The organism is Nocardia sp. Tas62D01 (assembly GCF_055232035.1).
Genome location: NZ_JBUYUZ010000001.1, coordinates 2,898,290 through 3,359,662, shown reverse-complemented (window position 1 = coordinate 3,359,662; position 461,373 = coordinate 2,898,290). Strand labels below are relative to the sequence as shown.

General features: G+C 66.2%; 400 protein-coding genes, 2 tRNA genes, 13 pseudogenes and 2 riboswitches (2 of these 417 only partly in view). Of the genes and pseudogenes, 201 read left to right on the top strand and 214 right to left on the bottom strand.

Annotated features, from left to right (window positions below; translation table 11 throughout):
* From ACV7NQ_RS16350 to dnaA, 7 genes are all read right to left on the bottom strand, one after another.
* Nucleotides 1-896: the 5' portion of a DUF3566 domain-containing protein gene (locus tag ACV7NQ_RS16350; protein WP_463360451.1), read on the bottom strand. The gene continues 169 nt to the left of window position 1, outside the view; the window shows 896 of its 1,065 coding nt (coding positions 1-896); the start codon lies at nucleotides 894-896; its stop codon lies beyond the left edge, outside the window.
* A 45-nt stretch (nucleotides 897-941) separates the two neighbouring features.
* Entirely contained in the window at nucleotides 942-3,452 is a 2,511-nt protein-coding gene (gene gyrA, locus ACV7NQ_RS16345) for a DNA gyrase subunit A (RefSeq protein WP_463360450.1), read from the bottom strand.
* Nucleotides 3,453-3,540: 88 nt separating this feature from the next.
* Nucleotides 3,541-5,586, bottom strand: coding sequence for a DNA topoisomerase (ATP-hydrolyzing) subunit B (gene gyrB, locus ACV7NQ_RS16340; protein WP_463360449.1), 2,046 nt, complete (start codon nucleotides 5,584-5,586; stop codon nucleotides 3,541-3,543).
* Between the two features lie 672 nt (nucleotides 5,587-6,258).
* Complete coding sequence (locus ACV7NQ_RS16335; protein ID WP_463360448.1) at nucleotides 6,259-6,828, bottom strand: DUF721 family protein; 570 nt, start codon at nucleotides 6,826-6,828, stop codon at nucleotides 6,259-6,261.
* Nucleotides 6,829-7,212: 384 nt separating this feature from the next.
* Complete coding sequence (gene recF, locus ACV7NQ_RS16330) at nucleotides 7,213-8,499, bottom strand: DNA replication/repair protein RecF (RefSeq protein ID WP_463360447.1); 1,287 nt, start codon at nucleotides 8,497-8,499, stop codon at nucleotides 7,213-7,215.
* A 235-nt stretch (nucleotides 8,500-8,734) separates the two neighbouring features.
* Nucleotides 8,735-9,916 (bottom strand): DNA polymerase III subunit beta, encoded by a 1,182-nt coding sequence (dnaN, locus tag ACV7NQ_RS16325; protein WP_463360446.1) that lies wholly within the window; start codon nucleotides 9,914-9,916, stop codon nucleotides 8,735-8,737.
* 871 nt (nucleotides 9,917-10,787) lie between these two features.
* A complete protein-coding gene (gene dnaA / locus ACV7NQ_RS16320) occupies nucleotides 10,788-12,863 on the bottom strand; it encodes a chromosomal replication initiator protein DnaA (RefSeq protein WP_463360445.1) in 2,076 nt (691 codons plus the stop codon).
* 624 nt (nucleotides 12,864-13,487) lie between these two features.
* On the opposite strand from dnaA, the gene rpmH reads away from it, so the two are divergent.
* The 9 genes from rpmH to ACV7NQ_RS16275 all read left to right on the top strand — a co-directional run bounded on the left by rpmH (nucleotide 13,488) and on the right by ACV7NQ_RS16275 (nucleotide 22,481).
* The gene (gene rpmH, locus ACV7NQ_RS16315) at nucleotides 13,488-13,631 is read left to right on the top strand and encodes a 50S ribosomal protein L34 (RefSeq protein WP_209885332.1); all 144 of its coding nucleotides are present in this window, start codon (nucleotides 13,488-13,490) and stop codon (nucleotides 13,629-13,631) included.
* 21 nt (nucleotides 13,632-13,652) lie between these two features.
* On the top strand, nucleotides 13,653-14,099 hold the full coding sequence (gene rnpA / locus ACV7NQ_RS16310; protein ID WP_463360444.1) for a ribonuclease P protein component: 447 nt from the start codon (nucleotides 13,653-13,655) through the stop codon (nucleotides 14,097-14,099).
* On the top strand, nucleotides 14,096-14,419 hold the full coding sequence (gene yidD / locus ACV7NQ_RS16305; RefSeq protein ID WP_463360443.1) for a membrane protein insertion efficiency factor YidD: 324 nt from the start codon (nucleotides 14,096-14,098) through the stop codon (nucleotides 14,417-14,419). The genes rnpA and yidD overlap by 4 nt, the downstream gene beginning before the upstream one ends.
* A gap of 33 nt (nucleotides 14,420-14,452) precedes the next feature.
* Nucleotides 14,453-15,562 carry a membrane protein insertase YidC gene (yidC, locus tag ACV7NQ_RS16300; RefSeq protein WP_463360442.1) on the top strand — a complete coding sequence of 370 codons (1,110 nt, stop codon included), beginning with the start codon at nucleotides 14,453-14,455 and terminating at the stop codon, nucleotides 15,560-15,562.
* A gap of 98 nt (nucleotides 15,563-15,660) precedes the next feature.
* Nucleotides 15,661-16,236 carry a Jag family protein gene (locus ACV7NQ_RS16295; RefSeq protein ID WP_463360441.1) on the top strand — a complete coding sequence of 192 codons (576 nt, stop codon included), beginning with the start codon at nucleotides 15,661-15,663 and terminating at the stop codon, nucleotides 16,234-16,236.
* 134 nt (nucleotides 16,237-16,370) lie between these two features.
* A complete protein-coding gene (gene rsmG, locus ACV7NQ_RS16290) occupies nucleotides 16,371-17,102 on the top strand; it encodes a 16S rRNA (guanine(527)-N(7))-methyltransferase RsmG (RefSeq protein ID WP_463360440.1) in 732 nt (243 codons plus the stop codon).
* Between the two features lie 2,363 nt (nucleotides 17,103-19,465).
* Nucleotides 19,466-20,419 carry a ParA family protein gene (locus ACV7NQ_RS16285; RefSeq protein ID WP_463365697.1) on the top strand — a complete coding sequence of 318 codons (954 nt, stop codon included), beginning with the start codon at nucleotides 19,466-19,468 and terminating at the stop codon, nucleotides 20,417-20,419.
* A 69-nt stretch (nucleotides 20,420-20,488) separates the two neighbouring features.
* The gene (locus ACV7NQ_RS16280; RefSeq protein ID WP_463360439.1) at nucleotides 20,489-21,517 is read left to right on the top strand and encodes a ParB/RepB/Spo0J family partition protein; all 1,029 of its coding nucleotides are present in this window, start codon (nucleotides 20,489-20,491) and stop codon (nucleotides 21,515-21,517) included.
* Between the two features lie 232 nt (nucleotides 21,518-21,749).
* Nucleotides 21,750-22,481 carry a GNAT family N-acetyltransferase gene (locus ACV7NQ_RS16275; protein ID WP_463360438.1) on the top strand — a complete coding sequence of 244 codons (732 nt, stop codon included), beginning with the start codon at nucleotides 21,750-21,752 and terminating at the stop codon, nucleotides 22,479-22,481.
* Between the two features lie 82 nt (nucleotides 22,482-22,563).
* On the opposite strand, the gene ACV7NQ_RS16270 is transcribed toward ACV7NQ_RS16275, so the two are convergent.
* The 8 genes from ACV7NQ_RS16270 to ACV7NQ_RS16235 all read right to left on the bottom strand — a co-directional run bounded on the left by ACV7NQ_RS16270 (nucleotide 22,564) and on the right by ACV7NQ_RS16235 (nucleotide 34,896).
* The gene (locus ACV7NQ_RS16270; RefSeq protein ID WP_463360437.1) at nucleotides 22,564-23,751 is read right to left on the bottom strand and encodes an N-acetylmuramoyl-L-alanine amidase; all 1,188 of its coding nucleotides are present in this window, start codon (nucleotides 23,749-23,751) and stop codon (nucleotides 22,564-22,566) included.
* Between the two features lie 183 nt (nucleotides 23,752-23,934).
* Nucleotides 23,935-24,267: a thioredoxin gene (trxA, locus tag ACV7NQ_RS16265; protein WP_463360436.1), complete on the bottom strand. Its 333-nt coding sequence runs from the start codon at nucleotides 24,265-24,267 to the stop codon at nucleotides 23,935-23,937.
* A gap of 32 nt (nucleotides 24,268-24,299) precedes the next feature.
* Nucleotides 24,300-25,286 carry a thioredoxin-disulfide reductase gene (gene trxB / locus ACV7NQ_RS16260; RefSeq protein ID WP_463360435.1) on the bottom strand — a complete coding sequence of 329 codons (987 nt, stop codon included), beginning with the start codon at nucleotides 25,284-25,286 and terminating at the stop codon, nucleotides 24,300-24,302.
* A gap of 98 nt (nucleotides 25,287-25,384) precedes the next feature.
* The gene (locus ACV7NQ_RS16255) at nucleotides 25,385-26,200 is read right to left on the bottom strand and encodes a hypothetical protein (protein WP_463360434.1); all 816 of its coding nucleotides are present in this window, start codon (nucleotides 26,198-26,200) and stop codon (nucleotides 25,385-25,387) included.
* A 102-nt stretch (nucleotides 26,201-26,302) separates the two neighbouring features.
* On the bottom strand, nucleotides 26,303-26,863 hold the full coding sequence (gene sigM, locus ACV7NQ_RS16250) for an RNA polymerase sigma factor SigM (RefSeq protein WP_463365696.1): 561 nt from the start codon (nucleotides 26,861-26,863) through the stop codon (nucleotides 26,303-26,305).
* Nucleotides 26,864-27,219: 356 nt separating this feature from the next.
* Nucleotides 27,220-30,933 carry a murein biosynthesis integral membrane protein MurJ gene (locus tag ACV7NQ_RS16245; RefSeq protein WP_463365695.1) on the bottom strand — a complete coding sequence of 1,238 codons (3,714 nt, stop codon included), beginning with the start codon at nucleotides 30,931-30,933 and terminating at the stop codon, nucleotides 27,220-27,222.
* 763 nt (nucleotides 30,934-31,696) lie between these two features.
* Nucleotides 31,697-34,363, bottom strand: a complete 2,667-nt coding sequence (locus ACV7NQ_RS16240; RefSeq protein WP_463360433.1) for a hypothetical protein — start codon at nucleotides 34,361-34,363, stop codon at nucleotides 31,697-31,699.
* Nucleotides 34,360-34,896 carry an NUDIX hydrolase gene (locus tag ACV7NQ_RS16235; RefSeq protein WP_463360432.1) on the bottom strand — a complete coding sequence of 179 codons (537 nt, stop codon included), beginning with the start codon at nucleotides 34,894-34,896 and terminating at the stop codon, nucleotides 34,360-34,362. The genes ACV7NQ_RS16240 and ACV7NQ_RS16235 overlap by 4 nt, the downstream gene beginning before the upstream one ends.
* A gap of 338 nt (nucleotides 34,897-35,234) precedes the next feature.
* On the opposite strand from ACV7NQ_RS16235, the gene ACV7NQ_RS16230 reads away from it, so the two are divergent.
* Nucleotides 35,235-36,695: a CCA tRNA nucleotidyltransferase gene (locus ACV7NQ_RS16230; RefSeq protein ID WP_463360431.1), complete on the top strand. Its 1,461-nt coding sequence runs from the start codon at nucleotides 35,235-35,237 to the stop codon at nucleotides 36,693-36,695.
* A 6-nt stretch (nucleotides 36,696-36,701) separates the two neighbouring features.
* Here the strand turns inward: ACV7NQ_RS16230 and ACV7NQ_RS16225 are convergent, their stop codons facing one another.
* A complete protein-coding gene (locus ACV7NQ_RS16225) occupies nucleotides 36,702-37,517 on the bottom strand; it encodes a hypothetical protein (RefSeq protein ID WP_463360430.1) in 816 nt (271 codons plus the stop codon).
* A 169-nt stretch (nucleotides 37,518-37,686) separates the two neighbouring features.
* On the opposite strand from ACV7NQ_RS16225, the gene ACV7NQ_RS16220 reads away from it, so the two are divergent.
* From ACV7NQ_RS16220 to ACV7NQ_RS16205, 4 genes are all read left to right on the top strand, one after another.
* Nucleotides 37,687-38,085 carry a TOBE domain-containing protein gene (locus tag ACV7NQ_RS16220; protein WP_463360429.1) on the top strand — a complete coding sequence of 133 codons (399 nt, stop codon included), beginning with the start codon at nucleotides 37,687-37,689 and terminating at the stop codon, nucleotides 38,083-38,085.
* Nucleotides 38,082-38,855, top strand: coding sequence for a molybdate ABC transporter substrate-binding protein (gene modA / locus ACV7NQ_RS16215; RefSeq protein ID WP_463360428.1), 774 nt, complete (start codon nucleotides 38,082-38,084; stop codon nucleotides 38,853-38,855). Before ACV7NQ_RS16220 ends, modA begins: the two co-directional genes overlap by 4 nt.
* Nucleotides 38,856-38,868: 13 nt before the next feature.
* Nucleotides 38,869-39,741, top strand: a complete 873-nt coding sequence (locus ACV7NQ_RS16210) for an ABC transporter permease (RefSeq protein WP_463360427.1) — start codon at nucleotides 38,869-38,871, stop codon at nucleotides 39,739-39,741.
* A gap of 454 nt (nucleotides 39,742-40,195) precedes the next feature.
* The gene (locus tag ACV7NQ_RS16205) at nucleotides 40,196-41,332 is read left to right on the top strand and encodes a sulfate/molybdate ABC transporter ATP-binding protein (protein WP_463365694.1); all 1,137 of its coding nucleotides are present in this window, start codon (nucleotides 40,196-40,198) and stop codon (nucleotides 41,330-41,332) included.
* Here ACV7NQ_RS16205 and ACV7NQ_RS16200 read toward each other — a convergent pair.
* The 3 genes from ACV7NQ_RS16200 to ACV7NQ_RS16190 form a co-directional block, all read right to left on the bottom strand.
* Nucleotides 41,216-41,863 (bottom strand): NAD-dependent epimerase/dehydratase family protein, encoded by a 648-nt coding sequence (locus tag ACV7NQ_RS16200; protein WP_463360426.1) that lies wholly within the window; start codon nucleotides 41,861-41,863, stop codon nucleotides 41,216-41,218. The two genes, ACV7NQ_RS16205 and ACV7NQ_RS16200, sit on opposite strands and share 117 nt — an antisense overlap.
* A 43-nt stretch (nucleotides 41,864-41,906) precedes the next feature.
* Nucleotides 41,907-45,599 (bottom strand): hydantoinase B/oxoprolinase family protein, encoded by a 3,693-nt coding sequence (locus ACV7NQ_RS16195; protein WP_463360425.1) that lies wholly within the window; start codon nucleotides 45,597-45,599, stop codon nucleotides 41,907-41,909.
* Between the two features lie 84 nt (nucleotides 45,600-45,683).
* Nucleotides 45,684-47,429, bottom strand: a complete 1,746-nt coding sequence (locus tag ACV7NQ_RS16190) for a DUF4185 domain-containing protein (RefSeq protein WP_463360424.1) — start codon at nucleotides 47,427-47,429, stop codon at nucleotides 45,684-45,686.
* Between the two features lie 213 nt (nucleotides 47,430-47,642).
* Here ACV7NQ_RS16190 and ACV7NQ_RS16185 point away from each other — a divergent pair, with 213 nt between their 5' ends.
* A complete protein-coding gene (locus ACV7NQ_RS16185; protein WP_463360423.1) occupies nucleotides 47,643-48,215 on the top strand; it encodes a hypothetical protein in 573 nt (190 codons plus the stop codon).
* Here the strand turns inward: ACV7NQ_RS16185 and ACV7NQ_RS16180 are convergent.
* Entirely contained in the window at nucleotides 48,205-49,530 is a 1,326-nt protein-coding gene (locus ACV7NQ_RS16180) for an MFS transporter (RefSeq protein ID WP_463365693.1), read from the bottom strand. The genes ACV7NQ_RS16185 and ACV7NQ_RS16180 overlap by 11 nt on opposite strands.
* A 90-nt stretch (nucleotides 49,531-49,620) precedes the next feature.
* Nucleotides 49,621-49,992 carry an NUDIX hydrolase gene (locus ACV7NQ_RS16175; RefSeq protein WP_463360422.1) on the bottom strand — a complete coding sequence of 124 codons (372 nt, stop codon included), beginning with the start codon at nucleotides 49,990-49,992 and terminating at the stop codon, nucleotides 49,621-49,623.
* Between the two features lie 345 nt (nucleotides 49,993-50,337).
* Here ACV7NQ_RS16175 and ACV7NQ_RS16170 point away from each other — a divergent pair, with 345 nt between their 5' ends.
* Nucleotides 50,338-51,129 (top strand): pirin family protein, encoded by a 792-nt coding sequence (locus ACV7NQ_RS16170; protein WP_463360421.1) that lies wholly within the window; start codon nucleotides 50,338-50,340, stop codon nucleotides 51,127-51,129.
* Nucleotides 51,130-51,215: 86 nt separating this feature from the next.
* Nucleotides 51,216-51,770, top strand: a complete 555-nt coding sequence (locus tag ACV7NQ_RS16165; protein WP_463360420.1) for a DUF4190 domain-containing protein — start codon at nucleotides 51,216-51,218, stop codon at nucleotides 51,768-51,770.
* Nucleotides 51,771-51,788: 18 nt separating this feature from the next.
* On the opposite strand, the gene ACV7NQ_RS16160 is transcribed toward ACV7NQ_RS16165, so the two are convergent.
* Entirely contained in the window at nucleotides 51,789-52,304 is a 516-nt protein-coding gene (locus tag ACV7NQ_RS16160) for a hypothetical protein (protein ID WP_463360419.1), read from the bottom strand.
* A gap of 131 nt (nucleotides 52,305-52,435) precedes the next feature.
* Here ACV7NQ_RS16160 and ACV7NQ_RS16155 point away from each other — a divergent pair, with 131 nt between their 5' ends.
* Genes ACV7NQ_RS16155 through ACV7NQ_RS16145 form a run of 3 tightly spaced genes read left to right on the top strand, consistent with a single transcriptional unit; the run spans nucleotide 52,436 to nucleotide 55,737 of the window.
* Nucleotides 52,436-53,287: a Scr1 family TA system antitoxin-like transcriptional regulator gene (locus ACV7NQ_RS16155; RefSeq protein ID WP_463360418.1), complete on the top strand. Its 852-nt coding sequence runs from the start codon at nucleotides 52,436-52,438 to the stop codon at nucleotides 53,285-53,287.
* Between the two features lie 10 nt (nucleotides 53,288-53,297).
* Nucleotides 53,298-53,675: a DUF397 domain-containing protein gene (locus ACV7NQ_RS16150; protein WP_463360417.1), complete on the top strand. Its 378-nt coding sequence runs from the start codon at nucleotides 53,298-53,300 to the stop codon at nucleotides 53,673-53,675.
* A gap of 34 nt (nucleotides 53,676-53,709) precedes the next feature.
* Nucleotides 53,710-55,737 carry a M13 family metallopeptidase gene (locus ACV7NQ_RS16145; RefSeq protein WP_463365692.1) on the top strand — a complete coding sequence of 676 codons (2,028 nt, stop codon included), beginning with the start codon at nucleotides 53,710-53,712 and terminating at the stop codon, nucleotides 55,735-55,737.
* 46 nt (nucleotides 55,738-55,783) lie between these two features.
* On the opposite strand, the gene ACV7NQ_RS16140 is transcribed toward ACV7NQ_RS16145, so the two are convergent.
* The 8 genes from ACV7NQ_RS16140 to ACV7NQ_RS16105 form a co-directional block, all read right to left on the bottom strand.
* Nucleotides 55,784-56,860, bottom strand: coding sequence for an ABC transporter ATP-binding protein (locus tag ACV7NQ_RS16140; RefSeq protein WP_463360416.1), 1,077 nt, complete (start codon nucleotides 56,858-56,860; stop codon nucleotides 55,784-55,786).
* 29 nt (nucleotides 56,861-56,889) lie between these two features.
* Entirely contained in the window at nucleotides 56,890-58,218 is a 1,329-nt protein-coding gene (locus tag ACV7NQ_RS16135; protein ID WP_463360415.1) for an ABC transporter substrate-binding protein, read from the bottom strand.
* 19 nt (nucleotides 58,219-58,237) lie between these two features.
* Nucleotides 58,238-59,029 (bottom strand): carbohydrate ABC transporter permease, encoded by a 792-nt coding sequence (locus tag ACV7NQ_RS16130; RefSeq protein WP_463365691.1) that lies wholly within the window; start codon nucleotides 59,027-59,029, stop codon nucleotides 58,238-58,240.
* A gap of 71 nt (nucleotides 59,030-59,100) precedes the next feature.
* Nucleotides 59,101-60,030, bottom strand: coding sequence for a carbohydrate ABC transporter permease (locus ACV7NQ_RS16125; protein WP_463360414.1), 930 nt, complete (start codon nucleotides 60,028-60,030; stop codon nucleotides 59,101-59,103).
* A 206-nt stretch (nucleotides 60,031-60,236) separates the two neighbouring features.
* Nucleotides 60,237-61,145, bottom strand: a complete 909-nt coding sequence (locus ACV7NQ_RS16120) for a L,D-transpeptidase (protein WP_463365690.1) — start codon at nucleotides 61,143-61,145, stop codon at nucleotides 60,237-60,239.
* A 477-nt stretch (nucleotides 61,146-61,622) separates the two neighbouring features.
* Complete coding sequence (locus ACV7NQ_RS16115; RefSeq protein WP_463360413.1) at nucleotides 61,623-63,017, bottom strand: cytochrome P450; 1,395 nt, start codon at nucleotides 63,015-63,017, stop codon at nucleotides 61,623-61,625.
* 22 nt (nucleotides 63,018-63,039) lie between these two features.
* Entirely contained in the window at nucleotides 63,040-64,278 is a 1,239-nt protein-coding gene (locus tag ACV7NQ_RS16110; RefSeq protein ID WP_463365689.1) for a serine hydrolase domain-containing protein, read from the bottom strand.
* 111 nt (nucleotides 64,279-64,389) lie between these two features.
* Nucleotides 64,390-64,926, bottom strand: a complete 537-nt coding sequence (locus ACV7NQ_RS16105) for a DUF6764 family protein (RefSeq protein WP_463360412.1) — start codon at nucleotides 64,924-64,926, stop codon at nucleotides 64,390-64,392.
* Nucleotides 64,927-65,207: 281 nt separating this feature from the next.
* On the opposite strand from ACV7NQ_RS16105, the gene lppU reads away from it, so the two are divergent.
* Nucleotides 65,208-65,861 carry an LppU family putative lipoprotein gene (lppU, locus tag ACV7NQ_RS16100; RefSeq protein ID WP_463360411.1) on the top strand — a complete coding sequence of 218 codons (654 nt, stop codon included), beginning with the start codon at nucleotides 65,208-65,210 and terminating at the stop codon, nucleotides 65,859-65,861.
* A gap of 36 nt (nucleotides 65,862-65,897) precedes the next feature.
* Entirely contained in the window at nucleotides 65,898-67,352 is a 1,455-nt protein-coding gene (locus tag ACV7NQ_RS16095; RefSeq protein WP_463360410.1) for an MFS transporter, read from the top strand.
* 40 nt (nucleotides 67,353-67,392) lie between these two features.
* Here the strand turns inward: ACV7NQ_RS16095 and ACV7NQ_RS16090 are convergent, their stop codons facing one another.
* A complete protein-coding gene (locus ACV7NQ_RS16090; RefSeq protein WP_463360409.1) occupies nucleotides 67,393-68,067 on the bottom strand; it encodes a S1 family peptidase in 675 nt (224 codons plus the stop codon).
* Between the two features lie 522 nt (nucleotides 68,068-68,589).
* Here ACV7NQ_RS16090 and ACV7NQ_RS16085 point away from each other — a divergent pair.
* The 9 genes from ACV7NQ_RS16085 (at nucleotide 68,590) to ACV7NQ_RS16045 (ending at nucleotide 78,122) form a co-directional block, all read left to right on the top strand.
* Nucleotides 68,590-69,444 carry an MlaE family ABC transporter permease gene (locus tag ACV7NQ_RS16085; protein WP_463360408.1) on the top strand — a complete coding sequence of 285 codons (855 nt, stop codon included), beginning with the start codon at nucleotides 68,590-68,592 and terminating at the stop codon, nucleotides 69,442-69,444.
* Nucleotides 69,445-69,448: 4 nt separating this feature from the next.
* Nucleotides 69,449-70,312, top strand: a complete 864-nt coding sequence (locus tag ACV7NQ_RS16080) for an MlaE family ABC transporter permease (protein WP_463360407.1) — start codon at nucleotides 69,449-69,451, stop codon at nucleotides 70,310-70,312.
* A 40-nt stretch (nucleotides 70,313-70,352) separates the two neighbouring features.
* A complete protein-coding gene (locus tag ACV7NQ_RS16075) occupies nucleotides 70,353-71,846 on the top strand; it encodes an MCE family protein (protein WP_463360406.1) in 1,494 nt (497 codons plus the stop codon).
* A complete protein-coding gene (locus tag ACV7NQ_RS16070) occupies nucleotides 71,843-72,871 on the top strand; it encodes an MCE family protein (RefSeq protein WP_463360405.1) in 1,029 nt (342 codons plus the stop codon). Before ACV7NQ_RS16075 ends, ACV7NQ_RS16070 begins: the two co-directional genes overlap by 4 nt.
* A complete protein-coding gene (locus ACV7NQ_RS16065; RefSeq protein ID WP_463360404.1) occupies nucleotides 72,868-73,863 on the top strand; it encodes an MCE family protein in 996 nt (331 codons plus the stop codon). Before ACV7NQ_RS16070 ends, ACV7NQ_RS16065 begins: the two co-directional genes overlap by 4 nt.
* Nucleotides 73,860-74,951: an MlaD family protein gene (locus ACV7NQ_RS16060; RefSeq protein ID WP_463360403.1), complete on the top strand. Its 1,092-nt coding sequence runs from the start codon at nucleotides 73,860-73,862 to the stop codon at nucleotides 74,949-74,951. Before ACV7NQ_RS16065 ends, ACV7NQ_RS16060 begins: the two co-directional genes overlap by 4 nt.
* A complete protein-coding gene (locus ACV7NQ_RS16055; RefSeq protein ID WP_463360402.1) occupies nucleotides 74,948-76,051 on the top strand; it encodes an MCE family protein in 1,104 nt (367 codons plus the stop codon). Before ACV7NQ_RS16060 ends, ACV7NQ_RS16055 begins: the two co-directional genes overlap by 4 nt.
* Entirely contained in the window at nucleotides 76,048-77,226 is a 1,179-nt protein-coding gene (locus ACV7NQ_RS16050) for an MlaD family protein (protein WP_463360401.1), read from the top strand. The genes ACV7NQ_RS16055 and ACV7NQ_RS16050 overlap by 4 nt, the downstream gene beginning before the upstream one ends.
* 134 nt (nucleotides 77,227-77,360) lie before the next feature.
* Nucleotides 77,361-78,122 carry a hypothetical protein gene (locus ACV7NQ_RS16045; protein WP_463360400.1) on the top strand — a complete coding sequence of 254 codons (762 nt, stop codon included), beginning with the start codon at nucleotides 77,361-77,363 and terminating at the stop codon, nucleotides 78,120-78,122.
* A gap of 99 nt (nucleotides 78,123-78,221) precedes the next feature.
* Here the strand turns inward: ACV7NQ_RS16045 and ACV7NQ_RS16040 are convergent, their stop codons facing one another.
* From ACV7NQ_RS16040 to ACV7NQ_RS16010, 7 genes are all read right to left on the bottom strand, one after another.
* Nucleotides 78,222-78,821 (bottom strand): ribonuclease H family protein, encoded by a 600-nt coding sequence (locus ACV7NQ_RS16040; protein ID WP_463360399.1) that lies wholly within the window; start codon nucleotides 78,819-78,821, stop codon nucleotides 78,222-78,224.
* Nucleotides 78,822-78,831: 10 nt separating this feature from the next.
* Complete coding sequence (locus tag ACV7NQ_RS16035) at nucleotides 78,832-79,302, bottom strand: SRPBCC family protein (RefSeq protein WP_463360398.1); 471 nt, start codon at nucleotides 79,300-79,302, stop codon at nucleotides 78,832-78,834.
* A gap of 130 nt (nucleotides 79,303-79,432) precedes the next feature.
* A complete protein-coding gene (lhgO, locus tag ACV7NQ_RS16030; RefSeq protein WP_463360397.1) occupies nucleotides 79,433-80,623 on the bottom strand; it encodes an L-2-hydroxyglutarate oxidase in 1,191 nt (396 codons plus the stop codon).
* Between the two features lie 25 nt (nucleotides 80,624-80,648).
* Nucleotides 80,649-81,422: a hypothetical protein gene (locus tag ACV7NQ_RS16025; RefSeq protein ID WP_463360396.1), complete on the bottom strand. Its 774-nt coding sequence runs from the start codon at nucleotides 81,420-81,422 to the stop codon at nucleotides 80,649-80,651.
* Between the two features lie 347 nt (nucleotides 81,423-81,769).
* A complete protein-coding gene (locus tag ACV7NQ_RS16020) occupies nucleotides 81,770-82,561 on the bottom strand; it encodes a TIGR03084 family metal-binding protein (protein ID WP_463360395.1) in 792 nt (263 codons plus the stop codon).
* 143 nt (nucleotides 82,562-82,704) lie between these two features.
* Nucleotides 82,705-84,060, bottom strand: coding sequence for a hypothetical protein (locus ACV7NQ_RS16015; protein ID WP_463360394.1), 1,356 nt, complete (start codon nucleotides 84,058-84,060; stop codon nucleotides 82,705-82,707).
* A gap of 184 nt (nucleotides 84,061-84,244) precedes the next feature.
* Nucleotides 84,245-84,562, bottom strand: a complete 318-nt coding sequence (locus tag ACV7NQ_RS16010) for a hypothetical protein (protein ID WP_463360393.1) — start codon at nucleotides 84,560-84,562, stop codon at nucleotides 84,245-84,247.
* 124 nt (nucleotides 84,563-84,686) lie between these two features.
* Here ACV7NQ_RS16010 and lon point away from each other — a divergent pair, with 124 nt between their 5' ends.
* A complete protein-coding gene (lon, locus tag ACV7NQ_RS16005; protein WP_463360392.1) occupies nucleotides 84,687-87,164 on the top strand; it encodes an endopeptidase La in 2,478 nt (825 codons plus the stop codon).
* Nucleotides 87,165-87,228: 64 nt separating this feature from the next.
* On the opposite strand, the gene ACV7NQ_RS16000 is transcribed toward lon, so the two are convergent.
* Together ACV7NQ_RS16000 and ACV7NQ_RS15995 are read right to left on the bottom strand one after the other, a co-directional pair.
* Nucleotides 87,229-88,011 carry an alpha/beta fold hydrolase gene (locus ACV7NQ_RS16000; protein WP_463360391.1) on the bottom strand — a complete coding sequence of 261 codons (783 nt, stop codon included), beginning with the start codon at nucleotides 88,009-88,011 and terminating at the stop codon, nucleotides 87,229-87,231.
* A 14-nt stretch (nucleotides 88,012-88,025) separates the two neighbouring features.
* The gene (locus tag ACV7NQ_RS15995) at nucleotides 88,026-88,322 is read right to left on the bottom strand and encodes a DUF1707 domain-containing protein (protein ID WP_463360390.1); all 297 of its coding nucleotides are present in this window, start codon (nucleotides 88,320-88,322) and stop codon (nucleotides 88,026-88,028) included.
* Between the two features lie 104 nt (nucleotides 88,323-88,426).
* Here ACV7NQ_RS15995 and ACV7NQ_RS15990 point away from each other — a divergent pair, with 104 nt between their 5' ends.
* Nucleotides 88,427-89,500, top strand: coding sequence for a DNA polymerase IV (locus ACV7NQ_RS15990; protein ID WP_463360389.1), 1,074 nt, complete (start codon nucleotides 88,427-88,429; stop codon nucleotides 89,498-89,500).
* A 75-nt stretch (nucleotides 89,501-89,575) separates the two neighbouring features.
* Nucleotides 89,576-90,571: an oxidoreductase gene (locus ACV7NQ_RS15985; protein WP_463365688.1), complete on the top strand. Its 996-nt coding sequence runs from the start codon at nucleotides 89,576-89,578 to the stop codon at nucleotides 90,569-90,571.
* Between the two features lie 95 nt (nucleotides 90,572-90,666).
* Here the strand turns inward: ACV7NQ_RS15985 and ACV7NQ_RS15980 are convergent, their stop codons facing one another.
* The gene (locus tag ACV7NQ_RS15980; protein WP_463360388.1) at nucleotides 90,667-90,843 is read right to left on the bottom strand and encodes a hypothetical protein; all 177 of its coding nucleotides are present in this window, start codon (nucleotides 90,841-90,843) and stop codon (nucleotides 90,667-90,669) included.
* 123 nt (nucleotides 90,844-90,966) lie between these two features.
* On the opposite strand from ACV7NQ_RS15980, the gene ACV7NQ_RS15975 reads away from it, so the two are divergent.
* Nucleotides 90,967-91,698, top strand: a complete 732-nt coding sequence (locus ACV7NQ_RS15975) for a TetR/AcrR family transcriptional regulator (RefSeq protein WP_463360387.1) — start codon at nucleotides 90,967-90,969, stop codon at nucleotides 91,696-91,698.
* Between the two features lie 140 nt (nucleotides 91,699-91,838).
* Here the strand turns inward: ACV7NQ_RS15975 and ACV7NQ_RS15970 are convergent, their stop codons facing one another.
* Nucleotides 91,839-93,719, bottom strand: a complete 1,881-nt coding sequence (locus ACV7NQ_RS15970) for an ABC transporter ATP-binding protein (protein WP_463360386.1) — start codon at nucleotides 93,717-93,719, stop codon at nucleotides 91,839-91,841.
* Between the two features lie 362 nt (nucleotides 93,720-94,081).
* On the opposite strand from ACV7NQ_RS15970, the gene ACV7NQ_RS15965 reads away from it, so the two are divergent.
* Both ACV7NQ_RS15965 and ACV7NQ_RS15960 read left to right on the top strand, forming a co-directional pair.
* Nucleotides 94,082-97,036 carry an FAD-binding and (Fe-S)-binding domain-containing protein gene (locus tag ACV7NQ_RS15965; protein WP_463365687.1) on the top strand — a complete coding sequence of 985 codons (2,955 nt, stop codon included), beginning with the start codon at nucleotides 94,082-94,084 and terminating at the stop codon, nucleotides 97,034-97,036.
* Nucleotides 97,037-97,401: 365 nt separating this feature from the next.
* Nucleotides 97,402-98,349, top strand: a complete 948-nt coding sequence (locus tag ACV7NQ_RS15960) for a DNA-3-methyladenine glycosylase family protein (RefSeq protein ID WP_463360385.1) — start codon at nucleotides 97,402-97,404, stop codon at nucleotides 98,347-98,349.
* A gap of 196 nt (nucleotides 98,350-98,545) precedes the next feature.
* On the opposite strand, the gene ACV7NQ_RS15955 is transcribed toward ACV7NQ_RS15960, so the two are convergent.
* The gene (locus ACV7NQ_RS15955) at nucleotides 98,546-98,752 is read right to left on the bottom strand and encodes a hypothetical protein (protein ID WP_463360384.1); all 207 of its coding nucleotides are present in this window, start codon (nucleotides 98,750-98,752) and stop codon (nucleotides 98,546-98,548) included.
* The gene (locus tag ACV7NQ_RS15950; protein WP_463360383.1) at nucleotides 98,752-99,063 is read right to left on the bottom strand and encodes a hypothetical protein; all 312 of its coding nucleotides are present in this window, start codon (nucleotides 99,061-99,063) and stop codon (nucleotides 98,752-98,754) included. The genes ACV7NQ_RS15955 and ACV7NQ_RS15950 overlap by 1 nt, the downstream gene beginning before the upstream one ends.
* 302 nt (nucleotides 99,064-99,365) lie before the next feature.
* Between ACV7NQ_RS15950 and ACV7NQ_RS15945 the strand changes: the two genes are divergently transcribed.
* From ACV7NQ_RS15945 to ACV7NQ_RS15930, 4 genes are all read left to right on the top strand, one after another.
* Nucleotides 99,366-100,289: a helix-turn-helix domain-containing protein gene (locus tag ACV7NQ_RS15945; protein ID WP_463360382.1), complete on the top strand. Its 924-nt coding sequence runs from the start codon at nucleotides 99,366-99,368 to the stop codon at nucleotides 100,287-100,289.
* Nucleotides 100,290-100,345: 56 nt separating this feature from the next.
* Nucleotides 100,346-100,546 (top strand): DUF397 domain-containing protein, encoded by a 201-nt coding sequence (locus ACV7NQ_RS15940; protein ID WP_463360381.1) that lies wholly within the window; start codon nucleotides 100,346-100,348, stop codon nucleotides 100,544-100,546.
* On the top strand, nucleotides 100,485-100,709 hold the full coding sequence (locus ACV7NQ_RS15935; RefSeq protein ID WP_463360380.1) for a DUF397 domain-containing protein: 225 nt from the start codon (nucleotides 100,485-100,487) through the stop codon (nucleotides 100,707-100,709). Before ACV7NQ_RS15940 ends, ACV7NQ_RS15935 begins: the two co-directional genes overlap by 62 nt.
* A gap of 122 nt (nucleotides 100,710-100,831) precedes the next feature.
* A complete protein-coding gene (locus ACV7NQ_RS15930) occupies nucleotides 100,832-101,029 on the top strand; it encodes a hypothetical protein (RefSeq protein ID WP_463360379.1) in 198 nt (65 codons plus the stop codon).
* Nucleotides 101,030-101,077: 48 nt separating this feature from the next.
* On the opposite strand, the gene ACV7NQ_RS15925 is transcribed toward ACV7NQ_RS15930, so the two are convergent.
* The 3 genes from ACV7NQ_RS15925 to ACV7NQ_RS15915 are packed head-to-tail and all read right to left on the bottom strand — an operon-like array spanning nucleotide 101,078 to nucleotide 104,614.
* Nucleotides 101,078-101,824 (bottom strand): succinate dehydrogenase/fumarate reductase iron-sulfur subunit, encoded by a 747-nt coding sequence (locus ACV7NQ_RS15925; RefSeq protein ID WP_463360378.1) that lies wholly within the window; start codon nucleotides 101,822-101,824, stop codon nucleotides 101,078-101,080.
* 2 nt (nucleotides 101,825-101,826) lie between these two features.
* Nucleotides 101,827-103,767, bottom strand: coding sequence for a fumarate reductase/succinate dehydrogenase flavoprotein subunit (locus tag ACV7NQ_RS15920; RefSeq protein WP_463360377.1), 1,941 nt, complete (start codon nucleotides 103,765-103,767; stop codon nucleotides 101,827-101,829).
* Nucleotides 103,768-103,783: 16 nt separating this feature from the next.
* Nucleotides 103,784-104,614 carry a hypothetical protein gene (locus tag ACV7NQ_RS15915; protein WP_463360376.1) on the bottom strand — a complete coding sequence of 277 codons (831 nt, stop codon included), beginning with the start codon at nucleotides 104,612-104,614 and terminating at the stop codon, nucleotides 103,784-103,786.
* A gap of 363 nt (nucleotides 104,615-104,977) precedes the next feature.
* Between ACV7NQ_RS15915 and ACV7NQ_RS15910 the strand changes: the two are divergent.
* A pseudogene (locus ACV7NQ_RS15910) lies at nucleotides 104,978-105,160 on the top strand (acetyl-CoA C-acyltransferase); the annotation flags it as partial.
* Nucleotides 105,161-105,263: 103 nt separating this feature from the next.
* Nucleotides 105,264-105,566 carry a hypothetical protein gene (locus ACV7NQ_RS15905; RefSeq protein ID WP_463360375.1) on the top strand — a complete coding sequence of 101 codons (303 nt, stop codon included), beginning with the start codon at nucleotides 105,264-105,266 and terminating at the stop codon, nucleotides 105,564-105,566.
* A gap of 3 nt (nucleotides 105,567-105,569) precedes the next feature.
* On the opposite strand, the gene ACV7NQ_RS15900 is transcribed toward ACV7NQ_RS15905, so the two are convergent.
* From ACV7NQ_RS15900 to ACV7NQ_RS15885, 4 genes and pseudogenes are all read right to left on the bottom strand, one after another.
* Nucleotides 105,570-105,857: a hypothetical protein gene (locus ACV7NQ_RS15900; protein ID WP_463360374.1), complete on the bottom strand. Its 288-nt coding sequence runs from the start codon at nucleotides 105,855-105,857 to the stop codon at nucleotides 105,570-105,572.
* A 191-nt stretch (nucleotides 105,858-106,048) separates the two neighbouring features.
* Nucleotides 106,049-107,003 (bottom strand): annotated as a pseudogene (locus ACV7NQ_RS15895) (alpha/beta fold hydrolase).
* Nucleotides 107,004-107,422: 419 nt separating this feature from the next.
* Nucleotides 107,423-109,378 (bottom strand): acyl-CoA dehydrogenase family protein, encoded by a 1,956-nt coding sequence (locus ACV7NQ_RS15890; protein ID WP_463360373.1) that lies wholly within the window; start codon nucleotides 109,376-109,378, stop codon nucleotides 107,423-107,425.
* A 127-nt stretch (nucleotides 109,379-109,505) separates the two neighbouring features.
* Nucleotides 109,506-110,687: an AAA family ATPase gene (locus ACV7NQ_RS15885; RefSeq protein ID WP_463360372.1), complete on the bottom strand. Its 1,182-nt coding sequence runs from the start codon at nucleotides 110,685-110,687 to the stop codon at nucleotides 109,506-109,508.
* A 170-nt stretch (nucleotides 110,688-110,857) separates the two neighbouring features.
* Between ACV7NQ_RS15885 and ACV7NQ_RS15880 the strand changes: the two genes are divergently transcribed.
* From ACV7NQ_RS15880 to ACV7NQ_RS15870, 3 genes are all read left to right on the top strand, one after another.
* The gene (locus ACV7NQ_RS15880) at nucleotides 110,858-111,130 is read left to right on the top strand and encodes a hypothetical protein (protein ID WP_463360371.1); all 273 of its coding nucleotides are present in this window, start codon (nucleotides 110,858-110,860) and stop codon (nucleotides 111,128-111,130) included.
* Between the two features lie 223 nt (nucleotides 111,131-111,353).
* Nucleotides 111,354-111,524, top strand: a riboswitch (cyclic di-AMP (ydaO/yuaA leader).
* A 25-nt stretch (nucleotides 111,525-111,549) separates the two neighbouring features.
* Complete coding sequence (locus ACV7NQ_RS15875; RefSeq protein ID WP_463360370.1) at nucleotides 111,550-112,209, top strand: C40 family peptidase; 660 nt, start codon at nucleotides 111,550-111,552, stop codon at nucleotides 112,207-112,209.
* A gap of 21 nt (nucleotides 112,210-112,230) precedes the next feature.
* Nucleotides 112,231-112,635 carry an RNA-binding S4 domain-containing protein gene (locus ACV7NQ_RS15870; RefSeq protein WP_463360369.1) on the top strand — a complete coding sequence of 135 codons (405 nt, stop codon included), beginning with the start codon at nucleotides 112,231-112,233 and terminating at the stop codon, nucleotides 112,633-112,635.
* 94 nt (nucleotides 112,636-112,729) lie between these two features.
* Here ACV7NQ_RS15870 and ACV7NQ_RS15865 read toward each other — a convergent pair whose 3' ends face one another.
* The 5 genes from ACV7NQ_RS15865 to ACV7NQ_RS15845 are packed head-to-tail and all read right to left on the bottom strand — an operon-like array spanning nucleotide 112,730 to nucleotide 122,101.
* Entirely contained in the window at nucleotides 112,730-113,875 is a 1,146-nt protein-coding gene (locus ACV7NQ_RS15865) for a cation:proton antiporter (RefSeq protein ID WP_463360368.1), read from the bottom strand.
* Nucleotides 113,872-114,249: a hypothetical protein gene (locus ACV7NQ_RS15860; protein ID WP_463365686.1), complete on the bottom strand. Its 378-nt coding sequence runs from the start codon at nucleotides 114,247-114,249 to the stop codon at nucleotides 113,872-113,874. The genes ACV7NQ_RS15865 and ACV7NQ_RS15860 overlap by 4 nt, the downstream gene beginning before the upstream one ends.
* Before the next feature lie 42 nt (nucleotides 114,250-114,291).
* Entirely contained in the window at nucleotides 114,292-116,067 is a 1,776-nt protein-coding gene (locus ACV7NQ_RS15855) for a fatty acyl-AMP ligase (protein ID WP_463360367.1), read from the bottom strand.
* Nucleotides 116,064-121,862: an SDR family NAD(P)-dependent oxidoreductase gene (locus tag ACV7NQ_RS15850; protein WP_463360366.1), complete on the bottom strand. Its 5,799-nt coding sequence runs from the start codon at nucleotides 121,860-121,862 to the stop codon at nucleotides 116,064-116,066. The genes ACV7NQ_RS15855 and ACV7NQ_RS15850 overlap by 4 nt, the downstream gene beginning before the upstream one ends.
* Nucleotides 121,859-122,101, bottom strand: a complete 243-nt coding sequence (locus ACV7NQ_RS15845; protein ID WP_463360365.1) for an acyl carrier protein — start codon at nucleotides 122,099-122,101, stop codon at nucleotides 121,859-121,861. The genes ACV7NQ_RS15850 and ACV7NQ_RS15845 overlap by 4 nt, the downstream gene beginning before the upstream one ends.
* A 162-nt stretch (nucleotides 122,102-122,263) precedes the next feature.
* Here ACV7NQ_RS15845 and ACV7NQ_RS15840 point away from each other — a divergent pair, with 162 nt between their 5' ends.
* Nucleotides 122,264-123,214, top strand: a complete 951-nt coding sequence (locus ACV7NQ_RS15840) for an MBL fold metallo-hydrolase (protein ID WP_463360364.1) — start codon at nucleotides 122,264-122,266, stop codon at nucleotides 123,212-123,214.
* A gap of 199 nt (nucleotides 123,215-123,413) precedes the next feature.
* On the opposite strand, the pseudogene ACV7NQ_RS15835 reads toward ACV7NQ_RS15840, so the two are convergent.
* Nucleotides 123,414-123,716 (bottom strand): annotated as a pseudogene (locus tag ACV7NQ_RS15835) (NAD(P)H-dependent flavin oxidoreductase); the annotation flags it as partial.
* A 295-nt stretch (nucleotides 123,717-124,011) separates the two neighbouring features.
* On the opposite strand from ACV7NQ_RS15835, the gene fadD5 reads away from it, so the two are divergent.
* Together fadD5 and ACV7NQ_RS15825 are read left to right on the top strand one after the other, a co-directional pair.
* On the top strand, nucleotides 124,012-125,583 hold the full coding sequence (fadD5, locus tag ACV7NQ_RS15830) for a fatty-acid--CoA ligase FadD5 (RefSeq protein WP_463360363.1): 1,572 nt from the start codon (nucleotides 124,012-124,014) through the stop codon (nucleotides 125,581-125,583).
* A 65-nt stretch (nucleotides 125,584-125,648) separates the two neighbouring features.
* Nucleotides 125,649-126,263 carry a cysteine hydrolase family protein gene (locus ACV7NQ_RS15825; protein ID WP_463360362.1) on the top strand — a complete coding sequence of 205 codons (615 nt, stop codon included), beginning with the start codon at nucleotides 125,649-125,651 and terminating at the stop codon, nucleotides 126,261-126,263.
* Between the two features lie 40 nt (nucleotides 126,264-126,303).
* Here ACV7NQ_RS15825 and ACV7NQ_RS15820 read toward each other — a convergent pair whose 3' ends face one another.
* Entirely contained in the window at nucleotides 126,304-127,716 is a 1,413-nt protein-coding gene (locus tag ACV7NQ_RS15820) for an aminotransferase-like domain-containing protein (protein WP_463360361.1), read from the bottom strand.
* Between the two features lie 76 nt (nucleotides 127,717-127,792).
* Between ACV7NQ_RS15820 and ACV7NQ_RS15815 the strand changes: the two genes are divergently transcribed.
* Complete coding sequence (locus ACV7NQ_RS15815; RefSeq protein WP_463360360.1) at nucleotides 127,793-128,131, top strand: cupin domain-containing protein; 339 nt, start codon at nucleotides 127,793-127,795, stop codon at nucleotides 128,129-128,131.
* Nucleotides 128,132-128,166: 35 nt separating this feature from the next.
* Here ACV7NQ_RS15815 and ACV7NQ_RS15810 read toward each other — a convergent pair whose 3' ends face one another.
* The gene (locus ACV7NQ_RS15810) at nucleotides 128,167-128,736 is read right to left on the bottom strand and encodes a TetR/AcrR family transcriptional regulator (RefSeq protein WP_463360359.1); all 570 of its coding nucleotides are present in this window, start codon (nucleotides 128,734-128,736) and stop codon (nucleotides 128,167-128,169) included.
* A gap of 133 nt (nucleotides 128,737-128,869) precedes the next feature.
* Between ACV7NQ_RS15810 and ACV7NQ_RS15805 the strand changes: the two genes are divergently transcribed.
* Complete coding sequence (locus tag ACV7NQ_RS15805) at nucleotides 128,870-129,589, top strand: class I SAM-dependent methyltransferase (protein WP_463360358.1); 720 nt, start codon at nucleotides 128,870-128,872, stop codon at nucleotides 129,587-129,589.
* 6 nt (nucleotides 129,590-129,595) lie between these two features.
* Here ACV7NQ_RS15805 and ACV7NQ_RS15800 read toward each other — a convergent pair whose 3' ends face one another.
* Complete coding sequence (locus tag ACV7NQ_RS15800; protein WP_463360357.1) at nucleotides 129,596-131,971, bottom strand: flippase-like domain-containing protein; 2,376 nt, start codon at nucleotides 131,969-131,971, stop codon at nucleotides 129,596-129,598.
* A 247-nt stretch (nucleotides 131,972-132,218) separates the two neighbouring features.
* Here ACV7NQ_RS15800 and ACV7NQ_RS15795 point away from each other — a divergent pair.
* Nucleotides 132,219-132,925, top strand: a pseudogene (locus ACV7NQ_RS15795) (polysaccharide deacetylase family protein).
* 51 nt (nucleotides 132,926-132,976) lie between these two features.
* Nucleotides 132,977-133,846, top strand: coding sequence for an SDR family NAD(P)-dependent oxidoreductase (locus ACV7NQ_RS15790; protein ID WP_463360356.1), 870 nt, complete (start codon nucleotides 132,977-132,979; stop codon nucleotides 133,844-133,846).
* A gap of 10 nt (nucleotides 133,847-133,856) precedes the next feature.
* On the opposite strand, the gene ACV7NQ_RS15785 is transcribed toward ACV7NQ_RS15790, so the two are convergent.
* Nucleotides 133,857-134,207 carry an SDR family oxidoreductase gene (locus ACV7NQ_RS15785; RefSeq protein ID WP_463360355.1) on the bottom strand — a complete coding sequence of 117 codons (351 nt, stop codon included), beginning with the start codon at nucleotides 134,205-134,207 and terminating at the stop codon, nucleotides 133,857-133,859.
* A gap of 1,174 nt (nucleotides 134,208-135,381) precedes the next feature.
* Between ACV7NQ_RS15785 and ACV7NQ_RS15780 the strand changes: the two genes are divergently transcribed.
* Nucleotides 135,382-136,167, top strand: a complete 786-nt coding sequence (locus ACV7NQ_RS15780; RefSeq protein ID WP_463360354.1) for a GntR family transcriptional regulator — start codon at nucleotides 135,382-135,384, stop codon at nucleotides 136,165-136,167.
* Between the two features lie 82 nt (nucleotides 136,168-136,249).
* Here ACV7NQ_RS15780 and ACV7NQ_RS15775 read toward each other — a convergent pair whose 3' ends face one another.
* Nucleotides 136,250-137,530, bottom strand: a complete 1,281-nt coding sequence (locus ACV7NQ_RS15775) for an MFS transporter (protein ID WP_463360353.1) — start codon at nucleotides 137,528-137,530, stop codon at nucleotides 136,250-136,252.
* A gap of 132 nt (nucleotides 137,531-137,662) precedes the next feature.
* On the opposite strand from ACV7NQ_RS15775, the gene ACV7NQ_RS15770 reads away from it, so the two are divergent.
* Nucleotides 137,663-138,622: a LysR family transcriptional regulator gene (locus tag ACV7NQ_RS15770; RefSeq protein WP_463360352.1), complete on the top strand. Its 960-nt coding sequence runs from the start codon at nucleotides 137,663-137,665 to the stop codon at nucleotides 138,620-138,622.
* A gap of 505 nt (nucleotides 138,623-139,127) precedes the next feature.
* Nucleotides 139,128-140,099 carry a DUF5996 family protein gene (locus ACV7NQ_RS15765; RefSeq protein WP_463360351.1) on the top strand — a complete coding sequence of 324 codons (972 nt, stop codon included), beginning with the start codon at nucleotides 139,128-139,130 and terminating at the stop codon, nucleotides 140,097-140,099.
* 3 nt (nucleotides 140,100-140,102) lie between these two features.
* Here ACV7NQ_RS15765 and ACV7NQ_RS15760 read toward each other — a convergent pair whose 3' ends face one another.
* Together ACV7NQ_RS15760 and ACV7NQ_RS15755 are read right to left on the bottom strand one after the other, a co-directional pair.
* The gene (locus ACV7NQ_RS15760) at nucleotides 140,103-141,227 is read right to left on the bottom strand and encodes an NAD(P)H-dependent flavin oxidoreductase (protein WP_463360350.1); all 1,125 of its coding nucleotides are present in this window, start codon (nucleotides 141,225-141,227) and stop codon (nucleotides 140,103-140,105) included.
* Nucleotides 141,228-141,262: 35 nt separating this feature from the next.
* Entirely contained in the window at nucleotides 141,263-141,964 is a 702-nt protein-coding gene (locus ACV7NQ_RS15755) for a wax ester/triacylglycerol synthase domain-containing protein (protein WP_463360349.1), read from the bottom strand.
* A 200-nt stretch (nucleotides 141,965-142,164) separates the two neighbouring features.
* On the opposite strand from ACV7NQ_RS15755, the gene ACV7NQ_RS15750 reads away from it, so the two are divergent.
* Nucleotides 142,165-143,205: an alpha/beta hydrolase gene (locus ACV7NQ_RS15750; RefSeq protein WP_463360348.1), complete on the top strand. Its 1,041-nt coding sequence runs from the start codon at nucleotides 142,165-142,167 to the stop codon at nucleotides 143,203-143,205.
* Between the two features lie 38 nt (nucleotides 143,206-143,243).
* Complete coding sequence (locus ACV7NQ_RS15745; protein WP_463360347.1) at nucleotides 143,244-144,386, top strand: N(5)-(carboxyethyl)ornithine synthase; 1,143 nt, start codon at nucleotides 143,244-143,246, stop codon at nucleotides 144,384-144,386.
* 330 nt (nucleotides 144,387-144,716) lie between these two features.
* Here ACV7NQ_RS15745 and ACV7NQ_RS15740 read toward each other — a convergent pair whose 3' ends face one another.
* From ACV7NQ_RS15740 to rpsF, 12 genes are all read right to left on the bottom strand, one after another.
* On the bottom strand, nucleotides 144,717-146,438 hold the full coding sequence (locus tag ACV7NQ_RS15740) for a cutinase family protein (protein ID WP_463360346.1): 1,722 nt from the start codon (nucleotides 146,436-146,438) through the stop codon (nucleotides 144,717-144,719).
* Between the two features lie 438 nt (nucleotides 146,439-146,876).
* Nucleotides 146,877-147,797 carry an aldo/keto reductase gene (locus ACV7NQ_RS15735; protein WP_463360345.1) on the bottom strand — a complete coding sequence of 307 codons (921 nt, stop codon included), beginning with the start codon at nucleotides 147,795-147,797 and terminating at the stop codon, nucleotides 146,877-146,879.
* 611 nt (nucleotides 147,798-148,408) lie between these two features.
* Nucleotides 148,409-148,588 carry a hypothetical protein gene (locus ACV7NQ_RS15730; protein ID WP_463360344.1) on the bottom strand — a complete coding sequence of 60 codons (180 nt, stop codon included), beginning with the start codon at nucleotides 148,586-148,588 and terminating at the stop codon, nucleotides 148,409-148,411.
* 1,082 nt (nucleotides 148,589-149,670) lie between these two features.
* Entirely contained in the window at nucleotides 149,671-150,522 is an 852-nt protein-coding gene (locus tag ACV7NQ_RS15725) for a DUF6301 family protein (protein ID WP_463360343.1), read from the bottom strand.
* A gap of 238 nt (nucleotides 150,523-150,760) precedes the next feature.
* The gene (locus tag ACV7NQ_RS15720) at nucleotides 150,761-150,997 is read right to left on the bottom strand and encodes a hypothetical protein (RefSeq protein WP_463360342.1); all 237 of its coding nucleotides are present in this window, start codon (nucleotides 150,995-150,997) and stop codon (nucleotides 150,761-150,763) included.
* A 35-nt stretch (nucleotides 150,998-151,032) separates the two neighbouring features.
* Nucleotides 151,033-151,482: a TY-Chap domain-containing protein gene (locus tag ACV7NQ_RS15715; protein ID WP_463360341.1), complete on the bottom strand. Its 450-nt coding sequence runs from the start codon at nucleotides 151,480-151,482 to the stop codon at nucleotides 151,033-151,035.
* Nucleotides 151,483-151,594: 112 nt separating this feature from the next.
* A complete protein-coding gene (locus ACV7NQ_RS15710; protein ID WP_463357858.1) occupies nucleotides 151,595-152,446 on the bottom strand; it encodes a transposase family protein in 852 nt (283 codons plus the stop codon).
* Between the two features lie 192 nt (nucleotides 152,447-152,638).
* A complete protein-coding gene (dnaB, locus tag ACV7NQ_RS15705; protein ID WP_463360340.1) occupies nucleotides 152,639-154,018 on the bottom strand; it encodes a replicative DNA helicase in 1,380 nt (459 codons plus the stop codon).
* Nucleotides 154,019-154,674: 656 nt separating this feature from the next.
* Nucleotides 154,675-155,127 (bottom strand): 50S ribosomal protein L9, encoded by a 453-nt coding sequence (gene rplI / locus ACV7NQ_RS15700; protein ID WP_463360339.1) that lies wholly within the window; start codon nucleotides 155,125-155,127, stop codon nucleotides 154,675-154,677.
* A gap of 17 nt (nucleotides 155,128-155,144) precedes the next feature.
* Complete coding sequence (rpsR, locus tag ACV7NQ_RS15695; RefSeq protein ID WP_463360338.1) at nucleotides 155,145-155,396, bottom strand: 30S ribosomal protein S18; 252 nt, start codon at nucleotides 155,394-155,396, stop codon at nucleotides 155,145-155,147.
* A gap of 57 nt (nucleotides 155,397-155,453) precedes the next feature.
* Complete coding sequence (locus ACV7NQ_RS15690; RefSeq protein ID WP_463360337.1) at nucleotides 155,454-155,999, bottom strand: single-stranded DNA-binding protein; 546 nt, start codon at nucleotides 155,997-155,999, stop codon at nucleotides 155,454-155,456.
* Nucleotides 156,000-156,082: 83 nt separating this feature from the next.
* Nucleotides 156,083-156,370 (bottom strand): 30S ribosomal protein S6, encoded by a 288-nt coding sequence (gene rpsF, locus ACV7NQ_RS15685; RefSeq protein WP_227997674.1) that lies wholly within the window; start codon nucleotides 156,368-156,370, stop codon nucleotides 156,083-156,085.
* A 202-nt stretch (nucleotides 156,371-156,572) separates the two neighbouring features.
* Between rpsF and ACV7NQ_RS15680 the strand changes: the two genes are divergently transcribed.
* Nucleotides 156,573-157,967 carry a glycosyltransferase family 87 protein gene (locus tag ACV7NQ_RS15680; protein WP_463360336.1) on the top strand — a complete coding sequence of 465 codons (1,395 nt, stop codon included), beginning with the start codon at nucleotides 156,573-156,575 and terminating at the stop codon, nucleotides 157,965-157,967.
* 172 nt (nucleotides 157,968-158,139) lie between these two features.
* On the opposite strand, the gene ACV7NQ_RS15675 is transcribed toward ACV7NQ_RS15680, so the two are convergent.
* The 3 genes from ACV7NQ_RS15675 to ACV7NQ_RS15665 form a co-directional block, all read right to left on the bottom strand.
* Nucleotides 158,140-158,763, bottom strand: coding sequence for a TerD family protein (locus tag ACV7NQ_RS15675; protein WP_463360335.1), 624 nt, complete (start codon nucleotides 158,761-158,763; stop codon nucleotides 158,140-158,142).
* Nucleotides 158,764-158,859: 96 nt separating this feature from the next.
* Nucleotides 158,860-159,966 (bottom strand): DUF475 domain-containing protein, encoded by a 1,107-nt coding sequence (locus tag ACV7NQ_RS15670; protein WP_463360334.1) that lies wholly within the window; start codon nucleotides 159,964-159,966, stop codon nucleotides 158,860-158,862.
* A 180-nt stretch (nucleotides 159,967-160,146) separates the two neighbouring features.
* The gene (locus ACV7NQ_RS15665) at nucleotides 160,147-160,722 is read right to left on the bottom strand and encodes a TerD family protein (protein ID WP_463360333.1); all 576 of its coding nucleotides are present in this window, start codon (nucleotides 160,720-160,722) and stop codon (nucleotides 160,147-160,149) included.
* 349 nt (nucleotides 160,723-161,071) lie between these two features.
* Between ACV7NQ_RS15665 and ACV7NQ_RS15660 the strand changes: the two genes are divergently transcribed.
* From ACV7NQ_RS15660 to ACV7NQ_RS15645, 4 genes are read left to right on the top strand one after another with little or no spacing between them, the layout of a single operon-like run.
* Complete coding sequence (locus ACV7NQ_RS15660) at nucleotides 161,072-162,289, top strand: hypothetical protein (protein ID WP_463360332.1); 1,218 nt, start codon at nucleotides 161,072-161,074, stop codon at nucleotides 162,287-162,289.
* A 13-nt stretch (nucleotides 162,290-162,302) separates the two neighbouring features.
* Entirely contained in the window at nucleotides 162,303-163,514 is a 1,212-nt protein-coding gene (locus tag ACV7NQ_RS15655; protein ID WP_463360331.1) for an HpcH/HpaI aldolase/citrate lyase family protein, read from the top strand.
* Nucleotides 163,511-166,243 carry a phosphoribosyltransferase domain-containing protein gene (locus tag ACV7NQ_RS15650; RefSeq protein ID WP_463360330.1) on the top strand — a complete coding sequence of 911 codons (2,733 nt, stop codon included), beginning with the start codon at nucleotides 163,511-163,513 and terminating at the stop codon, nucleotides 166,241-166,243. Before ACV7NQ_RS15655 ends, ACV7NQ_RS15650 begins: the two co-directional genes overlap by 4 nt.
* Nucleotides 166,243-167,079 carry an HAD family hydrolase gene (locus ACV7NQ_RS15645; protein ID WP_463365685.1) on the top strand — a complete coding sequence of 279 codons (837 nt, stop codon included), beginning with the start codon at nucleotides 166,243-166,245 and terminating at the stop codon, nucleotides 167,077-167,079. Before ACV7NQ_RS15650 ends, ACV7NQ_RS15645 begins: the two co-directional genes overlap by 1 nt.
* A 257-nt stretch (nucleotides 167,080-167,336) precedes the next feature.
* Here ACV7NQ_RS15645 and ACV7NQ_RS15640 read toward each other — a convergent pair whose 3' ends face one another.
* Nucleotides 167,337-167,777: a MerR family transcriptional regulator gene (locus ACV7NQ_RS15640; protein WP_463360329.1), complete on the bottom strand. Its 441-nt coding sequence runs from the start codon at nucleotides 167,775-167,777 to the stop codon at nucleotides 167,337-167,339.
* Between the two features lie 47 nt (nucleotides 167,778-167,824).
* On the opposite strand from ACV7NQ_RS15640, the gene ACV7NQ_RS15635 reads away from it, so the two are divergent.
* A complete protein-coding gene (locus ACV7NQ_RS15635; protein ID WP_463360328.1) occupies nucleotides 167,825-168,622 on the top strand; it encodes an MBL fold metallo-hydrolase in 798 nt (265 codons plus the stop codon).
* Between the two features lie 496 nt (nucleotides 168,623-169,118).
* On the opposite strand, the gene ACV7NQ_RS15630 is transcribed toward ACV7NQ_RS15635, so the two are convergent.
* From ACV7NQ_RS15630 to ACV7NQ_RS15620, 3 genes are read right to left on the bottom strand one after another with little or no spacing between them, the layout of a single operon-like run.
* Nucleotides 169,119-169,880 carry an AIM24 family protein gene (locus ACV7NQ_RS15630; RefSeq protein ID WP_463365684.1) on the bottom strand — a complete coding sequence of 254 codons (762 nt, stop codon included), beginning with the start codon at nucleotides 169,878-169,880 and terminating at the stop codon, nucleotides 169,119-169,121.
* Nucleotides 169,881-169,882: 2 nt separating this feature from the next.
* A complete protein-coding gene (locus ACV7NQ_RS15625; RefSeq protein ID WP_463360327.1) occupies nucleotides 169,883-170,581 on the bottom strand; it encodes an AIM24 family protein in 699 nt (232 codons plus the stop codon).
* Between the two features lie 9 nt (nucleotides 170,582-170,590).
* Nucleotides 170,591-171,214 carry an AIM24 family protein gene (locus ACV7NQ_RS15620; protein WP_463360326.1) on the bottom strand — a complete coding sequence of 208 codons (624 nt, stop codon included), beginning with the start codon at nucleotides 171,212-171,214 and terminating at the stop codon, nucleotides 170,591-170,593.
* Nucleotides 171,215-171,443: 229 nt separating this feature from the next.
* Here ACV7NQ_RS15620 and ACV7NQ_RS15615 point away from each other — a divergent pair, with 229 nt between their 5' ends.
* Both ACV7NQ_RS15615 and ACV7NQ_RS15610 read left to right on the top strand, forming a co-directional pair.
* On the top strand, nucleotides 171,444-172,784 hold the full coding sequence (locus tag ACV7NQ_RS15615) for a TerD family protein (protein WP_463360325.1): 1,341 nt from the start codon (nucleotides 171,444-171,446) through the stop codon (nucleotides 172,782-172,784).
* Between the two features lie 31 nt (nucleotides 172,785-172,815).
* A complete protein-coding gene (locus tag ACV7NQ_RS15610) occupies nucleotides 172,816-174,441 on the top strand; it encodes a TerD family protein (protein WP_463360324.1) in 1,626 nt (541 codons plus the stop codon).
* Nucleotides 174,442-174,445: 4 nt separating this feature from the next.
* Here ACV7NQ_RS15610 and ACV7NQ_RS15605 read toward each other — a convergent pair whose 3' ends face one another.
* The 3 genes from ACV7NQ_RS15605 to ACV7NQ_RS15595 all read right to left on the bottom strand — a co-directional run bounded on the left by ACV7NQ_RS15605 (nucleotide 174,446) and on the right by ACV7NQ_RS15595 (nucleotide 179,591).
* Nucleotides 174,446-176,095, bottom strand: a complete 1,650-nt coding sequence (locus ACV7NQ_RS15605; protein ID WP_463365683.1) for a glycosyltransferase family 87 protein — start codon at nucleotides 176,093-176,095, stop codon at nucleotides 174,446-174,448.
* A gap of 264 nt (nucleotides 176,096-176,359) precedes the next feature.
* Nucleotides 176,360-178,744, bottom strand: a complete 2,385-nt coding sequence (locus ACV7NQ_RS15600; protein ID WP_463360323.1) for a transglycosylase domain-containing protein — start codon at nucleotides 178,742-178,744, stop codon at nucleotides 176,360-176,362.
* Nucleotides 178,745-179,174: 430 nt separating this feature from the next.
* Nucleotides 179,175-179,591, bottom strand: coding sequence for a DUF5318 domain-containing protein (locus tag ACV7NQ_RS15595; protein ID WP_463360322.1), 417 nt, complete (start codon nucleotides 179,589-179,591; stop codon nucleotides 179,175-179,177).
* Nucleotides 179,592-179,703: 112 nt separating this feature from the next.
* Between ACV7NQ_RS15595 and ACV7NQ_RS15590 the strand changes: the two genes are divergently transcribed.
* The 4 genes from ACV7NQ_RS15590 (at nucleotide 179,704) to ACV7NQ_RS15575 (ending at nucleotide 183,411) form a co-directional block, all read left to right on the top strand.
* The gene (locus tag ACV7NQ_RS15590; protein ID WP_463360321.1) at nucleotides 179,704-180,825 is read left to right on the top strand and encodes a DUF1707 SHOCT-like domain-containing protein; all 1,122 of its coding nucleotides are present in this window, start codon (nucleotides 179,704-179,706) and stop codon (nucleotides 180,823-180,825) included.
* Between the two features lie 7 nt (nucleotides 180,826-180,832).
* Complete coding sequence (locus ACV7NQ_RS15585; RefSeq protein WP_463360320.1) at nucleotides 180,833-181,645, top strand: DUF1707 SHOCT-like domain-containing protein; 813 nt, start codon at nucleotides 180,833-180,835, stop codon at nucleotides 181,643-181,645.
* Between the two features lie 124 nt (nucleotides 181,646-181,769).
* A complete protein-coding gene (locus tag ACV7NQ_RS15580; RefSeq protein WP_463360319.1) occupies nucleotides 181,770-182,327 on the top strand; it encodes a PadR family transcriptional regulator in 558 nt (185 codons plus the stop codon).
* Nucleotides 182,320-183,411, top strand: a complete 1,092-nt coding sequence (locus ACV7NQ_RS15575) for an inositol-3-phosphate synthase (RefSeq protein WP_463360318.1) — start codon at nucleotides 182,320-182,322, stop codon at nucleotides 183,409-183,411. Before ACV7NQ_RS15580 ends, ACV7NQ_RS15575 begins: the two co-directional genes overlap by 8 nt.
* A 226-nt stretch (nucleotides 183,412-183,637) precedes the next feature.
* Here the strand turns inward: ACV7NQ_RS15575 and ACV7NQ_RS15570 are convergent, their stop codons facing one another.
* The 6 genes from ACV7NQ_RS15570 to ACV7NQ_RS15545 all read right to left on the bottom strand — a co-directional run bounded on the left by ACV7NQ_RS15570 (nucleotide 183,638) and on the right by ACV7NQ_RS15545 (nucleotide 190,520).
* Complete coding sequence (locus ACV7NQ_RS15570; RefSeq protein ID WP_463360317.1) at nucleotides 183,638-184,063, bottom strand: GyrI-like domain-containing protein; 426 nt, start codon at nucleotides 184,061-184,063, stop codon at nucleotides 183,638-183,640.
* 9 nt (nucleotides 184,064-184,072) lie between these two features.
* A complete protein-coding gene (locus ACV7NQ_RS15565; protein WP_463360316.1) occupies nucleotides 184,073-184,531 on the bottom strand; it encodes a GyrI-like domain-containing protein in 459 nt (152 codons plus the stop codon).
* A 162-nt stretch (nucleotides 184,532-184,693) separates the two neighbouring features.
* Entirely contained in the window at nucleotides 184,694-186,973 is a 2,280-nt protein-coding gene (locus ACV7NQ_RS15560; RefSeq protein WP_463360315.1) for a transglycosylase domain-containing protein, read from the bottom strand.
* A gap of 260 nt (nucleotides 186,974-187,233) precedes the next feature.
* Nucleotides 187,234-188,112 carry a carbohydrate ABC transporter permease gene (locus ACV7NQ_RS15555; protein WP_463360314.1) on the bottom strand — a complete coding sequence of 293 codons (879 nt, stop codon included), beginning with the start codon at nucleotides 188,110-188,112 and terminating at the stop codon, nucleotides 187,234-187,236.
* A complete protein-coding gene (locus ACV7NQ_RS15550) occupies nucleotides 188,112-189,134 on the bottom strand; it encodes a carbohydrate ABC transporter permease (RefSeq protein WP_463360313.1) in 1,023 nt (340 codons plus the stop codon). The genes ACV7NQ_RS15555 and ACV7NQ_RS15550 overlap by 1 nt, the downstream gene beginning before the upstream one ends.
* Nucleotides 189,135-189,218: 84 nt before the next feature.
* Entirely contained in the window at nucleotides 189,219-190,520 is a 1,302-nt protein-coding gene (locus ACV7NQ_RS15545; protein WP_463360312.1) for an ABC transporter substrate-binding protein, read from the bottom strand.
* Nucleotides 190,521-190,711: 191 nt separating this feature from the next.
* On the opposite strand from ACV7NQ_RS15545, the gene ACV7NQ_RS15540 reads away from it, so the two are divergent.
* Both ACV7NQ_RS15540 and ACV7NQ_RS15535 read left to right on the top strand, forming a co-directional pair.
* The gene (locus ACV7NQ_RS15540) at nucleotides 190,712-191,566 is read left to right on the top strand and encodes a DUF2786 domain-containing protein (protein ID WP_463360311.1); all 855 of its coding nucleotides are present in this window, start codon (nucleotides 190,712-190,714) and stop codon (nucleotides 191,564-191,566) included.
* 76 nt (nucleotides 191,567-191,642) lie between these two features.
* Nucleotides 191,643-192,161 carry a TIGR04338 family metallohydrolase gene (locus tag ACV7NQ_RS15535; RefSeq protein WP_463360310.1) on the top strand — a complete coding sequence of 173 codons (519 nt, stop codon included), beginning with the start codon at nucleotides 191,643-191,645 and terminating at the stop codon, nucleotides 192,159-192,161.
* A gap of 58 nt (nucleotides 192,162-192,219) precedes the next feature.
* Here ACV7NQ_RS15535 and ACV7NQ_RS15530 read toward each other — a convergent pair whose 3' ends face one another.
* The 3 genes from ACV7NQ_RS15530 to ACV7NQ_RS15520 form a co-directional block, all read right to left on the bottom strand.
* Entirely contained in the window at nucleotides 192,220-193,206 is a 987-nt protein-coding gene (locus ACV7NQ_RS15530) for an o-succinylbenzoate synthase (protein ID WP_463360309.1), read from the bottom strand.
* A 115-nt stretch (nucleotides 193,207-193,321) separates the two neighbouring features.
* Nucleotides 193,322-194,125, bottom strand: a complete 804-nt coding sequence (locus tag ACV7NQ_RS15525) for an SDR family oxidoreductase (RefSeq protein WP_463360308.1) — start codon at nucleotides 194,123-194,125, stop codon at nucleotides 193,322-193,324.
* The gene (locus tag ACV7NQ_RS15520) at nucleotides 194,122-194,745 is read right to left on the bottom strand and encodes a TetR/AcrR family transcriptional regulator (protein ID WP_463360307.1); all 624 of its coding nucleotides are present in this window, start codon (nucleotides 194,743-194,745) and stop codon (nucleotides 194,122-194,124) included. The genes ACV7NQ_RS15525 and ACV7NQ_RS15520 overlap by 4 nt, the downstream gene beginning before the upstream one ends.
* Nucleotides 194,746-194,774: 29 nt before the next feature.
* Here ACV7NQ_RS15520 and ACV7NQ_RS15515 point away from each other — a divergent pair, with 29 nt between their 5' ends.
* Nucleotides 194,775-195,158: a hypothetical protein gene (locus tag ACV7NQ_RS15515; RefSeq protein ID WP_463360306.1), complete on the top strand. Its 384-nt coding sequence runs from the start codon at nucleotides 194,775-194,777 to the stop codon at nucleotides 195,156-195,158.
* Between the two features lie 94 nt (nucleotides 195,159-195,252).
* On the opposite strand, the gene ACV7NQ_RS15510 is transcribed toward ACV7NQ_RS15515, so the two are convergent.
* Nucleotides 195,253-196,422: a thiolase family protein gene (locus ACV7NQ_RS15510; RefSeq protein WP_463360305.1), complete on the bottom strand. Its 1,170-nt coding sequence runs from the start codon at nucleotides 196,420-196,422 to the stop codon at nucleotides 195,253-195,255.
* A 100-nt stretch (nucleotides 196,423-196,522) separates the two neighbouring features.
* On the opposite strand from ACV7NQ_RS15510, the gene ACV7NQ_RS15505 reads away from it, so the two are divergent.
* On the top strand, nucleotides 196,523-197,044 hold the full coding sequence (locus ACV7NQ_RS15505; protein WP_463360304.1) for a winged helix-turn-helix transcriptional regulator: 522 nt from the start codon (nucleotides 196,523-196,525) through the stop codon (nucleotides 197,042-197,044).
* Between the two features lie 60 nt (nucleotides 197,045-197,104).
* Here the strand turns inward: ACV7NQ_RS15505 and ACV7NQ_RS15500 are convergent, their stop codons facing one another.
* From ACV7NQ_RS15500 to ACV7NQ_RS15490, 3 genes are all read right to left on the bottom strand, one after another.
* Entirely contained in the window at nucleotides 197,105-198,178 is a 1,074-nt protein-coding gene (locus ACV7NQ_RS15500) for an ABC transporter ATP-binding protein (RefSeq protein WP_463360303.1), read from the bottom strand.
* A gap of 527 nt (nucleotides 198,179-198,705) precedes the next feature.
* Nucleotides 198,706-199,230, bottom strand: coding sequence for a phosphotransferase (locus tag ACV7NQ_RS15495; protein WP_463365682.1), 525 nt, complete (start codon nucleotides 199,228-199,230; stop codon nucleotides 198,706-198,708).
* Nucleotides 199,231-199,619: 389 nt separating this feature from the next.
* Nucleotides 199,620-199,892: a YciI family protein gene (locus tag ACV7NQ_RS15490; RefSeq protein ID WP_463360302.1), complete on the bottom strand. Its 273-nt coding sequence runs from the start codon at nucleotides 199,890-199,892 to the stop codon at nucleotides 199,620-199,622.
* A 530-nt stretch (nucleotides 199,893-200,422) separates the two neighbouring features.
* On the opposite strand from ACV7NQ_RS15490, the gene mdlC reads away from it, so the two are divergent.
* From mdlC to ACV7NQ_RS15475, 3 genes and pseudogenes are all read left to right on the top strand, one after another.
* Nucleotides 200,423-202,033, top strand: coding sequence for a benzoylformate decarboxylase (mdlC, locus tag ACV7NQ_RS15485; protein ID WP_463360301.1), 1,611 nt, complete (start codon nucleotides 200,423-200,425; stop codon nucleotides 202,031-202,033).
* A gap of 363 nt (nucleotides 202,034-202,396) precedes the next feature.
* Nucleotides 202,397-202,820 (top strand): annotated as a pseudogene (locus ACV7NQ_RS15480) (Tn3 family transposase); the annotation flags it as partial.
* 362 nt (nucleotides 202,821-203,182) lie between these two features.
* Nucleotides 203,183-203,695, top strand: coding sequence for a pyridoxamine 5'-phosphate oxidase family protein (locus ACV7NQ_RS15475; RefSeq protein WP_463360300.1), 513 nt, complete (start codon nucleotides 203,183-203,185; stop codon nucleotides 203,693-203,695).
* A gap of 187 nt (nucleotides 203,696-203,882) precedes the next feature.
* On the opposite strand, the gene ACV7NQ_RS15470 is transcribed toward ACV7NQ_RS15475, so the two are convergent.
* Nucleotides 203,883-204,488, bottom strand: coding sequence for a TetR/AcrR family transcriptional regulator (locus ACV7NQ_RS15470; protein WP_463360299.1), 606 nt, complete (start codon nucleotides 204,486-204,488; stop codon nucleotides 203,883-203,885).
* A gap of 146 nt (nucleotides 204,489-204,634) precedes the next feature.
* Here ACV7NQ_RS15470 and ACV7NQ_RS15465 point away from each other — a divergent pair.
* Nucleotides 204,635-205,686: pseudogene (locus ACV7NQ_RS15465) on the top strand (aldo/keto reductase).
* A gap of 348 nt (nucleotides 205,687-206,034) precedes the next feature.
* Here the strand turns inward: ACV7NQ_RS15465 and ACV7NQ_RS15460 are convergent.
* The gene (locus ACV7NQ_RS15460) at nucleotides 206,035-206,361 is read right to left on the bottom strand and encodes a MarR family transcriptional regulator (protein WP_463360298.1); all 327 of its coding nucleotides are present in this window, start codon (nucleotides 206,359-206,361) and stop codon (nucleotides 206,035-206,037) included.
* Nucleotides 206,362-206,615: 254 nt separating this feature from the next.
* Between ACV7NQ_RS15460 and ACV7NQ_RS15455 the strand changes: the two genes are divergently transcribed.
* From ACV7NQ_RS15455 to ACV7NQ_RS15435, 5 genes are all read left to right on the top strand, one after another.
* On the top strand, nucleotides 206,616-207,083 hold the full coding sequence (locus tag ACV7NQ_RS15455; RefSeq protein WP_463360297.1) for an SPW repeat protein: 468 nt from the start codon (nucleotides 206,616-206,618) through the stop codon (nucleotides 207,081-207,083).
* 225 nt (nucleotides 207,084-207,308) lie between these two features.
* On the top strand, nucleotides 207,309-207,533 hold the full coding sequence (locus tag ACV7NQ_RS15450) for a hypothetical protein (RefSeq protein WP_463360296.1): 225 nt from the start codon (nucleotides 207,309-207,311) through the stop codon (nucleotides 207,531-207,533).
* 82 nt (nucleotides 207,534-207,615) lie between these two features.
* On the top strand, nucleotides 207,616-208,410 hold the full coding sequence (locus tag ACV7NQ_RS15445; RefSeq protein ID WP_463360295.1) for an LLM class F420-dependent oxidoreductase: 795 nt from the start codon (nucleotides 207,616-207,618) through the stop codon (nucleotides 208,408-208,410).
* 258 nt (nucleotides 208,411-208,668) lie between these two features.
* Nucleotides 208,669-209,508, top strand: a complete 840-nt coding sequence (locus ACV7NQ_RS15440; protein WP_463360294.1) for an alpha/beta fold hydrolase — start codon at nucleotides 208,669-208,671, stop codon at nucleotides 209,506-209,508.
* Nucleotides 209,509-209,586: 78 nt separating this feature from the next.
* Complete coding sequence (locus ACV7NQ_RS15435; protein ID WP_463360293.1) at nucleotides 209,587-209,853, top strand: nitroreductase/quinone reductase family protein; 267 nt, start codon at nucleotides 209,587-209,589, stop codon at nucleotides 209,851-209,853.
* A gap of 113 nt (nucleotides 209,854-209,966) precedes the next feature.
* Here the strand turns inward: ACV7NQ_RS15435 and ACV7NQ_RS15430 are convergent, their stop codons facing one another.
* From ACV7NQ_RS15430 to ACV7NQ_RS15415, 4 genes are read right to left on the bottom strand one after another with little or no spacing between them, the layout of a single operon-like run.
* The gene (locus ACV7NQ_RS15430; RefSeq protein WP_463360292.1) at nucleotides 209,967-211,244 is read right to left on the bottom strand and encodes a CHAT domain-containing protein; all 1,278 of its coding nucleotides are present in this window, start codon (nucleotides 211,242-211,244) and stop codon (nucleotides 209,967-209,969) included.
* Complete coding sequence (locus tag ACV7NQ_RS15425; RefSeq protein WP_463360291.1) at nucleotides 211,241-212,764, bottom strand: tetratricopeptide repeat protein; 1,524 nt, start codon at nucleotides 212,762-212,764, stop codon at nucleotides 211,241-211,243. The genes ACV7NQ_RS15430 and ACV7NQ_RS15425 overlap by 4 nt, the downstream gene beginning before the upstream one ends.
* Nucleotide 212,765: 1 nt before the next feature.
* Nucleotides 212,766-213,794, bottom strand: coding sequence for a hypothetical protein (locus tag ACV7NQ_RS15420; protein ID WP_463360290.1), 1,029 nt, complete (start codon nucleotides 213,792-213,794; stop codon nucleotides 212,766-212,768).
* Entirely contained in the window at nucleotides 213,794-215,101 is a 1,308-nt protein-coding gene (locus ACV7NQ_RS15415) for a hypothetical protein (protein ID WP_463365681.1), read from the bottom strand. Before ACV7NQ_RS15415 ends, ACV7NQ_RS15420 begins: the two co-directional genes overlap by 1 nt.
* Before the next feature lie 147 nt (nucleotides 215,102-215,248).
* Between ACV7NQ_RS15415 and ACV7NQ_RS15410 the strand changes: the two genes are divergently transcribed.
* The 3 genes from ACV7NQ_RS15410 to ACV7NQ_RS15400 all read left to right on the top strand — a co-directional run bounded on the left by ACV7NQ_RS15410 (nucleotide 215,249) and on the right by ACV7NQ_RS15400 (nucleotide 218,974).
* Nucleotides 215,249-215,797, top strand: coding sequence for a lipoprotein LpqH (locus ACV7NQ_RS15410; RefSeq protein WP_463360289.1), 549 nt, complete (start codon nucleotides 215,249-215,251; stop codon nucleotides 215,795-215,797).
* An 87-nt stretch (nucleotides 215,798-215,884) separates the two neighbouring features.
* Nucleotides 215,885-216,715: a hypothetical protein gene (locus ACV7NQ_RS15405; protein WP_463360288.1), complete on the top strand. Its 831-nt coding sequence runs from the start codon at nucleotides 215,885-215,887 to the stop codon at nucleotides 216,713-216,715.
* Nucleotides 216,716-216,907: 192 nt separating this feature from the next.
* Nucleotides 216,908-218,974, top strand: coding sequence for a PhoX family protein (locus ACV7NQ_RS15400; RefSeq protein WP_463360287.1), 2,067 nt, complete (start codon nucleotides 216,908-216,910; stop codon nucleotides 218,972-218,974).
* 72 nt (nucleotides 218,975-219,046) lie between these two features.
* Here the strand turns inward: ACV7NQ_RS15400 and ACV7NQ_RS15395 are convergent, their stop codons facing one another.
* Complete coding sequence (locus ACV7NQ_RS15395) at nucleotides 219,047-219,793, bottom strand: glycoside hydrolase family 25 protein (RefSeq protein ID WP_463360286.1); 747 nt, start codon at nucleotides 219,791-219,793, stop codon at nucleotides 219,047-219,049.
* A gap of 160 nt (nucleotides 219,794-219,953) precedes the next feature.
* The gene (gene ggh / locus ACV7NQ_RS15390) at nucleotides 219,954-221,291 is read right to left on the bottom strand and encodes a glucosylglycerate hydrolase (protein WP_463360285.1); all 1,338 of its coding nucleotides are present in this window, start codon (nucleotides 221,289-221,291) and stop codon (nucleotides 219,954-219,956) included.
* 223 nt (nucleotides 221,292-221,514) lie between these two features.
* On the opposite strand from ggh, the gene ACV7NQ_RS15385 reads away from it, so the two are divergent.
* Together ACV7NQ_RS15385 and ACV7NQ_RS15380 are read left to right on the top strand one after the other, a co-directional pair.
* Entirely contained in the window at nucleotides 221,515-222,210 is a 696-nt protein-coding gene (locus ACV7NQ_RS15385; protein WP_463360284.1) for an SDR family oxidoreductase, read from the top strand.
* Nucleotides 222,211-222,394: 184 nt separating this feature from the next.
* Nucleotides 222,395-223,186, top strand: coding sequence for a polysaccharide deacetylase family protein (locus ACV7NQ_RS15380; RefSeq protein ID WP_463360283.1), 792 nt, complete (start codon nucleotides 222,395-222,397; stop codon nucleotides 223,184-223,186).
* A 158-nt stretch (nucleotides 223,187-223,344) separates the two neighbouring features.
* Here the strand turns inward: ACV7NQ_RS15380 and leuS are convergent, their stop codons facing one another.
* On the bottom strand, nucleotides 223,345-226,191 hold the full coding sequence (leuS, locus tag ACV7NQ_RS15375) for a leucine--tRNA ligase (RefSeq protein ID WP_463360282.1): 2,847 nt from the start codon (nucleotides 226,189-226,191) through the stop codon (nucleotides 223,345-223,347).
* 387 nt (nucleotides 226,192-226,578) lie between these two features.
* Between leuS and ACV7NQ_RS15370 the strand changes: the two genes are divergently transcribed.
* Nucleotides 226,579-226,986, top strand: a complete 408-nt coding sequence (locus ACV7NQ_RS15370) for an SdpI family protein (RefSeq protein WP_463360281.1) — start codon at nucleotides 226,579-226,581, stop codon at nucleotides 226,984-226,986.
* A gap of 24 nt (nucleotides 226,987-227,010) precedes the next feature.
* Here ACV7NQ_RS15370 and ACV7NQ_RS15365 read toward each other — a convergent pair whose 3' ends face one another.
* The 5 genes from ACV7NQ_RS15365 to ACV7NQ_RS15345 form a co-directional block, all read right to left on the bottom strand.
* Nucleotides 227,011-227,331, bottom strand: a complete 321-nt coding sequence (locus ACV7NQ_RS15365) for a cupin domain-containing protein (RefSeq protein ID WP_463360280.1) — start codon at nucleotides 227,329-227,331, stop codon at nucleotides 227,011-227,013.
* A gap of 183 nt (nucleotides 227,332-227,514) precedes the next feature.
* A complete protein-coding gene (locus tag ACV7NQ_RS15360; protein ID WP_463360279.1) occupies nucleotides 227,515-228,576 on the bottom strand; it encodes a pyridoxal phosphate-dependent aminotransferase in 1,062 nt (353 codons plus the stop codon).
* On the bottom strand, nucleotides 228,573-229,634 hold the full coding sequence (locus tag ACV7NQ_RS15355; protein WP_463360278.1) for a 3-oxoacyl-ACP synthase III family protein: 1,062 nt from the start codon (nucleotides 229,632-229,634) through the stop codon (nucleotides 228,573-228,575). Before ACV7NQ_RS15355 ends, ACV7NQ_RS15360 begins: the two co-directional genes overlap by 4 nt.
* A 10-nt stretch (nucleotides 229,635-229,644) precedes the next feature.
* Nucleotides 229,645-230,304 carry an SRPBCC family protein gene (locus ACV7NQ_RS15350; protein WP_463360277.1) on the bottom strand — a complete coding sequence of 220 codons (660 nt, stop codon included), beginning with the start codon at nucleotides 230,302-230,304 and terminating at the stop codon, nucleotides 229,645-229,647.
* Entirely contained in the window at nucleotides 230,301-231,992 is a 1,692-nt protein-coding gene (locus tag ACV7NQ_RS15345; RefSeq protein WP_463360276.1) for a thiamine pyrophosphate-binding protein, read from the bottom strand. Before ACV7NQ_RS15345 ends, ACV7NQ_RS15350 begins: the two co-directional genes overlap by 4 nt.
* 200 nt (nucleotides 231,993-232,192) lie before the next feature.
* On the opposite strand from ACV7NQ_RS15345, the gene ACV7NQ_RS15340 reads away from it, so the two are divergent.
* The 3 genes and pseudogenes from ACV7NQ_RS15340 to ACV7NQ_RS15330 all read left to right on the top strand — a co-directional run bounded on the left by ACV7NQ_RS15340 (nucleotide 232,193) and on the right by ACV7NQ_RS15330 (nucleotide 234,579).
* A complete protein-coding gene (locus ACV7NQ_RS15340; protein WP_463360275.1) occupies nucleotides 232,193-232,708 on the top strand; it encodes an EXLDI protein in 516 nt (171 codons plus the stop codon).
* Nucleotides 232,709-232,838: 130 nt separating this feature from the next.
* Nucleotides 232,839-233,815: pseudogene (locus ACV7NQ_RS15335) on the top strand (ATP-binding cassette domain-containing protein).
* On the top strand, nucleotides 233,812-234,579 hold the full coding sequence (locus tag ACV7NQ_RS15330) for an ABC transporter permease (RefSeq protein WP_463360274.1): 768 nt from the start codon (nucleotides 233,812-233,814) through the stop codon (nucleotides 234,577-234,579). The pseudogene ACV7NQ_RS15335 and the gene ACV7NQ_RS15330 overlap by 4 nt, the downstream one beginning before the upstream one ends.
* 51 nt (nucleotides 234,580-234,630) lie before the next feature.
* Here ACV7NQ_RS15330 and ACV7NQ_RS15325 read toward each other — a convergent pair whose 3' ends face one another.
* From ACV7NQ_RS15325 to ACV7NQ_RS15315, 3 genes are all read right to left on the bottom strand, one after another.
* A complete protein-coding gene (locus tag ACV7NQ_RS15325) occupies nucleotides 234,631-235,344 on the bottom strand; it encodes an anti-sigma factor family protein (RefSeq protein ID WP_463360273.1) in 714 nt (237 codons plus the stop codon).
* Nucleotides 235,341-235,850 carry a sigma-70 family RNA polymerase sigma factor gene (locus ACV7NQ_RS15320; RefSeq protein ID WP_463360272.1) on the bottom strand — a complete coding sequence of 170 codons (510 nt, stop codon included), beginning with the start codon at nucleotides 235,848-235,850 and terminating at the stop codon, nucleotides 235,341-235,343. Before ACV7NQ_RS15320 ends, ACV7NQ_RS15325 begins: the two co-directional genes overlap by 4 nt.
* Nucleotides 235,851-236,035: 185 nt before the next feature.
* Entirely contained in the window at nucleotides 236,036-236,680 is a 645-nt protein-coding gene (locus ACV7NQ_RS15315) for a YqgE/AlgH family protein (protein ID WP_463360271.1), read from the bottom strand.
* 82 nt (nucleotides 236,681-236,762) lie between these two features.
* Here ACV7NQ_RS15315 and ACV7NQ_RS15310 point away from each other — a divergent pair, with 82 nt between their 5' ends.
* Nucleotides 236,763-237,524 (top strand): lysophospholipid acyltransferase family protein, encoded by a 762-nt coding sequence (locus tag ACV7NQ_RS15310; protein WP_463360270.1) that lies wholly within the window; start codon nucleotides 236,763-236,765, stop codon nucleotides 237,522-237,524.
* A 25-nt stretch (nucleotides 237,525-237,549) separates the two neighbouring features.
* Here the strand turns inward: ACV7NQ_RS15310 and ACV7NQ_RS15305 are convergent, their stop codons facing one another.
* Complete coding sequence (locus ACV7NQ_RS15305) at nucleotides 237,550-237,861, bottom strand: GNAT family N-acetyltransferase (RefSeq protein ID WP_463360269.1); 312 nt, start codon at nucleotides 237,859-237,861, stop codon at nucleotides 237,550-237,552.
* 158 nt (nucleotides 237,862-238,019) lie between these two features.
* Here ACV7NQ_RS15305 and ACV7NQ_RS15300 point away from each other — a divergent pair, with 158 nt between their 5' ends.
* Entirely contained in the window at nucleotides 238,020-239,609 is a 1,590-nt protein-coding gene (locus ACV7NQ_RS15300; RefSeq protein ID WP_463360268.1) for an alpha/beta hydrolase, read from the top strand.
* 36 nt (nucleotides 239,610-239,645) lie between these two features.
* Nucleotides 239,646-240,788 (top strand): glycerate kinase, encoded by a 1,143-nt coding sequence (locus tag ACV7NQ_RS15295; protein WP_463360267.1) that lies wholly within the window; start codon nucleotides 239,646-239,648, stop codon nucleotides 240,786-240,788.
* A gap of 44 nt (nucleotides 240,789-240,832) precedes the next feature.
* Here ACV7NQ_RS15295 and ACV7NQ_RS15290 read toward each other — a convergent pair whose 3' ends face one another.
* Nucleotides 240,833-241,180 carry a winged helix-turn-helix transcriptional regulator gene (locus ACV7NQ_RS15290; RefSeq protein ID WP_463360266.1) on the bottom strand — a complete coding sequence of 116 codons (348 nt, stop codon included), beginning with the start codon at nucleotides 241,178-241,180 and terminating at the stop codon, nucleotides 240,833-240,835.
* A gap of 155 nt (nucleotides 241,181-241,335) precedes the next feature.
* On the opposite strand from ACV7NQ_RS15290, the gene ACV7NQ_RS15285 reads away from it, so the two are divergent.
* The 3 genes from ACV7NQ_RS15285 to ACV7NQ_RS15275 all read left to right on the top strand — a co-directional run bounded on the left by ACV7NQ_RS15285 (nucleotide 241,336) and on the right by ACV7NQ_RS15275 (nucleotide 243,130).
* On the top strand, nucleotides 241,336-242,217 hold the full coding sequence (locus ACV7NQ_RS15285; protein WP_463360265.1) for an NAD(P)-dependent oxidoreductase: 882 nt from the start codon (nucleotides 241,336-241,338) through the stop codon (nucleotides 242,215-242,217).
* Nucleotides 242,150-242,602, top strand: coding sequence for an SRPBCC family protein (locus ACV7NQ_RS15280; RefSeq protein ID WP_463360264.1), 453 nt, complete (start codon nucleotides 242,150-242,152; stop codon nucleotides 242,600-242,602). The genes ACV7NQ_RS15285 and ACV7NQ_RS15280 overlap by 68 nt, the downstream gene beginning before the upstream one ends.
* 81 nt (nucleotides 242,603-242,683) lie before the next feature.
* On the top strand, nucleotides 242,684-243,130 hold the full coding sequence (locus ACV7NQ_RS15275) for a nitroreductase family deazaflavin-dependent oxidoreductase (protein ID WP_463360263.1): 447 nt from the start codon (nucleotides 242,684-242,686) through the stop codon (nucleotides 243,128-243,130).
* Between the two features lie 36 nt (nucleotides 243,131-243,166).
* Here the strand turns inward: ACV7NQ_RS15275 and aroQ are convergent, their stop codons facing one another.
* Both aroQ and ACV7NQ_RS15265 read right to left on the bottom strand, forming a co-directional pair.
* Entirely contained in the window at nucleotides 243,167-243,610 is a 444-nt protein-coding gene (gene aroQ / locus ACV7NQ_RS15270; RefSeq protein WP_463360262.1) for a type II 3-dehydroquinate dehydratase, read from the bottom strand.
* 24 nt (nucleotides 243,611-243,634) lie between these two features.
* A pseudogene (locus tag ACV7NQ_RS15265) lies at nucleotides 243,635-244,249 on the bottom strand (hypothetical protein).
* A gap of 387 nt (nucleotides 244,250-244,636) precedes the next feature.
* On the opposite strand from ACV7NQ_RS15265, the gene ACV7NQ_RS15260 reads away from it, so the two are divergent.
* Nucleotides 244,637-246,316, top strand: a complete 1,680-nt coding sequence (locus ACV7NQ_RS15260) for an NTF2-like N-terminal transpeptidase domain-containing protein (RefSeq protein WP_463360261.1) — start codon at nucleotides 244,637-244,639, stop codon at nucleotides 246,314-246,316.
* A 186-nt stretch (nucleotides 246,317-246,502) separates the two neighbouring features.
* Here the strand turns inward: ACV7NQ_RS15260 and ACV7NQ_RS15255 are convergent, their stop codons facing one another.
* The 3 genes from ACV7NQ_RS15255 to ACV7NQ_RS15245 form a co-directional block, all read right to left on the bottom strand.
* Complete coding sequence (locus tag ACV7NQ_RS15255) at nucleotides 246,503-246,883, bottom strand: DUF3054 domain-containing protein (RefSeq protein WP_463365680.1); 381 nt, start codon at nucleotides 246,881-246,883, stop codon at nucleotides 246,503-246,505.
* 128 nt (nucleotides 246,884-247,011) lie between these two features.
* Nucleotides 247,012-248,091, bottom strand: a complete 1,080-nt coding sequence (locus ACV7NQ_RS15250) for a lysylphosphatidylglycerol synthase transmembrane domain-containing protein (protein WP_463360260.1) — start codon at nucleotides 248,089-248,091, stop codon at nucleotides 247,012-247,014.
* Nucleotides 248,092-248,095: 4 nt separating this feature from the next.
* Entirely contained in the window at nucleotides 248,096-249,616 is a 1,521-nt protein-coding gene (locus ACV7NQ_RS15245; RefSeq protein WP_463365679.1) for an adenylate/guanylate cyclase domain-containing protein, read from the bottom strand.
* A gap of 251 nt (nucleotides 249,617-249,867) precedes the next feature.
* Between ACV7NQ_RS15245 and ACV7NQ_RS15240 the strand changes: the two genes are divergently transcribed.
* The 4 genes from ACV7NQ_RS15240 to ACV7NQ_RS15225 all read left to right on the top strand — a co-directional run bounded on the left by ACV7NQ_RS15240 (nucleotide 249,868) and on the right by ACV7NQ_RS15225 (nucleotide 253,901).
* Entirely contained in the window at nucleotides 249,868-251,049 is a 1,182-nt protein-coding gene (locus ACV7NQ_RS15240; protein ID WP_463365678.1) for an AI-2E family transporter, read from the top strand.
* A complete protein-coding gene (gene macS, locus ACV7NQ_RS15235; RefSeq protein WP_463360259.1) occupies nucleotides 251,027-252,205 on the top strand; it encodes a MacS family sensor histidine kinase in 1,179 nt (392 codons plus the stop codon). The genes ACV7NQ_RS15240 and macS overlap by 23 nt, the downstream gene beginning before the upstream one ends.
* A 164-nt stretch (nucleotides 252,206-252,369) precedes the next feature.
* A complete protein-coding gene (locus ACV7NQ_RS15230; RefSeq protein WP_463365677.1) occupies nucleotides 252,370-253,002 on the top strand; it encodes a response regulator in 633 nt (210 codons plus the stop codon).
* A gap of 233 nt (nucleotides 253,003-253,235) precedes the next feature.
* Nucleotides 253,236-253,901: a DUF1707 SHOCT-like domain-containing protein gene (locus ACV7NQ_RS15225; RefSeq protein ID WP_463365676.1), complete on the top strand. Its 666-nt coding sequence runs from the start codon at nucleotides 253,236-253,238 to the stop codon at nucleotides 253,899-253,901.
* Between the two features lie 28 nt (nucleotides 253,902-253,929).
* Here ACV7NQ_RS15225 and ACV7NQ_RS15220 read toward each other — a convergent pair whose 3' ends face one another.
* Nucleotides 253,930-255,120 (bottom strand): helix-turn-helix domain-containing protein, encoded by a 1,191-nt coding sequence (locus tag ACV7NQ_RS15220; RefSeq protein WP_463360258.1) that lies wholly within the window; start codon nucleotides 255,118-255,120, stop codon nucleotides 253,930-253,932.
* Between the two features lie 325 nt (nucleotides 255,121-255,445).
* On the opposite strand from ACV7NQ_RS15220, the gene ACV7NQ_RS15215 reads away from it, so the two are divergent.
* Nucleotides 255,446-255,904 (top strand): hypothetical protein, encoded by a 459-nt coding sequence (locus ACV7NQ_RS15215; protein WP_463360257.1) that lies wholly within the window; start codon nucleotides 255,446-255,448, stop codon nucleotides 255,902-255,904.
* A gap of 60 nt (nucleotides 255,905-255,964) precedes the next feature.
* On the opposite strand, the gene ACV7NQ_RS15210 is transcribed toward ACV7NQ_RS15215, so the two are convergent.
* Nucleotides 255,965-257,029, bottom strand: a complete 1,065-nt coding sequence (locus ACV7NQ_RS15210; protein ID WP_463365542.1) for an IS110 family RNA-guided transposase — start codon at nucleotides 257,027-257,029, stop codon at nucleotides 255,965-255,967.
* A 439-nt stretch (nucleotides 257,030-257,468) separates the two neighbouring features.
* Between ACV7NQ_RS15210 and ACV7NQ_RS15205 the strand changes: the two genes are divergently transcribed.
* Nucleotides 257,469-259,373 (top strand): DUF2339 domain-containing protein, encoded by a 1,905-nt coding sequence (locus ACV7NQ_RS15205; RefSeq protein WP_463360256.1) that lies wholly within the window; start codon nucleotides 257,469-257,471, stop codon nucleotides 259,371-259,373.
* 66 nt (nucleotides 259,374-259,439) lie between these two features.
* Here the strand turns inward: ACV7NQ_RS15205 and ACV7NQ_RS15200 are convergent, their stop codons facing one another.
* The 5 genes from ACV7NQ_RS15200 to ACV7NQ_RS15180 are packed head-to-tail and all read right to left on the bottom strand — an operon-like array spanning nucleotide 259,440 to nucleotide 265,624.
* Nucleotides 259,440-259,754: a putative quinol monooxygenase gene (locus ACV7NQ_RS15200; protein ID WP_463360255.1), complete on the bottom strand. Its 315-nt coding sequence runs from the start codon at nucleotides 259,752-259,754 to the stop codon at nucleotides 259,440-259,442.
* A 27-nt stretch (nucleotides 259,755-259,781) separates the two neighbouring features.
* The gene (locus tag ACV7NQ_RS15195; RefSeq protein WP_463360254.1) at nucleotides 259,782-262,682 is read right to left on the bottom strand and encodes an MMPL family transporter; all 2,901 of its coding nucleotides are present in this window, start codon (nucleotides 262,680-262,682) and stop codon (nucleotides 259,782-259,784) included.
* A complete protein-coding gene (locus ACV7NQ_RS15190; RefSeq protein ID WP_463360253.1) occupies nucleotides 262,682-263,410 on the bottom strand; it encodes an NYN domain-containing protein in 729 nt (242 codons plus the stop codon). The genes ACV7NQ_RS15195 and ACV7NQ_RS15190 overlap by 1 nt, the downstream gene beginning before the upstream one ends.
* Nucleotides 263,410-264,219, bottom strand: coding sequence for a tRNA (guanosine(46)-N7)-methyltransferase TrmB (gene trmB, locus ACV7NQ_RS15185; protein ID WP_463360252.1), 810 nt, complete (start codon nucleotides 264,217-264,219; stop codon nucleotides 263,410-263,412). Before trmB ends, ACV7NQ_RS15190 begins: the two co-directional genes overlap by 1 nt.
* A 58-nt stretch (nucleotides 264,220-264,277) precedes the next feature.
* Nucleotides 264,278-265,624, bottom strand: a complete 1,347-nt coding sequence (locus tag ACV7NQ_RS15180) for a lipase family protein (RefSeq protein WP_463360251.1) — start codon at nucleotides 265,622-265,624, stop codon at nucleotides 264,278-264,280.
* A gap of 180 nt (nucleotides 265,625-265,804) precedes the next feature.
* Here ACV7NQ_RS15180 and ACV7NQ_RS15175 point away from each other — a divergent pair, with 180 nt between their 5' ends.
* The 5 genes from ACV7NQ_RS15175 (at nucleotide 265,805) to ACV7NQ_RS15155 (ending at nucleotide 272,319) form a co-directional block, all read left to right on the top strand.
* On the top strand, nucleotides 265,805-266,587 hold the full coding sequence (locus ACV7NQ_RS15175) for an SDR family oxidoreductase (protein ID WP_463360250.1): 783 nt from the start codon (nucleotides 265,805-265,807) through the stop codon (nucleotides 266,585-266,587).
* 119 nt (nucleotides 266,588-266,706) lie between these two features.
* Nucleotides 266,707-267,870, top strand: coding sequence for a hypothetical protein (locus tag ACV7NQ_RS15170; RefSeq protein ID WP_463360249.1), 1,164 nt, complete (start codon nucleotides 266,707-266,709; stop codon nucleotides 267,868-267,870).
* Nucleotides 267,857-269,548: a hypothetical protein gene (locus ACV7NQ_RS15165; RefSeq protein ID WP_463360248.1), complete on the top strand. Its 1,692-nt coding sequence runs from the start codon at nucleotides 267,857-267,859 to the stop codon at nucleotides 269,546-269,548. Before ACV7NQ_RS15170 ends, ACV7NQ_RS15165 begins: the two co-directional genes overlap by 14 nt.
* Nucleotides 269,549-269,792: 244 nt before the next feature.
* Nucleotides 269,793-271,631 (top strand): phosphoenolpyruvate carboxykinase (GTP), encoded by a 1,839-nt coding sequence (locus ACV7NQ_RS15160; RefSeq protein ID WP_463360247.1) that lies wholly within the window; start codon nucleotides 269,793-269,795, stop codon nucleotides 271,629-271,631.
* A gap of 496 nt (nucleotides 271,632-272,127) precedes the next feature.
* Nucleotides 272,128-272,319, top strand: a complete 192-nt coding sequence (locus ACV7NQ_RS15155; RefSeq protein WP_463360246.1) for a hypothetical protein — start codon at nucleotides 272,128-272,130, stop codon at nucleotides 272,317-272,319.
* On the opposite strand, the gene ACV7NQ_RS15150 is transcribed toward ACV7NQ_RS15155, so the two are convergent.
* On the bottom strand, nucleotides 272,320-273,765 hold the full coding sequence (locus ACV7NQ_RS15150) for an aldehyde dehydrogenase (RefSeq protein WP_463360245.1): 1,446 nt from the start codon (nucleotides 273,763-273,765) through the stop codon (nucleotides 272,320-272,322).
* A 210-nt stretch (nucleotides 273,766-273,975) separates the two neighbouring features.
* On the opposite strand from ACV7NQ_RS15150, the gene ACV7NQ_RS15145 reads away from it, so the two are divergent.
* The gene (locus ACV7NQ_RS15145; protein WP_463360244.1) at nucleotides 273,976-274,284 is read left to right on the top strand and encodes a hypothetical protein; all 309 of its coding nucleotides are present in this window, start codon (nucleotides 273,976-273,978) and stop codon (nucleotides 274,282-274,284) included.
* Here ACV7NQ_RS15145 and ACV7NQ_RS15140 read toward each other — a convergent pair.
* On the bottom strand, nucleotides 274,281-274,994 hold the full coding sequence (locus ACV7NQ_RS15140; RefSeq protein ID WP_463365675.1) for a class I SAM-dependent methyltransferase: 714 nt from the start codon (nucleotides 274,992-274,994) through the stop codon (nucleotides 274,281-274,283). The genes ACV7NQ_RS15145 and ACV7NQ_RS15140 overlap by 4 nt on opposite strands.
* Before the next feature lie 576 nt (nucleotides 274,995-275,570).
* Between ACV7NQ_RS15140 and ACV7NQ_RS15135 the strand changes: the two genes are divergently transcribed.
* Nucleotides 275,571-276,737 carry a glycosyltransferase family 4 protein gene (locus ACV7NQ_RS15135; protein ID WP_463360243.1) on the top strand — a complete coding sequence of 389 codons (1,167 nt, stop codon included), beginning with the start codon at nucleotides 275,571-275,573 and terminating at the stop codon, nucleotides 276,735-276,737.
* A gap of 62 nt (nucleotides 276,738-276,799) precedes the next feature.
* Here ACV7NQ_RS15135 and ACV7NQ_RS15130 read toward each other — a convergent pair whose 3' ends face one another.
* Nucleotides 276,800-278,794: a hypothetical protein gene (locus tag ACV7NQ_RS15130; RefSeq protein WP_463360242.1), complete on the bottom strand. Its 1,995-nt coding sequence runs from the start codon at nucleotides 278,792-278,794 to the stop codon at nucleotides 276,800-276,802.
* 366 nt (nucleotides 278,795-279,160) lie between these two features.
* On the opposite strand from ACV7NQ_RS15130, the gene ACV7NQ_RS15125 reads away from it, so the two are divergent.
* Entirely contained in the window at nucleotides 279,161-280,756 is a 1,596-nt protein-coding gene (locus ACV7NQ_RS15125) for a polysaccharide biosynthesis protein (RefSeq protein ID WP_463360241.1), read from the top strand.
* A 60-nt stretch (nucleotides 280,757-280,816) separates the two neighbouring features.
* A complete protein-coding gene (locus ACV7NQ_RS15120; protein ID WP_463360240.1) occupies nucleotides 280,817-281,182 on the top strand; it encodes a VOC family protein in 366 nt (121 codons plus the stop codon).
* An 89-nt stretch (nucleotides 281,183-281,271) separates the two neighbouring features.
* Here the strand turns inward: ACV7NQ_RS15120 and ACV7NQ_RS15115 are convergent, their stop codons facing one another.
* Complete coding sequence (locus ACV7NQ_RS15115) at nucleotides 281,272-282,420, bottom strand: PorA family protein (RefSeq protein WP_463360239.1); 1,149 nt, start codon at nucleotides 282,418-282,420, stop codon at nucleotides 281,272-281,274.
* A 202-nt stretch (nucleotides 282,421-282,622) separates the two neighbouring features.
* Here ACV7NQ_RS15115 and ACV7NQ_RS15110 point away from each other — a divergent pair, with 202 nt between their 5' ends.
* Entirely contained in the window at nucleotides 282,623-283,885 is a 1,263-nt protein-coding gene (locus ACV7NQ_RS15110; RefSeq protein WP_463360238.1) for an acyltransferase family protein, read from the top strand.
* Nucleotides 283,886-284,044: 159 nt separating this feature from the next.
* Here the strand turns inward: ACV7NQ_RS15110 and ACV7NQ_RS15105 are convergent, their stop codons facing one another.
* The 5 genes from ACV7NQ_RS15105 to ACV7NQ_RS15085 all read right to left on the bottom strand — a co-directional run bounded on the left by ACV7NQ_RS15105 (nucleotide 284,045) and on the right by ACV7NQ_RS15085 (nucleotide 291,245).
* Nucleotides 284,045-288,706 (bottom strand): alpha-(1->3)-arabinofuranosyltransferase, encoded by a 4,662-nt coding sequence (locus ACV7NQ_RS15105; protein WP_463365674.1) that lies wholly within the window; start codon nucleotides 288,704-288,706, stop codon nucleotides 284,045-284,047.
* A gap of 44 nt (nucleotides 288,707-288,750) precedes the next feature.
* A complete protein-coding gene (locus ACV7NQ_RS15100; protein ID WP_463360237.1) occupies nucleotides 288,751-288,921 on the bottom strand; it encodes a DUF2613 domain-containing protein in 171 nt (56 codons plus the stop codon).
* A gap of 72 nt (nucleotides 288,922-288,993) precedes the next feature.
* Nucleotides 288,994-290,115 (bottom strand): isochorismate synthase, encoded by a 1,122-nt coding sequence (locus ACV7NQ_RS15095; protein WP_463360236.1) that lies wholly within the window; start codon nucleotides 290,113-290,115, stop codon nucleotides 288,994-288,996.
* A 129-nt stretch (nucleotides 290,116-290,244) separates the two neighbouring features.
* Entirely contained in the window at nucleotides 290,245-290,724 is a 480-nt protein-coding gene (locus ACV7NQ_RS15090) for a universal stress protein (protein ID WP_463360235.1), read from the bottom strand.
* Nucleotides 290,725-291,065: 341 nt separating this feature from the next.
* Nucleotides 291,066-291,245, bottom strand: coding sequence for a YegP family protein (locus ACV7NQ_RS15085; RefSeq protein WP_463360234.1), 180 nt, complete (start codon nucleotides 291,243-291,245; stop codon nucleotides 291,066-291,068).
* A 186-nt stretch (nucleotides 291,246-291,431) separates the two neighbouring features.
* On the opposite strand from ACV7NQ_RS15085, the gene ACV7NQ_RS15080 reads away from it, so the two are divergent.
* The 3 genes from ACV7NQ_RS15080 (at nucleotide 291,432) to ACV7NQ_RS15070 (ending at nucleotide 295,162) form a co-directional block, all read left to right on the top strand.
* Nucleotides 291,432-292,598 carry a glycoside hydrolase family 3 N-terminal domain-containing protein gene (locus ACV7NQ_RS15080; protein WP_463360233.1) on the top strand — a complete coding sequence of 389 codons (1,167 nt, stop codon included), beginning with the start codon at nucleotides 291,432-291,434 and terminating at the stop codon, nucleotides 292,596-292,598.
* A gap of 352 nt (nucleotides 292,599-292,950) precedes the next feature.
* Complete coding sequence (locus ACV7NQ_RS15075; RefSeq protein WP_463360232.1) at nucleotides 292,951-293,550, top strand: TetR/AcrR family transcriptional regulator; 600 nt, start codon at nucleotides 292,951-292,953, stop codon at nucleotides 293,548-293,550.
* A gap of 298 nt (nucleotides 293,551-293,848) precedes the next feature.
* Nucleotides 293,849-295,162 carry a DUF5685 family protein gene (locus ACV7NQ_RS15070; RefSeq protein ID WP_463365673.1) on the top strand — a complete coding sequence of 438 codons (1,314 nt, stop codon included), beginning with the start codon at nucleotides 293,849-293,851 and terminating at the stop codon, nucleotides 295,160-295,162.
* 370 nt (nucleotides 295,163-295,532) lie between these two features.
* Here the strand turns inward: ACV7NQ_RS15070 and ACV7NQ_RS15065 are convergent, their stop codons facing one another.
* Complete coding sequence (locus tag ACV7NQ_RS15065) at nucleotides 295,533-296,399, bottom strand: MaoC/PaaZ C-terminal domain-containing protein (protein ID WP_463365672.1); 867 nt, start codon at nucleotides 296,397-296,399, stop codon at nucleotides 295,533-295,535.
* Nucleotides 296,399-297,757 carry a 3-oxoacyl-ACP reductase gene (locus ACV7NQ_RS15060; RefSeq protein WP_463360231.1) on the bottom strand — a complete coding sequence of 453 codons (1,359 nt, stop codon included), beginning with the start codon at nucleotides 297,755-297,757 and terminating at the stop codon, nucleotides 296,399-296,401. The genes ACV7NQ_RS15065 and ACV7NQ_RS15060 overlap by 1 nt, the downstream gene beginning before the upstream one ends.
* A 242-nt stretch (nucleotides 297,758-297,999) precedes the next feature.
* Here ACV7NQ_RS15060 and ACV7NQ_RS15055 point away from each other — a divergent pair, with 242 nt between their 5' ends.
* Nucleotides 298,000-299,316 (top strand): acetyl-CoA C-acetyltransferase, encoded by a 1,317-nt coding sequence (locus tag ACV7NQ_RS15055; RefSeq protein WP_463360230.1) that lies wholly within the window; start codon nucleotides 298,000-298,002, stop codon nucleotides 299,314-299,316.
* 198 nt (nucleotides 299,317-299,514) lie between these two features.
* Here the strand turns inward: ACV7NQ_RS15055 and ACV7NQ_RS15050 are convergent.
* From ACV7NQ_RS15050 to gnd, 3 genes and pseudogenes are all read right to left on the bottom strand, one after another.
* Nucleotides 299,515-301,268, bottom strand: a pseudogene (locus ACV7NQ_RS15050) (SDR family oxidoreductase).
* A gap of 188 nt (nucleotides 301,269-301,456) precedes the next feature.
* Complete coding sequence (locus ACV7NQ_RS15045; RefSeq protein ID WP_463360229.1) at nucleotides 301,457-301,717, bottom strand: hypothetical protein; 261 nt, start codon at nucleotides 301,715-301,717, stop codon at nucleotides 301,457-301,459.
* Between the two features lie 52 nt (nucleotides 301,718-301,769).
* Nucleotides 301,770-302,801, bottom strand: a complete 1,032-nt coding sequence (gnd, locus tag ACV7NQ_RS15040) for a phosphogluconate dehydrogenase (NAD(+)-dependent, decarboxylating) (protein WP_463365671.1) — start codon at nucleotides 302,799-302,801, stop codon at nucleotides 301,770-301,772.
* 337 nt (nucleotides 302,802-303,138) lie between these two features.
* On the opposite strand from gnd, the gene ACV7NQ_RS15035 reads away from it, so the two are divergent.
* The gene (locus ACV7NQ_RS15035) at nucleotides 303,139-305,067 is read left to right on the top strand and encodes a VanW family protein (protein ID WP_463360228.1); all 1,929 of its coding nucleotides are present in this window, start codon (nucleotides 303,139-303,141) and stop codon (nucleotides 305,065-305,067) included.
* Between the two features lie 20 nt (nucleotides 305,068-305,087).
* Here ACV7NQ_RS15035 and ACV7NQ_RS15030 read toward each other — a convergent pair whose 3' ends face one another.
* Together ACV7NQ_RS15030 and ACV7NQ_RS15025 are read right to left on the bottom strand one after the other, a co-directional pair.
* Entirely contained in the window at nucleotides 305,088-306,176 is a 1,089-nt protein-coding gene (locus tag ACV7NQ_RS15030) for a DUF4185 domain-containing protein (protein WP_463360227.1), read from the bottom strand.
* A 242-nt stretch (nucleotides 306,177-306,418) separates the two neighbouring features.
* Entirely contained in the window at nucleotides 306,419-308,254 is a 1,836-nt protein-coding gene (locus ACV7NQ_RS15025; RefSeq protein WP_463360226.1) for an acyl-CoA dehydrogenase, read from the bottom strand.
* A gap of 302 nt (nucleotides 308,255-308,556) precedes the next feature.
* On the opposite strand from ACV7NQ_RS15025, the gene ACV7NQ_RS15020 reads away from it, so the two are divergent.
* Entirely contained in the window at nucleotides 308,557-309,162 is a 606-nt protein-coding gene (locus ACV7NQ_RS15020; protein ID WP_463360225.1) for an alpha/beta hydrolase family protein, read from the top strand.
* A 229-nt stretch (nucleotides 309,163-309,391) separates the two neighbouring features.
* On the opposite strand, the gene ACV7NQ_RS15015 is transcribed toward ACV7NQ_RS15020, so the two are convergent.
* From ACV7NQ_RS15015 to ACV7NQ_RS14995, 5 genes are all read right to left on the bottom strand, one after another.
* Nucleotides 309,392-310,087: a class I SAM-dependent methyltransferase gene (locus tag ACV7NQ_RS15015; protein ID WP_463360224.1), complete on the bottom strand. Its 696-nt coding sequence runs from the start codon at nucleotides 310,085-310,087 to the stop codon at nucleotides 309,392-309,394.
* Between the two features lie 175 nt (nucleotides 310,088-310,262).
* Entirely contained in the window at nucleotides 310,263-311,525 is a 1,263-nt protein-coding gene (locus tag ACV7NQ_RS15010) for an erythromycin esterase family protein (RefSeq protein ID WP_463360223.1), read from the bottom strand.
* A 180-nt stretch (nucleotides 311,526-311,705) separates the two neighbouring features.
* On the bottom strand, nucleotides 311,706-312,812 hold the full coding sequence (locus ACV7NQ_RS15005; RefSeq protein WP_463360222.1) for a DUF4185 domain-containing protein: 1,107 nt from the start codon (nucleotides 312,810-312,812) through the stop codon (nucleotides 311,706-311,708).
* A 102-nt stretch (nucleotides 312,813-312,914) separates the two neighbouring features.
* Complete coding sequence (locus ACV7NQ_RS15000; RefSeq protein WP_463360221.1) at nucleotides 312,915-313,214, bottom strand: hypothetical protein; 300 nt, start codon at nucleotides 313,212-313,214, stop codon at nucleotides 312,915-312,917.
* Nucleotides 313,215-313,563: 349 nt separating this feature from the next.
* Nucleotides 313,564-314,352: an alpha/beta fold hydrolase gene (locus ACV7NQ_RS14995; protein WP_463360220.1), complete on the bottom strand. Its 789-nt coding sequence runs from the start codon at nucleotides 314,350-314,352 to the stop codon at nucleotides 313,564-313,566.
* Nucleotides 314,353-314,666: 314 nt separating this feature from the next.
* Between ACV7NQ_RS14995 and ACV7NQ_RS14990 the strand changes: the two genes are divergently transcribed.
* Both ACV7NQ_RS14990 and ACV7NQ_RS14985 read left to right on the top strand, forming a co-directional pair.
* Nucleotides 314,667-314,963, top strand: a complete 297-nt coding sequence (locus tag ACV7NQ_RS14990; RefSeq protein WP_463360219.1) for a hypothetical protein — start codon at nucleotides 314,667-314,669, stop codon at nucleotides 314,961-314,963.
* A 120-nt stretch (nucleotides 314,964-315,083) separates the two neighbouring features.
* Complete coding sequence (locus tag ACV7NQ_RS14985; RefSeq protein WP_463360218.1) at nucleotides 315,084-315,416, top strand: hypothetical protein; 333 nt, start codon at nucleotides 315,084-315,086, stop codon at nucleotides 315,414-315,416.
* 23 nt (nucleotides 315,417-315,439) lie between these two features.
* On the opposite strand, the gene ACV7NQ_RS14980 is transcribed toward ACV7NQ_RS14985, so the two are convergent.
* From ACV7NQ_RS14980 to ACV7NQ_RS14965, 4 genes are all read right to left on the bottom strand, one after another.
* Nucleotides 315,440-315,742, bottom strand: a complete 303-nt coding sequence (locus ACV7NQ_RS14980; protein ID WP_463360217.1) for a DUF1905 domain-containing protein — start codon at nucleotides 315,740-315,742, stop codon at nucleotides 315,440-315,442.
* 226 nt (nucleotides 315,743-315,968) lie between these two features.
* The gene (locus tag ACV7NQ_RS14975) at nucleotides 315,969-317,294 is read right to left on the bottom strand and encodes an alpha/beta fold hydrolase (RefSeq protein WP_463360216.1); all 1,326 of its coding nucleotides are present in this window, start codon (nucleotides 317,292-317,294) and stop codon (nucleotides 315,969-315,971) included.
* Nucleotides 317,295-317,522: 228 nt separating this feature from the next.
* A tRNA-OTHER gene (locus ACV7NQ_RS14970) sits at nucleotides 317,523-317,640 on the bottom strand.
* Between the two features lie 1,453 nt (nucleotides 317,641-319,093).
* A complete protein-coding gene (locus ACV7NQ_RS14965) occupies nucleotides 319,094-319,654 on the bottom strand; it encodes a hypothetical protein (RefSeq protein WP_463360215.1) in 561 nt (186 codons plus the stop codon).
* Nucleotides 319,655-320,057: 403 nt separating this feature from the next.
* Here ACV7NQ_RS14965 and ACV7NQ_RS14960 point away from each other — a divergent pair, with 403 nt between their 5' ends.
* Nucleotides 320,058-320,513, top strand: coding sequence for an Ig-like domain repeat protein (locus ACV7NQ_RS14960; protein WP_463359538.1), 456 nt, complete (start codon nucleotides 320,058-320,060; stop codon nucleotides 320,511-320,513).
* Between the two features lie 63 nt (nucleotides 320,514-320,576).
* Here ACV7NQ_RS14960 and ACV7NQ_RS14955 read toward each other — a convergent pair whose 3' ends face one another.
* Both ACV7NQ_RS14955 and ACV7NQ_RS14950 read right to left on the bottom strand, forming a co-directional pair.
* Entirely contained in the window at nucleotides 320,577-320,813 is a 237-nt protein-coding gene (locus ACV7NQ_RS14955) for a cobalamin biosynthesis protein (protein WP_463360214.1), read from the bottom strand.
* 585 nt (nucleotides 320,814-321,398) lie between these two features.
* Nucleotides 321,399-321,617 carry an aromatic-ring hydroxylase C-terminal domain-containing protein gene (locus ACV7NQ_RS14950; protein WP_463365670.1) on the bottom strand — a complete coding sequence of 73 codons (219 nt, stop codon included), beginning with the start codon at nucleotides 321,615-321,617 and terminating at the stop codon, nucleotides 321,399-321,401.
* A gap of 30 nt (nucleotides 321,618-321,647) precedes the next feature.
* Here ACV7NQ_RS14950 and ACV7NQ_RS14945 point away from each other — a divergent pair.
* The 4 genes and pseudogenes from ACV7NQ_RS14945 to ACV7NQ_RS14930 all read left to right on the top strand — a co-directional run.
* Nucleotides 321,648-321,911 (top strand): annotated as a pseudogene (locus tag ACV7NQ_RS14945) (replication initiator); the annotation flags it as partial.
* A 46-nt stretch (nucleotides 321,912-321,957) separates the two neighbouring features.
* A complete protein-coding gene (locus ACV7NQ_RS14940) occupies nucleotides 321,958-322,374 on the top strand; it encodes a replication initiator (protein WP_463360213.1) in 417 nt (138 codons plus the stop codon).
* 15 nt (nucleotides 322,375-322,389) lie between these two features.
* Complete coding sequence (locus tag ACV7NQ_RS14935; protein WP_463360212.1) at nucleotides 322,390-322,563, top strand: helix-turn-helix domain-containing protein; 174 nt, start codon at nucleotides 322,390-322,392, stop codon at nucleotides 322,561-322,563.
* Entirely contained in the window at nucleotides 322,560-323,759 is a 1,200-nt protein-coding gene (locus tag ACV7NQ_RS14930) for a tyrosine-type recombinase/integrase (protein ID WP_463360211.1), read from the top strand. Before ACV7NQ_RS14935 ends, ACV7NQ_RS14930 begins: the two co-directional genes overlap by 4 nt.
* A gap of 59 nt (nucleotides 323,760-323,818) precedes the next feature.
* On the opposite strand, the gene ACV7NQ_RS14925 is transcribed toward ACV7NQ_RS14930, so the two are convergent.
* Nucleotides 323,819-323,892, bottom strand: a tRNA-Gly gene (locus ACV7NQ_RS14925).
* An 87-nt stretch (nucleotides 323,893-323,979) separates the two neighbouring features.
* Between ACV7NQ_RS14925 and ACV7NQ_RS14920 the strand changes: the two genes are divergently transcribed.
* Nucleotides 323,980-324,240 (top strand): alpha/beta fold hydrolase, encoded by a 261-nt coding sequence (locus ACV7NQ_RS14920; protein WP_463360210.1) that lies wholly within the window; start codon nucleotides 323,980-323,982, stop codon nucleotides 324,238-324,240.
* 99 nt (nucleotides 324,241-324,339) lie between these two features.
* Complete coding sequence (gene dcd / locus ACV7NQ_RS14915; RefSeq protein WP_463360209.1) at nucleotides 324,340-324,912, top strand: dCTP deaminase; 573 nt, start codon at nucleotides 324,340-324,342, stop codon at nucleotides 324,910-324,912.
* Between the two features lie 178 nt (nucleotides 324,913-325,090).
* Here dcd and ACV7NQ_RS14910 read toward each other — a convergent pair whose 3' ends face one another.
* On the bottom strand, nucleotides 325,091-325,540 hold the full coding sequence (locus ACV7NQ_RS14910) for a hypothetical protein (protein ID WP_463360208.1): 450 nt from the start codon (nucleotides 325,538-325,540) through the stop codon (nucleotides 325,091-325,093).
* 230 nt (nucleotides 325,541-325,770) lie between these two features.
* Here ACV7NQ_RS14910 and ACV7NQ_RS14905 point away from each other — a divergent pair, with 230 nt between their 5' ends.
* The 3 genes from ACV7NQ_RS14905 to ACV7NQ_RS14895 all read left to right on the top strand — a co-directional run bounded on the left by ACV7NQ_RS14905 (nucleotide 325,771) and on the right by ACV7NQ_RS14895 (nucleotide 330,301).
* Nucleotides 325,771-327,111, top strand: coding sequence for a helix-turn-helix domain-containing protein (locus ACV7NQ_RS14905; RefSeq protein WP_463360207.1), 1,341 nt, complete (start codon nucleotides 325,771-325,773; stop codon nucleotides 327,109-327,111).
* A 40-nt stretch (nucleotides 327,112-327,151) separates the two neighbouring features.
* Complete coding sequence (locus ACV7NQ_RS14900; RefSeq protein ID WP_463365669.1) at nucleotides 327,152-328,408, top strand: pyridoxal phosphate-dependent aminotransferase; 1,257 nt, start codon at nucleotides 327,152-327,154, stop codon at nucleotides 328,406-328,408.
* A gap of 606 nt (nucleotides 328,409-329,014) precedes the next feature.
* Nucleotides 329,015-330,301, top strand: a complete 1,287-nt coding sequence (locus ACV7NQ_RS14895; RefSeq protein ID WP_463360206.1) for a YibE/F family protein — start codon at nucleotides 329,015-329,017, stop codon at nucleotides 330,299-330,301.
* A 4-nt stretch (nucleotides 330,302-330,305) separates the two neighbouring features.
* Here the strand turns inward: ACV7NQ_RS14895 and ACV7NQ_RS14890 are convergent, their stop codons facing one another.
* Both ACV7NQ_RS14890 and ACV7NQ_RS14885 read right to left on the bottom strand, forming a co-directional pair.
* Entirely contained in the window at nucleotides 330,306-331,613 is a 1,308-nt protein-coding gene (locus ACV7NQ_RS14890) for an Hsp70 family protein (protein WP_463360205.1), read from the bottom strand.
* Between the two features lie 149 nt (nucleotides 331,614-331,762).
* Complete coding sequence (locus ACV7NQ_RS14885) at nucleotides 331,763-333,085, bottom strand: UDP-glucose dehydrogenase family protein (protein WP_463360204.1); 1,323 nt, start codon at nucleotides 333,083-333,085, stop codon at nucleotides 331,763-331,765.
* Nucleotides 333,086-333,235: 150 nt separating this feature from the next.
* Here ACV7NQ_RS14885 and ACV7NQ_RS14880 point away from each other — a divergent pair, with 150 nt between their 5' ends.
* Both ACV7NQ_RS14880 and ACV7NQ_RS14875 read left to right on the top strand, forming a co-directional pair.
* On the top strand, nucleotides 333,236-333,772 hold the full coding sequence (locus tag ACV7NQ_RS14880; protein WP_463360203.1) for a YdcF family protein: 537 nt from the start codon (nucleotides 333,236-333,238) through the stop codon (nucleotides 333,770-333,772).
* A gap of 235 nt (nucleotides 333,773-334,007) precedes the next feature.
* Nucleotides 334,008-334,454 (top strand): PASTA domain-containing protein, encoded by a 447-nt coding sequence (locus ACV7NQ_RS14875; RefSeq protein ID WP_463360202.1) that lies wholly within the window; start codon nucleotides 334,008-334,010, stop codon nucleotides 334,452-334,454.
* Between the two features lie 267 nt (nucleotides 334,455-334,721).
* Here ACV7NQ_RS14875 and ACV7NQ_RS14870 read toward each other — a convergent pair whose 3' ends face one another.
* Nucleotides 334,722-335,696, bottom strand: coding sequence for a CE1 family esterase (locus ACV7NQ_RS14870; protein ID WP_463360201.1), 975 nt, complete (start codon nucleotides 335,694-335,696; stop codon nucleotides 334,722-334,724).
* Between the two features lie 146 nt (nucleotides 335,697-335,842).
* Here ACV7NQ_RS14870 and ACV7NQ_RS14865 point away from each other — a divergent pair.
* A pseudogene (locus tag ACV7NQ_RS14865) lies at nucleotides 335,843-336,091 on the top strand (acyl-CoA dehydrogenase family protein); the annotation flags it as partial.
* Between the two features lie 136 nt (nucleotides 336,092-336,227).
* Here ACV7NQ_RS14865 and ACV7NQ_RS14860 read toward each other — a convergent pair.
* Complete coding sequence (locus tag ACV7NQ_RS14860; protein ID WP_463360200.1) at nucleotides 336,228-339,239, bottom strand: (Fe-S)-binding protein; 3,012 nt, start codon at nucleotides 339,237-339,239, stop codon at nucleotides 336,228-336,230.
* A 457-nt stretch (nucleotides 339,240-339,696) separates the two neighbouring features.
* Between ACV7NQ_RS14860 and ACV7NQ_RS14855 the strand changes: the two genes are divergently transcribed.
* Nucleotides 339,697-340,437 (top strand): hypothetical protein, encoded by a 741-nt coding sequence (locus ACV7NQ_RS14855; protein ID WP_463360199.1) that lies wholly within the window; start codon nucleotides 339,697-339,699, stop codon nucleotides 340,435-340,437.
* A gap of 64 nt (nucleotides 340,438-340,501) precedes the next feature.
* Here ACV7NQ_RS14855 and ACV7NQ_RS14850 read toward each other — a convergent pair whose 3' ends face one another.
* From ACV7NQ_RS14850 to ACV7NQ_RS14825, 6 genes are all read right to left on the bottom strand, one after another.
* Entirely contained in the window at nucleotides 340,502-341,389 is an 888-nt protein-coding gene (locus ACV7NQ_RS14850) for an NRDE family protein (protein ID WP_463360198.1), read from the bottom strand.
* Nucleotides 341,390-341,519: 130 nt separating this feature from the next.
* Nucleotides 341,520-342,851 carry a S1 family peptidase gene (locus ACV7NQ_RS14845; protein WP_463360197.1) on the bottom strand — a complete coding sequence of 444 codons (1,332 nt, stop codon included), beginning with the start codon at nucleotides 342,849-342,851 and terminating at the stop codon, nucleotides 341,520-341,522.
* Between the two features lie 110 nt (nucleotides 342,852-342,961).
* The gene (locus ACV7NQ_RS14840) at nucleotides 342,962-344,326 is read right to left on the bottom strand and encodes a S1 family peptidase (protein ID WP_463360196.1); all 1,365 of its coding nucleotides are present in this window, start codon (nucleotides 344,324-344,326) and stop codon (nucleotides 342,962-342,964) included.
* A gap of 165 nt (nucleotides 344,327-344,491) precedes the next feature.
* Nucleotides 344,492-345,646, bottom strand: coding sequence for a hypothetical protein (locus ACV7NQ_RS14835; protein WP_463360195.1), 1,155 nt, complete (start codon nucleotides 345,644-345,646; stop codon nucleotides 344,492-344,494).
* 36 nt (nucleotides 345,647-345,682) lie between these two features.
* Complete coding sequence (locus ACV7NQ_RS14830) at nucleotides 345,683-348,313, bottom strand: LuxR C-terminal-related transcriptional regulator (protein WP_463360194.1); 2,631 nt, start codon at nucleotides 348,311-348,313, stop codon at nucleotides 345,683-345,685.
* A complete protein-coding gene (locus ACV7NQ_RS14825; RefSeq protein WP_463360193.1) occupies nucleotides 348,306-349,934 on the bottom strand; it encodes an Hsp70 family protein in 1,629 nt (542 codons plus the stop codon). The genes ACV7NQ_RS14830 and ACV7NQ_RS14825 overlap by 8 nt, the downstream gene beginning before the upstream one ends.
* Nucleotides 349,935-350,202: 268 nt before the next feature.
* Between ACV7NQ_RS14825 and ACV7NQ_RS14820 the strand changes: the two genes are divergently transcribed.
* From ACV7NQ_RS14820 to ACV7NQ_RS14810, 3 genes are all read left to right on the top strand, one after another.
* A complete protein-coding gene (locus tag ACV7NQ_RS14820; protein WP_463360192.1) occupies nucleotides 350,203-350,949 on the top strand; it encodes an IniB N-terminal domain-containing protein in 747 nt (248 codons plus the stop codon).
* 437 nt (nucleotides 350,950-351,386) lie between these two features.
* Entirely contained in the window at nucleotides 351,387-352,001 is a 615-nt protein-coding gene (locus tag ACV7NQ_RS14815; protein WP_463365668.1) for an HhH-GDP family DNA glycosylase, read from the top strand.
* Between the two features lie 273 nt (nucleotides 352,002-352,274).
* Complete coding sequence (locus tag ACV7NQ_RS14810) at nucleotides 352,275-352,808, top strand: NUDIX domain-containing protein (protein ID WP_463360191.1); 534 nt, start codon at nucleotides 352,275-352,277, stop codon at nucleotides 352,806-352,808.
* A 409-nt stretch (nucleotides 352,809-353,217) separates the two neighbouring features.
* On the opposite strand, the gene ACV7NQ_RS14805 is transcribed toward ACV7NQ_RS14810, so the two are convergent.
* Nucleotides 353,218-353,511 carry a hypothetical protein gene (locus tag ACV7NQ_RS14805; RefSeq protein WP_463360190.1) on the bottom strand — a complete coding sequence of 98 codons (294 nt, stop codon included), beginning with the start codon at nucleotides 353,509-353,511 and terminating at the stop codon, nucleotides 353,218-353,220.
* 1 nt (nucleotide 353,512) lies between these two features.
* Complete coding sequence (locus ACV7NQ_RS14800; RefSeq protein ID WP_463360189.1) at nucleotides 353,513-355,228, bottom strand: MFS transporter; 1,716 nt, start codon at nucleotides 355,226-355,228, stop codon at nucleotides 353,513-353,515.
* 105 nt (nucleotides 355,229-355,333) lie between these two features.
* Here ACV7NQ_RS14800 and ACV7NQ_RS14795 point away from each other — a divergent pair, with 105 nt between their 5' ends.
* The gene (locus tag ACV7NQ_RS14795; protein ID WP_463360188.1) at nucleotides 355,334-355,822 is read left to right on the top strand and encodes a MarR family winged helix-turn-helix transcriptional regulator; all 489 of its coding nucleotides are present in this window, start codon (nucleotides 355,334-355,336) and stop codon (nucleotides 355,820-355,822) included.
* Between the two features lie 517 nt (nucleotides 355,823-356,339).
* On the top strand, nucleotides 356,340-357,323 hold the full coding sequence (locus ACV7NQ_RS14790; RefSeq protein ID WP_463360187.1) for a hypothetical protein: 984 nt from the start codon (nucleotides 356,340-356,342) through the stop codon (nucleotides 357,321-357,323).
* Nucleotides 357,324-357,424: 101 nt separating this feature from the next.
* Here ACV7NQ_RS14790 and ACV7NQ_RS14785 read toward each other — a convergent pair whose 3' ends face one another.
* Nucleotides 357,425-358,642 (bottom strand): MFS transporter, encoded by a 1,218-nt coding sequence (locus tag ACV7NQ_RS14785; RefSeq protein ID WP_463360186.1) that lies wholly within the window; start codon nucleotides 358,640-358,642, stop codon nucleotides 357,425-357,427.
* A gap of 654 nt (nucleotides 358,643-359,296) precedes the next feature.
* On the opposite strand from ACV7NQ_RS14785, the gene ACV7NQ_RS14780 reads away from it, so the two are divergent.
* Nucleotides 359,297-360,043 carry a class I SAM-dependent methyltransferase gene (locus ACV7NQ_RS14780; protein WP_463360185.1) on the top strand — a complete coding sequence of 249 codons (747 nt, stop codon included), beginning with the start codon at nucleotides 359,297-359,299 and terminating at the stop codon, nucleotides 360,041-360,043.
* Between the two features lie 555 nt (nucleotides 360,044-360,598).
* Here ACV7NQ_RS14780 and ACV7NQ_RS14775 read toward each other — a convergent pair.
* Nucleotides 360,599-361,435, bottom strand: a complete 837-nt coding sequence (locus tag ACV7NQ_RS14775; protein WP_463358528.1) for a transposase family protein — start codon at nucleotides 361,433-361,435, stop codon at nucleotides 360,599-360,601.
* A 173-nt stretch (nucleotides 361,436-361,608) separates the two neighbouring features.
* Between ACV7NQ_RS14775 and ACV7NQ_RS14770 the strand changes: the two genes are divergently transcribed.
* From ACV7NQ_RS14770 to ACV7NQ_RS14740, 7 genes are all read left to right on the top strand, one after another.
* Nucleotides 361,609-361,764 (top strand): hypothetical protein, encoded by a 156-nt coding sequence (locus ACV7NQ_RS14770; RefSeq protein ID WP_463360184.1) that lies wholly within the window; start codon nucleotides 361,609-361,611, stop codon nucleotides 361,762-361,764.
* Nucleotides 361,761-362,192, top strand: coding sequence for a chromate resistance protein ChrB domain-containing protein (locus tag ACV7NQ_RS14765; RefSeq protein WP_463360183.1), 432 nt, complete (start codon nucleotides 361,761-361,763; stop codon nucleotides 362,190-362,192). The genes ACV7NQ_RS14770 and ACV7NQ_RS14765 overlap by 4 nt, the downstream gene beginning before the upstream one ends.
* Nucleotides 362,193-362,792: 600 nt before the next feature.
* Complete coding sequence (gene dnaK / locus ACV7NQ_RS14760) at nucleotides 362,793-364,643, top strand: molecular chaperone DnaK (protein WP_463360182.1); 1,851 nt, start codon at nucleotides 362,793-362,795, stop codon at nucleotides 364,641-364,643.
* The gene (gene grpE, locus ACV7NQ_RS14755) at nucleotides 364,640-365,299 is read left to right on the top strand and encodes a nucleotide exchange factor GrpE (protein ID WP_463360181.1); all 660 of its coding nucleotides are present in this window, start codon (nucleotides 364,640-364,642) and stop codon (nucleotides 365,297-365,299) included. Before dnaK ends, grpE begins: the two co-directional genes overlap by 4 nt.
* 24 nt (nucleotides 365,300-365,323) lie before the next feature.
* Nucleotides 365,324-366,490 carry a molecular chaperone DnaJ gene (dnaJ, locus tag ACV7NQ_RS14750; protein WP_463360180.1) on the top strand — a complete coding sequence of 389 codons (1,167 nt, stop codon included), beginning with the start codon at nucleotides 365,324-365,326 and terminating at the stop codon, nucleotides 366,488-366,490.
* Between the two features lie 44 nt (nucleotides 366,491-366,534).
* Nucleotides 366,535-366,918, top strand: coding sequence for a heat shock protein transcriptional repressor HspR (locus ACV7NQ_RS14745; protein ID WP_463360179.1), 384 nt, complete (start codon nucleotides 366,535-366,537; stop codon nucleotides 366,916-366,918).
* A 531-nt stretch (nucleotides 366,919-367,449) separates the two neighbouring features.
* Nucleotides 367,450-368,619: an FAD-binding oxidoreductase gene (locus ACV7NQ_RS14740; RefSeq protein ID WP_463360178.1), complete on the top strand. Its 1,170-nt coding sequence runs from the start codon at nucleotides 367,450-367,452 to the stop codon at nucleotides 368,617-368,619.
* A gap of 92 nt (nucleotides 368,620-368,711) precedes the next feature.
* Here ACV7NQ_RS14740 and ACV7NQ_RS14735 read toward each other — a convergent pair whose 3' ends face one another.
* The 4 genes from ACV7NQ_RS14735 to ACV7NQ_RS14720 form a co-directional block, all read right to left on the bottom strand.
* Complete coding sequence (locus ACV7NQ_RS14735) at nucleotides 368,712-369,485, bottom strand: FAD-binding oxidoreductase (protein WP_463360177.1); 774 nt, start codon at nucleotides 369,483-369,485, stop codon at nucleotides 368,712-368,714.
* Nucleotides 369,486-369,498: 13 nt separating this feature from the next.
* Entirely contained in the window at nucleotides 369,499-370,656 is a 1,158-nt protein-coding gene (locus ACV7NQ_RS14730) for an FAD-binding oxidoreductase (RefSeq protein ID WP_463360176.1), read from the bottom strand.
* 189 nt (nucleotides 370,657-370,845) lie between these two features.
* Nucleotides 370,846-371,730 (bottom strand): LLM class flavin-dependent oxidoreductase, encoded by an 885-nt coding sequence (locus tag ACV7NQ_RS14725; protein WP_463360175.1) that lies wholly within the window; start codon nucleotides 371,728-371,730, stop codon nucleotides 370,846-370,848.
* A gap of 49 nt (nucleotides 371,731-371,779) precedes the next feature.
* Nucleotides 371,780-372,715: an NADP-dependent oxidoreductase gene (locus ACV7NQ_RS14720; protein ID WP_463360174.1), complete on the bottom strand. Its 936-nt coding sequence runs from the start codon at nucleotides 372,713-372,715 to the stop codon at nucleotides 371,780-371,782.
* Between the two features lie 343 nt (nucleotides 372,716-373,058).
* On the opposite strand from ACV7NQ_RS14720, the gene clpB reads away from it, so the two are divergent.
* The 6 genes from clpB (at nucleotide 373,059) to ACV7NQ_RS14690 (ending at nucleotide 380,345) form a co-directional block, all read left to right on the top strand.
* Nucleotides 373,059-375,614: an ATP-dependent chaperone ClpB gene (clpB, locus tag ACV7NQ_RS14715; protein WP_463360173.1), complete on the top strand. Its 2,556-nt coding sequence runs from the start codon at nucleotides 373,059-373,061 to the stop codon at nucleotides 375,612-375,614.
* A gap of 71 nt (nucleotides 375,615-375,685) precedes the next feature.
* Complete coding sequence (locus ACV7NQ_RS14710) at nucleotides 375,686-376,534, top strand: DUF5666 domain-containing protein (RefSeq protein WP_463360172.1); 849 nt, start codon at nucleotides 375,686-375,688, stop codon at nucleotides 376,532-376,534.
* Between the two features lie 68 nt (nucleotides 376,535-376,602).
* On the top strand, nucleotides 376,603-377,730 hold the full coding sequence (locus ACV7NQ_RS14705) for a hypothetical protein (RefSeq protein ID WP_463360171.1): 1,128 nt from the start codon (nucleotides 376,603-376,605) through the stop codon (nucleotides 377,728-377,730).
* 55 nt (nucleotides 377,731-377,785) lie between these two features.
* Entirely contained in the window at nucleotides 377,786-378,598 is an 813-nt protein-coding gene (locus ACV7NQ_RS14700) for an SDR family NAD(P)-dependent oxidoreductase (protein ID WP_463360170.1), read from the top strand.
* A gap of 2 nt (nucleotides 378,599-378,600) precedes the next feature.
* Nucleotides 378,601-379,152: an orotate phosphoribosyltransferase gene (pyrE, locus tag ACV7NQ_RS14695; RefSeq protein ID WP_463360169.1), complete on the top strand. Its 552-nt coding sequence runs from the start codon at nucleotides 378,601-378,603 to the stop codon at nucleotides 379,150-379,152.
* Nucleotides 379,153-379,286: 134 nt separating this feature from the next.
* Nucleotides 379,287-380,345 carry a beta-ketoacyl-ACP synthase 3 gene (locus ACV7NQ_RS14690; protein ID WP_463360168.1) on the top strand — a complete coding sequence of 353 codons (1,059 nt, stop codon included), beginning with the start codon at nucleotides 379,287-379,289 and terminating at the stop codon, nucleotides 380,343-380,345.
* Nucleotides 380,346-380,438: 93 nt separating this feature from the next.
* Here the strand turns inward: ACV7NQ_RS14690 and ACV7NQ_RS14685 are convergent, their stop codons facing one another.
* Together ACV7NQ_RS14685 and ACV7NQ_RS14680 are read right to left on the bottom strand one after the other, a co-directional pair.
* Entirely contained in the window at nucleotides 380,439-380,885 is a 447-nt protein-coding gene (locus ACV7NQ_RS14685) for a hypothetical protein (RefSeq protein WP_463360167.1), read from the bottom strand.
* 100 nt (nucleotides 380,886-380,985) lie between these two features.
* Nucleotides 380,986-381,111, bottom strand: a complete 126-nt coding sequence (locus tag ACV7NQ_RS14680; RefSeq protein WP_463360166.1) for a hypothetical protein — start codon at nucleotides 381,109-381,111, stop codon at nucleotides 380,986-380,988.
* Between the two features lie 142 nt (nucleotides 381,112-381,253).
* On the opposite strand from ACV7NQ_RS14680, the gene ACV7NQ_RS14675 reads away from it, so the two are divergent.
* Entirely contained in the window at nucleotides 381,254-381,928 is a 675-nt protein-coding gene (locus ACV7NQ_RS14675; RefSeq protein WP_463360165.1) for a TrmH family RNA methyltransferase, read from the top strand.
* 143 nt (nucleotides 381,929-382,071) lie between these two features.
* Nucleotides 382,072-383,160 carry a glycoside hydrolase family 76 protein gene (locus tag ACV7NQ_RS14670; protein WP_463360164.1) on the top strand — a complete coding sequence of 363 codons (1,089 nt, stop codon included), beginning with the start codon at nucleotides 382,072-382,074 and terminating at the stop codon, nucleotides 383,158-383,160.
* A gap of 12 nt (nucleotides 383,161-383,172) precedes the next feature.
* Here ACV7NQ_RS14670 and ACV7NQ_RS14665 read toward each other — a convergent pair whose 3' ends face one another.
* Nucleotides 383,173-383,856 (bottom strand): DedA family protein, encoded by a 684-nt coding sequence (locus tag ACV7NQ_RS14665; RefSeq protein WP_463360163.1) that lies wholly within the window; start codon nucleotides 383,854-383,856, stop codon nucleotides 383,173-383,175.
* Between the two features lie 19 nt (nucleotides 383,857-383,875).
* Nucleotides 383,876-384,526: a DedA family protein gene (locus ACV7NQ_RS14660; RefSeq protein ID WP_463365667.1), complete on the bottom strand. Its 651-nt coding sequence runs from the start codon at nucleotides 384,524-384,526 to the stop codon at nucleotides 383,876-383,878.
* Between the two features lie 326 nt (nucleotides 384,527-384,852).
* Between ACV7NQ_RS14660 and fbaA the strand changes: the two genes are divergently transcribed.
* Nucleotides 384,853-385,887, top strand: a complete 1,035-nt coding sequence (gene fbaA / locus ACV7NQ_RS14655; RefSeq protein ID WP_463360162.1) for a class II fructose-bisphosphate aldolase — start codon at nucleotides 384,853-384,855, stop codon at nucleotides 385,885-385,887.
* 30 nt (nucleotides 385,888-385,917) lie between these two features.
* On the top strand, nucleotides 385,918-387,036 hold the full coding sequence (locus ACV7NQ_RS14650) for a BTAD domain-containing putative transcriptional regulator (protein ID WP_463360161.1): 1,119 nt from the start codon (nucleotides 385,918-385,920) through the stop codon (nucleotides 387,034-387,036).
* Here the strand turns inward: ACV7NQ_RS14650 and ACV7NQ_RS14645 are convergent.
* On the bottom strand, nucleotides 387,030-387,371 hold the full coding sequence (locus tag ACV7NQ_RS14645) for an excalibur calcium-binding domain-containing protein (RefSeq protein ID WP_463360160.1): 342 nt from the start codon (nucleotides 387,369-387,371) through the stop codon (nucleotides 387,030-387,032). The two genes, ACV7NQ_RS14650 and ACV7NQ_RS14645, sit on opposite strands and share 7 nt — an antisense overlap.
* 142 nt (nucleotides 387,372-387,513) lie before the next feature.
* Between ACV7NQ_RS14645 and ACV7NQ_RS14640 the strand changes: the two genes are divergently transcribed.
* Nucleotides 387,514-388,992 (top strand): DUF4185 domain-containing protein, encoded by a 1,479-nt coding sequence (locus ACV7NQ_RS14640; RefSeq protein ID WP_463360159.1) that lies wholly within the window; start codon nucleotides 387,514-387,516, stop codon nucleotides 388,990-388,992.
* A 68-nt stretch (nucleotides 388,993-389,060) separates the two neighbouring features.
* Here the strand turns inward: ACV7NQ_RS14640 and ACV7NQ_RS14635 are convergent, their stop codons facing one another.
* Together ACV7NQ_RS14635 and ACV7NQ_RS14630 are read right to left on the bottom strand one after the other, a co-directional pair.
* Nucleotides 389,061-390,122 (bottom strand): fused (3R)-hydroxyacyl-ACP dehydratase subunits HadA/HadB, encoded by a 1,062-nt coding sequence (locus tag ACV7NQ_RS14635; RefSeq protein ID WP_463360158.1) that lies wholly within the window; start codon nucleotides 390,120-390,122, stop codon nucleotides 389,061-389,063.
* A 77-nt stretch (nucleotides 390,123-390,199) separates the two neighbouring features.
* A complete protein-coding gene (locus tag ACV7NQ_RS14630; protein WP_463360157.1) occupies nucleotides 390,200-392,218 on the bottom strand; it encodes an Rv0361 family membrane protein in 2,019 nt (672 codons plus the stop codon).
* Nucleotides 392,219-392,438: 220 nt separating this feature from the next.
* Here ACV7NQ_RS14630 and ACV7NQ_RS14625 point away from each other — a divergent pair, with 220 nt between their 5' ends.
* Nucleotides 392,439-392,888, top strand: a complete 450-nt coding sequence (locus ACV7NQ_RS14625) for a DUF3151 domain-containing protein (protein WP_463360156.1) — start codon at nucleotides 392,439-392,441, stop codon at nucleotides 392,886-392,888.
* Between the two features lie 7 nt (nucleotides 392,889-392,895).
* Nucleotides 392,896-394,044: an FUSC family protein gene (locus ACV7NQ_RS14620; RefSeq protein ID WP_463360155.1), complete on the top strand. Its 1,149-nt coding sequence runs from the start codon at nucleotides 392,896-392,898 to the stop codon at nucleotides 394,042-394,044.
* A 510-nt stretch (nucleotides 394,045-394,554) separates the two neighbouring features.
* Here the strand turns inward: ACV7NQ_RS14620 and ACV7NQ_RS14615 are convergent.
* Together ACV7NQ_RS14615 and ACV7NQ_RS14610 are read right to left on the bottom strand one after the other, a co-directional pair.
* Nucleotides 394,555-395,343: a site-2 protease family protein gene (locus ACV7NQ_RS14615; protein ID WP_463360154.1), complete on the bottom strand. Its 789-nt coding sequence runs from the start codon at nucleotides 395,341-395,343 to the stop codon at nucleotides 394,555-394,557.
* Nucleotides 395,340-396,011: a hypothetical protein gene (locus tag ACV7NQ_RS14610; RefSeq protein ID WP_463360153.1), complete on the bottom strand. Its 672-nt coding sequence runs from the start codon at nucleotides 396,009-396,011 to the stop codon at nucleotides 395,340-395,342. The genes ACV7NQ_RS14615 and ACV7NQ_RS14610 overlap by 4 nt, the downstream gene beginning before the upstream one ends.
* A gap of 242 nt (nucleotides 396,012-396,253) precedes the next feature.
* Here ACV7NQ_RS14610 and ACV7NQ_RS14605 point away from each other — a divergent pair, with 242 nt between their 5' ends.
* Together ACV7NQ_RS14605 and ACV7NQ_RS14600 are read left to right on the top strand one after the other, a co-directional pair.
* Entirely contained in the window at nucleotides 396,254-397,543 is a 1,290-nt protein-coding gene (locus tag ACV7NQ_RS14605) for an adenylosuccinate synthase (RefSeq protein ID WP_463360152.1), read from the top strand.
* A gap of 78 nt (nucleotides 397,544-397,621) precedes the next feature.
* On the top strand, nucleotides 397,622-400,225 hold the full coding sequence (locus tag ACV7NQ_RS14600; RefSeq protein ID WP_463360151.1) for a helix-turn-helix transcriptional regulator: 2,604 nt from the start codon (nucleotides 397,622-397,624) through the stop codon (nucleotides 400,223-400,225).
* Between the two features lie 181 nt (nucleotides 400,226-400,406).
* Here ACV7NQ_RS14600 and ACV7NQ_RS14595 read toward each other — a convergent pair whose 3' ends face one another.
* Nucleotides 400,407-400,979 (bottom strand): methylated-DNA--[protein]-cysteine S-methyltransferase, encoded by a 573-nt coding sequence (locus tag ACV7NQ_RS14595; RefSeq protein WP_463360150.1) that lies wholly within the window; start codon nucleotides 400,977-400,979, stop codon nucleotides 400,407-400,409.
* Nucleotides 400,976-401,326, bottom strand: a complete 351-nt coding sequence (locus ACV7NQ_RS14590; protein ID WP_463360149.1) for a hypothetical protein — start codon at nucleotides 401,324-401,326, stop codon at nucleotides 400,976-400,978. The genes ACV7NQ_RS14595 and ACV7NQ_RS14590 overlap by 4 nt, the downstream gene beginning before the upstream one ends.
* A gap of 62 nt (nucleotides 401,327-401,388) precedes the next feature.
* Here ACV7NQ_RS14590 and yczR point away from each other — a divergent pair, with 62 nt between their 5' ends.
* Nucleotides 401,389-402,888, top strand: coding sequence for a MocR-like transcription factor YczR (yczR, locus tag ACV7NQ_RS14585; protein ID WP_463360148.1), 1,500 nt, complete (start codon nucleotides 401,389-401,391; stop codon nucleotides 402,886-402,888).
* Between the two features lie 236 nt (nucleotides 402,889-403,124).
* Here the strand turns inward: yczR and ACV7NQ_RS14580 are convergent, their stop codons facing one another.
* Together ACV7NQ_RS14580 and ACV7NQ_RS14575 are read right to left on the bottom strand one after the other, a co-directional pair.
* The gene (locus ACV7NQ_RS14580; RefSeq protein WP_463360147.1) at nucleotides 403,125-404,225 is read right to left on the bottom strand and encodes a CaiB/BaiF CoA transferase family protein; all 1,101 of its coding nucleotides are present in this window, start codon (nucleotides 404,223-404,225) and stop codon (nucleotides 403,125-403,127) included.
* Nucleotides 404,226-404,783: 558 nt separating this feature from the next.
* Complete coding sequence (locus ACV7NQ_RS14575) at nucleotides 404,784-404,933, bottom strand: hypothetical protein (protein WP_463360146.1); 150 nt, start codon at nucleotides 404,931-404,933, stop codon at nucleotides 404,784-404,786.
* A gap of 99 nt (nucleotides 404,934-405,032) precedes the next feature.
* On the opposite strand from ACV7NQ_RS14575, the gene ACV7NQ_RS14570 reads away from it, so the two are divergent.
* A complete protein-coding gene (locus ACV7NQ_RS14570) occupies nucleotides 405,033-405,266 on the top strand; it encodes a hypothetical protein (protein ID WP_463360145.1) in 234 nt (77 codons plus the stop codon).
* Nucleotides 405,267-405,384: 118 nt separating this feature from the next.
* On the top strand, nucleotides 405,385-406,212 hold the full coding sequence (locus ACV7NQ_RS14565; protein WP_463360144.1) for a mycofactocin-coupled SDR family oxidoreductase: 828 nt from the start codon (nucleotides 405,385-405,387) through the stop codon (nucleotides 406,210-406,212).
* 246 nt (nucleotides 406,213-406,458) lie between these two features.
* Here ACV7NQ_RS14565 and ACV7NQ_RS14560 read toward each other — a convergent pair whose 3' ends face one another.
* Entirely contained in the window at nucleotides 406,459-406,641 is a 183-nt protein-coding gene (locus ACV7NQ_RS14560; RefSeq protein WP_463360143.1) for a hypothetical protein, read from the bottom strand.
* A gap of 335 nt (nucleotides 406,642-406,976) precedes the next feature.
* Between ACV7NQ_RS14560 and ACV7NQ_RS14555 the strand changes: the two genes are divergently transcribed.
* Nucleotides 406,977-407,333, top strand: coding sequence for a VOC family protein (locus ACV7NQ_RS14555; protein ID WP_463360142.1), 357 nt, complete (start codon nucleotides 406,977-406,979; stop codon nucleotides 407,331-407,333).
* Nucleotides 407,334-408,447: 1,114 nt separating this feature from the next.
* Here the strand turns inward: ACV7NQ_RS14555 and ACV7NQ_RS14550 are convergent.
* Nucleotides 408,448-408,792 carry a TetR-like C-terminal domain-containing protein gene (locus tag ACV7NQ_RS14550; RefSeq protein WP_463360141.1) on the bottom strand — a complete coding sequence of 115 codons (345 nt, stop codon included), beginning with the start codon at nucleotides 408,790-408,792 and terminating at the stop codon, nucleotides 408,448-408,450.
* On the opposite strand from ACV7NQ_RS14550, the gene ACV7NQ_RS14545 reads away from it, so the two are divergent.
* From ACV7NQ_RS14545 to ACV7NQ_RS14525, 5 genes are all read left to right on the top strand, one after another.
* Nucleotides 408,766-409,404, top strand: a complete 639-nt coding sequence (locus tag ACV7NQ_RS14545; RefSeq protein WP_463360140.1) for an NAD(P)-dependent oxidoreductase — start codon at nucleotides 408,766-408,768, stop codon at nucleotides 409,402-409,404. The genes ACV7NQ_RS14550 and ACV7NQ_RS14545 overlap by 27 nt on opposite strands.
* Before the next feature lie 100 nt (nucleotides 409,405-409,504).
* A complete protein-coding gene (locus ACV7NQ_RS14540) occupies nucleotides 409,505-409,741 on the top strand; it encodes an SDR family oxidoreductase (protein WP_463360139.1) in 237 nt (78 codons plus the stop codon).
* 331 nt (nucleotides 409,742-410,072) lie between these two features.
* Complete coding sequence (locus ACV7NQ_RS14535) at nucleotides 410,073-410,315, top strand: hypothetical protein (RefSeq protein ID WP_463360138.1); 243 nt, start codon at nucleotides 410,073-410,075, stop codon at nucleotides 410,313-410,315.
* Nucleotides 410,316-410,854: 539 nt separating this feature from the next.
* Entirely contained in the window at nucleotides 410,855-411,214 is a 360-nt protein-coding gene (locus tag ACV7NQ_RS14530; protein ID WP_463360137.1) for a hypothetical protein, read from the top strand.
* A 258-nt stretch (nucleotides 411,215-411,472) separates the two neighbouring features.
* Nucleotides 411,473-411,970 (top strand): DUF456 domain-containing protein, encoded by a 498-nt coding sequence (locus ACV7NQ_RS14525; RefSeq protein WP_463360136.1) that lies wholly within the window; start codon nucleotides 411,473-411,475, stop codon nucleotides 411,968-411,970.
* Between the two features lie 37 nt (nucleotides 411,971-412,007).
* Here ACV7NQ_RS14525 and ACV7NQ_RS14520 read toward each other — a convergent pair whose 3' ends face one another.
* Nucleotides 412,008-412,880: an amidohydrolase family protein gene (locus ACV7NQ_RS14520; protein WP_463360135.1), complete on the bottom strand. Its 873-nt coding sequence runs from the start codon at nucleotides 412,878-412,880 to the stop codon at nucleotides 412,008-412,010.
* 61 nt (nucleotides 412,881-412,941) lie between these two features.
* The gene (locus ACV7NQ_RS14515) at nucleotides 412,942-414,405 is read right to left on the bottom strand and encodes an FAD-dependent oxidoreductase (RefSeq protein ID WP_463360134.1); all 1,464 of its coding nucleotides are present in this window, start codon (nucleotides 414,403-414,405) and stop codon (nucleotides 412,942-412,944) included.
* Between the two features lie 352 nt (nucleotides 414,406-414,757).
* Here ACV7NQ_RS14515 and ACV7NQ_RS14510 point away from each other — a divergent pair, with 352 nt between their 5' ends.
* The 5 genes from ACV7NQ_RS14510 (at nucleotide 414,758) to ACV7NQ_RS14490 (ending at nucleotide 418,163) form a co-directional block, all read left to right on the top strand.
* A complete protein-coding gene (locus ACV7NQ_RS14510; protein WP_463360133.1) occupies nucleotides 414,758-415,216 on the top strand; it encodes an Rv0361 family membrane protein in 459 nt (152 codons plus the stop codon).
* 61 nt (nucleotides 415,217-415,277) lie between these two features.
* A riboswitch (SAM riboswitch) is annotated at nucleotides 415,278-415,394 on the top strand.
* A gap of 14 nt (nucleotides 415,395-415,408) precedes the next feature.
* Entirely contained in the window at nucleotides 415,409-415,825 is a 417-nt protein-coding gene (locus ACV7NQ_RS14505; protein WP_463360132.1) for a rhodanese-like domain-containing protein, read from the top strand.
* Nucleotides 415,826-415,886: 61 nt separating this feature from the next.
* Nucleotides 415,887-417,101 (top strand): O-succinylhomoserine sulfhydrylase, encoded by a 1,215-nt coding sequence (locus tag ACV7NQ_RS14500; protein WP_463360131.1) that lies wholly within the window; start codon nucleotides 415,887-415,889, stop codon nucleotides 417,099-417,101.
* A 256-nt stretch (nucleotides 417,102-417,357) separates the two neighbouring features.
* Nucleotides 417,358-417,804 carry an RpiB/LacA/LacB family sugar-phosphate isomerase gene (locus ACV7NQ_RS14495; protein WP_463360130.1) on the top strand — a complete coding sequence of 149 codons (447 nt, stop codon included), beginning with the start codon at nucleotides 417,358-417,360 and terminating at the stop codon, nucleotides 417,802-417,804.
* Nucleotides 417,805-417,911: 107 nt separating this feature from the next.
* Complete coding sequence (locus ACV7NQ_RS14490; RefSeq protein WP_463360129.1) at nucleotides 417,912-418,163, top strand: MarR family winged helix-turn-helix transcriptional regulator; 252 nt, start codon at nucleotides 417,912-417,914, stop codon at nucleotides 418,161-418,163.
* Nucleotides 418,164-418,191: 28 nt separating this feature from the next.
* Here the strand turns inward: ACV7NQ_RS14490 and ACV7NQ_RS14485 are convergent, their stop codons facing one another.
* Nucleotides 418,192-418,947 (bottom strand): HAD-IIA family hydrolase, encoded by a 756-nt coding sequence (locus ACV7NQ_RS14485; RefSeq protein WP_463365666.1) that lies wholly within the window; start codon nucleotides 418,945-418,947, stop codon nucleotides 418,192-418,194.
* Between the two features lie 247 nt (nucleotides 418,948-419,194).
* On the opposite strand from ACV7NQ_RS14485, the gene fgd reads away from it, so the two are divergent.
* On the top strand, nucleotides 419,195-420,205 hold the full coding sequence (gene fgd / locus ACV7NQ_RS14480; RefSeq protein WP_463360128.1) for a glucose-6-phosphate dehydrogenase (coenzyme-F420): 1,011 nt from the start codon (nucleotides 419,195-419,197) through the stop codon (nucleotides 420,203-420,205).
* A gap of 16 nt (nucleotides 420,206-420,221) precedes the next feature.
* On the opposite strand, the gene ACV7NQ_RS14475 is transcribed toward fgd, so the two are convergent.
* Both ACV7NQ_RS14475 and ACV7NQ_RS14470 read right to left on the bottom strand, forming a co-directional pair.
* Entirely contained in the window at nucleotides 420,222-420,458 is a 237-nt protein-coding gene (locus ACV7NQ_RS14475; protein ID WP_463360127.1) for a hypothetical protein, read from the bottom strand.
* A 221-nt stretch (nucleotides 420,459-420,679) separates the two neighbouring features.
* Nucleotides 420,680-421,189 carry a nitroreductase/quinone reductase family protein gene (locus ACV7NQ_RS14470; RefSeq protein ID WP_463365665.1) on the bottom strand — a complete coding sequence of 170 codons (510 nt, stop codon included), beginning with the start codon at nucleotides 421,187-421,189 and terminating at the stop codon, nucleotides 420,680-420,682.
* 121 nt (nucleotides 421,190-421,310) lie between these two features.
* Here ACV7NQ_RS14470 and pta point away from each other — a divergent pair, with 121 nt between their 5' ends.
* On the top strand, nucleotides 421,311-423,383 hold the full coding sequence (pta, locus tag ACV7NQ_RS14465; protein ID WP_463360126.1) for a phosphate acetyltransferase: 2,073 nt from the start codon (nucleotides 421,311-421,313) through the stop codon (nucleotides 423,381-423,383).
* A 136-nt stretch (nucleotides 423,384-423,519) separates the two neighbouring features.
* The gene (locus ACV7NQ_RS14460; protein WP_463360125.1) at nucleotides 423,520-424,731 is read left to right on the top strand and encodes an acetate kinase; all 1,212 of its coding nucleotides are present in this window, start codon (nucleotides 423,520-423,522) and stop codon (nucleotides 424,729-424,731) included.
* Nucleotides 424,732-424,794: 63 nt separating this feature from the next.
* Here the strand turns inward: ACV7NQ_RS14460 and ACV7NQ_RS14455 are convergent, their stop codons facing one another.
* Genes ACV7NQ_RS14455 through ACV7NQ_RS14445 form a run of 3 tightly spaced genes read right to left on the bottom strand, consistent with a single transcriptional unit; the run spans nucleotide 424,795 to nucleotide 429,566 of the window.
* Nucleotides 424,795-427,224: a serine/threonine-protein kinase gene (locus tag ACV7NQ_RS14455; RefSeq protein ID WP_463360124.1), complete on the bottom strand. Its 2,430-nt coding sequence runs from the start codon at nucleotides 427,222-427,224 to the stop codon at nucleotides 424,795-424,797.
* Between the two features lie 6 nt (nucleotides 427,225-427,230).
* Nucleotides 427,231-428,199, bottom strand: coding sequence for a glutamate ABC transporter substrate-binding protein (locus ACV7NQ_RS14450; protein WP_463360123.1), 969 nt, complete (start codon nucleotides 428,197-428,199; stop codon nucleotides 427,231-427,233).
* A complete protein-coding gene (locus ACV7NQ_RS14445) occupies nucleotides 428,196-429,566 on the bottom strand; it encodes a hypothetical protein (RefSeq protein ID WP_463360122.1) in 1,371 nt (456 codons plus the stop codon). Before ACV7NQ_RS14445 ends, ACV7NQ_RS14450 begins: the two co-directional genes overlap by 4 nt.
* A 115-nt stretch (nucleotides 429,567-429,681) precedes the next feature.
* Here ACV7NQ_RS14445 and ACV7NQ_RS14440 point away from each other — a divergent pair, with 115 nt between their 5' ends.
* Entirely contained in the window at nucleotides 429,682-430,398 is a 717-nt protein-coding gene (locus ACV7NQ_RS14440) for an NUDIX hydrolase (protein WP_463360121.1), read from the top strand.
* A 99-nt stretch (nucleotides 430,399-430,497) separates the two neighbouring features.
* Here ACV7NQ_RS14440 and thiE read toward each other — a convergent pair whose 3' ends face one another.
* Nucleotides 430,498-431,223, bottom strand: a complete 726-nt coding sequence (gene thiE / locus ACV7NQ_RS14435; RefSeq protein ID WP_463360120.1) for a thiamine phosphate synthase — start codon at nucleotides 431,221-431,223, stop codon at nucleotides 430,498-430,500.
* A gap of 56 nt (nucleotides 431,224-431,279) precedes the next feature.
* On the opposite strand from thiE, the gene thiO reads away from it, so the two are divergent.
* The 6 genes from thiO to ACV7NQ_RS14405 all read left to right on the top strand — a co-directional run bounded on the left by thiO (nucleotide 431,280) and on the right by ACV7NQ_RS14405 (nucleotide 436,486).
* On the top strand, nucleotides 431,280-432,377 hold the full coding sequence (gene thiO, locus ACV7NQ_RS14430; protein ID WP_463360119.1) for a glycine oxidase ThiO: 1,098 nt from the start codon (nucleotides 431,280-431,282) through the stop codon (nucleotides 432,375-432,377).
* The gene (gene thiS, locus ACV7NQ_RS14425; protein ID WP_463360118.1) at nucleotides 432,374-432,592 is read left to right on the top strand and encodes a sulfur carrier protein ThiS; all 219 of its coding nucleotides are present in this window, start codon (nucleotides 432,374-432,376) and stop codon (nucleotides 432,590-432,592) included. Before thiO ends, thiS begins: the two co-directional genes overlap by 4 nt.
* Nucleotides 432,585-433,340: a thiazole synthase gene (thiG, locus tag ACV7NQ_RS14420; RefSeq protein WP_463360117.1), complete on the top strand. Its 756-nt coding sequence runs from the start codon at nucleotides 432,585-432,587 to the stop codon at nucleotides 433,338-433,340. Before thiS ends, thiG begins: the two co-directional genes overlap by 8 nt.
* 135 nt (nucleotides 433,341-433,475) lie before the next feature.
* The gene (locus tag ACV7NQ_RS14415) at nucleotides 433,476-434,420 is read left to right on the top strand and encodes an ABC transporter ATP-binding protein (RefSeq protein WP_463360116.1); all 945 of its coding nucleotides are present in this window, start codon (nucleotides 433,476-433,478) and stop codon (nucleotides 434,418-434,420) included.
* On the top strand, nucleotides 434,420-435,187 hold the full coding sequence (locus tag ACV7NQ_RS14410) for an ABC transporter permease (protein WP_463360115.1): 768 nt from the start codon (nucleotides 434,420-434,422) through the stop codon (nucleotides 435,185-435,187). The genes ACV7NQ_RS14415 and ACV7NQ_RS14410 overlap by 1 nt, the downstream gene beginning before the upstream one ends.
* A 534-nt stretch (nucleotides 435,188-435,721) precedes the next feature.
* Nucleotides 435,722-436,486, top strand: a complete 765-nt coding sequence (locus ACV7NQ_RS14405) for an adenylate/guanylate cyclase domain-containing protein (protein WP_463365664.1) — start codon at nucleotides 435,722-435,724, stop codon at nucleotides 436,484-436,486.
* 5 nt (nucleotides 436,487-436,491) lie between these two features.
* Here the strand turns inward: ACV7NQ_RS14405 and ACV7NQ_RS14400 are convergent, their stop codons facing one another.
* The 4 genes from ACV7NQ_RS14400 to ACV7NQ_RS14385 are packed head-to-tail and all read right to left on the bottom strand — an operon-like array spanning nucleotide 436,492 to nucleotide 438,600.
* A complete protein-coding gene (locus ACV7NQ_RS14400; RefSeq protein ID WP_463360114.1) occupies nucleotides 436,492-436,647 on the bottom strand; it encodes a hypothetical protein in 156 nt (51 codons plus the stop codon).
* Complete coding sequence (locus ACV7NQ_RS14395) at nucleotides 436,626-436,970, bottom strand: hypothetical protein (protein WP_463360113.1); 345 nt, start codon at nucleotides 436,968-436,970, stop codon at nucleotides 436,626-436,628. Before ACV7NQ_RS14395 ends, ACV7NQ_RS14400 begins: the two co-directional genes overlap by 22 nt.
* Nucleotides 436,971-437,012: 42 nt before the next feature.
* A complete protein-coding gene (locus ACV7NQ_RS14390) occupies nucleotides 437,013-438,062 on the bottom strand; it encodes a fused (3R)-hydroxyacyl-ACP dehydratase subunits HadA/HadB (RefSeq protein ID WP_463360112.1) in 1,050 nt (349 codons plus the stop codon).
* A 25-nt stretch (nucleotides 438,063-438,087) separates the two neighbouring features.
* A complete protein-coding gene (locus ACV7NQ_RS14385; RefSeq protein ID WP_463360111.1) occupies nucleotides 438,088-438,600 on the bottom strand; it encodes a hypothetical protein in 513 nt (170 codons plus the stop codon).
* A 428-nt stretch (nucleotides 438,601-439,028) separates the two neighbouring features.
* On the opposite strand from ACV7NQ_RS14385, the pseudogene ACV7NQ_RS14380 reads away from it, so the two are divergent.
* Nucleotides 439,029-439,130: pseudogene (locus ACV7NQ_RS14380) on the top strand (IS3 family transposase); the annotation flags it as partial.
* A gap of 58 nt (nucleotides 439,131-439,188) precedes the next feature.
* A complete protein-coding gene (locus tag ACV7NQ_RS14375; RefSeq protein ID WP_463360110.1) occupies nucleotides 439,189-439,782 on the top strand; it encodes a transposase in 594 nt (197 codons plus the stop codon).
* A gap of 650 nt (nucleotides 439,783-440,432) precedes the next feature.
* Here the strand turns inward: ACV7NQ_RS14375 and ACV7NQ_RS14370 are convergent.
* Complete coding sequence (locus ACV7NQ_RS14370) at nucleotides 440,433-441,659, bottom strand: IS110 family RNA-guided transposase (RefSeq protein ID WP_463359367.1); 1,227 nt, start codon at nucleotides 441,657-441,659, stop codon at nucleotides 440,433-440,435.
* Between the two features lie 378 nt (nucleotides 441,660-442,037).
* Between ACV7NQ_RS14370 and ACV7NQ_RS14365 the strand changes: the two genes are divergently transcribed.
* Nucleotides 442,038-442,241: a hypothetical protein gene (locus tag ACV7NQ_RS14365; RefSeq protein ID WP_463360109.1), complete on the top strand. Its 204-nt coding sequence runs from the start codon at nucleotides 442,038-442,040 to the stop codon at nucleotides 442,239-442,241.
* 125 nt (nucleotides 442,242-442,366) lie between these two features.
* Here ACV7NQ_RS14365 and ACV7NQ_RS14360 read toward each other — a convergent pair whose 3' ends face one another.
* Nucleotides 442,367-443,089, bottom strand: coding sequence for an IS3 family transposase (locus ACV7NQ_RS14360; RefSeq protein WP_463360108.1), 723 nt, complete (start codon nucleotides 443,087-443,089; stop codon nucleotides 442,367-442,369).
* A gap of 96 nt (nucleotides 443,090-443,185) precedes the next feature.
* Between ACV7NQ_RS14360 and ACV7NQ_RS14355 the strand changes: the two genes are divergently transcribed.
* Nucleotides 443,186-443,755: an SMI1/KNR4 family protein gene (locus ACV7NQ_RS14355; RefSeq protein WP_463360107.1), complete on the top strand. Its 570-nt coding sequence runs from the start codon at nucleotides 443,186-443,188 to the stop codon at nucleotides 443,753-443,755.
* A 73-nt stretch (nucleotides 443,756-443,828) separates the two neighbouring features.
* On the opposite strand, the gene ACV7NQ_RS14350 is transcribed toward ACV7NQ_RS14355, so the two are convergent.
* From ACV7NQ_RS14350 to ACV7NQ_RS14340, 3 genes and pseudogenes are all read right to left on the bottom strand, one after another.
* The gene (locus ACV7NQ_RS14350; RefSeq protein WP_463360106.1) at nucleotides 443,829-444,041 is read right to left on the bottom strand and encodes a hypothetical protein; all 213 of its coding nucleotides are present in this window, start codon (nucleotides 444,039-444,041) and stop codon (nucleotides 443,829-443,831) included.
* A 209-nt stretch (nucleotides 444,042-444,250) separates the two neighbouring features.
* Nucleotides 444,251-444,904, bottom strand: coding sequence for a helix-turn-helix transcriptional regulator (locus tag ACV7NQ_RS14345; RefSeq protein WP_463360105.1), 654 nt, complete (start codon nucleotides 444,902-444,904; stop codon nucleotides 444,251-444,253).
* Nucleotides 444,905-445,136: 232 nt separating this feature from the next.
* Nucleotides 445,137-445,259 (bottom strand): annotated as a pseudogene (locus tag ACV7NQ_RS14340) (HTH domain-containing protein); the annotation flags it as partial.
* A 99-nt stretch (nucleotides 445,260-445,358) separates the two neighbouring features.
* Between ACV7NQ_RS14340 and ACV7NQ_RS14335 the strand changes: the two are divergent.
* The 8 genes from ACV7NQ_RS14335 to ACV7NQ_RS14300 all read left to right on the top strand — a co-directional run bounded on the left by ACV7NQ_RS14335 (nucleotide 445,359) and on the right by ACV7NQ_RS14300 (nucleotide 456,430).
* A complete protein-coding gene (locus ACV7NQ_RS14335) occupies nucleotides 445,359-446,603 on the top strand; it encodes an FAD-dependent oxidoreductase (protein WP_463360104.1) in 1,245 nt (414 codons plus the stop codon).
* A 545-nt stretch (nucleotides 446,604-447,148) separates the two neighbouring features.
* Nucleotides 447,149-448,864: an acyclic terpene utilization AtuA family protein gene (locus ACV7NQ_RS14330; protein ID WP_463360103.1), complete on the top strand. Its 1,716-nt coding sequence runs from the start codon at nucleotides 447,149-447,151 to the stop codon at nucleotides 448,862-448,864.
* Between the two features lie 8 nt (nucleotides 448,865-448,872).
* Nucleotides 448,873-450,021: an acyl-CoA dehydrogenase family protein gene (locus ACV7NQ_RS14325; RefSeq protein WP_463365663.1), complete on the top strand. Its 1,149-nt coding sequence runs from the start codon at nucleotides 448,873-448,875 to the stop codon at nucleotides 450,019-450,021.
* On the top strand, nucleotides 450,018-451,616 hold the full coding sequence (locus ACV7NQ_RS14320; RefSeq protein WP_463360102.1) for an acyl-CoA carboxylase subunit beta: 1,599 nt from the start codon (nucleotides 450,018-450,020) through the stop codon (nucleotides 451,614-451,616). The genes ACV7NQ_RS14325 and ACV7NQ_RS14320 overlap by 4 nt, the downstream gene beginning before the upstream one ends.
* A gap of 8 nt (nucleotides 451,617-451,624) precedes the next feature.
* Complete coding sequence (locus tag ACV7NQ_RS14315; RefSeq protein ID WP_463360101.1) at nucleotides 451,625-453,625, top strand: acetyl/propionyl/methylcrotonyl-CoA carboxylase subunit alpha; 2,001 nt, start codon at nucleotides 451,625-451,627, stop codon at nucleotides 453,623-453,625.
* Complete coding sequence (locus ACV7NQ_RS14310; protein ID WP_463360100.1) at nucleotides 453,625-454,785, top strand: acyl-CoA dehydrogenase family protein; 1,161 nt, start codon at nucleotides 453,625-453,627, stop codon at nucleotides 454,783-454,785. The genes ACV7NQ_RS14315 and ACV7NQ_RS14310 overlap by 1 nt, the downstream gene beginning before the upstream one ends.
* A gap of 91 nt (nucleotides 454,786-454,876) precedes the next feature.
* Complete coding sequence (locus tag ACV7NQ_RS14305) at nucleotides 454,877-455,659, top strand: enoyl-CoA hydratase family protein (RefSeq protein ID WP_463360099.1); 783 nt, start codon at nucleotides 454,877-454,879, stop codon at nucleotides 455,657-455,659.
* A gap of 156 nt (nucleotides 455,660-455,815) precedes the next feature.
* On the top strand, nucleotides 455,816-456,430 hold the full coding sequence (locus ACV7NQ_RS14300; protein WP_463360098.1) for a TetR/AcrR family transcriptional regulator: 615 nt from the start codon (nucleotides 455,816-455,818) through the stop codon (nucleotides 456,428-456,430).
* A 35-nt stretch (nucleotides 456,431-456,465) separates the two neighbouring features.
* On the opposite strand, the gene ACV7NQ_RS14295 is transcribed toward ACV7NQ_RS14300, so the two are convergent.
* The 4 genes from ACV7NQ_RS14295 to ACV7NQ_RS14280 all read right to left on the bottom strand — a co-directional run.
* On the bottom strand, nucleotides 456,466-456,837 hold the full coding sequence (locus ACV7NQ_RS14295; RefSeq protein WP_463360097.1) for a hypothetical protein: 372 nt from the start codon (nucleotides 456,835-456,837) through the stop codon (nucleotides 456,466-456,468).
* 471 nt (nucleotides 456,838-457,308) lie between these two features.
* Entirely contained in the window at nucleotides 457,309-459,417 is a 2,109-nt protein-coding gene (locus ACV7NQ_RS14290) for a glycosyltransferase family 39 protein (RefSeq protein WP_463360096.1), read from the bottom strand.
* An 8-nt stretch (nucleotides 459,418-459,425) separates the two neighbouring features.
* Nucleotides 459,426-460,688 (bottom strand): bifunctional glycosyltransferase family 2/GtrA family protein, encoded by a 1,263-nt coding sequence (locus ACV7NQ_RS14285; protein ID WP_463360095.1) that lies wholly within the window; start codon nucleotides 460,686-460,688, stop codon nucleotides 459,426-459,428.
* 81 nt (nucleotides 460,689-460,769) lie between these two features.
* Nucleotides 460,770-461,373, bottom strand: partial view of a class I SAM-dependent methyltransferase gene (locus ACV7NQ_RS14280; protein WP_463360094.1) — the 3' portion only. The gene runs 41 nt beyond the window's last position; only the last 604 of its 645 coding nucleotides appear in the window; its start codon lies beyond the right edge, outside the window — the gene reads right to left on this strand; the stop codon is at nucleotides 460,770-460,772.

The window sequence follows — 461,373 nt, the reverse complement described above, 5'->3', positions numbered from 1 at the left end:
CTGTCCTGCGACACCATGTCGGTGAAGGTGTTGTTCAGCCGCTCCCACACGCCCATGCCCTCGAGCACGATGTAGAGCAGACCGACCGCGAGCATCCACACGAAGAACATGGCCACGCTGATCACCAGCGAGATCTTCAAGGTGGACCACGGATCGATACGACGGATCTGCACCGTCGCCCGCAGCGGCTCACCGCTGGCGACGGCCGCGGCCACCGCTACCGGAACCGCGGGCGAGATGGGCGGTTGCTGGCCGGTGGACTCCATCGGCGGCAACGGGTGCCGGATCTCCGAGAGGTCAGGCATGTCCTTGATCAGCTCGGGCCGGGCAATGCTGCGCGTCGGCCCGTCGATGCCGACCGACTTCACCATCGCCGCTTCCTTGCGGGCCGCCTTGGCCGCGAGGTCGGCGGTGGTGCGCGCGTTGGTCGCGCTACCGCCCAGACCACCGCCGCCACCGCCGAGACCGGCTGTCCCGGTCGGGCGACCGGTCACCGGCGACTGGCCGGGGCGGTACAGGTTGGACTGCGGCTCCCGCTGCGGAAGCTGCGCCCAGCTGTCCTGGTACTGCGACTGGCCACCGGCTTTGGATTGCTCGCCGGACTCGGACGACCCTGATTCGGAGTTCTTCCTCCGCGCCGTCGACTGGTCGAACGATCCGGGCCCCTCGGTGCCGGAGCCCTGCTCCGACGCCGACTGCTGCTTGGCCGCGAATTCGCCTTGCTTGTTGCGTGTTTCGTGCGACTGGGCACCACCCGGCGGGCCACCCTGCTGCCCGTTCTCGGCCGAAGCGACCGGCCGTGGGATCGGCCGCGGCGGAATCGGTGACGGTGCGATCCGTTCGGTCACACCGTTCGTCTGGTGCCGCTCGTCATTCGGCTGATTCGGAGTGGTCAATGGGAATCCTTAGATCCGTTCGTTGCCGCCGCTGTGGGTTTACTGCTAGGAAGAACCGTTGGTGCCGTCGTCGCCGTCGACCAATTCGGGCTCGTCGGCATTACGCGCGATAGCAAGCAACGTATCGCCATGAGCGAGGTTCATCAATCGCACGCCCTTGGTCTGTCGTCCAGCCTTACGAACCTGCTTCGCCGCCGTCCGGATGACGCCACCGCCGGAGGTGATCGCATACAACTCATCCTCGTCGTCGACGATGAGCGCACCGACCAGGGTGCCACGCTTGATGTCATATTGGATAGTCAATACACCTTTACCACCGCGGCCCTGCGCCGTGTACTCCTCGATCGCAGTCCGCTTGGCGTAGCCGCCGGACGTTGCGACCAGCAGATAGGTGCCCTCACGAACCACGTTGAGCGACAACAACTCATCGTCGGTATTGAACCGCATGCCCTGCACACCGGAGGTGGCACGGCCCATCGGACGCAACGCCTCGTCGGTGGCCGAGAACCGAATCGACTGCCCGTGCGCCGAGACCAGCAGCAGATCGTCGTCCGCCGAGCACAGTACAGCACCGACCAGCTCATCCTCGTCGCGCAGGTTTACAGCGACGATGCCGCCGCTACGGTTGGAATCGAAGTCCGACAGCTTCGACTTCTTGACCAGACCATTCCTGGTGGCCAGCACCAGATATGGCGCGTCTTCGTAGCCCTTGATCTGAATTATCTGGGCAATCTTCTCGTCCGGCTGGAAGGCGAGCAGGTTCGCCACGTGCTGACCACGGGCGGTCCGGCTGGCCTCCGGCAGTTCGTAGGCCTTGGCGCGGTAGACCCGGCCCTTGTTGGTGAAGAACAGCAGCCAGTCGTGCGTCGAGCTGATGAAGAAGTGCTTGACGATGTCGTCCTGCTTGAGACCCGCGCCCTGCACGCCCTTGCCGCCGCGCTTCTGGCTGCGGTACAGGTCGGTCTTGGTGCGCTTGGCGTAGCCGGTCTCGGTGACGGTGACGACCACGTCCTCGCGGGCGATCAGGTCCTCGTCGGCCATGTCGCCGTCGTTGGCCACGATCTTGGTGCGCCGCTCGTCGCCGTACTTATCGACGATCTCGGCCAGCTCGTCGCGCACGATCGCGCGCTGGCGGTCCGGCTTTTCGAGAATGTCCTTGAGATCGGCGATTTCGGCCTCGATCTTGACCAACTCGTCGATGATTTTCTGCCGTTCCAGGGCAGACAGCCTGCGCAGCTGCATGTCGAGGATGGCGGTGGCCTGGATCTCGTCGATGTCGAGCAACTGCATCAGCCCGGTGCGCGCGGTGTCGGTGTTGGCCGACCGCCGGATCAGTGCGATGACCTCGTCGAGCGCGTCGAGGGCCTTGACCAGGCCGCGCAGGATGTGGGCCCGCTCCTCGGCCTTGCGCAGCAAGTAGCGGGTCCGCCGGACGATGACGTCCAACTGGTGATCGACGTAGAGCCGGATCATCTGGTCCAGCCGCAGCGTGCGCGGTACGCCGTCGACGATCGACAGCATGTTCGCGCCGAAGCTGGTCTGCAGCTGGGTGTGCTTGTAGAGGTTGTTCAACACCACCTTGGCGACGGCGTCGCGCTTGATCGTGACCACGATCCGCATGCCGGCGCGGTCGGACGACTCGTCGTGGATATCGGCGATGCCGGCGATCTTGCCGTCCTTCACCTGCTCCGCGATCGAGTTGATGAAGTTGTCGGTGTTGACCTGGTACGGCAGCTCGGTGATGACGATCGTGGTGCGGCCACGGTTGTCTTCCTCGATCTCGACCACACCGCGCATGCGGATCGAGCCGCGGCCGGTGGTGTAGGCGTCGTGGATGCCCTGACCACCGACGATGAGCCCGTAGGTCGGAAAGTCCGGACCCTTGACCCGCTCCATACAGGCAGCCAGGGTGGCTTCCTCGTCGGCGTCGAAGTTGTCCAGCGCCCAGTAGATCGCCGCGGCCAGCTCGGTGAGGTTGTGCGGCGGGATGTTGGTCGCCATACCGACCGCGATGCCGTTGCTGCCGTTCATCAGCAGGTTCGGCACCCGGCTCGGCAGCACCGTCGGTTCCTGCGAGCGGCCGTCGTAGTTCGCCACGAAATCGACCGTCTCGTGGTCGATTTCGCGTAGCAGCTCCATCGCCAGCGGGGTCAGCCGGCATTCGGTGTAACGCATGGCGGCCGCGCCGTCGTTGCCGCGGGAACCGAAGTTGCCCTGGCCGTCGACCAGCGGGTAGCGCAGCGACCAGGGCTGCGCCATCCGGACGAGGGTGTCGTAGATCGAGGCGTCACCGTGTGGGTGGTAGTTACCCATCGTCTCGGCGACCGGGCGCGCGGACTTCACGTAACCGCGGTCGGGCCGGTAGCCGTTGTCGTACATCGCGTACAGCACGCGCCGGTGCACCGGCTTGAGGCCGTCGCGCACCTCGGGCAGCGCACGGCCGACGATCACGCTCATCGCGTAATCGATGTAGCTGTTCTGCATCTCCTGCTGGATGTCGACCGGGTCGATGCGGTCGCCTGCCCCGCCAACCGGCGGCAATGTGGTGTCAGTCATGAAGGCTCCTTATGGAGTTCGCGGCCCGGTCCCGAGGCAATTCGCCATCGAAGGAAGCCGAGCCCGAGGACTCTCTGCGTCAGGGCTGTTAAACGTCGAGGAAGCGAACGTCTTTGGCGTTACGGGTGATGAAACTGCGCCGGGCTTCCACGTCCTCGCCCATCAGTACGCTGAACAGTTCATCGGCCGCCGCCGCATCGTCCAAGGTCACCAGCTTCAGCACACGCACCGACGGATCCATGGTGGTTTCCCAGAGCTCTTTGGCGTTCATCTCGCCTAGACCTTTGTAGCGCTGCACGCCGTCTTCCTTGTTGATCTTCTTGCCGGCCGCGAGACCCGCTTCCATAAGACCGTCGCGCTCCTTGTTGGAGTATGCGAACTCCGGATCCGACCGTTGCCACTTCAGCTTGTACAGCGGCGGCTGGGCGAGATACACGTGACCGTGCTCCACCAGAGGGCGCATGAACCGGAACAGCAGCGTCAGCAGCAGCGTCGAGATGTGCTGGCCGTCCACGTCGGCGTCGGCCATCAGCACAATCTTGTGATACCGCAGCTTGGCGATATCGAACTCGTCGTGGATGCCGGTGCCGAACGCGGTGATGATCGACTGGACTTCGTTGTTCTTCAGCACGCGGTCGATGCGCGCCTTCTCGACGTTGATGATCTTTCCGCGCAGCGGCAGGATCGCCTGGTACATCGAGTCGCGACCGGACTTGGCCGAGCCACCGGCGGAGTCGCCCTCCACGATGTAGATCTCGGACTTGCTCGGATCCTTGGACCGGCAGTCGGCCAGCTTGCCCGGCAGGCCGCCGAGGTCGGTGGCGCTCTTGCGGCGCACCAACTCGCGAGCCTTACGCGCGGCGACACGGGCCTGAGCGGAGGAGACCGCCTTGTTCACAATGGTCTTCGCGTCGGCCGGGTTGGCCTCGAACCAGTGCGAGAGGTGCTCGTTGCAGGAGCGCTGCACGAACGACTTCACCTCGGTATTGCCGAGCTTGGTCTTGGTCTGGCCCTCGAACTGCGGCTCGCTGACCTTCACGCTCACGATGGCGGCCAGACCCTCGCGGATGTCGTCACCGGTGAGGTTGCCGTCCTTCTCCTTGAGCAGCTTCTTGTCCTTGGCGTACTTGTTGACCACCGTGGTGAGCGCCGCGCGGAAGCCCTCTTCGTGGGTACCGCCCTCATGGGTGTTGATGGTGTTGGCGAAGGTATGCACCGACTCCGAGTAGCCGGAGTTCCACTGCATGGCGACCTCGAGCTCGTGCCCGGCGCCCTTGCCGGTGAATCCGACGACCGAGTTGTGGATCGGCTGTTTGGTCCGGTTGATGTGCCGGACGAAGTCCTCGAGCCCACCCGGGTAGTGATAGGTGCGGGTCTTCACCTTGTGCTGCGGCGCGGCGACCGGAGCGTTCGGGTCGGTGTGCTTCGGCGCCTCGGCCGTCTCGCTGACCACATCGTCGGTGACGTCGGCGTCGGAGACGCGCTCGTCGGTCAGGGTGATGGTGAGTCCCTTGTTCAGGAACGCCATCTCCTGCAGCCTGCGGGCCACCGTCTCGAAGTTGTAGGTGGTGGTCTCGAAGATCTCCGGATCGGCCCAGAAGCTGATCGTGGTACCGGTGCGCTTGGTCGGATCGCCTTGGACCAGCTTGCCCGGGGTGGAGTCCTTGTAGGTCTGGCTCCAGTGGAAGCCGTCCCGGTCGATCTCGGCTTCCAGCCTGCTCGACAGCGCGTTGACCACGGAGAGACCGACACCGTGCAGACCGCCGGACACCGCGTAGGAATCGGAGTCGAACTTGCCGCCCGCGTGCAGCTGCGTCATGACGACCTCGATGGTCGGAACGCCCTGCGCGTGCATCGCCACCGGGATACCGCGTCCGTCGTCGACCACCTCGACGCCGCCGTCGGCGAGCAGGGTGACTTCGACCTTGCTCGCGTATCCGGCCATCGCCTCGTCGACGGAGTTGTCGACGACTTCCCAAATCAGGTGGTGCAGGCCGCGCTCGCCGGTGGAGCCGATGTACATGCCCGGACGTTTGCGGACCGCCTCGAGTCCCTCGAGGACCGTGATGGAGGAGGCACCGTAGTCCTGCTTGCCCGATGTCGCGTTGGTCGAGCCCGATGCGTTGGAGTCCATGGCAGCCACTGGTCGGTAGCTCTCCTTACTTGCTGATCCCCGGCACAGCGGTCGGGTAGCACACGTGAGGCCCGGGGTCTCATTACTCGAGATTTACGGGTCCACGCGCTGGCTGTGCCGAACGCGCCGAAGGTATCGCCGCTAGTTACGTAACCATCCTACTGGTAGGCCCAAGCCACAATGCACCTACGACACCCCTGGCAGCTCCGTGGATGCGAGAAATCGAACGACGACGGGTCCGTTCTGCCTTCTGAGGATTTCAACGCATCACGGCTGCCCTGAGGGAGGCACGTCCACTCCTCGACTTCCCCGCCGTTTGTCGACAGTCGGACGGCGGCGAAGTTTCGTCGCCCGACGGACACCGCAACCATGGGCAGCGGTCGGGGGCACCCGACGAGTTACCCCAGCGGTGACTCGTGCCGGTCATTGGATGACATGGAGTCTCGTCACCAGTGTGCGGGGCGGGCATAGTGCGGCCGCACCCTGCTACTGAAATCAGTTGGGACATAGTCGGTATTGCTGGCGGTCGGTAGTTTCACGTGGAACGCTCGCAGCCAATGCCGGACCGGCGGGCTACCGCACCGCACTCCGGCAAGGCCATGTGAAAAGTGCTGGATATCAACGAGTTCAACGTATACCGAAAACCACGTTCGGGCCCGGTGTTCGACCCCGCTATCCGTACGTATCCCGAGGCCCACGGCCCTTGATGTGCCGTTCGCCCTTGCGCCAACTCGGGGCCGCCGGTCCCGAAATACGTAACGAGGTGACCACGCCCTGGCCGACCGCGGCATTGATCTTCGCCAGGATCTGTCCCTGCAGCATGCGCAGCTGAGTCGCCCAGGCAGTCGATTCGGCGGCGATATTCAGCACCCCGTCCTTCAACGTCACCGGAGTCGCGTGCGATGCGATATCGTCGCCAACCACGCTGGACCAACGGCCGAAGACCATGCCTTCGGCAACCTTCGTCGACCAGCCGCGGTTCTTCGCGATCGACCCGGTGAGCCGCGAAAGCAGCTGGGGATCACGGTCGTCCGGGCGCGCACCCGACCATCCGGTGCGGCGCCTGCCACCGGCCCGCAGATTTCTGCGCGGCGAAGCCCGTCCCTGCCCGACCGACTTGCCGCTGGCCTTAGCGGCCGCGCGGGCCTCTTCGAGCGCCCGCCGCGCCAGATCTATGCCACGCAACTCCGGCTCCGCACCAGGCTGTGCGGCAGCAGCGCCCTGTTCCGGCTGATCGCTCATCAACCCGCTCCGTTCGCACGCACTTGCTTTGTCCCCAGCTTTGTCCACTCTGTCCCCAGCCGCCGATTGAGTACTGCACGGCAAAAGAATTCGCGACCGGACAGCCGAGGTACGGGTGTCGGTCACCACATTCCACGCCCAGCTCGGGCGTTTTCGCTCTGGTCGGACATTGGCTGACGCCGTCTGGAACCGGGTTCCGCCGGCCCGCGAAGCGGCTGACCGGGCCGAATTATCCACAGGTGTGGGTAGTCCGGCCGAGGTGTCCGTATCGGTGGCAGTGCCCCCGACGCATGGTCACTGTACGGGAGCCCTCCGACAGTCCTAGGGCACACATCAGCGCCCGCGATGCCCACGACGGCCGGCTCCCGAGCCAGCCGACTCGAGTCAATCTGTCGTGGGCTGACGGTCCGCGATGTCGTCGGCGTCGTCGACACCGCTCGCGGTCTCGGCCGACCGCGGCTCAGGCTGTTGCGCCGGTCCCGACCCGGCCGGGGGCTCCGCGATCCGGGAGGTACGTGCGTTCCCGCCGCCCGTAGTCTCGACTCGCAGCGGGACGGCCGCCAGTTCCGCGGGCACGTCCTCCGGCACCGCAGCGGTGATCAGCACCTGCTCGGCGCCCGCGGCAACGGCGGCAAGCGCGGCACGCCTGCGGCGGTCGAGTTCGGCGAAGACATCGTCGAGCAGCAGCACCGGTTCGGCGCCGGTGGCGCGCAACAGCTCGAACGCGGCCAGGCGCAGGGCCAGCGCGTACGACCACGATTCACCGTGGCTGGCGAACCCCTTGGCCGGCGCATCGCCGAGCATCAGCTCCAGCTCGTCGCGGTGCGGGCCGACCAGGCACACGCCGCGCTCCAGTTCCTTCGGACGCGCGGCCGCCAGTTCGCGCAGCATGATCGCCTCCAAAGCCTCGACGTCCTCTGGCAGCGGCTCGCGCGCCGGATCCAGGTACTCCGATGGCAGCGTGCCACTGCGGTAACCAATTGTGGCGGGCCGTGATTCGAGCGCGATCGAGGCGTATGCCTGGGTGAGATACGGGTGCAGGTCGTGCACGAGTCGCAACCGCTGGGCCAGCAGCTGCGCGGCATGCGTCGCAAGGTGCCCATCCCAGACATCCAGCGTGCTGAGCTCGGTGCCGGACTGGTCTCCGCGCGACCGTCCATGTCGCCCAGCGGTTTTCAGCAGTGCCGACCGCTGCCGCAGAACCCGGTCGTAGTCCGAACGGACCGCGGCCAGCCGTGGCAGCCGGGCTGTGCACAACTCGTCCATGAACCGCCGCCGCTCGCTGGGATCGCCACGGATCAGCGCGAGATCCTCCGGCGCGAACAGCACCGTCTGCAGGATGCCGAGGATTTCCCGTGGCCTGCGTACCGGCGAGCGGTTGATCTGTGCTCGATTCGCCGTGCCCTGGTTCAGTTCCAGATCGATCCGCAGTTCCCGACCGGCGTTGACCACGGTCGTGCCGATCCTGGCTCGCTCGGTTCCGAGCCGGATCAGTGGCGCATCGGCGGCGACCCGATGTGAGCCGAGGGTTGCCAGGTAGCCGATCGCCTCCAGCAGATTCGTCTTGCCGTTGCCGTTCGATCCCAGGAAAACCGTTCGGCCTGGGGATAATTCGAGTTCGGCGTGCTCCCAGGACCGAAAATCACGCAGCGACAACGCCCGGATGAACATCCGTCTACCCCACCTCGGTCATTGTTGTCGCTGGTAGGAGCGTCGGGGCCGACCGGGAGGGCGGGAACGCCGAAAACCTCGGCGCCCAATCACACACTGTGGAAAAACTGTGGATAGTAGACGACGGTGCGGGGTGCGTCGAGGCTGAATGCGGCTGTGGCCCTAGGGGGCTCGAAGCGTCCAGCACTTGATCACACCGCGCCGGAGCGCACGGCACCCGATCATGCACAGACGCTCAGCCCGGAAGCCGAACCGGCATCAACAGGTAGATGTACTCGCTGGCCAACGCGGCGAAGGCACCCGAGTCGAGCACCTCCGGCTCCTCGTCGGCGGCGGGCAGCAGCACGGCGGGTCGGCTCGGTGTGGTGAATCCGAACGTGACCCGCTCGGTGTGCAGCGCGGACAGCCCGTCGACGAGATAGCCGGGATTGAATGCGATGGTGAGGGATTCGCCGCGAAAGTCGGCTTCCAGCCACTCCTCCGCGCGCCCGGCGTCGTCGCCTCCGGCCGCGAGCAGCACGCCCTCGCTGGAGAACTCCAGACGCACCTGGGCGCCGCGCTCGGCGACCAGGGCGACGCGCTTGATGGCGTCGGTCAGTGTGGCCACCTGGAGGGTGGCGATGGAGGTGTGTTCCTTGGGTAGCAGCTGACGGAACTTGGGGAATTCGGCATCCAACAGCCTGGTCGTGGTCCGGCGTCCGGCATTCACGATGCCGAGCAGTCCATCGGAGCCAGATCCGGTGCCGGTGCCGAGTGAGAGCTGTACCGGGGCATCCGACGGGCCGAGTGTCTTGGCGGCCTCCGACAAGGTCCGGGCGGGGATGAGCACCGCGGTCTGGAGATCGGCGAGGGCGGGCTGCCATTCGATGTGCCGGACGGCGAGCCGGAACCGGTCGGTGGCCGCGAGCACGACCTTGGAGCCCTCGATCTCGACCCGGATACCGGTGAGCATCGGCAGCGTGTCGTCGCGGCCCGCGGCGACAGCGACCTGACCGACCGCGCCCGCGAATACCTCGACGCTCAATTCACCGGTCTGCTGCGGCACCTCGGGAAGCTGGGGATAGTCCTCCACTGGCATGGTCGGCAGCGAGAACTTCGCACTGCCACACGCGATCAGCACGCGAGTGCCGTCGACGGAGACATCGACCGGCTTGTTGGACAGCGCCTTGGTGATGTCGGCGAGCAGTCGACCCGACACCAGCACCTCGCCAGGACCGGCGACCTCGGCGGCGACCCGCATCTGTGCGGACACCTCGTAGTCGAAGCCGGAGACGGTGAGACCGCTGTCATCGGCGACCAGCAGCACGCCACCCAGTACCGGGACGGGAGGCCGGGACGGGAGGCTGCGAGCCACCCACGAAACGGATTCGGCGAAGTCTTCTCGAGCGACCCGAAACTTCATGCCTGCAAGCTCCATCGCCCGATCTGTCCTCTCCCGGCTTCGTGATCTATCTCGGCTCGTCAGTTCTCGAAAGGGGTGCTGAGTCAGCCGCCTCGAAAGTGTGGCACAGGCGACCGACACCAAACCGTAGCTCATCCGCCTCTCCGCGTACTCAGGCCATACCGGTAAGCGCCGCGAGATTCGCGTTCAGGTCCTACGTCGAGTGCCTGTCCGGCCTTTGGGCGTGCCCGGCGAGTTACCCATGTCCTCACCAGATCAGTTGATCGGTTGTCGACGACCGAGGCGTTGGGTGTCCTCCTCCTTGCCGATGCGGGCGAGTGGCTCCGGACGCACCGCTCCCAACTAACTTTCCACACACCCTGTTTTGAAGAGAGATTTCTAAGAAGAAGAACTGAAGTAGTAGTAGGCACTGTGGAATCTGTGGAGTGCGGCTGTATCCGCAGGTCCGGGGGCATGGTGCCGTGGGGATGGCCATCGGGTGACTCGAGGATGAACGGGAGGCGTCTGTGGAGGCTCCGAAGTTGTTCAGCATCCATCCTCGAGTGCTCCTCGAGTTGTTCCACCAGATTCACCCGGTTGTTCACACGTGTGCACCGATTCGTGGACTACTCGAGGATTCCTCGAGGACTCAACAAGTAATCCTCGAGTACTCAACAGCCATCCGACCGAGTGCGGTGCTGGTCAGTGCCTGTGCACAGGATCGGGTGTGGAGACTGTTGAAATCGCCCTGTTAGTCCCGCCGCCGGAGCCACTCCCCGAGCCTGTGCACCAACCGGTGCACAACTCGGAGATTACTCGAGGACTCCACAAGAATTCCTCGAGGATTCCACAACCCACAAAAAAGCACCGCCCCAGTTCAGGGGCGGTGCGAGGGTGTTAGTGCCGGTTAGCGCGAGCGCTGTTTAATCCGGGCTGTTAGTTCTTGGACCTGGTCGTAGACCCGCCGCCGCTCGGTCATCTCCTTGCGCACTTTTTTGTCCGCGTACATGACCGTGGTGTGGTCGCGGCCGAAGGCCTGCCCGATCTTCGGTAGCGAGAGATCGGTGAGCTCGCGGCACAGGTACATCGCGATCTGCCTGGCCTGAGCCAGTGGCCGCGCCTTGCCCGGCCCGGTGAGCTCCTCGAGCGTGGTGTTGAAGTACTCGGCGGTGACGGCCATGATCGTCGCCGCGTTGATCTCCAGGGCCGCGGTGTCGGGCATCAAGTCACGCAGCACCACCTCGGCCAGCGGCAGGTTCAGCGGCTGACCGTTCAGCGACGCGAATGCCGTCACCCGGATGAGCGCACCCTCCAGCTCGCGGATATTGCGCTCGACCCGGCCCGCTATCAGCTCCAGCACGTCGTGCGGCACGTCGAGACGGTCCATCCTGGCCTTCTTACGCAGGATCGCGATGCGCGTCTCCAGCTCAGGCGGCTGCACGTCGGTGATCAGACCCCACTCGAACCGCGTCCGCAGTCGTTCCTCCAGAGTGGCCAGCTGCTTGGGCGGTCGGTCGGACGAGACGACGATCTGCTTATTGGCGTTGTGCAGGGTGTTGAAGGTATGGAAGAACTCCTCCTGGATACCTTCCTTGCCCTCGATGAACTGGATGTCGTCGACCAGCAGGATGTCGGTCTCGCGGTAGCGGCGCTTGAAGGCGACCTTGCGGTCGTCGCGCAGGCTGTTGATGAAGTCGTTGGTGAACTCTTCGGTCGAGACGTACTTCACCCGCATGCCGGGAAACAGCCGCTGGGCGTAGTGCCCAGCCGCGTGTAGCAGATGGGTTTTACCCAAACCCGAAGCACCCCAAACGAATAGCGGATTGTAGGCGCGGGCGGGCGCCTCGGCGATCGCCACCGCGGCGGCGTGCGCGAAGCGGTTGGACGCGCCGATCACGAACGTCTCGAAGGTGTACTTCGCATTGAGGCTCGCCGAGGAGTTCGACTGGGCGGGGGTCTCCTGGGACTTGGTGAAGTAGGTCGGCCACGAGTTGCGGACATTGACGACGGGCTCGTCGTCGGCATGCTCGGGGCGCGAGTTGTCGGACATCTGCTCTCGCGGCAGCTGCTGACGCGACATGGGCTCGCGGACCGATTCGTGTGCCGCGGCAATCGCCGGATCCTCGCCGGGGCCCGTCTCACGCATCGGCGCTCGGGCCGGACCGCGGACCGGCTCGGGGGTGAACAGCGACTCCTGGCCGGGCGGCACGGAATCGCGGCGCGGCGGCATCCCGGATTCGCGCCGCGGCGCGGGCAGCACCTCTGGTGTCGGCGTGATCGGACCTTCCCCGCGCATGCCGTGGCCCGGGTAGTCGCCGCGGGTCGGATAGGTGTCGGTGGGGTACTCGCCGGTGGGGGTGTACTCGGAAGCGGGCAAGTACTCCTGCGACGGCGCGTATTCGGGTTCGTAGTCCGCGGCTTGGGCGTAGTCGTTCTGCGGCGGGGCGTAGTCGTTGGATGCGGGGGCGTAGTCGTTGGGCGCCTGCCTGTAGTCGTTAGACGCCGGAGCATAGCCGTTGGGCCCTGCCGCGTAATCGTTCTGCGGCGCGTACCGTGGCGCCTGGTAGTCGGCGCGGCCGGGATAGTCGGCTGACGGATATCCGGCAGGACCGCGTCCGCCATCCCTGCTTCGCTCGGGCCTGCTGGTCATCCTGACGTGTCGCGCCGAGTTGCCGGGACGTTCGGTGGGCTGGTTGGTCGGCGCGGCGATCCGGACGCCAAGACCTTCGACCTGGGGACCGAGGCGCCGGGCCAGCGATCGCAGGATGGGTTCGCGCAGATCGCGTTCGATGGCTTCCTGAGCCAGCGATGAGGGCACCGAGAGCAAGGCGAAGCCCTGGGCCACCGTCAGCGGCTTGACCAGTTTCAGCCAGGCCTGCTGTGCTCTGGATACCGCCGGGATGGCACCATCGGGTGAGCCGGTGGTGAGTTCGGCGACCACCTCGGGCCACACCGTGGCCAACACGTTCTGCTCGTCGTCCATGCAGTTTCCTCCCCGGAAGTAGGCGATAGGAGCAGACGGCCGGGGTACGTGGGCAGCTACCGGACAAGGTAGATTTGAGTGAACCCGCGTACGTCCGTTACCGGTTCGGACGCTGCCCGGATCCCCATCCCGGGCGGCGACGTGGCACCGTCGGCCCTACGAATATGCCACTCCAGGGGTCTTTCCACACAATTATCCACAGATGTGGAGAACTCTGGGGAAATGTGAAACGGGCTTGCATTTGCCCGTGACAAGGCCTGGACCTGCAGATGTACAGCAATCTTCTGGCTACATGGGCTGGCTGCCGAGGTTGTCCACGGCTAGGGGTGTGGACGAACTCACGGTGACGGCCCGAATGCGTCACCCGCTGTGCACAACGCGGACGGCCTGGGCTCGGACCGGTGCAGGTGGGCCGAGTTTGACCTGCTCCCGGCCGATCAGTACCCTCGTACAGTCACCCCTTGGTGCGGTGGCGGTCCTGTGCTGACCGTGTTCGGTGGAGCCAGACCTGTGCGCCAGGACCGACGCGCGCCGATGATGACCAGGTTTGCGATTCATCGCGAAATACGTAATACCCAAGCTTCGGGTGTCGACCGGCGCCCACCTACTCGAGGAGTGTTGACCGTGGCCAAGGGCAAGCGGACGTTCCAGCCGAACAACCGTCGTCGGGCGCGAGTTCACGGCTTCCGTCTCCGGATGCGGACCCGTGCGGGTCGCGCCATCGTTTCCGCGCGCCGCGGCAAGGGCCGCAAAACCCTCACCGCCTGATCCTCACTCTCGGACGCCCGGGTGTTGCCTGAGCCGTATCGGTTGCATCATCGTGCCGACTTCTCCCGGACGGTGCGCCGCGGCCAGCGAATCGGGAGGCGAGATCTGGTCGTACACGCGCTTGTGCACGGGTATGACGGAGTCGTGGGCGCGAGTGGACAACTTATCGATCCGGCAGGAGCCGGGTCGATGGTCCGCGTTGGCGGACCGCGCTTCGGATTGATTGTCAGTAAGGCGGTGGGCTCCGCGGTGGTTCGTCACCGGGTGGCCCGCCGCCTGCGTCATATGTGTGCCCGGGTGACCGCCGACCTGCCCGCCGAGACCGATATCGTAATCCGCGCGCTGCCCGGCGCTGCGGACGCCGACTCGGACGAGCTGCTGCGTCAGTTGCGTGGCGCGCTGCGCAAGCTCGGTGTCGCCCGCGAATCGACTGCCGCGAACAGCTCGAAATCGGATGGCTCGTCGTGAGTTTCACCGCGACCGTCACCCGACTGCCCGCCAACACAGTGATCTTTCTGATCGAGCTGTACCGGACCTACGTCTCCCCCACTCGCATGCCGGTGTGCCGTTTCACCCCGACCTGCAGTGAGTACGCCGTCACCGCGCTGCGCACCCGCGGACTGTTTGTCGGCCTCGTATTGACGGTCGTGCGCTTGGCCAAATGTGCACCCTGGCACCCTGGTGGGTGGGACCCCGTTCCGGAGCGCAGCCAGCGCCGACGGGACAAGGCAGCCGCCGACCCTGAGACGCCGGCACCACACGCTTGTAAGGATCACCGCGCGCGGTGATCGGCGACACGAACGACGGGAGTGCATAGAGCCGTGCTCGACTTCATTTATTATCCGGTGTCCTGGATCCTCTGGTTCTGGCATCGGCTCTTCGGGTTCGCGTTCGGCGCGGACAACGGACTCACCTGGGCGCTTGCCGTGGTGTTCCTGGTATTCACGCTCCGCCTGGTGCTCTACGTGCCATTCGTGAAGCAGGTCCGCACGACTCGGCAGATGCAGGAGCTGCAGCCGCAGATCAAGGAGCTGCAGAAAAAATACAAGAACGACCGCCAGAAGATGGCGGTCGAGATGCAGAAGCTGCAGAAGGACCACGGCTTCAACCCGGTGATGGGCTGCCTGCCGATTCTCGTCCAGGTGCCGGTGTTCCTCGGTCTGTTCCACGTGCTGCGTTCGTTCAACCGAACCGGTACCGGTATCGGCCAGCTGAGCATGTCGGCATACAACAATGCGCACACGCCGAGCTATGTATTCAGCGCCACCGACGTCCAGTCGTTCCTGAGCGCCCGAATCTTCGGCGCGCCAATCTCGGCGTACATCACAAGCCCGCCCAGCCAGCTGCAGGCGTTCGCCGACTACGGCGGCATGCCGACCAAGCTGAGCATCGCGCTGGTCTCGATTCCGTTGATGATCATCGCCGGCCTGGCAACGCACTTCAACGCCCGCGCCTCCACATCCCGCCAGACTCCCGAGGCGGCCGCCAACCCGCAGGCCGCGATGATGAACAAGCTTGCGCTATGGGTGTTCCCGCTCGGCGTGCTCGTCGGTGGTCCGTTCCTGCCGATCGCCATCCTGCTCTACTGGGTGTCCAACAATATCTGGACCTACGGGCAGCAGCACCTCGTCTTCGGCCGGATCGCCAAAGAAGAAGAAGAGAAGAAGCAGGCGAAGCTGGAACTGCGGGCGCAGAATGCGCCGAAGCCGGGCGCAAAGCCGGTCAGTACGAAGAAGAAGCAGCCGGTCGACGCCGCACCCGTCGATGCCGAGCCGGTCGACGCGGAGGCGAGCGAAAGCGGGCAGACGGACGCTCCCCCGTCGATGAACGGCACCGCGAAGCCCGCGGGCAGGACATCGGGCCAGCGTCGTTCGGGCGGTCAGAAGCGACCGGGCACACGAGGCCGGGCAAACCAGAAGCGCCGGCGCTGACAGCACCGTGTGCATTGGGAAGTGCTGAGCAACCCTGATCGCGAACCCGTCCGGCGTCGGTCGCCGGGCCCGCGCGATAAGCAGATGAAGGAAATCAAATGACTGTTGAAACCGACGGAGGGGACGCCACTGTGGCGACGACGACGATGGTGAACACCGCGGCGGATGAACCGGACCCTGTAGCGGAACCTGGCGATGCCGAGAGCGATGCCGAAGAAGCCCTGATCGAAGAGGGCGAGATCGCGGGCGACTACCTGGAGCAATTGCTCGATGTGCTCGACTTCGACGGTGACATCGACCTCGACGTCGAGGGTGACCGCGCCATCGTCAGCATCGACGGCGGCCGCGATCTCTCGAAGTTGGTCGGGCGTAACGGTGAGGTGCTCGACGCACTGCAGGAGCTGACCCGCCTGGCCGTGCAGCAGACCACCGGCGTGCGTAGCAGGCTGATGCTGGATGTGGCCGGCTGGCGCGCCCAGCGTCGCTCCGAGTTGAGCGCGCTGGGTACCGCCGCCGCGCAGCGGGTGCTCGAGTCGGGCGCGCCGGAGCCGTTGGCGCCTATGACTCCGTTCGAGCGGAAGATCGTGCACGACGCGGTCGCCGCCGTCGACGGTGTCAGCAGCGAGAGCGAGGGCGTGGAGCCGACCCGGCACGTGGTCGTGGTGCCGTCGTGAACTCTGCTCCGGGACGCCATGTTTGGTGACCGGATGAGCAATGGTTGGATAGGGCCGCTGGTCTTCGGATCAGCGGCCTTTTTCTGTCCGGTCCCTGATCGCCCTGCCGCCCCATCGACTCTCAGCTCGGAAGGATGTTTCACGTGGAACGAGATCTGGGTGGAACCACCGCTCTGCCGCCCGAGCTGGATCCGCCCGCGTCCGCCGCGATGGTGTTCGGCGACAGGCTCGATCTCGCGCGACGCTATTGCGCCGCACTAGCCACCGCTGGCGTGGAGCGCGGCCTGATCGGTCCGCGTGAGGTGCCGCGGTTGTGGGACCGGCACATCCTCAATTGCGCGGTGCTCGGTGAATTGATCGCCGAGGGTGCGACCGTCGTCGATATCGGCAGCGGCGCCGGGCTGCCCGGAATCCCTCTGGCGATCGCGCGCCCCGACCTCCGGATCACTTTGGTCGAACCGCTGCTGCGTCGCACGATCTTCCTCAGCGAGTTCATCGAAGCGGCGGGACTCGAGGTCACCGTGGTGCGCGGGCGGGCCGAGCAGTCGGGCGTGATGAAGGAAGCGGGCGGCGCCGATGTCGTGACCTCTCGCGCGGTCGCTCCGCTCGCGAAGCTGGCCCAGTGGTCACTCCCCCTGTTGCGCGATCACGGCCGAATGCTCGCGCTGAAGGGAGTCAGCGCCGCCGAGGAACTGAAGCGTGACAGTGATGCCTTGGCACGCGCTGGCACGGGCAATGCCAGGGTGCTCGAGTGCGGAGCCGGTGTCGTCTCCACGCCGACATTGGTGATCAGTGCCGAGCGACTGGCCCGGGCCGAGCGCGCACCCCGACGATCCGCCCGGCAGTCCCGGAAGGCCGAGTCGTAGGACCGAATCCACGACGATGTTTCATGTGAAACTTCGTCGGCGGTGTTCGAGCGGGCGGGGCGGTGTCTCGGCGGCTACGTCACAGACGACGGTCTGGCGTTTGACCGCTGCCGAGTCGGCTGCTGCTGCCCGATCGAACTGGCACTCCTGTCGTGCCCCAGTGAGGTTGCGGTCGGAGGTTGAGGAATCTCGACCCCGCGGATCGAGTCAGTGCTTGTGTCAGGTTGGCGAGCCGGTGTCGGCGGATCGAGTCAGCGACCGTGTCGGGCTGATTGACTGCCTGCCCATGGGTATGAGCAAGTGCCTGTCATGTGCTGAGGTGGGCATGTCTGTCCGACGGGTTTGAGTGCGGACTTGTGTCCCGCCGAAGGATTGGGGGTGTCAGTGGATCGAGTCGATGCCAGCGCAGACGGCTTGTGTCCCGCGGATTGAGTGGCTTGCCTTCTGTGGGTCCCGCGGGTCTGTTCTAGCGAAGGATCGCGCAGGCGTCTGCCGGCCGTGCGAGCGCCTAGGACGAGCCGGTCGATCATGTGCTTCTGGGACTGTGTGAACTCAGCGTCGGTCGAGTTGTTCTGCCGACAGGACCGTCGCGTGTCGGTGGACCTGGAAGGTGCGTGGGTCGGACTAGAGCGTCTGCCTCGGTATGGCGTGAGCTTCTTGTGTTGGACTGAGCTCGGGTGTCGCCGGTTGGCGCGAGTACGAGTTGACCAGTCATGTTCGAGGCATCTGCCCTGCCGATGGAGGGAGCGTCCGGATGGGGTGAGTGGTGCGGACCGCGCCGCGCCTGGGTGAGTTCGGGCAACTGTGCTGGGGAGGGCGTAGCCATCTCGTATGGGTGTGATGGGCCAACTGGCGGATCTTCGTGTATCTGCGGACCGAGCGGCGCGTGGTCGAGTGTCGGGTTCGGGAATAGTTGGCGAGTGAGTTGCGAAGTCCGGATGTAGATGGCGGGGTTCGGGTGTTCGTCTCGGTTGTTCGGCGGACGGGAGTTGGTGGGGCACAGTCGCCCTGTCCAGCGCTGCGCGGCGGTCAGGCGTGGTCGTGGGCGCTCCGTCGGCCGTTAACGAAGGCGATGATCTCATCGAGGCCGGGCCGATATCCGGATGAGTGGTGTCGACGTCGATCGACGCTGCGCCGATCGAGACTCGGTCGAACGTCTGAGCAGATGGAACCGGCGTCTTCGATTGTGGGTCCGAATGTGCTCGCCGCAACAGATTGCCGGGGTGGCGCTGGTTGATACTGGCTGCGGCCATCTTTCGGTCGACGATGCAGTGCACGATGCGGATGTCGGCGAGGTCGGCCAGCGGTTCCAGCCCCGGACGCCACAGACGATCTTGGAATGCTGCTTCCGCCACCGTGGTGGCACCGGCTGTCAGCAGCAGTTTCATTGACTCCGAAAATGCTGGCAGTGTCTGGAGATTCAGCTCGTCATTCTCCTCGGGCGTGTATCCAGGTGTCCCGTGCACCATGCCTTCCTTGATCTCGTCGCGGCAGATTGCCGGGCACCCCACCGGGACGGGCGATGACATGCGCCAGCGTGGTCCTACCGGCCCCGGGTGGACCACGGACGACAACGAGGGCACCTGCGCAGTTATAGGTGGTCGGGTAGACAGATGCAGGAATTCCGCGGCGCGATCTGGAACAGCCAGCGCATCGAAAAGCGGTTTGAGACACCACAGCTCGCCACATGAGGCCGGATGGCTCTGCGGCCCACGTCCGGCTGCAAATGTCGAACCGCTGGACAGAGGACACGTCGACGTCATCAAAAGTTGGAACGGACACAGGGCACACGGGCGGCGGCTCCGCGCCAGCGCTGAGCGCCTTGTATCGGACTGGGTCGGTTCAGTCGACGGATCGGACGAGCGCCACTGGACTGAGCAGGTGTCGGCGTCGGGCTGGGTGAGCATGTGCTGGGTGAGCATGTGTTGGACCAGGTGGCACTGGATCTTTTGCTCCGCGGGTCGTCTGGAAGATCGGATTCGATGCGACGTTTCCCGTGAAACATCGTCCGTGGCGTTCGAAATATCGGCTGCGCAACGGAGAATCGCCGCAGATTTGCGTGTCATGTGCGCGTTGCCGCGATTCAGCTTTCTTATCTTGCTCAGTGCTGGCAAGCTAATGATCGTCGGGCGTGAGCGTTGGTGCCACGAAGGGATTGTGGTTGTCACAGCGGCGAGAGCTCCGCTCGGTCGATCGGGCGCCGCGGACCCGAATGAGCATCATGTTCGATCCGACACACCTGTTTGATGACACGGCGCCGACGCTCGTCGGCGGCACGTGATCTGAAGTTCTCGGGTTAGGAGCTGTCTATGTCGAGCGGTCCGACGAATGTTTCACGGGAAACTACGTCGCGTGTGCCGGGGATGCTGGACTCCAGCAACCTCGACGCGGAGGCATTTGGAAGCACACCGTTCGGGCATATCTCCCCCAGTGAGACCCCGATCGCAGCCGAAGCGCAACGCGCCAGCCAGATATTGCATCCAGGAAAGGTGACAGTGCCGAAACCGCACGAGCAACGCATCATCACCATCGCTAATCAGAAGGGCGGCGTCGGTAAGACGACAACAGCGGTCAACCTCGCGGCTGCCCTGGCGCATCAAGGGATGACGGTTCTCGTGATCGACCTGGACCCCCAGGGCAATGCCAGTACCGCCCTTGGGGTCGAGCATCACTCGGGTGTGCCGTCCAGTTACGAAGTCCTCATCGGCGAGATCTCCGTCAAGGACGCGATCCAGCAGAGCCCGCACAGCGAGCGGCTGCTGTGCATTCCGGCCACCATCGATCTGGCTGGCGCCGAGATCGAACTGGTATCGATGGTAGCCAGGGAGGGGCGGCTCAAGGCGGCCATCCAGGAGACGAATATCGCCGGGTACGACATCGACTACGTGATGATCGACTGCCCGCCATCGCTGGGCTTGCTGACCGTCAACGCGCTCGTCGCGGCCAAGGAGGTGCTGATCCCGATCCAGTGCGAGTACTACGCGCTGGAGGGTGTGGGTCAGTTGCTCCGCAATATTGGTCTGGTGCAGGCGCACCTGAATCCCGAACTGCACATCTCGACCGTGGTCCTCACGATGTACGACGGTCGGACCAAGCTGGCCGACCAGGTCGCCGAGGAGGTGCGCGGTCACTTCGGTGATGTGGTGCTGCGCTCGGTGATCCCGCGCAGTGTGAAGGTCTCCGAAGCGCCGGGCTACGGCATGACGGTGCTCGATTATGATCCAGGCTCCCGGGGTGCGATGAGCTATCTCGATGCCGGGCGCGAGATGGCGGCGCGTTCGGTGCCGCGGCGTGCTGTAGCAGAAGGCGCGGAGTGACCCGAAGCGATTGCACTCGGAGCGGTTGGACTTGGCGTGGTGGCGAACAGGGAAGGGGTCGGTAGACCGATGACTCAGGCGAAGAAGGGTGGACTAGGACGCGGTCTTGCCGCGTTGATCCCGACAGGCCCCGTGGCCACACCGGGTCTCGGCAGTGCCGCAGCGAATGTGGTCATCGGCCTCGATCCGATCGGCCCGCAGCCCGCGTCCGCGTTCCTGCACCGGGTTCCCGACCCGAGCTCGGCCACGCAACAGGACGAGGAACTCTCCTCCCCCGGCGGTGCGATCTATCGCGAGATCGACCCGGAGCTGATCGAGCCCAATCCGAAGCAGCCGCGGCAGGTCTTCGAGGAGGAGGCGCTCGCCGAACTGGTGCACTCCATCCGTGAGTTCGGTCTGATGCAGCCCATCGTGGTGCGTAGGGTCGACCCCGAGGTGGACCGGTATCAGATCGTCATGGGTGAGCGGCGCTGGCGGGCCTGCCAGGAGGCGGGCCTGGCCACGATTCCGGCGATCGTTCGGGAGACCGCCGACGAGTCGATGCTGCGCGATGCCCTGCTGGAGAACATCCACCGGGTGCAGCTCAATCCGCTGGAAGAGGCGGCCGCCTATCAGCAGCTGCTTGAAGAATTCGATGTCACCCATGAGGAACTGGCATCGCGGATCGGTCGATCCCGACCAGTCGTGACGAACATGATCCGCCTTTTGAAGCTGCCGATCCCGGTGCAGCGGCGGGTGGCGGCAGGTGTGCTGTCCGCCGGACACGCTCGTGCGCTGCTCGGTCTCGAGGCCGGGGCGGATGCGCAGGAGGTGCTCGCCGCCCGCATCGTCGCCGAGGGACTATCCGTCCGAGCGACCGAAGAGGCCGTCACTCTGGCCAACCGGAATCCGGACGCGGCGGCTCCCCCCACTCCCCGGCGCAAGCCGATTCATATGCCGGGTCTGCAGGATGTGGCCGAGCGGTTGTCGGAATCTTTCGACACTCGGGTCACAGTGAGTCTCGGCAAGCGCAAGGGCAAGATCGTCGTCGAGTTCGGCTCGGTCGAGGATCTCGAACGCATCGTCGGCATGATGGAGCAACAGCAGCTCGGCATGTGACGAAAATCGCAAAAATAGCCCTGGGTTCTCGACAGGTAGGGGCCTGGCGCCGAAACGTCACAGTGACGGTGCCCCATCATAGGACCTCGGCGAACCGGCTCAGGGCACCTGACCAACAGCACAGTGACGTGGAATGAGGCGGGATCTCGTTGATCGCTTATTCTTGCTGGCGAGCAAGTACTGATGCGGCGTGAGCGTGGATGAATCGGACAGCTGGAGGCTGAGTAGAGCGGTGTCGACCAGCGTCACAGCACTTACCCTGGGTGGACTCGACAAACTCCCCACACACGCCAGGCGCTGTGTGTTCTGGGAGATCGATCCAGCCGTCGCCGAGAACTCCCGGGAGTTCAGCGATCCGGTCTTCGAAAAGGAGGCATGGCTCTCGACGGTGATGCTGGAATGGGGTTCGTGCGGACAGGTCGCCAATGTGAACGGCAACGTGGCGGGCTGTGCCCTGTATTCGCCACCGAGCGCCGTTCCGCGGGCTGCCCTCTTCCCCACATCGCCGGTAAGCCCGGACGCGGTCCTGCTGACCACGCTGAGCGCCGAATTCCCCTACCAGGACAATGAGATAGCCCACCGGCTCATATCGGCCGTGGTGGCGGATCTGGTGCGTCGTGGTGTGCGCGCGCTGGAAGCCTTCGGCATCCGCACCGATCCGCCGACCAAGGCGATGTCGGATCGGTTGATGGGGTCGATGACACTGATGGAACGCATCGGCTCACCGGCCCGGGACGCAGCCTCGGCCAGCTCGGCCACACGGTGCTCGCCGGAAACCTGCATGATCGACGCGGACTTCCTGGAGGACGTCGGTTTCGAGGTGGTTGCGCCGCATCACCGGTTCCCGCGGCTACGGCTGGAGCTGAACTCCGACCATGGCTGGAAGGAAGACGTCGAACGGGCGCTCGATCAGTTGCTCGCCGCCGCGTCGCTGACGGTCCCCTTCCGCGTCGGGGCGCCCTGAGAGCCGCTGAGGCACCGAACGAAGTGAGCCCCTGCTGACAACTATCGGCAGGGGCCTCGCTCATTGATTGGTGTAATCGCCACTATACGCGGTCGGCGGCAGCCAGTTCTTCGGCTAGCAGTTCCGCAAAAGTGTATGTGCCCGTGGGCTGGTCGTCCTGTCCGAGCAGGTATAGCCGCTTCACCGAGATCAGGATGGCCTCGGCGATCACATCGCGCATCCTCGGATTGGTGAGCACCGTCGCGTCGTATTCATTGGTGAGATAACCGATGTCGACCTGTACCGTCGGCATCTTGGTCAGCCGCAGCAGATCCCAGGTGCGGGCGTGAGTTCGACAGTCCTGCAACGAAGTTCGCGCGACGACCTCACGCTGGATGAACCCGGCCAGCACCTGACCGATCATCGACGCAGAGCCATGTGAGTTCCCGAAATGGAAGCTCGCAACGCCCTTTGCCGACCGGCTCGGGTTGGTCGCGCAGCGCAGCGAGATCATCAGATCAGCGTCGAACGCGTTGGAGGTGTCGGCCCGTTCGGCGTCGGTCGGGTTGGCGCCCCACGGCCGCGACAGAAAGGTCTCCATGCCGGTGGCCGCCATGCGACCCTCCAGCCGGTTGGCCAGATCCCAGAGGATCTCCGACTCGTAGACGTCGCCATACTCGGTGGGCACCGGATGGCCCTTGTCGGGGCCGCCGAGGCCAGGATCGATGACGATCCGCTTGCCGGTGAGCTGGGGTCCGGCCCGATGCACCACTTCTTCCTCGGCGATCCGGTGCGGATTGCCGCCGGTGACGCGCGCACCGAGCAGTTCCAGCGAACGCAGCGTGTCCGGCCCACAGATACCGTCGGCCGCCAGCCCGATCTCCCGCTGGAACGCGGTCAGACCCTCGTGAGTGTGCGGCCCGAAGTACCCGTCGACCCGGTGCACATAGAAACCGAGGTCCTGCAGCCTGCGCTGCAGCGTCGCCACATCGTCACCGTAGAGGGGCGCGGACAGCTGATAGATCAGCGTGCGCGCACCGAGGCGGTAGGAGGCCTCTTTGAGGGCTCGATAGGTGGCCGGACCGACGACACCATCCACGAGGAGGCCGCGATGCTGTTGGAACGCGCGAACGGCCGAATCCAGCTGACGGTCGAAGGAGGCGTCGGTGTCCTTCCAATACTCGCGCGCATCGGGGCCGACGGCGTGAGTGTGCAGAAACCCGAGACTTGCCAGGGTGCTCCGAACCTCGGCGACGGCTGGACCGGTGTCGCCGTGACGAAGTCGGTGCATGCGTGAGAGCCCTTTCCTTCCGTCAACCCGGGTACCCACTCATGCGTCGGCTACACCCTTCGCACGACCGGAGGTCGGTCGATTGTTTCAGACCCGGACGGGAATTCGGCAATTCCCGAGTCCAGGCATCCTACGGCGCGTCATTGGATCATGGTGTCCTTTGGCACCTTCGGCTTCAGAGCGTTAGATGACGCCTTCGAGTTCGCGCAACAGGGCGGCTTTGCCCTTCGCTCCAACGATCTGCTTGACCGGCTTTCCACCGGAAAACAGCATCATAGTTGGCAGCGAAAGGATCTGATAATCGCGGGCGGTACCCGGGTTGGCGTCCACGTCCAGCTTGGCGACGGTCAGCTTGTCCGCGTGCGTACCGGCGATCTCCTCCAGCACCGGGGCGACCATCTTGCACGGACCGCACCAATCGGCCCAGAAGTCCACGAGCACGGGCTTTTCGCTCAACAGCACGTCATCGGCGAAGGACGCGTCGGTGACGATGACCGTGTTGGCACTCTTGGACATGGTTCTCTCCTCGGGATGGAAAACTGACGAAATCAGCTGGCGGGCACGGTAACCGGGCTGCCGGCGTGGTCCAGGGTGTTGGCGGTGATGTCGCCCTGGTCGGCCAGCCAGCGCTCGGCGTCGATCGCCGCGCGGCAGCCGGTGCCTGCGGCGGTGACCGCCTGCCGGTACGTGTGGTCGACCAGGTCGCCCGCGGCGTACACGCCGGGCACCTCGGTGGCGGTCGAGGGATGCAGCACCTGCACGTAGCCCTCGTCGTCCAATTCCACCTGACCTCGCACCAGCTCGCTGCGCGGATCGTGGCCGATCGCGACGAACAGGCCGGTCGCGGCCAGCTCCGAGGTCTCGCCGGTGCGGGTATCGCGCAGCGTCAGACTGGTCACACTGGTGTCGCCGTTGACCGCGGCGACCTCCGCGTTGAGCACGAACTTGATCTTCTGGTTGGCCTTGGCCCGCTCCAGCATGATGCGCGAGGCACGGAACTTCTCGCGGCGGTGCACGATGGTGACGCTGGCGGCGAACTTGGTCAGGAAGGTGGCTTCCTCCATCGCGGAGTCGCCGCCGCCGACCACGACGATGTCCTGGCCCTTGAAGAAGAAGCCGTCGCAGGTCGCACAGGCGCTGACGCCGCGGCCGAGCAGCTTCTGCTCACCGGGGACGTTGAGGTAGCGCGCGGCCGAACCCATGGCGAGGATCACGGCGTAGGCATGGTGCGTCTCGCCGCCGACGGTGACGGTCTTGACCGGCCCGCTCAAGTCGATCGCGTCCACGTCCTCGGTGCGGATATCGGTGCCGAACCGCTTGGCCTGCTCGCGCATCTCCTCCATCAGGTCCGGGCCCATGATGCCGTCGCGGAAGCCGGGGAAGTTCTCGACCTCGGTGGTCGTCATCAGCGCGCCACCGAACTGAGTTCCCTCGAACAGAAGCGGCTGGAGCTCGGCACGGGCCGCATAGATGGCGGCGGTGTAGCCGGCGGGTCCGGAGCCGACGATGATCAAGTCGCGAACTGGCGTGCTCATGGGGCCCTTTCGAGGGAGAAATCTAGGGACGTGTCGGTCAACAACAGCCTAAACGTTGTTGTTCCCGAGGTGCGGTTGCGGCCGGGCCGCCCGCGCGGTCAGCCGATGTCGGTGAGGGCGAGTTGTTGCGGATCGTCGGTGGTGCAACCGATTCCGACGACCAGCGCGGAGATCTTGTGCGGGCGGGGGCCGGTGAGCAGGATCAAGACCGCGTCCTTGCCCTGGAAGGTGGTGTTGGTCGAGCCGAGCACGGTGCGATCGAGGCCGTTGGCATGCACACAGCGGTTGAGGGCCGTCGGGCTGCCCAACGAGCCGGAGACGTCGTTGCGGCCGAGCGCGCTGAGCGCCACGGTGGCATTCAGTTCATCGCCCAACTCGACATTGCCGGTGGTCGGCTGGGCGGTGGGAGCGACCTCGTGGCTGCGCTGGGTTTCCACCGCGACCGTGGCGCAGGTGACCACCGCGACCGCGGCCGCAGCAGCGGCGAGCCAGCGGAGTCTGCGGCGGCGGCGATCGTCGAGCGAGATCGGCGATGCCGAGGCGGGTGGTTCCTGGTCTGCTGTCGGTTCGGTCGCCGAAAGCATTGGGGTGTCGGAAGATTCGGCGGCGAACGGCAACCGGTGGGCGGTGGCCGCCCGTTCGGTGGGGTCCTCGGTCGGTTCGAATCCGCCGATGAACTGCTCCAGTCGGGCCGCCACGTCATCGGGCATCGAATGGAGGATGCGGTCATCACGGCCCAGAGTGCGCAACTGCGCGCTGACCTCGTCGAGCGAATGCAGAAACCGCAGCGCGTCCGGATCGTGCCGAACCGCGGGCCACAGCTGCTCCCCGACCTCCGGTGCCACATTGTCGGCGTGCAGATCGGCGAGCAATTCGGCCGAGAACGGAGGCTGCGGAACGGACCGGGTCGCCATTGCACCTCCGTCTTCTCGTCTGACATCGCGGGGATCCCACCGCAGTACGGGGGACAGCTGTACATCGTTTAATGGTTCGTCACTGTTAATGACGCATCTCGACTACTTCCGGTTCCCCGGATCTCGCAGAAATTCCAAACGCTCTTGCAGACGCTGCCGGGCACGCGCACACCGGCTCTTGATAGTGCCCTCCGGAACGCCGAGCATCGCGGACGCTTCCGCCACGCTATACCCCTCGAGGTCGATCGCGACGAGCGCCGTCCGCTGATCCGGTGGCAGCGAGAACAGGGCACGGTCTATGACCAGCGACATCTCCAATTCGCCGTACTCGTCCCGGTCATCACGCGGTTCGGGCATCGTCTCGGGCGACAGGGAGATCGCGCGACGGGTCTTGTTGCGCCGGATCCGGTCCAGGCAGGCATTGACCACGATTGCGTGCAGCCAGCTGCGCACCTCGGCCTCGGCGCGGAACGAGGCGGCCGTGCGGTGTGCGGACAGCAACGCGTCCTGCAGGGAGTCGGCCGCGTCCTCGCGCGTGTAGGACGTGCGCAGTGCGGTCTGCCAGAGATGATCGTTATGCCTGCGCAGCAGCTCCGCGAAGGCCTGCCGCTGGCCGCGCACGTGCGCGCGGAGCAATTCGACGTCGGTGAGCTCGTCGGGCATGAACGAGCGCTCGCGGTACGCGACCGGCCGCGATCTCCCCCCACGGGAATCCTCGTTCAGTTCGGACAAAAAGGCCAACCCCTTGGACGGCGCTCACGGCAAACGGACACGGACGACCGTCACCGAAGATTTCGCAGCATCCAGGATTGAAACACCAGAACCCGGGAAGCTCCCCTGCTGAGAACGCGGAGTAGATCATATCGTCAGTAACGATTCGGCAGCAACCAGACCGATCGGGGCGAGGTGCCGAACGTGCGCGCGTGGACAGCGCGGGAAGACGGTTACGCGGGAATGAGAGCGCCGGCCAGCGACGACACGGTGTGGACACGTGCGGCGAGCGGCGGACTGTGCGGCGCCTAGAGGGCGGCGTCGAAACGAAGATCGGCAATCGCGGTTTGGAACTGACCACCGGAGTTCCCCAATCCGGTGATCCAGACGAGCACGTAGCGGGCGGATTGATCGGTGTGCACCGGAATGTCGGTGATCCCGTTCCCCAGTCGCGCCGAGCCGATCAGCTGGGTCTGATCGAGCGTCGGCGACGCGGTCGGCGAGGTGCGGATTTCTACCGACGTGCCAGGGCTCGGCGAGTTGATCGACACGTTCGTCAGCTTCGCCGGGCTCGGTAGCGTCGCTAGTAGCCCGATCCCCTTCTTGAGGGCCGGGAACTGCTGGAAGTACTGGTCGGTGCGCCACGTCGTGGCGGGATCGTGGTCGAGCACCGCCCCGACGGTGCCGACACCGTCGGGCGTGCCCTCCGGGGAGAACACCGAAATATGGGTGACCGGAACCGGGACCCCGCCCGCGGGGGTGCTCGGGGTTCCCCCCGGTGCGGGTGCGGGTGCGGGTGCGGGCGAGTTGTTCGTGGTCAGGCCGATATTGCGCTGCTCGTTGAGCGGTGCGTCCGACGCGCCCGGCGCGAAGACACTCACCATCCACCAGATCACGATGCCGACCACGAGTGCGGCCAGGATGCCGAGCCCGACCATGATCCACATCAAGCGCTGCGAGCGTTCCCGTTCCGCCGCAAGCACTTCGGGATCGGCCAGCGATTCGTCGACACCGCTCGGCGTGCGCTGACCCAGGCGAAGGACCGGGATGAAGTCGGTCTTCTGATCGACCACCGATGCCTGCTCGAGCACGTGCTGGACGGTCGCCGCGGTGCGAACGCCCTTATTCGATTCCAGCGAGCGCACGGCGACCGCGGAGATTTCGAACGGCACTTCCGGCCGGATCTGGCGCGGTTCCACCGGGGTGCCGTCCGGGCCGAAATCGGCCGAGCGCAGCCCGCCGATCGTCGCGGTGCCGGTGACCCCGCCGGTACGGATCGGCCAGCGTGCCGTGATCAGGGCGTAGAGCATGGCGCCGAGACCACGGACGTCGGATTGCGCGTCGGAATCTGCCAGGGTGCCAGGGAAGGCCAGCACCGCGTCTCCGGACGCGCTGATCCGGACCCGGTCCGGGTGATCGATCGAGAGCGATCCACCGCCGCGATGGGCCAATTCAGCGGCCGAGGCCAGCGCACGGACCGCACGGGCCGCGCCGATTGGTGAGGGCACCGTCTCGGCCATTTCGCGCAGTGATCGGCCCGGTGTCCACTCGGCCACCACGATGCCGCCGGAGCTGCCGCGAACCACATCGAGCACGCGGGCCAGACCGGGTGAGTTGATCCGGCCGAGGCGCAGCGTGCGCGACAGAATCGCCTGCGGGCCATCGTGTCCGGAGTTCTCGCCCGCCTTCTGGTCGGCGTCGACGAAGGTCAGTGCGACCTCACGGTCGAGCTTGATGTCCAGCGCCTGCCAGAACTTCAGCCCGCGGGCACCGCCGTGGCCGGCCAGCAGCCGGTAGCGGCCACCGGCCACCGAGGCGCCCGGAATCAGCTTGGGACCGCGCGGGGTTCTTCGACCACCCGGATCGCCACCCATGGGCGGCAATTGGGGCGGGATCGGAATCATCCCGGTGTCGTACATCGGGTCGCGCTCCGGAGCGTGGACCTGGCCCTCGCCCGGTGCCGGTCCCGCGTCACGATCCGGTGGGCTGGTGTCGGCCTCCTGGTTCGCGTACGCGGAATCCAACGCATCCCCCGCAGTCGGCGGGGCGTCGGTGGAGAGCCCGCCTGCCGTGCTCGCAGAAGAATCGGCGGGGACGCCGCCCACCGCCGCGTCATCGCTCACCCTCGGTCCTCCTTCGCCCTGATATGTCGAGGTTCCGGCGAATTCGCCACTTGTGCTTCTCTGCCGAACAGGGTACGGGAACTCACCCCTGCCGGTGATGTCAACGGCATCGGCTCTGATCACGGGCAGCACCATGGTCTGGGCATCCATGTACGGGTCGAACTGTGGGTAAGCGTAGGCGTCCGGCCTGCGGAATACCTGAGTGGCGTAAGCATCCTCGACCGGGCCGTCCAGATCGAGATCCGGGGCGGGCGGCGTGATGCCGAGACGGCGCGAGATGGCGACAGTGATCCCGACGATTTCCGGGATACCGGCCAGGCGCATCAACCCGAACGCGACGCTGAACATCACGATCGCGCACAGCGCGACGCGGATGAGCGAGCCGAACCCGGCGGACAACTGATCCAGCCCGAGCACCTTGTCCACGATCAGCATGACCGCGCCGCCCGCGATCGAGGCCAGCACGACGCGAGTCACCGTGCGACTAACGTTGACCATGCGCAGATCGCCGAGACTGCGGTGGAGCAGGTAGCCGCCGATGACGGCTCCCGCGGTGAAGCCGAGGCCGGTGGCGACACCGAGCACGATCACAACCTGATCGCTGCTACTTGCGACCACCGGCGCCAACGCTGAGAAGAGGATCTTCACGCCAGTGATGCCGAGGATGATCCACGTCGGTGTCCACGCCTGTTCCCTGGCGTAGAAGACACGCAGGTGAATCAGCACGAGTGAATAAGGAATCAGCGCGAAGGCCGACCAGCTCACCGCGTGGCCGAGGCGCGCGGCGTCTTCGGCGAATCGCCCGTAGCCGAACAGTCCCTCGCCCACCTGCGGTCCGGCGAGCGTCAGGAAGATGACCACGGGGATCAAGGCGATCATCGTCAGCCGCGTCGCCACCGAGAGATCGTCGACCACGGCCGGTGTGTCGTTCGCAGCGGCATTGCGGCTCAAGCGCGGCATGATCGCGGTGAGCAGTGTCACGCCGAGGATGCCATAGGGCAGCTGCAGCAGCGCCCATGCCTGCGTGTAGATCGCCGGACCCGCTTCGTCGGCGTGCGACGAGATGTTGTTGGCGAAAATCAGGCCGACCTGGCTGATCAGGACGTACAGGATGATGGCGCCGCCCATGGTGCCGAACTGCTTGAGGCGGGCGTCGATGCCCCAGAGCGGACGCAGGTCGATGCCTTCCCGGCGGATCGCGGGCAGCAGGCTGACCGCCTGGGTGATCACGCCGAGGGTGACGCCGCAGCCGAGAATGAGCAATTTCGGGTCGCTCATCCGTACCGGATGCAAGGTGATCTCGCCCGGCGTCACCGCGTAGAGGCCGAGAACCGTGAGCACGACGATGTTGTTCAGCACCGGTGCCCAAGCACCTGGTTTGAACACCTGACGGGTGTTCAGGATCGCGGTGAACAGCGCCGACATGCCGTAGAAGAGGATCGCGGGCAGCAGCAGGAAGGTCAGCGCCGTGGTGAGCGCGGTGTTGACCTTGCCGTCGGAGGAAACGAAGACATGGGTGGCCAGGATCGGCGCCGCGGCGGTCGCCAACAGCGCGGCAGCGGCGAGCACCGAGAACGCGGCGGTCACCAGGCGGCGGACGAAGGCGGTGCCGCCGTCCGGGTCTTCTTGTTCGGCGCGGACCAGTGTTGGCACCACCATCGCGGTGAGCACGGCGCCGAGCACGAGCTCGGTGATCATGTTCGGGATCAGGCTGGCGGAGGTAAATGAGCTGGCGATTGCCGGACCGAGCACGGTCAGCAGCAACAGCTGCTTGCCGAATCCGGTGATTCGACTGACCAGCGTGGCGAGCGCGATCGAACCGGAGTCCTTGAGTAGCTTGGCGTTCGCGCTCTGCTTCGGCTCTACGGTGGCCGTCGCGGACTTGGTCTGGGCCGACATCTCGCGGGTGGTCGGGCGGTTGTCCTGCGCGACGCGTGGGGCAGGACCGGGCGGTCGCTGCCACTGTCGCGGCGGGTACTGCTGCGGGCCTGCCGGTGGCGGCGCGAAACGTTCGGCTGGCATGCGGCCGGGCTGGGCCGGGCCGGGGCGGCCCTGACTCGGCGGGAGCGGCCGCGGCTGGCCGGGGCCGGGCGGCGGCGGGGGCACCGGGTACTGGCGCTGACCCGGATGCGGGCGCGGCGCCGGACGCGGCGGCGGAGGTGGCTGTCGGGGGATAGGGCCCGACGGCGGCGTGGGTGGCGCCATCCGCTGGCCCGGCCGTGGTGGTGGCGGCGGCGGGGCGGCGGGGTGGCTGACCCGAGGCATCGGTCTGCCCGGGTCACCATAGGGGTCATCGGAACTCATGTCCGATTCCTCGGGCGGATGCTGTAATTGCCGTTCCCATGGCGCCAGCGGAGCGCGGCGGGCCGGTGGCCCGTCGTGCCGATCGCCAGGTCGATGCGGATGAGCGGATAAGTCATCGTCGCTCATCATGCCTCCTGTACCCGCCCGAACAGCTGCATCCCAACGGTGCGATGAGCGACGTCTTGCCCGTAGTGCTCACCTCGACTCCTCGGTTCTACCAATCGCCCCCCACCGATCGGCACCGATGAGAACGCGGTGCAATTGTCCCCCACTGTGCCATCTCATACGGCGAGACACCCAATCGATGCAGGTAAGAGCGGTTTGGGAAGGTACGGCAAGGGCGCTTCGCGATTGTCCCTCACCGTGCCTCCGTCTGCTCCTGCTGTAGTACCCGTTTGCGCGCACGCCGGTACCGGTTGACCCGGCGCCGGGTGCCTGCGTCGAAACCCTCATCGGCCGGATCCGGCTGTCCGCGGAACCGGCGCAACAAGCGGCGCCCGGCCAACAGAAACAACAGTATTCCGGCACATGCCGTAATTATTGCCAAGGCCTGACCGTAGGCGTTTGAACGCACCGAAACCGAGGTGGGATTGCCGAGCGGGATTCCGTCGGGCGTGGTAAGGGAGATAGGAATGGCCAAGTTACGGCTGTCGATCACCTCGGTCGGGATCTGGAACGAACGAGTGCCGGTGGGCGGCAACTGCTGCTCGCCTATGTCGGTGATCTTCGTCTCAGCGGGCGCCTCGATCCGGAACCTGATGCGGATCGCGACCGGCAGTTCGTTGCGGGCGACCAGCAGCAACGGGCTCTGCTCGGAGGCGAGCGTGTACACCCCGCCCGGCGGCAGCACGGTGACCGATCGATAGAGGCTGTCCAGCGTTCCGGTGGTCTGGTCGAGCCGTCGCTGGGCGGCGGTATCGGGTTGCGCGGTATCGCCTGCCCGCCGATCCGACAGGGTCTGCACCCGAAGCAGGTCGTCGCGCAGCGGGGTGAGAAACTGGCGTGGCGTCGGCTCCGACTCCGGCACCTCGACCATCGCGTGCATCAGTTCGGTGATCCGGCGTTCCTGGTCGCGCACAGGCAGTACGAAGCGGCCGGGCACCGCGTCCTGGACGGCCTGCGGCAGATAGTCCAGTTCATAGGGCTGGCTGTCCGCCGGTTCGGCGACCAGTTCTTGCAGCGCACGTGGCGTCGCGAGATTGTTGTGGATCAGCAGATCCACCTGACGCAGCAGCGCGGTCGCCTCGTCCCGGTTGGCCCCCCACTGCTGCGGCGGCACCAGCAGCATCGAGCGCGGGCGGTTCGGCTGCGGGTTCAGCGCGGTCCAGGAGATGGCGCCGAGTGCGTCCTGCAGCCGGGCCATCCGAGAATCGTTGGTGACGTCGTAGCGCACCTTGGCGGGGGTGAACGAGGGCGTCGGCGGATTCGATCCGACGGCGGCGAGCGCTGTCGCGGACCAGATATCGAAGGTTGCGGCATGTAATGCCGGATCCGCCGGCGGGTTCGGGGTGCTCGGGTTCGGGCCGTTGGGGGGTGTCGCGGCGGTGGTCGGCACCGGGCTGGTCGGTACGACGCTGGTGGTTGGTGCGACGCTGGTCGGCGGCTCCGGCGCGGACGCCTCCGGTTCGTTCGCGACGGGCGCCGCGGTGATCTCGGGCACTCGGACCACATCGGGCGTCGCGGGCTCGGGAATCGCCGGGGTCGAGGCGCTCTGATTCGCGTTCGCCTGGTTGCCGGTGGTGGCGCGTCTGTTGTCGCTGGCCGCGGGCGACGAATCACTCGAGCCTGCGGTGCCGACCGGTACCGCGCCGGTGTCGGCGAGCACCGCGGTCCCGAAACCGTGGTTACGCAACAGCATTCCCGCCTCGGCACCGATGCTGCCGGAGTCGGGCACGCTCACACCGCGCACCGACCTGGTGGACAGGATCGAATCGACGATGTCGGCGGGCGCGTCCAGTGCCCTGGCCGACAGGTCGGGATCGTTCACCGCGGCCAGCGCCGTGATGTCGACCTGCGCGAAGGGCAATGCGACCGTGCACAAAGACGAGGCGAGCGCGCGCAGCCGGTCGAGCCAGGTCTTGGCCTGATCGGCGCCGGTGCCCGGCCTGGTCGCGCCATCCGGATCGGACGGACTCGCCAGCACCCGGTAGCCCTTGATCATCGCCTGCACCGTGCCGAGCAGATCCGGATCGACCGCGATGCACACCGCCGTCGCGAGGGTCCGATCGTGACCGACATTGCCGCCGATCGCGGTCTCCAGCGCGCCGAGCAACTGATCGAGACGCCCGCCCTTGCCGAGCGAGGCGGCCAACTCGTCGTCGGTGAGCTCGGCCTTTCCATTGACTATTCCCGGATGACCCGCCACCAGCCGGGGCCGGTCGGCCAGCGGCCACAGCAGGGTCGTCGCGACCGGAGCGTCTGTGGCGGCGGGCACCGTGGGTGTCGCGTCGCCGCTCGCCGCAGGCGGGAGCCCGAGCACGGGAAGCAGGAATCGGGCATCGTCAAGCCGGGCCTGACTGCCATATGCCGGTTCACCGTTCACATTCAGCAACAGCGGATAGACGCCCGGCTTGGTGATGTCCAGCGACGCCGCGATTGCGGCATCGCCGGGACGCAGCGCGATGGTCACGGTGAACTGCCGGCGCTGCCCTGGGCTCAACCGGTCGACGACATCCTTGAATGGACCGGCGACGTCGTAATTGACCTGATCGAGGCGCAACGTGGAACGCAGCACACTCGGCGAGGTGACCGCCTCGGCGCGCTGCACACGGACGCTGATGTCGTCGACGACCCGATCACCGATATTGGTGACGGTGCCCGACACCGTCAGCACCGGATCGCTGAGCGTGGTTACCGCAGTCGGAGTCACCGAATCGAGCGACAGCTTCAGAAACTTCGGCGTCGACGAACCACTCGACCCAGGCGGTTGCGCGGTCGCCTGGTTGGCAAACAACACCGGCGCTGCCGTCACCGAGCCGAGAATGGTCAGGACCGCCACGATGATCCGGAACAGTCCACGTGTCATCGCTTGCCGGTCTCCATCCGGTCGATCATCCGGTTCGCTACTTCGGCCAAACGCCGCTCATCGGCATAGGCAAGCCGAGAATCCAATTCACTCAACGGAACCCACGCGACCTGGGTGACCTCGACGTCGGCGTCGGACAGTTCACCACCGATCGAACGCAGCAGAAAATGATGCACGGTCTTATGTACCCGGCGACCCTCGGTGACGAACCAATAATCGATGCTGCCCAACTCGGCGACCACCACACCATTGATCCCGGTCTCCTCGGCAACCTCACGGATCGCCGTCTGCTCGGATGTCTCGCCATCCTCGATATGACCCTTGGGCAGTGACCACAGCAACCGGCCGCGGCGATCGGTGCGCCCGATCAGCGCCGCGCTGCGCTTTTCCTTGGGACCGTCGAGCCCATCGACGACCAACCCACCGGCCGAGGTTTCCCGGACCGTGCGCATGCGCGGTTTCGCCGCGCTGGCGGCCGAACCGCGGCGCCGAGGCTGGCGGCGTCGACTGTTCGCGCGATCGGCCGGAGACACCCAGCAATCCTACTGTGCACATTGGCCGCGCCTGCGGCGCGGCGCGTTCGCGGCCCCGAAGGCTCGCGTCCGAGCGGTGCGAGACTCGCGACTGCGTCGCATGCGCTTCGGCCACTCGGACGCAAGCCGGCCGCGAACGGCGCTCGTAAGACAGCGCGTTGTGGGTCGCCTTTATGACGAACGGTTTCGACATGGGCGGAGCCGTGATGATGTCGACGACGTCAGCCCGGTTCTGGCCCGGCGCATGCGGGAGGCCTTATATATCTGGAATATATCTGGAGTTGCTGCAAGGGTTGCGCTGGAATGTCGGTTGCGGTGGCTCGGTAAGCTGCTGATTCGTGGTTTCGCCCCAGTCTGAGGATGCAGCGCAGGATCGACGTACCCGATTGCTGGCCGCGGCCGCGGTCACGCTCGGGAGGCTGTCCGATGTGCTGACGCCGTTGGGCGAGTTGTTCGCCGCACGCGGCTATGAGCTGTACCTGGTCGGGGGCAGTGTGCGAGACGCGGTGCTCGGGCGGTTGGGGACGGATCTGGATTTCACCACCGACGCGCGGCCGGAGCAGGTGCAGGAGATGCTGCGCGGCTGGGCCGATCACCTGTGGGATACCGGTGGTCTGGCGTTCGGGACGGTGAGTGCGTCCAAGGCCGATCAGCAGCTGGAGATCACCACCTTCCGCAGCGACAGCTATGACCGCGTCTCCCGCAATCCCGAGGTGACCTTCGGCGACACGCTCGAGGGCGATCTGGTGCGCCGGGATTTTACGGTCAACGCGATGGCCGTGCGGATCGGGGCGGACGGGTCGATGGAGTTCGTCGATCCGCTCGGCGGGATGGATGCCGTGCTCGAGGGCATGCTGGATACCCCTGCGGCGCCGGAGGATTCGTTCAACGACGACCCGCTGCGCATGCTGCGAGGCGCCCGTTTCGTCGCCCAGCTCGGCTTCGAGCTGCATCCGCGGGTACGGACCGCGATCGCCGCGATGGCCCCCGCGATCGACCGGATCACCGCCGAGCGGGTGCGCACTGAACTGGACAAGCTGATCGCCTCCGCGCACCCGATCGACGGCATCAATGTCATGTGCGAAACCGGGCTGGCGCAGCGGGTGCTGCCGGAGGTGCCCGAGATGAAGCTGGAGATCGACGAGCACCACCAGCACAAGGACGTGTACTGGCATTCGCTGACTGTGCTGGATCAGGCCATCGATCAGGAGGAGGGCGATCCCGATCCGGTGCTGCGGTGGGCCGCGCTGCTGCACGACATCGGCAAGCCGGACACCAAGCGCAACGAGCCGGGCGGCGGCGTCAGCTTCCACCATCACGAGGTGGTCGGCGCGAAGATGGTGCGTAAGCGGATGCGCGCGCTGAAGTACCCCAAGCAGTTCACCGAGGACGTGGCCCGACTGGTGTTCCTGCACTTGCGTTTTCACGGTTACGGCAAGGGGCAGTGGACGGATTCGGCGGTGCGCCGGTATGTCACGGACGCGGGCGATCTGCTGCCGCGGCTGCACAAGCTGGTTCGCGCCGACTGCACCACCCGCAACAAGCGCAGGGCCGCCGCGCTGCGCGCCACCTACGACGAGCTCGAGTCGCGGATCGCGAAGCTGCAAGAGCAGGAGGATCTGGACCGGGTCCGCCCGGATCTGGACGGCAACGCCATCATGGAATTGCTCGGCCTGCAAGCAGGTCCGGATGTCGGTAAGGCCTGGCGCTTCTTGAAGGAGCTGCGTCTGGATCGCGGACCGCTCACGCGAGACGAGGCCGAGGCGGCACTGCTGGAGTGGTGGAAGACGCAGGCCTGACGCGGGTCAGAAGATGATCAGCGTGGTGCCGGTGACGATGGCCGAGCGGATCTGCGCCAGATCGAATGATCCGGTGATCTCCGGCAGCTCGATCCGGAATCGGACCAGGTCGCCCTCGCGGGTGGCGTGCACGATGCGCGCATCGTTCGGCAGGCCGGTCAACCCTATGGCGGGTGCGGTCAGCAGCTTGCGTGGAATCCGGATGCCCAGCCAGTTCGCCCGGTGGATTTCGACGGTGAGAAGTTCGTCGCGCACCTGGGCGTCCACCAGGGCGGTGATCAGCCTGCGCCGATGCTTCGCCTTGATCAGCCCGTTGTCCTCGACCCGCAACTCCCAGTCCAGCGCCTGCGTATTCAGCCATCCGACCAGCGTCTCGGTGGTGACGGTGCCGTCGAGGTCCAGCTGTTGGGTGCGCACCTTCGTCGGCACGCCGGGAATCAGTCGGACACCGTGCGCGATCACGGTCACCGACTCGATCGGGTGATCGTCCCAGCGCATCCTGGACAGCACGGTCTTGGTCTGGAAGTGCGCGCCGCGGCGCCGGACCTTCAGCACCTGCAGGGTGGCATTCAAATCGTGGCCGAGCAGGGTCGCGCTGACCCCCTGCCCGCCGAACCGGCTGAGGATGCCCTCGCTGAGCACGGTCATCAGCACGTCCGGCATCAGGGCGGTGACGGCGCCCGCGCTCAAGTCGGCCACCGGATCCACCCAGGCGGTGGTGAAGGAGATCCATTGCTCCAGCAGGGACTGGTCGAAGAGGCGCTTGCCGAGATCGACCGCCCGCAACGGTGACCATGACGTCGGATCGAAATACGTGGCCATGATTGCTCCGAGCGTACTTGGCGCCGGAGAACACGCCCATGCCGTGCGGCGGACCAGGCCGGTCAATTGTTCGTATCTACGACTTGACGCGGGCAAAGCGCCGCTTTCCGTCCGCATATACGGACAGATTCGATTGTTCTGTCCGAGTTTACGGCACTATGCTGACGCGGTGGCGACTCTGCGGATACGGGACGCGGCCGAGCTGCTCGGCGTCAGCGATGACACGGTGCGGCGCTGGATCGATTCCGGCGCCCTCACCGCGGCCAAGGATTCCTCCGGCCGGTTGGTGATCGAGGGCAAAGAGCTGGCGGCGTTGGCCGTCGAGCAGGCGCGGACGCCGCAGACTCGGCTCGGCAGTGCCAGCTCGGCACGCAATAGGTTTCCTGGATTGGTCACCCGCGTGGTGACCGACACGGTGATGGCTCAGGTGGAGATGCAATGCGGACCGTTCACAGTGGTGTCGTTGATGAGCAGCGAGGCGGTGCGCGAGCTCGGGCTGGAGCCGGGCAGTGTGGCGCTGGCCAGCGTGAAGGCGACGACGGTCGTCGTCGAGACCGCCGCCGAATGAGCCGGGCGAAGCGAGCTGGGTGGACAGCCGCCGCAGTGGCATTGCTGGCGGTGGCGGCCTGTGGGTTGAGTGAAACAACCACGGCGGGAACGGATTCCGGGACCGTGACCGTCTTCGCGGCGGCCTCGTTGAATCAGGTCTTCACCGCTCTCGGCAAGGAATTCGAAACCGCACATCCGGGATCGAAGGTCGAGTTCTCCTTCGCGGGCTCGTCGGACCTGGCCGCGCAGCTGACGCAGGGCGCCCCGGCCGATGTATTCGCGGCCGCGGACCCGGTGACCATGGCCGCGGCGGTGACCTCGGGCCGGATCACCGAGCCGACGGAGAACTTCGCGACCAATGTGCTCACCATCATCACCGCCCCGGGGAATCCGAAACACATTGCCGGACTGGGTGATCTGTCGCAGCCCGGGGTGCAGCTGGTCGTTTGTGCGCCGCAGGTGCCCTGCGGGCGTGCCACCAAGAAGATCACCGAGACCGCCGGGGTTTCGCTGACACCGGTGAGTGAGGAAGCGTCGGTGGCCGACGTGCTGACGAAGGTCACCTCGGGCCAGGCCGATGCCGGGGTGGTGTACGTCACCGATGCGGCAGCGGCTGCCGCCAAGGTTGCGGCGGTGAAGATTCCGGAAGCGTCCGCCGCGGTGAACATGTATCCGATTGCGGTGCTGGCGGATTCGAAGAACGCGAAGCTGGCGCACCAGTTCGAAAGCCTGGTCACCGGGCCGAAGGGGCGGGAAGCGCTGGCGGGGGCGGGATTCGGCGCGCCATGAGTCGGGACGACCGGTGAGTACCGGACTGCCGCGCTGGCTGCTCGCGCCCGCCGCGATCGGGTTCGCGCTAGTCGTGGTTCCGCTGGTGGCGTTGGCCTACAGCGTCGAATGGTCGAGGTTTCTCGCCTCGGTGAGCACAGCCGCATCTCAGGACGCGCTGTGGTTGAGCGTGCGCACGGCCACCGCAAGCACCCTGCTGTGTGTGGTGCTCGGCGTGCCGATGGCCGCCGTGCTGGCGAGGACGCGGTGGCGCGGGCTGCCGCTACTACGGGCAATGGTGTTGCTGCCCCTGGTATTACCGCCGGTGGTCGGCGGCATCGCACTGCTCTACACCTTCGGCAGACAGGGCTTGATCGGCAAGCACCTCGAGATGGCAGGTATCCACATCGCCTTCAGCACAACGGCGGTGGTGCTGGCGCAGACCTTCGTCGCACTGCCCTTCCTGGTGCTCACCCTGGAGGCGGCGATGCGCACCGCGGGCAGCCGCTACGAGGACATCGCCGCCACCCTTGGCGCCCGCCCGACGACCGTCTGGCGGCGCGTCACCCTCCCCCTGCTGCGCCGCGCACTGATCTCCGGAGCCGTTCTGTCCTTCGCCCGCGCCCTCGGCGAATTCGGCGCGACCCTCACCTTCGCGGGCAGCCTGCAGGGCCGAACTCGCACACTGCCGCTGGAGATATATCTGGAGCGGGAGGCGGATCCTGATGCGGCCGTGGCGCTCTCGCTGCTGCTGGTCGTGGTGGCAGTGCTGATCGTGCTGGTCGCCTACCGGCGCCCGGGCATGATGCCGGGCCCGGGGACGGCGCTGCGGAGTGGTTGGAAGGTGGGCCGGATCGCAGGGAGGCGTGGTGCTGTTGCGGTCAGCGGAGTCGGGGGTGGTGGATGATGCACTGCCCGAATCCGTTGGTGCACGTGCAGGCGCCGACTCGTCGAATGCCAACGCGTAGTGCCCGTTCTCCGCGACATCCCGCGTGCGACTGTGCGGTGCGTCGATCGGCACTGACACGGGGCGGATCGGCACTGAGACAGGGCGGATCAGCACTGAGACGGGATGCTGCAACGCAATTCGGCTCCGCGCGGCTCTTCGATGTGACTGGGGTTCGCGTGGATACGCGGTGTCCGACCCGAACGACGAGAAGAACCTTGCGCAGGGTAGCGCCGGACTCGCCGACCCGGCGTCCGCGAACGACGCGCGCCCGGACGCGCCCGCGGGACGGACACCCGCGCCGACCGACGCCGCGCGGTCGTCGAGCGGAGGACTCGCGGTGAGGCGATATCTGCAGCGGCACAAGGAAACTCCCAACGACGGGCACGACTGGCCGACAGGATCCGGGGCGGGGCTGGTGGTCGCGGCCCGACTGGCCGACCGAGACTTGGACGTGGAGATCGAGGTGGCGGCGGGCGAAGTCCTTGCCGTGCTGGGGCCCAACGGCGCGGGTAAGTCGACATTATTGGAGATCGTCGCCGGGTTGGTGCGACCGGACTCGGGGCACGTCCGATTGTCCGGACGCACCCTGACCGACACGGCGAAAGACGTGGCCGTACCGCCCTATCGGCGCGGAGTATCGCTGCTGGCGCAGGAGGCGATGCTGTTTCCGCATTTGACCGTCGCGCAAAATGTCGCGTTCGGGCCGCGCAGCGCAGGACTGGCCGCTGGAGCCGCCCGCGAGGTGGCATGGCAGTGGCTGACCGCCGTCGACGCCGTGGATCTGGCATCGCGCAGGCCGGGTGAACTCTCTGGTGGGCAGGCGCAGCGGGTGGCGCTGGCCAGGGCGTTGGCGGTCGATCCTCGGCTGCTGCTGTTGGACGAGCCGATGGCCGCGCTGGATGTGGCGATGGCACCGGTGATGCGGGCCTTGCTGCGGCGAGTGTTGCGCGAGCCGATGGCAGGGGCTTCCGGGGTGGGCGAGCGTGGTGCCGTGCTGGTGACCCACGACATCATCGACGCGCTGACCTTGGCCGATCGGCTGGTGGTGATCGAGTCGGGCCGCGTTGTCGAGTCCGGGCTCGTCGCCGCTGTGCTCGCGCGGCCGCGCAGTGCGTTCGCGGCGCGGGTTGCCGGTGTCAATCTGATCGTCGGTAAGGCCGGAGGGTCCGTGCTCGACGGTTCAGGAACTGGTGGTTCGGAAGCGAACTGGGTCGAGGGCGTGGTGCACACCGACGACGTGGCGGTACACGGTCGAGCCGATCGTGCCTGGGTGCCCGCCGGACGCGCGGCGGCGGTCTTCTCCCCCACCGCGGTCTCCGTGTACCGGGAACTACCGGAAGGCAGCCCCCGAAACACTTTCGGCGTCCAAATCGCCGAGCTCACAGATCGCGGCGGCATCGTCCGGGTACAGGCGGCGGATCGGTCCGACGGCTCAGCGGGCCTGGTCGCCGACGTAACCCCCGCCGCGGTCGCGGAGCTCGACCTGACTCCAGGCCGGTGGGTTCACTTCGCGGTGAAAGCAGCCGAGGTCCAGGTCTATCCCTGCTGAGTTGCTATTCGTGCCGAGCAGGTGAGCGCGCACGGTCTGTCGACGCATGACGCATGACGGATATGCTTGCCGCAAACCTGTGGCGGCTACCGGTGCCGGACGGCGAATGCCGGATGGCGAATGGGGAGACCGGTAGCCGAATATCGGGTCGCGTATGACGCCGGACACCGGGATCGACTTCCCGCGCGAACGTCTCGAAGCTGTACACCGGAGCGAGGTGTCCGCGCGTGCGGCCGCCATCAGGTTGGCGGTGCCGGTGACCCGCAGATCGTTGGTGGCGTACATGTCCTTGTGCCGCATCGGCGCCTTGCGCAGTGCCGTCGCGGCATGCACCACGGTGTCGATCGTGCGGCCCTCGACCGCGCGCAACAGTTGGTCACGATTCATCAGATCGGCTCGGACATCGGCGTCCGCGCCGCGGGGCAGCGAGATCACGGTGTAGCCGGACTGCTTCAGCGCGGCGGCGATATGGCCGCCCAACACGCCGCTCGCTCCAGCCAGCAATACGTTGTTGGTGTCGTTCATGTCCATCGGACAGTTGTCCCCTTTCCGGCGTGACACTCTTGAACGTGAGCTACATCACTCTGCCGTACCCGCCACCGCCGGGCGTCTCGATGACCAGCACATCGCCGGAATCGAGCTGTGCCGAATCCGCGCCGCGCAGCTCCTGCACCGTGCCGTCCGCACGCTCGATGCGGTTGCGGCCCATGCCCCCCGGCGCACCGCCCGCCATACCATAGGGCGGTACCCGACGGTGACTCGACAGCGTCGATACCGTCACCGCCTCGGTGAACCGCAGTCGGCGCACGGCACCGTCACCGCCGTGCCATCGACCCGTGCCACCGCTGCCCGTGCGCACCGAGAATTCCTCGAGCAGCACCGGCAGCCGCCATTCCAGCACCTCCGGGTCGGTGAGCCGGGAGTTGGTCATATGGGTCTGGACCACGGGCGCGCCGTCGAAGCCCTCGCCCGCACCGGAACCGGAGCCGATCGTCTCGTAGTATTGGCTGCGGTCGTTGCCGAAGGTGACGTTGTTCATCGTGCCCGATCCCTCGGCCTGCACCCCGAGCGCCGCGTACAGCGCGCCGGTGATCGCCTGAGAGGTCTCGACATTGCCAGCGACGACCGCGGCGGGCGGTTCGGGCGCGAGCATCGAGCCGGGCGGCACGATGATCCGCAGCGGGCGCAGGCAGCCGTCGTTGAGCGGGATATCGTCTGCGACCAGCGTGCGGAAGACGTACAGGACCGCCGCGTTCGCCACAGCATAGGGCGCGTTGAAATTACCGTCGAGCTGTGCCGAGGTTCCGCTGAAATCTATGGTGGCGCTGCGGTATTCCCGATCAACCGTGACCCGGACGTGAATGACGGCGCCGAGATCGGTCTCGTAGGCGTACTCGCCGCCGTCGAGCGCGTCGATGACGCGGCGCACCGATTCCTCCGCATTGTCCTGCACATGACGCATATACGCCTCGACGACGTCGAGCCCGAAGTGCTCGATCATCTTCCTGACCTCGTCGACACCCTTGGCGTTGGCGGCGATCTGCGCACGCAGATCGGCGAGATTGGTGGCCGGATTGCGGGACGGGTACGGCGCTTCGGTGAGCAACCGGAAGATCTCCGCTTCCCGGAACCGGCCGTTCTCGACGAGCAGCCAGTTGTCGAAGATGACGCCCTCCTCCTCGATGCGACGGCTGTTCGCTGGCATCGAGCCGGGGGCGATGCCGCCGATCTCGGCGTGATGGCCGCGCGAGGCGACATAGAAGAGGATCTGGGTGCCCGCGGTGTCGAATACCGGCGTGATCACCGTGACATCGGGCAGATGGGTGCCGCCGTGGTAGGGATCGTTGACCGCATAGGTGTCGCCAGTGCGCATGGTCTCCCCGGATTGCCTGCGCCGGATGACCTCCTTGACGCTGGTACCCATCGATCCGAGATGTACCGGAATATGTGGCGCGTTGGCGACGAGATTGCCGTCGGGATCGAAGAGCGCGCACGAGAAGTCCAGGCGCTCTTTGATATTGACCGATTGTGCGGTCGACTCCAGCCGCGCGCCCATCTGTTCGGCGATGGACATGAACAGATTGTTGAAGACCTCCAGCAGCACCGGATCCGCTTCGGTGGCGGGAGCGACGGGCCCGGAGGAGGCAGCCTGCGTAACCATGGAGGGCCCCGCGGACGCCCCCATCGGCACAGCACCCGCCTGCGGTCCGGTCGCCACCGCGACCCGTTCCATGATCAGATGCCCGAGATCGTTCACCACCGCCTGCCAGCCGTCGTCGACAACCGTGGTGGAGTTGTCCTCGGTGATGATGGAGGGCCCGCGCACCGCCCTGCCGGGCACCAATTCCGCACGCCGGTAAAGCAATACGTGACGCCAAGTGCCGTCGGTGTGTAGCCGCACGGCCTCCGGCTCGCTGGTGGCCGCGAGTGGCCTGGCCAGATCGGCGAGGTCGGGTGGTTCGGTGAGCCCGGTCGCCTCGACCGAAAGCGCCTCGATGACAATCGGGCGATCGAGCACGAAGGAATAGGTGTTGCGGTGGCGTTCGACGAAATCCGTTGCCATTCTGGCCGGTTCGGTGAGTTCTACGGTCAGCGTGGTGTCGGTGCCGTCATAGCGCAGCTGGGCGCGGCGCACGACGCGGACCCGGTGGACTGGCACATCTTCACCGAGTAGTTCGGCGCGGGCGATGGCCTCCAGATCGTCGGCGATCTCGACGACGCGCGGCATCGACGCATCGCGCAGCGGCAACTCCACCGATCGCTCACGCATGGCGGTGGTATCGGCTAGACCGATGCCGAGCGCGGAGAGCACACCGGCCATCGGCGGCACCACCACGGTGCGGATGCCGAGGGAATCGGCCACCTTGCAGGCGAGTTGGCCGCCCGCACCGCCGAAGGTGGTCAGCGCGTACCGGGTGACATCGTGGCCCTTCTGCACCGAGATCCGCTTGATCGCGGCGGCGATATTGGCGACCGCGATCTCGAGGTAGCCCTCGGCGACCTGTTCCGGGGTGCGGTCGTCACCGGTGCTCTTGGCGATTTCGCTGGCCAGTTCCGCGAATCGGTCGCGCACGAGCGCATCGTCGAGCGATTCATTTCCGCTCGGACCGAAAACCCTTGGAAAGTAGTCGGATTGGATGCGTCCGAGCATCACGTTGGCGTCGGTGACGGTCAGCGGTCCGCCGCCGCGATAACACGCGGGTCCCGGCACCGCACCCGCGGAATCCGGGCCGACGCGGTAGCGGCTGCCGTCGAAGTGCAGGATCGAGCCGCCGCCCGCCGCGACGGTGTGGATATCGAGCATCGGCGCGCGTAGCCGGACCCCGGCGATCTGGGTGGTGAAGACTCGCTCGTATTCGCCAGCGAAATGCGAGACGTCCGTGGAGGTTCCGCCCATATCGAAGCCGATGACGCGGTCGAATCCGGCGAGTTCGGACATTCGCACCATGCCGACGATGCCGCCCGCCGGACCGGACAGGATGGCGTCCTTACCGCGGAACTGTCCTGCCTCGGTGAGTCCGCCATTGGACTGCATGAACATCAGTCGCACGCCCGTGAGCTGGTCGGCGACCTGCTGAACATAACGGCGCAGCACCGGCGAGAGGTAAGCGTCCACCACCGTGGTGTCCCCGCGCGGCACCAGTTTCATCAGTGGGCTGACCTCGCTGGACAGCGAGATCTGCGGAAATCCGATATCGCGGGCGACGCGGCCGATCGCCTGTTCGTGCGCGGGATACAGGTGTGAATGCATGCAGACCACGGCGATGGCACGAATACCGCTGTCGTACAACGGTTTCAGTGCGTCGGCGAGGGCGTCCAGGTTCGGCGGTGTCAGCACCGTGCCATCCGCCGTGACGCGTTCATCCACCTCGATCACCTGCTCGTGCAACAGTTCCGGCAGCACGATCTCCCGCGCGAAGATCTGCGGGCGATTCTGGTAGGCGATGCGCAATGCGTCGCGGAACCCCTGGGTGATCACCAGAACGGTACGCTCGCCCTTGCGTTCGAGCAGGGCGTTGGTAGCGACCGTGGTGCCCATCCGGACGGCTTCGATGTCGGCGTCGCCTTGGCCTGCGTCCGCGAGGATTTCGCGGATGCCCGCCACCGCCGAGTCGTCATAGCGCGCCGGGTTCTCCGAGAGCAGTTTGTGGGTGACGACCCTGCCGTCGGGTCGCCGGGCCACCACGTCGGTAAAGGTGCCGCCACGATCGATCCAGAACTGCCAGCCCGGTCCGTCCGCCGGGCGCGCGGGCGCGCTGCCTGTCACCGGAGCCGCCCGTCCTGAATGGATATGCGCTGGTCGATCACATGTGCACCATACCGAATCGCCGTTGCGCCGACCCGATCGCGATCAGCGCGGCGGATCGAGCTCGGCGTGCATGAGATACACGTTGTAGCTGTCCCACGACGAAATGGTGAAGTACAGGTCCTTATCGGTCGACCACGGATGGATGAAGCCGCCGTAGGACTTCGGGTAATCGTTGGTCGAGACCAGCGGCACCCCTTCGGTCCACGCTCCCTGTGGCGTCGCCGACGTGCGCATTACGATCGCGCCCCGCGCCGAATCGAGATAGACCATCTGCCACTGCCTCGATGCCTGATCGAAGCGCACCGACAGTTCGCTGGCCATTCCGAGAACCAAAGGGGTGGCCTGGTTTTCGGCCGCGGGCGCCCAGGTGCCGCCAACCCAGTACTGATAGGCCGACTTGTTGAGCACCTCGGCCTTCGGCACCCTGGCCAGCCCGATCACGCCGACACGGCCGTTGGGTGTGCCGAACATGTAGACGTAGTCACCCTGCGGCACCATGGCCGCGACCTGGAAGCGGCCGAGGCCGAAGAAGTTGTCCCACTTGGCATGCTGATCTTTGGTCCAGGTGCGGCCGTCGTCGTCGGAGTAGGCCAGGCCGCCGTAGTTGGTCGTCCACATGCCGGGGATTCGGCTCCACCGGTTCACCGACATGTAGCTCAGGTACTGGCGATTGCCGATCGCGAACCCGGAGGTCGGGATGGTGGTCGTCTCCCAGTTCTTGATCTTGCGGCTGCCGAGCAGTTCGGCGGCATGGCAGCGGCTGTCCTGCACCATCGTATCGATGGTCAGCCCGTCGGACAGGTCGCGGTCGGTGCTGTAGCCCAGCACATTGCTGCGCCAATCCTGGTTGTCACCACCGGCGCCGCCGCCACCCCAGCCGGAGCCGAAGGTGTCGCCGAAGACGACCGCGACCTCACCCGGCTTGGTCTCCCACATCAGGCCGAGATCGGTGCCGTCCACCTGCCAGCGCATATCGGTGCGATTCTGCGAACCGTGCCCGGTCAACTGACCGACCAGCCGCACCGAGTCGACATGCGGCGCGGCAACGGCGGCGGCGAGCGGCCCGGGTTCGGCCGGGTGCACCACCTGCGGCGGCGCCGGCTGCGGCGGTTCGCCCTTGCCACCGGGCACCGGAAACGGTATGGGCTCGATCTCGGGCCGGATCTCGATGCGCGGCAACGTGAACGGACCTCCAGACCCTGATCCGGAGCCGGACCCACTGCCGGAGCCGGACCCACTGCCGGAGCCCGAGCCACTGCCGGAGCCCGAGCCACTGCCGGAGCCCGAGCCACTGCCGGAGCCCGAGCCACTGCCGATGCCGGAGCCCGAGCCGGTGCCGATGCCGGAGCCGGTGCCCGAACCCGAGCCGCTCTCTGGTGTCGGAGCGGGTCCGGGGTGCGGTTCGGGGTCGGTGTCGGAAGCCGGTTCCGGCGGCTTCGGCGAATCGCGAATATCGGGGCACGGATTGCGGCACGGGTCCGTAGGCAGCGGCTCCGGATTGATCCGGGTGTTGTCCTGCGGCGGATCGGGAACCGGGATCGGCGTGATCTCGGGAATCGGCACCGGGATATCGATCTGCGGCGGCAGGGGCGGCGGTGGCGGTGCGTTCGGGTCCGGCTCGCGGTTCAACGGGTCGAAGCCGGTCTCGCCGCAGCTGTTCACCGGCGGTGGCGCCCACGGAAACGGCGCCGCCTGAGCGACTGGCGTCGGCACGGCGAGCAGTCCGGCCAGCAGCACGCCGAACAGGGCTGGCGCGCAGGGGGATTCGATTCCGACTCGGGATGTCACGTCTGCGGCGGTTCTGTCGTCACTTCGCGGGGAAGGGGAATGGATGTCCGTGACCCCCTCGGCAGCAATGCCATCCGTCGATGCCTCCCTGTCGATTCGAGTCGCGAGAGATCAACTTACCGGACCACCATCGCCGAATGCGGGACGGCGGGCTGATGGAATTGATCCGCCGCGGGAGGGAACCGCGGCCACGGTCGTTGCGTCCAAGGAGATATGAACGAGATCGAGTACGTGTTCGGGACGGGTGACGGCACGGTGCACGCCTGGTCGTCACAGGCGAATCTGGAGCTGACCACCTCGGGCATTCCCGATGCCGTGCAACTGGATTTCGACGGCGACGGCCTGGCCGACGACGTGATGTGGGAACCGCATGGCACCGGCGTCGCCGACGTGGTCGGGCTGGATCTAGATGACGACGGCGTGCTCGACCACTTCTATACTGACCCTTCCGGCTTCGGCATCTGGGATCACTTGATCACCGGCGCCGAGTCCGATGCGGGCAGCGAGCCGCTCGACTGGATCGTGCGCACCGATCCGGGGCCGGAGTTCGGCGCAGCGCCGGAACATGTTGTCGCCCAAGAGTTCGGCACGCAGATCTCGGATTCCGGTGCGTCGCCGGTCGATGATCCCGGTGCGCCGCTGAATCATCCGGCGTCATGGTCCGATCAGCAGGCAACGCTCGACCAGGTCGGCGCCTTGCACGACCATCGGGCCGCCTCGGCCGAAGACACCACCCGATCGGCGAATCTCGACGACCGCCGGATCGGCGAGTCGTTCATTTCGTGACCGGTGTGCGCCGCGAATTGAACGCGATGGCCACCATTCCGGCGCCGTAGATTCCGGCGCCCGCCAGTACCACCGCCACCGACCGCCCGTCCGCCGGGATCAGCAGCGCGCTGATCGCGATCGCCAGCACGAACGCGATATTGAAGACGGTGTCCTGCAGCGCGAATACCTGACCGCGCCTGGTGTCATCGATATCTATCTGCATAGTCGCATCGCCGGTGAGTTTGATCGTCTGTCCCGCCAATCCGAACAGGAAGGCACCGACGAGCAGCAATTGATGCGCCCGGTGTGCGCCGTCCCCCGGCGCCGCGACAGCGGTCGGCGTGACCAGCGTCAATTGGACGAGCGTCGCGGTCAGCAGACCGGCGATCACCGTCCGAGGCCGCCCGAGGCGCGGTATCAGAAAGGGTGCGGCGATGGCGGCCACCAGCATGCCTGCCGCGGTGGCGCCGATGGCGACCCCGAATCGGGTCAGACCGTTGTTCATGCCGGCTCCATCGGTCGGAGCCTGGCGCAGCACAAGCACCATGATCAGGGTGTTGATGCCGAACACGATCCGATGCGCACCGATGCCGAGCATGGCGGTGGTGACCTGAATCGATCCCCAGACCGCCGTCGCGCCGGTACGCAGCCCAGTGGCGATGGCACGCAGCGTGCTTTCCCTGGTCGAGGACCTGGCTTCCGGGCCGAGTACCTTGGCGCCGAACCCGGTCGCGAGGACCGCGCCGAGCACCGACCAGATGCCGCTGATCGCGACCGCGACCGCGGAGGCGAAATCACCGGCGCCGATCAGGTCGATGATCGATACCGAGGCGGCGGCCCCGATCCCAGCACAGGCGGAGGCCACCGTGGCGAGCACCGAATTCGCGGGCACCAGCCAGTGCTGGTCCAGCACCCTGGGCAGCGCCGCGGACACGCCCGCGAGCACGAACCTGCTGATCCCGACCACGGCGAGGGCCAGCAGCAGTAGCGGTTTCTCGCCAGCGCCCACCAACAGTCCGACGCTCACTGCGCCGATCAGCACCGCCCGCAACACATTGGCGACCAGCAGCACCGCGCGCCGGTCCCAGCGGTCCAGCAACGCCCCGGCGTACGGACCGATCAACGAGTACGGCAGCAGCAACACCGCGAAGGCCGCCGCGATGGCGAGCGGATCTGTCTCCCGCTCGGGGTTGAACAGAATGGCGCCCGACAGCGCCGCCTGAAACATGCCGTCGCCGAATTGCCCGGCGAACCGCACCGATGCCAAGCGCAGCACCCCGGGGCTTTCCCGCAGCGCGGTCCGCAGCGATACCGGCCGCTCGTCCGCGGGCATGGAGCGTTCGGAGCGACCAGTAGACACGCCGTGAGGCTACCGCGCAGCCCGCGGACGGGTGGCTGCCAATTCAGCTATGCCAAATAAAGTTCAGCTGATCAGCGAGCTGACCGCTTCGCGCATGTCTGGAGCCATCGGCAAGTCGTCGAGGGCGGTGGCGTCGATCCACGCGAACGCGTCGTGCTCACCCGGCGCCAACGCCACCTCGCCCGGCTCCACCTGCACCACGAAGCTGTACTTGCGCACCCTGGCCTTGGTTCTGGTGGCGTAGTCGAACCCGCCGAGGAACTCGGTGATCCGGCGCACCCGCAACCCGGTCTCCTCGAACAGTTCCCGCACCACACATTCGGCGAACGTTTCCCCGGCTTCGACGCCGCCGCCGGGCAGTTCGAACATCCCGCCGCGGTAGTCGTCCGGTACCCGCCGCACCACCAGCAGTTTGCGGTCACGGAACACCGCCACACCGACGACGAAATCGGTGATGTCGTCGCGTTGCGCCTAGTCGCGAAGGTGCCGCTCGATGCCTGCGAGCACTTCGGGCCGCATCTTGCCGTCACCTCCGGTTCCGTTGGAGCACATTATGTTACGAAGCCCGACACTCGAATGGGCGGACCGTCTCGACCGATATCGAGACGGACCGCCCACCGATGCGCCGTACCGGTTGGTTCTGCTCGCCTACCGTTCACCTGCTGGTCGCTCGCGTAAAATGCCGAGTGCAGGACAATTTACTAGGAATTCGGAGTACCGCGACTGAAGTGCTCCTACCCTGAAAGGCGATCGGTGCACGGTCCCGAGAGGAGGACCATGATGTCCACACTCACGACACCACACATCGATATCCATCGTGGCGGCGACCGCATGAAAACGCGCGTGTCGTGGCTGGATTCGAAGCACTCGTTCTCCTTCGGAGAGCACTACGACCCCGACAACACCCACCACGGCCTGCTGCTCGTCAATAACGAGGACATTGTTTCCCCTGGTCAAGGCTTCGATACCCATCCTCACCGGGATATGGAGATCGTGACGTGGGTGCTCGACGGCAGCCTGGTGCACCAGGATTCGCTCGGCCACAGCGGTGTCATCTATCCCGGGCTGGCACAGCGGATGAGCGCGGGCACCGGAATCCTGCACTCGGAGAAGAACGACTCCTGGCGTCTCGACAATGCCGGCTCCGAACACGACGAGCCCGTGCATTTCGTGCAGATGTGGGTGGTGCCGGATGAGCCTGGGCTGACCCCGGGCTACGAGCAACTCGAAATCGATGACGAACTCGCGGGCGGTGGCCTGGTGACGGTGGCCTCGGGCCTGCCGCGCTATCGCGACCGGACCGCCATCGCCATCGCCAGCAGTCATTCCGCGCTGCATGTGGCCAGGATGGCGGGTTCGGAGCCCGACGACGCCGAGCAGGTGATCGACCTGCCCGACGCGCCTTACCTGCACCTGTTCGTCGCGCGCGGTGAGGTGGAGATGGAAGGCGTCGGCGCACTGTACGAGGGTGACGCCGTGCGCCTGACCAGGTCCGGTGGCCAACGGGTCATCGCGCACAGGCCCTCGGAAATTCTGGTGTGGGAGATGCACGCGCGGCTGGGCGCCCAATAGCCGGCGCGGCATTAACATCCCTGCGTAGGGAGGGCGATCAGTAGGGGAATGCCGTATGGGCACACCGCCGGACTGAGAGGAAGTCCATGTCGCAGTATCCGCCGCCGGGCGGCCAGTATCCGCCGCCGGGCGGCCAGTATCCGCCGCCGGGCGGCCAATACCCGCCGCCGGGCGGCCAATACCCGCCGCCCGGTCAGTATCCCCCGCCGGGGCAGTACCCGGGACAGCCCGGCTACTGGCAGGAGTCGCCCAAGCGCAAGGGCCTCGCGATCACTGCGCTCGTCCTCGGCATCCTTGCCCTGCTGAGTTGTTGGACCCTGGTCGGCGGCTACCTGTTCGGCGCCCTCGCCATCATCTTCGGCCTCATCGCCTTTGGGAAGGCGCGCTCGGGGAGCTCCGGTGGTACCGGCATGGCCGTTGCCGGTCTGATTCTCGGCGCGCTCGGGTTGGCCGGCGCGATCCTGCTGTCGGTGATCGGCTGGAGCTTGTTCGTCAACTCCGGCACCAAGGACTACGTCGACTGCATGAACAAGGCGGGCAGCGATCAAGCCAAGATCGATCAGTGCACGCGGGAGTGGAATCAGACATTGGAGAACCGCTACAGCGTGACCATCACTCCGCAGCCGACGCCCACCCGCTGACCGTCGCGCCAGCGGCACTCAGCGGGTAGAGCAGGCCCGGGTCGCGGCGACCACCTCGGCGAGTTCGGGGCGAAAGTCGCGCTCGGGCAGAGCGATCCAGGTGCGATAGATGCTGTGTTCGTCGGCGGGCGAGGGCAGCACGATGCGGCTGCCCGGCAGCGCGACCGAGGCGCAGACCCGGAACAGGTCGGAAAACAGGGCCATGTCCAGATATGAGTTGTCGGTGGGACCGGTCAGGAAGGTCCAGCGACCCGAGCGTGGATGCGCGATGATCGGACCGTGGTGCAGCCCGCTGGCCACCAGGGATTCACGCACCCGTTTGCCGAGCACCGCGGGCATGACGACCGCGCCGACCGCGCCGACTTCCAACATGATTCGCCCGAGTGCGGGATCCACCACACCGTAGAGGCCGTGGTCCTTGCGGTAGCGACGGCAGCGGGCGATGGCGTCCTGCACGGCCGTGTAATCCTGGGCGGCCGTCAGTGGCTGGACGTTGGCCCGTCCGAACACCCCATAGCTACCTGACGCGCTCATGACGAACCTCGCCTCGATGCTGAGTGGATCGACGTGATTGATGGATCGGCCGCTCAATTCGAGACTAGACCTGCACAATTAACTTGACAATAGTCACACGCCGGTGAGTTGCGGGGCGTACCATCCCTGTCATGGCACCCGTCTCACCCACCGTTGCCCGCTGGGAGTTGGTGCTGCGCCTGCGGGAATTGCGCGAACAACGGGGCTTCGATTCGGCCACGTTCGCCAAGCGCGTCGGCTTCACCCCGGCCAACTGGTCGCATGTGGAGAAGGGCAGACGAGTGCTCACCACGAACACCATCGGCCCCGTGCTGGCACTGCTCGAGGTGGACGCCGAGGAGAAGGAAGAACTGCTTGCGCTGCTGGAGGCCAGTAAACAGCGTGGCTGGTGGACGAAGTCCTCGGCGCTGATCGGTCCGGAACTGCAGCGCCTCTACGGCATGGAGTCCGGCGCGCAGAGCATCCGAAGCTACGACAGCTCGATCGTGCCCGGCCTGCTGCAGACCGAGGATTACGCTCGCGCGCTGATCAGCGCCGACGTGATGATCCGCCCGGTCCAGGTCGAGCAGCTGGTAGCCATCCGGATGCGGCGTCAGGAGCGATTGCGTGGACGTGACCGAATCGAGCTGACCGCGGCGATCGGCGAGGGCACCCTGCTGCAGCAGACCGGCGGGCCGGAAGTGCTGCGCGGGCAGCTCAACTATCTGGCCCGACTGCTCGACGAACTCGACAGCATCGAGTTGCGGGTGATCCCGTTCGCCGCCACAGCGGGCGCGGTGCTCGGCGGCTCCAGCTTCCATCTGATCGATTTCGCGGGCGAGCAGTTGCCGACCTTCGGCTGGGCGGAGAGCGCGGTGTTCGGGGGCGCCGTCGACGACCCGGAACAGGTGCGCGATCTGAGCTTCGCGTACGTACGCGCACTGGAACAGTCATTGAATCGTGCCGAGTCATTGGCGCTGATCAACCGGTATGCCCGAGTGTAAAATGCTGCCCATGGCCACCATCGCTACCTCCCGGTCGGTTTTCACCGACTGGTTCACATCGACCCGATCGAACAACGGCAACCAATGCGTCGAGGTCCGGTTCGATGGTGATGCGGTCCTCATCCGTGACAGCAAATACCGCCGTAACCCGGCCAACCGTCCTGCTGAAGAGCCGATCATCACCGTCACCGCGAGCGAATGGACCTCGTTCCTCGACACCCTTATCCGCGGGCGATCACACAGCGATTTGACCGCGCTCACCGCCGCCGGCAGCCACACCACGCTCCGCCACGGCAGCATCACTCTCACCTACACCCCCCCAGAGTGGGACGCCTTTCTAGCGGGCGCACGCGCCGGTGAGTTCGACCGCAGCGCTTTGCCCGCTTGAAACCGCTCCGCACCCGATCGCTCGGATCGGCATACTGGAGATCGTGACTTCCGAGCTGACCAGTCCTTCCGGTATTGATCTGTCCTATCTCGACGAGGCCGTGCGGGTGCAGGACGACCTGTTCGCGCATGTCAATGGCGCTTGGCTCGACACCTACGAGATACCGGCCGATCGTGCGGTCGACGGCGCCTTCCGGACGTTGTACGACCAGGCCGAGCTGGACGTGCAGACGATCATCCAGCATGCCGCCGCGTCGGAGCCCGAGCCGGGTAGTGACGCGTGCAAGATCGGCGACCTGTACTCCAGCTTCATGAACACCGAGGACGTTGCGGCCGTCGGGCTGGCGCCGCTCGCGATGGAACTCGCGGCGATCAAGGAGGTCGCCGATCGACGCGCCTTCGCCGCGCTGCTCGGCCGGTTGCAGCGCACCGGCGTCGGCGGCGCAGTCGGTTTCTACGTCGATACCGACGACAAGAACTCTAACCGGTACCTGGTGCATGCCTCCCAGTCCGGGATCGGCCTGCCCGACGAGTCTTATTACCGGCAGGACGAATTCGCCGAGATCCGTACGAAGTACATTGAGCACATCGGCCGCATGTTCGCACTGGCCGCCGCCGATCCGCAGGTCGCGGGCCTGCTGCCGGACGACCTGGACACCGTCGGGCAGCGGGTGTTCGAGCTGGAGCGCAAGCTTGCCGCCGGGCACTGGGACGTGGTACGCCGCCGCGACGCCGAACTGAGCTACAATCTGACCACCTTCGACGCACTGGCCGCCGACCACCCCGAATTCGCTTGGACCGCTTGGACCTCGGCCCTCGCCGAGGGCGTCACCGGCGCCGGTCCAGAGCTCTTCGCGGAAGTGGTTGTGCGCCAACCGGATTATGTGCGCACCTTCGCCCAGACCTGGGCCGCCGAGTCGTTGGCGGACTGGCAGGCCTGGGCCGCCTGGCGAGTGATCCGCTCGCGCGCACCGTATCTCACCGACGCGCTGGTCGAGGCGAGCTTCGACTTCTACGGCCGTACCCTCACCGGCGCCCAGGAGAACCGGGAACGCTGGAAGCGCGGCGTCTCGCTGGTGCAGGACCTGCTCGGTGAGGTGGTCGGCAAACTGTATGTGGCCGAGCACTTTCCGCCGGAGGCCAAGGCGCGGATGGTGGAGCTGGTCGCCAACCTGCAGGAGGCCTACCGGGCCAATATCGCCGACCTGGACTGGATGGGACCCGACACCAGGGCGGCCGCGCTGACCAAACTGGAGAAGTTCACCCCGAAGATCGGCTACCCGGGCAAGTGGCGCGATTACTCGGCCATCGTGATCGATCCCGAAGACCTGGTCGGCAACTACCGCCGCGGCTACGCCGCCGACCACGACTACGACCTGAACAAGCTCGGCGGCCCGGTCGATCGCGACGAATGGTTCATGACCCCGCAGACGGTGAACGCCTACTACAACCCGGGCATGAACGAAATCGTCTTCCCCGCGGCCATTCTGCAGCCGCCGTTCTTCGATATGAAGGCCGACGACGCCGCCAACTACGGCGGTATCGGCGCGGTGATCGGCCACGAGATCGGGCACGGCTTCGACGATCAGGGCGCCAAGTACGACGGCGACGGCAACATGATCGACTGGTGGACCGACGACGACCGCACCGAATTCGGTAAGCGGACAAAGGCTTTGATCGACCAGTACAACGTGCTCTCGCCCAAGGGATTGCCCGACGAGCACACCGTGAACGGCGATTTCACCATCGGCGAGAACATCGGCGATCTCGGCGGCCTCTCCATCGCCCTAGCCGCCTATCGGATTTCACTCGACGGCGCCGAGGCGCCGGTGATCGACGGCCTCACCGGGCTGCAGCGCGTCTTCTTCGGCTGGGCCCAGGTCTGGCGCACCAAGGCCCGCACCGAGGAGGCCGTTCGCCGCCTCGCCATCGACCCGCACTCCCCGCCCGAATTCCGCTGCAACGCCGTGGTCCGCAATATCGACAGCTTCCACGAAGCCTTCGACGTCAAGCCCGGCGACGAGCTGTACCTGGATCCGGCTGAGCGCGTGAAGATCTGGTAGTACCCTTGCGCGCCCATCACCACCGGCGTGGTGATGGGCGGCTCCCTCAGCGCAGGCGCAACTCGGTGGCGCTGTCGAAGAAGAAGATCTCGTCGAGCTTGGGGCGCAGCCGCAGGCGATCGCCGAGGGCGACCTGGAAGCGGCGGTCGACCCGCGCTACGACCTTGCCGGAGCGGCTGTTCCACTGTTCGGTGATGCCGTGGCTATATATAAAGGACTCTGCGCCGAGTTCTTCGAGTAGTTCGGCCGCGACGGCGAGGCTGTCGGGTTCGGTGGTGACTTCCCACGATTCGGGGCGCACACCCACCACCACGCGATCGGTCTGCACGCTGTGCGGTAGGGGAATTCGCAGGTCGCCGAGGACCGCGGCGTTGTCGCGCACCGGTGCGTCCAGCAGGTTCATGCCGGGGGAACCGATGAAGCCCGCGACGAAGGTGTTCACCGGGTTGTCGTAGAGCTCGCGTGGTGCGGCGATCTGCTGAAGTTTGCCGTCGCGCAGCACCGCGACCCGATCGCCCATGGTCATGGCCTCGACCTGATCGTGGGTCACGTAGACGGTGGTGGTGCCGAGCCGCTTCTGCAGCGCGGCGATCTGGGAACGGGTGCTCACCCGCAGTTTCGCGTCCAGGTTGGACAGCGGTTCGTCCATGCAGAACACCTGGGGGCGGCGAACGATGGCGCGGCCCATGGCAACTCGCTGCCGCTGGCCACCGGACAGCTTCGCCGGTTTGCGGCCCAGCAGCGGTTCCAGCTCCAGCATCTTGGCGGCCTCTTGGACCTGAATCAGGGTGTCGGCCTTGTTCATGCCCGCATTGCGCAGGGCGAAGCCCATGTTCTGGGCGACGGTCATGTTCGGGTAGAGCGCGTAGCTCTGGAATACCATCGCCACGTCGCGGGCGCGCGGCGGCAATCTGGTGACGTCCTTGCCGCCGATGAGGATTCGGCCGGCTTCCACCGATTCCAGTCCGGCCAGCATTCGCAGGCTGGTCGACTTGCCACAGCCCGATGGGCCGACGAGGACGATGAATTCCCCGTCGGCGATATCGATGTCCAGGCTGTCGACAGCAGGCGTTGGCGCACCGGGATACAGATGCGTCACCCCGTCGAAGTGCACTGTTGCCATGCTGTCGATCTCCTAGTGTCGTCTCGAAATTACTTCGGCAGCTTCGGCGTAATCTGCCGGTCGATGATCGCCTGCAGCTGGCTGGCGACATTGGCGTAAGCCGTTGCCGGGTCGGCGTTCTGTAGTCCGATCTGCTCCAGCCCGGTGCCGATGATCTGGTCGCCGCCCGGCACGAATACTCGGGCGTAGTCCTGCGACTTGGTCACCGACAGCTGCTCGATGGCGACCTTCGAGTTCGGGTTCTTCGCCAGGAAGTCCTGCTCGCTCGGATCGGTGACGGCCGACTTGCGCACCGGCATGTATCCGGTGCCCTGCGAGAAGTACGCGGTGTTCGCGCCGTTGGTGATGAACTCGATGAACTTGAGCGCGTTCACTTTCCGCTGATCGGCAATCCGCGACGGGATGGCAAGGCCCGCACCGCCGGTGGTGACGCCGGGGCCGTTCGGGTGCGGCAGGAACGCGGTGCCGAATTGCAGCTTGCCCTCGGCGGTCTTCTGGATGCCCGTGAGATCGCCGGTGGAGGCGATGGTGGAGGCGATCACGCCGGTGCCGAAGTCGACCGCGATCTGCGGCTTGATGCCCGCGTACTTCTTGGTGTGGATCATGTCGCGCAGGAACTGGCCCGCGGCAATGGTTTTGGGATCGGTGAACTTCAGCGTCCACTGATCGGAGTAAGCGCCGCCGAAGGTCCAGTTCGGACCCTGGAAGGTCCAGGCCAGGTAGTTCTTCGCGTCACCCCAGCCGTGCGCGAGCTTGTCGTCGCCGACGACCTCCTGCAGCTTCGGGCCCCACTCGTCGAATTCCTGCCAGCTTTGCGGACCGCGATCCGGCAGCCCGGCCTTCGACCAGACGTCCTTATTGTAGTAGAACAGCGGGGTCGAGCGGGCGTAGGGCAGCGCGTAATGCTTGCCGTTGAACAGGTAGTCGGCGACCAGCGAATCGACGTAGTCGTCCAGCTTCACCCCGGCGTCGCCGAAGTGCCCGTCCAGCGGTTCGATGGTGCCGTTGAGGGCGTAGTTGAACCACCAGACATCCGACAGCACAACGACATCCGGCAGGTCACCGCCGGAGAGCGCCGCGTTGAACTTCTGCGACACCTCCTCGTAGTTCTTGCCTGCGTCGACCAGGTTGACCTTGAGGTCGGGGTACTTCGCCTGGAACCGGTTGATCAGCTCGGTCTCGATGTCCTTCGAGGTGCCAGGGTGATTCGACCAGAAGGTGATGGTGTTGGCATTGCCGGACTGCTTGCCGCCACCGCCGCCACCCGCGCACGCAGTCAGTGCCGCGCCGGCGGCGACCGCACCGGCCAACCCGATGAATCCGCGCCGCGACAGCGCGGGGAATTGTGAAGTGGACACGTGATTTCTCCTGTATCGGTTAACCCTTGACCGCACCCGAGGTGAGGCCTTTGATCATGTGGCGTTGAAGCAGCAGGAACACCAGCAGAATCGGCAGCATGGTGAGCAGCGTGCCCGCCATCACCGGCCCCCAGTTGGTGACGCTCGGATTCTCGGTGTTCTGCAGCAGGGTGAGGCCGACCGGCAGGGTGGCGACTGTGGTGTCGTCGGCCATCAAGAACGGCCAGAGGTATTCGTTCCACTCATTCACCAGTGTGACCACGGCGAACGCGACCATGGTCGGCCCGGACATCGGCAGCACCACCCTGGTGAGCAGCCGCCACCAGTTGGCGCCGTCCATCCGCGCCGCCTCGATCACTTCCGCGGGCAGCGAGAGGAAATGGTTGCGCATCAGGAAGGTGCCGAAGGCGACGCCGCAGAGCGGAACGATGATGCCCTGGAAGGTATTTCGCCAACCCAGCTGGGCGATCAGTGCGTAGTTGGAGATCACGGTGATCTGATTGGGCACCATCAGCGCCGCGATGATGATCAGGAACACGATGTTCTTGCCGGGAAAGCGCAGGAACACCAGGCCGTAGGCGCTGAACACGCCGAGCACGAACTTCACCGCGGAGACGATCCCGGTGACAATCAGCGAGTTACGCAGGAACGTCCAGAACGGCAGCGTGGTGGTGGCTTCCCCGTAGTTCTCCGGATGCCAGCTGTGCGGCCAATACACCGCGGGCTGGGTGTAGATGTCCGGACGCGCCTTGAACGAGGTGATGATGATCCAGAACAGCGGAACGCCGACGATGATCAGCACGCACAGCATGGCGCAGTAGCCGAGCAGCTTCACCAGCAATTGCCGCGTCTGGTACGAAGACGTGGTGGTGCCAACGTATTTCACTGCTCGCCTCGATCCATGATCCGTACCTGGATCAGCGTGATGGTCAGCAGCACCAGGAACATGATGGTGGCCACCGTGGCGCCGTATCCGGCGCGGAAGTTGCGGAAGGACTCTTCGTAGACCTGGTAGACCATCGTGGTCGTGCCGGTGCCGAGCGGCCCGCCGCGGGTCATCACATTGATGATGTCGAAGACCTGCAGCGAGTTCAGCAGCACTGTGATGGACAGGAAGAACGTGGTCGGGCGCAGTTGTGGCAGTAGCACTTTGGTGAAGGTGGTCCACCGGCTCGCGCCGTCCATCTCGGCCGCCTCCATCAGATCGGCCCGGGTGCCCTGCAGCGCGGCCAGATAGATGACGAAGGTGTAGCCGAGGTTTTTCCAAATGTAGGTGACCGTCACCATGAACAGCGCCCAGTGCGGATTCTGGTAGAAGTCCGGCACCTTGTCGACGCCGATACGGTGCATCAGGTCCTGGATCAGGCCGAAGCTGGGGTCGAAGATGAACTGGAAGGCCACGCCGATGGCGGCGCCGGAGATGACGTACGGCGCGAAGATCGCCGAGCGGACCACATTGCGCCCGAACAACTTACGGTCGAGCAACAGCGCGAGCGCCAGCCCCAGCACCATGCTGCCGACCACTGCGGCCAGCGTGAAAACCACTGTGTTGGTGACGATCTGCCAGGAATCCGACCGGCCCCACCACTCGCGGTAGTTGTCGAAGCCGATGTAGGTCACGAACGAATCGGAGATGTTCCAGTCGGTGAACGACAGCCGGATATTGTCCAGCAGTGGCCGATAGACGAACAGCGTCAGCAGCGCGAGATTCGGTACGACCAGCACCAGGAACAGTGCGTAATCCTGCCACGGTCGGCCCCGCAGACCGCGACTTCTGGGTTGCGGTAGTACTCGCTCGGGGTTGGTTCGCACAGCGGGCACTTTACGGTTTGGGGCAAACGTCCGGTTAAAATCATCCCTCGACAGGTTGAACTTTCGAAACACCGACCAAGTGAAGCAAAGACCGGACATTCCGGTCGCCAACTTCCAGTTATTCGATCGTATTGTTCGACTGACGCCTGCCCGCGAACGGGCAGGCGTCAACTACGACCTGAAGTTGTGGCGAAGCGTGGGAGAAGTCAGTTCCAGTCGCCCATGCCGTCGCTGGCGCTCAGCGTGCCGCCCGCGGTGTTCCGCACGACGACGGGGTCGCCTTTCCTCGTGTTCTCCATGAACCACTTGGCGTTCTCGGTGCTGACGTTCAGGCAACCGTGGCTCGAGTTCGAAACACCCTGCTGCCTAACCGACCACGGTGCGGCGTGCACGAAGATGCCGCTGTTGGAAATGCGGGTCGCGTACTCGACCTCGAGCTTGTAGCCCTCGGGATCGGTGGTCGGCACACCGTAGGTGGACGAATCCATGATCATTTTGCGCAGCTGCTCGCCGACGTAGTACGTGCCGTTCGGGGTCTCGTGCTTGGTCTTGCCCATCGACGTCGGCATGGTCATCAGCTCTTCACCGTTGCGGGTGATCGTGATGGTGTGCGTGGTGTCGTCGGCGGTGCTGACCAGTGCGTCGCCGATGCGGAAGGCGCTACGGGTATCGCCTGCCTGGACCGTCACGTCGGTGTTGGCGGGCCAGAACGCCTCCGGCCGCCAGCGAACCTGCTTGTCGCCACGCCAGTAGAAGTGGCCGGGCGCGGGATTCGACGAGGTGACCTTGATGGCCTTCTCGGCGGTCGCGTGATCGGTGACCGGGTCCTTGAAGTTGATGATGATCGGCTGTGCCACACCGACGGTCTCGCCGTCGGCGATATTCATCGACGGTGGTGCGAAGTTCGCCTTTGGAGTCGGGTCGGTGGCGGCGGCTGAAGAGGAGCCGGAGCCGAGGCCGCCGGGCAGAACTGGTTCGGCCTGGGCGGGCGCGGCGAGCGCGGCACATGCCGCCGCGATCGCCGCCGACAACAGGACGCCCTGCCGGACCCGGCGGGCTAGCGTTGCTGTCCGTCGAGCAGTCGGCAACGACCTGGTGTGCAAAGCGACATGCATAGGTTTCTCGTCCATTCCATCTCTCGTCCACACGCGCGGACCAGATCTTTCATAGGCGCGGAGCCTGCGTAACGGCGCCACGGATAACGTTGCGGAGCCTGCGCTGCGGCCCCACTATTGGCGCGGAGCCTGCGCAGCACCCCGCTGATGTAGCGCGGAGCCGGTCCAAGCGCTCCGCGTCGATAGGTCGCGGAGCCAATGACGCGGCTCCACGGATATGGCGCGGGACCCATGTAGCAGCCCCGCGGTTTTAACGCACCCGACCCTGACGTCCATTCCTACCTTCGGGGGCGGTTCGAAGCCAGTGGCGGTTCACATTGATTCGACCCAACCATTCAGTGTGCTGTGCATCACATATGTCGTTGGCGGTCACCGACTTTCGCGAAAGATCCCGGTCACACCGGCGAGTCCGGTCGTGGCCGCACAGCGGACCGCGCGGGCGGTTGTAGGTGACACCAAACGCGTTCGTGACGTAAATCACGTCAAGACATCGAAGGGGATCGACCGCTGCGGACCGGTCGCAATGTTGTGCGGCACCGACAGCGGCGCCCGGCCGCGCGCGTATCGCGGCGTCAGTCGCAGCCGGACCCGGCCGAGGATCGTCGCCAGCACGATCCGCAGTTCGTAATCGGCCAGCGACGCCCCGACACAGCGTCGATGTCCACCGCCGAACGGGGCGAACTCGAACGGTCCGTACCGGCGCTCGAGAAACCGGTCCGGCCGGAACCGCTCCGCCTCGGGCCACACCTGCGGATCGGAGTGCAACAGCGGCACGGCGACACCCATCGTGTCGCCCGCCGCGAGCGGAACCCCAAGCAAGGTGAACGGCGCGGTCACCCGGCGCAGCACGATCGGCACCACCGGATGCAGTCGCAACGTTTCCTGGCATACCGCGTCGAGGTAGGGCAGGCCGGTCAACTCGATCGGCGTGGCATCGGGTCCCGCCTCGCGCAGTTCCGCGCGCAGTCGCTCCAGCGTCTCGGGTTCCCGATGCAGATGAAACAGCGCCCACACCAGGGTGGTCGCGGTGGTCTCGTGTCCCGCCACCAGCAGGGTGCGTAACTGTTCGCACAGATCGACATCGGAGATCGCGGTGCCGTCGTCATAACTGGTGGTCAGCAGCATCCCGAGAATGTCCGTCGTGGTGTGGTTCGCCTCGTTTTTCCGGCGCGCGATATCGGCGAGGATCAGTCGGTCCAGCCGGTCGCGCGCCGCGACGAAGCGGTCCCACGGGGCGTGGCCGAACAGCCCGCGGCGCAACATCGGCAGCAGCATCAGCGGTCCGGAGAACGCGTTGAGGAATTCGCCGACCGCGGCGGTGTAGGCGGCCCGCTGCTCGCGGCTGTCCACGCCGAACACCGCCTCCAGGATCACCCGCAGCGTGATCGCCCTGGCCGCCGCTCGCGAATCGATGCGGGAGCCAGGCAGCCAGGCCGGACCGGAATCGTCTGTGCCACCGGATATTTCATCCAGCGCCGAATCGCGGATCAGCTCGCCGTAGGCGCGGATACGCGCGCCGTGGAAGGCCGGAGCCAGCAGTGCCCGATCACGCCGGTGCCGCTCGCCCGCGGTCAGGATGAGCGACGCGGAGCCGACCAGCGGTTCGATCGGATTCGGCCGCGGCGGTTCGAGCAGTTCCATTGGTGCGCGGAACATCTCGCGGGCGCCCTCGGGTGTTCCGGTGAACAGCACCGAACCGAAGCCAGGAAACCGGACATAGAACGGGTCGCCCTCGTGCGCGCGCCGCCATCGGAAATACCGCTCGAAATCGATGCCCGCCGCCAGCGCGTGCGCGACAACCAGCCGTGGCGCCCGCGGCGAATGCGCGACACCCGGCGCTGCTTCGTCCCCGCCGCGGGGAGATAGGCCCACATCCATACCTAAATGTACGAACTCATCGGTCTTCGGGTTCGACTTTCGGTTCCGCTGGCTCAGGACGCTTGTGCACCGTGCTGCTTGCCATGGCGGCCAACCGAGCCAGCCGCGCGTCCCCCAGTGCGGTGAGGGCATTGCCGAGTCGGTTGGTGACGAAGGCGATCGACATGCCGAGCAGCGGATCGGCATACGCGCCCGATCCGCCGATGCCGTAGTGGCCGAAGGCTTTTCGCGGTTGCTGCTTGGTCATCAGCACCGGGCGGTGATAACCGAGGGTGAAGCGCAACGGGAGTCCGAGCACGTAATCGCGGTGCTCCGAGGGCTGCACCTGATTGATCGTCTCGATCGTCTCCGGCTTCAGGAACTGCACGGTTCTGATTCCCTGGGCGCTTTGTTCGCCGGGTTTGTCCGGGCCCACCTCCACGCGCCCCTCATTGGCCAATGCCCCGTACATCCTGGCCAGGGCACGCGCCGAGAACACACCGTTCCAGCCGGGCATCACCGCGTCGTGCACCCGTGGGTCACGCACCAGTTCGTCGAAGCTCTCCGGCATGCCGGCCTCGGCGAGCCCGCGGATCGGGCGCACCCAGGACAGCACCGATGATGCGGTGTTCCAGCGGATTCCGGGTGGGCTCAGGTGCGGGAAGATCTTGGCGATCCGGTATCGCTCGGATTCCGGTACCCGGAACCAGAATTCGTCGATGCCGAGCGGCTCCGCGATCTCGCGGCGCACCACATCGGTGAACTGGTCGCCGGTCACCCGCTGCACGATCTCGGCCACCAGCCAGCCGAATGTGATCGCGTGGTAGCCCGAGCTGCGGATTCGGCGCGGGTCCGCGGGACTGTCGGCCAGCGCCCGCACCACCGCGTCGTAATCGAGGATGCCCTCGCGGCCGGGCACCAGCCCGCGCACCCGATGTAGTCCGGCCCGGTGCGACAGCACATCCCGCACCGTGATCTCGTCCTTGCCGTGCGCGGCGAACTCCGGCCAGTACTGCGCGACCGGCGCGTCGTAATCGATCAGGCCGCGCTCGGCGAGCCGGTGCAGCACCGTGGATGCGACGCCTTTGCCGGTGGAGAACGTGAGCGCCACGTTCTCGCCGTTCCAGCGACGGTCCTTGGTCGCCCACCCCGCCCAGATGTCGACAACGGGTCTGCCGTCCAGATAGATCGCGAGTGCGCCGCCGCCGCGGCTCGGCTGGGTGAACATGCCGAAGAAATGGTCGGCGAACCGGACGAACCTCGGGTCGACGAGCATTTCCCTCGGCGCGGCAAGCCGCCTGCTGGATGGTTGGAAGGCAGAAACCACTGGTCGCACCTCCTGACCGCTCGGCCGGCCGATGCGGACACGAACTCAACGGCCGGTATTTCAGCCTAACGCGGCGGGTGGGGTTTGCCAGCGACCGAACGGCGTAGCCAGACAGGTGGCGCCGGTCAGGGAATTCCAGGCGAAGGCCGCCCAGCCGAGGCACACCACCGAGCTGTCGGCGGTGTCGACCCCGGCCCGCGACCCGTCGAACGCGATCGACACGGCGAGCAGCGGCCAACCGGCGCCGCGCCCGCCCGGATCGGAAATCGAGGTCCGGGCAAGCGCGTCCGGACCTATTCCGATCGCGATCGGAATCCCGCCCGACCCTTCGCTGGCGCCGACGCCACCCGCGGCACCGACGCCGTAGGCGGTCGCACCGGAGGTGGCGTTCGCGTAGCCGACACCGTCGTAACCCGCGCCGTGGGCCCGGCTGAAGGTGTCGCTTGCCGCCCGGCACCCGGTGCGCCCATCGATAACGGTGATGTCCGTCCCTCGCTCCGAGGTGCAGTGCACTGTGGTTGCTGAGGCCACCGCGGGAAGCAACAGGGAGGTGCCCATCGCGGTGGTCGTGCAGGCGATTGCGCTGATCAGCTTCACGGACAACTCCTTTCACATCGGACTTCCCAACCATACCCAGATCGGTTGCTGGGAGCGCGATTCCGCCGGTGGGGCGGGTGCGGTACCGGAAGGAGGGCCGATTTCGCCCGCGGCCGGGCCGTGCGTGCGGCCTTGCGCCCTAGCGGCTCAGCGTGGTCTTCGAGTCGACGCCAACATCGCCCATGGTGTATGCATGGCGTGGTATTTCAAGCTCTGCTATGTCAACTTCGGATTCTGACGAAGGTGGGAGTTCGGAGCGTTACAGCTCGGGAGGACTGTACGTGTCTGGTCAACTACCTTCGGGTCGCCTCGCGTTTGCCGCATTCGCGGCGGTAGCCGCCGTAGCCCTGGTCGCGGTAGCGGGTTGTGGCTCCACCATCAGCGGTACCGCGCAGCCTGCGATGAACGACGGAACCGTCGATGCGATATCGACCACCGGTACACCGAAAACCTCGGCTTCGCTGTCCAGGCCGACCACCGATCGGCCGTCCTCGGCTAAGCCGACGCCCACCTCGACCGATCGCGGTGGCAACACCGACTTCCAAGCCAACATCGGTGACTGCGTGACCCTGGGTGGCACGATCTCCGACGCCACTATCGCCAAGGCGTCCTGCGGCAGCCGGGCCTCGAACTACAAGGTGATCGGCAAGGCGCCGAGCAACTCCCAATGCGTCAGCGACCGCGACAACTACTACGCGGAAACTGTGAACGGGATCGAGCAGGGCGCGCTGTGCCTCGACATCGACTGGGTCGTCGATGGCTGCATGGACGTCGGCGGGGACGACCCCAAGCGCATCGACTGCACCGAGCACGGGACGCAAGCCGTGAAGGTCACCAACATCGCACAGAACGCGGACGATGCCGGCGTCTGCGGCAGCGGCAGCGGTTTCACCTACCCCCAGCGGCATTTCGTGGTCTGCGTCAAAGAGCTCTGAGCACGGACCCCGGCCTTCGGCGGCTAGGTTGATGCGGTGAGCACCGCGCAGCTTCCCCGCTTGCGTTCGGCTACGGGGCGCTGGATTTTGTTGGCCACCATCCTGGGGTCGTCGGTGGCGTCGCTGGACGCCACCGTCGTCAATATCGCACTGCCCAGGATCGGCGAATCGTTGAACACCGACGTGGCGGGTCTGCAGTGGACGCTGAACGGCTACACGCTGACGCTGGCGTCGTTCATCCTGCTCGGCGGGTCGCTCGGCGATCACCTCGGCCGCCGCAAGGTCTTCGTCTGGGGCACAATCGGTTTCGCGCTCGCCTCGGTGCTGTGTGGCGCCGCGGTGAATATCGAGATGCTGATTTTCGCCCGCATCCTGCAGGGTATCGCGGGCGCCATGCTTACGCCGGGCAGCCTCGCGCTGATCTCCTCGTCCATCGATGAACGCGATCAGGGCGCGGCCATCGGTCTGTGGTCGGGCTTAGGTGGCGTCGCGGGCGCACTCGGGCCCTTCCTGGGCGGCTGGCTGATCGACGTGTCGGGCTGGCAATCGATCTTCTTCATCAACGTGCCGCTCGCGCTGGTGGTTGTGCTCGTCACCCTCCGGCACGTGCCGGAAAGTCACGATCCGAATGCCGCCGCGCGCCTGGATATTCCGGGCGTCGTGGTGGTCGCGCTCGCCCTTGGTGCGCTGACCTTCGGTTTGATCGACTCGATGCCGCTGCTGGTGGTCGCCGGTCTGGCGCTGCTTGCGGTCTTCGTGACGATCGAAATGCGCAGCGATCACCCGCTGGTGCCGCCGTCGCTGTTCGCGTCGCGGGTCTTCACCGCGGCGAACCTGGTCACGCTCGCGGTCTATGCCGCGCTCGGTGGGGTGTTCTTCTTGCTGATCCTGCAATTGCAGCTGGTGGCGGGATACTCGCCGCTGATGTCGGGCGCCGCCACTGTCCCGGTCACGCTGATCATGCTGGCGCTCTCGGCGCCCGCGGGCCGCTGGGCGCAGGTGCACGGTCCTGGCATCCCGATGACGCTCGGACCGCTGCTCGCCGCCGGTGGTGTGGTGCTGATGCTGCGCATCGGACCGGACACCACATACGTGACCGATGTGCTGCCCGGCGTGCTGGTGTTCGGTCTGGGATTGTCGGTGCTGGTCGCCCCGCTCACCGGGGCCGTCCTCGGCGCGGTGCCCGCCAGTGCGGCCGGTATCGCCTCCGGTGTCAACAACGCGATCGCCCGGACCGCCCAGCTGCTTGCCGTCGCCGCGCTGCCCGGACTGGCCGGGATCTCCGGATCGCTCGGCGACCGGGCCGAATTCGATCGCGGGTTCGGTGTCGCGATGTGGATCTGCGCCGGACTGCTGGCGGCGGGCGCAGTGCTGGCCGCACTGCTGTTACGGCACCCGCGCCGCGCCCCGGCGCTGGACAACGTCGACTGCATGCCGCAGTGCGCGGCGGTGTCCGGCCCCGCGCTGGCACCGGACCGCAACGAACAATGAGCGGGCCCTCGGGGCCCGCTCATTGTTTCCGACAGCTGGATCAGATCGGTCGGAAGCCCGCGCCGACGCTGCCACGCGCGTTGATGTCGCCCATGATCGAGCTCATATTGGTGCCGACCTCGGGTCCGAAGCAGGCGAGGGCGAGATAGGCGTTCACCATGCCGACGAGCGTGGTGCCGACGACGACCGGTGCCCCGGAATCCCCCTCGACCACGCACATCTGGGACCAAGTCTCCATATTGGTACCGAAGATGTCACCGTAGGCGACGCCACAGGTGTTGCCGGTGGTCCGGCCTTCCTTGCAGACGATCATCGGGAACTGGGCCGGTCCGCCGATTCCGGTGATGGTGACGTTGCCCACCCGGTTCACCGGGACGATCGCGCCCGGATCGAACTGGATGATCGCGTAGTCCAGATCGTGGTTGGAGTAGACGAATCGGCCGATCACGCCCGCGCTGCGGTCGGCCTCGGCGTAGACCTGCGCACCCGGGTCGCCGCAGTGCCCTGCGGTCAGGCCGACCAGCCGCCCGGCACCGTCGTAGCCGACCGTCGTGACCGTGCATTCGAATTGGTTATCGATGATGATTCCGGAACCACCGCCCACGACCGGCGGACCCGGGTCTGCGTCCGCGGCCCCTGCACCCGTAGCGAGCAGCGCCGCTCCCAGGGCTACGGCGAAGGCGGCGTTGGCCACCTTGGCGAGTTTGCTGAACATGTCCCTCCAGACGTCGGAAGCCCGCACAATATCAATCTGTCGCACCCATCGTGTCAGTAATCGGCTCCGGGCGCGTCCTGTACCCGCGGAAGCGCGGGTGGCGTCGCGAGTCTTCATTTTTCGACATTTCACGCCGAAAGTATCTTTTCCGATTGCATAGCAATATTCTATAAGTTAGTTGGTCCGCGTGGTGAGTTTGTGTTTCGGACGCAGTTCGGACGCTTGCGTTAGTGCTCCGAAACGAATGCGATTTTCGATGAATATTATCCGCGCAATTAGAGCGAGATACCGGATCGTGGCGGTGATCGGCGCAGCTGAACTGTAACTTGTTCTAGAAGATGGGCGGTTAACTTTGGGTCCCACACCAAGCCCAGGGCCGCGACTCATAGCCCTTCCCCAACAGTGATGCCGGTCTATGACTGCAATCACATGACGATGGTGTGTTCTGCACTACTCCGTAGTAAGGTGCGTCAAGCAAACAAGTCGTCGGGGTTGGTTACCGGCGTCGAGAGAGGTTAGCCGGTGCAGTCGACCAAGAGTCCACCTTCGGAGTCGCGGACGAGGGACGCGGTTGATTGGGCAAAAGGTTACTGGGAAGACCACCCGAAGCGGTCGCTGGAGACCTTCGGCAGGCAGATCACCATGGGAATCGCCGCCGTTGCCGAGCTGTTCGTCGCGATATTCCGGCGCCGCTTTCCGTTCAACGAGTTCATCCGGCAATGCGCGTTCATGTCCAGCGTCGCCGCCGCCCCGACACTGTTGGTCGCCATCCCGATCGGTGTCATCGTCTCCATTCAGGTCGGCGCGGTCGCCGGTCAGGTCGGAGCGACATCGTTCATCGGTGCGGCCAACGGCCTCGGCATCATTCAGCAGGGCGCGCCCCTGGTCACCTCGCTGATGATCGCGGGCGCCGTTGGTTCGGCCATCTGCGCCGACCTCGGCTCGCGCACCATCCGTGAAGAGATCGACGCGATGCGCGTGATGGGTGTCGATCCGATGCGCCGACTGGTCGCGCCCCGTCTCGGCGCGGCCATGCTGGTCAGTGTGCTGCTCTGCGGTTTCGTCGTCTTCGTCGGATTTCTGACGGGCTACATTTTCAATATTTTCGCGCAGAACGGAACGCCGGGGTCTTATGTCGGCACCTTCTCCTCGTTCGCCGTAACTATCGATCTTCTTGTGGCACTGGTGAAATCGCTGATCTTCGGGTTGCTCGCCGCCATCATCGCCTGCGATACCGGGCTCAATACTCGCGGCGGCCCCGGAGGTGTCGCGAACTCGGTGAACTCGGCGGTGGTCAGCTCCGCGATCATGCTGTTCGGGGTGAACCTGATCATCACCCAGATCTACAACGTTCTCCTCCCCCCACAGGTGGTCTGAGCCGGTGTCATCAACCTATGTACCGCCGCTGCTGCGGCCACTTCGGCAATTGAAGAAGTCCGCGCAGGCGCCGGTAGATCTGCTCGCGCGCCTCGGCCACCAGGTGTTCTTCTTCCTGCGGTCGATCGGCGCGATTCCTTTGGCGCTCAAGCACTATCCGAAGGAAGTGTGGCGGCTGCTCTCCGACGTCACCTGGGGTAACGGCAGCCTGGTCGTCGGCGGCGGCACCATCGGCGTCGTCGTGATCCTCAGTGCGTTCGGCGGTATGACGGTCGGCATCCAGGGCTACACCTCGCTCAACCTGCTCGGACTGAGTCCGATCACCGGCGCCATCTCGGCCTTCGCCACCACCAGGGAGCTGGGACCGCTGTTGGCGGCCCTGGCCTTCGCCGTGCAGGCCGGCTGCCGATTCACCGCGCAGCTGGGCGCGATGCGCATCTCCGAGGAGATCGACGCGCTCGAGTCGGTGGCGATCCGGCCGCTGCCCTATCTGGTGAGCACCCGGATGTTCGCGGCGATGGTCGCCATCGTCCCGCTCTACTGCCTCGGCCTCGCCATGGCCTACATCTCGTGCTCGCTGACGGTGCAGGTGATCGGCGGCACCTCGAGCGGCACCTACGCGCACTACTTCTATCAGTTCCTGATTCCGACGGACGTGCTCTACTCGCTGGCCAAGGCGATGCTGTTCGTCGCGATCACCACGTTCATCCAGTGCTACTACGGGTTCTTCGCCTCGGGCGGCCCGGAGGGTGTCGGCGTGGCGGCCGGCCGGGCGATCAAGATGTGCATCATCGTTGTCGTATTCGCAGACCTGTTCATGACGTTGGCGATCTGGGGCGTCAACCCCGGCATCCGGATCTCGGGGTAGGGCGAGAATGATCATCGATCCGAGTGGGCGCGGACCCACCATGCGGCAGTTGCTCATCGCGGGCGTCTGCGGGCTGGTTGTCTTCGCGTTGATCCTGGGCTTTCTGATGGCCCGCTACCGCGGCTATTTCGTGCCGAAGGTGAACGTGGTCGCCAATCTGACCACCACCGGCGACGGACTGCCGAGCCAGGCGGACGTGAAGTTCCGCGGCGTGCTGGTCGGTGCGGTCAAGAATGTCGACATTGCCGCCAAGGGCGAGCAGCAGAAGGTCAAGATCGAGCTGAAGCCGGAGTTCGCCGGTGACATCCCGTCGAATGTGACCGCCCGCGTGGTGCCGAGCAACCTGTTCGCCGTCACCTCCGTGGAACTGGTCTTCAACGGCCCCGCCGACCAATACCTGCACGAGGGTTCGCAGATCGCCGAGGACCGCAGCCAGGGCACCATCGCGCTGCAGGACACCCTCACCACGGTGCGCACCATCCTCGACAAGATCGACCCGCTGCAGTTCGGCCGCGTGCTCGGTACGCTGTCGCAGGCGCTCGACGGTAGCGGCCGGATGCCCGGATCCACCATCGAGCGGTTGGACCGCTGGCTGCAGGCCGTCGACGACTCGATCCCGGATCTCGGTGTGCTACTGAATGATTTCTCCACCTCCTTCCACGCGCTCAACCAGTCGGCGCCTGAACTGGTCGACGTGCTCGGCAGCTCAGTGAAGACCGCGCAGACCATCGCCGACCGGCGGACCGCGCTGATCGCGCTGATCTCCAACGGGGCAGGCACGGTGGACACCGTGAACGCCCTGTTCGCCCGCAACGGTGACGTGGGCAAGCAGGTGACCGCGGGTACCAGCGACATGTTCGGAGCGCTTGCGGCCGACCCGAATTCGATCCCGGAGGCGATCGCCAGCCTGAACACCTCGCTGCGCAAGCTGAACACGACCTTCCACTGGGGTCCGCAGCGCCAGATGGTGTGGAACGCGGGCATCACCCTCACCCCGTACAAGCCGTACGCCTTGGAAGACTGCCCGCGCTACGGCAGCCTGGCCGGCCCGAGCTGTGTCACCGCGCCGACCATCGCCGATCCCGGTTACCTGCCGGAGTCGATGCGGCCGCGCGCTTTGGATTCGGCGGCGGGTCTGCCGAAGTTGCCGCTGCCCGCCGGGCTGCCGGAGATCCCGGGCGTGACGACGCCGGGTGGGACCGCGAATGCCGCGGCGGGGATTCCGGGACTGACGGGTCCGCGGCCGACGAGTCCGCTCGCGGGCACGCCGTTGGAAGGGCTGTTCCCGCAGCTGTTCCCGCCCGCTCCTGGCGCCGCCCCCGCACCCGCTCCGGCGGCAGGACAGCCCGCGCCGGAAGGCGGGTTGCCAGCCAAACCAGCGAGCGCCTCCGCGGCAGGTCCCATTTCGTACGAAGGAGATGCCGCGATCACCGCGCTGCTCGGCCGCCGTCCGACGACCGCCGAATATCTGTTGCTGAGTTCGGCGCTGCGCGGGGGAACCCTGCAGATCACCGAAAGCGGTGAGGGCAAATGAGCATTCGCAAACCGCTGATCGGGTTCGGTCTGTTCGCGATCGTCTCGATCCTGGTGACCGTGGTCATCTGGAACACCCTGGCGCGGGTGGTGGACGGTGATACCAACACCTACTCCGCCACTTTCAGCGACGTGCTCGGCCTGCGTCCCGGCGACGATGTCCGCATGGCGGGCGTCCGGGTCGGCAAGATCGAGAAGATCGAACTCGACGGCAAGAACGACGCCAAGGTGACGTTCATCGTGCAGCGCAACCAGACGGTGTACGACGACACCAAAGCCCTGGTGCGCTACCAGAACCTGATCGGCCAGCGCTATATCGCGCTGGCCCAGGGCAAGTCGGCCAGCCCGGCCCCGTTGAAGAACAACGCCAGCATTCCGCTGGAGCGCACCGAACCGTCCTTCGACGTGTCGGCGCTGCTCAACGGATTCCAGCCGCTGTTCCAGGTATTGCAGCCCGAGCAGGTGAACAGGCTGTCGGAAACCTTCATCCAGGCATTGCAGGGCGACGGTGTTTCGTTGAGCGCGTTCGTCACTCAGGCCGCGACCCTGGCTACGGATTTCCAGCGCCGGGACGCCATTCTCAGCGATGTGATCACCAACCTCAGCGGCGTCATGCAGGGGTTGGCCAAGCGAGGTGATGAATTGGAGACCCTGGTTACCCAGACCCGGGCACTGATCGGCGGTCTGTACGACCAGGGTCAGTCGCTGCAGCAGTCCACGATGCAGATCGCGGACGCGACCGGCGCGCTGGTCGACATGGTCGGCAAGGTGCAGCCGAAGCTCGAGGCCGCGCAGGACTCCACCACTTCCGCGCTGACGCTGCTGATCGCCAACGGCGCCAAGCTCGACCAGGCCGCGATCGACCTGCCCGGGATCCTGGCGAATATCGGTAAGTTCACCCAGGACGGCGCCTACGCGAACGCCTATATGTGCCGCCTGGATGTGTCTCTGTACGGAATCCTGCTCCCCCGCGGTCTGCTCCCACAGATCGGCGGCAACGGGCAGTCGGCGGTGTGCCGCCCATGACGACGATCAAGTCCAGGTTCAACAACAACCGCAACCTCTGGCTCGGCGTACTCGGTGCGATCCTCATCGTCGGTCTGCTGGTCGGCTCGACCGTCTACAAGCAGCTCGGCGTCGGTGAGAACACGATCAAGGCCGAGTTCGCGCAGACCGCCGGGGTCAAGGTCGGCGACAAGGTTAATGTCGCGGGTGTCCCGATGGGTCACGTGGCGGGCGCGAAGCTCGAGGGCGGGCATGTCCTGCTGTCGCTGAGCGTGAACAACAACGTGAAGTTCGGTCCGGACGCCCACGCGTCGATCAAGATGGCGACGCTGCTCGGCGCCAGGTATGTGGATGTCGAGCCGGGCGACGGTTCGGGCCTCAAGGGCAGCCGGATTCCGTTGTCCAACACCTCGGTTCCGTACAATCTGGCCGACGTCGTCGAGGTCGGCACCCCGAAGTTCGAGGCGCTCGACACCAAGAAGCTGGCCACCTCGCTGGACATGATCAACCAGCAGATGGGCGATTCGCCCGCGCTCATGTCGCAGGCGCTCGACAGCGTCGGCGCTTTGGCCAAGGTGATGGATTCGCGCAAGACCGAAGTGGACGGCCTGCTCAAGGATCTCGACCGGGTCACCCAGATCCTCGGCGACAACCGCAACAGCGCACTGCTGGTGATCACCCAGGGCGAGGCCATCGCCAACCGGGTGATGGAGCGCCAGGGTCTGCTGCGTCAGCTGCTCGACAATGTGTCGAGGCTGAGCAGGCAGCTGCAGGAGATCGGCGCGTCGAACAACAATCAGCTCGGCCCGACTATCGAGCAGCTGAACACCATGGCCGAGGGCCTGCAGAAGAACAAGGACAACCTCGACCGGCTGCTGACGATCATGCCGGTGTCGGTGCGCCAGTTCAACAATGCGTTCGGCAACGGTCCGTACGGTGAGGTCGGCTTGCCGTGGGGCTTCCCCGACAACTGGTTGTGCTTCGCCCACATGATCGAGGGGTGCCAGGGATGAGCTTCCGTACCGTCGCAAAGACGTTGATGATCAGCGCCGCGGCGCTGGCCGTCGGCAGTTGCTCCATCCTGCCGCATTCGGCGAACGACGCGCTGGGCAACACCATGCACATCACCGCGGATTTCGAGAACATCGCGGGCATGTACGAGGGCAACCCGGTCACCGTGCTCGGCCTCGAGGTCGGCAAGGTCGACAAGATCGTGCCGAAGGGCACGCTGGTCGAGGTGCACCTGTCGATCGACTCCGGCGTGAAGATTCCGAAAGACGCGATGGCCGCGATTATTTCGCCGTCCATCGTGACCGACCGGCACATCGAACTCACCCCCGTGTACACCCAGGGCGAGACCATGTCCGACGGTACGCATCTGCCCAAGGCGAAGACCAAGACACCGGTCGAGCTGGACACGATGATCAAGACCATCGATCAGTTCGCCGCCGCGCTGAAACCGGAGCCGGGCACCGAGGGCATCGGCCCGCTGTCGGGCCGGGTGCTCTACCCGATGCTCAACGGCCAGGGCGAGAAGATGCGCGACACCCTCAATGCGCTCTCCGGCGCACTGAAGGTCGGTGTCGACAACAAGGACGCGGTCTCCAACATCATCGTCAAGCTCAACGACTTGACCACCATGCTGGCCGAGAACGACCAGTCGGTCCGCGATTTCAGCAACCGGATGACCCAGATGACGGGGCTGCTCGCGGATCAGGCGCCCGGCCTGCAGGCAACGCTGCAACAGCTCAACGACTTCCTGAACAACACCAGCTCGGTGTTCGCGCAGTACCAGGACCAGCTGTCGAGTTCGCTCACCGGGCTGACCAAGGTGACCGATCAGCTGCGCGCCAATGCCCGCGGCCTCACTGAGGTCGTCGACCTCGCGCCGTTGCTGATGCAGAACCTCGATCGGTCGATGAACCGGGAGCAAGGTTACGTCCGGCTACACGGCAATATCCAGACCTTTCTCAACGGCGAGCTGTTGAGCGTGTTCTGTGAACGGATTCAGATGAAGTCGGACGGGTGCCGGACCGGAAAGCTCGAGGACCTCGGACCCGACCTCGGAATGACGGCCGCACTGCTGGGGATGACCAAATGACCAACCGGCTGACCAAGAAAGTGTGCCGCACCCTTATCGCCGCGGCAGCCGTGGCCGGCGTGGCCGTGACCTCCGGGTGCGGATTCACGGTGGAGAAGCTGCCGCTGCCCAAGCCCGGTGCGAGCGGCGAAACCTACACTCTGCACGCAGTTTTCGCGAATGCGCTGAACCTGCCCGATCAGGCGAAGGTGAAGATCGGCGGTTCCGATGTCGGCGTGGTGTCCAACATCAGGACACAGAACTTCCAGGCCATCGTGGACCTGACGATCAGCAAGGACATCGAGCTGCCCACCGGCAGCACGGCCGAACTCCGGCAGGCCACGCCGCTCGGTGACGTCTTCGTCTCGGTGATCAAGCCCAAGACGGAATCCGGCACCCAGATCCTGCACGACGGCGACACCCTCGGCCTGGACAAGACCTCGGCCGGCGCCACGGTCGAGGAACTGCTGATCTCGGTGTCCATGCTGTTCAACGGCGGCGGAATCGCCGCCCTCAGCAAGCTGACCTCGGAAATGGATTCCATCGTCGGCGGCCGTGGTGACCAAATGGCGCACCTGATCAAAGAGATGACCGGTGTCGTCGGCAGTTTGAACGCCAACACCACCCGCGTCGACAATGTGCTGAACCAATTCAGCGCGCTGGCCACCACCATCGAGACAAGGCGCTCGGAACTCGGCCAGGTCGCTGACACACTGCCGCAGATGATCGGCGCCGTGGCCGAAAACAACAGGGCCATCGGCGATCTGCTGTCCAAGATTTCGGTGACCAGTGCCGCGCTCGACGACTACGCCACCAACTCGGGCGATCAGCTTGGTAGCTTGCTCGACAACGTGCACAAGCTGATGGACGCGCTGTCGAAGACCGAGCAGAACTTCGGACCCGCGCTCGACGCGCTGCACGAAATCAAGCCCGGCATCGACGCGTCGTTCAAGGGCAACAGCCTCGCCGTCTACGCGACCGCGACGAATCTCGATCTCAGCGTGCTCAGCGATCCGGCACACGGCAAGATCCAGGATCTCCGTGACGTGCAAGACCTGGCAGGCAGTCTGATCACCGTCCTGCAGTTGATTCAAGCGCGAGTGACGGGGACCTACAAGTGAGCTGGCTGGGCAATCTGTTTCGGCGCAAGCTGCTGCTGTCGAGTATCGGCCTGGTGCTGGTGTTCATCCTCGGCGCCACGTATCTGCTGGTGAGCGTCATGCGGGTTAATCCGCTGAAATCCAACTATACCGTCACGGTGAACCTGGACCGCTCGGGTGGTCTGCAGCCGGGCAATGATGTGACGCTGCGCGGATACCGGATCGGCAAGGTGACCTCGATCCAGCTGACCGACCGCGGCCAGTCCATCACGGCCAAGGCGCAAATCGATTCGAAGTACACGATTCCCGTCGATACCGCGATCGCGGTGCAGGCCCTGTCCGGCGCCGGTGAGCAGTACATCGACTTCCGGCCGGGCAGCGAGCAGGGTCCGTTCCTGCACGACGGCTCGGTCATCAAGTTCGATCCGGAGAAGATCAAGACGCCGACCCCGGTGTGGTCGGTGCTGGACAACTCCAGCGCGCTCATCGCGCAGATCGATCCGGACAAGTTCGGGACCATCCTCTCCGAACTCGACACCGCACTCAGCGGTGGCCCGGATCAGTTGCGCGGCTTGGTGAATGGGATCAGCCTGGCCATGGCGGGTTTCGATTCGCTGCTGCCGCAGACCACCAACCTGATCACCAATCTGCGCACCATCGCGGACACCACCTCGAACGCGCAGCCTGATCTGGCGACCTTGACCCGAAATTCGGGCGCGTTGTTCGACCAGTTCAACAACGCCAATGCCGAGCTGCAGACGATCCTGGAGCAGGCACCGGGGCAGCTGACCAGCCTTGGCGCGGTGCTGGACAAGACCGCCGATCCGATCACCAGCCTGGCCGCGAACTTCTCGGCGATGACCAAGGCCGCGCAGTTGCGTATTCCGGCGCTGCAGGCTCTGTTCCCATCCTTGAATGTCGGTCTCTCGGCCGCGGGTGTGCCCGCGCACGACAACGAGTTCTTTACCATCGTCGATATCTGGGTTCGGCCGATCTGCCAGTACAAGCACACGCCGATCCGTAACGAGGTCGTGCAGGACGGCTCGCTGCCCAAGTGGAACTACTGCGAGAATCCGCCGCCCGGCCTGCAGATTCGTGGTTCGGCAAATGCGCCGCGACCGGACGTGCCCGACAATGGAGCCCAGATGCCACCGGGCGCGAACCCGAATGACATGACGCCTCCGCCGCTGCGGTGAGTCAACCCCGGTCCGGTGGTGAATTCCCCGGCCGGGGATACTGCGTCCGCAGAGTGCGAACGGTTCGCCGGAAACGGGCTGACAAGGCAAAATCGGCGCGCTCGAGCGCGCCGGGAAAGTGCAGGATTGTATCGATGTCCAACGATGACGCTGGATCCAAGAACCCCGAATCGGATAAGGAAGGCGGGGTCGAGGACACCACTGCCACCGAAACCACCGCCGAGAACAGCCCCGAGACCGACGACAAGACGATCGACCTCGAGAAGTCGTCGGCCGAGCCCGCTACCGACGCGCCCGCCGCGGACAAAGATGCCGCCGCCGCGAAGTCTGCCGAGCCGGCGCAGGACAGCGCGGGCGACGCTCCGAAGGGCCGCCGCTTCGGCCTGGTCCCGGTGATCTCCGCCTTCGTGGCAGGCATCCTGCTGGTGGCGGCGGTAACCGCCGTCGTCGTGTTCTACCTGCAGGCCACCGACCGCGGCGACAAGTTGGCCGCACAGGCCGATGCCACCAAGGCCGCGTGCGAATACGGTCGCCTTATCTCCACCTACGACCCGCAGACCATCGACGACTATCTGAAGAAGGTGGACGCCGCCTCGACCGGCGATTGGAAGGACACCTTCAGCAAGATCGGCCAGGACCTGAAGGGCGTGGTCGTCGATGCCAAGGCCAAGTCGTCCACCTACGACATGCAGTGCGGCTTCCAGTCCGGTGACAAGAACAACGCCACCGTGCTAGTGGTGATCGGCCAGACCACCACCAACGTGAACATCGCCGCGGCGAACAAGCCGCCGAGCCAGGTCGAACTCGTAGTGGTCGCTGGGCTCGAGAAGCAGGGCGACAAATGGCTGGTCAACAAGTTCGACCTGCCGATCCTGAAGCAGCTCGGCAACAACTGACCGGCTAGCTGATCTCCGAAACACCCCCGGCGGTGGGCGAATAGCTCCACCGCCGGAGGTTTTTCGGCGGACCTGCGCTCCGTTCGCGCCGCGGCGGACTCAGAACAGAGTCAATGTCTGAGGCGCCGCCGGTGCGACCGGCTTCCCCGCGGCCCGCGGCCCGGGAGTCTTTTCTTTTTCGGCTTCGGTCACCATCGGAAGGTCAGCGACGGTCGGCAGCTCCGCCACCGTCGGCAGTTCCGCGGTGGCCATTTCGCTGCCCGCGGCTGTCACTGCGGCCTGCCTGGCCGCCTCACCCGCGAGTGCGTCGGCCTGCTCGTTGAAGTAGTTGCCGACATGTCCACGCACCCAGCGGAACCGGACCGGTCCCGGCCGAGTGGCGATGGCCCGGTCGATTTGCTTGATGAGTTCGACGTTCTTCACCGCGCCGCCGGTGGAGGTGCGCCAGCCGTTGACCCGCCAGCCCGAGATCCATTCCGACGCGCACTTGATGGCGTAGAGCGAATCGCTTTCGATGAAGAGGGGCTCCTCACCGGGGTGCGCGAGAATCGCCTCCAGCACTGCGCCAAGCTCCGCGACCTGATTGGTTCCTGATGCGGCTCCCCCGCTGCGCGAGGAGCCCTGATGATTGACCCAAGCCCAGCCGATGGCGCCACCGGGGTTGCGGAGGCAGGATCCGTCGGTGCTCACGATGATCATGTCTGGCACCTTACGCAATCCGACCGACAAGATCGGTACCGTGGAATTCCTCTATCTCCCTTCGCAACTGAGCCTCGGTGCGGCGCAGTGCCGATTTCACGGCGGAGTCCACCAAACCGAGACACAGACGGCCGACGAAGCCGCTCGGTGGAGCGTACTCCGCCTCGGACGTCAGTACCGACTGTCCACAGCCGAGTGGATCGAACCGCAGTGTGAGTGTTCCAGACAACCGGCCGCGCAGCGTGTAGCCGATCACCGCATCGCGCCGGTATTCGGTGATCTCGCAGGACATCGTGTGATGCCACAGCGCAAGCCGTGTGGTGGTCGTGAAGTTGGCGCCGAGGCCCTGGTCGATCTCGCCCGTAGGTTCGAAGCCTGCGACACCGAACATCCAGTTCGGCACGAACAGGTGGTTGTCGGTGTAGGTGAAGGCGACCTCGACGGGCGCTCCGACGTCACTCGCGTACTTGATATGGCCCATAGGCCCTCCCTGTTCCACGGCTGCGCTAAAAGTACTACAGCTCTCCTCTTTATTGGAGGATTGCCCAGGATTCGGTTTGTCGGGTTTCCGCATTGCTACCGGGCGGTTGCTTGGTTGCTCACGGATGGCCTCAGAGCTGATCGACCAGATACTCGGCGATCGGCATGGCCGAGGTCGCCGCCGGGGACGGTGCATTCAGCACATGGATCGACCGCGGCGTGCGCTCGATCAGGAAGTCGTGCACCAGGGTGCCGTCGCGCATCACCGCCTGCGCCCGGATGCCCGCCTCGCGCGGCCGCAGATCCGCGGCCGTCAGCTCGGGACAGTACCGTCGGCATTCGGCCAGATAGCCGCGCTTGAACAGTGAGTTGCGCAACTCGCGTGCCCCGGTGCGCAGATGCGCGCGGGCCGCCCGGTGGAACCCGGCGAAGCCGAGCACCTCACGGGCGTCGCGGGCATTGAAGCTGCCCTTGCGGTAGCCCTCCCTGGCCAGCCCGAGCACCGCGTTGGGGCCGACGGTCAGCTCGCCGTCGATGGTTGGGCTCAGGTGGACGCCGAGAAACGGCAGGCCCGGATCGGGGATCGGGTAGATCAGCGTGCGCACCAGCCCGGCCCGTTCAGGCGGCAGCCGGTAGTACTCGCCGCGGAACGGCACGATGCGGAAATCGGTGCGCAGGCCCGCCAGCCTGGCCATTCGATCGGCCTGCAGTCCCGCGCAGACCACCAGGGTGCGTGCGGTCCACGACCCCGACGGACCGGATACCGTCACCGCGTCGTCGGTCTCGATGATCGAGTCGATCTCGGCGCCGAGCACGATCTGTCCGCCCGCCGCGCGGATCTCCTCGGCAAGCGCCGTGGTGACGCGGGTGTAGTCGACGATGCCGGTGCTCGGCACGAACAGGGCGCCGACGCCGGTAACCCGCGGTTCGCGGCGGGTGAGTTCGGCCGCGTCGAGCAGTTCGACGTCCACGCCATTGGTCACCGACCGCTCGTGCAGTGCGAGCATCCGCTCGTGTTCGGCGGAGTCGGTGGCCACCAGCAACTTTCCGCAGACCTCGAACGGAATATCGTTCGCCGCGGCGAAATCCTTCGTCCACTGCGCGCCCTGCCTGCACAGCCTGGCCTTCAAACTATCCGGAGGATAGTAGATGCCGGAATGGATGACACCGCTGTTGTGTCCGGTCTGATGGGTGGCCAGCGCGGCGGCCTTGTCGACGAGCACGAGGCTTGCGCCGGGATGCCGCCGCAGGATGCGATGTGCGGTCGCCACCCCGACGATCCCGCCCCCGACTACGCAGAAGTGGTGTTCGGCTGTCGTCACACGTTGATGGTGCCACGCGCGATGGTCAGGCTGGACGCGTTGCCGAGTCATCGGGCGCCGCAGGGGTTTCGGGTACCGTGGCCTCGGTCGTCGCCTCGGTGTGCGCAGGCGACGTCGCCTCCACCGCAGGGCTCGGGGTGTTCTCCGGGGCCGGTGCGGAGTAGGTGTTCTCCGGGGCCGGTGCGGAGTAGCGGTTCGCACGCAGCGAGTGGTCACCGAGGGTTGGGTCGGAGAACGTCAGCGTGACCTCGCCGTGGGTGTCGAATTCGGTCCGGACCCGCGTGGTCGCGGCGGGGTCGGTGGTGACGCCGAGACGCTTCCTGATCGGCTCGGACAGCACGAAATTCGTCAGCGTGGCCAGGGCATTGGTGTCCACGGAGAGCGCGACGGTGTCGGCGCGGACCGGAGCCAATTGCGCACCGATATAGGTGGTGCCGAGCCGGAGCTTCCCGCCCAGCGCGCTCGACGCGCTGGGCGCCGGGTCGGCTTGGAGCGCCTCAGTTTCCGCGGCAGCGGCAGCGGTGTCGATATCGGCGGGCGCCCGCATGAATATCGCTGGGAGATCGCGGCTTCCGCCGGTCAGCATGGCCTCCGACGGCCCCGGGCCGGTGGGCGGGATGACGTCCCGGACCGCGGGCGCGGGCGCGGGCGGTGCCGAGAGTTCGCTGCCCGCCCGGTGGGTGTCCGCCATCTGGTTCACGATGTAGGCCCCGGAGGCGACGGTGAGGCTGAGGCTGGCTGCACCGGCGAGCACGATCGCGGCATGCCGAACGACCTGGGCAGGCGTGTGTGCAGTCACGATGCTTTCCTTTCCTCCGCCCCTGGTCCTTGCGGCGCGGCCCGCATCGTTGAAAGCCGTACGCTTGTCCAGGTTACGGTGTAGCCCGCGGGGCCACCGCGTCGGTGAGATCAGCATCACAAAGTCGCGCGAACGACGTCGTCAGCGGCGGGTCCCCGCCCGATTTTTCGCATTGTTCATGTTTCCATCAGCTGTCGGGCGGGTAAACCCAGATAGCTGGCGAGCGTCATTCTCGACTGCCACATTGAGACACCCGGCCAATGGCGTCCGGCCGTCGACACGAACGGCGCACCCAAGTGTGGCGCTCGCCCGCTCCCGAAGCCGGGTGGTCGGGAAAATACAGCGGGTCAGGCGAACTGGCCCGCTGTCCGTCCTTCTCCGGTCTGTCCCGCGAAGGCCTGTGCGATCGTCAGCCAGTCCGCGGCATCCAGGCCAATCGTCTCCAGCGCCAGGTCGTCGCGGTGACGGCGCTGCGTCACCAGCAGGCAGAAGTCGAGGGCGGGTCCGCGCACCTGCTGCGCGGCATCGGCCGGTCCCCAGGACCAGATCGTGCCGTCGGGCGCGGTGAGTTCCACCAGGAATTCCTCGGCGGGCGGGGGCTTGCCGTGTACCGAGTAGGCGAAGTTTCTGGTTCGGACGCCGAGATGGGCGACGGTGCGCAGCCGGGCGGTGGGCGTCCTGGTGAGGCCGAGGGCGTCGGCCACATCCTGTCCGTGTGCCCAGGTCTCCATGATCCGCGCGCTGATCATCGATGCCGCGCTCATCGGCGGGCCGAACCACGGCAGTTTCCTGCCCGCGGGCACCGCGCGCAGGGCATCGGCGAGTGCGGTGCGGCCCCGGCGCCACCGGTCGAGCAGTTCCGGCGCGGGTGTGGCGGCCGCCTCCTGCGCGGCTTCATCGACAAAGGTCAGCGCCTTCGGTGCGGCCTCGGCCAGCAACCGCGTGAAGCCGGACGCGTCGGTCGCCGCCAGGATGGAAACCTCGTCGGTCCAGGTCAGATGGCCGATCTGATGGAAGATATCCCAGCCGGGCGCGGGTGTGGGGGTGGACCAGTCCTCCGGCGCCAGTGGCGCGACCAGGTGTTCCAGATCCGCGCATTCCGCGGCGAAATCACCGAGTAGCGCGTCGAGGTCAGCCATCTGTTTCCTTGCGGTCGCAGGCACACTGCTCTGTGCGCCGTCGCGCTTCAGCATCGCAGCGGGCTCAGAAAAATGCAAGCACGCGTGCTTGTATTTACGACGAGAGTTATCTGCCGAGGTGTGGTCGATCGTGAAGCCGGTGATTACCAACCGAAAAGCAGCAGGTGGGTGGCGCCGACCACGAGGCCGAGGACCGCGCCGTGCAGGTAGAGCAGCCAGGCATCCTGTTCGACCGAGGCGTAGAACATCTCCATGAACTCCCCTGGCGTGAGGTGCTGGAGCTTGCGCGCGGCGAATTCCTCGATCTTCTTGGCCTGCTCGAGGGTGAATTCCTCGTCCTCGACCAGGCTCGGCGCCAGACCGACCGCGGCGCCGGCTGCTCCGACCGTGAGATTGTCGAACTGGCGACGCCCGAAGGCGGCGCGGACCAGCGACTTGGTCGGGCCGAGCTGGCGATGGATCTCCTCGGAGATCAACCGCTCCAGCAACTGTCGCGTTTTGTCGCCGTTGGGGCCCTCGAGCAATTCCTTCGAGAGGTTCGGCAGGGTCAGCACCTGGTAGGCCAGGATGTGGGCGAGGTCGACAGCGGCCTGCGGCTGCCGTTTGGCAAGCAACGCCTGTTGCCACAGGTATTTGTAGCGGGGCTGCGGATCGCCCGGCTCGAACACCATCTTGACCGCGATGACATTGACGATCACACCGATTGCCGCCGCGGCCAACAGCACGATCACCCATCCTGGCACCCAGCCGAGCACCGGAATGCGGGCGTGCACATGCAGATACAGCGCGAGTAGCAGACCGAACGGCGCACCGAGCAGGCCGACTCGGACCATAAACTTCAGTTCCGGTGCGGCGATGGTGGTGGTCAGGTCCTTCAGGATGTAGGGATTTTCCTGCAGGTACCGGATGACGAAACTCTTGACGTCGATGAGTTGATCGACATTGTCGCCGAGTGATTCGAACGAGCGCCGGCACAATGCGGGCAGTTCCCGATCCACCCGTTGATAGACGAGCTGTTTCATGGCGCGCGGCATGGTGCGCCACAGGTCCGGATTCTCCCGGTTCATTAGCTCGTCGACCAGCGGCTGTACCTGTTTGCGGGCGAGTATCGCGATGTAGTCGGCGATGCCGTCCAGATCGAGTTCGTGAATGAAATCCTTCGGGCTGCCGATCCGCATCAGCGCTTTGTCCACACAGATGCTCGCCATTTTTTCCGCGCGTGCCGGTATGAATCCCTGAAATCCGAGTCGGCGGCCGTCGCCGGAAAATGTGGGCAGCACTTGGACCCGGCGCGGGAAATAGGGATACAGCACATGCAGGCCGGGGATCCGAATGCCACGGAACACCATGGGCCAGAAAAGCATCAGGACGCCGGTCCAGTTGGTGAGCCAGCCCGCCAATGCGCTGAAGATAGGGAAAGTGATGAGATCGACGGTGAACTTGGACTGCCCGGTGAGATTCTCCCAGTCGATGAGCACGCCCGAGGCGATAGTCGTCATCGAGGGGTCCCCCTAGTGCTGACCGGGTAGTGACATATCAAGGACACGTTCTCATCGGGTCAGGCGGAGTGTCAACGCGGGTCCGTTTCCACCCCGAGGTCCTGGATCCGGTCGAGGAGCAGCCGCTGCCTGCGCAACTGATGACGGCGGTTGCCGTGCATCGGCCGCCGCAGCAGCGGCCGACTCAGCCAAGCGACGGCGAAGACGCCGACACCTTTGACCGCCTCCTCGACGACCGAAATCGGGGTACCTGCCAGTCGATGGCGAAGCCGTCACCGGCCAGGTTCTGGATCATCCGCATGTTGCGGTCGTTGGCGAACATCGCGATGCCCGTCCCGGCCAGCGCACCCCACACGAAGCCCATGGCCAGCGGTGTTCGGATTCTGCGGTGGACGCGTAATCGGTCCAGGTGCAGGATGATCCAGCCGAAAACTAGCAGCGCGCTGCGCTCAACGATAGGCCACCAGGTAGAGCGGTCTTTCGCCCCAACGCGACCAGGCATTTCGCGGTCCGGCTCGCCGCCGACTATTCGATTCGCCCTGAGCGAACGTCGGGGGCAGCGCGGAACAAACGTGGGAGCCTCGGGGTTGACTGGGCATCGCTCAACTTTTGGAAGGGTCGACCACGTGACTACACCACAGAACCTGCCGGTGCTGTTCCTGACCGATCCGATCGTGCTGCCTGGCATGGTCGTGCCCATCGAACTGGACGAATCGGCGCAGGCCGCCATCGATGCCGCGCGTGCGGCGAAGACCGAGGCTGTGCTGCTCGCACCGCGACTCACCGAGGGCTACGCCTCCTACGGCGTGGTCGCCACCATCGAACAGGTCGGCCGGATGCGCGGTGGCGCGCCCGCCGCGGTACTGAAGGCCGAACGGCGCGCGAAGATCGGACACGGCGTGACCGGGCCCGGCGCGGCGCTGTGGGTCGAGGCCGAGCCGGTTGATACGCCCGCGACCGACGGGCGCACCAAAGAACTTGCCGTCGAATACAAGAAGCTGGTCGTCTCGGTGCTGCAGCGCCGCGAGGCATGGCAGATCATCGACGCGGTCAATCAGCTGATCGATCCGTCGGCGATCGCCGACACCGCGGGCTACGCGCCGTACCTGACCAACGATCAGAAGCGCGAACTGCTCGAAACCCCCGATGCCGCACAGCGGTTGACCACGCTGATCGAGTGGACCAAGGCGCATATCGCCGAGGCCGAGGTCACCGAGAAGATCAGCGACGATGTGCGCGAGGGCCTGGAGAAGGGCCAGCGCGAGTTCCTGCTGCGTCAGCAGCTCAACGCCATCCGCAAGGAACTCGGCGAGGACGAGCCCGACGGCGCCGACGACTACCGCGCTCGGGTCGAGCAGGCCGATCTGCCCGACAACATCCGGGCGGAGGCGCTGCGCGAGGTCGGCAGGCTGGAGCGGGCCAGCGATCAGAGCCCGGAATCCGGCTGGATCCGGACCTGGCTGGACACCGTGCTCGAGCTGCCGTGGACGGTGAAAACCACAGACAACACCGATGTTTCGGCTGCCCGCGCGGTGCTGGACGCCGACCACCACGGCCTGGACGAGGTGAAGGACCGCATGGTCGAGTACCTGGCCGTGCGTTCGCGGCGGGCCTCGCGTGGTCTGGAGGTCGTCGGTGGACGTGGCTCTGGCGCGGTGCTGGCACTGGTCGGTCCGCCCGGTGTCGGTAAGACCTCGCTGGGTGAATCAGTGGCACGGGCCATGGGACGCAAGTTCGTTCGCGTCGCCCTCGGCGGCGTGCGCGACGAGGCCGAGATCCGTGGCCACCGGCGCACCTACGTCGGCGCGCTGCCCGGTCGGATCGTCCGTGCCATCAAGGAGGCGGGATCGATGAATCCCGTTGTCCTGCTGGACGAGATCGACAAGGTCGGCTCCGACTTCCGCGGCGATCCGGCGGCGGCTTTGCTCGAGGTGCTGGATCCGGCGCAGAACCACACATTCCGCGATCACTACCTGGATCTGGATCTCGACCTGTCCGACGTGCTGTTCATCGCCACGGCGAATGTCATGGACACCATCCCCGGCCCGCTGCTGGACCGGATGGAGCTGATCACCATCGACGGTTACACCGAGGACGACAAGGTGGCCATCGCCCGCGACTTCCTCGTGCCACGGCAGCTGGAACGCAATGCGCTGACCGCCGAGGAGGTCACCGTCACCGACGCGGCACTGCGTGAGATCGCGGCCAACTACACCCGGGAAGCCGGAGTGCGGCAGATGGAGCGGTTGATCGCGAAGGCGTTGCGCAAGGCGGCGACTCGGCTGTCCGAGGATGTAATCGGCTCGGCCGCAGGTGAATCCGATGCGGTGGTGTCCGATCTGGGTTACGGCGCCGAACTGGGTTACGACACGCTGGTGAGGTCCGAGAAGTCGTCGGCAGCAGTATCTTCCGAGAGCGCCGGGGCTGTTCCGGAAGAGTCACTGACGATCGACGTCGCTGATCTGAAGGAGTACCTCGGCCGACCGCGGTTCACCCCCGACTCAGTGGAACGCACCGCGGTGCCGGGTGTGGCGACCGGACTGGCGGTCACCGGACTCGGCGGCGATGTCCTCTACATCGAGGCCAATGTCGCCGAGGGTGAGCGTTCGCTGACCCTGACCGGCCAGTTGGGTGACGTCATGAAGGAGTCGGCGCAGATCGCCCTCACCTACGTGCGTTCGCACCTGGAGGAGATCGGCATCGAGCCGTCGGTGCTCGATCGCAATATCCACGTGCACTTCCCGGCGGGCGCGGTGCCGAAGGACGGACCTTCGGCGGGCGTCACCATGGTCACCGCCCTGGTGTCGCTGGCGCTGGGCAGGCAGGTCCGCGCGGACGTCGGCATGACAGGTGAGGTCACGCTGAACGGCCGGGTGCTGCCGATCGGCGGCGTCAAGCAGAAGCTGCTCGCCGCTGCGCGTGCCGGTCTGAAGACGGTGTTCATCCCGGCCCGCAATGAGCCGGACTTGGACGACGTGCCTGCGGAAGTGTTGGCCGCCCTGGATGTTCGCCCCGTCGCCGACGTGGCCGATATCCTGGCCTACGCCATCGAGCCGGTAGCCGAACCGGCGCTGGACGGCCGGTCCTTCGCGGCTACCGCCTGATCTGATCGAAAGGGGTCGTGCACGGAAACGTGCACGACCCTTGCCGTTGTCAGCTGTGCCGTTGTCACGCGAAGAAGGCCGCCACCGGTGGTGCGACGACATCGGCGGGCGCGCCGTGGTCCGCCCCGTCGAGCACGGTGAGGTGTGCGTCGGGCAGCAATTCGGTGAGACGTGTTGCAGCCGAACCGAAGAACTCCGGGCTGGCGCCACCGAGTAACACCAGGGTCGGGATGTCCAGGGTGCGCACGACGTCGGCGGGAATCACGCCACCGCCCTCGAAGCTGTCCATGACCGCGAGGTCGTAGGGCATCGTCGGTGCCGCGGCTTGCATGCCGGGATCTCGACCGGTCGCCTCCGCCATCGCCGGTGGCATACCCGAGTTCGTCATGAAGATCGCGACAGCATCGCCAGGCCGGCCCCCTGTGATCGCCGTTTGAATCCGGTCGGCGACCGCCCGCGCGCTGTCCCTGCTCGTCTCGTTATCGCTGCCGTACGGCGGTTCGTGCAGCACCAGGCGGGTGATCGGCAACCCGGCCGCGGCGGCACGCACCGCGAGTCCGGCGCCCGACGAATGCCCGTAGACCGCTGCCTTACCGCCCACCTCGGTGATCAAAGCGGCCAGGTCCTGCACCTCGCGTTCCGGGGCGTACGGCAGGGTGTCACCGCTTTCGCCACGGCCACGGCGGTCGTAGTTGATCACGGTGAACTGTTCGGCCAGCCGGGTGGCGAGGTCGTGCGTCATGGGTCGCGCGCAGAACATGCCGCTCACCACGATGACCGGTGTGCCGTCGCCGAATCGGTCGTAGGCGATACGGGTGCCGTCGGCGGAAGTCGCGAAGTCTGTCACTGGATTCCTTTCGGTCACCTGTGTAGACAGGCTGCGCGACGCAAACTCATCGGTGTCACGACAGGAACTCCTGTGCCGGGCCGAGCCACAGCGCGTAGACGAGGTCGGGTTCCAGTTCGCGTACCGCGCCGTAGCGAGCATGCGTCCGCCACCAGCGCGCGACAGATCGCGACGAGCCGCCTGTCCAGCTCCATCAGGTCGAGTCGGCCGTCGTCGACGGCGATCTGCAGCTGTCGTGCGGCGAGTTCGCGATCGGTGTCGCCGATCCGAACCGCGGTCAGTGCTGCGGAATTGTCCTGCGCGTCGGTCATCGGAGTGCTCCCCTTGATCGTCCTCAGAAATCCTACGACTCGGGTAGCGGTTCGATCGTGGCGAATTTCCGCTGCATGTCATAGCCGTGCGGTAAGACAGACGTATGGCCAGATGGCTGCTGCACGTCGATCTCGACCAGTTCCAGGCGGCGGTGGAGTTCCGCCGTCATCCGGAACTGCGCGGGTTGCCGGTCATCGTCGGCGGAAACGGCGACCCCAAGGAGCCGCGCAAGGTCGTGACCTGTGCGTCCTATCCGGCGCGCGCCTACGGTGTGCGCGCAGGGATGGCGCTGCGCAGCGCCGAGCGCAAATGTCCCGATGGGGTGTTCCTGCCGCTGGACATGGCCACCTACGAGGAGGCATCGGACGAGGTCATGTCACTGCTGCGGACCTTTCCCGGCCGGGTCGAGGTGTGGGGCTGGGACGAGGCATTCCTCGCCGCCGACACCGACGACCCGGAGCAGCTCGCTCGCGAAATCCGAAGCGCCATTGCCGAATTGGGCCTGACGTGCGCCATCGGCATCGGTGACAACAAGCTCACGGCCAAGCTGGCGACCGGATTCGCGAAGTCCTCGGGCAAATCGTCCGCCGCACCCGCGGATACCGACGGCGCGGCCGCGGGCATCTTCCGGCTCACCGCCGCGAACTGGGTCGAGGTGATGGCGCACCGGCCGACAAATGCCCTGTGGGGCATCGGAAATCGGATCGCCGCCCGCATGGCCGAGCTGGGTATCGAGACAGTCGCTGATCTGATGGCGGCGGACCGCCACCGCCTCGCCGCCGAATTCGGCCCCAACACCGGCCCCTATCTCTGGGTGCTCGGCCACGGCAAAGGCGACACGGACGTCACGACCGAGCCACGGGTTCCGGTGGGCCGCAGCAAATCCGAAACCTTCCCGCACGACCTCACCGACCCCGACGAGATCCGTGCCCAGGTCGCGCGACTGGCCACCGAGGTTGCCGAGGAGATGGCCGCAGCGGGTCGTATCAGCACCCGGGTCTCGGTCACCGTCCGCACCAAAACCTTCTACACCAGCAGCAAACAGGAAAAACTCCCCGAGTCGACCACGGACATCGCGCTGATCGTGGAAACCGCGCTCCGCATCATCGACCGCTTCGAGCTCGACCGCCCCATCCGCCTGCTCGGTGTTCGCCTGGAACTCGTCCCCGCCGGGTAGAGCCCTGGCTACCGCAGGTCCGTTTCGACCGTGAGATTCGCCCGAGCCGACCGGGACGCTCGTATGCTCATCGGCATGGAGTTCTGGGCGATGGTGGCACACGAAACGGATAGCGGGATCGTCCTGGAGCGGCAGCAGGTCACCGAGGATTTCCTCGGCGACGGCATCGTGACGATCAAGGTGCACTACTCGAGCGCGAACTACAAGGATGCGCTGGCGATCACCCCGGGCGCGAACGTGGTCCGGAACTATCCGATCGTGCCGGGCATCGACCTCGCCGGTGAGGTCGTGACCTCCGAGGACGACGACTTCGTCCCCGGTGATCTGGTCGTGGCGCACGGCTATGACATCGGCGTCTCACACCACGGTGGCTTCGCCGAATATGCGCGCGTGCCCGCCGAGTGGGTGGTCAAGCTCGACGGCCTCAACCCCCGCGAAGCCGCCGCCATCGGCACCGCAGGATTCACCGCGGCAGCGAGCGTGCAGGCCCTGCTCGACCGCGGCCTCACCCCCGACGCCGGCCCGATGCTGGTCACCGGCGCCACCGGCGGTGTCGGCAGCGTGGCCATCGACATCCTGTCCGGCCTCGGCTTCGAGGTGATCGCCTCCACCGGCAAGACGGATGCGGGCGACCTGCTCGCCGAACTCGGCGCCAACGAAGTGATCGGCCGCCTCCCCGAAGATCCGAATGCCAAGCTCCGCCCGCTGGCGAAGGCGCAGTGGGCCGGCGCCGTGGACAGCGTCGGCGGTAAGTCTCTCGCCTTCATCCTCAGCTCCATCGGCTATGGCGGTGCGGTCGCGGTCAGCGGCCTGACCGGCGGCTCCGACCTCCCCACCAGCGTCATGCCGTTCATCCTGCGCGGCATAGCCCTGATCGGCATCGACTCCGCCTACGTCCCCATCGACAAGCGCCGCGAGCTGTGGTCCTGGCTCGGCAACGAAATACGCCCCCAACACCTTTCCACCATCGAGCACTACGCCCCCATCACCGACGCCCCCAAGGTCCTGAGCTCGATCAAGAACGGCACCCACTCCGGCCGAACGGTCTTCGGCGTCGCAGGCGAATTCTGACGGACAGAACGCGGCCTCTTTCGAGAGTCACGGCGTGCGCCAGGGATCGACCAGTTCGATTCCGGCGCCGTGGAAGTTCTTGGTGTTGCGGGTGGTCAAGGTGGCACCACCAGGATCCACTGGATGTCCTGGGCGCTCGCGTTCAGATCCGCGGCCAGCGGCGGGACCGCGACGGCTAGGACGAAATTGTCGATGACCAGGACCAGCGTGCTGAGGCACAGCACGATCAGGATCCACCAGCGCCTCGGGTTGCGGGCTGCACTCGCGTCCATCGGAATCTCTCTCAACGGTGTTAAGTACGACGTTCTCGCATTGCGAACACTGTACGCACCATGATCTACTGTTCGCGACAGTGAACGTCGTGCGCTATGCTGGCGGCAACGAAAGGAGTCGACATGCCCGTCGAGAAGCAGCAGGTCGGATCGGTGTGGACGCGCCCGCGTCGTGGGCGGGAGCAGCCCGCGCTGACCAGAGAGCAGATCGTGGCCGAGGCTGTCGCGCTACTGGACGCCGAGGGCATGGACGCGCTAAGCATGCGCCGGCTGGGTGCCCGGCTCAACGCGGGAGCTACCTCGCTGTATCGACATGTCGCCAACCGAGACGAGCTCATCGAACTGGTCGTGGACGAGGTCTACGGCGAGATCCAGGTGCCCAAGATCGATGATCCGGCCAACTGGCGCGCGGCCACCGAGATGTGCGCGGGCAGCCTGCGCGCGATGATCCTGCGCCACCCGTGGATGGCTTCGACCCTCGGCCAGGTCGGGCTGTCCTACCTCGGCCCGAATGTCATGCGGCTCAACGACCGTATGCTGGCGCTCTTCGAGACGGGCGGTTTCCCGGCGGAGGAACGCAGTGACGCCATCGGCGCCGTCATCAGTTACGTCATCGGCATCGGAGTCAGCGAGGCCGCATGGCTGACCATGCTGGCCCGCAGCGGCCAGACCGAAGGGGAGTTCCTGGCCACCCTGCGGCCCGCCGCGGAGCAGGCCGCCCACGATTACCCGAGGTTGCAGCAGACAGACGCGAACGGCTCCTGGGACCAGGACCCCGCGGCCGCCAGGGACCGCCAATTCCAGTACGGACTCGATTGCATCCTGGACGGCCTGGAGAGACGGCGAAACGTCTGAGTTCGCTCGAACCTTCTGCGCGCCAAAATGTTCCGATATGGATCGGGTCGGCATGGGCCGATCACATCGGTCACCGTCGCAACCGATCGTTCGACCCGACACGGCGTGGCGGGCCGAACGACCGGCCGACTGGCTTCCGATCAGGCGGCGACAGTGACGGGATCTTCGGCGAACTGGGTGCGGTACAACTCGGCGTAGCGTCCCTCGGCAGCCAGCAGCTGAGTATGGTTGCCGCGCTCCACGATTCGGCCGTCCTCCAGCACCAGGATCTGGTCGGCGGCGCGGATGGTGGACAGGCGGTGTGCGATCACCAGCGCGGTCCGACCCTCCAATGCCTCCGAAAGGGCCTCCTGGACAGCGGCTTCCGAGGTGGAGTCCAGTGATGCGGTCGCCTCATCGAGGATCACCACGCGGGGCTGCTTCAGCAAAAGCCTGGCGATGGTGAGGCGTTGGCGTTCACCCCCGGACAGGCGGTAGCCGCGTTCACCGACCACGGTGTCCAGTCCGTCTTGCAGCGAGGTCACCAGATCGCGTAACCGGGCCCGCTCCAACGCATCCCACACTTCGGCCTCGGTGGCCTCGGGCCTGGCCAACAGCAAATTCGCGCGGATCGTGTCGTGGAACAGGTGGCCATCCTGGGTGACCAGGCCGACAGTCTCCCGGATCGAGGTGGTGGTCAGGTCGCGCACGTCGGCACCGTTCAGTCGCACCGCGCCGCCGTCCACGTCGTAGAGTCGGGAAACCAGCTGCGCGACAGTGGATTTCCCGGCACCCGAAGAGCCGACCAGGGCGACCAGCTGACCGGGTTCCGCGCGCAGTGACACATTGTGCAGGACCTCGACCCCGCCGCGCGTATCCAGCGTCGCGACGTCCTCCAGCGAGGCCAGCGAAACCTTGTCGGCGGCTGGGTAGCCGAAGGTGACGTTGTCCAACTCCACCGCGACCGGACCCGCGGGCACCGCGACCGCGTCGGGTGCGTCCTCGATCAGCGGCTTCAGATCGAGCACCTCGAAGACCCGCTCGAAGCTCACCAGTGCCGACATGATCTCCATCCGCGCGCTGGCCAGTGCGGTCAGCGGCGTGTAGAGCCTGGTCAGCAGCAGTGAGAGCGACACAACCGCGCCCGCGTCCAGCTGTCCGCGCAACGCGTACCAGCCGCCGAGTCCGTAGACCAGGGCGAGCGCCAGCGCCGAAACCAGGGTGAGCGAGGTGACGAACACGGTCTGCAGCATCGCGGTGCGCACCCCGATATCGCGCACCCGGCGGGCTCGCAGCGCGAACTCGTCGGATTCCTGCCGTGGTCGGCCGAACAGCTTGACCAGGGTCGCGCCGGGCGCGGAGAACCGCTCTGTCATCTGCGTGCTCATGGCCGCATTGAGGCCGGCCGCTTCGCGCTGCAAACTTGCCAGCCGATTTCCCATGCGGCGGGCCGGAATCACGAATACCGGCAGCAGCACCAGCGCAAGCAGTGTGATCTGCCAGGAGATCCGCATCATCACCGCGAGCGTGAGCGCGAGGGTCACCAGATTGGTCACCACGCCGGACAGGGTGTCGCTGAATGCGCGCTGCGCTCCGATCACATCACTGTTCAACCGACTGACCAGCGCGCCGGTGCGGGTCCGCGTAAAGAACGCCACCGGCATTTTCTGCACATGGTCGAACACCGCCGTGCGCAGATCCAGAATCAGGCCCTCACCGATCCGTGAGGACAGCCATCGAACCATCACGCCGAGCGCGGCATCGAAAACGGCAAGTCCGCCGATGACGAGCGCGAGAGTGACCACGATCCGCGGCGCGGCCCCACCGACGATGTCGTTGACCACCCGCCCGGCCAGCACCGGCGTCGCCACCGCCAACAGCGCGGACACCACACTGAACAAGAGGAACAGGCCGATCCGCCGCCGATGCGGCCCGGCGAACCGCAGAATCCGCTTGGCCGTAGCGAGCCGGAACGGCCGCTGCTCATCAGGCGCGTTCATTCGCCGATACATCTGGCTATACGCCACCGATTCGATGCTCACGTTCCAGCTTCCTCTCGCTCCCACCCCATCAAACTCCGGGCCACCGACACTAAGACCTCAACAGAGGTTCAGAGCAAGTCGATTCCTTCGCGGCCACCCGATTCCGCGCACGGCAGAACCGGACCGCGACCATCCAACCGGTCAGGCCGGCAACGCGCCGACATGCGAGCCGAGCCGGGTACGCGCAGAGCAAGACCGGCACCGAGCCCTCGCCCATCGACTCGTGGCGCTGCTCTGCGGCGCGGGCCGGCAGCGGCCGCCTTCCGTTGTGGGGCGTAGCGAACTGCGTGCCGACCGGTGCACGGCAGGTCGATCGGTCCGCCGCAATCGCACCTTAGGCTGGCGGGGTGATCGAGAACCGAATGGTGGAGGCGCTGCGGACCAGGATCCGCGGTGAGGTCGACGTGTCCGCGCGACGGCGTGCGGAGTACTCCTCGGATGCCTCGAACTATCGGGTGCTTCCGACCGCGGTGGTATTTCCTCGCGTCGAGGACGACGTGGTCGCGACCCTCGAATTCGCCAGGGACAACGGGTTGTCGGTGACGGCGCGGGGCGGGGGAACCTCGGTTGCGGGAAATGCGATCGGGCCGGGGGTGGTGCTGGACTTCAGCAGGCATATGAGTGCGATCCTGGAACTGGATCCGCAGCGGCGCCTGGCCAGGGTGCAACCGGGTGTTGTTCTTTCCGGGCTGCAGCGTCGGGCGGGTTCGCACGGAATGCGGTTCGGGCCCGATCCGTCGACCCAGAATCGGTGCACGCTCGGCGGCATGATCGGCAACAACGCGTGTGGGCCGCATGCGGTTGCGTGGGGACGGACCTCGGACAACGTGCGCGAGCTGCGTGTGCTCGATGGCACCGGCGCCGAGCACATCCTCGCGAACGACCTGTCGGTGCTCCCCGGACTGACCGAGTTCACCGGGGCCAATCTCGCGGTACTGCGCACCGACCTCGGCCGCTTCAACCGACAGGCCTCCGGATACGGGCTCGAACATCTACTGCCCGAGCGTGGTTCGGCGGTCGCGAAGTCGTTCGTCGGTACCGAGGGCACGTGTGGTCTGCTGCTGGAAGCGACGGTCGACCTGGTTGCGCTGCCGGGGGCGTCGGTGCTCACCGTGCTGGGATATCCCGATATAGCTACCGCCGCAGACGATGTCGCCGCGGTGATGGCGGGCAGCCCGATCGCGGTGGAGGGCATCGACACCCGACTGGTCGATATCGTTCGCGTGCACCGCGCCCGATCCGGTGGCATACCCGAATTGCCAAGGGGTGGTGCGTGGTTGTTCGTGGAAACCGCGGGCAGCAGCGCCGAAGAGGCGTACGCCGCCGCCGAACTGCTATGCGGATCGGTCGGTGCGCTCGACTCTCGAATCGTAACCGATCCCGTTGTCGCCGCAGCACTCTGGCGCATTCGTGCGGACGGCGCCGGATTGGCAGGCCGCACCCCCGACGGGCGGTCGGCCTGGCCGGGCTGGGAAGACGCCGCGGTACCCCCGCAGCACCTGGGCGCATACCTGCGTGACTTCGCCGCCTTGACCCGCGAGCACCGGGTGGACGGCCTGCTCTACGGCCACATCGGCGACGGTTGCATGCATGTGCGCCTCGACCTGCCGGTTGCCGATGCGCCGCAACGCTTCCGGGCCTTCCTGTTCGAAGCGGCCGAGCTCGTCGTGCGCTACGGCGGCTCACTGTCGGGTGAACACGGCGACGGGCGCGCCCGTTCGGAGCTGCTGTCGATCATGTACTCTTCGGCCGTGCTCGACGTATTCGCTGGATACAAAGCACTTTTCGATCCCAACAACGTGCTGAACCCGGGTGTTCTCGTGCAGCCGCGGCCGATCGACGCCGACCTACGGCTGGCCGGACTCACCCCGATCGTCGCAGCGCCCGGCTTCGCCTACCCGCACGACGACGGCGATATCGGCACGGCCGTGCACCGCTGCGTCGGAATCGGCAAGTGCCGCGCGGACACTCGGGCTTCCGGCGGATTCATGTGCCCGTCCTATCTGGCTACCGCGGACGAGAAGGACAGCACCCGCGGTCGCGCTCGGGTCCTGCAGGAGGTGGTGCGCGGCGCACTCCCTTGGTCGGCACCGGCCGTCGCCGAATCCCTCGATCTGTGCCTGTCTTGCAAGGCATGTCGCTCCGACTGCCCCGCCGGCGTCGACATGGCGACCTATAAGTCGGAGGCGCTCTACCAGCGCTATCGGCACCGTCTGCGTCCGATCGATCACTACGCGCTCGGCTGGTTGCCGCGCTGGCTGGCGGGCGCGACCCGCATGCCGCGAGCGGTCAACAGGATGGCCGACATCCCTTGGCTGCGCCGCATCGGACTGCGCGCCGCCGGAATCGACCCGCGCCGAGACATGCCCCGGCTCGCTGATCGCAGCTTCCGTCGGATCTGGCGCGACCTCGGTGCCGCCGCCGCGGCAAACCATGGATCATCGGACGAGCTCGGAAGCGCAATGCCGCAGGCTGGTCCGGCGGTTCGAGCACAGCCGGAGGCGTCGGTCAGCGGCGCGCCGACCGCAGAGCTACGCGGTCAGGCGCAGCTGACGGGTTCTGCCGAGGGTCGGCCGCTGTCCGGTGCCGATGGAGCGCGGGGGACCATGGATGCGCCACCCGAGGTGATGCTCTGGATCGACACCTTCACCGACGCGTTCGATCCCGAAATAGCCATCGCCGCAGTGCGATTGATCGAGTCGCTGGGCTACCGGGTGGTGATTCCGCGGCGGCGCGTGTGCTGTGGGCTCACCTGGATCAGCACCGGCCAACTCGATGGCGCGCGAGCGAAGCTGCGCGCGACCCTGGCCGAGTTCGATGCGCACGTGCGCGGCGGCGGCATCGTGGTCGGGCTGGAGCCCTCATGCACCGCGGTGCTGCGCTCGGATCTGCCGGAACTACTACCCGACGATCCCAGGTCGGCGACCACAGCCACGGCTGTACGCACGCTGGCGGAGTTCCTCGCCGAACACCCGGACTGGCGTCCACCGATCCGGCCGGGCCTATCGGTTGTGGTGCAACCGCATTGTCACCAACACGCGATTCTCGGATTCGACGCGGATCGCCGAGTAATTGCCGGAACCGGCGCAAATGTGACAGAGGTCACCGGATGCTGTGGACTCGCCGGAAACTTCGGAATGCAATCCGGCCATTACGACATTTCGGTCGCAGTTGCCGAGAATGGTCTATTACCTGCGTTACGGGACGCGACCGACGATTCGATCTTGATCGCAGACGGCTTCTCGTGTCGAACGCAAGCGGCGCAACTGGCCGGTCGCAGGAGCCTGCACCTGGTGCAGTTCGTGTTGGGCGAGTGAGGTTTTTGCGCACCCGCCGCGGCTTTCGCGGCGAGCGCACAATGCCGTCAGCTACCGAAGGGCAGCGTGCCGGGCGGAATATGGTAACCCGAGCTACCTGCGGAGACGCCGCCCCAGGCATTGAGCAACAAGTTGAGCAAATTGGTGATCATTTCTAAATCCTCCATCTTGGACTGCCGATCGTTTGCCAATCGGCACCAATATCGCCATTTTTGTTCGTCACATTACAAAATAGCGTGGACAGCGCTTATGCCGAATCGGCACCGGGCATTTTCGACGCTATTGTGATTCAGCTAACTCGTGGACCGCGGCCGATCGAGCGGTCCGGCGTACGGATGCCCGGCCCCGCCGCGCACAATGAACCGGTGCGCAAACAGACGGTCGAGCCGGAAGTGAGCCGAGCCGGGCTGACTCGAACGGTGACGGCCGATCGGCCCATCGACCTCGCGCACACCGTCGCACCCCTGTCGCGGGGTCGCGGCGACCCGTGTCACCAGGTGACCGCCGACGGCGCGCACTGGCGCGCATCGCGCATGCCGACCGGCCCGGTCACCTACCGGCTGGTGCAGTCGGACCACTGCTCGGTACGGGCGAAGGCGTGGGGACCGGGCGCCGCCGAGTTCCTCGATCGCCTCGACCACATGCTGTGCCTGGAGGAGGATCTCTCCGGGTTCGCTCCCGAACATCCGAAGGTCGCCGAAGCGCATCGTCGATTCCCGGGGCTCAGGATGCTGCGCACCGGCCTCGTCTTCGAGGCACTGGTGCCCGCGGTACTGGAACAGAAGGTGCATACCGCCTCCGCGCGTGCGTCCTGGCGAAAACTGGTGCGCCAGTTCGGCGATCCGGCGCCGGGTCCGGCGCCGGAGGGCATGCGGGTGCCCCCCGCCGCCGACACCTGGCGGTGCATCTCGTCTTGGACCTTCCATCGCGCCAACGTAGGTCCGCAACGTTCGCAAACCATCGTCCGGGCGGCCCGGCTGGCGGATGCGCTGGAAAGGGCGGCCGCGCACGATCCCGTCGAGGCCGCCCAGCGCCTGCGAACGGTGCCGGGCATCGGCGTCTGGACCGCCGCGGAGATCGCTCAACGCGCCTTCGGCGACGCGGATGCGTTGTCGGTCGGCGACTTCCACCTCGCCGCCATCGTCGGCTGGACGCTGCTCGGCCACCCGATCGACGACGACACCATGATCGAATACCTGGAACCCCTTCGCCCGCACCGCTATCGGACCGTCCGTCTGCTGGAGATCAGCGGCCAGGCGCACAAGCCGAAGTTCGGCCCACGCACCCCGCTCACCGACCACACCTGGCACTGACGGCAGCGACCGCCCGATACCCACGCGCGGGATCGTGTCGGCGGACGCGACCCAGCGCGTGGTCCGCGATCGCGCTCGGGTGGCGATCGAGGCACGGGGAAATCGGCGGTGCGAGGCGATCGGCAAGGGCACTGGCCGATCAGGGCGAGTAGTGCGGGAACACGGCGCGTGGATCGGCGCGGCACGCGAGCGGCGATCAGTACGGCAGCGCGCGCTCGTCCAGCACGCACTTGCCCGCTTCGACCAGCGTGGTCCGTGCGCGTCGACGGACCCGGCAGCGGTCGACGGTGCAGTCGATGTGCAATTGCATTGCGGCGTGGGCCTGGTTGGTCGTCATCATGCCCGGGTCGCGTCCGCAGATCAGGAGTCCGGCGACATGCATATTGAGATTGGGCAGTTGCATCAGGCGACCTCTGTCCGACGCCCGGCGGTCCGGAGTCGGCCCGGATGGCGTGCCGGGCGTTCGTCCCACCGCGATTGCCGGGCGGCCATGCCGACGGCCTCAAGGGCGGCGAGACCAACCTCGTCTACGAGCTCACCGACGGCATCGAGCAACGGTGGCACAACTTCAGCAACCCGCAGTGCGGCACCGGCTCGGGCACGGGTGCGTCCGGGCAGATAGCACACCACCCAGCGCTCCTGGCCTACGCTGCGCGCCCTATGCCGGGTCGAATCGCTGGTCATCAAGGACGACGCTATGACATGTACAGCCATGACTCCTCGTTCCTACGTGCGATTCAGTTGGGTGCCCGGAGGTTTCGCAAAAGGAGGGGAACGGCGCCTGCTCGGCTCCGGGCATACTTACAGCACACCATTGGAGCCGGCCCAGAGTGCCGTCCTTTGTGGATATCCAAAAGATTTGGGGCGAATTCCCAGCACGAAATCCAGCCGGGAGGGGAGGATTCTCCATAGTGGACGAAAGAGCCCTCTGCCCAAGCAAAGTCACGGGGAACCGAGCTTGTGGGTCGCCCCAAACCGCCCCTGGGTGAGCATCCGAGCACAGAACGGAGCGTGCTGTGTCAGCGAGTGCGGCAGGAGCGTCAACCAATTCGGCGAGTACCGATAGCGCCTCATCGACCCTACCCCGGCGCCAACTCGGCAGGTACCTACGAGATTGGCGCACCCAAGCAGGTATGACCATCGCCGAGGCCTCCAAGTTGATGGAGTGGGGCGCAAGTACCTTGCAGCGCTTGGAGAAAGGCCAGGCAGACCGCATCCGCACCATCGACATCCAGGAGCTCTGCCGCATCTACGGCATTCCCGACGAACTCGCCGACGGCCTCAAGGGCCTCGCCCAGCAGGCCGTGGTCAAGAGCTGGTGGCACGCCTACGGCGACCTCATCCCCGAAAGCTTCGACGTCTACGTCGGTTTGGAGGCATCCGCCCAACAACTCACCTCCTACCAGTCCGAACTGGTTCTCGGCCTGCTGCAGACCGCCGACTACGCCATGGCGCTCAATCGTCTCGGTTACCCGGAGGATTCGGACGCGGAGCTGGAACGGCGCGTCCAGCTCCGGTTGCAGCGCCAGGCGTTGATCACCAGGAAGGCATCGCCGGCCACCGTCGATGTGGTGCTACACGAGGCGGTCTTGCGCCGGGTGGTCGGTGGCGCCAAAGTGATGGCGGTGCAGCTAAGACATCTTGCCGATTTGAGTACCCGTAACAATGTTTCGCTGCGTATCCTGCCGTTCGCAGCCGGTGTTCCGCTCGGAGTTTCCACCGGTCCGTTCACGGTTCTGGAGTTCGGAACCGATGGCAAGGGCCAGCCGATCGACCCGCCGGTTGTCTACGCAGAGGGTTTCACCGGAGATCTCTACCTCGAAAGAGGTGCTGACGTGCGGCGGTATGATCGGGCCCACGAGTGCCTCCAGCGCAGCGCGCTGGATATTCAACCCAGTAGACATCTGTTGCGACAGGTAGCGAAGGAGTATGTGGCATGAGTATGGATCGCGCGGTGGTGCAAGAGCACGCGCAGCGGTGAAAGGATTGCGTAGAAGTGGCATTCCTCGGCAGCGGCCGGTTCGGCGTGCGCGACAGCAAGAACCCCGGCGGGCCCGCCCTGTTGCCCACCCCGGGAGAATGGGACGGCTTTACCGCATGCGTGGCGAGTGGCGAGTTCCGAAGGAGTCCGAATCATGAGCATCAATCGTGGCGCGAACGTCGATCTGACCGGCGCGGTCTGGCGCAAGGCAGGTAACGGTCCCGGCAACGACAGTGTGGAGGTCGCGCTACTGGAGGACGGGCATGTCGGCCTGCGTGACGGCAAGAATCCGGATGGCGACGTACTGATCTTCACCCCCGGCGAATGGGCCGCCTTCACTGCGGGTGTGCACGACGGCGAGTTCGACCGTCCGGAGTAGCCAGGCGGGCCCGGCGCGTACCTACCGGCCGGGCCGCGTACGACGTTGTTGATTACGAAACAGCAGAGTTTCGGCAACGGAACTGTGTTTACTTCGGTGAATTACCGGGTAGACAACAATTCGTGGACCGTGGGCTCAAGAGTACCCACCCCCGGTACAAGAAATTGCGGCCGGGCGATTGGGTGGAATGGCTGATCGTTGCGCTGCTTTTCGCGGTGTCGGCGGTGGGGGTGTTTGTCCTCACCGGCTCGTTGCTGTCGGCGCTGTTCGTCGGCGTGCTGGTGTGGGTTGTCGCACTCGGCGTAGTGGCAATGTTGTAGAGGTGCGCCGACCGGCTGGGTATCGACCCGGCCGGTCGTCACGGTCTCTCAGCGTCGAAACAGCTTGTTGCCCAACCAGACCAGCGGGTCGTACTTCTTGTCGGCGACCCGTTCCTTCATCGGAATCAGTGCGTTGTCGGTGATCTTGATGTGCTCCGGGCAGACCTCGGTGCAGCACTTGGTGATATTGCAGAGACCGAGGCCCTGCTCGTCCTGAGCGAGGTCACGGCGGTCGGCGACATCGAGCGGATGCATTTCCAGTTCGGCGATCCGCATCAGGAAGCGCGGCCCGGCGAAGGAGGCCTTGTTCTCCTCATGGTCACGCACCACGTGACAGGTGTTCTGGCACAGGAAGCATTCGATGCACTTGCGGAACTCCTGCGAGCGCTCCACATCGACCTGCTTCATCCGGTAGTCACCGGGCTTCAGATCCGCGGGCGGCGTGAAAGAGGGGATCTCCCTTGCCTTCTGATAGTTGAAGGACACATCGGTCACCAGGTCCCGGATCACCGGGAAGGTGCGCATCGGCGTGACGGTGATCAGTTCCTCCGGCTGGAAGGTCGACATCCGGGTCATGCACAGCAGCCCCGGCCGGCCGTTGACCTCGGCCGAGCACGATCCGCACTTGCCCGCCTTGCAGTTCCAGCGCACCGCGAGATCGGGCGCCTGGGTGGCCTGCAACCGGTGGATGATGTCGAGCACCACCTCGCCCTCGTTCACCTCGACGGTGAAGTCCTGCAGCTCGCCGCCGTCGTTGTCACCGCGCCACACGCGGAATTTGGCGTCGTAACCCATAGCTACGCCTCACCTTTCGTAGCCGATGCCGAACTGGCCGGATGGGCGGCGAGGTCGGCCGAGTTGTAATACTTTTCGAGCTCGGCCAGGTCGAAGAGCGCAAGCAGGTCGTTGCGCATCGGCACCTGTTGTTCCGGTGTGACACGCACCGCCGGGACCGCCTCGGCCGCGTCGGCAGGATCGATCGAACAGACCAGCAGCTTGTTTCGCCAGTCGGCATCCATCGCGGGATGGTCGTCGCGGGTATGCCCGCCTCGACTCTCGGTGCGCAGCAGCGCCGCCTGCGCGACACATTCGCTGACCAACAGCATGTTGCGCAGGTCTAGGGCCAGATGCCAGCCCGGATTGAACTGCCGGTGCCCTTCCACCAGTACACCGGCGAAGCGGGTGCGCAGCTCCGCGAGCCGCTCGATGGCCTGCTGCAGTTCATGTTCCTTGCGGATGATGCCGACCAGGTCGTTCATCGCCTGCTGCAGGTCGGTGTGCAGGGTGTACGGGTTCTCCCCCGCGCCGTCGGCGGGCGGATCGAACGGCGCCACCGCGGCTTTCGCCGCCGCGTCCAGATCGGGGTCGGCAACAGTAGGCCGCTCGGCGAGTTGCTCGACATAGTTCGCCGCACCCATTCCGGCCCGGCGACCGAAGACCAGCAGGTCCGACAGCGAGTTGCCGCCGAGCCGGTTCGAGCCGTGCATGCCGCCTGAGCACTCGCCCGCGGCGAACAGACCAGGCACCGTCGCGGCACCGGTGCCCGGATCGACCTCGATGCCGCCCATGACGTAGTGACACGTCGGGCCGACCTCCATCGGCTCCTTCGTAATATCCACGTCGGCAAGCTCTTTGAACTGGTGGTGCATCGAGGGCAGCCGCCGCCGGATCTCCTCGGCGGGCAGCCGGGAGGCGATATCCAGGTACACACCACCGTGTTCGGTGCCGCGACCCGCCTTCACCTCGGAGTTGATCGCGCGGGCGACCTCGTCACGCGGCAGTAGGTCGGGTGTGCGGCGCGCGGAATCGTTGTCGCGCAACCACTGATCGGCCTCGTCCTCGGTTTCGGCGTACTGTCCCTTGAAGACCTGCGGGATGTAGTCGAACATGAACCGCTCGCCCTCGGAGTTCTTGAGCACTCCGCCGTCGCCGCGAACGCCCTCGGTGACCAGGATGCCCTTCACACTCGGCGGCCAGACCATGCCGGTCGGATGGAATTGCAGGAACTCCATATTGATCAGCGTCGCCCCGGCGCGCAGCGCCAGAGCGTGGCCGTCTCCGGTGTACTCCCAGGAATTCGAGGTCACCTTGTAGGACTTGCCGATTCCGCCGGTGGCGAGTACCACGGCGGGCGCCTCGAACAGCACGAACCGCCCGGATTCACGCCAGTAGCCGAATGCTCCGGCGATGCGATCGCCGTCCTTGAGCAACTCAGTGACCGTACACTCGTGAAAGACCCTGATGCGCGACTCGTAGTCGCCGCTCTCCGCGAAATCCTCCTGCTGCAGCGAGACGATCTTCTGCTGCATGGTTCGGATGATCTCCAGCCCGGTGCGGTCGCCGACGTGCGCCAGCCGCGGGTAGGTGTGGCCGCCGAAGTTGCGCTGGCTGATTCGGCCGTCTGCGGTCCGATCGAACAGCGCCCCATAGGTTTCCAGCTCCCACACCCGGTCGGGCGCCTCTTGGGCGTGCAGTTCGGCCATGCGCCAGTTGTTGAGGAACTTGCCACCGCGCATGGTGTCCTTGAAATGGGTTTGCCAGTTGTCCTTTTCGTTGGCATTGCCCATCGAGGCGGCGCAGCCGCCCTCGGCCATCACAGTGTGCGCCTTGCCGAACAACGACTTGCACACCACCGCAACGGAAAGGCCGTGTTCCCTTGCTTCGATTACCGCGCGCAGTCCGGCGCCACCGGCACCGATAACGACGACGTCGTACTTGTGCCGTTCTACTTCTGGCATGGCCGCGAATACTCCTTCAGTTGATGAACCGCAGGTCCGAAATCGTGTCGCTGGCAACCAACATCACGTAGAAGTCGGTCAGCACCAGGGTGCCGAGAGTGGTCCAGGCCAGCGCCATATGGCGGGTGTTCAGCTTGGAGACCTGGGTCCAGAACCAGTACCGCACCGGATGTGCGGAGAAGTGCTTGAGTCGTCCGCCCGCAATGTGCCTGCAGGAGTGGCACGACAGGGTGTACGCCCACAGCAGGATCACGTTGACCAGCAGCACGATATTGCCGAGGCCGAATCCGAAGCCGCCGGTCTTGCCATGGAAGGCCATGACCGCGTCATAGGTATTGATCAGCGAAACGACAATGGCCACATAGAAGAAGTAGCGGTGCACGTTCTGGATGATCAGCGGCAGCCGGGTCTCGCCGGTATACTTGGCGTGCGGCTCGGCGACGGCGCAGGCGGGCGGGGAGAACCAGACCGCGCGGTAGTACGCCTTGCGGTAGTAGTAGCAGGTCAGCCGGAAGCCGAGCAGGAACGGCAGCACGACGAACCCGAGCGGCAGGATCGCGGGCAGGTCGCCGAACGGCGTACCGAAATGGCTCGAACCCTCCACGCACGAGGTGCTCAGGCACGGCGAGTAGAACGGCGTCAGGTAGTGGTAATCCGGGACCCAATATGCCGTTCGCGCGTACGATCTGATGGTCGCGTAGATGATGAACGCGGCCAGGCCGAGCACGGTGACGAGCGGTGGTACCCACCATCGGTCGGTGCGTAGCGTGCGCTCCGAGATCCGGGCCCTGGTCTTGCTGAAGACGCCTGTCCCCGTTTCCGGGGCGACGGTCGGTGCGGCACTCACGGGTGGATGCCTCGCTGATCTGCTGTGCGGGTGGTCATAGTTACCTCCGCAATCGAATGTGATGCTGAGCACCATACGACACCTCCGCTTTCGCGTGAGGAGGGTCCCGGCCATACAGACCCGTCGTATTGCCCGTGATTTGCGCCACATTGCTGGACGTGTCAGTGGGTTGCGGTCGACAGCGAACGGCCCGCAAACCACTGAACTCGGGTCGAACAGCAGGTGATTCGGGTGGTCGGGAAAGGAAACCTCGGGTCGAAATTATTGGGCTGCCGGTCGTGACACAAACTGTGGTGACCTTTCCTCGAGATTTACCCCGCTGACATGCGCTGATGCGTGCGTGGTCGGGGAAGGAGCAACCTCATGAGAAGAGCCGCGACAGTGGCGCCGGTCCGTACTCCGAGCGGAGTCGACGGTGGCGCGTTATCCGGGATGCCGCCGGAATGGCTTGCCTCGACCGTCCTCTCTGCGGTCATCGACCGGTCCGGAATCGACCCGATCCGCATCGAGGATGTCGCCATGGCCCGCGTCGATGGTGGCCGGGCCAGTGCGCAGGAGCTGAGCAGGCCGGCCGCGCGCGGCGTCGGGCTGCCGTTCGCGGTGCCGGGTTTCCTGACCCGATCACCGCTGCGGCAGCGGCCTGCAAGCGGTGATCACCGCGGCGATGATGGTGCGGACCGGTTCGGCCGACGTGGTGGTCGCGGGCGGCGTGGAATGCGCGGCCGACGAACTCGGCCTCTCCCCCATGGCCTGCCTGCGGATCATGACCACGACTCTGCACGAACTGGCACGCACCAAGGGCGCCTACGGATTGGAAGCGATTGCACTCGGCCACGATCACGGCATCGCGGCCCTGTTCGAATCAGCCAGTACGACCCGCTCGCCGTCACACGCCGCGGCGCCGTTTCCACGGCATCCGCCGAACCGTCGCTCGGGCCGACACCGCGCCTGAGAGCTACTTCGTCCGGGGGCGGGAGTGGAAGCCGAGACCCTCGTCCTGCGCGCCCATCCACGCGGCTTCGTCGGACTTGCTGTCCGGGACGTAGATAGTGTCCTCGGGGCGGCGGGTGACCTCCGGCGGCGGCGACTGCTCGAGCTCGTCGGCATCGATGACGAGCCGCTCGAGGTCGTTTTCCAACCGTCGCACCATGTTTGCGTCGCCGTAGTGGGAGCGCAGTACGCCGATGGATTGCCGGAGCTGGCCGACCGCGTAGCGGAGTTCCGCGATATCGCTGCGTGTCATCGTTACCTCCTGTGTTCCTTGGCGGACATACGAACTCGGTGCACATCGGCGATCCATGGTCGGCCTCGGAACATGCAACACCAAGCTGTGTGACTCACCACACAACGTGATCTCCAACACAGTACGTGAGGAATCGTGATTTGGCTCGTCGACCTCGATTGCGGCGGTTCGCCTGAATGTTGCTAGAAGTCTCAGCAGGCCGCGGCGTACTCCGGACCCTGTCCACGCATGCCCGCGAAGACCCGGTCGACGAGTCCGACGATGGACAGCGCCACCTCCTCGGCGCGCTCCAGGATCACGCTGTGACCAGCGCCCTCGACGCGCACCAGCTCCGATCCGGCCAGCTGCGAGGCGAGCACCACCGAATGTGCGAACGGCACGACGATGTCCGCCGAGCCCGCGAGCACGAGTGCCGGGATCGTGCCGAGCCGGTGCAGCGTCGCGGTTTCGTCGAAGCTGATCAGCGACGGGAGGAAGCTCGACATGGTGAGCATGGGCGTGTCGTTGAGCATGGCCGTGGCCCACCGCGACCATCCGCGGATCGACCTTCCTGGTGCCGAAATTCGCCTCACGAATGATTGGCTCGCAGATCCGGCGCGACAGGCGCTTGGATGCCTGCATAACCCGGGGCGCGCGCAACACCGCCACCTGCAGCGAGCTCACCGCACGCCGATGCAGGAAGCGGCCTAGCCCCACCTCGGTGATGCCATTGGCCGCGCCCGCGATCAGACCGACCCCGACCACGCGGGTGCCGACGGCCTGGGGGAACAGTCGGGCGTAAGCCAGGGTGACCATGGCGCCCATCGAATGTCCGACCAGGACGATCGGCCCGGTCGGCACGACCGCGCGCAGTACCGCGTCGAGGTCGTGTCCGAGCTGGTCGATGGTGTAGCTGGACGGATCGGCCACGCCCGATTCGCCGTGGCCGCGATGGTCGTAGAAGACCATCCGGGTATCTGGTCCCCATTGGCGCAACAGTTGGTCGCGCAGGAAGGACCAGGATTCGGTGCGCAGGCAGTGACCGTGCACGAAAACTACGGTCAGGGATGCGTCGTCGGCCCCGACGGTGCGGACCGAAATCGGGATGCCGTCGTCGGCCGACACCGTGACACGGTGGCCGTCGTAATCGGCGGCGAAGCGGGCGATGGTCGTGTTCTCCTGGGGTCTGGCTGCTGGTCACCCTGGACGGAGCGTTCTTGCCCGGTTGTCGATAGTTATTTCCGCGACGTTAACGGCTCATAGCTGCCGTTATGTACACGACGCGTAACTGACGCAGGTCATCGATCTCGGTGCTCGTCCGACCGCCTTGTCCGGAAAATCTAAGAAACAGTAGGTCAAACACTAGATTCGACTAGATAGTCATGATCAACCGCTTCGGTCGCCAACTATTGTCTCATCTATGTAATTTCCTAGAGTCAGTTAGATTTTGTTGGTGGATGGCCGTCACGCGCTTGCCGTCAAATCTGCCGATATCTAGTATTTTCCCGATACGTTTGCAGACACGCCGATCGGCCGCACGCGGTGTCAGCGTGCGGCCGACCAACGGGGGTTCTTCCCGACGACCCCTATGTGCCCGCGTGCGTGCGGGTGGACGGCAGGAAGGGCCGCAGCAGATTGGCCTCGGTCGACGGACCGACCTGCCATTCCGCGATCCACGGGCCGGTGCCCTCGCTCGGATCCAGCACGCCCTCCTCCAGCCAGCTATAACGACCGTCGAGGACGCCGCGGGTGAGCGTGCGGTCGTCATCGTCGGTGTTGTCCCACAGTGCGTCGAACAGCTTGCGCACCCGGACCCGCGACTGCCTGCAGAAGGTGTCGGCGAGCTCCTCGGCCGCCGCTGCCTCGGGTGCGCCCGCGGCGCGCAGCGCCTGGGCCCGCACGCAGGCGGCCGACATCGCGAACAGCTCGGCGCCGACGTCGACGATCCGGCCGAGGAAGTTCTGGCGGTACTCCAGGCCCGCCTGCCAGCGGCCCATCGCGTACATCAGCGACCTGGCCTGCTTGCGCGAGCTGCGCTCGATGAAGCGCAGATGCCGTGCCAGCGACCCGAATTCGGCGTAGGTGGTCGGCACGGTGCCTGCGCCGACCGCGAGCTGCGGGAACCACTTGGCATAGAACCCGGTCGCGCCGACGGCGGCCTTCGCCTTGGCCTTGAACTCGGCATTGCGGTCCACCAGCGCGCCGGCGGCGGACATGTGCGCGTCGGCCATCTCCCTGGCGATCAGCAGCCGCATGATCTCGCTGGAACCCTCGAAGATCCGATTGATCCGCAGATCGCGCAACAGTTGCTCCGCGGCGACCGCGCGTTCGCCGCGGGCTTGCAGCGAGGCGGCCGTCTCGTAGCCGCGGCCGCCGCGGACTTGCACCAGTTCGTCGGCGATCTGGCAGCTCATTTCGCTGGCCCAGAGTTTGGCGAGTGCCGCCTCGATCCGGATGTCGTTGCGGCCCTCATCGCACATGGCCGCCGAAAGGTCCAGTGCCGCTTCGAGTGCGTAGGTGGTGGCCGCGATGAAGGAGATCTTCTCGCCGACCGCCGCATGCTCGCCGACCGGCCTGCCCCACTGCACCCGCTGCGTGCTCCACTCCCGCACGATCTTCAGCGACCACTTCGACGCCGCGGTGCACAGCGCCGGGATGGCGAGCCGACCGGCGTTCAGCGTGGTGAGCGCGATCTTCAGGCCGTCGCCCTCGCGACCGATGAGGTTGCGCTTGGGCACCCTGACGTTGTGCATCCTGGTCACGCCGTTCTCGATGCCGCGCAGACCCATGAACGAGTTGCGCCGCTCCACCGTGATGCCCGGCGAATCGGCCTCGACGACGAACGCTGAGATGCCGCCGCGATGGCCCTCGCGCTTGGGTACCCGCGCCATCACCACTAGCAGTTCGGCGACCACGCCATTGGTGGTCCACAGCTTCACGCCGTTGAGTTCGTAGGCCTCTCCGTCCTCCGTCGGGGTGGCGGAGCTGGCCATCCGGGCAGGGTCGGAGCCGACATCGGGTTCGGTGAGCAGGAAGGCGCTGACCGCACCTGCGGCGCAACGGGGCAGGAATTCGGCCTTCTGCTCGGCGGTGCCCGCCAGCTTCAGCGGCTCGGGTACGCCGATGGACTGATGCGCGGAAAGCAGCACACCGAGGCTGGGGTGTGCCGAGCCGACTAGCATCAGCGCTCGGTTGTAGCCGAATTGGGAAAGGCCCTGGCCACCATAGGATTCCGGAATCTTCAGGCCGAAGCAGCCCAGTTCGGCGAGGCCCTTGACGTACTCGTCCGGAATGCGCGATTCGGTCTCGATCACGGCGCCGTCGATCGTTTCGCAGAACGGACGCAGCTTGGCCAGATATGCCTCGGTGCGTGCGGCGTCGTCCGGGCCGGGCTGCGGGTACGGGTGGATCAGATCCAGCCGGAACCGTCCGAGAAACATCTCCTTGGCAAACGATGGTTTGGCCCAACTGGTTTCGCGGGATTCCTCGACCAGTGCGCGGGCCTGTTCTTCGGTGGCGTCGACTTTCGCGGCAGTCGCCATGATGTCCTCCTCGGGCGTGATCAGGATCACATTCGAGTGTAGGAACTTTAGTTACCCGCCGGTAGGTCTACTGGTCCAGAGATTTCTAGAGTTTTCTAAGGATCTTGTTATAGCAAATATGCAGCAATCAGACGGTTCGCAGATAACGCCCGAAATGCGGCACGGTGAAGCCGATGGTGCCCCGTTCGGCCGAATAGATCAGGCCCTTCTTAATGAGTCCGTCGCGGGCCGGGGACAGCGAGGCGGGCTTGCGGCCGAGTTCGGCGGCGACCGCCGAGGTGGCCACCGGTCCGTCGTCGCCCGCCAAGTCCGCCATTGCGCGCATGTATTCGCGCTCGGCGGGGGTTGCTCGTTCGTAGCGGGAACCGAAGAAGCCGACGGCCAGTTCCTCCTCGGCGGTCGGCGCGGCTACCTCGACGTCCTCGACATTGATCGGGCTCTCCGGGGCCTGGTCCCAGGCCGCCTTGCCGTAGGCCTGCACGAAGTACGGATAGCCGTCGGCCTTGTAGTACAGGGCATCCAGGGCCTCGTCGGTGAACTTCACTTCCTCGCGTTCGGCCGGCGCGATGAGCGCCTGGTCCGCGGAATCGCGATCGAGCCGATCGATGCGGTGATAACTGAACAATCGCTCCGAGTAGCTCTTCGACGCGGATAACACCGCGGGTAGGTGCGGCAGCCCGGCGCCGACCACGATGAGCGGCGCGGCGTCCTGGCTCAATTCGTGACAGGCGCCGCAGATGGCGGAGATATCGGCGGGACCCAGATCCTGCATCTCGTCGATGAAGATCGCGATACCGACACCGATGTCGCTGGCCAGCGCGGCGGCCTCCTTGAGCAGCTCGATCAGATCGATCTCGATATCGCCGGAATCGGCGCGACCGGTCACCGCGGGCACGTCGATGCCGGGTTGCCAACGTTCCCGCATGCCCTTGTCCGCGGTGGAGCGCAGTGCGAAAGCCTTGAGGATACCGAGGAAGTCGTCGACCCGCTCCGGATTGCGGTGTGCCATGGCGATGGCGCGGACCGCCATGTGCAGCGCGGAGGAGAGCGGACGCCGCAGCTCCTGATCCGGCCGCGCCTCGATTTTGCCGGTGCCCCAACCGCGAGAGATGGCGGCGGAGCGAAGTTGGTTGAGCAACACCGTTTTTCCGACGCCGCGCAGTCCGGTTAGCATGACGCTGCGCTCGGGCCGACCGCGCGCGATGCGTTCCAGCACGATATCGAAAGCGGTGAGTTGCTTGTCGCGCCCGGCTAATTCGGGTGGGCGCTGTCCGGCTCCGGGAGCATACGGATTCCGCACGGGGTCCATGCCCACACACCGTAGCGCGTGTTGTCATCCGATTCTGCGCTTATCTACGGTGTGTCCTAGATACGGCTAGCTGAGTCTGGCGCATTCTTGATATTGCACTTTTGCTATCGCTACGGAAATCTCTACGCTGATGGCGGTTCGGCGAACGGTCAGTGCGGGAATGGAGGGGCATGTCCGAGGAATCCACCCCCACGACCACCGCGGAGGTGGTCGAGTCCTGGAACGTTCCGGCCGGGGCGACGGCAGCCGGACGAATCCGCTCCAACATCCTGGTCGCGATCGAGCGCGGCTACGACGATCCGCAGCTGGTGGCGGATCTAGCGGTCGGACCGCTGGTGATGGCGCTCGGTCAGCTGGAGGTCGGCCTTGCCGTCGCGCAGCGCCGCATAGAAGAGCTCGAGCGGGCATTGGCCGCACGCTCCGGTGACGACAACCGTTCCTGACTGCGCTCTAACAGATCCGGGCCCGACTCTCGATTGGGTAACGAAGCCGAAATTACCGATATCGTGTCGTGATCACTCGGGCGTGTCGCCATTTCGGCCGCTCGTCCTGCGGATTTGTCGGCGCTCGAAAACACCCTGGCCCGTGCGCTGGACAACACCGCGCCCGCATCGTAATCTCTTCGTGACTTCATGGAGTCTGTCGCTTCGTAAGAGAAACGGCGCCAAGGAGTCGCCGCCTAATCGGCTGTCGAGGCCAGAAACTCTCGGCTGTCGTGCCGGGGACCCACAGGTTCGTCTGGGGTTAATCTTCACAGGCCGTTTCGGTCGGTGAAGTAGGGCCGATCTCCGTGCCCGAGCCCGTCAGCTAACTCGGTCGGCGGGAGAGCACGAAGATCGGAGACTCGGTGGGTAAACACAGCATGCAACGGGATTCTCGGCTACCGAATTCCGTGAAGGGTGCCCTCGTCATGGGCGCGGTGGCCGCATCGACAGGTGCGATGCCCGCGATCCCAGCGATGGCCGCCACCATCAATATCCCAGGCATCGGCGACTTCGATGTCCCGGTTCCGCAAGGATATGAGCAGCCGGTTCAGCAGCTCAATCAGCAAATCCAGCAGGCCCTCTCGACCGTTCCCGCGGCGCCACAGGCCCCACAGGCCCCGTTGGGCATACCGCAGTTCGGCATGCCGAACTTGCAGGGCATGTTCCAGGCCCCGTTCCAAGCCCCCCAGAACACCCCTGCGGACATCGCGCTGGACGCGGCCAAGACCAAGGTCGGCGCCATGTACTCCTGGGGCGCCGCCGGGCCGTACAACTTCGACTGCTCGGGTCTGGTCCAATGGGCCTACCGTCAGGCCGGAGTCGAGCTGCCGCGCACCAGCTTCGAGCAGTCGCACGTCGGTGCTCCGGTGGCCTTCGAGAACCTGCAGCCCGGTGACATCGTCGTGACGAACGGCGGCGGTCACGTCGGGATGTACGCGGGCGACGGCAAGCTGCTGAACGCAGTCCAGTCAGGCGAGCCGGTGACTTACACCCCGCTGCGCCCCGACATGATTGTGACGGCGCGCCGAATCGCCTAGTACGTCGGTATCGTCGAACGGGTGGCAACCGCCCAATCTGGTACCCAGAACACCGCGACACAGGCCCGCGTCGATTCATGGACATGGGCTGTGCGCTTATTCAAGACGAGAACCGCGGCTGCTGAAGCCTGCCGCGGCGGGCACGTCCGCGTCAATGGCGCCGCGGCCAAACCTGCCCAGCCCGTACGCCCCGGTGACGAGGTTCGTCTCCGCGCCGGGGGCATCGAGCGCATCGTGATCGTCGAGCGGATCGTGACCAAGCGTGTCGGTCCTCCGATTGCCGCACAGTGTCTGATCGACCGCAGCCCTCCGCCGCCGTCGCGCGAGATTCTCGCGACGATGCCGCGCCGCGACCGGGGTTCCGGGCGGCCCACAAAACGTGAGCGCCGGGAAACCGATCGTCTACTCGGTCGCACCGACGACTGAGCCGGTCCTGCTCGCCGAATTCTGATTGCGCCGAGTGTTGCGCAGATCTCCTTTGCTGATTTGGCGTCGCCGATTCTCGACTCGCGCCGAACTTCTAGTACTGCGCAGTCGGTTTCGTTCCGCATGCCGCTATCCGGCTCGCCGCGAGGGCGGCTGCCGCGATGGTGCACAGCGCACCGAGCATCAAGGCCGACGCTTCTCCGGGCACCAGCACCTGCAGTTGGGTGCCAACGGTGACCGTGGCTACCGGAACGCCGATCTGCGCCGCCGCGAGTGCGCCGAAGGCGATCGGTTGGCCGACGGCTCGCGTTGTCAGATGCACGAGGACGGCGCCGGCGCCGAGCAGCAGACCGAGCCCGATGAGCTTCGGGTGGTCACCGAACTCACGCAGGTCGAGTCGCGCTCCGAGCCAGACGAAGAACAGCGGACCCAGAAATCCGTCATTGATCGCGAAGAGTTGGCGGGCGACTCGGCGCGGCTCCCCGATTCCGGCGACCGCGAGCCCGGTGGCGAAGCCCGCCAACATGATCGACACGTGGGTTTGGGTGGCCACCGCGCACAGCGCGAACAGCACTGCGAGGCTGACGCGCAGTTCGAGTGCGAAGGAGCGGTCCTCGGATAGCCGATGTGCGCGGCGGCGCGCACCCGACCGCTCGAGCTGACGCAAGACGAGGAACAACACCGTCGCACCCGCGGCGACCGCGACGGCGCCGAGCGCCGCGCGCGCGGCGTTGCCCGGGTCGATGACCAACGGCAAGGCAATCACACACGCGGTGTCCGCGATAGCGACCTGGGCGGTCAAGGCGAGCACCAGTTTCCCCTGCATTCCGAGTGCGTCGATGATCGGCAGCACCAGCGCCGCGGAGGAGGACGCCATCAGCACCGCGTAGACCGCACCGTGTCCGGTGCCGAACCAGTGGGCCAGGCCGAAACCGGCTGCCGAAGCGAGCAATCCGACGAGCACCGCGCCGAGCGCACCTACCCCGAGCGCGGAGCGCACGGCCGGATCGCGCACCGGGACATGGGTTCCCGCGACGAACATCACCACCGCGAAACCCATATCCGCGAGGAAGGCGAATATCGGATCGGAGGTGTGCAGCATCCCGAAACCGGTGGCGCCGAAGATGATTCCTGCGATCAGTTCGCCCAGGATCACCGGCACATGCCAGGACTTCCGCAGTGCGAGAATCGGTCCGCACAGGCTGAGCGCGATAACCAGGGCGAGGGTGGAGAACGTCACGGCTGGGCGGCGATTTTCGCTGGGATGGCGATGTTCTCGTCGGCCCAATGGATCGCGCACACCCGGTGGTAACCGTCGGCGATCACCAACGGCAGGCCGGTGCGGAAATCACCGCGAACCAGAAGGATCGGCGAGAGCGCCTTGCCGTTATTGATCTTGATCAGATCGCGGCGGACGTGCGGGTTCTCGGCGCTGAGCAGCTCGAGCTGGGCGGCGCGCAGGATATCCTTGGCCTTCTTGTGCACGATCGGTGCGTCGCGCAGGTTCGCGACCACCGCGTCGACGATCTCCGGCTCGGCCAGCAGTTCGAGATAGTCCGCGGCCGCGGGGTAGTCGTGTTCGTCGAGGTGGTCTTTCCAGGTCACAGCAATGATTTCGGTCGCCATGCCGCCCATCATCGCCGCCGGGGTACCCGATCAGGGGGATTCACGTGGTGTTTCGGGCCCCGAGCCGTATCTCCCATACGGCAACCGCAGGCCGACCGCGGCCAGATGAGGTAGGCGACCCGCGCCGTACATGGCCCGGCATTCGCCGCGGCGCAGCTTGCCGCTGGAGGTCTTGGGGATGCGGCCCGGTTCGACCAGAACCACCGCGCCCGGCATCACTTCGTGCGTGGTGGCGATGGCGGTGCGGATTCGGCGGGCGAGCGCGGCCAGTTCCTCGGCCGCGTTGGTGTCCGTGGTTACCAGTTCGGCGACCACCACGAGGTCCTCGCGGCTGCCGTCATCGTGGCCGAAGGCGGTGACGTGTCCGGTGCGTATCTCGGGTGCGCAGGTCGTCACCGTCGTCTCGATATCGGCCGGGTAGTGATTGCGGCCGTCGATGACGATGAGGTCGTCGAGTCGGCCCGCGATGTAGAGCTGTCCCTCGTACCAGAAGCCGAGATCTCCGGTGCGCAACCAGGATTCCGAGCTGCCGGGCAGGGTGGCGCCGAAGCTCGCCGAGGTGGTGACCGGATTCTCGTAGTAGCCCGCACCGACATTGCGTCCCGCAACCCAGATTTCGCCCACCGTTGCCGCCGCGACCTCGATCCGCTCAACCGGATCGACCAGGGCGACCTGCTGCAGGGCGGGTGCACCGCAGCCGACGAGGTGGACCCCTTCCGATGCCACGATCGCACGGCCCTGCGCCAAAACTCCACGATCGAAGCGCCGGGCGACGGGTTCGTTTTCGGGGGCGCAGATGGTCACCGATAAGGTCGCCTCGGCCAGCCCGTATCCCGGTACATGGGCGTGGTGGCGGAAGCCTTGGGCGGCAAAGGTTTCGGTGAACTCCGCCAGCGCCTCGGCGCGGATCGGTTCGGCGCCGTTGAGTATCGCGTCGAGATTCGACAGGTCCAGTCCGGTCCGCTCCTCGGATGTTGTCCCCGAGACTGCCAGGGCCAGACCGAAATTGGGGCCGCCGGTGGTGCCGGCCCGATAGTCGCTGCAGGCGCGCAGCCAGCGAATGGGTCGTTTCACGAACTCCGCCGGGGCTAGCGTCACGCCGTGCACTCCCGAGTACAGCGGCAGCGAGAGGGCGAGCACGAGGCCCATATCGTGGAAGAAGGGCAGCCACGTGACGATCGACTTGTTCCGTACCGAGGGCACCGCGGTCCACAATTGATCCAGTGCTGCGGCGAGATTCGCGTGCGTGACCTCGACTCCCTTGGGCGCCTTGGTGGATCCCGAGGTGTACTGCAGATAGGCGAGGTCTGTTCGGAGGGTGTCGATTACCGGTTCCGCGACGGCCGACGGCCGGCCGGCGACATCCGGCGGGAGCTCGAGCACGCGGCCGAGCGCCGAGCCGAACAGTTCGGCGGTGGTGTGGTCCGCCGCCGAAATGAGGCCGAGCGAGGGCAGGGCGTCGTCCAGTACGCTGTCGAGCCGGGCTCGATTGCGCGTGCCCGTCGCCGGAAAAAGCGGGACGGCAACGCGATTGCTGTAGAGGCAGGCGAGGAAGGCCACCACATAGTCGATGCCGTGGCCGCACAGAATCGCGACCCGGTCACCCGGGTCGGTGGCCGCTCTGAGCTGCTGCGCGAGCGTGCCTGCGGCTCTGTGCAGTTGGGCATAGCTCATCGTGACCGGCACACATTCGCCGGCGCGATACCGCAATTCGGTGTACGCGTCAGCATCGGGCTTGATCCTGGCCCATTCATCGACCCGGGCGGCTAGCACGTTGCGCGGCAGTGTGGTCTTCGGCGGTATCACGGAGTCTCACCGGAGTTCGCCGCCGCGACCCGTTCGGCAAGCGCTGCGCCGAGCGCGGTGATGGTGGGATGTCGGAAGAGCTCGGCGGTAGATAGCCGGATATCGAGCCGGGCTTCGAGGTTGCGGCGCATCTCTATGCCGAGCAACGAGCTGAGGCCCAGTTCGTTGAAATCGGCTGTTGGATCGAGGTGTTCGGGCGCCAGGTCGAGAGTGGCGGCGAGAACCGTGCGGATGGTCGCGGTGAGTGGTTCGGTCTCGCTGACCCCGTCGATTGCCGTCGGGCTCGAAGTTGTCGTGCCCTGATCAGCGCTGCTGGACGGTGCCGCGGCACGGCCATCGGTCGGTACATCATTGTGCGCGAGGAGATTACGGAGCCGCGCGGCGACAGGAGAGGTAGCGGCGGCCGGGGTGTAGTCGAGCGCCAGAAGATAGGGGCCGTCATAGCGCAGCGCCTGTGCCAGCAGTTCGGCGCCGCGGGCGGTGGAGAAGGCGGAGATTCCGGCGCGCCGCAGGTGTGCGGCGCCGCCTGCGACTTCGGCGAGGCCGGATTCCCAGACTCCCCAGCCGATGCTGACTATTCGCCGACCTGGCTGCGCGAGGGCGAGTGCGTCCATCGCGGCGTTAGCGCTGGCATAGGCGGCCTGACCCGGCGCGCCGAGAGCGCCGGTGGCCGAGGAGAACAGCAGCACGAAATCCGCTGGATCGGCGGCGGTGAGTTCGATCAAATTGACTGCGGCACGGTATTTCGCCGCGAACATCCGCGCCAGCTGCCGACTGGTGACGGCATCGAATGCGGCGTCTTCCAGTGTGCCCGCGGCGTGCACGATGCCACGAATGGTGGACCCGCATTCGCGAATATCGTTGAGCGCGTTCGACAGATCGTTGCGGTCGGCGGCGTCGCAGCGGACCACCACGATCCGGTCCTCCCGGCCATCGAGTAACGCGGGCACCGGCCGGGGCGACCGAGTCAGCACCACCACATCGTGGGCGCCCGCATCGAGCAGCCAACGCACGGCGACAGCGCCGAGTGCGCCGAGTCCACCGGTGACGACATAGGTGCCGTTGGCGTCTATAGGTCCAGCTGCTGCGGATCGGGGATACGCGGGGGCGAATCGTCGAATGGCAGTGGTGCCCAATGTAATTCGAAGCTCCTCTAGTGCATTGGTCGCCTGCCCGGCGGCTGACTCCACGATGAGCCCGCGCAGTACCGCAATGCTCGCCGCGGCCGGGTCGGTCCACACCAATCGGACGTCGCGACCTGATTCGAGCTGTAGGGAGCGCACCAAGCCGGCGATCGCCATGGGTATCGAGCTATCGCCATGGGGGTCGATCACTGATGATGTGACCGCGGCACCACCATGCTCAGATGCCGTGTAGCAGTCCGCGATCGGCGCCGTCGTGACCGCGGGCAGGCCATGGTCGGGGAGCACGACGGTCAATGATGCGGTGGCTTCGTCGGATTGGATGCGCTGGATCAGGTCGAGGAGTCGACCGGTGGTGGGCACCGTGCCTGCCCCCGCACCGGTCGGGCTGAAACCGCCTGCCATCAACGTGGCGATTTCGGTCGGCCACACCAGCACCACCGCCGTAGGAGACGTCGCGGTGCGCCCGGCGAGCACAGCGGAGACGATCGGGCCCGCCGCATCGGGTTCACGGGCGACCCGTTCGGTCGGCAGGGCGCGGTCGAGCTCCCTGGTCAGCCGGATGGCGAGCGCCGATTCGCCGATCACGAGTGCACGTTTCGCAGGGGCGGATCCACGCGCCGCGAGGTCCGTCGCCGAATCGGCGCGACCGACAACGCCGCCCGAGACGTCGAAGCTGCTCGGCACGGCATCGGTATTGGGGCCAGTGGCGCCCGCGGACGGGCTCTTGATCGCGGTGCCGGTGGGAGCACCGGGGTCACGCCGCTCGGTGTCCGCGCTACCACCAGCTGCGGACTTGCTGCCATTCCTGCTCGCAGCTGAATTTGCGTTGAAAATCGTGCGGTCTGCCGACGCCTGTGCAACCAAGTGCGCGATATCTCTCGACGTATCGGCAACTGGCCCGAGCCGGATCGGCTGCCATACCTCTCGGCGGAAATGACTCATAGGAGAGTGGGATTCGTCTCTCGACGACGGGAGCGTACCCAACTCCGCGAATCGGATCTGAACACCCGAAAGAGCCAGTACCGGGACGCCGTGCTGGTCGGTGCCGATGATGTCGCCGGTGCAGCCGGTGTCCGTGCGTCGGCGCACGAAGGCGTGCACCTCGAGCACCACCCGGTCCGGTTCCGTGGACAGCCAGGCGGATTCGATGCCGATCGGTAGCGGCACCGAGTTGGACGACAGGTCGTCGTAGCTCGCCGCGGCGAGTAGATGCAGGCAACCGTCGAGCGTTGCCGATCGGTGCAGTGGTGCGAAATCGAAAGTACCCAAGGCGCACTCGTGCCCGGCTTCGATGCTGCGCAGGGTACGGAAGCGTGGCCCGTAGGTGAGCTGTCGCCCACGCAAGTCCGCATAGAACGCATCGGGAGCGATCGCGCGCATGCGGTGGCGGGTAGCTCGATTTGCGTCGACCACCCGCAGCCATGCGACAATATCCGTGGGTGTGGGGTCACCGGCGCGCCGAGCCGAAGCCAGCGTCCCGGTACCCGTGACCTCCGCCCGTACACTTCCGGATCCCGCGTCCCCCCGATAGCTGACCGCGTGCAGTGCGGTGAGATCGGTCTGTTCGTGCACGACGAAGTCGGCAACCATGGTCGCCGACGCCCCTGCTGGCAACATGTGCGCCAGGTCGAGCAACCGACGCAGCCAGAACACGGCAGGGACAGTCGGCACACCCTGCACGACGTGTTCCGCGAGATCGTCAGCGGGGAAAGCGGATTCGGCAACATGCGAGCCGCCGTCGCCACTCGAGCCCGCGGGCGCGCTGACCCGACCGGGCGCTGAGCGGATGCCTACTCCGATGGACGTGCTGTCCTCGATGGAGGCACTTTGTGCGTTCGATGTGGCGGGTGCGCCGGGATCGAGCGCGCTGATCAGTGGGAATCGGCGCTTGGTCCAGCGCCGGGGCGGCGGTGGTGCGATGAATGGGCCATGAGCGGACCAATCGACGGATCGCCCCTCGGTGTAAAGGCGGCCGAGGCAGGCGAGGAAGGCTCCGGCCTCGTCGTCGCGGGTGGTTACCGGGTGGGCCGCGTCTCGGAAGTCGGCGTACTCCCGCACCGCTTGGATTAGCAACGGATGCGGTGCTATCTCCAAGACGGTGGAGAGACCGTCGGCGGCCGCGCGTTCCAGCGCTGCGGCGAGTTCGACTGTGCCGGAGGCATTGTCGGCCCAGTAGCTGGCGTCCATGGTCGCCGTGGTGATCGTTTTGCCAGGATGCGCTGTGGAATAGACCGGGGTGTCCGGTATCAGTGGATCGAGATCGTCGAGTGCGTCGAGGAATTCGGGCAGCACCGCCGCCACCTGCGGGCTGTGCGCGGCGAAGTCGACGGCAATTCGCTGCGCGAACAGTCGGCGACGCTTGGCCCGACGGATGACCGTATCGACATAGCGCGGCGCACCGGAAACCACCACCGAGCGCGGGCCGTTGATCGCCGCGATACCCACCATCGCGCGCAGGGGCTCGACCAGATTCGCCGCCTCGTCCGGCGCCGCCTCTATCACGGCCATCGTGCCGTGTCCATCGAGCAGCGCCAGAATTCTGCTGCGCTGCACGACGACTCGCGCCGCGCCAGCAAGCGACAACGCGCCACTCACCGCGGCCCCGGCCACCTCACCGAGGCTGTGGCCCACCACCGCGTCCGCCCTGATTCCCCAGGAGGCCAGCAGTTCTGCCAACGCCACCTGGAAGGTGAAGATCGCCGGTTGCACGAGTTCGGTAGCGTCCCTGCGATTTCCATTGCCGGCACCGGGCGCGGTGAGTGCGAATCCCTTGCGTGGAGTCCAGACCCGCGGTCCGCCTGCCGCGACAATCGCATCCGCCGTCTCGGTTACCGCCCGAGCGAACACCGGATAGCGAGCCGCCAACGCCCGCCCCATCTTCGGATGTTGGCCGCCCTGGCCGGAGAAGAGGAAGAGCAATCCACCTCGCCGCCGCAGCGAACTTGGAGCGATCACCCCGACACCGCGTTCCCCCTGCGCGAGCGCGCGCAACCGACCCGCGGCCTCGCCCGCGTCGTGTGCGATTACCGCCGCACGGGTGCCCTCCGGAATCAAACGTGCGGCAGCCGAACCGAATTGCCGAACCGACCGTGCGTTGTCACGGTCTGCGACCGCAATCGCGGTGTCGTTCGGTTCGGTCGCGGCATGGGTTGTCCCGTCGGCGTCGGTCGACGCGGAGCGGGTGTCGAGGTCGGCGCTTACGTTGCAATGGGTGTCCGCGCCAACCGGGCCGCTCGCGCCAGTGGAGTCGGGTGTCGCGTCCGAGCCGGGCGTCGCGTCGACCGCGGGATCGAGCAGGTCCGCCCAATACCGTGCTCGCGCGTGGACGTCCGCGACATCGCGTCCACTCACCGGAATCAGCACCGGCGGTTCATCGCCACGGTTATCCAGCGGAGCGGAGATGCCGCGCAGCACGACATGGGCGTTGGTGCCACCGAACCCGAAGGAGCTCACGCCCGCTCGCCGGTCGACCACCGGGGTCGCGGTCCAGTCGATCGGTTCGGTCGGTACCCGAAGGCCGCGGTCGGCGAGTTTCAGCAACGGGTTTTCGGCGCGGAAGTTGATGGTCGGCGCGATCACGCCGTCCCGGATGGACAGTGCCGTCTTGATCAGGCCGGTGACGCCGGCCGCGGCCTCCAGGTGGCCGATATTGGATTTGATCGAGCCGATCCAGGTCGGGTCGCCGCCGGTCAGCACCGCGGCCAGTGCGCCGACCTCCACCGCGTCGCCCAAAGGTGTTCCGGTGCCGTGGCATTCGACGTAGCCGCTGGTGTGCGGATCGAGTCGGGCCTTGGCCCACGCGGTGCGCAGGGTGTCCTGCTGGGCGCGGCCGTTCGGTGCGTACAGGCCGTTGGAGCGCCCATCCGAGCCGACCGCCGAGCCGACGATTTCCGCGTACACCCGGTTGCCGTCACGCAGCGCGTCGGCGGTGCGTTGCAGGATCACCACCGCGCAGCCGTCGCCGCGGGTGTAGCCGTCGGCAGCGGCATCGAACGGCTTGCAGCGGCCGTCGGGTGTGAGGAACCCGCTCTGCGCCATATAGTCCGAGGTGTGCGGCAGCAGCGTGAGATTGACCCCGCCCACGATGGCGAAGGGCACCGCGTCGTCTGCGAGCAGGCGCAGCGCGAGATCGACCGCGGCCAGCGAGGACGAGCAGGCGCTGTCCACCACCAAGCTCGGTCCGTGCAGGTCGAGCACGTAGGAAAGCCGGTTGGCGATGATGCTGAGCGCGGAGCCGGTGACTGCATACGGCGCATCGTGTCCGCCGTGGCCGAGCACGCTGATGCCGTGATCGTAGCCGCACGCGCCGAAGATCACCGCGGCCCCGGAACCCCGTGTGCGATATCCGATTCCGGCATCATCGATGGCCTCGACCGTGACCTCCAGGGCCAGCCGCTGCTGCGGATCCATCATCGCGGCCTCTCGGCCGGACATGGCGAACCAATCGTTGTCGAACGATTCGACATCGTCCAGGTATCCGCCGTGCCGCGAACCGAGCCGTCCGGGCGGTGGTTGCCCGGTGGCGTCCCGACCTTCCAGCAGCATCCGCCAGAATTCGGTGATCCCCGAAGCTCCTGGTACCCGGCAGCCGACACCGACGATGGATACCGGCGGATACGGCCGGACGGGTGCGAGGTCGGCGGTGCTCATCGCATCGTGAGGTACTCGACCAGCTGTTCGATATCCGGGTGATCGTAGAGCGCGGTGAGGGAAATCTCGACTCCCATGGCATCCTCCAGATGCGCGGTGAGGCGGGCGAGTTGGATCGAGCTCAGACCGAGATCGTAGAACGGCGCGCTGGTGGATACGGCGGCGGTGTCGACTCCGAGCAGGTCCGCGACCGCGGTGACGGCCACTGTGGTGAGTTCGGTACGCCGACTCAGCGCCATCCGTCCTCCCCCGCCATCGCCCGGAGGCTGCTACCCCGCCGCAGCCGGTACCCCATGGAATTATGCCGCAGAAATCGCCACGGGCAAGGTCGGAAGTCGCTCGTGATCGCCCCTGGCACCCCGGCCCTTTCGCGGACCACCGTGATCGCTTACCGTGGCACGATGCCCGACAGCAGCGAGCGGACACCGACCCTGCCCACCGTGTTGCGCTGTTGCGCCGCACTGGCGGCGACGCCGGGACGGCTGCTGCGGCCACGTCGCCCCGACGCCGCACTCCTCGCGGGCCTGAACCCGGCTCCGCTGCCGCAGGCCACGGTGACGGTCGGACTCACCGTGCTGATGCAGGGCAAGATGTCGGCGCCGACGACGATCGTCGCGGAGGGCGTGCGCAGCCTGCGCGAACTGCCGATGACGATGTCGGCCTACCTGATCGAGCACCCGAAGGCCCGGTTCCTGGTGGATCCCGCGTTGTGTTCGGGCGTGCACGATCGGGTGCTGCCCGAGCTGCCGTTCCCGATCCCGCTGCTGGTGGCACCGGACAAACCGGTCCTCGGCCTGTCCGACGCCCTCGCGGCCCGCGATATCACCGGGTCCGCCATCGACTTCGTGATACCGACCCACCTGCACTGGGACCACGTGTCGGGCCTGCTGGAGCTGCCCGATTCCGTCGCGATCCGGCTCCCGTCCATCGAGCGTGATTGGGCCCTGCGCGGCGAACATGCGCCGGTCGGTGTGGCCCGTGGCCCGCTGCGTGGCCGCACCTTCGACACCTTCGAGCTCAACGGCCCGCCCGTGCTGACCTTCCCGCGCAGCTTGGACCTGTTCGGCGACGGCTCGGTGCTGCTGGTGGATCTGGCCGGACACACACCGGGCAGCATCGGGGTGCTGCTTGCCGTGGACGACGGCACCCGGGTGCTGCTGGCCGGTGACGCGGTGTGGAACAAACTGCAGGTCGAGTTGATCCGGGAAAAGGCGCCGATGCCCGGCCAATTGTTCGACGCCGACCGCGATGCCGCGTTCGCCACCATTCACCGACTGCACGCGCTGCCCGACGGCATCGACATCGTCGCGGCCCACGATTACGCGGCCGTCGCCGCGCTGGCCGCTAAGTAGTCACACCAGCCCCACGTCCTGATCCCGTTTGCCATTTCCGCAGGCAGCTCAGGTTGACGCTTATCGCCCATTCCCGAGGGATAACCAGTGTGGTGGTGGGAATGAGAAAGAGTCTCAGGCGTAGGCCCAGGGCTCTTGGCTCGACATGGTGGTGTCAGCCGACCAAGACGGTTTCCGCTAGGCGGGCGGTGATGAGTTCCTCGGCTTCGACGACCTTGCGGCTGATCTCGTTGTCGGCTACGTGGGCAATGTTGTGCATGGTGCGGAAGATGAGCTGGGTGTCGCGCTCGGAGTTGGCGACGATCTGCTCCTTGACCTTTTGTGCGATCGAAGATTCCTGGGTGCACAGGAAGCGGGTGCCCATATTGACGCAGTCGGCGCCGAGGGCCAGCGCGGCGACCAGGCCGCGGGCGTCGGCGATGCCGCCGGAGGTGATCATCGGGATTTTCAGTTCGCGGGCCGTGGCGGGGATCAGGACCAGGCCGGGAATGTCGTCCTCACCTGTGACCGGTGACACGAGAATCGTCTTGCATTCAACTCATAAGTGAGCCGAAATTCGCATCTAGACTGCCGGTTATCGCGATCTGCGTCCCGCCTTCGGCGCGGAGTTATCCGGGAAAGATGCAGCTGGATGACGTTTGCTGGCGTCAGGCTCAGCAATGAGGTAATTAACGATGATTCATAATCTTGGTATCTTGATCGGTGAAGAAGTTAATTGCTATTCTGGTCTCAGTTCAGCCCGTCAACGCTGTCGGACGTCCCGGCGGCCACCTTACGGTCCGAGAGGAATTCGTGGCATGACTACTGGTGTACTGCCGCTCGACGAGCCGATCAGGTCGCGGCGCAACCACTGGAACAACCAGATCGCGGCGCACGCGCAGATGCGCCCGGACGCGGTCGCCATCCGGTTCCGCGGCGTGGACACCACCTGGCAGCAGTTCAACGACCGCTCGCTGAAGTTCGCCGACGCGCTTGCCCGCCGCGGCGTCGGCTTCGGTGACCGCGTGCTCATCCTCGCGTTGAACTACCCCGAATACCTCGAGGCGGTCCTCGGTATCAATGCCCTCGGCGCCATCGCGGTGCCGGTGAACTTCCGCCTCACCCCGCCCGAGGTCGCCTACATCGTCAGCGACAGCGGCGCCAAGGCGATCGTCACCGACACCATGCTGCAGCCGCTGGCCGCCGCGGTGCGGGGACAGGCGCCAACGTTGGAGACCTGCATCGCGATCGGAGGCAAAACCGCGGACGGCATGTTCGGCTACGACGAGGTGCTGGCCGAGGCCGGCGAACCGCACACTCCGCTGGACATCCCCGAGGACACCCCGGCGCTGATCATGTACACCTCGGGCACCACCGGCAGCCCCAAGGGTGCGGTGCTTTCGCACACGAACATGAATGCCCAGTCGCTGACCTGCATCCGGGCCTTGGACATCGGCCCCGATTCGGTCGTCTTCTGTACCTCGCCACTATTCCACATCGCTGGAATCGGCAGTCTCGCACCATATTTCATGCTCGGCGGCAAAGTCGTCCTGCATCCGCTCGGCGCGTTCGACGCGACCGATTTCCTCGACGGGATCGAGCGCGAGCAGGCCACCACCGCGTTCTGTGTGCCCGCGCAATGGCAGATGATCTGCGAGGAGCCGACGGTCAAGGACCGCAAGCTCACGCTCACCATGCTCAGCTGGGGCGCGGCCCCGGCCTCCGATTCGGTGCTGAAGGCGATGGCCGAGTGCTTCCCGAACGCCGCCAACGTCGCGGTGTTCGGACAGACCGAGATGTCGCCCATCACCTGCGTGTTGGAGGGCAAGGACGCGATCCGCAAGCTCGGCTCGGTCGGCAAGCCCATACCCACCATCCAGGCCCGCATCGTCGACGACGAGATGAATGATGTCGCACCCGGCGAGATCGGCGAAATCGTCTACCGCGGACCGACTCTCATGCAGGGCTACTGGAACAAGCCGGAGGCGACGGCCGACGCCTTCGCCGGCGGCTGGTTCCACTCGGGTGACTTGGTCCGCGCCGACGAAGAGGGCTTCCTCTACGTCGTGGACCGCAAGAAGGACATGATCATCTCTGGCGGCGAGAACATCTACTGCGCGGAGGTGGAGAACGTGCTCTTCGCGCACCCGAAGATCCGCGAGGCCGCGGTTGTCGGGCGGGCACACGAGAGGTGGGGCGAGGTCCCGGTCGCGATCGTCGCGCTGGTCGACGCGGACGCCGAGCTCACGCTGGCCGAGCTGGAGCCCTTCCTCAATGAGAACCTGGCACGCTACAAGCACCCCAAGGACCTGGTCCTGGTGGCCGAGCTGCCCCGCAATGCGAGCGGCAAGGTTGTGAAAGTACAACTGCGCAAGGACTATTCGTCCTGATAACGCCATGATCAGTTTCACGTGAATCGAATATGACGGCGGCGCGGATGCGTAAGGATTACCCCATGGCGATCAGAAGCATCAGCGCCGCCGTTCTCGCATTGCACTGGCAGGTGAATGTGGTTCGGCCCGAAGGGTTTTTCGGACCGATGCTGGCCGGTCCGGTCGCGGCCAGCGGTGTCGTGCCGCGTGCGACATACTTCCATCGGGCGGCAGCCGAGCGCGGCGTGCCGGTGGTCTTCACCCGTTTCACCATTCCGATCGGCGAGGGCGAACTGGTCCGCAACACCGGATTCATGCGCTCGGTCGGTGCGGCGCAAACCGATTTTCGACCGGATTCCTCTGGCGCACAGCTCATTCCGGAGATGATCGAGCAACCGACCGTGGTGTTCGACAACCAGAAGCTCTCCGGGCTCGCGGGCAGCAAGCTGGCCGATTGGCTTTCTGATCGAGACATCGACACCTTGTTCATCACCGGCGTCGCCACCAATATCACGGTGGAGCAGACCGCCCGCCACGCCACCGATCTCGGCTTCACCGTGTATCCGATGGCGGACTGCGTCGCCGCGACCACCGCCGAGGCCGGAGCGGCGTCGCTGGCGAACCTCGAATTGACCACGGCGGGTAGCCTCACCACGCCCCAGGCACTGGACCTGATGGGCCCTCGAGTGAGGCGTTGATGCCATCCGCGTGCGCCAACGAACGTACGACCCGGCCGCACTACATCGCGAACGGCGGTGGTGCGATGGCAGGTCGTGGTGGCGGGCGGTAGGTGCGCCAGGCCGCGGCGAGGCGATCGACCGCGCTGGTGAGGATGTCCGGCGGATGCAGGAAATGGATTCGGACATAGTCGGCGCTGCCGCCGGTCGGATCCAGTCCGCTGCCCGGCAGGATTGAAACACGGTGGCGCAGTGCGGCTTGCGCGAACGAGGTGCCGTCGCCGTGTGGCAGGCAGACCCAGAGGGTCTGCCCACCGTCGACCGGCGGTACTTCCCACTCGGGCAGCCCGCGGGCCAGTTCGGCACGCAGATGGTCGTGGCGGGACCGTCGCTCGGGAGCCGTTCGGCGTAGCAGGCCGTCGAGGCGCGGCAGCAGTTCGGCGGCTGCCAGCTGTGCGGGCAGGTTGCCGCCGAGATCGTGCACCGCGCGCAGCCGCGACAGTCGGTCGATCACGGGGACGGGCGCACGGACCCAGCCGACGCGCAGCCCACCCCAGACGGACTTGCTCAGCGAGCCGACGGTGATCACGGTGTCCGCGTAGGCGGCCAGCGGCGGCGGTGTCGGGTAACCGGGAAAGCCCAGTTGGGCGAGAACCTCGTCATCGATGAGCGGAATGCCTTCGGCGGCAGCGGTTTCCGCGAGCCGGCGCCGAGCGAACCCGGACAGCACCGAGCCGGTCGGGTTCTGAAAGGTGGGGATCGCGTAGCCGAGGGCCGGGCGATGGGCGCGTGCGCCGTCCGCGAAGCCGTCCAGTCCGGGCGGCAGGCCATGGATGACCGCCGCTTCCTCCCGAAATGCCTCCAGCGCGCCGGGGTAGGTGGGCGCCTCGACCAGCACGCGATCGCCGGGCCGGAGAAAGGCGCGAGCGAGCAACGACAGCGCCTGCTGGCCGCCGGTGGTGACGAGGATCTGTGCGGGTTCGGTCGGCACCCCGCGATTCTCGTAGTACTCGGCGACGGACCGACGGAGGACGGGATGGCCGGACGGGTAGTAGCCGATGTCGTCGGTGGTCGAGGCCAGGGCGGGCAGGATCGCGGCGTACGCCTCCGTCAGCTCCGGCGGCGGGGTATTCGGTGCGGCGCAGGCGAGGGGAATGACATCGGATCGCGGTTCCAGCAGATCCAGGAACATCGGTTCGCTGGTGGTGGCCGGAGTATCGGACGGCGGAGTCCCGGCTACACGGGTGCCGCTGCCCTGGCGCCGGACGATCCGTCCCTCGGCGTGCAGCAGGTCGTAGGCGGCGACCACGGTGCTGCGCCCCACCGCCAATGTCGCGGCCAGCGTGCGGTCCGGCGGCAGCGGCGTGCCGGGTGGCAGCTCGCCATCATCGATCAGTCGGCGCAGCCGTGCGGCCAGCAGCGCGTACAGCGGACCGCGGCCAGTCGACCAGCGGCCGAGTCGTTCAATCACCATTATTGGATCCATAGGCAAACCAATTCTGCCCGATTGGCGCTGGATCGGCGGCACCTGCGGCTCGACGATGATTCCCATGACAACAGCAAGCAGCACCGAGTCCGTGTCGATCAACGACGCCATCGCGAGCCTGCCCGGGCCTTTTCAGCAGCGCGAACTGGCTACCGTCAACGACACCGTGGTCCGCGTGGCCCAGTTGGCGGGCGAGTTCCCCTGGCACCACCACGACGAGGACGAACTGTTCCTGTGCTGGGACGGTTCGTTCCGGATCGAATTGGCGGGACAGGACTCCGTCACCCTGCACGCCGGTGAAATGTTCGTGGTGCCCAAGGGCGTTCGGCACCGCCCCGTCGCCGACGGGGTAGCGCACACGCTGTTGATCGAACGCCCGGAGACGGCGCAGTACGGAAACTGATGTCTCGGCGTTCGTTTTCGCGGTCGGCCGCCGCGTCACTCGCTGCGAATGCGGCCCGCCAGGCCGGGTCCGATCAGACGTTCCAGGCGCGCGTACGCCTCCGTGGCGGGCAGCGGCGGGTCACCGTCGGCGATCGCGCCGAGCAAGCCGACGACGCCCCAGGACAGGAAGGTTAGGGTGTCGGCGAACTCTTCATCGTCCATATCGAGTCGAGCGCGTAGCTGTTCGGTGAGGATCCCGGCGACCATACTGCGGGTCGCGTGCAGCAGCACCGCACTGCTCTTGCGCCCGAGTAGTGCCCGGTACACCTCGGGGTTCTCGCCGGCCAGGCGCAACAGCGTGAACACCGGGGCCAGCGGCGCGGAATCGGCTCCGGTGCGGACCGCGCCAACCACTTCACGCAGGTACTCGGTGCTGCTGACCAGCAGTAGGTCGTCCTTGTCGCGAAAGTGTGCATAGAAGGTGGAACGGCCGACATCCGCGCGGGCCAGGATGTCCCGCACGGTGATTCGCTCATAGCGGTGTTCGAGCATCAGCTCGATCAACGCGCGGTGCAGCAGACTCTTGGTCCGCCGGACCCGGCGATCGCGGTCGCTGTCGGTCATAGCTTCTTTCCGAACACGAGGGCCTCCCTGACGCATGGTCCTCCCGAACAGAATCCGGCAATCCGTCCCGAACGGGACGGATTGCGTCACTTTGTTTCTGGTCGATCAGGCTGTTCCTACAGATCATGAACACATGACCCGAAATGGACATCAGTCTGCCATCCACCATTCCAACGACGACACCGACACCGCCGTCATCGGTATCCTGCTCACCCGGCCGCGCCGGTATCGCGTCTTCAAGACTGCCTTCATGCTCGGCCGGGCGCGGTCGTTGAACGCCCAACTGATCGCGCTCAGCGGTGCCGCCCCCGGCGATCACGTGCTCGACCTCGGCAGCGGACCGGGCGATCTGGCCTGCGCACTGGCCGGGCACGTTGGGCCGGGCGGACGCGTGACCGGCATCGACCCGTCGCCGAATATGGTCGCGTACGCGACCGAACATTCTCGCGCACTGTCGAACTGCCGATTCGAAGTCGGCCCGGCCCAGTCACTGCCACTCCCCGACGCCTCGGTCGACCTGGTGACCTGCACCTTTGTCATGCATCACATCCCGGAGGTGCAGCGCGCCGCCGCGATCGGGCACATGTTCCGGGTGCTGCGGCCCGGCGGGCGACTCCTACTGGCCGATACGCATCCGACCGGTCGGGTGCTGCCCGCCGTGATCCGAGGCATGTCCCGCTATGCCGCGCATCGCACCCACGATGACGCCGCGATCGGACGCCACGCGGATCCATTGGCGGCCATCGATATTCGCCGTTATCGAGAAACCCTGCGCGAAGCCGGTTTCCGAACGGTGGAGTTCACCGCCGTCAAACCTGTCACGGGCGCACTCTTCGCGACCAAGGACGGATAACCCGGATTAGATCATGTTCTTCGCGGTCAGCCAGCGCATCGTCGGCCACCCACAGAACACCGGCAGCCAGCAGGTGAGCACACGGTAGAGCAGCACCGAGGGAACGGCGATGGTCGCGGGCAGCCCGAAGGCCGCGAGACCACCGATCAGTGCGGCCTCCACGGCGCCGACGCCGCCGGGTGTCGGCGCCGCGGCGGCCAGGGTGCCGCCGATCATCGTGACGATGGTGACGGTGACGAACGTGGTGCCGCCACCGAACGCCTCGACACTGGCCCACAGCGCGAGCGCCATGCCGAGCGTGATCGCCGCGCAGCCGAGGATGATCACTGAGAAACGCTTCGGATCGTGGGCGAGATCGGCGAGCTCGCCCAGCACTTCCTGCAACTGCGGTCGGATCGAATTGTTCAGCCAGAGCCGCAGTTTCGGCACGAACATGAAGGCGCCGATGATGCCGACGCCGACACCGGCCAGCAGATACAGCACAGTGGCGTCGGGCACGAAATGCGACAGATCCGCCGAGGTGCCCGCCACGATGCTGAACAGGATCAGCAGCCCGACGTGGGTGATCACCTGCACCGCCTGCTGCAGGGCCACCGCGGCGGTGGCGCGCACTGCGCCGAGTCCGCCCTTCTGCAAGAACCGCACACTCAACGCGAGACCACCGACGCCGGCGGGGGTGGTTGTCGCGGCAAAGGTGTTGGCCACCTGCATGATCACCAGGTTGCGGAAGCTCACCAATCGGGAGGCGCAGGCCCACAGAGCCGCGGCCGCACCGACATACGTCAGCGTGGAGGCGATCAAACCGGCCAGCGCCCACCACCAGTTGGCCTTCGTCAGCTGCGTGAAGAACGCTGGCACGGCACTGATGAACGGGTAGGCGACGTACACGAGCCCGATCAGCAGCACCAGTTGGATGATCTGGTTGCGACTGAACCGGGTGATCTGCTCGGCCTCGATCTTGTCCTGCCCGGTCTGCTTGCGCACCTCCTCGCGTGCCGAGGACACCGCATGCGCCCAATCCGGGATCGACTTCTTGATCCCGGATGGCGTGGCGGACTTGGTCAGTCGGCTCGCCGCGGTGAGCACCTCCTGCTCGCCGAGGGTGTCGATGGCGGCCCGTACCGCGGGTTCCTTGCCGAATATCGCCGTCGTCGACACCAGCAGTTGCGCGACATCGGATTGCCGCTGCCTCTTGGAGGCGCCGAACTCGGCGCTGGTGAAGCCACCGAACAACGTTGTGTCGTTGTCGATTCGGATCTCGGATGGCCGCAGGTCGCCGTGCGAGATCTGGCCGCGATGCAGCCGGTCGAGTGACTGCCAGACTCCGGTGAGCACGTCGCCGGAGAGCTCGTCCATCGGCGTGCCCCGAGGAACCGTGTGCGCGTACAGCATCCAGCCACGGTCGAGTGCCGCCACGGCCACCGGAGTGACGGCGGCCAACCCGAGGTCGCCGGTCGCGATCGCCATCAGCGCGCGATGCTCGACGGCGCGGTGCATGGATCCGTGTAGCGCCGCGGTTTCACTGGCGCGAAAGGTGAACCACCGCCACAGCTCGCGCAGCGCCCCGAAGCTGCGCTGGTTCTTGCCGTACATTTCGACGAGCAGTTCGCGCTCGGGTCCGTCGACGACGGCGGCGGCGAGCACCAGCGGACCACGCCCGGCCGGATGCACCACGGTGAACGCGGTGACCATGTGCCCACGCTTGGCCAACACCCGCACCGCGGCATCGAGCGGAACCTCGAGTGCCGGTGTGCCGACCACGAGCACGATCACCGCGCCGACCAGCCAACCGACGGCAAGCCCGAACATCGCCCTCGCGGGCACGACCGCGCTGACCACCAGATGGATCGGCGCGAAGGCCAACAGCAGGAACCACAACCAGCGCCGCGGCCGGACCGGCAGCCAGGGACTGGACACGGTGAGCACCGCGGCCAGCATGGCGATCCAGCGCGGATCGTCCAGGAACTGGGACAGGAAGGTATCGAGCCGGTCAGGAACCTGCAGATGCCATTTCGGCGCCGACAGCCCCGTCCCGGTGATCGATAGCAGCAGTCCGGCGACCAGACCCGCCGCGGCACAGCCGGCCAGCAGTTTCCACTGCCTGCCGATGATCAATTCGATGAGGATCGCGAACGGCAGCGCCAGGATCGCCATGCCGTAGACCAGGTACACCAGATTCGATTGGCCGGGATTGAGGAACCCGACGATGTTCGACACCGAACGTTCCAACTGCAGCCACTCGGGCCGGGTGATCACCGAGGCCGCGACGACAATGCCGACCCACGCCGCCGCGAGTACGACACGGATGATGTCATTTGTCCGCCGGATCAGCGGTTGTAGCAGGCTGCCCGTTACCGGGATGTCCCGCCCGTCGACTCGCATGTCGTTTCGGCACTTTCGGTCGAGTTGGAGCTACATTGGCCACCCTCGCCCACTCTTCGTGAGTATGCAGGAGGCCGACGCGCACGATACACACCAACACGCCGCAAGCTGCCCTGCCGCTGTGTGCCTTTCGTCGGCTGCCGGGGCCCACCGACAGTATTGCCGCGGGCCGCCGGTCGAGTACATGGCCAGCGGTGTGCTCGAGCTCACTTTGACCTGACATCGATGTGAGGTTCGAGCATGGCCTATGGACAACGAACTCTTCGACTACACCCCGATCGTCGATCGCGCACCGATTCAATGGCCTGGTGGCGCCCGGGTCGCCTTCTATGTCGGGCTCAATGTCGAGCACTACCAGGTCGACCGGCCCTCGACCAGTATCTTCGCCGGAACCGCCGAGCTGTCCCCGGATCCGCTGAACTACGGCTGGCGCGACTACGGCCCGCGGGTCGGCTTCTGGCGGGTGCTCGACCCTCGACCGGCACGGCATCCGCGCCAGTGTGCTGCTCAATTCCGATGTCGCCGAACACAATCCGCAGCTCATCGAGGCAGGCGTTACCCGAGATTACGGTACGTGCTGGACTGGACCAACGACGACCAGCCGTATCGGCTGAACGTGCCGGGGATGTCGAGCGTCCCGTACTCGGTGGAGCTCAACGACATCGGCCTGTTTGTCAGCAAGAGCCTGAGCGGGCCGGATTTCGTGCAGATCGTTCGGGATCAGACCGATCAGCTGTACGCGGACTCGGCCGACAGCGGGCGCGTGATGGCGTTGGCATTGCATCCCTTCGTCATCGGGCAGGCGTTCCGAGCAAGTATCTCGATCAGGCGCTCGAGTACGTGGTGAACCACCCCGGGGTGTGGCTGACCACCAGCGACGAGATCGCCGAGCACTACTCGGGCGCGTCGGGGCTTGCCGAATCCGCTCGACACGAAGACGATCAGGTCGGTTAGGCGGTGCCGGACGGTCGTCCGAGCGCCGTACGCGACGTTCGGAAGGCTGTCATGGCAGTGCAGGACCAGGACCAGGACCTATCAGGCAAGACCGTGATTGTGACCGGGGCAAGCTCCGGCCTCGGCGCCGAGGCGGCGGCCAAGCTCGCGGCGCGCGGCGCCACGGTCGCGGTGGTCGGCCGCTCGCCGGAGCGCACCGCCGAGGTGGCGGACAAGATCGGCGCTGAGTCGTTTCTCGCGGACTTCGCCCGCTTCGACGAGGTACGCAAGCTGGCCGACCAACTGCTGGATCGCTACCCGCGGATCGATGTGCTCGCCAACAACGCGGGCGGCGCGTGGGCCAAGCGCATCGTGACCGACGACGGCAACGAGCTCACCTTCCAGGTCAACCACCTGGCCGGGTTCCTGCTGACCGTGCTGCTGCTGGATCGGCTGGTGCAGTCGAAGGCCAGGGTCATCAACACCTCGAGCATGACCTACCGGATGGCCCGGCTGAACCTCGATACCGTGAACGCGTCGACGGGCTCGTTCAACCAGATGGGCGCCTACGCCACCTCGAAGCTGGCGAACATCGTGTTCACCAGCGAGCTCGCCCGCCGTACCGAGGGCACCGGCCTGGTCACCGCCGCCTTCCATCCCGGTGCCGTCGCCACCCACGTGTACGACAACGCCCCGCTCGGCCTCGGCCGACTGATCCGTTCCCCGCTGTCGCGGCCGTTCTTACTCCGGCCCGAACAGGGTGCAGATCCGTTGGTGCGGTTGGCGACAACCCAGGACGCGGGGTCCATCAACGGCATGTACTTCCATCGGTTCAAGCTGGAGGCGCCGAGCAATAAGCAGGCGGTCGATCCCGGACTCGCGCAACGGCTGTGGACGATGTCGGAGGAAATCACCGGCGTCGCACCGATTTCAGCCGACTAGCGTTTCGGCCTCAGCTCGGCCGTTGGTCCTCCCCATCTCGGGAGTGTCTGCCACCGGTCGAGTTCTCCGGCGGTACGCCGACGCTGAACACACCACTGGTCATGCCACCGGTATCGAGCTCGACGATCAAGCGCACGACCTGTTCGGTAGGGACGTTCGTGGGAAAGCTGGTGGGCGCGATGGCATTTGCGCGGACCCCGAACTCGCCGAACTCGGCGGCGAGGTGGCGGGTCAGATGATTGAGCGCGGCCTTGGACGACGCATAGAGCGCCTGCCCGCCCGGGTACACCTGCGACCCGGCGATGCTGGAGACATTGACGATATTGCGGTTGCGCGCGCGGTTCTCGTCCCCGGCCTGCATCTAGGCCCGCTGCGCCAGCCGCGCCGACAACCGCAGTGGCACATCGACATTGACCGCGAAGTGCGGTTCGAACTCATCCAGCGCGATATCGCCGTCGACAATGCCACGGGGAGAACAGCAGCGCCACCGCCCGTACGCTCTCGCGCGCAGTGACTGCCGCTCCCCTGGCGCCGGTCTTCAGGTCCACCGCCGCATCCGGCGTCCGAACTTCGCCCGGTCTGGTGCGCCGCCGCCGAACCAGGCCGGATTCAGGTTGTTGTGCGGCCACCCCTGTGGGCTGCCCGCCGGGTGACGGTGCAGCGAGCCCGCGGTGGCCGGTCGCGCGTTGCGAGGATCGCGAGGTGAGTCGTGACCTGCGTGTGTGCTTTGTCGGTGACTCGTTCGTCGCCGGTGTCGGGCGATCGGTTGTGCCTGGGCTGGGTCGGTCGCCTGGCCGCCGACGCCTATGCCGACGGCGTCCCGCTCACCGCCTACAACCTGGGCGTTCGGATGCAGACGTCCACCGATATCCGCGGCCGCTTCCTCGCCGAGTGCGGTCTGCGACTCTGTCCTGGGTGCTCCTCGTCCGGTCGGTCTGCGGCACTGCGGTCCAGAGGGATGCAAACTGTCTGGGACAATACGTCCCAATCACGGTCCGGCCGTGCGCCGGGCACAGTACCGATCAGCCGACGGACATCCGGCGCGTTGCCGCGTCGGCCCGCTGCCACCGCTAGATCCACTGGTATGCGCGCGCCGTCGTCGGGCCGGTTGACCAACTCGTGGAGCGGGTGCAGCCAGCGACCGACCTCCTGGCGCAACGGTCCCTCGGTTTCCAGTGACACAGCGCGCCGATCAGGGTGAGCATCGAGCGCGCGAACGGCGTGAAATATGCGGGCATGGTCGTCTGCCGCAGGATGTTCGAGAGTCGGGGGTTCGTCAGCCGCAGTAGCTGCTCGCGCAGCCACGGCGTAGTGATCCGATAGGTCTCGTGAACTGGGGGTTTGCCACTCGAACCGGTCGCGAAAGGGCGTGTGCGCCCACCGTCGGATTCGCGGTCCTATTGACGTTGCCTCGTCGGATGGCCATGAGTCGCCTCACAATTGGGCGCGGATCAGACTTGCCCACGTGCGGTCCTGCATAGCAGGGCTTAGACTGTCTGGGACGTATTTGGCACAGAATTGAAAGGTGGCATCCGATGGGATCCCAGACGGTAGTCGCCGACGTTGCCGATGAGCTGGCACGCCGGGTTGCCGCGGGGGAATATCGGCCGGGGGATTTGATGCCGTCGGTCCGTCAGGTCGCCGAGGAATTCGAGATGAATCGCGCGACCGCACAGCTGACCCTCGGTCGGCTGGAGTCGCACGGATTCGTCGAAGCGCGGCGTGGCAAGGGATTCACCATCCGTGACGTCCGCGAGGCGGGCGGCATCGACGTGTATCGGCACCTATTCCGGTTCTCCGTCCCGATGCCCGATATCGCGATCGACATGTTCCGCGACGTCGTCGAGGTGCAGCGCGGGATCGTGATGGAGGCGCTGCTCGCCTACACCGGCAGCGAACAGGACATCGATCCGGCCGAGTTGAAGGCCGATATCGACGAGCTGGAATCGCTTACCCGGCTGGAGGTTCCGGACTTCCGCCAGATCCTTGCCATCGAGGTCGCGCTGGTCCGCAAGCTGCTGACCGCCCTCGGGCTGAGCATGCAGCGCGCGATCTTGAACTCCATCGGTGAGATGGTGCTCGAGGTGCCCGAGGCGATCGAGGCGTACTTCGCGGGCGCCGCGGATCTGCATGTGCTCGTCTGGCGTGCGCTTGTCGCAGTGTGGGACTCCGGTTCCGGCCCATCCGATGCGCAGCTCGCGCTGTTCGAGGACCTGTTCGGGACGTACCACAAGAAGGTGGTCGCCCGGTTCGAGGAGCTGGTCGACGTGCTCGACGAGGCCGATGATCACGCCGACGACGCGCACGCGGCGACCGCCTGACGGTCCGCTCTTTCACCCCTGCCGCCTCGGCCCTTGCTGTCTGAGCCGGAGTTGATCATTCGTCGTCGAGGTGGCGGCCCCGTTACTTGGCTTCATGCGAACCGCCCGCTGCCTGTGGTTGGGCATGGGCTGTTGCCACCGCAAGGTCGGGTGTAAGCCAGGAATCCTGGCGGCGGGGTAACAGCAGCGGGCTGGCGAGGATCAGCAGTCCTGCGACCGTGATAGCCGTGCGTGGGCTGGTGGCGTCGGCGAGCAGTCCGCCGAGCGCGCTGAGGATGGCGATGGAGGCGCTGCTGCTGATCGACCAGGCCGACAGGGTGCGGGCGACGCGGTCTTTGGGTGTGTGCTCGAGTCGATAGGTGGCGAGTACCGGGTTGTACAGGCTCATGCTGGTGATGATCGCGAGCTCGACAGCGATCACAGTCACGAGGCCGGCGACACCGGGCTGAACGAAGACGAGGCCGATGAGCCAGACGGCGCGCAGCGTGCCGACGGTACGGAGGATCCGGTGTTGGCCGTACCGTGCCACGACACGGCTGGCAAGGCGTGAGCCGATGAGTCCGCCGAGGCAAGGGGCAGCGAAGGCGAGCCCGTACTGCCAGGGTGGGAATCCGAGCTGGCGGAGCAGAAGCACGGCCAACAGCGGCTCGGTGGCCATGATCAGACCACTGACGAGCAGCTGGTTGAGGTAGAGCGCCCGTAGGCCTGGATGAGCCAGGAGGTGCCGCCAGCCGTCGAGCAACTCGCCACCCCGGACTCGGCGCTTGGCGGTTCGCTGCGGGTGTTCTTCTCGGCCGCGAATCGCCGTGACCCCCAGCGCGGAGAGTAGGTAGCTGAGCGCGTCGGCCACCACGGTGGTGACCGGCCCGAACAGGCCGATTGCCGCCCCGCCCAGTGGCGGCCCGACGGCGATGGAACTCCAGTTCGTGGACTCGAACCGCGCGTTGGCCACGAGCAGGTCGTCCGGCCGGACGAGGGCGTTGAGGTAGGCGCCGCTCGCCGCGTTGAAGGCGATCTTGGCCGCGGCGACCACGGCCGAGACGACCATCAACTGGACGAAACTGAGCCGGCCGAAGGCGTAGGCGACCGGGATCGTCATCATGACCGCGAACCGGGCCAGGTCCATCGTGATCATCACCGGTCGTTTGTGGCGAAACTCCACCCACGGCCCGAGCGGCAACGCGATCAGCGCGCCCACTGCCGGCCCCACCGCTGACAGCGCGGACACCTGCACGGGGCTGGCGTGCAACACCAGCACGGCGATCAGCGGTAACGCACCGAACCCCAGCCCGGAGCCGTAGGCGCTGATTGCGTAGGACGTCCACAGCCATCCGAACTGCCGGCCCAGGGATCGTCTGGCCACCAAGCTCCGTACCTCCCGCTTCGAACAACTCGCTGTTGATCGCTGTGATCAAAGCAGGGCCGAGGAGGCGGAATCAAACAACTGAGCTGGCGGCGAGCCACAACCGTATGTTGTGCGAGTAGGGTTTGCTGCGTGGATCTCAACGCCGTGCGCACCTTCGTCGCCGCTGCGGACGCTGGCCAGTTCCAGGAAGCTGCCGCGGCGCTGTCGATCACTCAGCAGGCGGTCTCCAAGCGCATCGCGACTCTGGAGAAATACCTGGATGTGCGCTTGTTCGCCCGCACGGCCCGCGGCGCCCAGCTCACGATCGACGGCCAGGCATTTCTGCCCCATGCCCGTGAACTGCTTCGGGTCGCAGAGCGCGCCGACGCCTCCGTGCGCCCTGGCCGGCGCGTGCTACGCGTCGATGTCGTCGCCCGGCGCATCGTAACGGCAGTGCTCCTCCAGGACTTCCACCGCACGCATCCCGACATCGAGCTGGACGTCGTCACCCTCGACGCCGACGTCGACGTAGCGATCGCCGCTGTCGAAGCTGGAACGATCGATGCCACCTTCCACGCCGTCCCCCCACAGCGGCATCTACCCAAAGCGATCAGCACTGCCCGAGTGATCGACGAGCCGCACCAGCTGCTCGTCGGCCCCCGCCACCCGCTCGCCAACGCCCGCGCCGTCACGCCCCCGCAACTGGCCGGACACCGAATCTGGATGCCCGGCCTTCCTGCCCGTGGCGAGGTGGCCGACTACTACGCCGAACTCGCCACGACCTTTGGGTTCACCATCGACGTGCTCGGCCCTGTCTTCGCAAAAGAGGCCCTGCTGGACGAGATCGCCGACTCATCGGACCTGGCGACCCTGATCGGCGAACGCTCGCGGTATCTGTGGCCAGACAGCTACGACCTGCGACGCATACCCATACGCGACCCAACCCCTGTCTACCCGATGTCGATAATCTGGCGCGAGGACAATCCGCATCCCGCGCTGGTCAAACTTCGCGACTACCTCGACTCCAGACGAGCGGACGCACCCGACACCGAGGTCTGGATACCGAAATGGGCGCAGCGTATCCCGCGCACCACGGCGACGTCCAGCTGATCGGCAGTGACCGCAGTCTGTCCGACACTGCGCGGGCGAACCCCATGGTCGTCTTCCTCTCGAATGGGAGCCAGATGGCGCGGCGGTCCTCGCCGTATCCACCACCGACCAGAACCCCGACGGCCAGCGCGACGCGCTCGCGGCGGCTGGCTGCGAGCAGATCTTCCTCGACAAAGCCTCCGGCAAGCTCGCCCCCGCTCGGAACTGGACAAGGCGCTGCTAGTGGCCAACTGGTGTCATGCCCTCACGCTGGACGGCGGATCCGAGAAACCGAACGCGACACCGCCGCGGTGACCGGCACTGCCGCTCACCTTCGCAACCTTTCGGCAACGGCAGGGCGACGGTCCTGTGGCCGCTGGGCACTGCCCATTCGGATGGATAACCACCGGCGAGTCTATGGCAACACGCGGACTGAGGTGGGTCGGCGGTCGGGCCGTATGGCGACAATTACGGCACTTCCTGCAATCTGCTGGCGCACCACCGCACCAGCTCGTACGGTTTCGGTATGGACTCTGTCGAGCCACTACCCGCCATCCCGTTGGAATCCTGGCGCCCTACCAAGGAGACGCTGCACCGATTCTCCCAGATCGTCGGCAAGGTCGCCCTCGCCAAAGGCATTCGGCGCAATCACTGGTGGCACATGACCTATCGGCTCACCCCGCGCGGCTGGACCACGGTCCCGCTAGGTTCCGCAAGGAGCGGGCCGGTATTCAGCTGTGCGTTCGACTTCTTCGACCACGTGCTGCGGATCGCGACCGATCGCGGCGTCGAGGTCGAGATAGACCTGCAGGAACAGTCCGTCGCCACCTTCTACCGCGACGTAATGGCCGCACTGCGCAACCTCGACGTGGAAGTCGTACTGCCGCACCCACATCCGTTCGATCTGCCGGATGCGGCACGTCTGTTCGAGGACGACACCGAGCATGCCGACTACCATCCGGATAACGTACAGCGGGCTTTTCGGGTACAGAGCCAGGTCGGGCGGATACTCGAGGAGTTCAGCGCTACCTATTCTGGCAAGATCAGCCCGGTCCAATTGTTTTGGCACACTTTCGATATTGCGGTGCAGCGGTTCTCCACTCGACAGATCGACATGCCAGCCACGGTCGATTCGGTGACGCGCGAGGCATACTCGCGGGAGGTCATCAGCTCCGGATTCTGGTTCGGTGACGACAAGGTCGGGGAACCGACGTTCTACTCCTACGTCGCCCCCGAACCTGCCGGGCTCACCGATCGGCCCCTGCCCTCGGGTGCCCGATGGGTTCCGTCCGGATCGGCGCATGCGGCGTATTACGCCTACGACGAGGCGCGCTCGTCCCCGGATCCGGTCGGTGCCGCGCTCGGGTTCTTTCAGTCCGTCTACGCGAGCGGATCCGAGCTGGCCGGATGGGATGCCGCCCAGCTGGCCTGCTGGGGCGGCATCACCGATCCGGTGCTGGAGAAGAAGGAATCACGCTGGCCGGAATGGCCGGAGTGATTGCTACAGCGAGCCGTTGAGCTTGTTCAAGCGATCGCAGGACTCGACGTACTCCTCGATCAGCCGGGCGACCACGTCGGCGGAACGCTCCACCTTGGTCATCATGCCGACCACCTGGCCGACCGGGTTGAAGTTCACGTCCTTGGCGGCCTCCGGGTAGCGGTGGCCGCGCTTGACGCCGTCCAGGGCCACCATCATCTGCAGCGGCATGGGCAGTGGGTCTGGGGTCTCGGCCGACTCCCATGCTTCGGTCCAGTCGTTCTTCAGCATGCGGCACGGCTTGCCGGTCCAGGAGCGCGAACGCACGGTGTCGTGGCTGGAGGCGTCGATGTAGGTCTGCATCTGTGCGGGCGGCACATTCGCCTCCTCGACGGTCAGCCACAGCGAACCCGTCCACGCGCCCGCCGCGCCCATCGCCATGGCCGCGGCGACCTGGCGGCCGTTGCCGATGCCACCCGCGGCCAGCATCGGCATATCGCCGATCGCGTCGACCACCTGCGGCCATAGCACCATCGAGGAAATCTCGCCGCAGTGCCCGCCGCCCTCGGTGCCCTGGCAGACAACGAAATCCAGGCCCGCGTTCTTGTGGTTGAGTGCGTGCTTCACCGAGCCGCACAGCGCGCCGATGAGTCGGCCGGAGTCCTGGATCTGCTTGACCACATCCGGCGGCGGAGTGCCGAGCGCGTTGGCGACCAGCTTTGCCTTGGGGTGGCGCAGGATCACCTCGATCTGCGGCGCGACCGTGGTGGCGGTCCAGCCGAGCAGCTCGCTGTGGTGCTCAGTCTCGGGCAGATGCGGGACGTCGTGGTCGGCGAGGATCTTCTCGGCGAAATCGCGGTGACCCTGCGGAACGAGTTCCGCCAGTTTGGCTTCCAGTTCGTCGGGGGTGAGGCCATCGATGCCCTTGCCCTCGTACTTGGACGGGATGACCAGGTCAACGCCGTACACGCCGTGTACATGCTCGTCGAGCCACGCCAGCTCGACCTCGAGCTGTTCGGGGGTGAAGCCGACCGCACCGAGCACACCGAGGCCGCCGGCGTTGCTGACCGCGGCCGCCACGTCGCGGCAATGAGTGAAGGCGAAGATGGGGAACTCGATCCCCAGCTGGTCGCAGATTTCGGTACGCATGGCGTGCTTGTCTCCCTATGGGGCGATAGAACGGGTTACAAAGTTGCCCCGCCGTATTCCGGCCCGGCGCGGCAGGTAACTCCCTGGACCAGCCGAATGGGACGCATACCGCGAGTATCGCCATGGCGCGGCAGCGGCATCATCGATTGGTGAATGCACCATATTATGACAGTAACACGTTCTAGTTTTGCCGGGATAGCCTTTACCCGGCACGCCTTTTCTCTAGGGCGGACTGCTCCAGGTCGGCGAGTGCGCGTCATCACCTGAATGCTCGACAGCGAGTTGTAGATCTCCTTGCTGCGGCACATCGACTCGCTGACCACCCGGAGTCGTTCGGTCGGATCGGCGACATCGGTGGCGAGATTGCACAGGATCGCGCCGACCTTGTTGCCATTGGCATCCTGGTCGCCGTCCTCCGTCCATAGCGACACCGGGACCATCGCGATCAACGGCTTGTCCGGCAGGGCGTTTCGCTCGAGCAGGTAGGACCGCAGCGCGCCGGCGGACATGGTGAGCGCGACGTCATTGACGGTCGAACCGGTCGCCTTCTTCACCTGCTTGATGCGCTCCAGCGGCCAGGATCGGACCGCACAACGGCGCGCGTCGCCGATGGGGACTTTGAACATCGAGCGCGGCGCTTCGAACGGCATCGTCAACGCCTGCTGAACCAGCGCGGCGCGGGCCACCCGCAGCGCGGCCGGTCTGGAATTAGCCGCCGACAACAGGTTTCGCGCCATCCTGCCGAGACCGGACTCAACGGCGGCATCCTTCGGCGGGCGCTGCGCGGCGGCACCGAGACTGCCGAGGTGATGCGGACCGACTGATTCGCGCGGCTGGGCGGGTTCACGACCGGTGAAAGGTAACGCGGCCCGGCGGGATTTCGATCAGCTTCGCGGGCCGTTGTGGTGCGGCACAAGGAGAATCGAAGGGGAGGGTCTTGAACCGTCGAATCAGCAGGCGAGTGGCGCTGGCGGCGACAGCGGTCGCGGTCGCGCTCGGCATCGGTGCAGCTCCCGCGTCGGCGGAGCCTGCTCAGAGTGTCCCGGCGGTGCCGTCGGTGAAATCGGCGGACGGCTCGTATATCGAGCGGATCGAGCCGCAGGACGCGCGGAATATCCGCCTGCAGGTCCATTCCGCCGCGATGAACGAGACCCTCCTCGTGGATGTGCTCCGACCCAGCGGCACCCCAACGCCGCGGCCGACGCTGTACCTGCTCAACGGCGCAGGTGGTGGCCAGGACGACGCGACGTGGAAGCGCAACACCGATGCGCTGACCTTCCTTGCGGAAAAGGACATCAACGTCGTGCAGATCATCGGCGGGCAATGGAGCTTCTATACCGATTGGCTCTCGCCGGACCCGGTACTCGGTGTCAACAAGTGGAAAACCTATGTCACCGAGGAACTTCCGCCACTGATCGATGCCGCGCTCGGCACCAATAAGGTCAATGCCGTTGCGGGCCTTTCGATGGCGGGCACCTCGGTGCTCAACTTCGCGATCGCCAAGCCGGGCCTGTTCCGCAGCGTCGCCGTGTACAGCGGCATCAGCCAGACCAGTGATCCGGTCGGCCAGCAGATGGTCAAGGCAACCGTGGAACTCTGGGGCGGCGGCAATACCGAGAACATGTGGGGCCCGCTGGACAGCCAACTGTGGACCGCCAACGACCCGACGGTGAACGCCGAAAAGCTGCGCGGCACAAACCTGTTCATCTCTACCGGCAATGGCATCCCCGGCGCCTACGACGCGCCCGGCGGCAAGTTCCGCATGGAACCGCCCGAGCAGAACGCACCGGTCGTGGCGATCGGCTCCGTCATCGAAGCCGGCGTGAACTGGTCGACCCACAACCTCAACGCCCGCCTCGACAAGTTGAAGATCCCCGCCACCTTCGTCTACCGCGACAGCGGCACCCACTCCTGGGGCTACTGGCAGGACGATCTGAAGGCATCGTGGCCGGTGCTCGCCCAAGGCTTGCTTAGCTGACCTGCGGATTTCGCGCTTGTCGCGGGTAGGCTTGTTTGGTGAAGCAACTAACTGTCGGTGTAGTCGCGACCTCGCGCAAAGAGGACGAGCACCGGCTGGCGATCCACCCCGCGCATCTCGACCGGATCGACCCAGGGCTTCGCGGCCGCGTCTTCCTCGAGCGCGGCTATGGCGATCGGTTCGGCTACTCCGACGAGCGCCTGGCGCCGCTGGTCGGCGGCCACCGCATGCGCGAGGAGCTGTTCGCCGAGTGCGACGTGCTGCTGTTGCCGAAGCCGCTGGCCGAGGACCTCGAGAACCTGCGCCCCGGGCAGGTTGTGTGTGGGTGGCCGCACTGCGTGCAGGACGAGCGGATCACCCAGCTGGCCGTAGACCGTGGCCTGACCCTGATCGCCTGGGAGGCAATGAACCACTGGACGAAGGAGGGCAACTTCAGCGTCCACGTCTTCCACAAGAACAACGAGCTGGCCGGCTACTGCTCGGTGCTGCACGCGCTGCAGCTGCGTGGGTCCAGCGGCGATTACGGGCGGCGGATGCGGGCGGCGGTGATCAGCTTCGGTGCCACCGCCCGCGGCGCCGTGCGTGCGCTCTCCGCACTCGGCATCAGTGACGTCACGGTGTTGACGCAGCGCAGCGTCTCAGCGGTCGCCTCGCCATTCGCATCGGTGCGGATGCAGCATTTCGCGCGCGACCCGGCGAACCCGAGCCGGACCCTCGCGCTCGAGGCGCCAGAACCCGGACCGTTGGCGGCGATGCTGGCCCAGTACGACGTGGTCGTCAACTGCATCCTCCAGGACACCGAGGAGCCGTTGACGTTCGTGCTGAACGAGGATCTGGACCTATTCGCGCGCGGGACGCTGTTCGTCGACGTCTCCTGCGACGAGGGCATGGGTTTCGAGTGGGCCCGTCCGACGTCCTTCGCAGACCCGATGTTCACCATCGGTGATGACCTGCACTACTACGGCGTCGACCACAGCCCCTCGTTCCTGTGGAACTCCGCCACCTGGGAGAACTCCGAGGCGCTGCTGGAGTACCTGCCGATCGTGATGGCCGGCCCCGATGCCTGGGACGGCAGCGAGACGATCCGGCGTTCAATCGAGATCCGCGAGGGTCGAGTCCAGAACCTCCGGATCCTCTCGTTCCAGGGCCGCGCCGCCGCCTACCCTTACGCGGTCATCTGACCGGACGCGCGGCTGGAGTCTCATGACCGACTTCATCGCGCGGGTGCCCTGACCAGCTCTTCTCGGTCTCAGTCGGAGACGACGTTGTCCGTGAGATGTAGGTTCTCAATTTCGATGACATATCGCGTTGCAGTGACCAGTGGCTTTCCGTCTTGGTCTCACACCGTGTCATATGCCGGCGGTCTCGAAATGGCGTGTCATTTCCTACGGCCACCGACGTCGTAATCCTTGCCGAACTCCGGAAACATCGGCGATGGCTCGCGCCGACATCGCGCCTCGCGGCTACGCTTGCATGCCGACGGATCCGACGGGTCAGTTAATTTGATGTCGTCACTTCGCACCGGTGGTCGGCGCTGCGGATTCCGTTGTCGTGGTGGTCGGCTTGGTGGTGGTCGGCTTCGTGGTCTCAGTGGGTGTCGCGACCGAAGACGGAGCCGGTGGGGTCGTCACCTTCGGTGTGACTGCCGCACCCGGGGTCTCGGACGGCGGCGCTGAAGTCGTCGTCGCTGAAGTCGTCGGCACCGGGGTCGTCGTCGGGGTCGGGGTCGTGGTCGGCACCGGGGTCGTCGGTTGGCTGCTGACATCGGGCTTGGCGGGGGCAGCACTGGTGGTGGTCGTCGGTGACGCGGCCTTGGTCGGTTCACTCGTCGGCGACGCCGAGGTGGCCGCCGCCTTGTACGCGGCGGCGAGGTCCGCCGGTTGCGGCTGGGTAGTCGTGTCGACCGGCTTACCCGCCTGCGCCTGCTTCGCCAGGGCTGTGAGCCAGGCAGCCGCATACTCGGCGGATGTCAGCGGCTTACCGTCGGCAGGGTTGGAGTCACGCCAGTAGTCGAAGTGGTGACCGGTTCCGTTCGGCCCGAGCGTGAGCTGGTACGGGTCGCTCATGACCACGGGGATCGTGTTCTGGTTCGTCACGATGAGACCGACGACCTCGTTCAGCACCTTCTGCGGCAGGTAGGCCAGCGGCGACATCTCGTTGGTCGAGATCGAGTCCGCCTTCGCCGGGACCTTCGGCGCCTCACCCGGCTTGTATGCCGGATCCGACACCTTCAGCAGTACCTGGAGAAAGGTCTCGTCGCTCTGCATCCAGTTCGGCTGCGACTGAATGTCTGCGAACGCCGCAAACGCGATACGGCTGAGGACAACAGCGACGTCCTGCCCTGTCGCCGGCGTGAGCCCGTCTCGTTGGAGTGCGTCGACGTTCAACTGTCGGCCCACATTGGCCGCCAACTGCAGCAGTGAAATGTTCTTCGGTGCCGCGCAGGTGAGATCACCGTCAGAGCAGAACGACGCGATCTTGCCGTTCAGCGCACCGAAGTCACCGCTGGTGCCCGGCAGCGCTCCCTGACCTGGTGCCGGTTTCGTGCCGTTCTGATATTGCTGGTCGAAGCCGTCGGGATTGCTGAACGGATCCTTCGCGCCGGGGAACGGCCCCTCTCCCGCCGAGCGACCCGCGTCGGCGAGGACGACGACACCGAGAACTTTGGCCGGGTCGACGATCCCGTATCCACCGTTCTGGTCGCGCTCCTGATGTCCGACGTTCGTCGCGACGCGGCGCGCGACGTCGGCGCCCTCGCTATATCCGACGATCGAGAACTTGGTGTCGGGGCATGCCTGTGTGATCTCCCGCATCACCTTTTCCGTATTCGAGACACCGGTGGTGACGGCGTCCTCGTAGGTGGCCATGTCCGCCGGATACGCAATGTAGACAGCAGCGTACGAGCCGGGATCAACGGCACCGGCCGGTGCGTTGACGACCGGATCGACCCAATTGCTGGAATGGTCACCCGACAGCGCGGCGGGCAACTCGTTACCGTTGGCATCGACAAGCATCTTCGTGGTTCCCGCGACAGGGGTGTCGCCGCGGCCGGCCACCGAGATGGTCACCATGTCGTGGCATTCCGTGACGGACGACGTGAGCTGCGTATCCCTGGTTTGCGGCGTCGATGTCAGTGCAAACGAGGCAGCGACTACCGCCGCCACCCCCAACACTGCCGGCGCAGCAACAGCCGAAGCGACGCGATGCTGCGCAAAGAACTCACGAAAAGCCATACCCTGATCCCATTCCAATTACCGACAAGTGGACCGACAGCCTCCCGACGGGCCATGCGTCACCAAGGACGTCGTGGTTGGGAGGCGAGCGTTACTGGGCGGTTTGGTTGTTGATCTTGATTCGGGTAGGCTGCATCGTTTTTTTCCTGCCGATCGCGGCCGTTGAGGTGCACGCTTCACAGATCACGTTCGAGGTCAACGATGTGCTGGTCAGCCACCGATCTCGTCCGTCATGACCTGGGCGTGTGCATCCTGCCGGAATCGCCGGCAGCCCGATTCCCGACCTGGCAGTCGTGAAGTTCGCCACATATGCGCCGACGTGGAAGGTGATGGTGGTGCGCCCCGCGGTGACGTAACGTCAGCGGTCGCCGCGCTCCGCGACACGTCAGGTAGCAAGAGCAGCGTCGATCGGTTGTGGGTGAAGGCGTCCGCTCGGGGTCAGTCTGAACCCTCGTTGTCAGATGAGGTGATCCGGTCGATCTCGGCCCGGTCCTCAGCGGTGGGCTGCCACTGACCCGCCTTGACGTTGGCCGCGACCTGTTCGGCTGAGGTGGCGCCGGCGATGACCGAGCTGACGGCTGGCTGCGCAGCGAGACCGCCGATGGCCACGTCGAGCAGGGTGATCGAACGTTCCGCGGCGAAGGCCTCGAGCTCTTCCAGCACGTCGAAGGTCGCGTCGGTGAGCACCGCTTCGCGGTTCCATGCTTGGATCCGGCTGCCTTTCGGGGCGGCCTCACCACGGCGGTACTTGCCGGTGAGCAGGCCGCTCGCAAGCGGGAAGAAGGGGAGCAGGCCGATCCCGTACCGCTCCAGAGCCGGAACAAGGTCGGCCTCGATCCCGCGCTCGAGCAGGCTGTACTCGTTCTGCGCGCTGACAAAGCGCTCCAGGTTGCGGGTACGGGCGATCCACTCCGCATCCGCGGCCTGCCAGCCGCTGAAGTTCGAATGGCCCAGGTAGCGGACCTTGCCCTCGTGCACGAGATCATCCAGTGCGGACAGGGTTTCCTCGATCGGGGTTGCAGGATCGGGCCGATGGATTTGGTACAGATCGATCCAGTCGGTGCGCAGCCGGCGCAGTGAGTTCTCGACCGCGCGGCGGATGTAACGGCGAGATCCGCGCGCGCCCCAGTCGAGGCCGTTGTCTTGGCCGAGCCGCCGGACATCGCTACCGAACTTGGTCGCGATCATGACGTCGTCCCGCTTGCCCTGAAGGATCTCGCCGAGGCGCTGCTCGGAGTCACCGTAGGAGTCCGACGTGTCGAACAGGTTGATGCCGTGATCGAGAGCGGCGTGCACCACGGTCCTGCTCTGCTCGAGATCGAGCTTCATTCCGAAGTTATTGGTACCGAGGCCGACCACTGAAACAGCGAGACCGGAGCTTCCGACACGACGTAGCGATGACGAATCAATCACGGCTACTCTCCTAACATTTGGCGCGGGGCTGGCCGGCTCGACGTTACTGCGTGCTACGGGAACCGGATCAATAGAGGCGCCGAAACGTGCTGCGACCCACTACCGGCCAACCACGAAGCCATCGTCCACATCGCAACCATCGTGACCATGTCACGACTGCTGGCACAGGCCGATCCTACTTCCGCGCCACAGCGGCCCGGGTATCAGCCTCTCGCAGGTGCGCGGACAGAGCGGCACGGAACTCGGCGGCGTTCGAGGTGAGCGGAGTGCCCGCAGTTCTCATAGACGACCTCGGAAGCGCTCGAGCACGTTCGCGGTAATTCGAAGGGTGACGACTGCCTTTGCGGTGATGCCGTCGATGCTGTCCGATGTCAGCGAATCGTCCTCGAGGTGGCCGCCCTGACCTGGGGTGAGGAATCTTGAGTGGCAAGACCAACTGCTGCTGGTCGGAGCAGAAAACTAGGCTGATCTGCATGGATAAGATTCATTGGCAATGGCCCAGTTTCGCTGGCACCGGACAGATGCCGTCGTCGAGGATGGTCGAGGTCATACGTTCGCTAATGTAGGGTCTCAAAATTCGTGGCGGAATCCATCTTCCTGACGCCGATCTCCCTGGCCAGATCGCGCAGCGCCAACTGGTCCGCGCCGCGTTCCCGCAGGCCGCGCTCGGCCGCGTCGAGCAGTGCGGCGCGGAGGTGTCCGTGATGGTAGGGCCGCTCGTCGGTCGCGTCTGGCACGGGATCAACGGTGGGGCAGGTGCGAGCAATTGGCGGACGGGGCGTGAGGCATTGCCGGTGCGCGCGCCGCGTTCCTGATGACGATACCGGTCTCGAATACTCGCCGCGGCTACGCGGTCGCACTCGATGCGCTGGTGCAAGACTTCGGTCCGGATTCAGACGTGGGCTGGCACACGTACCGAGAGGTCCTACAGCGACTGAAATAGGGTGTCGGCTGCCAGGAAATGATTCTCGCGCGAATGTGTGATTTTACGTTGCCGCGGATCGGGATCGCCACGCACGCTGCCCATACGGGCTGAGCCTGACTCAGCAGCCGGACCGATCTTCAAGCACGAACGCCTCGGGCTCGGCGGAATCACCGTCTTCGCCGGTCCCGCAATCGACGCACGGCCCGCATTCGGGTGTGGCTCCTGATGGATGGACTACTCGGACGGCCGGTACGACCGGAGATCCGATCATCGCCAACCCGATTGATGCCACGGTCATGGCCGCCGAAATCGACCGGCTCGTCACGCTCACGCGAATTTCCGCGAGGACCGCGCGCTGACGAGCACCTACGATGGGAGTGTCCGAATAGTGGCGGATCCGGTTCCGGCGTTGGTGAATTACCGGTCGGGTTGATCTGCCCTTCGAAGGTGATCGCGAACGCGTGCAATGCGGGTTTCCACGCGTGTTCTGTTGCGAGAGAACCGTTTTCGGAGTGCTCGGAGCGAGAATCGGGCCGCGTGAGACCGGCCGGCATCGGCTTCGGTCACCGAATCCGGGCGTGCCCACGGCGGCGGCTCCGATTCCGATACACGCGTCGACGACGTTACCGGGCGGTCGACCGGACCCTGGCGCGGTGTAACCGGCTCCGGTCCTATTCCGTCGTTTCTCCCTGTTCCCGAGCGATGCGCTTCAGTTCCGACGCCCTCCACGCCTGCCTGACCTTCACCTGCTCCTCCGATGCCGGACGAGGCCCCCTGCTGGAATGTGATCATGATTGGCATGCCGTTGACACCATTCACAGGTGAGTTGCTCGATATCGGCAATGGCAAAGCCCGCATGTGGGACGACCAGCGCTCGCTAGTCGACGGGCATTGTCAATTCCCCTGGTCGAGAGCGCTGAGCCAGTCGTTGGTTACCACCTGTAACCGGACCGTGTGTTGGAAATCGATCAGCCGCAGGGTTGTTTGGGGACCGGTCCAGCGGATTTCGGAAACCCTGTCGTCGAGGCGATCGGTTGGTTCGCCGATGGATCCGGTCAATACGTCCGCCATCCGGGCAAAAGCCGCCAATGTGTTATTGCGGCCGTCCGGCGTATCAGCCACCTGGGTGCTGACGGTGACTTCGACGCGCACCGCGTCGCCATCGAAGCCGATGATGTCGACGATGTCCGAGCCGAGACCGGCGTCGAACTGAACCCAGTCCGCCGAGTGGATCTGGGGTTCTCGCCAACCGAATACGATCGCCAAGCGCAGCAGATCGTCCATCCGCCATGACCAGACCAGCGTGCGCAATTTCCCGGCGAGATGGGCGATCTCGTTGTCGGACAATGCCCGCCATCCGATTGGACGCGGCGTGGGCTGCGCGACGGGTATGTGGTCGGCGACGAAGAGGGGTTTCGACGCAGGTCGGACTGCGTCGCCCGTCGACAGCGATTCGGTGGCCGCCGCATAGTCGAACGTCAGGTCGTCTTCGGAAGTGATACGGGCTCGCGGTACTTCGGCTGTCGGTGTGCCGAATGTGAGGGTCCCACCCCACATTCGTGTTCTGGATTCTTCCAGAATTTTGCGTGCGCGTTCCAGTAAGGCAGCGCTGGGCGCTGCGTCGCTGGCCGCTGCGTCCGCTGACAGATGCCGACCGATGACAGTCAGTCCTGCTGCACGGCAGCCGACTTCGACGAGTCCGATCGATGTCGCGATGTCGAAAAAGCGGAGGGCATCAATGGTCATGGACCATTCGTCGGCGCCGGTACGCAGCAGCGTGATAGTGGATGCGCGAATAGATGGGTATCGCGGGTGGTTTAGGGTCCGGCACCCCAATTCGCTGCCGACGGCATCGTCGGCAGCACCCGAGGGGGCGAGCCCGATGATCGCTCGAAGTTCCTCGAGTTGGGCTTGATCGAGCCGACCAGTTGTGACCAGGCGAAACCGCCGCGTCAGTTTCATTCGAGGCCTCCGGGTGTTGCCTTCACGACCGCACTACGAGGCGGTCGGGTGTTGTGCCGCTGTCCAGCCACGCAGTTGCGATCTTTCTCGCAACGGCCCGATAGAGCATATCGTCGGCGCTGTTCTCCGACGCGATTACCTCTGTGGTCTTGTTCAGGACCAATGTGCACTGACTGCCCTGTATATCGGTGTACCGGTAGCGAACTCGTTCCTCGTCCTCGTCGACTTTCTCGACTTCTGCGTATAGTGCCAAGGTCATGTTCTCCTTGTCCCGAAAGCTCGGATGACAACCGATCAACCCTGACGTGCCAGCCCGAGCAGTGGCAGGTGAAGGTCGCGTTCGTCCGCGTTCTTGTTCCATGCGGTGTAGGTCAAGGACCGCGGGTCGGTGATTCGGAATGCGTCACGGAGTCCGGTCACCACCATTGCCGCCAACTGGCGGTATATGGCTGAATTGACCGGCCATGGCAGTTCGATCCACCAGTAGGGGCCGTGGTCGGCATCGGGTTCCTGCCAACCTGCCTCGGTGATCAGGCGGTGACCCGCTTCGTCCGGCCGTGCGGTGGGTTCGAGGAACTCATCGCCCACCAATTCGGCCAGTAGCTCGCTGTCGGTCTGCGCGAACTGCGCGAACCGTTGATGGCCTGGGGGGAGCCCCGATTCTACGATCTTTACGATCGCGCCTGCGGGCAGTACCGCTAACTGCTCGGCCAGTCGCTCGGTGAATTCCGCCCAATCCGTCATGCCAAGCCCTGCCGTTCAAATTCGATGGATCCATCGAGAGCGGCCAGCGAGGCGTTCGTTTGATACGTCAGTTGGACAGTGAGCCTTTCCGAGTAGTGGTATGTCGTTCTCGTCAGACGGTGCGGTGATGTTCGATGCGCAGTAGGACCAGGGCTGCGGCGACGATGGCACCGATTCGCCAGGGGCACAGGGTCACTCGCCGGAGTGCTTTGAATGTGGTTTTGAGCAGGGAGTTTCCGCGTTCACCGATGGCTCGTTTGCTGTTGTGCGCTTTGTTGGCGGTCTTCTGATCGTCGGTGAGCGCGCCGTTCTTGGGTTTCTTGACTGCCACGGTGATCGTGGTGGCTTCGCCCTCGTAGCCGAGGTCGCCGAGTACCGGTCGCTGATCGTTGGTCCATGCGGTGAACGCGGGCAGCATCTGCGGATGGGTACGCAGCGCGGTGGTGTCGTGCTCGCGGCCGGGCCGCACATCGGAGGTCCAGATCGGCCACCCGTCCGGCACGGTGACGACCTGGACGTTGCCACCGTGATGGCGATGTTTCCCGGACCACCACAGGTCCACCGGCCGATGTTTCCCAGTGTTGCCCTTGGTTTTTCGTGTCGACGGGCCGGGCTCGCCGACACAGTCGGTGCCGATCAGGGTGCCGTCGACGCTGACGTGCTCATATCCGGCGGCTTTCGCCGCCAGCAGCGCGTTGTGCAGGCCGGGCGCTTGGGCGGCGAGCACGTCGATCGCCTCGTGCAGGTAGCTGTAGCAGGTCGTCTTGCCGATCTCGTTGTCGATCATCAGCTGCGCGATCCGGGTGCCGTCGAGGAACCAGCGCAACGCCAACACCGCCTGCGCCATGCAGGTCAGAGCCCGCCAGCGAGTCCCGCGGTCGCGTCGCGAGGCCTCGAGCAGCGTGGCCACGTACTCGACGGTGGCCTCTTCGACCGGCAGGACGGCTGTGTATGTCACACTCATGACGCGCAGAACCTCAGTGAAGTTGATCTTTGGTAGGACCACCTTCATACCCGGGGTTCTGCGCTTCTACGTTGTACCCCAACAACTTCCGGCGTGTCGCCAGGTCACGCCAGGGCCGAGCGCACTACTCGGAAAGGCTGATTGAGATTTGGCCATATTCATTGAGACCCTACATTCCACTACTAAGACTGGTCAGCCGCGCGCCATATCCACGAACCGGCTCAGGTGCAGTTGGTGCGCGACGGTGATGGTGGCGGTGGGGCCATTACGGTGCTTGCCGAGAATCAAGTCCGCCTCGCCGCCACGCGGATCATCCCGCTCGATCGCATCGGGGCGATGCAACAGGATGACCATGTCGGCATCTTGCTCGAGCGAGCCCGATTCGCGAAGGTCGGAGACCATGGGGCGCTTGTCGGTTCGCTGTTCGGGACCACGGTTCAGCTGACTGATCGCGACTACCGGGACCTCGAGTTCCTTGGCCAACAGCTTCAGGTTTCGCGAGAATTCCGAGACTTCTTGCTGACGGGATTCGACCTTCTTGCCGGAGGTCATCAGCTGGAGGTAGTCCACCACAACGAGTTTCAAGTCATGGCGTTGCTTGAGCCGCCGCGCCTTGGCACGAATTTCCATCATGGTCAGATTCGGCGAGTCGTCAACGAACAGTGGTGCCTCGCTGATCTCACTCATACGGCGCGCGAGTTTCGTCCAGTCGTCGTCACTCATTCGACCGGAGCGCATATCGCCCAGCTTGATCTTGGCCTCTGCCGAGAGCAGACGCATCACGATCTCGGTGCGGCTCATCTCCAGCGAGAAAATGACGCTCGGCAGCCCGTGCTTGATCGAGCAACTGCGCATGAAGTCCATGCCGAGTGTACTTTTGCCGACACCGGGTCGGGCCGCGACGATGATCATTTGGCCGGGGTGGAGGCCGTTGGTTACTTCGTCCAGTTCGGTGAAGCCGGTGGGGACGCCGAGGGAGATGCCGCCGCGGCTGGCGATGGAGTCGATTTCGTCCATCGTGGGCTGGAGGAGTTCCTCCAGGGGGAGGAAGTCTTCGGTGGTGCGGCGTTCGGTGACCTCGTAGACCTCGGCTTGGGCGCGGTCGACGACCTCGGCGATATCTTGGCCGTCGGCGCCCGCGTAGCCGTATTGGACGATGCGGGTGCCTGCTTCGACGAGGCGGCGCAGGATGGCCTTCTCGGCGACGATCTCGGCGTAGTAGCCGGCGTTGGCGGCGGTGGGAACGGTCTGGGTGAGGGTGACGATGTAGGGGGCGCCGCCGATGCGCTTGAGCTCGCCGCGGCGGTCCAGGCCGGCGGCGACTGTCACCGGGTCGGCGGGCTCGCCGCGGCCGTAGAGGTCGAGGATGGTGTCGAAGATGGCCTGATGGGCCGGACGGTAGAAATCACCGGGCCGCAGTGCCTCTATGACATCGGCGATGGCGTCCTTGCTCAGCAGCATGCCGCCGAGCACCGACTGTTCGGCCGCCATGTCGTGCGGTGGTTGCCTGCCGAAGTCTTCTCCGGGCGGTTCGGAGTATTCCGCGTGTCCGCGGTCGTCGACGACTGCCACCAGACTCGACCGTCCTTTCCCCACCGGGACTCACACTATCGATGACTCGTTGTACTCCCGGGTACCGACACGTTCGGGGCACAGCGGCGGTTGCGGCCGACCCCGTTCGCGGGCGTCACCTGCGGTTCCAGCAACCGCTGTGACAGGTACCGAATCATGATCTTCCGAGCGGTTCGATCATGTCGCTGCGACGAACCTAGGCGACCGGATGGGTGGTCGCCAAACCGTACTGTGTACACACCTGTGGATAAGTTGGGGACTGTTTACCTAACCGTGTGCACCCCCTGTGTACTACTTGGGGAAAACTCAGGCCGCCACCTTCATATGCGCAGATAGATATCGATTTTCGAATCTGTCCACGTGTGGATGAATGAAGTATCGGCGTGTCTGACTAGTTGAACAGCCGGGCGTGTTGGGTAAAACAGTGCGATTTACGAATGTGGCATGGATCACATTGCGTACGGTTGGTTTTCTTGACGATCCGCAAGTGGAATAACCAGAGGTGGAGCCGATACCGCGATTTCGGGAATGATCCAGTTCGCCGTCCGCGCCGAATCGCAAACATTTGGCTATTCGAAGAAATTGATCACGGAATTGGCACAGCACAGGCGAAGGCCACTCTTGTGCCGAACACAAGAGTGGCCTTCGTAGCGAACTCAGTTCGCGGCGACCTGCAGGTCGAACTTGGCGACCACGTCGGGGTGCAGGTGCACCACGACGCCGTGCTTACCGGTGGTCTTGATGTGCGACTTCGGCAGCTCGATGCTGCGCTTGTCGACAACCGGACCGCCGGCCGACTTGATGGCCGCGGCGACGTCCGCCTGGCTCACCGAGCCGAACAGTTTGCCGGTGCCGCCGGTCTTGACCGACAGCGACACGGCATCGAGGCCCTCGATGGCCTGCTTCAGCTCGTTGGCGTGATCGAGGTTGCGAACCTTGCGGGCGTCCTGCGCCCGGCGGATGCCCTCGACTTGCTTCTGAGCGCCACGGCTGGCAACGATCGCTAGGCCGCGCGGCAGCAGGTAGTTGCGGCCGTAGCCGTCCTTGACTTCCACGGCGTCGCCGGGAGCACCGAGGTTGTCCACATCAGCAGTCAGAATCAACTTCATTTGCGTGCCTCCCGTTCTCAGCGAGCCGTGGACACGTAAGGAAGCAACGCAACCTCACGCGAGTTCTTCACGGCAACGGCGACGTCGCGCTGGTGCTGCACGCAGTTGCCGGTCACCCGGCGAGCGCGGATCTTGCCGCGATCACTGACGTACTTCCGCAGCAGGGCGGTGTCTTTGTAATCGATTTTGACGGTGCCGGTCTTGGCTTCCTTGCAGAAGGTGCAAGCCTTCTTCTTCAGCACCTTTTCGCGCGCGGGCGCTTTAGGCATGGTCTTCTACTCCGTAATCATTGATGGCCCAAGCGAATGGGCCGATGAATGCCGTTCTCAGAACGGCGGTTCGTCGTCTACGCGGCTGTTGCCCCCGAAGGAACCTGCCGCAGGCGCGCTGCCCCATGGGTCGTCCTCGGCGCCGCCGGAACGTCCACCGCCACTACCACCGGAGGAGGCGATATTGCCACCGCCGCCGCCACTGCCGCCGGATCCGAACCCGCCACCGCCACCGCCGCGGCTGGCCTTGGCGACCTTCGCGGTGGCGTAGCGCAGCGAGGGACCGACCTCGTCGACCTCGAGCTCGACGACCGTGCGCTTCTCACCCTCGCGGGTTTCGTAGGAGCGCTGCTTGAGCCGTCCGCTCACGATCACGCGGGAGCCACGGGTCAGGCTTTCCGCGACATTTTCCGCAGCTTCGCGCCAGATGTTGCAGCGCAAGAAGAGCGCTTCGCCGTCTTTCCATTCATTCGAATTACGGTCGAACACGCGGGGAGTCGAAGCGACGGTGAAGTTCGCCACCGCTGCGCCCGCGGGCGTGAATCGAAGCTCGGGGTCGGCCGTCAAGTTTCCGATGACGGTGATGACCGTGTCGCCTGCCATGTGGTTCCTCCTGCTCGGTGTGCAGTCCGCAATGACTCGCTGTTGCGCTAGAGCCTAGAGCCAGGCACCGACGCAATCGAGGGTCACTTGCCGTGGCGCAGGACCTTGGTGCGCAGCACCGACTCGTTGAGACCCAGCTGGCGGTCGAGCTCGCTCACAGTGGCGGGCTCGGCGGTCAGATCGACCACCGCATAGATGCCTTCGGCCTGCTTGGCGATCTCATAGGCGAGCCGGCGGCGGCCCCAGATGTCGACCTTGTCGACCTTGCCGCCTTCGGTACGAACCACGCTGAGCATGTTCTCCAGAGACGGACCAACGGTGCGCTCGTCCAGGCTCGGATCGAGGATAACCATCACTTCGTAATGACGCACGGACCAATCACCTCCTGTGGACTAGGAAACGGCCACGGACTTTCCGTGGCAGGAGGGTCGTTGCGTCAGCAACCCGGCAAGGCTACATGAACCCCCGGTGAGCAGCGAAACTCGCCTGCCAATGTGCGGACGGATCGGATGTTGCGACCGTATTCCCAGGGGACGTGGGCACGCTCCGGCCGAGCCGCCTAGGGTGGTTCTCATGCCGACCGGACTGGCCGCCAGCGACAGGATCACCGGCCGCGTGACGCGCAGCACCGCGCTGGCCGCGGTGGTCGTGTTGCTGTGCGGGCTCACTCTGGCGCTGGCTTACCTGAACAAGGCGCGCTGCGCGGGGGAGCCGTTCGATGCAGATGGTCGCAGCATGGCTTTCGATGTGATCAAGGATTCGGACGTCTGTTATTCCGATATTCAATTCTTGTGGCTTGGTCGCGATATCAATGAGCACGTCTTTCCCTATGTCTCGGGGAGCATTACTTCCGCCGGGGCGCTGGTCGGGGGTGCGGTCGAATATCCGGCGCTCAGCGGCATCTTGATGTGGGTGGGTGCGCTGGGCGCCCACAACGACGCCGACTTCCTGCTGCACTCCGCCCTGTTGCTGGCGCCGTTCGCCCTGGTGACAGCCTGGCTGCTGGTCCGGTTGGCAGGGCGCGCTGCGCTGCTGTGGGCCGCGGGGCCGCCGCTGGTGCTGTACGCGTTCCACAACTGGGAGTTGCCGGTGGTGTGCACGGCGGTCGCCGCCGTGTACGTGGTTACCACGTTGACCCGATATTCGTTGCGCACCAGGGGAATTCTGGCCGCAGTGCTGTTGGGTCTCGGTTTCTGTCTCAAGTTGTATCCGGGGATCTTCGTGCTGCCGCTGATGGCGTATGTGCTCACCGGCGGTACCGGGCGTGGCGCCGACGAGCGGAACGAAGCGGGCTTCGACGTGCGCGGCGCGCTCATGACCGCGGCCGCGGCGATCGGCACGGTCGTGGCGGTCAACCTGCCGTTCGCGTTGGTCGGGTACGAGGGCTGGCGGGCGTCGATCACTTTCCAGCAGTTGCGCCAGGCCGATATCACCACGAATTCCATTTGGTACTGGGGTCTTCGGCCGATGTTCGGGCAGAATGCCGCCAGCGAGTTGTCGTTCCAGAATGTGGTGTCGGTTGCGTCGCCGATGCTGGTGTTCGCGGCCTTCGCGCTCGCAATGTGGTTGGGCTGGAATCGATTCACCGTCACCGGCGCCTTCCCGTGGGTCGGGGTCAGCGGGGCGATGCTGTGTGGATTCCTGGTGTTCCACAAGGTGCATTCGCCGCAGTACACGCTGTGGCTCGTGCCGTTCCTGGTGCTGCTCGAAGTGCCGTGGCCGCTGATCGGGGCCTATCTGCTGGCCGACGCCGCGATCGGTATCGGAGTGTTCCGGTACTTCTACTCGATCGGATCCGGCACCTCGGTGGACACGATGGAGAGCGTGGTCCAGTTCGGGGTGTGGGGCCGCGCGGTGCTGCTCGTGGCGTTCTTCTTCATGTTCGTGCGGGCGATGCCGCGCGGGTTTCAGCCCGCGCCGCCGGCGGTGCCGCGGTTCGAGCCCGGCGATCTGGTGCCGGTGCCGTAGTTGATCGTCGCCACCCCGGCGGTGACCGCGATCCTGGCCTGGCTGTTCATCGATCAGCCGTTGCGGCCCTTGACCATTGCCGGGCTCGGCGTCGGCGTCATCGGGATGGTGTTCGCGTCCCGCAGGTCGACGGTCGCGGCCATGCAACCGCAGGCCGTAGCGGTGCGAGGAGCTACTTGTGCGCGGAGTGCCACTTCATGCCCCAGCGGTACGCCTCGTCGATGGCGCGCTGGGAACCGTTGATGTAGTTCACTTCCCGGTGCACGGTGATGCCGGTGCCCTGGTTCTGTAGCAGGGCGATGGCACAGGAGCGGGCGCCGCTCACCGGGGAGTCCAGCCGGACCTCGATCTGCGGTCCCGAGGTCGGGAACAGCGTGACCGTGCCGTCGGCGGCGGCCCAGTTCGGCACGCCCTCATAGATGAAGGCGAAGATCAGGATGCGCCGGAACAGTTCGGGGCGAGCCAGATTGATGTGCATATTCTCGCCGCCGGCGACGGCGCCGCTGCGGTCGTCACCGTCCAGCTGGATATACGGCTCGGAATCCAATGCGCCGAAATTGTTTCCGACCGCCTGGACCACGCCCTTGGCGCCGTTGGACAGTTCGTACATGCAGCCGAGATCCAGATCGACGGCCTTGGTCCTGCGAAAGAATCCCTTCGGCCCGCTGGACCAATTCAGGTTCACCCGCATGGTCCCCTGCTGGTCACCGGGTTTGGTGAGGGTGATGCTCGGTGTCGCTTTCGACAGGGTCACCTTCGCCAGGTTGACGCCGCCGGGAGTGTTGTCGTTCGCCATCGGCGCGATCCCCCTCGTGGAAAAGAAGCGGCAACGGCGGTCCCTGGGGAAGGGATACCGCCGTTGCCGCTCAGGTCTTCGGCTGTATGCCGGAACTCAGCCTACCGGCGTCGGCTCTCGTTCGCGCTCAACTTCTTCCTCATCCGCACGACCGTTGCGAATGATGCTGGTAATGAACGCCGCGCCGATGAACGCGACACCGACCAGGCCGGTGATGATCTCGTTGATGTGCACGCCGATGGAGACGAACAGGATGATCGCCAGCGCGCCGATCGCCCAGTGCGCACCGTGCTCCAGGTACGCGTACTCCGAGAGCGTGCCCTTGCGCACCAGGTACACCGTGATCGAGCGGACGAACATGGCGCCGATCAGGCCGAGGCCCAGGGCGATGATGATCGGGTCGGAGGTGATGGCGAAGGCGCCGATCACGCCGTCGAACGAGAACGACGCATCGAGCACTTCGAGGTAAAGGAACAGGAAGAAACCGGCCTTACCGGCGGCCTTGGCGAGTTCTGAAGGCCCGCCCTCGGTCTCCTCGTTCTCCCCGGTGTGGAACATCGAGCCAAGCCCGTCGACCGCGATATAGGTGATCATGCCGAGCAGACCGGCGACCAGCACAGTGGCGCGGTCGGCGTCCTTCGCGATGAGCTCCGCGGTCAGGATGAGTCCGATACCGGAGACGACCACCGATAGCATGTCGAGCTTGCCGAGCCGGGCCAGCGGCCGCTCCAGCCAGGACAGCCAGGTGATCTCGCGTTCCTCGAAGATGAAGTTCAGGAACAGCAGCAGCAGGAACATGCCGCCGAACGCGGCGATCTGTGGATGCGCGTCGGTGAGCAGCGTCTCGTAGCTCTTGCTGCCGTCGGGGAAGGTGGCGGCGCCAGCGGCGGGCGGGTTCAGCGCCAAGTCGAAGGCTTTCACCGGGTCCAGGCCCGCGGTGACCCACACGATCGCCAGCGGAAAGACCAGCCGCATACCGAACACGGCGATCAGCACACCGATGGTGAGGAAGATCTTCTGCCAGAACTCGTTCATCCGTTGCAGCACCGTGGCGTTGATGACCGCGTTGTCGAACGACAGCGACACCTCGAGAATGCCGAGGATCGCAGCGAGCGCGAGCGCGGTCGGTCCGCCGTACAGGAACGCCGCGATGAGTGAGATCACCGTGACGATGAAGGACATGCCGAAAATGCGCAGGACCACGCGGGGACCTTTCCTATGCGGCGGCCGGAGGGTCGTCGCCCGAGCAGATGTGAGCGGTGAATCTGATTTCCAGCGTGGACGCTGAACCGGCGGTTGTCCAACGATGTTGGCGTGTGCATCGGCGCGTCGTCGCACGAACAGGGGGCCCGTTGCCGAGCCCCCTGATCAGTGAGGTCTGATTTAGACGCTCACGCCGTAATCGCGGGCGATACCGGCAAGACCCGAGGCGTAGCCTTGGCCGATGGCGCGGAACTTCCACTCGGCCCCGTTGCGGTACAGCTCGCCGAAGACCATCGCGGTCTCGGTGGAGGCGTCCTCGGTGAGATCGTAGCGGGCCAGTTCGGTGCCGTTGGCGCGGTCGACGACGCGAATGTAGGCGTTGCGCACCTGACCGAAGGACTGCTGACGGGTTTCCGCGTCGTAGATCGAGACCGGGAAGAAGATGCTCTCGATCGTCGGCGGGGTGGCGGACAGGTCGACGTTGATCACTTCGTCGTCGCCCTCGCCCTCACCGGTGACGTTGTCGCCGGTGTGCTCGATGGCGCCCTCGGGCGACTTGAGGTTGTTGAAGAACACGAAGTGCTTATCCGACAGCACCTTCTTGTCCGCCCCCGTCGCAATGGCACTGGCATCCAGGTCGAAATCGGTGCCGGTGGTGGTGCGCACATCCCAGCCGAGGCCGACCGCGACGGCGGTGAGGTTAGGCGCCGCCTTGGTCAGCGAGACGTTGCCGCCCTTGGACAAACTGACACCCATGCGGAAATCCCTTTCAATAGACGTATGAGGTTCCCAGCATGTCCGAATCGCCGGGTATGCCTTACGACAGTAGTAGGTTTCGGCGAACTTGCGTAGGAACCGCCGCAACCCCCGGCGAACTGAAAGATCTCCTGATGTGCGCAGTCGGACGTAGTTCGTCTATAGCCCTGCGCCGGGCCGAGCGAAGGCGAGGCAGCCGCCGATGTGCGCAGTCGGACGTAGTTCGTCTATAGCCCTGCGCCGGGCCGAGCGATGGCGAGGCAGCCGCCGATGTGCGCAGTCGGACGTAGTTCGTCTATAGCCCTGCGCCGGGCCGAGCGAAGGCGAGGCAGCCGCCTACCATCGGGGCGTGGCAGGCCGTAGGCGTGGATGGTTCCGCTCGTCCGGGAACAATGAATGGATTCAGCAGGCGCGGCCGACGCTGACGGCCGCGTTCCTGGACATGGATCGGCGCCAGAGCGCGGCCGAGGCGGCCGTCGACGCCTCCGAGCAGGTGTTTCCGGAACGGCATATGACCGCGCGCTGGGAACCGGTGCGTAGCCGGTGCTATGACGCGGCGGGCGCGTATCTGGCGCTGAACGACGAGTTGGACATGGCCGAGCGCGACGGTACCCCGGTCGCGCAGGGGCAGCCTCGGGTCGATGCGCTGGTCCGGCAGTTGACCGACGCGGCAAGGGCGGTGGACGAGTTCTACCACGGCAATCAGGCGCAGCTCGAGCACGCGGTCGCGGTATTCGGCACGGTGCCGCAGCTGGCTCAGCAGGTGAAGATCGCAGCCGGGGGGGTCCGCAAGCAAGCGGCCGAGTCCGAGTACACCGACTATCCCTCGGTGCGCAAGTACGCGGCCGCCGTCGATGCGGCTCTGATCGCACTGGAAGCCGCCGAGTCCGGCGCACCTGCGGCAACCGTTCGTGATGCGGCCAACCGGCTCGAAGCGGTGACCAAGGAACTGATAGAAGCGTTGGCGCAGGCCCCATCTCGACAGCAGTCCGCTACCACTGCGATCGGATCGGCGAGTACCCGGCTGGCGGCGGTGCGCAACAGGTCCGAACGGCTGGCGCCGGCCTCTTCGACGCTGCTGCGTGAGTTCAATGCTGCAAGTTCGGCGGATTTGGCTAACAATGGGCGGGAAAGCCAACGGGCCATCGATGCCGCGGACGCAGCCCTCGTGCGGGCGCGCGTGGCATTGGCCCAGAACAACCCGGAGTCTGCACTTGATCTGACCACATCCGCACGCGGGTATCTGACAGAGGCCGAGCACCAGATCGACGCCGTCACCAAACGGCTGACCATGCTGCGCGAGGTCCGGGACAACCCGCAAGACAAGGCCAAGGCCGTACGATTTCGGCTGCGGGACGCACAAATGCTTGCGGTGAGCCGGGGGCTCACCGCCGAATGGGGATCTGTGCTCGATGCACAGGTGGACCGTATCGACCGAGTCGCCGAAACACTGTCGGGGCGCCACCCCGACTACTGGGCCTACGTGACGGAGCTGGATTCCGTCGCGGAATTCATAGCCGGAGTAGTGGATCGAATGAGAAAACAAGCAGGACCACGACGAGAATGAGGATGGGGCAACGATGACCGCAGGCATCGCCGTTCCGCAGGCGGTTTCCCTGCGGAAACGCTTGCCGCTGCGCCATTTTCGGCAGCTGAACGGCCCAGATATCAGGCATCTCTTTCATCGGCAACCGGAACCGTTCGGCGAGCAGGCCGACCGGGAACTGTTGGCGTTCGCGCTCGGCGCCACGTTGTATGCGCCGGCAACCCGGCCGGATCTCGCTATGACTATCGCCAAACGCGCGGAGCGCGGCGTGTGTTCGATGGTGATCGATCTCGAGGACGCGGTCGCCGACCACGAGGTGGAATTCGCCAAACAGCAGACGGTGGCGACGCTGAATCTGCTGGCGGCCAGCCCGGATCCGAACCCGCTGCTATTTGTCCGGGTGCGTGACGCGGACGCGATCAGCGAGATCGTCGAGCAAGTCGAGCCCGGTGCGGCGGTGCTCACCGGATTCGTCTTCCCCAAATTCGACAGCGCCACCGGGTCGAAATATCTGGGCGCGCTCGAGCGGGCCGCCGAGCGGCTGGAGCGGCCTGTGTACGGGATGCCGGTGCTCGAATCGGCGGGTCTGGTGCATCGGCAGACCCGCGACGACGAGCTGACGCAGATCGCGGCACTGCTCGCCGAGCATCGGGAGCGGGTGCTCGCGGTGCGGGTCGGCGCGACGGACATGTGCTCGACCTTCGGTATCCGCCGCGACCGGGACCTGACGATCTACGACGTGCGGGTGGTCGCGGATGTTATTGCCGATATCGTGAATTACCTCGGGCGCTCGGACGGTACAGGTTTCGTGATCACCGGTCCGGTGTGGGAGTACTTCGCCGACCACGAGCGGATGTTCCGGCCGTTGCTGCGCACCGCGCCGTTCGCGGAGTCCGATGCGGTGCCATTCCGGCAGTACCTGGTCAGCCGGGATCTGGACGGGCTGCTGCGGGAGATCACGCTGGATCGGGCCAACGGTATCCAGGGCAAGACGGTAATCCATCCGTCGCATGTCGCTGCGGTGCATGCGCTTTCGGTGGTGACCCACGAGGAGTACTCGGACGCGCTGGACATCCTGCAGGTCGATGTCGGCGGGGTGGCGGCGTCGGGCTATGGCAACAAGATGAATGAGATGCGGCCGCACCGCAGTTGGGCGCGGCAGACGCTGCTGCGGGCGCGAGTGTTCGGTGTCGCGAACAAGGGTGTGTCGTTCGTGGATCTGCTTTCGGCGTTGGTCACCGTATGAATCGAGCGATCGTTGATGTCGATATTCCTTGGGCGACAAGAACTCTCGGCATCGAGCTACATCACCAACAGTCACACGCCGCTAACGGATCATCGGACGCGCTGCCTGCCGAACTGCTCATCGAGACACTGATTCAGCCAGGGATTCGGCGCAATCCGCGCCGTGCGCACCTGCTGGTGTCCACCGTGCTCGGCAAGCATCTGCCGACCGATCCGCTGGTGGTGCTCGGTGCGGGTAACCGGCTCGGCGATCTGGTGCGGGCGGTACTCGGCGACCGCGAGGCGGTGGTGCTCGGATTCGCCGAAACGGCAACGGGTTTGGGTCACTGCGTGGCCGCACGGATCGGTGCGGGGTGTTACCTGCATTCGACGCGACGGGAAGTTCCCGCCGCGCACACGCTGACCGGATTCGAAGAGGGGCATTCGCATGCCACCTCGCATCTGCTGCAGCCCGCGCCCGCCGATATCTTCGTGAACGATCTGCCGCTGGTGTTGGTGGACGACGAGATCTCCACCGGCGCCACCGCGATCGATGCGGTGCGTGCACTGCACGCTTTCTCGCCGCGCTCGCACTATGTGCTGGCGTCGTTGGTCGATATGCGGACCGCGAGCGACCGGGCCGGATTCGAAGCGGCCGCAAGCGAGTTGGGGGCGCGCATCGACACGGTGTGCTTGGCCTCCGGACGCACCTCGCTGCCCGAAGGTTTGGTGGAAAAAGTCTCCACGATGCCCGATCCTGAGCTCAACCCGACTGCGCCACACCGTGGTTCGTTCGGAAGGCTCGAATTGCCCTGGCCTGCTTCTGTTCCCGAAGGCGGCAGGCACGGCATCCTGCGCTCGGACACCGAAGCATTCGAAGCCGCGCTCGCCGCGGCCGCCGAGCCGCTCCTGGCACACCTTGGCACGGAATTCGCCAGGCGATCCGCGATCGTGCTCGGACATGAAGAGCTGATGTATCTCCCGTTGCGGTTGGCGGCGAGGTTGGCCGAATCCGGGTTGCCGACTCGATTCCAGACCACCACTCGATCGCCCGCATATGTGTTGGATGAACCCGGTTATCCGCTCCGCCGTGGTTTCCGATTCGTCGCGCCCGAACCCGGTGAGACGGAACCGCGCTATCTGTACAACGCGCACTGGGGCGAGGACATTCTCGCGGAGTCGATCGCGTCCTGCGCGGGTTCTGCCGCGGACTCGAAGGAGAACGCCGCACCCGACAGTTGTGTCCCCGGGCCGGTGGCGGCGCCAGAGGATGTCGCCACCGAGAGTGCTGACGAGGGCCTGGCCGAAACACGGGCGGCGGTCAACGCTGCGCTGAGCACTGAAGCTTCGGGCGCTGCTGTCACGGGCGCTCCGGTGTTGGTCGTCGTCGTCGATTCTCCCGCGGACACAGCGGAACTTGTGGCTGAGGGCGGATTGATCGATGTGTTGACCGCTTCTGGGGCCGATGTCGTATTGGCGGTCTTGCCGGGCGCCGATCCGCGCATGCTGCATGCCGAACGAACCGATCTGTCGCTGTCGAGCATTGTCGTGCCGGAACCGAATCGTGGTTATGGGGTCGAAGCTCTAGTGGTGAATTCTCCGACTGCCGGGCATGCGCTCGAACTACCTGTTCCGCTTTCCGGTCCCGGGTTCGGATCGTATGCGGCCGACGAGGTTTCCTGGCTGCTGAAGGACCTGTCAGACGTCGACCTCGAGGCGGATGTCGCCGAGCGCGAACGTCGAATACAGGCGGGGGCGGCGCATTACGCGGAGTCGCTGCCGATCGAGTACCAGCCGGACGATGCGTATCGGTCGCTGTTCGACGAGGTGCTGGCTGCGAGTGCGGAGCGGCTGGCCCTCGCCGTCGCGACGGTGTCGGAACTTGTTGTCGCCGAACGTGGGGATGACATCGTGCTGGTGTCGCTGGCCCGCGCGGGCACGCCGGTGGGGATCCTGATGCGGCGTTGGCTGGCTTCCGGCCGTGGTGCAAGTGTGCCGAGTCTCGCGGTGCCGCACTACGCGGTGTCGATCGTGCGCGATCGGGGGATCGACTCGGTCGCGCTGGATTACCTTGCCCGGCATCATGATCCGGCATCGGTGGTGTTCGTGGACGGCTGGACCGGCAAGGGCGCCATTACCAGGGAACTCACCGAGGCGCTCGATGCCTATCACACCGCGGGTGGCGCCCGGTTCGACGACGAGCTCGTCGTGCTGGCAGATCCAGGGCATTGTGTGCGCACCTATGGCACTCGCGACGACTTTCTCATCGCGTCGGCCTGCCTGAATTCGACTGTCTCCGGGCTTATTTCGCGTACAGTATTGAACGACACCTTGATCGGCCCCGGTGATTTCCACGGCGCCAAGTTCTATCGCGACCTGGCCGGAGACGACGTGTCGGGCCGCCTGCTCGACGCCGTGAGCGGCGCATTCGATGCCGTCCGGGATCGCGTGCCCGCCGAGGTCGCGGCCATTCGCGACGGCGACCGGACGCCCACCTGGACCGGCTGGGCGTCGGTGGAGAGGGTGCGCGAAGAATACGGCATCGCCAGCGTGAATTTCGTGAAACCCGGTGTCGGCGAGACGACTCGGGTGCTGTTGCGGCGAGTGCCCTGGCGGGTGCTGGTCCGTGAGGCGGACGCACCCGAGCACGCACACTTGCGCATGCTTGCCGCGGCCCGCGGTGTCCCGGTGGTGGTCGTGCCCGACCTCGCCTACTCGTGCATGGGATTGATCAAGGACGTACCGCAGTGATGTACCTACGAAGGCCGCGAAGACGGGCCCTGGTCGCCACCGACCTGGACCGGACGATGATCTACTCGCGCAACGCTTTCAGCATGACCACCGACGTGCCGACGGTCTGTGTGGAGCACCTCGAGGGTGCGCCGCTGTCGTTCATGACGACCGTCGCCGCACTGCGGATGCAGACCCTGACCGAACCCGCCGCCGTCATCCCCACCACCACCCGCACCGTCAAGCAGTTCGAGCGCATCCAATTGCCCGGCGCCCCATGGCGATATGCCATCACCAGCAATGGCGGCAATATCCTGGTCGACGGCGTCCCCGACATGCGCTGGCGCATCGACATCGACGACCAGGTCCGCGCCGACGGCGCCTCGCTCTCGGAAATCAATGCAGAACTGCGCTCCCGCATCGACGATTCCTGGGTCAGCAAATTCCGCGTCGCCGACCACCTTTTCAACTACCTGGTGGTGAAGCCCAAAGAGGTTCCCGAGGGGTTCCTCGCTGAATGGGACGCCTGGTGCGGCCCGGCCGGCTGGTCCGCCTCCCAGCAGGGGCGCAAGATCTATACCATGCCCAACGCCGTCTGCAAAAGCCGTGCGGTGGCAGAAGTTCGCCGCCGACTAATCGACAGCAGCGAACTATCCGACGAGGCAATGACTCTCGCCGCAGGCGACGGCGCCCTGGACGCCGAAATGCTTCGCACCGCCGACTCCGCAATCCGGCCCCGCCACGGCGAACTGGAACAACTCAACTGGACCCACCCCAACCTCACCATTACCCGCGCCTCCGGGATCCTCGCCGGCGAGGAAATCATCAACTGGTTCATCAAAGCGGCGCCGCTGTGACCGAACCTCTCGTTCGGCCGTTGCGGCAGGACATGATCGACGAAGTCATCGAGCTCATGCGAGGCGGAGCTCCATACCTCACACCGCGGACCCACTCGGAGTGTAGGACGCCGCGTGGCGGCTGTATTCGGAGCCTTGATCTGGAATCATCTCGTTCGATCGTGGCTGTGCCGGGGTTCGAACAGTCGCGGCTACAGGCGAATTCGCCAACTCGTCCTGAATTGCCAGGTCGGCGGACTGGGACAACTCGAGAGAAATCATCGACCGGTTCGGGCGGCCTGCATCGCTGGTGGCCGAATCGCTTGGGCGGCAGGGGTTTCAAAGGTGGTTTTGAAGTCGGGGCACTCGACGAGGGGCTCGTGGGGGCATGTCGATGCGTGGCGGAGGCTGTCGCGCATACGTACGAGTCGGGCGATGTCCTCGTCCAGTTCTCGGGCCTTGTCCGCCATGCGGGCACGCAATTCGGTGTCGCTGGGCGTGGCTCGCACGAAGCGGGCGATCTCGGCGATGGTGAAGCCCGCGCCGCGGGCGCAGGCGACTAGGGCGAGGCGGCCGACGATGTCGGGGCGGTAGGTGCGGCGCAGACCGTTGCGGCCGTCCGAGGTGATGAGGCCTCGTTTCTCGTAGAAGCGCAGCGCGGATGGTGCGAGCCCGGCGCGTTCGGCTACCTCGGCGATATCCAAGAGTGCCTCGACCATCACTTCTCCTTGACTTGAACCGCGCTTCAAGTCAGAGACTACTCGACATGAACATTCATCACCTCAATTGCGGATCGGTAGGGCAGATCGAAGCCACCTACGACGGACCGCCGCCCGCAGCCGCCGTCAATCACTGTCTGCTGGTGGAGACCGATTCCGACGGACTGGTGCTCGTCGAGACCGGCATGGGACTCGACAACGTCCGCGACCCCGGCGGAACGCTCGGCGTCGAGTGGGTCGAGATGACCCAGCCGCTCCTGGCCGAGGAGGAGACGGCCATTCGTCAGGTCGTCGAACTGGGCTATTCACCCGACGATGTCCGCCACATTCTGCTCACCCACCTCGACGTGGACCACTGCGGCGGACTGCCGGACTTTCCGCATGCCCAGGTCCATGTCCTGGCCGCGGAACTAGAGGCGGCGGTGGCCGAGGCGCCGAGTTTCCGATACCGCTCGGCGCACTGGGCCCATGACCCCAACTGGGTCACCTACGCTCCCGCGACGGACGAGGAGTGGTTCGGTTTCGGCGCGATCCAGCCGAAGGGGCTGTCGTCGGAGTTCAAGCTCGTCCCGCTCGGCGGTCATACCGCGGGTCATATGGGAATCGCTGTGCGAGAAGAAGATCGGTGGTTACTGCACTGCGGCGACGCCTACTACTACCACCGCGAACTGGAAGCCCAGCCGCAGTCGCACCCGATTCTCGACATCGTGCAGACCACCTCGGAAATTCACCACGATCTGCGGCTCGGCACGCAGGCTCGACTGCGCGAACTAGTGCGCAACCACGGCGACGAAGTCTCTGTCATCAGTGCGCACGATCCGTGGGAATTCAGTCGGTACCGCTAACCGTCGAGATCGGTGAGAGCCAATTGTCGCGGGAGCGATTGAGCCGATCGAGTCCGTCGCGCAGGGTCGGCGAACGGTCCAGCCTGGGGTCCTGTTCGGCGGGCCGCGGTTGGTCGGTAGCGGACGAGGTCGGCTTGGCGAGGTAGCGGTCGAGATCCCGATCGTGGTGCCGCGCAGCGCGCCGAAGCTGATACCGACAATGCCGCCGATGACCAGCCAGGTGATGTCGGTCCCGTTGAGGTCCGCGACCTTGGTGACGCTGGAGGTACCGATCGCGACCAGAATAAACGACGTCCCGAAGGTATCCCGCGCATTCATCGGCTCACCCTGAACCGCTTCACGATCAGGGCGACGGCCGCGACGACGATGATGATCAGCAGCCCGATACCCATGTTGCCTCCCAACAAGAATGACTGTTGGAAAATTAACGACGCATCGTGGTCGCCCGAGTCCGCCGAAGGTAGGACTCCGAGGATGACTCGGCAGTCATCATGAGTCAGTGGTCGTGGCCACCGAGCTGCGCAGCGATGACGCCTTGGAGGCGTTGCAACCCGCCGACGGTCATGCCGCTTTGGAGTTGACCCTCGATGGTGCGGACCAGCATGGAGTCGCTGAGGATCTTTTCGCTGGATTGGATCAGCACCGTTCCGGTACCGGTGAAATCGAACTGGCGTTCCTCGCCGGAATTGACGCCGAAGCGGGCCGCGCCCGCAGCGAGGAAATTGGTGACCCAACGTTGGTCGTAGTGGTGACTGGGGGAGGGGCAATCCGCCCAGCCGACCAGCGCTTCCGGGTCAACGCGCAGCGGCGGCTCGGCGAATATGACCGGGCCGTTGGAGGAGGCGAGGAATTTGCCGGTGCCGATGAGGGTGAGGAAGCCGGGGACGATGGACTGGTTCAGCGACAGAGTCGGTTCGAAGGCGAGCAGGTTCGTGGCGCGAATGGTGAGGTTGCCGTTGTCCTCGAGGTCATAGGAATTGATGTCGTAGCCGCGGTCGCCGATGATCAGCTTGCCGTGGCCCTCGGCGACCACATAGTCACCGGTGAACAGCGGCGCCGAAAACTGCTGCGACACCATGTGCAACAGCCCGCCCTGCAGACCGTGGGTCAGCATCTGGAAGCGCATATCGCCGTAGTAGGCGATCATCGCGCCCTTGCGCATGAACCACGGCTTGATCAGATCGATGCAGTAGGCGTAGCTGTTTCCCGGAATGTTGTCGCTCTCACCGAGATTCGCGGGATTGAGGATCTGGGTCATGGTCACAACTTCTCTTCGGAGGCCTGCACATAGACGACACCCTGTCCGACGCAATGCAATTGCATCGCCTCGCCTGAGCCGCGGCCCACCGCGTCGCGCCAACTGAGTGCCGTCTTCAGCTCGGTCTGCACATTGCCGTAGGCCGCAACGAACGCCTGCGGGTCGACCACGATCGGATTCGGCCCGCCCACTTGCAGTTCCAGGAATCCGCCGTGCGCTAGCAGCACCGCCGCGCCCTGACCCGACAGCTGGGTGGTGAACAAGCCCTGCCCGGTCAGCGCACCGCTCGCGGCACCGCGCAGCGCGCCCATCAGACCGCCACCGCCACCGCCACCGCCCGAACTCATCACGGAGACAATCGAACTCTGCAGCCCGGCGGTATTGGCAAGTAGTCGCGAGGCCTCGACGCGCAGCATCGCGCCCGGCTGCATCGCGACGATGTGCGCCTCCAGCCCGGCGAATCCGTAATGCACCTCGCCGTTGCCCTGCGCGAGCATGGTGCGCTCGTGCTCGCCCGCCATCATGCTACCGGCCATCCGCATCAGCCCGCCGCCACTGCCCATGCCCTGGCCGCCCGGAATCTGGTGCGGCGCAAAGGAAATATCGCCGGTATAGAACAGCATCGCGCCGTTGCGCGCGACCACGCCGCCCGCCATGCCGACGTCGACCTTGACGACCTTGCCGTTGACCTTCTCGAACATCGCCTGCCCCTACCGTTCCGCCGGCTGGATCAACACCACGCCATGGCCGTCCCAGCGCAGCGAAAATGCCTCGCCCGCATCCTGTCCGACGAAGTTGCGCCACGACACGTCGGTGACGAACGAATGGTTGATGTTGCCGCGCGCGGCGACGAAGGCATCCGGATCGACGACCAGCGGGTACTGCGGCGACACCTCGAGGTGAATCAGCGGCCCGCCCGCCGACAGCAGCGCGACCTGACCCTGCCCGGACACCGTGGTGGTGAACAGGCCCGCGCCGGTGGAAGCGCCGCGCACGCCGGCAAAACGCACATCGGTGCGCAGGTTCCCGGCGAAGGCGAGCAACTGCTGCGATTCGACCTGCAGCGTCTCGTTGTCGAGATCGACGACGGTGACGTGCTGGCCGTTCACCGCGAAGAAGACCCGGCCGTGCCCGTTGCATTCCATCAACGACAGTTTCTCGCCGGTGGCGCGTCGTTTCAGCCCCGCGACCACACCATCGCCGCCGCCGAAACCGGCCGACTTGAACTGCACATTTCCTTCGTAGGCGACCATCGAGCCGGAGATCGCACGGATACTCGTTCCGGCGAGGTGGGCTTCGATCACCTTTTTCGACTGCTCGAACAGTTGCGCCATAGTGAAGTTTGCCTGCTGTCTCGATCGGGAACATGGGGGTAATCGCCACATTCCAACTGCCTGTCGTTACCCTAACCGACACAGCCGGCCGCAGTACGGCATTGGCTCGCGCTGGGCCTCGCGAAGGCGAGGCGGCAACGGCGAATATTCGAGCGACGTTTCCTCGGGCCGCGGCAGGAACCTTTCTCGTAGAGTGGCAACGTAAGCACCGACAAGCGAAGGGTCGACCTTGTCCGCAACACTCGCCAAGGGCCAGAACGGTCCGCTGGCCACCAACGACGTGGTGATCTCCGTCCAGCTCACAGCACCAGCGGATCTGTCCGCGCTGCTGGTCACCGAGCGGGGCAAGGTTCGTTCCGACGCGGACTTCGTCTTCTTCAACCAGCCGAGCGGCCCCGGCGTGAACCTGCTGCCCGCGCCGTCCGGGCAACCCGCGTCGCTCGCGGTGTCGTTGAACGGGGTGCCCGCCGATATCGAGCAGATTCGCGCGGTGATCACTCTCGACGATGCGTCCAGTAGCTTCGGCCGATTCCCCGCGCCGACGGCGATCGTGTCGGATTCGGCCGGTAATCCGTTGTACGAGTACCGGATCGATGGTTTGCAGAGCGAGTCGATCGTGATCGCGCTGGAGCTGTACCGGCGGCAGGGTTCCTGGAAGGTGCGTGCCGTCGGGCAGGGGTACGCGGGTGGGTTCGCGGCGCTGGTCACCGATCACGGCGTGACCGTCGACGAGGCCCCCTCGACTGCCGCGGCGCCGCAGGCACCGCCGCCACCGGGTTATCCCACGCAGCCGCCACCGAACTATCCGCCGCCGACCACGCCTGCCTACCCGACCCAGCAGGCGCCGCAGTACCCGCCGACGGCCACCTACCCGCCGCCGCCCGGACCCGGCTACCCGCCGCCGCCCACCCAAGGCCCCGGCTACCCGCCGCCCACCCAGCAGGCCGTGCCGCAGCAGGCGAACGCCGAGGTGAGCCTGAACAAGGACCGGCCGGTCAGCCTGCAGAAGGGGCAGCGGGTCACCCTCCGTAAGGACGGCGGCGCCGCGCTGACCTTCGTCAAGATGGGCCTCGGCTGGGACCCGGTTCAGAACCGCGGCATGTTCGGCAACCGGACCGTCGATGTCGACCTCGATGCGTCGGTAGCGATGTTCGCCGACATGAACATCGTCGATGTCGTCTACTACGGGCAATTGACCTCCAAGGACGGCTCGATCCGGCACCAGGGCGACAACCTCACCGGCGAGGGCGAGGGCGACGACGAGGTGATCCTGGTCGACCTGACCCGTATCCCGGTGCACGTCAGCACGCTGCTGTTCATCGTGACCTCCTATAAGGGGCACACCTTCGAGCAGATCCGGAATGCGTTCTGCCGCTTGGTCGATGGCACCAACAATGCTGAACTCGCGAGGTACACCCTGGCGGGCGGCATGCGGTTCACCGCGATGGCGATGGCCAAGGTTTATCGCGTCGGCAACGACTGGAAGATGGAGGCGCTCGGCGAGGGCTTCCAGGCCAAGCATCCGGGTGAGGCCGTTCCACAGCTCGGCCGGTTTCTGTCGGCCAAGTAATCGAAGAGGCGCGGACAGCAGGGCAGACAACGTGATTCAACTGAAGGCCGGTCAGAATATTCCGCTGACCGGCGATATCGTGCGATTCAGTGCGAAAGCCGGTGCGGCCCTCGATGTTTCCGCGCTGGTGGTGGCGGCGAATCTGCGCGTGTCCACTACCGAGGACTTCGTCTTCTACAACCAGCCGTCCACGGCTGGAGTCACCCTTTCCGACGACGGGGTGACGGTCCGGCTCGCGGAGGTGCGGGCCGACGCGCAGGGGGTGCTGCTGGTGGTGAGCGCCGATCCTGCCGTGCCCGCGCAACCGGGCGGCCTCGGGGCGGTGACGGCGAATCTGTTCGAAAACGATGTGTTCACAGCGGAATTCGCGATCGATCCGTCATCGGGGGAGACAGCGCTGATCTGCATGGAGGTGTACCGGCGCGGCGCCGACTGGAAGCTGCGTGCGGTCGGCCAGGGCTACGCGGGCGGACTCGCAGTGCTGCTGAACGCACATGGCGTCGAGGTCGACGACGCACCGAATAGCCCGGGTTCGACGCAGCCGACTTCTGGATCACTCAGCGCCGGAACCCACAGCGCACCAGGGCGATCCTCCGGCCAGGACACCATCACCGGACCTCGCGCCGACGACTCTCGCTCGGCCGATCCGGCGCCATTGGAGGTCGGGCACGGACTCGATCGCCTGTGGATGATCTTCGAAGACGCGGCACGCTCGGCCGCCGCCCTCATCGCGGCCCGCGACTACGCCGTCCAGCGGCTTGATAACGAATTATCCAGCGCGGTATCGGATCCCGCGACCAGAAACACCCCGGCGGCTGAGGCGGCGCGCCAGGCCGCGCAGCGGCGCAGCGACGAACTGATCGCCATCGCCGAGGACAATCATCACCGTGACAGCCAGCACCTCGTTCGTGAACTCGCCGACGCCGATCTGCGGTTGCCGCCGTCGCTGGCGTCCTGGGAGTCCCCCGCCTGGGACGGTCCCCCGGTGCCGAGCGACGGAATCCGGCTCGGTGAGCTGTACGCGACCGAACGGGGACCGCTGCGGGTGCCGTACTGCGTGCCGGTGCCGTTGCATCGGCCGCTGTGGATCGACACCGAATCCACCAGCGCGGCAGCCCCGATCGTCGGCGCGCTGCTGGCTCGGTTGCTCGCGGCCGATCCCGAGCGGCGGGTGCTCGTCGACATGATCGATCTGACCGAAGCCTTCCGCGAGCTCGTCGGCCCGCTGGCCCCCGTGCTCAACGGTCCGCCGATCACCAACCACACCGATATCTCGGCGCGGCTACAGGCTCTCGTCGACGCCGCGGAATTAGCCGAGATGGCCTACAACAGCGGGGTTTTCACCCCGCCGTCCGAACATCGGGTGCTGCTCGCGGCGGACTTCCCGCACGGATACCAGGCATCGGACGCGCAACGTATCGGGTCGCTGCTGATCCGTGGCGATCTGATCGGGTTGTCCACCATGATCGTCGGCACCGAGGAATCTGATTCCAGCGACCCCACGGTGGCGATGTTGTCGCAATCGTGCAGGCATCTGCCGACCATCGACGGCACCCCGCTGTTTGATCCGTGGACCGGCAGTCCGTGGCAGCTGGATCTGGATCTGCTCCCGCGGGAGCCGCAGCGGCAGGCGCGGTACCTGCGCACGCGCCGCTGACGGGTCAAGTGCGGGCCACGGCGACTCGTGGACGCAGCGGTTCCGGCAACCACGGCAGCAATGGATCCGGGGCCCGATCGACGATGCCGCCGATCGGGTCGTCGACGAAGTCGCGGCGGACCAGGTCTTCTTCAGGTCGATAGATCTGCCGAACGATCAAGGCGCACAGGGCCAATACCGCGAGATCGCGCAGCAAGACGGTCCCGGTGAACCACTGCTCGGGCAGGCCCTTGCGGTCCAGCCCGAGGTAGTAGAACATCCGCGGCGCCCAGACCAGCGCGTCGATGGTCATCCAGGCCAACAGAATTCGCCGGTGCGGCAGCGCCAGGGCGGCGAGCGGAACCAGCCACAGCGAATACTGCGGGCTCCACACCTTGTTGGTCAGCAGGAACGCGGCGACCACCAGGAAGCATAGCTGCGCGAGCCGGGGCCGTCGCGGCGCGGTGAGCGCGATGTAGCCGATCAGCAGGCAGGCGCCGACGAACACCAGCAGCGACACCAGGTTGAGGATGGTCGGCTGCTGGTTGTGTTTGATATCCCCGTCGAAGCCGAGCCAGCCGGTGAACGAGGTGATCACGTTGTAGATGGAGTCGGGGTCGGCGTGCCGGGTGGTGTTGAGCCGGAAAAACTCTCGCCATCCGCTCGGATACAGCAGGGCGATCGGCAGGTTCACCGCCAGCCAGGTCCCGGCCGCCGCAGCGACGGTGACGGCGGCCGCACCGAGCGGCCGCGCGCTCAGGAGCCGGATGCGTTCCCGAGCCCAGGTCAGCATCGTCTGCCAGCTGTCGATATCGCGCGCCCGCAGGCCGATCTGGGTGCTCGGCACCCGGTGCATCGGGTCGGCACGCAGGCACAGCACCACGATCGGACCGAGCAGCAGCAGTGGATACAGCTTGGCCGCGCCGCCGAGACCCAGCAGCAGACCGGCGAGCATGGGCCGCCTGCGCGCCCAGGCGAGCAGGCCGGTCGCCGCGAATGCCGTTGCCAGCGCATCGAAATTGGTGAAAGCGTGCACGAGCACCAGGGGCGAACAGGCGATCATCGCCGCATCCCAGATCCGGCGTCCGGCCAGCTGGGCCGACGCCCACACGGTGATCAGCCAGCCCATGGCCAAGCCGACCGCGACGACGTTGAAGTAGACCACCACCTGCAGCGCGCCGGGCAGCGGCAAGGTGTCCCAGGTCTTGGCGATCTCCATGGCGACGTACTGGTACAGGCCCGACAGCACCGGATACTCCATGTACCTGGTCTCGGTGCCGCCGTCGGGTGTCGCGTCGGTCCAGGACTTCTTATAGGGGAACGCGCCCTCGTTCAGCCGCTCGGCGCCGTAGAGCGGCACGGTGTCCGAATAGCACATGGCCACGTACTGCCGACCGTTGTTCCAGTCGAGCGTGACTGAGCCGTCCGAGGCGGTGGTCTGTTGGATGCACGGCGCCTTGGTCGCCCAGCCGAGGGCGAGGAACACCAACGCGAAGGCCAGCAGCACCCGGATCGGGGTCCAGAACCGGACCCGGCCGATGAGCGCGTGGTCACCGACCGGCCCGCCGACAACGGTGCACAGCTGCGCCGTCAGAGAATCATTGCGGCTGGGCCGGTCTCGGCCGTCGGCGGAGCGCAGATCCGGTGCGAGCGGAGCCGGGGCCGTGTAGTGCATCGCGCCGGACTGTTCCCCACCGGACTGCGGCACACTCCCAAACGTCGCCTCGACAACCACTTGCTGATCGGTCACGGCACCCAAGCCTAATAGGCGCGGCCGGACACGGTCCGTCCGCAGCCCACCCCGGGCCCAGCGCATGCGCGGCGAGGCAGCCGCATGTGCGCGGGGCCGAGCGGAGGCGAGGCAGCCGCATGTGCGCCGGGCCGAGCGGAGGCGAGGCAGCCGCATGTGCGCCGGGCCGAGCGGAGGCGAGGCAGCCGCCTACCGGCTGCGTGTCGGCTGGGTTCCGTACGCACCCTGCCCCTGGTCACCTGAGTATCCATTGGTGGGGCGCGGCGATCCGGTTGCCGTCGGCGACGAGCCGTCGGCCGGAGCCACCGGCTGGCCGGGCAGCGGTCCCGCTCCCGGGTCCTGTTCGCGCTGCTGCTGCTGCTGCCGCTGGTTCGGCTGCACACCGGGCACCGGGATGGTGATGCCGGGCAGAATCTCCACTTGGCTCGGAACGACAACCACCGGCGGCAGGAACGGGGCGTCCGGGGCGGACGGCGGGGTGTAGGGGGCGGACCACGCGGGCACGCCCGCCTGGCCCCTGATCGGGGCGGGCTTCGGGAAGGCCTCGTTGGTGGTGCCCTGCAGGGCACCGTCCATCGTGGCCTTCCAAATGTCGGAGGGCAGCCCGGAACCGTAGATCATGCCGCCGCTGTCGGTGCGCAGCGCCGAGTTGTCGATGGAGCCGACCCACACGGCCGTCGACAGCGACGGGGTGTAACCGACCATCCAGGCGTCCTTGTTCTCGTCGGTGTCTCCGAGCTGGGCGGTACCGGTCTTTGTCGCCGACTCGCGGCCACCCGCCAGGTTGTGGTTGCGCGAATAGGCCGCGATGGGCTCCATCGCCGCGGTCACGTTGTCGGCCACAGCCTCGGAGACGCGGCGCTCGCCCGCCACCTGGCCGCGATCCAGCAGCACCTGGCCGTCCGCGGTCACCACCTTCTGCACGAAGTGCGGGGCGTGATACATGCCGGAGGCGGCCAGCGTCGCGTAGGCAGAGGCCATATCGAGCACCCTGGCCTGGTACTGGCCGAGCACGATGCCGTTGTTCGGGCCGGAGCCGTCCGGCTCGGTCAGCGACTTGCCTACACCGGGGATGGTTTCCGGAATGCCGAGCTTGTGCGCCATATCGGCGATCTTCTGCGGGCCGTTCTGCATGTCCTGCTCCATGCGGTAGAAGCTGGTGTTCAACGACCGCTTCAGCGCCTCGGCGATGGTGCATGTGCCACAGGTTTCATTCGCGACGTTGGTGATCTTGATGCCGTTCACGGTCACCGGTGAGCTGTCGTACATCTGCGACAGCGGGATTCCGAGCTCGAGGTTCTCCGCGAGAGCGAACACCTTGAACGACGATCCGGGCTGCAGGCCCGCGTTGGCGAAGTCGTAGCCCTGACCGTCGCTGCCGCCGTAGTAGGCGCGCACTGCACCGGTGCGCGGATCAACCGACACCGCCGCGGTCCGCAGCTTGTCCGGCTCGCCCTCCATCGTCTTGTTCGCCGCGTTGACGGCAGCCTGCTGCGCCTTCTGGTCGATGGTGGTGGTGATCTGCAGGCCCGCGGTGTTCAGCTGCTGCTCGCTGATGCCCGCGGCCGAAAGCTCCTTGAGCACCTGGGTCTTGATCAGACCCTCGGGCCCGGTGTCCATACTCTTGTCTTTGGTCGAGGCCACCGTGACCACCTGCGGGTACTGCAGGCCCTGGCGCTGTTCGGGCTTGAGATTTCCGCCGGAGACCATGCCGTCGAGCACGTAGTTCCAGCGCGTCTTCGCGCCCTCCGGGTTCTTCTCCGGGTCCAGGCCGGAAGGCTGCTGGATGGTGGCGGCGAGGACCGCGCCCTCCTCCAGCGTCAGATCCTGCACGGGCTTGGCGAAGTAGGCCTTCGCCGCCGCGTCGATGCCGTAGGCGCCGCGGCCGAAGTAGATGGTGTTCAGGTAGGCGGCGAGGATCTCGTCCTTGCTCCACTGCCGCGCCATCTTCGCCGAGATGACCAGTTCGTGCAGCTTGCGGGTCAGCGAGCGTTCGTCGCCGACCATCGCGTTCTTCACGTACTGCTGAGTGATCGTCGAACCACCGCCCGCGCTTTGCTTACCGAGGATGTTGTCGCGTGCGGCGCGCGCGAAACCGGAGATGGAGAAGCCGGGGTTGGTGTAGAAATCCCGGTCCTCGGCCGCGATCACCGCGTTGCGCACCTGCGGCGGAATCTGGTCGATGGTGACGTCGGTGCGGTTGCCCTCGGGCGGCACCACCTTGCTGATCACCGAGGTGCCGTCGGCGGCCAAGATCGTCGCGACCTGGTTGGTCCTGAGATCGCCGGGCTTGGGCACCGAGACGGTCGAGTAGGCGACCAGGAAGACGGCGCTGGGCACCACGATGGCCAGCGCGAGCAGCACATAGATCGTGCGGCGGACGATCCGCCACGGCGACTTCTTTTTGTTCGCGCCGGGGCCACGTCTGCCGGGTCCGTCGGATCCCCCGCCCCCGCCGCCGTTGCGGCGCGGTGGCGGTCCGGATGGCGGGGCGCCCGCGGTCCGCGCTCGGCGCTCACCATTGGGTCCGGCGCCGGTGCCTGCCGCCCGTTGCGGCCGATTGCGCTCGGCCACCGCATCGTTCAGCGAGCCGGCCCGCTGGATCCGCTGGGTTGGCTGGACGGCATTGGGTGCGCCGCTTGGCTGCGGACGCCCATGCGGCGGGCGCTGCGGCGGGGGTCCGGGCCGGTGCCGCGGCTGAGGGCCGCGCGGCTCGCCGGGATGGGGACCGCCCTGCGGCTGCGGACGGGGACCACCAGGCGGGGGGCCGGGTCGAGCGCCGGGCGGGGGACCAGCGGGCCGCTGATTCGGGTACGGAGGTTGTGAACTTCGCTGAGTACGGCCGCCGTGCGGTTCATCGCCGTAGGGGGAAGTCTCGTAGGGCGAATTCACTGACAAGATCTCCATAACTCGTAACGGTCTGCGGGGCTCGGTGCGGTCGTTGATACCGCGGCGGACGCGTGGGGGCTCCGCGTGTCACCTGACGGGCAGATGACCATGCACATTATTCGACGGCGCGCCGCTTGGCTCGAGTGCCCGTGCGACGGCGCGGGGGTGCCGGAGCGGTACCGAGCACGTAGGACTGCACCAGATGATTCCAGCTGCAGCTCCGGCATACCTCGACGACATGAACCGAGAACTCTTCGCGAGTCTCGGCCAGGCGTATCAATTCCTCCGGTGTGCGAGCCGAACCTGCCACCTGTCCAAGGCCGTCGCCGTAGACCCAGGATACGAGCGTGAGCTGTTCTTTCCGGCAGATAGGGCATGTGACCTCGCTCCCCCGACCGTGGAACTTCGCCGCACGCAACAGGTAGGGATTCGCATCACACACCTCGGCGACATCGACACGGCCGGCATAGACGTCAGCCAGCAGCGACCGGCGCCGGAGCGCATAGTCGACCACTTGCCGCTGAATTCGCACAGAACCAGAGTAGCGGTGATGCAAACGGGCCGCGTCGGGCTGTGATGGATTGCCGGGCCCGTAACGGGTCCGAACAGGGATATCGGCGCTACAGGCCGACTAGTATTCGTCTGTGTCCACAGCAGCATCCGGGCGCACGCGTGCGCGTGACCTCGACCGCGCGAATACCTGTAGCGTGCTGGATGCCGCATATGCCGAGGGGCAGCTCGGCGCCGACGAGTATCACGACCGAACGACGCAGGCCATGGCGGCGAAGTCGGTCGGCGAGTTGGAGCGTCTGGTCGGCGATCTGCAAGTGCCAACGGCGGTACGCGATTTGGTGCCCGCGCAGCCGGCCCCGCCGCGAAATCTGTTGCGACGCCCCAGATCTGCGGATGGTTATCCTGATCACACGCGGGCCCGTGACGCCGATCGCGCCACTGCCTGCCAACTGCTGGACATCGGGCGCAGCGATGGCCAGCTCACCGAGGAAGAACACCAGACCCTCACCGAACTCGCCGGCGAAGCCAAGACTCTCGGCGACCTGGCCGGGCTGGTCGACGATCTGCAGCGACCGACCGACGCCCCGCCGCTGCCCCAACCGCCGCACTCGAATCGGCGGCAGTGGTTTCTGATCGGCGTCACGACGGCCGCCGTCTGCGCGGCGGTGGTCACCTTCGCGCTGACCAGCCGAGCCTCCGACCCCGCGCCGCTGCCTGCCGCGAAACCCGTCGCCGCGCCCGCACCGGACCTGGGTTCCGTGCAACCGGTGGTGGTGGCGACGCCCAATCTACTTACCCGCGAGGGACTTACGCTGTTCCTGACGAGGTACCGAGAGAAATTCGGCGATCTGCAAGTCGACGAGCTGAGACTGTTCGACGACTTTGGGCACCTATCACGTGCGGTGGCGGGCCAGCCGAATCGCCTGGTCAGCTTCGACTATCGGGGCGGCTTCGAGCAGAGCGGCGCCGTCACCAGCCGCAAGCCCGACAGGTCCGCCGCCGATCTGGCCGATCTGAATATCGCGGCCATCTCCGATGCGCTGACCGGCGCGGCCGCCACGCTTCGGGTGCCGAACGGGGCGGTCAACCAGATATCGGTCGAGGTCAATGACTCCGGTACCTACAGTTATTACGGCATCGCCAAAGGTGCGCCGTTCGTCTCGATCTACGCGGGCAACAAGTTCAACGAGTCCGGTCACATGATCTTGACTCCGGCGGGCGAGATAACTCGCGCGTGGCCGTTCGAAGGGTGATCGAGTAATGGCAACGACGCGCTACGGCGGAATCCGGGCCCGCGACACCGACCGGGCCGATGTCTGCGGCCTGCTCGACGCCGCGCTGGCCGATGGTCAGCTTACCGCGGACGAGCACGCCGCTCGGACCGCAAAGGCGATGCGTGCCATGTCTTTCGGCGAGTTGGACGACGTCGTCGGCGATCTGCAGATACCGGACGATCTGGTCGACGCGCCGGTGGTCCGCGTCGATCGCCGCCGCCCGCGGCGCTGGCTGGCGCCAGTGGCCGTCGTGGTGGCGGCCGCGCTGATCGGCGCCGGGGTCGGCGCAATCACCCGCTGTGCCGCGGACACGTCCGGACCGGCAGGACAGTCCGTGTCGGCCAAGAACGTGCCGGTGCTTACCACCGGCGTGGGTCTGGCGTACTTCATCGACCGATACCGAGCCGAGTTCGGCGACACCAAGGCCGACGAGGTCACGATGTATCCCGAATACGCGATCTTCACGCGGCAGGTGGCGGGCGACCCGACCCACTCCGCCCGGTATCACTACGACGGCAGTTTCGGTAAGCCGACGACAGCCGCAGGGCGCAAACCCGATGTGCGCACCTTCGACCTCGCCACCATGGACCTGCGCGCCGTCACCGGACTGCTGGCCGGTGCGCCGCAGTCGACGAAGATGCCCGATGGCGCCGTGACGCACATCGGCATCGAGTTCGCCGCCGGTAGTTCGACCGACATGCCAACTCTCGCCGTGTATACGACGAACACGGCAGGCGCCTCGGGCTTCCTGACCCTGACCTTCGCCGGGGAGCCCTTGCGGGTATCCGTCCCTAGCTGACCTCCGCCACCTGCGCAAACACCTCATCTATCGGCGAAGACTGTCTTTGGTTATATCGCTCCGATATAGTGGGAATTCGCATCCATCGGTTAGGTCTGTACACAAGTCAGGGAGGTGAAGCCCGATGCTCGAGCTGGCAATTCTCGGGCTGCTCCTCGAATCGCCCATGCACGGGTACGAGCTGCGCAAGCGGCTGACCGGTTTGCTCGGGCCGTTTCGGGCCTTCTCCTACGGGTCGCTCTACCCGACACTGCGCCGAATGCAGACCGACGGGCTGATCGCGGAGGAGAACGTCGCCGGCGTGACCATGCGCCGCGCGCGGCGGGTCTATCAACTGACGTCGGCCGGGCGGGAGCGGTTCACCGAACTGCTCGCCGACACCGGCCCGCAGAACTACACCGACGACGGCTTCGGCGTCCACCTGGCGTTTTTCAGCCGCACCCCCGCGGAAGCGCGGATGCGGATTCTGGAGGGCAGGCGGCGGCAGGTCGAGGAGCGCCGAGAGGGACTGCGGGAGGCGATCAAAAAGGCCAGCGGGTCGCTGGATCGCTACACCCGCCAACTCCACCAACTCGGTCTGGAATCAAGCGAGCGCGAAGTGCGCTGGCTCAACGAGTTGATTGCAGCGGAGCAATCGACGAATGCGGCACCACAGAAAGAGGGAAACATCGGCCATGACTGAAACGAACCAGGCTGACACAGTTCGCGTGGCCATCGTAGGCGTGGGTAACTGCGCATCTTCCTTGGTCCAAGGCGTGCAGTACTACAAGGATGCCGACGAAACCGCGACCGTGCCGGGTCTCATGCACGTCAAGTTCGGCAAGTACCACGTCCGCGATGTCAAGTTCGTCGCTGCGTTCGACGTCGACGCCAAGAAGGTCGGCTTCGATTTGTCCGAGGCGATTTTCGCCAGCGAGAACAACACCATCAAGATCTCCGATGTGCCACCGAGCGACGTTGTCGTGCAGCGCGGCCCGACCCTCGATGGCATCGGCAAGTACTACGCCGAGACCATCGAGCTGTCGGAGGCCGAGTCGGTCGACGTGGTCAAGGTGCTGAAGGACAACAAGGTCGACGTCCTGGTGTCCTACCTGCCTGTGGGTTCCGAGCAGGCCGGCAAGTTCTACGCCCAGTGCGCCATCGACGCGGGTGTCGCCTTCGTCAACGCGCTGCCGGTGTTCATCGCGTCGGACCCGGAGTGGGCCGCCAAGTTCACCGACGCCGGTGTCCCGATCGTCGGTGACGACATCAAGAGCCAGGTCGGCGCGACCATCACCCACCGCGTGATGGCCAAGCTGTTCGAGGACCGCGGCGTGCAGCTCGACCGCACCATGCAGCTGAACGTCGGCGGCAACATGGACTTCAAGAACATGCTCGAGCGCGAGCGCCTGGAGTCGAAGAAGATCTCCAAGACCCAGTCTGTCACCAGCAACCTGAAGAAGGAATTGGGTGCCGGCGACGTGCACATCGGTCCGTCCGATCACGTCGGCTGGCTCGACGACCGCAAGTGGGCCTACGTCCGGCTCGAGGGCCGCGCCTTCGGTGACGTGCCGCTGAACCTGGAGTACAAGCTCGAGGTGTGGGACTCGCCCAACTCCGCCGGCATCATCATCGACGCCGTGCGCGCCGCCAAGATCGCGCTGGACCGCGGCATCGGCGGCCCGGTTATCCCGGCCTCGGCCTACCTGATGAAGTCCCCGCCGAAGCAGCTGGCCGACGACGTGGCGCGCACCCAGCTCGAGGCATTCATCATCGGCAGTGTTTGATTTGCAGCGCCTGCGGCGCTGCGTGTTCGCGGCCCCGAAGGCTCGCGTCCGAGCTGCCGAGACTCGCGACTGCGTCGCGTGCGCTTCGGCCACTCGGACGCGAGCCGGGCCGCGAACGTTAGTGCTCGATCTCGCTTCGCTCGGAAACTGTAGTGCAGTCGATGGGTAACGATCGAGGGCCGGACTCGCGAAAATCCGCGAGTCCGGCCCTCGATCGTTGTGAACATCAGTCGAGCGAGACGTACACCTCAACCGACGTCGGTCCGGTATAGCGCTCGATCTCAGCGGTGTGTGAACGGGTGATGGTGCCCGCGCTTTCGGCCTTGCGGACTTGCGCCCACGCGGTGCGCAACAGGTCGTAAGGCTTATCGGAGACAACGAATTTCGCGTAGCGACCCTGCGGCAACCGGGTCACCACATCGCCGGAATCCATCTCGTCCATCGAGCCCACCTCGTAGCCGAGCACGGCCACCGCGTGATCGTTCTGGCCGATGTAGGCCGCGACGCGCGGCACGTTCTTCTCCCGTGCCAGGTACCGGTCCCAGGTGAAGTTCACCAGGTCCAGATCGCGCGCGGTCACCTCGCGGCCGGCCAGCGGAACAGTAAGTCCGGCGACCAGGCTTTCATCCAATGTGACTATCTCGAAGTCCACAGCCAGTTCCTACTCGTCGACCTGATCGTCTGCCAGCGCCACGAAGACCTCGACGGTGCGCACGTCCGGATAGTGCTCCGAATCCCCGGTGTAGGCGCGCACGAGCCGCCCTGCGGCCTCCGCATCCCACACGGCGCGCCAAATGCTGACGATCGTGTCCCCAAGGTTGTCGCCGCTCGCGGTGAAGCGCGCGAAACGACCCGCGGGCACCCGCGCCAGCACATCACCGGGCAGCAGATCGGCGAGACTGCGGCAGTGGTAGCCGACGATGTGGGTCAGATACGAGTTGATTTCCGGCGCGTGGTCGACGTACGCGGTCGTCGGCGGCCCGGGCAGCGAGCGAGCCAGATTGCGCTTCCACGCTTCTTCGACCCTCGCGCGGCGCGGTCCTTCGACCGCGAGCGCCGGGCTGCGAAGTACTGTTCCCGCCACCAGCGTCTCGGGACGGTCAACGACATTGAAATCCACCGGCGTTGCCCCTATGTCTAGTCTTTCGTCGTTGCTCGAGCGCCTATCCTTCCGCATCGATCTTGCGGCCGGTGCCGCCGCCCTCGCTTTTCTTTCTTACTCTGGCAAACGATGCTGCCACGTCCTGCGTTCCCTGCGGCAGGAGTGGTCGTAGTTTTGCCATCAACCGGGCACCGGGATGCTCAATCCTGGGAATATCTCGACCTGCTTGGGCGTGGGCGGCGCCGGTGGGATCACGATGACCGGCTCCTGCGGCGGCGCCTTCGGCGGCGCCTTCGGCGGGTTCAGTATGTCGTAGCTACCGCCGGAGGGCTTGCTGTTATCCACAGGGCCCTGGGCCGGGAACTGTTCGATCGGGGTGCCGTCCAGCGCGCCGTCCATCGTCTGTTTCCAGATGTCGGCGGGTAGGCCGGAGCCGTAGATGTCGGCGCCGCGCGCGGTCCGGATCGGCTGCGACTGGGCGGTGCCGATCCACACCGCGGTCGATAGCGACGGGGTGAAGCCGATCGTCCAGGCGTCCTTGTTCAGATTGGTGTCGCCGAGCTGCGTGGTGCCGGTCTTGGCGGCCGATGGGCGGCCACCGGCCAGGTTGTGCCCGTTGGCGTACGCCGCGATGGGCATCATCGCCTGGGCGGTCTTATCGGCGATGCTATGGGGGATGCGCTGCTGGCCCGGCGGCTGCTGCTTGCCGATCTGCTGTTCGGGCGCGCTCCGATCCAGCAGCACCCGGCCGTCGCCGGCCACCACTCGCTGCACGAAGTACGGCTGGTGATAGACACCGGAATTGGCGATCGTCGCGTAGGCGGATGCCATATCGATGGGGCGAACCAGATACTGCCCCAATACGATTCCGTTCAGCGGTCGGTCACCGTCCTCGGTGAGGGTCTTGCCGGCGACGCCGGGGATCTGCTCCGGGATGCCCGCCTGATGGGCCGCGTCGGCGATCGCCTTCGGCCCGTCGAACATCGACATCGTCAGCCGGTAGAAGCTGGTGTTCAGCGAGCGCTTCAACGCCTCGGCAATGGTGCATTTACCGCACGATTCGCCGTCCACATTGGTGATCTTGTCGCCGCGATCGGTCACCGGAGAGCTGTCGATCACCCGCGAGAGCGGAATGCTCTGCTGCAGTGCGGCAATCACCGCGAACACCTTGAACGCCGACCCGGTCTGCAGCGGCGCCTGCGCGAAATCGAAGCCGACGCCATCGTTGCCGCCATAGTAGGCGCGCACCGCGCCGGAGCGCGGGTCGATCGACACCACTGCGCTGCGCAGCTCGGGCGGCTGCGGATCCAGCCGGCCGTGCACAGCGCCGAGCGCGGACTGCTGGGCCCGCGCGTCGATAGTGCTGATGATCTGCAACGCGCCGGTATTCAGATCCCGTTCGCTGATCCCGGCGTTGCGCAGTTCGCGAAGCACCTGGGCCCGGATCAGGCCCTCGGGTCCGCGGGCTACGTTGTCGTCGGGGATCTGGGTGATCGGGATGATCGGCGGGAATGTCGTCGCGTCGCGATCACCGGGCGCAAGTACCCCCATCTCCACCATGCCGTTCAGCACGTACTTCCAGCGGTCTTTGAGCTCGGTGAGACGGGTCTCCGGATCCAGCAGCGAGGGGGTGCGGATGACCGCGGCAAGCACCGCGCCCTCGGCCAGGGTCAGCTGCGGTACCGGCTTGTCGAAGTATGCCTTCGCCGCCGCCGCGACACCGTAGGCGCCACGGCCGTAGTAGATGGTGTTGAGGTAGGCGGTGAGGATATCGTCCTTGCTCCACTGCCGCGCCATCTTCGCCGCGATGACCAGCTCACGCATCTTCCTGGTGAGGGTGCGTTCGGAGCCGAGGAAGGCGTTCTTCACATACTGCTGGGTGATGGTGGAACCACCGCCCGCGTCCTCGCGCCCGAGTACGTTGTCGCGGGCGGCGCGCAGGAATCCGGAGGTCGAGTAGCCGGGGTTGCTGTAGAAGTTGCGGTCTTCGGCCGAGAGTACTGCGTCGCGGACCGGTTGCGGCACGTCGCTCAGCGGCACCGGCGTCCGATTTCCTTCGGGTGGAACGACTTTGGCGATAACTGTGGTGGTGTCCGAGGCGAGGATGGTGGCGATCTGTTTGGTCTGCATCGAGTCCGGATCGGGAATCTCGGCGCTCCAGTAGACCAGCATGAGCAGCACCGACGGTACCGCGACGAAGATGATGAACAGTGCGAGCACCAGCCGGCGGAACCGTTCGGCGCGGGTGCGCGGCTGCCGATCGGTCGGGGTCGGCACGGGCCCGGCGGGCTTGGTCGCGTCGCCCGATGCGGCCGGGTGACTGCTGCGCTTGCTCGCCGAGGTGGTTTTCCGCTCTTTCCATCCGGCGACGGAGGCATAGGGGGCGGCCGACGTTTTACCCCGCGTACCGCGTCGAGGGCTACCGCGTTTTCGCCGCTTGCCGAACGAGCGCACGATCATCTCCTCCCGGAGCGTCGGTCGAACTCACCTGCAGGGACAACGATCGGAAACCGGGTCTTGGCCCAGCATAGACATCTGGACAACCGCGTCAAAGGGATCGACGACGATAACACGCACCCCTACGAAGCGGACCGATCTCGGCTGCCTTACTCAGGTCGGATCCGTCGCAGCATAGGTAACCACAGGGTGCCCCACGTCGTTTCGAGCGAAGCGAGATCGAGCACTGAAGTTCGCGGCGCCGCAGGCGCTACAAATCAGACTCAGCTCTTGATGCCGCCCGCGGTCAGGCCGGAGATGATCCGACGCTGGAACAGCAGAACCATGATGACCAGCGGAATGGTAACCATGGTGCCAGCCGCCATGATGGCGGTGTAGGGCTGCACCAGTGGGTTGTTGCCGGAGAAGCGGGCGATCGCGACGGTCACCGGTTCGGTCTTGTCGCTGGAAAGCAAACGCGCAAGCAGGTATTCGTTCACGGCGGCGATGAACGCGAGGATAGCGGTGGTGAACACCGCGGGGGCGGCCAGCGGCAGCATCACCAGCCGGAACGCCTGCATCTTGGTCGCACCGTCGATCCGCGCGGCTTCCTCCAGCTCCCAAGGCAATTCGGCGAAGAACGAGGCCAGGATGTAGACGGTCATCGGCAGCACGAACGAAATGTTCGGGATGATCATCGCCTGGTATTGGCCGATCCAGCCCAGGTTGGTGAACAGCTGGAACAGCGGCGTCACCAGCACGACCACCGGGAACATCGAGGCGCTCAGGATCAGCCCCGACACCAGGTATTTGCCCTTGAAGGTGAGCCGGGCCAGCGCGTAGGCGGCCATCACGCCGAGCACGAGGGCGAATGCGGTGGTGAACGCGCCGATGATGACGCTGTTGAGTAGCGCCTTGCCGAAATCGTTGCCGCGGCTGGTGTCGAAGGCGTTGCGGAAGTTCTCGAACGTGACGTGCGTGGGCCACGGGGTGTTGTCGAAGGTGTAGTCCGGATTGCGGAACGCCGTGACGGCCATCCAATAGAACGGGCCGAGTCCCCACACCAGCACGATCAGCGCACCGAGATACAGCCGCACCGAACCGAGCCGCTTGGTCCACGGAACCGCGCGCACTGCGGGCCTGTTGGTCGTAGCAGCCACCATCAGTGCGCCTCCCGCTGTTCTTCCTGGGTCCGAACGGCATTGGCGCCGAGGACCTTCACCAACAAAAAGGCCACGGCGAAGATGAGCAGGAAGGTGATCGTCGACAACGCGGCCGCACTGTTCGGGCCTTGGCGGACCTGCTCGACCACCAGCGCCGAAATCGGGCGGGTAGCCGGGTTGCCCAGCGTCATGATCGCGGGCAGGTCGTACAGGCGCAGCCCGTCCATTGTGCGGAACAGCACCGCGACCAGCAGCGCCGGCTTGAGCAGCGGCAGGGTGATCTGGGTGAAGCGCTGCCAGGCCGAGGCTCCGTCGACCTTGGCGGCCTCGTATACGTCGGCCGGGATCACCTGCAGCCCGGCGAGCAGCAGAAGTGCCATGAACGGCGTCGTCTTCCAAACGTCGGCGGCGATCACCGCGAACCGCGCGGGCCACGCCTCGGAGGTCCACAGGATGTGGGTGCCGAGCACCCGGTTCACCACCCCGTCGTACTGGAACATGAACTCCCACAGTCGCGCTGTGACCGCGGTCGGGATCGCCCACGGAACCAGCACAGCGGCCCGCAGCAGTGCCCGGCCACGGAAGGTCTTGCCCATGACCATGGCCATGCCGAGGCCGAGTGTCGCCTCGATCGTCACCGTGACCACGGTGAAGAACAGCGTCACACCGATCGCAAGCCAGAACTGCGAGCCGAGATTGCCGGTCGGGCAGGAGACCGTCTCGCCACCGGCCTGACATTGCTGCAGCAGCCAGTGCGTGTAGTTCGAGAACCCGGCGCTGCCGCCCTCGACGAACATGCCGGTCGCCGGATCGAGCCCGGCATCCTTCTGGAACGACATATAGATCGCCCGAAATACCGGATAGCCCACGACGACGGCGAGCGTCAGCAACACCGGCGTGACGAATAGCCACGCCTTGCCGGAACTCTTTAGGTCCCATGCCAACTTCGCGCCGAAATCGCGTTTCCTCGGCTGATCGTTGTCGCTCGACACGCGTGTGACCGTTCCCGAAGGATCCGACACCGTTTCTCTCCTACGGGCTCGTCGGGTCTGCTGCCGCCAGCGACTGCTTGCATTGCAGGTCGCTCGAAACAGCATTCCTTACCGCTACGATCCGGCCGTCTCGATACCCTTTTGCATGCCGGTGATCGCGTCGTCGACGGACTTGTTGCCGTTCAGCGCGGCAAAAGCGTTGTCCTGGATGGCCTTCGACACCGCTGGGTAGAACGGGGTCACCGGACGCGGCACGGCGCTTGCGATCGAGTCCTTGAGCGCGGGCAGGTACGGCATCTTGGCGATCAGGGCCGGGTCGTCATACATGGATGCGCGCACCGAGGGCAGCGCCCCGGCCGCGACGATGTGCTGCGCGTCCTCGCTGATCAGGAAACGCAGGAAGTCGAGCGCAGTGGCCTTGTTTTTGGAGAACGCGCTGATGGCGGCGTTGTAGCCGCCGAGGGTCGAGGCGCCGACGCCGTTCTCGCCGGGCAGCGGCGCGACCGCGAACTTGTCCTTCACTGCGGAGGATTCGGAGCTGGCGTCACCGTAGGTGGACGGCCAGCCGCGCAGGAACATCAGCTTGCCCTGGGTGAAGGCGGCGCCGCTCTCGGGCTCCTTGAAGGTGATCGCTTCCTTGGGGATGTCGCCGCTCTTGTAGGCGTCCACCAGCTGCTCGAGCCCGGCGCGGGCCTGCGGGCTGTTCACCGTCGGGGTCTTGCCGTCGGCGCCGACGAAGGTGCCGCCGAAGGCATTGATCACCTCGGCGGTGTTCACCGTCAGGCCTTCGTACGGCGCGAACTGGCCTGCGTAGCAACCGATGTTGTTCTGCTTGGCGACCGGACACTGCGCGAGCATCTCGCTCCACGTCTTGGGCGGGTTCGGCACCAGGTCCTTGCGGTAGAACAAGAGACCGCCGTTGGTGTTTCGGGGCGCCGCGTACAGCACGTTGTTGTAGGTGGCGCTGGCGACCGGCGGCGAGAGCAACGCGGAGGTGTCGATCGCGAAGGAGTCCTTCAGCGGCTGGATCCAGCCCTTCGCGGCGAACTCGGCGGTCCACGGCACGTCCAGCGCGACCACGTCGTAGCTGGACTGCTTGGAACGCATATGCTCGACCAGGTCGTCGTACTGCTGCGAGGCGTCGTTCGACTGCTCCTTGAACGTCACCTGCTCGTTGGGATGCGAGGCGTTCCAGCGCTCGATGAGCTGCTTGACCGCACCGGTTTCGGTGGTGTCCTTGCCCTCGACGTAGGTGATCGGGCCGCGACCGCTGAGGTTCTGGCCGGTCGGGTTGCCCCCGCTGTCGCTAGAGCACGCGGCTGTGAACGTTGCCGTCAGCAGTGCCACCGAGGCGGCAGCCAGCGCCGCTCGAGGCACGAGCGACGATCGTAGGGACGACACCTTCTTCAAAGCCATCGCGAACACTCCAAAGGTCGAGACGTGAGCACCAGCACACCAGAGGTGCACAACGGAAGATACATGGTGTTCATCTGACATGCCGGATTACGTCTTCTCTCGGATCGTTGGGAAGTGGCCGCGGCTCCGCTCGTCCGAGTGCGGGTCGACGGACGCACGACGCCCGGCGACGCCTATTAGGCTGACGGGCGATGACTTCGCCGAATGCGGTTCCCGACCGGATGCTCACGCGCATCGGTGGATTGCTGCGCAAGGCCGAATCCACCGATAACGAACACGAGGCCGAGGCGTTCCTCGCCGCGGCGCAGCGGCTGGCAACCAGATCCTCGATCGATCTGACGGTGGCTCGTGCGCACGTCGCGGGGCGTGAGCGCAAGCCGACCCCGGTGCAGCGGGTCATTCCGATCGGCGAGCCGGGTAAAAAGGGCTTGCGCACCTACGTGCAACTGTTCGTCGCGATCGCGGCTGCCAACGATGTGCGCTGCGATGTTGCGCGAACCTCGACTCAGGTCTACGCCTACGGCTTCGATTCCGATATCGATACCTGCGAGGCGCTGTACACCAGCCTGCTCGTACAGATGGTGCGGGCGTCCGATCAGTACATCAAGTCGGGGCAATATCGATCGGCCACCGTGGAGAAGGTGGTCACCGAAAAGAGGCGGGGACAGCAGGTGCAGCGCCGGGTGCAGGCCCCGGTCGCGGCGGTGACGGCCCGACTGAACTTCCAGATGGCCTTCGCCGCCAGGATCGGGCGTCGACTGGCCGCGGTGAAGGCGGAGGTCGAGGCCGAGGTGGCCCCCGCCGACAGCCCGGCCGGGGGCACCGCGCTCGCGCTGCGCAATAAGGAAATCGAACTCACCGACTTCTACTCGAAGACCTCGCAGGCGCGCGGGACCTGGCGCGGCCCGCAGGCCTCGGCCGGGCATTCGGCGGCGGCGCGGCGCGCGGGCGATCGTGCCGGGCAGGCGGCCAGGCTGGGTACCTCGCCCGAACTCGGCGCCGCCCGTGGGCAATTGACGCAGGGTGACGGCGGCGCGTCGGCATGAGTGCGCGCCGACCGTCGGCAGTCTCCGGTCGGCTTGCCGCCATGGGTGAACACGGTTGCCCAGGGTGCTCGTCCCGGTGAGCCCGCGAGATACCCAGCGCGCCAAGGTATACGACGCGGAACAGCTGGTACGCGGCGTGTTCGAACGGGCTGACGAGCACGGCAACCGCACGGTCGAGATATACGGATCACACCTCACCCTGCCGATCGAGCGCCACTTCGCCTCGGTCGATTCGGTCCAGACCTACACCGATAAGGTGCTGCGACTCAATTGGGTTCGCGCGCAATGGGATCGGGCCGCAGTGCCGGTGCTGGTCCGGTCGCGCGCCGGAGCGACGGCCGCGCATTACGAACCGGCCCACGCCGTCCTGGCGGTGCCGCTGCACACCGGTGGCAGCGCATGGGCGTTGCGCGAACTCGTTGTGCTGCATGAGCTTGCCCATCATCTGGAGTCGGCGCCCGCGTCGGTCGCGCCACATGGCCCGGAATTTTGCGCGCGGTACCTGGAGCTGCTCGACGGTGTCATCGGGCCGGAGGCGGGGCTGTTGATGCGGGCGACGATGGTGGGGTGCGGGGTTCGGCTGGGCCCGGCCTGATCGGACACTTCCGACCCCGAATCGCAGTTTCCCGACGGTACTTGCGATTGGTGTCCGACTAGGCCGAGCTCACGAGTCGCCGCACCCGGGCAAAGCGATCGCGCCACCAGCTCACTCGCTCCGGGTCAGGGTGCCGGTAGCGCTCGAGCAGCGCGGGGTCGGGCTCCGGCGGGGTGCGTGGGACGACGAGGAATCCGTCGACCGGGCGCGATGATTCGGTGACCACATCGCCCTTGAACAGCGATACGGTGCCGAGTCCGCAGGCGAAGTCGAGTTCGGGCAGTGCGCCCGCGAGGGCGAGTTGCGCGGCCAGGCCGACACTTGTCTCCAGGGCTGAGGACACCACGCATGGCAGGCCCGCGGCCGCGGCGACCTGCATGGCACGCCTAACCCCGCCGAGTGGGGTGCATTTCAGCACCGCGATATCGGCGGCGCCCGCGACCGCGACGCGCAACGGATCCTCGGCGCGGCGGATGGATTCGTCGGCGGCGATGCGCACATCGACCCGGCGGCGCACCGCGGCCAGCTCCTCGATGGTCCGGCATGGCTGTTCGACGTACTCCAAACCGCCTGCGGCCCGGTCGATTCGAGTGATGTGCGCGACCGCGGTATCCACATCCCACACGGCGTTGGCGTCCACCCGGATCGCACCGGCCGGACCGAGCGCATCCCGCACCACCGCCACCCGAGCCAGGTCTTCGGCGAGCGAATCGGGATGGTCGGCAACCTTCACCTTGGCGGTGCGGCACCCGGATCCGGCGACGATCTCGTGCGCGCGTTCGGGATCCACCGCGGGCACCGTGCAATTGATCGGGATCAGCTCGCGCACCGGCGCCGGCCAGCCCGTCGTCACCTGCTCGTATGCGGTGGCCAGCCAGCCCGCCGCTTCCCGATCGTCGTACTCGGGAAACGGACAGAACTCGCCCCAGCCGAGCGGCCCACGCAGCAGCATCCCCTCACGCACCGTGATGCCGCGGAAGCGGGTCCGCATCGGTATGGCGTAGACGACGGTCTCGGTGATGGCGTCCTGGTCGGCGGTGCTCACCACCGCCACCCTACGGACGCGGATCGGCCACCTGCTGCACGCACGTCGATATTGAGGTACGGCCCCGCGGCGCGCGGGGCCGAGAAGCGACCTCTCGACGCCCGGTGCCGCTCGCTCAGCGGAAGTCGGTGGCGTGGTCGGTCGCCCACTGCGCGTAGGTCCGCGCGGGAACACCGGTCACCGCTTCGGAGGTTGGCCCGACCGGTGCGGGTCCGGTACCGGCCTGCGCCCACGCGTCGAGCACCGGCTTGAAAACGAACTCCGCGGCTTGCTCGTAGGTCAGCTCGACCAATGCAATCGGTTCACCGAGGGCCGCTGCGATGGTGTCGACCATGGTCCGCTGCGACAGCGATTCGGGTCCGGTCAGCGTGTAGGTCTGGCCCGCGTGCCCGGGCTGGGTGAGTGCGGTGACGGCTGCGGCCGCGATGTCGGCCTCGTGGATCGGATTCAGCTGCACCTCCGGGAAGGGCAGGCGCACGATGCGTTCCGATCTGATGGACGACTTCCACCAGCGGGCGTTGGCCGCGAACGCGCCCGGGCGCAGCACGGTGAGCGGCAGGCCGGATTCCCGCAGCGGTCGCTCCACTGCGAGATGGCGTGAGCCGATCGGATTGTCGTCACTGACTGCCGCGATCGACGAGAGCAACGCCACATGCGCCACCTCGTCTTCCTGCGCGGCACTGATGAAATTCGCGATGCCCTCGTGCGCGGCGTACAGAAAGACTCGGTCCACGCCGTCGAGTGCGGCGGTCACCGAGGTCGGGTCGGTCATGTCGAGGCCGACCAGCTCCACTCCGTCGGGCACGGTGGTCTGGGTGGGGTCGGAACTGGCCGCCCGCACCGATTTTCCGGCGGTGAGCAACTGATCGATGACGGCGCGGCCGACGATGCCGCGGGCGCCGGTGACGAGGTAGGTCACGGGGTGTCTCCTTCGAGATGTGATTGCGCGAGATGAGCGAGGATGCGGCGCAATTGCTCGCCGTAGCGTTGCTCGAATTCCGGTGTCCGCGCTTCGATCCCGAACAGTTCGCGGACCTGTGCGGGCAGTAGCAGTGGGGCGATCACCATGCCCATCACCGCGAGCTGGAACGAGGCGGGGTCGAGATCGGCGGCGATCTCGCCGTGTTCCTGCCGTCGCCGGGTTTCGACCAGATCCGCCTCGGTGATCGGCTTCTGGTCTCCGGCGGGGGCTTCGTCGGACAGGCCACGCCACATGAGTAGCCGGATGCCGCGCGGGTCGGTGAGGGCGTGGTTCAGGTAGCGGGTCACGACGTCGCCGAGTGGCTGGGCGGGGTCGGCGATATCCGACTCCTGGTCCAGCCATTGCCGCTGCAGGGCCTGGTAGAGGCCCTCTTTGCCGCCAAAGTAGTAGGTGATGAGCTGCTTGTTGACCCCGGCGCGAGTGGCGATGTCCCCTACTCGGGCCCCCGCGTAACCCCTGGCCGAGAACTCGTCGAAGGCAGCGTCGAGCAGGCAGCGCTTGGTGCGTTCGGCATCGCGGACGCGAGCGCCGGGTTCGGGGGTTCGGTGGGTGGGCACGAAGCCGAGGATAGCCGATAATTTTACTGATGGCTAATTATATTAGACATATGGGTATTCGAGGATCGCGGCCCGCGATAGCCTGGGGCATGGCGTGGGATCGACGGCACCGGCTGCTCGATCTCGTGCGTGCGGCGCTCGGCTCGGCTGTCACCATCGGATGCTGTTGGCTGGTCGCCTCTTTCGTACCGCTGTACGACATTGCGGCGCGGGGGCACGACACCCGGTATTTGCCGGTGGCCTACGGAGTGGCCTGGGTCGGGATCGCGGCGTCGTTGGGGGTCGTGGTGATGCTGTCGCTGGAGGCGTTGCGCCAGCGCAGGCCCATCGGCTGGACGCCACTGGTTGCCGTGCCGCTGCTGGTCGGATCGTGGGTCGCCGGTTTCCTTGTCGCGATCGTCGTCGCCGGCTGACCGCCACAAACGGCGATGCCCGCCGCACGGGTCAGTGCGACGGGCATGTTCAACTCGGATGGTCCGAGTTGTTCGGTATCAGAGTCGTTCGGTATCAGAGTCGTTCGACAATGGTTGCGTTGGCCAAACCGCCTGCCTCACACATGGTTTGCAGGCCGTAGCGGGCGCCGTGGTCCTGCATGGCGTGCACCAGGGTGGTCATCAATCGAGCGCCGGAGGCGCCGAGTGGGTGGCCGATGGCGATGGCGCCGCCGTTGACGTTCACCTTGCTCAGGTCGGCGCCGGTGTCGTGCGCCCAGGCCAGGACGACGGGGGAGAACGCCTCGTTGATCTCGATCAGGTCCATGTCGGAGAGCTGGAGACCGGCGCGCTGCAACACCTTTCGCGTCGCCGGGATGACCGCGGTGAGCATGAGCAACGGATCGTCACCCGCGACGGCGAAGCTGTGCAACCTGGCCAGCGGGGTGTGGCCGAGCTCGCGGGCGCGTTCGCTGGTCATGATCAGCACCGCCGCGCTGCCGTCGCTGACCTGGCTGGCGCTCGCAGCCGTGATCTCCCACCTGATCTGGGGGAAGCGGGCGGCCATGGCTTCGTCGTAGTAGGCGGGGCGCAGCTTGCCGAGGGTCTCGAGGGTGCTGCCGACGCGGATGCCCTCGTCGGTGCTCAGTCCGTTGATCGGCGCGAGCTCCTTGGTGAACAGGCCGTTCTTCGTTGCCAGTGCGGCCTTTTCGTGGCTGGCGAGCGCGAACTCGTCCAGTTGCGTGCGGGTGAGTCCCCACTTGGCCGCGATCAACTCGGCGCTGATGCCCTGGGAGACGAGGCCCTCCGGGTAGCGCTCCGCGAAACCGACGCCGGACAGATCCTCGGAGCCGACCAGGTTGGCGCCCATGGGAATCCGGCCCATCGACTCGACGCCCGCCGCGACCACGATGTCGTAGGCGCCGGAGATCACGCCCTGTGCGGCGAAGTGGATGGCCTGCTGGCTGCTGCCGCATTGCCGGTCCACGGTGGTCGCGGGCACGGATTCCGGATAGCCTGCGGCCAGCGCCGCGCGACGGGTCATATTGGCGCCCTGCTCGCCGAACTGGGTGACAATGCCGCCGATCACGTCGTCGATGAGCGCCGGATCGATGCCGCTGCGGTCCACCACTTCGCGCAGGCTGTGCGCGAGCAAATCCACCGCGTGCACGTTGTGCAGCGCACCGTTCGGCTTGCCCTTGCCGATCGGTGTGCGTACCGCCTCGACGATCACTGCGTCTCTCATGGTGGTGCCTTCCGGACCGCGAGCAGAACTCCTTCGCCTGGCTCTATTGGCTTATAGTCAGAGTACTCCTGGATATAGTCGACTCAAGCCAGGTTTGGCTATGATGTTCGTCATGGCAGCCGTAATGGAAGGACCCCTGGCGGATCTGAGCTCGTGGAAGCCCGAGGAATGCTCGATCGCGAAGGCGATGGACATCATCGGGACCCGCTCGGCCGTCCTGATCCTGCGCGAGGCCTACTACGGCACCCGACGGTTCGACGTTTTCGCGGCGCGGGTGGGCATCACCGATGCGGCGGCGGCGGGCCAGCTCCGCAAACTCACCGAGGCGGGCCTGCTCACCAAGCAGCCGTATCGGGAGGAGGGTCGGCGCACCCGCCACGAGTACGTCCTGACCGATATGGGGCGCGATCTGCTACCCGCGGTGCTCGCCCTGATGCAGTGGGGCGATACCTACCTGCAGCCGGGGCCGCCGCCACTGCTGCTGGTCGAGGAGTCGAACGGAGCGCCGGTCCGAGTTCAGCTCCGCAGCGACGTGGGCAACGAGATTGCTCTGGAAGAGCTTGCCGTACGGCTCAATCCGGACTATGCGCGCATAGTCCGGGCCCGCACGGCCGAGTCGTAGATCTGAGAAAACAAAGCCCCGTTCGCGTGGGCGGCTCGGGCGAACGGGGCTTTCGCGTGCTCAGGACAGACGGCGTCCGTCCTCGGCGGAGAAGAAATAGGTGTGCTCGGCGGAGGTGGACAGTACGACGCGGTCGCCCTTCTCCGGCGGGTTACGCCAATCCGCCCGCGCCACAATGGTTTCCTCGCCCTGGTCGACAGCGCGGCCGTAGATGTAGGCGTCGGAGCCCAGCTCCTCCACCACATCGACCTCCAGCTCGATGCCCGCGCTGTTTCCGCCGAGCTCGAAGTGCTCCGGCCGGATACCGACCACCACCGAACCCTCGGCGGCGTCGGCGACCGAACGCGGCACCGGCAGCGTATGCCCGCCGAGCGACACCGAACCGTCGGCGACCGGCAGCGTGAACAGGTTCATGGCGGGCGAGCCCATGAACCCGGCGACGAACATATTCGCCGGATCTTGATACAGGTCGCGCGGCGTCGAGCACTGCTGCAGCAGTCCGTCCTTGAGCACCGCGACCCGGTCGCCCATGGTCATGGCCTCGACCTGGTCGTGGGTGACGTACACGGTTGTGGTGCCGAGGCGGCGTTGCAGCTGGGCGATCTGGGTGCGGGTCTGCACGCGCAGCTTGGCGTCGAGATTCGACAGCGGCTCGTCCATCAGGAACACCTGCGGCTGGCGCACGATGGCCCGGCCCATCGCGACGCGCTGACGCTGACCGCCCGACAGTGCCTTCGGCTTGCGATCCAGATACGGCTCCAAGTCCAGCATCTTGGCCGCCTCGAGCACTCGCTTTTCCTTCTCCGCCTTGGCGACCTTGGCCAGCTTGAGCGCGAAGCCCATGTTCCCGGCGACGGTCATGTGCGGATACAGCGCGTAGTTCTGGAACACCATCGCGATATCGCGTTCCTTGGGTTCCGCGTACGTAACGTCGTTGGCGCCGATCAGGATTCGCCCGCCGTCGACTTCTTCCAGTCCAGCAAGCATCCGCAGCGAGGTCGACTTGCCACAGCCGGAAGGGCCGACCAGAACGAGGAATTCGCCGTCCGCGATCTCCAGATCCAGCTTGTCGACGGCAGGTTTTGTGCTTCCGGCGTAGAGCCGGGTAGCGCTATCGAAGGTCACCGTAGCCACGGCAGATCACTTCCCTTCACCGGTTGGAACACGCGAAGTGGTGTGATTTCGCAACATCGGCGTGGTCATGAGGTCAGAGGCTACCGTGCCTGATCGTGTCATGTTCTCCATACATTTCCTCGTGACATTTCCTCGTGTTCGGTGGCATCGTGCCAGAAACAGGGGCAGCCGCCAACGGGCACTACTCGAATCGCAGCACGCGGTAGCGGGGGCCGAGTGCGCCGGGCCGGAACCATGGCACGTACTCCGTCCGAACACCATCGAGTCCATGGCGCTGTGATTGACGGGTACACGTGGAGCTACGCGGCGCTTCGGGTCGGCGAACACGCTCGTCGCCCTCGTCGGTAGAGGGTCAGCCGGCCGGGTGAGAAGCACATGAACAGAATCCGTCCTCTGATCGTTCATGTCAATCTGAAGCCAATAATGATCATGAATAATCATCGTTGTCGTGGACCCGCTCGTGTGGCGGCACGTGACATCCCGGCCATCGTGCCGGGCAGATGCAGCCGAGGCCGCGCATCGCGACGCTAGCAAGCGGTCAGCTGACCCGCCGTCCTTCCGCGCAACCGCAAGGGCTGCGCAGAGCCTGCCCAGCTGCCGCACCTACGGCAAAGCCAAGTTGTGCAGCGACGCCGAGGTGGCGAAACAGTGCGGCGGCCAGTCGGGAGGATCCGACGCCGAAGTTGATCCCCGTGGCACCAAGTCGGCGGGCCCTGCCACTCGGGAGCCGAAACGGCCTCATCCCAAAGCTTTCGGACGGCGGCCACGTCGCCGTCGGACCCGATGGCCTGGCTCATTCTGTCGAACTCGTCGGAGAGCGTTTCGAGGGCACCATGCTTCGGGTTTACCGGCGCATCGTCGGGCGCGGGCTGATGCAGCGTGCGCAGGAAATCAGCCAGAGTCTCGGCTGCGTGGCGGCCGCGAGTGATTGTGGCGCGATCGCCTGGTACGCCTGGGACCCAGGACGTGACAATGCACGGCACCGGGAACCGTTCGGAGGCTTCGCCGATCCGCATCGGGACGGGGACGGGCAACGGCAGGCGCGGAGCCAGGACCGGCCAGCTGTTCGTCGATCTCGACGCTTCCCACGCCTGGAGTCCTCATTCCTTCATCCGATGCTCGATCGCGGGTGATCTTGTCACATTTGCCAGATGTACTGAGACATTTGCCATATCGGTGAGTCGACTTGCCAGATTGATTGAGTCACGGCCAGGTTCACTGAGTCAGAACACGAGACGGGTTCAAGTTGTCCCAGATGGGATCGAGCAGCTGCGACCATTTCGAGGTGATCGAAAGGGTTCGGTCATCACCTCGATCCGTGTGGTGAGTTCCTCGATCGCGGTGGTGTGTCGAGATGACCAGCCGCCTCACCCTCACCGGGTGAGACGACTGAGCCCCGTCGAACTCAACCCAGGTCACACGTCCCGGCGCCAACGCATATCTATTTAGCGATGGCTTCGTTCCAGTCCAGGATCCGGTAGTTCTTGACGACGCCGTTCAGCATGAAGGGGTCGTTCTCAACGAACTGTTCGGCTGCTTCGCGGGTGGTGAATATACCCATGGAGCCGTCTTGCTGCGGGTCGGCGAAGGTGCCGATCATCAGCAGCTCCCCGCGGTCGATGTAGGGCTGGTACTGGGCAACGTGTTCAGCGAAGTACTTGGGCGCCTTCTCGGCGACGTTGTCAGCGGATTCGTAGAACACGACGGCTTTCACGTGGGTGCCCTTTCTTTGGTTCGGTGGCGCCTGGTGACACCATTTGCACCGGCAACCCAGGGTAGAGCGCTGGGTGCCCCGCCTGGCTGTAGGGGCTGTCTCCAGGCGGTCGATGAACATCCGGAACCGCCGCATATCGCGCGTCCTCCAGCACTGCCTGGGACATCGAGTCTGGACTACCGGATTTCGCAGTTTTGGGCTTGCCGACAGCAAGGTGCCTGGTCAGAAGCGGATCCATCCTGTTAATGCCGGATTTGGGCCGTTTGGAACGCTACCCCCGAAACAGCCTCCGGTTCCGGCCGACCGGGCATCACAACGGCGGGCTGAGAATCTGTCTTCGATTCCTCAGTAAAAGATCTTGATTCGGGCTAGAGTCGTTATTCGTCATTGCGCTTACACCCGCCGCCGGCAGCTGTACTGGATTGTGTGGCATACGGCTGGAGGAAGGCCATCGGCCGGAATCCATGCGCACACGACAGAGTCCGCCCGGTTTGCTGGCGCCTGCTGGCGAAGGGAGCTGACTGACCACCATGACCGGGAAATCGACCGTGCACAGCGTGACCTACGATTTGTTGAGGTCGCTGGGCCTGACGACCGTCTTCGGTAATCCGGGATCCACGGAGGAGACCTTCCTCAAGAACTTCCCGGATGACTTCACCTATGTGCTGGGTCTTCAAGAAGCATCCGTCATCGCCATGGCGGACGCCTTCGCCCAGACCACCCGGCGTCCGGCGCTGGTGAACCTGCACTCTTCCGCGGGGCTCGGCAACAGCATCGGCAACCTGGTCGCGGCGTACCACGGGCACACTCCGCTAATCGTCACGGCCGGTCAGCAGCATCGCGAGCTGTTGATCGGCGATCCATACCTGAGCAACCGCGACGCGGTGAACATGCCCAGGCCGTGGGTGAAGTGGTCCTACGAGCCCGCACGCGCCGAGGCCGTGCCCGAGGCGTTCATGCGTGCCTACGCAATGGCCGTGCAGCCGCCTGCGGGACCGGTGTTCCTATCCATCCCGCTCGACGACTGGAACCACCCTCTGGAAGGGCCAGCCGTGCTGCGTGATGTCAGCAGGACCTACGCGCCCGACCCCGAGCGCCTGCGGCGCTTCGCCGAGCGCATCACCGTGAGTCAGCGGCCGGCCCTGATCCTGGGGCCCGACGTGGACCGCGCCCGCGGATGGCAAGCCGGCGTCGCGCTGGCCGAGAAATTGAAGGCCGCGGTCTATAGCCCTCCGCTTCCGGACCGCGCCTCGTTCCCCGAGGACCATCCCCTGTACCAGGGTTCGGTCGGCATGTCGGTCAAGGCCGTCGGCGAGCGGCTCGCGGGACACGATCTCGTCGTGGTCATCGGGGCCGAGGTCTTCCGCTACTACCCCTACGTGCCCGGCGACATCCTCCCCGCCGGGACCGAACTGCTGCAGATCACGGACGACCCAGCGATCGCCGCAGCGGCCCGTGTCGGTGACAGCCTCCTCGGCGATTCCCGGCTGTCGATCGAACTTCTCACCGAGCTGGTGGGCGATGGCAGCGGCCGCGCGCAGCCGAAGCCCATGCCGCGGCCCCGGGAGCTGCCGGAAAACCCGAGCAGCACGCTGACGCCGGCCGAGGTCTACGCGACTCTCAGTGTGGTCCGTCCGGAGCACGCCGTCTTCGTCGACGAGTCCACCTCGACCATGGCCCAACATGCCGAGTGGCTGCCCACCGTCGAGCCCGACTCGTTCTTCGCCACTGCCAGTGGTGGAATCGGCTGGGCCGCGCCGGCTGCCGTCGGCGTCGCCCTCGGCGACCGGGACCGCGGCGTCCTTCGTCCGGTGATCGGCCTGATCGGGGACGGGTCGTTCCAGTACTCGGTCCAGGGCCTCTGGACCGCCGTGCGGCAGAACTTGCCGATCGTGTATGTCGTGATGCGCAATCACGAGTACTCGATCCTCAAATCCTTCGCCGCCCTGGAAGAGACGCCGGGTGTGCCCGGGCTCGACCTACCGGGCCTCGACATCGCCTCCGTGGCACGGGGGTTGGGCTGCCACGCCGTCGATGTCACATCCACCGGAGACCTCGAAAAGGAGTTCAGGCTCTCGCTGGAATCCGGCACCACCACGGTCATCGTGGTGACCACCCAACCGGAGAAGGCGATGCTGTGAGGTCGGGTGGCCCAGGGGAATCTCACCCCTGGGCCACCCGACCTAAGGATGAGGGTCACGCCTGCCGACTGCGGACTTGTGCCAGTCCAGCGGGTGGCTGTCGACGGATTCGATCGGGCGCTGCATGAGGTTGCGGGCGATCTAGTCGAAATCTAGTAACTCTAGCCATGACTCGTAGCCGTCCACCACCGCCCAACGTGATTTCGCTGCCCCCTTCGGTCCCTGGTTGTGGGGGTTGCCGTAGTACTCGGGAATTATCGGGCGGATATGGCTGAGTAGGCTCCTGATCTGGTGATCTTCGGTCTCGTCGGGAGGTGCTTGGTTGGTCGCTCCGGTGTTCACCGATGAGGAGTTGGAGTCACCCTGGATCTGTCGGTGCTGCCGGCGGAGCGGCGCCGGTTTTTGGCCACGATGGGCCGCCGCCTGACGGCGCAGGTGTTGCAGCGGCGCGAGCCGGAGCGCCGGTATCCGATCCTGTTGACGTTGGTGGCGCAGTCAGCGACTGAGGTGCTGGACGAGGTCGTGCAGTTGTTCGACCAGGCTGTGGCGGCGCGGGAGCGCAAGGCCGGGCACAAGATGCGCGCGACGCGCTGGCCGAGCGCGCCAAGTCCGGGGAGGACCGGCAGGCATTGTTGGACGCGCTGCTGGCTACCATCGCTGACCCAACGATGTCGGCGGCCTGATCCGCGGGGAGAAGGTCGGGTGGGAACGGCTGCGCTCGGTTCAGACAGCGTTGCCGCCGCTGCCGCGCGATCACGGGCACCTGGCCGCGCTTGACGGCTCATACGGTGGAATCGATGCGTCGATCCGGGCGCCGCATCGCCGACGAGGTGCTGGCCCACATCTCCCCGGCACACAGCGAGAACATCAACTTCTTCGGCTCCATCGACGTCGACATCGAGGGAGAGCTCGCCTAGCTCGGCCCCACCGGCTACCGGCCCCTGGGCGTCCGCGACACCCTCTTCTGAGAATCGCCCGGCAGGTCCGGAGCGCGTCCGATAGCGGATCCTCTTGCCGGAGGTCGGTGTGGCGCCCCGCAGCGGCTGCATGGTTACTCGAACCGGCCGTAAATGATTTACTTCCGGCCATCAGTCACCACCGTCGAGCGCGCAAGCCCGATGGGACGCTGGGCGGACCAAGAAAACGACAATGGGAGGGATAACCGTGCAACCGAACGAGATCACCGAGGTTCTGAACCGACCGATCAGCCAAGAACTGTTGGCCCGCGACCTGACCCGCTTGGCCTACGTCGCCAAGGACGGCACACCCCGCAATGTCCCGATCGGGTTCACCTGGAACGGCTCGGAGATCGTCATGTGCACTGCGAAGAACGCCCCGAAGCTCCCGGCCCTGCGCAAGAACCCGACGGTTGCCCTGACTATCGACACCGAGGTGTACCCGCCCAAGATCTTGCTCATCCGCGGTCGGGCCGAGCTGGACGTCGTCGATGGCATCCCGGACGAGTATCTCGAGGCGAGCGGCACTTACGAGATGACGCCCGAGCAACGGATCGACTGGGAGGCGGAGGTGCGTTCGCTCTACGACGGCATGGTCCGGATCGTCGTGACCCCGACGTGGGCGAAGTTGATCGACTTCGAGACGACTCTGCCGAGCGCGGTCGAGGAGCTGGCCCGGCAGCGGGACGAGCGTCAGCGCGCCTGAGCGCCGCGCGGTCGCCCGCGTTGGGTGGATCGCCCATGCCTCAACCCCACCGCGGTGCGCGGACAAGGCCTACTTCTGCCGGCCGCACCGGGTGCCGATCGAGAAGCGGCGATCCGACGCGGCTGGGTCTGGATGTGGCGGCTCGAGCCGCAAGAAGTTCTTCGCGGTGCGGCCGAGCGCGCCCGGATCACGGCGCGGACCGCTCCATGGCCCCGCGCCATCCGTCCGGGCGGGTGATGCTGTCCATCAGCAGGTCGAGCAGCCGCTCGGCCTGCACGCGCTGGTGGACAGCCCCGGCTACGAGGGTGACACCCGCCAGGGCCATGAGGATGTCGGGTGAGGGCACGTCCCCCCGGATCACGCCCTGGGTGATCCCGGCGAGACGGAACTCTTCGATCGCGCCGGTCAGCTGCACGCGCGTCTGAGAACTCAGCTGCTCGTCGCTTTGCAGGAGGGTCTTGAGCGTGTCGGCCATACCGTGCTTGGTGGCGAGGTAGTCCAGCACCTGGGACATCCACGCCCGCAGGGCCCGGTCGGCGGGCAGCTCGTTGAGGAGGTCCGAAGTTTGGGCGGAGAGCCGGGCCGTCTCGTAGCGATAGGTGGCGTCGACGAGCTGCTCGCGTGTCGGGAAGCGTCGGTACAAGGTGGCGATCCCGACGCCCGCGTCCTTCGCGATCTGCTTCAGGGTCGCGGCGGCGCCGTCCCGGGCGAAGGCCAGGGCGGCTGCGGCGAGCAGTTTGTCTTCGTTGGCCCGTGCGTCGGCCCGGATCGGTCGGCCGGACGGATCAGGCATGCGGTTCTTCCTCTCGACTTGTCATGTGGAGTCGGTTCCGTTTAGTGTGGCAGCTAACCGGACCCTGCTCCGGTTTTTTGGACGGTAGCAGGTTCCTGTCGGCCGTTCGATCGCACCGCCGCGATCACAGAAGGGCCGCCTGAGTCATGCAGTACCGCACGCTGGGTAGTACAGGAGTCCACGTCAGCTCGCTGTGCCTGGGCGCGATGATGTTCGGGGAGTGGGGAAACCCCGATCATGACGACTCGATCGGCATCATCCGCACGGCGCTCGACGCGGGCGTCAACATCATCGACACGGCCGACGTGTATTCGGGCGGCGAGTCCGAGCTCATCGTCGGGAAGGCGATCGCCGGACGGCGCGACGATGTCGTCCTGGCGACCAAGGTGTCGAGCCCAATGGGCCCTGGCCTCAACGAGCGCGGTGCCTCGCGGCGCTGGATCGTCCGGGCCTGCGAGGAGAGCCTGCGCCGCTTGGGCACCGATTACATCGACCTATACCAGGTGCACCGGCCCGATGCCGCGACCGGCCTCGACGAGACCTTGGGCGCGCTTTCCGATCTCATCCGCGCAGGAAAGATCCGCGCTACGCAGGGTCCTCGACGTTCGCCCCCTCGACGATCGTGCAGGCGCAGTGGACCGCCGAGCGACGGCAGCGCGAGCGCTTCGTCTGCGAACAGCCGCCCTACTCCCTCCTGGTCCGGGGCATCGAGGCCGACGTGCTGCCCACCTGCGAGACGTACCGGATGGGGGTACTTGCCTGGAGTCCGCTGGCCGGGGGCTGGCTGTCCGGCCGCTGGCACCGCGACGCAGCCGACCTGTCCAGCCACCGCACGCGGACGATGCCCTTCCGCACCACCTCCGCCCACTACGACTTGGATGTCCCGGGCAACCAGGCCAAGCTCGACGCCGCCACCGAACTCGCCGGCATCGCCGCCGAAGCGGGGCTGACACTGATCCAGCTGGCGCTGGCGTTCGTCACCACGCACCCCGCGGTCTCTGCGGCGATCATCGGCCCGCGCACCGCCGAGCATCTGCACGACCAGCTGAGCGCCGCGGACATCGTCCTGGAACCCGACGTGCTGGACCGCATCGACCGCATCGTGGCGCCGGGCACCAACCTCAACCCCGACGACGCGGGCTACAGCGCGGCCATCCTGGCCGACCCGAAGCGCCGCCGCCGTGCTGTCGTTCAGTGAACCGGGTGAGCTCTCGCAGCCGCGCACACCGGGGTCGGGGGCCGCCCAGGTGTCCCCCGACCGATCGGTGATGAGTCGAAACACCCCACAGCTGTTTCATAGGTGGTCCCCGTTTCAACACAGGGCGCGGCAGGCGTCGCCGCAGGTCGATTTTTGGGTCATTTTCGGGTCAGCTACTCCCTGCCCTGTGGTGCCCAGGTCCGCCACCGTGGTGATATTGAACGCAGCCTCGAGGTGTTCGGCGTCGGACTCGCTCACCCTGCACGCGGCGACCGGCGCCTTCGCGAGCTCCCCGTCGAACCCGTACCGTCGACAACCCGCCCAGCCTATGTCCGAACCGGACAACACTCACCCCGCCTGCGGCATGACGGCGGGGTTGACCAGCGCGCTGACGAGGGGGGTCAGTTGCCGAAGTTCTTCCAGATGTGTGGCGCTGAGCAGGGCCAGGGTTTCCTTGCCTGTCTTGGTCAGCGTGAGGCGGACGACGCGGCGGTCCTTGCCCTCCCCTCGCTTGCGAGCGACGAGGCCGAGTTGCTCGGTGCGATCGATCAGTTGCACCACGCTGTGGTGCCGGGTGCACAAATATCCAGCGATTTCTCCGATGCTGGGCCCGTGCGGATCGGGATGCCCTCGGATCGCCAGCAGCAGTTGCTGCTGAGTGTCAGTGAGTCCCACTTCGGCTGCCCGGCGCTCACTCCAACGTAGGAGCTCGCGAAGCCCGGCTCGGAACGCCAGCAGCTTCGAGTACTCCTGGTCAGTGAGGCATTCAGGCGATGACATGGACCCTATGTATCATAGAGTGATATTATCACAGCGTGATATATGGGTAAGTGGCGATCAGGATCGGCTGCGTTCCGTGGCCGATCGCGGGCCGCCCCGGCTCGAGAGAGCCTCGATTCGCGCACTACGTCTGAAGGGTGGTTGACAACATGAGTAGTGAGACCATGAGCATGAGCCGGCATCCCGACATCGTGGAGTTGCGGGAGAAGTACGAACTCGCCTCGGAGGCGCCGGCCGCCCAGGCGGTCGCCGGCCTGATGTTCCTGACCGGGCTCTACATCGCGATTTCTCCGTGGGTTGTCGGGTTCAACGGGTTCCCGACCTTGACCGGCAACAACCTCATCGTCGGGGTCGCCCTCGCGATGCTGGCTCTCGGGTTCGCCTCGGTGTACGGCCGGACCCACGGCATCGTCTGGGCTGCTCCGCTGATCGGCCTATGGACGATCATTGCTCCCTGGGTCGTCAGCGGCAACGTCGATACTGCAGCGACGATCTGGAGCAACGTGGTCGCCGGCGCAGTCGCTGTACTTCTCGGTCTGGGCTCGATGTTCCTCGGGATGAGCCGGACCAGACGACTCACGGGCCAGGCACCTTCTGCAGGTTCGAGTCGGACCTAGCGACCGTCCAGGCTTCCGCCTGAGACTCCCGCAGGGAGGGCAATGAAAGCGCTCGTCTCCCTGAAACGATCAAACGTCGCCATCACGATCTCCGTACGCGCAGTCACGATCCAACGTGTCCGTCAGCGAATCATGATGCCGTAAGCGAAATCGATCGCATTGCGACCCAACGCTTTCCGCGTCGCAGAAACCGCGGGCGCAACCGATGGCCTCGAAACACAGCAGATGCGCGGTGCGATTCTCGAGCGCCTTCGACCACTCCTCGTATTTCGGCACCCGGCTCATGCCGCGCACCTGGCGGGTTCGGCGCCGGCATCGCCCAGGGCGACGACGGCCGCGCCGATCAGCCACCTCGACTGGCTGCGTTTCGTCGTCTGGTTGGTGCTCGGTCTGGCGCTGTACTGCGGGTTCGGCTACCGGAACTCGAAACTGAACGGGACCCAGGGCTGACGGATAACTCGGTCGGGCCGGATATCGCCTACACCGGTAGTCTCGATCGGGGGGTCAGACCGAGCGATTTAGGAGCATGGCAATGACCCGACCGGTTCGTATCGGAGTTCAGCTACAACCACAGCACGCACCGAAATACGGACTCATCCGCGACGCCGTCTTACGGTCCGAGGACGCGGGCGTCGACATCGTTTTCAACTGGGATCACTTCTTCCCGCTGACCGGCGACCCGAACGGCGCGCACTTCGAGTGCTGGACGATGCTCGGCGCGGTCGCCGAGCAGACCGAGCGCGTCGAGCTCGGCGCGCTGGTCACCGGCGGCGGCTACCGCAACCCGGACCTGCTCGCCGATATGGCGCGCACCGTCGACCACATCAGCGGCGGACGGCTGATCCTCGGCATCGGCGCGGGTTGGTTCCAGAAGGACTATGACGAGTACGGCTACGAATTCGGCACCGCGGGCAGCAGGCTCGACCTGTTGAAGGAGAACATGGCCCGCCTCACCGCCCGCCTGCAGAAGCTGAACCCGCAACCCACCCGCGAGATCCCGATCCTCATCGGTGGCGGCGGCGAGAAGAAGACGCTGCGGCTGGTCGCTCAGTACGCCGACGTGTGGCACACCTTCGCCGACCTCGACGCGCTGGCGCACAAGAACAAGGTGCTTGCCGATCATTGCGCGGCTGTCGGCACCGACCAGGCGCGGATCCAGCGCTCGGTGCAATGGCCCGGCGTCGACGAGGCGCCGACGTTCGTCGAGGCGGGCGTGAGCTTGTTCACCATCGGCGTCAGCGGCCCGGACTACGACCTCGGCGAGGTGGAACGTGCCATCCGCTGGCGCGACGAGACCAACCCGGAACCGGTCAGCGGCCTGGCGTGAGCTGGGATGATGACCACCGCACACCCAGAGCACACCGAGCACCAGCACGCCCACGGACCGGACTGCGGCCACGGGGTCTCGCCCCGAAATGCAGCTGATGCGGCTGTCGCTGCGCCTGGACGCGGTGGTCATCGGCGTCAACGGCCTTGCCTACCTCGCGCTCTCTCACCACGACGACAATCGGATCGACCCTCTCGTGCCGCGGTATCGACCCGCGCCGCGACGGGAGTGTCGGGGTGAGCATCTAGAGTCGGTCGGGTGATCGAAGCAATCAAGATCCCCACTGAGGCGGGCACATTCGATGCGCTGGCCTGCGGGGAACCCGGCGGTCGCGAAGTCATGCTGTTGCATGGTTTCCCGGAAGCCGCCATCGAGTGGGAGTTCCAGCTCAACGCGCTCGGCAACGGCGGCTGTCACGTGGTTGCCCCTGATCAGCGCGGCTATTCTCCAGGCGCGCGCCCCGAGCACGTCGCCGACTATCGGGTCGAGGAACTGGTCGGCGATGTCGCCGCCATCGCCGACGAGTTGGGCTGGGAGCGGTTCGACCTGGTCGGCCACGACTGGGGCGCGTACGTCGGCTGGGCGGCCGCGGCCACCATGCCGGAACGAATCCGCACCTGGACCGCGGTGTCGCTGCCGCATCCCACCGCGTTCCTGCGCGCGATGATCGAGGACGAGGACCAGGCCCAACGCTCCCACTACTTCTCCATGCTCCGCCAACCCCGCGTCGCTGAGCGCATCCTGCTCGCCGACGATGCGGCCGCGCTGCGCCAGATCTTCGAATGGAAGATCCCCGAGGAGCGCATCGACGACTACATCCACCGCTTCATGCAGCTCGAAGCGCTGACGGCCGCCCTGAACTGGTACCGCGCCATGCACCTGGCCGGACCGATCGACCCGGTATCCGTCCCGACGCTCTACGTATGGAGCACCGAAGACACCACCGTCGGCTCCACCGCCGCCCTGGCCACCGAACGCCACGTCACCGGCCACTACCGCTTCGAAATGCTCGAGGACGTCTCGCACTGGATCCCCGAACAGGCCCCCGAAGCTCTCACCCGCCTGATCATGGAACACCTCCTGGCCTACCGCACCTAGCACTTACCGGCCGTTTCCCGACACAACGACTGTCGGAGATGGATGCTGCGGGTCACATGCGCGCATGTGACGTCGAGCATGGATGTCAAAGAGATCAATCGCAATACGATCGCCCAGTTCCGGGCCGGCGGTGAGATCGATGGGATGCATCGGGACCGGCTGGTACTACTGACGACGGTCGGCCGGAAGTCCGGCGAGCAGCATACGACGCCGATGATGTTTCACCGTGACGGCGATCGACTGCTTGTCGTGGCGTCCAACGTCGGCGCGCCGGGCGATCCGGACTGGTATCAGAACCTGGTGGCCAACCCGAAGACGCGCATGCCACACCGCTCGATGGCGTAGAACGCGAACGCGTCTGGACGATGCTCGAGCAGGCATACCCCTTCTTCGCCGACCACGAGATCAAGGCCGGCCGCGTTATTCCGGTCGTCGCAATCACCCGGGCCTGATCGGTCCTAGGTACGGACGGTCGCGAACGCGGCCCAGAGCACCGGCGAGTGCTCGACCGTTCGTTCGGTGCGCCAGGCGGTGAGGCGCTGTCGTTGCCAGTCGGCGAGGGTCGCTACCGGGTCGGGTTGTTCGTGCGCGGCGTCGATGGCGCAGATGGCGTCTTGCAGCGGGTGGGCGTCGGGGGCGGCGCCGGCCAGGCGTTGGAAGGCGAGATCGGTGGGGAGCGGCCATCTGCCGGCGGTGACCAGTTCGGCGCCGCCGTTGATCATGGCGGCGACCAGGCCGAGGGCCTCGCTGAAGCGCATGTCGCCGCCGCTTTCGCAGGCGATCAGCGCGACCCGGCTGGGGATGGGCCAGAGTTGCGGGCCCGCAACGGGTTCGGGACTGAGGGTGTGGGTGCCGAGGAGCAGATCCTTGGCGGACAAGGGGCGATGCGCGCGGGTCGGTGTGGCGAAACCGATGGTGTCGGCGGTGCAGGCCAAATGCAGTTCGGCGTCTTCGCTTTGGCCCGATTCGGGTGCTGCCGCGGTCACGTGACCCACATAGACCAGGCGACTTACGTCGTCCTGCAACACCTTTCCCAGCCAGGTGCGATCGACATCCGTGCGGCGGAAGGCCTCGAGCGGGTCGTCGACGACGGGGAGCAGTCGACCCTGTGCGCGATATTCGGCGACGCGTCGGGCCAGTGGGGTATCGGCGTCCATTCGGCCGAGCACCGAGCCCAGCGCCGAGTCGGCGCGGTAGCCCGGAACGCGGGGGTCGAGTACCGCCACCACGGTTCGGTCCTGCGCGTCGTGCCAGGATCGGGCCCTCCGTCCTGGTCTGTGGACAATGCTGGCCGGGGCGAGCAGGCTGACATCGGCGATATCGACCAGGCGCAGCTCGGGGCTCGGAGCGATGATCTCCCATGGGATCTGCGCGACCCGGGGTGAGGGCTGGATCCGGATGTGTGGGCGTATGCCCCGCACGTACAGGTCCTGCAGCTGGGCGGCCAGGTCGTAGGGTAGGACAGCACGCGAAAGTTCCTGCGCGACTATATATTCGGTGTCATAGGAGGCGAATGCGCCGGTGGTCATGGCGCGTTCGAGTCCGCCGGGTTCGGCCGGGTTGGGCAGTGCGTCGGCGAACCGTTGTAGTGCGTCCGTGATCCCGGCTTCGGGTAGCATGCTCGCACCCTGGGCGTAGGCGTTCCCATCCCAGCGCCAGGACATGTACAGATCGCCAGCATCCGCCATCCGCACGACGACGGTCGGTTGCTCCGCTTCGGCTGTTCGCTCGCTCATGACCACAGCACCCGGCCGTCGCGAACCGGCGTACCGTAGCGCTGCTCGGCGGCGTCGATGTAGGAGGCCAGGGCAATGTGGCCGTCAGGAGCCACGGCGATCCGCGGCGGCGGCGCGACCGGAAGACCGGCGCTCGCCGCGACTCCGGCGAGCGCCGTGCCGAGATGCAGTGCGCCGGCGCCGGCCCCGTCGATGGGCGCGATGGGCGGGTCGAGCAGTTCGAATGGTAGCCGAAGGTGCGTGGTGCTTTCGGATCTGTCTATGTTCAATGTGGTGCCAGCGCACTGTGTTTCGATGAGGTCGGTGATGAGCGGGCCGTTTCCGGACAGGTAGGCGAAGCGGAAGGCCATTCGCATCGCGGGGTCGGCGATCTGCCGGTTCCATTGCTCGCGCTGGTTACCGTTCGGGAGGGTGAAGCGCACGGCATCGATGGCGAGCGCGGAGGCCACCGCGAGATCGACTGCCCGCGCCAACATATCGGCATCCGGCGCCGGGGCGCCATCGATGACAGCCTCCAGCAAGGCCGCATGCCAGAAATCTATTTGGGCGCAATGTAATCCGAGGCCGCGCTCGGCGTATGCGGCGAACGCCTCGGCAAGCAAGCGCTCGCCCTCGTCGAATCGGTCCGTCGAATAAGACACGGTCGCAAGGCGTACCCGCACATCGGCCGCGTCGAGTGCCGCTCCGGACTCACGGAAGTAGGCCAGGCTTCGGCTGTATAGCTCGTAGGCCCGATCGATATCGCCGCGGCCCTCGGCGAGGAATCCCATGGTCTTGAGCCCGACTCCGGCGCGATAGCCGAGCCCGGACTGCTCGAAATACTTCTGGGAAGAGCGCAGCGGCGATTCCGCCTCGTCCAAACGGTCGGCCCGGACGTACATGATGGCCATATTCTGTTCGGTCTCGGCGACGGCATTGCGATCGCCTGCCGAGTCGAACGCCGCGAGGGCCTGCCCGGCGAAGTCGAGTGCCAGTTCCCGCCGCCCGGTTTCGAAATAGATTCCCGCCAGGGTCGACAGCGGATGTCCAGCCAGATGCGGCGCGAAACGCACTGCCGCATCCAAAGATTCGTTGGCAAGGTCGATGGCATAGGCCCACTGCTGGCGATGGAAGGCAACGGCGGTCAGCGAAAGCAGGCAGGCCACGCGCAGCATGCTCTGGTCGTCGTGCTCGGTGAGCATGGCGTGTGCCTGCTCCAGCGCCTCCTGCGCGCCGTCCAGCTCACCGACGTGCTGCAATGCCTGCGAAAGATTGACAAGCGCGGCGGGTCGCTTCTCGATCGCGTCGTCCGGCATTTCGGCGAGTCCCTCGCGCAATAGCGCGATCGCACCGGCGTGATCGCCGAGTTCGTCGGACATGCTCGCCGCGTTGATCAGTGCGCTCACCCGCAGTCCACCCGTGGCGATGCGGGCGAGGTTCTCGAACAGCCGTAGTGCCTCGGCGACTTCACCGCGGTTGTATGCCGTGGCGCCCTCCGCGAGTAGTGCGCCTCCGTCTTCGGGTGACGTCTCTTGTTCCATCTCAGAAATCCGAATCCGATGCGGCAGCGGCAATCTCGGCTAGTAGGGGGGCGTCGGCGGCATTGCCGTCGGTGCTCATTGCGCGCCGCAATCGGGACGTCGCCAGGTCGCGTACCTGTTGGCGGATCTCCGGACCGCCGAGTTCCTCGGGTCCCGGCATGCCAACCCCCGGCACGAAGATATCCACGGCCAGTATGGATTCGGAGGGACTGGTCGCCTGGCCTTTCCAGGTATCGCCGTCGAGATGCAGTTCGGCCTCGACGACGCCCGTGGGGGCGTCGACCAGTGCGTACGGTCGCAGATGCGGGGGCACGGTGAGGCCCAATTGTGGTGCGGCAACGGCAGTTATCCGGATATACGTCACACCGGAGTCTCGGATCAATTCCCAAGACACCGCACGCTCGGACGCATCGATGAGCCCGGGCGGACACCGCCGCCAGTCCCAGCCACCGGTTCCCCGTGCGAGAACGAGGGCGCCTCGCGGCGCATCGGCGCCAGCGCCTGCCACGAGCGCGTAATCATCTGCGCGAGCGGATATATCGACGGTGAGCCGTGCCTGGTTCGGAACAACGGCATCATCGCCATCGACAAGCAATTCACACTCTTCGGCCAACGTGGCAATCTCGTCTTCGAGCAATCGCTCATCGAGCGGCGCGATCGTGTCGATGGTCGAGGTGGGCCACCACCGTGCCGCCCACTGCGCGAATCCCAGCCGCCACGCGTTTGCCACGAGTCGCGGCAGCTTCGGCTCCGCCGTCAATTCGACTGTGGCACCGTCGAAGTCCGCGACGGCCAGCGCGGCGGGCTCGCCGTACACCGCCCAGATCCACTCCTGGGCGAGGTCGAGGTCATCGATGACCGCGGCCGGAACCATCTGTCCGGCAAGCACACTCCACGATAGGTGCCCGCCGTACACCTCCAGCACCATGACGTCGATGCCCGCCGCACGGTCCAACACTGTCGGCGCACCCTCGGGTGCGATGACCGAGATCCCGTCATCCAAGCGCCCGATAGTCACGATGTCGGTCATCAGCTCGCCCTCGATTCCGTCGAGTCCTGTTCGGTCGCATGGGAACTCGCGCTGAGCGCCTGTTTGACCCGCATCCGGTGATCGAGCATGACCGAACGGGCCACCCCGTCGAGGAGATCCCACAGCTCATCGGGGTCGTACACCGCCACCTCCCGTACATCGCGGCCGTGCAGGCGCACCCACAGCCGCCGCAGATACGGGCGCCACGGTGTACGGAGTTCACCGGCTATGGCCGCCAGCGGCCCCGTCTGCACCTCGATGCTCACCACGAGCCGTCGCGCCTGCAAGACGTAGGCCTCACGCTGCCAGCGGCCGTTGATCACCCGATGCGCGGTGTTGGCCGAATCGCGCGAATCGATGATCGGGGAAAGACCGAGCGCGAGGCTGGTCCCCGCCGTCGCCGCGACACGCAGCGACTCGTCCAGAAGCGCCCACGGCGAACAGCTTCGGGCGATCTCGGTGGTCACCAGTTCCGGAATCGAGGGTAGCTCGGCGCGTTCGCTCGAGGCCTGCAGCGCGGTGAAGACCCGTTCGTAGATGGTGCGATCGAACGGAAGCCCGAGGCTCGATTTCGAGGCCGATGCGCCGAGCGCGGGCGGCTGCGGCACCGGCTGCGCGGTGAGACCGAGTTGTTGCGCGGTGGGGATGGAGTCGTGGTGCCAGAGCTCGATTCCGCCGTGCGTTCCGGCATGGACCTTGACGAGGCGATCGAATGTCGCTTGCCCGTTGTCGCGGCGGTGCCCGAGACGTGCCGCCGCACAAGCATCGAGCAGTGAATCGACAAGCGGGCCGTGGTCGTCGGTGGTCGCGCCCGTCGGTCGCCGCCGCCACGCGACATCGATCAACGTCACGAGTTCCCTGATCTGTGCGCCCTCGGTGATGTACTCCTTCAGCGACGCAGTGGTGCGGCCCGCCGCGAATTCGTGCACATCGCGCAGGGTGTCTTCGGCAATCGACCTGTCCCGCATGGGATTCGGCAGGCCCTTGGTGGCGGCCAGCTCATAACAGCGTTGGAAATAGAGGTCCTGCGGGTTGCCCTCGGTGATGCGTAGCGCCCGTCGTACGTGCTTGAGCAGGGTGAACCAGGCGGCCGTCGCGCGCAGCAGGTCGGCGGCGGCGTGCACGCGAGTGGCGAGCAGCGTTGCCCCGTCCGGGGTCAGGATCGGGCCCGCGCAGAGCGGATTCTGCACCGGCCGGATCACCAGCGGATCCAGGATCAGCTTCACGGTGCGCCGCAACGGCCCACCGTGCGGTCCGCTGAGCGGTTCGACGCCGTCGAGCCGACGCCAGACCTCGTCCAGCACCATCGCGCGCGGTCGTCGCATTCGACCAGGTTAACGGAATTCCACCCGCTCGGAGACCCGGGAAAACCTGGGATCGGTAGGGCGCGATCGGTTTCTACCTTTCTCGTATCGGCTCCACACCGGAGCTGAACGAAGCAAAAGGAACGAATCATGAACACCAGGCAGGTCCGCATCTCCGCCGCCGCTGTCGCCGCCGCCGCGCTCGCACTGTTCGTCACGGGCTGCAGCGACAAGGCCAGCAGCTCGCCCGCCCCGTCGGCCAAGCCCGCCACCTCGGCCACCGCGGCAGCACCTGCAGCCCCGGCGTCGGGCAAGTCTGTGGCCTCGGTCGACGGCAAGGCGCTGGACGGAAAGTTCGAAACCATCTGCGCCAAGCATGGTGGCCAGCTGGCGCTTACGCTCAATGACACCAACAACGCAACCTACGGCACCCTCAGCGTCAGCGCCGCCATCTCCGGCACCGACACCGTGGACGCCGTCGCCGTCGCGGGCACCAAGGGCGGCTCCAACGGCCTGCCCTACGCGCTCGGCTTCGGTAACGGCATGCCCGGCGGCTCGGCCAAGGTGGTGAAGGACGGCAACACCTACAAGGTCACCGGCGAAGGCGTCGGTGCCCCGGACATGACCAACCCGATGGCGGGCCCTACGTCAGCGAAATTCGATATCACCTTCGCCTGCTCGACCGTCGTCGGCGGCTGATCTGCATCGCTCTCGCACTCGACACCGCTCACGCCCAGTAACTCCGCGGGCGTGGGCGGTTCGACCCATCACCCGTAAAGGAACATCATGAAAACCATCGCCCGCTCGCTCGCCGTCGCGTTCTTCGTCCTGTCCGTCGGCTACTACCTCTGGCACGGCTTCACCTACGTCCCCTCCGGCGAATTCGACGACGGTGTATTCGCCTGGGTCGGTCCTCAGATGGCGCTGCCGATCATCGCGCTCACCGTTACCCCCTTCGTCTTCGCGTTCACCGGTACCCGCGTCATGCAAGCCCTCAGTGGTGCCGGCGTCATGCAAGCCCTCAGCGGAAACAACAGCTCGGCCTTCCGGGAAGGTCTGATGGGCATCGGCACCGTCAAGTCGTTCGGGCAGACCGGTCTGAGCGTCAACGATCAGCCGCAGGTGCGCATCGAATTCAGCGTCGAGGGCATCGACGGCAAGATCTTCGACTCGACCGCCAAGATGATCGTCCCGCTCACCGAGCTCGCACTCTTGCAGCCCGGTGTCGTGCTCCCGGTGCGCTACCTGCCCGATAGCACCGACGAGGTCGAGGTCGATCGCTCCGGCGATATGTCCGCGGCGCAGCAGGCCATGAACGAGTCCATGATCCGAAAGGGCATCACCACCAAGGGCAAACTCGATATCGCCGCCCGCGGCATTGCGGCGCAGGCAGTGGTGCAGTCGCTGTCGGTCACCGGCGAGATTCGCAGCGGACACTCCAAGATCGAGCTCGGCCTGGTCGTAACCCGGCCCGACGGAACAACATTCGCCACCCGGGTCGAAAAGTTCCTCCCGCCGGCTAGCGTCGGCCACGTCCAGGTAGGCCGCATCCTGAAGGTCCACTACCTGCCGGAAAACGAACAAGAGGTCGTGATCGCCCTGCAAGTCAATGCGTAGCCCCCGCCGCGGATGTTGGCTTCGTTCGAACACACCGAACGAAGGCAACATCCGCTTTGTCGTATCTCCGGTGTCGTTCGGTCGTTCGGCAGATTGAAGGGTTATGTAGTTGGCCGGGCGTTCATCTGGGAGTTGTCTGGGGATTGCCTGTGAGGTTTACCGTACCCCGGAAAGCCCAACCCAGGAGTCGTCTTGAGTCCCAAGCCTTTCGCCCTCTTCGTGAAGCGGGACGGCCAGCCCAAGCGGTCGGCCATCACCTGTCAGTACAAATGCGGTAACGCCTGCTTCCACGAGGTGCCGAACACCTCGGACAACGAATACTTCGGGGATGTGGTGCGCGCGGCACTGTCGCGGCGCGGCCTGTTGAAGGGCAGTGCGGGTGTGGTTGTCGCGATCGGCGCCGTCGGCGCGCTCGCGGCCTGCGGTGACGACGAGAAGGTCCAGTTGGCGGGTGGCTCGCTGGTCGACGGTGTGCCAATCGGCACCGACTTCAAGCCCATCGCACCGAATTCCGATGACGCGCTGATCATTCCGGAGGGCTACGAGTCCAACGTCGTGATCCGCTGGGGCGATCCGCTTTTCGCCGACGCGCCGAAATTCGACGCGGACCGGCAGAACTCGGCGACGCAGGCCACGCAGTTCGGATTCAACAATGATTTCGCGGCGTTGCTGCCCATCGAGGGCCAAGCCAACAGTTACCTGCTCGTGGTGAACCACGAGTACACCACCGAGCCGCAGATGTTCAAAGGCTACGACAAGGAAAACCCGGCCAAGGAGCACTACCTGACCGCCGTTGCCGCGCACGGCCTTTCGGTGGTCCAGGTCAAGGGCGAAACCGGAACGGGCAAGCTGACACCGGAATTCGGCAAGTACAACCGCCGGATTACCGGTACCACCGAATTCCTGGTCACCGGTCCGGCTGCGGGCAGCGCCCTACTGAAGACGAGCGCCGACCCCACCGGCACCAAGATACTCGGCACCCTGAACAACTGCTCCGGTGGCGCAACACCATGGGGCACAGTGCTTTCCGGCGAAGAGAACATCAACCAGTACTTTGCCAACGCGGACAAGCAGGCCGAGCCCGCCAAGGGCAGGCTCAAGCGCTACGGTTTCCCGACCGGCGCGTCCGAGCGCAAGTGGGAACGGCACGAGGCTCGCTTCGATCTGGAGAAGGAACCCAACGAGGCCAACCGGTTCGGTTGGGTCGTCGAGGTCGACCCGTGGGATCCGGCCGCGCCGCCGATCAAGCACACCGCGCTCGGCCGGTTCAAGCACGAGGCGGCGACCATCCACGTCGCCGAGGACGGCACCGTGGTCGCCTACATGGGTGACGACGAGCGCTTCGACTACATGTACAAGTTCGTGTCTTCGCGCAAGGTCCAGTCCGGCACCGGCCAGGCCAGCATGCGGCACAACCTGACCATCCTCGACGCGGGCACGCTATACGTCGCCAAGTTCACCGGCGACCACCCGGACAAGCTCGACGGCAATGGCACTGTGCCCTCGGACCAGGGTTTCACCGGTACCGGGCAGTGGATTCCGCTGCTGGTCACCGCGGAGGACGGCAAGGCGACGTCACGGGTCGACGGCTTCACCGCCGAAGAGGTCGCGGTGTTCACCCGCCTCGCGGCCGACAAGATGGGCGCCACCAAGATGGACCGCCCGGAGGACTTCGAGGCCAGCCCCAAGTCCGGCAAGGTGTACGTCGCGCTGACCTACAACGAGCAGCGTGGCAAGGAGGACAAGCCCGGCATCGACGAGGCGAACCCGCGCAATATCAATAAGTTCGGGCAGGTGCTCGAGATCGACGACGATCACGCGGGCATCAGGTTCACCTGGAACATCCTGATGCTGTGCGGTGACCCGAAGACCTCCGACACCTACTTCGCCGGTTTCGACAAGGCCAAGATCAGCCCGATCGCCGCGCCGGACAACCTGGCCTTCGACGGCTACGGCAACCTGTGGATCGCCACCGACGCCTCCCGGGCCAACAACGCCAACGACGGCCTGTTCTCCGTGGTGCTCGACGGCCCGAATCGCGGTGAGACCAAACAGTTCCTCACGGTTCCGTTCGGCGCCGAGACCTGCGGTCCGATCGTCTCCGAGCAGCGGGTCACCGTCTGCGTCCAGCATCCGGGCGAGCGCGACGACGCGACCGCCGAGAAGCCCGCGTCGCATTGGCCCGACGGTGGCGATAGTCTGCCAAGGCCCGCCGTGGTCTCGGTGTGGAAGAAGGGTGGCGGGCGCATCGGCACCTAGCCGGACCCGCCATGAAAGGGCGAAACCGCTACTCAACCTGCAGGGAGTAGCGGTTTCGCCTTTTTCCGGGGACTAGCTACTGCCCATGACTCCCGCGATATTCGCGTAGCGTCCGAAATCGCCTTGGGCGCCGCTGTAGACGTTGACGTCGGTCCGACCGCCGATGCCGGGAATGCTGCCGCTGTCGGTGGTCTGCCAGAACGTCCACACCGGCCAGCCGCCAGGGACCTCGGGTTGGTCGTTGCCGCGGTAATCAGCGATCCACAGCGGATAGCCGGTGAACTCGTTGGAGTTGGCCATGGCCGTCTTCCAGAAGTTCGGATAGGTGTAGACGATCGGGACTCGGCCGGTCAGCGCCTTTACGGTGTTCAGGTAGCGGTGGGTCCAGTTGATCAGCCCCGCCGGGGCGAGCCCGCCCGCGTTCTCCATATCGAGCACGGGCGGCAGATCGAGCGGTCCGTTCTGACCGAGCACCACCGCCGCGTACAGCGCGGCCTGCGGCTCGGGCGGCAGGTTCGGCCGCGCGTAGTGGTAGGTCCCGCGCGCGATGCCCGCCGTGCGCATCAACAAGCTGTCCGGCACGAAGAACGGGTTGACGTAGTCCAGGCCCTCGGTGGCCTTGACCATCGCGAATTCGTGGCCGGCGCGACGGACCGCGAACCAATCGATGAACCGGCCGTCGACATGCTGCCAGGACGAAACGTCCGGGCCGCTCGGGGCGGCGGTGGCAATACCCGGCATGTTTGCCATGAGGATGCCGCCCAGAGTGATCACAGACAACGCGAGGGTGCTGGTCGATCTCAAACGAGTGATATCCATGCTGTTCGACGATAGCCAATCAGCATGGATGTGACCACTGTTGCATATGAGGCATTTGCACAATGTTCACTCGTACTGTGTGCTGACCGGACACAAGAGGCGATCACGAACGACCGTCCACCGATCCGCAGCGCGGGCTCCGCGGCGGTTTTCTAGATGCTCAGCCGAGCCAGTCCAGCACCGACGCGGCCGTCCAGGACTGCTGCATGCTGCCGAGCGGTTCGCCGGTGAACGGCTCGTAGTACTCCGCGAAGCTGCCGTCGCTGGCCTGCCGCAGGCCCTCGGCGCGGAGCATGAACGAGCGCTCGGCCCAGCCTCGGCGGGCGAAGACCCAGGAGAACAGCCAGCTCATCACCGGCCAGACCGGGCCGCGCCAGTATTCGCGGGAGCGGAAGTCCTTGGATACCGGCGAGGTCGACGGCGGCAGGGCGTAGCGCAGATCGGGGTGGCCGCAGAAGCGCGGGCCCTCGAACAGGCGCAGCAGGCTGCGTTCGGTGTCGCGGGGGAGGCCGCCGCACAGCAGGGGCGCGAACATCGACAGCGTCTCGGTGCCGATCCACCGTTGCAGCCGAACATCGAAGTCCCTGGCCGCGCCGGTGCGCGCATCGGTGGTCGAGACCACGCCCGCGCGGAACCGTTCGGCCCACGAATACAGGTCGCGGACATCGGCGTGCGGCTGCTTGTACTCCTCGCCGATATTGGCGAGCACCTCGCAGGCCAGTGAGAAGATCGCGGTGACGAATACGTCCTCCACCGCGAAGCTCATGGTCGAGGCCAGCTGGTAGTCGTCGTATCCGGCCCGGCGCATCTGCTCGACCAGCCACAGGTAGCGGTCGTATTCACGGTCACTCGGCCGTTGCGACGGGTCGGCGACCACCAGCACGTCCTCGCGCCGGTACGACGGCAGGTCGCCGGGGACCACATTGTCGTAGGCTCGGTCCCAGCGCGGCGAGTTGTCCATGCCGGATTCCCAGCCGTGGTACAGCGTGATCCGGCCGCTCTCCTTGGGATCGCGGGCATGCGCCAGCCAGCGATGCCAACGCACCAGATCCGGCCAGCGGCGGTTGAGGAATTCCTCGGCCACCGCACGGGTGCTGCGGCCGTGGCGGCGGGAATGGTCGAGGAGGCGCTGCACCGCGATGGCGTGTACCGGCGGCTGGGTGATCCCCGAGGTGTCCGGACCGTCGGGCGAGTTGGTGGCCAGCCGCCGGCATTCCCAGCGCGCCGGGCCGGGAAAGTAGCCGTCCACGCCGTTGGCGAAGACGATGTGCGGGATCATCCCGTTTTTCCACTGCGCCGAGAGCAGCGTGTCCAGCTCGATGACCGCGCGCTCGACGCTCAACGGGGCAAGGCCGACCGCGACGAACGCGGCGTCCCAACTCCACATGTGTGGATACAGCCTGGGCGCGGCGGTGGTCATGGTGCCCAGATCGTTGCCCCGCAGCAGGTAGGCGGCGCGGGCCGCAAGCTGTGTTGGGGTGAATCCCGGGTGTGCCATCCTCCTATTCTGCGATGACACTCGCAGATACGCCCGCTCGGCGGCGTGTGACGTTCGGTCTGACACAGCCTCAGGTGACCAGCTCGTCACCGGATCGAATTCGGTGGATCTCACCGTGCCCCGTCCGTGGAGATGCTTGTACCGACGTATGCGTGCAGCGCTAAGCATGCGGGTGGCGCTACGGGTTCGTCGCGAGTCTTTCGGAACTATTACGGTGGGATCCATGACCTCAGCCGTGACCAGCACTCCGAAGCCGACCGCGCTGATCACCGGCGCCAGCCGCGGACTCGGCGCCGCCATCGCACGCGAGCTCGCGCCGTCGCATGATCTGCTGCTCGGCGCGCGTACGGCCGACGCGTTGAAGGACATTCTGAGCGAACTGCCCGGCGCCACCGGGTGGCCCGTCGAGCTGACCGACTATTCCGCGCTGGCCGAGGCGGTTTCGCCGATCAAGCGGCTGGATGTATTGGTGCACAACGCCGGTGTGGCCGATCTCGACACCATCGCAGAGACTTCGGTGCAGCAGTGGCGACATACGTTGGAGGCCAACCTGATTGCGGTGGCAGAATTGACCAGGCTGCTGCTTCCGGCGCTGCGCGCGGCCAATGGGCATGTGGTGCTGATCAATTCAGGAGCCGGGCTGCGCGCGAACGCGGGCTGGGCGTCCTACGCCGCGAGTAAGTTCGGGCTGCGCGCCTTCGGCGACGCGTTGCGTCTAGAGGAATCCGCGCTGCGCGTCACCTCGATCCACCCGGGCCGCATCGACACCGATATGCAGCGCGAACTCATCGCCGGTGAGGGGCGCGAGTACCGGCCGGAGGAATTCCTCACCCCCGAGACCGTCGCCATCACGGTTCGCAACGCCGTCGAGACCCCACGCGACGGGCACCCGACGGAGATCGTGCTGCGGCCCTACTGATGTGCTACGGCCCAGCTGACCTGGCCCGGCCGTACCGACGGCAGTGCGCCCGAGCTGCGAATTCGATTCACGGTCGGTAGTAATTCGGCCAAGGCCTCGATCGGTACCGTGAGTTGGAATTAACATATCCGTGACGTCGGTGAGCGACGTCACGGTCGGTACGAGTGAAGCTTGGGTTTGGATCGTGGATAGACGTCAGCTGCTGTCAGTGCTCGCTGCGGGGACGGCGGTCGTGTTGACCGGCGGGGCCGCGAAGGGTGAACCGCTCAACAGTGGTTCGGCCGGAGGCGGACTACTGCTGCCGCCGGGGCAGCCGCCGCTGTTGCCGCCGCCGCCCGGTGGCCCGAAGATACCGATTCCGGCGTCGACGATCACCGCCCTGCCCGGGCCGGGCAACAGCATGGCGCTGACCGTCGACGACGGAGCCAGCCCCGAGGTCGTCGGCGCCTACATTCAGTTCGCCAGGGACACCGGCGCCCGCCTCACCTTTTTCGTGACCACGTACTACGACTCGTGGAATATCCACCGAAACGCGCTGCGGCCCCTCATCGATTCGGGACAGATCCAGCTCGGCAACCACACCTGGGACCACCCGGATCTGACCAAGCTGTCCGCCTCGGCCGTCGCCGACCAGCTCGATCGGGCAAAGACCTACCTGCGCAACAACTTCGGCGTCGACGGCACACCGTACTTCCGTCCGCCGTACGGCAGGCACAACGGCGCGGTCGACAAGGTGGCCGCCGACCTCGGCTATTCGGTGCCGACCATGTGGTACGGCTCGCTATCGGATTCCGGCGTTATCACCGAGGACTACCTGATCGAGTGCGCCCGTAAGTATTTCAACCCGCAGACGATCATCATCGGCCACGCCAACGCCCCCGCGGTCACGCACTGCTACGGCCAACTGGTCGACATCATCAAGGAGCGCAACCTCTCCTTGGTCACCCTCAACGACGTCCTGCTCCCGCCGCGCTGATCCAGCTCGTAGCATCCCGGCGACAACCGGGACTGAAGAATGCGATACATTCACTGTCACAACGGGTTCCGACCTTCGCCGGAGTGGCGGGATGACCGGACGCCGTACCGCCGGTGCTGCCCGGCGTCAGGACCGACGAGTCCGACGCCGGGGTTTGCTCAGGCGACGATGTTCACCAGACGCCCAGGCACCACGATCAGCTTGCGCGGCGCATTGCCACCGAGCAGCGCCGCGATCTTCTCGTCGGCAAGCGCGGCCGCCTCGATCGTCGCATTGTCGGCGTCGGCGGGAACCTGAATTCGGCTGCGCACCTTGCCGTTCACCTGAATCGGGTACTCGACCGACTCGTCGAGCAGCAATGCCGGATCGACTGCGGGGAACGGGCCGTGCGCCAGCGACGCGGTGTGGCCCAGTCGTTCCCACAGCTCCTCGGCGATGTGCGGGGCCATCGGCGCCAGCATCAGCACCACCGGCTCGACCACCGAGCGCGGGGCGCCGTCCGGGTAGGCCTTGGTGAGGTGGTTGGTCAGCTCGATGAGCTTGGCACCGGCCGTGTTGTCGCGCAGCGCGGCCAGATCCTCGTCGACGCCGGCGATCGTCTTGTGCAGCATGCGCAACGTCTCGTCGGCAGGCGTCGCGTCGGTGACCCGCAGACTACCGGTCTCCTCGTTCACCACCAGTCGCCACACGCGCTGCAGGAAGCGGTGCGCGCCGACGACATCCTTGGTCGCCCACGGCCGCGAGGTATCCAGCGGACCCATCGACATCTCGTAGAAGCGGAAGGTATCGGCGCCGTACAGATCGCACATCTCATCGGGAGAGATGGCGTTCTTCAACGACTTTCCGATCTTGCCGTACTCCTGGAACACCTCGATCTCGGTGCCGGTGGTATCGGTCCAGAAGAACTTGCCGTCGCGTTCGACGATTTCCGCGGCGGGCACGTACGCGCCACGGGAATCGGTGTAGGCGTGCGCCTGGATGTAGCCCTGGTTGAACAGCCGTCGGTAGGGCTCGTATCCGGTCACCTCACCGAGATCGAACAGCACCTTCTGCCAGAACCGCGCGTACAGCAGGTGCAGCACCGCGTGCTCGACGCCGCCGACGTACAGGTCGACGCCGCCGGGATCGTCCACGCCGTGCTCGCCGGTCCGCGGACCCAGCCAGTACTCCTCGTTCTCCTTGGCGCAGAATGCTTCGGAGTTCGTCGGATCGGCGTAGCGCAGCTGGTACCAGGAGCTGCCCGCCCAGTTCGGCATGACGTTGGTGTCGCGCCGGTACAGCTTCGGGCCGTCGCCCAGATCCAGTTCGACATTCACCCAGTCGGTGGCCTTGGCCAGCGGCGGGGACGGTTCGGAGTTCGCGTCGTCCGGGTCGAAGGTCACCGGTGCGAAGTCGTCGAGCTCCGGAAGCCGCACGGGCAGTATGGATTCCGGCAGCGCGTGCGGTGCGCCGTGCTCGTCGTAGACGATCGGGAACGGCTCGCCCCAGTACCGCTGGCGGGCGAACAGCCAGTCGCGCAGCTTGTACTGGATGGTGCCCTTGCCGTGACCATCGGTCTCCAGCCTGGCGACGATCGTCGCCTTGGCCTCCTCGACAGAAAGGGCGTTCAGGTAATCGGAATTCACCACCGCGCCGTCGCCCGCATAGGCGGCCGTCGTGATGTCGCCACCGGCGATGACCTCGACGATCGGCAGGCCGAGTGCGGTCGCGAAATCCCAGTCCCGCTGGTCGTGGCCGGGCACCGCCATGATCGCGCCGGTGCCGTAGCCGCTCAGCACGTAGTCGGCGATGAAGATCGGCACCTGCGCGCCGTTCGCCGGGTTGGTCGCATAGGTGCCCAGGAAGACGCCGGTCTTCTCCTTGTTCTCCTGACGCTCCAGATCCGACTTGGCCGCGATCGACTTGCGGTATGCCGCAACGGCATCCGCGGGGGTGGCGGCGTTGTCGTTGGTCCAGCGCGGATCGGTGCCCTCGGGCCAGGCTGCCGCGGTCAGCTTGTCGACCAGCTCGTGCTCCGGCGCCAGCACCACATACGTTGCGCCGAAAAGGGTGTCGGGCCGGGTGGTGAAGACCTCGATCTGCTCACCGTCGGCATCGAATTTCACCTGCGCGCCGCGGGATCGCCCGATCCAGTTGCGCTGCATGGCCTTCACATTCTCCGGCCAGTCCAGCCGCTCGAGATCGTCGACCAGCCGGTCGGAGTAGGCGGTGATGCGCATCATCCACTGCCACAGCCGCTTCCGGAACACCGGGAAGTTGCCGCGCTCGCTGCGGCCGTCGGCGGTGACCTCCTCGTTGGACAGCACCGTGCCGAGTCCCGGGCACCAGTTCACCATCGAATCGGTCTGGTACACCAGACGATAGGAGTCGAGCTGCTCCGCGCGCTCGGCGGCGGTCAGCTCGTGCCAGGCCCGGCCGTCCGGGACCGGCCTTGCGCCGGTGGCGAATTGGTCTTCCAGCTCCGAGATCGGCCGGGCTCGATCCATTTCCAGGTCGTACCAGGCGTTGTAGATGCGCAGGAAGATCCACTGCGTCCACTTGTAGTACTCCGGATCGGTAGTCGCGAAGGAGCGCCGCCGGTCATGTCCGAGCCCGAGTCGGTCCAGCTGCCGCTGCATGGTGGCGATGTTCGACTCGGTTGTCACCCGCGGGTGCGCACCGGTCTGCACCGCGTACTGCTCGGCGGGCAGGCCGAACGCGTCGTAGCCCAGTGCGTGCAGCACGTTGCGTCCGCGCATCCGGTGGTAGCGCGCGAAGACGTCGGTGGCAATGTAGCCGAGCGGATGCCCGACGTGCAGGCCCGCGCCGGACGGGTACGGGAACATGTCCTGGACGAACAACTTGTCCGCCGGGGTTTCACCCGCGAGCGGGCCTACCGGGTTCGGCGCGTGGAAGGTCCCGCGCTCATCCCAGATCCGCTGCCACCGGCGCTCGATGCGGCCTGCGAGCTCGGCGTTGTACCGATGCTCTGGTACATCGCTTTCGGTTGCACGAGTGTCCTGCACGGTCCCGCCTTCTTGTTATCGCCGATCCCCGTCATAACTACGTCTATCAGGGTAGAACGTCCGGGTCGGAGGACCGAAAATCGGGCCGGGCTGTCATTCTCGTGGCGCCCGCGCAATTTATCCACAACGCCCGCGCGGCTACTGCGGCGTTCGCAATCTCGCGCTTTGTCGAATGCGTGCGGTGCGCTTGCGCCGCACCGGCTTTCCGATGACTTCCACTGCTCGGTCGTGCGCGAATCGCCGGGCGAACGCGCGTGGTTGCTGTGCTCGCCGACGGCCGGGAAACAATGTGGAATGCGCTTGTCCGGTGCGGTGTCACGGCGCATGCTGGACGGTTGCGGGTGAGCAGACCGCCGCGCCGGGACGGCGGTGCGCTAGCCTTCTCGAGTGTTCGTCGTCGCTCTAGTCCTGTTCGTGCTGGCCGTCGTGGCCGTCGCAACCGGCGTGCTCGGACTGATCGGCCGGCTCCCGCGCAACCGCTTCGTCGGGGTGCACACCGAGGCCACCCTGCACGATGACGAGACCTTCCGTATCGCGAACCGCGTCGCCGCCCCCACCTCGGTGGCCGCGGGCGCCCTGCTCTTCGCCGGTGGTCTCGTCGCCCTTGCCGCGGGCGGGGTCGTCGCTCTCGTCGTCGCCGCGGCGACGACGGTCATCGCCCTCTTCACCCTTGGCGCCGGCGCCAACGCCGCGGCCCAGGCCGTCGCAGGTCTGCTCCCGGCCCAGGAAGTCGGCGGCTGCGGTCAGTCCTGTGGCGCCTGCTCGCTGCGCGACGCCTGCCTGCCCGCCAGCTGACCGCTCACTCGGGTATCGGCTGGATCAGTCGGCGCAGTCCGGCGGCGCGACACTGCGCGACAGCGGGCTGCCGGTCGGATTGAGATAGAGCACGAACAGGGTGACCGGAGTCGTCCCGCGGTTGCGTGCCACATGTGGATGGGCTGGACCGCTGGGTTCTAGGAAGATGCGGCCGCGTCGATAGGTGACCGGGGCGCAATCGGCGTAGGGATGGTCGAGGATGCCGCGAGCGACCAGGACCAGCAGGGTGCCATCGTGGTAGTGCCAGCCGCTGGCGCCGCCGGGTTCGATGACGGTCTGCCGTGCGATGAGTTCGCGCCGTCCGATCCTGAAACGAAAGAACACTCGGCTCGCCGTCCGATACGCCGGTGCGACATTCGGTTGCAGGCTGCGATCACGCCGGGTCGGCACGACTCCATAGAACCACGATCGGTACCCGATCCACTCGCGCTGTCCTGCCCGGCACTGGACAAGGACGTCTCGGGCAGTTCGGCGAAGTCGGCGCAGCACCGACGACCAGCCCGCCGCTTACAAGACGTCCGCCATCGGACCGAAGTCTCCGGGGAGTGGGAACGCGTGTAGGACCGCACGGTCGGCATCGGGATCGCCGACCGCGATCCGCGCACTGCCATCGGGATATGCCCTGGCCCCGATCCCGGCCCTGCGTAGCGCCGTCGCCACACCCGGCCCGGGTAGATACAGGAAATTGGCATGGCTGCGCGGTACCGCGATGCCACGGCGGCACAGTGCGTTGCGCAGATTTTCCCGCGCGGTGGTGATCCGCAGGATGCGTGCGGCGAGCTCGGGTTCGGCGGCGTAGGACGCGGCTACCGCGGCCACCGCCGCAGAACTCACCCCGAATGGCAGCTGCAGCCTGTGCACTCGGCTGATCAGCTCCTGTCTGCCGAACACGTATCCGATACGCAGTCCGGCGAGTCCGTACGCCTTCGAGAAGGTGCGCAGCACGAGCAGATTCGGATGTCGATTCAGCAGCGCGAGGGTATCGATCTGGTCGGGTACGCCGAGGAATTCGGCGTACGCCTCATCGAGAATGACCGGCACCCGGCGCGGCACGGCAGACAGGAATGCCTTCAGCTGGCTGATCGAGATCACCGTGCCGGTCGGATTGTGCGGACGGCACACCACCACCAGACCGGTGCGCTTGTCGATGGCCCGGGTCATGGCGGGCAGATCCTGGTTGCCGCCCGCATCCAGCGGCACCGGTACCACATCGAGTTCGGCCATCTCCGCCATGATCGGATAGCCGTCGAAGGTCGGCGCTCCGTACACCATCCCGGCGCCGGGCGTGGTCAGCGCCTGCATGATTTGCATGGCCACCCCGGTCGCACCCGAACCGGCGACGACCTGATCCGAATGCACGCCGACACGGTCGGCGATCAGCTTCGGCAACCGGCGCGGCAGGAATTCCGGATACCGATTCGCCTGCGCCAGTACGCCGTTCACCGCCGACAACACCGAAGGCAGCGGTGGGAAAGGGTTCTCGCTCAGGCTCAGATCGAATCGGGGCCGCGCCCGCTCGGTCCGGTGCTGTCGCGAGGGTCGAGTGCCATCGGCCAGCTGGATGCTCATCCCGCCGCGCCCCAGCGCACCGCCGCGGCGCCCGCGAAATCGCCCGCGTGCGCGAAGGCCGACATCAGCACCACCGATCCATTGCGCAGCCTGCCCGCCCGGTTTTCCGCATCGAGGGTGACGGGAATGCCTGCGGCGAAAAGGTTTCCGCACTGGTCGAAGGTGTCCGGATGTCGTTCGGCGGGCAGTTCGAGCGCGTCGTGCCAGTTGCGCAGGAACAGCCGGTTCGGCTGGTTGGTGACGAAGGTGTCGATATCGCGGCCCTTCACGCCGATGCGATCGCACACCGCCAGCGCCACCTCCGGCACCAGGCGGTTGCCGCGGGCGAACACCTTGGTGATCTTCGATTCGGTGAAGCTGACGCAGCCCTGACCCTCGCCCGGCTCCCAATACTTGCGCTCACCGTTGGTGGAGAAGGACATATCCCCGGCGAACTCGGGATAGGTGCGGCATTCGATATCGAGAATCGGTGCGGTGTCATCCTTGACGAGCAGTCCCACGCCGCAGCCGTCGCCGGGCACCGGCGCCTGTGCGAGCTTGCGGATCTCGGACTGGGTGAACACCGGGCCCGCGCAATTCTGCGTCGCCGCGATGAGGGCGGTGCGCGCGTTGGTGGTCTGCAGGATCATCCGCGCCATCGACATCATGTGCACGAAGGCCGCGCAACCGCCGTTGTGCACGTCGTACACGAACGCGGGTCGCGCGCCGAGCCTGCGGGCCACCTCGGGACCGCACCCCATCACCGGATTGTCCGGCAGCTGGGTATGCGTGATCAGCACATCGATATTCGAAAGCAATTGCGCGCCGTGGCGTTCGATCAGCGGCGCGACGGCACGCTCGACCATATCCACCGACGTCTCGTCCCGGCCGACATGGTGGCGGGTCTGCGGTGAGCGAAACATCACATTCTTCGCCATCCGATCCGAACGGCTGTACTGGGTGAAGTATTCGGTGCCGATCGGCTCGCCGGGCAGATAGCTGGACACATCGACCAGGCTGACCGTCGGCAATCCAGGAGCGTCGGGGTTGGTGGGATCGTTACGGTTTGTAGCCTTCATCAGGTGTGTCTCACTTCATCCAGTCGGGCTTGATCGGCAACCCATTTGCCGCCCGATATTCGCAGATCGCCTTGAGGTTTTCCATTTCCAATTGATGTCCTGCTGAGAACATTTCCCAGAAATCGCCCACCCACACAGGCCGCTTCGCGGGTGCCGTCTCGGGATAGGGGTTTTCGTCGTAGAAGGGGTGCTTGCAGTTGACCCACAGCACCACCGAACCCGGCTTGTTGAACACTACCTGCGCGTCGATGACCCGAAGCAGGTAGACCATCCACAGGTGCTGTTGCTGGTCCCAGGCACAGTGGTAGTCGACGGTCATGCCGTCCTGGTGTGCGACGGTGCGGGTGAAGATCTCGGTTTCGTCGCCGAGGCGATCGTAGGCCAGCCACAGGCCCGGCTCCTCGGTCTCCACGAAACCGCGCAGGCTGTAGGTCCATTCCTCCAGCGATCGGGTGTCGGAGAGATACTCGAACACCTCCTGCGGTGGCGCGGCGATATACGCCTGCACCGGGCAGTATTCACCGAATACCTGGTCGTGCGGATACACCGATCGCAGCATGTCCATGATGATCGGAGTGGTGGCATCCTTATCGGAGTTCTCGATGCGAAGCACGCCGGGGATGACCTCCTCCGGAATATCGCTGAGTGCGGGCAGGGCGCTGGTGGTCACGGTGTCCTCCTGGAAGCTTCCAATGTCGACAAGAACGGAATAAACGGCGGAACTTCGTCAGGGTCGCAATCGATCGATATGAATGACGGCCCTTGGGTTTCCATACATGAACCCAGTGCGGCGGCCAGCTCTTGCGGAGTCCGCACCGAGTAGGCGGGCAGGTCCGGGAACATGGCGTCGATGCCGGCTCCGAGGTGTGCTGGTCGAAATCGGTTGAAGCTGTATCGATCCCGGTAGTAAAGCTGTTCCCGGGTGACGCACATGGCATGCGCGTTGTTGTTGAGGACGATGAAGGTGATCGGCAGGGCGTGCTCGATCGCGGTGTGCAACTCCATGCCGTGCATGAAGAACGCGCCGTCACCGGCGACGACGGCTGTCCGCCGCGGTCCGCCGGGCCCGCGGTGGCGGGCGAAGGCGGATCCGATACCGGCGCCGAAGGCGTAACCCATGCCGCCCATGCCGAGCGCGACGACGAACCGTCCGCCGTTGGGCACCCGCAGGTGGTGTACCACTGCGGCGCCGGTGTTGCCCGCGTCCGCGAAGATATCGGTGCCCTCGGGCAATACCGTGCCGATGGTCTCGACAAGTTCACGGTACCGCAGGCCGGGGCCGGTCGATTCGGGGACGGGCAGCGGGGTGAGCGGATTCGGCGCGATCGGCTCGCCATGGGAAGATGTCGCGGCGCTGGTGAATACGTCCGCGAGCTCGGAGAGGGTGATGGCCAGATTCGTGCTAATTGCGTGGATCGTGGACACGTAGGGCGCGGTGACGCCGATGCTCGCGACCGGGCGCGACGCCAAGAGTTCGTCCAACCCGGTGCGTGCGGTGATCGGCATCGGGGTCCCGATGATCAGGCACAGCGCCGCCGAGCGGATCGCCTCGGCGAGCTCTTGATGCCCCATGCTGCCCGCGACACCGCAGAACCCGGCATCGGCGTTGTCGTAGGTGTCCTTCGCGTCCGGTGCGACGCCGACGGCGGCATCCAGTGTGGTTGCCAACCGGGCCAGTTCGCCGCGGGCATCGTCGCGCGCCACCTGGTCGCCTGCGATGATCACGATCTTCCCGGTCCGGCGCGCGGTGGTCAGTGCGGCGCGCACCCGGGCGATGCCGTTCTCGTCGTCGCGGTGGGTCGCCGGCGCCAACCGGAACGGCGGGACGTCGTCCATGCTCGACTGCTGCACATCCTTGGGCAGCAGCAGCACCGCCGGCCCGCCGCGCCGGGTGGCGCCGACCGCCCTGGCCAGCTGTTCGGGCAGGTCGGCGCCGGTCTCCACGCGGGCGCAGTACTGGGTGATCTCGCTGAACATCCGGACCGCGTCGATAGTGCCCGCCCGGCCGCTGGTGTCCTGGAATGCGCCGTGGCCCTCCAGCGCGGTGGGCGGTTGGCCGACCAGGGCCAGCACCGGGACTCGGGAGGCGAACGATTCGGCGAGTCCGGCAACGAGATTCATCGCGCCACCACCTGACGTGGCGCAGACCACACCGAGCCCGCCGGTCGAACGGGCGTACCCGTCGGCCATGGTGGCTGCGGAGAATTCGTGCTTGGCGACCACACCGGTGATCTCGTACGGCGCGTCGAAGATGGCGTCGTACAGGTCCTCGATGTTCGCGCCGTCCACTCCGAAGATGTGCCGCACGCCCAGAGCCGAAACCGCCCGCACCAGATAATCAACGACCCTGCTCGGCACCGATACTCCTTCTCGCAGCGACCGGCCGTGTGGCGAACACACGTGCGCGATCACACACACCGCGTACACCTGAGATACGGGTGAGTCTGCCGTGCGGTTCAATGCCTCGCGCAAGAGGCAGATTGCTGGGCGCGGGATGCCGATCATCCGATGGACCCTGAAGTCTTGCGTGTACGTATACATCTACGTATAGTCGAAGCATGCCCAACAAGACGATCTACGTGGCCGATGACGATCTAGCGCTGTTCCAGCGAGCGCAGGAGCTGGTCGGCGGCAATCTTTCCGGAGCGGTGACCACGGCGCTGCGCCGGTTCATCGAGCTGGAGGAGGGCAGGCTGGAGGGCTACGACGAAGTTGTGCTGCGGGTCGGCCACGATGGCGTGCGTCAGGTCCGATTCTCCGGTGCGTTGCTCGGCGAGTGGCGCGACGTCAACGATGAGCGCATCGAACACGTCCGGGTGTATCGCAGCCGCAAAGGCAAGTTCGTGATGCACGCCCACTATTCGAACTGGGACGAATACGGGACCAACACCAACTGGCTCGAGGATCTGAAGAACTGGCGGCGCATGCTCGGCGTCGGTGATCAGGATTGGGGCGATTTCAACATCGAGATCGTCGATTCACTGAAGGAACTGAAGGGGAAGATTCCCGACAAGCTGTATGACCGGGTGGCCGATATCGCGGACCGCCCGCCGGTCGAGGAGCTCGATATCTAGCCGGATCGCGCTCCCGGACAACCGAATACCTCGTACTCGATAGCTCAATCGCCGCACCGGACTCCGGTAGCGGTGCAGATCAATCATGCATGCATTCGCATGCATTGATGAATACTCAGGAAGGAAGACCATGGACAACGGTCAGCGCAGGCCGGCCATTTCGGCTCTCGGCCTCCGCAAATCGTTCGGAGACCAGGTGGTGCTCGACGGTATCGACATCACCGTCCCCGAGGGCACGGTGTATTCGATGCTCGGTCCCAACGGGGCGGGAAAGACTACTACCGTGCAGATCCTCACCACGCTCATCAACGCCGATGCGGGCGAGATCCGCGTCGACGGCCACGACGTGGCGGCCGAGCGTGACGCAGTGCGTGCCGCGATCGGCGTCACCGGCCAGTTCTCCGCGGTCGACGAGCTGCTGACCGGCCGGGAGAACCTGCTCCTGATGGCCGATCTGCACCATCTGCCGCGCCGGGACAGCAAGCGCCTTGCCGTGGAGCTGCTCGAGCGCTTCGAACTCGTCGATGCGGCCGACAAGACCGCCGCCACCTACTCCGGCGGCATGACCAGGCGGTTGGATCTGGCGATGACCCTGGTCGGCGATCCGCGGATCATCTTCCTGGACGAGCCGACCACCGGTCTGGACCCGCGCAGCAGGCGGGCCATGGGGACATCATCCGCAGTCTGGTCAACGACTACAGCGTCACCGTCTTCCTCACCACTCAGTACCTGGAGGAGGCCGATCAGCTCGCCGACCGGATCGCGGTGCTCGACCACGGCAAGATCGTCGCCGAAGGCACCGCGGCGGAACTGAAGCGCCTGGTGCCCGGCGGTCACATCCGGCTGGAATTCGCCGACCGGGGCGGGCTCGACGCCGCGGTCCGCGCGCTGGGTCCTAGCGCACGGGTGGTCGACGACACGGGCGAGGAGGACCACACCCTGGCCATCCCAAGCGACGGCGGGGTCAAGTCGCTACGCGCCGTGCTCGACCGACTCGACTACGAACAGATCGAGGTCGAGGGGTTGTCGGTGCACACCCCGAACCTCGATGACGTCTTCCTCACCCTCACCGGACACCCCACCGCAGAGCAGGAGATCGCGCGATGAGCACGTCCTATGTCCTCACCGACTCGGCAACGATGTTGCGGCGCAACCTGGTACACGCCAAGCGTTATCCGAGTATGACCGTCGGCGTCGTCATCATGCCGGTGGTGCTGTTGCTGGTCTTCAACTATGTGTTCGGTGGCGCACTGGAGAAATCCTCCGGCGGCAACTACATCGACTACCTGGCTCCCGGCATGATGCTGATGATTCCGGCGTATATGACTGTGTCGGTGGCGGTTTCGATTGCCACCGATTCCACCAAGGGCATCATCGATCGCTTTCGCACCATGGCGATTTCGCAATCCGCGATGCTGACCGGGCACGTGATCGGCGCCTTGATCCAGGCCATGCTCGGCGTCGCCGTGATGACCGCGATCGCCCTGCTCGTCGGATTCCGGCCCTCGGCGAACGTCGTCGAATGGATCGCCACCTTCGGTCTGATTGCGCTGGTTGTCTTTTCGTTCACCTGGCTCGCGGTGGCGATGGGCCTGCTCGCACCGAATCCGGAGAGCGCGAGCAACATGCCCTTCCCGATCGTGATGCTGCCCTTCCTCGGCAGCGGGCTGGTCAGCACCGACACCATGCCGGTCGGCCTGCGTCAGTTCGCCGAGTACCAGCCGTTCACGCCGCTGACCGAGACCATCCGCGGCCTGCTGATGGGCACCGAGATCGGCAACAACGGCATCATTTCCGTCGCCTGGTGCATCGGTATCGCGGTGGTGGGATACTTGTGGTCGATGTCGATCTTCCGCAAGAAGACGAGCTGAATCTCCGTGGACCGATCCCCCGCCGAACCCGGCGGGGGATCGACCGCGTGCTCAGATCGTTCCGACGAGAATCGTCTTACCCGTTGCCATGGAACGGATTTCGACACTGCGGATCTGATCCGGAGGCGCGTCTACGGTCCGGTCGATCGTCAGGTCGGTGCCGGGTCCGGCAGGCCACTGGTCGAGCTCGGTCTGCTGGCCGTCGGTGCGCTGAACGACCAACTGGTAGTTCCAGGTGTACTTCTGGTCGCTCGCTCCGTAACTGCAGGTCATCACGACCCGAGTCTTGTTGTCGGCCCGCACGAGTTTGAAGCTGGCCGAGACCGGGGTCGGCTCCAACGGTTCCATCGTGCGTTCGGCGACCACTTGGCCCGAGGTGGACGGCGCGTTCGACGCGCTCACCGAGTGGACGATCGGGACCGCGATCGCCACCGCCGCGGCGGCCGCCGCCACCGCGCTGCCGATGGACACCCACCTGCTGCGGCGGCGTCGTCGTTCGGCCGCGTCGGCGAGCAGAGGCAGCAACTGCGGGACCGGCGGATCGGCCTGCGCCACAGGAGCATCCGGCGCCGCGATCATCGCCAGCGCGGTCTCGGTGTCGACCAGCCCGAGCATTCCGGGCATCCCGGCCAGATCGGCCACCGCCGCCTGACATGCCGGGCATTCGGCCAGGTGTACCTCGTATTCCCGGCGTTCGGTCCGGGTCAGGGAGCCGAGCACGTACGGGGCATCCCACGTGGTGTAGTCGTCGAAAGTATCCGTCATCGGTTCGTCACCCCCATCTCCTGCAGTGCCAGCCGTAGTGCCCGCATGCCGTAGTGCATCCGGGATTTCACCGTTCCCGCCGGAATGTCGAGCTCCTCGGCGATCTGGTGGGTGGAAAGTCCTCGATAGTAGGCACGCACGATCACCTCGCGATGATCGACGCTGAGCCTGCCCAACGCGTCCGCGACCAGCCAGCCGTCCAGCGCCCGATCGGCCTGATCCGGAGCGGCCTGCTCCGGCGGGTTGTCGGTGCGGAACTCGCGCCGGTTGCGGGCGCTGCGGTGCTCATCCACGGCGAGATTCCTGGCTACCGTGAACAGCCAGGCCCGCGCCGACATCGTCGACTGATCGAGCACGTTGGGGCGCTGCCACGCCCGCAGCAGTGTCTCTTGCACGATGTCCTCGGCCCGCCCGGGGTCGCGAACCAGACCGAGCGTGTATCTCCACAGTGCTGACGCGTGTTCCTGGTAAAGCACTCGCATCAGTTCGGCCTGGTCGTCGGGCATTGGTCACCTGCTCCCCCGCCACTCCGCGACTCTTGCCGGTCGTCGGATGCACCGAGTTGTCTATTGCGGGTCGGCGGTTGTGGCGGTGATTGACCTTTGGGGATTGCCCGGGAGTTACCCATGTACTCGCCTGCTCAGTCGTTACGTCGCATGTCGGTTTTTCCTCCTTCATGCAGACCACGTCCTCAGTTGCGTTCCAGTTCAATCGGGTGTGTCGCAAGCAGCGAGAGTGGCAGTGGTTGGCGGCGCAGGACGTGCGCCCACAGGTCGGGGCGGCCGGTGCTGATCGGGTCCGACGGCAATGCGGACAGCACGATCCAGTCGTTGTTCTGCAGTTCGCCCTCGAGCTGGCCGAAGGTCCAGCCAGCGTAGCCCGCGAAAATGCGGATGCCCTCGATCAGCGGGCCGATCACGTCGGGGTCGGCGTCCAGATCGACAAGTACCACGCGGCCGTCGACCCGGCGCAAGCCGGAGATGCCGGCGATCGAGGCGCCGACGCGTATGGTGCCGAGGCACAGCGCCGCGTCCCGCTTGACCGGGCCGCCGATGAATAGGGTGCGTGGCGCCGCCGCCACCTCGGTCCACCGGGGTAGCACGTCGTGCACCGCGGTGTCGCTCGGGCGGTTGAGCACCACGCCCAAACTGCCCGCCTCGTTGTGTTCGATGATGTAGACGACGGTGCGCCGGAAGGTAGGTTCGACCAGCTCCGTTGCCGACACCAGCAGGGTGCCCGCACGCACGACCTGCTCGCCGTGCCGGGAGTCGCGCCGCCGCCGGTCGCCGTGCCCGCCGCGAGTTGGCCGCTCATCCGGGTCATCTGCACGTGCCACCCCGACATCATCGCACTGGCGCGGGTCATTCGTCTCTCGAGCGGGCCGACCGATTCCGGGAAGTCCCGTTAGAGTCGGCGGCATGGAACGGCCCGAGGTTCTCCTCGACAATGAGGATATCGTCTACGACTTCTATCGCGACCACCGGCAGAACCGCCTCAAAGCCTTGGGCGCCTACGCGATCCTCGGGCGTCGATACCATCCGCGCGTCGCCTATGCGGACGGGGCGCGACAGCTACTGCACGACGTGATCGACCAGGGCAGGCCGTTGCTGCTCGCGATCAACCATCTCTCCGAATCCGATCCGTATACGGTCTCCGCCGCGGCGTGGCGCAGCGAGCTCCGCCGGGTGATCGGCCGGGTCCGGGTGCTGGCCAAGGACGAACTCTTCATCGATCCCGAACAGCGCCGCAAGATCGACATGATGGGCGGGATCCCGGTGTTCCGCAGCAAGGATCACGGCCTGCGGGCGGTGAACGCGGCCGGTCAGCGGATGATGGACATCTGTGCCGAACGGATGGCGGGCGGCGACGGTATCGCGGTCTTTCCCGAGGGCACCTGCAACGACGTCGACCCCGCCCAGGTACAGGCTGTCGGCAGCGGCATCGGGCATATCGCGTTCCGCGCGATGAAGCTGGGCGCGGTCCCGGCGCTGGTCAGCATGGCTCTGAGCTACGGGCCCCGAGCCGATCCGACGATTCCGGTGACCAAGGAGGCGGCCAAGGCGGCCAGCGTCTATTTTGGTGTGCCGATCACGGACCTGCCCGCCCGCCCGGCGGAAATCGCGCGGCTGGTGCGCACGGATTTGCAGCAGGCACTCGACGGCGCCGTCGCCGCGTATTGATGAGCCGACTACTGCGACAATTCGATTACTGGGGCAACCCCAACCGCTCGCGTGCCCACAGCGGCACCATCGCAATGTATTCGGGCCGGGTCTCGATGAAGTGATGCACCATCGGACACATCGGTAAAGCCCCGAAACCTTCCTGCTGTGTGCTTTTCAGCGCGGCGTCGACCAGCACCCGGCCGTACCCTTGACCCTCGTGCCGCGGATAGATCTCGGTGTGCACGAAAGCGCGCTCGGAAGCGGTGTCCTGGTATTCGGCGTAGCCAGCGATTGCACCGTCGATGTAGATCTCGAAACGTTCCAGTGTCGTATTGTTGCGGACCTCAGTCGACATGGCTCGACGCTACTCTGGTGCGTCCGATTCGCCATGAATCGCAATGCTGGCCTGGCGAAATCACGCTCTCGACTTGTCTACCGCTGCTCGACTGCGCAGAATGCTCTTGGTCGCGCCGACCGCGTACGCTTAGCGTCGGCCCGGCGGAGGTACGAAAGATGATGAGGACACTGCGTATTTCGCGGGTAGCGGCTGCCCTGGCCGCGGCAACCCTGCTGAGCGGATCGATCGCGACGGGGTTCGCCGATGCCGCGCCCTCAGCATCCTTCGGGGCCTGCCCGGACGGATCGGTGCCGGCCGACCACGGGGTGCAATGCGCGGTGGTCTCGGTGCCGATGAACTACGCCGACCCGGACGGTCCGCGCATCGACCTGACCGTCAGCCGGATCGCGGCGACCGAGGAGCGGCGCGGTGTCATTGTCGCCAACCCGGGCGGCCCCGGCGCGGACGCCCTGGACTACTGGGCGCGTCGGGTCGATATGCTGCCCGCTGAGCTCAACGCCCACTACGACCGCGTCGCGGTGCAGCCGCGCGGATTGCGATGGGCAACGCCGCTGCGCTGCGAGGGTGACGCCAATGCGTCCGAGGGCGAGCAGGTTTCGCTGGGCGGCGGCAATCGCGACGCCATCAAGAAGGCGTGCGACGCGGCGCTGCCCGGTTACCTCGACACCATCACCACCGAGAGCACGGCCCGCGACCTGGATGAGGTACGCGCCGCCCTCGGGGTGGAGCGGATCAGTTATCTCGGCACCTCCTACGGCACCTACCTCGGCGCGGTGTACGCCTCGCTATTCCCCGCGCGGGTCGATCGGATGGTGCTTGATTCCAACGTCAACCCCGACTGGGTGTGGACCGAGGAATTCGCCCAGCAGCAGGTCGCAGGCAAGCAGCGACTCGATGATCTGTTCGGCTGGATCGCCGAACACAGCGGCGAATACCGGCTCGGCGACACCGCGCTGCAGGTCTACCAGAATTGGGCGCGTCTGGTCGCCGACCAGGGCGGCGGCTGGTACGCCAACCTGACCCCGCCGCCCGCGAGCGTCTCCGACCTGCCCGGCCAGCTGCCCGAGCCGCTCGCCGAGATCGCCCGCGACGGCTTCAATGGCAGTGCGGAGCAGACCGGCAAGATACAGAACCTGTTGCGCACCTTGGTTTCCGGCGGTGCGTCCGCCCAGGTGCCATTGGTGGGCGCGACAGCGGTGGCCACCTATACCCGCACCTACTGGCCGGTCTTCGCCAAGGCGATGGCCGAGGCGAACGCCGACCCTGCGAACGTGCAGCGGCTGCGCGCCATCGAGGGCGCCACCAGCACCGATCCCACCGGACGTTTCGTCTTCGCCGCCATCACCTGCAATGAGAACGCGGTGCCGGGCAGGCCGGAACTGCTCGGCGCGGCGGTCGGCACCATCGCCTCGGGCGGCAACGCCATGGATGCCCGCGCCGATATGGTCCGCTCCGGAATGACCTGCGGCTCATGGCGACCGGTGACCAAGCCGGTGCCGATCGCCGGCCGCGACCTGCGCACGCCGCCGCTGCTGCTGCAGAGCCGCCGCGACGCGGTGACGGAATATGAGGGCGGCCCCGCCATGGCCCGAGCCCTCAACGGCTCGTTGATCACCGTCGAAGGCGGCGATCACGGCACCTTCGGCCGCGGCAATACCGCCGTCGACGACGCCGTGATGACCTACCTGCGCACCGGTCAGGTCACCATCAGCCAGGCCGAGCAGGCTCCGCTACCGACCAGCTGACGTGCGATGGCTGGAAGCACACGCGACAATGTGGGGATGACGTTCACGCCCCGGGTGCTGATTGCCCCGGACAAGTTCAAGGGATCGCTGACCGCGCCGCAGGTGGCGGCGGCGCTGGCCGTTGGCATCGTAAGGGTGGCTCCGGAGGCGGATATCCGGCAGGTGCCGGTCGCCGACGGTGGAGACGGCACGGTCGACGCGTTCGTCGCGGCCGGGTGGGAGCGGGTCGAGGTGACCGCACCCGGCCCGACCGGAGAGCGATCGACCGCGGTCTACGCGGTCCGCGGGGCCACCGCGGTGATCGAACTGGCCGCAACCGTCGGGTTGGTGAAACTGCCGGGGGGACTGCTCGATCCGCTCGGTGCGAGCACCGATGGTCTCGGTGTCGTCATCGCGCACGCGCTCGATCGCGGCGCCACGAATATCGTTGTCGGCCTTGGTGGTAGCGCCTCCACCGATGGTGGCGCGGGCATGCTGCGCGCGCTCGGAGCCCGGGTGCTGGACCGCGACGGCCATGAATTACCCTCCGGCGGTGGCGCTTTGGGCCGCGCGGCGCAACTGGATCGGACCGGCCTGCACCCCGGCATCGCTGCGGCCGGTTTCACGCTGGCCTGCGATGTCGACAACCCGCTACTCGGCCCGACCGGTGCCGTTGCCGTCTACGCGCCACAGAAGGGTTCGAGCGCGCAAGACCTCTCGATTCTCGAAGCGGCACTGACGAATTGGGCGAATATTGTCGGCCGGGAGTTCGCCGACCATCCCGGCGCGGGTGCCGCGGGCGGGACCGGATTCGGTGCGCTCGCGGTGCTCGGCGCTCAGGTGCGCAGCGGTATCGACGAGGTACTCGAACTCCTCGACTTTCCCGCTCTGCTCGACGGCGCGGCGCTGGTTGTGACCGGCGAAGGCTCCCTCGACATGCAGAGCCTGCACGGCAAGGCTCCGATTGGAGTCTGCGCGGCCGCGCGAGAAGTGGGCATCCGCGTGGTGGCCGCCGTCGGTCGTTCTCGGCTCGCCGCGAGCGAAATCGAGGCCGCGGGCTTCGCTGCCTGCTACGCGCTCACCGACCTGGAGCCCGACTCTGCCCGTTCGATGGCGAATGCCGAGCCGCTGCTCGAGCGCCTCGGTGAACAGATCGCCGCGCAGTTCCTCGGTGATCGAGCAGCGCGGCCCGGGTGTTGAAGGCGGTCATGCTCGCCGCGATGCCCGGTTGGTCCGATCGAGCGCTAGCTCGCGGATGCCACGAGGTTTCCGAGGATCTCGTCGCGGTTCTTGTCGCCCCAGGCTTCGAGTGGGCGTAGGGCCACGTTGAGTTCGTCGCCCAGGGGAGTCAAGGAGTACTCGACGCGTGGCGGGACCTCGGGGAAGACTTCGCGGTGGACTACGCCGCTTGCTTCGAGCTGGCGCAGGTTCTCGGAGAGGACTTTTTCGCTGACGCCGGCCAGCAGGCGGCGAATCTGGCCGAAGCGTTGCGGGCCCTCGCCGAGGACCCACATCAGGTGCATTTTCCACTTGCCGCCGACGACGTCGATCGCCACGGACATGCCGCACACGTGATCTGCGTCACCATTCATGCCCACCGCGCTCCTTCTGACCGTATTTCGAACCTCGAGGTAAGCAACCACACCTGAACGTTCGGTCTTCCCGACATTACCTGCGGCAACGACCATTGAGTTCGGCGCCGACAGCAACCGATCGAGAAGCTCTTCGAGAACAGAAGGGACACACAATGTCCGAGCAGAACACGCCGCGCTCGATCTCCGTCGTCGGCTTGGGACCGATGGGTCAGGCGATGGTGCGGGCGTTGCTGGCGGCCGGCGTCGAGGTGACCGTGTGGAATCGCAGCACCGCCAAGGCCGATGCCCTGGTGGAGCTGGGCGCCAACCGGGCCGCGACGGTCGCCGGGGCACTGGAGGCCAACGAGGTGACCGTGCTGAGCCTCACCCACTACGCCGCCATGTACGACGTGCTCGGCCAGGCCACCGATCACCTGGCGGGCAAGGTCGTCGCCAACCTGTCGTCGGACTCGCCGGAGCAGGCCCGCAAGGGCGCGCAATGGGTGCGTTCGTATGGCGCGCAGTTCATTTCGGGCGGCGTCATGTCGGCGGGCGACAACATCGCCCATCCCGCGTCCTACATCTTCTACAGCGGTCCGCGCGCGGTCTTCGAGGCGCACGCCGAGCTGCTGCGTCCGCTGAGCCCGCAGGAGTACCTGGGCGAGGACGACGGTCTCGCGCAGGTCTTCTATCAGGCGCTGCTGACCATCTTCCATCCCTGGCTGCTGGCCTTCGATCAGGCGTCGGCCGTGATCGAGCGCTCCGGCCACGACATCGACCAGTTCGTCCCGTTCGCGATCCGCTCCAGCGAGGCGTTCCCCTACTTCATGAACGAGTTCGCCGCGGCTAACAAGGCGGGCGGCTGGGCCGGCCTTGCGAGCCTGAAGATGATGGACGCCGGTGCGCAGCACATCATCGACGCCAGCGAGGAGGTCGGCGTCGACGCGACCTTCTCGCACACCGCACAGACGTTCTGGCGCAAGGCCGTTGCCGCCAGCGAGCAGGCGGGCAAGGCGGTGTCCACCTACGAACTCATGCGCGGGGCCGACGAGTAGCGGGGGCGCCGGCTTCGAAACCGATTGGCGCCCAGGGTCGGAGATGGTCTGGCATCAGCGTGACTGGACCAGTCGGGACCCCGAACAGGTTGTCCTGGAATCGGATCCATTCCGAAAGCTGTCCTACACCTGGCACACCTTCGACCCGACATTCGCCGCGACCTTCGAGATGAACCCCGACGATGTCGCCACCTGGGCGAAGGAGCCGCGCTCGAAGGTGACCTTCGAACTCGAGCCGCACGGCGAAATCGTGAAACTGACTGTCGTACACGACGGTTTCGACCCCGGCAGCGCCGTCCGCACGGGCATCAGCGGCGGCTGGCCCAGCATCATCGCCAACCTCAAGACGTTGCTGGAGACCGGCGAAACCCTGCCCGAGATTTGAGAGAGCACTGCTCTTGACTGACCTTGGGGATCGGTGCGACACTAACTCTCGATAGAGAGCAGTGCTCACAAAAGAGTCATCATGAACGCCAGCACCCGATACATCGGTCCCTCCGGACTCGACCCGATCATGAACAGGATCTTCAACTGGCTGCCGCGGCTCGGGATCAGCGTGATGGGGTCGCGGCTGCTGGCCGTACGGGGTCGCAAGAGTGGTGAATGGCGGACCACCATGGTGAATCTGCTGACCGACGACGACGGCAACCGCTACCTGGTCGCGCCGCGCGGGCACACCCAGTGGGTGCGCAACCTGCGCGCGGCGGGCGACGGGGAGTTGCGACTGGGACACAGGGTCGAGGTGTTCACCGCCGCCGAGGTTGCCGACGAGAACAAGGTCCCGCTGCTGCGTCTCTACCTGAAGCGCTGGGGCTGGGAGGTCGGCAAGTTCTTCGAGGGTGTCACCAAGGACGCCACCGACGAGGAACTCGCCGCGATCGCCCCCGGCTTCCCCGTCTTCCGCCTGGCATAGCCCACAGCGTCCAGAAGTGTTGTGGGCGTAATGGATTCAGCTGGCTCCGTGGATCAGGAATTCGACGGCGGCCGCATAGCCGTGGATGCCCATCCCGGCGACGACCGCGGTGACGATCGGTGAGATATAGGAGTGATGCCGGAACTCCTCGCGGGCGTGCACATTGCTGATGTGCACCTCCACGATCGGGACCTCCGGGATCACCAGCGCGTCCCGCAGCGCCACCGAGGTGTGGGTCAGCCCGCCGGGATTGATGACGATGCCCGATTCGACACCGCACGCCCGGTGGATCCGATCGATCAGCGCGCCTTCGGAATTCGACTGGAACGCGGCGATCTCACGGCCGTACCGGGCGGCGGTCTGCCTGCACAGTCCGACGACATCGTCGAGCGTCGCCGACCCGTAAACCTCCGGCTGTCGGGTGCCGAGCATGTTCAGGTTCGGGCCGTTGAGGACCAGGATCGGACCAGGTGTCGACATGTACGCAACCTTAGCCCGATCCGACTACAGGCCCTGCGGACCTTCCGAGCGCAGGTCGTCCACCTTGCGCATCGCGGTGCGCAGTTCCTCCAGCCAGGCCTCCGCGTGCTTGCCCGCCAGTTTTACCGTCCATGCCAGCGCGTCGGAGCGCGAGCGGGCCACGCCCGAGTCGACCAGGGTGTCGAGCACCTTGCGTTCCGGCTGCCGCAGCCGGGTCATCACCGGCACGGCCAAGTGGGTGAACATGATCCGCTGCCCGTCTACCGAGACACCCCAGGCGACGCTGCGGCCGTAACGGTGCTGCGCCTCGTCCGCGATCCGCATGCGAGCGGGGCGGGTGGACTCGCGGAATCGGGCGATGGCGCCCTCTTTCGTCGCGTTCGTGACATCGGCGGGGGCATCCGCTACGGAATCGCCTTCGACGGGCTAGGTTCCCGCGGGCTTATCGGGTTGCGGGATCGGTAGCTCGCCGATCACTACGATTTCGTCGCGGTCGATTTCGATCACGGGGGGTCCGGCAAACCAGTCGCTCGGCAATCGGCCGGCAAACCAGTCTGGGGCGTCCGCGGGATCGGGGAGGTCGGCCTGCTGCCAGCCGCCCGGTCGTCCGAAACCCCGTCCCCGATGTTCGTGTCTCATTGGGAATCACCTACTTACTGTGCTGATGTATTGCGACGATTACAAGATTACGTCGTAAACCGGCGTAGCGGTTCCGCTCTGTGCGAACGGGTTTCGAGTCGGGTCGATGGGGTATCTGTCGGGCACGCCACCGCGGTCGATACGGCGGGTCGGATCCCGAAACGCCGACGCGGGCAGTTATCGCCCGACTTTGCGTTTCGGTCGGTACGGTAGCGGCGCCTGTCGCTGTGACTGGACGACCTTCGTGATTGGCCCCCGGAGTGCGAGATTTCGGGCACAATTGAGACGCTGAGCATTGGTAACGTCCTCGGTCGCGGACGCTGCGGGCAGGCAATTTGAGGTACGGTGGTCTTGTTACTGGAGTGACAAGAGTGAAGAGTGGGCGACATGGATGTGTGGGGATCCCGCCGCTTTCGCGTCCGCGGCGCTATCGCACTCGCGGGAGCGGCGGTGCTGGTTTTCGCGATGGGATCGTGCGGATTCCACGAGAAGGTAAGTGAAGCCGAGGCGGTTGTCGAACGCTTCACCGAACTGCTGGACGATCAGAACTTCGCGAAGGCGTCGGAGCTGACGTCCTACCCCACTGCGGCTTCGGCAACGCTGAAGCAAATGTTCGCCGGCCTCCAGTCGGGCAAGGTCGACTACCAGAAGACCCAATTCATCGCGCTGGACGCCGAATCCGCCATCTTCAGCATGGATGTCGACTGGAATTTCGGCGAACACAAGAACTGGAAGTACAGCCTGCAGGGCAACGTGCGGAAGTTGACAATCGGCTGGCGGATCTCCTGGGATCCCGCGGTCGTCATGCCACAGCTGGACCACAACCGGACGGTCCGGCTGGTGCGCACCACTCCGACGCCGCCGCCGCGGGTCAATGACATCGTCGGCGAAGCGCTGATGACCGAGCAGACGATCAATGTGATCAAGCTCGATCCCGCCAAGATGCCCGACCCGGTCGCCTCCTCCGACGCGCTGGCCAAGGCCATAGAGCCGGTCGCGCCGCTGATCACCGGACCGTCGCTGATGCAGCAGCTGGCCACCTCGCAGGGCAACCCGATCGTCGCGGTGAACCTGCGCGAACCCGACTTCGCAATCCTGGAACCAGCCATGGCACGCATCCCCGGTGTAGTCATGGAGAGGCAACCGCGGCTCATCTCGGCGGATCGCCGGGTGTGGTCGCCGCTGCTCGATGCGCTGCGCAAGGTCCAGCAGGACAGCCAAGATCAACACTCTGGCTGGGGTGTGCATGTTTTTGAGCAGGACGGGCGCTTCGTCGGCCAGACCGCGGGCCAGCAGGGCCCGGCCGGACCGGATATCGCGGGCACCATGGACCAGCGCCTGCAGCGCGCTGCCGAGGATGCGGTGGTCAGCGCGGCCACCCAGGCTTCCATCGTGGCGATTCAGCCGTCCACCGGTGCGGTGGTCGCGGCCGCGCAGAACAGCCAGGCCAGTGAGCACGGGTCGGTGGCGTTCACCGGCCTGTACCCGGTCGGTGGGAACATCGAACTGTTCCGGAACATCGCCGCGGTTTCCAAAGGCAAGGCGCCACAGGATGTTTCGGTGCAGGACGCGGCGGAGGCCGCGACCGTGCTCGGTGTCGGCATCGATTTCAAGATCCCCGGACTCGACGAGGTCACCGGGCGCTTGCAGATCGCGGGCCGCAGCGCCGAACAGGTGCGCCAGGGTGGCGGCAACGACGCGGTGCTGGCCAGTCCGTTCGGCATGGCGATCGCCGCCGCCGCGATCGCACGCGGCGCGGTACCGCGGCCGATGATCGAGGTCGGACGGCCGAGCACCACGGACGCGCAGGTCACCGCGCTGACTCCGGAAATGACCGACCGGCTGCGCGGCATGCTGCGCGACGCCACCGGCCGACCGGAATTCGCCAGCCTGCGCGGCTACCGCGACGTCACCGGATTCACCGCCAGCGCGGGATCCGACGGCTGGCTGATCGCGAGCATGGGCGACCTGGCCTTCGCGATCCACATCAACGACGTCGACAGCGGTGACGCGACCGCGCGGATGGCGGCCAGGATGCTGCAAGCCCTCGCCACGCCTGGGTCGTAGCTCCGGAGCTGCGCCGCCGACTCCTTTCGGTAGTTCGCCGGTGTCACTCCTGATAAGTGCGGCCGTCGCCTTCCTCTGAATGCGGGGCCTGACCAGGCGACCTCATTGGGGTACACCATGCGCACTTGCGAACGATGTTTTAATGGTGCGCACAGTCGGCGGGGCAGCGGCGGTTCGACTCGGGCGCTAATTCATTGCCTTGACCGCCGCTCGCCAGCCGAGCAGGAACAGCGCGAGCACCGTCGCGGCGACGAGAATGAAGCTGAATGCCGTGCCCTGGCCGCTGATCATCCGCAGCAGCATGCCGCCGCAGAGCGTGCCGAGCCAGACCAGAACTCCGGTGGGCCACAACGCGGTTGCGTCGAACCCCGCGGCGCGTCCGGTCTCACCGAACATCCGGCGCGCCACCACCACGGCCACCACCCACCCGACGCCGAGACCAATTGCGAACGGCCACACCGTCTTCAGCAACCCGGTGAGTACCGCCTCGTCATGACTGCGCCTGCCGATCGCGCAGAACAGTATCACCAGCAGTGCATCGACCACCAACGGCACCAGTTTCTTCACGCGCGCAAGCGTAATCGCGTGCCCCCGCCGCACCGATCGCGACACCTGGCCCGCGCAGTAGCTCGTCATCAACCCGACCACCACTCTCTGTCTTACGAGCGGCCCGTTCCGCCGCAGGCGCTGCCAAATTACAGGCGGCGTTGCTCGAACTCTTTCTCGAATTCGGCGTCGTCGTCGTGCCGGGTGCGGGACACGAGCAGGAAAATCGTCCAGCCAACGATCGCGACCAGGATGAAGCTCACCATGCGGTATGCGAACGCGGCCGCAACGGCTTGCGAAGCGGGCAGTCCGGCGGCGGCCGTCAGACCGTAGATCAGCGTCGCGTCCACATAGACGATGCCGCCGGGGGCGAACGGGATCGAGCCGACAGCCTTACCGGCGGCGAATGCGATCAGCAGACCGGCCAGCCTCGGATCGGCGCCCACCGCGTAGCAGGCGAAGCCGAGGCCGGCGACGTCGGCGAACCTGTGGACCAGCGCCCACCAGGCGACCCAGGCGCCGTCGCGCTTGCCCAGATCCACCGATTCCAGCTGGGCCAGGATTTCGGCGACCTTGTTCATGCCCTGGTCGGCAGGGCGTTTGCGCAGCCGGTTTATCAGCGCGACCACCCGGCGCAACACCGCTTCCAGCGCGCCAGGATGCTTCGAAATGTAATTGCCCGCCCACACCAGCGCGACCACCCCGGCCAGCGGCAGGATCAGCTTGAACGGCCCGACTTGGTTGCCGACCAGCAGCGCGCCGCCGACACCGAGTAGCGCAAGGCCGGTGGTGGCGATGACGCCGGAGATCACCAGCTGCCACGAGGCGACGATCGGGCTGGCGCCCCAGCGGCGCATCTGTCGATAGGTGAAGGCGGTGGAAAATACCTGTCCCGCTGGTAATGTCACCGACATCGCGGTGGCGCCGTAGACGACCGCGACCGATTGCCGCTGGCTGACCTCGACACCGCCCGCGTGCAGCAGTTGTTTTTGCAGTCTGCCGAATCCGCTCATCGACAGCGCCTGCATCCAAATACAGGCGGCAACCCAACTCCAATGAATTTCGGTGAGATTCCGCCAGGATTCATGTAGCCGGGGCCAGAGGTAGTAGCCCTCGCCGATCAGCAATGCCAGCAGTGCGACGCCGAGAACCCATTTGACCCACCAGAATTTGCTGCGGCCGGTCTTGTGTGTCGACAGTCGCGGTGGGGGCTCGCCGTTGGCCGTCACGAGGTCAGCCTAACGAACCGGCCGTTTCGCTGTCTGCATCGGCATGCGGGTCGGCGCCGTCGTTCGGCCAGGCCAGGAGAGTTTTTCTGCGTCGTCCGCGCAGCTGTACTTCGTCGCCGGTTTCCCAATAGTCCTGCTCACTCTCATCGGCGAAATACAGCGCGCTGCCGGAGGCGAGGACCCGCCCTTGCTGATCCTTGGCCAGCTCAGTCAGTCGCGACGCTTCATTGACCGGATCGCCGATCACCGTGTATTCGAAACGGTTCGCGGCGCCGATATTTCCGGCGACGGCGAGGCCCGCGGATACGCCGATGCCGATATCGAGTCCGGGCACCTCCCGCAGGGTTTCGCGCAGCTCGCGGGCGGCGGCCAGCGCGGCGGTCGGGGCGTCGGGACGGTCCAGCGGGGCGCCGAAGATGGCCAACGCGGCGTCGCCGACGAACTTGTTGACGAAGCCGTGGTGGCGGTCGATAATGTCGACGACGATCCGGAAGAACTCGTTGAGCAGGCTGACCACCTCGGTCGGCGGCCGCTCGGCCGCGGCCGCGGTGGAGCCGACCATATCGACGAACAGCACCGCGACGAACCGGGTCTCGCCGCCCAGCTCGGTGCCGTAGTCGAGGGCGCGCTGTGCCACTTCCTCGCCGACATGCTGGCCGAACAGCTCTTGGAGCTGACGGCGCTTGGCGGCCTCCTCCATCATCCGGTTGAAACCGACCTGCAGTAGCCCGATTTCGCTGCCGTCGAACACCTCGACCTGGACATCGCGGGCGCCCTCCTGCACCCGGTCGATGGCCTGGCTGAGCTGGCGCACCGGGTCGGAGATGCTCGATCCGGTCAGCATTGACAGCGCCAGCGCCTGCATGATCACCACGCCGCACAGCAGCAGGATCGAAATGGCCAGCGACTGTGCGGAGAATTTCACGTCCGAGGAAATCTGGGTGACGCACAGCAGCACGATGGCGATGGTGGGGGCGAAAGTGCCCATGCCCCAGGTCATGCCCATTCTGGTGCCGACGCCGGGGGTCAGCGTGTGATCGAAGGCGCCCTCGGTCAGCGCCTCGGCGGCCACCGGGCGCAGAATCCGTTCGCCGAGCATGTAGGTGAAGCCGAACACGATGGTGGCGGCCATACATTCGGTGACGATCACGGCGGCGGCGAGCTCGGGCGCGTCGACGATGATGGTGGCGGCCAGGATGGCGCCGCCAACCAGCCACAGCGTCAGGTGCACGATCGCCTGCCGCAGCGGGGCGTGCAGTGCGGCCATCTGTTCTTGCCTGCTCGGTGGTCCGCCACGCATCTGCCAGCGCATCACCGGACGCAGCATCAGCGCCGAGGAGGCCAAGCTGAGCAGGCCACCGGTCGCGAAGACCAGGACCGGGATCAACAGGCCGGTGCGCCTGGCGCCGGCCGATTCTCCTTCGGGGACGGGGAGCCCGTACTGGATGAACGCCCACACCAGAACCGCGCCGAAGGCATTGGCCAGCAGCATCGATGTCAGGTACAGCGGCCAGCGCGTTCGCATGGTCTGTTTGACCGCTTCCAGGGGCGCTGACACGATCACCAATCTAGCGTTTCGATCATCTGAGCATGTTCGGCGGCGCGGTCAGGCCAGTAGGCGGCTGCCTCGCTTCGCTCGGCCCGGCGCGGGCTATGCGCGGACGCTGTCCGGCCGTGCCCATTAGGCTCTCGAAGGTGACCGACCCGAAGGTAAGTTCTCCGCGGAAGGGCACCGCAACCCGCTCTCCCGCGGACGCCGTGCACCCCCTCGTTCGGATGACCGCGGAGTGGTCCTGGCGGCTACTGGTCATTTTCGCTGTGGTGCTCGCGATTTCCGCGATTGTGCAGAAGCTCGCGACCGTGGTGATCCCACTTGCCATCGCACTGCTGGCCGCAGGATTGCTCGCGCCGCTGGTGGATTGGATGCAGCGGCTCGGGGTGCCGAGGGCCGTGGGGGTTTTCGTCGCGCTCGCCGGGTCGCTAGGTTTGGTCGCGGGCATCATGACCTTCGTCGTCGAGCAGTTCATCGCCGGTGTGCCGCAGCTGTCGGACGAGATCACCCACAGCATCCACCAGATTCAGGATTGGCTGATCAACGGTCCGGCGCACCTGAGCAATGACCAGATCCGCAATGCCGGTGACACCATCGTCAAAACGATCCGGTCCAATCAGGACAGTCTCACCAGTGGTGCGCTGACCACCGCGACGGTGATCGGGCACATCCTCACCGGGACCTTCCTGACGCTGTTCATCCTTATCTTCTTTCTCTACGGCGGCGACCAGATCTGGGAGTTCGTCACCAGGATCGTGCCGACACCGCATCGGCAGAAGGTGCGCACGGCCGGGCGACTCGGGTTCGGGACGTTGGTCGGATTCGTGCGCGCCACCGTGGCGGTGGCGGCGGTGGATGCCATCGGCATCGGTACCGGCCTGGCGATTCTGGGTGTGCCGCTCGCACTTCCGCTGGCCTCACTGGTGTTCATCAGTGCCTTTATCCCGATCATCGGCGCCTTCCTCGCGGGCACCGTCGCGGTCTTCATCGCCCTGGTCACCAAGGGGCTTGTCACCGCGCTGATCGTGCTCGGCATCATCATCGCGGTGATGCAACTGGAGAGTCATGTGCTGCAGCCGTTGCTGCTCGGCCGGGCCGTCAGTATTCATCCGCTGGCAGTGGTGCTGGCCATTACCGCGGGTCTCGTGCTCGGCGGTATCGCGGGTGGTCTGCTTGCCGTGCCGTTCGTCGCGGTGATGAACACCGCGATCCGGTCGCTGCTCGCCGACAGCCCGGAGGAGATATTCGAGGAATTACAGACCGGCGAACCGGGCAGGCTGTATGCCGCCGAGCCGGACGAACCCGATCCGGGCCGATTCGATGTGGCGGCGATGGCGGTCGAGGCGGCCGAACGCGAGCAGACCGAGTCCAGGGACAAATCCGATGACGCGGCCCCCAGAGGCTGAGTTGAGCGCGGCCGACGCGGCGACCGCACCGCTGTGGCGGGCGGCGCAAGCGCTGCGGCTGGTGACCCTGCTCTACGCGGTGGGGCAACAGATCGCGTCGGTGTCGTATTACCAGAATCAGCGATTGAGCTGGGTGCTGGTCGCGCTGATGGCGGTGTGGTCCGGTGCGTCAGCGCTGATGCTGTCGGCGTGGCATTTTCCCGATGTGGCGCGGCTGCGCCGGTGGGTGGTGGTCGGGGACCACGTCGTGGTGATCGCGCTGATCGCCTCGACCCGGCTGGTCGCGGATTCCGGCTGGTACCACGGACATCAGACGTTGCCGACCACATTGTGGGCCGCCAATGCGGTGATCTCGGCCGCCATTCTGCATGGCCCGGTCGGGGGTGTGCTCTCGGGCGGCCTGATCGCCGCGGTGATCGTGACGGTCCGGGAACAGTGGGGCCAGGACGTATGGGCCGATGCGACGGCGCCGGTATTGGTATCCATCGGCTTGGCGCTCGGCCTGGCCGCCAACACCGCCCGCCGCGCCCAAGGTCAGCTCGAACGCGCCACCCGGCTGACCGCGGCCGCCGAAGAGCGCGAACGACTTTCGCGTGAGGTGCACGACGGTGTGCTGCAGGTGCTCAGCTACATCAAGCGACGCGGCGGCGAAATCGGCGGTCCCACCGAAGAATTGGCGCGCCGCGCCGGGGAACAGGAAGTGGCGCTGCGGGTATTGCTCTCCGAGCAGGGCGGTCGCCCGGATGCCGGTGGCGCGGATGTCGATCTGCGTCCGCTGCTGACGGTGCATGCGACGCCGAAGGTGTTCGTCTCGACTCCCGGACAGCCGGTGCTCGTCGGGCGGTGGACCGCGCAGGAGATCGCGGCCGCGGTGGCGACCGCGTTGTCCAATGTCGTCCTGCACGCCGGGCCGGACGCGAAAGCGTATGTGCTGCTGGAGGACACCGGGGACAAGCTGATCATCAGCGTGCGCGACGACGGTGTCGGAATACCCGCGGGTCGGCTGGCCGAGGCGGAGGCCGAGGGGCGCATGGGGGTGTCTCGATCGATCGTTGGCCGGATCGCCGCGCTCGGCGGGGCCGCGGACTTGCTCACCGAGGCCGACGGTGGGGTCGGCTTCGGCACCGAGTGGGAATTCCGGGTGCCCCGTGGGTGAACCGCTCGTCGGGCGGAGGCGAGTCGAAGGTGGGAGCGCCCAGGCGGGATCTGGCACCATCACTTTCGGACGAGTCCGGCAGGCAGCGGCCGGTTTCGACAGGTGGGCGACGGCACAGGAGGTGCGACGTGACCGATAGTGATGCGGCCGAAACTGTTTCGGTGATGGTTGTGGATGACCATCCGATGTGGCGCGATGGGGTCTCCCGGGATCTCTCCGAGGCCGGGTTTGTGGTGCTCGCCACGGCGGACGGGGTCGGGGCGGCCACCCGTCGCGCGGCAGCCGTGCGCCCTACCGTCGTGTTGATGGATATGCAACTGCCCGATGGGAACGGCGCGCAGGCCACCGCCGAGGTACTGCGGGTCTCCCCGGCCAGCCGGGTGCTGGTGCTGTCCGCGTCGGCCGAACGCGACGACGTGCTGGACGCGATCAAAGCGGGCGCCTCGGGCTACCTGGTGAAGAGCGCGTCGGTCGCGGAACTGATCGAAGCCGTCCGCGCGACCGCCGCCGGGCAGCCGGTCTTCACGCCCGGCCTGGCCGGCCTGGTCCTCGGCGAATACCGCCGCATGGCCACCACCCCCGCCGAACCGGACGAACCGCACCGACCCGCACTGACTGAGCGAGAAACCGAGGTCCTGCGCATGGTGGCGAAGGGTCTGTCCGCCAAACAGATCGCCGTCCGCCTCAACCTCAGCCACCGGACCGTGGAAAACCACGTCCAAGCCACCCTCCGCAAACTGCAACTGGCAAACCGCGTGGAGCTCACCCGCTACGCAATCGAGCAGGGGCTCGAATAGCCCCCGCACTACCCCTCGCCGAGTGGCACATGGCTGCGGCAAAACGCGAATAGGCCTCTCGATGGTGTGCCACTCGCGGAGAGTCATACAGCGGCGGATATGCGACTGGCGGAGGACGGGTGGGGTGCGGGAATCCGGGATTGCCCTGATGCGGTGGGTGGGTTGTGGTCGGTAATCTCGAAATCATGGGCGGACCCGAATCGGTTTCACAAGGTGCCGGCGCCGGCGATGTCGTGGGTGACCGGGAGCTGCGCGTCTCCGACGCCGAGCGCGAGCACGTCGGTCAGTTGTTGCAACGTGCGGTCGGTCTCGGGATGCTGTCGCTCGGGGAGTTCACCGAGCGGATGGACACTGCGCTGGCCGCGAAGACCCGCGGCGAACTCAATGCCGTGCTCATCGATCTGCCGGGTGTTCGGCTGGTACGGCAGCCCGCCGCGCCGCCGTCGACTTTTGTGAATGCCGCGAACTTCATCAATTCCGCGCGGCCGTTCACGAAGCGGCCCCCGTCGCCGGGGCCACCGGTCGCCGCGCCCGGCAATGTGATCCGCAGCCGAATGTCCGGTGTCAGCCGCCGCGGTCCCTGGCAGGTCGCGCCGACACTCCATACCAACAACTGGCTGTCGGGTGTCACCCTCGACTTCACCGAGGCGATCATGTCCACCCAGATCGTCGAGCTGCGTGTGGACGACTACTGCAGTTCCCTCACCCTGATCGTCCCCAGCGAAGCCACTGTCGACCTCAACGACCTCGACCTCATCGGCGCCAGCGTCAACAACAAGGTCCGCACCGGCCCGCCCTTCGGCCCCCTGCACCTGATCGTCCACGGCAGGGTCTACTTCGGCTCGGTCACCGCGAAGCATCCGTTCATGACGAATTGGCGTCGGCTGATGGGGAACTAGCTGCTCGTCGCGGCCGACACCGGTGTGCTCAGGTGTTGACGCCGATGCGACGGGCGAAGGCGCGCAACGGGACTCGGCGGTCGTGATCGAGGAGTTCGGACACGATGTGGCGGGGGAGGGACTGGTACTTGATCCAGTCGGGGCCGCCGACGCGTTCGGCGTTCAGCAGTGCGTCGAGGGCCCGCCTGTGTTGGCCGGTGCGTGTCCAGGCGACCGCGGTGTCGGTGAGGTGGCGGGCGTGGGAGGTCTGGGGGAGGCCGCAGTTGGCCGGCATGTCCTTCGCGGCGGCCAGTGCTTCCGGATAGCGTTCGGAGGACACGTTGACGTCGACGGACTGCATGACGACCTGTGAAGGGCCGAAATAGGTTTCGTAGTCGCGGCGATCGCCGCCGATGCGCAGCGCGACCTCGCCCGCCGCTTGGATGAGAGTTAGCGCATCGGGGACGTCTTGTGATCGGCCCGCCGCGGTCGCGCCCTGCAGAACCAGGGACCCATAGGCGGACAGGTGTGCCGGGGTTTCCTCGCCTTCGGGTTCGAGGCTCGCGGCCGCGCGCAAGGCGACGCGGCGTGACTCGTCATACCGGCCCTGCACCAACAGCTGCCAGGCGACCGAGCCGCGAATCGTGGCCAGCAGCAACGGATCGTTGCCCTGCTCGGCCGCCGCGAGCGCCTGCCGGATCGCCAGGAACGCCGGGTCGGTCTGGCCGAGGTGCACCAGCGTGCAACCGGTGACCCAGTACATCCGGGCCAGTAGCTCGTTCGCGGGCGCGACCGTGCCGTTGCGCGCGGCATGCACCGTCGCGCGCAGCTGGGTCAGCCCGGACGGCAGGATCGAGGTGAGCAGTTCGTAGCGGCCCGCCCAGTACGCGCCCCACGCGTAATCGACCGCGCGACTGCCCTCGTCGAAGCCGCCGGCCCGCTCCTCCGGGGTCTCGCCGAGCAGATCGTCGACGGGCGTGAGTGCCCTGCGGATGGCGACGATGCCCGCATCGGGATTTCCGGACGGAATGCCGTGGCGCTTTCCGACCAGATCGGAGATGTCGACATCCAGCGCGCGCGCCAGTTTCTGCAGGCTGGCAATCGAAGCGGTCTGGCGGCCACCCTGTTCGAGTTTGCGCACCAGATCCACGCTCACACCGGCCTGGTCGGCGAGTTGGCGCTGGGTGAGCGTCTTTCCGCGGAACAGCCGAATCCGAATGCCGATCGACGAATCGTCCATGAACCTAAATCCTTTGTTACGTCCACGTTTCAGAGTACGACGCTAAATCATTGCGCTCATCGAAAGTGGGACATTACGTACGACTAGTTCACCTCCGGTTGGAATACCGTTGCCTTTCTGCAACTTTGAAAGCAAAGGGCGGCGGCAATGACAATCATGCCGAATACCACCGTGTGGGCTCCACGCGCCGATCGCGCGTCCGAGCCGCGGACTCTTTCTGATCGACCCGCACGCCACACCCAGCGTGTTCACGAACAGCACGGCCCGCTACGCCGAACCGCCGCGGTCCCGCTGCCGGCTATCGGATTCGGTGAGGAGTAGAGCCATGTTCGAACGCTGTCACTCTCCCCACGAGATCGCACACCTGCTGCGCCATCAGTACGGGCTGCCGGTGCAACTGCTCGCCGGCCGGCCCATGATCACCACTGGCTCCATCCTCGGCGCCGTGGTGATGCCCCCTGAGTTGGGCGGCAAAGTCCTTGCCACGCTTGATCGCACCTTCACGGCCCCCGTGGTGGCCGACCCCGGCGAGCGCACCTGGACCTTCCTGGTCGCACCCCCCAGCCCGGCGAACCCGGTAGATATCTCCGTCCGCCGCCGCCTGGCCGGCTACCAGGTCACCGTCATCCCCAGCGGTCGCCACGTCCTGCTTCCCACCACCGATTCCCAGCTCGGCTGGCACTGGGCGGGTGAACCAGCCCCCGGCGTACTACGCATGCCACCCCGCTCGGCGGTCATCAACGCCGTCCACCAGGTGACCACCATGCCAGCCCCGGCCATCTGAATCCAACCGGCCGCGACCGGCTCCCACCCGAATCCCGGGTGGGGGATGCTCCTATGGATGTCAAGTGGTGATTTGGGCGGGTTCGGCGGTGATGAGCTGGTAGAGCTCGCGGGCGATGTAGCGTTTGAGGCAGCGGATGATTTCCTTCTTGGACATGCCTTCTTTGGTACGCCGTTCGGTGTAGGCGCGGGTGCGTGGGTCCCAGCGCAGTCGGCAGAGCGCGACGCGGTAGAGAGCGGCGTTGGCGTGGCGGTCACCGCCGCGGTTGAGGCGGTGGCGGTTGGTTTTGCCGGAGGAGGCGGGGATCGGGGCGACGCCGCAGAGCATGGCGAAAGCGGCCTCCGAGCGTAGCCGGTCGTGGTTCTCGCCCGCGGTGACCAGTAGTTGGCCGGCGGTGTCGGTGCCGATGCCGTTGGCGGCGACCAGTTTTGGGTTGATGGCGGCCACGAGCGGGTCCAGCAGTTCGTCCAGATCGGTGATCTCGATGGTGAGTTGCTGGTGGCGGCGGGCCAGCGAGTGTAGCGCGATCTTCGCGGCGGTGACCGGTGTCGCGGCGTCGGCGCGGTCGGGTCGTAGTCCGGCGCAGGTGGCGATCAGCTTGGTGACCGACAGTCCGCGCAGCCGCCCGCGGAGTTCGTCGGGGGCGGTGACGATCAATGCCTTGATCCGGCGTTGTGCATCCGCGCGCTGGTCGATCGCCGAGCGGCGGGCCACACGTAGGTTGCGGAGAGCTTCGATACGGCCGTCGCGTTGTTTCGGTGTGCCAGTGCGGTTTTCGGCCAGAGCGGTCTTCGCGGCGTGAATCGCGTCGATCGGATCGGACTTGCCCTGGAACCGGCGAGTCTTGCGGTCGGGACGATCCACCTCCACCATGTCGAGGCCATGACCGCGCAGAACATGGGCCAGGCCGGCACCGTAGACCCCGGTGCCCTCGACACCGACCCGGACCAGGCGCCCGAACCCTTGCATCCAGGCCAGCAACGCGGCGTAACCGGCCGAATCAGCGGGGAACTCGGCGGTGCCCAGCACCCGCCCGACCAGATCGGTCACCGCCGCGGTGTGAGTGTCCTGGTGGGTATCGACGCCACCGGCGACCTCGATCATGGTGGCGGGTTGGTGTGTAATGAAAGGCATAGTCGTCCTGTTGCTCATGTCAGTGGGGGGCAGGGCGGCACGCACCAGCCGGGCAACGTGGACAAGACAGAGATGGGGCCTGTGGCCAGGCTCCTATGAAGTCACAACGCCACACCCGGTGAGTGCACATGAGTACCTCCCGCCCGGGCCGACAGATCCCGTTGAGGACCCCGAGTCAGTCAGGCGGTGGGTCAGACCCCCGGCGGGAGGTACTCACCTACATCCTCTCTGTCAGTCGGCGAGGTCGTCCGCTGTCACCCCGCCGGCGATCCGCCAGGGCCGCATCGACTGTCGCGACGGTCCTCGACGTCCCAGGATCTCGGCCGCCTCGGCAAGTAGGTCATCCGCGGTCGGCAGGCCGGGTAGATATTGCTGTATAGCGGGGGTTTCTACTCATGCTCGGACGGGGTGCGCGCACGAGCATGGGGTTATGACTACATCTATCGATCCGGCGCTGATTTCGCGGTTGTCGGGAGAGTTTGCTGCATTGGGGACGCAGATGGGTGTGCTGGGGCGGGATCTGGAGTTGTTGCGGACACAGGTGACTGCGGGTTCGGTTGCGGCGCCGGGTGTTTTGACGACGGATTCCAGTGCTGGTGCCGAACCTGTGCGTGCGGAGGAATCCGCGCGGGTTCCGGAGCCGCCGTCGGGACCGGTCGCACCGAATTCGCCGCTGCCGGGTATGCGGCCACCTCATCCGCCGGTGCGGCGGAAACCGGCTGGGCCGCACACGCCGTGGTGGCAGCAGGAGGGGATGATCAGCCGAATTCTGGCGGTTGCCGGAGTGTGGGTGACGCTGATCGGTGTCGTGATGCTGCTGGTGCTTGCGGCGCAGGCAGGTCTGTTCGGGCGGGTGCCGAGAGTGATGGCTGGGGCGGTGTTCGCTGCGGTGTTGGTAGGTGTCGGGGTTCGGGTGTTCGGGCGCGCCGGTGGGCGAGTTGGTGGAATTGCGTTGGCTGCCACCGGTATTGCTGGTGCTTATCTGGATGTTGTTGCGGTGACGGCGATCTACGGGTGGCTGTATCCGGCGCTCGGACTTGCGGTGGCGCTGGCCGTGGCCGCGGGTGGGGTCGCGTTGGCGATGCAGTGGAAGTCGCAGCCGCTCGCGGTGCTTGTCGTCGCGGGTGCGGCGGTGTTGTCGCCGGTGGTGACGACCGAACTGGTGCTGCTGGCGTTCCTGATCGTGTTGCAGCTGGCGTGTGTGCCGGTGCAGTTGGTGCGGGACTGGCCATTCCTGCATGCAGTGCGCACGGTGCCCGCCGTGCTCGCGACGCTGTTGGCAATCGCCGTGGCCGCCTTCGACCCTCCGGCGCGGGACCAGGTGTACTGGCTGCTCACGGCCGCCATCGCTATTGCGCTGGTCGGACTGGTCGGGAGTGTCCTGGTCGTGCGTCGACGGCCTGGGGATATCACCGCCACGCTGGCTTTCGGACTGGCAACGGTGCCGCTGCTGGCCGTGCCGGTGCTATTCGAACGGCATTCCGGCGCTGTCATTTCGGCGGTGTTCGCGGCAGTGCTCTTGCTCGTGGCCTCGGCGCCGATGGCGCCGAAACTGCGTGAGCTGGTGCGGATTCCAGGCCATGTCGCGGTGGTCGCCGCTGTCACGGGTTCATTCGCGCTCTTGGAGGCGTGCATCGGAGTGACCGAGGTGCAGACGCTGCCGATCTCGCTGTTGCTGGTAACGATCGGCTACCACGGCGTGGCCGGACAGCAGCGGTCCCGGGTCATCGCTGGCATCGCGACGGCATTCGCGGCGCTCGGTGCGCTGGTGTACCTCGACACCGTGAATCCGGAAACGCTTGCTACCCAACGCTTCGCGGAATCGGTCCTGGGAATATCGACGGCATTGGGCGCGGTGCTCGCGTTGGCGGTCGTCGCGGTGGCCGTATGGTGCGTTCGCCGGCTTTCGGGCACGACCGGCACCACTGCATCGATCCTGTGGATCCCCGCGAGCGTGGTCGGCCTGTACGCGGTAACGGCCGCAACGGTGTCGATCGGTGTCGCCACCGGCCTGCCTGACGGCTTCGTCATCGGACACAGCGCTGCCACCATCCTGTGGATGGCGGCCGCCACCGCCGCACTGCTGTTCGGACTGCGTAACCTTTCCCGCTCCGCCGCGGTCGCCAAACTGGCACTCGGCTCCGGGCTCCTCGTCACCGCCGCGGCCCTGGCCAAACTGTTCCTCTTCGACCTCGCTACCCTCGACGGCCTGGTCCGAGTCGCCGCCTTTCTGATGGTCGGCATACTCCTGCTGGTAGCGGGCACCCGCTACGCCCGCGCCTTCGCCGAAGCCGGTGGGACGAAGCAAGATTCGGGCAACACCGCAGCCCACTGACCGAACGCGCGGCCGTACACCCGTTGCGCGGCCCGTCTTCGGTGCGTCTGGGCCGGAGGGGTGAACTTACTGTGCCGGAGGGATGTCGCTTGCCGGGGTGTACATCTGGACCTCGCGCGTCACGACCAGTGGCATCACCCGAGCAAGGCCGATCTCGCGGAAGTGGTCGGAGGCTCGGTGTGCGGCGAAAGCGGCGTCGTCGACGTACTTTTCGATGCTCACGTAGCGCTCGGGCTGTTCGACGGAGTGGAACAGGTCGTAGGACAGGCAGCCCGGTTCCGTGCGGCATGCCTCGGCCAATGCCTGGAGGGCGTGGCCGAATTCGTCGGCGTCTTCCGGACTCGACGAAACGTCGGCAATGACGAGCACATAGGAACTCACCGCACCCACCCTAGGCGAGGGCCGTGATTACTCCTGGTCCCGGCGGCGCAGCAGTTCATTGACACTGACGGTGCGGCCGTCGCCGCCATGATGGCGGCCTTCGTCGGGCTTGCCGGTGCGGCGGCGAGAGGAGCGCAGTTCGGCCATCCAGTTTTCGATGGTGCTGCGGCTGGTGTGCGGGCCGTTGTCGGGGTCGCCCGGTTCCGCCGGGGGCGGCTCCGGAGCGGCGTGATGGGTCGGCCGCTCGGGCGGCTCGGGCGGCTCGGGTGCGGACGAAGCCGGCGCGGACAAAGCCGGCGCGGACGGCGCGGGCGCCGGTGTGGCCGGGAGCGGCCGCGGCCGAATGGGCTCGATCGGCACCTGGACCGGAGGCATCGGCCTGGGCGTATTCGAGTCGGTCGGTGCGGTCGGTGCGGTCGGCGTGACTCGGGGTCGGGCCGGGGCGGGCGACGTCGGGTCGGGGGTCGGCAGGGGCGCGTTCGAATGGGACGGGGTAGCGCGCGGCCGCGTCGGGTCCTGCGACATGGGGGCGGGATTTGCCCGTGGCCGCGTCGGGTCGGGTGACGTGGGCGCGGTCCGGGGCGGCGCGGGCGCGACGCTGTCGATGCGCTGCGTTGGGGCCTCGGCTTCGATTTCCTGCACCGTGCGCGGACGGCGTGGCGACTTCGGAAGCTGGTGCCCCTCGGTCAGCGCGGGCATCTGCATGGTGACCGGGTCGGTGATCGGGGTGGTCTTGACCAGGTCGACGACCTCGCCGCCGCCGGGCCGCTCGTTGTCGAGGATGGGTTCGCCGAGACCGATCTTCTGCTGGACTTTCTTCATCCAGGCCGGCGCCCACCAGCAGTCGTCGCCGAGCAGCTTCATGGTCGCGGGCACCAGCAGCATGCGCAGGATGGTGGCGTCGATGAACAGCGCCGCGATCATGCCGTAGGCGATGTACTGCATCATCACCAGGTCCGAGAACGCGAACGCGCCGGTGACGACGAGCAGGATCAGCGCGGCGGCGGTGATGATGCGACCGGTGTGCGCCGTGCCGATGCGCACGGCCTCGGTAGTGGAAGCGCCCTGCGCGCGCGCCTCGACCATGCGCGACAAGAGGAAGACCTCATAGTCGGTGGATAGGCCATAGATGATCGCGATGATCAGCACCAGCACCGGCGACATGATCGGCTGCGGTGTGAAGTTCAGCAGGCCTGCGCCGTGCCCGTCGACGAAGATCCAGGTCAGAATGCCGAGCGTCGAACCCAACCCGAGCGCGCTCATCAGCGCGGCCTTGATCGGCAGCACCAGCGAACCGAAGGTCAGGAACATCAACAGCGTGGTTACCGTCAGAACCAGCGCGATCATCCACGGCATGCGCTGCAGCAGCGCGTCGATACTGTCCTTCTGGATGACGGGCTGGCCGCCGACGTACATCGTCACGTTGTCAGGGATGGCGATCGACCGCAGATATTCGATGGTCGGATCGGCGTTCTGCGAGTCCGAGAGCGTCGCGTTGGTGCGGTAGACATCGGGTTGCGTGTTCGATTTCGTCGGTACCTCGAAACTGCCTGCGAGGCCGGGTGCTTGGTTGGCTTCCTTCCACACCGTGCCGACCGCGGTGCTGTCGTTGGAGATGAACACCAGCTGGATCGGGTCGGATTTGCGCAGCGGGAAGATCTGGTCGAAGTTCGCCTGCGCCAGCCGAGTCGGGTTGTCCGGGGGCAGGTATCGCTCGTTGATGCCGCCGAAGGCGAGGTCCTTGACCGGAATGATCAGCAGTAGGAGGCCGATGCAGATCGGGATGGCGAGCTTGAGCGGGTGCTTCATCACCCATCGGGTGATCTGACCCCAGAACCCGTTCTCGATCTCTTCGGTGGTCTTGGTGGTGCGGAACCGCTTGAGCCCGAACATGTCCACGCGCGGGCCGAGGATGCTCAGCATCGCGGGCAGGATGGTGATGGCGGTGAGCGCCGCCAGCGACACGGTCGCGATGGTTCCGTAGGCCACGGATTTGAGGAAGCCCTGCGGGAACAGCAGCATGCCGCCGAGGCTGGCGATGATCATGGTCGCGGAGAACACCACGGTGCGGCCCGCGGTCATCACCGAGCGGCGCACGGCCGCGCGGGTGTCATAACCCTCGGCGAGTTCCTCTCGGAAACGACTGACTATGAATAGGCCGTAGTCGATGGCCAGGCCGAGGCCGATCATCGAGACAACGCCCGCGACAAACGAGTTCACCTCGGTGAACTTCGTCAGGAACATGATGATGCCGTTGGCGCCGATCACCGTCAGGCCGCCGACGACCAGGGGCAGTGCGGCGGCGACCAGGCCGCCGAAGATGAAGAACAGCAGTACCGCGACGGCGGGGATGGCCAGCATCTCCATCCGCTTCTGGTCGCTGGCGATGGTGTCGTTCAGCGTGCCTGCGACTGCTTGCAGGCCAGCCACCTGCACATCGACGCCCGGTATGTAGAAGGCGTCCTTTACATTCCGGAAGTTCCGCACCATGGCTGTGTCGTTGTCACCGACGATGGCGATGGAGGCGAAGGTGTGCTTCTTGTCCTTGGACCCGAAGATCGAGGGAGAGGCCGGTCCGGTATCCGTTTGCCAGTACGCCCCGTTGACCTTGCTGATCTCGTCCGGATATTTGCGCGGCAGACTGTTGAGATTGTCGAGGATCTTCTGCTTGAACTCTGGATCATCGATCGTCTTGCCGTCGGGTGCGGTGTACAGCACGATCACGTCGCTGGTGTGATCGCGTCCGAAGGCCTGATCCGAAATCTGCGCGGCCCGCGCGGATTCCGACGTAGGATCATCCCATCCGCTGGAGCTGAGGTGGTTCTCCAGGCCGAGGCCATTGGCGCCCAATCCCAGGAGTGCGGCCACCACCACGCCGATAACGGCGAAGCGCAACCGATAGACCAGAGCGCCCCAGCGTGTGAACACTAAGCGACTCCTTGTGCGGGGCGAGAGGTGAGCAGTGCCGACAGCGGCCGAAACGGTTGCAGCCAAGCACCCTCATCGGGCAGCGATTCGAGGCTCACCCGGGGCAGCGGTTCACGGAACACGCCCGGTATGTCCTCGAGGTCGATGAATTCGAGGGTATCCGAAGTGACGGCCCAACTCGCGTGCTCGCGGAAGCCGAGCACCTGAACGGGGATGCCACGGGCCGCGAGTTCTTCGAGCGGTTCGCGAAACGCCTGGCCGTCGGCGGAGGCGACCATGATGCCCGCCAGCCCGGCGCCGCGGCTGCGTAGCTCGATGTGCGCGAGCATGTCCGCGTCGACATCGGAGTCCTCGTCGATCTTGGGCTTCGCGAACACCGCATAGCCGACATTGCGCAGCGCCTCGACCCACGGACGGACCACATCGGCGGTGCCATTGGCGATATTGGTGAAGACGGTGGCTTCGGGTTCCACCCGGTAGGTGCCGCCTACCGATAGTTCGGCGGTGCGCGCGAGCAGCCAGCGGCCGAGAGCGTCGAAACGGGGCCGGTAGGCGGCCGTCGGGCGGCCGCCCAGAATCGCGCCCAGACCCATATCGAGATTCGGGGCGTCCCAGACGAGCAGGACCCGACGGACATCCGGCGCCGCGCTGCCGAGAATTTCCGGTCCGGTTCCATGCACCTCCCCGGCAACATCCACGACCTCGGAAGCCATCTCGCTGACGCTCATCATTCGATCTTCTCCCATATGAACTCGGTGATGGCGCTGCCAACGCGATGTGCCTTGCTTTCGAATTTGGTGACGGGCCGTTCGAAGCCGATCGGCGCGGTGTGCCGATGGTCCGCGCTGACCCCGCCTGTGGTCTCGTTCAGGCCGATGAGCTGGGGTTCTGCGGCGCCGACTTCGGCGATGCGCTCAGCGTAGTCGGCGTGATCGGTGGCGACATGCAACACGCCGCCCGGGCGCAGCCTGCTGGCGATGAGGGTGAAGGTGGTGGGCTGCAGCAGCCGCCGCTTGTGGTGTCTCGCCTTCGGCCACGGGTCCGGGAAGAAGACCCGGACGCCGGTCAGCGACTGCTCGGCAATCATGTTTTCCAGCACATCGACGGCGTCGCCGCGCAGCAGCCGGATGTTTTCGATGGTCTCCCGCTCGATCCGCTGCACCAGTTGGGCGAGGCCGGGCTTGTAGACCTCGATGCCGATCAGGTTCAGGTGCGGTTCGGCCTGTGCCATGGTGGCGGTGGCGGTGCCTGTGCCACAACCGATCTCGATGACGAGGGGGGCCTCACGACCGAACCAGGCAGCGGCGTCCAGCGGTTCGTCGACGACCTCGCGTCCGATGCGCGGCCAGGTGCGCTCCCAGGATTGCTGCTGGGTCGCGGTCAGGGCGCCGCGCCGCAAGCGGAAGCTCGTGACGCGGGGGTAGAGACGGGAGGCGGTGCCTCGTCGGCGTTCTTCGTCAGCCGGCGCCGGCGCTGTGGACGGCGGTTCCGGAACTGACTCGGCAGTGTGGTTCGCGGCGTCGTTCACGGCGTCCATTGTCCAGCATCGAATGATCAGCGCAGCAATCGACTGCGTGGTGGGCGTTGCGGCGGGGTTAGGCGGCGCGTACGCGGGGGATTCGGGACACCAGTGCGGTCTCCTGCGTGAGCGGTCGCCCGAGCGCGACCTTCGCCGCGGTCGTGACCATTTCCAGCAGACCGCGCAGTCCGGCCGGTGAGGCCGCGACCGACCAGACCGTGCGGTCGCCGACGTCGCTCACCGGTTGCCCGGCGAGGCGGTCGGCGAGCCAATCGAGGCTGATCGGCGTGGCGAGCGGCAGCAGCGAGAAGTGCTCGCTGAGTCGATCGCGGACATAGGTGACGGTGGCGCCGCCGCGTCGGTAGCGCTCCACCTGGGCGTCGATGCCGTCCATGTGGATGATCTGGTCGTGGATCGGTTGCACCACCAGCAGCGGGCAGGTCGGTGTCGCTTGGCCGAGGCGCAGGTCGTCGAGCATGGCCCGCAGTTCGGGGCTGCCGAGCACCTCGTCGATCGGGCGCGAGAGGTAGGTGCCGACGTCTTTCTTGGACAGGCCCACGATCGCCGCGAACGGCGTCGCATGTTCGACGCGTGCGATCAGACGGTGCCCCTCGGGACTCAGCTCGGCGTCGAATACGGCGCCGAGGGCGGGGTAGAGCCGCCGCAGCACCGAGATGACGATCGCGGGCAGGCCCGTGTAGCGGCCACCGTTGAGGCGGAGAAACACCCGGCCCGGGTCGCCGACCGGCGCACCGAGCACCGCGCCGACGATATTGATCTCCGGTGCGTACGTCGGCGCCATCTCGACCAGCCACGAACTGGCCATGCCGCCACCCGAATACCCCCACACCGCGACCTGGGTGTCGGGGCGCAGGCCGAGTGGCGTGAAGTTCAGTGCGGCGCGAATGCCGTCGAGCCCGCGATAGCCAGGTTCGCGTGGGGCGCCGAAGTTTCCGTGCGGGCCTTCGTGGTCGGCGATGGTCACCGCCCAGCCGCGGCGCAGTGCGTTCGCGACGAGCAACCACTCGAGTTGGGTGACCGAGCCGATCGCGTGCGAGCCGCGGCGCAAAGCGTAGGAGGGCGAACACCTCTCGGCGACCGAGTCCATCGCGGTCTGAAATGCCAGCAGCGGGCGGTCTTCGCTGGGGTCGGCGCCCTGCGGCAGCAGCACCGTGGTGATCGCGACCTCCGGTGTGCCGTGCATATCGCTGCTGCGGTACAGCAGCTGCCACGCCGAAACCTTTTGCGACACAACGCCGAGCAGGGCGAGATCGACCTTGCGGCTGCGCAGGAGGGTGCCTGCCGGCTTGGCGGCGAATCCCTTCGGCGGGCGGAGGAACGGATCGTTGCTCGGCAGCAGTGGCATGCGGTCGATCCCCTGGTTCGGATCCGGGCCGACAACGCTGATGACGTCGACGGTCATCCCAACCTCCTCGTCGAGCCCCGCCCATGGGTTGAACTCGTGTCCGTCGGCCGACTCTCCACTATCGAAAAGCGAAGCTGCGCACCGACTATGGTGCCGACCATTACTGCAGAGTAAGTCACCGGCTGTATGTCTGTGAACTCCACGGTCATGCCCGTGGCACGGCACTAGACTGCCCGCATGAGCGGACCGACAGTGTTCATCACCGGTGCGGCGGCCGGTATCGGCCGGGCGACAGCGCTGCTTTTCGCTGCGCACGGGTATCGCGTCGGCGCCTACGACGTCGACGAAGTGGGCCTGACCAGGCTCGCTGGGGACATTACCGGCTCGGGTGGCAGTGTCCACACCAGCGTATTGGATGTGACCAACAACACGCAGTGGGCCGAACGGCTCGCGGAGTTCCACGCCGACGCGGGCCGGTTGGACATCCTGATCAACAACGCGGGCATCCTGCGCGCGGGCCCGTTCGAATCCATCCAACTTGCGACGCATCAGGCGATCGTCGACGTCAATCTCGGCGGCGTCATCAACGGCATCCACGAGGCGTTTCCATTTCTCCGGGACACGCCTGGCGCGCAGGTGGTGAATCTGTGTTCGGCGTCGGCGATCTACGGCCAGCCCGAGCTCGCCAGCTATGGCGCGACCAAGTCGGCGGTCAAAAGCCTCACGGAGGCACTGGATCTCGAATGGGAGCGGCACGACATCCGGGTCATCGCGGTGTGGCCGCTGTTCGTGGCCACCGCGATGGTAGAGGGCGTCGAGACGGCATCGACCAAGTCGCTCGGTGTGCGGCTCACCGCCGAGGACGTCGCAACGGGGATCTGGGATGCCACCCGCAAGCGCGGACGGCTGCCAAAGGTGCACTACGAAATCGGCACGCAGGCAAAGGTGCTCGCGACCGTAGCCAAGTACGCGCCGAACTGGGCGGTGCGCACCGGGAGCAAATACTTCAGCGGCAGCTGAGCGGTCAACGCCGTCTTCCGGGCCGGCGTCTGACAGAATTGCGCACCGTAAAGGGGGTGTGCAGCTATGTCAACAGCCACCGAATCCGATGGGCCGATGAGCGAGCGGAGCGAGCGAACATGAACACAGCTCCCCCGGAGTGCGGCGGAACCGAGCGCCACCGAGGTGGAGGCGCGATCCGACCGGGCAGACCCGCGCGTGAGTTCGACCAACTCGACCATCTGATTGCCATGTTGCGCGCCGGGGGCGGCAGTGACCCGAGGATCTCGGGCCAGGTCGGCGCGGTCGTGGCGCAGTGGCGTAGGCCGCCGCGCATCCAGGTGACCGGTCGCACGCATTCCGGCCGCAGCACCGTGTTGCACGCGTTGGCGCTGATGTCCGCGGTGGAGACCGGGCCGGTGGACGAGCCGGGCCTGCCCGACCCGGAACTCGACGCCGACATCGTGGTCTACGTGCTGTCCGGCGCACCACTGCCTGCCGACCGCCGGGTGCTCGGTGCATTACCACCGGAGCGGACCGTCGCGGTGTTGAACAAAGCCGACGCGATCGGGTCGCGTTGGGGCGATGCGGTGGTCGCCGCCGAGCAATACAGCAGGGAGCTGGGCATTCTCACGCTGCCGGTAGTCGCCTCGCTGGCGGTGCGCACCAGGGCTGGTGTGGTGACCGATGCCGACCTGGAGACATTGCGCAGGCTGGCCGCCACAGCGGACCCCACGCTCACACTGTCGCCCGACCTGTTCACCTCGCCCTCGGCCGGACCGGACGTCGCCGAACGCGAGCAACTGCTGCACCGCTGGGATCTCTACGGCGTGAGCTGCGCACTCATCGCGCTGCGCCACGATCCGGAGCTCGCCCCGCATGCGCTGTTACAGATACTGCACGCGGCGAGCGGTATCGATGCGCTGCACGGCCTGCTGCACCGCCGCTACGAGCAGGTCTCGGCGCTGCGCGGCGGCGAACTCCTCGACGAGGTGGCGCGCCTGGCCGCACGCGCGATCCCCGGTGACGGCGGCAATGCCCGAGACGTTCTAGAGGACTACCTCTTCGGCGACGACGCGCTGTGGCTGGGTCTGTGTGCCGGATTGGCCTGCCCCGACGTTTCCCATCTGGCCGCCGGATATCCGTCCCCGGCACCCGACGACGCCGACGACGCCATGGCCAGGGCCGCGCGCTGGCGGGCGGTCATCTGCAGCGATATGTCGCCCGCGGCCCGCCGCGCCGCCCTGCGCGTGCACAACGGCTACGTCCGGCTATGGGAGCGGATGAGCAGTGCCGGACTCTGATCAGCCGGACGCGGCGTCGCCCACGCCGGACGCGGCGCCGCCCACGCCGGACGCGGCGCCGCCCACGCCGGACACGGCGCCGCCCACGCCGGACATGGCGCCGCTGACGTCCGCTCCTTCCGTACCGCCGCTCGGTTCGACGCGTACGCCCCACGCGACTGCGCACCTGCCGGGGTCGGCGTCCGCCGCGGCGCCGCTGACACCGGATGTCGAGGCGGTGGTGGCGCGGTGGAACCCGCAGGGCATGGCCTTGATGCGAGCCGTGCTCAGCACGGGAGCGGCGTCGGCGGTGACGCTGATCGGGCCCGATGACGCCAACACCACTCTGCTGCGTACGGAACTGGCCCGGTTCGAGCCGCGCGTCGATCTGTCCGATCCGGTGGCCGACGGGAGTGCGGCGGTGGAAACCACCTCGCCGTCGGGGGCCGCGCCTGCCGCTGTCGCGCTGATCCTGCTCGACGCGGGCAGCACGCTCGGCTCCGACACCCTGCGGCTGGTGCATCGGCTGCGCGCCGACGGCACCCGAATTCTGCTCGCTATGAACGGCATTCACGCCTACCAGGACTGGCGCTCGGTTCGCGCGCACAATCTCGAACTGCTCGCCGCGCAGGGCGCCGCGGATCTGGACATCGTGCCGTTCTCGGCGCGGCTTGCGGTGGCGGCCAGGGCCGGCGGCGACGCGAGCCTGCTGGATCGCTCGGGGCTGACCGCGCTGCACGCCGAACTGGCCGCGGCGACCGCGGGCGCCGAAGCCGCGGGCGATGGCAGGCTCGCGGCCGTCACCACCCGCGTGCTGGCCGAAACGCGCCAGCGAGTGGTGGATCAGGTGGCGGCCCTGCGCTCCGGCACCGAGCTCGCGCGAACGCGGGAGGAACGGGCCACCCTGCTGGCCGGACGCGATGGCGGGCGAGCCACTGGCCTGTCGACGCTGCGCGGTCAGCTGCACTTGGCTCGCGTCGACCTGATGACCGACGTCGGCGCCCAGGTCCGGGCGCTGCACACCGCCGCCCGCGGCGAACTCGATCGACTCCGCCCGTCCCGGCTCGGCGACTACCCGGAACGGTTGCAGCAGGCGGTCACCGAGTTGACCGGCGTCGCCGACGCCAAGATCGAGCATCGCCTCGCCGACCTCGCCATGCGGATCGACGTCTCCAACGGCGAGCACGGCATGCCGCCACGGCGGCGCGATCCCGCACCTCGGGTCGGCCCGGATCCGGAACCACGGCACCGGGGTGTCGAAGATCACCTCATGATCGCGCTGGGCGCCTCGGCCGGTGTCGGCCTCGGTCGACTGCTGGTGTCACCGCTCGCATTGGTGCCCGCGCTGGACTTTGCGAGCGTGCCCGTGACGCTGTTGCTCGGCGCGGGCGCAGCGGGCTGGGTGGTGCGTGCGCGCGGGCAGATGGCCGACCGCGCGCACGTCAGGCAGTGGGTGTCCGACGCGCTGGTCAATGTGAAAGCCCAGTTAGAGCAGCGGGTGGCCACCGCGCTTGTGGAATCGGAGACCGCGCTGGCCGATCGCGTCGTGCGCGCGAGCACCGCGCGAATGGTCGAAACGGATCGGCGGGTGGCCGAATTGGAGGCGCGGCTGCGCCGGACCGCGGCCGAGCAGCCGGGTCAGCTCGCGGCTTGCGAACGCGACATCGAGATCATCGAGCGGCGGATTTCGTCGGTCTAATCGGGGTAACCAGTGGGTACTTGATTGGGAGCCCCGATTCCGTACCCGTCGTCACATCGCGTTAACCTCTTATCAGGAACCTGGGCGTCCGCTTCGTCCGTGTACGCCGTCCAGCCATGGCGCGCTTTCTACTGGTCGTAGCGGGTGCCATCCCGCCAACGGTGGCGCTCGGTGTGTTCGCGCTGGTCATGGGCCTATAGGCCAGGCGGAAACACCTAGAACCGCCCATCTCAGGAGAGTTTTCATGACCTCAGCGACCATTCCTGGTCTTCGTGGATCCGACGGCAAAACGCCGACCGAGCACAGCGAACTACTCGCCTGGGTACAGGAAGTCGCAGAACTCACTCAGCCGGAGCGAGTGGTCTGGGCGGACGGTTCCGATGAGGAATGGGACCGACTGACCAACCAGTTGGTCGCGGCGGGCACGTTCAGGCGGCTCGACGAGAAGAAGAAGCCGAATTCCTTCCTCGCTCTCTCCGATCCTTCCGACGTGGCTCGAGTCGAGTCGCGCACCTACATCTGTTCGAAGACCGAGGCCGATGCGGGCCCGACCAACAACTGGGTCGACCCCGCCGAGATGCGCGCCACCATGACCGAGCTGTACCGCGGCTCGATGAAGGGCCGCACCATGTATGTGGTGCCGTTCTGCATGGGCCCGCTCGGTGCCGAGGACCCCAAGCTCGGTGTGGAGATCACCGACTCCGAGTACGTCGTCGTGTCGATGCGCGTGATGACCCGGATGGGCGACGCCGCGCTGGACAAGATGGGCATCGACAAGCCGTTCGTGAAGGCGCTGCACTCCGTTGGCGCGCCGCTGGCCGAGGGCCAGGCCGATGTGCCGTGGCCGTGCAACGACACCAAGTACATCACCCACTTCCCCGAGGACCGCGAGATCTGGAGCTACGGCTCCGGCTACGGCGGCAACGCGCTGCTCGGTAAGAAGTGCTACTCGTTGCGCATCGCGTCGGCCATGGCCCATGACGAGGGCTGGCTGGCCGAGCACATGCTGATCCTCAAGCTGATCTCCCCGGAGAACAAGGCCTACTACGTCGCCGCGGCCTTCCCGAGCGCCTGCGGCAAGACCAACCTCGCGATGATCCAGCCGACGGTTCCCGGCTGGCGCGCGGAGACCCTGGGCGACGACATCGCCTGGATGCGTTTCGGCAAGGACGGCCGCCTGTACGCGGTGAACCCGGAGTACGGGTTCTTCGGCGTCGCGCCCGGCACCAACCACAGCTCCAATCCCAACGCCATGGCCACCATGGCCGCGGGCAACACCGTCTACACCAACGTCGCGTTGACCGACAACAATGACGTCTGGTGGGAGGGCCTGGAGGGCGAGCCCGATCACCTGATCGACTGGAAGGGCAACGACTGGTACCTCCGGGAGACCGAAACCCTTGCCGCGCACCCGAACTCGCGTTACTGCGCGCCGATGTCGCAGTGCCCGATCCTGGCCCCAGAGTGGGACGACCCGAAGGGCGTGCCGATCTCGGCGATCCTGTTCGGCGGACGCCGCAAGACCACGGTTCCGCTGGTGACCGAGTCCTTCGATTGGCAGCACGGCGTTTTCATGGGCGCCACCCTGTCCTCGGAGCAGACCGCCGCGGCCGAGGGCAAGGTCGGCACCGTGCGCCGCGACCCGATGGCCATGATCCCGTTCATCGGCTACCACGTCGGTGACTACCTGAACCACTGGATCAACGTGGGCAAGAACGCCGACGCGAACAAGCTGCCGAAGATCTTCTACGTCAACTGGTTCCGTCGCGGCGCCGACGGTCGCTTCCTGTGGCCAGGATTCGGCGAGAACTCCCGCGTGCTGGAGTGGATCGTCGGTCGCATCGAAGGCATCGCGGGCGCCGAGAGCACCGTGATCGGCAACGTGCCGTCCGCCGCGCAGATCGACCTGGACGGCCTGAACGTCGACGCCGACGATGTCGACGAGGCGCTGAAGGTCGATGCGGACGATTGGCGCAAGGAGATTCCGCTCATCGAGGAGTGGTTCGAGTTCGTCGGCGACAAGCTCCCTTCGGGCGTCCGCGACGAGTTCGAGGCCCTGAAAGAGCGCCTGGGCTCTATCTGATTGCAGCGCCTGCGGCGCTGCGTGTTCGCGGCCCCATGATGGCTCGCGTCCGAGCGGCCGAGACTCGCGACTGCGTCGCATGCGCTTCGGCCACTCGGACGCGAGCCGGGCCGCGAACGGGCGCTCGTAAGACTCGCGCCGCAGTAGGTCGCAGTGTTCGTGACACGCCCGCACCATCTTTCGGATGGTGCGGGCGGTTTCGTTTGTCCGGCAGGGTTATTCCGACGAGAGGTCGAACGGTCGCGGTGTGCGATCGTGGTCGCGCTTTCGGTCGTGATGGCGATTCCGGTTGCCCGAGAAAGTCGCGGGCCGATACCGGCACCGGGTTTTTCTCGGGCCGCATTTCGGGATAACTCGCTGGGTTTGCCCGAAAGTGGCTATGCTTTGCCTGTTCTCCGTCTCACGGCTGTCTGACTGAACTACTTCCCTTATCGACTCGTGGCTGCGCGATGTCCGCGGCAAACGATGAGATCGAAGCGCGAGAGGTGGTTGGAGCATGACCGATCTGGAAATCGTGCGGCCCGTTCCCCAGGTTGCCGGAATCGAGCTGGCGACCGCGAGCACGCCGCTACGGCGCGCCGCGGGTCGACTGCAGGCGGTACTACCCCCGGGCTGGCGGGTCGACATCGTCGACGCGCCGGGGCACGATCGCCAGCCCGTCCTGCGGGTGGTTATGCCAGGGAGGTGACTACCCCGTCCAGCCCAGCGGCATGAGCAGGGACTTCTGCTCGCAGAACGCGTCGAGACCCTCGGGACCATTCTCCCGGCCGAGGCCGGAATTCTTGTACCCGCCGAAGGGCGAGCCGGGATCGAACGCATACCAATTGATCGCGTAGGTGCCGGTGCGCACCCGCGCGGCGATCTCGGCGCCGTGCTCGATATCGCTGGTCCAGACCGATCCGGCCAGGCCGTAGACGGAATCGTTGGCGATGGCCACCGCCTCGTCCTCGGTCTCGTAGGGGATCACCGACAGCACCGGGCCGAAGATTTCTTCCTGCGCGATGGTCGAGGAGTTGTCCACGTCGGCGAAGATCGTCGGCTCGACGAACCAGCCGCGATCCAGATCGGCGGGTCGGCCGCCGCCGAGCACCAGCCGCGCGCCCTCCGCCTTGCCCTTGGCGATGTAGCCCTCGACGCGTTCGCGCTGGCGCTCCGAAATCAGCGGGCCCAGCGTCACTGTCGGGTCGTTGGGGTCGCCGACCTTCATGGTGCGCACGTGCCCGACCAGTGCATCGAGGATTTCCGCATACCGGCTGCGCGGTGCGAGGATCCGGGTCTGCGCGACGCAACCCTGGCCGCTGTTCATCAGACCGGAGAAGGCGAGTACGGGGATGTTCGCGGCGACGTCCATGTCCGGCAACAGGATCGCCGCGGATTTGCCGCCGAGCTCGAGCGACACGCTCTTGAGCTGACCGGCCGCAATCGCGCCGATCTTGCGGCCGACCGCGGTGCTGCCGGTGAAGGTGATCTTGTCGACGTCTGGATGCGAGACCAGGTACTCGGCGGCCTCCGCGTCGGCGGGCAGCACAGAGAGCACGCCTTCGGGCAGACCGGCTTCGGTGAAGATGTCGGCGATCTTGTTGGCGGTCAGCGGGGTCAGCGGGGCGGGCTTGAGCACCACCGTGCAGCCGGCGAGCAACGCCGGGGCGAGCTTGTTGGCCGCCAGGAAAAGCGGGACGTTCCATGCGGTTACGGCGGCGACGACACCGCGGGGTTCGCGGGAGACGCGGGAGGTGCCGAACACTCCGGTGCGGGTTTCGTTCCAGGGAAAGGATTTTGCGAGCGCGGCGTACGCATCGAGCGCGGCAACCGCGGGGATCTGGTTGAGCGTCATGGCGATCATCGCCGGTGCGCCCATCTCCGCGGTGAGCGTCGCGAGCAGGTCGGCCGAGCGTTCCTCGATCAGGCGCGCGGCGCGGGTGAGTACCTGGGCGCGTTCCTCCGGCGGGGTGTGTGGCCACGGGCCGGAGTCGAAGGCGCGGCGGGCTGCGGCAACCGCGGCGTCGACGTCGTCGCGAACGACCACCGGGACGCTGCCCACGGTCTCGACCGTGGCAGGCGAGATGACCTGGAGGCGCTCGGTGCTGGCTGGCGCGGTCCAACGGCCGCCGATGAACAAGCTGTCGTAATGCATGAGAACACGTTACAGTTTCGTGGGCTCCTTTGTCTGTAACCTGTTCCAGTTATATGTCCTGCCATAGCTCTGAACAGGGTGAATTCCAACCTGTTGGTTCGTTTTTTCAGAGAACGCACTATTGCGTTCTGTTGCTGCGAAGAGCATGCTGTTGCTACTGATCAGCTCGCTCGATTCATGAACCGATGGCGTAATTGGGGAGTTAGAGTCATGGCGGTGCAAGTGATCGGCTGGTCCCTGATGACGAGCGACCAGACCGAGCATCAAGCTAAAAGCGTAGGCGCGGGGGGATGGGTCGTCTCCTTCCTGCCGGGCCGGACGCTGACAATCGAGCAAGCCACCGCGGCCATGCAGGCTGCCGAGGCGGTCGCGGCCGTAGGGATGCTGGCAGACCTACTCGCACTCACCACCCTGGAGACCGTCGGTCTGGCCATTCAGGAATCGTCGTGGCTGGAGTCGTCGTACGGAACGTGCGCCAGGCGCAGCTGGCGGCGGGGCTGGCTGGAAAGACAGCCCTAGCGCGACTTGGTGGCTACCACCATGAGGTTGCTCACCAGAAACTCGCGCAGCACGGGGATCCGGACAAGCCACCACGCCCAGCGCGGGTGGTAACGCGGGAAGGCGACTCGCACATCGGCGGAAGTGTGTGCCGCCCAACGTAATCCGTCCGCGGCCGTGACGGCGAACATCGATGCGCCGAACCGGTTCTTCGGTTCCCGACCCTGCTTGCGTCGATACCGGCGCGCGGCATACTCCCCGCTCAGGTAGTGCCACGGCCCGGTCTCGTGCCCGCCGAACGGCCCGAGCCAGACCGTGTACGACAGCACGATCAGCCCGCCCGGGCGCGTCACCCGCACCATCTCATCGGCCATCACCCACGGCTGCGGCACATGCTCGGCGACATTCGACGAGAAACAGATATCCACCGCATCGTCCCGAAACGGCAGCGCCATCCCCGACCCACGCACCGCGCCCGGTACCGAAAGCCCGGCGGCGTGCATCTCCGAGGGATCCGGCTCCACCGGGATGTACCGCGCACCGGTGCCTGCGAACTCGTCGGCAAAGTAGCCAGGGCCGCCACCCACATCGAGAATCGTCGCGCCCTCGAGCCCGCGCCCGGTGATGTCGGCGTAGAAGTCACTGATCATCGCCGCACTATCGGCGGCCAGAACGCCATAGAAGAGCGCCGGATCGGTCTGCTCGAACCGAAAACTGCCGAGCAACCGCATCGACCGCCGCAGCGTCGCCCGCCGCGCAAACCGGGACAACGCTCGCCGCCCCAACCGCGGCGCACCAACCCCCGCGTCCGCGACCGGCGTACTTTCAGCTCTCAGCACGGCGCCGAGTCTCGCATAACCCCGGCAACTCACCGACGCCCCCGCCCACCATCCCCGGCGATGGGTTGCTGCGCGACATGCATTTGGCCGCGTGGCGACATCGAGGCAGCCATCGACTGGCGTTGTGTCCCGGAGTGCGATCTGGCTGCCTGACGAGCGGCGGAGGGTTTCATGGTCTGAGCCGATGTGCTGAGCGGGCTGCCATCGGCAGTGGCCCGAGGCGAGAATTATGTGCCGAGCGGCACCCGGCTGGGATGCAGGTCGATAACGGTTCTCCGTGGTAACGCTCATTCGGGTGTCGGGCACCTGTGGGAATTGCGGTGTCCAGTGGGTCGGTGTCGGCGCTGCATTGCTGGTGGTGTGCGAGAACCGGGCCGGTGGCGGCTTGCTGGACGGGTGCGCAGGTTAGGGTGTTGGGCGATATCCGACGTCCCCGATCGGGACCTACCGACCGAGAGAAGCTTCACCGTGCGCGAAGTCCTCATGCTGTGCTGGCGTGACACCGGGCACCCGCAGGGTGGCGGCAGCGAACGGTACCTGGAGCAGGTGGGTGCCCAGCTTGCCGCACGCGGGGTCAAGGTGACCCTGCGGACCGCCCGTTACCCGGGTGCGCACAAGCGTGAGCGGATCGACGGCATCGACATCAGTCGCGCCGGCGGGCGCTACTCCGTATATCCGCGGGCGTTGGCCGCCATTGCCCTCGGCAGGATCGGTATCGGGCCGCTGCGCGGGGTGCGACCCGACGCGGTGATCGACACGCAGAACGGCATCCCGTTCTTCGCGGGCGCCGCGACAAAGGCGCCGTCCGTCGTGCTGGTGCATCACGGCCATCGCGAACAGTGGCCGGTTGCCGGTTGCCTGGTCGGCCGGATCGGCTGGTGGATCGAATCGCGACTATCGCCGCGGGCCCACCGCCGCAACCAGTACCTGACCGTCTCGCTGCCCTCGGCCGAGGAACTGGCCACCCTCGGGGTGGACCGTTCGCGGATCGCGGTGGTCCGCAACGGCGCCGAGCCCGTCCCCGCCGACGCGCCCACCGGCGCCGCAGCGCTGCGCACGCCGGACCCGCGGATCGTGGTGCTGTCCCGGCTGGTGCCGCACAAGCAGATCGAGGACGCATTGGCCGTGGTCGCGCGGTTGCGAACCCGGATCCCCGGCCTGCGCCTCGACGTGATCGGCGACGGCTGGTGGGCCGACAACCTGAAGACCACCGCTCACGACCTCGCCATCTCCGACGCCGTCGCCTTCCACGGCCACGTCGATGAACGCCGCAAGCACGAACTGCTCGCCCGAGCCTGGGTACACGTGCTGCCCTCCCGCAAGGAAGGCTGGGGCCTCGCCGTCATCGAGGCCGCCCAACACGGCGTACCAACCATCGGCTACCGCAGCTCCCGCGGCCTCACCGATTCCATCGTCGACGGCGTCACCGGCGTCCTGGTCGACGACGTCACGCAACTGGCCGACTCCGTCGCCGACCTACTCGGCGACCCCGAAGCCCGCACCGTCATGGGCGAAAAAGCCCGAGCCCGCGCCCACGAATTCTCCTGGGAACAAACCGGAAACGGCGTCTACCAAGTCCTCTCCGCCGCCTCCCAAGGCCACCACACCTCCGGCCTCCTCCCACCCTCCCCCTAACCGGCCAGAGCTGCACATGACTGCCGCGACACGCCGCATTCGGCCGCGTTGGGGTTGAGTGGCTATCTCGTCGGTTGTCGGGGTGACAGGGCTGCGATCAGTAGGCCGCCTACGAGGAGTGCGGCCCACACGAGGTGGGCGGCGTAGGTGAGTAGGCGGTGCGCTGGCTGTGCATCGTTGCGGTGGTCGGTTGCGCCGGGGACTCGGTACAGGGTTAGTTGGGGGTCGTTGTAGACCGGATCGAGTTGGGCGAGGGCGGTTTTGGACTCGCCGAGTGGGCCGGGAGTGGTGCGCTCTACCAGTACCCAGCCGACTCCGAGGTCGGCCAGCTTCTGGGCCGAACCACCTTGCAGTAGAAGGCTTTCCACCTCTCGCGCCCGTTTGCCCTCACCGGCTATGGAGTGGCCGTCCACCGAAAGCCGGCCGGTTTGCAAGACATCATTGGGCAGCATGCGCGGCGCGGGATCCAACACCGGTGCCCGGCCACTGTAGGGAAACTTGCGGAACATCCCGCCGGGAAGAACGGCGACATCGCCCGGTCCGTCGATGCGCTCGGCGACCCGCTGCCAGCTGACCGGATAGTGCACCGGCCGCACCGCACCGCCTACGCCCCACGCAAGGTCGAACTGCGGCAGCACTAGCAGTGCGATGAAAACCGTTGCAGTGAGCGACATCAGGGCCGTGGTCGCACCACCACGCCGCTGTCGATGGGTAGCCGCATCGTTGCGCTGCCCCGCGGTTATCGGTGTAGCGGCCGTGCGCGCCCGCTCATCCGGCAGATCGGAATCAGCCTGTAGCGCTACCGAGTCAACCGTGGAATCGATTCTTGTGGACAACCGGCTGGCGACAACCCCACATCCGGCTGCGGCACACAACGCATAGGCAGGCATAGCCAACGCCACGTACTTCTGCGTGTCACGCAGCAGCCCCGCCCCAGGCACCCGAGCGACCAGCCACTCCATCACATCCATACCCGACGCCGTCGCCCCCAGCGCGGGCAGCACGACAGCGACGACGGCAAGGATGAGCAGCCTCCGTCGGATATCGAGTCTGGCTCGATCGATCGTGTCGGTAGCCGTGGAGCTCATGACGGCGTTGATGGGTGAAGGAATGGTGCTTGCGGCAGTGTCGTCAGCAGGGGCGGTCTCCGTATCGGTTCCGGCGGGGATGACGCGGGTGGTCGCGGCGACTGCGCGGATGCCCGTTGCCACGAGGGCCAGCAGGAGAATGGTTGCGGCGAGGGCGAGCAGGGTGGTGCGGGAGTCAGGGACGGCGTCGGAGTTCCAGATTCCGCCCAGTCCGGCAAGGCTGCCGAGGGTGCCGAGCCCGGGTTCGGCGCGGGCGGCGAAGGCGGCAATCCCGGCTGGGTCCGAGGTGTCGGCGCCCGCGCCGGACAGCACCGTTGCCGTCAACCACGGTGCCGATGCAACCAGCAGGAGTATCAGCGTTCCGAGGATGTTTCGGCGGCCGACGAGGACCAAAGCCGTACAGCCTGCCAACAGTGCACCGGTCGGCGTAAGCCCTGCTGCAGCAAGGCATCCGGCCAACGCGGCCCAGGTGCCCGCCCTACGGGAAGAGGTAGATGCCCGTAATCGGTAGGCCGCCAATGCCGTCCATGGCAGTGCTGCGTATCCGGCCAGCAGGCTCCAATGGCCTTGTAGCAGACGCTCTGCCACATATGGATTCCACAGTGCGACTGTGGTGGCGACCAGTTGCGGGCCGAGCGATACCCGAAGCAGTTCGCGCGCCAGCACCGCAGCGCCGTATCCAGCTGCCCACAACGCGGCGAGCAGGATCGCCTTGACTATCAGCCCGCCATCGATGACCGGGGACAGCGCGGCAAGGAGCCCGTCCTGCGGCACGGCCCGCGGGGCGGCATCGCCGAGCCCGAGCGCCGAGTCGGTCAGATAGGAGCGCGGCGTACTCACCGCATCGCGCAACAGCAGATACCCGGACCCGAGCAGTGGACCCGCGATGAGCAGCGTCAGCACCGCGCTGTACCCGACCGGGACAAACCTCACCCATCGGTCGCGCCGAGCCTGCCCGCCGTCACTCACGTTTGTCGACCCTACGTCCCGATCCCGAAGCCACCCTCCGCCCGCCCTGCCACCGCAGCCGTCGGTCGGGCGCGGCCTGTCGTTGCTTGTCGTGCCGCTGAGGCACCTTGCTGTCTATCCGGTCCGTCGCACGCAATGGTGCTGCGTACTCGCTGATCGGGTGACCACGGCCGGACTGGCAAATCGTGACGATTCGATTGTCGCAGCGCTGGAAGCCCGGCGCGCGGGATGTGGATGGTGTGGTGGGTCGCAGGCGGATAGCGCGATTGGTCTGGATGGGTGTGGTGTTGATCGAGTTGAGGGGGCGGCGCTGGGTGCGGGCGGGGCGGGGCGGAGTTGATGGGGGTGAGGTGGGACTATGGCTCGGTGCCTGACGCCCGTCGCCTTCCTGTTGTGGCGGATCTGACGTTGGTGACGGCGGGGGCGATGACCGCCAATGTGGCGGGGTATTTGCTGCAGTTGCTGGCGGGGCGGTGGCTTGGGGTTGCCGGGTACAGCGAGTTTGCGAGTTTGCTTGCGGTGCAGTTGCTGTGTGCGGTGCCCGCTTTGGCGTTGCAGAACGTGGTGGCCAGGGAGTTGGTTCGGGGGGCAAGTGTTGCCGCGCTGCGGGGGTTGCAGCGGCGGTGTGCGGTGATTGTCGCTGTTGTCGCGGCGGTGTTGGTGCCGTTGGTGACGGTTGCGCTGAACGTGGGGGTGGTGGCGTGTGCGGGCGCGCTCGGGGCGGCGCCTGCGTTGGTGGTACTTTCCGGTGAGCAAGGAATTCTGCAGGGCGGCAGGCGGTTTCGGGCGCTGACGGTGGTGCTCGGTGCGGCTGGAGTAGTGCGGGTTGCCCCTGCGCTCGCGGTGCTCGCAGTGGCTGGGAGCGCGGCTCCCGCGCTGTGGGCGGCGGCGATCGGGATCGCTGCCGCCGCAGTCTTCGCTCGGTGCGTTGCTGGGTCAGCCGTCCCGCGGGTGCGATCCGATCTCGGTGCTTCTGGTGCTTCTGGTGCTTCTGGTGCTTCTGGTGCTGCCGCTCCCGGTGTCCGTGGATCCGCTGGGTTCGGTAGGTCCGATGCCGGTGTATCCGATGGCTCTGGTACCGGTGGGACCCGGGCATTCGACGACACCGACCCATGCGATGACACCGACGCATCCGACGACACCGACGCATCCGGCGGCACACTCGCATCCGACGACACCGACGCATCCGACGGCACACTCGCATCCGGCGGCACACTCGCAGCCGACGACACCGACGCATCCGGCGGCACACTCGCATCCGGCGGCACACTCGCAGCCGACGACACACTCGCATGCGACGGCACACTCGCAGCCGACGAAACCGATGCAGCCAACCAAGCCTCTACGTTCGTCGGCGTACTCCCCGTCCTCCGGGCCGCACAGGTACAGGCGGCACTGATGGCCTTGTCGTCGGCCGACTTGATCGTCGCCCGAATCGTCCTGGACAAGGAAGACGCGAGCCGATATGCCCTCGGCACCATCGCCGCGAAGATCGCCTTCTGGCTCCCCCAGGCGGTCGGTGTCGTGTTGTATCCGCGCATGGCCCAGCCGACGCAATCGGCGCGCGCCATCCGGGACGCGCTCGCGGTGTTGTCCGGTGTCGGGGTGGTTGGCGTACTCGGCGCTGTGGTCGCGGCACCGCTCGCACCGCTGTTCGCCGGCAAGGATTACGCGCCGATCGAGGGACTGCTGTGGGTCTTTGCGCTGCAGGGCGCCATCCTCGCGGTACTGCAAGGCGCCTTGCTGTCGGCGATAGCGGTAGACCGCACCGCCCTCGCCGCCGTGACCTGGCTGGGTCTGGCGGTCGAGATCACGCTCATGCTGTCGTTCGCCCGCTCTGTCCCAGCCCTGATCACCACCGCTGCTTCCGTCGCCGCCGCCACCACCCTGCTGGTCGCCGTGATAGTCCTACGCACGGCGGACCACTCCGGACGGGCGGCACGGCAGCATTTGCCTGGTTGAGCCGCGCGACAGTTGGTCGCATCGCGTCCGATCACCGCCGCGCTGACCTACGATCACCCCATGATCACCGCTGTGCACACCCTGGTCTACGCGGAGGATCCGGATGCGGCTCGCGCGTTCTTCCGCGATGTCTTGTGCTGGCCGAATGTGGATGCCCACGACGGCTGGCTCATTTTCGGGACCGGCCCGAGCGAGCTCGGCGTGCATCCCGCGGATGGTCCACCACGTCATGAGATTTCGCTAATGTGCGATGACCTGGACCGAACCATCGCCGAATTGACCCAGCACGGAGCGCAATTCGCGGGCGAGATCGTTGAACACGCCTTCGGCCGCTGCATCGACATCCAAATCCCCGGCGCCGCAACGATGCTGCTGTATCAACCTCGACACCCGGTGGCCTACCCGTTGGGCTCGCCGCTGCCCTGAATTCACCTGTATCGGAAACGAACTCGGCTCCCCGGCGGAAAAGGCAGGGGAGCCGAGTTCGAAAATATGTGCTGACAGCGGGCCCGCTGTCACGGGCGTTTGTTGATATTGATCTGTTGGGTGGGTGCGTCGTTGACCCGGCCCTGTGGGCCCGCGCCGGTCGGGGCCGGGCCACCGCTGCGCCGAGCGGGAGTGCCGCCGCGCGGGGTAGCGGGCGAACCGACACGGATGCCGAGGATAACGCCGACGATCAGGGCGATCGCACCGAGGACGCCGAGCACGATCGGGATGATCCGGCCATACAGCGACAGCTTGTCGATGTTCTGCTTGGCCACCGAAATCTGCGACTCGATGGTGCTCTCGTTGAAGACGAGGTTCGATTTCAGCGCGGTGACCTCCGGCTGGTCGCCGCTGCGCGCGTAGTACAGGTGAATCTGCTCGCCACCCTTGATCACCGTGCCGGTCTTCGGCTCGACCCACAGGTCGCGGGTGTTGGTGTACCACCGGGTCATGGTGACCGGGCTGTCACCACCCTCGACTCCCCACTTCGCGGCGGGCAGCGACAGCTTGTTGGTCGGCGCCTGCACCACGTCCCACATGTTCGTCACCGGGACGTGCTGCTGGAAGTGGTAGACCTTCATGTTGTTGATCTCGGTCTCTTCGACGAAGTTGACGTCGAAGCTCTTGCGCGCGTTGATATCGAAGTACGGGTAGGTCTTCTTCTCGGTGCCGATCGGGAACCGGTACTGCAGACCGGTGTGCTGCACCGGGTCGGCGATGCTCTCGCCGTCCTTGTTCACGGCGACCGCGATGGAGCCGTTGGGCTCCTTGTTGATCGGCATCCCGGTCTTGCGGTCGATGGTGACCCGGTCGACGACCGCGGTGAGCAGGCCGGTGTCGGCCTGCTTATCGATGCGCCGCAGTGTCTGACCGGCCTGGATGGTCATTTGGTTGGCGTCGGAGGGGTCCTCGACGGTGAGGTAGCGCTGCGAGACCAACGGCACGTTGGTGTCGACCTTGGCCGAGCCCTCCGGCGAGGTGAGCGACTTGGAGTCCAGCACCGTGCTTTCCGAGCCGGGCTGGTTCGTCGCGATGGTGGTGATCTCGAGGTCGAGAGGAGTTTTCGCCAGTTTGCTGACGGTGTACGCCGGGATCATCACCGCGGCGACGATCAACAACGCGCCGAGACCCACGAGCAGGCAGGCCACCGTCTTTCTGGTTCCGGCACTCAGTGCCATGCAAACTCTCCTCGTCGTAGAACACCGGTCGTTCCGGCGAGTACTGCGGGCGCGCCACGGCACTCGTGAGCCCCGACACTAACAGTCCGGTGTCGTACCATGCGGTGCCGAGGGCGGATTCGGCCCGGAAATCGCCCGTTTCAGCGCGAAGTTGAAACGAGGGGTTCTCACCTGGGCGAGTGCACAGGCAGACTGGAAGCCGATGACCACCACCATGCCCGACAAGCCGCGCGCCTTCGTGCCCGCGTTGGAAGGCATGCGCGCAATGGCGGCGCTCGGCGTCGTTCTCACCCACGTCGCGTTTCAGACCGGGGCCGCGGGCACGCCTGTGCTCGGCCGAATCTGGGGACGGTTCGACATGGCGGTCGCGGTGTTCTTCGCGCTCTCCGGTTTTCTGCTGTGGCGGCCGCACGCCGCCGCGGCGCACGGACTCGGTAGCGCGCCGTCCGTCGGCTACTACCTGAGGCATCGTGCTGCGCGAATTCTGCCCGCGTACTGGGTGGTGGTGTGCGCGGCGTTGGTGCTGTTGCCGAGTGCGGCGGGCACGGCCGGGCTGCGGGTGTGGGTGTCGAACTTGGGCTTGCTGCAGGTATTCGTGCCGCTGACGCTCACCGACGGGCTCACGCAGATGTGGAGCCTGTCGGTCGAGGTGTCCTTCTATCTAGTATTGCCATTGCTGGCGATTGCGGTGGTGTGGTTGCGCGGCGGAGCGGCACGCTGGCGGGTACCCGCGATCATCGCGCTGGCGGTGGCGAGCCTGAGTTGGAATTTCATTCCGGTGCCGACGCCCGATGCCATTCATTCGGATAATTGGCTGCCCGGTTATCTGCCGTGGTTCGCGGCGGGCATGCTGCTCGCCGAACTTGTGCACTATTCTGATTCGCTATCAAAGTGGCGCCGCATCGCGGGCAATCAACCGATCATGTGGACTATCGCGCTCGCCGCATTCCTCTTCTCCGCAACCGATCTCGGCGGCCCCGCCGGACTGACCAGGGCCGAATCCTGGCAGTACGCGGCGAAAATGGGTCTCGGCGCCATCATCGGCTTTGCCCTGCTCGCACCATTGGCGTTGCGCCCGCCGACCGCCCGGCCACACCGCTGGTTGGAATCCCGGGTCGCCGCGACCATCGGCCGCTGGTCCTATGGGATCTTCCTATGGCACCTCGTGGTGCTGTCGGTCATCTTCCCGGTCTTCGGAATCCTGCCCTTCCACGGCAATTTCGCCTACGTCCTCACCCTCACGATCGCCCTCACCCTCCCCGTCGCCGCCGCCAGCTACGCCCTCGTCGAAGAACCGTCCCGCCACTTCGCCCGCAACCGTGACCGGGCGAGGGCAGCGACGAAAGCTGATGGAGCGCTGGGCGTCGCGGGCGTTGGTGCCGAAGGAGTTGGGGACCAGGTTGCCAGGGTTGGGGACAACCCAGCCGAGGTCGCGGACGACGACGCCGGAGTTACGGCAACGTAGCCAGGTGTTACCGCAACTGGCGGTGGGGACAACACTGACCGGGCCGGGTCAACGCAGCTTGCGTCGCACACGTTTGGATCCTGGCCGGGGTGGAGGGCTCTCAGTGCTCCACTCTGCTCGATGAACAGCGGCGCTGATGCCGGACGCTCGAAGTACGACCTATCTGGCCTTGTTCTTACCAGGTGCGAGCGTCGCGACGCCCACCGCGATCACCGCGATCAGCGCAGGCAATTGGACCCACAGCGACCCACCCATGTACCCGCCTGGGGCTCGCCATGGTCCAGTCGACAGCGCGGCTGCAGAGGCAGCGGTACCCAGACCTGCCAGGGCCGCAAGGACTTTCGGTGTGAACCGTGGTGCGAACCATGTAGCGGCGAGCATCGCGACAGTAAGAGCGGTTCCGACCGGCCCGGCGATCACCGTGGCAGCACCGGCCAGGCATAGAGCGCCGAGGAGACGATTACCCCAGGTAACCGGTGTGGCATCAGAGGTCTCGGCTGTGCTGGTGTGCGTGGCTGTGGCGCCAAGCCCCAGTGCGCCGAGGAGGCGACGTCTCCAGGTGATCCGATGGGGGCTCGACGTGCGCTCGTACGCGGTAGGGGTAGCGGTGTCCAACGCTGGATCAGGGGTGGCGTGTGTCGCCTGGGCTGAGTCGGCCTCCGAGGTCGAATTCGACCACATTGCAGCCGCAACCGAGCTCACAGTCGTGCGTGCGGTGGAGCCATTGCCGGGCGCATCAGAGTTGGGTTCTGTCCCACCAGTTGTCGGGCTTCGACGCTTGCGGGCTCGGCGAGGGATCGCTAGGACGGCGAGAGGAATCAAGAGGAGGAGACCGCCGAAAATGCCGAGGCGGTACCAGCGATCGGCGGGAAACTCGATGGTGATGGGGCCCTTGGCATCTGGGGGCAGAAGCCAAGCTTGCTGCCAGCCGTCGACGACGATGGGTTCTAGTGCGTGTCCGTCTGCGGTGTGTGCCCGCCAGCCGGTGTTGGTGCTCAGGGGCAGTACGAGTAGCCGGGTCCTCAGGAGTGAATCCTGTTGCGCCGGTTGGCCGTGCGCGGTGTTGTCGAGATCGTTCTGCTGGTCCTGGCTGCCTGGCGCGGTGTTGGTCTCGGTCGATCGCTGGTCCGGAACGCTTGGTCCGGGGCCGAGATCGGCCCGTTGTCGGCCAGGAACGTCCGGTGCGGAATCGGACGGGGCGGCGGCGGGTAGGTCGGTGCGGTTCAGGCGCAGGCGATCGACGAAGAACACGTCGGTGGGGACGACGGTTACGTCGGCTCGGCCCTGGGGGACCGTGAGTTCGTTGGAGGATTCGGAATCAGGTTGGGGTAGTTCCGAATTCGTGCACGCCCGAGCGGGGATCGGTGCGCCGGAACGGAGTTCGTCGGCGGTGGCGGTGACAGTCGTGTGGACGTAGCCTCCGCCGAGGGTGATGGTGGGGCCGTCTGCGCATGGTATGGTGATCAGGCGGTCGGGGGCGGCGGGTGCGGGGTAGTCCGGGCCGAGTACCGAGACTTCGGCGAGGCCGGGGGGCTGGGTGACAGCGAAGCCGAGGGCGGTGCGGTCGAGTACTGACTTCCAGGTATACAGACTCAGTTCGATTCGGTCGGTCACCTTGGGGTGCAGCGAGATTCGGATGGGAGTGCCCGGCTCGTGCTCGTCGAGGTCGCGTACCTGCGGGCCGTCGCCGAGGTTCACCGCCACCGAGGTGGGCGCGGCGGGTAGTCCGCCGAGCGACGGGGTGATCTCCAGTCCGGTCACCAGCGCGGGCTCGGGCAGTTCGAGGGTCAGGGTCGGCTTGCCGCCTGTCGGATTCCGTACCGAGTCCTCCGGGGCGCTCCAGCTGGTGCGTGGATCGCCGTCGGTCGCGGCGAACGCGGAACCGCGCAGGTCACCGACATCGCCTTGGCCTCGCGCCACCGGCCGCGAGTGATCGCTGAGCAGCGCCTCCAGCGCGGGACCCTGACGGGTGCGGACGGTTAGCGCAGGGGTGACCGTGACGGGTTGAGGTACCGACAGTGTGCGTTCGAAGGTGCCGGGCTCCTCGGGCGCCAGCGCGAGCCCCTTGCTGCACCGCACCCGGTCCGGCGCATCGAAACAGGCGCTGCGACCGGGGAATTCCTGCCCCAGATCCCAGGCGCCGACCTGCGCACCCGGCGGGGTGGGCGGCAATACGGTCCGATGCCGGATATCTACCCGCACTGGTTTGTCGCGGACGCTGTAGTCGTCCAGAGTGAGTTCGCTGATGCCGAATTGCCCACCGCGCGTGCCACTCTCGGAACGGATGGCGGTGATCGTCAGCCAGTCGGTCCGTCCTGCGGGCAGCGAGATCGTCACCGGTGCACCGGGTTTGGAAATCCGCGCGGAGACGCTGCCGTTCGCGGTGTCCACCTCCACCCACTTCACCGGGTCGCCGATGGCGGCGGCGCTGGTGGAAAGCCGCAGCAGTCCGGAGGTGATCGGATGGTCGAGATCGAGCCGAAGCCACTGTCCCAGTGCGTGTTCGGTGCCGTTGCTGATCCAGGCGGTCGATGGATCGCCATCGACCACGGCCGCGGTAGAACTGCCCGGTGCGGCGCCGCCGAGCTGGGTGGCGTCGGCGGCGGAGCTGGATGCGGTGATCGTCGCGCCCGACCATTCACCACGCACCAGGCCCGCGCCGGGTACCGGATAGTCGGGCACCAGGTTGTGGGTGCGGCGAGCGTCGGAAGGGGCGCGTAGTGCGGAATTGTGGTTGTCGACCCGACCGAAATCGGCTTCCCGGTCCATCGGGGTGTCGGTGACCGTCACCGGACCGATCGGCAAACCCGCTCTGGCCGCGTCGGTCGCGAGAAGCGCTGGCGTATCGGGTGTTCCGTCGCGGCGCAGCCGCTCGAGCACCTCGGGCCCGCCCTGTACAACCGGAACCGCGCCCAGTGGCGCGGTGTATGCCCCGGGAAACGACGTCGGTGCGCCGCGCCCGCTGCGCACCTCGGCAGGTGTTCCCGGCGAAGGAGCCTGCACTCGATAGATCTCGATCGCTGGATACGCGGGCCGCAGATCACCATCGGCGACCAGGCCCTCGGAGATGACGGCCGTCTGGATGGGATTGCCGAACTCGGCCACCTTCGCCAGCCCGGGCGAGCCGTTCAGAGCCTGGTGCGCCAGCATCGGTCGGGTCGAGCGCGACGTCTCCGGGTCGAGATCATTGCGCAACACCAGGATTCCGATGCCCTGACCGATCAGTGTCGCCGCGAGTCCGGTCGATGGCCTGCCGTCGGCGATCAAACGCTGCACCGAATCCATCGCGCGGATCGTGCCGGGCGGGTTCAACGGCACCGCGTCGCGCACCGCCCATGGCGTGCTCGCCAGCGCCTGCAACGGTTCGTCCCGGGTGAGTCCCCAGATCTGGCTGCCGAACGGCGCTCCGGGTACGACGAGTGCACGGGTGTCGGCGGCGTTGTGCGCCAACCAGTCCGCGGTCTGTTGCCAATACGCGGGCACCCTGTCGTATGAGCCGCGCGGCGCCAGCTTCTCGGTCCAGGCCAGCGACGTGGACAACACCAGCGCAGTGAGGATCAACGCTGCCAGCGCCACCGACCGATCGCGTTCGGGGTGGGCGAATGAGCTGCGCCACACCGGCATCGGTACCGAGGCGGGCAGCGGCACCCTGGTCAGCAGATGGGCGAGACCGAGTACCAACGGGATTCGGATCAGCGGTTCCAGCTTGTGCACATTGCGCAGCGGCGCGCCGCCGGAATCCAGGAAGGTTCGCACCGTCTCCGCGAACGGCCCGCTCAATTCCCCGACGTACCCGGCGCAGATCCCGACCAGTCCGACGAGCAGGATTAGAGCGAGCCGCCCTCGGCACGGCATGGACCGCATAGCCAGCCCCGCCATGCCCGCCGCGGCGAGGAGGCCGGTGGCCAGCACCGCCGCGGGCTGGGTCACCAGCACAGCGCCCGCGATCCGTTCCGGCGATACGAACGGTGTCCAGCTGTCGGTGCCGCGCAGCACCTCGCCCAGGGACGCCCATTGCGTGGTCACGCCCGAGGACTCGATGTAGTCCAGGAACGGCGGGCTCACCTTGCCCAGCAGCAGCAATGGCACCGCCCACCAGAAGGTGGCGAGCACGAGCATCGGAATCCAGGCTCTGGTGAACCGCCACCAGGTCCGGTTCGGTCGGTAAGAAGCCCACCACAGCAGTGCGGGCAAAAACGCCGCGACGGTCGCCACCGCATTGACCGACCCCATCAGCGCGAGCGCGAGCGCGCTACCGGCGGGCGAGGCCGCACCACCGCGCTTTCGGTTCCGATAGGCGGTGCCGAGCGCGGCGGGCGCGAGCAGCACCCACGGCGCCAGCACCATCGGCAGCGTCTCCGAGGAGATCGAACCGAGCGTGGTCAACACCCGAGGCGACAGCGCGAACGCGACGGCCGCGATGATGCGCGACCCACGGCTGCCGATGTCGAGCGTCTCGCAGAGCGCGACGATGCCCCAGAACCCGGCGAGCAGGAGCAGCGCCCACCAGATCCGCTGGGTCGCCCAGGCGGGCAGGCCGAGTACATGCCCGGCGGAGAAGAACGCGCCGTGTGGGAAAAAGTAGCCGTATGCCTGGTTCTGCACCTGGCCCATGGGGGCCTGACTGCTCCACAGGTGCGCGGCGCGTTCGAGGAAACCCAGGGGATTCTGCGCTAGGTCGTATTTGGTGTCGGCGACCGTCTGCCCGGGCGCCTGCAGAAACGTGAGCAGCAACGCCGCGACCACGGTCCAGACGAACCAGCGTCTGCCCAGCCGGGCAGCGCTGGGCAGACTCGGCGACGAGCCGCTGCGCTGACTCAGCGCCGCGCCGGAAGAACCGAGCGAGTCGGCAGGTGAAGCGGCGGTCAGCGGCTGCCGTACTCAACGTTGTTGAGCAGCGAGGAGTCGGAGTCACCGCTGCGTTGGATTTCCGGGCGCGAGTTCTGCTGCACCGCCACCGTGATGATCAACACCGCGATCGTGCCCAGCACGGCGCCGGCGACCGCACTTGCAACACCAGGGACAGCAAACTTCATCGCGGCACTCCAATACATTGATGCAGGCACATTCTGGGCCAACCTAGCAGCAAGCCTGCGCTCCACGTTCGTTCAGCCCGCCTGTTGCGCGCAATCACCTCGGTGTTCCGGGATCGCGCACTGCAGGCTACCTAGCAGGGTGCGCAGTTTGGCGGTGGTTTCGTCGAGTTCGGCGTGCGGGTCGGAGGCGGCGACTATGCCACCGCCCGCGAAGGCACGGACGGAGTGGCCGTCGGCGGAGAGTTCGGCGCAGCGGATCGCTACTATCCATTCGCCGTCGCCTTGCGCGTCGCACCAGCCGACCGCGCCGCCGTAGAAGCCGCGGTCTTCCTCGAGGTGGGTGATGGTGTCGAGGGCGAGGTCGGTGGGTGTGCCGCAGACCGCGGGGGTGGGGTGCAGTAGCAGTGCCAGGTCGAGTGCGGATGTCGCGGGATCGCGCAGTCGGCCGGTAATGGGGGTGGCGAGGTGCCAGACCTCGTGGGTGCTGATCAGTTCGGGGCCGTCCGGGATGTTCAGCTCCGCGCAGACGGGGCCGAGGATCTCTCGGATCCATTCGATGACGAAGGCGTGCTCGTCGAGATTTTTGGTGCTGGCCAACAGCTCTCGGGCCTGCGCGGCATCGGCGTCTGGATCGGCGAGGCGCGCCACGGTGCCCGCCAGCGGGCGCAGCGTCACGGTGTCACCGTGTCGCGCGACCAGCACCTCCGGCGTGGCGCCGACCAGCGTCGCTCCGGGGCGGCCCGCGGGCGTCAGGTCGACCGCGAAGACATTCGCGTTCGGATGCCTGGTCTGCAGATGTCCCGCGACGAGCTCCGGATCCAGCACGCTGTCCGCCTCGGCCAGCACCGATCTGGCGGCCACGACCTTGCGCAGTTGCTGCTGCGGATCCTGCAACTGCTCGATCAGCTTCGTCACCCGCGCGACATGCTCTGCCGGACTGGGTATCTCGGCGACCGCCGACACCCGAGGCAGCTCCGGCAGCGCGGCGGGCCGCCATGGTCCCGAAGTGTGTTGTGCCTGTTCAGGCGCACTCAGTGCGGCAGGCCGACGCGGATCGAACGGCAACGCACCGACGATCAAATCCGCCGTCCCGTCGCGCAATGCCGCCACCGCCCGCGGCGCCTCGTCGAACGCGTTCCGGATACCGGATGCACGAACGACGCCACCGGGCCGGGCAAGCAAGAATCCGCTCATACCCCTCGACCCTAGCCCCGCCCCACCCGCCCCACCCCTCGAGCAACCCAAATCTCACAGCTCCCGCCGAGTGGTACATGGCTGCGGCAAACGTCGGGAAGCGCGCACAACCATGGGCCGCTCGTCGAGCTAGCGGGTGGGTTCCTTGCCGGGCGGCACCATGAGGACGGGGCGGTGGCAGTGCTTGAGGACGGCGTCGGCGACGCTGCTGTGCAGGAGGGCGCGGATGCCGGTGGCGCCACGGGTGCCCGCCACGATGATGTCGACATCGAGGTCGTCGGCGCATTCGACGATGGCGTTCCATATCGTCGTCGTGCATTCGGAGGTGCGCGCCTCGGCATTGAGACCGGCGAGTTTAGCCAGCCGGACACCCTCGGTATTGATATTGCGGGCATCGACGTAGGCGACGTCCTCGATCTCCTCGTCGGGCACCCACTCCGGCTGCATCACGCCGGACAGGCCGGACAGTCGGGCGGCTTGGCGCACCATCGGCTCCCAAGCGGTCAGCACAACGGCTCGGTTCGCCGCGAGGAACCGGCCCGCGTATTCGATGGCCCGCTTGGCGTTCTCGGAACCGTCGTAAGCAATGAGCATCAGATCGCACGGCACGATGACCTCCTGCTGGGAGTCACACGACTACGCAATCAGGCTACTCCCGGCCAGCCCGGGTTGCCGTGTCGCCGCGCGCGGAAACGACCCGGGAGCGCTGCTGTTTTTCGAGTTCGGGCAGCGACTCGAATCGGGCTACGCCATGGGCATGTTCGAGCGCTCTCCCCGTGCCGCAGGCGGTGCGGTCGTCCGACACGGCCGAACGGCTCGTCTACCGCAATCTCGTCGACGCCTGCGCCCCGGGACGCCGCGGTATCGAAATCCCTACCGCGAGTGGACCGCTGCGCGATACCGACGCCGTTGCCTGCGGCGGTGTGCTCCGGTCGCTGTCTACCGAGCGATCAGGTCTGGTCGTCGACTGCGGCGACGGGCGCGTTCTTCATAACCGATTCGATGCCGGCCGTGGCCGCCGCCTTGCTCGCGTAGCCCTGACTTGCGACGACGATCTCGCCGTCGTCCGCCTTCAGCCGGAAGCGGAACTTCCCGTCCTCGTCTTTGAAGAGCTCGAACTTGGGAGCCATGATTGCCGCACCTTCCTCTCGAACCCCATATCCCCAACTGATGGGCCGCCACCCTCGGTCCAATGTTCGACATGCCCGCGGATGATCACGGCAAACCCAGCTGATCAGGGCAAACCAGTCGCGGCCTCGAGGTGGTCCCACACCCAGGCGTGCCATCGCCGGGCGCGGCGATTACGGTGGTCAATCATGCGAAAGACGCTTCTCGTCCTGCTCGCTATCCTCGCGGGCGTCGCGACCTCTTGTTCCAGCGGCGACACCTCGACCACTGCGACCTCTCGGACCCAGACGCCCGATTCGCCGCCCGCGTCGGGGTCCTCGGTTCCGGCCACTTCGCCCGCGAAGCTGGACTGCGGGGCCGAGTATCTCGCGCAGTTCACCCCGCGGCAGAAGCTGGCGCAGCTGTTGACCGTCGGGGTCACCGGCGCCGCCGACGCCGAGAACGTGGTGCGCACCGAACAGGTGGGTGGCATCTTCATCGGCGGGTGGACCGATCCGGCGCTGCTGGCCAATGGTCAGATCGATCAGGTCAAGGCGGCGGCCAAGGTCGCGCTGATGGTGACCATCGATGAGGAGGGCGGCCGGGTCTCCCGGGTCAAGGGCCTGATCGGCGCCGTGCCCTCGGCCCGCGTCACGGCGCAGACCATGACACCCGAGCAGTTCCACGACGCCACGCTGACCAGGGGTAGGGCGCTGAAAGACCTTGGCGTCACAGTGGATTTCGCCCCCGACGTCGACGTGAGCAGCCAGCCCGACGACTCCGTCATCGGCGACCGTTCGTTCTCCGACGATCCCGCGGTGGTGACCCGCTATGCGGACGCCTACATCCGCGCGATGCGTGAGGTCGGCGTCGGCACGGTGATGAAGCATTTCCCCGGCCACGGCTCCGGATCCGGCGATTCGCACACCGGCGCGGTCCATACTCCGCCGCTGGATCAGCTGCAGACCGTCGACCTCGTCCCGTTCCGCAACCTGATCAACTCCGGCGCCGGCGTCATGGTCGGACATCTCGACGTGCCCGGCCTCACCACGCCGGGCGTGCCCGCCAGCATCAGCCCCCAGGCCATGTCGCTGCTGCGGGATGGCACCGGATACGGCGCCGCGCCCTTCCAAGGCATCATCTTCACCGACGATCTCGGTGGCATGGCCGCCATCACCAGCCGGATGAGCATCGAGGACGCCGTCGAGGCGGCACTGATCGCCGGTGCTGACAGCGCCCTGTGGATAACCACGGATGCCGTGCCGCAGGTGCTCGATCGTCTCGAACAGGCGGTATCGAGCGGTCGCCTGCCCACCACCCGGGTCGATGCATCCGTGCTGCGCATCGCACGCTACAAGGGCGCGCTGACCTGCTGACCTGCGGCTCAACTCGTCCGGCCGGTTGGTGAACCGCCTTCCGTCCCACCCCACTCGGTTGTCCCGGCGCAAGCCGGGACCCACCGCGCACGTCCGGACGCGAATCCGGGACCGGATAGGCGAGGCCGAGGCGACGTACCTGTAGAAGTCCGGAACGGAGGGATGTCCAGCCTTGGGGACAACAAGACCGGCACCGTCCGGCGTGATCGCTCAGACCGACCGACTCCGGGTCGGCGGAGCGTCCGTGTTGTGACATTTCATCACCGCGATATCAGGCGATTGGTGAGCGAATCCAACCCACCGAACTTACCTTAGAGTAATATAAGATCTTCACCATGCGGTAGGAGAGTGGATGGCGGGCGGAACGAAGCGACTTCCTCGAGCGGTTCGTGAGCAGCAGATGCTCGATGCCGCGGTCGAGGTGTTCTCGCGCAAAGGCTTCCACGACACCTCGATGGACGCGATCGCAGCCGAGGCAAAGATATCCAAGCCGATGCTGTATCTCTACTACGGGTCCAAGGACGAATTGTTCCGCGCCTGCATCCAGCGTGAGGGTCTGCGGTTCATCGAATCGGTGGCACCGGCGGGTAATCCCCATCTCTCCCCGCATGAGCAGGTCCGTACCGCGCTCGAGGGCTTCCTCGGCTTTGTCGATCGCAACCGCAAGTCCTGGCAGGTGCTCTACCGGCAGGCGATCGGGCAGCAAGCCTTCGCCTCGGAGATCGAAAACGCCCGCGAACGCGTCATCGAACTGACCGCCAAACTCCTGGAGTCCAGCGCCAAGCACGCCGAGCCTGGTACCAACTTCGACATCGTCGCGGTCGCCGTTATCGGTGCCGGTGAGGCGATCGCGGACCGTGTCGCTACCGGACGCATCGAAGTCGCGGAGGCCGTCGACCTGCTCGACGACCTCGCCTGGCGGGGACTGGCCGGTCGGAAGAAAGCCGAGTAACCAGCGCCGCGTCGTTCATCCGCACCCGCGCGGTAAGCGCACTCCGCATGAAGTCGCACACGGGATGTCCACGAGGTGGTCGATCGGTCGGCTTGCCGTGGCGGGCAACGGGTGTCAGAGTGCGGGGGCACGAAGCGCGAGCCGAGTGGGATAACGGTGCGCCCGTGCAGTGGCCGTCGGAAACAGGCATGGCAGGCGCGAACTCTGTGATGCCTGATTCCGGTTAACGGTTCACGAGGGTTCGGGAGATCAAGAAGTACAGCCGGTGAGTAGGCGGCTGGGAGAATGGGGCGGAATTTTGTTCGGGATGCTCAGGCCGTGTGCGCACGGCGCCGAGAAGTACGGGATCGACGCGGCGCAGTGGCGCACACACATGTGCGGGCTGTGTCTCGGTTTGCGCGACGGCCACGGTCAGCTCGCAAGGGCCGCAACCAATACCGACGCGATCGTGCTGAGCGTCCTCACCGAAGCGCAGCTGTCGGGGCCGATGGATCGGACGGCCGCGGGCCCGTGCGCCTTGCGTGGCATGCAGCGGGCCTCGGTCGCCAGCGCGAACTCGCCGGGTGTCCTGCTGGCATCCACCGCGTCACTGCTGTTGGGATCGGCCAAGATTCGCGATCACATCGACGATGGCGACGGTTCGGTGCTGACCAGGCGTCCGATGACGAAGGTATCGAGCCGCTGGGCGGATCGGGCGCGGACACAGGCCGCGTTGATCGGGCTGGACGTGGAACCGCTTGTCGCCGCCATTGATTCGCAGACGCGCCTCGAGCGACGTGCGATCGTTTCCCGGACCGGTGGCGCCGGGCCGCGCGGAGGCGGTCTATCCGGCCAGGCGACGCTATTGGAATTCGAGAACGACACTCGCCGTGCATCTCTCGATGACCCGATCGCCGCCTCCCGGTCTGATGGAGGCGAATTCGATCGCTATCCACAGGCCGGGTCCGATGACCTCGGCGCGGTGTCCCTCGACGATCTGACGTCGCCGACCCAGATCTGCGCGGCGGAACTGTTCGCGCACACAGCGGTTTTGGCCGATCGTCCGGAGAACGTCGAAGCGCTGCGCGAAGCGGGCAGGCATTTCGGCCGCATCGCGCATCTCGCCGACGCCGTCGAAGACTTCGACGACGACCGGACCTGCGGCCGCTTCAACCCGCTCGCGGCCACAGCAACCACCATGCCCGAGGCCTACGACTTACTCCGGCAATCCGATTCGCAGCTGCGGAAAGCGGTCGCCGAGGCGCGCCTCGACGAACTGCCCACCGTGCGCTGGATCCTGCTCGACCCCCTGACCTCCCTGCTGCGCCGATTGGGCCGCGGCGTCGGCGCGCTGCCACACGCGTGCCGCACGACCCCCGCCGCTAACGAACTCCAGGCCAACGGTTTCGGCACCAACCAGCGCCCGCCGACCCGACGACCCGGAGTGGGCAAAGCGCTCGCCTTGGTCCTCGGCGTCTACTGCACCGGCTACGCCTGCTGCGCCGACCACACCAGCCCGTGCAGCGGCCAGCGAAAAGAAGCCTGGATCAAGGACTGCGACTGCGGCGATTGCTGTGACGGCTGTGATTGCTGCGACTGCGGCAGCTGCTGCGATTGCGGCTGCGACTGCTGAACCTGCTGCCGCACGCCTATTTCCGCGCCGCGCACCAATCGCCCGCCACTAGCGCGTGGGAGCCGAACTTCCGCGCGGGAGCCGAGCCGGTGCGCGGGGGTGAGTGAGTGCGTGGATGTGCGAGGGTCGAACCTGGTGTGCGAGGCCGAGACGGCGCGCAGAACTAGCCCGCAGGAGGTGTACTGATGCACCGGAGCCGAGCTGGTGCACCGGAGCAAAGCTGGTCTGCGGGAACCGAGGCGGTGCGCCGCACCTGAACTGGCGCACGGATCCGAGCTGCCGCGCGGCATGACCTAAGCCGAAAATGCCGAAGCCGCACCCTGATTCGCAGGAATCGGAGTGCGGCTTCGATTGCGGAAGTCCAGCAGACTCAGTGCAGGGTGGCCGTCAGATGCGGGTAACCCTTCTTCGGATGGAGCAGCGCCAGATCCCAACCTCCGCCGACGTGATCCGCGTACACGTTCACCGTGGACGGCAGCGGGATCGGCTTGCCGAATTTCACCGCGTAGGTGGTCTTCTCCGGGATACGTCCCTCGATATTGCCGAGGATGTTCGCCGCCGACCACATGCCGTGCGCGATCGGCTTCGGGAAGCCGAAAGCCTTGGCGCCCAACATCGAGGTGTGGATCGGGTTGTGATCACCCGAGGCCGCGGCGTACCGGGTGATCGTCTTCTGATCCACCCGCACGGTGCGCAGCGGTGGCGGCGGAACCTCGTCCGGCTTCGGTTCCGGCTTCGGCCCACCCGACAGCGAGGTGCGCTGCTGGTGCAGGAAGGTGGTGACCTGCCGCCACACCAGCTCCCGCCCGACGCTCACCTCGGTGATCGCGTCGACGAGCAGACCCTTCGGGTGCTCACGCAGGTTCTCGATGTGCGTCTTGAAATCCAGTGGCTCGCTGACCGAGATCTCGCGGGTGCGCTCGATCAGGTTCTGTGCGTGCACCGCACCCACCGCGACGAACGGGAAGTCGCGGGCCACCACCAGCTGCATGGCCAGCGGGAAGCTGAGGATGAACGGATAGGTCAGCGGCAGCGAGTCGCCGAACCGCAGCCCGGTCGCCCGGCAGTATGCGGCAAGGTGATCCGGATCGACCCGGAGGCCGTCGAGCTGGACGGCCCGATCCGGCAGCGTCGACTTGCGTGCCGAGATCAGCGGCACCGGCACCGCGCCGAGCGCGGCCTTGACGAACAGGCTGCTGTTCTTCGGTAGTTCGGTCAGCGTGATCATCTGCGTCATCATGCTCCGATCAGGCTCTGCCCGCAGACCCGAACGATGTTGCCGCTCACCGCATTCGACGCCGGGCTGGCGAAGTAGGCGATGGTCTCGGCGACGTCGAAGGTCTGGCCGCCCTGCAGCAGCGAGCTCATGAGTCGACCGGCCTCGCGGGTGGCCAGCGGGATGGCCGCGGTCATCGCGGTCTCGATGAAGCCGGGCGCGACGGCGTTGATGGTGATGCCCTTTTCGGCCAGCTTCGGCGCCTCGGCGTTGACCATGCCGATGACACCGGCCTTGGAGGTGCCGTAGTTGGTCTGGCCGCGGTTGCCCGCGATACCCGCGATGGAGGACACGTCGATCACGCGGCCGCCCTCCTTCAGCGCGCCACGAGCCACCAGGCCCTCGGTAATGCGGTGCGGCGCTGCGAGGTTCACGTTGATGACCGAGTTCCAGCGTCCCTCGTCCATGTTGGCGAGCAGCTTGTCGCGGGTGATACCGGCGTTGTGCACGACGATGTCGATGCCGCCGAAGCGCTCGGTAGCGAACTCGGCCAGCTTCTCCGCGGCGTCGGGCGCGGTGACGTCCAGCGCGAGCGCGGTGCCGCCGACCTTGTTGGCGGTGGCCGATAGTGCCTCACCGGCGGCCGGGATGTCGGCCACGATCATGGTGGCGCCGTCACGGGCGAACACCTCGGCGATGGTCGCGCCGATACCGCGCGCCGCACCGGTGACCACGGCGACCTTGCCTTCGAGGGGCTTGTCCCAGCTGGCCGGGGCCACCGCGTCGTCCTTGCCGACCCGGATGACCTGGCCGTCGACGAACGCCGACTTGGCCGAAAGCAGGAAGCGCAGCGTGGATTCCAGGCCGGTCGCGGTCGCGGCTGCCTCCGGGTGCAGGTACACCAGCTGTGCGGTGGCGCCGCGCAGCAGTTCCTTGCCCACGCTGCGGGTGAAGCCCTCCAGTGCACGCTGGGCGATGTGCTCGTCCACGCTCGCGGTGAGTTCGGGGGTGGTGCCGATCACCACGATGCGACCGGACGCGGCGACGCTGCGCATGGCCGGCTGGAAGAACGCGAACAGCTGTGACAGGTCCTCGACCGAGCCGATGCCGGTCGCGTCGAAGACCAGCGCGCCATACTTGGTGCCCTGGCTCGGCGCGTCGGCGAAGGTGTAGTCCGACAGCAGGGTGCGCACGGGCTCGGCGACCCGGCCCTTGCCGCCGAGCAACACCGGGCCGGGCAGCGGCGGCTCACCGCTGACGTAGCGGCGCAGGTTCTCCGGCTGCGGCAGGCCGAGCTTGCTCGCCAGGAACTGGCCGGGGGCGGAGTGTACGAACGATCCGTAGAGATTGGGAGCACCCTTGCTCTTGCTCGCTGCCACTGTTTCTCCCTTTTCTGTCTCGTGTAAGTACTCGACTCGCCGGTGGCTGCGGGCCGACCGGTTCTGCTCTATTACTGCACGTCCCGAGGCGAAATTACGCGGTTGCGCGGGTACGGTGTCGACAACAAACTTACTCCAGAGTAAGTTTAATGTAAATCAACGCGCCGGGGCGCCGATCTGCGCGGAGAACTTCTGTGTGGACACGGGGCGCCGGACACCCCCGACGAGACCTGGAGACTCGAGTGACAACCAAAGCCCGTTCGGCGAAGACCATCGTCAAGAAGGCCCCGCGCCCGGTTGCGATTGTGGGCGGCAACCGGATTCCGTTCGCGCGCTCCGACAAGGCCTACGCCCACGCCTCCAACCAGGACATGTTCACCGCCGCACTGGACGGTCTGGTCAGCCGCTTCAACCTGCAGGGCGAGCGCCTCGGCATGGTTGTCGGCGGCGCGGTGCTCAAGCGCGTCGGCGAGCACGGCCTGGTCCGCGAGAGCGTGCTCGGCAGCAAGCTCAGCCCCTACACCCCGGCCCACGACCTGCAGCTCGCCTGCGGCACCGGCCTGCAGGCGATCGTCACCGTCGGTGACGCGATCGCCGCGGGTCGTATCGAGGCGGGCGTCGGCGGCGGCACCGACACCACCTCCGACGCGCCGATCGGTGTCAGCGAGGGCATGCGCGAGTGGATGCTCGACGCCAATCGCGCCAAGACCAACATGGACCGCCTCAAGCTGGTCGGCCGGCTGCGCCCGGGCATGCTCGGCATCGAGATCCCGCGCAACGCCGAGCCGCGCACCGGACTGTCCATGGGTGAGCACGCCGCCATCACCGCCAAGGAATTCGGCGTCGCACGCCAGGCGCAGGACGAGCTGGCCTACCTGTCGCATAAGAACATGGCCGCCGCCTACGACCGTGGCTTCTTCGACGACCTGATCACCCCGTTCCTCGGCCTGACTCGTGACGACAACCTGCGTCCCGGCTCCACAGTCGAGAAGCTGGCTACCCTCAGGCCGGTCTTCGGAGTGAAGGCGGGCGACGCCACCATGACCGCGGGCAACTCGACCCCGCTGACCGACGGCGCTTCGACGGTGCTGCTGTCCAGCGAGGAATGGGCCGCCGAGCGTAACTTGCCGGTGCTCGCGCACCTGGTGGACAGCGAGGTCGCCGCGGTCGATTACATCCACGGCCCCGACGGCCTGCTGATGGCGCCCACCTACGCGGTGCCGCGCATGCTGGCCCGTAATGGCCTGACGCTGCAGGACTTCGACTACTACGAGATCCACGAGGCCTTCGCCTCCGTGGTGCTCGCGACCCTGCAGGCATGGGAGTCCGACGCCTACTGCAAGGAGCGGCTGGGTCTGGATGGCGCGCTCGGCTCGATCGACCGCAGCAAGCTCAACGTCAACGGCTCCTCGCTGGCGGCGGGCCACCCGTTCGCGGCGACCGGCGGCCGCATCGTCGCCTCGACCGCGAAGATGCTGGCGGAGAAGGGATCCGGCCGCGCGCTGATCTCCATCTGTGCCGCGGGCGGCCAGGGCGTCGTCGCGATCCTGGAGCGCTAGTCCTGACACCGGCGTCCAGGAAGGTGGCATTCGGTCATGCAACCGAATGCCACCTGGAAGTTCGAGCCGCAGATCCCGGAATGGCTTGAACGCGACCGCTGGGTTTCGTATCGGTGACACCTTCCACGTGCTGTGGATCGAAGCTCGATACACGACCTCTACGACCACCGAAAAGCGGTGAGACTTACGAGGATCGGTTCAGCGCACCAGGCTGCCGCGCGCGGCGGCAAACCGACCCAGGCCGGGGGCGAGCTTGCTGAGGGCGTATTGCAATCGCGCCTCCGGTGTCACCGGGACCACCTGCCGGCCGTTCTGTACGGCGCGGACGATCTGCTTCGCCACCCTCTCCGGTCCGTAGCCGCGCAGCTGGAAGAGGCGGTCGTAGCGCTCCTGCCTGCGCGCTTCTTCTTCGGCCGAGACACCAGACATCTTGGTGTTGCGAACGATATTGGTGTGCACGATGCCCGGGCAGATCGTGCTGACGCCGATGCCGTGCTCGGCCAATTCGGCGCAGACAATCGGAGAACATGAAAACGGCTGCCTTGCTTGTGGAGTAGGCGCTGAATGCCTGCTGTGGTGTGTAGCCCGCCATGCTGGACAGATTGACGATATGTCCGCCCAGGCCACGGTCGACCATGTGTCCGCCGAAAGCGCGGCAGCCGTTGACAACTCCGTTCAGGTTCACGTTCAGCACCCGCTGGAAGTCCTCGGACGGGGTGTCTAGGAATCGTCCGGCCTGCCCGATCCCCGCATTGTTGACCAGCACATCGGGCACGCCGTGCTCGGCGATCACGCCCTCGGCGTGCTTGCGCACCGCCTCCTCATCGGAGACGTCCAATTCATAGGCGTGGCCACGCCCGCCCGCCTGCACGATCAGCGCGACGGTCGCTTCGGCGGCGAAGATGTCGATGTCCGACAGCACGATCTCGGCGCCCTCCGCGGCGAAGGCGAGTGCGGTCTGGCGTCCGATCCCGCTGCCGCCACCGGTGATCACCACCAGCTGATCCTCGAACGGCTTGCGCCGCACTCCCATTCGCGCGCGCCGCAACGTTCGCGTCGGCGCTTTGCCCGCCACGGTATCGATCAACTCGACGGCGGCCGAGGCGAGCAGCTGCGGATGCGAAAACGGTAGCCAGTGGCCACCTTTCACCACGCGCAACCACACTTCGTCGACCCAGTTGGCCTCGTCGGTGTAACTCGACTGCCGGACAGCGGGATCGCGCGTGCCGATGATGATCTGCACCGGAACCGAGGTGTGCTGTTCCCGGGAACGCAGCGGATTCGACGCCCACGTCGAGCGGTAGATGCGCAGCCCGCTCGCCATGTCCTCTTTGAATGTCGGGGCCAGCTGAATCTTCTCCGGCGCTGCTCCCTCGGCGCCGGAAAGCCAACTCCGCCAGCGCTCTTCGCTCATCCCGAACTTGATAGCGGCTTGCGGCAGCACCGGCAGTGAGAAGACGCCGGAGTAGGGCGAACGACCCCAGCTGCGCCAGCGGCAGCGCGATATTGCGTGGCGTCGGCCGGGCCAGCCTGCTGCGTGCCCAGCTCGCCGTGTGTGCGAGGCTCGGACCCGATACCGACGTGAACGAAGCGACCAGCCGTGTGGCATCGGGCCGGGCGAGGACCTCCCACATCGCAATGCTGCCCCAGTCGTGCGCGAGCACATGGACGGGCTCGCCGTTGCCGAGTGCTTCGATCACTGCGACGTAGTCCGCCGCGAAGTTCTCCACCGAAATGGCCTTCGTGCCCGGTGGATTGGATGATTCGCCGTGGCCGCGGTTGTCCACGCTCAGCACCCGGAACCGGCCGGTGAGTTCCGGCACGACGTTGTCCCACAGGTGGTGGCTGTCGGGCCAGCCGTGCAGCAGCAGGACGGTCGGACCGTCCGGGTTGCCCTGCTCGAAGACGGCAATGTCGACCTCGCCGTTGCGCACCGCATGTTTCTCGACCATGGCGTTACCCCACTATCTGGATCGCTGTCCGCGGACGTCGTCGTCGGGTCCATTGTGTCTGAGACGGCGCGATTCGGGTAGCCCTGCGCGGCGATCTCGCCCGCCGGCGGTTGGGTGCACAGCCAAGGTCCACCAGAGGACCCGTGACCGCACGACGCTGGTCGCGCTCGTCATCGCGTGATCACGCCTCAGCTGATCTGGACGTTCGAGCCTAGGGTGAAGCTGTGTCTCTTGGAGGTGCAGCTCGGGCCGCCGCGGGGAAGCCCGCCGATGCACGTGGCGCCGCCGTAGCTGATGCGGGTGCCCTGGTAGACGACACCGTCCTGCCGCGGCACGTCGGTGATCCATCTGCTTCCCGGGCGTCCGTGCTGTTCGCCCATGCCGAAGGTCGGGTGGGCGGGCAGGAAGGGCACGTCGATGGTGACATCAGTGATGGGGATGATCCCCACCGGCTGTCACCACCACCGAGGTCGCAGCCCACATCCCCGTGAAAGCCTTGCGCTAGTGCGAAGGCAGCTCGTTGTGTCCGCCGAACGCCTTGCGCACGGCCGAGAGCATCTTGTCCGCGTAGAGCGATTCGCCGCGCGAGGAGAAGCGCGCGAACAGTGCGGCCGAGAGGACCGGGGCGGGGACGCCGGTGTCGATGGCGGCGTCTACGGTCCAGCGGCCTTCGCCGGAATCCGATACCCGACCGTCGAAGGAATCGAGGTTCGGGTCGGCATAGAGTTCGGTCGCGGTCAGATCCAGCAACCATGAGGCAACCACAGAACCGCGCCGCCACACCTCGGTCACCTCGGGGATGTCGATGTCGTACTGGTAGTACTCGGGGTGCTCGAGCGGGGTCTCCTCGGCGGAGAACTGGGCGTCGTGCGTCGCGCCGATATTCGCCTTGTGCAGGATGTTCAGGCCCTCGGCGTAAGCCTGCATGGCGCCGTATTCGATGCCGTTGTGCACCATCTTCACGAAGTGGCCCGCACCGGCCGGGCCGCAGTGCAGATAGCCGTGCTCAGCGGGGGAGGGCTCGCCGGTGCGTCCCGGCGTCCGCTCGGCCGCCTCCACGCCGGGCGCGATCGACTTCAGCAGCGGATCGAGGTATGCCACCTGTTCGGCCTCGCCGCCGATCATCAGGCAGAAGCCACGGTTGAGGCCGAAGACGCCGCCGGAGGTGCCGATGTCCAGGTAGTGGATGCCCTTGGGCTTCAGCTGCTCGGCGCGCTTGATGTCCTCGTGGTAGCGGCTGTTGCCGCCGTCGATGATGATGTCGCCGGGCTCGAGCACCTCGGCCACCTGGTCGATGACCGCGCCGGTGGCGCCCGCCGGGATCATCACCCACACCACGCGCGGCGTCTCCAGCTTGCCGACGAAGTCCTTCAGCTCGGTGGCGCCCTGGAAGTTCGCGCTGCCCAACTCCGCGACCAGGTCGACGATGTTCTTGGGCTTGCGTTCGTAGCCGACAGCGGTGTGCCCGTCCTTGACGATCCGGCGGACGATGTTGGCGCCCATCCGACCGAGGCCGATCATTCCGAGCTGCATACCCATCCATCTCCCTCGTGAGTGCAAAGCCTTGTGGCGAGAGTCGTGGTCGATTGTCCCGCGCCGGTCCGATCGAGTCGCGCCCGGCGTGGATTACGGCTGGTCGGGTTCAGTGTGTAACGCACGATGCGCGATGCCGATATTCCAATCGGCTCCGTGTAGTTGCCAGACCCCCGACCCGGCAACTACGCGGGGCCCTTCCATGTTCTACCCGATACTTTGCAGGAGATTTGCTGTAGATCTGCGCTCGCGGAGGACGTCGGTAGAGACCATCATCGTTGGCGGAACTCGCATCGTGCGAGATCCCTTTTCAATCGAGCGGGGAGGACGGTTCGTGATGAGCGAATCGCGCACCGGGCGTGGCAGTCGTGGCCGACATGAGGGCGAGGGCGGTCTACGTCAGCTCCTCGAGGCGGCCCGCTCCCCGGAGCAGAAGCCACCCGCCTGGGACGACAACTCGGCGGCGACACAGCCGCTGAAGGCAACATCCCCGGTGCGGCCGCCGCGGCGGCAGCGCCCTGAGGTCAGCGAAGCCGCGACCGAGCGCTGGAGCCGACGCCCGAGACCGGCGGAACCGCCGAAGGCGAGTGGGGTCCTGAAATCGCCCCTCACCAAACGGCTAAGCATCGGTGTCGGCGCCGTAATCGTCGCAGCCGGACTGGTTTACGTGGCGGACCTGTTGCTGTCCTCGGGCGAGGTGCCGCGCGGCATCGAGGTCGCGGGCGTCGACATCGGCGGCCTGGACACCGGGACCGCGGACACCCGGCTGCGTGCGGTGCTCGGCACCCGTTCCACCCAGGAACTGCCGATTCTGATCGGCGAGGAACAGACCAAGCTGCTCCCCAATGCCGCAGGGCTCGAAGTGGATTGGGCGAGCACGTGGCAGCGGATCGGCTCCCAGCCACTCAATCCGATCACTCGGTTGACGTCGCTGTTCACCACGCGCGCCGTGCCGATCGCCAGCGTGGTCGACAACGCGGCGCTGGATCGCCAGCTCGACACGTTCCGCGCGCACGACCGCCCGACGGTCGAGGGCACCGTCAAGTTCGAAGAGGGCAAGGCCATCGCGGTGCCGCCGGTGCCTGGGCGGGTGCTCGATGTGCCCGCCGCCCGCGCCGCGCTGATCGACAACTGGGCCTTCGGCGCCCTGATCGATATGCCGGAGACGGCCGCACCGATGACCGTGCGTCCGGAGGCCGTCGATCGGGCGCTGCGCGAGGTAGCCGAGCCCGCCGTGCACGCGCCGATCATGTTCGCGGGCAAGGACGTAACGGCAGAGCTGGAGCCCGAGCAGATAGCCGCCATCCTGTCCTTCACGCCCGACGGCCAGGGCGGACTCACCGCGACCTTCAACCAGGAAGTCGCGACCGGACTGCTGGGCCCGCAGCTGGTCACCTCCGAAGTGGAGGCGAAGGACGCGACCTTCAACCTGGTCGGTAGCACGCCGAAGGTGGTTCCCGCAGTCGTCGGCGACAAGATCAACTGGGCGAAGACGCTCGAGCAATTGCCGAATCTGGTTGCGGCGCCGCAGGAACGGACCGCCCAGGCGGTCTACGAGAAGGTCGATCCCAAGCTCACCACCGAGGCCGCCGAGGCGCTCGGCGTCACCGAGGTGATGGGACAATTCGCCACCAACGGCTTCAGTGGTCCGTCCGGCGTGAACATCCGGGTGGTCGCCAAGAAGGTGAACGGCGCGGTCATCAAGCCCGGAGATACGTTCTCGCTCAACGACTTCACCGGTCCCCGTGGCACCGCCGAGGGCTATGTCGAATCCGGCATCATCGACCACGGGCGGCCGAGCACGGCGGTCGGCGGCGGCATCAGCCAATTCGCCACCACCCTGTACAACGCCGCCTATTTCGCCGGTCTCGAAGACGCGGGCCACACCGAGCACAGTTACTACATCTCGCGCTACCCCGAGGCCCGCGAGGCCACCGTCTTCGACGGCGCGATCGATCTCGAGTTCCGCAACAACACCCCTGCCGGCATCTACATCGAAACCGTCGCCACCGATTCGGAAATCACCGTCCGGCTCTGGGGCACCAAAACCGTGACCGTGGAATCCATTACCGGCGACCGCACCAAGCCCACCGAACCCAACACCGTCGAACTCCCCAAGGGCAAGGACTGCATCGCCTCCGAAGGCGCTCCGGGCTTCACCACGTCCGACACCCGGGTCATCACCGACCGCAAGACGGGCCGTGAAATTTCGCGCCACACCCGCACGGTGAAATACGACCCGATCCCAATCGTCAAGTGCGAGTGAATGCCAAGACCGTGTCTGTCCTACAACGGCGTTCGCATCAGCACCACGTTGTACTGGTTGTGCACCGTCAACAGGAAGTACAGATCCCGCCCGGTCTGGTACGGAAAGATCATGGGCGCGTATGCACTCGGCAGCGTGGGCCCGGCGACGAGTACCTGCGCATCGCTCCACGGCCCTTCTGGCGCCGGTGCGGTGCGCATGACCACCGAATTCGTCGAGTCGGTGGTCAGCATGACGAACTTGCCGAGGTAGTCGTTCCACATCACCGACAGTTCGGCGACATCGCCGACGATCGGCGCGGCGGTCTTCGCGTCGCCCGGCTTCCAGTCCTTGCCGTCCCAATACTCGTAGGCATCGATATCGGCGATATCGGCTTCCTTTGCCCGCGAGACGAATCCGGGATTGCCGCGACCTGCGGGCGTGCCATAGCGGTAGACGTAGCCCGCGTTCTTTACGAAGGCGTTCTGCTGGAACTTCTCGTGCCCGTCCACGTTCGCGCGCCGGGTGGTGGTCAGCTGGGTCCAGGTCTGTCCGTCGTCGCCGGAAGCCGCGAGGGTGGAGAAGTTGGTGTCCCACTTGCCGGGGTCACGCCACTCCCGAACCGACATCATGCTCATGTACTGCACGCCGCCGACGGAGATGCCCGCGGTCGGTATCAGGCTGATTTCGATGCCCGGAATCTTCGGGCTCGGCAGCGGATTGGTCACCACGCTGTCGAAGATGATGCCGTTCGCCGGGTTCTTGGTGGTGCTGCGGAACAGGACGTTGCTGGACCAGGCCCAGATGCTGCCCGCGAGCAGATTGGGCACGCCGAGCCCGGCGCTGTCACCGAAGGCGGTGATCATCCGGCCGCCGCCGTCGTCCCACATGACACCGAGATCGGCGCCGAGCACATTGACCTTCTCGGTGCGATTGGGGCTGTCCATCCCGGTCATCTGGAAGACCGCCTGGGTCGGTCCGGCCAGCCGCGGTAGTCCGCGCGGCTGGCCGTTGATCACCGGAATCGGAATCACGTTGTTCGGGTCGGCCACGGCTGGCCCCGCTAATGCGACGGACAGGGCCGCTCCCACGGCGCAAGCTCTGCCGAGTGCGGACAGCGATCGTTTCATTCGGACGGTCCCTTTCATGTGGCGCACGCGGTCTGCGGACAACATTGTGCCCGCTGCGCTCTAATTTGTGCGACACGTGCGCTGTGGGACCGCGCGCGTCATCCGATCGGGGCCGTTCGATGGCTGGGTCGCCGTCCGCCCGATCTCGGCGTTGGTCGAATGGTCACGGACAATCACGACGGCATCCTGCGTTCGCAGGCGGACTCCGACGCCGAGCAGGCGATCCGGACCGGATAGCAGGCTCAGAACGCCGCTTCGTCGAGCTCCATGATGTCGTTGTCCAGGTTCGACAGGATGGCGCGGGTGGCGGTCAGCTCCGGAAGCACGTTGCGGGCGAAGAACTGCGCCACACCGACCTTGCCGGTGTAGAAGGCATCGTCGGCGCCGGTCGCGCCGTTGTCGAGGGCCTTGATGGCGACGTCGGCCTGACGCAGCAGCTGCCAGCCGATGAGCAGGTCACCGACCGAGAGCAGGAAGCGCACCGAGCCGAGGCCGACCTTGTAGAGCTCCTTCGGGTCCTGCTGGGCGCCAATCAGGTGTCCGGTCAGGGTGGCGGCCATGGCCTGCACGTCCTCGAGCGCGGTGGCAAGCAGCTTGCGCTCGGCCTTCAGTCGGCCGTTGCCTGCCTCGGACTCGATGAACGTCTGCACCTGGCCGGCCACGTGGGCCAGCGCGACGCCGCGATCGCGAGCGATCTTGCGGAAGAAGAAGTCCTGCGCCTGGATGGCGGTGGTGCCCTCGTACAGCGAGTCGATCTTCGCGTCGCGGATGTACTGCTCGATCGGGTAGTCCTGCAGGAAGCCGGAGCCACCGAAGGTCTGCAGCGATTCGGTCAGGTACTGGTAGGCCCGCTCGGAACCGACGCCCTTGACGATCGGCAGCAGCAGGTCGTTGACGCGGAAGGCCATGTCCTCGTCGGCGCCGGAGACCAGCTCGGCGATGTCGACGTCCTGGTGCGCGGCGGTGTAGAGGTAGATGGCGCGCAGGCCCTCGGCGTACGCCTTCTGCAAAGCCAGTGAACGACGCACGTCCGGGTGGTGGGTGATGGTGACGCGCGGGGCGGCCTTGTCCGAAATCTGGGTCAGATCCGCGCCCTGCACCCGCTGCTTGGCGTAGTCCAGCGCGTTCAGGTAACCGGTCGACAGGGTGGCGATGGCCTTGGTGCCCACCATCATTCGCGCGTTCTCGATGACGTCGAACATCTGCGCGATGCCGTTGTGCACCTCGCCGACCAGCCAGCCCTTGGCGGGCACGCCGTGGCCGCCGAAGGTGACCTCACAGGTGGCCGAGACCTTGATGCCCATCTTGTGCTCGACGTTGGTGACGAAGACACCGTTGCGGTCGCCGAGTGTTTCGGTCTCGAAGTCGAAGTGGTATTTCGGCACGTAGAACAGCGAAAGACCCTTGGTGCCGGGGCCCGCGCCCTCGGGACGGGCCAGCACCAGGTGCATGATGTTCTCGAAGAGGTCGTCGGAGTCACCCGAGGTGATGAACCGCTTGACGCCCTCGATGTGCCAGGAGCCGTCTTCCTGCTCGATCGCCTTGGTGCGGCCCGCGCCGACGTCCGAACCGGCGTCCGGCTCGGTCAGCACCATGGTGGCGCCCCAGTTGCGGTCGGCGATGATGGTCGCCCACTTCTTCTGCTCGTCGGTGCCGTTGTTGTAGAAGACCTGCGCGAAGCCCGCGCCCGCGGCGTACAACTGAGCGGGCGGGTTGGCGCCGAGGATCATTTCGTCGAGCGCCCAGGTGACCGCTCTCGGCGCGCCGAGGCCGCCCAGCTCCTCGCGGACGCCGACCTTGGCCCAGCCCGCGTCCTCGAGGGCGCGGTAGGACTTCTTGAAGAATTCAGGGAGAGTGACCGTGTGGGTCTCGGGGTCGAAGGTCGGCGGGTTGCGGTCGCCGTCGACGAACGAGTCGGCCAGCGGTCCCTCGGCCAGGCGACGCACCTCGTTGAGCATCTCCTTGACGGTCGCGGTGTCGAGATCGCCGTATGCGTCGCCGTCCAGCAGGGCACCGAGCCCGAGCACCTCGAAGAGGTTGAACTCCAGGTCGCGGACGTTGCTCTTGTAGTGGCCCATCTCTGTTACTCACTCTCCATTGAGTTGGTGCGGTCGGTTGGTTGCCGTTCCCGCCCGTTTGTCGTCCACCGGGTAGCCGTGCCGGTTTTCCGCATGCTACTCGCGGGTAACTTATGGCTCATATTACCGGCCGGTAATGGGGCGGCAAAGGCTCGAGCGGGCAATGTGACGCGAACAACACTCGAGGCCATTGCCGCGGCGCCCGCGCACGAGTACAGAGGGTTTGCCGGATCGGTCGCGCCGGCCCTCGATGGCCTCGTTGCGCTCGATGTTTGTGGGTTGCTGGAGCGCTACCGTGAGGTGTGCGAATCGAGACGAGTGCCGGACCTGCCGAGATCGAGTTCGACAAGCCGCGCAAGCCTGCCTTATTGCTGCTGTTGACCCACGGCTCCGGCGGCGGTGTCGACGCGAAAGACCTGCTGACGGTGCGGGACGCCGCGCTGGAACTGGGCGGCGCGGTGGCCATGGTGATGCAGCCCTACCGGGTCGCCGGACGGCGCGCGCCCGGGTCGTCGGTGAAGCAGGACGAGGCGTGGCTGGAGATCGTCGCGGACCTGCGCAAGCGGGTCAAGAAGGTTCCGCTCATCCAGGGTGGGCGCAGCAATGGCGCGCGAGTGGCGTGCCGTACCGCGGTGGCCGCCGGGACGCGCGGGGTGATCGCGCTGTCGTTTCCGCTGCATCCGCCGGGTAAGCCGGAGAACACGCGGGTCGAGGAGCTGCGGGCTACCGGCGACATCGAGGTGGTGGTGATCAACGGTGCGCGCGATCCGTTCGGCGTGCCGGATCCCGCCGATGCCGCGCACGTCGAAGTGATTGCAGGACAACCACATTCGTTCCGCAATGGATTCACCGAGATCACGGAGACCGTGACGCCGTGGTTGCGTCGCTGGGGCGGCCTGTCGGGATAAGGCCATAACTTGAACTTCTAGTTCCCCATCTTTTGGGCTTCTTATTCGAGCTAGGCGACGCTGAGAAGTGTCCGAGCCGACGTCGGTGGGACTCTCACCGACCGACGAGGCAAGACTCGATCCAGGAGCGCGACTTGGCTGGCAGGAAGATCCGCTCTCGACCGGATGACGGAGCGTTCGGCGAGGGTTTGCTGCGGACGGGGAACGGCCAGCAATTAACGGTCCGAGTTCATTCGCCGGCTTGGGATTCCAGTTCTGCTGTCTGCGCGGCGGTGGCTGTTTTCGTCGCGACTACGAGGGCGTCGATGGCGTCGCGGTCCTCGGTGGGGCGCAGGATGCGGTCGGCGATGCGGACTTGGATGCGGTCGGGGTCCGGTCCGAGGTCGGCGATGATGTCGTCGGGGGTGAAGAGGATGGACGGGTCCTGGGGGCCGCCGTAGCCATCGGTGAGGTTGGTGGTGTCGTGGCCGAGGATCAGCAGGGTGCCTTCGGGGGCGAGCAGATCCGCGATGCGGCGGACCAGGGTTCGGCGCTGGTCGGCGGGGAGGTGCAGGAAGGCCATCAGCACCAGTTCGTAGGGGCCGGGGATGTCCGCGGCGTCGAGGTCGGTGACGTCGGCGCACTGCCAGGTGATGCGGCTGCGCACCGAGCGGGACAGGCGCGTCGCGACGGTGCGGCCCTTGTCTATCCCTACCTGCGAGTAGTCGACTGCGTGCACCTGCCAGCCGTGGGTGGCCAGCCACAGGGCGTTGCGCCCTTCGCCGCACGCGAGGTCGAGGGCGCGCGGCAGACCGTCCGGGGCGTCGGGCTGGACCGGGGCGCGCCGCTCCAGCCCGTAGACGTGCTCCACCACCGTGCTGTTCGGCGGTGCGCCCCAGACCAATTCACCCTGCGCATACCGCGCGTCCCAGTCGGCCGCTTCCATACCTGTGAGTCTATCGACCCCTGACCACGGTCATCCCGCAACGCCGCCCGTATGCGACTTCTCCCACACTGTCCTGGCCCGTCACTACGGCGAACGCAAGAAAATTCGGCATCACGGCGCCGCCCGAACTCAGGACAGTGTGGCTGCTGGAAGCCGCGCGCACCGAACACCGGGATCAGCTCGGCGCGGAGAACTCCGGCAGCCAGTGCAGTGGCGAGGTCTCCCGAATGTGGATCAGCACGTCGAACGCGTCGATCAACGAATTGACGGTCATGTTCGCCTCGGCGTCCTTCGCCGGGTCGTAGATTCCGCTGATGGTGCGTGCCTTCGCGGGCGCATGCCGCCAGCGGTCCACCGATTCCGGGGCGTCGTCGTGCAGGTGCACGTAGAAGGCGGGCAGATCCACCTCGCCGAGCATCGCGTCGATCAGGTCGGGTGCGGGATCGGGCGCCACGGCCATGCCGAGGTCGCCGTGATGGAAGCCGATCGCCACCGACACGTAGCCGGCGCCGAAGTGCGTGCGCAGGTGGCTGCCCGTGCCGCGGAATGCGCTCGCCTCCGAGGGGCCGACGCCGAGGGGAAGGCCGGATGTGTGGGCGATGCCGTCCCAGTAGGCGATCTTGGCGCCCGTGCCGCGCTGCCATTCGATGACGCGTTCGGCGGCGGGGTGCTCTTCGGTGGCGAAGCCGCCCCGCCCCGCCACGCTGTTCTGGTGGAAGGCGAGGATCACGTGCGCCTGGGCGAGCGCTGTGGCGCGCTCGGCTGTTTCGGGTAGTCCGTCGAGCAGTGCGACAGCGTTACCGGCGTGGTCGACGAAGGGGCGACCGGGGTGAATGCCCTGGTGGCGTTGCACATGTTCGTCGACCTGGTGCGCGGTCTTGATCGGGGTGAGATGGGATTCGAGGTCGGCAAGACGATCCGGCGCCGCGTGCTGGACATAGTCGAGCACGACGTCGTAATCGGAGGGTTCCGCGTGCGGCGGTTGCACGCCGAAGATGCGGACCTGGTCGTCCGGGTGTTGTTGATTGAAGGCGCGGATCCAGGCCAGCGCCGCGACCGTCTCGGCCGATCGCCATGGCCGCCACGCGCCCGCGAGTACCGATTCGGGGTCGCCCATTCCGGTGCGCACGTAGTCGTCCCAGCGTTCGCCCGAGCGTGCGCTGTCCTGAATCGCCAGAGCTCGGAAGCCGTGATGTTCGACGAGGACTCGTAAGATGCGCTGCCGCACGCCGAAGGTCTGCTGCGAGAACCGGGTCGACTCACCGAGCCCGACCACCGTCGCGTCGGCGAGCCGGTCGGTCAACGGCTCGAGATCCGGTCCGGTGAAACCGGGATCTGTGTCGGTCACCGGATGCGCGTTCGCGCGCAACCAGTCGTGCAATTCCGCGATGGTTCCGGCTGATTCGCCGGTGAAGCTGGATGCGGCAGCAGTAGCCACGGTGTCCTCCCGAGTTCGGCGGTTGATGCGACCAGCCTCGTACTTAAAGTGTTGTTGAGGTCAAGTCGCGCCGCCGAGTGCGGCCCGTGGCTTCCCGGCGAAGGGTCCGTATGCACGGCGAAAGCCGGGATCCGTCGCTGGATCCCCGGCTCTCGGGTCGAACGCCCGCACGGGCGGCGCTTACAGCGTGGTGCGCATCAAGACCACGTTGTACTGGCTGTGCACCGTCGTCAGGAAGTACAGGTCACGCCCGGTCTGATACGGGAAGATCGACGGCGCGTACGCGGTCGGCAGTTCGCGGGTGTCGATCAACACCTCGGGATCGCTCCACGGCCCTTCGGGTGATGATGCGCGCCGCATCACCACCGAATTGAACGGATCGGTGGTCAGCGCGATGTACTGCCCGAGGTAGGAGTTGTACATCACCGACAGCTCGCCGATCCCGCCCATGATCGGCGCCGCGGCATTGACGTCGTTCTTGCGCCAGCGGTCGCCGTCCCAGTACTCGTACTCGCCCAGGTTGCCGATGTCGTTCTCGCGAACGCGGGCGACGAATGCCGCGCGGTTGCGCCCGGGCGGGGTGCCGTATTCGTAGACGAACCCGCCGTCCTTCAGGAAGGCGTTCATCTGGAAGTTGGCATCGGCACCGTCGTTCGGGCGTCGGGTCGCGGACAGTTCGCCCCAGGTCTCGCCATTGTCGCCGGAGGCGGCCAGGCCGGAGAAGTTCGTGGTCCACTGGCCGACGTCGTCCCAGCTCTTCACAGACATGAGGCTCATGTACTGGACGCCGTTGACCGAGATGCCCGCGGTGGGGATGCGGCTGATCTCGATGAACGGGATCTTCGGGCTCGGGATCAGGTCGCGAGCCTGGCCGAATATGTCGCGCACCACACTGTCGAAATAGACGCCGTTGACCGGGTTCTGGGTGTGGCTGCGCACCAGGATATTGCTGCGCCACGCCCAGGCGCTGCCCACGAGTAGGTTCGGGAAGCCGAGTCCTGCGGTATCACCGAAGGCGGTCAGCATCTCGCCGTTGCCGTTGTCCCACATGATGCCGAGGTCGGTGCCGAGCACGTTGTACGTCTGGGTGCTGTTCGGGCTGGCCATGCCAGTCACCTGGAACACGGCCCTGGAGCGTCCCATCAGGTTGGGCAACCCGTTGGTGCCGTTGAGCACCGGAATCGGGTTGATCATGTTTGGGTTTGCCGTGGCAGGGGAAGTCACTGCTAGGAGCAAGGCCGAGGCACCCGCCAGTGCTGAGATCAGGATGGACGCGGTCTTGGTCAAAGTCTCTGAGCCCTCCGATTTCTTGCCGAAGCGTGCCCGATACACCGACCCCCGTCGTGTGTCCCGTGTCACATTTCGACTGGCTGGCAAATCGTGCAAATGCTAACAGTGAATCCCAATGAAATTGGTGGCTTGCGTCCCCGATTCGCGTCCTTTGCCAAATTGTTGCCGAGAGCCCCGGTCAAGCGCAGGATCAGCGGCAGTTGTGTCGCGCTCGATCGCGAACGTGCGCCGCGCCGACGGCTGCAGGGAGCGGTCGAAGAGTCGTTCGGCTCCGGCGACGGTGTGGGGAGCGGGTCGCGATGCGTCAGCGAGCTTTTCGGCGGCCGCGACCTGGTCCGCGGTCACCTTGGTGACCAGGCCGATCCGCTCGGCATAGGCGGCTTCGACGGTCTTGGTCATCAGAAGTGCCTAGTCGATGCCGATGAGGCTGGACAGCGTTGCCGCGCCAGTCGTATAGGGGACCAGTCCGTGCTCGGCCGCCATTACCGAGAACTCCGCGCCATGGCAGCGGAATGATACTGCGGACGATAGCCATAGGATCGCTGTCGGCTTCCGCGACATCGAGATCGCTGCTGAAGCTCGGGCCGTTGTGGTGCCCATGCGCGGATCTTACCCGTGGGTCAGTTAGCGTCAACCGTCTTGCGCGGATGGCTCGGCCTGAGCGAGGGCGCGCATCGGAAAACCCGTACGCCTGCCCTCACCGAGGCGCGTTGGGGCCGTGACGAAGGGCGCTCGGGCGGAATCGCTACTACGGATGTGCGGTGATGGTGTCCCGCAGTACCTTTGCGCAGGCGGCCGGGTCGTCATAGAACGGGGTGTGGCCGCTACCGTGCAGCGTGACATGCCTGGCGTTCGGCAGGACGCCACGGGCACGGCGACTTTGGGTCGCGTAGGTCAGCAAGATATCGCGGTTGCCCCAGGCGATGGTGACGGGAATGTCTGCCAGACTGCCGATTTCGTGCAGTTTCGCGTCGCTGAACGAGGCAAGGGCCTCGTCGAATCCGGGTGCGTTGACCGCGCCGTTCGCAGTGTCGAGGGCGATCTGCGGGTAGACCGCCCACGGCTTGCCGAACACCAGACCGAGGAAGGCGGTTCGCCCGGCGGCGGTGCCGAGGATCGTCGGCAACGCGGGTCCGAGTGGCCCAGCCAGTGCCTTCGACTTGCCGAGGGACTGCTGGCACCAGACCCGCCCGGAGGTATCCCAGAATCCGATCGGGGAGTAGGCGGTCACCGAGCGAGCCCGCCCGCGAGCGCCGAGGTTGAGCGCGATGAGCCCGCCCATCGAATTGCCGGCCAGATGCGGTCGCTCGATGCCTTCGGTGGCGAGGAAATCGGCCAGCGCCTCGGTGAGGGTGTCGACGGTGGTGTGTGGCAGCGGCGCGGAACCGGAGAAGCCGGGCAGGTCGACGGCGATAACGTCGAACGACTCGGCAAGGGTGTCGATGATCGGCTCCCACACCTGCCACCGGCTGCCGATGCCGTGCACCAGCACCAGCGGTTCGCCCGTCCCGACCCGGTGGTGGTTCAGCGTCGTCATGCTCGTGGATCCTACTTCTTCGTGCCCGGCCGAATGCGATCACAGTAACAGCAGTCGCCAGCCATCAGTTCGCGATCGGATTCTCCGTCAGCGGCCTGGATAACGAGCCGGAGCGGGCGGAGATCGGTAGCTGGACGAGGCCGCCTGGTCGCTCGCCGAACAGGCCGCGGCCCGGGCCGGTATGTCGCCGTCGGCGTGGATATCGAAGGCGGCGCGCCGCGAAGCTGTGCGCACGGGTGTGGGTCCGGTAGTGGATGTGACGGCACAAGCCGCGGCGGACGAGGCGGAGCTGGCCGCCGCCGAGGAGGCTATGCGTGCGCAAGGGTGAACTGTGGATCTATCACCCACATGGTCCGCCGCCGCTGCGCACTATCGTGCTCATCAGCAGTGATGGCATCAACGAATCCCCGAGGCAGTGGCTGATCGCGGCCGAGGTGCTCGATGAGGATCCCCAGGACATTCTCGCGGTGACCGTGCAGCGGCACGGCTGGGTGCACGCAGGCAATATCGGTCGCATCTATCGTGGCTGGCTGGCCGAACGGGTCGACGAAATGGCGGCCGACGAGCTCGAGCGGCTCGACACCGCGCTGCGGGCGGCCATGGATCTGTGACGCGTTCTGCCGAACCATAGTTCGGTTCGATCGACCACCGCCGGACGCGGTGCGGCATTATCGTTGCGTCGTCCCAGCGGTGGCCGATTCATGTCACGACTAACCGAGAAGAGGAGTCAGGTGCGGATTTTCCTGATCGCCGCAGCACTAGTCGCACTGCCGGTATTGACGGCGTGCGAAAACGACAAGGCCGCGGCGCAACCCGCGGTGACCCAGGCGGATCTGGCCAAATCATTGCAGGACAAGGGTCTGAAGGATCAGCAGCTCGCCGACTGCGCGGCGAAAGTCTATGTGGACCAGGGCATCTCGCAGGAGGGCCTGCACAAGATGATCAGCAGCGAATACGACACCAAGGCCGCCGACCCGGCAACCTTCGGCATGAGCAAGGAAGACGCCGAGAAGGCCCGCCAGGCCACCAACAAAATCGTCAGCGACTGCCTCACGCCGCACTGAGACGATCCGGGATACGCGCCGGGTCACAGGACGACGACGAGCTCGATCCGTGCCTTGGATCCGGTGGTGAGGTCCTCGGCAATCCGCACCGGCTTCTTCACCGGAAGCACATAGGTGGCCCGCGACTTGTCGGGGAACAGCGAGGTCGACCACTGGCTACCGCCGATCGTCACCTCCACCTTCACCGCCCCGAACCCACCGGCTCGGTGCGCATACATCGCCTCGATCTCATCGGCGATCCCCTCGGGCAGTTCCACGAAATGCCACGACCCCTGCCCCTCGTGCTCCCAGAGCTTCGCCGTGAACGAATAGTGCGATCCAGCCACGGCGTGACTGTAGCGAGCGGCGCCGACAAGAAATGCACCGCTGCTCGTACGAGTGGCACATCTCGGAGTGGACTTCTCGGTGTTTCCCGCAGCCAGGTACCACTCGTGACGGGTGCGGCGGCTAACCGGCTGGGCAGTGGGTTTCGGTGGCGGGGGTGGTGAGGTCGATGAGGTAGTGGTCGGCGGCGGTTGTGGTGCAGGGGGTGCGGTCGTAGGTGCCGTGGCCTCAGCCGTCGTAGGTCAGCAGGGTCGCGCGGTTCGTCTGCGCGGCAACCTGGATTGCCCATTCGTGTGGAGTGGCCGGGTCGTGCAGGGAGCTCATCACCAGGATCGGTGGGCCGTCGTTGACTTGTGGGTGGTGTTGTGGGTTCTGTGGTGCGGTCGGCCAGCCGGAGCAGAGAGTGCCTGCGCCCCAGGCGAAATGGGCGCGCAGGGTGGGGGCGTTGGCGTTCTGTTCGTGCCAGAGGCGCAGCCAGTCTTCCTGATCGGTGACGTCGAATCGCCAGTCGGAGCACAGAGCGATCTCCGGCATGGGGGTCGGCTTGCCGGATCTCTGGACCGGGGCGAGTTGGATGGGGTCGTGCGCCGGTTGATCGGTCAGTGCCCGCAGATCTGTTGCGAGCCTGGACCATTCGGGTGCATAGAGCGGTTGGGTGACCTTGCGGCTCAACTCGAGCGGTCCCAGCGGTTTGTCCGCATCCCGCAGCTCGCCGCGTCCGGCCCTGGCGAAGAGATCGCCATAGGTGCGGTGCACGTCGGTGCCGTGCAGGACACACTGTTCGTCACGCGCACACCAGGACGCGAATTCGTTGAAAGTGTCTTGACCGGCGCGTGCTTCGGTGGCGAGGAATCCACGCCCGTCGAGGCTGTGGTCGTCCACGCTGTCCAGCAGCGACGCGCGCAGCCGGTTCGGGAAAAGTTCGGCGTAGGCTTGTGCGGGCATCGTGCCGTAGGAACGGCCGTAGAGACTGATCTGGTCCACGCCGAGCGCCGAGCGCAGCGCATCGACGTCCCGCGCGATACTCACGGAGTCGACATGGTCGATAAGCGGGCCAGTGTATTTGCGGCAACTGTCCTTGAGATCCCTTGCATAGGAGCGCGCTTCATCGATCCGCCCACCGGCGTGCGGCATCATGTTCGGCCCGTTCGCGCCGAGCCCGCCGTCGCACAGAATCGGATGACTGCGCTTCACCCCACGCGGATCGAGGCTGATGATGTCGAACCGCGCCCGCAGCTCCGGCGAAAACTTTCCCCGCAGGATTTCGTCCACCCCCGACGAGCCAGGCCCGCCGGGCAGCGAAACCAACGTCCCGACCTTCCGCACCGCGTCGTCAGCTCGATCTCGTACCACGGCGACGTCGATCGTCGAACCACCCGGATCCGCCCAGTCGATGGGCACGGCCATTGTCGCGCAGTCGAATTCGGCCTTCTCCGCGCACGGCTGCCAGTTCAGCGCGGGTGCCGCGGGCGCGGTGGAGCTACAGGCGGCCAGGGCTGCTGTGAGTAGTGCGGCCGCCATGGCCACGCAGAACACGGTGCGACGGAAGTGCATACGGAAGATGATCGCAGCGGCACAGGGCCGACCGCATCAACCCAGCGAGCGACCCCGACTCACCCTCCGGTACTGTCCGGACCATCTCCCGCGGCCGATGATCGAAGGTGATTGTGTTGGCGCGCAACAACTGCGCGACCTCCGAGCGGGTGCTCGAACGGTAGCGCATTCGGGCTGAACGAAAAACGGCCCTGAACCAGCAAGCTGCTGGTTCAGGGCCTCTTTCCGTGGAGCCGATGACGGGAATCGAACCCGCGCTGTCTGCTTGGGAAGCAGGCTCGGGTTGGTTTCGGGGGTTTTCGAGTGATCGGGGAGGTCCGATGATCTGGCGGTTCAGTACACCGGCGTCCGGCAGGGTTCGGGGTACTTGTGACACTGTGGTGACGCCGAGTGACGCAGCCTGACGCTTGACCGGCAAGTCATAACCGGTTTGATTCACGACACATTCAATTGGGCCAAATGGGCGTAGGTATAACCCATTTGGATACCAGAAGTAACCAATTGGGTACGTCGCGTTCCGCTACTGGGTGGTAGCGGCGAGAGTCTCGACCTGCTTAGCGTCAGCCCCTCGCGGCAATCGACTAATCTTTGTCGCGGAACCGATTCCGCCACAAGCGGAGTTGGGGACATACGCCGTCCTTGCCTTGGACGCACATCTGAAGTCTGTCTCCTGAACAGCCTCGGAGGTGCGGTCCTTGACAAGGAAGGTAGGTAACTATGCCCCGGAAGGCGCATAGAAGGAGAGTTCAAACGAAAGAGACCCCAGCCTGGGATCCAGGACTTGAGGTCTCCATCGTCTGTCCAGGTCGGCTGCTCATCCTGCTTGCATGCTGGATGCTGTTGATGCACTGGCCCAAAGAAGTCCGGTCGTCGGCCAACGATGGCCGGTCTCCACCCCTGCATAGTGGGGCTATATAGATCGTATCTTGTAGCGTTCGATGCATCCAATAGCGTTGACGCTACCAAACAGGTGGGCCGCCGCTGGATTTGCTTTCGCCTCGTTCCACTCGATCGCTTGTCTGGACCCAGGTTTGGCCCTGTTGGGTGGTGGGTTGCACCCATGGCGGGCTGGCTACCGCCTGCCCCATAGGGCCTGCCTTTCGCGCGTAGAGGCTCCGGGGTCAAGGGTGGCGTAGCCATCACGGAGTGACGCCGTCGGCGCCCTTGAGGCTGGAGGGGCGCGGGAACACAATGCAGGCCACCACACAGCAGGGCTACGCGGCCGGAGGTTGCGCAGTTTGGTTGGTGTGCACCGACTGCCACGCTGCCGGGCCGCGGTCGAGTCCGACTACCCCCACCTGTGACCACCCCCCGGGGGGCGCATCACCCGTGCGGAGGAGACCAGTTGCTTTGGTCGGCGTTGGTGGAGGTGACCACAGCCGGTGGACTGGGCAGAGTGCCGGCGGATTGGTGATCGGCTCGGGAGGTAAGTCGGGTACGGCTCACATCGTGCCCAGCCCTGTCGGTAGTTGGAGAAGTGTCCCAAAGAGGATCGCAAGCCCCGTCGTGGCGCAACCGTGCCGCCGACGTGCCGACGCGCCGCGAGCGGGCGCTTCATCAGCGAGCGTTGCGCGTCGAAGCGCTGCGGCGGCGCGGTAGCGCCGCCGCAGGCGCCTATATGGGGAAATTCGGCAACGACCCTTGTACGTGCGAGGACTACGTGTGCTGCTACCGCCGTCCTTCAACTGCTGACCGAAGAACGTGCGGTATGCGGCATTTCAGGATATTGCCTGTGGAGACGATTGGCGGCGGCGCCGTCGGGACCGGATCAGATAGGTCTGATTACCGGGCCGAGGCGGCTAAGGATGGGCTCGCCAAAAACCTCCGCGTTCAGACCTTGTGATGACCAGGCTTGGATTTCGGCTGTGTAATTCCGCAGCGACGTCGTCCAGCGATATTGGGCGCAGCCAGCGCTCCGAGATGGCAAGCGGGAAGCCTACCGTGATCTTGCCTGTCGGACCGTAGATCCATTTGGGCCAATGACCTTCGACAAGTTTCGGGCTGGGCTCGACCAGCTCGATGGCCAGATACCTCGCGCCGTGGGCTGTGATCAGATGGATACGCGATATCGCAGCCCACGGGATTCGTCCGAATGGGTTGAGTGTCACTTCCTGATCGTCGACTGTCATTTCGGGTGCGAGCCGGACGACGTGATGCAGTACGAGAAACAGCCAAAGGGTTCCTAAGACGATCGGCGCCACCACAGGGAACATCAGCGGCGAGTCGGCGGAAGTGGTTGTCACGAGCAGTAACCAGCCGCCCGCGATCCCTGCCAGGCCCAACAACAACATCTCTACCCAACGGACCCACGAAGATCGAAAGATCGTCGGTGGCGTTGGCACTTCCTGAGACCGGTCCACAATCCTGGACTGTAGTGGTCGCCGTTCGGCTCAGCGCGAATATCGTGTGAGTAACCCGGGCTCGCACGGGATGCGCTCATCGGCATTACCGCGCGTTGCAGGAGCCTCTGGCCCGCTGGTCGCACGCAGCGGGTGACCAACCCTCCGCCCCACCGAGTTCTGCCACAACCTTGACGCAAGAGATCGGTTGAGCTGCCTGGTTACCGCCGCGCTGGGTCCGTATGGCTGACCGCGATATCTGTCTCACGACCAGCGGCCGTCGCGGACCGGACCTCCGTGACGCCTTGGAGCACCGGTCGGCGGGCATGGTGGCTCCGAATGCACCCATTGTGCATAGCTCGCCGCTTTCCGTAAGAATGACGGCCGACAGCTCGGACAACACACCATAGAAGAAGGCGGCACCATGATCGAATTCGGAGCCACACATACTCGGGGCATCGTCGCCGCGTCGGCACTGGCTGCCTGCCTGGCGGTCCCGATGATGTTCGCGCCCAATGCCTCCGCACTGACCGCACCGACGATTACGGTGGCCCTGACCGGATCCGTGACAGGGTCGGCGAATGTCATCGGAACCGGCTGCCCTGTAACGGTCACGGCGACAGTGAAGCAGCCCGACGGCTCGGCAGTACCGCAGGGCACCGTCGAATTCTTCGACGTTGATTCCTCCGCCAGTAACCTCGTGCTGGGCTCCGCTCCGGTATCCGGCGGCATCGCGAGCGTCTCGTGGACACCCGCCACCTCCGGCCAGAACGCGATCACCGCCGGCTACTTCGACAGCCAGTTGCAATTCCTGCCGATCGCGGGCGGCGCAGTGGTGACGGTGACCCCTGGCATCAACATCGGCGGCTTCTGTCTCTGACCGCTGCCGGCGAACCCTCGACTGCCGTCGGCGGAACTGCCGATTCACCGGAGCGTCTGTCGGCTAACGCGTTTCAGCGGCTGTGATCGTCAGGCTGCGCACCGTACGCTTGGGCACCACCAGTGGTCCAGCTCCGGCGGTCAGCAGCGCAGCAGCTTCGGCCACGCTCGGTGTCCCGATGGCAGTCGAGGTACGGGTGGCGGGATTGGGCACCGCCACTGCCGACAACTTCGCTGCGCTGAACCCGACTATCGGCACCCCGAGTTGGGCGCCGACTGCAACCCGCCCGGGTTCGGACACCGACGGTAGCGATGCACCCGATCATGCTGTCGCCCATCAAGTCCCGCAGCGCAGCCCGGATTCGATCCGCCGATGTTCCCGGCCGCATCCCGAGCCCAAGGCCAGCTCAGACGATCTCACAACAGTGTGGTCGAACGGTTTTCGGCACGCTGAAGTACGAACTCTCTGCCGCGGCGTGATCCCAGACGGTGATGCATCGGACATGGAGGTACACCGATTCCGCATCCTGTACAACACGATCCGGCACGAGGTCCTCGGCGACCGGACTCTCATCGCCGCATATATGGACGGTTGACCGACGTGAGAACACGCGATATGCGGCTACTTATCGAGTACTTCAGCAAACTGTAGTCAGCCTGTGGGTGGGCCGGGCCGGGACAGGTTGTCCCCGATCCGGTCGCCTGAGTTGTTTCCGTTTGCGGTGGATGTCCGACGAGAACGCCGACCACTCCCAACTCCTGGCCGACAGCGCCGCAGACCTGCTCACCATTCTCGCCACGAATATGCGGGATGACCACGCGAACCAGCCATGATCTCGACCCGAGACAGGCGTGTTCGCCTTCACTTTCGGTTGCTCAGGTGAAATCAGTTGGCGGGCTTGCCGAACCAGCGGGCGAGGTGGTCGTTCAGGTCCTGCTGGTTCTCGCCGATCCAGGCGACGTAGCCGTCGGGCCGGAGCAGGATGGCCGGAACATCCAGTGCCGCAGTGGGATCCGCGATGAGGTCGACTCGGTCCGACCAGCCCTCGACGAGGTAGTCAAGCAGGTAGCCGCGGCAACCTACTACCAGGTGTGGTGGCCCCATCACGACCAGGAGGTCTACCGCGGCGATCACATGCCGGTGTGGGATCACCAAGCGTGCAGGTTCGTTGACCCCGATACCCGGCAACCGCTCCCGACTTTCGATGAGGCGCAAGACGTTCTGTCGACCGTTGATGACCTGGAACCGGCGCATGTCGTGAAGTTCGGCAGTCAGATCGATCCGAAAGACATCCGCGGTGTGCTCGGCAACACCGAAGAAGCCGCCCGCACGGTCGGCTACGTCACCAAGTACCTCACCAAGTCCATCGCCGAAGTCCTCGAACCACAAACCTCGCGGCCGCCGCCCACTACGACCGCCTCCACGCCGAACTCCAGCACACCCCGTGCTCGAAGACCTGCGCGGTGTGGCTGCGCTACGGGATCTCCCCGAAAGGAGCCAGCGAGAAGACCGTTCCCGGTCGATGCCGCGGCAAGGCACACCGCCGAGACACCTCGGCCTGCCCAGTCAACGGGTCCTGCCCTCGGAGCAATGGTCCGGCAAAACCCTGCCCGACTACCGCGCTGATCGTGTCGAGTTCGTTCGGCAACTGCTCGCCAGGGTCGGGATGGTCAAGGCCGACACCTCCCACCTGAAGGTCACCCCGGTCGAACCCGGTGACCACTCGGTGCCACCCCGAGAGCACCTGATCATGGCCGCGATCGCCCAACGCACGAAATGGCGAGCCGAATACACAACCGCCCTACTCGCGGCCGGTCCGCCTGGGACACAAGAAGCTTCGACAATTCCACAAGCGGCATAGAAAGGAACAGGAGAGATGGCGCGGTTGCTCACTGAGCAGGAGGTCCGGGAGCGGATTCCGGTCGGGCACAGCAAGTACTACGAGCTGATCGGGTCGGGTGAGCTGCGATCGGTGAAGATCGGGCGTCGGCGGTTCGTGACGGAGCAGGCCGTCGCGGATTACATCGCTGAGCTGGACAACTCGGCATGAGTCGCCAGCAGCTACCGCCGCAGATCACCAAGATCACGGTGACCGATCGGCGGACGAACAAGCCGGTGGTCCGGTATCAGGTGGTGGCCGATGCTGGCCGCGATCCGGAAACCGGCAAGCGGCACCAGGTGCGTCGGCGGTTCTGCACCGAGCGGGAAGCTCGGGAGGCTCTGGCGAAGTTCCAAGCTGACGCAGCGTCCGGCGATTTCGTGGTGAGGAAGGATGTCACCGTAGAAGAGGTTTGCCGTGACTGGCTTGATAGCTTGCACTGGGCTCGGGGAACCACGCGGGCGGTCTACGAGTACAACCTTGCGCCGTTGCGTGAACAGTACGGCGACGTGCCGGTGCAGAAGTTGACCCGCAAGCACCTGGACGATCTGGTGTCCGCGCTGCAGAAGGGTGGTACCAAGACCGAGAAGGGCAGAGTCCGGCGTCCGTGGGCCGCTCGGTCGTTGAAGCGGACTATCGAAACGACGTCGATGGTCCTCGACTATGCGATCGAGCGAAAGATGTTGGCGCACAACGTAGCTCGTGCAATCAAGCCAAAGGCGGGCAAGAAGCGCAAGCCGATGACGTATACGCCGGCCGAAGTGTCGCAGCTGCTGACCAGCTTGGAAGGAGACCGGGACCGACACGCCTGGTTCCTCGCGCTGTGCGGGTTGCGTCGGAGCGAACTCGGCGGATTGCGCTGGAGTGGTGTCGATTTTGTACAGAAAACGCTCGTGGTGCATATCGGCCGTGCGTCGGCCGGCGGCAAGGCCGTGGAGGACGACCCGAAGACCGAAGCTTCCGTTCGGACACTCCCGATGGATGACGAAATGGTGGAAGTGCTGCGAAGGGCACGGCGTCGGCAGGCTGCGGACAAACTTCAATTCGGCAAGGCGTACCAGGACGGTGATTACGTCGTGTGCAAGGAAGATGGCACCCCGTATCACCCGGACACGTTAACCCGTCGATGGTCCGAGGCGCTCAGAAGGGCTGGCGTCCGACACATCCGGCTGCACGACGCTCGTCACACCTGCGGGACCACGATGCACCTGCGGAAGGTGCCGCTTGCGGTGATCGCTGCGTGGCTGGGTCACGCCGACGCGAGTATTACGGCGAAGATCTACACCCACTCCCGGGTCGAGGCGCTTCGAGACGCTGCGAAGACTTTGGGTGAGGTTGTGACAACTCGTGACATTCAGGCTGGCTGACGCTGAGAACAAGAATAGGCCCCGACCGGCTAAACACTGGTCAGGGCCTATTTCTGCTGTGGAGCCGATGACGGGAATCGAACCCGCGCTGTCTGCTTGGGAAGCAGAAGTTCTGCCATTGAACTACATCGGCAAGCTGTACCAGAGGTACCTCCGAGACTGTAGCAGAGTCGACCCGAAGGCGGGAAAAACCGCCACTAAATGCCGTTGACCTGCGTCAATGAGCCTGTGGCCCACAGTGGGACGTGATCGGTTCGAGTCGGCGTTCGGCCTCGTGGAATCGGCATGGTCGCATTGGCTGGGCAGTGAATGCCCCGCCCTACTGACCGCGGGCAGCGTGCCGCCGTGCACGGATCAGGCGCTGGCCAACGAGATGGTCGCGAAGCGGCCGAATGCCACGCTGGGCACCGACCATTTCGTGCACAAGGCCGATCCGGCCGGATTCGCCAAGACGGTGCGTGACTTCCTCGAGTCGCGCTGACCTTCAGTCGCCGATCGCGCAACTGATAGCGCCACGGCGGGTCTCGGCTTGTCACTGTGCGGCTGATGACCCTCATCGAGCAGGCGCTACTCTCTCGGCGTGCTGCTTTCCGATCGTGACATCCGTGCGGAGATCGCCGCTGGGCGTCTCGGCGTCGAGCCGCTCCTGGAAAACCTGATTCAGCCGTCGAGCATCGACGTGCGGCTGGACGGGATGTTCCGGGTCTTCGACAATTCCCGCTATACCCACATCGATCCGGCGAAGCGTCAGGACGAGCTGACCAGTCTGGTCGAGCCCGCCGTGGGTGAGCCGTTCGTGCTGCATCCCGGTGAGTTCGTGCTCGGCTCCACGCTGGAGGTGTGCACGCTGCCGGACGATCTGGCGGGGCGGTTGGAAGGCAAGTCGAGTTTGGGCAGGCTCGGCCTGCTGACCCACTCGACCGCCGGTTTCATCGACCCCGGCTTCAGCGGACACATCACCCTCGAACTGTCGAACGTGGCGAACCTGCCCATTACTTTGTGGCCGGGAATGAAGATCGGCCAGCTGTGCCTGCTGCGGTTGACCAGCCCGGCCGAGCACCCCTATGGCAGCGCCAGCACGGGCTCAAAGTACCAGGGGCAGCGCGGTCCGACGCCGTCGAAGTCGTACCTGAATTTCCCGCTGCCGAAATAGATGGCGGGTGGATTTCGGAATCCACTGCAGCACTGCACATCCATCCACCCTAGATCCGGTGCGTTGTCCCGACCATGAACCGCAAGACCCGGTCGAGTCCGCCCCGTCGACTGTGGAGAAATGGGGCGGACTCGTCCGCGCTCGGCGCCGGGCGGCAACGGGGCCCGATGACGCAGAATCAGTCCCCGCCGCCCGCTCCGCCCGCCAATGCCATCGTGATAATGACGGACAGCGGTGGGAGCGTGTCGCCGCGGCTCGGCGGGCCGACCCAGAAGCACCCTTCCCGGGTCCAGTGGCCGAGCCCTGTCGGCAACATCACGGCACTGCCGATGGCAGGAATGCCTATATCGAGTAGGTTGAGCACCTCCAATACCTGTGTCCCCGGCCGACTGTCCCGCGCGGCCAGGAAGCTCCAGCGGATCTGCCTGGCCAGCATGAGGCCCCTCGTCCCCTGCTGTTCCAGTGCCGCCCTGACCTTTTCGGCCCTGGCGGTTGGCAGATGCACGACACACACTCGGCCGGTGATCGGCAGCATGACGAACCCGCCTTGCTCGCGGACCGGTAGCCCGAACTCGTGCCGGTAGTAGGCCACCCAATCGTCGACTGTCCTGAGTCTGTCCACGTTCACGGCCAACTCCTTGCCTCCTGCGTCAAGGGTCCCGCCCGGCCCCGGCGATTCGGTATTGCCCGCGCGCCCGCCTTCCACTGCCATTCCGCTGCCACTTATAGCCGATCGCTTTTGCCGGTGGCCGCATGTGCAAACCACTCGTACCCTGAGAAGGAGTTCCTTCGGAGGGATGACATGTGGTGCGGCAGTGGTCAGGTAGAGAGGCTCGAGCCCTTCGCGATGCCAAGCGGATGAGTATCCGGGAGTTCGCGGCACATTTGGGTGTGCACGAACGCCTGGTGTCGAAGTGGGAGGCCGGCGGCGCCCGGGTTCATCCACGTCCGATCAATCAAGCCGCTCTCGATACGTCCCTGGCCAGGTCCGACGATGTTGTGCGGACACGGTTCGTGGCGCTGATCGATCAACGGATGGTCGATCGGCCTTCCGCACCTGGGTTCGATGTGCCTGCCGGCGCCGCGGCGCACGCCATTTATTCGAGCGACGCGGATCTGTTGGCTCTCATAGACGCCGGTGCGATGAGAGGTGAAGCGTTAGCAGCGATTTCGGAGAGGGATCTGATCATGGCGGCTGCCCATGAGGCCAGCGAGCACGCCGGCCAGGCCGAGAGCACCAATGTGGGCGTGACCACCTTGGAACAGCTCGACGCCGATGTCACGCGCATCGCGAACGACTATGTGCGCATTCCGCCGGTGCCGATGATGGTGGAGATGCTGCGGGTGCGACGCCGGGTATACCGGTTGCTCGAGGGTCATCAGCGGCCCGTCGACACCAGCTATCTATACCTGCTGGCGGGCACCCTCTCGGGCTTGCTCGCCAATGCGAGCATGGACCTGGGCTATTACGACGCGGCAGGCGAACAGGCCAGAGCCGCTTGGGCTTACGCCGAATTGTGCGGGCACAACGGATTACGCGCCTGGACCCGCGGCATGCACGCGCTCATCGAATACTGGTCCGACCGTCCGCGGCGCGGGATTCTGCTCGCGCAGAGCGGACAGGAGTTCGCCGAGTCGGCCACGGCCAAGGTGCGACTGCTCAATATCGAGGCCAGGATCTGGTCCTGCCTGGGCAGCGATGCCGACACCGATCGCTGTATCCGCGCTGCGGACGACGCGCGCGAGGTCACCGAGACCGACACCCTGCACGACGAGGTCGGCGGCGTGTTCGGGTTCAACAACGCGAAGGCCCACTATTACGCAGGCGCCACCTACATCCACCTCGGCCAGGCCGCGCCCGCCTTGGCCGCCACTCGGCAGGCCATCGAGCTGTATTCGAACGGACCGTCCGAGCAACGCTCTTATGGCGCCGAATCGCTGGCCCGGGTGGACAGCGCGGCCGCGCATCTGATCAACGGCAGCCTGGACGGCGCGGCGGAAGCCCTGCATCCGGTGCTCGGCCTGGCCGAGGACAAGCGCATCGCCCAGTTGGAGGAGCGGCTCACCGGAGTGCGGCGGCGCATTGCGGGCCAGGCTTTCCGTGATGCGGTCGAAGCGCGCTACCTGGACGAGCAGATCGAGGAATTCTGCGGCGTCACCGCCGCCAAGGGCATACCGCCGGGCGATAGGCCTGCCTGACGTGGACACATTGAATTAAGCGCTTGCGACGGATGGCACCATTGGACGGGTGAGCCCGAGTCATCTACCACATCGCCCGCCGCGCGTCCTGGAGCAGTCGACGAAGCTGCAGGACGTCCTCTACGAAATTCGTGGACCGGTACACGCGCACGCGGCACGGCTGGAGTCCGAGGGCCATCGCATCCTCAAGCTCAACATCGGTAACCCGGCTCCCTTCGGGTTCGAGGCCCCCGATGTGATCATGCGCGATATCGTCGCCGCGCTGCCGTATGCCCAGGGTTATTCGGAATCGAAGGGCATCCTGTCGGCCCGGCGCGCCATCGTGACCCGCTACGAACTGGTGCCTGGCTTCCCCGAGCTCGACGTGGACGACATCTATCTGGGCAACGGCGTCTCCGAGCTGATCACCATAACCATGCAGGCGCTGCTCGACAACGGCGACGAAGTGCTGATCCCGGCGCCGGACTATCCGCTGTGGACCGCCATGACCAGCCTGGCCGGCGGCACCCCGGTGCACTACCTGTGCGACGAGGCCAACGGTTGGCAGCCCGACGTCGCCGATATCGAGTCGAAGATCACCGACAAGACCAAGGCACTGCTGGTGATCAACCCGAACAATCCGACCGGCGCGGTGTACTCCACCGAGATCCTGCAGCAACTGGTCGATATCGCGCGCAAGCATCAGCTACTGCTGCTCGCCGACGAGATCTACGACAAGATCCTCTACGACGACGCCAAGCACATCTCGCTCGCCACGATGGCGCCCGACCTGCTGTGCCTGACCTTCAACGGCCTGTCCAAGGCCTACCGGGTGGCGGGCTACCGCTCGGGCTGGCTCGCCATCACCGGACCGAAGGAGCATGCCGCGGGCTTCCTGGAGGGCATCGACCTGCTCGCCTCGACCCGGTTGTGCCCGAATGTGCCTGCGCAGCATGCGATTCAGGTGGCGCTGGGCGGACACCAGAGCATCGAGGATTTGATCCTGCCCGGCGGGCGGCTGCTGGAGCAGCGCGATGTCGCGTGGGGGCGGCTGAACATGATCCCTGGTGTGTCGTGCGTAAAGCCGAAGGGCGCGTTGTACGCGTTCCCGCGGCTGGATCCGAACGTCTACGAGATCCGCGATGATTCGAGGTTGATCCTCGATCTGCTGCTGCAGGAGAAGATCTTGATGGTGCAGGGCACCGGCTTCAACTGGCCGAATCATGATCATCTGCGGATCGTCACGCTGCCATGGGCCAGGGACCTGGCCGTCGCGATCGAGCGCTTCGGCAACTTCCTATCCAGCTACCGCCAATAGGCGGCTGCCTCGCTTCCGTTCGGCCCGGCGCACATGCGGCTGGGTCGCTTCCGTTCGGCCCGGCGCACATGCGGCTGGGTCGCTTCCGTTCGGCCCGGCGCACATGCGGCTGGGTCGCTTCCGTTCGGCCCGGCGCACATGCGGCTGGGTCGCTTCCGCTCGGCCCGGCGCACGTGCGGCTGGGTCGGCTCTGCTCGGGCCGGCGCGGACTGCGACCGGCTGCGCCAATAGGGGTAAAGCGCCGCTGGGAACTAGATCGCCCCGTTTCTGGGCTGAAAACATACTTATCGTACGGATATTCGCGGATTTACGAGACTAGCTAGCGCAAAAGAAGACCTTTTGTGTACAGTGGCACTTGGCACTTTCGAGTGCCCGGTCGGGTTGTCTACCCCCCCTGGACTACCCGACCTCGGGTTCGGCCGCCTACCCCCCCTGGGCGCCAACCTGCGGGCGGCGGAGACATCCCCCTGCTCTCCGCCGCCCCCTCCAAACTTTCCCTCTTTCGGATACCGGCCCAAACGCCATTGGGGTCCGCCGCGTCGATTTGAAAATGAAATCCTTTAAGCTCGGCACCGGGCAGGCACACGACCAATAGGTAGGAGCCCGGTGAGCGAGCACCATCATCATCACGACCATTCCGAACCGATCGCGATCGGCGCCAACGCCGCCCGGGTCGTCGTCGGGTTACTCGGCGCCATCGGCGTCCTCGTGGTGATCGCCGCGATCGTGTTGTGGCCGAGCAGCCAGCACGTCGACATTCCGTTGCCGATGCAGAACGCGGGCGGCGGCGCGGTGCAGACCGAGGGCGGCACGGTCGTGATGCAGGACGTCGGGCCCTGCGGCAGTTCGTCGATCGGCAAGGTCTTCATCGACAAGCCGGAAGCGCCGCCCAGCAACTCCTACGTCTGCCAGCGCAGCCTGGTCACCATCGACTCCGGGCCGAACAAGGGCAACAAGACGCTGCTCGAAATCGCACCCGGCCCAGGTCAACCCGATCTGCACGCCGGTGATCACATCCGGCTGGTCCGGCAGACCGATCCGAACGGCACCACGATCTACTCGTTCGACGACTACTCGCGCGGGCTGCCGCTGACGCTGATTGTGGTGGTATTTGTCGTCGTGATCGTCGCGGTGGCGCGCTGGCGCGGGCTGCGGGCACTACTCGGGCTGGTATTCGCCTTCGCAGTGCTGGTGCTGTTCCTGCTGCCCGCGCTGTTGGATGGGAAACCGGCGATTCCGGTTGCGCTCGTTGCCGGTGCGCTGATCCTCTATGCCGTGCTGTATCTCGCGCACGGGGTGAACCTTCGCACCAGTTCGGCGCTGCTCGGTACGCTGACATCGATGGTGCTGGCGGCCGTGCTGTCCTGGTTGGCGATCAAGATGACGCATCTGACCGGACTGTCGGAGGAACAGAACACGAACGTCGCCACCTACATTCAGCACGTCAGCATTACCGGTCTGCTGTTGGCGGGCTTCATCATCGGCTCGCTCGGTGTGCTCAACGACGTCACTATCACCCAGGCATCGGCCGCCTTCGAACTCGCCGCCCTCGACGAATCCGCATCGCGCCGCGAGGTTTTTGCCGCCGCCATGCGCGTGGGCCGCGACCACATCGCCAGTACCGTCTACACGCTGGTGCTCGCCTATGCCGGTGGTGCGCTGCCGCTGCTGCTGCTGTTCAGTGTCGCGGGTCGATCGATCAGCGATGTGCTGACCGGTGACGCAGTGGCGATCGAGATCGCGCGTTCCGCGGTCGGTGGTATCGCCCTCGCCCTCTCGGTGCCGCTGACCACCGGCATCGCGGTGATGCTGGCCCGTCCGTTCGGCGGGAGACAGACGCCGGCCGCGCCCGCACGGCACGCTAGGCATGCGAGGGTCCGAGCCCGGATGTGACCGCTCAGTGCGGCGGCGGGAAGGGGAAGACGTCGGACGGGATGGTTGGCACCACGATCGGCGGAAGACCAGGAACGACAATCGTATTGGGGCCGGGAGTCGTCGTCGGCGGTGTCGTGGTCTCCCGATGCCGCGGCGGCGGTGCGGCGACCGATTCCTGCGCGGAGGTCTCGGTGGGGGCGCCGGGAGCGACCGCGATCTGCGGGTCGAGGGTAGTGGTGCGTGGGACGCTGGTCGGGGGGACCGTGGTGTGATTGCTGCCCTGGGAATCGCGTTCGAGGACCTGCGGTCCGTAGCCGAGTCCGAGGCCGATGGCAGCGACCACCGCCAGCGCGCTGACGGTCAGGACGGCGCCGTTGATCTCGCGCTTACTGCGGCGACGCCTGGCCGGCGCGGATAGCCAGGCCGGCGACAGTGTGCCGCCATCGAGCATCGGGCCGGGTGCGGCCGCCTGCCGGACCGGTCGCGCGAGCAGTGCCGCGCCGCGGGCGATCACCGTCTCCGGGCTTTCGGGCACGATGACCGGTACGCCCATCCACCGTTCGAGCACCTTGGCGATCAGCGGAATTCGCGCGCACCCACCGATCAGCAGCACGCCGTGCACCGGTCGATCGGAGCGCACGATCACATCGCGCGCCATCCGCGCCGACGATTCGATCGCCAGCATGATCAGTGCTTCGAAGTTCTCCTGTGCCAGCAGCACGAGCCCCTGCTCGCTGGGTAGGGCGACGGCGGTGTTCGACGATAGCTGTTCCTTGGCTTCGCGACAGAGCGCGTCCAACGCCGCCAGCCCGGCGGGATCCGGCGGATGCGCGATCCGACCCGAGGCGATTTGCTGTTCGCGGACCAGCGAATCGAGATAGTCGCCGCTGATATCGCTGGTGCGTTCGCTGTGGCGGACCTCACGGGTTTGGGTGTCGACGACGCTGACCGACAGCCCGGAGCTACCCAGGTCGTACACCACCAGCGAGGAAATGCCGCGAATATCCCCGGTGGACTGGGCGAATTCGAGCGCTGCCACGATCTCCGGCACGAGTTCGTAATTGGTGAGCTGCTGGCGGGCCATCGATGCCCGGATCGCCCTGGCGTGCTGCTCGCTGCGGTAGGCGATCGCGGTGGCCTCGATGCCGGGCGTGGCCTCCAGCGTGACGCCGATCGCCTCGGCCGCCAACTCCTCTACCTGGTGCTCACCTACCGGGATAGTCTGCAGATCGAAGGAATCGGGCGCGAGGTGGCCGTGAGGGCTCCCGGCGTGTGGCCGCGCCATACGGACGGCGCCGGCCCCCACCGAAACTCCCAGAACCGAACTCATCAGCTACCCATCTCGTTCACACTTCACGACATGCGAGCCTTGCGCCGCCCGCCGCGGATAGCCCGCTCACGGGACCATACCGCCGACCAACGACAATGCCTAAGGCAGGACTTGCAGTCCGGCAGTCGCCCCCGCCTCGCCAGGCAACTCTACGGTGTGCCGAGTCCGGCGTACACCCATCCGGCATCTCTCCAGGTGGCACGATTGAGACAGTTCCGGCCGTCGATGATCGACCGGGTTCGCACCACCGGGTCGAGGTCCTGCGGGCCCAACGCGATGAACTCGTCCCACTCGGTCAGCACCAGCACCACATCGGCGCGCTCGCACGCCTCTGCCACCGAGGTCGCGTAGTTCAGGGTGGGGAAGACGCGTCGCGAATTCTCCAGTGCCTTGGGGTCGTACACCGTCACGACCGCGCCGTTCAGCTGGATCATTCCGGCGACATTCAGTGCCGGAGAGTCACGCACATCGTCGGATTCGGGCTTGAAGGCCGCGCCGAGCACCGCCACATTCGCGCCGAGTAGCGAACCGCCACAGGCCCGTGTGGCCATGTCCACCATCTTGGTGCGACGGCGCATATTGATGTTGTCGACCTCGCGCAGGAACGCCACCGCATGGTTTGCGCCGAGCTCGCCGGAGCGCGCCATGAACGCGCGGATGTCCTTGGGCAGACAGCCGCCGCCGAAACCCAGTCCGGCATTGAGGAATCGGCGACCGATGCGGGCGTCGTAGCCGAGCGCGTCGGCCAGCATCGTCACGTCGGCGCCGGTCGCTTCGCAGACCTCGGAGACCGCGTTGATGAACGAAATCTTGGTCGCCAGAAAGGCATTCGCCGAGACCTTGACCAGTTCGGCGGTGGCGAGATCGGTCAGCAGGAACGGCACTTCGGCCGCGATCAGGTCCGCGTAGATCTCGCGCACCAGATCCTGGACCCAAATCGCGGCGTCGCGTTCGTTGTCCACCCCGAGTACCAGTCGATCCGGGCGCAGGGTGTCCTTCACCGCGAAGCCCTCACGCAGAAACTCCGGGTTCCAGGCCACCTCGACCTCGGTGTTCGTCAGGGCGCGGGCCCGCGCACCCAATGCGGCCGCGGTCCCGACCGGCACTGTCGACTTGCCGATGATCACCGAGGGGCGCTCCAGCATCGGCGTGAGCGTATCCACCACGGCGTGTACATATTTCAGGTCCGCGGCGTATTCGCCCTTCTTCTGCGGCGTCCCCACGCCGAGGAAATGCACGTCCGCGTGGCCGGCTGCCTCCTGATACGAGGTGGTGAACCGTAGCCTGCCCGCATCCAGGTTTCGCCGCAGCACCTCCTCCAGGCCCGGCTCATAGAACGGCACGACCCCATCGGACAGCTTCGCGACCTTGCCCGGGTCGACGTCCACCCCGATCACGTCATGTCCGAGTTCGGCCATGCACGCTGCGTGCGTGGCCCCGAGGTACCCGGTTCCGAAGACTGTGCATCGCATGATCGATTGATAGGCCCCGCCAATGGCCACACCACGTCACAGAGGCAAGAGTCGTGGCAACAGCAGGTGTACATGTGGCGACATGAATCGTTCGCAACCCGCTGACCTGCGAAACTCCTAGCCTGCGACGCTGCAGCTACCATCGACCTGGTGCGCCGCCGCCGGATCGCCTGGCCAGTACTCGGCCTGTTCGCGGCCATCGCAGTCCTCGCCGCCGCCCTCTGGCCGCTCTACGTCCGCCCCCGCACCGATCCGCCCGCGAAAGCCGACGCCATCCTCGTCCTCGGCGGCGCCCACGACGGCCGCGAACAATTGGCCCTGCACCTCGCGAGCGAAGGCTACGCCCCTCGAGTCCTGTTCTCCGACCCCTACGAAACCAGTCTCCTCATCAACCGAATCTGCCACGGCGGCTACAGCTTTCAAGTTACCTGCTTCGACCCCTCCCCACGCACCACCCGGGGCGAGGGCCGAGAACTGGCAAGACTCGCCCGATCTCAAGGCTGGCACCGGATAATAGTCGTCACCTTCACTCCCCACATCTCCCGAGCCCGCTACGTCCTCGGAAAGTGCTGGGACGGAGAGGTTCTCATGGTCGACGCCCACCCACGCATATCGTTGGCCCGCTGGGCCTATAACTACATCTACCAGTCGGCGGGCTATATCAAGACCGTCTTCGAGGACTGCTGACCGCGAGGGTGAGCGGCTCCGGCACTTCCGTCGTCGACAAGGGCTCCCTGATCACCGAAATAAAAAGGCACGCATTTCGGGCCACCATCAGATCGCGCGCCCGCAACCAGGGGATCAGGGGAAACACAGTCAATGAGTTACCAGCCGCAGCCGCCGCGTGGGCCGCAGCCGAATCCTCTCGGCCCATCACATGGGCGGCCGATCCCGCCCACCAAGAAGACGCCGACCTGGGTGGGTGGTCGCGGTCCTGGGCGGCCTGCTGCTCATCGGCATGATCGGCAGTGCCGTCGGAGGCGCCGATAAGAGCAAGCCGCTTGCTGACTCGACGACGACACCGAACGTCGCGCGCGCCGTTGGTCTTCCGACGACGACCGCGCCTCCGGCACCCAAAACAGCTCCGGCCTCCGCGGCTCCGGCGCCACCGGTCGCCCCTGCGGTCCCCGCCGCTCTGGTGCCCATGCCGAGCGTGGTGTGTATGAATCTGCAAGCCGCACAGAACAAGATCCAGGCAGCGGGAGTCTGGTATTCCCGCTCGACCGACGCGACCGGTGCCGGACGAATGCAGATCATCGACCGGAACTGGATCGTGGTCGGCCAGAACCCCGCACCGGGTGTGCCCATCGGCGAAGGAGACGCCGTCTTATCGGTAGTCAAGAGCGGCGAGCCCAACTCCTGCCGATAACCACCTCGCCCGCGACGGACTTCGGTGAGTGGTACATGGCTTCAGATGGTGATCTATTGGATAGCCAACCACGAGGGCGCGCACGGACCGACAGGCTGGACATCCCAGCACATCGAGGCATACGAGCCAGTCGTAACCGTCGCACTCACCTACGCCGACCAGTCGTCGAACTAGCAAGCGCCCCAACCATTTCGGGTTGATCCCTGCTGCGACAACGGGATCGACGCAGGAGCGTGGGCCAGCGAATCCGGTGTCAGTGGACGCCGTCTAAGGGTGCTGGGCGGCGAAGAAGTCCCAGATGGCCTGGGCGGTATTCAGGTTCTGGCTGGTCTTGCCGATGACTTTCTCGGGCAGGTTTGGGGTCGTGCCCGGCCAGGTGTGGCCGCCGCCTTCGACGGTGACGAGTTGGACTCGGGTGTTGTCGCGGCACGGGCCGGAAGTCGCGATGGTGATGTGGGTGCCGTCGTTCACCTTGTCGGGCACGGCAGTTGGTGGCGGCGGGGCTGGGCAAGCGTTCTTCGCGCTCCATAGGGCGATGGTGTCGGGCACCGAGAGGACTTCGGCGGCATCGGGGCCGTGGCCGGTGATCGGGCCACCGCCATAGGGGACGATGGGGTCGGCGGTGCCGTGCAGTGCGAATACCGCGAGGGGGCGGGCCGGGTTGCAGGAGTGGGCGTAGCTCGCGGGCATTCCGCTGAGCGTGGGGGCGATGGCGGCGAATTTGTCGGCGGCGTCGCAGCCGAGCATCTGGGTATAGGCGCCACCGGTGGCGACGCCGACGGCGAACACCCTTGTGGTGTCGATGTGTTGGCCTGCGGCTAGTTTCGCGATCAGGGCCGAGACGAGGGCGACATTGTCGGCGGCCGACCGGGCGCGAGCTGCCGGATGGAATTCGGTGAAGTTGTCGGGGTAGGCGACGACGACGTGGTTCGCGTCGGCGACCGCGTTCAGGCCCGACTCGGCGGCCATCTGCGCGCCGGAGCGACCGCGACCATGGAACACCAGCATCGCCGGGGCATTCGGCGGCAGGTCGGCCGGGATGTGCAGGACGTAGGTGGCCAGGGTGCCGCCGACTTCGATCGATTGGGCGCTGGTCCAGGCCGCGGCCGCGGTGGTTTCGGATGCGGACGTGCCCTCGGCCGGTTCGGTTTGGGAGCAGCCGCAAGCCGTCATCGAGAGCGCGAGAGCGGCCGCCGTCAGGAAGACGAGAACGGTTCGTGTGCACGGTCGCGTGGTTCGCATGTCCCCACTCCTGGTGCGTGGCCGCCGGGCTGGGTGAGCGGCTCGAATCCGATTGTTCCTCGAGAACGGCCCAGCGAACTGCAGGCGGACGATCTCAGTTTGATTCGAGGCTGAGACAGAAGCACATTATGTCTCGTGAGAGCCAAACCACGCCGGGCATCGAGATTCAGCCGTTGGTGATGACTTCCGGCGAAGAGGCCCAGAACCAGGTCTTCTTCGACAATGTTCGGGTACCGAAGAGCAATGTGCTCGGGCAGATCGACAACGGCTGGACTGTGGCGAAGTACCTGCTCGTGCACGAGCGCGGCGGCGCTGCCTCGCCGTGGCTGCAGGTGATAGTGATGGTGATGGTGCAGCATGTGGCCGCGGCCGCGAGTCAGCCTGGGCCGGATGGCTCGACGACTGGCTGACCTAACCTCCGACTACGGCCGCCCCGGCGCGCCGATCAGCTACGCCGCACACAGACCGGCCCGGGTTCGCGGTGCGTACCCGAGCCGATCTGTTTGTTCTCGGTTGTTCAGTTGTATCCGGTCAGTTCTTGCGGCCGGGGGCCTTTGCGCCGGATTTGAAGCCGAGGCCGCCGGGCTTGGCGTTGGGGGGAGTGGCTTCGGTGGCGCCGTTGCCGGTTGTGCCGTTGGCGGGCTGGTCGGGTTCCGGAGCCGGGTCGGCGGGGGTTTCTGCGACGGGTGCTTCCTCGGTCGGGGCCGGGTCGGCGGGGGTCGCGGGTGCCGCGCCGGGGGCCTTGGCGCCGGGGCGTTTGAAGCCGGACTTCATGGCGAAACCCTTGACGGGGGCCGTCGGCTTGGTTTCGGTGGGTTCCGAAACCGGTTCGGCTGCTGCCGTTTTCGGTGCGGGAGTGGTCTCGGCGGGTGCTTCGGCCGGGGCCGATGCCACCGGGGCCTTCGCGCCCGGCGCTTTGGCGGCGCCCTTCATGGCCAGACCGGAGGCCTTGCCGCCGCCCTTCATGGCCAGACCCTTCACGGGCGGGGTCGCCGGCGCCTCGGGCGTTTCGGCCGCGGGGGCGGCTTCGGCGGCGGGAGCCGGTTCGGCCTTGGCGCCGGGGGCTTTCGCGGCGCCCTTCATCGCCAAGCCCTTGCCGCCCGGTGCCTTCGCCGGACCCTTCATGGCCAGGCCCTTGCCGCCCGGTGCCTTCGCCGGACCCTTCATGGCCAGGCCCTTGCCGCCCGGTGCCTTCGCCTGGCCCTTCATCGCAAGGCCACCACCGGTGGGTGCGGCCTTGGTCGGGGCCGGAGCCTCGGCAGCCGGGGTGGGTTCGGCTTCCGGGACCTCTTCGACGGCAGGGGCTTTCGGCTCCTGCACGACGGTGAGGTTGTCGGTGAGCTTCGATGCGTCGACGCGGTCGATGGCATCGAGCATCAACTGCGCGACGTCGACGACCTCGACGCCTTCACCCTGGCCCTGTTCCTGGCGGGCGGTGACGCCGTCGGTGAGCATCACCCGGCAGAACGGGCAGCCGGTCGCGATCTTCGCGGGCGAAGTCGACAGCGCTTCATCGACGCGGTCGATATTGATGCGCTTGCCGAGCTGCTCTTCCATCCACATGCGCGCACCACCGGCGCCACAGCACATGGACCGTTCGCCGTGGCGCGGCATTTCGATGAGCGTGGAGCCGGACGCCTCCATCAACTCACGCGGCGCGTCGTAGACCTTGTTGTGACGGCCCAGGTAGCAGGGGTCGTGGTAGGTGACGTTCTGCGACAACGAGGCGACCGGAATCAGCTGCTTCTGGCGCACCAGACGATTCAGCAGCTGGGTGTGGTGCACGACCTCGTAGTTGCCACCGACCTGCGGGTACTCGTTGTTCAACGCATTGAAGCAGTGCGCACAGGTGACGACGATCTTCTTCTTGGTGTCCTCCACGCCCTCGAACACCGAATTCAATACCTCGATGTTCTGCGCGGCGAGCTGCTGGAAGAGGAGCTCGTTGCCCGCGCGGCGGGCGGAGTCACCGGTGCAGGTTTCCTCGGCGCCGAGCACCATGAACTTCACACCCGCGGTCGCCAACAGCTCGGCGACGGCCTTGGTGGTCTTCTTCGCCCGATCCTCGTACGCGCCGGCACAACCTACCCAGAACAGGTACTCGTACCCGTCGAAGCTGTCGGCCTCGCGCCCGAATACCGGGATCTCGAAGTCCATTTCGTTGATCCAGTTGAGCCGGTCCTTGGAGTTCTGGCCCCACGGATTGCCCTTGTTCTCGAGGTTCTTGAACAATCCGGCCAGCTCGGAGGGGAATTCCGATTCGATCAGCACCTGGTAGCGGCGCATATCGATGATGTGGTCGACGTGCTCGATATCGACAGGGCACTGCTCGACGCACGCACCACAGGTGGTGCAGCTCCACAGCACCTCGGGGTCGATGATGCCGTTCACCTCGACGTCGCCGACCAGCGGACGCTCGGCCTCGGCCTTCGCCGCATCCGAAATCTTCGCAAGCGCGGCCTCGTTCGGCTTGCCCTCGGCATCGACAAGACCCATCTCGTCGCCACCCATGTCCTTGCGGCCACCGGCAAGCAGGTACGGGGCCTTCGCGTAGCCGTGGTCGCGCAGCGACATGATCAGCAGCTTCGGCGACAGCGGCTTGCCGGTGTTCCAGGCCGGGCACTGCGACTGACAGCGACCACACTCGGTGCAGGTGGTGAAGTCCAGCCAGCCCTTCCAGGAGAAGTCCTCGATCCGGCCGGCACCGAAGGTGTCGTTGTCCGGGTCGGCGGTCTCCATATCGATGGGCCGACCCTTCGACATCATCGGCTTGGCCGCACCGAGGGCGACGCCGCCATCGTCTTCACGCTTGAAGTAGATGTTGAAGAACGCGGAGAAGCGGTGCCACGCAACGCCCCACGTGATGTTCCGACCGACCAGGTACAGGAACGCCATGCCGGACATGAGCTTCACGAACGCGAACAGCGCGACCATGTCGGTGCTCTCGGGCAGCAGCTTGGCCACCTGCATGGTGAAGAAGTCGGTCGAGGGATTCGAGTGATGGTAGGCGGCGATCTTGCCTGCCTTCACGAAGATCATGCCGAGACCCTCGATCAGCACGATCGCCTCGATCACGTACGCGGGAGCGAACTTCGAACCGCCGAACCGGGACAGCCGCTCGGGCACCCGGGGATGGTTCAGCTGGCGGATGATGATCAGCGTCACGATGCCGACCACGGTGCCGATGCCGAGGATCTCGTCCCACAGGTGGTAGATCGCCCAGTTACCGATGATCGGCCAGTGGAACTCGGGGTCGAAGGTCTGGCCGTATGCCTCGAACCAGAGCATGAAGCCGCCGAGGAAGCCGACCATCACCAGCCAGTGCGCCCAGCCGACGGTGCGGAACCTGTTCATGCGGGTGTGCGCGATGAACTCCACGAGCATCTGCTTCAAGCGGGGAAAGAACGGTCGCCAACGATCCGGCGCGGATTGGCCGATCATGATGGCGCGGACGATGTTCCGCACGCCGCCGAAGAACGACGCCCAACACAGCAGGCTGAGCGTCGCCCCAATCGTGCCCAGCGTCACTGTCAGGGCATTCATGTCGCGACCTTTCTTTCGAGGCAACACGAGCGTTCGAGGGCGGCCAGTCGCCGCCTCGGTTGGCTCGTATCCTAACTGCCAGTAAGTTACCCGCTGGTAACTTGCGTTGTCTACCGTACGATCGGTTGCTGGTCGATACCCCCTCTTGCTGGGGTTGAACCAAAAATTTATCTGTGATGAATATCACTCAAAATGTTCCGATCCCGGCGTGACTCTCGCTGTCAACACCGTAAACACGACCCATCAGGTCAAGCAGGTGAGGACAGGCTTAGTTCCCAAGGTTGGTAATGCATCTCGCATCTTCAATCCCATTCGATTACGCTCACGACGTTCTATTTGCTGTGCCCGTCTTCGCACTGCTCGGGGAGGATCCAGGGTCAGACCGCCCGGATTGAATGAGCTCTCGCATGAGGGAGATGGCACGCATGCAATGCCCTGTTGATGGATTGGAAACTGAATGAAACTCCGCAGCACCGTACCGGCTGCCGCGATGGTCATCGGCGCGATGACCATCGGACTGGGGTCCGCGCATGCCGAGCCGCCCGCGCCCGCGCCCGAGCCGCCCGTCAGCTACTCCATCAAGCTGGTGGACAAGACCGTCGTGACGACGCTCAAGGGGGGTACCTTCGAGCTCGCCAAGTCATCCGAGGACGTCAAGGAAAACGACCTCTACAACATCAAGGATGACCGCGGCAACCTGCTTGTCTCGCTGCCGGTCGGCTTCAAGGTCGGCGAGTCCGAGGTTCCGGTCAAGCCGGTGCTGAAGAACGACAACAAGGTGCTCGAGCTGACCCCAGAGCAGGGCGTGGCCGGCGACCAGAAAGTCAACACCGTCAACGTGGTGGCCAAGCCGATCGCCTCGGCGATCGAGAACCAGCGCGCGCAGAACGAATTCGCCAGCCAGTTCGGCATCGCTACCGCGGTGGGCGGCTTCCTCGGCACCGCGACCGGCGTTATCATCGGCGGCGTTGTCGGCTGCATCCTCGGCCTGCCGCTCCTCGGTGTCGGCTGCATCCCGGCCGCGATCGCGGGCGCCGGCATCGGCGGCATCCTCGGCACCATCGCCGTTGGTGGCCCGGCACTGGCCATCGCGGGCATGGATCTGGTCAACACCCTGCAGGCGGCGGACGGCACCACCAAGTGGGCTGACAAGCCCGCGCCCGTGGCGGCGCCCGCGCCCGCGGCCGCGCCGAAGTAATTCGACGCCATACTCGACCGGCCCGCTCCCGAGGGGAGCGGGCCGGTTTGTTGTTTCGGGGGCGTCAACTCGGCGGCAATTCCAGTGTGCCGGTGAACGACACCTCGCCCGCACGGCTTCCGAACCGCCCGAAGGACCGCTCGACCATCTCGAACGACCCGTCCTCACGGACGAGCAGCACCGTGCTCGCTCTGGTCCCGTGCAACACATGCGCGACGAACCTGGCCGACACCGCACGCTCCAGCGGCAGCTCGATCCCGGTGTGCGGCAACTGATCATCCGGTGCCTGGGTGCGATCGGCAAGCACCTCGAAGTATCGATCCACGGCGCCGGGATCCGACTCGACGACCGCGCGCAGACCGAGCACGCCGTCGCGCATCTTGGGCCAGATCGGTTGCGGCGCTGTCAAAGCCGCCGCGGGGCTGGGCGCGGCCGACGCGATGAACAGGCCGTTGGACAGTCCGTGGAAGCCGGGGGTCAGCTCGAGCGGTGGGGTCGCACTGCGGTTGGAATGCCACCAGAGCGTTTCGAGGTCCGAGACCATCAAGTTGTACCCGTTGTAGTCATCCGGTGTCACAGCGACGTCGAGAACGTACTTTTCGGGGCCGGGTAATTCGCCGCTGGGATGCCGGTTGTCGGCGCCGCGTAGGAAATCCATCAGCAGTGCGCCGCGCGAACGGGCATCAGCGCGCATATCGTTGGGATTGCGCACATTGGTCACCGTGGCGAATCGGTTGCGTCCCTGTGCCTCTCGGGTCAGTCCGAGCCAGGTGCCCGGCGGATCGTCCGCGGCCTGGCCGATGGCTCCCAAATCGCGTCCGGCCAGCAGACCCGGCACCTCCGGCCACCATCTCATCGGTTCGGTCGGCCGGGTGTAGAACTCATCTCGGTTGGCCGCCACGATCAATCGGTACTCCGGATGCGCACGCCAACCGATCAACACCAAACACATGTACTCCAGGATGCCGGAACCTACCGGAGGCGGACAGCGCATTCACCCCTCGGGTGGGCTGTCCGACAGCGCAATGACAGCAAAAAGGCCGACAGCGTTCACGCTGTCGGCCTTTCGCGCGATCCGAGGATCAGTTGGTGCGAACCCGCAGACCCGGGTTATCCGAGAGCACCACGCTGACCGGCTGCGCGAACAGCTGCGGCACATTGCCGGTGAGTGCGCCGATCAGGTTGGGGATCTCGCAGATCGGGAAGTCGGCGACCGACGACGCGCTGGAGATGCCGAGGGCCATCCGACCGGTCACGATCGGGCCGCCGCTGTCGCCGGGCAGCGCGCAGATATTGGCCGAGAAGCTCTGGGTGAGTTCACGGTCACCGACCTGCACGGTCTGATCGACGGCGTTGACCACGCCACAGCTGAAGCCGGTACGCGAACCGGACTTGCACACCGGGGCGCCGACGACCGGCGTCGCGACACCGTCGATGAGGACGGGCGCCTTACCCGGCACGCGCACCCCGTTGTTCGCGAAGCGGTCCTTGGCCTGATCGTTGATTCGCACGATCGAGTAGTCCTGGGCGCCGAGCACCGACTTCTGGAAGGTGCCGAGCTGGCCGCCGGCCCGGTCGCCCTGCAGCTCGAACACGCCTGCCGCGTTGTCGGTACCCGCCGACGGGACGTCGGGGTTGCAGTGGCCCGCAGTGATGTTCACGGTGTTGCCGTTGCGGTCGGTGCCGTTGAAGCCGAGCGAGCAGCGCAGCGACATCTGTCCGGCTACCGAGGCGAACCCGTCGCCGCCGGCCAGCGCGCCCTGCTGCAGGCCACCAGCGATCTCGCCGGCCTGGGGCAGGTTCGCGGGCTCGCCGGCCACCGGCGGAGCCATCACGATGACTCGTGCCGGGTCGATGAAGCTCGGCATGGGCAGGCCGGGCCGGTCGACCCGCACCGCGATGCTGTTGTTGACGGTGTCGATCACCGCGCCGCGCACCAGCGCGGTCACCGCCTCGGGCTGTCCGTCGAGCCACCGTTCGAACGCGCTCTTCTCACCACGCAGCGCGGCTTCGCTCTTGGCGACATTGCGGACCTCGAACCCGGCCGACTCGGCGGCCGTGCGGGCCTCGTCGGCGCCGGGGCCCTGCGCCAGTGCCACGACGGCGCGGCCCGCGTCGTCGAGCCACGATCCGGCGAAGACCTGCGGGTACTGGCGCTGTGCCGTGGTAGCGAAGGCCGCGGCCTGCTGCGCCAGGTCGGCGCGGTGCAGATACTCCTGCGGAGAGATCTTCAGATCGCGCGCGACGGCGGCCGCCAGTTCGGCGGGCAGCCCGGCGTTCGGATCGGGTTGTGCCGTCGCTACTGCCGCCGTAGGACCGAACAGCAGAATCGCCGCCGAGGCGGCGATCGCTAATTTTCGGACCCGGGTCTGTCGCGCAGCTGATCGGAATTGACCTATACGTGGCAGGAGCATGCCCAGACTATATGGGCTACGGCCCGGTATGCCTACTCCAGCCGGTGTGCTGATTCGGCCAATTCCGACAGAACCGCCGCGACCTCCGGCGTAGCGCGTCCGCGCGCCTCCTATCCGGCGTTCTGCTTGGTGCGCAATGCGACACCGCTGCCAAGCCCGCCACCCGAGGACGCGTCGATGTCGGCGAGGATCGAACGGATCGGAATGCCCAGCGTGGCGGTGCCGCCGTACTGCGCGAGCGCCATGTTGGCCTTGTTGCAATCCGGCGCGTCGGCGGCGTTGGAACCGCTGGTGATGCCGAGGGCGAGGGTGCCGGTGACGATCGCGCCGCCGCTGTCGCCGCCGAGGGTGCAGGCCGAACTGGCGAAGCCGCGCACGGTCTTGCTCTCACCATCCGCGGTGAACAGCTGCGTCTCGACCCGATCGGCTACCACGAACCCGCAGGTGAAGGTGGAGGACTGCCCCGACTTGCAGATCGGCGCGCCGGTCACCGGTTCGGCGGTGCCGGTAATGGCCAGCGTGGTGCCGTTGGAGCCGCGCACCGACGGCTGGTCCATGCCCGCCTTGACCGCACGATCGTTCAGCTTGATCACCGAGTAGTCGAGCGCGGTCGGTCCGCCCAGTTTCGCCTGTACGAAGGAGCCGAGCTCGGGGCTGTTCGGGATGTCCTTGACGTTGGGCAGGTACACGCCGGCCTGCTGGTCGTCCTTGCCGAGGTTCGGGTCGCAGTGGCCCGCGCTGATGTTGAGCGCGTTGCCCACCGCGTCCACGCTGTTGAAGCCGAACGAGCAGACATCGACGCTGCGCAGCGCGGTGTCGTGCAGCGAGCCGGGCGCGCTGATGTAGGTGTCGCCGCCCATCGGGCGCCGCTCGACCGGGCCGCCGCTGCCCGGTGACATGATGACCTTGATGTTGGCGATCAGCGTCGGCAGGTTGAGGACGCGGCCCGCCGGTGTGTTGGCGACGGTCAGCACCAACTGGCTGTTGAGGACGTCGATGGCGACCGAGTTGATCGCGGTGGACAGCTCACGCGGCAGCGTCATGATCCACTGATTCAGTTGCATCATTGAGTTTTCCAGGCTGTCCGCGGAGATCGGGGCCAGTCGGGTCTGGTAGCCGTCGGACGAGGCGATCCTGGCGGCGTCGAGCGAGGTGACCGCGACGATCGGCCGACCGTCGGCGCCGACCCAGGCGCCCGCGAAGGCATCGGGACGTTCCGACCGGAAGTCACGCGCGTAATTGCTGAGCTGCTGGGCGCGGGCGGAGCGTTCCAGGTACTCCGCTGGCGTCATCTTCAGATCGCGCGAAATGGCTTGCACCAGTTCGGCGGGGAGGTTCTCGGCGGTCAGCTGGGTGGGCGCCGCCGGATCCGCTAGCGCGGGAGTCGTGGCGAGCAGGGGAGCGAGGAAAACGGTCGCGGCGCATCCGATCGTCGCTGCCCTGACCGCGGCGCGAGGCGCCACCAACTTGCGCATGAAGTCCCTTCGTCGGCACAGGCGTGCCAGCTACATCGGTGGCCCACAGCCTGAATCCGTTGGCGCACAGTCCTCGTTCAGCAACAGACCGGTTTCGGCAAATTTTCCGACACCACCGGTCAGCGCATCACTTTAGGGCACAAACCGGGGTTGGTCGCTACCAACTCAACGAGGACGTGGGATCTCCAAGGTGGGCAGCTGTTGCCAGCCGGGCGTCGGGCGAAAACGGAACGGATTGGTGAAGGTCCGTGACGGCCGCGTCGTGGTCGTGCTCGGGGTGGTCGTCGGGGGCTCCGTGGTGGTGGTCTCGGGTGTCGTTGTGGTCGGTGTCGTTGTGGTCGGCGGCGGTGTGGTCGTTTCCGGCTCGGTGGTCAGGTTGATCGTTACCGGCGGTTCGGTGGTCGGGGCGGGCGTGGTCGGCGGCACGGTCGGGAAGTTCACCGGCGGCCCCGGCAGCATCGGGCTCACCGTCACCTGGTTGGACTTGGCGTCGCGCAGCGGCGGCGCCTGGGTGGCGCCGTCGTCGCGGAACACTATGGAGACGCCGAAGCCGCCGAGCACCAGCCCGATCAGCGCCGCCGCTGCGATCAGCAGGGGCGTGCCGCGGCGGTCCTGCTTCTTCGCGTCGGCGGCCGGTGTGTCGGGCGCCGCCGGATTTCCCACGTTTGGGAACTGTGCGACGATCGGATCGGCGATCGAGATCGCCGCCGAATATGCCTGTAGCTGTTGCGACCCGGGCGTTGGCACCGCTGGCATCACGTCGGTGACCACCATCGAGTTCTCGGCATTGCTCGGATCCGGTGGCGTGGTTCCTGCCGGTGTCGCAAGCACCGAGGCCAGCGCCACGCAAGCGGCGTCGTAGGCGAACGCGGCCTCCGGGTCGCCGATGTCGGTACCTGGCAGGTCGCCCTCGTCGACAAGCACCACCGAGCGCAGGCCGAGATAATCCATCGCCTCGCGCAGTGCCTGGACGTGCTCCGCGGGCCAGCCCGCTGGATGGGTGGCATAGAACTCGGCGGGGCCGTTGAGGTGTTCGGCCGCCAGATTGATCAGGCAGAACAGCGCGGTCGCGACCAGATCCTCGGCACGGTACGCCTCGCCGTCGTCGACGGGGATGCCTGCCGGATCGCCGACGCGGGATGCGTACCGGGTGATGGAGTGCGAGTGGCCCGCCGGCGCGGGCCCGCCGAGGACGGTGTCACCGTCGTCGGACATGTGCAGGATCGAATCGCGGACGATGAACTGAGGTTCACCGGCGTCGGTCACGATCGCCGCGGTGCTCTCGTTCTCGGCGATGCGCAGGCCCACGCCTGTGGCCATCCTCAATACCTCGCTTCGCTCGACCCGCACCACACATCACACCAGCAGCGAGCCGTGTCCCATAGTGCGGAGCATCGACAATAACTCCGAACGGGATCTGGCACCGATCCGGCGGCGGATGCGGGCGACGTGATGCTCCACCGTCTTCGCGGAAATGTACAGGCGCGCACCGATCTCCCGGTAGGTCAAACCTAGCAGCACCAGTTCGGCGACCTCCCGTTCGCGCTCGCTCAGGATTGTCGTCGGCTCGGGCGCCCGGTCGGACGTGGAAACCTGCCGACCGTCCGGTGCGGCGGCCGGTGCGGGTGGGCGGCTCGTCGGTTCTTGTGGTCGCGCGTCGGTGCGGACCGTGCGGGCCAGCTCGAGCAGTGCCGTCGCGGTCGGGGAATCGGCGGCGGCGAGCGCGGCCTCGCTGGCGAGCCGGGCGGCATCCCAGGTCAAGCCGATCTCGGTGAGTCTGGCCACGGCCGCCTGCACCGGTGCGACCGCGACCTGCCCGCGCAGCACCAGCACCCAGGTGCGGCCCGCGTCGGCCAGCACCGCGGCGTGCCGGTCGCCTGCCTCGGCCGCGGCCTTGAGCAGGTGGGCGTGTGGCAGTAGCTCCTCGGGGCTTTCGTGTGCTATGGCGGCCTGGACGCCATACCAATGGAAGGCGTTGGCCCAGGCGGGCGGTTGGTCCAGGCGCCGCAGCAAAGCCAGCGTGGCATCCACCAGCGGCGTCACTCGACGTTCGTCGTGCAGCCGGATTCCGGCCAGCCACAACTCGCCGATCGGCAGCAGCGTGAGCAGGTCGGCGTCCACGTCGTCGAACAGCGGACACGCGGCCTGCCAGGCCCGGGTGAGCGCGGTGTGATCTCCGCTGCGCCGGGCCAGCCCGACCGCGACACCGTGGGCGAGCAGTCGATCGCGGGTGTCGAGCGCATCGTGGTGCAGCGCGGCGACGGTCGCCGCGGCCGATTGTTCGTCGCCGCCGAGCATCGCCGCCCACGCCGCGAGCACCTGAAGTTGATGGCCGCGCAGGCCGCTGGTGGTGGCCCGGCGCAATGCATCGCCGGCGCGGCGCGGCTCGCCGGTGCTCAGGCACAGCAGGGTCGCGATGGACGCCGCGGTGCACGGCAGGAACCGGTCCGCGCCGGCATCGGCCTGGGCCGCCTGAATGAGTGCGGATACCGCTGCGGCGGTGCCGGTTTCGTGCTCGACGATGGTGTTCGCGAGGGAGGTCGCGATCAGGCGTGCGTGCGCGTTGGCCTCGGTCGGCGGCCATTGCGTCGACGAATGGGACATTTCCGCGGCGGCGCGAACGTCTCCCGCGAGGTACAGCACGGTCGCGCCGACTGCCCAATCCGCGCCGACCCGATGCGCGCCGAGCCAGGTGTACAGCTGCGCCGCGCGGCCGACCAGACCCCGTCGGGTCAGTACCGCCGCGCAGATCCGCACCGCCGCAGTGAGTTCCGGCCCGCTGACACCCGATCGCGCCAGCACCGGCTCGGCCAGGCTCATGGCGGTCTCACAGTCGCCGACCCGCGCGGCCGCTTCGGCCCAGCGGACCGCGATCAAGTCGGGGTCGGCGCCGCTCGCCGCGGCCGCCGCGTAGTATCGGGCCGCGTCGCGACCGGCCTTTGCCGCTGCGGCACAAAGGAATTCGGCCAGTCGATGGTCTTGCACTCCCGACTCGGCCAGCAGTAGCGCGGTGTGGTCGCGCAGCAGGCCCGCGTCGAGTCGTGCCGCCAACAGCCTGCGCTGCACCGCGACGAACCGGCGGTCGCCGAGTAGCGTGCGCAGCGGAGCGACCGCGGGGGTGAGCAGCAGGTCGGCGTCGGTCACCAGGGCGCTGGCCCTGGCCCGATCGATGAGATCTTGCGCCGCAGCCGATTCCACACCGAGCACCTCGGCCAGTTCGGTCGAATCCAGTCCGGTCCCGGTGGTGGCGACGACCATCGTCTCGAGCAGATCGGGCTCGAGGTTGTCGAGCATGGCACGCGACCAGTCTGCGACGGCCTCGTCGACCGCGCGGATACCGGCGTCGAGCCGGGCCGAGCAGGCGGCGGTCAGCGCGGCGACCACGCCGCCGCGGATGCCCGCGGTCTGTTGATGGATGTGCTGGGCCAACGGCCGCGGCACGGCCATGCCGAGTTCGCGGGCGAACGGGGCGATATCGCTGACGCCGAGGGTGCGCAGGTCGACTACGCGCCCGCGGCGCGCCACGGTGTCGGTGAGCGTGCGCAGGCCTGCATTGTGCGGGCGGGGCTGGGCCGCGATGATCACCGTGTGCTCGCCGGATTCGATAGTCGCGCACAGGGTTTCGAGCTCGGGTTCGCTCAGCGTGTGGGCGCTGTCGATGATCAGGGCAGGGCGCGGCGGCGCGGAACCCGTCGATGCCGCCAGTTTGCGGATTCTATTGCCCGAGTGCGTCTCGATCTCGACGTGGACCGTGGGGGCCTCGTTGGCGGAACCGATCCAGGCCATGGTCGGCGCGAGCACCGCGAGCTCGTCCCGCAGCGGTACCCCGTGCGCGCGCAGCCGGGTACGGATCACCGAAAGCAGGGTGGATTTGCCGGTGCCGGAGCGGCCGCGGATCAGATAGACAACCGGCCGCTGATCGGCGTAATCCAGTTCCCGGAATATCTCTCGCGCGCACGGCAGCGTGTCGAACGCGATATCAGCCACCGGTGCCTCCGACGATCTGCGCGGGCGCGCGCAGCACCGAGCCGACGGCGCAGCCGACCGTGTCGACGGTGTTGTTCAGCGCGTCGGTCGGCAGGCTCGGGATGGGCGGCGGGCCGGGAGCGGGAACTGGCGCGGTTGGCTGTGGAACCGGTTGCAGCGCAACGGGTTCCGCAGGTGCGGAGTTGCCGGGCGCGGGTTGGATTGCTGCGGGTTGTCCGGGCACGGGTTGTCCCGGCGCGGGCCGACTGTTCACCACGGCCACGGACGTCGCGCCGGACGAGGCGGAGCCCGGCTGTCCCGCATCGGGTTTCGGCTTCGCGCCGCCGTTCGGATCCGCGACCGCCGCCGCCGATCCCGGTGCGAGCGACCCGCCCGCGCCGGTGGTCGCGGCGACTTCGGCCGCGCCGGACGACGTCGTCTGCTCGGTCGATGCGGGACGGTTCGGCCCGGACTGCGCGCCGGTGCCCATCGCGACGGTGCCGGTGGCCAGCAGGCCGAGGACCGCCGCGGGCACGGTCGGTGCGCAATCGGCGGCGGACAACAGATCCGTGGCCAGCGCGGCGGCGCCGCGCGCGCTGGTGTGCCCCGGCTCCGGGCCGGCGACCACCGGCAGCCCGAACTCGGTAGAGATCAGTTCGGCCACCAATGGAATCGCGCCGCCACCACCGGTGAGCAACACGCGGCCGATATCGCTGATATCCAGTCCGGCCCGATGTACCGTGTCCCGAATCAGATCGGTTGAGGTCAGCAGCGGTCCGCGCAGCAGATCCTCGAGTTCGCCGCGGACCAGCCGGATGTCGTCGGTGCGTTGATCGGACGGATCCAAACGCACCGGAACCACGGTCGCGGTGTTTATGGAAAGCTCTTCTTTCGCCTTCCTGCAGCGGTCACGCAATGCCGCTAATTCTCGCTCGATCACCGGGTCGAACGGATCGAATTCATTTCCGTGTAGCGCGTTAGCCAGGACGTAGCGCATCGTTAGCAGATCGAATTCGCCGCCGGCCACGTCGGTGGTACGCAGTGGCGTGCCGAGTAGGGCCGTGTGTTCGCCGGTCCGGACCACGGAGACCGTGAGGCCGCTGGCCCCGAGGTCGTAGACGATCACCGCGCCGTCGCCGAGCGGGCCCTGCGCGGCTTCGAGCCAGCGCGCCGCCGCGGTCGGTTCCGGGACCAGGGTCACCTCGCGCAGGCCCGCGCGATCCAACGCGGCGCGCTGCACATCGACGGTGTGCCGCGACCACCATGCGGGGTGGCAGGCGACCGCGGTCGAATCCTGAGTCGTCGTCTCCGTGTCGACCTCGTCGATCAGGCAGTGGACGGCCGTGGCCACGAGATCCGCCGCGGAATGCGATGCCCCGTCCTCGGCGAGGATGTCGGCCGGATCGCCGACCCTGGCCAGGAAGCCCCCCAGCACCACGTCGCTGGAATGTTTGCCCGCGGACCTGGCATCGGTCCCGAAGGCGGGCGCGGCGTCCGCGGCCAGCCGCAGGATGCTCAGGTGGGTGAATACGGCACCGCCACCAGCGGGTCCGTTATCGCCGTCGCCGACCTCCCCCGTCGTCGCCACTGCAACCGAATTCGACGCTCCGACAGTTATGCCGAGCGCCAGACGCTCTGTCATTCGATAACCCCGTTCGAAAAGACTCTGTGGTCCGGTAGTCGCTGGGTTGTCTTGCCGATCGTCGGTTCTGTCGGTTGCTGGCGAGCCGCCGTTACCGACTCGGTGCAGCTTTGGGAAAATTCCCCTAATGATCCACGTGCCCCTATCGGGCGCCCGCGGTGCGCAGTATGGGTTGGCCCCGTTTCGAAGTAATGCGATGTGTCCTTAGCGTGAAAGCATTCCAACGACCGCGGATCGCGAGGGTCCGCTCATCCAGGAGATGATTTCGATGACATCCAACGCGATTCTAGAGTTCATCCTCAATTTGCTGCGCAACCACGACGCCGCGGTGGCGTACTGCGCCAACTCGGGACAGGCGCTGGCCGCCGCCGGCCTGCCCACGGTGACGGCCGAGGACATTGCCGCGGTCGCTCCGATGGTCGCCGAGTCGGCGCTGATCACCGGCGGCTCCCAGCTGTCGGCGATCGTGGCGGCCAGTTCGCTGGCCGCCGCGGAGGCGGGCGCCGCCGCCGATGCAGGCCTGAATCTGGGCGCCGGTCTACAGAGCGATATCGACCTCGGGCTGAACGCCGGAACCGGACTCGACCTCGATCTGACCTCCGGACTGAACACCGCGATCGGCGTGGGCCTGCAAGCCGGCACCGGCCTGGAGACGGGGATCGGCACTGCGGCCGGTCTCGGCGGCGGATTGTCCGCAGGTGTTGGTGGAACTGTGCACTCCGGGCTGGAAATGGCTGCGGGAGTGGGTGGTTCGGCTGCGCCCGGCGCGCCCGGCGCGATCGGTGCCGGCACGCACGGCACCGCGGATGTCGGCGGCAGCGTCGGCTCGCACGCCTCCGGCGTCGCCTCCTCGACCGTCGGCGCAGCCGCGAATACCTGGTCGTCACTGGATGTTTCGAACGCGTTCGGCTCGGGCGTGGACAGTTCGGTGGGCGCGCACGGCGACACCGGCGTCGCATTGTCATTGCCGGACAGCTCGATCAGGGCAAGAACAGGTTCGTCAACGCGCTGTTGAATCTCGATATCTGCCCGGTGGGCAACGACGCGACCACCACGGTGACCACCATGCTTTCGCACGGGCCGGAACCACGCGCCCACCTGGTCGTCGCTGGCCCGGATGGCCGTCACGCTGATTCGGCTCGGCGTGCGGGATTCGGCCACGCTGGTCAGCGGAATTGACCAGCCGCAGCGGGGTGGATGAACTGCGTTCGGTGCTGGACGTCCAGTTCGGCCAGCGTGCCGACTCATCGGCGCAGCGCCGCAGCAGGTCGCTCGCACTGTCGCGATCAAGGATTACGAAACGTCGTAGGCAAGCGCAGTACCTACCCTCCGTGCCCAGCGGGTGCGGTGCGCGGCGCCCGCCTGCGGGTGTGAACCACGCGCTCCCGGGTACGCGCCGGATACCGAACCAGGAGGTGTGCAACGAGCCAACAGGATGTTGTGAACGCGTTGATGGATCGGGTCGGCACCGGTTATGCCGCCGAGGCGGGCATCGCGCTGGCCGATAAACCCGCCCCACTGTTCCAACTGCTCATGCTCTCCGAGCTACTCAGTACCCGCATCTCCGCCGACATCGCGGTGGCCGCCACGAAAGAACTGATATCCACCGGATATCGCACGCCGCAGCGCGTCGCGGACGCCGACTGGCAGGAACTCGTCGACGCCCTCGGCCGGGCCCACTACAAACGCTACGACGAAAGCGCCGCCTCCCGCCTCGGCGCCAATGCCTCGACCGTTCTCGACAAATACGATGGAGACCTGCGCGAACTTGCCGAGGAAGCCGAGCGCGACCCCAAGCGCGCCGCTCAACTCCTGCAACAGTTCCAGGGTATCGGCCCCACCGGCAGCGACATCTTCCTGCGCGAGGTCCAAGACGTATGGACTTGGGCCCGCCCACATTTCGACGAACGCGCCTGCCGCGGCGCCGAACGCATCCAACTCCCAGCCGACCCGGACCGCCTAGCTGATCTCGCCCCCCGCAATCGCACCGCCGCCTTGGCCGCCGCCCTGGTCCGCGTAGCCCTCGACGACGACATAGCCGAACAAATCCGCGCCGAAACTCACTAACCCCCGTGTTCGTGCCGTGAACGGCACACCATGGAGGGCGGCCACGGCGTGTCGCCACAACCATGTGCCACTCGCTGTTGCGTAGCTCGGATGCGCGCCTCGCCGGCGGGGTGGCGGCTGCTGGACCTGGGCGGGCCTGTGTGGGCTGTACGGCGGGGTGGTGGCGGTGTAGAAGTGGGAGAGGTCGTGCCCATCGTCTCGATAGTGGTGCCGTACGCACGGCGCTCCGCCGTACGCGCTGCATTTCCTGGCCCGGAGAAAGGTCGTGAGGTGATGACGGACAGCGTCGAGGTATCGTTTGCCCAGGTGAGACTGGCTGCGGGCGGGCTGTTCGTGCGCGGCGAGGAAGTGTTGCTCGTGCACACCACCTATGACGGCGGGTGGGAGATCCCCGGCGGCTATGTCGAATCCGGCGAATCGCCCGCCACGGCCTGCCACCGCGAGATTCGCGAAGAACTCGGCATCGACCGTTCGCCGCAGCGACTCTTGGTGCACGACTGGGCGCCGATGCCGGGCGAGGGCGACAAGATCCTCTACGTATTCGACTGTGGCGCCCTCGGCGACGAGAGCGCAATCGAACTCCAGCCGACCGAACTCGACCGCTGGCAGTGGGTTCGAATCGACACCCTCGACGACTTCGTCATCCCCAGACTCGCCCGGCGCCTATGGCACGCCTTCCGCGCCCGCCTGGAGGGCCGGTCCATCTACCTGGAAAACGGCCGAACCGTCCTAGCCCAGCCCGGCACCTCCATCGAAGTCCCCTCCTGGCTCGACCACCAACCCGACCGCGACCGCCACCTCGGCTGACCCGGAGCTCGCTCGGCCGCGCAGCCGGAACAACCCGCATCTCCACGTGCATGCCCGCTGCGGTGATCATGTTCGACCCGGGAATCAAGACTGGACAAGTGGACCTTTGCGCGCGCGAATCCCGTTGCACGCCTGCGCCGACCAGCAGTGTCGGGATCTCGTGGGAATCGAGCACCGCGACGGCTTCGTCGTCGGCGATTACACCGCGGGCGGTATCCCGGCCTGGGAGGTGGTCGACGGCAACCCGGTCGGCCTGGCTCGCCACCCACCGGACACGGTCAAAGCGTCCCATCTGGCCGCCAACCCGAATGCCCCGTGGCGAATTCAGGTGATCCGCGACCTGCTGAGCGGCAGGCACAACGCCGACGGGCTCCCGTATCAGCGCGGGAGCCCGTCGGGCGTCGAGGCATCACTGCCGCAGCGTCGGAATCACCACCTCGTTCAGGTAGCTCTCGATGCCGCGCCCGCGACGCTTGGCCTCATGCACGGCGGCGCCGTGCGCAAGGGCCTGCTTCTTCAGCGCTTCTCGCGATTCGGGCTCCACCCCACCGCCGATGATCAGGTTCGTGATTTCGCCGGTGTCGAGCGCGGCCAGGGCAGCCGCATCGACGACGGTGCCCACCGCGGCGAAGCCATTGGCCTGCAGGATGTCTACTGCGGTGTCCACCACGGTCTGTTCTCGGCCGATTGCCATTACCTTCATATCAGACTCCTATCGCGGTCAGATCCGTTGGATCACTGTCGAATTCGTTGTGTTCGAGCCGCGCGTCCTTGGGCAGCGCGAGGAAACCGAGGCACATGAGGGCCAGGATGGCGATCCCGTACCAGAGCGTGTAGTCGAAGGTATGGGCGAAATTCACGGCATTGGCCTCCTCGCCCGCGCGGGTGAGTGCCTGTGTCACACCGTAATTGCCTGATCCGGAGCCGGTCCGGCAGCTGTCCGGGACGATTGTCGGATCGACCTCGGCGGACCGATCTCGCACGCAGGCAAGGAAATTGGCGAGAATCTCGTCCTGCGCCGCCTCCGGCAATCCCATGGTGGTGAGCTCGGCGCGCACCTGCGGGGTGACCTCGGTGACGCCGCGCGCCGAATCATGGTCCAGCTGACCGAGGAACACGACACCGACCAGGGCGACACCGAGCGCGGTGCCGAGCTGCTGTCCGGTATTGAGCAGACCCGACGCCGAACCCGCCTCCTTGGTGGGCACCTGACCGAGCAGCAGATCGATGGTCGGCGCGACCACCATTCCGAACCCGACGCCGGTGACGATCAGCGGAATCACCATCTGCCACGAGGAAATCGACGAACTGTAGTGCGCGGCCATCCAGCCGTAGAGGCCGAACCCGGCCGCGTTGACGAGACCGCCCGCGATCAGCACCCAGCGCCCGAACCGCGGTGCCAGCGCACCCACCGAGACGCCTGCTCCGATGCCTGCTCCGACCGCGAAGAAGACGGCGGTGAGCCCGGCCCGCATCGGTGACCAGCCGAGGCCCGACTGCATGAACAGCGTCCACACCAGGAAGAAGCCGCCGAGTCCGATCCAGAACAGCAGCCAGCTTGCCAGACCGATGGCGAACGGCCGGGACCGGAACAGGTCGAGGTCGATCAGCGGCGACCCGACGGTCCGCGCCCGGCGCCGCTCGTAGCCGACGAACAGGCCGAAGGCCACCGCCGCGGCGCCCATCATGACGAAAGTCCAGGTGGGCCAACCCAATCGACGGCCCTCGGTGAGTGGATACGCCAGCAGTAGGACTGCGGAAATAGCGAGCACCATGCCGACCGGGTCCAGCCGCGGCGCGGCGGCCGAGCGGGAATCCTTCATCACGACGGTGGCCGCAATCAGCGCGGCAATGCCGACCGGGATGTTGACCAGGAAGATCGGCCGCCAGGCCAGATCGAACAGATTCCACTGCACCAGCAGCCCGCCCAGCGACAGGCCGACCGCCGAGGCGGACCCGCCTACGCCGCTGTACACCGCGATCGCCTTAGCGCGTTCGTGGGCAGGAAAGGTGACCCGGATGATCGCGAGGATCTGCGGAACCATCAGTCCGGCCATCGCGCCCTGCACGAATCGGGAGGTGATGAGCATGGTCGGGTCCGAGCTGAGCCCGCAGGACGCCGAGGCCAGCGTGAATCCGGTCATGCCGATCAGGAAGATCCGCTTGCGACCGTAGATGTCGCCGAGGCGCCCGCCGGTGATCAGCACGGCGGCGAAGGCGAGGACATAGGCCGCGATGATCCATTCGATCTGCGAGTACTGCGCACCGAGATCGGTCTGGATGCTCGGCACGGCGACGTTGACGATGGTGACGTCGAGTAGATCCATGAACCCCGCGGCCAGCACGACTGCGAAGGCGATCCAGCGACGTGGGTCGAGGGTGGGTGGTGCGTCGGCGTTGGGGGAGATGTCGGTGTCCACGGGAGCTCTCTTCGATTCGGTGCGGATGTGGCGACTCCCAAACTATGCACCTGAAGTGATTATCAATCAAGTAGGCAATCAGTTTATGTGCGTTATGATTGATGGGTGACCGATGCCGATCCGCCCCCCGCGCCGCTGTACGAGCACCCCGCCTTCCTGCTCGGACAGCTCGGATTCCATGTCACCAACCGGTTCACCGAACTGCTCGCCCCACTCGGCATCAGCCCGCGGCACTTCGGCATGCTGCGCATGCTCGGCGCGAACGACGGCCAGTCGCAACAGCAGCTGTGTGAGGTGCTGCGCATCCATCGCAACGTGATGGTGGGGCTGGTCGACGAGTTGGAGAGGCGAGGCCTCGTCGAGCGGCGCAAGCACCCGACAGACCGCAGGGCCCACGCGGTGTACCTCCAACCCGCCGGGCACAAGGTGATCGCGCAGGCCGAAGGGATCGTGGCCGGATTGGATGCCGAAATCCTGCGCTCGCTCGACCAGACCCAGCGCGCGACGCTGACCGAGCTACTACAGCAAGCGTCGGTCGCGAACGGCCTCCAGCCGGGTGTCCATCCCGGTCTCAGACCAGTACACCGCGACTGACCGAGCTTCTCCAGCAGGTGTCGGCGGCCAACGGCCTCCGGCCGGGTGTCCATCCCGGTCTCAGACCAGCCCCCCGGGACTAACTGATCGGCCGCCCCAGCCCAGATGCGTAGCGGGGTGTCCCTTATCCACAGCGGGGAGGTTGTCCACGGTTGGCGGATGGGAGGGTGGTTTGGGGGCTGTGGGGGGTGAGGATCGGGAGGTGGGTAATCCTGTACCGGTCTCTCGGCGAGACGCTCTTGCTGCCGGGTTCACCGACTATGAGCTGAGCGGGCGGGCATGGCGGCGGGTTCGCCGGGGGCACTATGTGGGGGCTGACTGTACGGCGGGGCTCACCGCGACGGAGCGTCATCTTGTGGCAGTCCGCGCCGCGTCCGCGTCCGTCAGCCCCGATGCATGCGTCTCGCATGTTTCGGCGGCGGTTGCACATTCGCTACCCGTCTGGTCAATTCCGTTGGCGCGGGTGCACATAACCCGCAACCGCAGTTCTGGTGGGCGCACGCGGCGCCAGTCGGTCGTGCACACCGGCAGGATCGCGTCGGACGAACAGATCGAGGTGAACGGGCTGCACGTGACCTCCGCGGCTCGAACCGTCGTGGACCTCGCCCGCACGGTGCCGTTCGAACAGGCGATCGTGGTAGGCGATGCAGCGTTGCGGATGGGTACGACCACCCGCGACGAGCTGACCGAACAGCTGGACCGGGCGCGCCGCCGATCCGGCAGACCTGCCGCGCAGCGGGTGGTCGACTTCCTCGACGGCCGTGCGGAAAGCGTTGGAGAATCGCGAAGCCGCGTCGCACTCCGACAGTCGGACCTGCCGGCACCCGAACTACAGGCATGCATCGTCGGACATGACGCAACCGTAGTGGCCCGAGTCGACTTCCTCTGGCCCGAATGGGGAGTCATCGGCGAATTCGATGGAATGGTGAAGTACCACAAGGAAATGCGGGGTGACCGGCCCCCTGAACAGGTTGTGATCGAGGAGAAAGTCAGAGAGGACGCCCTGCGCGCCCTCGGCTGGATCGTCGTCCGATGGACCTGGCAAGACCTCGAACACCCCCATCCCCTCCGCGCCCGCCTCACCGCCGCAGCCGAAATCGCCCGCCACACCCCATGTCTCGCCACCTGGCACCCCGCCCCCGCGTCTGACAGCAACCCACACCGGTGCCACGACGGACACGCCGCGCATACAGGTGCCGATTCGGCGTGTGGTGTCTCGCACTGGACGCCGCGCATACGGGCGCTGACTTGCGTGTGGTGTCTCGCACTGGACGCCGCGCTGGCAGAGGTCAAAGACCAGTTGCTGCGGAACCGGCATCAGCCCGTCCCCGAGCAGGGCCGATGGCTAGCAAGCGTGGTGCGCGGGCACTGCGCCTACTACGCCGTGCCCGGTGTCCGTGGCCGCCTCGCCACTCGATGGCTTCCCCAGGCCCGGATCAGGCATCCATGGCCGAGCGTGCGATTCGACGCCCGCACCCAAGGCAGGAGCCCAGTGCGGTAGTTCCGCTCGCTGGGATCTGCGCGGGGGGCCGCCCGAAAGGGCGGTCCCTACCGCGACCGCTCCGTTCTGTGGGAGCAGAAAGCTTCACACTCTGACCGGCGTCATTGAACCAACAGGTCCGACCGTGAGCCGTCGCGACCAAGCATACGCACCGAAGGAATCAATAGAACAGCTACAGTAGATGCAGCAACGACAGCGATACCGCACTTTAGAGCAGTATCCGATCCGAGCCACATCGCCACTGGTCCGGCAGCAAGATAGCCGAGCGGAATCAAAGCCGTCCCCAGCAAGATATCGTAAGAGGAAACACGACTGATCCGGTCCAAAGGGACCATCCGCTGCATAGTGCTGGTAAACGAGATGACGAAAACCTCGGTTCCCACCCCGGCTGCCAAAGTCGCTGAAACGATGACCACCAAGGGCTGGTCTGAGGCCAGCGCCGCCAGTGGCAGAGTTTCGGTGAGAGTACCGGCACATGCAGCAATAAGCGGCCGCTTGGGTTTCCAAGCCATCATCAGAAATCCACCTATAACCAGCCCTGCCGCCAGCCCGGCGACGACACCACCCCATGCGGCCGCGCCGCCGAGCCGTTGGTTGGCTATCACGGGACCAAGCAGCTGGAAGCCGCCCACCCACACGGCATTGACGAGTGCGTACTGGATAACCAACGCCCACAGCCACACTCGTGACCAGAACTCGGCCCAACCATCAGCCAACGCTGTCCACAGCGATGAGGTAGCGTGTTGCGGTACTCCAACCTGCAGCCTGCCTAGCAACACCGCAGCAATAGCAAAGGTCGCAGCATCCCATGCAATTCCCCAGCCGGGGCCAACCGTCGACACAAGCAGGCCTCCGGCGGCAGGCCCTGCCACTCTCGCGGTATTCGTACTCAATCTCAGCAGGGCATTTGCATCAGTGAGATTGTCTTCGGTGACGGTCTGCGGGACAATTCCCTGAGACGCCGGCCCGAAAAAAGCTCCCGCTGCACCGGTTACCGTCGCCAGGACGGCTAACTGCCATACCGCCGCGACATCGGTCAGAAGAAGGATCGCTGCGATCCCCTGCGCTACTGCTGATAACACATTCGCTGCGACCATGACACCCCCGCGTGGAAGGCGGTCTGCGATCACGCCACCGACGAGCAACAGGATGATTTGCGGAGCGAACGCCGCGGCCAAGACGATTCCCAGATCGGTCGGCGAGGAAGTCAACTCGAGCACTGCAAACGTGAGCGCAACTACCGATACCGCCGAACCGGACATCGAAATCACCTGCGCCAGGAAAAGTATGCGAAAAGGTTGCTGCCTAAGCAATCCCACCCCTGACATCAATGGCATGAGGAGCGATAGTAGCGTCGAGGAGCCACGATGGGAAGATCCCCGATCCGAGTTGTGTTCGGACCACGCGCTTGCGCAGAGCCGACTTGCTATGTAACATCAGGCTCATAGCTTAAACACCACTAAAGCTTCGGATCGAGAGACTGCTGGACGAATTTAGAAACGTCCGAATCTCTGACTACCCGAAGACGTGGATATCTACGAAGTGCCGCATGTTGAATCCGTCGGTGGTTACTCCCGATGTGGGCGACACTTCGAAATCTAGTGAAGATAAATGCCAATTGCCATCCATTAGTGGATGGTTCCCCTCCGCAGCTCGCTGTTCGAGGAATTGGTTGAAATTCCAGAACCCTTTTACCCCTGCCGTGTTCTTGCCCTTTCATGTGGCGTGAATCACCATGACTTCCGGACGGTATCTCTCCGGAACGTGTAACCAGAAATTGAGAGGAGGAATAACTTTATGTCTATCTCGATGTGGCACAATGCGGTCCCGGCCAAAGCGCACAACGCAGCCTAAGCCAGCGCAGAATGAGTGATCGGCCCGGCGGGATATCGTCGTGACGATATCCCGCCGGACCGTTCCGGTTTCGCAGAATCGTGGCTCCCACATAACCCGTAAAGATTTCTGGAGTAGATATGCATCACATCGCCGAGGAGCAAGCCTATTTGTGGGACAAATGGGCGGATCACTTCGACGACTGGCATTCTGGGTCCGATGCGGCGTCGATAGCCGACTTTTTGCTGGAGCAGGCTCCGAGCGGACGGATCCTCGAATTAGGTGTGGGCACTGGGCGTATCGCTTTCGAGATAGCTCGACGGGGACGGGAAGTGCATGGAATCGACGCTTCCGAGGGTATGCTCAAAGAACTGGAATCCAAACGGGGGAACCTTCCGGTTGTCGGCATACGGGGCGATATGGCGAATGTCGAGGTAGAGGGCGTTTTCGAGTTGGTCTTCTCGGCAATGAGCTCGTTCTATCATCTTGCCGACCAAAATCGGCAGACGGAATGTTTTCGAAATATTGCCGCTCGCTTGTCGCCGACTGGCAGGTTGGTTGTCGACGCTTTTATTCCGTGGCCTGAACTGCTCAGCCCGCCGAAATCTATCACGCTTCGGGATTTCTCCCAGCAGTCTCTGAGGATCTCCGCGACAGCCGTTGACGCCTCCAGCCAGATTATCACCTTTCAGGAGGTAACTTTCAGTGAAGGGGGTGCCCGGTTCCTGCCTGTAAAGGAGCGTTATTGCTGGCCCAGTGAACTCGACCTTATGGCGCAAATCGCGGGATTGACGCTGGAGAATCGGTACGAGGATTACAGCAAGGCGCGGATCAGGGCTGGCTCGAAACACCATGTCTCTGTTTACAAAGTTGCGTCAAAACCATAGGCGGCCGCGACCGTCAGCGTGAGCATCGACACCACGGCGATCAGGTCGACCAGTCAGCTCAGCTACGGCGTGATTCGTAGACGGCCGAAAAGCGCACCGCCCCCTCGCCGCCGCCGTCACAATGCCCAATGGCTTCCGAAAGGCATGCCAGCCGCGCTGGCCTCGACGAGTTGCGCTGATACTCTCAGATCACTGTCATTCGCAACGCCGGGACCTGCTAGCCCAAGGCCAGGTGGCTGGCGTTTCTCGTTTGGGTGGTGGGTTGTCGGCGGGTGATTCGAGCAGGACGCCCCGGTGACGTTCGGGGTGTGCCGAGACAGGGTGATCTGCGTCGATACCTGACGGCAGCCGGTCTTTCTTGCAGGGTCACCGTACAATTAGTCACCGTGCAATTAGTATGCGGCATCACCAGCACAAGCCCGCGCACGAATGCCTCGATACCAGCCTTCTTAGAACGTGTCTGAGAACTCGGTGGGACTGAGTGTGTGACGCTCGAGATTTGGGTGAACTCCTGGTAGAGCAGTGGTTGCTGAGACCGTCGCTGTACCAGGAGCGTTATTCATAAGCCTCCGCGAAAAAGTGCAGTGCGACTATCGTTTTCAGGGCAGAGGGGAATTTGTGGACTGGCGCGCGGTAGCGGCCGCCTTCCTCGCTGAGCATGCGCCAGGTCTTCAGGTGAGCGACGGCTCGCTCCACCGCGGCCCGGATTCCGGAGAGTGCGGTATTGAACGCGGCCTGGCTCTCGTGCAGTTCGCGGCCCGGAGGTTTCTTGTAGGGCACCAGATCGATTCCGTCGACACCGACGTAACCGGAATCGGCGACAGTGTCGATCTCGGCGAGAAGGTCGGCGAGTCCGGAGGCGGCGTATGCGTGCGCGTCGTGTCGGGCGCCGTGCACGATCGTCATGCCGACCGCGACGAGCCTGCCGTCGAGGTCGGCGGCGATCTGGATGTTGAACCCCGGATACTGGGTTTTTCCGGAGAACAGGTCCGGGATCGCCGACCAGTCCCAGGTCGGGCAGATTGTGCCGTCCACCAGCACGGACCCGACTCCGATGACGTCGCGGGGGTTGGGAACGAACTCTTCGAGTACGTCAGCGATCACCGGTCGCAGCAGATCCCAGCGGCGGCTCACCGTGGACTGACTGATCCCGAAGAACGCGCCCGCGACATCCTGGACGAGGTTTCTGCGCATCAACGACACCACCAAAGCGACAGACCTGAACAAGCTCAACGCGTAAGGGCGACCGGCCGACTCGAACCCGCCGACGGTCTCGTGTACCCGGGCAGTCAGTTCCGTCAGTTGCCCATCGGTCAGCCCCGTAATAGCCTTGTACCGCAACGGCCCTCGTTCTCGCTCGTAGACTTCGTAACTCCACGAACTGAGATACATGAGGGCCGTTGCCAATTCGGCTGCGACGCGCCGACGTATCAAGCAGTGCGATCACCGTCTCACCGGCCACACAGGCCACGAGAGTTGCTATGCCACAGCCGATTGCGGGACAGGCTTATGAATAAGCCTCCAGGAGTTCGTGTGCCATCTTCCCCTATAGCTGTGTGCTCGTCATGTCCGCCCGCCAATCGCTGGCCCGGCGGTTACGCGCCGAACTGCACAACCGCATCCAGCGACGCGACTACTTCCCACCCATCGAACGCGACCGCGCCGCCGCGGCTGTCGAACACCTCGCCACCCCCGCCGAACAGTCGGAGGTGTCCTCGTGAAGTGGGCGACCCGCGCCAGCATCCACATCGACCGCGCGGCCTGTGCGTGGCTCATCCGCCGCCACATCGACCCCGACGCCGAGTTCGTGTTCGTCACCGACCCCACCCAAATCCCCACCGACCCCATCGGATTCGACATGCGTGGGGTCGAGCTGTCGCACCACAACGGTGATTGCAGCTTCGAAACCATCCTGCGCCGCTACCATCTAGACGACCCTGTGCTGTGGCGGCTGGCCGCGATCATCCACGAAGCCGACCTCGACGACGAACGCTTCGACGCCCCCGAAGCCGCCGGCCTCGACACTGCGCTACGCGGACTGTCCATGGTCTGTACCGACGAACAGATCCTGCACCACACCGGCCCACTGTTCGACGGACTCTACGAATTCCACTGCCGCGCAACACTCCTCGGCCGCGAACCCGCCTGACCAGCAACCCGACAGGCTGTGCATCTGGTGCACGGCGGCGTCTCGCACGCCGCCCACGCTGCTATGCGTGTGGGGGTTCTCCGGTGACGATATGGTCGGCGAGGTTGAGTCCTTCACGGACGAGTCGGGTGAGGTGCCCGTCGTGGACGCGGTCGCGGTGAGCGTGGCCTTGGCGACGTTGTAGGCCAGCGGCGGCCCGGCTGGTTTCCTTGCGCCGATCGAGGAGACGTTGACGATGGCGCCGCCACGTGCGACCAGGCTGTGGTTGGTCACACGTGCCGCACATTCCTGGCACGACGCAACCCGGCTGACGACAATGGCGAGCGGTCACCCCGCGGATCCGGGTCCGGGAATACATCGCGCGGGGCGCCGGTTGAGCTGTTCAACAGTGTTGAGTGTGTCCGGCTCAAGTTTGAGTTGACTCCCGGTGCTAACCGGGTGCAGGATTGAGTCGACTACGCTCAGCGTTGCTGGGACCGTGCTCCGTGAGGTGCTTTGGGGCGAGGTCTCGCGGCACAGGAAGTACCTAGGGAAACCTGGTCGCAGGGCGATCGTCGCCCAGCACCGACACAGGCAGTTACGTCAATTAGGAGGAAAACCATGGCTCGTGCGGTCGGAATCGACCTCGGGACCACGAACTCGGTCGTCGCCGTTCTCGAAGGCGGAGAGCCGGTCGTCGTCGCCAACTCGGAAGGATCGCGCACCACCCCCTCGATCGTCGCGTTCGCGAAGAACGGTGAGGTACTGGTCGGCCAGCCGGCCAAGAACCAGGCTGTCACCAACGTCGACCGCACCATCCGCTCGGTCAAACGCCACATCGGCACCGACTGGAGCGTGGATATCGACGGCAAGAAGTACACGTCGCAGGAGATCTCCGCGCGCGTGCTGATGAAGCTCAAGCGCGACGCCGAGTCCTACCTGGGCGAGGAGATCACCGACGCGGTGATCACCGTCCCCGCGTACTTCGAGGACGCGCAGCGTCAGGCGACCAAGGAAGCCGGCCAGATCGCCGGCCTCAACGTGCTGCGCATCGTCAACGAGCCCACCGCGGCCGCGCTGGCGTACGGCCTGGACAAGGGCGACAAGGAACAGACCATCCTGGTCTTCGACCTCGGTGGCGGCACCTTCGACGTCTCGCTGCTGGAAATCGGCGAGGGCGTTGTCGAGGTTCGCGCGACCTCCGGCGACAACCACCTCGGTGGCGACGACTGGGACGAGCGCGTTGTCACCTGGCTGGTCGACAAGTTCAAGGCCAGCGCGGGCATCGACCTGACCAAGGACAAGATGGCCATGCAGCGGCTGCGTGAGGCCGCCGAGAAGGCCAAGATCGAGCTGAGCTCTTCGCAGAGCACCTCGGTCAACCTGCCATACATCACTGTCGACGCGGACAAAAACCCGCTGTTCCTCGACGAGCAGCTGACCCGCGCCGAGTTCCAGAAGATCACCTCGGACCTGCTCGACCGCACCCGTGCGCCGTTCCAGTCCGTGATCAAGGACGCCGGCATCTCAGTCAAGGACATCCACCATGTCGTGCTCGTCGGCGGCTCCACCCGGATGCCCGCTGTCACCGAGCTGGTCAAGGAGCTGACCGGTGGCCAGGAGCCCAACAAGGGCGTGAACCCGGACGAGGTCGTCGCCGTCGGCGCCGCGCTGCAGGCCGGTGTGCTCAAGGGTGAGGTCAAGGACGTCCTGCTGCTCGATGTGACCCCGCTGTCGCTGGGTATCGAGACCAAGGGCGGCGTGATGACCAAGCTCATCGAGCGCAACACCACCATCCCGACCAAGCGCTCGGAGACCTTCACCACGGCCGATGACAACCAGCCGTCGGTGCAGATCCAGGTGTTCCAGGGTGAGCGCGAAATCGCTTCGCACAACAAGCTGCTCGGCTCCTTCGAGCTGACCGGCATCCCGCCGGCCCCGCGTGGCGTGCCGCAGATCGAGGTCACCTTCGACATCGACGCCAACGGCATCGTGCACGTGACCGCGAAGGACAAGGGCACCGGCAAGGAAAACACGATCAAAATCCAGGATGGCTCCGGCCTGTCCAAGGAGGAGATCGACCGGATGGTCAAGGATGCGGAGGCGCATGCCGCCGAGGACAAGGCCCGCCGCGAGGAGGCCGAGACCCGCAACCAGGCCGAGTCGCTGGTGCACCAGACCGAGAAGTTCATCAAGGAGAACGAGGACAAGGTCCCCGCGGACGTCAAGTCCAAGGTCGAACAGGCCATCTCCGAGGCGAACGTGGCGCTCGGGGGCACCGATATCGCCGCCGTGAAGTCGGCCGTCGAGAAGCTGGCGACCGAGTCGCAGGCGCTGGGCCAGGCCATCTACGACGCGTCGGCGGCGGAGTCCGCGGCATCCGGCAACGGAGCTGCCTCCAGCTCTGCCAATGATGACCAGGTCGTGGACGCGGAAGTTGTGGACGAGCCGGTCGACACGGAGAAGAAGTGACACAGGGAAACTCCGACAAGGAGCCGATCACTTTCGTGGACAACCGCAAAGTGGATCCGGAGACCGGCGAGGTTCGGGAACCGGCCGCGGCTGAGGCCGTGGCCGTTCCCGGCCCGGATGCCGGGAACGGTGCCGACGCCGTGATCGGTGCTGAGGGAGGGGCCGAGATCCTGGCCGACTCCATCAGCAGCGAACTGGCCGAGCGCACCGCCGATCTGCAGCGGCTGACCGCGGAATACGCCAACTACCGGCGTCGCGTCGAGCGTGACCGCAAGGCCACCATCGATAACGCGAAGGCGCAGGTGGTCACCGAATTGCTCGGCGTGCTCGACGATCTCGATCGCGCACGCGCGCACGGTGACCTGGAAACCGGACCGCTCAAGGCGGTCGCGGACAAGCTGGCCGACGCGCTGCACAAGCAGGGCCTCGAGGAATTCGGTTCAGAGGGTGAGCCTTTCGACCCGACCCTGCACGAGGCCGTGCAGCACGAGGGTTCCGGGCACGACCCGATGATCGGCGTTGTCATGCGCAAGGGCTATCGCTTCGGCGACCGGGTGCTTCGGCACGCGCTGGTCGGGGTAACCGATGGTGTGTCCGATCTGCCGGTCGGCGAAGCATCGAATGCTGGTTCCGATGCCGGCGCACAGAACCAATAAGAACGCGAGAGGGGGAGATGCCCAGTGAGTCAACGGGAGTGGATCGAGAAGGACTTCTACAAGGAGCTGGGCGTTTCCTCCAGCGCCTCCCAGGACGAGATCAAGAAGGCGTATCGCAAGCTCGCTCGTGACCTGCACCCGGATGCCAATCCCGGTGACACCAAGGCCGAGGAGCGGTTCAAGACCGTCAGCGAGGCGCATGCCGTACTGTCGGATCCGGCCAAGCGCAAAGAGTACGACGAAACGCGAAAGCTGTTCGCCGGCGGTGCATATGGTCGCGGCGGCGGGTTCACTCCCGGTGCGGGCGGCGGGTTCTCCCAGGACTTCAATATCGGTGACATCTTCGGCCAGGCGAATGCCGGCGACGGTGGTCTCGGTGACCTGCTGGGTGGGCTGTTCAACCGGGGTGGCACGCGGACCGCGAGCCGCCCGCGGCGCGGGGCGGATGTGGAGACGGAGACGACCCTCGGCTTCCGCGAGGCCGCGCAAGGCGTCACAGTTCCACTGCGGATGACAAGTCCGTCGCCGTGTACGACGTGTCATGGCAGCGGTGCCAAGCCGGGGACCAGTCCCCGAGTGTGCCCGGTCTGCAACGGAAACGGTGTCATCAGCCGCAACCAGGGCGCGTTCGGATTCAGTGAACCGTGCGACGAGTGCCGCGGTACCGGGTCGATCATCGATGACCCGTGTGTCGACTGCCGCGGCAGTGGCATCCAGAACCGGACCCGCACCATCACGGTGCGGATCCCGCCGGGTGTCAGTGACGGGCAGAAAATTCGGCTGGCCGGGCAGGGCGAGGCGGGACTACGTGGTGCGCCCTCGGGTGACCTCTATGTCACCGTGCACGTCAGCCAGGACAAGGTATTCGGCCGCAACGGCGACGACCTGACCCTGGTGCTTCCGGTCAGTTACAGTGAATTAGTGTTGGGTACAACGGTTTCGGTGCCCACGCTGGAAGGGCGCGTCGGCGTCAAGGTGCCACCGGGCACCGCGGACGGCCGCATCCTGAGGGTGCGCGGTCGCGGCGTGCCGAAGCGTGGCGCCACCGTCGGCGCCGGTGATCTGCTGGTCACCGTCAAGGTCGCGGTGCCGCAAAAGCTGGACGACAATGCCACCGAGGCGCTGCGACGCTATGCGGAGGCTGAGAAGGCCAGCGGGTTCGATCCACGTGCAGGATGGGCAGGTGCGTGATGTCCGGTGATCCGAAGAACGCGTCCGGTGGGGCTGGGCACTCGATGCCCAATAGCGCCCGATCCGAGACTCAGGTCTTCATGATCTCGGTGGCGGCTCAGCTCGCGGGCATGCACGCGCAGACACTGCGCACCTATGACCGTCTGGGACTGGTTACGCCACAACGGACTTCGGGTGGCGGTCGGCGCTACTCGGCCAGAGACGTCGAGTTGCTGCGCGAGGTGCAGCGGCTGTCCCAGGACGAGGGCGTCAACCTGGCTGGCATCAAGCGCATCATCGAACTCACCAACCAGGTAGCGGAATTGCAGCAGCACGTCGCCGAATTGTCGGCGGAGGTGGAGCGGCTGCGCGCGGGCTATCGGCCCGATCTCTCACCGCCGCAACGCAGTACCGCTTTGGTGGTGTGGAAGCCCCGGCATCGGCGCTGACACCATCTGGCTAACGCTCGGGCCCCGGGTTTCGGTTCATGATATTGAACTGAAGCCCGGGGCCCGATGTCGTTGCGGCGGAGGGGTAGCCGACTATATGCCGGAACCGCGGGTGCGCGACACCTCCGGTGCGAAGGGTGCGCGGGCGGGTTGTGCTGCGAATTCTCATCACTCGCCAGCTGTTTGGGGCGCGGAATAGTTGCTGGCGCGAGGTAACCAGCAACATTTCATGGGTAGCCGGTGGATCGCTCCAAAAGTTCGATCGGAACGAAGCTTGCAAAGCGGGGCTTGCGAATTCGGTGAGCATGTGACTGATTTCACTCAAATAATCGATCTTCCAGTCTGTTTCGTCGGCGTTTTGTGTTTCCGATCCTCGTTTCGACGGAATTACAAGCATGATGTTTTCAGGGAGGATTCCGTTGCTGGCAAACCTCACCTACACTCGGAGGCATCGGCTGCTGTCGAGTGTCCCGCAGCATCTCACTCGCCGGCTCGGATTGTGTTCGAGTGTGAAATGGGGTTGTGACCTAAATGGATTCGCGGACTGTCGCTTTGATCAGAACGACGTTCAAGGCGGTTGCTGCGGAGGAGGGCGGCCCAGCCAAACTGGCTAGTTCGTTTTACGCGATCTTATTCACGGACTTTCCGCAGGCTCGCGATTTCTTCCCAGCGGCAATGGATGCACAGCGCGATCGCCTTGTCAAAGCCATCTCTTACGTGCTGGACCGGCTCGAGGAGCCGGACAAGTTGCTACCGTTCCTGTCCCAGCTCGGCCGCGACCATCGTAAATACGGTGCGCAGCGCGAGCATTACGTCGCGGTGACCACCTCGCTGAAGTCGGCGATGCGCATATTCGCCGGTACCGAGATGTGGACCGACGAGGTCGACCGGGCCTGGGACGAGGGCCTCGCAATCATCAGTGACGCCATGATCGGCGCCGCCGAAAAGGAGACCACGCCTCCGGCGTGGACCGGGATCGTGGTCGAACGGCGCGAGGTGCTGCGCAATCTGGCCGTCGTGCGATTGCAACTGGATCAACCGATGCGGTTCGCTGCTGGCCAGTACATCAGCGTGCAGATCCCGTCCCGGCCGCGGATGTGGCGCTACCTCTCGCCCGCCGCGCCCGCAAACGCCAACGGGGAGATCGAATTCCACATCCGGGGCGTGCTGGGTGGCTGGGTCAGTCCGGCCATCATCGGCCATACGAATATCGGCGACCAGTGGCTGCTCGGTTCACCGCTCGGCGGGCTCGGCATCCCGCGAAACACCAGGCGCAAGATGCTGATGATCGGTTGCGGCACCGGCATTGCCCCGCTGCGCGCCCAGCTGATGGCGATGGCACAGCGGCGCGTCAATCCGCGGGTGCACCTGTTCGTCGGCGGGCACCACCCGTGCGACCTGTATGACCTGGAGACCCTCAGCGCGCTGGCCGTGGCCAATAAGTGGCTCACCGTCACCCCGGTGACCGAGAGCGACGAAAACCCTTGGTGGTACCTCGAATCCGGCGAACCGGAACGAACCTGGCCCGGCTTGGAACCGCGGATGACCGGGCAGATCGGCAAGGTCGTCGCCAGCTTCGGGCTATGGGCCGACCGCGACGTGCAGATCGCCGGATCGCCATCGGTGGTGCAGACCACCAAGTTCCGCCTGATGGCGGCGGGCACCGAGACCAAGAACATTCGGCACGACCCGCTGTTCTGAGACATTGGCCGCGCGGGCGCGGCGTGTTCGCGGCCCCGAGGGCTTGCGTACGGTCGCTCGTAAGACTCGCTCCGTGATGGTCGAGCAGGTATTCAGATTCCCTCGAACTGGATGCGCTCGGCGGGGGTGCCGATTTCGATGAGTCTATCCACTGTCGCGCGGGTCATCGCAGGCGAACCGCATACCAGCACTTGGTGATTGGTGAATGCGCCGTGTGAGCCTACGACCTCGGCGAGGGTGCCGTGGAGCATGTCGTCCTCGGGGAAGCCGATGTCTACTCGGGATTGTTCGTACCAATCATCAACCCAGCCTGAGTCATCCGGACTTTCTACCACGGGCACCACGGTGAGCCAGGGCAATTCGCCTGCCAGCAGGTAGAGCATGTCGGCGGCGTACAGGTCGCGGGGCGAGCGGCCGCCGATGAACAGGTAGGTGGGCGGCGGGTCCTCGTGCCTGGCGAGGTCGAGGATCTGTGCGCGCAGCGGGGCCAGGCCGGTGCCGCCCGCGACCATCACCACCTCGGGACCGTCGGGGTCGACGGCAAAAGCACCGAGCGGCGCGCTGATCTGCCATTCGTCGCCCGCCGTGGTGTCTGCGACGATGGCGCCGCTGCACCAGCCGCCGGGGACGGTTCGGACGTGGAATTCCAGTTTGCCGTCCAGCGAGGGCGGCAGGGCGGGGGAGAGCCGACGCCGCACACCCGGCTGCTGCGGCACCCGGACCTCGACGGACTGGCCCGCGGTGAACGGGACGAACTCGCCGATCAGCCGGATCACGGCGAGGTCGTGACGCAGTCGATGGTGGCCGACGACGGTCGATTTCCATTCGGGCGTGCGGGTTTCGGGCCCAGCGCCGTTTTCCCCCAAGGGGGCCTCCTCATCACACAGGGTCGGAGCTGATAATCCACTCCGGGGTGCCGACCGCGATCAGCGCCCGGCGGGTGTCGGCGATCATCCGCGCCGATCCGGCGATCTGAATCTGCCGGTCCGCCCACGCGCCGAAGCTGGCGACCACCGCACCGAGATTACCGATCAACGTCCGGTGCATGCCGTAGGGCGCGTCGGCGGGCGGATGCGAGTACCACCACGGGTTGGTCTTCTGCTCGCACACCGGGATGACGGTCAACCACGGATTGCTCTGCGAGAGCTGCCACATGTTCTCCACGTCGTACAGGTCGCACGGGTAGCGGCCGCCGATGAAGAAGTGCACGCGCGGGTTGATGCCTCGCTGCCCCATTTCGATCAGCTGCCCGCGCAGCGGGGCGATGCCGGTGCCCGCGCCGATCAACAGCACGTCGCGGCGGCTGTCGCGGTCGACGTGCAGGCCGCCGAGCGGGCTGGCGATCATCCATTTGTCGCCGACCCTGGTTTCGTTGACGATCGCCGGACTCACCCAACCGCCGCGGATCTTGCGGATATGGAACTCGATCTCGCCGTAGGGGTTTGCCGGAATCGCTGGCGACAGGTACCGCCACATCTTCGGCCGCTGCGGCACCGCGATCGGCACGTACTGTCCGGCCTGATATGGGATCGGGGCATCGGATTGCAGCCGCACGATGGCCAGATCCTCCAGCACTCGGCGATGGCCGACCACGGTCGCCTCCCAAAACGGGCGCGATTTGTCGGAATTTGCACCGATAGCCATGGACGCGGAGATCAGGATGGTGATGTCGCGCCAGCCCTCCTCCAGCGCCCGATTCCACCGGGGGCCGTTGTAGACGCGGCAGGCGGTGAGCAGCGCCCGACCCGCGGCGTCGTAGTGCCTAGGCAGCACGCCGTACTTCCGATGGTCGCGCGCGAGCTGCTCGAGGAACTTCTGCGCCCGCCCCCAGTCCTCCAGGTGGTCGAGCACGTACTGGATGGCGGTGACCAGTCGCTTGGCCTGCATGTCCATCGCAGGCGGGAACAGCTCACGTAACGGAGGGTTCTCCGCGAACAGGTGACCGTAGAACGCACTGATCAACCGCTCGGGTCCGTTCGGTGACTCGATCACCGAACGGAAGTTGGCGCGGACCAGCGCAGCCGAACGCGCATCCACGACGTGGAGCTTCCTTTCCCTGATGAATTTCTGCCCGGGGACATACCCGTAACCGGCGGTCTCCCCGCGGTCAAGTATCCCCGAAAATCCCGTGGTCGTGTGGGTATGGCTCATCACGACCCGGGCCAACGGTAATCGGTGGGCAAACACCTGATGCCGCGGGCCTGTCACAGGCGTTGTCGCAGGCGATCAAGCGGTGACGTTGGCACGTACCGCCGGGGCGACCAGCTCGGCGTATCGGTGGATCTGTTCGACCGGATCGCCCTCGGTCGGCCAGAAGACGAACGCGTCGATGCGCTGGTCGCGGTGCAGTGCGCTCAGGTCGTCGATCCAGCGCGTCGGCGGTCCTTCCAGGAAGCCGTGGTCGACGCCGTTGTCGGTGATGGTGCCGGACACGTTGTAGATCCGGCGCACCGCCGCCGGGTCGCGATCCGCGGTCACGGCGGCGTTATCGATCCGCTTGCCCGCCTCGGTGAGGAATTCGGGCGGGGCCCAGGCGGCCGAGGGCAGCCAGCCGTCGGCGAGCTGCCCGGCGAGCGCCAGCATGCGTGGTCCCTTCGCGCCGAGCCAGATGCCGGGCTGGTGTTGCGGGGCGGGCCCCGGACGCGCGCCGGACAGACTGTGGAAGGCGCCGGGGACCCGGACCGATCGCTCGTCGCTCCACATGGCTCGGATCACCGCGATCGCCTCGGTCAACGCCTGCACCGATTCACCCTTACTCAGGTACGGCCCGCCCATCGCGGCGATCGCCTCCCAGAACGCGCCAGCGCCCAGTCCGAGCTGGATTCGTCCGCCGGTGATGATGTCCAGGGAGGCAACCGATTTCGCGAGCACGGCCGGATTGCGCAGCGGCAGGTTCGCGACATCGGGAAAGAACGTCAGCCGTGCGGTGCGCACGGCCAGGCTGGTGAGCAGGGTCCAGGTGTCCAGAAACCGTCGCTGGTAGGGATGGTCCTGGATGCCGATCAGGTCGAGTCCAGCGGCTTCCGCGTACGCGGTCAGTTCGGTGAGCTGGCGGTAGTTGTCGGCCTCCGGGATGAGGAATAGGCCGAATTCGACGGGACGGGTGCTCATCACACACCTCCGGTGAGTGCTCAATTGGCTTGGTGGGCCAGGGAATTCCTCAGATCGTCAGCACGGTCTTACCGCGCGCGCCTGCCGCGCCGATGACCGAGGCGGCCTCGGCAAGCGGGACGGTCGCGTCGATCGGAACGACCACGTCGCCCTTGGCGACGCGTTGCAGCAGCCGACTCAATTCCGGTGCGCCGCCGGAGGATTCGATATTGCCGCCCTTGATCCCGCGATCGTGCAGCGCGTGCTCGTCGGCGGAGGAGATGATGGAGTAGACGGTGCCGCCGTCGTGCACCAGCGCGGTCAGCTCGGCCAGCGCCTCGGGCGGGCTGACCAGGTCGAACAGCACGTCGACGCCGTCGGGATGGGCGGCGGCGACTTGGCCGACGACCGGGCTCCTGGTGTAGTCCACGGTCTCGGCCGCGCCGAGCCTGGTCATCTGATCGGCGGCGTCGCCCCGTGCGGTGGCAATGACGTTGGCGCCCGCCATGTTCGCGAGTTGTACGAGAAACGATCCGACGCCGCCGGTCGCGCCGATCACCAGCACCGTCTGGCCCGGCTCGATCTTGGTGGCATCCACCAGATCCTGAGCGGTGACGCCCGCGGTCGGCAGGGCCGCGGCCGCAACGGTGGGGACACCGTCCGGGATCCGCGCGAGGATGGCGCTCTCGGGCAGCACCGCGTACTCGGCGAAGCTGCCGTGACCGGCCGGGGGTGTCAGGAACTTGCCGACCACACGATCGCCGACGGCGAACCCGCTGACGCCGGGCCCGACCGCGGACACAGTGCCCGCCCCGTCCACGCCGAGAATCATCGGAAAGTCGTGTGGCATCTTGCCGTTCAAGAAACCCGTCGCCATGCGCTGGTCGAACGGATTGACGCCCGCCGCCTCCAGCTGCACACGCACCGCGCCCACGCCGGGTTCGGGCACCGGCATATCGGCCAACTCGGGTGTTGCTCCGAAATTCCGTACCACGATCGCGCGCATCGTTCGCTCCTTGATTCGGGCTGAAGAGTGACGCATCAAACGGCAACGGCCGTCGTAGGTATCCATACACCACCGACGTCGTGATTCATCGCATTCGAGGGTGTCTCGGCGTAGCGTTTGTCGGGACGTGGCCCGGTGGCGTCGAGCGGGGACGGCCGCACGGTCGAGTGGCTGGGAAAATTTCAAAGTTGAGCGGAACAGACTCAATCTTTCTGGCGTTGGACGGTTAGGTACGGCACCGAGCCGCGCGAGATACCGCGCGGGTCAGGTGAAGTGCGACGGTCGGCCCCATGCTGACCAAGTGCTCTTGGTGCCGTGGAAATCGACTAGTAGGAAGGTGACCGTGGACTCGTTCAACCCCACCACCAAGACCCAGGCGGCGCTGACCGCCGCACTCCAAGCGGCGTCCGCCGCAGGCAATCCGGAGATTCGTCCGGCGCACTTGCTGGTGGCGTTATTGGATCAAACCGATGGCATCGCCGCCCCCCTGCTCAAGGCCGTCGGCGTAGACCCGGCGACGGTTCGACGCGAGGCTCAGGACATCGTCGACCGGCTGCCGCGGGCATCCGGCGCCACCACCACCCCGCAGCTCGGCCGCGAGGCGCTGGCCGCGATCACTGCCGCGCAGCACCTGGCCACCGAATTGGGCGACGAGTATGTCTCCACCGAGCACGTGCTTGTCGGCCTGGCCGATGGCGACTCGGACGTGACGATGCTGCTGAAGAAGTACGGCGCCACTGCCGACGCGTTGCGCGAGGCGTTCACCACGGTGCGTGGCAGCGCCCGCGTCACCAGCCCGGACCCCGAGGGCAGCTACCAGGCGCTGGAGAAGTACTCCACCGACCTCACCGAGCTGGCTCGATCGGGCAAGCTCGACCCGGTCATCGGCCGCGACACCGAAATTCGCCGAGTCGTCCAGGTTTTGAGCCGCCGCACCAAGAACAACCCGGTGCTCATCGGCGAACCCGGCGTCGGCAAGACCGCGATCGTCGAGGGCCTCGCCCAGCGCATCATCGCCGGTGACGTGCCGGAATCGTTGCGCGGCAAGTCCGTCATCTCGCTCGACCTCGGCGCGATGGTCGCCGGCGCGAAGTATCGCGGTGAGTTCGAGGAGCGGCTCAAGGCCGTGCTCGAGGACATCAAAAATAGTGCGGGACAGATCATCACGTTCATCGATGAGCTGCACACCATCGTCGGCGCCGGCGCCACCGGCGAATCCGCGATGGACGCGGGCAACATGATCAAGCCCATGCTTGCCCGCGGCGAGCTGCGCCTGGTCGGCGCGACCACGCTGGAGGAGTACCGCAAGTTCATCGAGAAGGACGCCGCGCTGGAGCGTCGTTTCCAGCAGGTGCTGGTCGGCGAGCCGTCGGTGGAGGACACCATCGGCATCCTGCGTGGCATCAAGGAGCGCTACGAGGTGCACCACGGCGTGCGTATCACTGACTCCGCGCTGGTCGCCGCAGCCACGCTCAGCGACCGATACATCACCTCCCGGTTCCTGCCGGACAAGGCGATCGATCTGGTCGACGAGTCGGCCTCGCGGTTGCGCATGGAAATCGATTCGCGCCCAGTCGAAATCGACGAGGTGGAGCGCGCGGTGCGACGGCTCGAGATCGAGGAAGTCGCGCTGAGCAAGGAAACCGACGAGGCTTCCAAGGCGCGCCTGGAGAAGCTGCGGCAGGAACTCGCCGACGATCGCGAGAAGCTCAACCAGCTGATGACCCGCTGGCAGAACGAGAAAAGCGCGATCGACAAGGTCCGGGCCCTCAAGGAGGAACTGGAGTCGCTGCGCGGTGAGTCCGAGCGCGCCGAGCGCGACGGCGATCTCGGCAAGGCCGCCGAGCTGCGCTACGGCAAGATCCCGGCGCGGGAAAAGCAGCTCGCCGAGGCCGAAAAGGCCTCTGCGGTGGCCGGTGACGGCGAAGTGATGCTCAAGGAGGAAGTGGGTCCCGACGACATCGCCGAGGTGGTGTCGGCTTGGACCGGCATCCCGGTCGGCAGGTTGCTGGAGGGCGAAACCCAGAAGCTGCTGCGCATGGAGGACGAGCTCGGCAGGCGGGTGGTCGGCCAGCTCGAGGCGGTGCAGGCGGTGTCCGACGCGGTGCGCCGGGCCCGGGCAGGCGTCGCCGACCCGAACCGGCCGACCGGCTCGTTCCTGTTCGTCGGCCCGACCGGTGTCGGTAAGACGGAGCTGGCAAAAGCGTTGGCTGACTTCCTGTTCGACGACGAGCGCGCCATGGTCCGGATCGACATGAGCGAGTACAGCGAGAAGCACGCCGTGGCTCGGCTCGTCGGCGCGCCGCCCGGCTACGTCGGTTACGACCAGGGCGGGCAGCTCACCGAGGCGGTGCGGCGCAGGCCGTACACGGTGGTGCTGTTCGACGAGATCGAGAAGGCGCACCCGGCCGTCTTCGATATCCTGCTCGCCGTGCTCGACGAGGGTCGCCTGACCGACGGCCAGGGCCGCACGGTCGACTTCCGCAACGCCATCCTGATCCTCACCTCGAACCTCGGTGCGGGCGGCGATCGGGAATTGGTGATGAACGCGGTGCGCTCGGCCTTCAAGCCGGAGTTCCTCAACCGGCTCGACGACGTGGTCATGTTCCACTCGCTCGACGAGGAGCAGTTGGAATCGATCGTGGACATCCAGCTCGAGCAGCTACAGAAGCGGCTCTCGCAGCGCAGGCTGAAGCTGGACGTCAGCGATTCGGCCCGATTCTGGTTGGCGGTGCGCGGTTACGACCCGGTCTACGGTGCGCGACCGCTGCGCAGGCTGATCCAGCAGTCCATCGGCGACACACTTGCCAAGGAACTGCTGGCCGGTGAGATCACCGACGGTGACACGGTGAAGGTGAACGTCACGCCGAACGGTGAGAGCCTCATCGTCGGGAAGTGAGCCTGGTCGTCCAGGGTGGGCAACGGTGAAGCTGACTGCCTCAGCAAGCCGCAGAGCTTACCCTGGACGCCATGACCAACCCGAACGATCCGTGGGGACAGCGGCCGGAGGATGCGCCGACCGAACACCTGGGTTTTCCGGGTAAGTCCGGTTACGAACCGACGCACACCACGGAGTACGACGAGGCATATGGCAAGGGCGGCGAGGTATATCCGTCGACCGAACAGTTCGAGCCCTGGACGCCGCCGCCGGTGAATGCCACCCGCGAGTTCCCGCCCTACGACAACCAGTGGGGCGAGAGCGCCTACGGCGAGCAGTGGGGCGAGAGCGCCTACGGCGAGCAGTGGGCGGATCCGACCGTGCAGATGCCCGGTGCCATGCCGGGCCACGGTGGCGTTGTCCCGCCGGGTCCGCCCATGCCGCCGGATCTACCGCCGCAACCACCCGAGCGCAACATCGGGCTGTGGATCGCGCTCGGCATCGGGGTCGTCGCGCTGATCGCGGTGGTCGGTGTGGCCGCCGGACTGATGCTCGGCAGCAAGGATTCGTCGTCGACGAGCGCGGAAAGCAGTGCGACGCTGACGCTGCCGCCCCCGGCCCGGATGACCGGCACACCGAAGTCGGGTCAGTCCACGGCCACCCTCCCGGGCATTCCGGGTCTCGGCGGCAGCGACACCCTCGGTGCGACCATGGGCACCATCAGCGCCAACAACGGCGGCACCCTGACCCTCACCGCGCTGTCGGGTGGCCCGGTCACCGTGCACACCGACGACAGCACCCAGGTGATCTCGCTGTCCGCGGTCAAGGCCGCCGATCTGCCGGTCGGGGATATGGTCGTCATCCAGGGAGATAAGGCCCCGGACGGTTCCATCCACGCCAAAATCATTATCAGCACCTCGCTGCCCGGAGGCCCGAGATGAGCGACCCGATTAGCCACAGGCTGCCGGTGACAGGCAATCGGTCTGTCGGCTGGATAGGCTAGGCAGCGATGACGGCTATGTGGTTCGGGTTGGCGGCGATCGCGCTGGTTGGTGCGATCGTGCTTCTCTATTTCGATCGGGTCCAGCGACGGCGGACCGGTCACGCGCGCCAGGTCTGGGCGAAATCCCAGGGATACACGTACGTGTCGGTGGAACCGGCGCTCGCGTCGACCTGGCGCCGGGGTGCGTTGGCCAAGCTCGGCTACCTATCGGCGGTAGACGTGGTGTCCGGGATCCGCAAGGGCGAGAAGTTCGTGCTCTTCGATCTGGAGGACGCGGCGACGCTGGTCTCGGTGCGCAGGCAGATCGGCTCGGATATCGACGTCGACATGCGCCTGAAGACGGCATCCCCGCCCAAGGACGCTGACCTGGAACTGCTCGGTGCGATCGGTGACCGGGTGGTGTTCGCGACCAACCCGGAGATCGCCAGGCACGCCGTCGATCAGCGGATGGTTGCCTTCATCGAGACCCTGCCCGATACCGTGCAGATGCTGTGGAGCGAGGGCAACTGGACACTCGGCATGCTGAATGTCGGGACCGTCGCCCGCGATTGGGAGACCGCCATCGACGCGGTGCTGCGGCTTTCCGGTCTGCTGCATGTGCTGCCGCCGGTCAGCGATGTCCTCGGCATGGACGCCGGGGACCATAATCCCGGCCGCCCGCATCCGCGGACGCGGACCAGGCAGAGCGAGCCCGACGAGCCGGAAGCTCCGATCGGCGGTTCCCGGGTCGCGTCACCGACCATGCGCAAGACCGCCGGCATCTATGACGGCCCTGCCTTCGAGGACTCGGCCTATGACGCGTCGGAATACGAGGAACCGCAGCTCGACGAGGAACCCGAGCCGCGCGCCCCGATGGTCTCGACCGCCCAGGAACCGCCACGTCGCCCGTCGCTCGCGGTAGTGCCCGATTCTCGTTCGCGCCCGCGGGAGGATCGCCGGGCGCCGGACGACGAGTGGCGCGAGTCGAGCGACGACTCCGACGACGACCGGCCGAAGAAGGATCGCCGCGAACAGCAACCGCATGTCACCTCCGAGCCGGACGACAACTGGCCGCCGATCGCTGACACACCGGAGCAACCCGGTGGTCCGTTCCACCCGGGATTCCGTCCGTATCAGGGACCTGTGCCGCAGTGAGCGGTTGCGCCACTGCGGCCCTGACCAACTGTTCGACGAACTGGATTGCGCAGCTATGAGCGATAGTTCTATTTCCGCGCGCCTGCCCGGCGCGACCCGGCCCGTCGCGCTGATCACCGGACCCACCTCCGGCATCGGTCACGGCTATGCCAACCGGCTCGCCTTACTCGGTTACGACCTGGTGCTCGTCGCCCGCGACGAAGCCCGCCTCACCGAGCTCGCGGCCGAGCTGGAGCGCAAGTACGCCACCCGCTCGGAGGTGCTCGTCGCCGATCTGGCGAACGCAGCGGATCGGGATCGGGTCGCCGCCCGGGCCGCCGATGGTGTCGAATTCCTGGTCAACAACGCTGGTTTCGCGCATTCCGGGGAGTTCTGGACGCTGGAACCCGAGCAGCTACAGGCGCAGCTGGATGTCAATGTCACCTCGGTGCTGCAGCTCACTCGCGCGGCGCTGCCGTCGATGATCGCCGCGGCCAAGGGGTCGATCGTCAATGTGGCCAGCGTCGCGGGTCTGATCCCCGGACGTGGCTCGACGTATTCGGCGTCCAAGTCCTACGTCGTATCCTTCTCGGAAGGGTTGGCGGGCGGACTGGCCGGAACCGGTGTCCGGATCCAGGCTTTGTGCCCGGGGTTCGTCCGCACCGAATTCCATGAGCGAGCAGGCATCGAGATGTCTTCGCTGCCGAAACCGTTGTGGCTGAGTGTCGATCAGGTTGTCGCCGGTTCGCTGAGTGATTTGCGGAAGGACCGGGTGCTCAGCGTGCCCGGTGTGCAGTACAAAGCGCTCACCACCGTCGCCGGAATGATCCCGCGAACCCTGGCGGCCCGACTGAATCGCGGCTTGTTCAACGCACGCGGAAGGACATAGAGATGATCGACCAGGTGATTACCAACGACCGAGACAGACTGGTCGCGCTCGTGCGTGAGCTGGCGGTCGTGCACGGCAGAGTGACCTTGTCCTCGGGCAAGGAGGCCGACTACTACGTCGACCTGCGTCGGGCCACGCTGCATCACGGCGCCGGACCGCTGATGGGCAAGCTGCTGCGCGAACTTGTCGCCGACTGGGACTTCGACGCCGTCGGCGGCCTGACCATGGGCGCGGACCCGGTCGCGCTGGCCGTGATGCACGCGCCGGGCCGTCCCATCGATGCATTCGTGGTGCGCAAGGCCGCCAAGACGCACGGCATGCAGCGCCAGATCGAGGGCCCGGACATCGTCGGCAAGCGGGTGCTCGTGGTGGAGGACACCACCACCACCGGAAATTCGCCCGTCACCGCCGTACGTGCGCTGCGCGATGCCGGTGCCACCGTGGTCGGGGTCGCGACGGTCGTCGACCGGGAGACCGGGGCCGACCAGGTCATCGCCGCCGTGGGACTGGAGTACCGGTCCATCCTGGGGCTGAAGGATTTGGCCCTCGGTTGAGCTGCGTTCCGGGCCCGGGTCGGGTCCGGACTTCAGAAGGGGCTGCGGGCGAGGCGAAACGAGGTGGCGGCGCGACCCGATGTGGACTGCATACGAGGCGGGTCGGAGACAGTGAAGGGTCGTGTGAATTACCTGTGGTGAGCATTGCAGTCAACAAGAGTCGTGACAACGTTGCGATGCTCGGGATCGGTGCCTATCGTCCCCAACGGCGGGTCAGTAATGAAGAGGTGTGCGAGGTCCTCGACTCCACCCCCGAGTGGATCTACGAGCGCACCGGCGTCCGCAACCGCCGGTGGATCAGCGGTGACGAGACGCTGCAGTCGATAGCGGCGGCGGCGGGCGAACGCGCGATCGTCAACAGCGGCATCGACCGGTCGAAGATCGGCACGTTGATACTGGCCACCTCGAGCTGGCTGACGCTGACCCCGCACGGCGCCCCCAAGGTCGCCAACGACCTGGGGATGAACGGCATCGCGGCCTTCGACCTGACGTCCGGATGTGGCGGTTTCGGTTACGGCCTCGGTGTCGCGGCGGACCTGGTCCGCGCCGGTTCCGCCGAATACGTGCTGCTGATCGGCGCCGAGACGATGACCGTCGGATTGGATCCGACCGACCGCGGCACCGCGATGATCTTCGGCGATGGCGCGGGCGCGGTGGTGGTCGGGCCCAGCGAGGAGAACGGCATCTCCCCGACGGTATGGGGCAGCGACGGCGAGAACGCGTCCGCGATCGCACAGGATGTCGACTTCCTCGAGTACATGCAGCGCGCGCAGGCGATGCAGGGCACCGACCCGGCCGTCGATCCGATCGGCCGGATGTCGCTGCGGATGGAGGGCCCGCGGGTATTCCGTTGGGCGGCGGTCACTTTGCCGCGCGCGCTGTCCGCCGCGCTGGAGATATCCGGGGTGGCCAAGGAGGAGATCGAGGTGTTCATTCCGCACCAGGCCAACGCCCGCATCAACGAACTGATGAAGAAGAATCTCGGGCTCGCCGACGATATCCCGGTGGCCAACGACATCGAGAACAGCGGCAACACCTCCGCCGCGTCGATTCCGCTGGCGATGGAAGAGATGCTGGTGACCGGCAAGGCCAAGGGTGGTCAAACGTCCCTGCTGCTCGGGTTCGGTGCGGGCCTGAGCTATGCCGGTCAGGTGGTCACGCTGCCGCCCGCGCCCACCGAGCCGAGCTTTTGACAATGCGGCCGTTTCGGGCCGGGTTCCGCGGCGCAATACCTGCTCGTGGATCCGAGAGTGCACGCGAAGTTCCTGTCGCAGTATCGGAATGAGTTATAGCACCAGGATGATGCGGTCGCGGTTGCTCGGATCGACTCGGATCGAGATGGTCCCGCCGACCGCGAGCCGCGGTTTGTCGGCCGGTGTCACGTCGAAAACGATGGTGCCCCGGTAACTTTGGGATCCCGGCACGGTGAGTTCCAGATCGAACTCGGTGAGCTCGGTGTGATGATCGGTTGGCCGCAGCGGATGCGCGCCCTCGATCGTTGCCCAGCCCTCCAGTCCGTGCCGCCACAGCCGCCGGTCCTCCCGCGATGGCCGCACGGCCAGCATCATCCCGATGCCGACGCACGAGCCGAACAGGCCGACGAGGGCGATGACTTGATACGGCTCCGTTCCCGGCGGTGTGTGCGGCAGCAGCCACCCCAGCCACAGCGCGAGCAGTATCAGGTACCCGGCCGTCACTCCGAGCACCGTGCGGAAGACCCGTGCGTGGTTCATACCAGCCTCCACCGCGACTGACCTGCTCTATTCAGGATAGATCGGCGGACGCCGGTGTGAAGGCTTCTTGACCGGACCCGCGCATCGACGGTCCGACTGCTCAGCCTTTCAATAGCAGCAGCGCGAGAACGCGGCGGTGATGGGTATCCGACGGCGGTCGCGGCAAGAAGGCGCTCAACGAGATCGACGCGTCGGGCGGGGCCATCGGCGGGCGCAGCAACGTCATGATCGGCTACGTGTGCGGCATCATCAGCTCGGCGCTGATCATCCTCGGCATCCTGTTCTTCGTTGTCGTCATCGTGCTCGGCGTGATCGGGAGCAATACCTCCTCCACGTACTAGCGAGACGGCCGGAATTAGCATTGCTGGGTGAATGACACCTCGGAGCTGGATCTGCCCGGGCCCACCGAGTGGGGCGAGCATCCGCACGGTGTCGGCCCATGGGCACAGGAGCACGGCGAACCGCCGCCGGACGATCCGCGGCTCGACCCCGAGTTGCTCGCCGGCGGCGACCGTCGCAATGTGGTCGACGCCTACCGCTATTGGACGCGTGAGGCCATCATCGCCGACATCGATCGGCGCAGGCATCCCTTCCACGTGGCCATCGAAAACTTCGGGCACGACGCGAATATCGGCACCGTGGTGCGCACCGCGAACGCCTTCGCCGCGGCCGCCGTGCATATCGTGGGCAGGCGGCGGTGGAATCGGCGCGGCGCCATGGTCACCGACCGCTATCAGCACATCGAGCATCACGCCGATATCGCCGAGCTGCTTGCCTTCGCCGCGCGGGCGGATCTCACCGTGGTCGCGGTGGACAACACCCCGGGTTCGGTGCCGCTGGAAACCGTTGTGCTGCCGCGCCGCTGCCTGCTGCTGTTCGGGCAGGAAGGACCCGGGGTCACCGAGCATGCGAAGGACGCGGCGGCCATGACGGTCTCGATCGCCCAGTTCGGTTCGACGCGCAGCATCAACGCGGGCGTAGCGGCGGGGATCGCCATGCATGCGTGGATCGGCCAACATGCCGATTTGACCACGGCCTGGTAACAATTCATGCACGCAAATCCGGATCAAACTGGCACCATTGAGCTATGACCTCGCGGAGCCCGCAAACAGGGCGGAACACGGGTGGGGATAGAGCGGGTGCCAACTCCGCAGCGACGCCGGCATTGTGGTCGGAGCGGGCCGACATGGCGGAGTCCGCGATCGTCTCCCGCCACCTGCGGGCGTTGTGGGCTTGTCCGGGAACGGAATTGGGCGTGGTCGGTTGGCCGGCCACCCGGCGCGAGCGCGGCTTCGCGTCCTGGCATTACTGGTGGCAGGCGCATCTGATCGACTGCGCGACCGACGCCGCCAACCGGGTGCCGACCCCGGTGCGGCGCAAGCGCATCGGCACGATCACGCGCGCACACCGCATCCGCAACATCACCGGCTGGACCAACAACTACTACGACGACATGGCCTGGCTCGCCATCGCTTTGGAACGCGCCGAGCGAACCCAGGACATCACCGAGGCGCGCGGCGCGCTGGTCGCGTTGGAGAAGCAGCTGTATGAGGCATGGGATCCGGAGCGCGGCGGCGGAATTCCGTGGCGCAAGCAATCGGACTACTTCAACGCACCGGCAAACGGACCTGCCGCGATCGCGCTGGCCCGGCTCGGACGGCATGCCCGTGCCCAGGAGATGGCCGACTGGATCGACGAGACGATGCGCGATCCGGAGACCGGCCTGATCCTCGACGGCATCCACTTGCCCTCCGGTGAGATCGAACGACCGGTGTTCAGCTACTGCCAGGGTGTGGTGCTCGGCCTGGAAGCCGAGCTGGCGGTGCACACCGGCGAGCCACGGCACATCGAGCGGGTGCATCGGTTGCTCGCCGTGGTGGAGGAACACATGACCACCCGCGGCGTGATCAACGGCGGCGGCGGCGGTGACGGCGGATTGTTCAACGGAATCCTGGCCCGATACCTCGCGGTGGTCGCGGTGATGCTGCCCGGTGAGGACCGCCAGCAGGTGGCCGACCGGCGCTGTGCGGCCGAGATCGTGCGCGAGTCGGCCGCCGTCGCGTGGGCGAACCGGCTGGAGGTGGAGGGCGAGCCGCTGTTCGGCCACGACTGGAGCAAACCCGCGCGGTTGCCCGGCGGCCGGTCGGGCGCCGGGCATTTCACCCCGGGCGGTTCGGTGACCTCGTCGCATGTACCGGAGCGCGATATGTCGGTGCAGCTGTCGGGCTGGCTGTTGATGGAGGCGGCCTACCAGGTCAGCGCCGCCGGGCTGTAGCTCGCGCGGCGATCAGCCCTCGGCTTCGAGCATCCCTGCCGGCGCGGATTCGAGATCGAAATCCTCGGCGGGCTTGCGCATTTCCTGCCGGTAGTGCCGGATCCCCAGCACCGTGCCGACGATGAGTCCGACCACCAGCGTGCTGATCACCCCGGGCATCAGCCGCGGCACCCGCTCCATGAAGCTGCCCGCGTAGTAGCCGATGAGCAGCAGCACCGGCGCCCAGATGATCGCGCCGATCGTGCTGGCCAGGGTGTACTTGCGGTGATCCATCCTGGCCGCGCCCGCGACCATCGGGCACAGCGTGCGGACCCACGGAATCCAGCGGGCGATGAGCACCGCGAGAAATCCGTGTTTGTGCAACAGCTCGGTGACCCGTTGCAGATTGCGGGTGTTGATATATCTGCCGTTCTTGCGGGCTACCAGGTGGTGGCCGGTGCGACGGCCGATGGCATAGCCGACCTGGTTACCGGCGATGGCGGCGATCATCGTGCCCACCGACAGCGCCCACACCTGGGTCTCGCCGGAGGCGTGCCCGGCCATCATGATGCCCGCGGTGATCAGCATCGAGTCGCCGGGCAGGAACAGCCCGATGATCACGGCGCACTCGATGAAGACGAAGACCAACACCAGCGTCCAGATGAGCGCGGGGCCCGCCGAGGTCAGCGGATCAAAACTGCCCACAGCTAGGGGCAACGGCGCAGACGACACCGGCTCAGAGGGTGGGCTCGTTCGTCGAGGCGGCCAGATCGGCGTCCGGCTGGGCAGCCCCGTTCCTGTTCAGCAGTCGCTTCGCCACGGCGATGATGCCGGGCAGAATCGAAACCAGGACGATGAGCAGGAAGATCGCCTCGACGTGGTCGCGGATGAAGGCGATATTGCCGAGGAAGTAGCCGAGCACTGTGACGCCGCCGCCCCACAGCACGGCGCCGACGATGTCGAACGCCACGAACTTGCGGTAATCCATCTTGGACACGCCCGCGAGCACTGGCATGAAGGTACGCACGATCGGCACGAACCGGGCCAGAATGATCGTCTTCGGTCCGTGCTTCTCGAAGAACGCGTGCGTCTGCGTGACGTAATGCTTCTTGAAGAACCGGCTGTCTTCCTTTTGGAACAGCGCGGGCCCGATTGCCCGGCCTATCCAGTAGCCGGATTGATCACCCGCGAAGGCGATGATCGCGACGGCGGGCACCACCACCCAGATCGACACCGGAGGATTCGACTGCGCGGCAAGCAGACCACCCGTGAACAGCAACGAATCGCCGGGCAGGAGCGGGAACAGCAGACCGGTTTCGATGAAGACGATGACCAGGATTGCTGGAAGCACCGCGTTCTTCAGCCACGTCTCGGTGAGCAGGTGCATCGGATCCAACAGCTGGGTCAGCGCAACATTGCTTACCGATTCTGTCGCTGCGAGCAGAACCACGCGGCCTCCTGTCTGGGTACGGCTGGCCTACTTGCTCGTGTCTCGAGGGGGCTTGCCACCGTGTTGGGAGCTGCCAGCGCAATTACGCGGCCAACAGTACCGGGTTCTGCCGAGAAACCCCTTGCCGAACGGGAAACTTCTGTGCGCGCGACCGGGCGATCTGCTCGTTCGGGCTGGTCCCCTGATATCAGGGGCAACGCCGCTGGCCTACTCTATGGCTTGACAGAATTGTCTATTGCCGCACAAACACGGAGGTCTTCACAGTGCCCATCGCGACTCCGGAGGTCTACGCCGAGATGCTCGGTCGGGCCAAAGCGAACTCCTTTGCCTTCCCGGCCATCAACTGCACCTCCTCGGAGACTGTCAACGCGGCCATCAAGGGCTTCGCCGACGCGGGTAGTGACGGCATCATCCAGTTCTCCACCGGCGGCGCGGAATTCGCCTCCGGCCAGGGTGTGAAGGACATGGTCGTCGGCGCGGTCGCGCTGGCCGAGTTCGCGCACGTGATCGCCGCGCGCTACGACGTGACCATCGCGCTGCACACCGACCACTGCCCCAAGGACAAGCTGGACAGCTTCGTGCGCCCGCTGATCGCCTTCTCCCAGGAGCGGGTGAAGTCCGGGCAGAACCCACTGTTCCAGTCGCACATGTGGGACGGCTCGGCGATCCCGATCGACGAGAACCTGGAGATCGCCAAGGAGCTGCTCAAGGCATGCGCCCAGGCGAACATCATTCTCGAGGTGGAGATCGGCGTCGTCGGCGGTGAAGAGGACGGCGTCGAGGCCGAGATAAACGAGAAGCTCTACACCTCGCCCGAGGACTTCCAGAAGACCATCGACGCGCTCGGCGCGGGTGAAAACGGCAAGTACCTGCTCGCGGCGACCTTCGGCAACGTGCACGGAGTGTACAAGCCTGGCAACGTGGTGCTCAAGCCCGAGGTGCTGGCCGAGGGGCAGCGGGTCGCGGCCGCCAAGCTGGGCCTCGGCCCCGACGCGCAGCCCTTCGATTTCGTCTTCCACGGCGGTTCGGGCTCGCTGAAGTCGGAGATCGACGATGCACTGCGGTTCGGCGTGGTCAAGATGAACGTCGACACCGACACCCAGTACGCGTTCACCCGCCCGATCGCTGGTCATATGTTCAGCAACTACGACGGTGTGCTGAAGATCGACGGCGAGGTCGGCAACAAGAAGGTGTACGACCCGCGCAGCTACCTGAAGAAGGCCGAGACCGCCATGGCGGCGCGTGTCCTCGAGGCGTGCAATGATCTGAAGTCGGCGGGACGGTCGATCAGCGCCTGACCCTTTCAACCCCCGGGGGGGCTCGAGCTCATGAGTCTTGATGTGCGCGTGCTCGGGCCCGTCCGGCTGCTCGTCGGCGGTGAGCCGGTGGCGGTCGGCGGGCCCAAACCGCGGGCGTTGCTCGCCGCACTCACCGTGAATCGGCGGCGCGCGGTGGCCTCGGCCGCACTGGCCGACATGGTGTGGAACGAGGAACCGCCCGATTCCTACGCGGCGAGTCTGCAGGTGTTCGTCTCGAATATCCGTAAGGCGCTGCGTAATTCGGGTGTGGATCAGACCTCGGTGTTGCGCACCGAATCGTCGGGCTATCGGCTCGAAATCACCGAGGACGCTTGCGATCTCGGCCGCTTCGAAGCAGCACGGGACGCGGGCGCCCGCTGCGCCGAGGTCGGCGATCACGCTGGTGCGGCGCAACTGTTCGGAAATGCGTTGCGCGAGTGGAGCGGTCGGGCGTTGGCCGATCTGGCCGGGCTGCAGTTCGCGGACGGTTTCGCCACCGCGATGGACGAGGAGCGACTGCTGGCCGCCTCGGCCCGGATCGACGCCGAAATCGCCTGTGGGCGTGCCTCATCGGTGATCGGCGAGCTGGTCGCCATGACGAACGAACATCCGTTGCGGGAGCCGTGGTGGGCGCAGCTGATCACCGCGCTGTACCTGTCTGGCCGCCAGGCGGATGCGCTCGACGCGTGCCGTCGGGTGCGCAGGGTGCTCGCCGAGGAACTCGGCATCGATCCGAGTCCGCCCGTGGTCGACCTGGAGCAACGGGTGCTGCGCCAGGAACCGCTGAGCACGGTGGAAATCAAGCGCAGCGAGCGGATGGCCGCGGCGATGACCGAAACCGTCACCGAGATGCCGCGGGCGGTACGCGCCGGGCAGCTGCGGATGGAGGACGGCCGGGTGCTGGTGATCGGGCAGGGCGGTCTGCGGATCGGCCGGATGACCGACAACGACCTCGTCCTCGACGATCCCAAGGCCAGCCGCTACCACTCGCACATCATGCCGAGCCGGGCCGGCCTGCTGATCAAGGACCTGCATTCGGCCAACGGCGTCTACGTCAACGAAAAACCGATCGAGACCGGGGCGCTGCTAGCCGACGGCGATGTCATCCGGATCGGCGTCACCGTGCTGACCTTCCAGGCGATTCAGTAACCGTCGCAGGCGATTCCGTTATTGTCCGGGTCGAGGTAGGGCTCGTAGCCCGGCTGTCCGCGATACATCGGCAGTTTGCCATCGGCGCGTACCTGGTCGCAGTCGGTGTAGATCTTGGCCGGTTTCTTGTCCTTCTTTTCCGGCGGCGGCACGTTGTCGCCCTTCGGCCCCGGCCGATAGCTCGGTGTCGGGTACGAATCATCCGGACCGGATATCGCGACGGCGGACGGTGGATCGGCAGCGGCGGTCGGCGCCGCGAGCGCCAACCCGCCCGCCACCAGACCGGCCGCGCCGAGTGCCGCGAGCCGGTGGTGGTGGATCATTGCAATGTTCACGCCGACCATCCTCCGCCGATTCCGGCGGTGGCGCCCATACCAATTCGACATCGGTGAATCGGAAAGTCTCGGGTGCCAGCTCGGATGAGCCGGGTAGGGTCGTTCGCTGGCGGGCGTACAACGAGGGTCGAGGGGTTTGCATATGGCCATGCGGCTGATGGCGGTGCTCGGTGCTGTCGTGGTCGGGGCGGGGGCGTTGGTGTCCGCCGAGCGGCCCGCTGGCGCGGCGCCCGACCCGAGTGGATCCGACAGTGCGGTCGCGGTGGCAGGCGCCGGTCCGTGCGTGAGTGATCCGGCGGCGACGCATGAACCGCTGGTGCCGAAGACCCTGGAAGTGCCGATCCCGTATCCGGTGGTCACCGTGCTCCCGCCACAGCCGCCCGCGCCCGCGCCGACCCGGACCGTGCTGGAACTGCCGCCGAACCCGTGCACCAATCCGTGCCCGGATCTCACCGATGGGCCTCCGCCGCCGCCGAGTCCGGCCAGTCGACTGGGGATTCCGGACATTCTGTTGAGCCCCAAGCCTTTCTACTTCGGGATCCCTGGGCCCGGCCCGGACCCGGGACCGGTGCCGCTGCCACCGGCGCGCGTCGATCCGCCGACCGAGCCCGGCGCGCAATCACCGGTGCGGCCCGCGCCGCGGATCGGTGCGGTGCGCGAGGTGGCCAAGGAGACCGGCGCGAATTCGATCAACCGCACCGACAAGCGATGGCAGGTGGACGGCACCGACCTCGGCATCATGTGGGAGAGCGGGCCGGGGGAGATCGCGGCCGCGTTCGGTGACACCGTCGGGCGCGGCTTCCACCCGCCGGGTGGCATGGGCAACGATTGGCGCAGCAATGTGCTGGCCTTCAGCAGCGATCGGGATCTCTCCGACGGGATGACCTTCGACCGGATGGTGACCGACGACCGTTGTCACGCCGCGGAAGTGCTATCGAGCCGCAAGCTCGACAATATCGAGGTGACCACGATCCCGACCTCCGGATTCGCGATCGGTGACCGGCAGTACCTGAGCTACATGGCAATTCGCACCTGGAACAGCCTCCCCGGCACCTTTTACACCAACTACGGCGGCATCTCCTATTCCGACGACCACGGGCAGACCTGGACCAAGGATCCCTACGCCCGCTGGGACAACATCTTCGGGCTGGCGAATTTCCAAGTGGCCGCAATGGTTCCGCACGGCGACTACGTGTACATGTTCGGCACCCCCAACACCCGCCTTGCCGCCGTCGGCGTGGCGAGGGTGCCGAAGGATCAGCTCCTCAACACCACCGCGTACCAGTACTGGCGAGACGGAAACTGGACGCCGGTCGGCGGATCCGCCTTCGCCACACCGATTGTCTACGCTCCGGCCGGTGAGTTGTCGGTGCGCTTCGACACCGCCCGAAACGTCTGGCAGATGAGCTATCTCGATACCGCCAAGGCGGCTGTGGTTGTCCGCGAATCGGATTTACCGCAGGGCGGGTGGTCCGACAGCAGCGCGACGGTGACGGTGCGGGACTACCCGGAGCTGTACGGGGGATTCATCCACCCCTGGTCCTCGGGTGCGGACCTGTACTTCACCATTTCGACGTGGAGCGACTACAACGTCTACCTGATGCACGCGACGGTGGAATGATCCGAGCGGCAACCCCTCGGTGCCGCCCGGACCTTCCAGAACCGCTGCGCGCCAAGTGAATCGAGACGCTAGGCGAATCGAAGCTCGGCGATGGCACGTCCGAAGAGCTTGCGCCCCTCCGAGGTACCGGCCATCATCACCGATGCGGTCCGTCGCCGTGGATCGAGCGACTTGATCTTGCCGGTGAATTCGATGGTGCTCGGCGCCTCGGTGGTTACCGGAACGAAGCCGGAGAACCGCACGCTGAACTTCTCGATCGCGGTCGGATCGCCGACCCATGAGGTGAGGTAGGCCGAGGCCAAGCCCATGGTCAGCATGCCGTGCGCCACCACGGTCGGCAGCCCGGCCATGGTCGCGGCCTGCTCGCTGAAGTGGATCGGGTTGGGATCGCCCGAAACTCCCGCATAGTTGGTCAGGTCGCCGCGGGTCACCTCGGCGGTCCCGGCCGGGAGCTGATCGCCGACGGATAGTCGGTCGAAGTCGGGCAGGCTGTGCACCAGCCCGCTCGGCGGCGGCAGCTCCGCCGGGCCGGTGCTGTCGGTGTCGACGGCGATGAGCGGGCCTGCGTTCACCGCATCTTCGGCAAACGGACGAGCCTGCATCACGATGCTCTCCACCGCGTCGGCGATATTCGCGTCGACCTCGACGCCGCGGCGGGCCACGATCGTGGTCGATCCGGTCTGCACGACCTCGCCGTACTGGTCGGTCAGCGTGAAGCCGACCAGGATGAAATCGTTGTCGCCGAACTGCCGGATCGACTCGATCACCACTTCGGTAGTGAGTCGGTCGCCGGCTAGGATCGGCCGGACGATCTCGAAGACCTGGTCGGTCTGCAGGATCTGGGACAGGTCATACTCGCTGAGCACGGTATCCAACAGCGCCCTGGTCGCGGTGATGCCGATGACCGAGGAGAAGGTCGGCGGCGCGACGATGCCGTCGTAGCCGAGTTTGCGCGCATCGGGTTCGTACTGGTGTGCCCCGTGCGTATTCTGCACCGCGCGCGCGAACTCGCGGACCTTCTCTCGGCCGACCACGTAGTGGTCGCGGCTTCGGAATCGTCGTCCTGCCAGCGTCGCCGTCTGCACCACAACATCCGACTCCGGCTGCGCGATTGTCTGTTCCGTGCCCATTATCCGGGCTATTTTACTGGTGAACCGGTCCGTTGACCAGGTGAGTGTGACGGGCACAACCTGGTGATGCCGGCCCGCTATGGATTTGCAGCGGACGGGTCGCACACCTTCCAGCCGTCGGCCGTGCTTGCGAGATCGAAGGTACGCGCGGAACGCTTCGACGGGTCGGCGTCGGTGTAGACGGTGGCCTGCGCGATCGCGGTCTTATCGGTGATCCGGATCGCGTCGACGCTGTCCACCACCGGAATGGTCTTGCGCTCCAGCGACAATTGGTGCACATCGGCGAACTGATCGGCCGGGACGCCCTTGTAGAAGTCGTTGAGCGGACCGCAGGTGGTGTTGCGCAGCGTCGTCAGATCGCCGGTCTTCAGCGCCTGGGTGTAATCGGTGACGGCGGAGCGGATCTGCGCCTCCGGTGAACTGTCGCCGGAAGTGTCGAGCAGCACCACCGCCAGCGTGATGAGCGCCACCACCAGCACCACCGCGGCCGCGAGCACCGCGGCCAGCCAGCGCTTGGACCGCCCGGCCGGTGCCTGCGCGTCGGCCGCGGGTTGCGCGGGCGGGGCGATGTGCTGCGGTTGCGCGATCGGCCGCGGCTGCGGCGGGCGCGGCCCGGATAGCGACTGCGCGGGGCGGGTCGCCTGCATATCCGCGGGCGACGGCGCCGAGGCGACCGTGCGCGGCTTGGCAGGCGGACGCGGTGGCGACGGCCGGGTCTGCTCGGTCACAGGTCCACCGGGGCCGTTCGGCGGTGGCCCAGAAGGGCCCTGCGGCCCGGGCTGTTTCGGGCCGGGTGCGGGGCGAGGCGTGCTCGGTGGCCGTGAGACCGGCGCCGGACGCGACTTCGTCCCGGCATTGTCGGCGGGCTTCTGGATCGGCAGCGCCATGGTCTTGGCGTCGTCGGGGTTCGAGACCACCCGCATCGCCACGGTTTCGGCATCGGCCCCGGCGATGTTCGGCTCGTCCCTACTGGACTCGGGGTCGTCCTTCGCGGGGGTCGCGGTGCGCATCGAGACGGTTTCCGCGTCGGCGCCCGCGATGTCCGGCTGCTCTTTCGCGGCGTCGGCCGGAGCGTTCGTCGCGGGCTTCGCCGTCTGCATCGAAACGGTCACCGCGTCGGGGCCCGCCGGATCGGCTTCCTTCGCGGCGTCGCCGGGCTTGTCGGTAGGTGCGGCGTTCGCAGGCTTGTCGCGGTCCGCGGCGCCTGGCGCAGCGGCGCGATTTGCCGCGTCATCCCGCTTGATCACGGTGGTTGCGGCGCCGGGTCCCGTGGGCTTGTCGGGCGACTGGCCCGCAGGGGCACTCTGGTTCGCCGGACTGGCCCGCGGGATGACCGTGGTCTGGGCGTCGGGCCCAGCTCCGGGTCCGCCGGGTTTGCCGGAAGTCGCGGTGCCGGAGCTGGATTGGTTGACGGGATTGCCGGGTACCGTCTTCGCGTCGGAGCCGCCGTCCTTGCCGGATGCCGAGGTGCTGACGGCAGGCGCCGCGGCGGACGCGGAGCGGCCCGTGGCTTTGCCGGACTCGATGGGCGCGGTTTCGGGCTCGGATCCCGGGGCGGCGTCGCCCGCCTTGCCGGACCGGGCGTCCGGCTTGGCATCGGGTCGGCCGGGGGTAGCGGGGCCGGATGCCGCGGCGTCCGGCTTCCCGGGCGCTGCGCTCGCGGGGTCGGGCTTGCCGGGTGCGGTACCTGTGGGGCTGGGTTTGCTGGCTGCGCCGGTGGGGCGGGGCTTGTCGGGTGCGGTACCTGTGGGGCTGGGTTTGCTGGCTGCGCCGGTGGGGCGGGGCTTGTCGGGTGCGGTACCTGCGAGGCTGGGCTTGCTGGGGGCGGCCCCAGCGACACCGGGCTTATCACTTGCGCTCGGTGCGGCCGGTCCGCCGGAAGCCGGTTGCGGTCTGCCGGAAGCCGGTTGCGAGGTGCCGGTCGGCTGCTTGCCGGTGGGTGCCGACTGCGTGTCGGCAGGCGAGGCGGGCATGGGTTCGGTGGGCGCGGGTGTCCGTTCCGCGGGCGCTTCCGGGCGCGCGTCGTTCGCGGACGCCGGGTCGGCGGGTCCGGCGCTACCCTGCGCCGGGTTCTTCTCGTCGTTCGGGTCGGACACCTACTACCCCTCGCTCGGGCGGAAAATTTGAACTCGACAGCCAGCCTAATGGGCACAGCCGGGTGGAGTCCGTCTTTAGCCTCGCGCTCGGCCGAACGAAGCCGCGGCGATCGATGAGTGGGCGTAGCCGGACGTGGTTGGTTCGCAGCTCGCGCTTGGATGAGCGAAGGCTCGGCCACCGCCTACCGAGCAATTCGATCATCGGTGCACAATGAAGCCCATGACCTCGTTCGGTGACCTGCTCGGACCGCAGCCGGTACTCCTACCCGAAATCTCCGACGCGGAGGAGGCTCTGCTCGACAAGGCCGATCCGGTGCAGGTAGCGGCCGCCCATCCGGCGGCCTCGAACGCCTGGGCCTACCTCGCGGAGGCGGCGCTGGCCCGGGGCGGCAGCGATAGCGCGGAGAAGGTGGTCAATCACGACATCGTCGCCGCCTACGCCTTCGCCCGCACCGGGTACCACCGCGGCCTCGACCTGTTGCGTCGCAACGGCTGGAAGGGCTTCGGGCCGGTGCCGTGGAGCCACGAACCCAATCGGGGCTTCCTGCGGTGTGTCGGCGCGCTTGCCAGGGCGGCACGGGCGATCGGCGAGACCGAAGAGTACGCCCGCTGCCTGGATCTGCTGGAGGACTGCGACCCGCGCGCCGCCGCCGAGCTCGGCCTCGACTGAGGCGTAATTGATCGATCCGAATTCCCGCGTCGGCACTGCCCGGGCGAGCAGCGTGGACCGGCTGCACAGCTCGTGGACGCGGTTACGCACGTCCGCACTTCCGATCATCCAGTGTGCGGTCGGCGCCGCGCTGGCCTGGTTCATCGCGCACAACCTCGTCGGCCACGCGCTACCATTCTTCGCACCCACCGCGGCCGTGGTGTCGATCGGTATTTCGTTCGGCGCCCGGCTGCGCCGGTCGGTGGAGTTGGTGGTCGGCGTCGCCGTCGGCATCGGCATCGGCGACCTGTTCATCACGCACGCGGGCACCGGGGTGTGGCAGATCGCCCTGGTGGTCGGCGTGGCCATGGCTGCAACGGTCTTCCTCGACGGTGGGTCGATCATCTCCATGCAGGCCGCCAGTTCCGCCGTGCTGGTCGCCACCCTGATGCAGCCCTCGGCGGGCGGCGGTTTCTCCCGCATGATCGATGCACTGATCGGCGGCCTGGTCGGTGTGGTCGTGGTCGCCTCGATCCCGCTGCATCCGGTGCGCCGGGCCCGCGAGCAGGCCGCGGAAGTCCTTGCGGTGATGGGTAAATCGCTCACCGACTGCGCGGACGGCTTGCTCGAACAAGACTCCGAGAAGATTCGCGCGGCCTTGGACGCGGCCCGCGCGACGCAGCCGCAGATCGACCAGCTGCGTGCGACGTTGGAGGGCGGCAGGGAGATCAGCCGCATCTCCCCGCTGTACTGGAATTCACGCACCCGCCTGGAACGTATCCGGGCCACCGCCGATCCGCTCGACAACGCGATCCGCAATACCCGAGTGCTGCTTCGTCGTTCGCTCACGCTGGTGCAGGACGACGAAATCCTGGACCCGAGGCTGATCGATGTGGTGGAGCGGCTCGCGCAGTCGGTCGGCGTGGTGCGCCGGATGATGCTCGCCGACCCCGGCGAGCAGCCCGACCAGGCCGAGGCGGCCCGGGTGCTGCGCACGGTCGCCAAGAGCGCGCGACCGGATCTCGTTGAGAGTGCGGGACTTTCGGCACACGTGGTGTTCGCGCAGGTCCGCTCCATGGTGGTCGACCTGATGCAGGTGTGTGGTCTGCAGCGCATCTCCGCCATGGCGCTGCTGCCGCCGACGGTCCCGCATCCGCACGTGACCCCGGAAGAATGACCTCCACTACTCAGCGGATTTCGGACATTCGACCGGCCTGCGAGCGTATCGCCGACACTGGGTTTGCCCGAACAGTGAACTATGGGTAGTGCGCTACTCGTGTCTCTACTGAAGGCCCGCCATAACTTCTAGTGGTGACCGCAGTACGAGGGGTGTTGCGGTGGAACACTTCGCATGACGGCGCAGACGCCCCACCGGCCATATTGGCGTGGTGGCCGGGCTGGTAGGGGCCGTGGCTCGTCGCGTGAAGGGGTCGCCCGGTCTTGCGCTCGGACCGGGCGATCGGCATGTTCGCGATCAGTCGCCCACGGGGCGAAGAGAGTGCCGGACTCCCTCGGAAGGTGAAGCGCCGCAATCGAAGTCCCAGGCTTGGTAGATCGGCCACTGCACGGTGTGCCCGAGCCAGGCGACGGCCGACACCACCCGGTGGGGAGATCGATGTCCGCGCTGATCCGAACCGGTCTCCGGGACGCGATCGCCCAGGTAGAACGGCGGTGCGGCAGGGTGTGATCAGGCCCAGAAACGGGTGAGGTAACTGCCGTAGCGTGACCAGTCGGACGGTACGCCGGATAGTTCGTACAGGGAGTAGACCGCGTCGAAGAACACCTTGTTGATGCTCGGCGTGAATAGCAGCGCGAACAGGATCAACATGCCGAACGGCTTGAACTGATCGAGCGCGCGCCGGGTCTGGTAGCTCAGCGATGGCTCGAGGATTCCGTAACCGTCCAGGCCGGGGACGGGCAGGATGTTCAGCAGCGCCGCCGTAATTTGCAGGAACCCAAGGAAACTCAGCCCGAACCAGAACGCGGGATGCGACGCGGCGCTACCGAATTGCCACACGATTACAAGCAGCACCATCGCGCAGACCGCATTCACCGCGGGCCCCGCGCCGCTGATGATTCGCTGCATGCGCGGGCTGACATTGTGCGTGTGCACGTAGACCGCGCCGCCGGGCAGACCGATGCCGCCGAGCGCGATGAACACCATCGGCAGCACGATCGACAGCAGCGGGTGGCTGTATTTGAGCGGGTTCAGCGTGAGATAGCCACGCAATTCCACTTCGCGGTCGCCCGCTCGCCACGCGGTGAAGGCGTGCGCGAACTCGTGCAGGCACAGGGTGATGATCCAACCGAACACGACCAGCACGAACACGCCGGCCTTGGCGCGCGTGGAGTTGACGTCGGCATTCCAGGCCAGTACCCCGCCGACCGCGGTAATGGCGATGACGAGCAGGAACACCGGGCTCGGACGGACAGCCCCAGGGCTCGAGCGTCGATCCTGTGGAAACGGGTGACTCATCGGACCAGCAACCATGGCTCGTGATGGCGATAGAACGTCGAACGCGGCACGACTCGATCGCTGGCAATGCCGTCACGCGTCACCACCGCGCCGGGGGTGCCCAGTTGCGCGGCACGACCTTCGATCCAGCGGCGCTTGCGAAAGCGAAAGCGAAAGCCCTTCTGCACGGTGGCGCGGACGCCGGGCATGTCCAACATCGGTGAGACGCGCATAGCGGTGACCTTGCCGGAGAACAGCAGGGTGTCGTCCACGTACGCCTCGCCCTCCAGTTTTTCGCCGCCGGGACCCGTGATGGTCGCGCGTCCGACCAGTACGGTGCCCGTGTCGTCGCGGATCAGCGGGGTTTCGGTGGCCCGGCCCCCCAGCGCGCGTTTGGCCGCGGCATTGCCGGTGCCGGTCTGGTAGGCGCGGGAGCCGTAGGTCTTGTCGACCGGCACGTAGCCGATCTCCACATGCAGCCGTTCGGTTCGCATCAGGTGGGTCAGTACCGCGGCGAGAGCGGCATCCTCGCCGAGCACGATCAGCCGGGGCAGGCTGTCGGCGGCGAGCACGGGCAGCAGCTCATCGATATCGCTGGCTTCCGGAATTGCGGTGGTCGGCGAGTTCGGTAGTGACGCGAGGGCAATGGGTACCGGTGCGCCGTCGCAACGGAAAACATGGGTACTCAAACTGCCGTACACCCTCCTCGGTCCCCCGACACCCGTCGGTTCCGCGAACCTCCGGCTGGTCCGCTTCGTTGTGCCACCATAGCCGCGCTCGGCTCCCGTCACACGGTTGCCGAGCCTACGGCCTGATCCGGTTCGCTGCCGCTGTGGAAGCTTCGGCTAGACTGTGCTTCCGGCCACCGCCTCAATACGGCAGGTAGCTGCAACACACAGGTGTTGCGCGTCGAACCGTAGGAGACACGACAATGCCGGCAATCGTCCTGATCGGCGCTCAATGGGGCGACGAGGGTAAGGGCAAAGCGACCGACCTGCTCGGTGGCAGGTTGCAATGGGTGGTCCGGTACCAGGGCGGAAATAATGCCGGTCATACCGTGGTGCTGCCCAACGGTGACAAGTTCGCGTTGCACCTGATTCCCTCCGGCATCCTCACCCCCGGCGTGACGAATGTTATCGGCAACGGCGTGGTTGTCGATCCGGGTGTGCTGCTCGCGGAGTTGGCCGGGCTGGAAGAGCGCGGCGTGGATACCTCGGGCCTGCTGCTCTCCGCCGACGCGCACCTGATCATGCCGTATCACGTGGCTATCGATAAGGTCACCGAACGCTTCCTCGGTAACAAGAAGATCGGCACCACCGGTCGCGGCATCGGCCCGTGCTACCAGGACAAGGTCGCCCGCGTAGGCGTCCGGGTCGCCGATGTGCTCGACGAGAAGATCCTCACGCAGAAGGTCGAGGCGGCCCTGGAATTCAAGAACCAGGTTCTTGTGAAGATCTACAACCGCCGCGCGCTGGACGCGCAGCAGGTGGTCGACGAGGTGCTGGCGCAGGCGGCGAGCTTCAAACACCGCATCGCCGACACCCGGCTGCAACTGAACCTGGCTCTCGAGCGCGGCGAGACCGTGCTGCTGGAGGGTTCGCAGGGCACCCTGCTCGACGTGGACCACGGCACCTACCCGTACGTCACCTCGTCCAACCCGACCTCGGGTGGCGCGGCCGTCGGGGCAGGCGTGGGACCCAACAAGATCAACACGGTGCTCGGCATCTTGAAGTGCTACACCACCAGGGTCGGCTCCGGACCGTTCCCGACCGAACTGTTCGACAACTACGGTGAGTTCCTGGCCAAGCAGGGCGGCGAGGTCGGTGTGACCACCGGCCGGGCCCGGCGTTGCGGCTGGTTCGACGCGGTCATCGCCCGGTACGCGACCCGGGTCAACGGCATCACCGACTTCTTCCTCACCAAGCTCGACGTGCTGTCCAGCCTGGATCGGGTGCCGATCTGTGTCGCCTATGAAATCGACGGCGAGCGGGTCGAGCAGATGCCGACCACCCAGACCGAATTCCATCACGCCAAGCCGATTTACGAAGAAATGCCTGGCTGGTGGGAAGACATCTCGCACGCCAAGACCTTCGAGGAATTGCCGGCCACCGCGCAGGCGTACGTGCTGCGGCTGGAGGAGCTCTCGGGTGCACGTATTTCGTGCATCGGTGTCGGTCCCGGCCGTGATCAGACCATTGTCCGGCACGATGTGCTCGGTTAGGAACAAAACCGCCTGAAGAGCTGTGGCCGTTGATCGTTCGTTGACTTCGATCATGATCGGAAGAACTACAGTTAGAGCATGGCTCGGAACTGGCCGATGATCGAGCGCGAGACCGAGTTCGAGGCGATCCGCGCAGCGCTCAGCGGCACTGAATACGTCGGCACGGTGCTCACCGGTGACGCCGGGGTGGGCAAGACAACTCTGGCAAGACAGGCGACGGCCGCTATCGGCGGCAATATCCGGTGGGTCGCGGGCACCGAATCGGCCCGCAGCATCCCGCTGGGTGTCTTCGCGCACATGGTCGGCGTGTATACGGCCCACGATCCGGTGACGTTCATGTCCGCGGCGCGCGAAGCGCTGCTCGCAGACGGCCACACCATCATTGGCGTCGACGACGCGCATCTGCTCGACCAGTTGTCGGCCACGCTGCTGCTGCAGCTGGCCATCGATAAGGCCGCGCACATCGTGGCCACCGTGCGTAGCGGAGTCCAGGTGCCGGACGCGGTCACCTCGCTGTGGAAAGATGGCCACCTGCTGCGCATCAACCTGAATCCGTTCACCCAGCGCCAGAGCGTCGATCTGGTGGAGTCGATGCTCGGCGGGCAGCTGGAGGGCTTCACCGCCAACCTCATGTGGGAGTCCTCCGGCGGAAATGCCCTGTTCCTAAGGCATTTGGTGGAGGGCGCGCTGGAGGCAGGCACACTGCGCCAGGTGAACGGCGTGTGGCAGCTGCGCGGCCGCGCAGCGGTCACCTCGGAATTGGCCGCGCTGCTCGAGGATCGAGTCGAGCAATTGCCCGAGCAGGTGCTGCGGGTGCTCGAGCTGCTCACCTTTTGCGAGCCGATCGGCCTGGACGTGCTCGCGGAACTGGTCGGCGAAGAGGCCGTGGAGGCGGCCGAAAACCGTGGCGTGATCAGGGTTGTCGAGAATTCGCCCCAGTTGATCGTGCGCTACAACCACCCGCTGTTCGGTGAGGTGATCCGGCGCCGGCTCGGTATCGCCTCGGCGCGGCGGCTGCGCGGGCGACTGTATTCCTCGCTCAAGGAGCGGCCGATCAATTCCGCTCCGGACCGGATCCGGCTGGCCGAATTGGCCTTGGACAGTGATAAATCCGCCGATCTCGAACTGTTCGAGGCGGCCGCCGCCGACGCCATCGGGCTGGCGAATCTGCCGCTCGGTGAGCGGTTCGCGCGGGCGGCGGTGGAACGCGGGGGCGGCGTCGAAGCGGCCGACCTGCTCGCTCGCGCGCTGCTCTGGCAGGGCCACCGCATCGAGGCCGAACGCACCCTGGCCAGCTTCGATCCGGATCAGTTGAACGAGGTGCAGCTGGCCCGCTGGGGCAGCACCCGGGTCTCGAATCTGTTGTGGGCCATGGGCGATGCCGATCGCGCCGACGAGGTACTCGCGCTGATCCGCGGCAAGGTGGCGCACCCTAAGATCGTCGCTACGTTGGCCGGGCTCGCCTCGGCATGCGCGGTCAACGAGAACCGGATCGAGGATGCGTTCTCCGAGGCCGAGGCGGTGATGTCGGCCGAGGGCTCGCCGCCGTGGGCGGTGTGGTGGGCCGCGTTCGGTGGTGGACTGGCGCTCGCGTTGATGGGCAAGGGTGAGGCCGCCCGGCAGTACGCGGCCCGCGGGCATCAGGTGGAATCCCATATCGATGGACTCAACCGGTTCATGTCGACGCATGCCGAGGTGCTCGCGCTGACCTTCACCGGCGATTTCGAAGCCGCACGGCGTTGCGCCGCACCATATTTCGGCTACTCCGCACCCGGGCAATATCTGGCGTGGGGGATGTCGAAAATCCTGCAGGGCACCGTCGATGTGGCAATGGGCCAATTCCCGGCTGGGATCGAACATCTCGAACAGGCGTTGGCCGCACTTGCCATGGAGGGCGCCGCGGCCTGGAATATGCCCGCGAGAATCCGTTTGGCGGAAGCGTATTCGGCGCTCGGTCGCCCTGCCGAAGCCGCAGAATCCATCGCCGAGGCCACCGCGCGCGGTGGTCGGCACAGCGCGGTATACGAACCGCAACTGGAGATTGCCAGGGCGTGGGTGGCCGCTGCCGAAGGCACGGTCACCCCGGCCATGCGGCTGGCGATGAGCGCCGCCGACGCGGCGGCACGCTCGCATCAGCACGCTATCGAGGCCATGGCGCTGCACACGGCCGCCCGCTTCGGCGATCACTCGGCCGCGGGCAGGCTCGCCGACCTTGCGACCCGGGTCGACGGCCGCCTGGTGCAGGCCCAGGCCAGGCACGCGGTCGCCCTCGCCGCCCACAACGGTCCCGGGCTCGACGCTGCCGCCGCCGAATTCGAGCAGATCGGCGCGCTGCTCTCGGCCGCCGACGCCGCCGCCCAGGCCGCCTCCGCCCACGAACGCGCGGGCGACCGCCGCCGCCTGCTGGAATCCGCCGCAGCCGCGAACCGCCTCGCCGTCGCCTGCGGTGGCGCCAGCACCCCCGCCCTGCGCCAAGCCGCCCAGCCACTGCCGCTGACTGCCCGTGAACGCGAAATCGCGAATCTCGTTGCCGCGGGCCTGTCCAACCGCCAAATCGCCGACCGCCTCACCGTCTCGGTCCGCACCGTCGAAGGCCACCTCTACCGCGCCTGCATCAAAATGGACGTCACCGACCGAGAGTCCCTCGGCGCGCTCATGCGAGGGGAATCGTCCGCGGGGTGAGCTGGCAGCCACGGCTTGTCCTGCTGGCCCGCGTTGTTTCGCGGGGTGAGTCAGGTGGCCATGGCTTGTTACTGGGCCCGCAACCAGAAACTTGGGCTGCAGCGAAAACCCCGGCCGACCCTCACCGAATTCAGACGGTGCGAGCAGCACGGATTCATCGGTGTCGCCGATGGTGCGAGGATCAGAACAGGGTCGGCTCGCCGAAGCCCGGCGTGCGCTCGATTTCCAGGAGATGCTGTTTGGTGGTAATGCCGCCGGGGGCGGAGAAACCGGTGAGGGCGTTGTCGGCGGCGACTACCCGATGGCAGGGGATGATGAGGGGAATCGGGTTGCGGCCCAAGGCCTGTCCGACGGCTTGGGCGGCGCCGGGGGCATTGATGCGGTCGGCCACCTGGCCGTAGGTGAGGGTGTGGCCAGGGTCGATGGCGCGGGTCACCTCGTAGACGGCGCGATGGAAATCGGGAATTATGCTGGTGTCCAACGGGATCCAGCGCAGATCATCGAGTTCACCGGCGAGATGGGCGCGAATGCGGGCAATCGCTTCGGCGATCCGGCCGGTCGGTGTCCGCTCCGGAATCGGCGCGCTGTCGGCAATGCCGCTGCGGCGGCGGGTGATTCGGGCTCGGGTGGCGTCCTGGCCGGCCTCGGGCAACTGGAACCGGATGACGGCGTCATCGACCCAGGCGATCGCGCAGCTGCCGATCACGGTCTCGAACAGCGCCGCCCCGGTGGACGCACGGGCCGATTCACTCATACCGCCAGTGTGCCCCCAGGGGCTGACAAGTTTGCACAGGCCAGTCCAGTCTTGCCCAACTGGACTGGGCGAGCCTTGGTAGTCGCGTTTGCCTCGGCCTTCGCCGGGGCGACGTGTGGTTTCCTGGCACTCCGCCGCTCGGGATCTGGCACGTCGCTGCGGCTGTATATCGCGGCGAGATCCGAGTTTCGCCGCTGTTCTTCGTAGTACGAAGGCGACCAGTCGGTCAGCGGGCCCGGCACGCGGAACCGTTCGAGCCGGAAGATCTCCTGCGACCGCTTCGACGTGTAGTGGTGCATGAGGTAGCTGAACAGTGCGATGACGAGCAGCGTCACGATTGCGGTCATAAAACATAGCGTGCGCCAACTGGCCTTGCCAATAAATATCCACTTAGCTAATACTGGACTTTATGTCGACGAGAGTGATCGGTGCCGCCAGCCTGGCCAGGGACCTGGGCCACTGGCGCAGTGCGGACGAGAACGGCGACGGTGAGTCCCGCCGCTCCGCGCGCCCGGCCTATCTGGCCCTCGCCGAAGGCATCCGGCTGCTCATCCACGACGGCCGGGCCCCGCTGGGGGTCGCGCTGCCTAGCGAACGCGATCTTGCCACCACCATCGGCGTCAGCCGCACCACCATCACCTCCACCTACGCACTGCTACGCGAGCACGGCTACCTGATCAGCCGCCAGGGCTCCCGCAGCACCGTGGCCCTGCCGCCCGCGATGCAGCACGATGGCACCAAACCGGCCAGGAGCATTCTGGCCTTGATGGCGCCGCCGGAACTGCCGACCATTGATATGACCTACGCCGCGATGGCCGCGCCGTTGGAAATGCAGGAGGCGTATTCGGCTGCTCTGCAAGGCATTCCGCCGTACTTGATGACGCACGGCATGGATCCGGTCGGTGTGCTCGCCCTGCGTGAGGCGGTGGCGCGCCGGTACACCGAGCGTGGCCTGCTCACCGATCCCGATCAGATCCTGATCACCCTCGGCGCGCAGCACGGTCTGCGATTGCTGCTCAACGTGCTCACCTCCCCGGCGGCGCGGGTGCTGATCGACCACCCCACCTACCCGAACGCCATCGAGGCGATCCGTGATGTCGGCGCCCGCCCGATACCGGTGCCGCTCCGCCCGGAAACCCCGGAGGCGGGCTGGGATCTCGACGGAATCCGCAGTGCCGCAAGGCAAACTGCGGCGACACTGGCCTACCTGGTGCCCGACTACAACAACCCGACCGGCCTGCTGCTGAATGCGGAGGGTCGTGCGGAACTGGCGGCCATCGCCCGCGACACCCGGATGACCGTGGTGGTCGACGAGTCGATGATGGACCTACACCTCACCGACGCCACCCCGCCGCCGGTCGCCGCTTTCGCGAAGGGCTCCGAGATCGTCACCATCGGTTCGGCCTCGAAATCCTTCTGGGGCGGCCTGCGTGTCGGCTGGATCCGTACCAATCAGGCGCTGATCACCAAACTGCTCGGCATTCGCCCCACCGTCGACCTCGGCACTCCGGTCATGGATCAGTTGGCCACCGTCCACCTGCTGGAACGCGCCGGCACCATCCTCGATCGCCGCCGCGGCCAGTTGCTCGCTCAGCGCGCCGCGCTGCTCATCGCGCTCGCAGAGGAGCTACCGGACTGGCGCGTTACCACCGGCGCGGGCGGCATGTCGGTCTGGGCCCAACTCGCGGCCCCGGTCTCCACCGCCCTGGCCGCCACCGCCCCCAACCACGGCGTATTGCTCGCCGCCGGACCGAGATTCGGCGTCCAGGGCGCTTTCGAACGCTTCCTTCGCCTCCCCTTCACCCACCCTGAACCGGAACTCCGCCTGGCGATAAAGTCCATCGCCGCCGCCTACCGGGACCTCACGCCCCGAGCCGCGGACCCGCTCCAGCCCCTCACCTGCTACTGATCCCGCCCGGCCCCGCGCCGCACTGAGCTCCTGACCGGGCCTTTTACTCCACGCGGTGATGTCAAGGCCGCCGCAGAGCATGTCGGCGCCAATGCGGCACAGCAGGGCATATCGGCCAGTATCGAAGTCGCGCCGAATCTGTCTTTGTCGCACGGGATTACCGCCCGCCGACAGCCGAACGGCACGCCCGCAACACGAGGTTGCCTAGCGTGCCATTCGGATCAGATATCGAATGCTCAGTCGGCCCAGACGGATTCGAACGGAGTGGCCACCGTCGGCGGCGGGGTGGGGCTGCTGCTCGGGGTGCGGGAGAAGCGGGGCGCCGGGGCGGGCTGGACGATGCCGTCGAGCTCGATCAGGCCGGTGCGCGCGACGATGTGCGGGTTCTGCTCGGCCTCGGCGAAGGTCAGCACGGGGGTGGTGCAGGCGTCCGTGCCTTCGAAGACCGCAGCCCATTCGTCGCGGGTCTTGGTCTTGAACTTCTCGGTGAACAGCTTCTCGAGCTGGTCTTGGCCGTTGGGGTCGATCTGCATCGGCAGGCCTTCGGGGTCGATCTCGAGGCCCTTCAGCAATTCGGCGTAGAACTGCGGCTCGATCGCGCCGACCGCCATGTACTTGCCGTCGGAGGTTTCGTAGGTGTCATAGAACGCCATGCCGGTGTCGAGCAGGTTGGTGCCGCGCTCGTCCGACCACAGGCCCACGCCGCGCATGCCCCAGATCATGTGCGAAAGGGCAAGGGCCCCATCGATCATCGCCGCGTCGATCACCTGGCCCTTGCCCGAACTCTGCCGCTCCAGGAGCGCGGCGAGGATGCCGAAGACCAAGAACATCGAGCCACCGCCGAAGTCGCCGACCATGTTCAGCGGCGGCACCGGCCGCTCACCCTTGCGGCCGATCGCGTTGAGCACGCCGGTCAGCGAGATGTAGTTGATGTCGTGGCCCGCGCGGTCGGCCAGCGGGCCGTCCTGGCCCCAGCCGGTCATCCGGCCGTACACCAGCCCCGGGTTGCGCTCCAGTGCGGCGTCCGGTCCAAGGCCCATGCGCTCGGTGACGCCGGGACGGAAGCCCTCGATCAACACATCGGCCTTCTCGATCAGCCCGAGCACCTTCTCGACATCGGCCGGATCCTTCAGATTCGCCTCGACAATGGTGCGCCCACGCCACTGCGGCCGCTCCCCGAAGCCGGGCAGCAGGTTCGGCCGCTGCACCCGCACCACGTCGGCGCCGAGGTCGGCCAGCAGCAGCGCCGCGTGCGGACCGGGGCCGATGCCGGCCAGCTCGATGACCTTGATGCCCGCGAGCGGGCCCTGCCTGGTGGCGGTGGATGGTGTGCTCACGTCCTACCTCGGTTCGTTGTTGATCCAGTGCACCGGCGAGGCGGTGCGTCCTCCCCGGGCGGCCCGGATGGTGTATTGACAGTATGACAATAACGCCGCATCGCCCGTCTGGAACCTCCCCTATGCACCGAATCGGTCAGTAGGCCAGAATCCCAGTAGCGTGACAAACGCCGCAACCGGAGGATCAGCAGTAGCGTCAAGCTTCAGGTGAAGCAGCGCTGATCTACGCAGGCATCGGCATCACGCTCGCCGCCGTGCTGCGCACCGAACTCGCCGGGATGTTCCTGCTGATCATGACCAGCTTCATCGATGTCGGCGTGCAGAACCCGATCGCCAACACCGCCGCCGCAAACCCCCTCCTGCGTGTCCTGCCGGCCTACGGCGCGATGCAGAGGTCACCTCCGTCGGGCTTTGGAACCTTGTGCCGTGGAAATACCTCGCCCTGGGACTGTGCTGGGCCGCCGGCACAGCCGCGACAGGCATCACGGCCTTTGCGCTGCGCACCCGCTCACACCGCACCATGAGACAAGCCGGTGTCGGCGCGTCCACGCTGCGCGCCTACGCCTCGCGCGGGGAAGCCGAGCTCCCCGACCCGCAAGCGGTGAGCGGACGCAACGCCTGGTCCGCCGACTGGATCGACGCCCGCAACCGCTCCGCCGACGGTGTCGCCGCAACCATGGCCACCAGCAGCGACGACCGCCTGCCCATCGGCGTCACCGACATCCGCGAGCGAACGCCGCAGCGTTCTTCGACCGACTGTGGGGCACCCCGCTGCGTAAACGCTGGAGCCTTCGCAACAAGGAATCCGTGCGCCAACTCGCCGACGAACTCGCTTGGCTGGTCGCGACCAACCTGCGCAACATCATCCCCACCGAACCCCTGGCCACCACCATCCGCTGCGCGGTCCTGCAACAATTCGCCACGACATCGAATGGTGGGCGGAAAAGCCGAGGGCGTCGGCGATTACCGGCGCGGGAGCGGCGAAGAGTGCTGCTCGTCGCCCTCGATCCTGAATGCGTGCTGGTAGAGGTGACGATCTGACCGTCTCCGGGTTATCAAGCGGTGTTCTGGCAGCACCGCTCGACTTCTAACATTGCGTGCCATATTCTCGCCGGTGTAACCGGCGTCACACGGAGTCGGTGCGGAATCGGAGATGGTCATGGGCATGTTGGACGGCAAGGTCGCGTTTGTCACCGGAGCAGGGCGGGGGCAGGGACGAAGTCACGCGGTGCGGTTCGCGCACGAGGGTGCTGACATCATCGCGACCGACACCACGACGAAGGTAGCCAGCATCCCGTATCCATTGGCCACGGCTGAGGACCTCGCCGAGACGGCGCGACTGGTCGAGGCCACCGGCCGCCGAATTATTGCCCGCGATGCCGATGTCCGGGATTACTCTGCCTTGGCCGCCGCAGTCGACGAGGGGATGAACACATTCGGCCGGCTCGACGTCGTCGTCGCCAACGCGGGTATCTCCAGCCCGGCTCCGACGTTCGAGATGAGCGAGGACACCTGGCAGGACATGATCGACATCAACCTCACCGGAGTGTGGAAGTCGCTCAAGGCATCGGTCCCGCACATCATCGACGGCGGCCGCGGCGGTGCTGTCGTCATCACAAGCTCGCTGGCAGCCATGTACGCCAACGAGAACACCGCTCACTACGCGGCATCCAAAGCAGGCCTGGTCATGATGATGAAGGTCATGGCCAAAGAACTTGCCCCGCACAGCATCCGGGTCAACACGATCCACCCGACCACCGTGTCCACGGACATGATCCTCAACGACGCCACCTACCGGTTGTTCCGGCCGGATCTGGAGAATCCGGGCCGCGCCGACTTCGAAGAGGCGGCCCGAACTCTCAACCGATTGCCGGTCGCCGCGCTCGAGCCGGAGGACATCACCAACACCGTTCTGTACCTGGTCTCCGATGACGCCAAGTACGTCACCGGCACCACGCAGCTGATCGACGCCGGCGGGGCCCTGTAACCACTATCGCCTGGAAACCGATTGTTCCGGCACCGGATGGTGGCAGGGACGGCGCCTCCGGACGACCCGGCCCTGACCGACTACTGGGCCGAACGGCGTCGCCGCAACAAACCCCCGATGGGCAAGACCACGCTGCTGCTGAAGGTCCTCAACCTTCTCGACGTACGGACCCTGATCGGCGTGACGGCTCGCGAGCAGATCGGCACCGTTCGCGAGCCGTCACGTCCGGTGAGGGCACCGCCCCAGTCAGCGGTTGGCGCGTCGGGTGGCCGGATCGGTGTCGGTCTGGAAATTCAGGAGACCCTCGTCGGACACCCGGGCATACTTTGCGAGGCTGCGCACCGAGGTGTGGCCGGACAGTTTCATCAACACCGGTGTCGACGCGCCGTCCTCGGCCGCTAGGGTCGCGAATGCCGCAGCCGTCCCCATCGCCCAGCCTCCCGCGCTACCGCAGATTAATTCCGGAGTCGACCCCGCCCGAAAGCCTCATCGCGCCAAGTCAACTCCCAGAGAGTGACTCCTCCTCCCCGGCCCCCACCGGGGCCGGAGTCAGAGGTGTCCACCACTCGGGGGGAAGATCCTCGGACGCCTGCACCGCCTCGGTAGTCAGCACCTTCGATGGGCCGGTGCCCCCCGTCAGGGCTGCCGGGTCGACCGTTTACTCGTGGATTCCGCAGGGAGCCGATGAGATCCTCGTGCGGCCACCCCTGCAGTTCCCACGCTGAGAGTAGGTTTCGTCAACGGCATGCCGTATCAGTGAGCTCGTGCTCAAGTGCCACGACCCCGAGGTGCTGGCGCGGTTCTGGTGCGAGGTCCTGGACTTCATAGAGCTCGATCGCGAAGAGGAGGGCTGCATCGAGATTGGTCCGCGCGAAGGGTTCGGCGGCCCGCAGCCGACGATCTTCCTCATCCGCAACGACGAGCCGAAGAACGGGCATGCCCGGCTGCATATCGACGTCAACCCCACCGACCGCGACCAGGACGCCGAGCTCGAGCGCCTCCTGGCCGCCGGGGCCAAACTCGTCGACATCGGTCAGCCCGCGGAGGCGTCCTGGCACGTCCTCGCCGATCCAGAAGGCAACGAGTTCTGCCTGCTCGAGCGCCGCCTCGCCCCACTCTGACGGCCCTCGCCCAAACGATCGAAGCAGCAGTCACCCCACAGCCGCCAACAAGATCTGGGAACCTGGGGGTCACATATCGTGTGACTCGCAGCGACAGTTGGCCAACCAATATGACGCCGAGCTGCTGGTTCTCAGCGGTAGCTGGCCAGTCCGTGCAACGATAGTTGGCCACTGGCGGGGGCGGGGCCATCGCTTCGACCCCCGGCATCCCGGAGTTCGCGTCGATTCTGCACCTCTTATGGCCAACTACATTGAGAATGGCCATGTTTCGCTGCGAGTCACATATCGCCTGCAACCCCTCCTGAACGCCGAGCTCGGCAGCCAATCCTGGTGACAACTAATACCTGTCGTCACAAGTGTGGTGCGCGGGGGCGCGCAGACCCCGCCGCAGGGCGGGGAGTTCGATATCGCCTACCTGGGCGAGCTAGTGCCTCGTCCAGATAGGTTGCTGCTGTAATCGGGTGTCGGCTTGATTTTGCTGGACAAGGCACTAACTGGGCTCCCAGCGCAGGAGCCACCCTGTCCTGCCGAACCCATACCCGGACAGCGCGCCGAGCAGTGCCCCGGCGGCGGCGCCGAGGGCGGCCAGCACTTCGGTGTCGGGCAGTCTGCGTTCCTGCTACGGCTCCGGATCGTTGTAGGCGATGGCGACCACCGGCATGTTACCGGGCTGATCGCAGACCCACTGCAGCGGCGCGACGGGCACTGGTCGAGTCGGGCTTGGGGAGGCCGGAGTGACGGCGCGCTCGGCTACCAACGTGACTGAGGCGGCGATGCACGCGCCCACCAGAGCTCCGAAAACCGCTAACACCAACATCAGCATGCGCATCGGGAGATTGTGCCGGACTGGATAGGTGCTGCAGCTGGAGAACGCAGAACTCATGCACGCCAACGGAATTCTGAACGCCGCGCCGGTTTTTCGCGTCGATGTCAGCGAGATCCGGCGCGGCGCCCGATCGCATGGGTGGTGTTCGTCGCGCTGATCATCCTGATCTGACGCAGGTTCCCGCGTCTTGTTCCGCTCTCGCTACTGCTCATTGTGAGCCGGCCGAGCTGTCCTTGACTTTGCCGCCGAAACGGTCGGTGTGCGATTGCCGCGGAACGGGCGTGCATATCACCGACGCTGGCGATCTGCGGGTGGCTCCAACCCCAGTGACTGGACGAGGTCGAGCATTTCGGTGTGGTAGAGCTTGTCTGGGTTGTGGGATAGCTGGGTTAGGTGGTTGTAGATTTCTAGAGCGATGAGGCCGTGCATGCGGCCCCAGACGCGCAGGGTCAGCGCGATTGCCGCGGGCGGCAGTCCGGGGAACTCTGCGCGAACATGGGCTACCAGGGTGGGGCTGAAGTCCGACCATTGGTAGCCGTTGGCGGCGGGGTGGCACCAGTGGACGTTGGAGTTTTCGGTGCGACAGGCACCATCGGGCGATCCGTCGTGACAGAAGCTCGTGGCAGAGGTCACCGCGTCACGGCGTTCACCCGCAGCCGGTCGCGCATCCCCGCCGCCGACAGCGTGGTGTGGCAGGTTGCCGACCCGACCGACGCGGACAGCGTCGCGACGGCGATCGATGGCCTCGACGTAGTGGTCAACGCCATCAATGCCGGAGACAGCATCTCCGAGCAGATCGCCAATTACGATGTGCTGCCCGCGGCGGCTCGCGTCCTGCTGACGGCGCTGGAGAAGCGTCCTTCGACGCGACTGATCGTGGTCGGCGGCGGCGGCGGGAGCCTCGAGGTCGCGCCGGGCGTACGCCTGATCGACACCGGCGAGGATTTCACCAGGGTTCTGACGGACGTGCTCGAAGTACCGGCGGAGTACCGCACCGTCGTGCAGGCACAGGTCGACGTGCTGGACCTCTGCCGGCTATCGAATCGGAACTGGACTTACATCAGCCCAGACGCGGGTCGCATCCACTCCGGTGAACGCACCGGCAGCTATCGAACCGGTGGGGACCAAGTGCTCCCCACCGTGCCGGGTGGAGGCGATACCTCCGCCGAAGACCTCGCGGTCGCGCTGGTCGACGAGATCGAGATCCCCCGGCACATCCAGCGCCGGTTCGCCGTCGGTTACTGATACACAAGGAGTTTGGGATGGATCTGCATCTTGCCGGAAAGACCGCCGTCGTCACCGGAGCGAGCCGGGGCATCGGATTGGCCGTCGCTAGAAGCCCGCGATGGTGGGCAAGACAACGGGCCGGATCATCGAGCCGGACGAGGTCGCCACGCTGACCGCATTCCTCGCATCAGACCACGCGCGCGGCATCCTCGGAGCCGACTACCTGATCGATGGCGGAGCCATCAATGCTTCACGTTCGGAGGTGGATGGGCGTGGCTGGGCCGACCATGTGAGGATGATCCTCGAACTGGCACAACGCATCTCGCATCGGACCGTGCTTCCAACGCATGCGTAAATTATCCGGCTTCTTCGTCCAGGGTGAAGGGGATCGGGTCGTGTCCCCAATACCCGCGGGGATGATCCCGCCAACTTCCAGCGGACGCGCCGCATGACGATGCACCCTCTCGCGAAGCTGGTGGGGAGAACGATGTGCAGTCGGCAGGCTCAGAGGCTCGCCGAGGATAGCGCCTCACAGCAACTTCACACCTCCAATTCAGGTTCGACAACGGCTGGGACGCAATGATTTTCGTGTCGGCCCGACAGGGCGACGGTCTCGGATCGAGACCCGGCAACAGGAGGTACGCAATTGAGGTTCAGGTCGAAGTTGGCGAGGGCTGTCGTCGCCGGTGTCGCGGCAGTGGGATTACTCGGTGTCGGCGCTGGCATTGCGGGCGCTGATCCGGGGCCGGGGCAGCACCAGTGCCCACCTCCTGGTGATCGGCAGGGACCGCCGCCCGGTGATCACCAAGGGCCGCCCCCTGGTGATCGGCAGGGACCGCCGCCCGGTGATCACCAGGGGCCACCGCCCGGTGATCGGCAGGGACCGCCGCCCTGTGCGGCACCTGGCCAGCATTAGTCAGGTGGCGTGATTAGTCTGGTGGCGTGCCGCCGCATGGTTTCTTGCGGCTCGGCCTCTTGATACCACCTCTCACCTACTCGACAGTGCCCAAAGTCCGTGAGGAAACACTGGGCACTGTCGAGCATGTGTTCGGGCACTGCGTCCCCCCATCTCCGAGTCGCTGACAGCTGCGTGTAGCTATACGCTCCACCTGTGGAGACGCTGTCTGGCCAGGGGTGGTATTCGCGACTTGTCGGGTGACTTCATGCATGCCCAAAGGTTATTCACTTTCCGGGATGAGCTGCTCCCCTTCTCCGAAGTCAACGTAAGGGGACCGGCAAGATAACGCAAATCAAGATCGCGAGCGAATCTTCTTATCCGGCACCAGAATCCGCAGCATCCACCGAGCCTGAAACAATGCGATGGGTGCCATCAAAGATTGGATTCGGTGACCCGAAATGAATCTTCCGCCACGCCCAAGGCTTCCACTCAGAGGTGTGAGCCGGTGTCTTCCCTGGACGGTGGAGGTTTCGACCATTGCCAGCCGCGATAAATTTCCGGATATCGCATATGGGCAACTCGCTCTACACTTTCCGCGTGCTTATTCGACGATTTATCACTCTGTCCATGTTCGTTTTGCTGACCCCGCTCGGGGTGGCCGCCTGCACCGCCGAAGGACCCGGCACGAAGACCGACTGCAATGTCAGTGGTTGCACGGTCACCTTCAACCGCGGTGTGAACGCCAGTGCCAGTGTCCTCGGCGTAACCGCGGAACTTGTTGCTGTGAATGGAAATACGGTCACCCTCGAGGTAGGCGGCCAGCAGATCACCGTCCCGATCGGCGGGACACAGCCCGCCAACGGCTTCAGTGTCACGGTGCAGGAGATCACTAATGAAACGGTCGTGGTCAAGGTCTCGACCGGCGGATGACCGTAACGCCATCGAGTAACCCACCCCGAACTGGCGCGAGTCATGACTGTCACCGAACAGCCCCGACCATGTGCGCGCGAAGTGCCGGATTCGGTTGCCCGCTCCCGGTTCCCGCGCCAAGTGTCGCCCGGGTCGCGTCGTGGGATGGGCGGCACTTGGTCAGTCCCGCGAAAAGGCGCGAGGAGCCATCAGGTTGCCCGGGTCACTCACCTCGTTGTTCCGGTCGCCCGCAGCAGCAACGGTATATAGGCTTCACCGGTGGAAACATACGCCCACCAGGGGTGGTTTTCGGTACTTGTCGGCCTCGTAATTCTGGTCGGCCTCCTGGGGATCATCGTCCCGATTCTGCCCGGCGTCATCCTGATCTTCGGCGCCATCGCCGTCTGGGCCTTCCTGACCGGCGGCGCCACCGCCTGGACGGTCTTCGCGATCAGCACCGCGTTCCTGGTGATCTCCGGCATCATCAAATACACCTGGCCTGGCCGCAAGATGAAAGACGCCGGTGTCTCCAATCGGGCGCTCTTGCTCGGCGCGGTCTTGGGCATTGTCGGCTTCTTCGTCATCCCGGTGGTCGGTCTGTTCGTGGGATTCGTTCTCGGCGTGTACCTTTCGGAACTCCACCGCCTCCGCGAGCGCCAACGGGCTTGGCAGGCAACGGTTCACGCAGTCAAGGGCGTCAGCCTGTCCATGCTCATCGAACTTTTCGGCGCACTGCTTGCCACTGGCGTCTGGGTGATCGGCGCCATCCTGAGCTAGCCGTGACGAATGGTTCCTGGAGCGGAGTCCGATCGAACTATTCGATGATCGGCAGCGGAATCGTATCCGCCGCTTCGAGTTTCGGGAGTTGGTCGGGGCGCAACGGCAAAGTCGGCTGCTCCGAACGCAGCAGCGGCGTGGTCGGATTCGGGTCGGCGGGGATCTGGCGTTCCCGGGCCGGGAGACGATAGAAGGCTCGGGCGTTGTCTTCAAGGACCTTGAACATGTCGGTGCCGACTACATCGCAGATCAGGTCGACATCGGAGTCCTCGAACGGGCGGCCCGCCCGGGCGCCGGGCAGGTCGGTGCCGAACATGAGGGCCTCGGGGTTCACCGCGTGGATGCGGCGCAACGTATCCGCGACGTTCATCGAGACGCGACCGAAACCCGTTGCCTTGACTCGGGCGCCGCGGTTCACCAGATCGAGCAGATAGGGCAGGCCCTCGGCGGACATGCCGAGATGGTCGATGGAGAAGACCGGGAGCTTGGAGATCACCGGTCGCAGTGAGGTGAGCATGTTGCCGTCGATGTAGACCTCGACATGCCAGCCGACGAGCTCGTGGGCGCGCAGTGCCTGCAGCGTCATACCAGTGATGTCGGCGGCGGCGCGTCTGACGTTGAAGCGCAGCCCGCGGACACCGATCCGGTCGAGCTCGATGATCTCCTCGTCGGTGGCGTCGAGATCGACGGCGGTCACGCCGACCCAGCCCTCGCCCAGCTCGGCAAGGGCGGCCTCGAGGTAGGTCTGGTCGGTGCCGTGGAAGGAGCCGCTCACCACGGCGCCACCGCCGACATCGAAGCGCGACATGCGCTTTCGATAGTCGGCGATGGTGAACGGGTTGGGCAGGTAGCCCTCGTTCTCGGCCAGCGGAAACCGCGGGTCGAAGATGTGGAGATGGGCATCGAACACGTGTACAGAATGCCTCAGTGTGGGAATTTCCGCTGCCCCCGAGGGGATGGAAGCTGCCCGACTAGACCTTGTTCGGCTCGCTGGCGCGCAGCATGTCCTCGCGCTCCACGACCTTGACACGTTCGCGGCCTTCGCCCTCGCCGAGGGCGCGTTCGTGAGCGTCGAGGCGGTACCAGCCCTGCCAGGTGGTGAACGGGATGCCCTTGCCCTCGAGGAACTCGGTCACTGCGTCCAGTTCCGGCTTGCCGGCCGGGGTGAAGTTCACGCTGTCGTCCAGCAGGCAGGCCACGGTCTCGTTGGCGTCGCCTTTGGTGTGGCCGATGAGGCCGACGGGGCCGCGCTTGATCCAGCCGGTGACGTAGGTGGCGGGCAGGTAGCGCTCGACGCCGTCGGCGTTCTCGTCGCCGATCACACGGCCGGCCTCGTTGGGCACGGTGCCCGCCTGGTCGTCGAACGGCAGGCTGGTCAGGTTCTGCGACAGGTAGCCGACGGCGCGGTAGACGGCCTGGATGTCCCAGTCCTTGAACACGCCGGTGCCCTTGACGTTTCCGGTGCCGTCGAGCTGGGTGCGCTCGGTGCGCAGGCCGACGACCTTGCCGTTCTCGCCGATGATCTCCGAGGGGGACTCGAAGAAGTGCAGGAACAGCTTGTGCGGGCGGTCGCCCGCGTCGCGGATCGCCCACTGCTCCAGAGTGTTGGCGACCATGTCGACCTGTTTGGAGTGCCTGCGTGCGGCTTCGGAGCCTTCGTCGTAGTCGATGTCCTGGGGGTCGACGATGACCTCGATGGTCGGGGAGTGGTCGAGTTCGCGCAGCTCGAGCGGAGTGAACTTCGCCTGCGCCGGGCCGCGGCGGCCGAACACGTGCACCTCGATCGCCTCGTTGGCCTTCAGGCCCTCGTAGACGTTCGGCGGGATCTCGGTCGGCAGCAGTTCGTCACCGGTCTTGGCGAGCAGGCGCGCCACGTCGAGCGCGACATTGCCGACGCCGAGCACGGCGACCTTTTCCGCTTCCAGCGGCCAGGTACGCGGCACATCGGGGTGCCCGTCGTACCAGGACACGAAGTCCGCGGCGCCGTAGCTGCCGTCGAGCCCGATGCCGGGGATGTCGAGGGCGCGGTCGGCGTTCGCGCCGGTGGAGAAGATCACTGCGTCGTAAAACGTGTGCAGGTCATCGAGCGTGATGTCGGTGCCGTAGTCGATATTGCCCAGCAGGCGGACCTGCTCCTTGTCGAGTACCTTGTGCAGGGCGGTGATGATGCCCTTGATGCGCGGGTGGTCCGGCGCGACGCCGTAGCGGATCAGTCCGAACGGGGCGGGCATGCGCTCGAACAGGTCGATGCTCACGTCGGCATCGGACTTCATCAACGCGTCGGCGGCGTAGATACCGGCCGGCCCTGCGCCCACGATCGCGATGCGGAGCGGGCGGGTCTCGGCGGTGTGCGCGTCAGGCCCGGAGGAGGCAGCTTGCGTCACCACGGAGGGCCCGGGTACACCGCTTGTTGATCCTGCACTCTGTTCGGTCATCTCTTACGCGCACCCTTATGGTCGAAAACGATTAATGACGTCGGTCTTAGCCTAGGCTAACTCGACGCGCCACTTTGGCTGCATCCGACGATGCGGACACTGGCACTGACTCGCTGCCCTTTGGCTATGACAGCAGGCGGCCGTCTCGCAATTCTATCGGTGGTCCACTACGGCGCCCGCGCCGGTGCGGTGACCCGCCGGATGCCACAACGGCCTGCCCTTCGTTGCGTACCCACTCCGCGGCCATCGTTAACGGCTGCCGCGCCGAGTAGTGACCTCGAACGGCTCCTGGCGTGTCGACGAAGACGGGGGCGAACGCCGGATAACCCCGCAGACCAGGGATCATCGTGGCATGACCGATCAGCAAACCGGCGCCGAAGACGGCGAAGTAATCGAGGTCGATCAGACCGACTCCCGCTCCGCGTGGCCCTTCATCGCGGCCGCGGTACTCGCGGGCATCGTGATCGTCGCGGTGGTGCTCGGCGGGCTGCTGTCACCGGCTGAGAAAAATGTCACAGACGCCGACCGCATCGCGGCGGCGGTCCGCAACTACGCTGACGCCCGAGGTCGCACCGATGTCTCGCCACCGCCCGGCGTGGCCTGCGCGGGCTTCGACGAGCGCAAGTCGTCGCTGGCGCAGCAGCTGGGTGGCGTAGAAACCGGAAAGACGGTCGAGATAACCAAAGTCGACAATCCAATGGTCGACGGAGACCGGGCGAAGGCGACGGTCACCACCAAGTTCAACGGCCGCGAGGACACCGCGACCTGGAATCTGGCCAGAACCGGCGATCGCTGGCTCATCTGCCATTGATCATCGCGTGTCGTGAACTGGGGTTTGACAGGGCGACCCAGACCCAGGCAATCTCAGACTAGGTCATGAGAACCAGCGTCAAGCCCCGGCTTGCTGGTCGGCAACCCTCCGCCGCGGCGGGGTGCTCCGGGTGACGACCTGGCCGCACACCGGAACCCAGGTGCGGCAAGAGCGGATTCACAGGAGGTCCAGATGAGTTATGCCGGTGACATCACCCCACAGCAGGCGTGGGAGTTATTGCGGGACAACCCCGAAGCCGTCCTGGTGGACGTGCGTACCGAGGCGGAATGGCGCTTCGTCGGAGTGCCCGACACGACGTCGATCGAGCGGCCGACGGTGCTGATCGAATGGGTCGACGGCACCGGCGCCCGCAACAGCGCATTCGCCGAGCAGCTGAGCGAAGCGCTCGACGCCCGCGACCCGGAGGCCCCCGTCGTGTTCCTGTGTCGCTCCGGTCAGCGCTCCGCGCACGCCGCGAACGTCGCGACCGGTCTCGGGATCGCCCCGGCCTACAACGTGCTAGAGGGCTTCGAAGGCGGACTCGACGAGTCCGGCCACCGCGGCGGCTCCGGCTGGCGCGCCCTCGGACTGCCGTGGCGGCAGTCATGATCGGGCGTGCGTTGCTCGCACCGCCGTGTCGCACTCGGAACTGTGCCGTTGGGAGGCAGTCGTGATCACCGGTGGCTCCTTCGACAAGCCGCTGCCGAACGGCGTCGGACCCGCGACCCTCGGCGTACGAGGTGGCCTGCGCCGCTCCGGTTTCGAGGAGACGGCTGAGGCGCTGTACCTGACCTCCGGATTCGTCTACGAGAGCGCCGAGGCCGCCGAGGCCGCGTTCACCGGCGACGTCGAGCATTTCGTCTACTCCCGCTACGGCAACCCGACGGTGGCCATGTTCGAGGAGCGGCTGCGCCTGATGGACGGCGCCGAAGCCTGCTTCGCCACGGCCAGCGGCATGTCCGCGGTATTCACCGCGCTCGGTGCGCTGCTGGGTGCTGGTGATCGACTTGTCGCCGCGCGCAGCCTGTTCGGCTCCTGCTTCGTGGTGTGCAACGAGATCCTGCCGCGCTGGGGCATCGAGACCGTCTTCGTCGACGGCGACGACCTGGACCAGTGGGAGCAGGCGCTGTCGGTGCCCACCCAGGCGGTGTTCTTCGAGACCCCGGCCAACCCGATGCAGACGCTGGTCGATGTCCGCCGCGTCACCGAACTCGCGCACGCCGCGGGTGCGAAAGTGGTGCTGGACAACGTCTTTGCTACCCCGCTGCTGCAACGCGGTTTCCAACTCGGCGCCGATGTGGTGGTGTACTCCGGCACCAAGCACATCGACGGCCAGGGCCGCGTGCTCGGTGGCGCCATCCTCGGCCCGCACGACTACATCGACGGCCCGGTGAAAAACCTGATGCGCCATACCGGTCCGGCACTGAGCCCGTTCAATGCGTGGACCCTGCTCAAGGGCCTGGAGACAATGCCGCTGCGGGTGCGTCATTCGACCGGATCCGCGCTGCGCATCGCCGAGTTCCTCGAGGGCGACAAGTCCGTCGGCTGGGTGAAATACCCCTTCCTGCAATCGCATCCGCAGCACGCGCTGGCGACCAGCCAGATGAGCGGCGGCGGCACCGTTGTCACTTTCGAGTTGAACGCGCCCGCGGACGAAGGCAAGAAGCGCGCCTTCGAGGTGCTCAACCGTCTGCGCATCGTCGACATTTCGAACAATCTCGGTGACTCCAAGACCCTGATCACCCATCCCGCCACCACAACCCACCGCGCCATGGGTCCCGAGGGCCGCGCCACCATCGGGCTGACCGACGGCGTCGTGCGTATCTCTGTCGGTCTAGAAGACGTCGACGACCTGTTGAATGATCTCGACCACGCACTGAGCTGAGGGTTCCGGTCACGCGACGCTCCATGCGGCCGCGTGACCGGCTTCCGCGTGTCCTCCCGAATTCGGACTGAGCGCGTGCCCGCCGGTAGGACCCACTCCGCACCAGCAGCGAAGCGCCCAGCCGGGGCCCCCGCTGGCCTGGCGATAGGCGGGCGACACCTCGGCCAGGCGTTCCTATCGCCGAGCGGAGCCACCACGGTCATATCCCGCTCGGCGACCTCCTGTGGCGGCGCCGCTCAATGCCTACCCTGGTTGTATGCGGATTTCGGTAGCTGCGGACGAAAACGTCGGCGTGGCGAAGGACCTGGTAGCGGAGCTGCATCGGCGCGGGCTCGAAACCGTCTCGCACGGAGCGCTCGCCGATGCGGAACGCGATGGCTGGGCCTGGGCCAGTGAGGCGGCGGCGCGTGATGTCGCAGCGGGGCGGGCCGAACAGGCCATCGTGTGCTGCTGGACCGGAACCGGCGCGTCGATCGCCGCCAACAAGGTCGCGGGTATCCGGGCCGCGCTCTGCGCCGATGCCGCGACCGCGGCCGGTGCGCGCAAGTGGAACGACGCGAATGTCCTTGCGCTGAGTCTGCGTACGACCTCCAGTGCCGTGCTGACGGAAATCCTCGACGCATGGTTCGGGTCGGTGGCCAGTATCGATGTCCACGATCGGGCCAATATCGCCCATCTCGCCAAGATCGAGCGCATGCGGTGATCGGAGTACCTGGCATCGCCGATGGGTGGCGGTGATGAGCGTCGGTGTTGCGCAATCGCTGCCTCGCATCATTGACAGCATGCTGTCAAATATGACAGGGCCAGAGCGTGCAGCGCATCGCAGACCTCTTGGTGGACAAGGGACTTGCCGAATACCGCCCGAACCCCGCGCATCGCCGCGCAAAACTGGTGGCGGTCACCGAGGCGGGCCGCGACGCGATCAAACGCATCAACCCGCAGCACGCTATCGTCGCGGAACGAGTCATGACCGAACTAGGCCCTGACCAGTTCGCCCTCACCGTCGACGTACTGACCAAGCTCTCCGCCGCCCTCGACGTCATCACCTACGACGAAACCTGATCGGCCCGAACCTTTCGGCTCGGGCGATTTAGTCGAAGGGTGTCCCGGTCCGGCCTACGAGGTCGGCGACGGAGTCGACCACCAGCGTCGGGCGGTAGGGGTACTGCTCGACCGAGGCGCGGGTGGAGATGCCGGTGGTGACCAGGATGGTCCGCATGCCCGCCTCCAGGCCCGAGATGACATCGGTGTCCATGCGGTCTCCGATCATCACGGTGGATTGCGAATGCGCGCCGATCCGCCGCAGCGCCGACCGCATCATCAGCGGGTTCGGCTTGCCGACGTAATACGGGTCGCGGCCGGTCGCGCGGGTGATCAGCGCGGCGACCGAACCGGTGGCGGGCAGCAGTCCGTCGCGGGACGGACCGGTCGCATCCGGGTTGGTGGCGATGAACCGCGCTCCGCGATCGACCAGGCGGATGGCGGTCGTGATCGCCTCGAATGAGTAGGTGCGGGTCTCGCCGAGCACCACATAATCGGGATCGCTGTCGGTGAGGACGTAGCCGATCTCGTGCAGCGCGGTAGTGAGACCGGATTCGCCGACCACATAAGCGGTTCCGTTGGGGCGCTGGTCATTCAGGAAGGTCGCGGTCGCCAGCGCCGAGGTCCAGATGGCTTCTTCCGGTATGTCGAGTCCGGTGTGGCGCAGCCGGGCTTGCAGGTCGCGTGGGGTGCGGATCGAATTGTTGGTGAGCACCAGGAATGGCGTCTCGTTGTCGCGCAACTCGGCCAGGAACTTATCTGCCCCGGGCACCAGGTGGTCCTCGTGCACCAGCACGCCGTCCATATCGGTGAGGTAGGACAGGATCGGTTCGTTCTTGGCGGTCACCGGTCGAATTATCCGCTACCCGAGCTACCCCCGCGCTACGGCGCGAAAATGAGCACCACAACAGTGTGGGTGAGTCCGTCGCCTCAGCGCGGTGGCGAAGATGTCGATCATCTCCCACCAGGCCATGTTCACTCGCACCGACAGGTTGGCTAGTGTCGGATACAGGTCGCCGTTGGTGGCGAACAAAACTCGAGGAGCGTGGCAGATGGGCGAACTCAAGCTCGGGTACAAGGCATCGGCGGAGCAGTTCGGTCCCCGCGAACTGGTCGAAATCGCGGTGCTTGCCGAGGAACACGGGCTCGACAGTGCCTCTGTGAGTGACCATTTCCAACCATGGCGACACAAAGGCGGACACGCCCCGTTCTCGCTGGCCTGGATGGCCGCGGTCGGTGAACGCACCACACGCATCCAACTCGGCACCTCGGTACTGACCCCGACATTCCGCTATAACCCCGCGGTGATCGCCCAAGCGTTCGCCACCATGGGTTGCCTCTACCCCGACCGGATCATGCTCGGCGTCGGCAGCGGTGAAGCCCTCAACGAGATCGCCACCGGCTACACCGGCGAATGGCCGGAATTCAAGGAACGCTTCGCCCGACTGCGCGAAGCGGTCGAGCTGATGCGCGCACTGTGGACCGGCGACCGCGTCGACTTCGACGGCCGGTACTACCGCACCGTCGGTGCCTCCATCTACGACGTGCCCAAGGGCGGCATCCCCATCTACATCGCCGCGGGCGGCCCACTGGTGGCCCGCTACGCCGGGCGCGCCGGTGACGGCTTCATCTGCACCTCCGGCAAAGGCATGGACCTCTACACCGAGAAACTGATGCCCGCCGTCGCCGAGGGCGCCACCAAAGCCGGACGCACCGTCGACGATCTCGACCGCATGATCGAGATCAAGATCTCCTACGACACCGATCCCGAACTGGCACTGGAGAACACCCGCTTCTGGGCCCCGCTGTCGCTGACCCCCGAACAGAAACACTCCATCACCGACCCCATCGAAATGGAAGCCGCCGCCGACGCCTTGCCGATCGAACAGATCGCCAAACGCTGGATCGTCGCCAGCGACCCCGACCAAACCGTCGAACTGATCAAGCCCTATCTCGACGCGGGCCTCAACCACCTCGTCTTCCACGCCCCCGGCCACGACCAACGCCGCTTCCTCGACCTCTTCCAACGCGACCTCGCCCCCCGCCTCCGCGCGCTCGGCTGAGCAACGGCTCTAAGGATCAGACGGCTGCGGCGGTAATGGTCGCCCCGGTTGCCGCCGCGACGGAGGACGGATCGTCACTGCAGACCCCGGTGGTCCAGTTCCAGGGCACCGGACCGGGCACGGTGACGGCGACGATCCACAATCCGAATGACCGGGGTGTGTGCTGGGCGCTCGCGGATATTGGCGCGGAATTCGGCACGATCTTCGGGGGTGACCGTCCGGAGTCGCCGGCCGGTCCCGGTGCGACGATCAAGGCGTCTCTGCAGGGCCTCCCAGCGGGACGATTCAGACAACCGGAATATGCGGATTCCGCTATCCGGTCCAGGACGGCGACTACACGTGGTCACTCCCGCCGATCACTGTCAACGTGCCCGGCGCGATGCCCTCGACCGGCAGCTTCGGGTAGTTCGCCACACACCGTTCGCTCGCCGCACCGCGCTACCACGCTGTGCGGCGTTCGAATGTCGGTGCGGGCTACGCCCGGGTGAGGGCGAAGATGCGTAGGTCGCGGGTGGTGCGGGAGCGGTAGGCGTCGTAGGCGCCGGTGATTTCCACGAAGCGGGCGAAGACGGCGGCTTTCTCGGCCGCGTCTTCCACAGGGGCGGCCTGGATCTTGATGCGCTCGCCTGCGATGGCGACGGTGGCGGACGGGTCGGCCAGCAGGTTCGAGGTCCAGGCCGGGTGTTCGGCCTGGCCGAAGTTGCTGCCGATCACATACAACGTGTCGCCGTCGTGGACGTAGAGCAGCGGCTGGGTGCGGGGCCGGCCGGACTTGCGGCCGGTGGTGGTCAGCGCAACGACCGGTGCGCCGATCGGGCCGAGCACGGTGAACTTGCCGTCGGTGCGCTCGAGCAGCGCCCGGTCCAGCGGCGTGATCGTGCGGATGAGCCACGAACCAGGCTTGGTCGCGGCGAACTTATTCGTCGCGCGGGAAAGGATATTGGTGCGCGAACCCCATTGCCGGTTCGGGAACTGCTCAGCCATGCCGGGACTATAGCGCTCGTCCATGACGGCCATCCGGCTATCTCGGAGGCCGAGATTTCACCCGTGATCACGGTCTCGCCGGGCGGGTTACGGTTGCCGTCCGTTCACTAAGCTCTCGACCATGGCCGATTCTGCTCCATCCGCTGTGTACATCGCGTCTCCGGAGGGTGACACCGGAAAATCGACGGTGGCGCTCGGGATGCTCCAGATGCTGTGCGCGACCACCCCCCGCGTCGGGGTGTTTCGGCCGATCACCCGGTCCACCGGCGAGCCCGACTACATCCTGGAGCTGCTGCTCGAGCACAGCACCGCCGATATCGACTATGCGCAGGCCACCGGCGTCACCTACGAGCAGGTGCACGCCGACCCCGATGCCGCGATCAGCGAGATCGTGATGCGCTTCCACGAGGTCGCGAAGGTGTGCGACGCGGTGGTGGTGGTCGGCAGCGACTACACCGATGTGGCCAGCCCGAGCGAGCTGCGCTTCAACGCCAGGATCGCGGTGAACCTCGGCGCCCCCATACTGCTGGTGGTCCGTGGCTCCGGCCGCACCCCCGCAGAGGTCCACCACCTCGCGCAGCTGTGCGTGAGCGAACTGGCCCTCGAACACGCGCAGCTGGTCGCGATCATCGCCAACCGCTGCGACCCGGACCATCTCGACGAGGTCGGCGACGCATTGAAGGCCATCGATGTGCCGTCCTGGACCCTGCCCGAAGTGCCGCTGCTGATTTCGCCGACCATGGCCGAGCTGTGTACCGCGATCGATGGCGAAATGTACAGCGGTGACCCGGAATTGCTGCACCGCGAGGCGCTGAAGATCATGGTCGGCGGCATGACTGCCGAACACATTCTGGAGCGGCTGGTCGACGGCGTCGTGGTGATCGCGCCGGGCGATCGCTCGGACGTACTGCTCAGCGTGGTGAATGCGCATGAGGCGGAAGGTTTTCCGTCGCTGTCCGGCATCATCATGAACGGCGGGATCCCGCCGCACCCCGCGGTGGCCAGGCTGATGACCGGGCTCGAGCCGAAGCTGCCGATCCTGACCACCGAGCTGGGCACTTACGACACCGCGAGCGCCGCCTACCGCACCCGCGGCCGCATGGCGGCGGGCAGCCCGCGCAAGGTCGACACCGCGCTGGCCTTGATGGAGCAGCGGGTCGATGCCGCGGAGTTGTTGCGCCGCATCGAGGTTCCGCGCAGCTCGGTGGTGACCCCGCAGATGTTCGAATACCAGCTCATCGAGCGGGCGCGCGCCGACCGCAAGCGCATCGTGCTGCCCGAGGGCGATGACGACCGCATCCTGCGGGCGGCGGGCCGGGTGCTGCAGCGCAAGATCGCGGACCTGGTCATCCTCGGTGACGAGACGAGCATCCGCGCCCGCGCCGCCGAACTCGGCGTCGATCTCGCCGCCGCGCAGGTGCTCGACCCGGCCACCTCCGGCTACCTCGACGACTTCGCCGAGGAGTACGCCAAGCTGCGCGCGCACAAGGGGATGACCATCGAGCGTGCCCGCGAAACCATCACCGACATCTCATATTTCGGCACCATGATGGTCTACGAGGGCATCGCCGACGGCATGGTCTCCGGCGCCGCGCACACCACCGCGCACACCATTCGGCCGTCGTTCGAGATCATCAAGACCACGCCGGGAGTTTCCACCGTCTCCAGTGTGTTCCTCATGTGCCTGGCCGACCGGGTGCTCGCCTACGGCGACTGCGCCGTCGTCCCCGATCCGACCTCCGAGCAACTGGCCGATATCGCGATCTCCTCCGCGGCCACGGCGGCCCGGTTCGGCATCGAGCCACGAGTGGCGATGCTGTCCTACTCGACCGGCGAATCCGGTAGCGGCGCGGACGTGGACAAGGTCCGTGTGGCGACCGAGCTGGTCCGCGAACGCGCGCCGGAACTATTGGTAGAGGGCCCGATTCAGTACGACGCGGCGATCGAGCCCACCGTCGCCACCACCAAACTGCCCGATTCCGAGGTGGCGGGTCGCGCGACGGTATTCGTGTTTCCTGACCTGAATACCGGTAACAACACCTATAAGGCGGTTCAGCGCAGCGCGGGCGCGATCGCGATCGGCCCGGTGCTGCAGGGTCTGCGCAAGCCGGTCAACGATCTCTCCCGCGGCGCGCTGGTCGCCGACATCGTCAATACCGTGGCGATCACGGCGATTCAGGCGCAGGACGAGTGATGCGGGCCAACGCACGGATTCGCAGGGTCGCGCGCCCGAGTGGCGCGCGGCACAGAGGAGTCGCGATGCGGAACATTCACGCCGCTCACGTGGTTGCCGAAGGTGTGCGGGAGCGCCGCGGGATTCAGGAGGCATCATGAGCAAGAGTGCCGATGACCTGGTGCTGGTGATCAATTCCGGCTCGTCGTCGATCAAATACCAACTGCTGGATCCGGAGTCGAGTATCGTCGCGGCCTCCGGCATGATCGAGCGGATCGGCGAGGAGAACGCCAGGATCAAGCATCATGCCAACGGGAAGTCCGTCGAGCGGCACCGGCCGATCGCAGACCACACCGCCGGGTTGCAGCTGGTGTTCGACATGTTCGCCGAGACCGGGCACGACCTCGCGGACGCGGGCGTGCACGCGGTAGGCCACCGGGTCGTGCACGGCGGCGAAGTGTTCTACCGGCCGACGCTCATCGACGACGCCGTGGTCGCGGCGATCTCCGACCTGTCTTCGCTTGCGCCGCTACACAATCCGGCGAATGTCGCGGGCATCGAGAGCGCGCGGAAACTGCTGCCTGGCGTGCCGCAGGTGGCGGTCTTCGACACGGCGTTCTTCCACGGCCTGCCCGACGCCGCCAGGACCTACGCCATCGACGCGAAAGTGGCTGCTGCCCAGGGTATTCGGAAGTACGGATTCCACGGCACCTCGCACGAGTACGTCTCGGGCCGGGTCGCGGAGCTGCTCGATCGCGATCCCGCGGACGTGAATCAGATTGTGTTCCATCTGGGTAACGGCGCCTCGGCATCGGCCATCAAGGGCGGACGCCCGGTCGACACCACCATGGGCCTGACACCATTGGAGGGCCTGGTGATGGGTACCAGGGGCGGTGACCTCGACCCCGGCATCATGCTGCACCTGATGCGCGCGGCCCACCTCCATATCGACCAGATCGATGAACTGCTGAACCGCAACTCGGGCCTCAAGGGCTTGTCCGGCGTCAATGATTTTCGCGAGCTGCAACGGCTCGTCGATGAGGGTGACGCTGCGGCCAAGCTCGCGTACGACGTGTACATCCACCGGCTGCGTCGCTACCTCGGTGCGTACCTGGTGGAACTCGGCGGCGTCGACGCCATCACCTTCACCGCGGGCGTCGGGGAGAACAGCCCCCAGGTCCGTGCCGACGCGCTGGCCGACCTGTCCCGCTTCGGCATCGAGGTCGACCCGGGGCGCAACACTGCGAAAGATCGTACCGCCAGGCGTATTTCGCCGCCGGGCGCCGAGGTGGCCGCGCTGGTGGTGCCGACGAATGAGGAGTTGGCGATCGCGCGGGCCGCGCAGCAGGTGGTTGCGGCGCAGCGGTGAGGGCGACGGGCCGCAGCGCCCACTGTGCCGGCCATGTACGAACGTAGTTCAACTGACCCGCTGCTAGATCCACGTCTTGGCGCGGATCGCGTTCGCCAGGTCTACCAGGGCGTAGCGGTGGTTGCGGCCGGGGGCGCTGCGGGCCAGGGCGCGCAGGCCGGTCTCCGTGCCCTCGCGGAGGTCGCGGTCGGTGAACGCAGCGCCGAAGAGCTTGGCGTCGAGGCGTTTCGGGGTGTTGCCCGCTTGCAACCAGGCCAGCGCGGCGCCGAGGACCAGGACTCGCATTTGGACCGCGCGGCTTTCGCCTTTCGGCAGGGCAAGTACCCGGGAGGCGGCGATGCGCAGCGTCGACTCGTCGAGTTCGGCCACCGGTGCGGCGGTGAGCATTAGCAGCACCGCGGTCATGCGGGCCGTGGTGTAGTGCCGCGACGCGGCGGGGACCTCGTCGAGGGCGTGCACCGCCTCGGTGACGCGGCCCACCGCGGCCAGCTGCCTGGCCAGGCCGAAGGCGGCGCTCACCACCGCTCGGTCGGTGCGCCATACGGTGTCGTAGAACTTCTCGGCGTAGGCCCGCCAATGCTCCGGGTCGGCGGAATCCCAGTGCTGCAGTACCAATTCCGCGGTGGCGGCGAGCGCGAGTTTCGGGGCGATCTCACCGGGCAGCACCCGCAGCACCTCGTGGAAACTGGCAAACGCCTGCTCGTAATCCAGTTCGAGCAGTTGGGCCTGGCCGTTGTACCAATCGATGCGCCAGTCGTGATCGGCGGGCACGTGCGACAGCAGGTGCAGCACCGCCGCCGACTCGCCCAGGTCGAGCCGCGCTCGTGCTTCGGTGAGTGCCAGTTCCAGATCCAGTGTCTCCGGCGCGTTGCCCGGATCGGTCTCGGCCCGCTGGCGCGCATCGTGCAGCGCTTCGACCACCTGCCGCGGGTCCGGATGCACCGCGGCGGCCAGCAGCGGGGCGGACGGGTCCGTCGGGTCGATGAGCGGAACCGGAAGCACCGCGGCGACATCGCTCGCCTGGAGTCGACTGCTGCGACCGATGCCGTCGGCGTACGCATCGGTCTGGCTGATCAGTTCCTCGGTGCCGAAGCTGGTGCGCTGCGGACTGAACACCGTCGACAGCTGCGGATGCTCGGTGCCGGTCTCCAAGGCAAGGATTTCGCGCAGCACACCGGCCAGTTGCGCGGACATGGCCCGGGCGGACGGGAAGCGGCGCGCGGGGTCGGGATCGGTGGCCGAGCGCAGCAGCCGATGGAAGAACTCGTGCCGCTCCAGCACGGGATGCTCGGCGGGATCGGGGATGCCGTCGAGGTAGCGGCCCTGCTCCATCGGCATCCTCAACGTCAACACCGCCAGCGTCCGCCCGACGGTGTAGATGTCGGAGGCCACCGTCGGGCCGGTCTTGGCGATCTCGGGAGCCTGGAAACCCCTGGTGCCGTATAGGTTTCCGTACGCCTCGATGGTCGAGACCGCACCGAGGTCGATCAACTTCACCTGATCCTCGGTGATCATGATGTTGTCGGGCTTGAGGTCGTTGTAGGTCAACCCGATCGAATGCAGGTAGTCCAGCGCCGGCAGGATTTCCAGCAGATACGCGATGGCCTCGGCGACCGGCATGCGCTGCGGTCGGGGGTAGGTGTCGAGGGTGTCGCGCAGCGAGCGGCCACCGACGTATTCCATGACGATGTAGCCGGTGGGCTCCCCGTCCGGGTCAGTGTGCTCGACGAAGTTGTGGATCTTGACGATGCTGGGATGGGCTACCTCGGCGAGGAATTGGCGTTCGGCGACGGCCACCGCCTGGGCCTCGGCATCACCCGAATGCAGCAGGCCCTTCAGCACCACCCAGCGGTCGCTCACATTGCGATCGATGGCCAGGTAGATCCAGCCCAGCCCGCCGTGCGCGATGCAGCCCTGGACCTCGTACTGGTTCGACACCAGGTCACCCGGATGCAGCGAGGGCCGGAAATCATAATCCGCGCCGCATATTCCGCATGTTCCCGCGGCCGTCGCGGGCCGGACGGCGGTGGCCCGACCGACCGGGTTGCCGCAGCGCCAGCAGAAGCGCCCGCCTTCGGAGACGACAGGATCGGTCAGCACCGCGGTGCGCGGGTCGGCGGGCGCGATCGTCGGGATCGGTACCAGGCCGCCACCGAGCCTGCGCACGGTCTGGCGGGAACGGACCGTGCGCACGCTGCGACTCGAGGTGCGTACCGTCGGGTTGGAGTTCGCCGTCGAGTCCGGACGCCAAGCGCCGACGGTGAATTCGGCGGCCGTGCTACCCGTCGCCGCCGCTTCGGCAGCCATGGTGCCCAGACCGGCGGACTCGTCGTACTCGGATCCGGTCACCGATTGAAGCGGTTGGGTGCCAAGCGCCTCGTCGGTCGAATGGGCATCGGCGGCAGTGGAATCGGGCTGCGAAGCAGCCGAATCCGCCGGTCCGGCAAGGGGTTCCGCGTGCTCGGGATGGTCGGCGCAGCGCTCTGTCGTCATCGGCGGTCAGTCCTGGTAATTCGGCACCGGGGGCGTAGGCGGCGGACCGAGAACGGTCAGCCACTGCCGATAGATCCGATTCCAGGTGCCGTCGGCCCGGATCCGCTCGAGCGTCCCGTTCACGAAGCGCACCAAATCGTCGTTGCCCTTGGGAATTCCGATGCCGTACGGCTCGACGCTGATACTGCCGCCGACCACGTCGGTGTAGGGGTCCTGCGCGGCAAGTCCGGCCAGGATTGCGTCGTCGGTGCTCACCGCGTCGACCTGCCGCTGTTGCAAAACCACCAGGCAATCCGCCCAGGTCGGCACCGTGAGAATGGTCGCGCCGGGCTGCTCGTGGCGAATATGGTCCAGCGATGTGGTGCCGCGGACCACGCAGACCCGCTTGCCCGCCAGATCGCCGATGCCGTTGATGCCCGAATTCTTCATCGCGAGCACCCGTTGGTTGGCGCTCAGGTATACCGTCGAGAACGTAACCTTCTGCCGCCGTTCACAAGTGATTGTCATGGTCTTGGCGACCAGATCGACGGTGTGATCCTGCAGCGCCTGCTCTCGGTCGGCCGAACCGAGGCTGTGGTATTCGATCTGGTCCGGACTGCCGAGCAGATCGCGGGCGACCTCCCTGGCAATATCGGCGTCGAAGCCTACGATGGCGCCGCTGACCGGATCACGGAAGCTGAACAGGTTGCTGCCGGCATCCAGCCCGACCACCAGCCTGCCGCGGGCCCGGATGGCGTCGATGGTCGGCCCGCCCGCGCCGGTGGGCCGCAGGCTGGCGGTCGGATCGCCGCACTGCGGTTCGACCTGCGGCGTGATCGGTGAATCCGTCAGCACTGGAATGACTTTGGCGGGCAGCGGCGGCTCGGTATAGCGGACCGTCTTCGGGGCGGTGGGTGGGGCGGATTGATTGGAACAGCCGCCGACGAAGGCGAGGGCAACAAGGGTGGCGGCGAGGATGCCGCGGGTCGCGTTCATCGATACTCCCGGAGCCGGGGCCAGATACCGAGACCGACCCAGCCCGCGGCGAGAATGCCGAGCACCAGCGCGCCGGGAGCGAGGAAGTCGAGTACCCTGGCCGCTTGGGAAATATTGTTGCGCAATGTATCCCGGGTTTGGGCCAGGGCCTGGCCGAGCGATTTGTCCAGCGCGTCCACCTGCGCGGCGGCATCTGCGGCGCTGGGACCGGTCGCCACTGCGGCGGCGCCGACGAAGTCGCCGCGCGCCAGGGTTTCGTTCATCCGCTGATGCGCCACGCGCCAACGTGCCAGTGCGATACGGGCATTCGCCACCTCGCTGGTCGCGGGCGCATGTGTCGGATAACCGTCGAGCAGTTCGCCGAGGCGAGCGATGCTGGAGTCGTAGGTGCGGTCGTAGTCACCGGTGGCGTCGCGGCGCACCAGCTTCAGCGTTTCCGCGGACCGCGCCTGCTGGGTCAGGATCCGGCTCTCGGTCAACCGGGAGGCGGGCACCGCGGCGCCGTCCCGCTCCCTGATCATCGCCGCGGCCGAGATGGACCCGGCAATCACGGTCCACGCTAACAGGATCAGCATCGCGCCGGCGCCGAGCAGTAGTCCGGGATTGACCACCCGGTGCCACCGCTTGGCCAGTTCGACCTGCGCCCAGACCAATCCGCCCAGCGCGAGCATCAGCAGCACGATCGCGGGCCACGGCGGCTGGACGTGGTGGCGCTGAGCCGCGTCGACCGCCCCTGACCGGTGGTCCTGTAGTTCCTGGGCCATCGGCAGCAGGATCGTCTGCATCTGATTCGATGCCTCGCTCAAATACGCTGCGCCGACCGGGTATCCGATGCGATTGTTCGCCCGCGCGGTCTCGATCAAACCCGAATAGACGGGCAAGCCGGTGGCGATACCCGTTCGCAGCCGAGTGTCGGGGTCGTTGGTTTGCGCCGGAAGGCCGGACTGGGTCACCAGTTCCGCGGTCGCCTCGCCGAGCGCCTGACTATATCTATCCCGCACGGCCTCCGGTTCCACCCCGCCCGCGATGAACGCGGTGCTGGCGGCGGCGTCCGCGATGGATAGCGAGGTATAGACGCTCTGTGCGGACTGCGCGTTCGGCTCGGTGTCATTGAGTAGCACGTCGAGTGCCTGCTGGCGATCGCTGACGGTCGCCGCGGCCACGGTGCCCGCCGCCAGGCACAGGCCGATCAGCACGAGTCCGATGGCGATGAGCCGGCCCGGCGAGGAGTTCGCGAACGAGCGCAGATTAGCTGGGTCGAACTGCTCCCGCACGGCAGCGGCGCGCACTGCGCCGAGATGCTTTCGTGCCGGCTCGGCGACGACCGATGGCGTCGGCACGGCCGTCGCCTGCTCGGTGCGAGCCATGTCCACCTCCCGGTCTGGGGCGCATATTACGCGCCTCGTCGGAGTTTATTGTGGTCTTACCGGCGCCGTGGCGTATGAAACACCCCCGTCACGGCTGGATGAGAATGGGTTGCAGATGCGTGGTGACGGTGACGGTTGGTCGCGCGACCCGGACGGCTTGCGGCACTGGGGCCGCTTCGGCGCCGCCGGGCTGTTGCTGCGAGCGCCGCTCGCGGGCGGTGGTTCTGCGGTGTTGTTGCAGCATCGCGCGTTGTGGAGTCATCAGGGCGGCACCTGGGCGCTGCCCGGCGGCGCCCGCGACAGCCACGAGACCCCGGTGCATGCGGCGGTGCGGGAGGCATGGGAAGAAGCGGGTATCAATCCCAGCGACATTCGCGTGCGCGGCGAGCGTGTCACCGCGTCGGCAGTGAGCGGCTGGACCTATACGACCGTGGTCGCGGACGCCGTCACGGCCTTGCCGACCAGCCTCAACCGCGAGAGTGCCGCGCTGGTATGGGTTCCCGAGGACGAGGTCGACGCCCGTCCGCTGCATCCCGGGTTTGCGGCGTCCTGGCGGTCCTTGCGCGCGGCACCCGCGCGCGTCTGCCTGGACGATGTCGCGGACGCCCCCGCCGTCGCGGCCGCGCTGCCGCGCACCGTCGACTTGGCCGGCGAAGGTTTCGTCTGGCTGCACGCCGATCCCGCAGGCCCCGGCGGTTTTGCCAGGATCGTCGACGGGAGTTTGGTCGACGCGGCCGCTGTGGACGATGTCTCCGATCCACGCTCGACGGTCGATATCGCCGCGGCGACGGATCCAATTCTCTCGCTCACCCGCGTCCAAGTGCTGTCCTGACACGGCACGTCAGATTCTGGCGTCCAGGCCGAATCCCGGGCGCCCCCACGTGATTCGCCGATCCGTGCTGCCAATGGCAGAAACAACAGGTTGGTTGGGTTACGGAAGCGCGCGGCGCGTTCCGGCCTGGGCGTTTTCGAGCAACGCGGCCTTGAGTCCACGGGCCGCGGCTTCGGGATCACGCGCCTCGGTGATCGCCCGCACGACGACCACGCGGTCGGCTCCCGCCGCGAGCACCTCCGGCAGGCGGTCGGTGTCGACGCCACCGATCGCGAACCAGGGCAGGGTCGGATGCGCGTCCGCGGTGGAGCGCACCAGATCCACACCCGCGGCCTGACGGCCCGGTTTGGTCGGGGTCGTCCACACCGGACCGGTGCAGAAGTAATCGATGTTCTCGTCGATGGTGGCCAGCCCGGCCTGCGCGCGATTGTGGGTGGAGCGTCCGATCACCACGTCCGGTCCGAGGATGCGGCGCGCGTGCGAGGGCGGTAGATCGCCTTGACCGAGATGCAGCACATCGGCGCCCGCCGCGAGCGCGAGATCGGCCCGATCGTTCACCGCGAGCAGCGCACCGTGCCTGCGGGTCACCGTCTCGAGTTCGGCCAGCGCGCCGAGCTCCGCCTTGGCCTCGAGCTGGCCGAATTCGGCCTCGCCGGGTGAGCCCTTGTCCCTGAGCTGAATGATGTCGACGCCGCCGGCGAGTGCCGCCTCGGCGAACTTCGCCAGATCGCCTTTCTCCCGGCGAGCGTCGGTGCACAGATAAAGCCGCGCGGTTGCCAGACGCTCTCGAGGAGATATGGAGCGGTACGGGTGGGAGGGATGCACGCCCTCGACCGTAGCCGCGCTACCGTGGGGATGCGAATAGGAGGTAGGTGGAACTGATGCGGACTCTGGCCGTCGTCGGTGGCGGCGCCATCGGACTCGCCGTGGCCTGGCGGGCCGCGGCGGCGGGATGGTCGGTCACCCTGTTCGACCCGGCCGTCGGATCCGGCGCCTCCTGGGTCGCCGGGGGCATGCTCGCACCACTGTCGGAAGGCTGGCCGGGGGAGGACCGGGTCCTCGCGTTCGGCGCGGCCTCGCTGGCCCGCTGGCCGGAATTCGCCGAACGTATCGAGGCCGAAACCGGGATCTCGGTGTTCGTGGCCGACGAGACACTCACGGTCGCGCTGGACGGTGCCGACGCCGCGGACCTGCGCACGGTGGCCGAGTGGGTCGGCGGCCGCGGCCACGACCTGCGCGTGCTGGATCGGGCCGGTGTGCGTGCGCTCGAACCCGCGCTCGCCCGCACCGTGCGCGCCGGTCTGCTCGCACCCGCCGAGCCCGCCATCGACAATCGTCAGCTGCTCGACGCATTGCGGAAGGCAGGCGCGGCGGCCGGGGTTGCGGTGCGTGCCGAATCGGTCGAATCCCTCGACACGCTGCCGCACGACCAGATCGTGCTCGCGGCGGGCGCCGCGTCCGCGCGGTTGTGGCCGCAGCTGCCCGTCCGGCCGGTCAAGGGCGAGATCCTCCGGCTGCGGCACCGACCCGGCGCGGCTGCGCCGCCGAATCGAGTGATCCGGGCCCGGGTGCACGGCAGGGCCGTCTACGTGGTGCCACGTGCGGACGGAATCGTGGTCGGCGCAACACAATACGAGGCCGGATTCGATACCGCAGTGACCGTGGCCGGAGTACGCGACCTGATCGCGGATGCCGAGGCGATACTGCCCGGCATCGGCGAATACGAATTGGCCGAGGCCAGTGCGGGTTCCCGGCCGGGCTCCCCGGATAACCTGCCGCTGATCGGCAGGCTTACCGACCGCGTCGTCGCGGCCACCGGACACGGCCGCAACGGCATGCTCGCCGTACCGCTGACCGTCGACGCGGTGTCGAGCCTGCTCGACGGCACTGTGCTGGCCGACGCGGAAGCCGCTGACCCGCAACGCTTTTCGGCGCCGGGCGCGCCTTCTCTCTCGTCATCCGTAGGAGGAATTCGATGACCGCGACAGCAATCCCGATCGGTGTCACCGTGAACGGCGAGGACCACGAGTTCGCCGAATCGCTGACGGTGCGTCAGCTGCTCACCCGCTTGAACCTGCCGTCTCAGGGTGTGGCGCTGGCGGTAGACGGTGCGGTGTTCCCCAAATCCCGCTGGGACGAACCGGTGGGCCGGGGCTGGAACATCGAGGTGCTCACGGCGGTTCAGGGTGGCTGACGCACTCGAGATCGCGGGCAGGCAGTTCGGTTCCCGGCTGATCATGGGCACCGGCGGCGCCGACAACCTCGCCGTACTGGAGGAGGCGCTGATCGCCTCGGGCACCGAGCTGACCACGGTCGCTATGCGCCGGGTGGACTCGGCGGGCGGCACCGGCGTGCTCGATCTGTTGAAGCGCCTGGACATCATGCCGCTGCCCAACACGGCGGGCTGTCGCACCGCTGCCGAGGCGGTGCTCACCGCAGAACTGGCCGCCGAGGCGCTCGACACCAAGTGGGTGAAGCTCGAGGTGATCGCCGACGAGCGCACCCTGCTGCCCGATGCCATCGAATTGCTCACTGCCGCGGAACAATTGGTCGACGCCGGTTTCGTGGTGCTGCCCTACACCACCGACGATCCGATCCTGGCGCGACGACTGGAGGACGCGGGCTGCGCCGCGGTGATGCCGCTCGGCGCCCCGATCGGCACCGGCCTCGGCATCGGCAACCCGCACAACATCGCAATGATCGTCGCCGCAGCGGGCGTCCCGGTCATCCTCGACGCGGGCATCGGCACCGCGAGCGACGCGGCTCTCGCCATGGAACTCGGCTGCTCGGCGGTCCTGCTGGCCACCGCCGTGACCAGGGCCCAACGCCCAGCGCTGATGGCTACCGCCATGGCAGACGCCGTCCGCGCCGGCCACCTGGCCCGTCAGGCGGGCCGCATCCCCAAGCGCTTCTGGGCCCAGGCTTCGTCCCCGGCCGTATGAATGTTGAACGCCCTGTTGTCGATGCCCTAAGGGAACATACGCAGGGGCCTCGGGGTCGAGGTCATCCTCGAGGATGATCCGACTCGACACCTTGTGGTGACGCGCGCAATGCCATTTTGCCGAATGCTGGTGGCCATGATCGAACTGAGAGGCCTGACCAAGCATTACGGGCAGACCATCGCGGTTCAGGATCTCTCCTTCACTGTTCGCCCTGGACAGGTGACGGGCTTCCTTGGACCCAACGGCGCCGGTAAATCGACCACGATGCGGATGATCCTGGGGCTGGACAAGCCCACGGCGGGCACCGCGCTCATCAACGGCAAGCCGTATCACGAGCTGGACCATCCGCTCCGGGCCGTCGGCGCGCTGCTGGATGCCAAGTGGGTTCATCCGAATCGTTCGGCGCGCGCCCATCTGCAGTGGCTGGCCGCTTCCAACGACATCCCCGCGTCCCGGGTGGACGAGGTGCTGCGTCTGGTCGGCCTGTCCGAGGTGGCGGGCAAGAGCGCGGGCGGTTTCTCGCTCGGTATGTCGCAGCGGCTCGGCCTGGCCGGCGCCCTGCTCGGCGATCCGCAGGTGCTGCTGTTCGACGAGCCGGTCAACGGCCTCGATCCGGAGGGCATCCTGTGGATCCGCCGGTTCATGCAGCGGCTGGCCGCCGAGGGTCGCACCGTGCTGGTGTCGAGCCACCTGCTCTCGGAGATGGCGCAGACCGCCGAGCACCTCGTCGTGATCGGCAAGGGTCGACTGATCTCCGATACGACCACTCAGGAATTCATCGAACGCGCCTCGGAATCGTCTGTGCGCGTGCGCAGTCCGCAGCTCGAACAGTTGCGCAGCGTGCTCACTTCCAACGGTATGACCGTGCGTGAGGACGGCGAGGGTAAGGATGGCCCCGCACTGGTGGTGGCGGGAGTGACCAGCGACGACGTCGGCAAACTCGCCGCTGCCAACGACATCACGCTCTTCGAGCTTGCGCCGCAACGTGCTTCGCTCGAGGAGGCGTTCATGCGGATGACCGGCGGCGCGGTGCAGTACCACGCCGAAGGCTTCGACCAGGTGATGGGAGGTGCGCTCTGATGGGCGTGCTGGCAGCAGAACGAATCAAGCTCACCTCGACCAGGTCGCCCTGGTGGTGCTCGGCCATCGTTGTCGTGCTCGCCCTCGGCCTTTCCGCACTGTTTTCGCTGGTGGTGAAGTCCTCGGGTGACCAGCCCGCCGATGGCACACCGACACTCGACATCAGCACCGCGACCGCGGGCGTGGTCGGTTTCGGCGTGATGGTGCTGATGATCATGGCGGCACTCACGGTGACCAGCGAATACCGCTTCGGTGTCATCCGGACGACGTTCCAGGCGACCCCGAATCGCACCAAGGTTCTGTTGACCAAGACCGCGCTGGTCGGTATCTACGGCGCGCTGCTCACCACGGTCCTCGCCTTCCTCGCCATCGGGGTGGCCAAGGCCATCGGCGGCTCGGCGCCCGGAGCGAATCTGTCCCTGGACGGGCAGTGGCGCGCGGTCTACGGCATTCCGATCTACGCCTTCCTGTTCATCGCATACGCCATCGGCGTCGGCGTGCTGGTGCGGCAGTCGGCCGCCGCGATCTCGATCGTGGTGCTGTGGTCGCTATTGATCGAGCCGCTGCTGAGCGCCTTCGGCAGCTTCGGCCGCAACGTCGGTCCATTCCTGCCCTTCCAGAACGCCAGCCACTTCCTGTCGGTCTCGAACGGCACCGGTAGTAGTAACTGGCACTGGGGTCCCTGGGGCAGCCTGATCTACTTCACCGCCTTCGTCGCGATCGTCTACGGCGCGGCCTTGGTCGCGCTGAACCAGCGCGACGCTTAGCCGAGAGCCAGAGCTGCCCGAGTAGCCCTCCCTCGCCACTCGGGTGTGGGGTGCGCGCCTTGTCGGGAGGTATGCGCGCCCCCTTTCACCGCCTGCCACTGCCCGGTGGACGGTGCAGCCACCGGTCCGGTGTGGATCCCCTCCACACCGGGCCGGTGGTCTCGTTTCCCGGCATTTCGGGCCGCTTGTGAACATCCCGGAAACTGTGAAATAGGACGCTTCCATTCGTAGAAAACGCGGGTAGCATCGGTCGCAGCAACCAACACGTTATCCATCGGCGGCCCAATGTAGTGCCCGCTCCGTCCGATCGAGAGGTGGCAGGTGGCGACAATAAGCAACCCGCCGACGGTAGGCCGGCTGAGATACGCTCGGTGCGTGAGTGAAACACCTTCCGGCGGTGCTGATTCCGGGTCGGCGCCGGAGGGCATCGGCGGCGTTCCGCCCGAGGTGGCCATACCGCTGGTACCTGCCGGCGCGGACGGTTCTCCGCGTCGTCCGGCGCCGGGATTTCGCCGGGGGCAGCTTTCCGCACTGATGAATGCCGCGAATCAACGACCGGACCTGATCGGTGCACTGCGCAGGGCGCGCGAACAGCTTCCCGGTGACCCGGCTTTCGGTGACCCACTGTCGGTTTCGGGTCCGGGCGGTGCTCGAGCCGTGGCGCGCGCCGCGGACAAACTGGTCGGTGACACACCGAGCGCGGCCCGCGAGATCGGCTTCGGCGCACTGCAGGTCTGGCAGGCAATGTTGGAGCGAGTCGGCCGCGGTAGAGGTAGCCAAGAAGTAACTATCATGTTCACCGATCTGGTGGCGTTCTCCAGTTGGTCGCTATCGGCCGGTGATGAGGCGACGCTGGAACTATTGCGGGTGGTCGCGAAGGCCATCGAGCCGCCGATCGCCGACCGTGGCGGTCACGTGGTCAAGCGCATGGGTGATGGTGTGATGGCCGTGTTCACCTCGGCCGACCGCGCGTTGCGCGCCGCCGCACGCGCCAAGCGCAACCTGGCCGAGGTCGAGGTGCGCGGCTACCGCCCGCAGATGCGCGTCGGGCTGCACACCGGCTCACCGCGCGAGATCGGCGGCGATTGGCTCGGCGTCGACGTAACCATCGCCGCACGGGTGATGGAGGCGGGCGGCAACGGCAACACCATGCTGTCGGAGGCGACGCTGCGGTCGCTGCAGCCCGAGACGCTGGAAGAACTGGGTTACGCGGTCAAGCGCTATCGACGCAGCTTCTTCGCGGCCCCGCTGAGCGGTGTTCCGGAGGATCTACGGATCTTCCAGCTATCGGAGAACTGAACCGGCTAACTCAACCAGGCGATCGCGCCCGCCGCCGCGAGGACGGCGCACACGCCCAATGCGATCGAGAGCGGGCGGAGGGTCTTCCAGGTGGAGTACGCCCCGCCGATCAAGAATCCGGCAAGAGCAAGCAGGATGATCACAGCGACGTTGGACGACATTCCGCCCATTCTGCTCTGTTCGATTTTGTGGCTTCTGCGCCCCAGGCCATGTCCTGGGAGAACCTTCGGGACTGTCCGAGCCGGCGGCCGATTCGGTGGTAGAAGAGAGCGAGATCGGAGCTGTTGTCGACCATCGCGACGTGACGGCGCCAGTCCAGGTCGCAGAGCACTTCGGCGACGGTGACCGCCTCGGGCAGCACCAGCAGGCCGAGATCGGTGCTCGACCGCATTCGCTCGGCTCTGGTGGTCTTCCGCTGGTTCAACGGCGCTTGTAGGAATCTCCAGTTGTCGGTATGACCGAACTCCACGAGATATTCAGACAAGACCCCTGTGTCAGCGTCTGATCCGCTTGCGTGCCGGAGGCTTCACGCGAGGAGAACATCCGCGGTGGCGAGGCCGAAGATCTTGCGTCCGGCGGATTTTGCGACGATGACGACGACAGCAGTCCTGGTCTGGGGGTCGATCGACTTTATGCGTCCGGTGAACTCGACGCTCCCGACAGATCGGGCGTCGACGACGGTGTAGTTCGAGAGCCGAACCCCGTACCTGGTCATGGCGCCTGGGTCGCCCAGCCACCCGGTGACGAATCCTGCCCCGAGACCCATGGTGAGCATGCCGTGCGCGATCACGTCAGGGAGCCCCGTGAGTGCAGCGACGTCGTCGTGCCAGTGGATCGGGTTCGCGTCACCGGCTACACCGGCGTAGTTCACCAGGTCACCCCGCGTGAGCTGCGTGATCCGAGGAGGAAGTTCGTCACCGACGGTGATGTCCTCGAAACGGATTGCGGTGTGGGGGACTCGCGTTCGGGCGACCCCGCAAAGGCTCGGACTGGTCGCCAGGATCGGGTTCGTCTCGATTTTCCCGTTCGTCGCGACGCCCTCCTGAGCCGCGGTTGCGGCTCGGGAGGGTATTTCGATGCCGTGCATGACCACGCGCTCGATCGTGTCGCTGATTCCGGCGGCGACATCCTCGCCGGTGATGCCGACGACGGTCGTGTGCATGATCTGCACGACCTGGCCCATCTGGTCGATGAAGGTGTTCTTGATGGTGAGCAGATCCTTGCCTGCTACACGGCGAACCGAAGCGAGTTCGACATCGCTGACCAACCGGTCACCGGTGACCACCGGCTTGTGCAGCTCGAAGACCTGATCGGTCTGCACGAACACGTCGTAACCGGTGACGACAGTCTCGAAGAGCCTACGGTTGGCCAGCATCGCGGCGATCGAGACAAACGTGGTCGGCGCGACCAAACCAGCGTATCCGAGCTCGCTGGCAGCGTCCTCGCTCCAGTGCACGGGATGGAAATCCTGCACTGCGCGCGCATACTCGCGGATCTTCTCCCGGCCGACCTCGTAATAGTCATCAGCACGATAGCGATGCCCCACCAGCGCGGCCACATCGAATGTTGCTTCCATCAAGCCGCTCCTCGCTTTAGATTCCTCAGACATCGTAATCGGCGCCCGCAGCCCCGAATTCCGCCCATCCGCCGACCTTGCAGCCGGGGGCCACGGAGAGTTCGTTGGAGTAGTAGGTCTCCTCCATCTCGTAGTAGGGATCGTCGGTGGCCCTCTGCTCCGTACCCCATTCCTCCAGTTCCTCGCTGAGCTCCACGTCCAGCTCCAGCGGCGACGGGTACTCGGTGATCTGCTCCGGGTGGAGCAGGCAGGGCGCCGGTAGGTAGTTCTCGGACTGGACGGCGATCGGATCCGGCGGCGTCTCCAGCACCTCGGCGACCTCGCCGGCGGTCCGCCAGAACAGCTCCGTGCGCGGCATGTTCTCCGGCGAGTGCTCGAACGGACACCAGAGCACCTGGAGGACATCCGCCCCCTCCGGCGGGCGAAGCCCGGGGACGTCGCCGACGGACAGCTGGGCGAGGGGGAGCAGCGCTATCCGCTCACCTTTGGCTGGTTCATCGGTTGTCGACAGTGCTTGCCCGAGAAGATCTGTCAGCACAGCCGCAACCCGATCGGCCGGAATGAGGTTAAGTCAGCAAGCCGTGACAGCGTGGGGGAAAGATGGTGGCGCCTGGTCCAGGCAGGAAGCGGGGAGACCGAGAGAGTAGGAGAACTCAGGAACTCATCGACTGTTGATTACCCGACGGCAGTGGTGCGCCCGCCGTGGATACCGAATCCGTTGCGTCGTCGCGGATTTGCCATTCTTCGCGCGGGAGATCGACCCGCGCCGCCGTTGATCTGTGAGTTCATCGACCAGATGCGTGTACAAGGCTACCGGGTCGATCCGATCGCGTGCTCACCGAGCAGGGCGTGCAGGTCGCCGGACGCACGTATCGGAACTGGAAAACCGCCGGGCCCTCGGCGCGGACGGTCGCCGACGCGTATCTGACCGATGCTTTGCGCGCGACTATCAGCACGCCGGAGTCCATGTATGGGCGCCGCAAGATGACCCCGTATCTGCGTCGTCAGGGCCACCAGGTGGGCATCGGCACCGTCGATCGGCTCATGCGCGACGAAGGCCTGTCCGGGGTGGTCAGGGGCGGCAAACACCGCACCACGATCCCTGGGGAAGGTAAGGGGCATCGCCGTGCCCCGGACCTGGTCGACCGCGACTTCACCGCAGTGGAGCCAAATCGTAAGTGGGTCACCGACTTTACTTACGTGCCGACGTGGATGGGTTTCGTGTATGGCGTTCGTGATCGACTGTTTCTCCCACGCGATAGTGGGCTGGCACGCGGCCACGATCAAGGACACCGCCATGGTCACCACCGCGCTGAAGATGGCGTTGTGGCGGCGCGACCACGACGGTCACACGGTCGCCGAAGGGTTGATCCACCACAGCGACGCCGGACCTGAGCAATACACGTCTGTCGCCTTCTCGGAAACCCTTGTTCTGGAAGGGATCGCAGCGTCGATCGGCAGCGTCGGTGATGCCTATGACAACGCTTTGGCGGAGTCGACGATCGGACTGTTCAAGACCGAAGCCCTCGCCGAGGGCAGCCCGTTTCTCACTGGCCCGTTGCGGTCACTCGACGATGTCGAGTACGCGACGATGGAATGGGTCGACTGGTACAACAATCGGCGGCTGCACAGCCTCCTTGGGGACGTCCCACCCGAGGAATTCGAGGCCCTCCATTACGCTCAACAACAGCCATCCCAGCCGGTGATGACTCAACCATGAAGCCGGCAAGAAAGGCGGTTCAGTTCGCTGCGAGAGGAGTTTTTGTGCTGAAGAGGATCTTTGGTGGCCTGTTGGTCGCAGGGCCGTTGCTGTGGGGCGGTACAGCCGTTGCCCAGGCGGAGGATCTCGAGCCAGCGCCCGACTGCGTTGAGTACAGCTCGAATCAGGGGATTATTTCGGCTGTCACCCACTGCGTAGGGGGTCTCTACCTCAAGTCGGACATCGACCAGTGCAAGTACATGGGTAGGAGCCAAACTTGGGCGACGATCGATAACGAACTCTACGTTTGCTCACCAACCGAACCCAGCACAAAACCGCCAACAGGGTCAGCATGATCAGTTCCGGCATATCCCACGGCGCGGGCCGCGCGGTCGTTCCCGTCTGACAGCACCGACTACCACTATGGTCTGGCCCGGCTCGTAGCCCACGAGCTGGACCACCATCTCGACGGTGTGGGAGTACAAGCAGACCGGTCGCCAATGGGAAATACCACTGATCCTGGTCAACCCGACGACAGCGGGAACCTCTCAGCCCGCAACCCGTTCCAGGGTGAGATCCAAGCGGGTGTTCATGTCGAGTCGGAACCGGCCGTAGGGGTTGGACCAGAACAGCGGTGTCAGACATCCCAGGAGCTTGGGTGTCAAGGAAATTCAAGCTGCGAGGTGCTGGTGGCGGTGTGACCAGGCCGCTTGCTGGCTGTAGGGAGTCTTGGTTTTCAGGCAGCCGTGCAGGATGCCGACGAGCCGGTTGCCGAGCTGGCGGAGAGCGGCGTTGTAGTTCATGTCGCGGGCTCGTAGCTCGTCGTAGTAGGCGCGCGCTCCGGGGTCGTGCAGGATCGCCGCACCGGCCTGCATGTGCAGGGCGTCGACGAGCCGATCGTTGTGGACGAACCGGGCGTGGACGGTTTTGGTCTTGCCGGACTGGCGGGTGATCGGGGCGGTGCCGGCGTAGTTCTTGCGGGATTTGGCGTCGGCGTAACGGCCATCGGCGTCGCCGAACTCGGCAAGCACCCGGGCGCCGGTGATCACGCCCATGCCGGGTTGGCTGAGGTAGACCTCAGCGTCCGGGTGCCGGCCAAAACACGACCCCACCTCGCCCTCGAGGATCTTGACCTGCTCGTTGAGGGTGCGCAGGACCGCGACCGTCGCGCGGACCGATGCCGCGTAGGCGCCGGCCACGATCTCGGCCTGGCCCAGGTGCTCACCGCGCAGCGCCGCCTGGATCGCGGCGGCCTTGGCGGGGATATCGCGGCGTCGTGCCCGCTTGAGCGCGGTAGTGATCTGGCCGATCGTCAACCGTGCCGCAGTGGCGGGATCGGCGGCCTTGCCCAGCAGTTCGAGGGTGTCGGCACCGGCGAGCCCGAGCGGCTTGTAGGCCTCGAGTGCCGCCGGGAAGTACTCGCGCAGCGCCGTGCGCAGCCGCAGCATGTGCCGGGTGCGTTCCCAGATCAACGTCTGATGCGCGCGGGCGGCGACCTTGACCGCCGCGGCCTCGTCGGAATCGGCGGCGACCTGACGCAGCTGGTGGCGGCGGGTGCGCAGCATGTCGGCCAGGGTCTTCGCGTCGGCCTTGTCGTCCTTGGCGCCCGACAGCGACAGCAGTTCCCGATGACGGGCAGCGGTTTTCGGGTTGACCCCGTACACCTGGTAGCCGGCCGCGACCAGCGCCCGCACCCACGTGCCGCGGTCGGTCTCGATGCACACCAGCACCTGCCCGGGATCGGAATCCTGTGGCAGGAACCGGGCGATCAGCTCATGCAGCCGGGTCATGCCCTCGACGCCCTCGGGTAGCCTGGCTGCCTTCAGGGTCTTGCCTTGTTCGTCCTGCACCTCCACGTCATGGTGATCTTCGGCCCAGTCGTCTCCGACGAACAGCATCGTGTGCTCCTGAATCTGCCGGTTCGGTCATCAGCAGCCGACGGGAGACCCAGCGCCCTAATGGACCAGTGCTCACACCAAAGGTGTTGGTGGGCACGACATCCCATAAGTTGTTTCGCTCCCGGCCACCGGCAGGGGCACGGTCTGACACAAGAACTCGAAGCTCAGGGTGCGTAAGTGCTCACCTGCCGGGGCTACCGGCACCGAGTCTGCCCTACCGACCGACCGGGTAGCTCCCATTAGGGTGCGGCGCTCGGTGTCGCCGATCAGGTCGTGGAACTCCGGAGTCTCCATACCATCGAGCGCCGGACCCCGGGGACCCGCCAGCGCTTGATATATTCCAGCAACTGCTCGAAGAGTCAGGGATGAAGACGGCGGATGACGCAGCTCGATGACGGGCAGATCGCCGGAATGCTGGAGAAGTGGCCGCTGGAGTTCGGGGCCGCCGGTTCACCCGCGCTGGGAGGAATTCCGGAGAACTGGCAGCCGATCTCGCGCAGCGGCGATGCGGAGGAGCGACGGCTACGCACGATGGCGTTGTGGAACCGGGACTTCCTCGGTCTCGTGTCGGTTCTCGTTTGATGTGGCGGGGTGTTGGGGGTTGACCTGGGGTGCGCCAGTTGGGGGTGGGGTTGTCATTGGTCATCTTTTCTCATTTGAAGTGGCGGATTGTCGGGTGTCAATCCTCTCGAAGTGTGGAGGGTTCTCTATGCGGCCTCGTCTCGTGACGGGGCCGTGTGAGTGTGGGCCGCTCGGACGGCGGCCATGTGGGTCTCGTAGTCGGTCGGGGACAGTCCGCCGCACAGTGAGTGGCGGCGGGTCAGGTTGTAGAACCCGGTGATCCAGGTGACGATCTTCAGCCTGGCCTCGGCCCTGGTGTGGAAGCGGTGGACGAACTCGACCTTCAGGGTGGAGTTGAACGATTCCGCGGCGGCGTTGTCCAGGGCCGATCCCACTCGGCCCATCGACTGCACCACCCCGAGGCCGCGGCACAGCCGGTTGAACACTGCGGCGGTGTATTCGCTGCCACGGTCGCTGTGGAAGATCACCCCGTCCACGGCGTCGGCGCCGCCACGGGTTGTAGCCGCCATCCGCAGTGCGGCACAAGACAATTCAGCATCATGATGGGCGCTGGTCGCATACCCGAGCAGTCGGCCCGAGAACCCGTCCTCCACCGAGGCTAGATACAGTTTCCCCTCCTCGGTCGAGATTTCGGTGACATCGCCGCACCAGCGCACGTCCGGGGCGACGGCGGTGAACTGGCGGCGCACCAGATCCGGTGCCACCGGCCGTCTCCCAGGCCGGGTCAACCCACGCCGGCGTTTGACTTTGCGTGCCGCCCAACCTTTTTCGGCCATGATCGCCGCGATCGTGTTGTCCGACACCTGCCAGCTGCCGGCGCCGCGCTCTGCGGTCAACAGAACAAACACCTGCTGTCCCTCGTGCGCCCCGACCGATGAAGGGGCGCACGAGGGGCGGCTACCATGCGGCGCAAGCATTTCGTGATGGAACGATCTGGAGATCCCGTGAGCGAGCACCTGTCCGAGCTGCTGCGGCGTATGCCGCCGCCCGCCGCGCCGGACGCGCCGGTGGACTGGGACGCCGTACGAGCCCGCTGGGGTACGGACTTCCCGTCGGACTACCGGAAGTTCGTCGACGTGTACGGAACGGGCACCATCAGCGACCAGCTGGTGGTGCTGCAACCGGGAACGCCGGACATCCGGCGCGGGCAGCCCGTCATGAACACTCCCTCGGAGGACTGGCTGCTGGAGACCGAGTGCCCGTATCCGGCGTGGCCGGAGCCCGGGAGTCTGCTGTGCTGGGGTGAGGACGGGAACGAGAACGCGTTTTTCTGGAGCACGCGCGGCGGCGATCCGGAGCAGTGGCCCGTTGCAGTATGGGAGGGGGGGTCGTTCGAAGCCGACGGCTTCGTCGAGTTCCCGCCCGGAATGGTCGGGCTGCTGCTCACCGCGTTCGGGGAGAATCCCCCCGCGCCGTTCGACGCGGGCTTCTGGCCGACGGTCACCGCGATGCGGTTCGTCTCCGTGCGCGAGGAGGAGCGGCTGGCGACGCTCGGTGTCGATCCCTGGGCGTGAAGTTCCGGGACGTCATCGCCTGTCGGCGCGCGGCCGCGTACCGGGCCGCCGACGTCACGATCACAGCGGGCGACTACGGATTGCTGCACGCCCGCCGCCCGCGATACGACGGGAACGACCTCACCGGCCGCTCCAGCTCGTCGACCACCTCCGGCAGCCACCGCCACGGCACCCGCCGCTCGACACCGCCACCGGTGACGAACACCGCCTCGAATTCGTCGGCGGCGCAACCCATCTGCTCAATACAACCCCCTACCTGTCCCAGCACCGAGGCGTCATGCGCCATTTACGTGAGAAACCGCGCCAGATCCGCGCCACCTACTTGAAAAACGCGCCAGAGACGAATTTTCGGTCGGATATAGCGCGAAAAACCGGCAATGAGCTGATGTCATGTCCGGAGTCGTTTGCACGGATGTCTGAACTCGTGTGCACTCACCGTGGTGCGTTGAAGTCGGTGTCCGGTTGGGGACCGTTTATGAGATTGGTTGTCGAGCCTCACTTGTCAGAGGTGGTGCTCGCTATGGTCTTCCACCGCTTCATGAGGCAGCGGCAGGCTTCGACCAACTCAGGTGGTTCCACGTCGGTGAGGTCGGTGTCGAAGGTGGCGAAGATTCCTGCGACACCGGCCCAGGACCAGGCTCCGATGGTGAGGCGACAGTGATGGGGGTCGAGGTGCTCGACGACTGATCCACCGGGCGCCCAGCGGGCCACCGTCTCCACCGCCAGGTGCAGGCGTGCGGTTCCTGTGCATTGCCACGCGGCGGGGGTATCGCCTCGGTCGTGGCTGGTCATGACGAAGTGGGCGACGTCGCTGCCTGGGAGGTCTCTGGGGGTGAACAGGGTGCCGGGCGGAGTGTGGAGGTGAAGGCGGTCGACGCGGTGCACGCGCCAGGTGCTGTCTGCGTGGTCATAGGCGACCAGGTACCACCGTCCGGCCCAGACGATCAGGTGGTGAGGCTCGATGCGGCGTGGAGGGGTGAAATCGGCATCGCGAGGATCGGGGCGCGTGCCGTCGGCACGCAGCGATTCGACGACGAGCACGTGGTGGTGGCGTACCGCGCGGCCCACAACCTTCAGCGCACCCGAGGCGATGGGTGGCGCCGGGAACTCCCAGTAATTCTGCAGCCTGGTCAGCTGCAGTGACTCCATGGCCGCCCGCAGCCTGGCCAGCATCACCTGCTTGAGGGTATCCAGTGCCCGGGCAGCGTCCTGTCCGAGGCCGAAGACAGTGCCGGGGGGCGGTCTGCAGAGCGACCGCGACGGCCAGAGCCTGCTCGTCGTCGAACAGCAGCGGCGGCAGCGCGTGACCGGCGCCCAGTTCGTAGCCGTCGGCCGGACCGTGGACGGTCGTGACCGGGTAGTCGAGCAGCCGCAGTGTCTCGATGTCGCGCCGGACGGTGCGTTCGCTGACGTCGAGCCCGGCGGCGAGCTCGCTCAGCGACCAGCGTCGGCGTGCGGCGAGCAGCGACAGCAATCGCAGCGCCCGCCGTGAGGTATCGGCCACCGTCACATCATGTCTGATAGTGGCCACTCTATGTCCACTACCGGTGGCAATGTCACACCCGAAGGTTGTCCGACATCAGTAAGAGGAGCCGAAATTAGGATGCGCATCATCATCGTCGGAGGCGGGATCGGTGGCTTGGCGCTGGCCGCCGGCCTGCGTCGTCATGGGTTCGACGTGGCGGTCTTCGACCGCGACACCGACGTGGCAGCGACCGGGGGCTACCACATCACGCTCGACGGTCGAGCACAGTCAGCACTGCGGGAGCTCGTCGCGCCGGAGATCTTCGAACGGCTGCTGGCGTCGGCATCAGCGCTGCGGCTGCGGGATCCGGACGCATTCTGGGACCGGCGCGGTCGGTTGCTGGGCCACGGTCCAAACCTCAGCGGCGATCCCAGCGTGGACATCGACCGCATTACCCTGCGGACCCTTCTGGCTGAGGCGGTCGGCGACGATCTCCATCTGGGCCGAGCCGTCACCGAGATCGGCCGCGCCGAGGACGGGACACCGCTGGTGATGTTCGCCGACGAGTCACCTGTTCAGTGTGATTTGTTGGTGGGTGCGGACGGTACACACTCGCTGGTGGCCCGTCACCTGGCCGGCGGCCCCACCAATGCGCCCACTGGCATCATCGGCTTTTCCGGGAGGACCTCCGTCAACGACCTCAGCCCGGTAGAGCGACATCGGCTCGGACCGCGGTCGGGGCTGGCGATCGGCCCTCGGGGTGCGGCACTCTACGTCGGCTTCCTCGACCCGGTGGGTAACGCTGTACTCGACGCACCCGATCTTCGGGCGGCGGTCACGACCGGCCCCACCTACATCTGGGGCGCCATGTTTCCCGAGTCCGCCGATACCGACTCGATGCGTGACACTCGCGGTGCCGCGCTACAGACCGCGCTGCTGGCCAGGTTTCGCCGACAGGGATGGAGCGAACGCCCACTCGAGGTGATCGCCCGTGCCGACCCGGACAGTGTGGCCGCGTTCCGGTTCAATGCGGCCTCGACCCGGGTACAAGACCTCGCCCCGTGGCCGGCCGGACCCATCACCGCGCTCGGCGACGCCGTCCACGCGACCCCGCCGACCGCGGGCATGGGAGCTGGTGCCGCCATCCGCGATGCCGCAAGCCTGGTGGAGCATCTGTGTGAGGTCGCCGCCGACACCACCACCCTCACCGTGGCCATCAGCCAGTTCGAGGCCGATGCGCGCTTCCGCGGCAGCGAAGTCCTGACCCTGGCCATGAAGACCGTCCGATGGATACTGGCCACCGACACCCCGCTTGGAGCAGCCGCCACGGCCGCAGCCACCCCCATCCTGGCCGCCGCCAACCGACTCAGACACCGGCGCTGACACCTCGCGGACACCACCTGGCCATCGGGTGTCCACCAACCCCCACAGGCCATGCTCGCGGTAACGCGCCCGCATCCGCTGCACGGTGCGGACACCGGTCTCAATACCAACCCGGAAAGTTCCGCTGACCTCGATACGAGGGAAACGATCGCACCGGCCGCTGTAACTCGCCCACCACCTCCGGCAGCCACTCCCACGGCACCCGTCACTCCACACCGGCCTCGGTGACGAAGACCGCCTCGAAGGCCTAAACAGCCCTCAACTGCCCTACTTGTCGCTCCAGCACCGAGAATCATCCTCGACAACCTCGCCACTTCAGGTGAAAACTCGCCACGACTTCGCCACTTCAGTTGAGAATTCGCCCGACGCCCGAGAATCGACACCGGACTTCGCCCCGAAACCCTGATGCCTCTGACAATTAACAAGCACGCGTGCTTGCTTTTTTCTTGAACTGATGTGATGCTGGTCTCCGGTACGCGGACTTCACCGGTGCGGCAACGCGGCGGCGCCGGGACGGTTCGCCGCACAGGAGGGCCTTCCAGCTGATGAGTTTGCTGGCCGCCGACCCGGATGTGATCCGAATCGGCAACTGTTCCGGGTTCTACGGTGATCGGCTCAGCGCTATGCGCGAGATGCTCGAAGGCGGGCAGCTCGACGTGCTCACCGGCGACTATCTCGCCGAGCTGACCATGCTGATCCTCGGCCGCGACCGAATGAAGGATCCGAGCCTCGGCTACGCCAAGACCTTCGTCAAGCAGATCGAGGAGTGCCTCGGCCTTGCGCTCGAGCGCAATGTGCAGATCGTGACGAACGCGGGCGGACTCAATCCGGCCGGTTTGGCCGATCGGCTGCGCAAGGTGGCCGCCGATCTGGGGCTCGAAGCCAAGGTCGCGCACGTCGAAGGCGACGACCTGCTGGCACGGGCCGGTGGACTCGGCCTCGGCGCGCCCCTCACCGCCAACGCCTACCTCGGTGGCTGGGGCATCGTCGAGTGCCTGAACGCGGGCGCGGACATCGTCGTCACCGGTCGGGTCACCGACGCGTCGGTGGTACTCGGTCCGGCCGCCGCGCATTTCGGTTGGGCGCGAACCGATTACGACCAGCTCGCGGGCGCGGTGGTGGCAGGGCACGTCATCGAGTGCGGCACCCAGGCCACCGGCGGCAACTTCGCGTTCTTCACCGAATTGCCCGATCTTGGCCGCCCCGGCTTCCCGATCGCCGAAATCCGCAGGGATGGTAGCAGTGTCATCACCAAGCACGCGGTCACCGGCGGCGCGGTCACCGTCGACACCGTCGAGGCGCAGCTGATGTACGAGATCCAGAGCGCCCGCTATGCGGGGCCGGATGTGACGGCGCGGCTCGACAGCATCGAGCTCGGCCAGGACGGACCCGACCGCGTGCTGATCAGCGGGGTCGCCGGTGAGGCGCCGCCGCCGCGGCTGAAGGTGTCGCTCAATACCCTCGGCGGCTTCCGCAACGAGATGGAATTCGTGCTCACCGGACTGGATATCGAGGCGAAAGCCGCACTGGCGCAGCGTCAGCTGGAGTCTTGGCTGCCGGTGCGGCCCGCGGAACTCAGCTGGACGCTGGCCAGGCTGGACCGGCCGGACGCGGAGACCGAGGAGCAGGCCAGCGCGCTGCTGCGCTGCGTGGTCCGCGACCCGGATCCGAACAAGGTGGGGCGCGCGTTCTCGAATGTGGCCGTCGAGCTGGCGTTGGCCAGCTACCCCGGCACGAACTTTACCTCTTTGCCCGGCAACGGTTCTCCGTACGGCGTGTACACGCCGGGATACGTGGATTCGACCGAGGTGCCACATACCGCGGTGTTGCCCGGCGGTACCCGAGTCGATGTCGACCCCGCCTCGGACACGCTGGCACTGGCCGATGTCGCCGAGCCGGAACTTCCGGAGCCATTGCCCGCCAACGAAACTCGCCGCGTTCCGCTGGGCACGATCGCGTTGGCCCGCAGCGGTGACAAGGGCGGCAATGCCAATATCGGCGTCTGGGTGCGCACCGACGAGCAGTGGCGCTGGCTGGTGCACACGCTCACCGTCGAGCGGTTACAGGAACTCCTGCCGGAGGCCGCGGCTTTGACCGTCACCCGGCATGTGCTGCCGAATCTGCGTGCGGTGAACTTCATTATCGAAGGTCTGCTCGGTCAGGGCGTCGCCTACCAGGCCCGTTTCGACCCACAGGCCAAGGGGCTCGGCGAATGGCTGCGCTCGCGTCACATCGAAATTCCATTGGAGCTGTTGCCATGAGTTTTGCGGTGAGTCCTTGGAACACGCCCGAGCGGCGCGAATTGCGCGCCACCGTGCGGGGTTTCGCCGAGCGAGAGGTCCTCCCGTACCTGGACGAGTGGGAGCGCGTCGGGGAGATCCCTCGCGAACTGCACAAGAAGGCCGGTGCGCTGGGCCTGCTCGGTATCCAATTCCCCGAGTCCGCGGGCGGTTGCGGCGGTGACGGCATCGACGCGATGATCGTCTGCGAGGAGCTGCACCAGGCGGGCGCCTCCGGCGGCCTGTTCGCCTCGCTGTTCACCTGCGGAATCTCGGTGCCGCACATCATCGCCTCGGGCAATGCCGACCACATCGAGCGTTTCGCCAAGCCAACGCTGGCCGGAGAGAAGATCGGCTCGCTGGCTATCACCGAGCCGGGCGGCGGCTCCGACGTCGGCCACCTCACCACCACCGCACGTCGCGATGGCGACCACTACATCGTCAACGGCGCCAAGACCTACATCACCTCCGGTGTCCGCGCCGACTTCGTGGTCACCGCGGTGCGCACGGGCGGCCCCGGCTCCGCCGGGATTTCGCTGTTGATCGTGGAGAAGGGCACGCCGGGCTTCACGGTCAGCCGCAAGCTGGAGAAGATGGGCTGGCTGGCCTCCGACACCGCAGAGCTGTCTTACGTGGACGTGCGGGTGCCGGTGGAGAACCTGGTCGGTCCGGAGCACTCCGGCTTCTTCCAGATCGCGGGCGCGTTCGTCAGCGAGCGCGTCGGCCTTGCGGTGCAGGCGTATTCGAGCGCCCAGCGCTGCCTCGACCTCACCCTGCAATGGGTCCGCGACCGGGAAACCTTCGGCCGTCCGCTGATCAGCAGGCAGTCCGTGCAGAACACGGTCACCGAAATGGCCCGCCGCATCGACGTGGCCAGGGTCTACACCCGCGATGTGGCGCAGCGCAGCGCGAATGGCGAGACCGACCTGATCGCCGAGGTGTGCTTCGCCAAGAACACCGCCGTCGAGGCGGGCGAGTGGGTGGCCAACCAGGCCGTGCAGCTTTTCGGGGGACTGGGCTACATGCGCGAATCCGAGGTCGAGCGGCAGTACCGCGATATGCGCATTCTCGGCATCGGCGGCGGCACCACGGAGATCCTCACCGGATTGGCGGCAAAGCGATTGGGGTACCAGTCATGACCACCCTGCGCACCACCCTGGATACCGGCTCACCGGAATACCAGGCGGCCGCGGAGGCGATGACGACCAAGCTCACCGAGGTGGAGGCCGAGTTCGCCAAGGCGATCGCCGGCGGCGGCCCGGAAAAGCTGGCCCGGCACCGCAAGCGCGGCAAGCTGACCGCGCGTGAACGCATCGAACTGCTGCTCGACGAGGACTCGCCGTTCCTGGAACTGTGCGCGCTCGCTGGCTGGGGCAGCGAATTCCACGTCGGCGCAAGCACCATCGCGGGCATCGGCATCGTGGAAGGCGTCGAATGCATGATCGTCGCGCCCGATCCGACCGTGCGCGGCGGCACCTCGAACCCGTGGACGCTGCGAAAGACGCTGCGCATCAACGACATCGTCCGGGAGAACCGGCTGCCGGTCATCTCGCTGGTCGAATCCGGTGGCGCGGACCTGCCGACGCAGAAGGAAGTCTTCGTTCCGGGCGGCCGCATGTTCCGCGATCTCACCAAGGCATCGGCGGCCGGAATCCCCACCATCGCACTGATTTTCGGCAACTCGACCGCCGGTGGCGCCTACATCCCCGGCATGTCCGACCACGTGGTGATGATCAAGGAACGCTCCAAGGTCTTCCTCGGTGGCCCACCGCTGGTCAAGATGGCCACGGGTGAGGAGTCCGACGACGAATCGCTCGGCGGCGCCGACATGCACGCGCGGGTCTCGGGTCTCGCCGACTACTACGCGCTCGACGAGCAGGACGCGATCCGCATCGGGCGTTCCATCGTCAGGCGGCTCAACTGGAAAAAGCAGGGGCCCGCACCGCGCGCCGAGGTGATCGAACCGCTGTATGACCCGGCCGATTTGCTCGGCATCGTCCCGCCGGACCTGAAGATCCCGTTCGACCCACGCGAGGTGATCGCCCGCATCGTCGACGGCTCCGACTTCGACGAGTTCAAGCCGCTCTACGGCAGCAGCCTGGTCACCGGTTGGGCCGAGCTGCACGGGTATCCGGTCGGCATCCTGGCCAACGCGCGCGGGGTGCTGTTCTCCGAGGAATCGCAGAAGGCGACCCAGTTCATCCAGCTGGCCAACAAGTCGAACACGCCGCTGCTGTTCCTGCACAACACCACCGGCTACATGGTCGGCAAGGAATACGAGCAGAAGGGCATCATCAAGCACGGCGCGATGATGATCAACGCGGTCTCCAACTCGAAGGTGCCGCACATCTCGGTGCTGATGGGATCGTCGTACGGTGCAGGGCATTACGGCATGTGTGGCCGTGCCTACGATCCGCGTTTCGTCTTCGCCTGGCCGAGTGCTAAATCCGCCGTCATGGGCGGTGCGCAGCTGGCGGGGGTGATCTCCATCGTCGGACGGGCGGCCGCCGAGGCCAAGGGGCTCCCGTTCGACGAGAACGCCGATGCCGGGATGCGCGCCATGATCGAGGCCCAGATCGAGGCCGAGTCGCTGGCGATGTTCATGTCCGGACGCCTCTACGACGACGGCGTCATCGATCCCCGCGATACCCGCACGGTGTTGGGAATGTCCTTGTCGGCCATTCACAATGCTCCGATCAAGGGCGCCGATGGCTTCGGCGTCTTCCGAATGTGAGGCCCCGGATGACAATCACCAATGTCTTGGTTGCCAACCGCGGCGAGATCGCCCGTAGGGTGTTCGCCACCTGCCGCCGAATGGGCATAGGCACGGTCGCGGTTTACTCCGAGGCGGACGCCGCGGCGCCGCATGTCGTCGAGGCCGATGCCGCGGTGCGGCTGCCGGGCAACACCCCTGCGGAGACCTACCTGCGCGGTGAGCTGATCATCGAGGCCGCGCTGGCCACCGGTGCCGACGCCGTCCACCCCGGCTACGGATTCCTTTCCGAGAACGCCGAATTCGCGCGTGCCGTGCTCGCGGCCGGACTCGTCTGGGTCGGTCCGCCGGTCGAGGCCATCGAGCAGATGGGCTCGAAGGTCGCCTCGAAGAAGATGATGGATGCCGCGGGCGTCCCGGTGCTCGCCGAACTGGATCCGGCCGAGGTCACCGATCAGCACCTGCCGGTGCTGATCAAAGCGTCCGCGGGCGGTGGTGGTCGCGGCATGCGGGTGGTGCGCGCACTCGCCGACCTGGAACCCCAAATCGCCGCGGCGCGAAGGGAAGCCGAGTCCGCATTCGGTGACCCCACGGTGTTCTGCGAGCGCTATCTGGAGACCGGCAGGCACATCGAAGTGCAGGTGATGGCGGACACCAGCGGGACGATCTGGGCGGTGGGCGAACGCGAGTGCTCCATCCAGCGTCGCCACCAGAAGGTGCTCGAAGAAGCACCCTCGCCGCTGGTCGAACGCACCGAGGGCATGCGGGAACGGCTCTTCGAAGCGGCCCGGCTGGCTGCCGGAGCGATCGGCTACACCGGCGCGGGCACCGTGGAATTCCTCGCCGACGAGGCAGGAGACTTCTTCTTCCTGGAGATGAATACCCGTCTGCAGGTGGAACATCCGGTCACCGAATGCACCACCGGACTGGATCTCGTGCGGTTGCAGCTCGACATCGCCGCGGGCGGCGAACTGCCGCCGTCGGTACCGGCCTTGCGCGGGCACTCGATCGAGGTCCGCTTGTACGCCGAGGACCCGGCACACGACTGGCAACCGCAGAGCGGCACCGTGCACCGGATCGCCATCCCCTCGGTGACAACCGAGTTCGATGTCCTCGACCGGCCGGGTGTGCGCCTGGATACCGGTGTGGTGGACGGCTCGGTCGTCGGCGTGCATTACGACCCGATGCTCGCCAAGGTCATCTCCTACGCCGATACCCGCGCCGAGGCGGCCCGCCTGCTGGCAACGGCCTTGCACCGCGCCAAGATTCACGGCCTGGTCACCAACCGGGACCTGCTGGTGCGGGTGCTGCGGCACCAGGCTTTCCTCGCGGGTGACACCGACACGGCGTTCTTCGCCACCCACGGATTGGACACGCTCTGCGCGCCGTTGGTCTCCGAGACCGATGAGGCGCTGTCCATCGTGGCCGTCGCGCTGGCGGATGCGGCGGCCAATCGGCGCGCGGCCCGGGTCGGCGGCGGCCTGCCCGCGGGCTGGCGGAATCTGCCGTCGCAGTCGCAACGCAAGTCCTACGAGAGTCGCACCACCGGAACACACGACATCGGCTACCTCTTCACCCGCACCGGTGTGACGGTGGACGGTCACGAAGGTCTCGAACTCGTCGAGTCGGCTCCGGATCGCGTGGTACTCGCGGTACCGGGTGAACGTGGCCTCGTGCGTAGGCATTTCGCCGTCGCGCGCTACGGCGACCTGGTGTACGTCGACTCGTCGCTGGGCCCGGTCGGCGTGCGCAGGCTGCCCCGCTTCAGCGACCCGGCCGATCAGGTGGCCACCGGCTCACTGCTAGCCCCAATGCCAGGCAGCGTGATTCGCCTCGGCGCCGAGGTCGGCAGCCCGGTCGAACAGGGCCAGCCCATTCTGTGGCTGGAAGCCATGAAGATGGAGCACACCATCTCCGCCCCGGCCGCGGGCGTGCTGAGCGCCCTCAATGTCACCGTCGGCCAGCAGGTCGACATGGGTGCCGTACTCGCTGTGGTCGATCCAGTCAACGAAGACAACCAGGAGAAGTAATGAGCTTCATCGAGACCGAAGAGCAGAAGGCGTTACGGGCGGCGGTGGCGGCCCTCGCCACGAAGTACAACTACCGCGACTACGTGCTGCCGAAGGCGCGCAAGAACGAGCCGCTCTCCGAATTGTGGGACAAGGCAGGCGAACTCGGCTTCCTCGGCGTGAATCTGCCGGAGGAGTACGGCGGCGGTGGCGCGGGCATGTACGAGCTGGCGCTGGTGATGGAGGAGCTGTCCGCGCAGGGTGCGGGTCTGCTGCTCATGGTGGTCTCTCCGGCCATCTGCGGCACCATCATCAGCAAGTACGGCACCGACGCGCAGAAGCAGGAATGGCTGACCAAGCTCGCCGACGGCAGCGGCAAGATGGTCTTCGGCATCACCGAACCGGATGCCGGGTCGAACTCGCATCAGATCACCACCACCGCGCGCCGCGACGGCGACGACTGGATCCTCAACGGCCGCAAGATCTTCATCTCCGGCGTGGACCAGGCCGAGGCCGTGTTGATCGTGTCCCGCACCGAGGACCACAAGACCGGAAAGCTCGAGCCCGCGCTGTTCATCGTGCCGACCGATGCCGAGGGCTTCCACAAGACGCCCCAGGAAATGGACATCATCGAGCCGGACCACCAGTTCACGCTGTTCCTCGATGACGTGCGGCTACCCGCCACCGCGCTGGTCGGCAAGGAAAACGCGGCGCTGATGCAGCTTTTCGCGGGCCTCAACCCGGAGCGAATCATGGGTGCGGCGATGGCCGTCGGCATGGGCCGTTACGCGATCGAGCGCGCCGTCGAATACGCCAAGCAACGCACCGTGTGGAAGACGGCCATCGGTGCGCACCAGGGTATTTCGCATCCGCTGGCGCAGGTGAAGATCGAGCTGGAACTGGCCAAGCTGATGATGCAGAAGGCCGCCAACCTCTACGACGCGGGCGACGAGATGGGTGCCGCCGAGGCCGCGAACATGGCGAAATACGCTGCGGCGGAAGCCAGTATCAAGGCGCTCGACCAGGCGATCCAAACGCACGGCGGCGCGGGCCTGACCAAGGAATACGGTCTGGCCGCCATGCTGGCCGCCGCCCGCATCGGTCGCATCGCACCGGTCAGCCGCGAAATGATCCTGAACTTCGTCGCCCAGTACTCGCTGGGCCTGCCGAAGTCCTACTGACACCGTCGCCCCGACCGAGCACGTGGTCCAGGCGCACCCGGGGACCCACCGGGCAGCGTCGGACGGCGCGGAATCCACAGAAGGAGGCTCGATGACCGAGACATCCACCGAACCGTACGTCCGCTACGACGTCCGCGACGGTTTCGCGACGCTCACGCTCGATTCGCCGCACAACCGCAACGCGCTGTCCTCGAAGCTGGTCACCGAACTGCTCCATGGTCTGGACGACGCGGCGGCCGACCCCGCGGTGCGCGGGATCGTGCTCGCGCACACCGGCAACACCTTCTGCGCGGGCGCCGATCTCAGCGAAGCCGGCAATGCCGACCCGGCCGTGGCGGCCGACGAACGCACCCGGGTGATGATCGGCATGCTGCGCAGGCTGGTCGAGACCCCTAAGCCGGTGCTCGCGCAGATCGACGGCAATGTCCGCGCCGGTGGCATGGGCATCGTCGCCGCCTGCGACATCGTGGTGGCCGGACCCGCGAGCAGCTTCGCCCTCACCGAGGTGCGAATCGGCATGGCGCCGTTCATGATTTCGCTGACCCTGCTGTCTCGGCTCAGTGCCCGAGCGGCGAGCAGGTACTACCTGACCGGCGAGAAGTTCGGCGCCGAGGTCGCCGAGCGGATCGGGTTGATCACCGTCACCGCCGACGACCCGGTGCAAGAGGTGGCACGGCTCACCGGCGAGCTGCGCAAGGGCTCCCCGCAGGGCCTTGCAGAGGCCAAGCGTCTGGTCAACGCGGCCGTCCTGGCGGAGTTCGACAGCTGCGCCGAGGAACTCGCTACCCGTTCGGCGAGCTTCTTCGGTACCCCCGAGGTGCACGAAGGCATGATGGCCTTCCTGCAGCGGCGTCCACCGAGCTGGGCAGAATAGCGCTGTGACTGCTCTGACGACTCGTGCCGCCAGCGTCTTCCGCTTTGGCACGCAAGATCGACAGGAACTGGCCCCAGCCCGCATCGGCGATACTCCGATTCGATCCGGTCTTGGCTGCGATCCAGTTGAAGCCGCCAACATCCTCGAGGTGAACTGATGGCGACACCCCACGAACCCAAGCAGGATCGCAGTCGCGCGACCCGGCAGCGCCTGCTCGAGGCGACCATCGACTGCCTTGCCGAAAAGGGCTGGGCCGCCGCGACGGTCGCGGTGGTCGCGGAACGGGCTGGGGTGTCGCGTGGCGCGGCCCAGCATCACTTCCCGACCCGGGAAGAGCTGATCACCGCCGCACTGGAGTACATGTTCGACACCAGGACCGACCAGGCCAAGGTGGAGGCCGAGACCGTCGCCGCGGTCGCCGACGGCGTCGGCCGCACCGAGGCAGTGGTCGCCGGGCTTGTCGAGTCCTACACCAGCCCACTGTTCAAAGCGGCCCTGCAGGTGTGGACCCACGCCGCGGCCGACCCGGCACTGCGCGAACACATCGTCCCGCTGGAAGCGAAATTCGGTCGCGTCTCCCATCGACGCGCGGTGGCGGCGTTGGGTGTCGACGACAGCGACCCGCTCGCCCACCATCTCGTTCAGGCGACCCTCGACCTGGCCCGCGGCCTCGGTCTCGCGGATATCCTCACCGATGACTCCGCCCGCCGCAAGGAAATCGTCCAGCAGTGGGCGGCCACCCTGCACGCCGCCCTGAACGCACCCCGCTGATCATCCAACTCGGCGACTGCCGGGGGCATCGCCCGCTAGCACATGCGCTGTGCCTGGAGGTGCCCCTGATCGATCGCGTACGACGAGGCTCCGATCATGGCACCGATGAGTCCTACGATGATCGCTCCGGGGACCGCGCCGACGATGAAGAAGGGCAGGCCCACGATTCCGCCGATGGTGGCGCCGAGTAACCCGCCCAACGCTGTCCTGAGTCCGATGGTGTCGCCGGGCGGTAGGCATAGCTGTATAAAGGTCACCTGCGGCGGCTGTTCGGATGCCGCGGCGATCGGTTCGGGCGATGCCGTCGGTGCGGCTGCCGCGGTGGAGGCGAATCCGATGGTAAGTGCGATTGCTACCACTGCGCCTGCGATGGTGACGGCTAGTTTCCTGAAGGTTCTCAACTGCATTCCTGATTGTTGTGCGCGTGCCCTTATGGTGGCGGCAAGCCTCGACTCCCCGACTGGAGCCGTCACGCGCGAGATCATCATCGCTGGAAAGTTGCGATACCCAAAGAGATCGGGATTGCGAAGCTGCGAAGGGACTCGGGCTCGGGTCCGAATCCAACTCCCGATGTCACACTCGCGTGGGCCGCGTCGTCCTCTCAGGGAACCACCGACGGACCGTTCCTCGAGGTCGCGGGCCCGCGGCCGGAGACCATGGCGGGTGCCGCCGCGGTGCTGGCAGGTCGGAGGGGCGGCCCGGCTCAGATCCAGGAGTCGAGCGACCTGGCGAACCCGGACCGCGCGCAGTTCGAAAACGGCGGACTGCTGCCCGGGCGCACGCCACGCTGGGCGGACTCACCTTCGCCGAGTGGGTCGAAGCGACAATTCGCCCGGTGACTCAGCACCGGGCGAATTGTGTTCCGCTGGAATCGCGTTCTAGTGTGACGCGGTCAGGTCATACAACGTGACCCCGTCCACCTGGGTCGCGGTGAAGTTCGCCTGCACCCACTGCGCGATCTGCGCGCTTGTCGAGGTGCTGGAAGGACCGGGACCGCGGTTGTTGCCGCCGATGAAGTAGTGGATCTTTCCTTCGGTCACATACTGTTTGAACTGATCCAGAGTAGGTGAGGGGTCGCTGCCGTTGAAGCCGCCGACCGGCATGACCGGCAGTTCGGTGGCCAGTTGGAATCCGGCCGCACTGTTCGAGCCCACCGCTGCGGCGGTCCAAGTGTAGTCGGTGCCGTTGCGTTCCAGCAGCGCCACCACCTGATCGCTGGGGTGGGACGCCCCGAGCAGTCCACCGCTCGGACCACCCATCATTCCTCTTTGACCTGGGCCGCCGGGACCGTTTGCGCCGCCACCTGGCTGTGCGCCCGGTGCGCCACCCGGCGGCATGCCAGGTACGCCATTGGGATTGGCCGCCGGTCCACGGCCACCGGCGGTCGGCCGACCACCATTGCCGGGAACCTGATTGTTGGACTGCGAGTTTCGTCCATCCGGCATGCCGCCGGGTCCGACCGGCCCGGCATCGCCGCCGCCCGGTGGCCGATGACCCCACATGCGGGTGTTCGGACCCGCGGACGGAATCGCGCCCGCATGTCCCGTCGCGATGGTGTCGATGGAGTAGGCGACCGGGCCGGCCAGCCCGACGAACGCGACGGCCACGGCGGAGACCAGCGACAGCTTCCGCGGCGCTGGGAACACCACCGCGAGGGTCGCGATCACGCCGACAACCAGCACCGTCCACCGCAACCACGGCAGGAAACTCGTGCTGCGCGACAACAACATCCATGCCGTCGCCGTGGTAAGCCCTACCGCGAGCGCCAGCATCAACCGCACCCACAGCCGCTGTCGATCCCGCCACAGCAGCACCGCGCCCGCGCCGACCAGTGCGCTGACGGCGGGGGCCAAAGCCACCGTGTAGTACTGGTGGAAGATGCCCGCCATGAAGCTGAAGGTCAGCCCGGTGACCAGCAGCCAGCCACCCCACAGGATCAGCGCGGCGCGCTGGCCGTCGGTGCGGGCGGCCTTGCCGCGCAACAGAAATCCGGCGATCAACGCCACCAGCGCGGCCGGGATCAGCCAAGCGATCTGATCGCCCTGCGTGGGTTCGAACATTCGGGTGATACCGGGGCTGCCCCACATGCTGCCGCCCCCGGCCGGAAGGCCACCTCCGCCGCCGCCCCCGACGCTGCCTCGCTCATTACCGTTCAACCGGCCGAGACCGTTGTAGCCGAACGTCAGCTCCAGGATCGAATTATGTTGCGAGCCACCGACCCACGGCCGCGACGACGCCGGCCACAACTCCACGGTGAGCAGCCACCACCCGGCCGCCACGATCATCGCCAGGCCCGCTGCGAGCAACTGCAGGATTCGCTTGCCCAGCTTCGGCGGTCCTGCGATCAGATACGTCAGCGCCAGCGCGGGCACCACCAGCAGCACCTGCAATTGCTTGGTGAGGAATCCGAACCCGATGAGCGCGCCGGTGAGCACCAGCCATCGGGTGCGGCCGTCTTCCACGGCCCGCGTCATCGCCCAGGCCGCGGCGACCATCACGAACACCAGTAGCGCATCGGGGTTGTTGAACCGGAACATCAGCGCCGCAACCGGAGTCACCGCAAGCGCAAACCCGGCCAGCAGACCCGCCGCCGGGCCGAACGGCCTGCGCACCGTTGCCCACACCAATGCCACCGTGGCCACCCCGAGCAGCACCTCCGGCACCAGGATGCTCCAGCTGTTGAGCCCGAACGCCCGCACCGATAGCTCCATCAACCACAGCGAGGCCGGTGGTTTGTCGACGGTGATCGAGTTCGCCGCATCCGACGACCCGAAGAAGAACGCCTCCCACGACTTCGAACCCGCCTGCACCGCGGCCGAATAGAACGCATTAGCCCAGCCGCTGGAGCTGAGATTACACAGGTAGGCAACCGCCGTGCCGATTAGCAGAGCGGCCAATCCGGGGTATTCCCAGCGTATTTCACGTTTGCGTGACTGATCGGGCAACGTTGTGGTCGGCGGCGTTGTGGTCGGCGGCGTTGTGGTCATCGTCGTTATCATCGACGACCTCCCTCGGTGCTGCTGGCCGCATGGTCGGTGCCGCGCGGATTGCGGAAAACCCAACGCAGACCGACGAATCGGATCAGCGTCGCGATCAGGTTCGCCATCACCAGCACGAAGAGCTCGAGATGAATCTCGGCTTGGGGCGCCGCCCAGTGGTGTAGTGCGAAGAGTGATCCGCTGGTCAGTGCCAAGCCGATACCGAAGATCACCAAGCCCTGGAACTGGTGCGACACGGCGCCGCGCGACCCACGGACCCCGAAAGTGAACGCGCGGTTGGCCGCCGTATTGCCCACTGCGGTGATCAGCAGCGCGAGGAAGTTCGCGGGCTGTGCATCGATAAGTGGTTGCAGCACAAGGTAAAGCGCGAGATAGGCGAGGGTACTCAAAACCCCGACGATCATGAACCGCACCAGCTGCCCGACCATCCCGAGCGGTACGCCCGGCACCAGCGGCTCCCGCCCGATCGCCTGCCGCAACTCCTCCAGTGGCAGTGCGCCGGTGGCCAGCGCGCGGGCGAGCCGCCCGATGCCGAGCAGGTCCTTGCGCGCGGTATCGACGATATCGACGCGACTGTCCGGGTCATCGATCCAGTCGACCGGCACCTCGTGAATACGCAGCCCGGCCCGCTCCGCGAGCACGAGCAGCTCGGTATCGAAGAACCACTCACCGTCGAGCACCAGCGGCAGCAGTCTGCGCGCCACCTCGGTGCGCATCGCCTTGAAACCGCACTGCGCATCCGAAAAGTGCGCCTGCAGTGAGGCTTTCAGCAACAGATTGTAGCAGCGGGAGATGATCTCCCGCTTCGGTCCGCGCACCACCCGCGACGACGCGCTCAACCGGGTGCCGATCGCCAGATCGGAATGCCCGGTGATCAGCGGAGCCACCAAGGGCAGCAACGCATTCAGATCGGTGGACAGATCGACGTCCATGTAGGCGACCACCTGGGCGTCGGAGTGCTCCCACACCGCACGCAGCGCCCGGCCACGCCCCTTGGCGTCCAGGTGCACTACTCGCACATCGGCGAGCTCGTCGGCGAGTAGCCGCGCGACCTGCATGGTGTCGTCGGTGCTGGCGTTGTCGGCGATGGTGATGCGCGCCGGAAACGGAAACCCGTCGCGCAGGTACTCGTGTAGCCGACGCACGCAGACACCGAGGTCGGTTTCCTCGTTGTAGACGGGGATCACCACGTCGAGCACGGGCGTGATCACCGCATCGGTCGATTCCGCCCGGTGCGTGGCGGTCGCGGTTTCGGTCATAATGACAACCTTCGACAACCGCGCTGGTGTGCGGCTGGGTCCCAGCTGTGAGGTTGCTGGGGACCGCGCCCACCGAAACCGCTACCGGATCCGGCGAATCCGCAAAACCGTGTCCGTACGGTGCCCGACCTGCCCCTCGGGGCTGGTGAGCTCACGCTCGACTTCGTCCGCGGTCTCGACCTGCCAGGCATCCAGGTCCAGACCGAGCTCGTCGATGACCTCCGGCATGGTCGGAAAGTGTACGTCGATGTGCGGGTGCTCGACGAACGACGGCCATCCCGCGTGACTCGCGATCAGCAACACCCCGCCCGGCGCCACGGCTGCCGCGGCCTGTCGCAGTACCGTGGCCCGCTCGTCCGCCTGCTCGATCGGTGAGTGGAAGAACTGCGCCGAAACCAGATCGAACAATCCGCTGGGAAACGACTGTGTGAGATCGTGTTCCGCCCACACGATGCGTTCCCCGACGCCCGCCTCCCGCGCGTGCGCGGCGGCCCGTTGCAAGGCGGTCGCGGAGACATCGATCGCGGTGACCCGCCATCCCCGCCCGGCCAGCCAGATGGCGTCGCCGCCTTCCCCGCAACCGAGGTCCAGCGCGCTGCCCGGCGTCAGCTCGGCGGCTTCTCGCACCAGCAGCGCGTTGGGGTTGCCGGTCCAGACTTGGTCGCGTTCTCGATAGAACTCCTCC

Bases quoted from the DNA above. Each gene is read 5' to 3' on its own strand.
- gyrA (WP_463360450.1), bottom strand. From the start codon at position 3,452: ATGACTGACACCACATTGCCGCCGGTTGGCGGGGCAGGCGACCGCATC.
- gyrB (WP_463360449.1), bottom strand. From the start codon at position 5,586: ATGGACTCCAACGCATCGGGCTCGACCAACGCGACATCGGGCAAGCAG.
- ACV7NQ_RS16335 (WP_463360448.1), bottom strand. From the start codon at position 6,828: ATGAGCGATCAGCCGGAACAGGGCGCTGCTGCCGCACAGCCTGGTGCG.
- recF (WP_463360447.1), bottom strand. From the start codon at position 8,499: ATGTTCATCCGGGCGTTGTCGCTGCGTGATTTTCGGTCCTGGGAGCAC.
- dnaN (WP_463360446.1), bottom strand. From the start codon at position 9,916: ATGGAGCTTGCAGGCATGAAGTTTCGGGTCGCTCGAGAAGACTTCGCC.
- dnaA (WP_463360445.1), bottom strand. From the start codon at position 12,863: ATGGACGACGAGCAGAACGTGTTGGCCACGGTGTGGCCCGAGGTGGTC.
- ACV7NQ_RS16295 (WP_463360441.1), top strand. From the start codon at position 15,661: ATGACTGTTGAAACCGACGGAGGGGACGCCACTGTGGCGACGACGACG.
- rsmG (WP_463360440.1), top strand. From the start codon at position 16,371: ATGTTTCACGTGGAACGAGATCTGGGTGGAACCACCGCTCTGCCGCCC.
- ACV7NQ_RS16285 (WP_463365697.1), top strand. From the start codon at position 19,466: ATGCTGGACTCCAGCAACCTCGACGCGGAGGCATTTGGAAGCACACCG.
- ACV7NQ_RS16280 (WP_463360439.1), top strand. From the start codon at position 20,489: ATGACTCAGGCGAAGAAGGGTGGACTAGGACGCGGTCTTGCCGCGTTG.
- ACV7NQ_RS16270 (WP_463360437.1), bottom strand. From the start codon at position 23,751: ATGCACCGACTTCGTCACGGCGACACCGGTCCAGCCGTCGCCGAGGTT.
- trxA (WP_463360436.1), bottom strand. From the start codon at position 24,267: ATGTCCAAGAGTGCCAACACGGTCATCGTCACCGACGCGTCCTTCGCC.
- trxB (WP_463360435.1), bottom strand. From the start codon at position 25,286: ATGAGCACGCCAGTTCGCGACTTGATCATCGTCGGCTCCGGACCCGCC.
- ACV7NQ_RS16255 (WP_463360434.1), bottom strand. From the start codon at position 26,200: ATGGCGACCCGGTCCGTTCCGCAGCCTCCGTTCTCGGCCGAATTGCTC.
- sigM (WP_463365696.1), bottom strand. From the start codon at position 26,863: ATGCCCGACGAGCTCACCGACGTCGAATTGCTCCGCGCGCACGTGCGC.
- ACV7NQ_RS16245 (WP_463365695.1), bottom strand. From the start codon at position 30,933: ATGTCGGCCCAGACCAAGTCCGCGACGGCCACCGTAGAGCCGAAGCAG.
- ACV7NQ_RS16240 (WP_463360433.1), bottom strand. From the start codon at position 34,363: ATGACACGTGGACTGTTCCGGATCATCGTGGCGGTCCTGACCATTCTC.
- ACV7NQ_RS16225 (WP_463360430.1), bottom strand. From the start codon at position 37,517: ATGGCCACGTATTTCGATCCGACGTCATGGTCACCGTTGCGGGCGGTC.
- modA (WP_463360428.1), top strand. From the start codon at position 38,082: ATGAGCCGGGCGAAGCGAGCTGGGTGGACAGCCGCCGCAGTGGCATTG.
- ACV7NQ_RS16200 (WP_463360426.1), bottom strand. From the start codon at position 41,863: ATGGACATGAACGACACCAACAACGTATTGCTGGCTGGAGCGAGCGGC.
- ACV7NQ_RS16185 (WP_463360423.1), top strand. From the start codon at position 47,643: ATGAACGAGATCGAGTACGTGTTCGGGACGGGTGACGGCACGGTGCAC.
- ACV7NQ_RS16180 (WP_463365693.1), bottom strand. From the start codon at position 49,530: ATGCCCGCGGACGAGCGGCCGGTATCGCTGCGGACCGCGCTGCGGGAA.
- ACV7NQ_RS16170 (WP_463360421.1), top strand. From the start codon at position 50,338: ATGTCCACACTCACGACACCACACATCGATATCCATCGTGGCGGCGAC.
- ACV7NQ_RS16165 (WP_463360420.1), top strand. From the start codon at position 51,216: ATGTCGCAGTATCCGCCGCCGGGCGGCCAGTATCCGCCGCCGGGCGGC.
- ACV7NQ_RS16160 (WP_463360419.1), bottom strand. From the start codon at position 52,304: ATGAGCGCGTCAGGTAGCTATGGGGTGTTCGGACGGGCCAACGTCCAG.
- ACV7NQ_RS16155 (WP_463360418.1), top strand. From the start codon at position 52,436: ATGGCACCCGTCTCACCCACCGTTGCCCGCTGGGAGTTGGTGCTGCGC.
- ACV7NQ_RS16150 (WP_463360417.1), top strand. From the start codon at position 53,298: ATGGCCACCATCGCTACCTCCCGGTCGGTTTTCACCGACTGGTTCACA.
- ACV7NQ_RS16140 (WP_463360416.1), bottom strand. From the start codon at position 56,860: ATGGCAACAGTGCACTTCGACGGGGTGACGCATCTGTATCCCGGTGCG.
- ACV7NQ_RS16130 (WP_463365691.1), bottom strand. From the start codon at position 59,029: ATGCTGTGCGTGCTGATCATCGTCGGCGTTCCGCTGTTCTGGATCATC.
- ACV7NQ_RS16120 (WP_463365690.1), bottom strand. From the start codon at position 61,145: ATGCATGTCGCTTTGCACACCAGGTCGTTGCCGACTGCTCGACGGACA.
- ACV7NQ_RS16110 (WP_463365689.1), bottom strand. From the start codon at position 64,278: ATGCTCGTCGACCCGAGGTTCGTCCGGTTCGCCGACCATTTCTTCGGC.
- ACV7NQ_RS16090 (WP_463360409.1), bottom strand. From the start codon at position 68,067: ATGTTCAGCAAACTCGCCAAGGTGGCCAACGCCGCCTTCGCCGTAGCC.
- ACV7NQ_RS16075 (WP_463360406.1), top strand. From the start codon at position 70,353: ATGCGGCAGTTGCTCATCGCGGGCGTCTGCGGGCTGGTTGTCTTCGCG.
- ACV7NQ_RS16070 (WP_463360405.1), top strand. From the start codon at position 71,843: ATGAGCATTCGCAAACCGCTGATCGGGTTCGGTCTGTTCGCGATCGTC.
- ACV7NQ_RS16065 (WP_463360404.1), top strand. From the start codon at position 72,868: ATGACGACGATCAAGTCCAGGTTCAACAACAACCGCAACCTCTGGCTC.
- ACV7NQ_RS16060 (WP_463360403.1), top strand. From the start codon at position 73,860: ATGAGCTTCCGTACCGTCGCAAAGACGTTGATGATCAGCGCCGCGGCG.
- ACV7NQ_RS16055 (WP_463360402.1), top strand. From the start codon at position 74,948: ATGACCAACCGGCTGACCAAGAAAGTGTGCCGCACCCTTATCGCCGCG.
- ACV7NQ_RS16045 (WP_463360400.1), top strand. From the start codon at position 77,361: ATGTCCAACGATGACGCTGGATCCAAGAACCCCGAATCGGATAAGGAA.
- ACV7NQ_RS16040 (WP_463360399.1), bottom strand. From the start codon at position 78,821: ATGATCATCGTGAGCACCGACGGATCCTGCCTCCGCAACCCCGGTGGC.
- ACV7NQ_RS16035 (WP_463360398.1), bottom strand. From the start codon at position 79,302: ATGGGCCATATCAAGTACGCGAGTGACGTCGGAGCGCCCGTCGAGGTC.
- ACV7NQ_RS16020 (WP_463360395.1), bottom strand. From the start codon at position 82,561: ATGGCTGACCTCGACGCGCTACTCGGTGATTTCGCCGCGGAATGCGCG.
- ACV7NQ_RS16015 (WP_463360394.1), bottom strand. From the start codon at position 84,060: ATGACGACTATCGCCTCGGGCGTGCTCATCGACTGGGAGAATCTCACC.
- ACV7NQ_RS16010 (WP_463360393.1), bottom strand. From the start codon at position 84,562: ATGCCTGGTCGCGTTGGGGCGAAAGACCGCTCTACCTGGTGGCCTATC.
- ACV7NQ_RS15995 (WP_463360390.1), bottom strand. From the start codon at position 88,322: ATGACCGACGCGCAGGACAATTCCGCAGCACTGACCGCGGTTCGGATC.
- ACV7NQ_RS15990 (WP_463360389.1), top strand. From the start codon at position 88,427: ATGGCCAGATGGCTGCTGCACGTCGATCTCGACCAGTTCCAGGCGGCG.
- ACV7NQ_RS15985 (WP_463365688.1), top strand. From the start codon at position 89,576: ATGGAGTTCTGGGCGATGGTGGCACACGAAACGGATAGCGGGATCGTC.
- ACV7NQ_RS15980 (WP_463360388.1), bottom strand. From the start codon at position 90,843: ATGGACGCGAGTGCAGCCCGCAACCCGAGGCGCTGGTGGATCCTGATC.
- ACV7NQ_RS15975 (WP_463360387.1), top strand. From the start codon at position 90,967: ATGCCCGTCGAGAAGCAGCAGGTCGGATCGGTGTGGACGCGCCCGCGT.
- ACV7NQ_RS15965 (WP_463365687.1), top strand. From the start codon at position 94,082: ATGGTGGAGGCGCTGCGGACCAGGATCCGCGGTGAGGTCGACGTGTCC.
- ACV7NQ_RS15955 (WP_463360384.1), bottom strand. From the start codon at position 98,752: ATGCAACTGCCCAATCTCAATATGCATGTCGCCGGACTCCTGATCTGC.
- ACV7NQ_RS15950 (WP_463360383.1), bottom strand. From the start codon at position 99,063: ATGGCTGTACATGTCATAGCGTCGTCCTTGATGACCAGCGATTCGACC.
- ACV7NQ_RS15935 (WP_463360380.1), top strand. From the start codon at position 100,485: ATGAGCATCAATCGTGGCGCGAACGTCGATCTGACCGGCGCGGTCTGG.
- ACV7NQ_RS15925 (WP_463360378.1), bottom strand. From the start codon at position 101,824: ATGGGTTACGACGCCAAATTCCGCGTGTGGCGCGGTGACAACGACGGC.
- ACV7NQ_RS15920 (WP_463360377.1), bottom strand. From the start codon at position 103,767: ATGCCAGAAGTAGAACGGCACAAGTACGACGTCGTCGTTATCGGTGCC.
- ACV7NQ_RS15900 (WP_463360374.1), bottom strand. From the start codon at position 105,857: ATGACACGCAGCGATATCGCGGAACTCCGCTACGCGGTCGGCCAGCTC.
- ACV7NQ_RS15890 (WP_463360373.1), bottom strand. From the start codon at position 109,378: ATGGCGACTGCCGCGAAAGTCGACGCCACCGAAGAACAGGCCCGCGCA.
- ACV7NQ_RS15885 (WP_463360372.1), bottom strand. From the start codon at position 110,687: ATGGACCCCGTGCGGAATCCGTATGCTCCCGGAGCCGGACAGCGCCCA.
- ACV7NQ_RS15880 (WP_463360371.1), top strand. From the start codon at position 110,858: ATGTCCGAGGAATCCACCCCCACGACCACCGCGGAGGTGGTCGAGTCC.
- ACV7NQ_RS15875 (WP_463360370.1), top strand. From the start codon at position 111,550: ATGCAACGGGATTCTCGGCTACCGAATTCCGTGAAGGGTGCCCTCGTC.
- ACV7NQ_RS15850 (WP_463360366.1), bottom strand. From the start codon at position 121,862: ATGAGCACCGCCGACCTCGCACCCGTCCGGCCGTATCCGCCGGTATCC.
- ACV7NQ_RS15845 (WP_463360365.1), bottom strand. From the start codon at position 122,101: ATGGCGCTGAGTCGGCGTACCGAACTCACCACAGTGGCCGTCACCGCG.
- ACV7NQ_RS15840 (WP_463360364.1), top strand. From the start codon at position 122,264: ATGCCCGACAGCAGCGAGCGGACACCGACCCTGCCCACCGTGTTGCGC.
- fadD5 (WP_463360363.1), top strand. From the start codon at position 124,012: ATGACTACTGGTGTACTGCCGCTCGACGAGCCGATCAGGTCGCGGCGC.
- ACV7NQ_RS15825 (WP_463360362.1), top strand. From the start codon at position 125,649: ATGGCGATCAGAAGCATCAGCGCCGCCGTTCTCGCATTGCACTGGCAG.
- ACV7NQ_RS15820 (WP_463360361.1), bottom strand. From the start codon at position 127,716: ATGGTGATTGAACGACTCGGCCGCTGGTCGACTGGCCGCGGTCCGCTG.
- ACV7NQ_RS15815 (WP_463360360.1), top strand. From the start codon at position 127,793: ATGACAACAGCAAGCAGCACCGAGTCCGTGTCGATCAACGACGCCATC.
- ACV7NQ_RS15810 (WP_463360359.1), bottom strand. From the start codon at position 128,736: ATGACCGACAGCGACCGCGATCGCCGGGTCCGGCGGACCAAGAGTCTG.
- ACV7NQ_RS15805 (WP_463360358.1), top strand. From the start codon at position 128,870: ATGACCCGAAATGGACATCAGTCTGCCATCCACCATTCCAACGACGAC.
- ACV7NQ_RS15800 (WP_463360357.1), bottom strand. From the start codon at position 131,971: ATGCGAGTCGACGGGCGGGACATCCCGGTAACGGGCAGCCTGCTACAA.
- ACV7NQ_RS15790 (WP_463360356.1), top strand. From the start codon at position 132,977: ATGGCAGTGCAGGACCAGGACCAGGACCTATCAGGCAAGACCGTGATT.
- ACV7NQ_RS15785 (WP_463360355.1), bottom strand. From the start codon at position 134,207: ATGCAGGCCGGGGACGAGAACCGCGCGCGCAACCGCAATATCGTCAAT.
- ACV7NQ_RS15780 (WP_463360354.1), top strand. From the start codon at position 135,382: ATGGGATCCCAGACGGTAGTCGCCGACGTTGCCGATGAGCTGGCACGC.
- ACV7NQ_RS15765 (WP_463360351.1), top strand. From the start codon at position 139,128: ATGGACTCTGTCGAGCCACTACCCGCCATCCCGTTGGAATCCTGGCGC.
- ACV7NQ_RS15760 (WP_463360350.1), bottom strand. From the start codon at position 141,227: ATGCGTACCGAAATCTGCGACCAGCTGGGGATCGAGTTCCCCATCTTC.
- ACV7NQ_RS15755 (WP_463360349.1), bottom strand. From the start codon at position 141,964: ATGGCGCGAAACCTGTTGTCGGCGGCTAATTCCAGACCGGCCGCGCTG.
- ACV7NQ_RS15740 (WP_463360346.1), bottom strand. From the start codon at position 146,438: ATGGCTTTTCGTGAGTTCTTTGCGCAGCATCGCGTCGCTTCGGCTGTT.
- ACV7NQ_RS15725 (WP_463360343.1), bottom strand. From the start codon at position 150,522: ATGACCATTGATGCCCTCCGCTTTTTCGACATCGCGACATCGATCGGA.
- ACV7NQ_RS15720 (WP_463360342.1), bottom strand. From the start codon at position 150,997: ATGACCTTGGCACTATACGCAGAAGTCGAGAAAGTCGACGAGGACGAG.
- ACV7NQ_RS15715 (WP_463360341.1), bottom strand. From the start codon at position 151,482: ATGACGGATTGGGCGGAATTCACCGAGCGACTGGCCGAGCAGTTAGCG.
- ACV7NQ_RS15710 (WP_463357858.1), bottom strand. From the start codon at position 152,446: ATGAGTGTGACATACACAGCCGTCCTGCCGGTCGAAGAGGCCACCGTC.
- rplI (WP_463360339.1), bottom strand. From the start codon at position 155,127: ATGAAGTTGATTCTGACTGCTGATGTGGACAACCTCGGTGCTCCCGGC.
- rpsR (WP_463360338.1), bottom strand. From the start codon at position 155,396: ATGCCTAAAGCGCCCGCGCGCGAAAAGGTGCTGAAGAAGAAGGCTTGC.
- ACV7NQ_RS15690 (WP_463360337.1), bottom strand. From the start codon at position 155,999: ATGGCAGGCGACACGGTCATCACCGTCATCGGAAACTTGACGGCCGAC.
- ACV7NQ_RS15680 (WP_463360336.1), top strand. From the start codon at position 156,573: ATGCCGACCGGACTGGCCGCCAGCGACAGGATCACCGGCCGCGTGACG.
- ACV7NQ_RS15675 (WP_463360335.1), bottom strand. From the start codon at position 158,763: ATGGCGAACGACAACACTCCCGGCGGCGTCAACCTGGCGAAGGTGACC.
- ACV7NQ_RS15665 (WP_463360333.1), bottom strand. From the start codon at position 160,722: ATGGGTGTCAGTTTGTCCAAGGGCGGCAACGTCTCGCTGACCAAGGCG.
- ACV7NQ_RS15655 (WP_463360331.1), top strand. From the start codon at position 162,303: ATGACCGCAGGCATCGCCGTTCCGCAGGCGGTTTCCCTGCGGAAACGC.
- ACV7NQ_RS15650 (WP_463360330.1), top strand. From the start codon at position 163,511: ATGAATCGAGCGATCGTTGATGTCGATATTCCTTGGGCGACAAGAACT.
- ACV7NQ_RS15645 (WP_463365685.1), top strand. From the start codon at position 166,243: ATGTACCTACGAAGGCCGCGAAGACGGGCCCTGGTCGCCACCGACCTG.
- ACV7NQ_RS15640 (WP_463360329.1), bottom strand. From the start codon at position 167,777: ATGGTCGAGGCACTCTTGGATATCGCCGAGGTAGCCGAACGCGCCGGG.
- ACV7NQ_RS15635 (WP_463360328.1), top strand. From the start codon at position 167,825: ATGAACATTCATCACCTCAATTGCGGATCGGTAGGGCAGATCGAAGCC.
- ACV7NQ_RS15630 (WP_463365684.1), bottom strand. From the start codon at position 169,880: ATGACCCAGATCCTCAATCCCGCGAATCTCGGTGAGAGCGACAACATT.
- ACV7NQ_RS15625 (WP_463360327.1), bottom strand. From the start codon at position 170,581: ATGTTCGAGAAGGTCAACGGCAAGGTCGTCAAGGTCGACGTCGGCATG.
- ACV7NQ_RS15620 (WP_463360326.1), bottom strand. From the start codon at position 171,214: ATGGCGCAACTGTTCGAGCAGTCGAAAAAGGTGATCGAAGCCCACCTC.
- ACV7NQ_RS15605 (WP_463365683.1), bottom strand. From the start codon at position 176,095: ATGCACTACACGGCCCCGGCTCCGCTCGCACCGGATCTGCGCTCCGCC.
- ACV7NQ_RS15585 (WP_463360320.1), top strand. From the start codon at position 180,833: ATGGCAACGACGCGCTACGGCGGAATCCGGGCCCGCGACACCGACCGG.
- ACV7NQ_RS15580 (WP_463360319.1), top strand. From the start codon at position 181,770: ATGCTCGAGCTGGCAATTCTCGGGCTGCTCCTCGAATCGCCCATGCAC.
- ACV7NQ_RS15575 (WP_463360318.1), top strand. From the start codon at position 182,320: ATGACTGAAACGAACCAGGCTGACACAGTTCGCGTGGCCATCGTAGGC.
- ACV7NQ_RS15560 (WP_463360315.1), bottom strand. From the start codon at position 186,973: ATGATCGTGCGCTCGTTCGGCAAGCGGCGAAAACGCGGTAGCCCTCGA.
- ACV7NQ_RS15555 (WP_463360314.1), bottom strand. From the start codon at position 188,112: ATGGTGGCTGCTACGACCAACAGGCCCGCAGTGCGCGCGGTTCCGTGG.
- ACV7NQ_RS15545 (WP_463360312.1), bottom strand. From the start codon at position 190,520: ATGGCTTTGAAGAAGGTGTCGTCCCTACGATCGTCGCTCGTGCCTCGA.
- ACV7NQ_RS15540 (WP_463360311.1), top strand. From the start codon at position 190,712: ATGACTTCGCCGAATGCGGTTCCCGACCGGATGCTCACGCGCATCGGT.
- ACV7NQ_RS15515 (WP_463360306.1), top strand. From the start codon at position 194,775: ATGGCTAATTATATTAGACATATGGGTATTCGAGGATCGCGGCCCGCG.
- ACV7NQ_RS15510 (WP_463360305.1), bottom strand. From the start codon at position 196,422: ATGAGAGACGCAGTGATCGTCGAGGCGGTACGCACACCGATCGGCAAG.
- ACV7NQ_RS15505 (WP_463360304.1), top strand. From the start codon at position 196,523: ATGATGTTCGTCATGGCAGCCGTAATGGAAGGACCCCTGGCGGATCTG.
- mdlC (WP_463360301.1), top strand. From the start codon at position 200,423: ATGACCGGGAAATCGACCGTGCACAGCGTGACCTACGATTTGTTGAGG.
- ACV7NQ_RS15475 (WP_463360300.1), top strand. From the start codon at position 203,183: ATGGGAGGGATAACCGTGCAACCGAACGAGATCACCGAGGTTCTGAAC.
- ACV7NQ_RS15470 (WP_463360299.1), bottom strand. From the start codon at position 204,488: ATGCCTGATCCGTCCGGCCGACCGATCCGGGCCGACGCACGGGCCAAC.
- ACV7NQ_RS15455 (WP_463360297.1), top strand. From the start codon at position 206,616: ATGAGTAGTGAGACCATGAGCATGAGCCGGCATCCCGACATCGTGGAG.
- ACV7NQ_RS15450 (WP_463360296.1), top strand. From the start codon at position 207,309: ATGCGCGGTGCGATTCTCGAGCGCCTTCGACCACTCCTCGTATTTCGG.
- ACV7NQ_RS15445 (WP_463360295.1), top strand. From the start codon at position 207,616: ATGACCCGACCGGTTCGTATCGGAGTTCAGCTACAACCACAGCACGCA.
- ACV7NQ_RS15435 (WP_463360293.1), top strand. From the start codon at position 209,587: ATGGATGTCAAAGAGATCAATCGCAATACGATCGCCCAGTTCCGGGCC.
- ACV7NQ_RS15430 (WP_463360292.1), bottom strand. From the start codon at position 211,244: ATGAGCGAGCGAACAGCCGAAGCGGAGCAACCGACCGTCGTCGTGCGG.
- ACV7NQ_RS15425 (WP_463360291.1), bottom strand. From the start codon at position 212,764: ATGGAACAAGAGACGTCACCCGAAGACGGAGGCGCACTACTCGCGGAG.
- ACV7NQ_RS15420 (WP_463360290.1), bottom strand. From the start codon at position 213,794: ATGACCGACATCGTGACTATCGGGCGCTTGGATGACGGGATCTCGGTC.
- ACV7NQ_RS15415 (WP_463365681.1), bottom strand. From the start codon at position 215,101: ATGGTGCTGGACGAGGTCTGGCGTCGGCTCGACGGCGTCGAACCGCTC.
- ACV7NQ_RS15410 (WP_463360289.1), top strand. From the start codon at position 215,249: ATGAACACCAGGCAGGTCCGCATCTCCGCCGCCGCTGTCGCCGCCGCC.
- ACV7NQ_RS15405 (WP_463360288.1), top strand. From the start codon at position 215,885: ATGAAAACCATCGCCCGCTCGCTCGCCGTCGCGTTCTTCGTCCTGTCC.
- ACV7NQ_RS15395 (WP_463360286.1), bottom strand. From the start codon at position 219,793: ATGGATATCACTCGTTTGAGATCGACCAGCACCCTCGCGTTGTCTGTG.
- ggh (WP_463360285.1), bottom strand. From the start codon at position 221,291: ATGGCACACCCGGGATTCACCCCAACACAGCTTGCGGCCCGCGCCGCC.
- ACV7NQ_RS15385 (WP_463360284.1), top strand. From the start codon at position 221,515: ATGACCTCAGCCGTGACCAGCACTCCGAAGCCGACCGCGCTGATCACC.
- ACV7NQ_RS15360 (WP_463360279.1), bottom strand. From the start codon at position 228,576: ATGAGCATCCAGCTGGCCGATGGCACTCGACCCTCGCGACAGCACCGG.
- ACV7NQ_RS15355 (WP_463360278.1), bottom strand. From the start codon at position 229,634: ATGAAGGCTACAAACCGTAACGATCCCACCAACCCCGACGCTCCTGGA.
- ACV7NQ_RS15340 (WP_463360275.1), top strand. From the start codon at position 232,193: ATGCCCAACAAGACGATCTACGTGGCCGATGACGATCTAGCGCTGTTC.
- ACV7NQ_RS15330 (WP_463360274.1), top strand. From the start codon at position 233,812: ATGAGCACGTCCTATGTCCTCACCGACTCGGCAACGATGTTGCGGCGC.
- ACV7NQ_RS15325 (WP_463360273.1), bottom strand. From the start codon at position 235,344: ATGACGGATACTTTCGACGACTACACCACGTGGGATGCCCCGTACGTG.
- ACV7NQ_RS15320 (WP_463360272.1), bottom strand. From the start codon at position 235,850: ATGCCCGACGACCAGGCCGAACTGATGCGAGTGCTTTACCAGGAACAC.
- ACV7NQ_RS15310 (WP_463360270.1), top strand. From the start codon at position 236,763: ATGGAACGGCCCGAGGTTCTCCTCGACAATGAGGATATCGTCTACGAC.
- ACV7NQ_RS15305 (WP_463360269.1), bottom strand. From the start codon at position 237,861: ATGTCGACTGAGGTCCGCAACAATACGACACTGGAACGTTTCGAGATC.
- ACV7NQ_RS15300 (WP_463360268.1), top strand. From the start codon at position 238,020: ATGATGAGGACACTGCGTATTTCGCGGGTAGCGGCTGCCCTGGCCGCG.
- ACV7NQ_RS15295 (WP_463360267.1), top strand. From the start codon at position 239,646: ATGACGTTCACGCCCCGGGTGCTGATTGCCCCGGACAAGTTCAAGGGA.
- ACV7NQ_RS15290 (WP_463360266.1), bottom strand. From the start codon at position 241,180: ATGAATGGTGACGCAGATCACGTGTGCGGCATGTCCGTGGCGATCGAC.
- ACV7NQ_RS15285 (WP_463360265.1), top strand. From the start codon at position 241,336: ATGTCCGAGCAGAACACGCCGCGCTCGATCTCCGTCGTCGGCTTGGGA.
- ACV7NQ_RS15275 (WP_463360263.1), top strand. From the start codon at position 242,684: ATGAACGCCAGCACCCGATACATCGGTCCCTCCGGACTCGACCCGATC.
- aroQ (WP_463360262.1), bottom strand. From the start codon at position 243,610: ATGTCGACACCTGGTCCGATCCTGGTCCTCAACGGCCCGAACCTGAAC.
- ACV7NQ_RS15260 (WP_463360261.1), top strand. From the start codon at position 244,637: ATGGATGTGTGGGGATCCCGCCGCTTTCGCGTCCGCGGCGCTATCGCA.
- ACV7NQ_RS15245 (WP_463365679.1), bottom strand. From the start codon at position 249,616: ATGCGAACGCGCTGGCCGCTGTACCTGACATCGATGCTGCTGGCCAAT.
- ACV7NQ_RS15240 (WP_463365678.1), top strand. From the start codon at position 249,868: ATGACCGCGGAGTGGTCCTGGCGGCTACTGGTCATTTTCGCTGTGGTG.
- macS (WP_463360259.1), top strand. From the start codon at position 251,027: ATGACGCGGCCCCCAGAGGCTGAGTTGAGCGCGGCCGACGCGGCGACC.
- ACV7NQ_RS15230 (WP_463365677.1), top strand. From the start codon at position 252,370: ATGGTTGTGGATGACCATCCGATGTGGCGCGATGGGGTCTCCCGGGAT.
- ACV7NQ_RS15220 (WP_463360258.1), bottom strand. From the start codon at position 255,120: ATGGACGATTCGTCGATCGGCATTCGGATTCGGCTGTTCCGCGGAAAG.
- ACV7NQ_RS15215 (WP_463360257.1), top strand. From the start codon at position 255,446: ATGTTCGAACGCTGTCACTCTCCCCACGAGATCGCACACCTGCTGCGC.
- ACV7NQ_RS15205 (WP_463360256.1), top strand. From the start codon at position 257,469: ATGACTACATCTATCGATCCGGCGCTGATTTCGCGGTTGTCGGGAGAG.
- ACV7NQ_RS15190 (WP_463360253.1), bottom strand. From the start codon at position 263,410: ATGAGCGTCAGCGAGATGGCTTCCGAGGTCGTGGATGTTGCCGGGGAG.
- trmB (WP_463360252.1), bottom strand. From the start codon at position 264,219: ATGGACGCCGTGAACGACGCCGCGAACCACACTGCCGAGTCAGTTCCG.
- ACV7NQ_RS15180 (WP_463360251.1), bottom strand. From the start codon at position 265,624: ATGACCGTCGACGTCATCAGCGTTGTCGGCCCGGATCCGAACCAGGGG.
- ACV7NQ_RS15175 (WP_463360250.1), top strand. From the start codon at position 265,805: ATGAGCGGACCGACAGTGTTCATCACCGGTGCGGCGGCCGGTATCGGC.
- ACV7NQ_RS15170 (WP_463360249.1), top strand. From the start codon at position 266,707: ATGAACACAGCTCCCCCGGAGTGCGGCGGAACCGAGCGCCACCGAGGT.
- ACV7NQ_RS15160 (WP_463360247.1), top strand. From the start codon at position 269,793: ATGACCTCAGCGACCATTCCTGGTCTTCGTGGATCCGACGGCAAAACG.
- ACV7NQ_RS15155 (WP_463360246.1), top strand. From the start codon at position 272,128: ATGACCGATCTGGAAATCGTGCGGCCCGTTCCCCAGGTTGCCGGAATC.
- ACV7NQ_RS15150 (WP_463360245.1), bottom strand. From the start codon at position 273,765: ATGCATTACGACAGCTTGTTCATCGGCGGCCGTTGGACCGCGCCAGCC.
- ACV7NQ_RS15145 (WP_463360244.1), top strand. From the start codon at position 273,976: ATGGCGGTGCAAGTGATCGGCTGGTCCCTGATGACGAGCGACCAGACC.
- ACV7NQ_RS15140 (WP_463365675.1), bottom strand. From the start codon at position 274,994: ATGCGGTTGCTCGGCAGTTTTCGGTTCGAGCAGACCGATCCGGCGCTC.
- ACV7NQ_RS15120 (WP_463360240.1), top strand. From the start codon at position 280,817: ATGATCACCGCTGTGCACACCCTGGTCTACGCGGAGGATCCGGATGCG.
- ACV7NQ_RS15115 (WP_463360239.1), bottom strand. From the start codon at position 282,420: ATGGCACTGAGTGCCGGAACCAGAAAGACGGTGGCCTGCCTGCTCGTG.
- ACV7NQ_RS15110 (WP_463360238.1), top strand. From the start codon at position 282,623: ATGACCACCACCATGCCCGACAAGCCGCGCGCCTTCGTGCCCGCGTTG.
- ACV7NQ_RS15100 (WP_463360237.1), bottom strand. From the start codon at position 288,921: ATGAAGTTTGCTGTCCCTGGTGTTGCAAGTGCGGTCGCCGGCGCCGTG.
- ACV7NQ_RS15095 (WP_463360236.1), bottom strand. From the start codon at position 290,115: ATGAGCGGATTCTTGCTTGCCCGGCCCGGTGGCGTCGTTCGTGCATCC.
- ACV7NQ_RS15085 (WP_463360234.1), bottom strand. From the start codon at position 291,245: ATGGCTCCCAAGTTCGAGCTCTTCAAAGACGAGGACGGGAAGTTCCGC.
- ACV7NQ_RS15080 (WP_463360233.1), top strand. From the start codon at position 291,432: ATGCGAAAGACGCTTCTCGTCCTGCTCGCTATCCTCGCGGGCGTCGCG.
- ACV7NQ_RS15075 (WP_463360232.1), top strand. From the start codon at position 292,951: ATGGCGGGCGGAACGAAGCGACTTCCTCGAGCGGTTCGTGAGCAGCAG.
- ACV7NQ_RS15065 (WP_463365672.1), bottom strand. From the start codon at position 296,399: ATGACGCAGATGATCACGCTGACCGAACTACCGAAGAACAGCAGCCTG.
- gnd (WP_463365671.1), bottom strand. From the start codon at position 302,801: ATGCAGCTCGGAATGATCGGCCTCGGTCGGATGGGCGCCAACATCGTC.
- ACV7NQ_RS15035 (WP_463360228.1), top strand. From the start codon at position 303,139: ATGAGCGAATCGCGCACCGGGCGTGGCAGTCGTGGCCGACATGAGGGC.
- ACV7NQ_RS15030 (WP_463360227.1), bottom strand. From the start codon at position 306,176: ATGAAACGATCGCTGTCCGCACTCGGCAGAGCTTGCGCCGTGGGAGCG.
- ACV7NQ_RS15025 (WP_463360226.1), bottom strand. From the start codon at position 308,254: ATGGGCCACTACAAGAGCAACGTCCGCGACCTGGAGTTCAACCTCTTC.
- ACV7NQ_RS15015 (WP_463360224.1), bottom strand. From the start codon at position 310,087: ATGGAAGCGGCCGACTGGGACGCGCGGTATGCGCAGGGTGAATTGGTC.
- ACV7NQ_RS15000 (WP_463360221.1), bottom strand. From the start codon at position 313,214: ATGACCAAGACCGTCGAAGCCGCCTATGCCGAGCGGATCGGCCTGGTC.
- ACV7NQ_RS14995 (WP_463360220.1), bottom strand. From the start codon at position 314,352: ATGACGACGCTGAACCACCACCGGGTCGGGACGGGCGAACCGCTGGTG.
- ACV7NQ_RS14975 (WP_463360216.1), bottom strand. From the start codon at position 317,294: ATGCACTTCCGTCGCACCGTGTTCTGCGTGGCCATGGCGGCCGCACTA.
- ACV7NQ_RS14960 (WP_463359538.1), top strand. From the start codon at position 320,058: ATGATCGAATTCGGAGCCACACATACTCGGGGCATCGTCGCCGCGTCG.
- ACV7NQ_RS14950 (WP_463365670.1), bottom strand. From the start codon at position 321,617: ATGGGGCCACCACACCTGGTAGTAGGTTGCCGCGGCTACCTGCTTGAC.
- ACV7NQ_RS14935 (WP_463360212.1), top strand. From the start codon at position 322,390: ATGGCGCGGTTGCTCACTGAGCAGGAGGTCCGGGAGCGGATTCCGGTC.
- ACV7NQ_RS14930 (WP_463360211.1), top strand. From the start codon at position 322,560: ATGAGTCGCCAGCAGCTACCGCCGCAGATCACCAAGATCACGGTGACC.
- ACV7NQ_RS14920 (WP_463360210.1), top strand. From the start codon at position 323,980: ATGAGCCTGTGGCCCACAGTGGGACGTGATCGGTTCGAGTCGGCGTTC.
- ACV7NQ_RS14905 (WP_463360207.1), top strand. From the start codon at position 325,771: ATGAGTATCCGGGAGTTCGCGGCACATTTGGGTGTGCACGAACGCCTG.
- ACV7NQ_RS14890 (WP_463360205.1), bottom strand. From the start codon at position 331,613: ATGAGTTCGGTTCTGGGAGTTTCGGTGGGGGCCGGCGCCGTCCGTATG.
- ACV7NQ_RS14885 (WP_463360204.1), bottom strand. From the start codon at position 333,085: ATGCGATGCACAGTCTTCGGAACCGGGTACCTCGGGGCCACGCACGCA.
- ACV7NQ_RS14870 (WP_463360201.1), bottom strand. From the start codon at position 335,696: ATGCGAACCACGCGACCGTGCACACGAACCGTTCTCGTCTTCCTGACG.
- ACV7NQ_RS14860 (WP_463360200.1), bottom strand. From the start codon at position 339,239: ATGAATGCCCTGACAGTGACGCTGGGCACGATTGGGGCGACGCTCAGC.
- ACV7NQ_RS14855 (WP_463360199.1), top strand. From the start codon at position 339,697: ATGAAACTCCGCAGCACCGTACCGGCTGCCGCGATGGTCATCGGCGCG.
- ACV7NQ_RS14850 (WP_463360198.1), bottom strand. From the start codon at position 341,389: ATGTGTTTGGTGTTGATCGGTTGGCGTGCGCATCCGGAGTACCGATTG.
- ACV7NQ_RS14845 (WP_463360197.1), bottom strand. From the start codon at position 342,851: ATGCTCCTGCCACGTATAGGTCAATTCCGATCAGCTGCGCGACAGACC.
- ACV7NQ_RS14840 (WP_463360196.1), bottom strand. From the start codon at position 344,326: ATGCGCAAGTTGGTGGCGCCTCGCGCCGCGGTCAGGGCAGCGACGATC.
- ACV7NQ_RS14835 (WP_463360195.1), bottom strand. From the start codon at position 345,646: ATGGCCACAGGCGTGGGCCTGCGCATCGCCGAGAACGAGAGCACCGCG.
- ACV7NQ_RS14825 (WP_463360193.1), bottom strand. From the start codon at position 349,934: ATGACAGAGCGTCTGGCGCTCGGCATAACTGTCGGAGCGTCGAATTCG.
- ACV7NQ_RS14820 (WP_463360192.1), top strand. From the start codon at position 350,203: ATGACATCCAACGCGATTCTAGAGTTCATCCTCAATTTGCTGCGCAAC.
- ACV7NQ_RS14815 (WP_463365668.1), top strand. From the start codon at position 351,387: ATGGATCGGGTCGGCACCGGTTATGCCGCCGAGGCGGGCATCGCGCTG.
- ACV7NQ_RS14810 (WP_463360191.1), top strand. From the start codon at position 352,275: ATGACGGACAGCGTCGAGGTATCGTTTGCCCAGGTGAGACTGGCTGCG.
- ACV7NQ_RS14805 (WP_463360190.1), bottom strand. From the start codon at position 353,511: ATGAAGGTAATGGCAATCGGCCGAGAACAGACCGTGGTGGACACCGCA.
- ACV7NQ_RS14780 (WP_463360185.1), top strand. From the start codon at position 359,297: ATGCATCACATCGCCGAGGAGCAAGCCTATTTGTGGGACAAATGGGCG.
- ACV7NQ_RS14775 (WP_463358528.1), bottom strand. From the start codon at position 361,435: ATGTATCTCAGTTCGTGGAGTTACGAAGTCTACGAGCGAGAACGAGGG.
- ACV7NQ_RS14770 (WP_463360184.1), top strand. From the start codon at position 361,609: ATGTCCGCCCGCCAATCGCTGGCCCGGCGGTTACGCGCCGAACTGCAC.
- dnaK (WP_463360182.1), top strand. From the start codon at position 362,793: ATGGCTCGTGCGGTCGGAATCGACCTCGGGACCACGAACTCGGTCGTC.
- ACV7NQ_RS14745 (WP_463360179.1), top strand. From the start codon at position 366,535: ATGCCCAATAGCGCCCGATCCGAGACTCAGGTCTTCATGATCTCGGTG.
- ACV7NQ_RS14740 (WP_463360178.1), top strand. From the start codon at position 367,450: ATGGATTCGCGGACTGTCGCTTTGATCAGAACGACGTTCAAGGCGGTT.
- ACV7NQ_RS14725 (WP_463360175.1), bottom strand. From the start codon at position 371,730: ATGAGCACCCGTCCCGTCGAATTCGGCCTATTCCTCATCCCGGAGGCC.
- ACV7NQ_RS14720 (WP_463360174.1), bottom strand. From the start codon at position 372,715: ATGCGCGCGATCGTGGTACGGAATTTCGGAGCAACACCCGAGTTGGCC.
- ACV7NQ_RS14710 (WP_463360172.1), top strand. From the start codon at position 375,686: ATGACCAACCCGAACGATCCGTGGGGACAGCGGCCGGAGGATGCGCCG.
- ACV7NQ_RS14705 (WP_463360171.1), top strand. From the start codon at position 376,603: ATGACGGCTATGTGGTTCGGGTTGGCGGCGATCGCGCTGGTTGGTGCG.
- ACV7NQ_RS14700 (WP_463360170.1), top strand. From the start codon at position 377,786: ATGAGCGATAGTTCTATTTCCGCGCGCCTGCCCGGCGCGACCCGGCCC.
- pyrE (WP_463360169.1), top strand. From the start codon at position 378,601: ATGATCGACCAGGTGATTACCAACGACCGAGACAGACTGGTCGCGCTC.
- ACV7NQ_RS14685 (WP_463360167.1), bottom strand. From the start codon at position 380,885: ATGAACCACGCACGGGTCTTCCGCACGGTGCTCGGAGTGACGGCCGGG.
- ACV7NQ_RS14680 (WP_463360166.1), bottom strand. From the start codon at position 381,111: ATGACGTTGCTGCGCCCGCCGATGGCCCCGCCCGACGCGTCGATCTCG.
- ACV7NQ_RS14670 (WP_463360164.1), top strand. From the start codon at position 382,072: ATGGCGGAGTCCGCGATCGTCTCCCGCCACCTGCGGGCGTTGTGGGCT.
- ACV7NQ_RS14660 (WP_463365667.1), bottom strand. From the start codon at position 384,526: ATGCACCTGCTCACCGAGACGTGGCTGAAGAACGCGGTGCTTCCAGCA.
- ACV7NQ_RS14650 (WP_463360161.1), top strand. From the start codon at position 385,918: ATGAGTCTTGATGTGCGCGTGCTCGGGCCCGTCCGGCTGCTCGTCGGC.
- ACV7NQ_RS14640 (WP_463360159.1), top strand. From the start codon at position 387,514: ATGGCCATGCGGCTGATGGCGGTGCTCGGTGCTGTCGTGGTCGGGGCG.
- ACV7NQ_RS14635 (WP_463360158.1), bottom strand. From the start codon at position 390,122: ATGGGCACGGAACAGACAATCGCGCAGCCGGAGTCGGATGTTGTGGTG.
- ACV7NQ_RS14625 (WP_463360156.1), top strand. From the start codon at position 392,439: ATGACCTCGTTCGGTGACCTGCTCGGACCGCAGCCGGTACTCCTACCC.
- ACV7NQ_RS14615 (WP_463360154.1), bottom strand. From the start codon at position 395,343: ATGAGTCACCCGTTTCCACAGGATCGACGCTCGAGCCCTGGGGCTGTC.
- ACV7NQ_RS14605 (WP_463360152.1), top strand. From the start codon at position 396,254: ATGCCGGCAATCGTCCTGATCGGCGCTCAATGGGGCGACGAGGGTAAG.
- ACV7NQ_RS14600 (WP_463360151.1), top strand. From the start codon at position 397,622: ATGGCTCGGAACTGGCCGATGATCGAGCGCGAGACCGAGTTCGAGGCG.
- ACV7NQ_RS14595 (WP_463360150.1), bottom strand. From the start codon at position 400,979: ATGAGTGAATCGGCCCGTGCGTCCACCGGGGCGGCGCTGTTCGAGACC.
- ACV7NQ_RS14590 (WP_463360149.1), bottom strand. From the start codon at position 401,326: ATGACCGCAATCGTGACGCTGCTCGTCATCGCACTGTTCAGCTACCTC.
- yczR (WP_463360148.1), top strand. From the start codon at position 401,389: ATGTCGACGAGAGTGATCGGTGCCGCCAGCCTGGCCAGGGACCTGGGC.
- ACV7NQ_RS14575 (WP_463360146.1), bottom strand. From the start codon at position 404,933: ATGGGCAGGCGGTCGTCGCTGCTGGTGGCCATGGTTGCGGCGACACCG.
- ACV7NQ_RS14565 (WP_463360144.1), top strand. From the start codon at position 405,385: ATGGGCATGTTGGACGGCAAGGTCGCGTTTGTCACCGGAGCAGGGCGG.
- ACV7NQ_RS14560 (WP_463360143.1), bottom strand. From the start codon at position 406,641: ATGGGGACGGCTGCGGCATTCGCGACCCTAGCGGCCGAGGACGGCGCG.
- ACV7NQ_RS14540 (WP_463360139.1), top strand. From the start codon at position 409,505: ATGGTGGGCAAGACAACGGGCCGGATCATCGAGCCGGACGAGGTCGCC.
- ACV7NQ_RS14530 (WP_463360137.1), top strand. From the start codon at position 410,855: ATGGGCAACTCGCTCTACACTTTCCGCGTGCTTATTCGACGATTTATC.
- ACV7NQ_RS14515 (WP_463360134.1), bottom strand. From the start codon at position 414,405: ATGACCGAACAGAGTGCAGGATCAACAAGCGGTGTACCCGGGCCCTCC.
- ACV7NQ_RS14510 (WP_463360133.1), top strand. From the start codon at position 414,758: ATGACCGATCAGCAAACCGGCGCCGAAGACGGCGAAGTAATCGAGGTC.
- ACV7NQ_RS14505 (WP_463360132.1), top strand. From the start codon at position 415,409: ATGAGTTATGCCGGTGACATCACCCCACAGCAGGCGTGGGAGTTATTG.
- ACV7NQ_RS14495 (WP_463360130.1), top strand. From the start codon at position 417,358: ATGCGGATTTCGGTAGCTGCGGACGAAAACGTCGGCGTGGCGAAGGAC.
- ACV7NQ_RS14485 (WP_463365666.1), bottom strand. From the start codon at position 418,947: ATGGACGGCGTGCTGGTGCACGAGGACCACCTGGTGCCCGGGGCAGAT.
- fgd (WP_463360128.1), top strand. From the start codon at position 419,195: ATGGGCGAACTCAAGCTCGGGTACAAGGCATCGGCGGAGCAGTTCGGT.
- ACV7NQ_RS14470 (WP_463365665.1), bottom strand. From the start codon at position 421,189: ATGGCTGAGCAGTTCCCGAACCGGCAATGGGGTTCGCGCACCAATATC.
- pta (WP_463360126.1), top strand. From the start codon at position 421,311: ATGGCCGATTCTGCTCCATCCGCTGTGTACATCGCGTCTCCGGAGGGT.
- ACV7NQ_RS14460 (WP_463360125.1), top strand. From the start codon at position 423,520: ATGAGCAAGAGTGCCGATGACCTGGTGCTGGTGATCAATTCCGGCTCG.
- ACV7NQ_RS14455 (WP_463360124.1), bottom strand. From the start codon at position 427,224: ATGACGACAGAGCGCTGCGCCGACCATCCCGAGCACGCGGAACCCCTT.
- ACV7NQ_RS14450 (WP_463360123.1), bottom strand. From the start codon at position 428,199: ATGAACGCGACCCGCGGCATCCTCGCCGCCACCCTTGTTGCCCTCGCC.
- ACV7NQ_RS14445 (WP_463360122.1), bottom strand. From the start codon at position 429,566: ATGGCTCGCACCGAGCAGGCGACGGCCGTGCCGACGCCATCGGTCGTC.
- ACV7NQ_RS14440 (WP_463360121.1), top strand. From the start codon at position 429,682: ATGCGTGGTGACGGTGACGGTTGGTCGCGCGACCCGGACGGCTTGCGG.
- thiO (WP_463360119.1), top strand. From the start codon at position 431,280: ATGCGGACTCTGGCCGTCGTCGGTGGCGGCGCCATCGGACTCGCCGTG.
- thiS (WP_463360118.1), top strand. From the start codon at position 432,374: ATGACCGCGACAGCAATCCCGATCGGTGTCACCGTGAACGGCGAGGAC.
- ACV7NQ_RS14415 (WP_463360116.1), top strand. From the start codon at position 433,476: ATGATCGAACTGAGAGGCCTGACCAAGCATTACGGGCAGACCATCGCG.
- ACV7NQ_RS14410 (WP_463360115.1), top strand. From the start codon at position 434,420: ATGGGCGTGCTGGCAGCAGAACGAATCAAGCTCACCTCGACCAGGTCG.
- ACV7NQ_RS14405 (WP_463365664.1), top strand. From the start codon at position 435,722: ATGAATGCCGCGAATCAACGACCGGACCTGATCGGTGCACTGCGCAGG.
- ACV7NQ_RS14400 (WP_463360114.1), bottom strand. From the start codon at position 436,647: ATGTCGTCCAACGTCGCTGTGATCATCCTGCTTGCTCTTGCCGGATTC.
- ACV7NQ_RS14390 (WP_463360112.1), bottom strand. From the start codon at position 438,062: ATGGAAGCAACATTCGATGTGGCCGCGCTGGTGGGGCATCGCTATCGT.
- ACV7NQ_RS14370 (WP_463359367.1), bottom strand. From the start codon at position 441,659: ATGCTGTTCGTCGGAGACGACTGGGCCGAAGATCACCATGACGTGGAG.
- ACV7NQ_RS14365 (WP_463360109.1), top strand. From the start codon at position 442,038: ATGACGCAGCTCGATGACGGGCAGATCGCCGGAATGCTGGAGAAGTGG.
- ACV7NQ_RS14350 (WP_463360106.1), bottom strand. From the start codon at position 444,041: ATGGCGCATGACGCCTCGGTGCTGGGACAGGTAGGGGGTTGTATTGAG.
- ACV7NQ_RS14345 (WP_463360105.1), bottom strand. From the start codon at position 444,904: ATGGAGTCACTGCAGCTGACCAGGCTGCAGAATTACTGGGAGTTCCCG.
- ACV7NQ_RS14335 (WP_463360104.1), top strand. From the start codon at position 445,359: ATGCGCATCATCATCGTCGGAGGCGGGATCGGTGGCTTGGCGCTGGCC.
- ACV7NQ_RS14330 (WP_463360103.1), top strand. From the start codon at position 447,149: ATGAGTTTGCTGGCCGCCGACCCGGATGTGATCCGAATCGGCAACTGT.
- ACV7NQ_RS14320 (WP_463360102.1), top strand. From the start codon at position 450,018: ATGACCACCCTGCGCACCACCCTGGATACCGGCTCACCGGAATACCAG.
- ACV7NQ_RS14315 (WP_463360101.1), top strand. From the start codon at position 451,625: ATGACAATCACCAATGTCTTGGTTGCCAACCGCGGCGAGATCGCCCGT.
- ACV7NQ_RS14310 (WP_463360100.1), top strand. From the start codon at position 453,625: ATGAGCTTCATCGAGACCGAAGAGCAGAAGGCGTTACGGGCGGCGGTG.
- ACV7NQ_RS14305 (WP_463360099.1), top strand. From the start codon at position 454,877: ATGACCGAGACATCCACCGAACCGTACGTCCGCTACGACGTCCGCGAC.
- ACV7NQ_RS14300 (WP_463360098.1), top strand. From the start codon at position 455,816: ATGGCGACACCCCACGAACCCAAGCAGGATCGCAGTCGCGCGACCCGG.
- ACV7NQ_RS14295 (WP_463360097.1), bottom strand. From the start codon at position 456,837: ATGCAGTTGAGAACCTTCAGGAAACTAGCCGTCACCATCGCAGGCGCA.
- ACV7NQ_RS14290 (WP_463360096.1), bottom strand. From the start codon at position 459,417: ATGACCACAACGCCGCCGACCACAACGCCGCCGACCACAACGTTGCCC.
- ACV7NQ_RS14285 (WP_463360095.1), bottom strand. From the start codon at position 460,688: ATGACCGAAACCGCGACCGCCACGCACCGGGCGGAATCGACCGATGCG.